This window comes from Faecalibacillus intestinalis (assembly GCF_015097455.1).
In the GTDB taxonomy this organism is placed as follows: Bacteria; Bacillota_I; Bacilli_A; order Erysipelotrichales; family Coprobacillaceae; genus Faecalibacillus; species Faecalibacillus intestinalis.
This window is the reverse complement of the sequence record NZ_AP024085.1, coordinates 173,015-634,387: the sequence shown is the minus strand read 5'-3', so window position 1 is coordinate 634,387 and position 461,373 is coordinate 173,015. Positions and strand designations below refer to the sequence as shown.

At 30.8% G+C, this 461,373-nt stretch carries 445 protein-coding genes, 27 tRNA genes, 15 rRNA genes, 1 other RNA gene, 5 pseudogenes, 2 riboswitches and 4 other annotated features (2 of these 499 only partly in view); of the genes and pseudogenes, 81 read left to right on the top strand and 412 right to left on the bottom strand.

Features of this window, described 5'->3' with window-relative positions; genetic code table 11:
• Both tig and Fi14EGH31_RS03360 read right to left on the bottom strand, forming a co-directional pair.
• A protein-coding gene (gene tig, locus Fi14EGH31_RS03365) for a trigger factor (protein ID WP_117481651.1) crosses the window boundary here: on the bottom strand, positions 1-302 show its beginning. It extends 649 nt beyond the left edge of the window; only the first 302 of its 951 coding nucleotides appear in the window; the start codon lies at positions 300-302; its stop codon lies beyond the left edge, outside the window.
• Between the two features lie 59 nt (positions 303-361).
• On the bottom strand, positions 362-1,366 hold the full coding sequence (locus tag Fi14EGH31_RS03360) for a nucleoid-associated protein (protein ID WP_032091742.1): 1,005 nt from the start codon (positions 1,364-1,366) through the stop codon (positions 362-364).
• Positions 1,367-1,431: 65 nt separating this feature from the next.
• On the opposite strand from Fi14EGH31_RS03360, the gene Fi14EGH31_RS03355 reads away from it, so the two are divergent.
• The 3 genes and pseudogenes from Fi14EGH31_RS03355 to tagD all read left to right on the top strand — a co-directional run bounded on the left by Fi14EGH31_RS03355 (position 1,432) and on the right by tagD (position 3,619).
• Positions 1,432-2,154, top strand: coding sequence for a YaaA family protein (locus Fi14EGH31_RS03355; RefSeq protein WP_022001343.1), 723 nt, complete (start codon positions 1,432-1,434; stop codon positions 2,152-2,154).
• Positions 2,155-2,167: 13 nt separating this feature from the next.
• Positions 2,168-3,139: pseudogene (locus tag Fi14EGH31_RS15220) on the top strand (NAD(P)H-dependent glycerol-3-phosphate dehydrogenase); the annotation flags it as partial.
• 75 nt (positions 3,140-3,214) lie between these two features.
• Positions 3,215-3,619, top strand: coding sequence for a glycerol-3-phosphate cytidylyltransferase (gene tagD / locus Fi14EGH31_RS15215; RefSeq protein ID WP_032091818.1), 405 nt, complete (start codon positions 3,215-3,217; stop codon positions 3,617-3,619).
• 53 nt (positions 3,620-3,672) lie between these two features.
• Here the strand turns inward: tagD and hisC are convergent, their stop codons facing one another.
• The 10 genes from hisC to nagB all read right to left on the bottom strand — a co-directional run bounded on the left by hisC (position 3,673) and on the right by nagB (position 11,580).
• Positions 3,673-4,740, bottom strand: a complete 1,068-nt coding sequence (gene hisC, locus Fi14EGH31_RS03345) for a histidinol-phosphate transaminase (RefSeq protein WP_022001341.1) — start codon at positions 4,738-4,740, stop codon at positions 3,673-3,675.
• A 2-nt stretch (positions 4,741-4,742) separates the two neighbouring features.
• Positions 4,743-5,522 (bottom strand): HAD-IIB family hydrolase, encoded by a 780-nt coding sequence (locus tag Fi14EGH31_RS03340; RefSeq protein WP_117575189.1) that lies wholly within the window; start codon positions 5,520-5,522, stop codon positions 4,743-4,745.
• A 9-nt stretch (positions 5,523-5,531) separates the two neighbouring features.
• Positions 5,532-6,491 carry a 6-phosphofructokinase gene (gene pfkA / locus Fi14EGH31_RS03335; RefSeq protein ID WP_022001339.1) on the bottom strand — a complete coding sequence of 320 codons (960 nt, stop codon included), beginning with the start codon at positions 6,489-6,491 and terminating at the stop codon, positions 5,532-5,534.
• 77 nt (positions 6,492-6,568) lie between these two features.
• On the bottom strand, positions 6,569-7,399 hold the full coding sequence (locus tag Fi14EGH31_RS03330; protein WP_022001338.1) for a zinc ribbon domain-containing protein: 831 nt from the start codon (positions 7,397-7,399) through the stop codon (positions 6,569-6,571).
• A gap of 19 nt (positions 7,400-7,418) precedes the next feature.
• Positions 7,419-7,922: a thioredoxin domain-containing protein gene (locus tag Fi14EGH31_RS03325; protein ID WP_022001337.1), complete on the bottom strand. Its 504-nt coding sequence runs from the start codon at positions 7,920-7,922 to the stop codon at positions 7,419-7,421.
• A 14-nt stretch (positions 7,923-7,936) separates the two neighbouring features.
• Positions 7,937-9,457, bottom strand: a complete 1,521-nt coding sequence (gene gpmI / locus Fi14EGH31_RS03320; protein ID WP_022001336.1) for a 2,3-bisphosphoglycerate-independent phosphoglycerate mutase — start codon at positions 9,455-9,457, stop codon at positions 7,937-7,939.
• Positions 9,458-9,550: 93 nt separating this feature from the next.
• Positions 9,551-9,739 carry a hypothetical protein gene (locus tag Fi14EGH31_RS03315; protein ID WP_022001335.1) on the bottom strand — a complete coding sequence of 63 codons (189 nt, stop codon included), beginning with the start codon at positions 9,737-9,739 and terminating at the stop codon, positions 9,551-9,553.
• Positions 9,740-9,795: 56 nt separating this feature from the next.
• Positions 9,796-10,185, bottom strand: coding sequence for a hypothetical protein (locus Fi14EGH31_RS03310; protein ID WP_117347391.1), 390 nt, complete (start codon positions 10,183-10,185; stop codon positions 9,796-9,798).
• Positions 10,178-10,747, bottom strand: a complete 570-nt coding sequence (locus Fi14EGH31_RS03305) for a CDP-alcohol phosphatidyltransferase family protein (protein WP_117481662.1) — start codon at positions 10,745-10,747, stop codon at positions 10,178-10,180. Before Fi14EGH31_RS03305 ends, Fi14EGH31_RS03310 begins: the two co-directional genes overlap by 8 nt.
• A gap of 95 nt (positions 10,748-10,842) precedes the next feature.
• Positions 10,843-11,580, bottom strand: coding sequence for a glucosamine-6-phosphate deaminase (gene nagB, locus Fi14EGH31_RS03300; protein ID WP_118722056.1), 738 nt, complete (start codon positions 11,578-11,580; stop codon positions 10,843-10,845).
• Between the two features lie 159 nt (positions 11,581-11,739).
• Here nagB and ptsP point away from each other — a divergent pair, with 159 nt between their 5' ends.
• The gene (gene ptsP, locus Fi14EGH31_RS03295) at positions 11,740-13,449 is read left to right on the top strand and encodes a phosphoenolpyruvate--protein phosphotransferase (protein ID WP_022001333.1); all 1,710 of its coding nucleotides are present in this window, start codon (positions 11,740-11,742) and stop codon (positions 13,447-13,449) included.
• A gap of 765 nt (positions 13,450-14,214) precedes the next feature.
• On the opposite strand, the gene rrf (Fi14EGH31_RS03290) is transcribed toward ptsP, so the two are convergent.
• From rrf (Fi14EGH31_RS03290) to dtd, 4 genes are all read right to left on the bottom strand, one after another.
• Positions 14,215-14,322 (bottom strand): 5S ribosomal RNA (gene rrf / locus Fi14EGH31_RS03290).
• A 74-nt stretch (positions 14,323-14,396) separates the two neighbouring features.
• Positions 14,397-17,299: ribosomal RNA gene (locus Fi14EGH31_RS03285) — 23S ribosomal RNA — on the bottom strand.
• A gap of 215 nt (positions 17,300-17,514) precedes the next feature.
• Positions 17,515-19,039, bottom strand: a 16S ribosomal RNA gene (locus tag Fi14EGH31_RS03280).
• The 16S, 23S and 5S rRNA genes sit together here, the layout of an rRNA operon.
• 297 nt (positions 19,040-19,336) lie before the next feature.
• On the bottom strand, positions 19,337-19,786 hold the full coding sequence (gene dtd / locus Fi14EGH31_RS03275) for a D-aminoacyl-tRNA deacylase (protein ID WP_107030560.1): 450 nt from the start codon (positions 19,784-19,786) through the stop codon (positions 19,337-19,339).
• Between the two features lie 78 nt (positions 19,787-19,864).
• Between dtd and Fi14EGH31_RS03270 the strand changes: the two genes are divergently transcribed.
• The gene (locus Fi14EGH31_RS03270) at positions 19,865-21,133 is read left to right on the top strand and encodes a replication-associated recombination protein A (RefSeq protein ID WP_022000701.1); all 1,269 of its coding nucleotides are present in this window, start codon (positions 19,865-19,867) and stop codon (positions 21,131-21,133) included.
• Here the strand turns inward: Fi14EGH31_RS03270 and miaA are convergent.
• From miaA to fucO, 17 genes are all read right to left on the bottom strand, one after another.
• On the bottom strand, positions 21,130-22,053 hold the full coding sequence (gene miaA / locus Fi14EGH31_RS03265; protein ID WP_022000702.1) for a tRNA (adenosine(37)-N6)-dimethylallyltransferase MiaA: 924 nt from the start codon (positions 22,051-22,053) through the stop codon (positions 21,130-21,132). The genes Fi14EGH31_RS03270 and miaA overlap by 4 nt on opposite strands.
• Positions 22,053-23,858, bottom strand: a complete 1,806-nt coding sequence (mutL, locus tag Fi14EGH31_RS03260) for a DNA mismatch repair endonuclease MutL (protein ID WP_118348030.1) — start codon at positions 23,856-23,858, stop codon at positions 22,053-22,055. The genes miaA and mutL overlap by 1 nt, the downstream gene beginning before the upstream one ends.
• Before the next feature lie 9 nt (positions 23,859-23,867).
• On the bottom strand, positions 23,868-26,375 hold the full coding sequence (gene mutS, locus Fi14EGH31_RS03255) for a DNA mismatch repair protein MutS (protein WP_200765131.1): 2,508 nt from the start codon (positions 26,373-26,375) through the stop codon (positions 23,868-23,870).
• Positions 26,376-26,429: 54 nt separating this feature from the next.
• A complete protein-coding gene (cotE, locus tag Fi14EGH31_RS03250; RefSeq protein ID WP_022000705.1) occupies positions 26,430-26,909 on the bottom strand; it encodes an outer spore coat protein CotE in 480 nt (159 codons plus the stop codon).
• Between the two features lie 56 nt (positions 26,910-26,965).
• Positions 26,966-28,468, bottom strand: coding sequence for an IMP dehydrogenase (locus tag Fi14EGH31_RS03245; protein WP_022000706.1), 1,503 nt, complete (start codon positions 28,466-28,468; stop codon positions 26,966-26,968).
• Positions 28,469-28,558: 90 nt separating this feature from the next.
• The gene (locus Fi14EGH31_RS03240; RefSeq protein WP_117814145.1) at positions 28,559-28,894 is read right to left on the bottom strand and encodes a YlbF family regulator; all 336 of its coding nucleotides are present in this window, start codon (positions 28,892-28,894) and stop codon (positions 28,559-28,561) included.
• Positions 28,878-30,320 (bottom strand): tRNA (N6-isopentenyl adenosine(37)-C2)-methylthiotransferase MiaB, encoded by a 1,443-nt coding sequence (miaB, locus tag Fi14EGH31_RS03235; protein WP_117788834.1) that lies wholly within the window; start codon positions 30,318-30,320, stop codon positions 28,878-28,880. Before miaB ends, Fi14EGH31_RS03240 begins: the two co-directional genes overlap by 17 nt.
• A gap of 90 nt (positions 30,321-30,410) precedes the next feature.
• A complete protein-coding gene (locus Fi14EGH31_RS03230; protein WP_022000709.1) occupies positions 30,411-30,656 on the bottom strand; it encodes a hypothetical protein in 246 nt (81 codons plus the stop codon).
• A gap of 73 nt (positions 30,657-30,729) precedes the next feature.
• Positions 30,730-30,990 carry a stage V sporulation protein S gene (locus tag Fi14EGH31_RS03225; RefSeq protein ID WP_022000710.1) on the bottom strand — a complete coding sequence of 87 codons (261 nt, stop codon included), beginning with the start codon at positions 30,988-30,990 and terminating at the stop codon, positions 30,730-30,732.
• Between the two features lie 59 nt (positions 30,991-31,049).
• Positions 31,050-31,835 carry a TIGR00282 family metallophosphoesterase gene (locus tag Fi14EGH31_RS03220; protein ID WP_200765130.1) on the bottom strand — a complete coding sequence of 262 codons (786 nt, stop codon included), beginning with the start codon at positions 31,833-31,835 and terminating at the stop codon, positions 31,050-31,052.
• Between the two features lie 64 nt (positions 31,836-31,899).
• The gene (gene rny, locus Fi14EGH31_RS03215) at positions 31,900-33,456 is read right to left on the bottom strand and encodes a ribonuclease Y (protein WP_022000712.1); all 1,557 of its coding nucleotides are present in this window, start codon (positions 33,454-33,456) and stop codon (positions 31,900-31,902) included.
• Positions 33,457-33,642: 186 nt separating this feature from the next.
• Entirely contained in the window at positions 33,643-34,674 is a 1,032-nt protein-coding gene (gene recA / locus Fi14EGH31_RS03210; RefSeq protein ID WP_022000713.1) for a recombinase RecA, read from the bottom strand.
• Positions 34,675-34,722: 48 nt separating this feature from the next.
• Positions 34,723-35,181: a CinA family protein gene (locus tag Fi14EGH31_RS03205; RefSeq protein WP_107030553.1), complete on the bottom strand. Its 459-nt coding sequence runs from the start codon at positions 35,179-35,181 to the stop codon at positions 34,723-34,725.
• Positions 35,181-35,774, bottom strand: coding sequence for a CDP-diacylglycerol--glycerol-3-phosphate 3-phosphatidyltransferase (gene pgsA / locus Fi14EGH31_RS03200; protein WP_022000715.1), 594 nt, complete (start codon positions 35,772-35,774; stop codon positions 35,181-35,183). Before pgsA ends, Fi14EGH31_RS03205 begins: the two co-directional genes overlap by 1 nt.
• Positions 35,774-36,760, bottom strand: a complete 987-nt coding sequence (locus Fi14EGH31_RS03195; RefSeq protein ID WP_022000716.1) for a helix-turn-helix domain-containing protein — start codon at positions 36,758-36,760, stop codon at positions 35,774-35,776. The genes pgsA and Fi14EGH31_RS03195 overlap by 1 nt, the downstream gene beginning before the upstream one ends.
• A 159-nt stretch (positions 36,761-36,919) precedes the next feature.
• Positions 36,920-38,275, bottom strand: a complete 1,356-nt coding sequence (locus Fi14EGH31_RS03190; protein ID WP_107030550.1) for a sodium-dependent transporter — start codon at positions 38,273-38,275, stop codon at positions 36,920-36,922.
• A 142-nt stretch (positions 38,276-38,417) separates the two neighbouring features.
• Positions 38,418-39,563 carry a lactaldehyde reductase gene (gene fucO, locus Fi14EGH31_RS03185; protein ID WP_022000718.1) on the bottom strand — a complete coding sequence of 382 codons (1,146 nt, stop codon included), beginning with the start codon at positions 39,561-39,563 and terminating at the stop codon, positions 38,418-38,420.
• Between the two features lie 161 nt (positions 39,564-39,724).
• Between fucO and Fi14EGH31_RS03180 the strand changes: the two genes are divergently transcribed.
• The gene (locus Fi14EGH31_RS03180; RefSeq protein WP_158560099.1) at positions 39,725-41,266 is read left to right on the top strand and encodes a ribonuclease H1 domain-containing protein; all 1,542 of its coding nucleotides are present in this window, start codon (positions 39,725-39,727) and stop codon (positions 41,264-41,266) included.
• Positions 41,267-41,314: 48 nt separating this feature from the next.
• Here Fi14EGH31_RS03180 and Fi14EGH31_RS03175 read toward each other — a convergent pair whose 3' ends face one another.
• From Fi14EGH31_RS03175 to Fi14EGH31_RS03100, 17 genes are all read right to left on the bottom strand, one after another.
• Positions 41,315-42,232, bottom strand: coding sequence for an Rpn family recombination-promoting nuclease/putative transposase (locus Fi14EGH31_RS03175; protein WP_200765129.1), 918 nt, complete (start codon positions 42,230-42,232; stop codon positions 41,315-41,317).
• A 206-nt stretch (positions 42,233-42,438) separates the two neighbouring features.
• Positions 42,439-43,845 (bottom strand): FAD-dependent oxidoreductase, encoded by a 1,407-nt coding sequence (locus tag Fi14EGH31_RS03170; RefSeq protein ID WP_267905653.1) that lies wholly within the window; start codon positions 43,843-43,845, stop codon positions 42,439-42,441.
• Between the two features lie 231 nt (positions 43,846-44,076).
• Positions 44,077-46,059 (bottom strand): RNA-directed DNA polymerase, encoded by a 1,983-nt coding sequence (locus Fi14EGH31_RS03165; protein ID WP_117788850.1) that lies wholly within the window; start codon positions 46,057-46,059, stop codon positions 44,077-44,079.
• 126 nt (positions 46,060-46,185) lie between these two features.
• On the bottom strand, positions 46,186-48,015 hold the full coding sequence (locus tag Fi14EGH31_RS03160) for an RNA-dependent RNA polymerase family protein (protein WP_117814154.1): 1,830 nt from the start codon (positions 48,013-48,015) through the stop codon (positions 46,186-46,188).
• 261 nt (positions 48,016-48,276) lie between these two features.
• Positions 48,277-50,778: a Spaf_1101 family AAA-like ATPase gene (locus Fi14EGH31_RS15210; protein WP_117814156.1), complete on the bottom strand. Its 2,502-nt coding sequence runs from the start codon at positions 50,776-50,778 to the stop codon at positions 48,277-48,279.
• Entirely contained in the window at positions 50,778-52,439 is a 1,662-nt protein-coding gene (locus Fi14EGH31_RS03150; protein ID WP_117788846.1) for a hypothetical protein, read from the bottom strand. The genes Fi14EGH31_RS15210 and Fi14EGH31_RS03150 overlap by 1 nt, the downstream gene beginning before the upstream one ends.
• A 422-nt stretch (positions 52,440-52,861) precedes the next feature.
• Positions 52,862-53,029 (bottom strand): hypothetical protein, encoded by a 168-nt coding sequence (locus Fi14EGH31_RS03145; protein WP_158560107.1) that lies wholly within the window; start codon positions 53,027-53,029, stop codon positions 52,862-52,864.
• A gap of 155 nt (positions 53,030-53,184) precedes the next feature.
• The gene (locus Fi14EGH31_RS03140; RefSeq protein ID WP_117788845.1) at positions 53,185-53,736 is read right to left on the bottom strand and encodes a VanZ family protein; all 552 of its coding nucleotides are present in this window, start codon (positions 53,734-53,736) and stop codon (positions 53,185-53,187) included.
• A 165-nt stretch (positions 53,737-53,901) separates the two neighbouring features.
• Positions 53,902-54,450, bottom strand: coding sequence for a VanZ family protein (locus Fi14EGH31_RS03135; protein ID WP_200765128.1), 549 nt, complete (start codon positions 54,448-54,450; stop codon positions 53,902-53,904).
• Between the two features lie 20 nt (positions 54,451-54,470).
• Complete coding sequence (gene galU / locus Fi14EGH31_RS03130; RefSeq protein WP_118744005.1) at positions 54,471-55,355, bottom strand: UTP--glucose-1-phosphate uridylyltransferase GalU; 885 nt, start codon at positions 55,353-55,355, stop codon at positions 54,471-54,473.
• Between the two features lie 302 nt (positions 55,356-55,657).
• Positions 55,658-56,497 (bottom strand): ATP-binding protein, encoded by an 840-nt coding sequence (locus tag Fi14EGH31_RS03125; protein WP_233544784.1) that lies wholly within the window; start codon positions 56,495-56,497, stop codon positions 55,658-55,660.
• Between the two features lie 124 nt (positions 56,498-56,621).
• Positions 56,622-56,849 (bottom strand): AAA family ATPase, encoded by a 228-nt coding sequence (locus tag Fi14EGH31_RS15205; RefSeq protein WP_233544782.1) that lies wholly within the window; start codon positions 56,847-56,849, stop codon positions 56,622-56,624.
• A gap of 113 nt (positions 56,850-56,962) precedes the next feature.
• Positions 56,963-58,942, bottom strand: a complete 1,980-nt coding sequence (gene bilR, locus Fi14EGH31_RS03120; protein ID WP_200765127.1) for a bilirubin reductase, long form — start codon at positions 58,940-58,942, stop codon at positions 56,963-56,965.
• A gap of 4 nt (positions 58,943-58,946) precedes the next feature.
• Positions 58,947-60,857, bottom strand: a complete 1,911-nt coding sequence (locus tag Fi14EGH31_RS03115) for an oxidoreductase (protein WP_118347810.1) — start codon at positions 60,855-60,857, stop codon at positions 58,947-58,949.
• A gap of 138 nt (positions 60,858-60,995) precedes the next feature.
• Positions 60,996-61,949, bottom strand: a complete 954-nt coding sequence (locus Fi14EGH31_RS03110) for a hypothetical protein (protein ID WP_118347812.1) — start codon at positions 61,947-61,949, stop codon at positions 60,996-60,998.
• Between the two features lie 100 nt (positions 61,950-62,049).
• Positions 62,050-63,096, bottom strand: a complete 1,047-nt coding sequence (locus Fi14EGH31_RS03105) for a helix-turn-helix transcriptional regulator (protein ID WP_032089537.1) — start codon at positions 63,094-63,096, stop codon at positions 62,050-62,052.
• 45 nt (positions 63,097-63,141) lie between these two features.
• Positions 63,142-64,245 (bottom strand): sensor domain-containing diguanylate cyclase, encoded by a 1,104-nt coding sequence (locus Fi14EGH31_RS03100; RefSeq protein WP_158569615.1) that lies wholly within the window; start codon positions 64,243-64,245, stop codon positions 63,142-63,144.
• 483 nt (positions 64,246-64,728) lie between these two features.
• Here Fi14EGH31_RS03100 and Fi14EGH31_RS03095 point away from each other — a divergent pair, with 483 nt between their 5' ends.
• From Fi14EGH31_RS03095 to Fi14EGH31_RS03080, 4 genes are all read left to right on the top strand, one after another.
• Positions 64,729-65,298 (top strand): transposase zinc-binding domain-containing protein, encoded by a 570-nt coding sequence (locus Fi14EGH31_RS03095; RefSeq protein ID WP_158569616.1) that lies wholly within the window; start codon positions 64,729-64,731, stop codon positions 65,296-65,298.
• Positions 65,295-65,384 carry a transposase gene (locus Fi14EGH31_RS15665; protein ID WP_158569617.1) on the top strand — a complete coding sequence of 30 codons (90 nt, stop codon included), beginning with the start codon at positions 65,295-65,297 and terminating at the stop codon, positions 65,382-65,384. Before Fi14EGH31_RS03095 ends, Fi14EGH31_RS15665 begins: the two co-directional genes overlap by 4 nt.
• 44 nt (positions 65,385-65,428) lie before the next feature.
• On the top strand, positions 65,429-65,728 hold the full coding sequence (locus tag Fi14EGH31_RS03085) for a transposase (protein WP_107030427.1): 300 nt from the start codon (positions 65,429-65,431) through the stop codon (positions 65,726-65,728).
• A 226-nt stretch (positions 65,729-65,954) separates the two neighbouring features.
• A complete protein-coding gene (locus Fi14EGH31_RS03080; protein WP_117482179.1) occupies positions 65,955-66,158 on the top strand; it encodes a hypothetical protein in 204 nt (67 codons plus the stop codon).
• Positions 66,159-66,310: 152 nt separating this feature from the next.
• On the opposite strand, the gene Fi14EGH31_RS03075 is transcribed toward Fi14EGH31_RS03080, so the two are convergent.
• From Fi14EGH31_RS03075 to Fi14EGH31_RS03035, 9 genes are all read right to left on the bottom strand, one after another.
• A tRNA-Asp gene (locus Fi14EGH31_RS03075) sits at positions 66,311-66,387 on the bottom strand.
• Positions 66,388-66,402: 15 nt separating this feature from the next.
• Positions 66,403-66,478 (bottom strand) — tRNA-Phe (locus Fi14EGH31_RS03070).
• A 6-nt stretch (positions 66,479-66,484) separates the two neighbouring features.
• Positions 66,485-66,561, bottom strand: a tRNA-Asp gene (locus Fi14EGH31_RS03065).
• Between the two features lie 12 nt (positions 66,562-66,573).
• Positions 66,574-66,666, bottom strand: a tRNA-Ser gene (locus Fi14EGH31_RS03060).
• A gap of 13 nt (positions 66,667-66,679) precedes the next feature.
• Positions 66,680-66,755 (bottom strand) — tRNA-Ala (locus Fi14EGH31_RS03055).
• 12 nt (positions 66,756-66,767) lie between these two features.
• Positions 66,768-66,844 (bottom strand) — tRNA-Pro (locus Fi14EGH31_RS03050).
• A gap of 7 nt (positions 66,845-66,851) precedes the next feature.
• Positions 66,852-66,928 (bottom strand) — tRNA-Arg (locus Fi14EGH31_RS03045).
• A gap of 11 nt (positions 66,929-66,939) precedes the next feature.
• Positions 66,940-67,014 (bottom strand) — tRNA-Cys (locus Fi14EGH31_RS03040).
• 104 nt (positions 67,015-67,118) lie between these two features.
• Entirely contained in the window at positions 67,119-67,829 is a 711-nt protein-coding gene (locus Fi14EGH31_RS03035; RefSeq protein ID WP_200765126.1) for a gamma-glutamyl-gamma-aminobutyrate hydrolase family protein, read from the bottom strand.
• A gap of 81 nt (positions 67,830-67,910) precedes the next feature.
• Here Fi14EGH31_RS03035 and Fi14EGH31_RS03030 point away from each other — a divergent pair, with 81 nt between their 5' ends.
• The gene (locus tag Fi14EGH31_RS03030; protein WP_022001056.1) at positions 67,911-68,219 is read left to right on the top strand and encodes a hypothetical protein; all 309 of its coding nucleotides are present in this window, start codon (positions 67,911-67,913) and stop codon (positions 68,217-68,219) included.
• Positions 68,220-68,237: 18 nt separating this feature from the next.
• Here Fi14EGH31_RS03030 and Fi14EGH31_RS03025 read toward each other — a convergent pair whose 3' ends face one another.
• The 3 genes from Fi14EGH31_RS03025 to Fi14EGH31_RS03015 all read right to left on the bottom strand — a co-directional run bounded on the left by Fi14EGH31_RS03025 (position 68,238) and on the right by Fi14EGH31_RS03015 (position 74,018).
• On the bottom strand, positions 68,238-70,634 hold the full coding sequence (locus tag Fi14EGH31_RS03025; RefSeq protein ID WP_117575512.1) for a glycogen/starch/alpha-glucan phosphorylase: 2,397 nt from the start codon (positions 70,632-70,634) through the stop codon (positions 68,238-68,240).
• Between the two features lie 152 nt (positions 70,635-70,786).
• The gene (gene glgB, locus Fi14EGH31_RS03020; RefSeq protein ID WP_200765125.1) at positions 70,787-72,724 is read right to left on the bottom strand and encodes a 1,4-alpha-glucan branching protein GlgB; all 1,938 of its coding nucleotides are present in this window, start codon (positions 72,722-72,724) and stop codon (positions 70,787-70,789) included.
• A gap of 127 nt (positions 72,725-72,851) precedes the next feature.
• Positions 72,852-74,018, bottom strand: coding sequence for a PucR family transcriptional regulator (locus tag Fi14EGH31_RS03015; RefSeq protein WP_107030432.1), 1,167 nt, complete (start codon positions 74,016-74,018; stop codon positions 72,852-72,854).
• Positions 74,019-74,501: 483 nt separating this feature from the next.
• Between Fi14EGH31_RS03015 and pckA the strand changes: the two genes are divergently transcribed.
• The gene (gene pckA / locus Fi14EGH31_RS03010; RefSeq protein WP_107030433.1) at positions 74,502-76,079 is read left to right on the top strand and encodes a phosphoenolpyruvate carboxykinase (ATP); all 1,578 of its coding nucleotides are present in this window, start codon (positions 74,502-74,504) and stop codon (positions 76,077-76,079) included.
• Between the two features lie 36 nt (positions 76,080-76,115).
• On the opposite strand, the gene Fi14EGH31_RS03005 is transcribed toward pckA, so the two are convergent.
• The 3 genes from Fi14EGH31_RS03005 to Fi14EGH31_RS02995 form a co-directional block, all read right to left on the bottom strand.
• Positions 76,116-76,832 carry a hypothetical protein gene (locus Fi14EGH31_RS03005; protein ID WP_107030434.1) on the bottom strand — a complete coding sequence of 239 codons (717 nt, stop codon included), beginning with the start codon at positions 76,830-76,832 and terminating at the stop codon, positions 76,116-76,118.
• A complete protein-coding gene (locus Fi14EGH31_RS03000) occupies positions 76,833-77,048 on the bottom strand; it encodes a hypothetical protein (protein WP_107030435.1) in 216 nt (71 codons plus the stop codon).
• Between the two features lie 77 nt (positions 77,049-77,125).
• Entirely contained in the window at positions 77,126-77,980 is an 855-nt protein-coding gene (locus Fi14EGH31_RS02995; RefSeq protein ID WP_117575505.1) for a response regulator, read from the bottom strand.
• Positions 77,981-78,069: 89 nt separating this feature from the next.
• Here Fi14EGH31_RS02995 and ftsW point away from each other — a divergent pair, with 89 nt between their 5' ends.
• The 4 genes from ftsW (at position 78,070) to Fi14EGH31_RS02975 (ending at position 83,091) form a co-directional block, all read left to right on the top strand.
• Positions 78,070-79,143, top strand: coding sequence for a putative lipid II flippase FtsW (gene ftsW, locus Fi14EGH31_RS02990; RefSeq protein ID WP_022001680.1), 1,074 nt, complete (start codon positions 78,070-78,072; stop codon positions 79,141-79,143).
• Between the two features lie 34 nt (positions 79,144-79,177).
• Positions 79,178-80,308 carry an alanyl-tRNA editing protein gene (locus tag Fi14EGH31_RS02985; RefSeq protein ID WP_117788877.1) on the top strand — a complete coding sequence of 377 codons (1,131 nt, stop codon included), beginning with the start codon at positions 79,178-79,180 and terminating at the stop codon, positions 80,306-80,308.
• A gap of 85 nt (positions 80,309-80,393) precedes the next feature.
• Positions 80,394-82,445, top strand: a complete 2,052-nt coding sequence (locus tag Fi14EGH31_RS02980; RefSeq protein WP_200765124.1) for an elongation factor G — start codon at positions 80,394-80,396, stop codon at positions 82,443-82,445.
• 121 nt (positions 82,446-82,566) lie between these two features.
• The gene (locus tag Fi14EGH31_RS02975) at positions 82,567-83,091 is read left to right on the top strand and encodes a hypothetical protein (RefSeq protein ID WP_200765123.1); all 525 of its coding nucleotides are present in this window, start codon (positions 82,567-82,569) and stop codon (positions 83,089-83,091) included.
• A gap of 25 nt (positions 83,092-83,116) precedes the next feature.
• Here Fi14EGH31_RS02975 and murD read toward each other — a convergent pair whose 3' ends face one another.
• On the bottom strand, positions 83,117-84,460 hold the full coding sequence (gene murD / locus Fi14EGH31_RS02970; RefSeq protein ID WP_200765122.1) for a UDP-N-acetylmuramoyl-L-alanine--D-glutamate ligase: 1,344 nt from the start codon (positions 84,458-84,460) through the stop codon (positions 83,117-83,119).
• Between the two features lies 1 nt (position 84,461).
• Positions 84,462-85,439 (bottom strand): phospho-N-acetylmuramoyl-pentapeptide-transferase, encoded by a 978-nt coding sequence (gene mraY, locus Fi14EGH31_RS02965; protein ID WP_032089521.1) that lies wholly within the window; start codon positions 85,437-85,439, stop codon positions 84,462-84,464.
• A 186-nt stretch (positions 85,440-85,625) separates the two neighbouring features.
• Between mraY and Fi14EGH31_RS02955 the strand changes: the two are divergent.
• Positions 85,626-86,933 (top strand): annotated as a pseudogene (locus tag Fi14EGH31_RS02955) (uracil-xanthine permease family protein).
• 23 nt (positions 86,934-86,956) lie between these two features.
• Here Fi14EGH31_RS02955 and Fi14EGH31_RS02950 read toward each other — a convergent pair.
• Genes Fi14EGH31_RS02950 through Fi14EGH31_RS02930 form a run of 5 tightly spaced genes read right to left on the bottom strand, consistent with a single transcriptional unit; the run spans position 86,957 to position 90,871 of the window.
• Positions 86,957-87,232 (bottom strand): HPr family phosphocarrier protein, encoded by a 276-nt coding sequence (locus tag Fi14EGH31_RS02950; RefSeq protein ID WP_022001414.1) that lies wholly within the window; start codon positions 87,230-87,232, stop codon positions 86,957-86,959.
• Positions 87,233-87,285: 53 nt separating this feature from the next.
• Positions 87,286-87,807, bottom strand: coding sequence for a tRNA (mnm(5)s(2)U34)-methyltransferase (locus Fi14EGH31_RS02945; RefSeq protein ID WP_022001415.1), 522 nt, complete (start codon positions 87,805-87,807; stop codon positions 87,286-87,288).
• Positions 87,808-87,819: 12 nt separating this feature from the next.
• Entirely contained in the window at positions 87,820-88,638 is an 819-nt protein-coding gene (locus Fi14EGH31_RS02940; protein WP_022001416.1) for an RluA family pseudouridine synthase, read from the bottom strand.
• Positions 88,639-88,676: 38 nt separating this feature from the next.
• Entirely contained in the window at positions 88,677-90,614 is a 1,938-nt protein-coding gene (locus tag Fi14EGH31_RS02935) for a P-type ATPase (RefSeq protein WP_022001417.1), read from the bottom strand.
• 59 nt (positions 90,615-90,673) lie between these two features.
• Complete coding sequence (locus Fi14EGH31_RS02930; RefSeq protein ID WP_022001418.1) at positions 90,674-90,871, bottom strand: hypothetical protein; 198 nt, start codon at positions 90,869-90,871, stop codon at positions 90,674-90,676.
• A gap of 414 nt (positions 90,872-91,285) precedes the next feature.
• On the opposite strand from Fi14EGH31_RS02930, the gene Fi14EGH31_RS02925 reads away from it, so the two are divergent.
• Positions 91,286-92,965: an IS1634 family transposase gene (locus tag Fi14EGH31_RS02925; RefSeq protein WP_200765120.1), complete on the top strand. Its 1,680-nt coding sequence runs from the start codon at positions 91,286-91,288 to the stop codon at positions 92,963-92,965.
• Positions 92,966-93,316: 351 nt separating this feature from the next.
• On the opposite strand, the pseudogene tnpA (Fi14EGH31_RS02920) reads toward Fi14EGH31_RS02925, so the two are convergent.
• Positions 93,317-93,775: pseudogene (gene tnpA, locus Fi14EGH31_RS02920) on the bottom strand (IS200/IS605 family transposase).
• 156 nt (positions 93,776-93,931) lie between these two features.
• Positions 93,932-95,518, bottom strand: coding sequence for a peptide chain release factor 3 (locus Fi14EGH31_RS02915; RefSeq protein WP_200765119.1), 1,587 nt, complete (start codon positions 95,516-95,518; stop codon positions 93,932-93,934).
• A gap of 230 nt (positions 95,519-95,748) precedes the next feature.
• Between Fi14EGH31_RS02915 and tnpA (Fi14EGH31_RS02910) the strand changes: the two genes are divergently transcribed.
• The 3 genes from tnpA (Fi14EGH31_RS02910) to Fi14EGH31_RS02900 are packed head-to-tail and all read left to right on the top strand — an operon-like array spanning position 95,749 to position 97,169.
• Complete coding sequence (gene tnpA, locus Fi14EGH31_RS02910; RefSeq protein ID WP_118748905.1) at positions 95,749-96,147, top strand: IS200/IS605 family transposase; 399 nt, start codon at positions 95,749-95,751, stop codon at positions 96,145-96,147.
• 9 nt (positions 96,148-96,156) lie between these two features.
• Complete coding sequence (locus tag Fi14EGH31_RS02905) at positions 96,157-96,300, top strand: hypothetical protein (RefSeq protein WP_200765118.1); 144 nt, start codon at positions 96,157-96,159, stop codon at positions 96,298-96,300.
• Positions 96,276-97,169, top strand: a complete 894-nt coding sequence (locus Fi14EGH31_RS02900; RefSeq protein ID WP_318030070.1) for an RNA-guided endonuclease InsQ/TnpB family protein — start codon at positions 96,276-96,278, stop codon at positions 97,167-97,169. The genes Fi14EGH31_RS02905 and Fi14EGH31_RS02900 overlap by 25 nt, the downstream gene beginning before the upstream one ends.
• Before the next feature lie 197 nt (positions 97,170-97,366).
• On the opposite strand, the gene Fi14EGH31_RS02895 is transcribed toward Fi14EGH31_RS02900, so the two are convergent.
• From Fi14EGH31_RS02895 to Fi14EGH31_RS02885, 3 genes are read right to left on the bottom strand one after another with little or no spacing between them, the layout of a single operon-like run.
• The gene (locus tag Fi14EGH31_RS02895) at positions 97,367-98,602 is read right to left on the bottom strand and encodes an aminopeptidase (RefSeq protein ID WP_022000669.1); all 1,236 of its coding nucleotides are present in this window, start codon (positions 98,600-98,602) and stop codon (positions 97,367-97,369) included.
• Positions 98,599-100,617: a tetratricopeptide repeat protein gene (locus Fi14EGH31_RS02890; protein WP_118347995.1), complete on the bottom strand. Its 2,019-nt coding sequence runs from the start codon at positions 100,615-100,617 to the stop codon at positions 98,599-98,601. The genes Fi14EGH31_RS02895 and Fi14EGH31_RS02890 overlap by 4 nt, the downstream gene beginning before the upstream one ends.
• Positions 100,604-100,951 (bottom strand): hypothetical protein, encoded by a 348-nt coding sequence (locus tag Fi14EGH31_RS02885; protein ID WP_022000671.1) that lies wholly within the window; start codon positions 100,949-100,951, stop codon positions 100,604-100,606. Before Fi14EGH31_RS02885 ends, Fi14EGH31_RS02890 begins: the two co-directional genes overlap by 14 nt.
• A 76-nt stretch (positions 100,952-101,027) precedes the next feature.
• Here Fi14EGH31_RS02885 and Fi14EGH31_RS02880 point away from each other — a divergent pair, with 76 nt between their 5' ends.
• Complete coding sequence (locus Fi14EGH31_RS02880; RefSeq protein WP_107030460.1) at positions 101,028-102,221, top strand: FtsW/RodA/SpoVE family cell cycle protein; 1,194 nt, start codon at positions 101,028-101,030, stop codon at positions 102,219-102,221.
• A gap of 512 nt (positions 102,222-102,733) precedes the next feature.
• The gene (locus Fi14EGH31_RS02875; RefSeq protein ID WP_117347462.1) at positions 102,734-102,943 is read left to right on the top strand and encodes a hypothetical protein; all 210 of its coding nucleotides are present in this window, start codon (positions 102,734-102,736) and stop codon (positions 102,941-102,943) included.
• A gap of 163 nt (positions 102,944-103,106) precedes the next feature.
• Here Fi14EGH31_RS02875 and Fi14EGH31_RS02870 read toward each other — a convergent pair whose 3' ends face one another.
• Positions 103,107-103,916: an RluA family pseudouridine synthase gene (locus Fi14EGH31_RS02870; RefSeq protein WP_200765116.1), complete on the bottom strand. Its 810-nt coding sequence runs from the start codon at positions 103,914-103,916 to the stop codon at positions 103,107-103,109.
• The gene (locus Fi14EGH31_RS02865; RefSeq protein ID WP_200765115.1) at positions 103,913-104,692 is read right to left on the bottom strand and encodes an NAD kinase; all 780 of its coding nucleotides are present in this window, start codon (positions 104,690-104,692) and stop codon (positions 103,913-103,915) included. The genes Fi14EGH31_RS02870 and Fi14EGH31_RS02865 overlap by 4 nt, the downstream gene beginning before the upstream one ends.
• A 63-nt stretch (positions 104,693-104,755) precedes the next feature.
• Here Fi14EGH31_RS02865 and Fi14EGH31_RS02860 point away from each other — a divergent pair, with 63 nt between their 5' ends.
• Positions 104,756-105,325, top strand: a complete 570-nt coding sequence (locus Fi14EGH31_RS02860; protein WP_200765114.1) for a CYTH domain-containing protein — start codon at positions 104,756-104,758, stop codon at positions 105,323-105,325.
• An 18-nt stretch (positions 105,326-105,343) separates the two neighbouring features.
• Here Fi14EGH31_RS02860 and Fi14EGH31_RS02855 read toward each other — a convergent pair whose 3' ends face one another.
• From Fi14EGH31_RS02855 to spx, 3 genes are read right to left on the bottom strand one after another with little or no spacing between them, the layout of a single operon-like run.
• A complete protein-coding gene (locus tag Fi14EGH31_RS02855) occupies positions 105,344-106,993 on the bottom strand; it encodes a GGDEF and EAL domain-containing protein (protein WP_200765113.1) in 1,650 nt (549 codons plus the stop codon).
• Between the two features lie 20 nt (positions 106,994-107,013).
• Positions 107,014-107,844: a hypothetical protein gene (locus Fi14EGH31_RS02850; RefSeq protein WP_117480806.1), complete on the bottom strand. Its 831-nt coding sequence runs from the start codon at positions 107,842-107,844 to the stop codon at positions 107,014-107,016.
• A 24-nt stretch (positions 107,845-107,868) separates the two neighbouring features.
• Positions 107,869-108,336, bottom strand: a complete 468-nt coding sequence (gene spx, locus Fi14EGH31_RS02845) for a transcriptional regulator Spx (RefSeq protein WP_022001087.1) — start codon at positions 108,334-108,336, stop codon at positions 107,869-107,871.
• A 98-nt stretch (positions 108,337-108,434) separates the two neighbouring features.
• Positions 108,435-108,635, top strand: a binding site (T-box leader).
• A gap of 33 nt (positions 108,636-108,668) precedes the next feature.
• On the opposite strand from spx, the gene trpS reads away from it, so the two are divergent.
• Positions 108,669-109,664, top strand: a complete 996-nt coding sequence (trpS, locus tag Fi14EGH31_RS02840; protein WP_117480807.1) for a tryptophan--tRNA ligase — start codon at positions 108,669-108,671, stop codon at positions 109,662-109,664.
• Between the two features lie 7 nt (positions 109,665-109,671).
• Here the strand turns inward: trpS and Fi14EGH31_RS02835 are convergent, their stop codons facing one another.
• The gene (locus tag Fi14EGH31_RS02835) at positions 109,672-110,256 is read right to left on the bottom strand and encodes a hypothetical protein (protein ID WP_032089489.1); all 585 of its coding nucleotides are present in this window, start codon (positions 110,254-110,256) and stop codon (positions 109,672-109,674) included.
• Positions 110,257-110,357: 101 nt separating this feature from the next.
• Between Fi14EGH31_RS02835 and Fi14EGH31_RS02830 the strand changes: the two genes are divergently transcribed.
• The gene (locus Fi14EGH31_RS02830; RefSeq protein ID WP_107030467.1) at positions 110,358-111,200 is read left to right on the top strand and encodes an undecaprenyl-diphosphate phosphatase; all 843 of its coding nucleotides are present in this window, start codon (positions 110,358-110,360) and stop codon (positions 111,198-111,200) included.
• Between the two features lie 41 nt (positions 111,201-111,241).
• Here Fi14EGH31_RS02830 and Fi14EGH31_RS02825 read toward each other — a convergent pair whose 3' ends face one another.
• Entirely contained in the window at positions 111,242-111,616 is a 375-nt protein-coding gene (locus Fi14EGH31_RS02825) for a RidA family protein (protein WP_022000733.1), read from the bottom strand.
• Positions 111,617-111,724: 108 nt separating this feature from the next.
• On the opposite strand from Fi14EGH31_RS02825, the gene Fi14EGH31_RS02820 reads away from it, so the two are divergent.
• Positions 111,725-112,981 carry a patatin-like phospholipase family protein gene (locus Fi14EGH31_RS02820; protein ID WP_022000734.1) on the top strand — a complete coding sequence of 419 codons (1,257 nt, stop codon included), beginning with the start codon at positions 111,725-111,727 and terminating at the stop codon, positions 112,979-112,981.
• A gap of 60 nt (positions 112,982-113,041) precedes the next feature.
• Positions 113,042-113,827 (top strand): polysaccharide deacetylase family protein, encoded by a 786-nt coding sequence (locus Fi14EGH31_RS02815; protein ID WP_022000735.1) that lies wholly within the window; start codon positions 113,042-113,044, stop codon positions 113,825-113,827.
• Positions 113,828-113,858: 31 nt separating this feature from the next.
• Here the strand turns inward: Fi14EGH31_RS02815 and Fi14EGH31_RS02810 are convergent, their stop codons facing one another.
• From Fi14EGH31_RS02810 to Fi14EGH31_RS02760, 12 genes are all read right to left on the bottom strand, one after another.
• Complete coding sequence (locus Fi14EGH31_RS02810; protein WP_117865121.1) at positions 113,859-114,758, bottom strand: Rpn family recombination-promoting nuclease/putative transposase; 900 nt, start codon at positions 114,756-114,758, stop codon at positions 113,859-113,861.
• Between the two features lie 250 nt (positions 114,759-115,008).
• Positions 115,009-116,169: a phosphoglycerate dehydrogenase gene (locus Fi14EGH31_RS02805; protein ID WP_022000940.1), complete on the bottom strand. Its 1,161-nt coding sequence runs from the start codon at positions 116,167-116,169 to the stop codon at positions 115,009-115,011.
• A 10-nt stretch (positions 116,170-116,179) separates the two neighbouring features.
• Positions 116,180-117,265 carry a 3-phosphoserine/phosphohydroxythreonine transaminase gene (gene serC / locus Fi14EGH31_RS02800; RefSeq protein ID WP_107030472.1) on the bottom strand — a complete coding sequence of 362 codons (1,086 nt, stop codon included), beginning with the start codon at positions 117,263-117,265 and terminating at the stop codon, positions 116,180-116,182.
• Between the two features lie 137 nt (positions 117,266-117,402).
• On the bottom strand, positions 117,403-118,179 hold the full coding sequence (locus tag Fi14EGH31_RS02795) for a hypothetical protein (protein ID WP_118748902.1): 777 nt from the start codon (positions 118,177-118,179) through the stop codon (positions 117,403-117,405).
• A gap of 53 nt (positions 118,180-118,232) precedes the next feature.
• Entirely contained in the window at positions 118,233-118,772 is a 540-nt protein-coding gene (locus tag Fi14EGH31_RS02790; protein ID WP_032089481.1) for a DNA-3-methyladenine glycosylase I, read from the bottom strand.
• Positions 118,765-119,523: a ChbG/HpnK family deacetylase gene (locus Fi14EGH31_RS02785; protein ID WP_200765112.1), complete on the bottom strand. Its 759-nt coding sequence runs from the start codon at positions 119,521-119,523 to the stop codon at positions 118,765-118,767. Before Fi14EGH31_RS02785 ends, Fi14EGH31_RS02790 begins: the two co-directional genes overlap by 8 nt.
• Positions 119,501-120,265: an SseB family protein gene (locus Fi14EGH31_RS02780; RefSeq protein WP_117347474.1), complete on the bottom strand. Its 765-nt coding sequence runs from the start codon at positions 120,263-120,265 to the stop codon at positions 119,501-119,503. The genes Fi14EGH31_RS02785 and Fi14EGH31_RS02780 overlap by 23 nt, the downstream gene beginning before the upstream one ends.
• Before the next feature lie 42 nt (positions 120,266-120,307).
• Positions 120,308-121,324 (bottom strand): A/G-specific adenine glycosylase, encoded by a 1,017-nt coding sequence (gene mutY / locus Fi14EGH31_RS02775; protein ID WP_022000946.1) that lies wholly within the window; start codon positions 121,322-121,324, stop codon positions 120,308-120,310.
• A gap of 162 nt (positions 121,325-121,486) precedes the next feature.
• Positions 121,487-121,720 carry a hypothetical protein gene (locus Fi14EGH31_RS02770; RefSeq protein ID WP_117783067.1) on the bottom strand — a complete coding sequence of 78 codons (234 nt, stop codon included), beginning with the start codon at positions 121,718-121,720 and terminating at the stop codon, positions 121,487-121,489.
• Positions 121,721-122,350, bottom strand: coding sequence for a hypothetical protein (locus tag Fi14EGH31_RS02765; protein ID WP_195933323.1), 630 nt, complete (start codon positions 122,348-122,350; stop codon positions 121,721-121,723).
• Positions 122,351-122,624: 274 nt separating this feature from the next.
• Complete coding sequence (locus Fi14EGH31_RS15515; protein ID WP_230312815.1) at positions 122,625-123,122, bottom strand: polysaccharide biosynthesis protein; 498 nt, start codon at positions 123,120-123,122, stop codon at positions 122,625-122,627.
• Complete coding sequence (locus tag Fi14EGH31_RS02760; protein WP_233544756.1) at positions 123,052-124,221, bottom strand: polysaccharide biosynthesis protein; 1,170 nt, start codon at positions 124,219-124,221, stop codon at positions 123,052-123,054. The genes Fi14EGH31_RS15515 and Fi14EGH31_RS02760 overlap by 71 nt, the downstream gene beginning before the upstream one ends.
• Positions 124,222-124,765: 544 nt before the next feature.
• Here Fi14EGH31_RS02760 and Fi14EGH31_RS02755 point away from each other — a divergent pair.
• Positions 124,766-125,452, top strand: a complete 687-nt coding sequence (locus Fi14EGH31_RS02755) for a tyrosine-protein phosphatase (RefSeq protein WP_200765111.1) — start codon at positions 124,766-124,768, stop codon at positions 125,450-125,452.
• A 232-nt stretch (positions 125,453-125,684) separates the two neighbouring features.
• On the opposite strand, the gene Fi14EGH31_RS02750 is transcribed toward Fi14EGH31_RS02755, so the two are convergent.
• The 4 genes from Fi14EGH31_RS02750 to gltB form a co-directional block, all read right to left on the bottom strand.
• Positions 125,685-129,794, bottom strand: a complete 4,110-nt coding sequence (locus Fi14EGH31_RS02750) for a family 16 glycosylhydrolase (protein ID WP_200765110.1) — start codon at positions 129,792-129,794, stop codon at positions 125,685-125,687.
• A 231-nt stretch (positions 129,795-130,025) separates the two neighbouring features.
• The gene (locus tag Fi14EGH31_RS02745) at positions 130,026-131,459 is read right to left on the bottom strand and encodes a 6-phospho-beta-glucosidase (RefSeq protein WP_118347820.1); all 1,434 of its coding nucleotides are present in this window, start codon (positions 131,457-131,459) and stop codon (positions 130,026-130,028) included.
• A gap of 216 nt (positions 131,460-131,675) precedes the next feature.
• A complete protein-coding gene (locus tag Fi14EGH31_RS02740) occupies positions 131,676-133,148 on the bottom strand; it encodes a glutamate synthase subunit beta (protein ID WP_195933320.1) in 1,473 nt (490 codons plus the stop codon).
• A 3-nt stretch (positions 133,149-133,151) separates the two neighbouring features.
• Entirely contained in the window at positions 133,152-137,657 is a 4,506-nt protein-coding gene (gltB, locus tag Fi14EGH31_RS02735) for a glutamate synthase large subunit (protein WP_200765109.1), read from the bottom strand.
• A gap of 270 nt (positions 137,658-137,927) precedes the next feature.
• On the opposite strand from gltB, the gene Fi14EGH31_RS02730 reads away from it, so the two are divergent.
• Positions 137,928-138,500 carry a PduL/EutD family phosphate acyltransferase gene (locus Fi14EGH31_RS02730; protein WP_022001384.1) on the top strand — a complete coding sequence of 191 codons (573 nt, stop codon included), beginning with the start codon at positions 137,928-137,930 and terminating at the stop codon, positions 138,498-138,500.
• Positions 138,501-138,601: 101 nt separating this feature from the next.
• On the top strand, positions 138,602-139,237 hold the full coding sequence (locus Fi14EGH31_RS02725; RefSeq protein WP_118631876.1) for a DUF4230 domain-containing protein: 636 nt from the start codon (positions 138,602-138,604) through the stop codon (positions 139,235-139,237).
• 22 nt (positions 139,238-139,259) lie between these two features.
• On the opposite strand, the gene Fi14EGH31_RS02720 is transcribed toward Fi14EGH31_RS02725, so the two are convergent.
• From Fi14EGH31_RS02720 to Fi14EGH31_RS02445, 56 genes are all read right to left on the bottom strand, one after another.
• Complete coding sequence (locus tag Fi14EGH31_RS02720; RefSeq protein ID WP_022001382.1) at positions 139,260-139,535, bottom strand: HU family DNA-binding protein; 276 nt, start codon at positions 139,533-139,535, stop codon at positions 139,260-139,262.
• Positions 139,536-139,630: 95 nt separating this feature from the next.
• A complete protein-coding gene (locus Fi14EGH31_RS02715; RefSeq protein WP_200765108.1) occupies positions 139,631-140,641 on the bottom strand; it encodes a threonine aldolase family protein in 1,011 nt (336 codons plus the stop codon).
• Positions 140,642-140,676: 35 nt separating this feature from the next.
• The gene (locus Fi14EGH31_RS02710; protein WP_117347483.1) at positions 140,677-142,125 is read right to left on the bottom strand and encodes a glycoside hydrolase family 1 protein; all 1,449 of its coding nucleotides are present in this window, start codon (positions 142,123-142,125) and stop codon (positions 140,677-140,679) included.
• An 11-nt stretch (positions 142,126-142,136) separates the two neighbouring features.
• A complete protein-coding gene (locus tag Fi14EGH31_RS02705; protein WP_117480822.1) occupies positions 142,137-143,042 on the bottom strand; it encodes an alpha/beta hydrolase in 906 nt (301 codons plus the stop codon).
• Positions 143,029-144,237 carry a hypothetical protein gene (locus Fi14EGH31_RS02700; RefSeq protein WP_022001378.1) on the bottom strand — a complete coding sequence of 403 codons (1,209 nt, stop codon included), beginning with the start codon at positions 144,235-144,237 and terminating at the stop codon, positions 143,029-143,031. The genes Fi14EGH31_RS02705 and Fi14EGH31_RS02700 overlap by 14 nt, the downstream gene beginning before the upstream one ends.
• A gap of 166 nt (positions 144,238-144,403) precedes the next feature.
• Positions 144,404-145,138, bottom strand: a complete 735-nt coding sequence (truA, locus tag Fi14EGH31_RS02695) for a tRNA pseudouridine(38-40) synthase TruA (protein WP_022001377.1) — start codon at positions 145,136-145,138, stop codon at positions 144,404-144,406.
• The gene (locus Fi14EGH31_RS02690; RefSeq protein WP_022001376.1) at positions 145,138-145,935 is read right to left on the bottom strand and encodes an energy-coupling factor transporter transmembrane component T family protein; all 798 of its coding nucleotides are present in this window, start codon (positions 145,933-145,935) and stop codon (positions 145,138-145,140) included. Before Fi14EGH31_RS02690 ends, truA begins: the two co-directional genes overlap by 1 nt.
• Positions 145,928-146,779: an energy-coupling factor transporter ATPase gene (locus Fi14EGH31_RS02685; RefSeq protein WP_022001375.1), complete on the bottom strand. Its 852-nt coding sequence runs from the start codon at positions 146,777-146,779 to the stop codon at positions 145,928-145,930. Before Fi14EGH31_RS02685 ends, Fi14EGH31_RS02690 begins: the two co-directional genes overlap by 8 nt.
• The gene (locus tag Fi14EGH31_RS02680; RefSeq protein ID WP_022001374.1) at positions 146,755-147,585 is read right to left on the bottom strand and encodes an energy-coupling factor transporter ATPase; all 831 of its coding nucleotides are present in this window, start codon (positions 147,583-147,585) and stop codon (positions 146,755-146,757) included. The genes Fi14EGH31_RS02685 and Fi14EGH31_RS02680 overlap by 25 nt, the downstream gene beginning before the upstream one ends.
• 93 nt (positions 147,586-147,678) lie before the next feature.
• On the bottom strand, positions 147,679-148,044 hold the full coding sequence (gene rplQ, locus Fi14EGH31_RS02675; RefSeq protein WP_022001373.1) for a 50S ribosomal protein L17: 366 nt from the start codon (positions 148,042-148,044) through the stop codon (positions 147,679-147,681).
• A gap of 31 nt (positions 148,045-148,075) precedes the next feature.
• Positions 148,076-149,020, bottom strand: coding sequence for a DNA-directed RNA polymerase subunit alpha (locus Fi14EGH31_RS02670; protein ID WP_022001372.1), 945 nt, complete (start codon positions 149,018-149,020; stop codon positions 148,076-148,078).
• Positions 149,021-149,071: 51 nt separating this feature from the next.
• The gene (gene rpsK / locus Fi14EGH31_RS02665; protein ID WP_022001371.1) at positions 149,072-149,464 is read right to left on the bottom strand and encodes a 30S ribosomal protein S11; all 393 of its coding nucleotides are present in this window, start codon (positions 149,462-149,464) and stop codon (positions 149,072-149,074) included.
• Between the two features lie 17 nt (positions 149,465-149,481).
• Positions 149,482-149,847, bottom strand: coding sequence for a 30S ribosomal protein S13 (rpsM, locus tag Fi14EGH31_RS02660; protein WP_022001370.1), 366 nt, complete (start codon positions 149,845-149,847; stop codon positions 149,482-149,484).
• 18 nt (positions 149,848-149,865) lie between these two features.
• On the bottom strand, positions 149,866-149,979 hold the full coding sequence (rpmJ, locus tag Fi14EGH31_RS02655) for a 50S ribosomal protein L36 (RefSeq protein ID WP_022001369.1): 114 nt from the start codon (positions 149,977-149,979) through the stop codon (positions 149,866-149,868).
• Positions 149,980-150,006: 27 nt separating this feature from the next.
• Positions 150,007-150,228, bottom strand: a complete 222-nt coding sequence (gene infA / locus Fi14EGH31_RS02650; protein WP_022001368.1) for a translation initiation factor IF-1 — start codon at positions 150,226-150,228, stop codon at positions 150,007-150,009.
• Between the two features lie 19 nt (positions 150,229-150,247).
• Positions 150,248-150,994 (bottom strand): type I methionyl aminopeptidase, encoded by a 747-nt coding sequence (map, locus tag Fi14EGH31_RS02645; protein WP_107030635.1) that lies wholly within the window; start codon positions 150,992-150,994, stop codon positions 150,248-150,250.
• A gap of 126 nt (positions 150,995-151,120) precedes the next feature.
• Positions 151,121-152,413 carry a preprotein translocase subunit SecY gene (gene secY, locus Fi14EGH31_RS02640; RefSeq protein WP_200765107.1) on the bottom strand — a complete coding sequence of 431 codons (1,293 nt, stop codon included), beginning with the start codon at positions 152,411-152,413 and terminating at the stop codon, positions 151,121-151,123.
• 1 nt (position 152,414) lies between these two features.
• The gene (rplO, locus tag Fi14EGH31_RS02635; RefSeq protein WP_022001365.1) at positions 152,415-152,855 is read right to left on the bottom strand and encodes a 50S ribosomal protein L15; all 441 of its coding nucleotides are present in this window, start codon (positions 152,853-152,855) and stop codon (positions 152,415-152,417) included.
• 14 nt (positions 152,856-152,869) lie between these two features.
• Complete coding sequence (gene rpmD / locus Fi14EGH31_RS02630) at positions 152,870-153,049, bottom strand: 50S ribosomal protein L30 (RefSeq protein ID WP_022001364.1); 180 nt, start codon at positions 153,047-153,049, stop codon at positions 152,870-152,872.
• Positions 153,050-153,061: 12 nt separating this feature from the next.
• Entirely contained in the window at positions 153,062-153,622 is a 561-nt protein-coding gene (gene rpsE, locus Fi14EGH31_RS02625; RefSeq protein ID WP_022001363.1) for a 30S ribosomal protein S5, read from the bottom strand.
• 12 nt (positions 153,623-153,634) lie between these two features.
• Positions 153,635-153,991 carry a 50S ribosomal protein L18 gene (gene rplR / locus Fi14EGH31_RS02620; protein ID WP_022001362.1) on the bottom strand — a complete coding sequence of 119 codons (357 nt, stop codon included), beginning with the start codon at positions 153,989-153,991 and terminating at the stop codon, positions 153,635-153,637.
• A gap of 27 nt (positions 153,992-154,018) precedes the next feature.
• Positions 154,019-154,564: a 50S ribosomal protein L6 gene (gene rplF / locus Fi14EGH31_RS02615; RefSeq protein ID WP_022001361.1), complete on the bottom strand. Its 546-nt coding sequence runs from the start codon at positions 154,562-154,564 to the stop codon at positions 154,019-154,021.
• A gap of 28 nt (positions 154,565-154,592) precedes the next feature.
• Positions 154,593-154,988 (bottom strand): 30S ribosomal protein S8, encoded by a 396-nt coding sequence (rpsH, locus tag Fi14EGH31_RS02610; RefSeq protein ID WP_022001360.1) that lies wholly within the window; start codon positions 154,986-154,988, stop codon positions 154,593-154,595.
• Between the two features lie 36 nt (positions 154,989-155,024).
• Complete coding sequence (locus tag Fi14EGH31_RS02605) at positions 155,025-155,210, bottom strand: type Z 30S ribosomal protein S14 (protein ID WP_003536834.1); 186 nt, start codon at positions 155,208-155,210, stop codon at positions 155,025-155,027.
• A 14-nt stretch (positions 155,211-155,224) separates the two neighbouring features.
• Positions 155,225-155,764: a 50S ribosomal protein L5 gene (gene rplE / locus Fi14EGH31_RS02600; RefSeq protein WP_022001359.1), complete on the bottom strand. Its 540-nt coding sequence runs from the start codon at positions 155,762-155,764 to the stop codon at positions 155,225-155,227.
• A gap of 17 nt (positions 155,765-155,781) precedes the next feature.
• Positions 155,782-156,120: a 50S ribosomal protein L24 gene (gene rplX / locus Fi14EGH31_RS02595; protein ID WP_032089445.1), complete on the bottom strand. Its 339-nt coding sequence runs from the start codon at positions 156,118-156,120 to the stop codon at positions 155,782-155,784.
• A 13-nt stretch (positions 156,121-156,133) separates the two neighbouring features.
• Positions 156,134-156,502, bottom strand: a complete 369-nt coding sequence (rplN, locus tag Fi14EGH31_RS02590; RefSeq protein WP_022001357.1) for a 50S ribosomal protein L14 — start codon at positions 156,500-156,502, stop codon at positions 156,134-156,136.
• A 25-nt stretch (positions 156,503-156,527) separates the two neighbouring features.
• A complete protein-coding gene (gene rpsQ / locus Fi14EGH31_RS02585) occupies positions 156,528-156,788 on the bottom strand; it encodes a 30S ribosomal protein S17 (protein ID WP_022001356.1) in 261 nt (86 codons plus the stop codon).
• A 12-nt stretch (positions 156,789-156,800) separates the two neighbouring features.
• Complete coding sequence (gene rpmC, locus Fi14EGH31_RS02580) at positions 156,801-156,995, bottom strand: 50S ribosomal protein L29 (RefSeq protein WP_022001355.1); 195 nt, start codon at positions 156,993-156,995, stop codon at positions 156,801-156,803.
• A gap of 2 nt (positions 156,996-156,997) precedes the next feature.
• Positions 156,998-157,408, bottom strand: coding sequence for a 50S ribosomal protein L16 (gene rplP, locus Fi14EGH31_RS02575; protein WP_022001354.1), 411 nt, complete (start codon positions 157,406-157,408; stop codon positions 156,998-157,000).
• A gap of 2 nt (positions 157,409-157,410) precedes the next feature.
• Complete coding sequence (gene rpsC / locus Fi14EGH31_RS02570) at positions 157,411-158,064, bottom strand: 30S ribosomal protein S3 (RefSeq protein WP_022001353.1); 654 nt, start codon at positions 158,062-158,064, stop codon at positions 157,411-157,413.
• Positions 158,065-158,075: 11 nt separating this feature from the next.
• The gene (gene rplV, locus Fi14EGH31_RS02565) at positions 158,076-158,408 is read right to left on the bottom strand and encodes a 50S ribosomal protein L22 (RefSeq protein WP_022001352.1); all 333 of its coding nucleotides are present in this window, start codon (positions 158,406-158,408) and stop codon (positions 158,076-158,078) included.
• Between the two features lie 15 nt (positions 158,409-158,423).
• Complete coding sequence (gene rpsS / locus Fi14EGH31_RS02560) at positions 158,424-158,702, bottom strand: 30S ribosomal protein S19 (protein WP_022001351.1); 279 nt, start codon at positions 158,700-158,702, stop codon at positions 158,424-158,426.
• 17 nt (positions 158,703-158,719) lie between these two features.
• Positions 158,720-159,553, bottom strand: a complete 834-nt coding sequence (rplB, locus tag Fi14EGH31_RS02555) for a 50S ribosomal protein L2 (RefSeq protein ID WP_022001350.1) — start codon at positions 159,551-159,553, stop codon at positions 158,720-158,722.
• Positions 159,554-159,609: 56 nt separating this feature from the next.
• The gene (gene rplW / locus Fi14EGH31_RS02550; RefSeq protein ID WP_022001349.1) at positions 159,610-159,900 is read right to left on the bottom strand and encodes a 50S ribosomal protein L23; all 291 of its coding nucleotides are present in this window, start codon (positions 159,898-159,900) and stop codon (positions 159,610-159,612) included.
• On the bottom strand, positions 159,900-160,523 hold the full coding sequence (gene rplD / locus Fi14EGH31_RS02545; protein WP_022001348.1) for a 50S ribosomal protein L4: 624 nt from the start codon (positions 160,521-160,523) through the stop codon (positions 159,900-159,902). Before rplD ends, rplW begins: the two co-directional genes overlap by 1 nt.
• Before the next feature lie 22 nt (positions 160,524-160,545).
• The gene (rplC, locus tag Fi14EGH31_RS02540; RefSeq protein WP_022001347.1) at positions 160,546-161,268 is read right to left on the bottom strand and encodes a 50S ribosomal protein L3; all 723 of its coding nucleotides are present in this window, start codon (positions 161,266-161,268) and stop codon (positions 160,546-160,548) included.
• Positions 161,269-161,289: 21 nt separating this feature from the next.
• Complete coding sequence (rpsJ, locus tag Fi14EGH31_RS02535) at positions 161,290-161,598, bottom strand: 30S ribosomal protein S10 (protein ID WP_022001346.1); 309 nt, start codon at positions 161,596-161,598, stop codon at positions 161,290-161,292.
• Positions 161,599-162,071: 473 nt separating this feature from the next.
• Positions 162,072-162,179, bottom strand: a 5S ribosomal RNA gene (rrf, locus tag Fi14EGH31_RS02530).
• 74 nt (positions 162,180-162,253) lie between these two features.
• Positions 162,254-165,156 (bottom strand): 23S ribosomal RNA (locus Fi14EGH31_RS02525).
• 215 nt (positions 165,157-165,371) lie between these two features.
• A 16S ribosomal RNA gene (locus tag Fi14EGH31_RS02520) occupies positions 165,372-166,896 on the bottom strand.
• A 296-nt stretch (positions 166,897-167,192) separates the two neighbouring features.
• Positions 167,193-167,306, bottom strand: coding sequence for a D-aminoacyl-tRNA deacylase (locus tag Fi14EGH31_RS15510; protein WP_267905641.1), 114 nt, complete (start codon positions 167,304-167,306; stop codon positions 167,193-167,195).
• Between the two features lie 43 nt (positions 167,307-167,349).
• Positions 167,350-167,658 carry a PTS lactose/cellobiose transporter subunit IIA gene (locus Fi14EGH31_RS02510; protein WP_022002421.1) on the bottom strand — a complete coding sequence of 103 codons (309 nt, stop codon included), beginning with the start codon at positions 167,656-167,658 and terminating at the stop codon, positions 167,350-167,352.
• Between the two features lie 203 nt (positions 167,659-167,861).
• Positions 167,862-169,046: an elongation factor Tu gene (tuf, locus tag Fi14EGH31_RS02505; RefSeq protein ID WP_022002420.1), complete on the bottom strand. Its 1,185-nt coding sequence runs from the start codon at positions 169,044-169,046 to the stop codon at positions 167,862-167,864.
• A gap of 93 nt (positions 169,047-169,139) precedes the next feature.
• Positions 169,140-171,215, bottom strand: a complete 2,076-nt coding sequence (fusA, locus tag Fi14EGH31_RS02500) for an elongation factor G (RefSeq protein WP_200765106.1) — start codon at positions 171,213-171,215, stop codon at positions 169,140-169,142.
• A 33-nt stretch (positions 171,216-171,248) separates the two neighbouring features.
• Positions 171,249-171,719: a 30S ribosomal protein S7 gene (gene rpsG / locus Fi14EGH31_RS02495; protein ID WP_022002418.1), complete on the bottom strand. Its 471-nt coding sequence runs from the start codon at positions 171,717-171,719 to the stop codon at positions 171,249-171,251.
• Positions 171,720-171,744: 25 nt separating this feature from the next.
• Positions 171,745-172,158: a 30S ribosomal protein S12 gene (gene rpsL / locus Fi14EGH31_RS02490; protein WP_022002417.1), complete on the bottom strand. Its 414-nt coding sequence runs from the start codon at positions 172,156-172,158 to the stop codon at positions 171,745-171,747.
• 160 nt (positions 172,159-172,318) lie between these two features.
• Positions 172,319-175,978: a DNA-directed RNA polymerase subunit beta' gene (gene rpoC, locus Fi14EGH31_RS02485; protein WP_022002416.1), complete on the bottom strand. Its 3,660-nt coding sequence runs from the start codon at positions 175,976-175,978 to the stop codon at positions 172,319-172,321.
• Between the two features lie 14 nt (positions 175,979-175,992).
• Positions 175,993-179,598 carry a DNA-directed RNA polymerase subunit beta gene (gene rpoB, locus Fi14EGH31_RS02480; RefSeq protein WP_117793020.1) on the bottom strand — a complete coding sequence of 1,202 codons (3,606 nt, stop codon included), beginning with the start codon at positions 179,596-179,598 and terminating at the stop codon, positions 175,993-175,995.
• Positions 179,599-179,747: 149 nt separating this feature from the next.
• Complete coding sequence (locus tag Fi14EGH31_RS02475; protein ID WP_330062727.1) at positions 179,748-180,371, bottom strand: class I SAM-dependent methyltransferase; 624 nt, start codon at positions 180,369-180,371, stop codon at positions 179,748-179,750.
• A gap of 72 nt (positions 180,372-180,443) precedes the next feature.
• Positions 180,444-180,815, bottom strand: a complete 372-nt coding sequence (rplL, locus tag Fi14EGH31_RS02470) for a 50S ribosomal protein L7/L12 (RefSeq protein WP_022002413.1) — start codon at positions 180,813-180,815, stop codon at positions 180,444-180,446.
• Between the two features lie 29 nt (positions 180,816-180,844).
• Complete coding sequence (rplJ, locus tag Fi14EGH31_RS02465) at positions 180,845-181,399, bottom strand: 50S ribosomal protein L10 (RefSeq protein WP_022002412.1); 555 nt, start codon at positions 181,397-181,399, stop codon at positions 180,845-180,847.
• A 40-nt stretch (positions 181,400-181,439) separates the two neighbouring features.
• Positions 181,440-181,557 (bottom strand) — a sequence feature (ribosomal protein L10 leader region).
• A 9-nt stretch (positions 181,558-181,566) separates the two neighbouring features.
• Complete coding sequence (rplA, locus tag Fi14EGH31_RS02460; RefSeq protein WP_022002411.1) at positions 181,567-182,253, bottom strand: 50S ribosomal protein L1; 687 nt, start codon at positions 182,251-182,253, stop codon at positions 181,567-181,569.
• A 48-nt stretch (positions 182,254-182,301) separates the two neighbouring features.
• Positions 182,302-182,724: a 50S ribosomal protein L11 gene (rplK, locus tag Fi14EGH31_RS02455; protein WP_022002410.1), complete on the bottom strand. Its 423-nt coding sequence runs from the start codon at positions 182,722-182,724 to the stop codon at positions 182,302-182,304.
• A gap of 216 nt (positions 182,725-182,940) precedes the next feature.
• Positions 182,941-183,684, bottom strand: coding sequence for a triose-phosphate isomerase (gene tpiA / locus Fi14EGH31_RS02450; protein ID WP_022002409.1), 744 nt, complete (start codon positions 183,682-183,684; stop codon positions 182,941-182,943).
• A 20-nt stretch (positions 183,685-183,704) separates the two neighbouring features.
• The gene (locus tag Fi14EGH31_RS02445; RefSeq protein ID WP_022002408.1) at positions 183,705-184,889 is read right to left on the bottom strand and encodes a phosphoglycerate kinase; all 1,185 of its coding nucleotides are present in this window, start codon (positions 184,887-184,889) and stop codon (positions 183,705-183,707) included.
• An 84-nt stretch (positions 184,890-184,973) separates the two neighbouring features.
• Here Fi14EGH31_RS02445 and Fi14EGH31_RS02440 point away from each other — a divergent pair, with 84 nt between their 5' ends.
• Entirely contained in the window at positions 184,974-185,273 is a 300-nt protein-coding gene (locus tag Fi14EGH31_RS02440) for a rhodanese-like domain-containing protein (RefSeq protein ID WP_022002407.1), read from the top strand.
• Positions 185,274-185,296: 23 nt separating this feature from the next.
• Here Fi14EGH31_RS02440 and Fi14EGH31_RS02435 read toward each other — a convergent pair whose 3' ends face one another.
• The 40 genes from Fi14EGH31_RS02435 to Fi14EGH31_RS02240 form a co-directional block, all read right to left on the bottom strand.
• The gene (locus Fi14EGH31_RS02435; protein WP_117347492.1) at positions 185,297-186,154 is read right to left on the bottom strand and encodes a YitT family protein; all 858 of its coding nucleotides are present in this window, start codon (positions 186,152-186,154) and stop codon (positions 185,297-185,299) included.
• A gap of 122 nt (positions 186,155-186,276) precedes the next feature.
• A complete protein-coding gene (locus tag Fi14EGH31_RS02430; RefSeq protein ID WP_200765105.1) occupies positions 186,277-187,371 on the bottom strand; it encodes a MerR family transcriptional regulator in 1,095 nt (364 codons plus the stop codon).
• 21 nt (positions 187,372-187,392) lie between these two features.
• Complete coding sequence (locus Fi14EGH31_RS02425) at positions 187,393-188,442, bottom strand: MerR family transcriptional regulator (protein WP_200765104.1); 1,050 nt, start codon at positions 188,440-188,442, stop codon at positions 187,393-187,395.
• Between the two features lie 18 nt (positions 188,443-188,460).
• Positions 188,461-189,381, bottom strand: coding sequence for a TraB/GumN family protein (locus Fi14EGH31_RS02420; protein ID WP_200765103.1), 921 nt, complete (start codon positions 189,379-189,381; stop codon positions 188,461-188,463).
• 102 nt (positions 189,382-189,483) lie between these two features.
• Positions 189,484-191,163: a biosynthetic-type acetolactate synthase large subunit gene (gene ilvB, locus Fi14EGH31_RS02415; RefSeq protein WP_200765102.1), complete on the bottom strand. Its 1,680-nt coding sequence runs from the start codon at positions 191,161-191,163 to the stop codon at positions 189,484-189,486.
• A 16-nt stretch (positions 191,164-191,179) separates the two neighbouring features.
• Entirely contained in the window at positions 191,180-192,859 is a 1,680-nt protein-coding gene (gene ilvD, locus Fi14EGH31_RS02410) for a dihydroxy-acid dehydratase (RefSeq protein WP_118473887.1), read from the bottom strand.
• A 12-nt stretch (positions 192,860-192,871) separates the two neighbouring features.
• Positions 192,872-193,954 (bottom strand): 3-isopropylmalate dehydrogenase, encoded by a 1,083-nt coding sequence (leuB, locus tag Fi14EGH31_RS02405; RefSeq protein ID WP_118749085.1) that lies wholly within the window; start codon positions 193,952-193,954, stop codon positions 192,872-192,874.
• Positions 193,955-193,964: 10 nt separating this feature from the next.
• The gene (gene leuD / locus Fi14EGH31_RS02400) at positions 193,965-194,441 is read right to left on the bottom strand and encodes a 3-isopropylmalate dehydratase small subunit (RefSeq protein WP_107030302.1); all 477 of its coding nucleotides are present in this window, start codon (positions 194,439-194,441) and stop codon (positions 193,965-193,967) included.
• The gene (gene leuC / locus Fi14EGH31_RS02395; protein WP_118632845.1) at positions 194,441-195,715 is read right to left on the bottom strand and encodes a 3-isopropylmalate dehydratase large subunit; all 1,275 of its coding nucleotides are present in this window, start codon (positions 195,713-195,715) and stop codon (positions 194,441-194,443) included. Before leuC ends, leuD begins: the two co-directional genes overlap by 1 nt.
• An 88-nt stretch (positions 195,716-195,803) precedes the next feature.
• A complete protein-coding gene (gene ilvC, locus Fi14EGH31_RS02390) occupies positions 195,804-196,820 on the bottom strand; it encodes a ketol-acid reductoisomerase (protein ID WP_117872372.1) in 1,017 nt (338 codons plus the stop codon).
• Positions 196,821-196,834: 14 nt separating this feature from the next.
• Positions 196,835-197,323, bottom strand: coding sequence for an acetolactate synthase small subunit (ilvN, locus tag Fi14EGH31_RS02385; RefSeq protein WP_048925154.1), 489 nt, complete (start codon positions 197,321-197,323; stop codon positions 196,835-196,837).
• Between the two features lie 13 nt (positions 197,324-197,336).
• On the bottom strand, positions 197,337-199,013 hold the full coding sequence (leuA, locus tag Fi14EGH31_RS02380; RefSeq protein ID WP_117852043.1) for a 2-isopropylmalate synthase: 1,677 nt from the start codon (positions 199,011-199,013) through the stop codon (positions 197,337-197,339).
• A gap of 60 nt (positions 199,014-199,073) precedes the next feature.
• Positions 199,074-199,324 (bottom strand) — a binding site (T-box leader).
• Positions 199,325-199,425: 101 nt separating this feature from the next.
• The gene (locus Fi14EGH31_RS02375; protein ID WP_118749086.1) at positions 199,426-200,466 is read right to left on the bottom strand and encodes a D-alanine--D-alanine ligase family protein; all 1,041 of its coding nucleotides are present in this window, start codon (positions 200,464-200,466) and stop codon (positions 199,426-199,428) included.
• 10 nt (positions 200,467-200,476) lie between these two features.
• The gene (locus Fi14EGH31_RS02370; RefSeq protein ID WP_117481795.1) at positions 200,477-201,103 is read right to left on the bottom strand and encodes a lysozyme family protein; all 627 of its coding nucleotides are present in this window, start codon (positions 201,101-201,103) and stop codon (positions 200,477-200,479) included.
• A gap of 3 nt (positions 201,104-201,106) precedes the next feature.
• A complete protein-coding gene (locus tag Fi14EGH31_RS02365) occupies positions 201,107-202,438 on the bottom strand; it encodes a UDP-N-acetylmuramoyl-tripeptide--D-alanyl-D-alanine ligase (RefSeq protein WP_200765101.1) in 1,332 nt (443 codons plus the stop codon).
• A 9-nt stretch (positions 202,439-202,447) separates the two neighbouring features.
• On the bottom strand, positions 202,448-203,641 hold the full coding sequence (locus Fi14EGH31_RS02360) for a DUF5050 domain-containing protein (protein ID WP_117872393.1): 1,194 nt from the start codon (positions 203,639-203,641) through the stop codon (positions 202,448-202,450).
• 62 nt (positions 203,642-203,703) lie between these two features.
• Positions 203,704-205,056 (bottom strand): zinc ribbon domain-containing protein, encoded by a 1,353-nt coding sequence (locus Fi14EGH31_RS02355; RefSeq protein WP_118470648.1) that lies wholly within the window; start codon positions 205,054-205,056, stop codon positions 203,704-203,706.
• 50 nt (positions 205,057-205,106) lie between these two features.
• A complete protein-coding gene (locus Fi14EGH31_RS02350) occupies positions 205,107-205,742 on the bottom strand; it encodes a methionine ABC transporter permease (protein WP_117793031.1) in 636 nt (211 codons plus the stop codon).
• The gene (locus Fi14EGH31_RS02345; protein ID WP_022001625.1) at positions 205,739-206,707 is read right to left on the bottom strand and encodes a methionine ABC transporter ATP-binding protein; all 969 of its coding nucleotides are present in this window, start codon (positions 206,705-206,707) and stop codon (positions 205,739-205,741) included. Before Fi14EGH31_RS02345 ends, Fi14EGH31_RS02350 begins: the two co-directional genes overlap by 4 nt.
• A gap of 13 nt (positions 206,708-206,720) precedes the next feature.
• Positions 206,721-207,203, bottom strand: coding sequence for a peptide-methionine (S)-S-oxide reductase MsrA (gene msrA, locus Fi14EGH31_RS02340; protein ID WP_200765100.1), 483 nt, complete (start codon positions 207,201-207,203; stop codon positions 206,721-206,723).
• An 11-nt stretch (positions 207,204-207,214) separates the two neighbouring features.
• Positions 207,215-208,036, bottom strand: a complete 822-nt coding sequence (locus tag Fi14EGH31_RS02335) for a MetQ/NlpA family ABC transporter substrate-binding protein (RefSeq protein WP_117827050.1) — start codon at positions 208,034-208,036, stop codon at positions 207,215-207,217.
• Between the two features lie 58 nt (positions 208,037-208,094).
• Positions 208,095-208,332, bottom strand: a binding site (T-box leader).
• Between the two features lie 49 nt (positions 208,333-208,381).
• Positions 208,382-208,666 (bottom strand): hypothetical protein, encoded by a 285-nt coding sequence (locus Fi14EGH31_RS02330; RefSeq protein WP_022001628.1) that lies wholly within the window; start codon positions 208,664-208,666, stop codon positions 208,382-208,384.
• 10 nt (positions 208,667-208,676) lie between these two features.
• Positions 208,677-208,895, bottom strand: coding sequence for a helix-turn-helix domain-containing protein (locus Fi14EGH31_RS02325; RefSeq protein WP_022001629.1), 219 nt, complete (start codon positions 208,893-208,895; stop codon positions 208,677-208,679).
• On the bottom strand, positions 208,888-209,838 hold the full coding sequence (whiA, locus tag Fi14EGH31_RS02320; RefSeq protein WP_022001630.1) for a DNA-binding protein WhiA: 951 nt from the start codon (positions 209,836-209,838) through the stop codon (positions 208,888-208,890). Before whiA ends, Fi14EGH31_RS02325 begins: the two co-directional genes overlap by 8 nt.
• A complete protein-coding gene (gene rapZ / locus Fi14EGH31_RS02315) occupies positions 209,838-210,686 on the bottom strand; it encodes an RNase adapter RapZ (RefSeq protein ID WP_107030312.1) in 849 nt (282 codons plus the stop codon). Before rapZ ends, whiA begins: the two co-directional genes overlap by 1 nt.
• An 80-nt stretch (positions 210,687-210,766) precedes the next feature.
• Entirely contained in the window at positions 210,767-211,669 is a 903-nt protein-coding gene (gene trxB, locus Fi14EGH31_RS02310; RefSeq protein ID WP_022001432.1) for a thioredoxin-disulfide reductase, read from the bottom strand.
• Positions 211,663-212,310 (bottom strand): pyrophosphatase PpaX, encoded by a 648-nt coding sequence (gene ppaX, locus Fi14EGH31_RS02305; protein ID WP_117481801.1) that lies wholly within the window; start codon positions 212,308-212,310, stop codon positions 211,663-211,665. Before ppaX ends, trxB begins: the two co-directional genes overlap by 7 nt.
• Before the next feature lie 60 nt (positions 212,311-212,370).
• Positions 212,371-213,174: a prolipoprotein diacylglyceryl transferase gene (gene lgt / locus Fi14EGH31_RS02300; protein WP_200765099.1), complete on the bottom strand. Its 804-nt coding sequence runs from the start codon at positions 213,172-213,174 to the stop codon at positions 212,371-212,373.
• Positions 213,171-214,112: an HPr(Ser) kinase/phosphatase gene (hprK, locus tag Fi14EGH31_RS02295; RefSeq protein WP_200765098.1), complete on the bottom strand. Its 942-nt coding sequence runs from the start codon at positions 214,110-214,112 to the stop codon at positions 213,171-213,173. The genes lgt and hprK overlap by 4 nt, the downstream gene beginning before the upstream one ends.
• An 11-nt stretch (positions 214,113-214,123) precedes the next feature.
• Entirely contained in the window at positions 214,124-216,943 is a 2,820-nt protein-coding gene (gene uvrA, locus Fi14EGH31_RS02290) for an excinuclease ABC subunit UvrA (RefSeq protein ID WP_200765097.1), read from the bottom strand.
• Positions 216,933-218,291 (bottom strand): CCA tRNA nucleotidyltransferase, encoded by a 1,359-nt coding sequence (locus tag Fi14EGH31_RS02285; protein WP_227352239.1) that lies wholly within the window; start codon positions 218,289-218,291, stop codon positions 216,933-216,935. Before Fi14EGH31_RS02285 ends, uvrA begins: the two co-directional genes overlap by 11 nt.
• Complete coding sequence (gene uvrB / locus Fi14EGH31_RS02280; protein WP_107030316.1) at positions 218,281-220,254, bottom strand: excinuclease ABC subunit UvrB; 1,974 nt, start codon at positions 220,252-220,254, stop codon at positions 218,281-218,283. Before uvrB ends, Fi14EGH31_RS02285 begins: the two co-directional genes overlap by 11 nt.
• A 12-nt stretch (positions 220,255-220,266) precedes the next feature.
• A complete protein-coding gene (locus Fi14EGH31_RS02275) occupies positions 220,267-221,712 on the bottom strand; it encodes a S41 family peptidase (RefSeq protein WP_107030317.1) in 1,446 nt (481 codons plus the stop codon).
• A gap of 133 nt (positions 221,713-221,845) precedes the next feature.
• A complete protein-coding gene (locus tag Fi14EGH31_RS02270; protein ID WP_200765096.1) occupies positions 221,846-222,418 on the bottom strand; it encodes a hypothetical protein in 573 nt (190 codons plus the stop codon).
• Between the two features lie 47 nt (positions 222,419-222,465).
• Positions 222,466-223,395, bottom strand: coding sequence for an AEC family transporter (locus Fi14EGH31_RS02265; RefSeq protein WP_022001441.1), 930 nt, complete (start codon positions 223,393-223,395; stop codon positions 222,466-222,468).
• A 114-nt stretch (positions 223,396-223,509) separates the two neighbouring features.
• Positions 223,510-223,617 (bottom strand): 5S ribosomal RNA (rrf, locus tag Fi14EGH31_RS02260).
• Positions 223,618-223,691: 74 nt separating this feature from the next.
• Positions 223,692-226,594: ribosomal RNA gene (locus Fi14EGH31_RS02255) — 23S ribosomal RNA — on the bottom strand.
• Positions 226,595-226,809: 215 nt separating this feature from the next.
• Positions 226,810-228,334 (bottom strand): 16S ribosomal RNA (locus Fi14EGH31_RS02250).
• 379 nt (positions 228,335-228,713) lie between these two features.
• Complete coding sequence (locus Fi14EGH31_RS02245; RefSeq protein ID WP_118473984.1) at positions 228,714-229,058, bottom strand: putative quinol monooxygenase; 345 nt, start codon at positions 229,056-229,058, stop codon at positions 228,714-228,716.
• Entirely contained in the window at positions 229,045-229,320 is a 276-nt protein-coding gene (locus Fi14EGH31_RS02240) for a hypothetical protein (RefSeq protein WP_118473983.1), read from the bottom strand. The genes Fi14EGH31_RS02245 and Fi14EGH31_RS02240 overlap by 14 nt, the downstream gene beginning before the upstream one ends.
• Before the next feature lie 84 nt (positions 229,321-229,404).
• Here Fi14EGH31_RS02240 and Fi14EGH31_RS02235 point away from each other — a divergent pair, with 84 nt between their 5' ends.
• A complete protein-coding gene (locus tag Fi14EGH31_RS02235; protein ID WP_117482159.1) occupies positions 229,405-230,745 on the top strand; it encodes an MATE family efflux transporter in 1,341 nt (446 codons plus the stop codon).
• Positions 230,746-230,811: 66 nt separating this feature from the next.
• On the opposite strand, the gene Fi14EGH31_RS02230 is transcribed toward Fi14EGH31_RS02235, so the two are convergent.
• Positions 230,812-231,027 (bottom strand): hypothetical protein, encoded by a 216-nt coding sequence (locus tag Fi14EGH31_RS02230; protein WP_022000935.1) that lies wholly within the window; start codon positions 231,025-231,027, stop codon positions 230,812-230,814.
• A 54-nt stretch (positions 231,028-231,081) separates the two neighbouring features.
• Here Fi14EGH31_RS02230 and Fi14EGH31_RS02225 point away from each other — a divergent pair, with 54 nt between their 5' ends.
• Positions 231,082-231,540 carry a LysR family transcriptional regulator substrate-binding protein gene (locus tag Fi14EGH31_RS02225; protein WP_118473982.1) on the top strand — a complete coding sequence of 153 codons (459 nt, stop codon included), beginning with the start codon at positions 231,082-231,084 and terminating at the stop codon, positions 231,538-231,540.
• Positions 231,541-231,610: 70 nt separating this feature from the next.
• Here the strand turns inward: Fi14EGH31_RS02225 and Fi14EGH31_RS02220 are convergent, their stop codons facing one another.
• The 11 genes from Fi14EGH31_RS02220 to Fi14EGH31_RS02170 all read right to left on the bottom strand — a co-directional run bounded on the left by Fi14EGH31_RS02220 (position 231,611) and on the right by Fi14EGH31_RS02170 (position 238,660).
• Positions 231,611-231,853, bottom strand: a complete 243-nt coding sequence (locus tag Fi14EGH31_RS02220) for a DUF454 family protein (protein WP_022001388.1) — start codon at positions 231,851-231,853, stop codon at positions 231,611-231,613.
• A gap of 94 nt (positions 231,854-231,947) precedes the next feature.
• Positions 231,948-232,577, bottom strand: coding sequence for an HAD family hydrolase (locus Fi14EGH31_RS02215; protein ID WP_022001389.1), 630 nt, complete (start codon positions 232,575-232,577; stop codon positions 231,948-231,950).
• Positions 232,564-233,547 carry an ROK family protein gene (locus Fi14EGH31_RS02210; RefSeq protein WP_117832945.1) on the bottom strand — a complete coding sequence of 328 codons (984 nt, stop codon included), beginning with the start codon at positions 233,545-233,547 and terminating at the stop codon, positions 232,564-232,566. Before Fi14EGH31_RS02210 ends, Fi14EGH31_RS02215 begins: the two co-directional genes overlap by 14 nt.
• A 58-nt stretch (positions 233,548-233,605) precedes the next feature.
• Positions 233,606-234,136: a methylated-DNA--[protein]-cysteine S-methyltransferase gene (locus Fi14EGH31_RS02205; RefSeq protein ID WP_022001391.1), complete on the bottom strand. Its 531-nt coding sequence runs from the start codon at positions 234,134-234,136 to the stop codon at positions 233,606-233,608.
• Positions 234,137-234,344: 208 nt separating this feature from the next.
• A complete protein-coding gene (locus Fi14EGH31_RS02200; RefSeq protein ID WP_200765095.1) occupies positions 234,345-235,427 on the bottom strand; it encodes an RNA-guided endonuclease InsQ/TnpB family protein in 1,083 nt (360 codons plus the stop codon).
• A 9-nt stretch (positions 235,428-235,436) separates the two neighbouring features.
• Positions 235,437-235,829 (bottom strand): IS200/IS605 family transposase, encoded by a 393-nt coding sequence (gene tnpA / locus Fi14EGH31_RS02195; RefSeq protein ID WP_022000947.1) that lies wholly within the window; start codon positions 235,827-235,829, stop codon positions 235,437-235,439.
• A gap of 331 nt (positions 235,830-236,160) precedes the next feature.
• Positions 236,161-236,700 (bottom strand): rubrerythrin, encoded by a 540-nt coding sequence (gene rbr / locus Fi14EGH31_RS02190; RefSeq protein ID WP_022000948.1) that lies wholly within the window; start codon positions 236,698-236,700, stop codon positions 236,161-236,163.
• A gap of 234 nt (positions 236,701-236,934) precedes the next feature.
• Positions 236,935-237,678 (bottom strand): MerR family transcriptional regulator, encoded by a 744-nt coding sequence (locus Fi14EGH31_RS02185; RefSeq protein WP_118306681.1) that lies wholly within the window; start codon positions 237,676-237,678, stop codon positions 236,935-236,937.
• 35 nt (positions 237,679-237,713) lie between these two features.
• Complete coding sequence (locus Fi14EGH31_RS02180; protein WP_199596408.1) at positions 237,714-238,208, bottom strand: hypothetical protein; 495 nt, start codon at positions 238,206-238,208, stop codon at positions 237,714-237,716.
• 53 nt (positions 238,209-238,261) lie between these two features.
• Entirely contained in the window at positions 238,262-238,480 is a 219-nt protein-coding gene (locus Fi14EGH31_RS02175) for a hypothetical protein (RefSeq protein WP_117826424.1), read from the bottom strand.
• A 27-nt stretch (positions 238,481-238,507) separates the two neighbouring features.
• Positions 238,508-238,660, bottom strand: a complete 153-nt coding sequence (locus Fi14EGH31_RS02170) for a hypothetical protein (protein ID WP_022000952.1) — start codon at positions 238,658-238,660, stop codon at positions 238,508-238,510.
• Positions 238,661-238,861: 201 nt separating this feature from the next.
• On the opposite strand from Fi14EGH31_RS02170, the gene Fi14EGH31_RS02165 reads away from it, so the two are divergent.
• From Fi14EGH31_RS02165 to Fi14EGH31_RS02155, 3 genes are read left to right on the top strand one after another with little or no spacing between them, the layout of a single operon-like run.
• Positions 238,862-239,155, top strand: a complete 294-nt coding sequence (locus Fi14EGH31_RS02165; RefSeq protein ID WP_107030699.1) for a hypothetical protein — start codon at positions 238,862-238,864, stop codon at positions 239,153-239,155.
• 32 nt (positions 239,156-239,187) lie between these two features.
• A complete protein-coding gene (locus tag Fi14EGH31_RS02160; protein ID WP_200765094.1) occupies positions 239,188-239,382 on the top strand; it encodes a hypothetical protein in 195 nt (64 codons plus the stop codon).
• 58 nt (positions 239,383-239,440) lie between these two features.
• Complete coding sequence (locus Fi14EGH31_RS02155; protein ID WP_200765093.1) at positions 239,441-239,938, top strand: hypothetical protein; 498 nt, start codon at positions 239,441-239,443, stop codon at positions 239,936-239,938.
• A gap of 302 nt (positions 239,939-240,240) precedes the next feature.
• Here the strand turns inward: Fi14EGH31_RS02155 and Fi14EGH31_RS02150 are convergent, their stop codons facing one another.
• From Fi14EGH31_RS02150 to Fi14EGH31_RS02120, 7 genes are all read right to left on the bottom strand, one after another.
• Entirely contained in the window at positions 240,241-242,406 is a 2,166-nt protein-coding gene (locus tag Fi14EGH31_RS02150) for a family 78 glycoside hydrolase catalytic domain (protein WP_267905652.1), read from the bottom strand.
• Between the two features lie 25 nt (positions 242,407-242,431).
• A complete protein-coding gene (locus Fi14EGH31_RS02145) occupies positions 242,432-242,791 on the bottom strand; it encodes a glycoside hydrolase family 78 protein (protein WP_022000956.1) in 360 nt (119 codons plus the stop codon).
• Positions 242,792-242,846: 55 nt separating this feature from the next.
• A complete protein-coding gene (locus Fi14EGH31_RS02140; RefSeq protein ID WP_233550235.1) occupies positions 242,847-244,133 on the bottom strand; it encodes an apiosidase-like domain-containing protein in 1,287 nt (428 codons plus the stop codon).
• A gap of 121 nt (positions 244,134-244,254) precedes the next feature.
• The gene (gene pgmB, locus Fi14EGH31_RS02135; protein ID WP_022000958.1) at positions 244,255-244,899 is read right to left on the bottom strand and encodes a beta-phosphoglucomutase; all 645 of its coding nucleotides are present in this window, start codon (positions 244,897-244,899) and stop codon (positions 244,255-244,257) included.
• Positions 244,896-246,584 carry a glycoside hydrolase family 3 protein gene (locus Fi14EGH31_RS02130; protein ID WP_022000959.1) on the bottom strand — a complete coding sequence of 563 codons (1,689 nt, stop codon included), beginning with the start codon at positions 246,582-246,584 and terminating at the stop codon, positions 244,896-244,898. Before Fi14EGH31_RS02130 ends, pgmB begins: the two co-directional genes overlap by 4 nt.
• Positions 246,581-247,987 (bottom strand): 6-phospho-beta-glucosidase, encoded by a 1,407-nt coding sequence (locus Fi14EGH31_RS02125; RefSeq protein WP_022000960.1) that lies wholly within the window; start codon positions 247,985-247,987, stop codon positions 246,581-246,583. Before Fi14EGH31_RS02125 ends, Fi14EGH31_RS02130 begins: the two co-directional genes overlap by 4 nt.
• The gene (locus Fi14EGH31_RS02120) at positions 247,980-249,245 is read right to left on the bottom strand and encodes a PTS sugar transporter subunit IIC (RefSeq protein ID WP_200765091.1); all 1,266 of its coding nucleotides are present in this window, start codon (positions 249,243-249,245) and stop codon (positions 247,980-247,982) included. Before Fi14EGH31_RS02120 ends, Fi14EGH31_RS02125 begins: the two co-directional genes overlap by 8 nt.
• Before the next feature lie 153 nt (positions 249,246-249,398).
• On the opposite strand from Fi14EGH31_RS02120, the gene Fi14EGH31_RS02115 reads away from it, so the two are divergent.
• Complete coding sequence (locus Fi14EGH31_RS02115) at positions 249,399-250,484, top strand: AraC family transcriptional regulator (RefSeq protein WP_022000962.1); 1,086 nt, start codon at positions 249,399-249,401, stop codon at positions 250,482-250,484.
• A 412-nt stretch (positions 250,485-250,896) separates the two neighbouring features.
• Positions 250,897-252,162 carry a helix-turn-helix domain-containing protein gene (locus Fi14EGH31_RS02110; protein WP_200765090.1) on the top strand — a complete coding sequence of 422 codons (1,266 nt, stop codon included), beginning with the start codon at positions 250,897-250,899 and terminating at the stop codon, positions 252,160-252,162.
• 321 nt (positions 252,163-252,483) lie between these two features.
• Here Fi14EGH31_RS02110 and tnpA (Fi14EGH31_RS02105) read toward each other — a convergent pair whose 3' ends face one another.
• From tnpA (Fi14EGH31_RS02105) to Fi14EGH31_RS02020, 18 genes are all read right to left on the bottom strand, one after another.
• Positions 252,484-252,984, bottom strand: a complete 501-nt coding sequence (gene tnpA / locus Fi14EGH31_RS02105) for an IS200/IS605 family transposase (protein WP_200765089.1) — start codon at positions 252,982-252,984, stop codon at positions 252,484-252,486.
• 216 nt (positions 252,985-253,200) lie between these two features.
• Positions 253,201-255,246, bottom strand: a complete 2,046-nt coding sequence (locus tag Fi14EGH31_RS02100) for an oxidoreductase (RefSeq protein WP_200765088.1) — start codon at positions 255,244-255,246, stop codon at positions 253,201-253,203.
• A 138-nt stretch (positions 255,247-255,384) separates the two neighbouring features.
• On the bottom strand, positions 255,385-255,948 hold the full coding sequence (locus Fi14EGH31_RS02095; RefSeq protein ID WP_158546564.1) for a TetR/AcrR family transcriptional regulator: 564 nt from the start codon (positions 255,946-255,948) through the stop codon (positions 255,385-255,387).
• A 61-nt stretch (positions 255,949-256,009) separates the two neighbouring features.
• Positions 256,010-256,600 carry a hypothetical protein gene (locus Fi14EGH31_RS02090; RefSeq protein ID WP_107029942.1) on the bottom strand — a complete coding sequence of 197 codons (591 nt, stop codon included), beginning with the start codon at positions 256,598-256,600 and terminating at the stop codon, positions 256,010-256,012.
• Between the two features lie 104 nt (positions 256,601-256,704).
• Positions 256,705-259,110 (bottom strand): glycoside hydrolase family 3 N-terminal domain-containing protein, encoded by a 2,406-nt coding sequence (locus Fi14EGH31_RS02085; protein ID WP_200765087.1) that lies wholly within the window; start codon positions 259,108-259,110, stop codon positions 256,705-256,707.
• A 166-nt stretch (positions 259,111-259,276) separates the two neighbouring features.
• Entirely contained in the window at positions 259,277-260,740 is a 1,464-nt protein-coding gene (locus Fi14EGH31_RS02080; protein ID WP_022000969.1) for a glycoside hydrolase family 1 protein, read from the bottom strand.
• A 34-nt stretch (positions 260,741-260,774) separates the two neighbouring features.
• Positions 260,775-261,653, bottom strand: a complete 879-nt coding sequence (locus Fi14EGH31_RS02075) for an N-acetylglucosamine kinase (RefSeq protein ID WP_117482064.1) — start codon at positions 261,651-261,653, stop codon at positions 260,775-260,777.
• A gap of 12 nt (positions 261,654-261,665) precedes the next feature.
• The gene (locus tag Fi14EGH31_RS02070; RefSeq protein ID WP_022000971.1) at positions 261,666-263,018 is read right to left on the bottom strand and encodes a PTS sugar transporter subunit IIC; all 1,353 of its coding nucleotides are present in this window, start codon (positions 263,016-263,018) and stop codon (positions 261,666-261,668) included.
• Between the two features lie 11 nt (positions 263,019-263,029).
• Positions 263,030-263,362, bottom strand: a complete 333-nt coding sequence (locus Fi14EGH31_RS02065) for a hypothetical protein (protein ID WP_022000972.1) — start codon at positions 263,360-263,362, stop codon at positions 263,030-263,032.
• A 12-nt stretch (positions 263,363-263,374) separates the two neighbouring features.
• Positions 263,375-264,274 (bottom strand): N-acetylmuramic acid 6-phosphate etherase, encoded by a 900-nt coding sequence (gene murQ / locus Fi14EGH31_RS02060; protein ID WP_106988931.1) that lies wholly within the window; start codon positions 264,272-264,274, stop codon positions 263,375-263,377.
• A gap of 114 nt (positions 264,275-264,388) precedes the next feature.
• Positions 264,389-265,234: a MurR/RpiR family transcriptional regulator gene (locus Fi14EGH31_RS02055; RefSeq protein ID WP_117851745.1), complete on the bottom strand. Its 846-nt coding sequence runs from the start codon at positions 265,232-265,234 to the stop codon at positions 264,389-264,391.
• 198 nt (positions 265,235-265,432) lie between these two features.
• Complete coding sequence (locus Fi14EGH31_RS02050; protein ID WP_147358356.1) at positions 265,433-266,152, bottom strand: MerR family transcriptional regulator; 720 nt, start codon at positions 266,150-266,152, stop codon at positions 265,433-265,435.
• Positions 266,153-266,279: 127 nt separating this feature from the next.
• A complete protein-coding gene (locus Fi14EGH31_RS02045) occupies positions 266,280-266,939 on the bottom strand; it encodes a LytR/AlgR family response regulator transcription factor (RefSeq protein ID WP_022000976.1) in 660 nt (219 codons plus the stop codon).
• Between the two features lie 19 nt (positions 266,940-266,958).
• Positions 266,959-268,128 carry a hypothetical protein gene (locus Fi14EGH31_RS02040; RefSeq protein ID WP_118632853.1) on the bottom strand — a complete coding sequence of 390 codons (1,170 nt, stop codon included), beginning with the start codon at positions 268,126-268,128 and terminating at the stop codon, positions 266,959-266,961.
• 133 nt (positions 268,129-268,261) lie between these two features.
• Positions 268,262-268,441, bottom strand: a complete 180-nt coding sequence (locus tag Fi14EGH31_RS02035; protein WP_139938666.1) for a hypothetical protein — start codon at positions 268,439-268,441, stop codon at positions 268,262-268,264.
• A 19-nt stretch (positions 268,442-268,460) separates the two neighbouring features.
• Entirely contained in the window at positions 268,461-268,895 is a 435-nt protein-coding gene (locus Fi14EGH31_RS02030) for a hypothetical protein (RefSeq protein WP_118473952.1), read from the bottom strand.
• Between the two features lie 27 nt (positions 268,896-268,922).
• Positions 268,923-269,276, bottom strand: a complete 354-nt coding sequence (locus Fi14EGH31_RS02025) for a hypothetical protein (protein WP_118473953.1) — start codon at positions 269,274-269,276, stop codon at positions 268,923-268,925.
• Between the two features lie 177 nt (positions 269,277-269,453).
• A complete protein-coding gene (locus Fi14EGH31_RS02020; protein WP_157044589.1) occupies positions 269,454-269,603 on the bottom strand; it encodes a hypothetical protein in 150 nt (49 codons plus the stop codon).
• Positions 269,604-269,943: 340 nt separating this feature from the next.
• On the opposite strand from Fi14EGH31_RS02020, the gene Fi14EGH31_RS02015 reads away from it, so the two are divergent.
• From Fi14EGH31_RS02015 to Fi14EGH31_RS02005, 3 genes are read left to right on the top strand one after another with little or no spacing between them, the layout of a single operon-like run.
• A complete protein-coding gene (locus Fi14EGH31_RS02015; protein ID WP_200765086.1) occupies positions 269,944-270,096 on the top strand; it encodes a hypothetical protein in 153 nt (50 codons plus the stop codon).
• A 16-nt stretch (positions 270,097-270,112) separates the two neighbouring features.
• Positions 270,113-270,649, top strand: coding sequence for a LytR/AlgR family response regulator transcription factor (locus Fi14EGH31_RS02010; protein WP_200765085.1), 537 nt, complete (start codon positions 270,113-270,115; stop codon positions 270,647-270,649).
• Complete coding sequence (locus tag Fi14EGH31_RS02005) at positions 270,646-271,875, top strand: hypothetical protein (protein ID WP_118473954.1); 1,230 nt, start codon at positions 270,646-270,648, stop codon at positions 271,873-271,875. The genes Fi14EGH31_RS02010 and Fi14EGH31_RS02005 overlap by 4 nt, the downstream gene beginning before the upstream one ends.
• Before the next feature lie 123 nt (positions 271,876-271,998).
• Here the strand turns inward: Fi14EGH31_RS02005 and Fi14EGH31_RS02000 are convergent, their stop codons facing one another.
• The 40 genes and pseudogenes from Fi14EGH31_RS02000 to Fi14EGH31_RS01805 form a co-directional block, all read right to left on the bottom strand.
• Entirely contained in the window at positions 271,999-272,655 is a 657-nt protein-coding gene (locus Fi14EGH31_RS02000; protein ID WP_200765084.1) for a hypothetical protein, read from the bottom strand.
• On the bottom strand, positions 272,648-273,301 hold the full coding sequence (locus Fi14EGH31_RS01995) for an ABC transporter ATP-binding protein (RefSeq protein WP_118473955.1): 654 nt from the start codon (positions 273,299-273,301) through the stop codon (positions 272,648-272,650). Before Fi14EGH31_RS01995 ends, Fi14EGH31_RS02000 begins: the two co-directional genes overlap by 8 nt.
• The gene (locus Fi14EGH31_RS01990; RefSeq protein WP_147342063.1) at positions 273,285-273,944 is read right to left on the bottom strand and encodes a hypothetical protein; all 660 of its coding nucleotides are present in this window, start codon (positions 273,942-273,944) and stop codon (positions 273,285-273,287) included. Before Fi14EGH31_RS01990 ends, Fi14EGH31_RS01995 begins: the two co-directional genes overlap by 17 nt.
• A complete protein-coding gene (locus Fi14EGH31_RS01985; protein WP_118347925.1) occupies positions 273,937-274,620 on the bottom strand; it encodes a hypothetical protein in 684 nt (227 codons plus the stop codon). The genes Fi14EGH31_RS01990 and Fi14EGH31_RS01985 overlap by 8 nt, the downstream gene beginning before the upstream one ends.
• Positions 274,617-275,414: a hypothetical protein gene (locus tag Fi14EGH31_RS01980; protein ID WP_118473956.1), complete on the bottom strand. Its 798-nt coding sequence runs from the start codon at positions 275,412-275,414 to the stop codon at positions 274,617-274,619. Before Fi14EGH31_RS01980 ends, Fi14EGH31_RS01985 begins: the two co-directional genes overlap by 4 nt.
• 724 nt (positions 275,415-276,138) lie before the next feature.
• Positions 276,139-276,420 (bottom strand): helix-turn-helix domain-containing protein, encoded by a 282-nt coding sequence (locus Fi14EGH31_RS01975; RefSeq protein ID WP_234697820.1) that lies wholly within the window; start codon positions 276,418-276,420, stop codon positions 276,139-276,141.
• Positions 276,404-276,874 (bottom strand): annotated as a pseudogene (locus Fi14EGH31_RS01970) (TraM recognition domain-containing protein); the annotation flags it as partial. The gene Fi14EGH31_RS01975 and the pseudogene Fi14EGH31_RS01970, both read right to left, overlap by 17 nt.
• A gap of 32 nt (positions 276,875-276,906) precedes the next feature.
• Positions 276,907-277,200, bottom strand: coding sequence for a hypothetical protein (locus Fi14EGH31_RS01965; RefSeq protein ID WP_200765083.1), 294 nt, complete (start codon positions 277,198-277,200; stop codon positions 276,907-276,909).
• A 60-nt stretch (positions 277,201-277,260) separates the two neighbouring features.
• Positions 277,261-277,659 (bottom strand): ribbon-helix-helix domain-containing protein, encoded by a 399-nt coding sequence (locus tag Fi14EGH31_RS01960; protein ID WP_234697818.1) that lies wholly within the window; start codon positions 277,657-277,659, stop codon positions 277,261-277,263.
• A gap of 998 nt (positions 277,660-278,657) precedes the next feature.
• Positions 278,658-278,888 carry a hypothetical protein gene (locus tag Fi14EGH31_RS01955; protein ID WP_117576125.1) on the bottom strand — a complete coding sequence of 77 codons (231 nt, stop codon included), beginning with the start codon at positions 278,886-278,888 and terminating at the stop codon, positions 278,658-278,660.
• A gap of 2 nt (positions 278,889-278,890) precedes the next feature.
• The gene (locus Fi14EGH31_RS01950) at positions 278,891-279,499 is read right to left on the bottom strand and encodes a DUF3846 domain-containing protein (RefSeq protein WP_117844942.1); all 609 of its coding nucleotides are present in this window, start codon (positions 279,497-279,499) and stop codon (positions 278,891-278,893) included.
• A gap of 13 nt (positions 279,500-279,512) precedes the next feature.
• Complete coding sequence (locus Fi14EGH31_RS01945; protein ID WP_200765082.1) at positions 279,513-279,920, bottom strand: hypothetical protein; 408 nt, start codon at positions 279,918-279,920, stop codon at positions 279,513-279,515.
• A 2-nt stretch (positions 279,921-279,922) separates the two neighbouring features.
• Positions 279,923-280,996, bottom strand: a complete 1,074-nt coding sequence (locus tag Fi14EGH31_RS01940; RefSeq protein WP_107029972.1) for a C40 family peptidase — start codon at positions 280,994-280,996, stop codon at positions 279,923-279,925.
• Positions 280,996-281,487, bottom strand: a complete 492-nt coding sequence (locus Fi14EGH31_RS01935; protein ID WP_022001026.1) for a gamma-glutamylcyclotransferase family protein — start codon at positions 281,485-281,487, stop codon at positions 280,996-280,998. Before Fi14EGH31_RS01935 ends, Fi14EGH31_RS01940 begins: the two co-directional genes overlap by 1 nt.
• Positions 281,488-281,504: 17 nt before the next feature.
• Entirely contained in the window at positions 281,505-282,494 is a 990-nt protein-coding gene (locus Fi14EGH31_RS01930; protein ID WP_117792509.1) for an amidoligase family protein, read from the bottom strand.
• A 14-nt stretch (positions 282,495-282,508) separates the two neighbouring features.
• Positions 282,509-284,356 (bottom strand): VirB4 family type IV secretion system protein, encoded by a 1,848-nt coding sequence (locus Fi14EGH31_RS01925; protein ID WP_234697817.1) that lies wholly within the window; start codon positions 284,354-284,356, stop codon positions 282,509-282,511.
• Positions 284,346-284,969, bottom strand: coding sequence for a hypothetical protein (locus Fi14EGH31_RS01920; protein WP_117815923.1), 624 nt, complete (start codon positions 284,967-284,969; stop codon positions 284,346-284,348). Before Fi14EGH31_RS01920 ends, Fi14EGH31_RS01925 begins: the two co-directional genes overlap by 11 nt.
• Positions 284,969-285,283, bottom strand: a complete 315-nt coding sequence (locus Fi14EGH31_RS01915) for a hypothetical protein (protein WP_022001030.1) — start codon at positions 285,281-285,283, stop codon at positions 284,969-284,971. The genes Fi14EGH31_RS01920 and Fi14EGH31_RS01915 overlap by 1 nt, the downstream gene beginning before the upstream one ends.
• Position 285,284: 1 nt before the next feature.
• Positions 285,285-285,677, bottom strand: a complete 393-nt coding sequence (locus Fi14EGH31_RS01910; protein WP_022001031.1) for a hypothetical protein — start codon at positions 285,675-285,677, stop codon at positions 285,285-285,287.
• A gap of 55 nt (positions 285,678-285,732) precedes the next feature.
• A complete protein-coding gene (locus Fi14EGH31_RS01905) occupies positions 285,733-286,584 on the bottom strand; it encodes a conjugal transfer protein TrbL family protein (protein ID WP_032089681.1) in 852 nt (283 codons plus the stop codon).
• Positions 286,585-286,595: 11 nt separating this feature from the next.
• Complete coding sequence (locus Fi14EGH31_RS01900; RefSeq protein WP_022001033.1) at positions 286,596-286,940, bottom strand: DUF3852 domain-containing protein; 345 nt, start codon at positions 286,938-286,940, stop codon at positions 286,596-286,598.
• 14 nt (positions 286,941-286,954) lie between these two features.
• Positions 286,955-287,362: a hypothetical protein gene (locus tag Fi14EGH31_RS01895; RefSeq protein ID WP_022001034.1), complete on the bottom strand. Its 408-nt coding sequence runs from the start codon at positions 287,360-287,362 to the stop codon at positions 286,955-286,957.
• Positions 287,352-288,290, bottom strand: coding sequence for a DNA adenine methylase (locus tag Fi14EGH31_RS01890; protein ID WP_199664676.1), 939 nt, complete (start codon positions 288,288-288,290; stop codon positions 287,352-287,354). The genes Fi14EGH31_RS01895 and Fi14EGH31_RS01890 overlap by 11 nt, the downstream gene beginning before the upstream one ends.
• A gap of 65 nt (positions 288,291-288,355) precedes the next feature.
• Positions 288,356-288,613, bottom strand: a complete 258-nt coding sequence (locus tag Fi14EGH31_RS01885; protein WP_117576118.1) for a hypothetical protein — start codon at positions 288,611-288,613, stop codon at positions 288,356-288,358.
• On the bottom strand, positions 288,594-289,529 hold the full coding sequence (locus Fi14EGH31_RS01880) for a hypothetical protein (RefSeq protein WP_200765080.1): 936 nt from the start codon (positions 289,527-289,529) through the stop codon (positions 288,594-288,596). Before Fi14EGH31_RS01880 ends, Fi14EGH31_RS01885 begins: the two co-directional genes overlap by 20 nt.
• A 243-nt stretch (positions 289,530-289,772) precedes the next feature.
• Entirely contained in the window at positions 289,773-290,429 is a 657-nt protein-coding gene (locus Fi14EGH31_RS01875) for a LytR/AlgR family response regulator transcription factor (RefSeq protein ID WP_158562998.1), read from the bottom strand.
• 49 nt (positions 290,430-290,478) lie between these two features.
• Complete coding sequence (locus tag Fi14EGH31_RS01870) at positions 290,479-291,183, bottom strand: hypothetical protein (RefSeq protein WP_117792499.1); 705 nt, start codon at positions 291,181-291,183, stop codon at positions 290,479-290,481.
• Positions 291,184-291,341: 158 nt separating this feature from the next.
• A complete protein-coding gene (locus tag Fi14EGH31_RS01865; protein WP_234697816.1) occupies positions 291,342-294,971 on the bottom strand; it encodes a SpaA isopeptide-forming pilin-related protein in 3,630 nt (1,209 codons plus the stop codon).
• A gap of 327 nt (positions 294,972-295,298) precedes the next feature.
• Complete coding sequence (locus Fi14EGH31_RS01860) at positions 295,299-295,961, bottom strand: hypothetical protein (RefSeq protein WP_200765079.1); 663 nt, start codon at positions 295,959-295,961, stop codon at positions 295,299-295,301.
• Between the two features lie 239 nt (positions 295,962-296,200).
• Positions 296,201-297,115, bottom strand: coding sequence for a sensor histidine kinase (locus Fi14EGH31_RS01855; protein ID WP_117576097.1), 915 nt, complete (start codon positions 297,113-297,115; stop codon positions 296,201-296,203).
• The gene (locus Fi14EGH31_RS01850; protein WP_200765078.1) at positions 297,109-297,792 is read right to left on the bottom strand and encodes a response regulator transcription factor; all 684 of its coding nucleotides are present in this window, start codon (positions 297,790-297,792) and stop codon (positions 297,109-297,111) included. The genes Fi14EGH31_RS01855 and Fi14EGH31_RS01850 overlap by 7 nt, the downstream gene beginning before the upstream one ends.
• Positions 297,793-298,068: 276 nt before the next feature.
• Positions 298,069-298,239, bottom strand: a complete 171-nt coding sequence (locus Fi14EGH31_RS01845) for a hypothetical protein (protein ID WP_200765077.1) — start codon at positions 298,237-298,239, stop codon at positions 298,069-298,071.
• A gap of 71 nt (positions 298,240-298,310) precedes the next feature.
• A complete protein-coding gene (locus tag Fi14EGH31_RS01840; protein WP_117482007.1) occupies positions 298,311-299,087 on the bottom strand; it encodes an ABC transporter permease in 777 nt (258 codons plus the stop codon).
• Entirely contained in the window at positions 299,080-299,997 is a 918-nt protein-coding gene (locus Fi14EGH31_RS01835) for an ABC transporter ATP-binding protein (protein WP_117482005.1), read from the bottom strand. Before Fi14EGH31_RS01835 ends, Fi14EGH31_RS01840 begins: the two co-directional genes overlap by 8 nt.
• 168 nt (positions 299,998-300,165) lie before the next feature.
• Positions 300,166-300,315 (bottom strand): hypothetical protein, encoded by a 150-nt coding sequence (locus Fi14EGH31_RS01830; RefSeq protein WP_200765076.1) that lies wholly within the window; start codon positions 300,313-300,315, stop codon positions 300,166-300,168.
• Between the two features lie 195 nt (positions 300,316-300,510).
• Positions 300,511-300,860: a transfer-messenger RNA gene (ssrA, locus tag Fi14EGH31_RS01825) on the bottom strand.
• A 3-nt stretch (positions 300,861-300,863) separates the two neighbouring features.
• Positions 300,864-301,310 carry an SsrA-binding protein SmpB gene (gene smpB, locus Fi14EGH31_RS01820; protein WP_022001039.1) on the bottom strand — a complete coding sequence of 149 codons (447 nt, stop codon included), beginning with the start codon at positions 301,308-301,310 and terminating at the stop codon, positions 300,864-300,866.
• A 17-nt stretch (positions 301,311-301,327) separates the two neighbouring features.
• Entirely contained in the window at positions 301,328-303,508 is a 2,181-nt protein-coding gene (gene rnr / locus Fi14EGH31_RS01815; RefSeq protein WP_118347965.1) for a ribonuclease R, read from the bottom strand.
• 46 nt (positions 303,509-303,554) lie between these two features.
• Positions 303,555-303,785 carry a preprotein translocase subunit SecG gene (secG, locus tag Fi14EGH31_RS01810; RefSeq protein WP_022001041.1) on the bottom strand — a complete coding sequence of 77 codons (231 nt, stop codon included), beginning with the start codon at positions 303,783-303,785 and terminating at the stop codon, positions 303,555-303,557.
• Positions 303,786-303,873: 88 nt separating this feature from the next.
• Positions 303,874-305,553 carry an MraY family glycosyltransferase gene (locus tag Fi14EGH31_RS01805; RefSeq protein WP_022001042.1) on the bottom strand — a complete coding sequence of 560 codons (1,680 nt, stop codon included), beginning with the start codon at positions 305,551-305,553 and terminating at the stop codon, positions 303,874-303,876.
• A 124-nt stretch (positions 305,554-305,677) separates the two neighbouring features.
• Between Fi14EGH31_RS01805 and Fi14EGH31_RS01800 the strand changes: the two genes are divergently transcribed.
• Positions 305,678-306,826, top strand: coding sequence for a DUF871 domain-containing protein (locus Fi14EGH31_RS01800; RefSeq protein ID WP_022001043.1), 1,149 nt, complete (start codon positions 305,678-305,680; stop codon positions 306,824-306,826).
• Between the two features lie 30 nt (positions 306,827-306,856).
• Here Fi14EGH31_RS01800 and Fi14EGH31_RS01795 read toward each other — a convergent pair whose 3' ends face one another.
• The 5 genes from Fi14EGH31_RS01795 to Fi14EGH31_RS01775 form a co-directional block, all read right to left on the bottom strand.
• The gene (locus tag Fi14EGH31_RS01795) at positions 306,857-307,630 is read right to left on the bottom strand and encodes an HAD family hydrolase (RefSeq protein ID WP_117481999.1); all 774 of its coding nucleotides are present in this window, start codon (positions 307,628-307,630) and stop codon (positions 306,857-306,859) included.
• Between the two features lie 86 nt (positions 307,631-307,716).
• Positions 307,717-308,706: a rod shape-determining protein gene (gene mreB / locus Fi14EGH31_RS01790; protein ID WP_022001045.1), complete on the bottom strand. Its 990-nt coding sequence runs from the start codon at positions 308,704-308,706 to the stop codon at positions 307,717-307,719.
• Positions 308,707-308,811: 105 nt separating this feature from the next.
• Positions 308,812-309,441: a M23 family metallopeptidase gene (locus Fi14EGH31_RS01785; RefSeq protein ID WP_117833013.1), complete on the bottom strand. Its 630-nt coding sequence runs from the start codon at positions 309,439-309,441 to the stop codon at positions 308,812-308,814.
• A gap of 33 nt (positions 309,442-309,474) precedes the next feature.
• Positions 309,475-310,371, bottom strand: coding sequence for a stage II sporulation protein D (gene spoIID / locus Fi14EGH31_RS01780; protein WP_117481997.1), 897 nt, complete (start codon positions 310,369-310,371; stop codon positions 309,475-309,477).
• 23 nt (positions 310,372-310,394) lie between these two features.
• A complete protein-coding gene (locus Fi14EGH31_RS01775) occupies positions 310,395-310,595 on the bottom strand; it encodes a DUF1146 domain-containing protein (RefSeq protein ID WP_022001048.1) in 201 nt (66 codons plus the stop codon).
• A gap of 54 nt (positions 310,596-310,649) precedes the next feature.
• On the opposite strand from Fi14EGH31_RS01775, the gene Fi14EGH31_RS01770 reads away from it, so the two are divergent.
• A complete protein-coding gene (locus Fi14EGH31_RS01770; protein WP_022001049.1) occupies positions 310,650-311,078 on the top strand; it encodes a hypothetical protein in 429 nt (142 codons plus the stop codon).
• 13 nt (positions 311,079-311,091) lie between these two features.
• On the opposite strand, the gene Fi14EGH31_RS01765 is transcribed toward Fi14EGH31_RS01770, so the two are convergent.
• From Fi14EGH31_RS01765 to Fi14EGH31_RS01720, 10 genes are all read right to left on the bottom strand, one after another.
• A tRNA-Glu gene (locus Fi14EGH31_RS01765) sits at positions 311,092-311,167 on the bottom strand.
• Between the two features lie 3 nt (positions 311,168-311,170).
• Positions 311,171-311,246: transfer RNA gene (locus Fi14EGH31_RS01760), tRNA-Asn, on the bottom strand.
• Between the two features lie 13 nt (positions 311,247-311,259).
• Positions 311,260-311,333 (bottom strand) — tRNA-Gly (locus Fi14EGH31_RS01755).
• Positions 311,334-311,401: 68 nt separating this feature from the next.
• Positions 311,402-311,475 (bottom strand) — tRNA-Gly (locus Fi14EGH31_RS01750).
• 6 nt (positions 311,476-311,481) lie between these two features.
• Positions 311,482-311,570 (bottom strand) — tRNA-Leu (locus Fi14EGH31_RS01745).
• Between the two features lie 13 nt (positions 311,571-311,583).
• Positions 311,584-311,659, bottom strand: a tRNA-Lys gene (locus Fi14EGH31_RS01740).
• Between the two features lie 8 nt (positions 311,660-311,667).
• Positions 311,668-311,743: transfer RNA gene (locus Fi14EGH31_RS01735), tRNA-Gln, on the bottom strand.
• Between the two features lie 13 nt (positions 311,744-311,756).
• Positions 311,757-311,840, bottom strand: a tRNA-Tyr gene (locus Fi14EGH31_RS01730).
• Between the two features lie 4 nt (positions 311,841-311,844).
• Positions 311,845-311,920 (bottom strand) — tRNA-Thr (locus Fi14EGH31_RS01725).
• A 30-nt stretch (positions 311,921-311,950) separates the two neighbouring features.
• Positions 311,951-312,026, bottom strand: a tRNA-Val gene (locus Fi14EGH31_RS01720).
• Positions 312,027-312,235: 209 nt separating this feature from the next.
• Between Fi14EGH31_RS01720 and galE the strand changes: the two genes are divergently transcribed.
• Together galE and Fi14EGH31_RS01710 are read left to right on the top strand one after the other, a co-directional pair.
• On the top strand, positions 312,236-313,237 hold the full coding sequence (galE, locus tag Fi14EGH31_RS01715) for a UDP-glucose 4-epimerase GalE (RefSeq protein WP_117813623.1): 1,002 nt from the start codon (positions 312,236-312,238) through the stop codon (positions 313,235-313,237).
• Between the two features lie 75 nt (positions 313,238-313,312).
• Positions 313,313-313,732: a hypothetical protein gene (locus Fi14EGH31_RS01710; protein WP_022002278.1), complete on the top strand. Its 420-nt coding sequence runs from the start codon at positions 313,313-313,315 to the stop codon at positions 313,730-313,732.
• A 28-nt stretch (positions 313,733-313,760) separates the two neighbouring features.
• Here Fi14EGH31_RS01710 and alr read toward each other — a convergent pair whose 3' ends face one another.
• A complete protein-coding gene (gene alr / locus Fi14EGH31_RS01705) occupies positions 313,761-314,861 on the bottom strand; it encodes an alanine racemase (protein ID WP_022002279.1) in 1,101 nt (366 codons plus the stop codon).
• A gap of 60 nt (positions 314,862-314,921) precedes the next feature.
• A complete protein-coding gene (locus Fi14EGH31_RS01700) occupies positions 314,922-315,902 on the bottom strand; it encodes a LolA family protein (RefSeq protein WP_022002280.1) in 981 nt (326 codons plus the stop codon).
• A 94-nt stretch (positions 315,903-315,996) separates the two neighbouring features.
• Here Fi14EGH31_RS01700 and Fi14EGH31_RS01695 point away from each other — a divergent pair, with 94 nt between their 5' ends.
• A complete protein-coding gene (locus tag Fi14EGH31_RS01695) occupies positions 315,997-316,200 on the top strand; it encodes a DUF378 domain-containing protein (RefSeq protein WP_022002281.1) in 204 nt (67 codons plus the stop codon).
• A 5-nt stretch (positions 316,201-316,205) separates the two neighbouring features.
• Here the strand turns inward: Fi14EGH31_RS01695 and Fi14EGH31_RS01690 are convergent, their stop codons facing one another.
• The 3 genes from Fi14EGH31_RS01690 to Fi14EGH31_RS01680 all read right to left on the bottom strand — a co-directional run bounded on the left by Fi14EGH31_RS01690 (position 316,206) and on the right by Fi14EGH31_RS01680 (position 318,054).
• The gene (locus tag Fi14EGH31_RS01690; protein WP_107030504.1) at positions 316,206-316,826 is read right to left on the bottom strand and encodes an HAD family hydrolase; all 621 of its coding nucleotides are present in this window, start codon (positions 316,824-316,826) and stop codon (positions 316,206-316,208) included.
• Positions 316,827-317,525: a purine-nucleoside phosphorylase gene (deoD, locus tag Fi14EGH31_RS01685; protein WP_022002283.1), complete on the bottom strand. Its 699-nt coding sequence runs from the start codon at positions 317,523-317,525 to the stop codon at positions 316,827-316,829. It abuts the gene before it with no gap.
• Between the two features lie 64 nt (positions 317,526-317,589).
• Positions 317,590-318,054 (bottom strand): hypothetical protein, encoded by a 465-nt coding sequence (locus Fi14EGH31_RS01680; protein ID WP_118473459.1) that lies wholly within the window; start codon positions 318,052-318,054, stop codon positions 317,590-317,592.
• A gap of 164 nt (positions 318,055-318,218) precedes the next feature.
• On the opposite strand from Fi14EGH31_RS01680, the gene Fi14EGH31_RS01675 reads away from it, so the two are divergent.
• The 4 genes from Fi14EGH31_RS01675 to asnB all read left to right on the top strand — a co-directional run bounded on the left by Fi14EGH31_RS01675 (position 318,219) and on the right by asnB (position 321,837).
• A complete protein-coding gene (locus Fi14EGH31_RS01675; protein ID WP_022002286.1) occupies positions 318,219-318,584 on the top strand; it encodes a hypothetical protein in 366 nt (121 codons plus the stop codon).
• Between the two features lie 14 nt (positions 318,585-318,598).
• Positions 318,599-319,027: an NfeD family protein gene (locus Fi14EGH31_RS01670; RefSeq protein WP_022002287.1), complete on the top strand. Its 429-nt coding sequence runs from the start codon at positions 318,599-318,601 to the stop codon at positions 319,025-319,027.
• 12 nt (positions 319,028-319,039) lie between these two features.
• A complete protein-coding gene (locus Fi14EGH31_RS01665; protein ID WP_022002288.1) occupies positions 319,040-319,951 on the top strand; it encodes an SPFH domain-containing protein in 912 nt (303 codons plus the stop codon).
• A 68-nt stretch (positions 319,952-320,019) separates the two neighbouring features.
• Positions 320,020-321,837, top strand: a complete 1,818-nt coding sequence (gene asnB / locus Fi14EGH31_RS01660) for an asparagine synthase (glutamine-hydrolyzing) (protein WP_022002289.1) — start codon at positions 320,020-320,022, stop codon at positions 321,835-321,837.
• On the opposite strand, the gene Fi14EGH31_RS01655 is transcribed toward asnB, so the two are convergent.
• The 12 genes from Fi14EGH31_RS01655 to Fi14EGH31_RS01600 form a co-directional block, all read right to left on the bottom strand.
• The gene (locus Fi14EGH31_RS01655; protein ID WP_032089659.1) at positions 321,834-322,208 is read right to left on the bottom strand and encodes a hypothetical protein; all 375 of its coding nucleotides are present in this window, start codon (positions 322,206-322,208) and stop codon (positions 321,834-321,836) included. The genes asnB and Fi14EGH31_RS01655 overlap by 4 nt on opposite strands.
• Before the next feature lie 40 nt (positions 322,209-322,248).
• Positions 322,249-323,016: a type I 3-dehydroquinate dehydratase gene (gene aroD / locus Fi14EGH31_RS01650; protein ID WP_022002291.1), complete on the bottom strand. Its 768-nt coding sequence runs from the start codon at positions 323,014-323,016 to the stop codon at positions 322,249-322,251.
• Between the two features lie 103 nt (positions 323,017-323,119).
• Positions 323,120-323,728: a V-type ATP synthase subunit D gene (locus tag Fi14EGH31_RS01645; protein ID WP_022002292.1), complete on the bottom strand. Its 609-nt coding sequence runs from the start codon at positions 323,726-323,728 to the stop codon at positions 323,120-323,122.
• 2 nt (positions 323,729-323,730) lie between these two features.
• Positions 323,731-325,173 (bottom strand): V-type ATP synthase subunit B, encoded by a 1,443-nt coding sequence (locus Fi14EGH31_RS01640; protein WP_107030497.1) that lies wholly within the window; start codon positions 325,171-325,173, stop codon positions 323,731-323,733.
• 12 nt (positions 325,174-325,185) lie between these two features.
• A complete protein-coding gene (locus Fi14EGH31_RS01635; protein ID WP_022002294.1) occupies positions 325,186-326,937 on the bottom strand; it encodes a V-type ATP synthase subunit A in 1,752 nt (583 codons plus the stop codon).
• 11 nt (positions 326,938-326,948) lie between these two features.
• Positions 326,949-327,545 carry a V-type ATP synthase subunit E gene (locus Fi14EGH31_RS01630; protein WP_022002295.1) on the bottom strand — a complete coding sequence of 199 codons (597 nt, stop codon included), beginning with the start codon at positions 327,543-327,545 and terminating at the stop codon, positions 326,949-326,951.
• An 11-nt stretch (positions 327,546-327,556) separates the two neighbouring features.
• Entirely contained in the window at positions 327,557-327,865 is a 309-nt protein-coding gene (locus Fi14EGH31_RS01625; protein WP_022002296.1) for a V-type ATP synthase subunit F, read from the bottom strand.
• Between the two features lie 18 nt (positions 327,866-327,883).
• Positions 327,884-328,318, bottom strand: a complete 435-nt coding sequence (locus tag Fi14EGH31_RS01620) for an ATP synthase subunit C (protein WP_022002297.1) — start codon at positions 328,316-328,318, stop codon at positions 327,884-327,886.
• A gap of 20 nt (positions 328,319-328,338) precedes the next feature.
• Positions 328,339-330,246 carry a V-type ATP synthase subunit I gene (locus tag Fi14EGH31_RS01615; protein ID WP_200765075.1) on the bottom strand — a complete coding sequence of 636 codons (1,908 nt, stop codon included), beginning with the start codon at positions 330,244-330,246 and terminating at the stop codon, positions 328,339-328,341.
• Positions 330,237-331,601 carry a V-type ATP synthase subunit I domain-containing protein gene (locus Fi14EGH31_RS01610; protein ID WP_200765074.1) on the bottom strand — a complete coding sequence of 455 codons (1,365 nt, stop codon included), beginning with the start codon at positions 331,599-331,601 and terminating at the stop codon, positions 330,237-330,239. Before Fi14EGH31_RS01610 ends, Fi14EGH31_RS01615 begins: the two co-directional genes overlap by 10 nt.
• Positions 331,602-331,612: 11 nt before the next feature.
• On the bottom strand, positions 331,613-332,644 hold the full coding sequence (locus Fi14EGH31_RS01605; RefSeq protein WP_022002300.1) for a V0D/AC39 family V-type ATPase subunit: 1,032 nt from the start codon (positions 332,642-332,644) through the stop codon (positions 331,613-331,615).
• An 11-nt stretch (positions 332,645-332,655) separates the two neighbouring features.
• Positions 332,656-332,964, bottom strand: coding sequence for a hypothetical protein (locus tag Fi14EGH31_RS01600; protein ID WP_117480780.1), 309 nt, complete (start codon positions 332,962-332,964; stop codon positions 332,656-332,658).
• A 419-nt stretch (positions 332,965-333,383) separates the two neighbouring features.
• Here Fi14EGH31_RS01600 and Fi14EGH31_RS01595 point away from each other — a divergent pair, with 419 nt between their 5' ends.
• Both Fi14EGH31_RS01595 and Fi14EGH31_RS01590 read left to right on the top strand, forming a co-directional pair.
• Positions 333,384-335,126 carry a M24B family metallopeptidase gene (locus Fi14EGH31_RS01595; protein WP_200765073.1) on the top strand — a complete coding sequence of 581 codons (1,743 nt, stop codon included), beginning with the start codon at positions 333,384-333,386 and terminating at the stop codon, positions 335,124-335,126.
• Between the two features lie 126 nt (positions 335,127-335,252).
• A complete protein-coding gene (locus Fi14EGH31_RS01590; RefSeq protein ID WP_200765072.1) occupies positions 335,253-336,356 on the top strand; it encodes a 5-methyltetrahydropteroyltriglutamate--homocysteine S-methyltransferase in 1,104 nt (367 codons plus the stop codon).
• Between the two features lie 28 nt (positions 336,357-336,384).
• Here the strand turns inward: Fi14EGH31_RS01590 and Fi14EGH31_RS01585 are convergent, their stop codons facing one another.
• Genes Fi14EGH31_RS01585 through Fi14EGH31_RS01560 form a run of 6 tightly spaced genes read right to left on the bottom strand, consistent with a single transcriptional unit; the run spans position 336,385 to position 342,150 of the window.
• Positions 336,385-336,903 carry an ATP cone domain-containing protein gene (locus Fi14EGH31_RS01585; protein WP_022002304.1) on the bottom strand — a complete coding sequence of 173 codons (519 nt, stop codon included), beginning with the start codon at positions 336,901-336,903 and terminating at the stop codon, positions 336,385-336,387.
• A gap of 50 nt (positions 336,904-336,953) precedes the next feature.
• Positions 336,954-338,576: a B12-binding domain-containing radical SAM protein gene (locus Fi14EGH31_RS01580; RefSeq protein WP_200765071.1), complete on the bottom strand. Its 1,623-nt coding sequence runs from the start codon at positions 338,574-338,576 to the stop codon at positions 336,954-336,956.
• 39 nt (positions 338,577-338,615) lie between these two features.
• On the bottom strand, positions 338,616-339,872 hold the full coding sequence (locus Fi14EGH31_RS01575; protein WP_117480776.1) for a M15 family metallopeptidase: 1,257 nt from the start codon (positions 339,870-339,872) through the stop codon (positions 338,616-338,618).
• Between the two features lie 50 nt (positions 339,873-339,922).
• The gene (locus Fi14EGH31_RS01570) at positions 339,923-340,480 is read right to left on the bottom strand and encodes a Fe-S-containing hydro-lyase (RefSeq protein WP_022002307.1); all 558 of its coding nucleotides are present in this window, start codon (positions 340,478-340,480) and stop codon (positions 339,923-339,925) included.
• Complete coding sequence (locus Fi14EGH31_RS01565) at positions 340,477-341,322, bottom strand: fumarate hydratase (RefSeq protein ID WP_117828747.1); 846 nt, start codon at positions 341,320-341,322, stop codon at positions 340,477-340,479. Before Fi14EGH31_RS01565 ends, Fi14EGH31_RS01570 begins: the two co-directional genes overlap by 4 nt.
• Before the next feature lie 9 nt (positions 341,323-341,331).
• The gene (locus tag Fi14EGH31_RS01560; protein ID WP_022002308.1) at positions 341,332-342,150 is read right to left on the bottom strand and encodes a MurR/RpiR family transcriptional regulator; all 819 of its coding nucleotides are present in this window, start codon (positions 342,148-342,150) and stop codon (positions 341,332-341,334) included.
• A gap of 275 nt (positions 342,151-342,425) precedes the next feature.
• On the opposite strand from Fi14EGH31_RS01560, the gene mscL reads away from it, so the two are divergent.
• Complete coding sequence (gene mscL, locus Fi14EGH31_RS01555; protein ID WP_117788649.1) at positions 342,426-342,869, top strand: large conductance mechanosensitive channel protein MscL; 444 nt, start codon at positions 342,426-342,428, stop codon at positions 342,867-342,869.
• A gap of 127 nt (positions 342,870-342,996) precedes the next feature.
• Here mscL and rpiB read toward each other — a convergent pair whose 3' ends face one another.
• From rpiB to Fi14EGH31_RS01495, 12 genes are all read right to left on the bottom strand, one after another.
• On the bottom strand, positions 342,997-343,452 hold the full coding sequence (rpiB, locus tag Fi14EGH31_RS01550) for a ribose 5-phosphate isomerase B (RefSeq protein WP_117574385.1): 456 nt from the start codon (positions 343,450-343,452) through the stop codon (positions 342,997-342,999).
• Between the two features lie 2 nt (positions 343,453-343,454).
• The gene (locus tag Fi14EGH31_RS01545) at positions 343,455-344,108 is read right to left on the bottom strand and encodes a ribulose-phosphate 3-epimerase (RefSeq protein WP_200765070.1); all 654 of its coding nucleotides are present in this window, start codon (positions 344,106-344,108) and stop codon (positions 343,455-343,457) included.
• Positions 344,109-344,118: 10 nt separating this feature from the next.
• Complete coding sequence (locus Fi14EGH31_RS01540) at positions 344,119-344,604, bottom strand: PTS sugar transporter subunit IIA (protein ID WP_117788647.1); 486 nt, start codon at positions 344,602-344,604, stop codon at positions 344,119-344,121.
• Positions 344,605-344,666: 62 nt separating this feature from the next.
• Positions 344,667-345,407 carry a DeoR/GlpR family DNA-binding transcription regulator gene (locus tag Fi14EGH31_RS01535; protein ID WP_022002313.1) on the bottom strand — a complete coding sequence of 247 codons (741 nt, stop codon included), beginning with the start codon at positions 345,405-345,407 and terminating at the stop codon, positions 344,667-344,669.
• Positions 345,408-345,471: 64 nt separating this feature from the next.
• Entirely contained in the window at positions 345,472-346,836 is a 1,365-nt protein-coding gene (locus Fi14EGH31_RS01530; protein ID WP_200765069.1) for a PTS transporter subunit EIIC, read from the bottom strand.
• On the bottom strand, positions 346,826-347,773 hold the full coding sequence (locus Fi14EGH31_RS01525; protein ID WP_022002315.1) for a sugar phosphate isomerase/epimerase family protein: 948 nt from the start codon (positions 347,771-347,773) through the stop codon (positions 346,826-346,828). The genes Fi14EGH31_RS01530 and Fi14EGH31_RS01525 overlap by 11 nt, the downstream gene beginning before the upstream one ends.
• A 536-nt stretch (positions 347,774-348,309) precedes the next feature.
• Positions 348,310-348,393 (bottom strand) — tRNA-Leu (locus Fi14EGH31_RS01520).
• A gap of 7 nt (positions 348,394-348,400) precedes the next feature.
• Positions 348,401-348,476, bottom strand: a tRNA-Lys gene (locus tag Fi14EGH31_RS01515).
• 6 nt (positions 348,477-348,482) lie between these two features.
• Positions 348,483-348,558, bottom strand: a tRNA-Thr gene (locus Fi14EGH31_RS01510).
• Between the two features lie 11 nt (positions 348,559-348,569).
• Positions 348,570-348,645: transfer RNA gene (locus Fi14EGH31_RS01505), tRNA-Val, on the bottom strand.
• Positions 348,646-348,650: 5 nt separating this feature from the next.
• Positions 348,651-348,726: transfer RNA gene (locus Fi14EGH31_RS01500), tRNA-Glu, on the bottom strand.
• 3 nt (positions 348,727-348,729) lie between these two features.
• A tRNA-Asn gene (locus Fi14EGH31_RS01495) sits at positions 348,730-348,805 on the bottom strand.
• A gap of 176 nt (positions 348,806-348,981) precedes the next feature.
• On the opposite strand from Fi14EGH31_RS01495, the gene Fi14EGH31_RS01490 reads away from it, so the two are divergent.
• The 4 genes from Fi14EGH31_RS01490 to Fi14EGH31_RS01475 all read left to right on the top strand — a co-directional run bounded on the left by Fi14EGH31_RS01490 (position 348,982) and on the right by Fi14EGH31_RS01475 (position 354,372).
• Positions 348,982-349,236: a hypothetical protein gene (locus Fi14EGH31_RS01490; RefSeq protein WP_022001050.1), complete on the top strand. Its 255-nt coding sequence runs from the start codon at positions 348,982-348,984 to the stop codon at positions 349,234-349,236.
• Positions 349,237-349,247: 11 nt separating this feature from the next.
• Positions 349,248-350,102: a DegV family protein gene (locus tag Fi14EGH31_RS01485; RefSeq protein WP_200765068.1), complete on the top strand. Its 855-nt coding sequence runs from the start codon at positions 349,248-349,250 to the stop codon at positions 350,100-350,102.
• Positions 350,103-350,115: 13 nt separating this feature from the next.
• Positions 350,116-351,102, top strand: a complete 987-nt coding sequence (locus tag Fi14EGH31_RS01480) for a dipeptidase (RefSeq protein WP_107030508.1) — start codon at positions 350,116-350,118, stop codon at positions 351,100-351,102.
• 102 nt (positions 351,103-351,204) lie between these two features.
• Positions 351,205-354,372 (top strand): DEAD/DEAH box helicase, encoded by a 3,168-nt coding sequence (locus tag Fi14EGH31_RS01475; protein ID WP_200765067.1) that lies wholly within the window; start codon positions 351,205-351,207, stop codon positions 354,370-354,372.
• Between the two features lie 12 nt (positions 354,373-354,384).
• On the opposite strand, the gene Fi14EGH31_RS01470 is transcribed toward Fi14EGH31_RS01475, so the two are convergent.
• The 7 genes from Fi14EGH31_RS01470 to Fi14EGH31_RS01440 form a co-directional block, all read right to left on the bottom strand.
• The gene (locus Fi14EGH31_RS01470; protein ID WP_117574723.1) at positions 354,385-355,389 is read right to left on the bottom strand and encodes a PTS transporter subunit IIC; all 1,005 of its coding nucleotides are present in this window, start codon (positions 355,387-355,389) and stop codon (positions 354,385-354,387) included.
• An 80-nt stretch (positions 355,390-355,469) separates the two neighbouring features.
• Positions 355,470-355,545, bottom strand: a tRNA-Ala gene (locus Fi14EGH31_RS01465).
• Positions 355,546-355,585: 40 nt separating this feature from the next.
• Positions 355,586-355,662: transfer RNA gene (locus Fi14EGH31_RS01460), tRNA-Ile, on the bottom strand.
• Positions 355,663-355,687: 25 nt separating this feature from the next.
• A tRNA-Ile gene (locus tag Fi14EGH31_RS01455) sits at positions 355,688-355,764 on the bottom strand.
• A gap of 116 nt (positions 355,765-355,880) precedes the next feature.
• Positions 355,881-356,570, bottom strand: coding sequence for an N-acetylmuramoyl-L-alanine amidase family protein (locus Fi14EGH31_RS01450; RefSeq protein WP_107030484.1), 690 nt, complete (start codon positions 356,568-356,570; stop codon positions 355,881-355,883).
• A gap of 55 nt (positions 356,571-356,625) precedes the next feature.
• The gene (locus Fi14EGH31_RS01445; protein ID WP_200765066.1) at positions 356,626-357,339 is read right to left on the bottom strand and encodes a LytR/AlgR family response regulator transcription factor; all 714 of its coding nucleotides are present in this window, start codon (positions 357,337-357,339) and stop codon (positions 356,626-356,628) included.
• Positions 357,340-357,483: 144 nt separating this feature from the next.
• The gene (locus Fi14EGH31_RS01440) at positions 357,484-358,035 is read right to left on the bottom strand and encodes an NUDIX hydrolase (protein ID WP_022000874.1); all 552 of its coding nucleotides are present in this window, start codon (positions 358,033-358,035) and stop codon (positions 357,484-357,486) included.
• A gap of 88 nt (positions 358,036-358,123) precedes the next feature.
• Here Fi14EGH31_RS01440 and map (Fi14EGH31_RS01435) point away from each other — a divergent pair, with 88 nt between their 5' ends.
• Positions 358,124-358,981, top strand: a complete 858-nt coding sequence (gene map / locus Fi14EGH31_RS01435; RefSeq protein WP_022000875.1) for a type I methionyl aminopeptidase — start codon at positions 358,124-358,126, stop codon at positions 358,979-358,981.
• Positions 358,982-359,006: 25 nt separating this feature from the next.
• Here the strand turns inward: map (Fi14EGH31_RS01435) and Fi14EGH31_RS01430 are convergent, their stop codons facing one another.
• The 3 genes from Fi14EGH31_RS01430 to Fi14EGH31_RS01420 all read right to left on the bottom strand — a co-directional run bounded on the left by Fi14EGH31_RS01430 (position 359,007) and on the right by Fi14EGH31_RS01420 (position 362,552).
• On the bottom strand, positions 359,007-359,348 hold the full coding sequence (locus tag Fi14EGH31_RS01430) for a hypothetical protein (protein WP_200765065.1): 342 nt from the start codon (positions 359,346-359,348) through the stop codon (positions 359,007-359,009).
• 100 nt (positions 359,349-359,448) lie between these two features.
• Positions 359,449-360,129, bottom strand: a complete 681-nt coding sequence (locus tag Fi14EGH31_RS01425) for a fructose-6-phosphate aldolase (protein ID WP_117346301.1) — start codon at positions 360,127-360,129, stop codon at positions 359,449-359,451.
• 11 nt (positions 360,130-360,140) lie between these two features.
• Positions 360,141-362,552: a glycyl radical protein gene (locus Fi14EGH31_RS01420; RefSeq protein ID WP_200765064.1), complete on the bottom strand. Its 2,412-nt coding sequence runs from the start codon at positions 362,550-362,552 to the stop codon at positions 360,141-360,143.
• Between the two features lie 163 nt (positions 362,553-362,715).
• On the opposite strand from Fi14EGH31_RS01420, the gene Fi14EGH31_RS01415 reads away from it, so the two are divergent.
• Entirely contained in the window at positions 362,716-363,612 is an 897-nt protein-coding gene (locus Fi14EGH31_RS01415; RefSeq protein ID WP_118473466.1) for a glycyl-radical enzyme activating protein, read from the top strand.
• Positions 363,613-363,627: 15 nt separating this feature from the next.
• Here Fi14EGH31_RS01415 and Fi14EGH31_RS01410 read toward each other — a convergent pair whose 3' ends face one another.
• From Fi14EGH31_RS01410 to Fi14EGH31_RS01380, 7 genes are all read right to left on the bottom strand, one after another.
• On the bottom strand, positions 363,628-363,771 hold the full coding sequence (locus Fi14EGH31_RS01410; RefSeq protein WP_155522455.1) for a hypothetical protein: 144 nt from the start codon (positions 363,769-363,771) through the stop codon (positions 363,628-363,630).
• Positions 363,772-363,847: 76 nt separating this feature from the next.
• Entirely contained in the window at positions 363,848-364,510 is a 663-nt protein-coding gene (locus Fi14EGH31_RS01405; RefSeq protein ID WP_118473467.1) for a DUF5680 domain-containing protein, read from the bottom strand.
• Between the two features lie 98 nt (positions 364,511-364,608).
• Complete coding sequence (locus tag Fi14EGH31_RS01400) at positions 364,609-365,355, bottom strand: DeoR/GlpR family DNA-binding transcription regulator (protein ID WP_117574713.1); 747 nt, start codon at positions 365,353-365,355, stop codon at positions 364,609-364,611.
• Positions 365,356-365,432: 77 nt separating this feature from the next.
• Complete coding sequence (rpoE, locus tag Fi14EGH31_RS01395; protein WP_107030207.1) at positions 365,433-365,765, bottom strand: DNA-directed RNA polymerase subunit delta; 333 nt, start codon at positions 365,763-365,765, stop codon at positions 365,433-365,435.
• 12 nt (positions 365,766-365,777) lie between these two features.
• Entirely contained in the window at positions 365,778-367,439 is a 1,662-nt protein-coding gene (gene argS, locus Fi14EGH31_RS01390) for an arginine--tRNA ligase (RefSeq protein WP_117347581.1), read from the bottom strand.
• A 75-nt stretch (positions 367,440-367,514) separates the two neighbouring features.
• Positions 367,515-369,023 (bottom strand): cardiolipin synthase, encoded by a 1,509-nt coding sequence (gene cls, locus Fi14EGH31_RS01385; protein WP_118305987.1) that lies wholly within the window; start codon positions 369,021-369,023, stop codon positions 367,515-367,517.
• Positions 369,010-369,408, bottom strand: coding sequence for a DUF1934 domain-containing protein (locus Fi14EGH31_RS01380; protein ID WP_118632608.1), 399 nt, complete (start codon positions 369,406-369,408; stop codon positions 369,010-369,012). The genes cls and Fi14EGH31_RS01380 overlap by 14 nt, the downstream gene beginning before the upstream one ends.
• 54 nt (positions 369,409-369,462) lie before the next feature.
• Here Fi14EGH31_RS01380 and Fi14EGH31_RS01375 point away from each other — a divergent pair, with 54 nt between their 5' ends.
• The gene (locus tag Fi14EGH31_RS01375) at positions 369,463-371,337 is read left to right on the top strand and encodes a transglycosylase domain-containing protein (protein WP_200765063.1); all 1,875 of its coding nucleotides are present in this window, start codon (positions 369,463-369,465) and stop codon (positions 371,335-371,337) included.
• Positions 371,338-371,378: 41 nt separating this feature from the next.
• Positions 371,379-371,810, top strand: coding sequence for a DUF4240 domain-containing protein (locus Fi14EGH31_RS01370; RefSeq protein WP_158546565.1), 432 nt, complete (start codon positions 371,379-371,381; stop codon positions 371,808-371,810).
• A gap of 204 nt (positions 371,811-372,014) precedes the next feature.
• Here Fi14EGH31_RS01370 and Fi14EGH31_RS01365 read toward each other — a convergent pair whose 3' ends face one another.
• The 5 genes from Fi14EGH31_RS01365 to Fi14EGH31_RS01345 all read right to left on the bottom strand — a co-directional run bounded on the left by Fi14EGH31_RS01365 (position 372,015) and on the right by Fi14EGH31_RS01345 (position 375,361).
• Complete coding sequence (locus Fi14EGH31_RS01365; RefSeq protein ID WP_117574710.1) at positions 372,015-372,368, bottom strand: heavy-metal-associated domain-containing protein; 354 nt, start codon at positions 372,366-372,368, stop codon at positions 372,015-372,017.
• A 118-nt stretch (positions 372,369-372,486) separates the two neighbouring features.
• Positions 372,487-372,675: a FeoB-associated Cys-rich membrane protein gene (locus tag Fi14EGH31_RS01360; RefSeq protein WP_022002705.1), complete on the bottom strand. Its 189-nt coding sequence runs from the start codon at positions 372,673-372,675 to the stop codon at positions 372,487-372,489.
• A 49-nt stretch (positions 372,676-372,724) separates the two neighbouring features.
• The gene (gene feoB, locus Fi14EGH31_RS01355) at positions 372,725-374,899 is read right to left on the bottom strand and encodes a ferrous iron transport protein B (protein ID WP_200765062.1); all 2,175 of its coding nucleotides are present in this window, start codon (positions 374,897-374,899) and stop codon (positions 372,725-372,727) included.
• A gap of 17 nt (positions 374,900-374,916) precedes the next feature.
• Complete coding sequence (locus Fi14EGH31_RS01350) at positions 374,917-375,135, bottom strand: FeoA family protein (protein ID WP_117850859.1); 219 nt, start codon at positions 375,133-375,135, stop codon at positions 374,917-374,919.
• A 16-nt stretch (positions 375,136-375,151) separates the two neighbouring features.
• Complete coding sequence (locus Fi14EGH31_RS01345) at positions 375,152-375,361, bottom strand: FeoA family protein (RefSeq protein ID WP_117850857.1); 210 nt, start codon at positions 375,359-375,361, stop codon at positions 375,152-375,154.
• Positions 375,362-375,586: 225 nt separating this feature from the next.
• Between Fi14EGH31_RS01345 and Fi14EGH31_RS01340 the strand changes: the two genes are divergently transcribed.
• From Fi14EGH31_RS01340 to Fi14EGH31_RS01330, 3 genes are all read left to right on the top strand, one after another.
• Positions 375,587-375,949: a metal-dependent transcriptional regulator gene (locus Fi14EGH31_RS01340; RefSeq protein ID WP_107030199.1), complete on the top strand. Its 363-nt coding sequence runs from the start codon at positions 375,587-375,589 to the stop codon at positions 375,947-375,949.
• A gap of 387 nt (positions 375,950-376,336) precedes the next feature.
• Positions 376,337-377,302 (top strand): hypothetical protein, encoded by a 966-nt coding sequence (locus Fi14EGH31_RS01335; RefSeq protein ID WP_200765061.1) that lies wholly within the window; start codon positions 376,337-376,339, stop codon positions 377,300-377,302.
• 2 nt (positions 377,303-377,304) lie between these two features.
• Positions 377,305-377,982: a PspA/IM30 family protein gene (locus Fi14EGH31_RS01330; protein WP_200765060.1), complete on the top strand. Its 678-nt coding sequence runs from the start codon at positions 377,305-377,307 to the stop codon at positions 377,980-377,982.
• Positions 377,983-378,100: 118 nt separating this feature from the next.
• On the opposite strand, the gene rpe is transcribed toward Fi14EGH31_RS01330, so the two are convergent.
• From rpe to Fi14EGH31_RS01290, 8 genes are read right to left on the bottom strand one after another with little or no spacing between them, the layout of a single operon-like run.
• Positions 378,101-378,751 carry a ribulose-phosphate 3-epimerase gene (rpe, locus tag Fi14EGH31_RS01325; protein WP_117347589.1) on the bottom strand — a complete coding sequence of 217 codons (651 nt, stop codon included), beginning with the start codon at positions 378,749-378,751 and terminating at the stop codon, positions 378,101-378,103.
• A 32-nt stretch (positions 378,752-378,783) separates the two neighbouring features.
• Positions 378,784-380,157, bottom strand: coding sequence for a BglG family transcription antiterminator (locus Fi14EGH31_RS01320; RefSeq protein ID WP_200765059.1), 1,374 nt, complete (start codon positions 380,155-380,157; stop codon positions 378,784-378,786).
• 1 nt (position 380,158) lies between these two features.
• A complete protein-coding gene (locus Fi14EGH31_RS01315) occupies positions 380,159-380,716 on the bottom strand; it encodes an HTH domain-containing protein (protein WP_200765058.1) in 558 nt (185 codons plus the stop codon).
• Positions 380,717-380,760: 44 nt separating this feature from the next.
• Positions 380,761-381,360, bottom strand: a complete 600-nt coding sequence (locus tag Fi14EGH31_RS01310; RefSeq protein ID WP_117347591.1) for a KpsF/GutQ family sugar-phosphate isomerase — start codon at positions 381,358-381,360, stop codon at positions 380,761-380,763.
• A gap of 3 nt (positions 381,361-381,363) precedes the next feature.
• Positions 381,364-381,876 (bottom strand): YjbQ family protein, encoded by a 513-nt coding sequence (locus tag Fi14EGH31_RS01305; protein ID WP_117347592.1) that lies wholly within the window; start codon positions 381,874-381,876, stop codon positions 381,364-381,366.
• A complete protein-coding gene (locus Fi14EGH31_RS01300; RefSeq protein ID WP_200765057.1) occupies positions 381,873-382,163 on the bottom strand; it encodes a PTS sugar transporter subunit IIB in 291 nt (96 codons plus the stop codon). Before Fi14EGH31_RS01300 ends, Fi14EGH31_RS01305 begins: the two co-directional genes overlap by 4 nt.
• A 26-nt stretch (positions 382,164-382,189) precedes the next feature.
• Positions 382,190-383,518: a PTS galactitol transporter subunit IIC gene (locus tag Fi14EGH31_RS01295; RefSeq protein ID WP_117347594.1), complete on the bottom strand. Its 1,329-nt coding sequence runs from the start codon at positions 383,516-383,518 to the stop codon at positions 382,190-382,192.
• Between the two features lie 16 nt (positions 383,519-383,534).
• Positions 383,535-383,990: a PTS sugar transporter subunit IIA gene (locus Fi14EGH31_RS01290; RefSeq protein ID WP_200765056.1), complete on the bottom strand. Its 456-nt coding sequence runs from the start codon at positions 383,988-383,990 to the stop codon at positions 383,535-383,537.
• Between the two features lie 260 nt (positions 383,991-384,250).
• Between Fi14EGH31_RS01290 and Fi14EGH31_RS01285 the strand changes: the two genes are divergently transcribed.
• From Fi14EGH31_RS01285 to Fi14EGH31_RS01275, 3 genes are all read left to right on the top strand, one after another.
• Positions 384,251-385,018: a histidinol-phosphatase gene (locus Fi14EGH31_RS01285; protein WP_200765055.1), complete on the top strand. Its 768-nt coding sequence runs from the start codon at positions 384,251-384,253 to the stop codon at positions 385,016-385,018.
• Between the two features lie 131 nt (positions 385,019-385,149).
• Positions 385,150-385,578, top strand: a complete 429-nt coding sequence (locus Fi14EGH31_RS01280; RefSeq protein WP_200765054.1) for an HTH domain-containing protein — start codon at positions 385,150-385,152, stop codon at positions 385,576-385,578.
• Positions 385,530-386,627, top strand: a complete 1,098-nt coding sequence (locus Fi14EGH31_RS01275; protein ID WP_200765359.1) for an IS3 family transposase — start codon at positions 385,530-385,532, stop codon at positions 386,625-386,627. The genes Fi14EGH31_RS01280 and Fi14EGH31_RS01275 overlap by 49 nt, the downstream gene beginning before the upstream one ends.
• Here Fi14EGH31_RS01275 and Fi14EGH31_RS01270 read toward each other — a convergent pair.
• From Fi14EGH31_RS01270 to Fi14EGH31_RS01200, 15 genes are all read right to left on the bottom strand, one after another.
• The gene (locus tag Fi14EGH31_RS01270; protein WP_022002109.1) at positions 386,574-386,960 is read right to left on the bottom strand and encodes a hypothetical protein; all 387 of its coding nucleotides are present in this window, start codon (positions 386,958-386,960) and stop codon (positions 386,574-386,576) included. The genes Fi14EGH31_RS01275 and Fi14EGH31_RS01270 overlap by 54 nt on opposite strands.
• 327 nt (positions 386,961-387,287) lie before the next feature.
• A complete protein-coding gene (locus Fi14EGH31_RS01265) occupies positions 387,288-388,016 on the bottom strand; it encodes a class I SAM-dependent methyltransferase (protein WP_022262569.1) in 729 nt (242 codons plus the stop codon).
• A gap of 223 nt (positions 388,017-388,239) precedes the next feature.
• Positions 388,240-388,737 carry a pyridoxamine 5'-phosphate oxidase family protein gene (locus Fi14EGH31_RS01260; RefSeq protein WP_200765053.1) on the bottom strand — a complete coding sequence of 166 codons (498 nt, stop codon included), beginning with the start codon at positions 388,735-388,737 and terminating at the stop codon, positions 388,240-388,242.
• Between the two features lie 8 nt (positions 388,738-388,745).
• The gene (locus tag Fi14EGH31_RS01255) at positions 388,746-390,311 is read right to left on the bottom strand and encodes a ClC family H(+)/Cl(-) exchange transporter (protein ID WP_200765052.1); all 1,566 of its coding nucleotides are present in this window, start codon (positions 390,309-390,311) and stop codon (positions 388,746-388,748) included.
• 61 nt (positions 390,312-390,372) lie between these two features.
• On the bottom strand, positions 390,373-391,056 hold the full coding sequence (locus Fi14EGH31_RS01250; protein WP_107030194.1) for a GntR family transcriptional regulator: 684 nt from the start codon (positions 391,054-391,056) through the stop codon (positions 390,373-390,375).
• A gap of 1 nt (position 391,057) precedes the next feature.
• Positions 391,058-392,050 carry an isocitrate/isopropylmalate dehydrogenase family protein gene (locus Fi14EGH31_RS01245; protein WP_107030193.1) on the bottom strand — a complete coding sequence of 331 codons (993 nt, stop codon included), beginning with the start codon at positions 392,048-392,050 and terminating at the stop codon, positions 391,058-391,060.
• Positions 392,050-393,969, bottom strand: coding sequence for an aconitate hydratase (locus Fi14EGH31_RS01240; protein WP_117574703.1), 1,920 nt, complete (start codon positions 393,967-393,969; stop codon positions 392,050-392,052). Before Fi14EGH31_RS01240 ends, Fi14EGH31_RS01245 begins: the two co-directional genes overlap by 1 nt.
• 167 nt (positions 393,970-394,136) lie before the next feature.
• Positions 394,137-395,177: a M42 family metallopeptidase gene (locus tag Fi14EGH31_RS01235; RefSeq protein ID WP_200765051.1), complete on the bottom strand. Its 1,041-nt coding sequence runs from the start codon at positions 395,175-395,177 to the stop codon at positions 394,137-394,139.
• A gap of 15 nt (positions 395,178-395,192) precedes the next feature.
• On the bottom strand, positions 395,193-396,179 hold the full coding sequence (locus tag Fi14EGH31_RS01230; RefSeq protein ID WP_107030190.1) for an ABC transporter ATP-binding protein: 987 nt from the start codon (positions 396,177-396,179) through the stop codon (positions 395,193-395,195).
• Positions 396,169-397,182 carry an ABC transporter ATP-binding protein gene (locus Fi14EGH31_RS01225; protein WP_022001688.1) on the bottom strand — a complete coding sequence of 338 codons (1,014 nt, stop codon included), beginning with the start codon at positions 397,180-397,182 and terminating at the stop codon, positions 396,169-396,171. The genes Fi14EGH31_RS01230 and Fi14EGH31_RS01225 overlap by 11 nt, the downstream gene beginning before the upstream one ends.
• A gap of 14 nt (positions 397,183-397,196) precedes the next feature.
• Positions 397,197-398,066, bottom strand: coding sequence for an ABC transporter permease (locus tag Fi14EGH31_RS01220; RefSeq protein WP_022001689.1), 870 nt, complete (start codon positions 398,064-398,066; stop codon positions 397,197-397,199).
• A gap of 1 nt (position 398,067) precedes the next feature.
• Positions 398,068-399,000 carry an ABC transporter permease gene (locus Fi14EGH31_RS01215; protein WP_234697815.1) on the bottom strand — a complete coding sequence of 311 codons (933 nt, stop codon included), beginning with the start codon at positions 398,998-399,000 and terminating at the stop codon, positions 398,068-398,070.
• Between the two features lie 84 nt (positions 399,001-399,084).
• Entirely contained in the window at positions 399,085-400,680 is a 1,596-nt protein-coding gene (locus tag Fi14EGH31_RS01210) for an ABC transporter substrate-binding protein (protein ID WP_200765049.1), read from the bottom strand.
• 223 nt (positions 400,681-400,903) lie between these two features.
• Entirely contained in the window at positions 400,904-401,665 is a 762-nt protein-coding gene (locus Fi14EGH31_RS01205) for an SDR family NAD(P)-dependent oxidoreductase (protein ID WP_107030188.1), read from the bottom strand.
• Between the two features lie 12 nt (positions 401,666-401,677).
• On the bottom strand, positions 401,678-403,594 hold the full coding sequence (locus tag Fi14EGH31_RS01200; RefSeq protein WP_117788541.1) for an NAD(P)/FAD-dependent oxidoreductase: 1,917 nt from the start codon (positions 403,592-403,594) through the stop codon (positions 401,678-401,680).
• Between the two features lie 156 nt (positions 403,595-403,750).
• Between Fi14EGH31_RS01200 and Fi14EGH31_RS01195 the strand changes: the two genes are divergently transcribed.
• The 3 genes from Fi14EGH31_RS01195 (at position 403,751) to Fi14EGH31_RS01185 (ending at position 407,734) form a co-directional block, all read left to right on the top strand.
• Positions 403,751-404,338 carry a TetR/AcrR family transcriptional regulator gene (locus Fi14EGH31_RS01195; RefSeq protein WP_227352046.1) on the top strand — a complete coding sequence of 196 codons (588 nt, stop codon included), beginning with the start codon at positions 403,751-403,753 and terminating at the stop codon, positions 404,336-404,338.
• 40 nt (positions 404,339-404,378) lie between these two features.
• On the top strand, positions 404,379-406,229 hold the full coding sequence (gene abc-f / locus Fi14EGH31_RS01190) for a ribosomal protection-like ABC-F family protein (RefSeq protein WP_117347604.1): 1,851 nt from the start codon (positions 404,379-404,381) through the stop codon (positions 406,227-406,229).
• 86 nt (positions 406,230-406,315) lie between these two features.
• Positions 406,316-407,734, top strand: coding sequence for a glycoside hydrolase family 1 protein (locus Fi14EGH31_RS01185; protein WP_117783018.1), 1,419 nt, complete (start codon positions 406,316-406,318; stop codon positions 407,732-407,734).
• A gap of 108 nt (positions 407,735-407,842) precedes the next feature.
• On the opposite strand, the gene Fi14EGH31_RS01180 is transcribed toward Fi14EGH31_RS01185, so the two are convergent.
• From Fi14EGH31_RS01180 to Fi14EGH31_RS01170, 3 genes are read right to left on the bottom strand one after another with little or no spacing between them, the layout of a single operon-like run.
• Positions 407,843-409,276 carry a prolyl oligopeptidase family serine peptidase gene (locus tag Fi14EGH31_RS01180; protein ID WP_200765048.1) on the bottom strand — a complete coding sequence of 478 codons (1,434 nt, stop codon included), beginning with the start codon at positions 409,274-409,276 and terminating at the stop codon, positions 407,843-407,845.
• 54 nt (positions 409,277-409,330) lie between these two features.
• Entirely contained in the window at positions 409,331-410,167 is an 837-nt protein-coding gene (locus Fi14EGH31_RS01175; protein ID WP_118748928.1) for an AraC family transcriptional regulator, read from the bottom strand.
• Between the two features lie 42 nt (positions 410,168-410,209).
• The gene (locus tag Fi14EGH31_RS01170) at positions 410,210-410,827 is read right to left on the bottom strand and encodes a YczE/YyaS/YitT family protein (RefSeq protein ID WP_107030181.1); all 618 of its coding nucleotides are present in this window, start codon (positions 410,825-410,827) and stop codon (positions 410,210-410,212) included.
• Between the two features lie 97 nt (positions 410,828-410,924).
• On the opposite strand from Fi14EGH31_RS01170, the gene Fi14EGH31_RS01165 reads away from it, so the two are divergent.
• On the top strand, positions 410,925-411,698 hold the full coding sequence (locus Fi14EGH31_RS01165) for a LysR family transcriptional regulator (protein ID WP_200765047.1): 774 nt from the start codon (positions 410,925-410,927) through the stop codon (positions 411,696-411,698).
• Positions 411,699-411,706: 8 nt separating this feature from the next.
• Here Fi14EGH31_RS01165 and Fi14EGH31_RS01160 read toward each other — a convergent pair whose 3' ends face one another.
• Positions 411,707-413,071: an alanine/glycine:cation symporter family protein gene (locus tag Fi14EGH31_RS01160; protein ID WP_200765046.1), complete on the bottom strand. Its 1,365-nt coding sequence runs from the start codon at positions 413,069-413,071 to the stop codon at positions 411,707-411,709.
• A 49-nt stretch (positions 413,072-413,120) separates the two neighbouring features.
• Positions 413,121-413,207: riboswitch (glycine riboswitch) on the bottom strand.
• Positions 413,208-413,282, bottom strand: a riboswitch (glycine riboswitch).
• Positions 413,283-413,362: 80 nt separating this feature from the next.
• Between Fi14EGH31_RS01160 and Fi14EGH31_RS01155 the strand changes: the two genes are divergently transcribed.
• Positions 413,363-413,782 (top strand): VanZ family protein, encoded by a 420-nt coding sequence (locus Fi14EGH31_RS01155; RefSeq protein ID WP_117481281.1) that lies wholly within the window; start codon positions 413,363-413,365, stop codon positions 413,780-413,782.
• Positions 413,783-413,792: 10 nt separating this feature from the next.
• On the opposite strand, the gene Fi14EGH31_RS01150 is transcribed toward Fi14EGH31_RS01155, so the two are convergent.
• The 3 genes and pseudogenes from Fi14EGH31_RS01150 to Fi14EGH31_RS15505 form a co-directional block, all read right to left on the bottom strand.
• Positions 413,793-414,749 (bottom strand): 3-hydroxyacyl-CoA dehydrogenase family protein, encoded by a 957-nt coding sequence (locus Fi14EGH31_RS01150; protein ID WP_200765045.1) that lies wholly within the window; start codon positions 414,747-414,749, stop codon positions 413,793-413,795.
• A 60-nt stretch (positions 414,750-414,809) separates the two neighbouring features.
• Positions 414,810-415,445, bottom strand: coding sequence for a LysR family transcriptional regulator substrate-binding protein (locus Fi14EGH31_RS01145; protein WP_267905651.1), 636 nt, complete (start codon positions 415,443-415,445; stop codon positions 414,810-414,812).
• A 45-nt stretch (positions 415,446-415,490) separates the two neighbouring features.
• Positions 415,491-415,580 (bottom strand): annotated as a pseudogene (locus Fi14EGH31_RS15505) (LysR family transcriptional regulator); the annotation flags it as partial.
• Positions 415,581-415,759: 179 nt separating this feature from the next.
• On the opposite strand from Fi14EGH31_RS15505, the gene Fi14EGH31_RS01140 reads away from it, so the two are divergent.
• A complete protein-coding gene (locus Fi14EGH31_RS01140; protein ID WP_117481277.1) occupies positions 415,760-416,470 on the top strand; it encodes a sulfite exporter TauE/SafE family protein in 711 nt (236 codons plus the stop codon).
• A 35-nt stretch (positions 416,471-416,505) separates the two neighbouring features.
• Here Fi14EGH31_RS01140 and Fi14EGH31_RS01135 read toward each other — a convergent pair whose 3' ends face one another.
• From Fi14EGH31_RS01135 to thiD, 12 genes are all read right to left on the bottom strand, one after another.
• Entirely contained in the window at positions 416,506-418,584 is a 2,079-nt protein-coding gene (locus Fi14EGH31_RS01135; RefSeq protein WP_200765044.1) for a glutamine synthetase III family protein, read from the bottom strand.
• A gap of 145 nt (positions 418,585-418,729) precedes the next feature.
• Positions 418,730-419,266: a hypothetical protein gene (locus tag Fi14EGH31_RS01130; protein ID WP_022002568.1), complete on the bottom strand. Its 537-nt coding sequence runs from the start codon at positions 419,264-419,266 to the stop codon at positions 418,730-418,732.
• A gap of 148 nt (positions 419,267-419,414) precedes the next feature.
• Positions 419,415-420,719: a PTS sugar transporter subunit IIC gene (locus tag Fi14EGH31_RS01125; RefSeq protein WP_117839110.1), complete on the bottom strand. Its 1,305-nt coding sequence runs from the start codon at positions 420,717-420,719 to the stop codon at positions 419,415-419,417.
• A 239-nt stretch (positions 420,720-420,958) separates the two neighbouring features.
• Positions 420,959-421,672: a GntR family transcriptional regulator gene (locus Fi14EGH31_RS01120; protein ID WP_032089599.1), complete on the bottom strand. Its 714-nt coding sequence runs from the start codon at positions 421,670-421,672 to the stop codon at positions 420,959-420,961.
• A gap of 100 nt (positions 421,673-421,772) precedes the next feature.
• Positions 421,773-422,021, bottom strand: coding sequence for a family 4 glycosyl hydrolase (locus tag Fi14EGH31_RS01115; RefSeq protein ID WP_234697814.1), 249 nt, complete (start codon positions 422,019-422,021; stop codon positions 421,773-421,775).
• The gene (locus Fi14EGH31_RS01110) at positions 422,005-422,178 is read right to left on the bottom strand and encodes a hypothetical protein (RefSeq protein ID WP_200765043.1); all 174 of its coding nucleotides are present in this window, start codon (positions 422,176-422,178) and stop codon (positions 422,005-422,007) included. The genes Fi14EGH31_RS01115 and Fi14EGH31_RS01110 overlap by 17 nt, the downstream gene beginning before the upstream one ends.
• A 581-nt stretch (positions 422,179-422,759) precedes the next feature.
• Positions 422,760-423,302, bottom strand: coding sequence for a phosphodiesterase (gene yfcE / locus Fi14EGH31_RS01105; RefSeq protein ID WP_107030173.1), 543 nt, complete (start codon positions 423,300-423,302; stop codon positions 422,760-422,762).
• A 4-nt stretch (positions 423,303-423,306) separates the two neighbouring features.
• Complete coding sequence (locus tag Fi14EGH31_RS01100) at positions 423,307-423,789, bottom strand: peptidylprolyl isomerase (protein WP_022001696.1); 483 nt, start codon at positions 423,787-423,789, stop codon at positions 423,307-423,309.
• Between the two features lie 3 nt (positions 423,790-423,792).
• Complete coding sequence (locus Fi14EGH31_RS01095; RefSeq protein ID WP_107030171.1) at positions 423,793-424,089, bottom strand: hypothetical protein; 297 nt, start codon at positions 424,087-424,089, stop codon at positions 423,793-423,795.
• Positions 424,090-424,345: 256 nt separating this feature from the next.
• Positions 424,346-424,651 (bottom strand): GNAT family N-acetyltransferase, encoded by a 306-nt coding sequence (locus Fi14EGH31_RS01090; RefSeq protein ID WP_230308072.1) that lies wholly within the window; start codon positions 424,649-424,651, stop codon positions 424,346-424,348.
• A 262-nt stretch (positions 424,652-424,913) separates the two neighbouring features.
• Positions 424,914-426,068 (bottom strand): NAD(P)-dependent malic enzyme, encoded by a 1,155-nt coding sequence (locus Fi14EGH31_RS01085; protein ID WP_022001420.1) that lies wholly within the window; start codon positions 426,066-426,068, stop codon positions 424,914-424,916.
• 44 nt (positions 426,069-426,112) lie between these two features.
• Positions 426,113-427,546, bottom strand: a complete 1,434-nt coding sequence (gene thiD / locus Fi14EGH31_RS15775) for a bifunctional hydroxymethylpyrimidine kinase/phosphomethylpyrimidine kinase (protein WP_200765042.1) — start codon at positions 427,544-427,546, stop codon at positions 426,113-426,115.
• A gap of 249 nt (positions 427,547-427,795) precedes the next feature.
• On the opposite strand from thiD, the gene Fi14EGH31_RS01075 reads away from it, so the two are divergent.
• Positions 427,796-428,083 (top strand): hypothetical protein, encoded by a 288-nt coding sequence (locus Fi14EGH31_RS01075; RefSeq protein WP_022001422.1) that lies wholly within the window; start codon positions 427,796-427,798, stop codon positions 428,081-428,083.
• 55 nt (positions 428,084-428,138) lie between these two features.
• Here Fi14EGH31_RS01075 and Fi14EGH31_RS01070 read toward each other — a convergent pair whose 3' ends face one another.
• From Fi14EGH31_RS01070 to Fi14EGH31_RS01050, 5 genes are all read right to left on the bottom strand, one after another.
• Positions 428,139-428,546, bottom strand: a complete 408-nt coding sequence (locus tag Fi14EGH31_RS01070; RefSeq protein ID WP_200765041.1) for a hypothetical protein — start codon at positions 428,544-428,546, stop codon at positions 428,139-428,141.
• A gap of 142 nt (positions 428,547-428,688) precedes the next feature.
• On the bottom strand, positions 428,689-428,949 hold the full coding sequence (locus Fi14EGH31_RS01065; RefSeq protein WP_118473946.1) for a DUF3592 domain-containing protein: 261 nt from the start codon (positions 428,947-428,949) through the stop codon (positions 428,689-428,691).
• 43 nt (positions 428,950-428,992) lie between these two features.
• Positions 428,993-429,592 (bottom strand): 4Fe-4S binding protein, encoded by a 600-nt coding sequence (locus Fi14EGH31_RS01060; protein ID WP_195946856.1) that lies wholly within the window; start codon positions 429,590-429,592, stop codon positions 428,993-428,995.
• Between the two features lie 130 nt (positions 429,593-429,722).
• Complete coding sequence (locus Fi14EGH31_RS01055) at positions 429,723-431,456, bottom strand: ABC transporter ATP-binding protein (RefSeq protein WP_147580872.1); 1,734 nt, start codon at positions 431,454-431,456, stop codon at positions 429,723-429,725.
• Positions 431,449-433,167, bottom strand: a complete 1,719-nt coding sequence (locus Fi14EGH31_RS01050; protein ID WP_117788552.1) for an ABC transporter ATP-binding protein — start codon at positions 433,165-433,167, stop codon at positions 431,449-431,451. Before Fi14EGH31_RS01050 ends, Fi14EGH31_RS01055 begins: the two co-directional genes overlap by 8 nt.
• 100 nt (positions 433,168-433,267) lie before the next feature.
• On the opposite strand from Fi14EGH31_RS01050, the gene Fi14EGH31_RS01045 reads away from it, so the two are divergent.
• Positions 433,268-434,113: a LysR family transcriptional regulator gene (locus Fi14EGH31_RS01045; RefSeq protein WP_107030164.1), complete on the top strand. Its 846-nt coding sequence runs from the start codon at positions 433,268-433,270 to the stop codon at positions 434,111-434,113.
• An 89-nt stretch (positions 434,114-434,202) separates the two neighbouring features.
• On the opposite strand, the gene ilvC (Fi14EGH31_RS01040) is transcribed toward Fi14EGH31_RS01045, so the two are convergent.
• Together ilvC (Fi14EGH31_RS01040) and Fi14EGH31_RS01035 are read right to left on the bottom strand one after the other, a co-directional pair.
• Positions 434,203-435,219 (bottom strand): ketol-acid reductoisomerase, encoded by a 1,017-nt coding sequence (ilvC, locus tag Fi14EGH31_RS01040; RefSeq protein WP_107030163.1) that lies wholly within the window; start codon positions 435,217-435,219, stop codon positions 434,203-434,205.
• 123 nt (positions 435,220-435,342) lie between these two features.
• Entirely contained in the window at positions 435,343-436,026 is a 684-nt protein-coding gene (locus tag Fi14EGH31_RS01035; protein ID WP_022002565.1) for a FadR/GntR family transcriptional regulator, read from the bottom strand.
• 121 nt (positions 436,027-436,147) lie between these two features.
• On the opposite strand from Fi14EGH31_RS01035, the gene Fi14EGH31_RS01030 reads away from it, so the two are divergent.
• Positions 436,148-436,945, top strand: coding sequence for a DUF11 domain-containing protein (locus Fi14EGH31_RS01030; RefSeq protein ID WP_200765040.1), 798 nt, complete (start codon positions 436,148-436,150; stop codon positions 436,943-436,945).
• A gap of 22 nt (positions 436,946-436,967) precedes the next feature.
• Here Fi14EGH31_RS01030 and Fi14EGH31_RS01025 read toward each other — a convergent pair whose 3' ends face one another.
• The 3 genes from Fi14EGH31_RS01025 to Fi14EGH31_RS01015 are packed head-to-tail and all read right to left on the bottom strand — an operon-like array spanning position 436,968 to position 438,776.
• The gene (locus Fi14EGH31_RS01025; RefSeq protein WP_200765039.1) at positions 436,968-437,270 is read right to left on the bottom strand and encodes a hypothetical protein; all 303 of its coding nucleotides are present in this window, start codon (positions 437,268-437,270) and stop codon (positions 436,968-436,970) included.
• Complete coding sequence (locus tag Fi14EGH31_RS01020; protein WP_158561474.1) at positions 437,270-437,434, bottom strand: hypothetical protein; 165 nt, start codon at positions 437,432-437,434, stop codon at positions 437,270-437,272. The genes Fi14EGH31_RS01025 and Fi14EGH31_RS01020 overlap by 1 nt, the downstream gene beginning before the upstream one ends.
• Before the next feature lies 1 nt (position 437,435).
• Complete coding sequence (locus Fi14EGH31_RS01015) at positions 437,436-438,776, bottom strand: MATE family efflux transporter (protein ID WP_117788898.1); 1,341 nt, start codon at positions 438,774-438,776, stop codon at positions 437,436-437,438.
• Positions 438,777-438,889: 113 nt separating this feature from the next.
• Between Fi14EGH31_RS01015 and Fi14EGH31_RS01010 the strand changes: the two genes are divergently transcribed.
• Positions 438,890-439,705 (top strand): Mrp/NBP35 family ATP-binding protein, encoded by an 816-nt coding sequence (locus tag Fi14EGH31_RS01010; protein WP_022002560.1) that lies wholly within the window; start codon positions 438,890-438,892, stop codon positions 439,703-439,705.
• A 20-nt stretch (positions 439,706-439,725) separates the two neighbouring features.
• On the opposite strand, the gene Fi14EGH31_RS01005 is transcribed toward Fi14EGH31_RS01010, so the two are convergent.
• The 15 genes from Fi14EGH31_RS01005 to Fi14EGH31_RS00935 all read right to left on the bottom strand — a co-directional run bounded on the left by Fi14EGH31_RS01005 (position 439,726) and on the right by Fi14EGH31_RS00935 (position 459,773).
• On the bottom strand, positions 439,726-440,067 hold the full coding sequence (locus tag Fi14EGH31_RS01005; RefSeq protein WP_022002559.1) for a hypothetical protein: 342 nt from the start codon (positions 440,065-440,067) through the stop codon (positions 439,726-439,728).
• Positions 440,068-440,130: 63 nt separating this feature from the next.
• The gene (locus Fi14EGH31_RS01000) at positions 440,131-440,601 is read right to left on the bottom strand and encodes a hypothetical protein (RefSeq protein ID WP_117788899.1); all 471 of its coding nucleotides are present in this window, start codon (positions 440,599-440,601) and stop codon (positions 440,131-440,133) included.
• 11 nt (positions 440,602-440,612) lie between these two features.
• Entirely contained in the window at positions 440,613-441,341 is a 729-nt protein-coding gene (locus tag Fi14EGH31_RS00995) for a YdcF family protein (RefSeq protein WP_117788900.1), read from the bottom strand.
• Positions 441,342-441,392: 51 nt separating this feature from the next.
• Positions 441,393-442,322, bottom strand: a complete 930-nt coding sequence (locus Fi14EGH31_RS00990) for a GTP-binding protein (protein ID WP_117576134.1) — start codon at positions 442,320-442,322, stop codon at positions 441,393-441,395.
• A gap of 61 nt (positions 442,323-442,383) precedes the next feature.
• Positions 442,384-445,590 carry an ABC transporter ATP-binding protein/permease gene (locus Fi14EGH31_RS00985; RefSeq protein WP_200765038.1) on the bottom strand — a complete coding sequence of 1,069 codons (3,207 nt, stop codon included), beginning with the start codon at positions 445,588-445,590 and terminating at the stop codon, positions 442,384-442,386.
• 84 nt (positions 445,591-445,674) lie between these two features.
• A 5S ribosomal RNA gene (rrf, locus tag Fi14EGH31_RS00980) occupies positions 445,675-445,782 on the bottom strand.
• A 74-nt stretch (positions 445,783-445,856) separates the two neighbouring features.
• Positions 445,857-448,759: ribosomal RNA gene (locus tag Fi14EGH31_RS00975) — 23S ribosomal RNA — on the bottom strand.
• A 215-nt stretch (positions 448,760-448,974) separates the two neighbouring features.
• Positions 448,975-450,499, bottom strand: a 16S ribosomal RNA gene (locus Fi14EGH31_RS00970).
• 421 nt (positions 450,500-450,920) lie between these two features.
• Positions 450,921-451,028, bottom strand: a 5S ribosomal RNA gene (gene rrf, locus Fi14EGH31_RS00965).
• A 74-nt stretch (positions 451,029-451,102) separates the two neighbouring features.
• A 23S ribosomal RNA gene (locus Fi14EGH31_RS00960) occupies positions 451,103-454,005 on the bottom strand.
• A gap of 215 nt (positions 454,006-454,220) precedes the next feature.
• A 16S ribosomal RNA gene (locus tag Fi14EGH31_RS00955) occupies positions 454,221-455,745 on the bottom strand.
• Between the two features lie 233 nt (positions 455,746-455,978).
• Positions 455,979-457,484, bottom strand: coding sequence for an LCP family protein (locus tag Fi14EGH31_RS00950; protein ID WP_117576138.1), 1,506 nt, complete (start codon positions 457,482-457,484; stop codon positions 455,979-455,981).
• A 53-nt stretch (positions 457,485-457,537) separates the two neighbouring features.
• Entirely contained in the window at positions 457,538-458,761 is a 1,224-nt protein-coding gene (locus tag Fi14EGH31_RS00945) for a hypothetical protein (protein WP_117576137.1), read from the bottom strand.
• Positions 458,758-459,438, bottom strand: a complete 681-nt coding sequence (locus Fi14EGH31_RS00940) for a LytR/AlgR family response regulator transcription factor (protein WP_032089395.1) — start codon at positions 459,436-459,438, stop codon at positions 458,758-458,760. Before Fi14EGH31_RS00940 ends, Fi14EGH31_RS00945 begins: the two co-directional genes overlap by 4 nt.
• Positions 459,438-459,773: a helix-turn-helix domain-containing protein gene (locus tag Fi14EGH31_RS00935; RefSeq protein WP_022001313.1), complete on the bottom strand. Its 336-nt coding sequence runs from the start codon at positions 459,771-459,773 to the stop codon at positions 459,438-459,440. Before Fi14EGH31_RS00935 ends, Fi14EGH31_RS00940 begins: the two co-directional genes overlap by 1 nt.
• Positions 459,774-459,968: 195 nt before the next feature.
• On the opposite strand from Fi14EGH31_RS00935, the gene Fi14EGH31_RS00930 reads away from it, so the two are divergent.
• The 3 genes in view from Fi14EGH31_RS00930 to Fi14EGH31_RS00920 are tightly spaced (at most 50 nt apart) and all read left to right on the top strand, a layout consistent with a single transcriptional unit that may run on beyond the window.
• Positions 459,969-460,481 carry an accessory gene regulator B family protein gene (locus Fi14EGH31_RS00930; RefSeq protein ID WP_107030694.1) on the top strand — a complete coding sequence of 171 codons (513 nt, stop codon included), beginning with the start codon at positions 459,969-459,971 and terminating at the stop codon, positions 460,479-460,481.
• Positions 460,474-460,587, top strand: a complete 114-nt coding sequence (locus Fi14EGH31_RS00925) for a cyclic lactone autoinducer peptide (RefSeq protein ID WP_081918857.1) — start codon at positions 460,474-460,476, stop codon at positions 460,585-460,587. The genes Fi14EGH31_RS00930 and Fi14EGH31_RS00925 overlap by 8 nt, the downstream gene beginning before the upstream one ends.
• Positions 460,588-460,637: 50 nt before the next feature.
• Positions 460,638-461,373, top strand: the 5' portion of a protein-coding gene (locus Fi14EGH31_RS00920) for a MerR family transcriptional regulator (protein WP_117347631.1). The gene runs 428 nt beyond the window's last position; 736 of the gene's 1,164 nt are visible here — the first part of the coding sequence; it begins with the start codon at positions 460,638-460,640; the stop codon falls past the right edge of the window.

Here is a 461,373-nt window from a genome sequence, read left to right as displayed (position 1 = left end):
GTTTCATTAACTTTCATACCAATCATTTGTTCTTCAAACCCTGGAATAAATGATCCTGAACCAATTTCTAAATCATAATCATTTCCTGTTCCACCTTCAAAAGCAACATCATCTTTTAAACCAACAAAATCGATTGTAGCGATATCACCGTTTTCAACAGTATCTCCATCTTTTTCTTCTGTTTGACTTGATTGAGCTAAAATCATTTGAATTTGTTGTTCAACTTCTTCATTAGATACAGGTACTTTTTCTACTTTAAATTCAATTCCTTTATAGTTACCTAATTTAATTACTTTACTCATTTATCTATTTCCTTTCATTATATGCCTGTTTATTCTATCATAAAGAAAACTTCTTGTCTTTATTTAATCTTAATATCCTTAATATTATTTAAAGTAATTGTTGAATATCCTGACATATCTGTTTCGGTTGTAATATTTTCATGATTTAAATAATCTTCAACATTTAATTCAATAATACGATCATCATCTAAAACCAATTTACATCTTGACATACGATCTAATGAAAGTGGGACATTAACAATTTCATCATCTTCTTCAATTCCTAGATCTCTCATAATCGTTTCAACTTCTTCTTGTGCGTTATAATCATCACCCATGACCTTCTTCGCAATTTCCATTGGTTTTAATGGTAAATGTTCCATTACTAAATCAATCATTTCTTTTTTGACCATAGCTGTTGGATCACCTTCAAAAACGTTATATTCACTATCAACCTTTTTAACAACTTTATTGACAATACTCATTTTTTGTTTATCTGTTAATTTAGGTTCACCTTTAATATATTGTTCATTAAGATAATAGCCTGGTTTTCCATCTATTTGAAATCTTTTTTCAATTAAAGAAACTGTGTTTTTATCAACATTGATAATAATCGCTTCTTCAACAGCTGAAGTTTTAGGTGGAAGACTTTGTCTATTAACAAATTTAATAAATCTTTTACCATCTACTTCTTCCACAATAGAAATAGGGGTCACTTTATAATTTAACTTCATGATGAGAATCATCTTTTCTCCATCTACTTTACATTCAACAAACATTAAATTACTATTAGGCATTTCTTCTACATATTTGCTGACAGCAAATAGATCTTGAGCAATCTTTTTAGATTCAGCAATAAATTGTTCATCATCAATGATCATATTTCTAGCTGCTTGTAATAAATGATGTTCACTTCCTACAACGAGTTCTTTAATGGTTGTATTCGTTAAACATTTTTCTATTTTTTTATCATAATATTCAGTTGTTCCTTCTATTAAATCAATAAATTGATCAGAATAAATAATTTGACTATGTTCCATATCGAGCATATGAATTAATATCTTATCTATAATTGTTGTATTCATCTTTATCACCGAATGTAGTATATCATAATTTTTTATTTTAATATATAATGGATGTGGTGAAGTCTATGAAAATTATAATTGCTGATGCAAAAAGTTTAAAAGAAAAGCATTTTCCTATTGAAAAACAAACACCATTGTTTTTTAATAAAGCAGAATCTTTAAGAAAACAATTAAAAGAATTAGATATTAATCAAATTCATGATTTGATGAAGATTTCTTTTAAACAATCTTCATTAATTTATGATTATTTTCATAATGAGGAAACTTTTGCAGCCATAAATTTATTTAATGGCGTTGTTTTTAAACAGCTTGATTTAAAGAATTATCAAAAAGAAGAATGGGATTATTTAGATAAGCATTTACTAATTAATTCTCCACTTTATGGAATTTTACGTTATAATGATGCTGTAAATTATCATCGTTTAGAAATGAAACATAAATTAAATGAAATAAATTTATATCAATATTGGTATAAAGAACTAAATGATTATTTAAAAAATGAAGATGTTATTCTTTCTTTAAGTACGAAAGAATATGAAAAAATGTTTGATCTTCCAATCATTCAACTTGATTTTGTGATAAGAAATGGGCATACTTTTAAACGAAATGCCGTGTATTTAAAAAAAGCAAGAGGAATGATGCTCAATTATTTGATTGAACATCATATTGAAGATATTGAACAAATAAAAGAAATTGTAATCGATGATTATCATTTTAGTGAAAATGATTCAAATGATGATCATTGGGTTTTTATAAAAGATGAAAAAATGAAATACATCAAAAAATAGGAGGTTATTTATCATGTATAAAGTTGGTGTTTTAGGAGCAGGTACATGGGGTATGGCTGTCGCAAGAGTATTATGCAATCGTCATCATTCAGTGATGGTTTGGTCGGCTTTACCTCAAGAAATTGAATATATTCAAAAAAACAGAACACATCCAAAATTACCTGAATTAGAAATTCCTGATGATATGGAATTTACAACAGATATTAAAGAAGTATGTAATAGTGAATATCTCGTAGTTGCTGTTCCTTCCATTTTTATGAGAAGTACAATGGAAACAGCTAAAGATTATATTAAAGATCAAATCTTAATCGATCTTGCTAAAGGGGTTGAAAAAGATAGTCTTTATATAATGTCTGAAATTATTCGAGATGTTTTAGGAAATCAAGCAAAAATCGTAGCTCTATCAGGTCCAACCCATGCTGAAGAAGTTGTAAGAGATATGCCTTCAACCATTGTTTCAGCTTGTGATGATTTAGAAGTTGCTGAAAAAGTACAAAATCTTTTCCAAGATACATGCATGCGTGTTTATACAAACATTGATGTCCGCGGGGTTGAATTATGTGGTGCTTTAAAAAACATCATTGCTTTAGCAGCTGGTATTTCCCATGGGTTAAATTATGGTGATAACACTCGTGCTGCCCTTATTACGCGTGGTCTTTCTGAAATGACACGTTTAGGAACAACAATGGGATGCCTTGAACAAACATTCCATGGTCTTGCTGGAATTGGTGATTTGATTGTCACAGCAACAAGCGTGCATAGTCGTAACTTTAAATGTGGAACATTAATTGGACAAGGTTACAATGTTGATGATGCTACAAAAGAAGTTGGTATGGTCGTTGAAGGTTTAAACGCTTTACCTGCTGCAATGCAACTTGCTAAAAGATATGATGTAGAAATGCCAATTACTGCCATGGTCGATGCTATTGTTAAAGGTAAAGTTAGTCCAAATGAAGCAGTCAAGGCATTAATGAATCGTGATCGAAAAACAGAGCTAACAAAGTCTGTTGCAGATATTAATTTTGAAAATAGTATTATTAAAAGTAAAAGAGGGTTAGGTATGAAAAGAGTTATTACTTATGGTACATTTGATTTATTACATTACGGACATATTAATTTATTAAAACGTGCGAAAGCTTTAGGTGATTATTTAATTGTTGCTGTTTCAACTGATGAATTTACACGTTTGAAAAAAGATAAAAAATGTTATTTCTCTTATGAACAAAGAAAAGGTCTACTAGAATCTGTACGTTTTGTAGATTTAGTTATTCCTGAAGAAAATTGGGATCAAAAAATCAAAGATATTAAAGAATATCATATTGATACTTTTGTTATTGGAGATGATTGGAAAGGTAAATTTGATTATCTAAAAGATGAGGGTGTAGAAGTTATTTATTTACCAAGAACTCCTGAAATTTCTACAACTCAAATTAAAGAAGATTTACATCATACAGAAGAAAAATAAAGGCTATAGCAATCGCTATAGCTTCTTTTTTATAAAGGATTGTTATGAAAAAATCATAACAATTCTTTTTGATTTAAATAGTTTTCTAAAAATTCAAAGAATCTTTCCATTTGTTGATCAGTTCCAATCGTAACTCTTAAATACTGATCAATCAATGGTTTATTCCAATGACGCACAATAATGCCTTCTTTTCTAAGCGCTAAAAATAATTCTTCCCCATCAATCTTTGGATGTTTTACAAATACAAAGTTAGCATAACTATCTGGAACCACAAATCCTAATTCTTTTAGTTTCGTTTTTGTATATTCTCTTGTTTGAATTACTTTTTGACATTTTTCTTTCATATCTTGACTATTTAAAACAGAAACAAGTCCAATTTGTTGAGTTATATAATCAATAGGATACGAGTTAAAAGAATTCTTTACATCATATAGATGAGAAATAGCTTCTTTATTTCCTAAAGCTACTCCTAATCTAGCTCCAGCAAAAGATCTTGATTTAGAAAACGTTTGAATAACCACTAAATTTTCATATTGATGAATAAGTGGGACACATGATTGTCCTCCAAAATCAATATAAGCTTCATCAACAACAACAATACTGTCTGGATTACTTTTTAAAACTTCTTCTATAAAATCTAAAGAAACAAGTAATCCTGTTGGTGCATTAGGATTAGGAAAAATAATTCCTGAATTTGGTTGTTTAAAATCTTCAACATACATTTTAAAATCTTGATCCAAAATAATTTCTTTATAATTCATTTGGTAAAGATCACAATAAACTGGATAAAATGAATAAGAAATATTTGGAAATAATACTGGATCACTTCCATTAAAAAATGTTAAAAATGTAAGTGCTAAAACTTCATCTGAACCATTTCCTAAAAAAACTTGTTCATCTTTTAAACCATGATACTTAGCTAAAGCATGTCTTAATTCTTCTCCATCACTATTTGGATAAAGTTTTAATTTTTCAATATCAATTTCTTTTAAAATATCTTTTATTTGTTTACATGGACCATATGGATTTTCATTCGTATTTAATTTAATCATATTGTTGATTTTTGGTTGTTCACCTGCTACATATGGTTCTACTTGTCTTAATTTATCTTGCCAACTCATTGTTATTCCCCCTCTAACATATCGTTGATGACTTCATAAACATAATCAACTTGTTTTTCTGTCTTTTCTTTTATTTGTTTTTCTACACGATTAAAAGTATAAGCATGATCAGCTTTTTCAAACATATCTAAATCATTATAAGAATCTCCTATACAATAAGAAATCACTTCTTGATTTAATAATGAACAAAGCTTTTTAAGTCCACTTCCTTTAGTACAATCTACTGTAATATCTAAATAAACAACATTGAGTGTTGCATGAATACCTACATATTTTTGGTGGATTTGTTTTTGAATTTCAAGTATTTCATCTAATTTTTCTTGTGGATGAAAAGCACATACAATATCAATATCATCTTGAGTATGATCTAATATTTCTAAAAAATCACCTGCTATTTCTTGATAACCATTTTCTGTTAAAATACATGTTTTTTGATTTATATATCCATATGTTTGTTGACCATCAAAAAATGTATAATTTAGATAAGGATATTTTTGATAACTTTCTTTAAGTATTTCTTTAGCAATTTCATTTTTTATTTGTTTTCGATAAAGAACTTGATCATTTTGATCAACAATCATTGCTCCATTATTTAAAACAAGATAATCATATTCAAAATGTGGTGTGACAAGTTTTGTTTCTTGAATATTTCTTCCTGTACAAAATGAAAAATAATGACCTTGTGTTCTTAATTTTTTTACAGCTTCTTGATCTTTATAAGTAATGGGTAAATTGTCATTAGCAATTGTTCCATCAATATCACTAAATAATATTTTTTTCATATCTTCTCCTTAAGCTAAGTCTAAAAATAATTGATATAAACGATCATGATTTTCATTTTTTTCAATTAAAGCTTCTTCAATATTTTTAGATATAATTTGATTATCTTTCATACAGATACATAAACCACTTTTTCTTTTTTCTAATAAACAAATGGCTTCTTCTGCCATTTTAGATGCTAAAATACGATCTTCAGGAACAGGTGATCCACCTCTTTGAATATGTCCCAAAACAATTGATCTTCCTGAATATCCAGTTTCTTCGCTAATACGATTAGCTAGTTTTTCAACATCTAATATTTTTTCACTTACAATAAGTATCGCATGTTTTTTATGATACTCTTCTTCACAAATTTTAAGTTCTTCAATAATTTTATTTTCATCATACTCTGTTTTATCTGTAATAACAATTTCACTACCACATGCAATTGCAGAATATATAGCAAGATTATCTGCATGATTTCCCATAACTTCAACAACAAAACAACGATGATGTGAACTAGACGTATCTCTTAATTTATTAACAGCATCGATAATGTTATAAAGTGCTGTATGAAAACCTATTGTTTCATCTGTTCCATTAATATCATTATCAATTGTTCCAGGAATAGCAATACAATCAATTCCTTTTTGACTAAGTGCTAAAGCTCCTTTATAACTTCCATCTCCCCCAATAACAACAAGCCCATCTATCCCTCTTTGTTTAAGCTGATGAATTGCTTGTTCTTGAACTTTATCTTCCTTAAATGAAGGTAATCTTGAAGATTCTAAAATAGTTCCCCCTTTAGATAATATTTCAGAAACATCACTATACCCTAATTTTTTGATATTCCCTGCTACTAATCCTTTATATCCTTCATAAACACCATAAACCTCAAAACCTCTTTTTATTCCTACACGAACAATAGCACGAATAGCCCCATTCATTCCTGGTGCATCTCCTCCTGAGGTTAAAACTGCAATTTTTCTCATCGATTCACCTACTTTTTCCCTATAATTATCCCTATTATACTTGTTTTACATAAAAAGAAAAAGCCAATTTCTTGGCTTTATATAAATTTTTCTAAATTTAAATTTGAATCATAAGAAAATTTTAAACGATATGTATCTTTATAATTAAATATTCTTATTGAAGATTGATCGTTTCCTTTTGATTGTGTCATTCCTTTTCCATAATGAGAAAGTGTTTCTTTTGTAATTTCAGCTTCATTATTTTTTAAATCATTTAATGTTTTTTGAATTAATTCTTGATTATCTTTTTCATTAAATAGTGTAATGATTTGATTTATTTTTGTAACTTGTTGATTTAATTGTTGATAGCCATCATCTAATTGTTGAATATCATTTAAATGATATTCAAACTGTAATTGGCTTTCTTTTGATAAATCATAATCATAAGAAATACTCATTGTATTTTGTTTATCTAAAGAAATATCATATTGAACAGATACATAAAGATTATTATTATTTGTTATTTGAAACAAATATTCTGAATCCATATTTTTTGTTCCAACTATTTTTTCTAAAGACGATTCCATGTTATTAATCTTATTGACATATTTTTTACTATTTTTAACATTTTTTGAAAATTCTTTTAAGGAATCATATTGATATACAACTGTTTCTTGATTTGATTTTGTATATGTTTTTAATGTTGCTGTTTGATTGATTCCACTATCAGATAATGTATTAAATGCAAAGAAATAAGAAATTCCCATAGGTAAGAAAACAAATGCAATAATCAAAATTGGATAAATGAATGCGTATTTTCTTTTAGGGGTACGTTTCATTGGTTGATAGCCAGATTGAGGTGTTCCACAATAAGGACATACTTTTGCATTACTTGGTATATTTTTATGGCATTTTGGACATTTTTTCATATTTTATCAATCCTTTCTTTTAATCTTGGTATATTTGGTCTAGCCAAGATGAAAGTTTATCAATATAATCCTGTTTCTTTTCTTTTTGTTTTTTGCTTGGTAATGAATAATAATCTTCATCTAAAAAAGTATATTGATCTACAAATTTCCCATTGATCACTAATTTTAAAGTAGGTGTCCATGAAAAATCAAGTTTTTTTCTCATTTGGTTATATCGAGATTTTTCTTTTTTTGTTGCTTCTTGACTATTCGCTTGATCTCGATATTCTTTAATATTGAAATAATAAAGATAAACTCCTTTATTTTTCTTTAAATATTTTTTTAAATAAGGTTCAAATTCTTGACAATCTTTACAATCAGGTCTTCCAATATATAAAACAAAATCTTCTTTTTGATTTATTTTCTTTAAAACATCATCATAATTGGTTTCTATGATTTGATCTTTTGATAAATCTTTCTGTATAGTATGAGTGGATGTAGTATGACTACACCCACTTAATATACCTATTAAAAATGAAATCAATATGAACTTATTGATTATTTTAATAAAGATTCTCCATCCATTTCTTCAGGAATTGGTAAACCTAATAATTGTAACATTGTTGGAGCTAAATCTCCTAATTTTCCGCCTTCTTTTAATCCTACATGAGAATTAGTAACAATTAAAGGTACAACATTTGTTGTATGTGCAGTAAATGGATTTCCATCTGCATCTAATTCTTCTTCAGCGTTACCATGATCAGCAGTAATTAACATAGTTCCACCTAATTCAAGAACTTTTTCATAGACTTCACCGATACAATCATCAACAACACTAACAGCTTTGATTGCTGCAGGAATAACACCAGTATGTCCTACCATGTCACAATTTGCAAAGTTAACAATGACAACATCATGAATATCTTTATCTAATTCAGCAATTAATTTATCTTTTACTTCATAAGCTGACATTTCAGGTTGTAAATCATAAGTAGCAACTTTTGGTGAATTAACTAATACACGAGTAGCTCCTTCGATTTCTTTATCTACCCCACCATCAAAGAAGAAAGTTACGTGAGCATATTTTTCAGTTTCAGCAATACGTAATTGTTTTAAACCTTGAGCTGATAAGTAATCACCTAATGTATTTGTAAGTTTAGGTGAAACGAATGCGATTTCTCCATTAACGCTGTCAGCATATTTCATCATACATACGAATTCTAAATCTTTAACTTGTTTTTCAGGTACATATCCTTCATAGAATGTAGGATTTGTGATTACTGTAGCTAATTGGATTGCTCTATCTGGTCTGAAGTTAGCGAAGATTACTGAATCTCCATCATCAATTGTTCCTTCAACGTTTTTGTTGTAACCAGGGATAACGAATTCATCTAAAACATCTTTAGCATAAGAATCTTTTACATATTGAACTGGACATTCAAAAGATTCACCTTCTTGACATACGATTGCATCGTAAGCTAATTTAACACGATCAAATCTTTTATCTCTGTCCATTGCATAGTATCTACCAGAAATTGATGCAATTTGTCCAACACCGATTTCTTCAATTTTTTCTTGTAATTCTTTTACGAAATCAACACCACTATCAGGAGCAACATCTCTTCCGTCTAAGAAAGCATGTACATATACTTTATCTAAACCTTGTTGTTTAGCTAATTCTAATAAACCAAAGATATGTTCATTTGATGAGTGAACACCACCATTTGATAATAATCCCCAAATATGTAATTTAGAACCATTATCTTTAGCATGTTGAATTGCTTTTAAGAATTTTTCATTTTCAAAGAAAGTTTTTTCATTTAAAGCTTTATTAATTAAAGTTAATGATTGATAAACAGTTCTTCCTGCTCCAATATTTAAATGCCCAACTTCACTATTTCCCATTTGTCCATCAGGTAAACCAACTGGCATACCACTAGCTGAAATAGTTGTGTTTGGATACATAGCCATTAAATCATCTAAGTTAGGTGTATTAGCAAGTCTTACAGCATTACCATTAATGCTTTCAGAAATACCATAACCATCCATAATACATAATACGATAGGTCTTTTTTTCATTTTTTTGTTTCCTCCATTAATACGTTATACATATTATCATTTTTGTTATCGTGTTTCAATTCATTTAGCTATATAAAATCAGTATTTTTTATTTCATTTCTTTTTAGTTTTTTGTGGTGTAGCAAGCAATGAAACACCGCAAAAAGTAATGAATAAAGGCCAGTATTCTTGAATATAATAAACAATAATTGAAACAATACCTTTGAATTCATTTGTTCGATCTAACGTTAAGATGATTCCCAAAACAATCAAAACAATACCACAATTTTTTTTAATATTCATTTTATTCACCTAGTTTTATTTTATCTTGGATAAAATAAAAAAGATGTCCAAAAAAATCATACGATTTCTTTAAATATCTTTTTTGCATAATCTAGTAATTGAATGATATTGACTTCTTCTTGTCCTTTTTGTGAATATACATAAACTTTATAATCTTCAAAAAAGTCAAATCTATTTGAATGAATAATACTATTAATATCTTTTCTTCTTTCTTGATTTAAAGTAATAAATTGATTTTCACACATTTTTCTTAGAATAATACACAAAGAAGCAAGTGATAATTCTAATTGACACTTTGTTTTTAAAAGATCCCTTTCAATTATATAATTAGCTATCTCTTGATTATTTTTTAATCTATTTAATTGATTTAAAATCATTTCTACTTTAACAACCTCTATATTTAATTGTTCTAAATAACAGCTTAACTTTATTTGCCTTTTATTCATTCTTAAGCTCCTTATAAATTGATAACAGTTGTTTAGCATATAAAACAAGTGATAATAACATCAACACAATACAAACAAAAATTGAAATAGTTGCAAAAATAGAATTTGGAATATGTATTCCAATTAATACGATTGCGACAACATCAAAGATAGCAGTAGAAATTTTCCCCCACCATGAGGCTCCTTGGACCTTTGCTCCTTTTTCATATAAATAAAGTCCCCCTAAAGCCAGCATTCCATCTTTTAAAACAATGATAAGAAGTAATAACCACATCCATGAATACGTATAAACTAAAACAAACGCAACCGTAAATTGTGTCAATTTATCAGCAATTGGATCTATAACTTTCCCAAAATCAGTAATCATCTGGTAATGTCTTGCAATGTAACCATCTAAAAAATCAGATAGACCTGAAATAATTAAAATAGTAGCACATATATAATAATCTTCTTTATTTCCAGCTAAAAAATAGCGATGTAAAAAAATAGGAATAAGTATTATTCTTAAATAGCATAAACAATTAGGTATATTAAATAATTCTTTAAGTCTTATTTTTTTCATAATTTTCACCTTCTGTATTAGTAATATAATCTTACAGTTTAATGATAAAAATTTCAACCTAAACAAAAAAAAGGGAGATTTCTCCCTCATGAATTTTAATATTCTTTTTCTAATAAAGCTGCAGCTGCTTTATCAATAATTACAGTTACATCTTTATGATTTTGTAATACACTAGCTGGTAATTCTGGAGTTACAGGTCCTTCAATCATTCCTTTAACAGCATCTTCTTTATTTTTACCACAAGCAATTAAAACAACACTTTTAGCATCCATAATATTTTGAATTCCCATAGAGATTGCTTGTTTTGGAACAGCATCTTCATCTCCATTAAAGAATAATCTTGCATTGTCTTTAATAGTACTTTCTTTTAAATCAACATAATGTGTTTTTGAATTAAAATCAGTTCCTGGCTCATTGAATCCAATATGTCCATTTGAACCAATTCCTAATAATTGAATATCAATTGGATTTTCAGCTAACATTTTATTATATTTATCACAGTTTTCTTGAATATTTCCTTGTCCACATGGAACATGAACATTTTCATCTTTAATATCAATTCCATTGAATAAGTTTTTATACATAAAATAATGATAACTTTGTGGATGACTTGCATCTAATCCAAAATATTCATCTAAGTTGTATGATTTAACATCTTTATATGATGTATGATTTTTTTCATGATCTTCTCTTAATAATTCATACATTCTAACAGGTGTAGATCCTGTAGCTAATCCTAAAATACTATTTGGTTTTTCCTTTACTTGATTAATAAAAATTTTTGCTGCTTCTTGGCTTGCTTCTTCATAATTTTCAACAATAATAACTTTCATTGCAAACTCCTCCTCGACAACATCTTATCATGTCTAGACAAACAATTCAATAAATACTTATCTTTTTTCTTAAAAAGTCCTTTCGTACAATGAAAATATCTTTATTTTTCAATAAAAATAGGTTAGAATTGGAATGTAAATATGGAGGTGTTTAATACTATGATTAAAGGTATTGGGGCTTCTAGTGGTATTGCAATTGCTAAAGCGTACAAACTAGTTATGCCTGATTTAACTGTAACACAAAACACTGTAGAAGATGTTGCAGCTGAAATCAAAAAATTTGAAGATTGTATGGCTGAAACAGCTAAACAATTAGAAGCAATTAAAGAAGCTGCTTCTAAAAACTTATCAGCTGAAGAAGCTGCTGTATTTGATGCTCATGCATTAGTACTTCAAGATCCTGAATTAAAAACACAAGTTTTAGACAAAATCAATAATGAAAAATTATGCGCTGAAGCTGCATTAGATGCAGTTGCAAATAGTTTCATTGCAATGTTTGAAATGATGGATGATGATTATTTTAGAGAAAGAGCTGCTGATATTAAAGACGTTTCTCGTCGTTTATTAGCTAACTTACTTGGTAAACCATTACCAAACCCTGCTTTAATTGATGAAGAAGTTGTTATTATCGCTGATGATTTAACTCCTTCTGATACAGCACAATTAAATAAAAACTTAGTTAGAGGATTTGCTACTAATATTGGTGGTAGAACTTCTCACTCAGCTATCATGGCTCGTTCTTTAGAAATTCCTGCAGTTGTTGCTTGTAAAACAATTACAGAAGAAGTTAAAGATGGAGATTTAATTGTTCTTGATGGTATTGAAGGAACAGTTATGATCAATCCTGATGAAGCAACTGTTAAAGAATATGAAACTAAACGTGCTGAATTCATCGCATATAAAGAAGAATTAAAGAAATTAGTTAATGAAAAAACAATTACTACTGATGGACATCAAGTTGAATTAGTTGCTAACATTGGTTCAGCAAAAGATTTAGCAGGTGTTAAAGAAAATGGTGGTGAAGGTGTTGGATTATTCAGAACTGAATTCTTATATATGGAATCTGCTGAATTACCAACTGAAGAACAACAATTTGAAGTTTATAAAGAAGTATTAGAAGGTATGGAAGGTAAACCTGTTGTTGTTAGAACATTAGATATCGGTGGAGATAAAGAAATCGAAGCTATCGATTTACCAAAAGAAATGAATCCATTCTTAGGTGTTCGTGCAATCCGTTTATGTTTCCAAAGAGAAGATATCTTTAGAACTCAATTAAGAGCATTACTTAGAGCATCAGTTTATGGTGATTTAAGAATCATGTTCCCTATGATTGCTACTTTACAAGAATTCCGTAAAGCTAAAGGAATCTTAATGGAAGAAAAAGAAAAATTAGTTGCTGAAGGTGTTAAAGTAAGTGATACATTACAAGTTGGTATCATGATTGAAATTCCTGCAGCTGCTGTATTAGCTCATAAATTTGCTAAAGAAGTTGATTTCTTCTCAGTAGGAACAAATGACTTAGTACAATATACATTTGCAGCAGACAGAATGTCTTCTGGTGTAAGTTATTTATATCAACCATTCAACCCATCAATCTTAAACTTATTAAAACATGTTATCGATTCAGCACATGCTGAAGGTAAATGGGCTGGTATGTGTGGAGAAATGGCTGGTGAAGCTATTGCAGCTCCATTATTACTTGGTTTAGGATTAGATGAATTCTCTATGTCAGCTACTTCAATCTTAGCTCAAAGAAAATTAATTAAGAGCGTATCAAAAGCTGATATGGAAGCTTTAGTAGAAAAAGCATTAGATTGTGCTACTTCTGAAGAAGTTGTTGAATTAGTTAAATCTACAGTAAAAATGTAATAATAGGCTTTATGAAATAACATGATATTTTTAAAACGAAGCTAATTAGATAACATGAGGTTTTTTCTATGGAGGAGACCTCATGTTTTTATATGCTCTATTATTGGTGTCTTGCTATAGTCCAGATATTTTTTACTAATTTGATTTTAACATTGCTAACACAATAAACGGTAAACCTACTCAAAAATTAGTGTATTAAAAGAATAGCTAACAACTAATGATAATATTCTTTAATTAAAATTCGAATAAGCAAGAAATTGATTTAAAAATACATTTAATAAGCTTAAGAGTAGAAAAATAACTATGACAAGATAAATAAGGAAAAAATTTAATGAAAAGAGAGAAATTAAAAATAACTATATCTAATTCTTTAATATCACATAACTTATAAATTGTAAACAGCTAATCCATTAGCGTTAGTTATTATTACGAAAAAGAGCAAACCTCATATAACATAAAATGTCTGCTTTTATTTTAATTATTAAAACCACAAGATTTTGAAAAGTAGTTTCAAATATCATGACATAAAATAAAACCTAATAATAAAGGCCTCGAAAAGAGGTCTTTTTTTTACTAATTTCCAATAATAATTCATACAAAAAGTCAAGATATTCAAATAATTTCAGCAAATTTATAAACATCAAATAATAGCAACTTAAAACTATCTCTATTTTATATTATGCAATAACACATATCAGAAAAAAAAGCCATACCACAAGGGTATGACCTGTCAATGATCATGTAAAAACATAAAAAAAAAGAAGGAACTGGCAACGAGCTATTTTCGCACAATGTACTATCTTCGCCGCGATGATGCTTAACTTCTGTGTTCGGAATGGGTACAGGTGTGTCCATCATGCTATCATTACCAGATTCTTCTTTTCAAGTGTCTTCAGGACACTCAAAACCAGACAGTAGTTTTTCTTCTTTCAAGCTCGCTTGCCTTTTCGGTCAAGCCCTCGACCTATTAGTATCAGTCCGCTTAACATGTCACCATGCTTACACTCCTGACCTATCTACCTTATCGTCTTTAAGGGGTCTTACTTGCTTGCGCAATGGGAAATCTCATCTTGAAGTGGGTTTCACACTTAGATGCCTTCAGCGTTTATCCCTTCCGCATTTAGCTACCCAGCTATGCCACTGGCGTGACAACTGGTCCACCATTGATGCGTCCATCCCGGTCCTCTCGTACTGAGGACAGCTCTTCTCAAATTTCCTGCGCCCACGACAGATAGGGACCGAACTGTCTCACGACGTTCTGAACCCAGCTCGCGTACCGCTTTAATGGGCGAACAGCCCAACCCTTGGAACCGACTTCAGCTCCAGGATGCGATGAGCCGACATCGAGGTGCCAAACCTCCCCGTCGATGTGAACTCTTGGGGGAGATCAGCCTGTTATCCCCAGGGTAGCTTTTATCCGTTGAGCGACGGCCTTTCCATTCAGCACCGCCGGATCACTAAGCCCGACTTTCGTCCCTGCTCGACTTGTGGGTCTCGCAGTCAAACACCCTTTTGCCTTTGCACTCTGCGCTTGGTTTCCATCCAAGCTGAGGGTATCTTTGGGCGCCTCCGTTACTCTTTGGGAGGCGACCGCCCCAGTCAAACTGCCCGACTGACACTGTCCCGTCAACGGCTCTACGTCGTCCGGTTAGAAATCCAATACAACAGGGGTAGTATCCCAACAGCGGCTCCTTGAATACTGGCGTATCCATCTCTTTGCCTCCTACCTATCCTGTACATGCTGCATCAAATCCCAATATCAACCTGCAGTGAAGCTCCATGGGGTCTTTCCGTCTAGTCGCGGGTAACCTGCATCTTCACAGGTACTAAGACTTCACCGAGTCTACAGCTGAGACAGCGCCCAAATCGTTACGCCTTTCGTGCGGGTCAGAACTTACCTGACAAGGAATTTCGCTACCTTAGGACCGTTATAGTTACGGCCGCCGTTTACTGGGGCTTCAGTTCAGGGCTTCACTTGCGTTAACCCCTCCCCTTAACCTTCCAGCACCGGGCAGGCGTCACCCCCTATACTTCGCCTTGCGGCTTAGCAGAGAGCTGTGTTTTTGGTAAACAGTCGCTTGGGCCGTTTCACTGCGGCTCATATCTCTATGAGCACTCCTTCTCCCTAAGTTACGGAGTCATTTTGCAGAGTTCCTTAGCTATAGTTCTCTCGCTCACCTTAGGATTCTCTCCTCACCCATGTGTGTCCATTTTCGGTACGGGCCATATATACTTAACGTTAGAAACTTTTCTTGGAAGTTCCTCCACTGCCTTCCGTACTCGCCGTAGCTTTCCGTACGCTTCACGCCTTCTCGTTTCGGATGGTGGATTTGCCTGCCATCCCGATATCTCGCTTGCACCAGCTCTTCCAGCCGCTGGCTGCAGCTTCCTCTCTCCGTCATTCCTTCACATATATACGGGTACAGGAATCTCTACCTGTTGTCCATCGACTACGCCTTTCGGCCTCGCCTTAGGTCCCGACTTACCCAGAGCGGACGAACCTTCCTCTGGAAACCTTGGGTTTTCGGTGCGTGGGATTCTCACCCACGTTCCGCTACTCACACCGGCATTCTCTCTTCCATGATCTCCACACGTCCTTTCGGTCGTACTTCTCCGTTCATGGAACGCTCCCCTACCATCCCTTGGGATCCATAGCTTCGGTAGTATGCTTAGCCCCGGTAAATTATCGGCGCAGAGTCATTCGACTAGTGAGCTGTTACGCACTCTTTAAAGGATGGCTGCTTCTGAGCCAACCTCCTAGTTGTCTGTACATCTCCACATCCTTTTCCACTTAGCATACATTTTGGGACCTTAGCTGATGGTCTGGGCTGTTTCCCTCTTGACAACGGACCTTATCACCCGCTGTCTGACTGCCGAGCATGTTGGCGTGACATTCGCAGTTTGATTATGCTCAGTACCCCGAGATGGGGCCATCACATATTCAGTGCTCTACCTTCACGCAACTCTTCTCTCGACGCTAGCCCTAAAGCTATTTCGGGGAGAACCAGCTATCTCCGGGTTCGATTGGAATTTCACCCCTAGCCACAACTCATCCGCCAACGTTTCAACGGGGGTCGGTTCGGTCCTCCATCGGGTTTTACCCCAACTTCAACCTGGTCATGGCTAGATCACCCGGTTTCGGGTCTACTGCATGCAACTCGCGCCCTCTTAAGACTCGCTTTCGCTTCGGCTCCGCATATCCTGCTTAACCTCGCTCCATACAGTAACTCGCCGGTTCATTCTACAAAAGGCACGCCATCACCCTTTAACGGGCTCTGACTTCTTGTAGGCATATGGTTTCAGGTTCTCTTTCACTCCCCTCCCGGGGTTCTTTTCACCTTTCCCTCACGGTACTGGTTCACTATCGGTCACTCTCTCGTATTTAGCCTTGCCGGATGGTCCCGGCTGATTCAGACAGGATTTCTCGTGTCCCGCCCTACTCAGGTGTCATCTCTCTCCAGTCTCTCATTTCGAGTACGGGGCTCTCACCCTCTCTCGCTCACCTTCCCATGTGATTCCTCTATGATCCTCTGTTTGATTTATCGATGATCCTACTACCCCGATCCTCAGATCGGTTTGGGCTCTTTCCCTTTCGCTCGCCGCTACTCAGAAAATCATTCTTATTTTCTCTTCCTGCAGGTACTTAGATGTTTCAGTTCCCTGCGTCTCGCCTCATCATGTCTATGTATTCGACATGTGATACACGGATATGACTCCGTGTGGGTTCCCCCATTCGGATATCGACGGCTCTTCACGTGCTTACCGCTCACCGTCGCATTTCGCTGTTTGCTGCGTCCTTCTTCGCCGGAGTGTGCCTAGGCATTCCCCATACGCCCTTTCTTGCTTTACCTTCTAGGTTTGCTTGCTTGAACTTTTTTTCGTTTACACTTGCTGTAAAATCTTAGTTACTTTCGACTTTTCGTACTAGACCTTATTTTTTCTTTAATGTCTAATCTCTTCTTTATCGTTTTCGCAATTTTTTTTACTACTATCCAGTTTTCAATGTCCTCTTGAATGTCATGGACATTCAAAACCAAACAAGAAAGCACAACTTTCTCTCCCTAGAAAGGAGGTGATCCATCCCCACGTTCCCGTAGGGATACCTTGTTACGACTTCACCCCAATCATCAGTCCCACCTTAGACAGCTCCTTCCTTGCGGTTAGGCCACCGGCTTCGGGTGTTACCGACTCTCATGGTGTGACGGGCGGTGTGTACAAGGCCCGAGAACGTATTCACCGCGACATGCTGATTCGCGATTACTAGCGATTCCATCTTCGTGCAGTCGAGTTGCAGACTGCAGTCCGAACTGAGAACAGTTTTATGGGTTTCGCTCCACCTCGCGGCTTCGCTTCCCTCTGCTCTGTCCATTGTAGCACGTGTGTAGCCCAGGTCATAAGGGGCATGATGATTTGACGTCATCCCCGCCTTCCTCCGGCTTGTCACCGGCAGTCTCGCCAGAGTCCCCAACTTAATGCTGGCAACTGGCAACAGGGGTTGCGCTCGTTGCGGGACTTAACCCAACATCTCACGACACGAGCTGACGACAACCATGCACCACCTGTCTTCTCTATAGCTATCTCTCCATCTCTGGAGCCTTTAGATCGATGTCAAGACCTGGTAAGGTTCTTCGCGTTGCTTCGAATTAAACCACATGCTCCACCGCTTGTGCGGGCCCCCGTCAATTCCTTTGAGTTTCATTCTTGCGAACGTACTACTCAGGCGGAGTACTTATTGCGTTAACTGCAGCACTGAGATTTGACTCCCAACACTTAGTACTCATCGTTTACGGCGTGGACTACTAGGGTATCTAATCCTATTTGCTCCCCACGCTTTCGGGACTGAGCGTCAGTTATGCGCCAGATCGTCGCCTTCGCCACTGGTGTTCCTCCATATATCTACGCATTTCACCGCTACACATGGAATTCCACGATCCTCTCACACACTCTAGCTCTACGGTTTCCATGGCTTACCGAAGTTAAGCTTCGATCTTTCACCACAGACCCTTAGTGCCGCCTGCTCCCTCTTTACGCCCAATAATTCCGGATAACGCTCGCCACCTACGTATTACCGCGGCTGCTGGCACGTAGTTAGCCGTGGCTTTCTTATAGAGTACCGTCACTTGGATATCATTCCCTATATCCACCGTTCTTCCTCTATGACAGAAGTTTACATAACGAATTACTTCTTCCTTCACGCGGCGTTGCTCGGTCAGGGTTTCCCCCATTGCCGAAAATTCCCTACTGCTGCCTCCCGTAGGAGTCTGGGCCGTGTCTCAGTCCCAGTGTGGCCGGTCACCCTCTCAGGTCGGCTACGCATCGTCGCCTTGGTAGGCCGTTACCCTACCAACCAGCTAATGCGCCATAAGTCCATCATCTACCAGTCCCGTAGCACTTTTCATATAGAGTTCATGCGATCTCTACACCTATGCGGTCTTAGCTGACGTTTCCATCAGTTATCCCCCTGTAGATGCCAGGTTACTTATGTATTACTCACCCGTTCGCCACTCTTCACCGAAGTGAAGCGTTCGACTTGCATGTATTAGGCACGCCGCCAGCGTTCATCCTGAGCCAGGATCAAACTCTCCATTGTCTTATTCCTTTCAGACAATCTCTTAGTCTGTTTAGCTCTTTTTTATTTCTTTAACTTAATTGACGTTGTGTTTTATTCTTTCCTGTTCAGTTTTCAATGTCCTCTCACTTGACTCTCTCGTCGAGTGCCCATTTATATTACCATCCCCTCTCCCTTTTGTAAAGCTTTTTTTCTGTATTTTTTTATCTTTTTCTCTCTTTCCCTCTTTTTCTGCCTTTATATCAACGTTTTTTTATCTGTATTTTTTTGTCATGATTAAAAGAAACGATCTTTACAGAACGTTTCTTTGCCTTATGACTATATGATTTCTTTACTGTCCAGGATGATCGTTGTTGGTCCATCATTGATCAGAGAGACTTTCATCATCGCTCCAAAGATTCCTGTTTCTGTATGGACCCCTGCATTTTCTAATGCTTTATTAAAATATTCATATAATGGTTTTGATATTTCTGGTTTAGCAGCATCTAAAAAACTAGGTCTCCTTCCTTTTTTACAATTTGCATATAAAGTAAATTGTGAAATAGAAAGAATTTCTCCTTTGATATCCATCAATGATAAATTCAATTTTTCATTTTCATCTTCAAAAATTCTTAAATTGATAAGCTTATTAATCATCTTATCAACAATTTCTTCATTATCATCATTCGTAATACCTACTAATACCATAAATCCTTGTTTGATTTGTCCATTTATTTCTCCTTCAATTTCCACACTTGCTTCACTTACTCTTTGTACAACTAATCTCATATTCATTTCTACCTTTCTTTTTATAAAAGTGTTATAATCATTATAATTCATTTTGTATTAAGGAGGAAGATTTTTTTTATGAGTGGAACTTTAGCTTATAATATGAGACCTCAATCTCTTTTAGATATATTAGGACAAAAACATATTATTGGTGAAAATGGTTTATTTACTAAATTTGTAGAAAAGAATCATCCAATGTCTGTTATTTTATATGGCCCACCAGGTTGTGGTAAAACAACTCTTGCAATGGCTTTGGCTCATGATTTAAATATGCCTTGTCGTACTTTTAATGCATCTACAGGAAATAAAAAAGAAATGGATTTGATTATTGAAGAAGCTAAATTATCTAATGGTCTTTTTGTCATTATCGATGAAATTCATCGTATGAATAAAATGAAACAAGATAATTTACTTCCTTATGTAGAAAGTGGTCTATTGATTATTGTTGGATGTACAACAGCTAATCCTTATCATTCTATCAATCCTGCCATTCGTTCAAGATGTCAAATCATTGAAGTTAAGCCTTTAACTCAAGAAGATATTATTCAAGGTTTACATCACGCTTTAGATAGCGAAAAAGGCTATCACCATCAATATCAATGTGATGAAGAAGTCTTGCAACATATTGCTCGTCTTTCATCAGGAGATATTCGTTTTGCATATAATTGTTTAGAAGTATGTACAATTATTTCTCATGATAATCATATTACTATTGAAGATGCTAAAAATGCTTTAACACAAGCTAATGGTCAATTTGATAAAGATGAAGATCAATATTATGATACTTTAAGTGGTTTACAAAAATCTATTCGTGGAAGTGATCCTAATGGAGCTATGTATTATTTTGCAAAGTTGATAGAATATAATGATATTGAATCATTAGAAAGACGTGTCCTTGTTTGTGCATATGAAGATGTTGGACTTGCTAATCCAAATGCTTGTATGCGTACTGTTGCTGCTTTTCATGCTGCCAGAACAGTAGGATTTCCTGAGGCAAGAATTCCTATTGCAAGTGCTATTATTGATTTATGTCTTTCACCTAAATCTAAATCATCAGAAGCAGCTATTGATGCTGCCTTAGCTTCTTTAAGACAACAATCTTTGCCTGCACCTGAATATTTAAGATTAACACCTGTTGGTCTAGAAGAGGATGAAAAATATAATTATGACCGTCCTGAGTTATGGGAATATATTCAATATTTACCTGATCAAATCGCAAATAATCAATTCTATGTACCTTGGATGACAAGTCAATATGAAAAAGCATTAGCTGAAAATTATCGACGTATTTTAAAACATGGGCGTACAAGTAATATTAAAAAATTAAATCATACAAAAAAATCCTAAACTTTTAGGATTTTTTCTATATCATCTGTTACTTGTTCAATGGTTTGTTCAAAGTTTTCTAAATTCACATCATACCAATGAACATCAAATTGGTTTTTAAACCAAGTATACTGTCTTTTAGCGTATTGTCTTGAATGTTTTTTTATTAGCTCTAAAACATCATTTAAATCAATTTGATGATCATAATAATCAAACCATTCTTTATAACCAATCGCTTTCATACTTTGATGATTTCTTGTAAGTCCTTGACTATAAAGACGCTCCATTTCTTCTTTTAAACCATTTTCCATCATCACATCAACACGTTTGTTAATTCTTTCATATAAAACATCTCTAGGAAGCGTTAATCCCACAAAATAAGCATCATATAAACAAATATGCTCTTGTTCTTCTAACATTTCACTTTTCCTCTTACCTGTTGTTTCATAAATTTCAATAGCTCTTAAAACACGTCGACGATTATTAAAATGTAATGTTTTTGCACTTTCTTCATCGATTGATTTTAAATGATCATGTAATTGTTCATTTGTATAATCTTTATATTTTTCATTTATTGCATGATGATCATTTTCCATTTCATCAAATTGATAATCATATAAAGCTGCTTTTATATACAATCCCGTACCACCAACAATTATTGGAACATGTCCTCTTTGGGTAATTTCTGTTATCTTTTTTCTTACTGTTTGTTGAAAATCATGAACACTATATGTTTCATCAGAATTTAAAATGTCTACACAATGATGAATAATACCTTCTTTTTCTTCTTCTGTGACTTTAGCAGTTCCTATATCCATCTGTTTATAAATTTGCATAGAATCTCCACTAATAACTTCTCCATTGAACTTTTTAGCAAGAGCTACTCCCATTTTTGTTTTACCAACACTTGTTGGTCCAATTACAACAATTACTTTTTCCATTATACGACCCTCTTAAATAATTTTTCTAATTCATATGCTGAATAATGAATAATCGTTGGTCTTCCATGTGGACAAACATAAGGATTATCACAACGCATTAAATTATCAACAATTGTTTGCATTGACTCAATTGATAGATGACTATTTCCTTTTAAAGATGCTTTGCAACTTAATGTTGCTATAGCATGTTCTTGTAAAGAAAGTAAATCAATTTTATTATCTTTTAATATCTGTTGAATCATATCTTCAATAAATAAATGTTCATTAATTTGATTCATCCACATTGGCAGTTGTTTAATAATAAAACCATTACCAAAAGGCTCTAAATCAATGCCAACTTCTTTTAATAAATCTTTTCTTTCTTCAATCATCATACATTCACTTAAAGGATATTCAACTGTAATAGGTATTAATAAATCTCTCATTGTCATATCTGGATGACTATATTTTTCTAGAAAATATTCATAATTGATTCTTTCTTGTGCAGCATGTTGATCTATCAAATACATTCCACTATCATCTTCACCTACAATATAAGTTCCATGAATTTGTGCTTTTACAAATATTTTCTTTTTCATTTCTTTTAAAGACACTTCAACTTTTTCGAGTTGGATAGGTTCTTCAAAAAGCTTTTCTACAGGTTCTGTTATATATTCATTTTTTTCTTCATGAACAAATAGTGGTTGTTTTTTTTCTTGAATAAATGAAGCTTGCGGTTTTTCTTGAACTTTTGTAGGAATTTCTTGTCTAAAATCAATATCTAGATCCATTTGATCTAGTTGTGGCTTAAAGACTGGTCTTTCTTCTTTGACTTGGTAAGTTAAATTAACATTTTCCAAAGTTTTAGATACCGCATCAAAAATCAATTGTTTTAATTCGTATTCTTTAGAAAACTTAACTTCTAACTTGCTTGGATGAACATTGACATCCACTAAATAAGGATCAATTTCAATATTGATGACTGCAATAGGATAACGATTATCTGCTAAATATTTACGATATGCTTGATTAATAGCATCGATTGCTACTTGATTTTTAACAATACGATGATTGACCATCGTAACAATATGATTCTTACTTGCCCTATTTACTTCAATTTTGCCAATAAAACCTTCTATTTGAAATTCATCATTTCCAGCTTTTAAATTCAACATATTTTTAACCACAGATAACCCATAAATCTGATGAATAACTTCTAATAAATTTCCATTTCCATTTGTTTTATAAGTCGTCTTATCATTATGTATTAAAGTAAAAGCAATATCTGGATGAGATAAAGAAAGTCTTTCTACATAATTTTGTATATGTGCAAATTCAGCATTGACAGATTTTATATATTTTAATCTTGCTGGTACATTTTGAAAAAGCTTTGAAACAGAAATATTTGTTCCTCTATTAAGATCACTTTGTTTTTGTTCAATAAATTTACCAAATTCATAAATTACTGTTGATCCTTGATTTCCATCACTGGTTTTTAAAACAAAATGAGAAATAGAAGCAATGGAAGGAATAGCTTCGCCTCTAAAGCCTAATGTTTGAATACAAAATAAATCTTGATCATTATAGATTTTACTTGTTGCATGTCTTGAAAAACAAAGACGTGCATCTTCTTTATCCATTCCTGATCCATCATCAATAATTTGAATTAAATTCATTCCTCCTTCTTCTATAATAATATCTATTTTAGAAGAAGAGGCATCAATACTATTTTCAACTAATTCTTTGACAACATTTGCCGGTCTTTCAATGACTTCACCAGCTGCTATTTTATTTGCTAAAATATCATCAAGTTGTTTTATTTTCATAGGCCACCTCTACTTTACTAATTTCTTTAATTCGATTAAAGTTGACAAAGCATCTAATGGTGATAAAGCCATTGGATCAATTGTCTTTAAATATTTTTCAACTTCACTTTCTTTTTCAATAACTTGAACTTGTTTTTCTTCAATTAAACGATCTTCTACGTTATTCTCTTCAAGTGTTTCTAATACTAAATTAGCACGATTGATTACTTCATCTGGTAATTTAGCAAGTTTAGCCACATTGACCCCATAAGATTTATTAGAACGTCCTTTTTTAATTAAATATTCAAATACTAAATGATCATTATCTACTCTAGCACTGGCATGAACATTTTGAATTCCAAGACCTTTATCTTCTAAAAATGTAAGTTCATGGTAGTGGGTTGAAAATAATGTCATACAATGAATTTCACTGGCAATATATTCAATCATTGCCTGGGCAATAGCCATTCCATCAAAAGTTGCTGTTCCTCGACCAATTTCATCAAATAAAATCAATGATTTTTCACTAGCAAAACGTAAAGCATTATTCGCTTCTAACATTTCTACCATGAAAGTTGATTGACCACTAATTAAATCATCACTTGCTCCAATACGCGTAAAGATTTGATCAAAAATCGTTAAATTAGCATATTTAGCAGGAACAAATGAACCAATTTGTGCCATAATAACAATTAAAGCTACTTGTCTCATATAAGTCGATTTACCACCCATATTTGGCCCTGTAATTAAGACAACTGGTGAATTTTCATCAATTGAAACATCGTTAGGTACATATTTACCATGCCCCATGACTTTTTCAATGACACCATGTCTGCCTTCTTTAATATCCATGATTTTTTGATCATTAAAGACAGGTCTTACATAACTATTTTCACTTGCTAACATTGCAAGAGATTGATAAACATCTACACGCGCGATAATTTTCGAAACATCTTGAATCAAATGGACTTCTTTTTTGATTTCATTTCTAACTTGAGTAAATAAAACATATTCTAATTTTTGAATTTTATCTTGTGCTGATAAAATCTTACTTTCCATATCTTTTAATTCAGGTGTAATAAATCTTTCTGCATTCGATAAACTTTGTTTTCTTGTATATTCGAATTCATCTTTAACAAGATCTAAACTTCCTTTTGTAACTTCAATATAATAACCAAAGACACGATTATACCCAACTTTTAAGTTTTTAATACCTGTTTTTTCTCTTTCTTTTTGTTCAAAATCAACTAACCATTGTTTTCCATGATCTCTTAAATAACGTAATTCATCTAATTCTTCATTAAAATGATCTTTGATAATATTTCCTTCTTTAATCGTAAGAGGAGGATTATCAATAATAGCATCATCAATGAGTTTTGTAATATGTGATAGATCAATGATTTGATTGGCTAATTGATCTGTTAAAGGCTCATTGAATGAATAAAGTTGTTGTTTTAATTCTGGTAAGACTTTTAAAGAAGAAGAAATCCATTTTAAATCTCTTGCATTAATGTTTCCAAAAGCAATACGACTTGATAGTCTTTCTAAGTCATAGATTTCTTTTAATATTTCTTTAATACTTTCTCTTTGAATAAATTGTTGAGTAAAGATTTCAACAATATCTAATCTTTTTTCAATGGCTTCTTTTTTTAAAAGTGGTCGATCAATATAATTTTTTAAAAGTCTTGCTCCCATTGCTGATTTTGTCATATCTAATAGCCAAAATAAGGAACCATATTTTTCATGATCTTTAGAATTTTCAGTTAATTCTAATGATTTTTTAGTATAAAGATCCATTGTCATAAAATCTTGATTATTGATTTCTTCAATCATTTGAAGATGTTCTAAGTCTCTTTTTTGTGTTTCAATTAAATAATTTAATAATAAAGTAGATACTTTGATTTCTTTTAAATCTTTTATATTATGAAAAATATCTCGATATTTTTCATTAAATGTTTCATTATCATAATGAGATACCATAATTGAATCATTAAAGTTATATGTACAATCACTTTTAACAACAATTTCTTTAACTTCCATCGAAGCTAATTGATTATTTAAAAGATGATCCTTTTTATCAATATTGACGACTTGAAATTCACCTGTTGTAATATCACAAAAAGCAAGCGTATAAACAAAATCAAAAATCATCATACATGCGATATAATTATTTTTATTCTTTGTCATCGATTCATCAAAAATAGTACCTGGTGTGACAATTTGAACAACACCACGTTCAACAATACCTTTTTTTCCAGGATCTGTTAATTGTTCAACAATCGCGACTTTATGTCCATTATCTACTAATTTTTGAATATATCCACTCGCACTATGAAAAGGAACCCCACACATTGGAACTCTTTCTTTAGCGCCGGCATTTTTCCCTGTTAAAGCAAGTTCTAGTTCTTTAGAGACAATCATCGCATCATCAAAGAACATTTCATAGAAATCCCCTAATCTAAACATCACAATAGCATCTTTATTTTGTTCCTTGATACCTAAATATTGCATCATCATTGGACTGTATTTTTGTTTCATTTTTACACCTCATTCTAATTCGTTGATTATTATAACATAGAAAGAAACATCTTTCTATGTTATGAAATCGGGATTAATTTTCATTTCAAGTTCTTCATCATTTGTTTTACTTTCTACAAGAATTGTTGTATCACCAATGATTTTTAAAGACATTTGTTTTTCTATTTCGATGTGCATTGTTTTATTTTCTAAGGTTGCATGGATACATCGAGGTAAGTATTGACTTTCAACAATGATTTGATCATTTTGACTGAGTTGATGATCTTTCATATTTAAATCAATAGCATCTTGGTAATGCACTTGTTGTTTTAATAAATAACTTTCATTTAAATGACTATACCAAATATGCAAATCAAAACTTCCTTCTATAAATGGTTGATGCTCCCTAATGATTCCTTGATATTGATGATTACAAATCCAACATCCTAGTATTTTATCAATCTCATTAACAACATAATCATATTTAGAAATCGTTTTTTTCGTTCCTTTTGATAAAGTTGCCTTGGTCATGATTTCATACACTTTACCAGCCATTTTGTCACCCCATATAACAATATGTCTAAAAATAAAAAAAAGACTTCAACGAAGTCTTATTTTTGTTCTTTAGAGTCTTTTAACACAACATCATGTGCGCCACCTTCAACAATTGAAGTAGCTGATACTAAAGTAATTTTAGCTTTTTGTTGTAATTCAGGAATTGTTAAAGCACCACAGTTACACATTGTATGTTTAATTTTTGATAATGATAAACCAACGTTATCTTTTAAACTTCCAGCATATGGTACATAAGAATCTACACCTTCTTCAAAAGAAAGTTTAGCATCTCCCCCCATATCATAACGTTGCCAGTTACGAGCACGAGCAGAACCTTCTCCCCAATATTCTTTCATATATTGTCCATTAATTTGAACTTTATTTGTAGGAGATTCATCAAATCTTGAGAAATATCTACCTAGCATAATAAAATCAGAACCCATCGCTAAGGCTAATGTCATATGATAATCATGAACGATACCACCATCTGAACAAATTGGTACATAAATTCCTGTTTCTTTAAAGTATTCATCTCTTGCTTTAGCTACTTCGATTGTTGCTGTAGCTTGTCCACGACCAATACCTTTTTGTTCACGAGTGATACAAATTGATCCTCCACCGATACCAATTTTAACGAAATCAGCACCACATTCAGCTAAGAATCTAAATCCTTCTGCATCAACAACGTTACCGGCACCTACTTTAACAGTATCACCATAATTTTCTCTAATCCAATCGATTGTTAATTTTTGCCATTCTGAGAATCCTTCAGATGAATCGATACATAAAACATCAGCACCAGCTTCTACTAATGCAGGAACACGTGTAGCATAGTCACGTGTGTTGATTCCAGCACCAACAATGTAACGTTTATTTTCATCTAATAATTCATTTGGATTATTTTTTCTATTTTCATAGTCTTTTCTAAATACGAAATAATGTAATCTTTGTTCAGCATCTACTACAGGTAATGCATTTAATTTGTTATCCCAAATCATATCATTACATTCTTTAAGAGATGTTCCTAAATCTGCACAAATTAATTTATCATATGGTGTCATAAAAGTTTCAACTTTTGTATCCATTGATAAACGAGAAATACGATAATCTCTTCCAGTAACAACTCCTAATAATTTACCGTTAGCAGTTCCATCCGCTGTAACTGCCATTGTTGAATGTCCAGTTTTTTCTTTTAAATCTAAAACATCTTTTAAAGTTGATTCAGGTGATAAGTTTGAATCACTTGGAACGAATCCAGCTTTATAATTTTTAACACGTCTTACCATAGCTGCTTGGCTTTCGATTGATTGAGATCCATAAATAAATGAAACTCCACCTTCTTTAGCTAAGGCAATTGCCATATTATCATCAGATACAGCTTGCATAATTGCTGAAACTAATGGAACATTTAGTGATAATGCAGGTTCTTCACCTTTTTTAAATTTAACTAATGGTGTTTTTAAACTTACGTTTTCAGCACGACACTCAGCTGATGAGTATCCTGGAACTAATAAATATTCATTAAAAGTACGCGATGGTTCTTCAAAGTAAAATGCCATTTTTTTATCTCCTTATTCTTTCTATATTTTTGAAAAATTATAATCCCCAAATTTAAATAAGTCAATAATAAAAAGAAAAAGTAGGTTTCCCTACTTTAAAGCATTATTCATTTGTTGATTGATTGTTTGTAAAATTTCATTCACTTCATTTTGTAAATATAAATAATTAACAACTACTGGATGATTTTCATAATATGCTTTTTTTTCTTGATATTCTTGAATTGTTTTTGTAACTCGATCATCCTGTTTTGCTTTTTGATTGACAATCTTTTTTTGTAATACTTTTAATTCTTTTTCTAATTGTTTAAGTTTTTCATCATTTAAAACAAGTTTTTCATACTTTTGATATTCTTGAACAACTTCTAAAGCTAAAATTTCTTGATTTAATTTTCTAGCAAGCTCTTCAATTCTAGTCAACTTGTTCACCTTTTAAAGCCCAAGTTTTTACTTCTGTGACTTTTACAGGCACAATTTTACCAATATCTTCTTTACGCCCTTTGAAGTTGATCAATTTTTGATGTGCCGTATATCCTGTCATCATTGTTTCATCACGTTTAGATGGACCATCTACTAAAACATCCACAACTTGATTTAAGAAACGTTGATTTTGTTTTAAAGCTTTTTCTTTAACAACTTCATTTAATCTTTCTAAACGGTCTTGTTTTTGTTCAAATGGCACATTGTCTTGCATTTTAGCAGCAGGTGTTCCTTCACGAGGAGAATAGATAAATGTATAGGCTAAATCGTATTCACATTCTTCATATAAAGAAAGTGTATCTTGGAATTGTTCTTCTGTTTCATTTGGGAAACCAACAATAATATCTGTTGTAATTGAACAATCTGGCATCACTTCTTTAATCATGCGGAAAAGTTCTAAATATTGTTCTCTTGTATATCTTCTACCCATTAATTTCAAGATTTCTGTATTTCCTGATTGTACTGGTAAATGGATATAAGGCATGATGTTATCATATTGATTAATGATTTCAATCATTTCTCTAGAGAAGTCCCATGGATGACTTGTTGTAAAACGAATACGTGCAATTCCCGTTTTAGCAACTTCCTCTAAAAGAGTCGCAAAATCATAGTCTTCTTCTAAATCTTTTCCATAACTATTGACATTTTGTCCAAGTAAAGTGATTTCTTGATACCCATCTGCTTTTAATCCTTTAACTTCTTCAATAATATCATTCATTAAACGAGAACGTTCTTTTCCTCTTGTATAAGGAACAATACAATACGTACAGAATTTATTACATCCATACATAATATTGACCCATGCTTTATGACCATTAGCACGTGTAACAGGCGTATTTTCAATAACATCCCCTTCTTTAGACCATACTTCTACAACCATTTCCTTACTAAACATTGCTTCTTTTAATAAAGTTGGTAAACGATGAATATTATGTGTTCCAAAGATTAAATCTATATGTGGGTGTTTTTCTAATATTCTTTTAATAACAACTTCTTCTTGCGCCATACAACCGCATAAACCAAAAATAAGATTTGGGTTTTTCTTCTTTAAGTTTTTAACATAACCTACTTTCCCAAATACTTTTTCTTCTGCATTTTCTCTAATAGCACAAGTATTTAATAAAATGACATCTGCTTCTTCGATTTCTTTAGCAGCTGTATATCCCATCATTTCAAAAATACCTGCTAATGTTTCACCATCACGTTCATTCGCTTGACAACCATAAGTATGAATATAATAAGTTTTTCCTTTACCTACACTTACCATATCACTAGGTATTTCAAAAGCATCTTTTAAATGATCAACTTGTTTTCTACTTCTTTTTTGAGCCTCTTTTAAATTTGGCCCTTTAAAATATTCACTATAATCTTTCATTTTTTCACCACATTTCTTTCCTATTATATACATAAAGTTATCTTTTGGCTAGAAAAAAATAAGGACTTATCAGTCCTTATCATTTTTATCTTATCCAAAGAATCCGTCTGGTTGAATTGAGAAGTATAATACTTTACCTTCTGGAGTTCCTTTAAATACTCCTTTACAATGACCTGCAGCTTCTTCTGGTGATAATTCAGTTTCACATTCAAATTCAGCTTTGATTCCTACTTTTTTAACATATTTACATGATACTTTATCATCTGAATATCCATCAAAGAAATCAATAATTTTTTGAACTTGTCCTGTTTGCATTAATAATTTACATTTTGCCATTTTAAAAAACCTCCATTTACATGTCAGTATTATACAATGAATTTTTAAAAAAAGAAACCCTTTTCACTAAAAATTAACGTAATTCTATTACAAGTCTTAAGGCAGTAATCCTTTTATCATCGACCATTAAATCATGAAAAGAAGGAATACAGATAAGCTCTTTACCTGTCGGTATAATATATCCTCTAGCAATAGCAATGGATTTAATTGCTTGATTAAGTGCTGCTGCACCAATTGTTTGAATCATAAGTTTATCTTGTTCCCTCATTAATGATGCTATTGCTCCTGCAACGTGATTAGGAACAGATGTTGAAGATACTTTAATTATTTCCATATTTTTGCCTCCTAATTCACTATATGAATTATCATTAAAAAAATAACAAAAAAAGCATCCTAAGATGCTCGATATGGATGATCATCATTGATTAAAACTCTTTCAATAGAGATAGGTTGGTGTTTGTCATTAAATTCAATAACAACTCCAGCAAACTGTCCTGAATTTTCAGAAATTAAAAACTTTGAACTTAGACCTCTCATACGTGTAATGACACTATCTAAATCACATCCTAAAGAACTTAAATAAGGACCCGTCATTCCTGCATCAGAAATAAATGCTACTTTTTTATCAATAATTCTTTCGTCTGCTGTTTGTACATGTGTATGTGTTCCTAAGACCGCTTGTACTTTATCTTTACAATAATAAGCTAAACCTATTTTTTCACTGGTTGCTTCTGCATGAATATCAATGATATGAATATCTTGTTCAAGGTTTAGATAATCCTCAATATGATCAAAAGGATTCGAATAACGGTTATCCATAAAGACACATCCAAGTGCATTGGTTACTCTTATTTTTGTACCTTTAACATTAAATACTCTTGTATGGACTCCTGGTAAAATACTTGGTTGATTGAAAGGAACAACAAGGCGATCAGCTTCATCAATAAAATCAAGAAGTTCTTTTTTATCAAAAGTATGATTCCCCATTGTCATACAATCAACACCTTCAAAAGTAAAGAAATCATAATGTTTTCTATTTAATCCTTTACCATGTGTCGCATTTTCAACATTTGCGATTACAAAATCAATTTGATAATCTTTTCGAATACGATATAGATAATCTTCTATCATTTGTCGTCCTACATTTCCAACGATATCTCCTATAAATAAAACTTTCATTTTCTTTCCTCATTTCGTAAAGATATTTTAACATATATAAAAAAAAAGGGAATTGATTTCCCTTTTATTTTGCAATTTCACTCGCACGAATTTCTCTTATAACAGTAACTTTAATATGTCCTGGATAAGTTAATTCTTCTTCAATCTTTGTCTTAATATCACGTGCAATCTTATGACTTGCTAGATCATCCACTTTATCAGGTTTTACAACGATACGAATTTCACGTCCTGCTTGAATTGCATAGACACGATCGACACCATCAAAGCTTTTAGCCATTTCTTCAAGTTTTTCAAGTCTTTGAATATAATTTTCAATTGTTTCACTTCGACTTCCTGGTCTAGCAGCTGATAATGTATCAGCAGCAGCTACTAAAATAGAAATAACACTTGTTGCTGGTACATCCCCATGATGTGAAGCAATTGCATTAATAACAGTTGAATGTTCTCCATGTTTTTTCGCGAATTTTGCACCTAATTCAACATGGCTTCCTTCCATTTCATGATCCATTGCTTTACCAATATCATGTAATAGACCTGCACGTTTAGCTAATTGTTGATTTAATCCTAATTCAGCAGCCATAATTCCTGCTAAATGTGCAACTTCTAATGAATGTTGAAGCGCATTTTGACCATAGCTTGTACGATATTTTAATTTACCAATTTGTTTAACAATTTCTTTATCAATACGAGAAATACCTAATTCAAAAATTGCATTTTCTCCAGTTTTACGAATAACTTCATCTAATTCTTTTCTTGTTTTATCAACAACTTCTTCGATTCTTCCTGGTTGAATACGTCCATCTCTAATTAAAGTTTCTAACGATAAACGAGCAACTTCTCTTCTTACTGGATCAAAGCAAGAAATCGTAATTGCTTCAGGTGTATCATCAATAATTAAATCTGCACCTGTTGCTTGTTCGATTGCTTTAATATTACGACCTTCACGTCCAATAATACGCCCTTTCATTTCTTCACTTGGAAGATCAACAACAGTTACTGTTCTTTCAGTAACTTCCTCTTGAGCATATCGATTAATTGCATTGGCAATAATGTCTCTAGACATATCAGCAGCTTTGCTTTTAGCTTCTTCTTCTTGTTCCTTTATGTAAGCAGACATTTCTAATGAAATTTGTTGTTCAACTTGTTTGAACAATTCTTCCTTAGCTTCTCTTGCTGACATAGCGGCAACTTTTTCTAATTCAACAACTTTAGAATCAATTTTATCTTTTAATTCAGCCTCTAATTTATCTATTCCAGCTTCTTTAATATCTAATTGTTTAATTCTTTGTTCAAGAACGTCTTCTTTACCTTGAACAGCAATATCTCTTCGTTCAATACCTTTTTCACGTTCTGAAAGATTATTTTCAAGTTCAGTAATTTCTTGTTTTTGTTCTTTAATTTCTTTTTCTGCTTCTAATTTTAATTCATAAGCTTGAGTTTTAGCATCTAAAATAGCTTCTTTAACTAGATTATCAGCTTTACTCGTTGCATCATCAATAATCTTTTGAGCACTTACATTAGCTTTTGAAATATTTAGTTTTGCATATACAAAATAAATAAGAACCCCAACAGCGACAGCTAGAACATAGGATAAAATAGTGGCAATATTTAAACCTGGCATATTCCACCCTCCATTTTCTCTATGCACATTTTTTATGATTGATTATTCAATCATTCACCGGTTGTTTCGGTTATAATAATTAATATTTACATAGTCTTTACTATGTTTATTAAACGTGTTTTGCGCACAAGTATATTATATGTCAAATTGCTTATTTTGACAATAACAAGTTAAAAAGAGGAATTTTTACAATTCCTCTTCTTCTACAGGCATTAATGAAGCTTTAATTGCTTCCGTAATTTCATTCATTATATCAGGATGTTCAACAAGATATCGTTTTGCATTTTCGCGTCCTTGTCCAATCTTTTCACCCTTATAAGCATACCAAGCACCGGATTTATCAACAATATCTTTATCAACTGCTAAATCCAAGACTTCACCATCTCTTGAAATACCTTTACCATAAATAATATCAACTTGTGTTGATTTAAATGGTGGTGCCACTTTATTTTTAACAACTTTGATATTGACTTTATTCCCAACAATTTCCGTACCATTTTTAATTGCTTCACTTCTTCTGATTTCTACTCGCACAGAAGAATAGAATTTTAAAGCTCTTCCTCCAGTAGTCGTTTCTGGATTTCCAAACATAACTCCAATTTTTTCACGTAATTGGTTAATGAAAATAATTGTACAATCTGTTTTATTCATAACCCCTGAAAGTTTACGTAAAGCTTTAGACATCAATCTTGCTTGTAATCCCATTTGTTGATCAGCCATTTCGCCATCTAATTCCACTTGAGGAACAAGTGCAGCAACAGAGTCAACAACTACTAAGTCAATAGCTCCAGAACGTACGAGTGTTTCAGCAATTTCTAAACCTTGTTCACCACTATCTGGTTGCGAAAGAATCAATTCATCAATATTAACTCCTAGATTTTTAGCATAAACAGGATCAATGGCATGTTCGGCATCAATAAATGCAGCTGTACCACCTTGTTTTTGTACTTCAGCAATTGCATGCAATGTAAGCGTTGTTTTACCACTTGATTCTGGACCATAAATTTCAATAATTCTTCCTTTAGGATAACCACCTATTCCTAAAGCCATGTCAAGTGTTAAAGAACCTGTTGGAATAACAGCCACATCAACAGCTGCACGATCTCCAAGCTTCATAACAGAACCTTTTCCAAATTGCTTTTCAATTTGTTTGATTGCATCATTCAATGCTTGTGCTTTTTTAGCATCTTTTGTTTCTACTTCTTTTTTTCCAGCCATAAATAATACCTCCTATTCCTATATATGCTTTATTTTTCATTTTTTCTTTTATTTTTTTAAAATTTTTTCAATTATTTTCTTTTGAGCAAAATCTATTGCCTTTAAAGCAATCTCTTTTCGACTACCTTCTAAATTCAATTTATAAACAACAACATCTTCATAAGCAATACCAATATAGACTTCTCCTACTGGTTTTCCTTCCATTGCATCCGGTCCAGCATTTCCTGTAAAAGAAATACATAGATCAACATCTAAAATACTTTTACCATTAACACACATTAAAGTAGCAATTTCTTTAGAAACAACACCGTACTTTTCAATCAATGGATGTTCAATTCCTAAAAGCCTTTCTTTCGTTTCACTTTGATAAGTGACTAAAGAACCCTTATAAACCTTAGAAATGCCAGGAATATTTCCTAGCATTGTCGCAAAATTTCCTACTGTAAAACTTTCTACAGTTCCAATAGAAATATTATTTTTTATTAATAATTCAGCAAGTTCATTCATTACATTGACTCCGTTAACATATCTTTACTATCCATAAAATAATCAATACCACTTACTATTGAAATCACGCAAGCAATCCATACACTTATTTGACCAATTGGTAAATGAATGATTGAAAAAGGAAAATCATTTAATAATAAGAATATCACACTGATCATTTGTGTCACAGTTTTTAATTTTCCTAAATATTTTGCTGCAATAACAACTTGTTTATTGGCAGCCACCAAACGAATGGCATCTACGATCGTATCCCTAGAAATCATAATAATAGGAATAATGATAGAAATTGTCCCATCACTTGCTAGTAGAAGAAAAATCGTATTAATTAATAGTTTATCTGCAATCGGATCAGCAAATTTACCAAAAGTCGTAATTAATTTAGATTTTCTTGCAATTTGTCCATCAAAATAATCAGTTAACGAAGCAACTGCAAAAATAATAAAGATAACAATATTAACAAGTGAAATATCAGCATTCAAAATATGATACATAGGTACATTGATTCCAAACGTTGCATAAGGAAACATATAAATAAGAATAAGAATTGGAACAAGGATTATTCTTGTAATCGTTAATTTATTAGGTAAATTCATTATTTAACCATCGTTAATTTAAATGTTTTAATTGTGTTATTATGATCACTTTCCTCTAGTGGGAGTTTTTGATCATTAATATAATAACGATGTCCTATGTTCCAACTATATGAAAATTCCAAATATTGGAAATCATTTACATTAAATTCTAACTCAACGCTTTCACATGCAGAATCATCTTTTAAAGCATCAGACATTGAAGGAGCAAGACTACCGCTATAAACTCCTCGTTTAAATGTATCTGTTTGATAACTGTTTGGATCTCCATTGACATGTAAATCAACTCTTGTCGCAAAAGTAAAATCTACTTTTAATTTAAAAGTTTCTTGATCATATCCATCAGGTAATTTAAAACTATAATCACCATCTGCATTTTTAGTAAAAGTTATTTCAGTAGATGTTTGTTCATCTTTTTTTGTTGTATCAGATTTTGTTGTTTTCTTTTTATCTGTTTCTGTTGTTTTCTTCTTTAAAGTTTCACTTGTTTCTGTTTTAGATGTATTACTATTTTTAAATGATGAATCATTTGATTTCGTAAAGACAAATGAATATCCAAGTACAATAATAATAGCAATGACAATAATAATGACAATTGCATATTTAATATATCTTAAGATATAGTGATCTTCATAAACTCCCTTTCTTGTCGGTTGTTTTTTAGTTGGTTGAATATTTTTTACTTTATCTACAAAAGTAACAGATCCTATATCTTCTTTTTTATTTTCTAAATCTTTTAAATCAGCCTTTTTAATTTCTCTCGTAATTGCATAATAATCATCAGCAATCGTCTCATCTATTTCTAAGTATCTTGCTATTTTTTTAAGATACATTTTTACATATAGCTCGTCTCCAACAAATCGTTCAAAAGCACCGTCTTCTATATCTTTAATGATATTAACAGATAACAATGTTGCTTCTGCGACTTCCTCTATTGTAACGCCTTTGGCAATGCGGGCTGCTTTTATCTTTTCACTTATTTTGTCCATAAAGACATCCTCCTTTACACTTAGGCATAATTAAACAAATAAATTATAGCACAAATGTTTTATTTGACAAATACAAAAGCTCATTTTATTTCTAATATATTATATACATAAAAAATGTCTTTTTTATGTCCAAAAAGAAAAAAGCTTAAAAAAGCTTTTTTATAACGTAATAATTCCAAATGTTGATAAAATATAACTTAATAAAATAATTAATAATGTTGGAATACAAATATATTTCATCACAATATTATAGACTTTTTCTCTTTTAAAAGCAGATGATATTTTAATTTCATTTGAAATTGTTTTTAATTTTGTTACAAAAATAATTAATAAAACTGTACATAACGCTGAAATTGGCATCATACATGAATTTGTGACAAAATCAAAGAAATCTAATAAAGTCATTCCTAATGGTTGAATCCATCCTAAAACACCATAGCCAAGTGAAATAGGAATTCCTAAAGCTAACATTTCAATAATCATTGCTAAAGCTGCTTTTTTTCTAGAAATATGGAATTGTTCCATCAATGTTGCACAAGAACATTCCATTAAAGAAATAGCTGAAGTTAAAGCAGCAAATAAGACAAGTAAAAAGAATACCCCACCTATAAATCCACCTAATTTTAATGAATTAAAAACTTTAGGCATTGTAATAAACATTAAAGACGCTCCAGCATTTAAACTATCTTTTCCTGAAAATGCAAAGACTGCAGGAATAATCATTAACCCCGCTAAAAAAGCAATTAAAGTGTCCATAATTTCTACTTGAGAAATTGCTTTTTCCATATCAACATCTTTTTTCATATAAGAACCATATGTAAATAAAATACCCATTCCAATTGATAAAGAATAAAACATTTGTCCCATTGCTGAAATAACTGTCATAATACTAAACCTTGAAAAATCAGGAATAATATAATACTTCAAACCTTCAATTGCTCCTGGTGTCATTAAACCATAGATTGAAATAAAAATAGCTATTACTACTAAAATAGGCATTAAAATCTTACTTACCTTTTCTATTCCTTTTTCTACCCCTTTAATAACCACAATAAAAGTTAATACTGCAAAAACAACTAACCAAAAAGCTGGACTAATTGGATTAGCAATAAAATTTGAAAAATAGGTATCTTGTGTCAAGATTTGACTTGATCCTCTTAAATATTCAAATAAGTATTTACATACCCAACCACCAACAACACAGTAATAAGGAATTATCAACATTGGAATAATTGAATTCAACCAACCACCAATCTTTAATTTTTTTGCTCCTAAGATTTTATATGCTTTGATTGGATTGTTTCCGGTCTTTCTTCCTAATGCTGTTTCACTTACAAGTAAAGCAAAACCAACTGTAAACGCTAAAATAATGTAAGTAAATAAAAAAGTACCTCCACCATATTTAGCCGCAAGATATGGAAAACGCCAAATGTTTCCTAATCCAACAGCTGAGCCAGCAGCCGCCATAACATATCCTAAACGGCCTGAAAAACTTGATTTTTTATTTGTTTCCATCGAATTTCCCCTTTTTAACATATAAAAAAATTATATTGAAACCGCATAAAAAGTCAACTTTATTGTGAAATTAATAACAAAATTCTCTTTTTTTTTACATTTTAAAACAAAAAAACAGCCCTCATTGAGGACTGTCTTATTATTATAATAAAGATTTATATAATTCTTTGATTTCTTCTACACTTGTATCTCTTGGGTTACCTGGACAGCAAGCATCAGCTAAAGCAGATTCACTTAAGAATTGTAAATCTTCTTCTTTAACGATTTCTTTTAAGTCAGCTGGAATACCAACATCTTTAGATAATTGTTTAACTGCATCTACAGCTGCTTTACGATATTCTTCTTGAGACATACCAGTAGTATCTACACCCATTGCTTCTGCAATGTCTTTATATTTTTCACCAGTATATGGTGCATTATATTCCATAACTGTTGGTAAGATGATAGCATTAGCAACACCATGAGGTGTATCATATAAAGCTCCAAGTGGATGAGCCATTGAGTGAACTAATCCTAAACCTACGTTAGAGAATCCCATACCTGCAACATATTGACCTAAAGCCATACCTTCTCTACCTTCAGGAGTATTTTCTACTGCACCTCTTAATGATTTAGAAATAATTTCAATAGCTTTGATATGGAACATATCTGACATTTCCCAAGCACCTTTAGTAATATAACCTTCGATAGCATGAGTTAAGGCATCCATGCCTGTAGCAGCAGTTAATCCTTTTGGCATTGATGACATCATATCTGGGTCAACGAAAGCTACAACTGGAATATCATGTACATCTACACATACCATTTTACGATCTTTTTCAACATCTGTGATTACATAGTTGATTGTTACTTCAGCAGCAGTACCAGCTGTTGTAGGAACTGCAAAGATTGGTGTACAAGGATTTTTAGTTGGTGCAACACCTTCTAAGCTTCTTACATCAGCAAATTCAGGGTTTTTATCAATAATACCTACTGCTTTTGCTGTATCCATTGATGAACCACCACCAATAGCAATCATATAATCTGCTCCAGCATCATGTAATGCTTTAACACCTTGTTGAACATTTTCAATTGTTGGATTCGGTTTGATATTAGAATATAGTTCATAAGCTAATCCTGCTTTATCTAATAAATCAGTAACTTTTGCTGTTACTCCAAATTTTACTAAGTCTGGATCTGAACATACTAAAGCTTTTTTGAATCCTCTTGCTTTTGCTTCTTCAGGAATTGATTCAATTGCTCCTTTTCCATGATAACTTGTTTCATTTAATACAAATCTGTTTGCCATAATTAAATCTCCTCTTTTCTAACTACACATATTTTAGTATCATGTGAAAATAAAAACAAGTTACACATAAGGCTATGTGTAACATTTCACAAGTTTTATATCATTTTTATTCCATTACAAAAAGCTATAAATATGTCATAATAGAAACAAGGAGTGATATCATGAAATATTATGCTGTAAAAAAAGGAAGACATCCTGGTATTTATAATACTTGGGAAGAATGTCAAAATGAAGTAAATCAGTTTAAAAATGCGCAATTTAAAAGTTTTACTTCTAAAGAAGAAGCTTGGAACTATTTAAATGAAAATACTCAAAAAACAGATAAACCATCACTTAGTAAAGATCAATATAATGCCTATAACCAATTAATATCAGGTAAAAATATCTTTTTAACCGGTGATGCAGGAACAGGTAAATCATTTGTTTTAAAATTATTTATCAGTGAAATGGAAAAACAAAATAAAAAAGTAATTGTCTGTGCTCCTACAGGTATTGCTGCTATTAATATCCAAGGTGTAACTATTCATAGATGTTTTCAAGTATCCCCTGAGCCACAAGTTATTAAACATATCCAAAAAGTACCTCAAGTTGTACAAGAAAGCGATATTATCATTATAGATGAAATCAGTATGTGTCGTGTTGATCTTTTTGATTTTGTTGTAAGAACAATTACTAAGGCAGAAGAAAAATCTTTATCTCGTAAACAAATAGTTGTCGTTGGTGATTTCTTTCAACTTCCTCCAGTTACTACTGATAATGATCGTGAAGTTTTAGAAAAAATATATGAACATTATCATAAAGGCTACGCTTTTGAATCTACAAATTGGAAAGATTTAGATTTTCAAACAGTTGAATTAAAAGAAGTTATTAGACAAAAGGATCCTGAATTTGTTCATGAACTTAATAAAGCAAGAATAGGTGACTATTCTTGTGTAAGTTATTTTAATACTCATAGTCAAAAAGAACTTTTTGAAAATGGAATTATTTTAACTGCTACTAATAAAAAAGCAGAACAAATCAATCAAGATAAACTCTCTAAGTTACCCAATAAAGCTAAAGTCTATCATTCTAGAATAGTAGGAGATGTTAAAAATTCTGATAAACCTACTTTAGATGAACTTCATCTAAAAATAGGAGCTAGAGTAATGGTACTAATTAATGATACTGAACAAGATTTATATCAAAATGGTTCATTTGGAAAAGTATATAAATTAGAAGATGATTGTGTAACAGTTATGCTTGATACAAATAAAACATTAGTTACTTTTGGATATCATGAATGGGCTATAGAAAATTATGTTTTGTCTAAAAAGAAAGATGGAGATATTGAAGATCATCAACTATCTAAAGAAAAAGTAGGTGCTTTTTATCAAATACCTTTAAAGCTTGCTTATGCTATTACAATGCATAAAAGTCAAGGACAAACTTATGATCAAGTCAATTTAATCCCCTATTCATTTGATAACGGTCAACTATACGTAGCTTTAAGTCGTGTTAAATCTATTGAAGGTCTTTGTTTAATTAATCAATTAAGACAAGAGAATTTAATTTGTAGTCAAGAAGTCAAAGATTTTTATCATATTGGTTCATCTAAAAACAAAGATAATCTTATTTATGAACTCGGTAAAAAAGTACTAGAAACTTATCCAAAAGAAATTCAAGATTTAATAGATGAAATACATAAAATAGATAGAAAAGGATAAACATCGTATTTAAGATATGTTTATCCTTTTCATATAATAAGTTATTATTCAGTTAATTAACTTTAAAACATCTTCTTCATTATTAACATTAAAAATATGACGTGTTAATACATTAAGTTTTTCAATTGATGTATTTGAAAGTTGTTTTTCTAAATTACTTGAAAGACTTCCTAATTTTACTTTAAGTAATTCATTTAACATATTTTGTTTTTCTTTCAACTCTCCTCGCGCTTCTCCTTCTTTTCTAAATCCTTCTGCCATTCTTTCCATTCCTTCACACATATCCATCTCATCTCCTTCTACAATATCTTTAATCATATCCAAACTTCCTGTAATTATCGCTGCATAAATCAGATTATTGGTATTCATCTTTCTTTTTTGATGTAATTTTATATAGTCTCCCTTATACATTGCTTGAATGGCTTCTATAAAATAGCGTGTTTGTTCATCTTTGATCTTACTTGTATCCATTTCTTTAACATCTACTAAGATGATTTTCCAATCATTAAAGTGTTTCTTTAATTCTTCGGGTATTTCAAAATAATCACTGAGTTTTACTGGTACATTCCATTTCTTTGGTCCTGTATAAAAGGCAACCATGATTTGTGGTACTAATCTTTTATACTCTTTATTTTCTAACTGTTTTAAATATTCCAACATTTCATAGATGGCACATCTAACCACCATTGCTTGATCAACACTACTTTGATGTTCTACTCCTAGTATACAGTAGATTCCATTAATATCACTTTTAACAACAATATCTCTTCTTCTTTTTTTATCCTCTATTCTTTTTGAATCATTGATAATAAAAGCTGTATCATTTTCATAACGCACAAGATTCTCAGGATGAATGAGTTGTTCTCCTTCAAATACAACTGCATTAATAAAAGATGCAAAACTGACATCATTACTTAAGAATGTCCGACATGCACTATCAGAGGTTACCTTATTGATGGGTATCATACACATTACCTACTTTCTATTGAGTTGAAGTAACGTCATCTAGATTTATTACAAGTAGATTATAACATGTATGTACTTAATATTTGTCTCAAGTTTGTCTCACAAATGTCTCATTTCTTATACTTATTTTATCTTTCTCTTTTTCTTCTTTCAATGGACATTTAGTCCAAAAAAATATGAGGTTCATTTGAACCTCATAGGAAATATTATAATCCGTTAATTACACGATATGCTTCTGCTGTTGCATCTAATATTCTTCTAGGAGAAGCAGCATCTCCTACAACTTTTACATCATATTTTTTAGATAATTCTTCTGCAAGTTCATTTCTTGATTTATATCCAGCAGCAATAACAACATAATCACATGGAACAGTTGTATTTGATAAAACAACTTCGTGATTTTTAATTTCTTTTACTGTTTCACTTGTTTTTACATCTACTTGATACTCAGCAAGTTTTGCAAACATATGTCCAATAAATGTAGCTCCAATACCATCAGCAATATTATCTTTCATTTCTACTAATGTAACATGAGCTCCCTGATTTCCTAAATACTTACAAGTTTCAGTTCCTACTAAGCCGCCACCAATAACGACAACATTTCCTTTTAATTCTTTTTGATTTTCTAGTACATCTTCTGCTTGTAAAACAAATTCTTGTTCAATTCCTTGAATTGGTGGAATAATTTGTGTAGAACCAGTTGCTAGAATAATTGTATCAGCAGCAAATTCATCATCAGCTTTTACTTCTTTATTGATAACTTCAATATTATATTTTTTCATTTGAGATACTAAATAACGATCGAACATCATAAATGTATCTTTTTCAGGTGGTGTAGATAGTGCTTTAAATTTTCCACCTAATTCACCTTTTTCATAAACAGTAACTTTCATACCTCTTTGAGCAGCTGTAATTGCTGCTTCCATTCCGGCAGGACCAGCACCAATAATTACTACTTTTTTATCAGATTTTCCTTTTAACTTACAAGTTAACTCTTCACCAGCTACAGGATTGACCATACAATGTGCAGGCATTCCTCCAAGTACACGATCAATACATCCTTGGTTACATGCAATACAATAACGAATATTATCATAATCATGTGCTTTAATTTTATCTATTAATAATGAATCAGCAATTAAACCTCTACCAATAGCAACAATATCTGCTTCATCATTTTCAACAACATTTTCAATTAAATGTGCATCATTTAATCTTACTGCAACAATAACAGGAATATCAATTTCTGCTTTTAATTCTTTAGCAAAAGGTATAATAAATCCTTGAGGAATAAACATTGGTTGAATTGCATATTCAACAGCATCATAGCATCCTGCTGATAAAGAAATAGAAGCTACACCCATTTCTTTAGCTATATGACAAACTGTTTTTACCTCTTCAAATTTCATTCCATCGTCTACATATTCATCAACACTTACACGAATTTGTACAGGCACTTCTCCATTAACTTCATCAATAACAGTTTTTAAAACATCCATTGGATATTTGATTCTATTTTCAAAACTTCCACCATATTCATCTGTTCGATGATTTGTATGAGTTGACATAAATGAATGTAATAAATATCCATGAGCAAAATGTACTTCTACAATATCACACTATTTATTTGGTACTATAAGAAACAATAAGAAGCAGATAAAAATACATTCTTACTAATAGTCAGGATTTTAGATGGTCAAGCACATCGGCAGGATTAATAAGCTTAAGCATAGTGATTGCTCAAGAGTATTGAAATTGATAATCATGATAAATTGGAATATAACCTCTTATAAAAAGTACATCCGCATTATAATCATGCTTGTATTCTGCTAAAAAATATATTATTAATAATCAAATATGTCAAATGTTTCATTTTCTTGTTTGTTATTAAAAATTGTTCTATTGAATGTTTTAAATTTTATATTTTTGAAAAACATCTTTTTATCCAATTCCCAATTTATAAATTTTTCACCATTATATTCTAGAAAAAATTTACATATTTCTAATTTTGATTGTTCAGATTGCTTATTAGATAAAATTGTACTCATGTATTTTACAATAAAATCTTCCATATTTTTATTAATACCTTGTGATAAATATTTACATTTATAGAAAATAAAAATCCACCAAATATCTTTATTTAAAAAAATATTTTTCCCCTGTGAATCTAGGTCATCACTATCAACTATATTATAAAATATATTTAATTTACTTTGAATTAAATCCTCTATTTCCTGTTTTAAACCTAATTTTTCTTTACAAATAAAATGATCATATAAAAACAAAATTGCATAGTATAGCGGATTCATTTCTTTTCGTATTTCATATAAAATGTATTCTTCTGATTTTGAACCTATATCTATATCGTACATTATTAATAATAAAATCAAGTTTGAAACATCTGCTAAATTTGAATTTTGTATAATAAAACTATATCTTTTCATTATTTTATAAAGGACACTTTTATTTTTTGAAAATCCTATTTCATCTTCAATAATATATATAATGCTAATAAGTTTATCAGTATTGCGGTATGTAGGAGCAAATGAATAAAAATAAAATAAGAGATCATATAAATAATAAACTGCATTTTCAAAAGCCAAATTAAAAATAGTTTTCTTTGATTCATTTGAAATACATCCAAAAAACTTTCTATATATAAACGAAAAACAATACGATACTATTTTAACATTCATTTTCTCATCAGAAACTATTACAGTTTGAAACATATCTTTTAATTTCGATACTGATCTTTGAGGAAGTAATCTTTGTTCTCTCAATAAATATGTATTTTCATCACTATAAGGATAAAATATAGATTTCTCTAATTCATTTAAAAATAAATTGATTTCATTTATCCACTCAGACCATATATGTGGTAATTTTCCTTTTTCTTCTTTTTCATAGTTCAGCCTAAGTTTAAAGCGATTTGAAGATTTCGCTATTTCATTAATTATTTTATCCACGTTTTCTTCCTTTTTTACAAAAACAAAAAAATCATCAACGTATCTTTTTATTTCGTAATCTAAACCATTTTGAAGTCCCTGACAATTCAAACTATACATTATATTTCTATCAACAGATTGAAATATTATTTCAGATAGAAATCTTGAAAATTCAGGGCCAACAACAATTCCATTAGTAATTGACATATTCATATTTTGTAATAATTTATCAGTTGCACTCAGAAAATGTCCCTCATCTAACCTTTTTGCTTCCTGTACATTACTAGCAATAATCCAATTAAAAGTATGTGTATAAATACTATCAAAGCATTTGCTGTAATCTAATTTTGCGAAAAATTTATATTTTCTATTTAAATCATGCCACTCGTCTGATTTATAAAAATGATCTAATTGTTGATATGGAAATCTATCATAATAGTTTCCAGCCGACTCGTTTTGTAAAATTGCTTGGTCTGCATATTCAATAATATTATTATTCACTCTTTTAAATAATAAATTATCTCTTTTTCGGTGAGTTCTTATTGAAAAACTATCTTTTTTAAAAAAATTAAGAATTATTTTTTCATATCGCTCTAAATATAAATACACTTCCATCATTGAAAGTGGGTTAATGAACGAAATTTCTCTATATTCATTATTATCCTTTAATACAAAAATTTTCAAAGGTGCCGCATGCCAACTTGAATCGAATTTTTTTTCATCTTCATTTTTATCTCTAGATATTCTTTTCATAACTTTATTTGTTACAAGATAATTATAAAAATTTTTTAAAGTATATATTTGAGGTACTTCATTAGGTTGTAAATCAGTCAAAATTATATCTAATTGATTCCTCTTATCGTGTTTTTTGTTTTTATTCATATACACTCCTCCTCTTTTATGATAATATTTTATTGAAGAAACTACATATACGTATAAATCTTCACACACATTATCGGTGAGTGAGTCACTGTTCCATACTCTAAGCCAAACAAATTCCAGAATTCATTATTCTGGAATTTTTAATAAATAATTATAATATGTGACACACTCTCTATAAGTTTTGTTATGTACTTTAAATGTATTGTCAATCTTTCTTATTTTCTTACAAAGATATTCTACGCTCCAACCTATGTTAGGGTGAAAAACAATCGATTTATTATTTTTAAATACTGCCATAATACAATAACTTGGTTTACTCTTTTGGCTATTATAAAAATATAATTTATTCTTTAATGGATGATTTTTTATAATTTTCATCACATTTTCATATGGCTGTCTTGTTAAAAAGTATTTTGTTTTTTCCTCAAGATCGCCATAATTTTTTTTCTTAATTTCATGACTTAACAGATTATAATTTGCAGTAATCCCTGCTACATCCCATTTAGCTATTTTATTATTCGATGCAAACACATTATAATAAACCCTTCTAGATATAAAAAATAATATTCTCTGTCTAAATAATTCAACATCTCCGTTATTTAAATATTCTAAAGTAATTTTATCGATTTCTTTTCCATATTTTTCTAATTTTTCTTCAGCAATTCCAAACTTGTACTTTTTATCACTAAATTTAAATAAATATCCAAGATAAGTAAATTTTTTTAAATTATCATGCATATATTTTGTATAATATTTTTCCTTTTCTTCATTTAACTTTACTCTATTTCCAAACATTTCTTTTGCAATTTCAATTATTCTTTCTCTTATCATTTCCTGTTCAACATCTTTATTAAAAATTAATAATCCATCATCCACATATCGTGCATAAAAAATAAGGCCATCTGAACTAAAAGTATATTTTATTTTCCTATCAAAATATTTTCCAGCTATTTCAACAAACACATTAGATAATGCTAATCCTTGATAACAATATTGATTTTCATCAATATATCTTTCTAACAAATCTTTTATGTACTTTTCAAAAAAAACATCTTTAATATGATTGTTCCATATTATTTTGGCATCAATTGTTTCAAAAAAACTTTTAAAGTCAAATTTATATACTGTATAATTTGTTAAACGCTCTATTTCTTTTATTAAACTAAACAATTCTGGCATAATTTCTGATCTATTAGGATATTTTACATTAAAAATTAAATCTAATTTTTTCTTCAAAAATTTAATAATAATATACTCCTCTGTTTCTTTGTCAACTGTATATATTTTTCTTATTTTATCATCCTTCTTTATCTTTCTATGCTTTATAATTGGATTACCAAAATTAAAATTACTAGCCTTCTTCATCTTATAATATAATTTATTTTCATTATCTAATTTATATTGAAAATAATTGATTTCACTTGGCTCTATAGCAGTTAAATACAATACTTTTAAAAGTTCTGTTAGTTGCCTATCAGAATCATAATATCCCCAATTTGCAATATATTGCCTATCACAATATGAATCATTGATAATATTTAAATATTCACAATTACTTTTTGCACTTTCAATTACTTTATTTATATAGTAATTTGTAATAGATGGATTATCATTTTTTATTTGTGTCTTCATATTTTGTACCGCACAACTATTATCATTATATATTTCATAGCAAAATAGATACATACTTGCAAAATAACTTCCCACCTCATCATCATATAAAGTTAAAATATGTCTTCTTAAATTTTGTATAAAATTTTCTTCATTTTTATTTTTTATATTTTCATATATTTTACTTAATTCACAATCATCATATGTTGTCTTTGCTCTTGTTGATAACTTATTAATATTCCATTTTTTTCTTTCTAATTCTTTATACAATTCTGATAAAACCATTCCTTTGACTTCTAAATTTAAACTCATCTTTCTTCCGTGAACATTCCTTTTTAATCTCACACAAATACCACCTTCATAATTATTACATTTAAAAAAAACAGATAATACATACTATCTATTTTGTTATTTTCTCTCTCGAACAGTCTTTTATAATGCATAAGCAGTAATTATAAGTATTATTCATGAAAATCAAACAACCCTGCAAACTTGTTGAGAGCCATAATAGTTGGACTGCAAAAGATAGAACAAAATTGTAACTTAATCCTTATCTTTTTTATCACGATTTTATATTACATTTTTATCTCACATCATTATTCTAATTTATAATACATTTTTGTATATTTTAATCTTATGATTAAATGAATCTGTTCCACCTTCCATATAATTAATTATATTTTTTTTAATTTTTTTTGTGCCTGGATAGCCCTCATCTTTTATCCATCCATGATTTCCATTAGACTCCATTACACATACAAATTCAGACATAGTATTTGTAACTAATGCTGCATTATGAGTAGCAATTATTATTTGTCTTTTAGATTTTGTGTCTCTTATTTGTTTTACAAGATTCTTATAAATATATTGATTATCTAAATTATCCTCGGGTTGATCAATAATTAATGGTGTATAATCATTTGAATAATCACTATATCCAAGAATAAAATCTAACATTGCAACAACTTTTTGTCCAAGACTTAAATCTTTTACATCTCTATAATTTTCATTTGATATTTTTGAACCATTTTTTGAATCTATATTAAATTCCAAAGTGAATTCTTCATTATTTTTAAGAAAATTTATCAAATAATTTTTTATTAATTCCAAGTTTATATTTTCAAACATTTTATATATTTTATTTAAAATATCTTTTTCCCCCATAAAATCTATATTCTTTTTGTCTAAATCTTTTGAGAATTTTGAATCTTTTGCATAATTTATTAATGAATATTTAGTTGTATCAAGATTCCTTTTATATAAAAATTGTAACAAATTATTTAATCCTTCTTGATCATATACTCTTAATAAGTATTCACAAAGTTCTTCATTGGAAATTCTATAATTAAAAAATGACTTATTTCTATTATTGTTTCCAAATAACCACTTATACAAATTTGGTTCTTCATAATAATCAGTTAATTTATGTATAATTCTTAATAATCCCTTTTGATGTTCATTAAAAGGATTAATTTCATTATTAATTTTCTCTTGTCTTTTTATTCTATATGTTTCAATTATTTTTGTTATATTCTCTAAATCACTATACTTTACTTTTTTTATCATATTTGAGTATGTTCTTATTGATTTATTATTAAACATTGTTGAAAATATAAAATCATTTATTTTTTTATCACTTGCTGTATTCACTAAATCATTTACAGAATAAGTTATATTAAACATTTCATTTAGTAATTTACTCTTATTCTTACATTTATTTAAAACTGGAACAGTTGTATTAGTCACTTCATAGATTTCTAAATTATTAATAAAAGCAAATGTTTTTATTGATTCATCATATTTATATTTATATCTATATTTATTTTCTATATTTTTTCCAAAATATTGATATATATGTTTATCTTTTTCTTTATATGGCATATTCATTGCCAATACATATTCTTTTCCTTCTAAATAATATAAAATAAACACCGCCCCGTGATTACAAATAAATTCCAGTTTTCTTTCATTATCACATCGTTGTCGAAAAACATATTCAATAAGTTGTAATACTGTTGACTTTCCTGTACCTCTTCCTCCAATAAGACAATTTAATGATGGAGAAAATTTCATAATAAACTCATCATTATTTCCTGTTAAATATGGCAAATTACTATCTGCTATATTTTTAATATATATTCCTTCTATATATTTTGTGTGTTGTATTGCTTCCTCATGAAAAAAAACCGAAACATCATAATCAACCATTGCTTCTCTAAATAAATCTAGACCTAACTTTTCACCATTAAGCCACATATATTTTGAATCCAAATCTTCTATACAATGTGAATCATTATCAAGAATAATATATGCTTTATCTTTATATGATCTATCTTTTACTCTAAAGCTTGTGCCATCTTTATGTTCTTCTTTTGAAACACCTATGTAATTTAAATAACCAGAATTATATAATTGTTTCCTATATCCACTAGCCATATGTGTATCTTTAAATAAATCTGCTGTATTTGCATGAGCTATGTAAGCAAATTCATTGAAATCTTTATTAAATTTCTTTAATACACTCAGACTTGTTTTATATGTCCCATCTTTTTCACTTAATATAATCTCATTTAAATAATTTTGAATATTGCTTATTTTATTTTTATTAAATATTCCAACAACATGTAGTTTATCTGCACATGAAATTTCAATTCCATAAATAACATGTGGATATATTTTGGAAGTATTATAATTTGATTTATAAATATCAATTGCTACTTCTAATTTTTCACATCCAACAATAGTATTGTGATCAGTAACAACGACTAGCTCAACACCATTATTTATTATTTTTGCAGCCATAATTATAAATGATATTAATTCTTTTTCATTTATGAAAATTTCTTTATATTTTTTAAATATTTTTCGAAAATCCAACATTGACATTGTTATATTCTTATCATCAATTATTTTTATTAATATTTCTTTTAACTTATCTACTGAACATTTTTTATAATCTTTATCCTCCCAATTTTTTAAAAGTCTATAATCATATGAGGAAGGAGTATGAACATGAATCAATGTCTTTCTTAAATATCCATAGCAATCTTTTTTTTTCTTTATTTTTTTATAAGCCTCATATTCTAGCACCACTTTTCTATCTGACATTACATTACATCACCTTTCATCATAAAATACTTTTCTAATTCTAATAATGATTCTAGTACATATTTTCTTGCTTCACATGCCTTTGAATAAGGTATATATCCTGTATGTGCTCCAGGAATTCTATATTTATTTAAGATATTATTATTAATGATTTCTTCTATTTTTCCACTACCTAATGCTTCTTTGCCTTCATCGCTTAATAATTTTTCTGTTTTATCTTTTAATTCATTTCCAAAGGAATTGCTACTTTTAACTTTAACTATACTATTTAATAAAGTTCGAACACTTCCCAGTTGTATAGATTTTTGTCCTTGTTTTATTTTTTCTATATTTCTATAATGTCCTTTCCAAGTTTTTGAAAATTTTGTAGTATCTAAATTATTAAAATAATCATCATCAATTGATTTAACTAACGGATTAATCAATTTTTCATTTAATTCAATTTCAATAACTCTAAAAAATTGCAATGCAAGCGCACTATAATCATTATTCTTTGCTAATATTCCTTTCGTTTGAGCATAAGAAATTTCAGCATTATCCAAAGCCATTTTTGCTCTATATGACAAATGTCTTGTTAATCTTATATCAGTAGATACTTTTTCTAAGTCATATTTATAGTCATTATTCCAAATTTCCTCTATTCTATCTTTCAAACCATATTGATCATAGTTTGATGCAATTATTTCCGAATAAACATAACCGACATAAATAATTGCAGTTTGATTTTTTTCTAAATATTTATCTTTTATTATATCAAAATAATGATTAATAATTTGAGAAATTGCTCGAGGTTCAATTTGTAGAAAAGCTTCTAAAATATTACAAATACAATCAAATTTATCAATTTTTATATGTAAATTTGGACTATTTAATTGGAATATTAAATTTAAAATTTGAGTAATATATTTTCCTGAATAAAATTTTTCTAATTTATTGGGCCATATTTCTTCATAAAACACAAAATAATTGTATGATTTTATTTTTGAATTTAATAAAATACCACCTATGTTTCTTGAAAATGAAAGTATGTGAGTCCATTTATCATATTCTATAATAAAATGTTTAATGTTATTATCAATTTTAAAATTTTTAAATTGTGTACTAGATTGTTTACAATAGTGAACACACTGATTTATACATTCGCCAGCTGCTATAATTGCATTTGAAAAAATATGACATATTTCATAAAAGAATTGATATTGTTGATTGAAATCTTCTTTTTTTATCACTATAGCCGTACCCAATTGTGATATCTCTTCTTTATTATTTTCAAAATAATCTATTTTCATATGTTGTAGACAATTAATTTTAAAATATAATTCCTGCATACCAGAAATTTTATTTCTAAGTCGTTTAATAGTATAGTCTAATTCTAAGTATTTCCCTAACAATACGTAATTATCTATTAATAAATTTTGGCAAAATGAATCTTTTTTTGAATACTTATTACTTTTTTTTAAACAATCTATTGATTCATCATAGTCACCTTTAACATAAAAAGCAATACCCTTTAAATAATAAATATCTGAATATCCTAAATCCTCTAAAATACCTATTTTTTTTATACATTCATCATAGTTTGAATTTTGAAATGATTCATTAAATTCACCCAAAACTTTTTTTATTTTATTTTCATTTATTTTCTTCTTAATAAAATTCATCTGTTACTCCTTTGATTATTATTTTAAATAATTACCATTATACGGTTTACTCATCATTTCAGATACCATTTTAAGTACTTCATTTCGATTAATATCAACATTTCTCTCGATATTTGTCAAATAAACATCTATATTATTTCCAGTTATTTTTTTAGCCCGCTTGCTTAATCCCATCATGCAATAAATATTTCTTCATTAGAACAATCATAAATATCTTCTTCATTTTTTTCATTGTATTGCATATCAAAAGCTTTTAAAAATTTTGAAAATGACGTATTTCCTAAAAAGGTATTTACCTTGTGAAATATATATATAAAGATAATATTTTTTTTACTTTATCTCTACGTGCAACCTTTCTTTAAACATTTTCTCAATCCCATTAAAAAAAATCATACAATAAATCAATTCAATCAGCTTTCTTCTTATTTTACAATTATATCCCTTTTAATACCGATTGATTTCATTAACTGCATTGGTATTGTTGAATAGCCCTTTTTTTCATCGATAGCATTTTTAAAGAAGTTTTTATCCGATTCAAATATAATATGTATTTTTCCATCGTCCGTACTAAGTATTCTTTCTTCTTTCAAAGTATTTTTTCCCCCCTTTTCTACGTTTTTTGCTATCGCTTACATTTGCAGATAAAATAAAAGATAACACATATTATTATACAACTTGTGTTATCTATTTACTGTTTTCGTTCACGAACGGCTACTTTTCGTACGTGAACGACATATATTTACTTTTATTTACAACTTTTTCTTAATATTCCATTGCTTATCAATATACCTATTAAAAAACCTAAACTATTATGAATAATATCATCAAATTCAAATAAACCTCTACATAAAACTAATTGCAATAACTCAATAGAAAAAGAAATACAACAACCTATTAATAATCCTATTTTCCAATCTATCTTTTTACCATATGCTAATGGTAAAAAGATACCAATTGGTAAAAGCATTACAATATTTAATATATTTTCTAATAACAAATCATATCTAGAAGCAGTTCCTAATCTCCCTATAGGATGAATAATCTCTTTCCAAGACCAAAATACTTCCAATTGATATTTTCTAGTACTTGGTAATCTAGAAAATACTGTTGATCCATAAACATGTAAAAGATAAATAATAAACAAGATACTAAAACACATTTGTGTTTTAGTTATCTTATTCTTTTTATAATATCTTTCTAATATGATAAAACTGATAATCATTACAATAATTACAGTTATTAATTCTATTTTACTCCATTTAGGATAATGAGAAATAATGGTTTGAAATATATCCAATGTTTTAACTACTAATATACTGTATATTTATACAACATACTTTTTCCTTTCTACCAGCCTTGGTTGTTCGTCATTATTTGTATCTTATTATTGTACAAGATACAAATAATGTAAACATAAAATTTAGATCAAATAGCAAAAAAGCAGCCTCTAAATTTAAGGCTACTAGCTTATTTTATTCATTAATAATACTTTGTTAATAATCACTATTCCTATTAAAAAACCCAAACTATTATGAATAATATCATCAACATCAAACATTCCTCTACATAAAACCAATTGCATCAATTCAATAGAAAAAGAAATACAAAAACCTATCAATAAACCTACCTTCCAATCTATCTTTTTACCATATACTAATGGTAAAAAGATACCTAAAGGTAAAAGCATAATAACATTTAATATATTCTCCAAGAACAATTCATATTTTGGATATGTAGTATTCATTGAATTTAATATTTCTTTCCATGACCAAAATACTTCTAACTTACATATTCTTTTACTTGGTAATCTAGAAAAAACAGTAGATCCATAAACATGCAATAAATAGATAATAAATAAAACACAAAAAAACATTTGTATTTTATTTATTTTATCTTTTTTATAAAATCTTTCTAAAATAATAAAGCTTATAATCATTACTATAACTACAGCAATTAATTCTATTTTACTCCAATGAAGATAATGAGAAATAACAGTTTGATATATATCCAATTTAAATTACCTTCCTATCACTACTTATTATTGACAATATCTTGAATATGTTTACTTACTTGATCATGTAAATCTTCTCTATCTAAGGCAAAATCTATTGTTGCTTTGATAAATCCAAATTTATCCCCTACATCATATCTCTTTCCTTTAAAATCATACGCATACACTGCTTGTCTATCTAACAATCTTTTAATGGCATCTGTTAATTGGATTTCTCCTCCTGCTCCTTTTCCTTGTGTTTCTAACAATTCAAAGATTTCAGGTGTCAATACATATCTTCCTAAGACTGCTAGTTGACTTGGTGCTTTCTCTACTACTGGTTTTTCTACCATATCTGTTAATTTTACCAGTCTTCCCTTTGCTGGATGTGATTTTGATGGTTCTACGATTCCATATTTGCTGACATCTTTTTTATCGACTGTTTGTACTCCAATTACTGATGCTGATGTCTTTTCATATTGTTCTATGAGTTGTTTTAAAGCTGGTTTCCCTTCTTTATTGTCAACCATATCATCTCCTAGTAGTACTGCAAATGGTTCATCTCCTATAAAAGATTTAGCACAAAGTACTGCATGTCCTAATCCTTTTGGTTCCTTTTGTCTGATATAGTAGATATTGGCCATATCTGCTATATCTTGAATCATTTTTACTTGTTCTAGTTTTCCTGATTCTTTTAATCTTTCTTCTAGTTCATAGTTTTTATCAAAATGATTTTCCATTGCATGTTTATTACTGTTTGTAATAATCAGGATTTCTTCTATTCCACTGTCTACTGCTTCTTGAATGATATATTGGATTATTGGAATATCTACGATTGGCAACATTTCTTTAGCGATTGCTTTTGTTGCTGGTAGGAATCTTGTTCCTAATCCTGCTGCTGGTATAATTGCTTTTCTTACTTTCATAACTTCCTCCTCAATATAATAATCAACAGTTATAAATTATTATTTTTTATTTTTTTGACATAAAAAAATAAAATAATGTCGTTGAGTAAAAAATACTGCTGGTTAGTAATGATATAAATAAAAAGTTTTGTTTTTTTACTTATTATCGAATATCGATAATAAGTAAATAAGCTAATTGTATGATGCAGAAAAAAGACAAAATAAATATGTTGGAAAACTTACATACTTATTTTGTCTTTTTCATATTTTGAAGTACTTAAAAATTATAAGTCACTATTTTATAGTTCTAAAATTAAATATTTTTAATCAGTTAAACCTAATAACCAGTCTCTTGCATTAATACGTCTAATACCATCATATTGAATTTTTGAATCTTCATCCATTGTTAAAATAACTTTAGGATAATGATCACGAATAGCTTGGAGTGGTCTTAATTCTCTTTGAAGTGTTTTTTCATCTCTTACAATAAGAGCTACCTGATAATAAATTGTACCTTTATGACTTTGTGCAACAAAATTAACTTCATAATTATCAATTTTACCAACATATACATCATATCCTCTTCTCAATAATTCTAAATACACAACATTTTCTAAAATATGTCCTATATCCATCATTTTAGAGCCCAATAACATATATCTCATCCCAATATCCACAATATAATATTTTTCTAGTGATTTTAAATACTCTTTTCCTTTAATATTATATTTTTTAGCTGGATATATAATATAACTTTCACTGAAAGCCTCTAAATACTTTTCTACGGTCCTTGAATTTATTTTTCTTCCCAATGATGTCATTGTATCTGAAATTTTTTTAGATGATAAAGGATTGCCTATATTATCAAATACAAATTTTAAAATGCTCTTTAACATCATTGTATCTGTTATATTTTTTCTATGGACAATGTCTTTTACAACAATTGTATTATAAATACCTTCAAGATAATCACGTATTTCATCAAGTTGATTCTTTAACTGAAGAGCATATGGAAATGAACTATTTTGTAAATACTCTGTATATTTTATTCCTCTATCATTCATATTTCCTGTACTTTCCATATATTCTTTAAAAGATAACGGCAACATTTCTATTTGAATATATCTTCCTGAAATCATTGTCGCTATTTCACTTGTTAACATATAAGCACATAAATATCTACATTATCTTTAATATAAAGACTATCTAATACTTTTGGAAATTAATCTACATTTTGAATTTCGTCCAAAAAGATATACGTCATTTTATTTAGTATAAGTTTTTCTTTTAAATAATTATATAATTTTTATAATTTGTTAATTCTTCATAATCAAAATCTTCAAAGTTAATAGTTACAATTTGACTTTCTTTAACTCCGTTATTTTTTAAATAATCTTGATACATTTTTAAAAGTACTGATTTTCCACATCGTCTTACCCCTGTTACAATTTTAATCAATTGTTTATCTTTCCATGTTATTAACTTGTTTAGATACTCTTTTCTTTCGATAATCATAAATGCATCATCTCTTTATCACATTGTAATACAATAAATATTTAAAATTAAAAAGTTTTTGTACTGTGATACAAAAACTTTCAAAAATATACATTCTATTACATTATTATCTATTAACCTATTTCATTAGCAGCATGATAAGCTGTTCTAATAGCACTTGCTATATCAGCAGTTCTTTCACCAGAACAATCTCCTACACAAACATGAGGAATTGTAATAGATGAATCATCAAAGATATTTTTCTTTGATCCTAAAGCATTAATAATTGTATCTGCTTTGATTTGATCATTTGCTGTATAGACAATATTGTTTTCAATATGATCTACTTTTGTATTTACTAATTGCTTAACATTATGATCTGCAAAGTCTTTCATCATTAATGGTAAAACAGTTGTAGATTCACCAGCAGCAATTTTATCCATCATTTCTACAATTGTCACTTGATGACCTTTATTTGCTAGATATTCAGCAGTTTCAGCACCTACTAAACCTCCACCAATAACCACACAATCACCAGTAACTTCTTGTCCGTTTAAAACATCCCAGCTAGAAACAATATTGCTGTTATCATGAGGAATTGGCATTTCCATATTATGTGCCCCTACAGCAATAATAGCATAATCATAACTATTGATATCTTTCGCTTCTTCATTTAAATGAATATCAACATTTAATGTAGGTAACACTTTTTGATAATATTCAACACTTCTTAAGATTTCATTTTTTCTTGGTGGAACAGAGGCAATGTTGATTTGTCCTCCTAAATAATCAGCTTTTTCAAATAAAGTCACTGTATGTCCTTTAACTGCAGCAACTCTTGCTGCTTCTAAACCAGCAATACCTCCACCAATAACAACTACTTTTTGAGGATTATTTGTTGGTTTAATTGAAACAGTAGCTTCATTTCCATTTTCAGCATTTAAAACACATGAAATGTATTGTCTATTTTGAATTGCATCAACGCATCCTTTATTACAGTTTAAACATTCTCTAATGCATTCTCCTTTTTTCACTTTTAAAGCAATATCAGGATCAGTTAATAAAGAACGTCCATAACCAATCATATCAGCGTCTCCATCATTTAAGATTTTTTCACCAGCTTCTACACTTACCACTCTACCTACTGTTGCTACTGGAATAGAAACAACTTCTTTAACTTTTCTAGCAACTGGTAATGTCCAATTATATGGCACATCTCCCATTGGTGGAATCGTATCTCCCATATTTCCTGTATGGTTGGCTTGAGCTACTTGAATCATGTCAACGCCTGCTTCTTCTAGTTTTTTCGCAAAAGCAATTCCTTCAGCTTCTTTTAAACCACCTTTACCTCTTAAACTTCCATCTTTATTTAAAGTAATAATTGGAAGTTTATATTCAATTGTTAAATCAGGTGCTGCTTCTTTAATTGCTTTAACAACTTCTAAAGCATAACGAATTCTATTTTCAAAAGAACCACCATATACATCACTTCGATGATTTAATACTTCGGAACATAAAGAACCTAACAAACGATCGCCATGAACTTCAATCGCATCAATACCAGCAAGCATTGCTTTATGCGCACAACTCGCAATACTTTCTTTAATTTGATTTAATTGTTCAACTGTTGCTTCATTTACAAAATGTTGCATATCATGATGTAATTTAGCATACGCATCTTTTGTAAGCTTTTGTGCTAATTCTGTTTGTTTTAAAGCTTCTTTTTCATTTCCTTCTGCCTTTGCTTGAGCTGCCTTTTGACGTGCTATTCCTGCTTCCATAATCATTTTACCAACACCAGGAACATCATATTCAGGATGGAAAAGTTGTAAAGCTACTTTACAATCATATTGATGTAATGTATCAGCTAATTTTTTAAAGGCAGGTATTTGTTCATCACTATAAAGTTTAGGTGTAGGTGATGCTGTACGCACTGGTGCAACATCTCCAATAACAACATAAGAAACTCCACCTTTCGCTAATCTTTCATAAAAACTTAAACTTTTTTGACCAATAGATCCATCTCTTTCTTCATACCCTGTTGTAAGAGGTGGAAACATAATTCTGTTTTTTAATGTCATTTTCCCTACTTGGATTGGTTCTAATAGTTTCATATTATTATATCTCCTTTGTTATTTGATATGCATTTGTAATAGCATCTTTTAATGTTCCAATTTTTTGACAATCACCAATTAAATGAGCATTTTCAATTGGTGAAGAAATTGGATTATAACCTACTGCAAATACTAAAGTATCCACATCATCTAATACATATTCTTGATGATTCTTTTCATATTTAATAGTATTTTCATCAACATATGTAATCTTAGAATTTAATTCAATCTTCACACCTTTTTCCATCATACGTCTTGTAAGCAATGATTTAGTAGCTCCTGATTCCCCTGTCATTAATCCATTCGTCATTTCAATTAAAGTAATATCTCTATTTGTAGGGAATAAATCATTAATCAATGGTGCTAAATAATCTGCTGTTTCACAACCAACAGAACCACCACCAATAATTACGATCTTTCTACCTGGAAATTTTTTACCAGATAAAATATCATCAGCCGTCATTGTTTGTTTAAAGACTTTATAAGGTTCGATTTCTTTAGGTGTTGCTCCTACTGTTGTAATAATTTCATAATCTTTAAATTCATTTTCAATCATTTCTTTAGTCACTGTTGTATTTAAACGAACATCAACACCTGTTAATTGGCTCTTCATATATTTAACTACTTTAGTAATTTCTTGTTTACCAATAGGCACACAAGCAATATTTAATTGACCACCTAAACGATCACTTTGTTCACATAAAACAACTTCATGTCCACGTTTTTTTGCGACATAAGCAGCTTCCATTCCTGCTGGTCCACCACCAACAACAAGTACTTTTTTCTTAACAGGAGCTTCATCAATTTCTTCTTTTTCAACAGCTGGATTGACTGTACAACTAATTGGTTTACCAAACATAATTCCTGTTAAACATCTTCCACAACCAATACATGGTCTAATTTCATCTATTTTTCCTGCTTTTGCTTTGTTCGCAAATTCACTATCACATAAATTAGGACGACCAATCATACACGCATCACAAACACCATTAGCGATTAACTCATCTGCTACCCAAGGTTCGTTGATACGCGAAACTGTTGCCACTGGAATAGATACATGTTTTTTAATTTCTTCACTTGCATGTTTATGTGGTGCCGGAGCTGTTCCACTTGCTGGCATTGAACTTCCTTTTTTAATGGTATTTCCTCCAGAAACATGAATAAAGTCAACGGTTGCTTTTTCTAATTGTTTAGAGACATAGATCATATCATTAAGTGTTAAACCACCATCACTGTATTCATCTCCTGAAATACGCACATCAATGATAAAATCTCTACCACATTGTTTTCTTACTTCTTCAATAACTTCTAAAGTTAAACGTAATCTTCCATGAATATCTCCACCATATTCATCTGTTCTTTTATTATATAAAGGCGTTAAAAATCCTCCTAATAAACCATGTGCATGGGCTGCTTGGATTTCAACTCCATCTCCCCCTGCTTTTTTAAAACGTAAAGCAGCTTCACCAAATTGTTTAACAATCACTTTTAATTCTTCTTTTGTTACTTCTCGAGGGGCACTTTTAGCATAATATGGTCCTACATTTGAAGGAGCAATCAATTGTGGTGTCCCAGGAATTGGAAAAGCCATATAAGCTGGATGAAAGAGTTGTGATAAGATTTTAGTATCATATTGATGTACTGCATCTACAAGTTTTTTCCATCCAGGAATATAAGAATCATCATAGATTGACATATCTCCTGGTAAATATGTATATGTAGGTTCTACAGTTGTAACTTCAGTTACAATAAGTCCTACTCCACCTTTTGCTCTAGCTGCATAGTGCTTTACTAACGCATCTGTTACATAACCTTTATCTGCAAGATTAGTTGATAAAGGTGGCATAAAAATACGATTTTTTACTGTTATATTTCCTATTTTAATAGGTGTAAATAAATGTTCATAAGTATTCATAATAAGTCTCCTTTTTCCTCATGTTTATTTTATCACAAGCATTTCCCAAAAACGTTATCATTTCTAGCTATTTACATCTATTTTTTGTCATCAAAAATAAAAGCAAGGACAAAATATCGTCCTTGCCAGCAAATACCATTAAGCTTCAAAATATTTTTTTATTTCTAAAACTTCATCTTCAGAAACTTTTAACAATTCAACTGCTTTTGAAAACGAAATACTTAAGCTATTCATCAAATTTGTTATTAATTCAATATTTTTCTTTCTTCTTTCCAATTTTTGTCCTTGTTCAAGCCCCATAGAATGTCCTTTTTCTATATTTTCTCTGGCTATCATTTCTCCTAAATTACACATCTTTTTAACCTCCTTCTCTATTTCTTCAAATCCATATTCTTTCATAACTTCTTTCTTTATCAAAAGATCATATGTATTATTTAAAAAGATGACTAACGGTGTCTTGATCCAATCACTATCTTCATACTTATCTTTGATATCATGATCTTTATTTAAGTATATCATAATCTGTTCGCTTTTATCATAACTTTCTAACCTTTCAATAGTACTTCCACTGATATTTTCTAATTTAGAGTTTATACAATTGACATGACCATCTCGCTTTTTAGTAGCTTGTGGAAGTATCCATATGACATAGGTCTTTTTCATTCCATCATAGTTTCTATAATCATATTCCTTTCCATTTTGACTGGTAATCATTCTTGAAAGATAATCATTTCCTCTTGTTAGCAGGGCATATCCGGGATTCTCTACATTTTGTATCTCTACATCTAGATAAATTCTTTTCATTGTTCCATCAGCTTGTGGCAGATTGATACAGCAGAAATAATCAAATTCCACTCTTCCATGATGAGCAATATCGATGACATTATTTAGCTGTTGGAAATAAGAATTTCCTTCCCGATCCTTCTTTTCTTTAATAAGTTCAATGATTTCTTCTAAAGATACATCCTTAGCTTCTTTAATAAATCCTTTAATGATTCTTCCTAAGATTTCAGGATGTCCTAATATTCTTTTACAGAGTTTATCAATCATAATAATATGATCATTTGATGTGATTTCTAGTACTTTGTCCATATAATTTTTCCTCCTATTATTATATAGACAATTTTTGGATGTTTTTCTTTTTATTTTTTTAAAAAAGTAAAAAAATAACAATAAATAATTGTTTTTATTGTTATTTCTTTGGTTTAATAGTTAAAATGTTATTTTCTTGTAATAAAGAGAGTTGATCTATATTTTTAAATAAATATATGCTTTGTTGATTTTCTTTATCTATATCAAGATATTCATCTTGATATAGATGATGATCATTTATTAAATGTTGAATCAAGGCAATTTGTTTTTGATCCAAATGCATTCTTTGTTCTTTATTTTCCTTATTATATTTCAAGTTTTTTTGAAATTGTTTACGATAAACACTTGGTGTAATCCCATATAAATCTTTAAATGCTTGACTATAAGCCTTTGCAGACATTCCACAAGAAAATGCAATCTCATCAATTGAATCCTTTCCTGCTAACAGTTTTTCTAATGAATGTCGTATTCTTACCATTGATAAATATTTTACAAAACTAACACCTGTATATTTTTTAAATAAACGTGAAGCATAGGAGATACTAAAAGAAAGATTTTGAGCAACATCTTCTAAATGAATATCTTCTTGGTAATGTTGATCAATGAATAAAATAGCTTTCATATAATTTTCATGATTTTTAGAAGAAAGTGGTAAATTTTCTAAAGAGAATTCTTGATTCTGACTAATCATGTAAATTAATTTTGATATTACTAAATTTAATAAATAGATGTTATCTTTGTTTTCAATAAAATGTAAAAGTAAGATGCCTAATTGTTGTTTTATTTGAAATAATAGAGATTTATTTTGATTTTCTCTACAAATAAGAGATTGAAAACTATGATCTATATCTCCTACCATATAATGAGGTAAATAAGAAAAATCAATATGTAATGTTAAAATAATACTTTCTTTTTCATTCATCTTTAACATATGAATATCATTAGGAGCAATAATAGCTAATTCATGTTCATAAATAACAGTCGACATTTTTTCTGTAATAACTTCATAACTTCCTTTTAAAACATAAGAAATTTCTAAAGAAGATTGTCTTGAAAAAACTTGTCGATCAAATTGATTAATACTTAGACTTAATGGATATTCAAATTTTTGACCAGAAAAGTCATAATAATAATTCATATTTTGCATAGTCTCATCTCTTTTCATTAACATTATTATATCATAAAAAAATGGTTAGCTTTCAATACCAACCATTTCATTTTCATAAAAATTTGCTTTATTTTCATACATTTTAGTATCTGCTTCTTTGATGAGTTCATCAACATCGTTTATATTATAGCACCAAGAAACACCTACAGAACACGAAATACCATTTTGTTCTAAATACTTCTTTGATTGTTCAACTTGCTTTATAAAACTAGCTTCTTTAACATCTACTGAAAGAACAACAAATTCATCCCCACCAAAACGATAAGCTTTTCTAGGAAAACACTCATTAATCAAATAAGCAGTTTTCTTTAAAACGGCATCACCTTCTAAATGTCCTTGTAAGTCATTGATCTTTTTTAATCCATTTAAATCAAAATAAGCAATACCAATATCCTTATTTTGACTTTCTTTAATCTTATCAATTCGTTCTATCAAAGCATTACGATTAAAAATATGCGTCATTGAATCTAAATAACTCATTGTTTTTAATTTTTGTTCCTGTTGTTTTCTATTCATACTCTCAGAAACAAAGAAAACAACCGAAGATAATAAGCTACTATTATCACATCTTCTTCGTAGATTATCAACACCCAAAAATCCAGTAATAATTTCATTTTCTATCAAAGGCGCTGCAATAAGACTCGTTATATTTTGTAATTTTAAAAGACGATAGGTTTCAGAATTTTTATCAACCTCATCTTCTAAACTTTTTAAATAAAATGTTCCATCAACCTTAAAACGATCTAACCAATATTGAATAGTTTCTAAAGAAACATTTTGCAAATTATTTATTTCCGGAGTTGCCCCTTCTTCTGTATACTCAAAAAGATTAGATGTCGTATTTTGTTCATAGTCTATTTGAAAAATATAGGCACGATCACCTTGAAAAAACTCAGTAATAAGACATAACAAATCATTAATAGCATCATCGATTTCACTATGATAAGTTAAAGCGTGAATACATCTATTTAATGTCGTTGCTGCAAGTAAAGATTCTTTTAATTCTATTTGACTTTTTTCATACTTTTTTGACATTCGATAATAAACAATTGCAAAAATCATCACAAGTAATAAAACAAGCATAAAAATAACAAGTAATGGATACCTTTTTATTGCTTCAACTACCATACTAGCACCCCCTTTCATTAAAAATTTTATTTTAGATTATTATATTCACATGTCAATTAAAAAAATGTCGGTTTTAGACTAAATAATTTTATAGGTTTTCCTACATTTTTATTTTATTCTTTACAGCAACCATCAATATTTATTACAAATATAAGTGTCTGCTGCAAATACATTAGCAGGCACTTGTGTAAAGATTATCATAACGTAAGTATACTTGCCATTATTTTACTTATCCTTACATTCATTTTTTCTTTTTTTGCTCTGGTATTTAAAATAGATTATAGTAAATAATTCCATGTACATCTTTATTTTACTATTTATGGCACCTTATTTTTAAATTAGGTGTGAAATGTCGTTTTTGAGGTGTGAAATGCAAAAAATAAATATCATATTTTTATGATAAAAAAGGGATAAATTTTGTCCACATGGTAATAATCTTTGAAGATTATTACCTTTTTCTTTAAAATGTTAGTTGGTGATTTTATGATTGATGATACTAACTATGCTGACTGCCTTGCTTTATACAATTTTAGTCATGTCGATAAGATCAAAGGCAAGGAATCTTTTTCCTATATCTTTAATGACAATATCAACTATATCCGTTCTCTTTATAATAGAGGTAAGATCAGAAATGTTACCTATGATACCATCCAGAAAACTATTCTTTATGGTTCTATCTATCTTGGCTATGATCTTTTTGTCTGCCCTCATTGCGGCAACGAATCTATCGTTCCTCACAAATGTCACTCCAAGCTCTGTACTTCTTGTGGCTCTAAAGAGGCTAAATTGCGTGCTGTCCATATTTTCTCTATCGCTCTCGATGCCAAGCACCGTCATATTGTCTTTACCATTCCAAAACATCTAAGAAGTTATTTTATTAAAGACAGATCCCTTTTGAATCTTCTTTTTATTGGTGCCAGAAACACCCTTGCCTGTGTTTTTAATGATGCAAAGTACAGAAAAATCAAAAAGAAAAAGCTCTTTATTAAAAAAGCAAATTCCCCTACTCTTATAAAAATAACAGAAACAAAATCGTTTTCGGTTCTGTTTTGACTTTACATACTTTTGGCAGAGATTTGAAATGGAATCCCCATATCCACTGCCTTGTTTGTGAAGAAGCTTTTGATACAAAAAAATAAAATGAAGAACTTTTATTTCCTGTGAAAAACTCAGAAAGACTTGAATGTATCAAATCCTTGATCTTCTCTCAAAACAAGAACTTGAGAGTTTCAATTATCTCAAACAACGTTTCTATAAAGAACTTGTAAACGGCTTTTATGTCTACGCCAAAAAGAAAGAAAAAGACAATGATGACAATAACGTTGATGATTGCGTCAACTACATTACCAGATACACTTCTAGACCTCCCATGGCTGAAAACTGCATCAAATATGAAGATGACAAAAAGATGATCAGATGGTGGTACAACCGTCATGAGGGTGAAAAATATATCGAAGTATATGAAAGTGTTGAAAACTTTTAAATGGTCAGATACTATGGCTTCTATTCAAACAGGAATAAAAAGTATATGAACTTTATGGTATAAAAAAGAAAAGACGTATCAAAAATTTGAAAGAAAGAAAAAAAATTTAAAAAACAAACTTGACCATCTAAAATACCGCACACATGTGATAGAATCATTTCAAAAAAATACTCTTTTATGTTCATGTGGCAATCTTATGAAATGTGAATATACATAGGTACCCCTAATGACAGACTCTACAGTGAAAAATGCATCAATGATTGCAGAAGATACACTTATCAAAATGAAACATACTGCTTGTGGCCATATTGCCAATGTTCCTAACTGGATCGTTGGTGAATTGGCAAAAGAAGACAGAATGTCCAGTAAACATGATGAAGTTGAAATAGAATGTCCTGTATGCAATGATCCTAGGAGAAGAATCAAATAACCACTGTATGATTGCAGGATAAAAAAATTTATACCAGATCACACAAATATGTCATGGTATTTTAGTATGAATTTTTATATGCTATTTCCCACGCATTCAAATTCTTAATAAACAAAAAAAGAGTCATGAATGACTCTCTTAATTACAATTACTGGCGGTCTGGACGGGACTCGAACCCGCGACCTCCGCCGTGACAGGGCGGCATTCTAACCAGCTGAACTACCAGACCAGTAATCTATTTAAATGGTGGTTCCGGGCGGAATCGAACCACCGACACGAGGATTTTCAGTCCTCTGCTCTACCGACTGAGCTACGGAACCATTAATTGGCGGTCTGGACGGGACTCGAACCCGCGACCTCCGCCGTGACAGGGCGGCATTCTAACCAACTGAACTACCAGACCAAAAAATAAAAATGGCGGAGATTGAGGGATTCGAACCCCCGCAGGACGTTAATCCTCTGCTGGTTTTCAAGACCAGTCCCTTCAGCCAGACTTGGGTAAATCTCCGTAATAAATAAATTGGTGGAGCCAAGCGGGATCGAACCGCTGACCCCCTGCGTGCAAGGCAGGTGCTCTCCCAGCTGAGCTATGGCCCCAATTTTTATAAATGGTCGGGAAGACAGGATTTGAACCTGCGACCCCCTGGTCCCAAACCAGGTGCACTACCAAGCTGTGCTACTTCCCGAAAAAAATGGCGCGCTAGGCAGGAATCGAACCCACAACCTCTTGATCCGTAGTCAAGCACTCTATCCAGTTGAGCTACTAGCGCATTTTCACAAATGGAGGTTCCTACCGGACTCGAACCGATGATGACAGAGTTGCAGTCTGTTGCCTTACCAACTTGGCCAAGGAACCATCCCTTGCTTTTTATTAACTTAAAGCTTGTTCATTATACTAATATATCAGCATAAAGTCAATACACATTTACTGTTTTTATAGCTTTTTATAATTTTTTATAATTATTTTTTGCAATTATCCACAAAATCTTTAAATAGTTTTAAATGATCATCACTTTTTTTATAAATCATTTCTGAATGCCATTGATATCCTATCACATACTTTTTATCTGGTAGATAAACAGCTTCTACTAATCCATCATCAGAATAAGCCATTGGCTTTAATGCTGGAGCAAGTTGACAAATAGCTTGATGATGACAACTATTCACCATTAAAGTTTCTTGATTTAAGATGTCTTTTAAAGGTGTATTTTCAACAATTTTTACTTGGTGACTTGGATGATCATAAGGAGCAGGTTGTCGATGAATACATGTAGGATGAAATTGTTGATCTAAATCTTGATAGAGTGTTCCACCTAAACATGCATTTAATAACTGAATACCTCTACATATTCCTAAAACAGGCTTATCGGCCTCTAAAACATATTTTAATAGCTTTGGTTCCATTTCATCTCTTTTTTGATTTAATTTTCCGCAATATTCTGCTTTTGCTTGATGATAAAGTTCAGGATTTAAATCATCCCCTCCCGCAAAAATAAATCCATCAAAATAATGAGCCGTTTTTTTTAAAGAAACATCATCATTAACTAAAGAAAGCATAACAGGAATACCACCTGCTTCAATAACCCCATCCATATACCCTGGATGCATCCATAAACTATCTCTTTCTTGATCATATAAAGGAACAATCGCAATTACTGGTTTATTCATCATAAGTACCTCTTTTTCATCGTTTTTTAGCATTATAACACAACTTATTATTTTATGCTATAATAAAAAACGAGGTGAAAAAAAATGATTGATCAAGAACAAGCTGCTAGAACATTGATCAATTTGATTGATGTTGTTCATCAAGAAAATTGGGTCTTATTAAATAAGGAAGATATGGCAAGTAAAACCGAAGAGTATTACATCAACTTCTTTAAAGAACATCATTTAGAAGAAGCAATCGATGAAATTAAAGCTGTGACAGAAAAAAACAAATCTTTTTTTCAAAGATTTGTTAATCATGAAGAAGTTGACGCTAAAGAAATGCGTGATTTTATGGAACCTTATCGTTTTATCAAAAGTAAATATATATTAAAGAAAAGCTCAAAGTCCTAAGACCTTGAGCTTTTATAATTAAAATTTACATTTTTCTAAATGCCAAATATCTTCTACATATTGTTCAATTGTACGATCAGATGAGAAGAATCCACTCTTAGCAATATTTACTAAGCAAATTCTAGCCCATTTAGCACGATCTTGATATAATTCTACAACATGTCTTTGTGCATTAGCATATGATTCGAAATCAGCTAATAAGAAGTATTCATCATTTTTATTCATTAATTCATCATGAATAATTTTAAATTCTTCTGGATTACTTGAGAAAGTACCATTAGTTAATGAATCGATAGCACGACGGATTTTTAAATCATTATTATAATAATCCCATGCACGATATTGATTATTCGCTTTTAAATTCTTCACTTCTTCATCTTTTAAACCAAAGATTTCACAATTATCTAATCCTACTAATTCAGAAATTTCTACGTTAGCTCCATCTAAAGTACCTATAGTAATAGCTCCATTCATCATGAATTTCATATTACCAGTACCACTTGCTTCTTTACCAGCTGTAGAGATTTGTTCTGAAACATCAGCTGCAGGCATGATTTTTTCTGCTAAAGTAACTCCATAGTTTTCTAAGAAAACAACTTTTAAGTATTTATTTGTTTCAGGATCATTATTAACTACATCTCCAACTGCATTAATTAATTTAATAACTTTTTTAGCGAAGTAATAAGCACTTGCTGCTTTTGCTCCAAAGATGAAAGTATGTGGATAAATACGGAAATCGGGATTAGATTTCATTTCTTGATATAAATAAATAACATGTAAAATATTTAATAATTGTCTTTTATATGCATGTAATCTCTTAACTTGAACATCAAAAATACTATCAACATCTACTTCAATACCATTATGTTTTTTAATATAATCAGCTAAGATTTGTTTTCTTTCTTTTTTAACTGCTAAGAAACGATTTTGTAAAATTGGATCATCAACATGTTCCATTAAGTTTTCTAATTGAGCTGGTTTTTTGATCCATCCTTTACCAATTGTTTCATTAATTAATTCACTTAATTGTGGATTACAATAAGCTAACCAACGACGATGAGTAACCCCATTTGTTTTATTATTAAATTTATTTGGATAAAGTACATTGAAATCATGTAATTCTCTTTCTTTTAAGATATCTGTATGAAGTCTTGCTACTCCATTGACACTAAAGCTTCCAGCAATTGCAAGTCTTGCCATATAAACAGTACCATCTCTTAAAATCATTGTACGATCAACTAAATTTTGATCATGATTACTTACTTCTTTAGCAAAACCTACAAAACGACGATGAATTTCTTCAATGATTTGATATACACGTGGTAATAATGTTTGCATTGTACTAATTGGCCAAGTTTCTAAAGCTTCAGCTAAGATCGTATGGTTTGTATAAGCAAATGTTTGTGTACAAATATCCCAGGCATCTTGCCATTCATAACCATGATCATCAATTAATAAACGCATGAATTCAGGAATACATAATACTGGATGTGTATCATTTAATTGAATAACATGTTTTTCATGGAAATTATCTAATGATGGATAATTTCTTAAGTGTGCTTTGATGATTGCTTGGATACCTGCAGAACAGAAGAAATATTCTTGTTTTAAACGTAACATTTTTCCTGCTGGTGTAGAATCATCTGGATATAAGTTTTGACAGATACTTCTTACATCTTCGATATATCTTTGGAAATCATGATTACTTGGGAAATCTTCACTTGGTTCAGCTGACCATAAACGCAAAGTATTTGTATTTACTGTATCATTTCCAATGACTGGTACGTCATAAGGGACTGCGTAAATTGTTTCAGCATCTACATGTTTCCATTTACCTTCATTTTCATCCCAAATTACTTTACCGAAGAATTTGACCGGAACTCTATGTTTAGGTTTACGTACTTCCCACATAAATCCTGTTTTCATCCATTGATCAGGTAATTCTACTTGATAACCATTTTCAATTTTTTGTTTAAATAAACCATATTCATAACGAATTGTATTTCCATGTCCTGGATAATCTAATGAAGCAAGTGAATCCATAAAGCATGCAGCTAAACGTCCAAGTCCCCCATTACCTAAACCAGCATCACTTTCTAATTCTTCTAAATCATGAATGTTGATTCCATAATCTTCTAAACCTTCTTTAGCGATTTCATAGATTCCTAGATTCATCATATTATTAACTAATAATCTTCCCATTAAAAATTCCATTGAGAAATAATGCATTTGTTTTTGTTCATTATTTTGAACAACAGCTTTACTTGCTGCCCAGTTAACTGATGCATAATCTCTAACCATTGTTTCAAGAACCATGAATTTTTCAGTAATATGGGCTTCTTCTACAGTACGCCCATAAGACTCAATAATTCTTCTTGAAAATTCAAATTTAAATTCTTCTTTGTTTTTAAACATTTTCCCGTCTCCTCAATATTACTCTTACGTGACCATCATACTTTATTTTTAGTAGATTGTCACTCATAAAAATATTTTTACATTGATAAAATCTTACTTTTTCCAAATAAAATAGAGTATCTAAACTACGGATGCTCTATTTTATGAACAACTTATTTTGTTTTCTTAATTACTCTTTTTGTTTTCTTTGTTGTTTTCTTTGTTGTTCCTTTTTTAGGTTTCACTTCAAAGATACATGCACTAAATGGTGCTAATTTTACTTCAATATAATGATCTTTATTTAACAATTTTGTTTTTTCATTTGGTTTTGTTTTCTTAGAGCGAATTGCTCTTGGATTAACGATATTCTTTCCAGAATATACAGCTTGATCTGTATTTAAAATTTCTTTATAACTTCCTTCAATATTAACTGGTACTTTGTATTTTTCATGCGTATTACCAACAAAATTCATCACTGCGATAATCGCATTTCCTGCTTTATCTTTTCTTTCAATTGCGAAAACACATTGATCATGATCATCAACAACAAGCCATTCAAAGCCTTTTAAATCATAATCCATTTCATATAAAGCTGGATATTTCAAATAAATTTCATTGAGTTTTTGAGCGAAATGATGGAATGCATCATGATCAGGATATTTTAAAATATCCCATCCTAAAGATTTAGATTCATCCCATTCTTTATATTCAGCAAGTTCATTTCCCATAAAGTTCAATTTCTTACCAGGATGTAACATCATATAAACATACAATGCTTTTACTTGTGCCAATTTATCTCCATGTAATCCCCACATTTTATTAATAATCGTCGCTTTACCATGAACAACTTCATCATGCGAAAACTCAAGTAAGAATCTTTCAGAATAGAAATAAGCCATTGAAAAAGTAATAAAGCGACTATCATATTGACGATAAACAGGATCTTCTTGGAAGTATTTCAATGTATCATTCATCCAACCTAAATCCCATTTATAATCAAATCCTAAACCATGTTCACCCACTGGTTTAGTAACACCTGGATAATCTGTTGAATCTTCTGCAATCATCATCACAGTTGGATGATACCCAGACATATGTCCATTTAAACGTTTCATCCATTCCATAGCACCAATATTTTCACCTAAGTTTTTATTACCTTCATAATAAATAAGATTACTTACAGCATCAAATCTAAAACCATCAATATGATAATATGTTGCAAAGAATTCTACAGAAGATAATAAGAAACTTCTTACTTCATTTTTACCTAAATCAAAATAAACACTATCCCATGGACTATAACGACGATTATAATCATTATAATCATAAACAAATCCACCATCATACATATGTAATCCATGTGAATCTTTAACGAAATGTGCTGGCACAAAGTCCATAATAACACCAATGCCTTCTTGGTGGCAGGCATCAATAAATTTCATTAATTGTTTAGGTTGACCATATCTCGATGTTGCACTATAAAAACCAGTTGCTTGATATCCCCAAGAACCATCAAATGGGAATTCAGTAAGTGGCATAACTTCTAAATGTGTATAGCCCATCTTTTTTACATAGGGAATAATTTCATCTATTAATTCTTCATAAGAATAATATTCACCATCGTCCCCTTCACCTTCACTTTCTCGCTTCATTTTCCATGAACCAAGAGAAGCTTCATATATATTAAGTGGGCAATCATAATTTTTAGTTCTATTTTTTATCCATTTGCTATCATGCCAACGATAACCTTCCATGTTATAAACTTTTGAAGCAGTTCCTGGTCTTAACTCACTAAAATAAGCATATGGATCTGCTTTATCAATAATATCTCCTTGAGGAGTTTCAAATCTAAACTTGTACATGTCAAATTCTTTGACACCTTCAACAAATATTGTATAAATACCACCATTATTATATCTTTCCATATAACAAGGTGTTTCACCCCATTGGTTAAATTCTCCTACAACTTGTGCACTTCTAGCATTCGGCGCATATGTTGTAAAACGTACACCTTTTTTACCCTCATGAGTTTCAAAATGTGCACCAAATATTTTATAAGCTTGTAAACAATTTCCATCATGGAAAGTGTGAATTAAAAAATTATCAAACATATATTTATCTCCCCTTTATGTCATTTATTATAACATATAAATGACCAACATTCACTAAAAAGTTAGCGCTTTCATTTTTATTTGCTAAACTTTTTATCAAATAAAAAAAGAAGCTAACAGCTTTCCGCTATTTCTTCTTTTTTTCTACAATTTCTTTAATATAAAAAGCTAACATATACGGCATTTTTTCTTCAAATGAATCCAATTGACATTCTGTCAGTTCTTTTATCTTATTAAGTCGATAATTGATAGTATTACGATGCATATATAAGCTTTCAGCCATAGCTTTTTGATTACTATCGAATTTTAAATATTGATAAAGAGTCTCTTCTAATTGAGTATTATGCTTTTGATCATAATCTATCAAAACACCTAACATACTACGATACATTTGTCTTAAAATACCTTGATCTTCAATAATAAACAATAATTGATAAACACCCATATCATCAAAATAAATTTGTGGATAATTAAATTGTTTAGCCATCTTACAAGCTGCAATAGCCCTTTTATAACTTAAAATCATATTTCTAAAATCCACCATCTTTGAGCCAATTCCTAAATGTAATGTATAATGCAAACGTTTTTTAGCTCTTTTATACATTTCATTAATAACTTCTACAAGAGCACTATCTTCTAAGTTATTAAAAATCATAATATAATAACCATCAAACCAGAAAAAACTATAATTTCCTTCAACTTTTTCAAAACATAATTCTAGCTGAAACTTAATACTTCTTCTTTCCATCATGCCTAATTCTTCATCGGTTTCTACAGAAATAGCCATTACTTGAAAATCATTTTCCACATCAAAATCACCTGCTAATTTATTTCTAGACTCTTCAATAATTGCTGGATTAATCAGTGTGTCCATAACAGTTTGATTAATATACTTATCATCTCTTTCTGCACGTAAACAATGATATGAAAAATCTTTGATCATATCAGCAATATGCACTTCCCAAGGAACCACTAACAAAGGAAAACTTAATTCATTACAATAATCAATAATTTCTTGATCGATATCAAAAATATATTTTCCCGTATTGATAACAAGTCCCACACTATGATATTTAACAAGTTGTTCAATGAATTCTTTTAATTTCTTTTGGCTTTGAAATCCTAGACCTGTTGTTACAACTAGTTCTTTACCCCAAAGTTGTTGTAAAATCGTTTTATCTTCGACCATTTGTACCCAGGTCATGGCATTAGAACATCCATCCTCACCTGCAAGTAATGTCATTTTATAATTCTTTTTAAATTCTCTTAAAGCATCATCTATTGTAAATCCCATATCATCACCACCATCTATTTTACACTATTTGTGCACATTGCACAAATACTTACAATCCTTTTTAGGATATTTGTCTCTACTCAATTCGTCATATTTCGCTATAATAAATGTGTAATAAAAAATGAAATGTAAATTAAAGAGATATCCCATAATATTTATATCTCTCATATATTTTACGATTTTCAGTAATAGTTTCCCAATATATTAATTTTTTATTACTCGATTCCCTATATATAAATAAAGAAGATCATTCCCCTAAATGATCTTTTTTATTTGTTTATGATTATTATCCTAAAAATACATTAGTTATGTTTCTAATGTGTTTTTTTATTAAAAAATACTCTAAAAGCCTTATAAACTGTACATTTTCAACAAACTCATTTTGACATTAGCGTCATTTATTAAAAAAAGTAAGCGCTTTCTATGGATTTTATAACATTTTTTTTGTATCATTATATGTAGGGAATCCAAAGGAGGTATATTATGGATACATTGAATATCGAAAAATATGGTTTTAATCATACAGGAAACATTTTTAGAAACAATCCGCCTGGTGCGCTTGTAGAAAAAGCTTTACTTCATAAAGAAGGAAGACTTTCACGTGCTGGTGCTTTATGTATAGAAACTGGAGAAAGAACTGGTCGTTCTCCAGATGATAAATATATTGTTGATACACCTGCTGTTCATGATTTAATTGCTTGGGGAAATGTTAATCGTCCTGTTTCAGCAGAAGTTTTTGACCAAGTTTATGATCAAATGATTCAATATTTAAATGATAAAGATTTATATATTTTTGATGGCTTTGCAGGAGCTAATCGTAAATATCAATATGGTTTTAGAGTTATCAATGAAAAAGCAAGTCAAAATTTATTTATTAGAAACTTACTTATTCGACCTAAAAAGGAACAATTAAAAGATTTTAAAGAAGACTTTTTGATTTTAGTTGCTCCTGGATGTAAAGTAGATTATAAAAAATTAGGATTAAATAGTGAAGCCGCTATTATGATCAATTTTGAAAAACAAATTATTTTAATTGCGGGCACAGGGTATTCTGGAGAAATCAAAAAATCTGTCTTCTGTGTTATGAACTATTTACTTCCACAAAAGAAGATTTTTACAATGCATTGTTCTGCCAATATGGGAATCGACGGTGATACAGCTTTATTCTTTGGATTATCAGGAACTGGAAAAACAACACTTTCAGCCGATCCAAACAGACGATTAATTGGTGATGATGAACATGGTTGGTCTAGAAATACAATCTTCAACTTTGAAGGTGGATGCTACGCTAAATGTATCAACCTTTCAAAAGAACATGAACCTGAAATTTGGAATGCCATCCGTTTTGGTGCTGTAACAGAAAATGTTAAATTATTTGAAGATACACGTATTATTAATTTTGATGATGGTTCTATCACAGAAAATACACGTGTTGGTTATCCAATTGATTATATTCCAAATACTGTTTCATCAGGAGTTGGACCTATTCCACGTACTATTTTCTTTTTAGCAGCAGATGCTTTTGGAGTTTTACCACCTATTTCTAAACTTGACCGTAACGCTGCTATCTATCACTTTGTTTCAGGTTATACAAGCAAACTTGCTGGAACTGAAAATGGTGTTACTGAACCAGAAGCAACATTTTCAACATGTTTTGGAGAACCATTTTTCCCATTAGATACAGCTTTATATGCTCAACAATTTGGACGTCGTGTAGAAAAATCAGGAGCTAATGTTTTCTTGATCAACACTGGATGGACTGGTGGCTCTTATGGTAAAGGGCATCGTATTCCATTAAAATATACACGTGCAATGATCAATGCTGCTTTAAATGGTGACTTAGATTTTGTGGAATATGTCAAAGAACCATTCTTTAATCTAAAAATCCCAAGAAGTTGTCCAGGTGTTCCAGCAGAAATGTTGAACCCTAAAAATACTTGGTCAAACAAACGCGAATATGATAAAACAGCTAAAAAACTTACAAAAATGTTCCAAGAAAATTTTAAAAAATATGATTTACCTAGTACTGTTGTTAAAGCCGGACCTGGTACTCATAAATAAAAATAGCGGATATCTCATGAGATATCCGTTTTTGTATCATTTAATCATTTCTTTAATTATTTGTAAATCTTTGTTTTCTATTAATGCTTTAAAAATCTCATTATACTGTGACAATGTTAAATTTTCTAACATTAAAATATCTTCTTGAGGATATTTACTTTTAAAAAGCATCAATGTATTTTCTTTAGCTTTCAAAAGTTCTCCTTCTTTTAAGCCTTCTTCTTTCCCTTCTTGTCGTATTCTTACTTTCTCTTGATGATGTTGTATCTTGACAAGCTGTCTTTTACTCGCTGCTAATACAAGTTCTTCATCTTCATTGAACTGATCCATCTTTTCTTTCATCATGATAACCACCTCACTGTTTAATGCCATTATATCATCTGTTATCCCATGATATAAAGTATAAATAGCTAATTCTATCTTGCTTAGATTCTTAAGCCCTTTTTCTCTTACAACAGCATCAATAAATGGAAGATAGACATTATGATGGGTAAGCAGATTATACTTTCTGACATGGTTTAGTTGATTACGTGGCATGTAGGTATCGATCAAGAGAAGATTGTCTCTGTCAATATCATTGACAAAGAGAATGGTATAGACTTCATGGACATTTTCACTGTATAAGAGATCTCCTCGATTGACTTGATGATCTATCATTCTTGCTCCATAGATTTGAAAACGATAATGAACTTCTTTAGTAAGTGCACTGTTTTGCATTTCAATGTCGATTAATTTTCCTTCATCAGTTTTCACTCAGACATCTAAAACCATATCTTTATCACTTAGATGTTCAGGATTGACTTCACTATTTAAGACAAAAAGTTCCTGACATTTAATACCAGTGATTCCTTCAATAATGACTTTAAGTAAATAATAACAGCGAGAATCATTGAGATCACTCAACATAAATTTAAAGACAAGATCATTTTTAAAATCGGTAATTCTTTTAGATTTGATTTTTGTTTCCATAGTTTCTCCCTTCATTATTTATATAGACAACAAAAATCATTTTTTCTTTTAAAAAATAAAAAAACGAAATAATTTTCTTATTTCGTTAACATCTTTTTAGCTGCTTGATACATTTTTTCATAATTTACAGTTTCACAAGTTCTACAATATCCTATTTGTAAATCCATATTTTCAGAAATATCAGATAATTTCTTTTGTGAAAACATTCTTAGAAGTTCTTCTTTTCTTACATAAGCAAGTTCCTTAGACATCATATGATTAACAAAACATACAAATTCATCTTGATCAACACGCCCTAATATATCTATATTTTTAAAATTCATCGAAATGAAATCACTCATTTCTTTTACTAATTCATCTCCTCGATGACTTCCTTCTTGTTTGTACACTTCTTCTAAACCATTTAGCTTAAATACAAACAAAATTTTTTGGCCTGTTTTATTTTCATCTAATTTTTCATCAATAAGCCATTTAGCAGTATCAAATTTATATATCTTTGTTAAATCATCAATTTGTTGATTATTCATTAAAGATTCTCGTAATTTCTTTAATTCTTTCAATCTTAAATAATTACTTGCTGCATTTTTTACTCTTTGTAAAACTACTTCTTCATAAATAGGCTTTTGAATACAATCATAGATACCATAATCAAAAGCTTGTATTAAATCTTTAGGATTATCACTTGCTGTTAAAGCAACAATAGGAACTTGTGACAATCTTTTATTCTTTTTTATTTGTCTAATCAAATCCATTGTCCCTGGCATAATTAAATCAATTAACATAACATCAAATTGATAATCTTCATCTTCAATTATTTTTTTAGCGTCAGCTATATTTTTTGATAATGTGATTTGAAAGTCATTTTCTAATAATTTTTGTAATAAAATCATATAAATCGTAGCATCTTCTACTAAGAATAATTTCATAAACATCACATTCCTCTCGCCTTTATTATATATCAAAAATATACTTTTTATAAAATAATTTTAATTAGTTCACATATAATAAAACGGTGGTAACTATGAAAAAAAGAAAAATACTTCTTATTGTATTTATTATTCTATCTATTGGTTTATTAATGGTCTATAGTTCTTCACATATTTGGGCGCAATATAAAGAAAATGACAGCTTCTATTATTTTAAAAGACAAGCTATTTTTGTAATAGTCGGTCTTCTTTTACTTTTTTTCTTTTCTAAAATAGATTATCACCTCTATCAAAAACATAGTCTTAAAATTATTATTCTTGCTACAATTCTTTTAGTTCTAGTACTCATTCCTGGAGTAGGTATTGTCAGAGGTGGTTCAAGAAGTTGGTTTAATTTAGGACTTTTTGCCTTACAGCCTTCTGAAATCTATAAAATAGCGCTTATTATTTATGTCAGTGACTATATCAGCCATCATTATCACCAAATGAAAAAACTACGTTATTGTTTAAAACCACTTATTGTTATGGGAATCGGCTTTTTTCTTATTATGTTACAACCCGATTTTGGAAGTGGCTTTGTCATGTGTTGCAGTATTCTTTTAATGATTATTATTACCCCTTTCCCGTTTCGATATATTGTTTTTTTAGGACTATCTGGAATTTTAATGATTATTTTAATGATTATTTCTGCCCCTTATCGAATGAAAAGAATTTTTGCTTTTTTAGATCCTTTTCAAGATCCATTAGGATCAGGATTTCAAATGATTCAATCACTCTATGCTATTGGTCCTGGAGGAATTTTAGGAAGTGGTTTTGATCAAAGCATTCAAAAACATTTTTATTTACCAGAACCACAAACAGACTTTATTTTTGCTATTTATTTAGAAGAATTTGGTTTTATAGGAGGGATTTTATTAATTCTTTTATATGCTTACTTATTTATTACTTGTTTCAATTATGCAAAAAAAGTAGACGATCTCTTTGGAAGTTTTTTAATGATCGGTATGACTTCCATGATTGGAATACAAACTATCATTAACTTAGGGGTCGTTGTTGGATTATTTCCTGTTACAGGTGTAACTTTACCTTTAATGTCTTATGGAGGGACTTCTTTACTTGTTACTTTGATTGAAATCGGTATTATGTATAATATTATCAAATCTATTTAAATATGGTATGATTTGAAAGAATGGATGTGATAATATGACAATTAAACTTTATGACAAAGATGCTTATCAGACAATTTTTGAAGCTCAAGTCATAACATGTACAAAAAGAGAAAATGATTATGATATTGTATTAGACCAAACTTTATTTTTTCCTGAAGAAGGTGGTCAAACTTGTGATCATGGTACTTTAAATGATGTTGAAGTCATTGATGTACAAATCATCAATCAAGAAATTCATCATTATACCAACGCTCCTCTTTCAGGAAGTGTTAAAGGAAAGATTGATTTCAATTATCGTTATAATAATATGCAAAATCATAGTGGTGAACATGTTTTATCAGGACTTGTAAAAAGTATGTTTGGTTTTGATAATAGTGGTTTTCATTTAAGTGACCATGAAATTACAACGGATTATAATGGCTTTTTAAATGAACAACAGTTACAGATATTAGAAGCTAAGGCCAATGAAGTGATTTTAAATAACAAAGTCATTCATTGTTTCTATCCAGAGGATGCTGATCTTTATGATTATCGAAGCAAAAAAGAAATCAATGAAGCAATTCGTTTGGTAGAAATCGAAGGTGTAGATTGTTGCGCTTGTTGTGCCCCTCATGTACGTTCAACAAGTGAAATTGGCATGATTAAAATATTAAAAGCTATGAAACATAAAAATGGAATTCGTCTCTATTTTGTATGTGGCCATCGTGCTTTTGTAGATTATCAAGCTAAGCACATACAAGCAATAAATATTTCTCAAAAGCTTTCATTACCACCTGATGACCTTGTAAAAGGTATTGATCAACTTTTAAACGAAAACAATCAATTAAAACAAGAACTTTCAAACTTAAAAAAACAAATAATTGATCAACAAGTACAATCATTGCCTCAGCAAGATCATTATTTAATTTTTACTAATGATCTAGATCGTTCTTTACAACAATATTATTTAAATCAATTATTTCCATTGTGTTCTAATTATGTAGCTATTTTTGTAGGAAAAGATGATAATTATCGTTTTATGATTGCAAGTAACAATGACTCTAGAGAGCTTTTAAATAAGTTAAAAGGTCACTTTGAAATCAAAGGCGGCGGTAAAGCAAATATGGTTCAAGGACAAATCAAAGGAAATCAAAAAACAATACAAGATATTTTAGAGAATAACTAAGGTTATTCTTTTTTGTTGTAACCGCTTTCTTATATAAAGAAATCATTGTATAATATAAATAGTTATATAAGAAAGGGGAATGTCTATGAATTTATATCACTCAAATAATATTGGAAATGTAGCTGTTTTAGGACATCTTGGTTCAGGAAAAACAAGCATTATTGAAGCCATGACAAAACGTGCAGGAATTTCTCAACAAATAGGAACTATTAGTCAAGGAACAACTATTTCTGACTATGACGTTGAAGAAATTAAACGTCAATCTTCAATTAATTTATCACTTATTCCCTTAGAATGGGATCATTGTAAAATTAATTTATTAGATACTCCTGGTAATTTTGATTATGTAGGAGAAGTAGAAGCTGCTTTACACGTTGCAGAATCAGCTGTCATTGTTGTTCCTTCTTATAAGGATATCAGTATTGGTACAAAGCAAGCCATGTTTAGAGCAAAAGATAAAGCTAAAATTATTTATATTAATGGCTTAGATAATCCAGATGCCAATTATAAAGAAAAATTAAATCAATTAAAAAAAGCCTATGGTAAAGGAATTGCACCAATTCAAGTTCCTATCATGGATCATGATAAAATGATAGGTTATATTAACGTAGCTAAAATGGAAGGTCGTATTTTTAAAGGAGAACATACAGAACCTTTCCCTATTCCTGAAGATATGATGGATGAAGTTATGCCTATCAAAGAAATGATTGATGAAGCTGTCGCTAATACAAATGATGATTTATTAGAAAAATTTCTAAATGAAGAACCTTTTACTAAAGAAGAAATTTCTTGGGCTTTACGTCAAGGAGTTATGAATCAAACATTGATTCCTGTTTTATGTGGAACAAGTAATATTGGTATTCAAATTTTATTAAATTCAATGGTTGCTTTCTTCCCTGCTGCAGGTGATACATGTAATTCTATCATTGTAGAAAATATTGATACACATGAAGAAGATATCATCGGTTTTAACGAAAGTCTACCACCTTCTTTATTCATTTTTAAAACAATTGTTGATCCTTTTGTAGGAAGAGAATCACTTTTTAAAGTTTGTACAGGTCATATTCAAACAGGAATGTCTTTATTAAATGTTAATAAAAATGAAGTTGAAAAAGTGAATAAACTTTACATAAAAAGAGGAAAAGAACTTATTGAAGTTGATGAATTATGTGCTGGTGATATTGGATGTATGACAAAGCTTTCTCATTCTTCAACAAATGATACTTTATGTACATTAGATTATCGTATGAAATACCAATCTATTCATTTTTCTAAACCATATTATGGTAAAGCTATTCAACCTATTGGTAAAGCAAATGAAGAAAAGATTGCTAGTGGTATTACAAGATTATTAGAAGAAGACCAAACTCTAAAATTTGAAAATAATCATGAAACAAAACAACAATGTATTTATGGTATTGGAGATATTCATTTAGAAAGTGTTGTTGCTAAATTAAAATCTAAATTTAAAATTGATGTTAAATTAAGTGATATGAAAGTTTCTTATCGTGAAACAATTCGTAAAAGTTATACTCAACGTACAAAGTTTAAAAAACAATCAGGTGGTCATGGTCAATATGGTGAAGTAGAAATTCTTTTTGAACCAACAAAAGATTATAGTCAATCTTATATATTTAAAGAAAAAGTATTTGGTGGGGCTGTCCCAAAAGCTTATTTCCCTGCTGTTGAAAAAGGATTGATTGAAAGTGTTAAAGAAGGAGTTATTGGTCATTATCCTGTTTTAGGTATACAAGCTACTTTATTAGATGGTTCTTATCATAGTGTAGATTCAAGTGAACAAGCTTTTAAAACAGCAACTATGATGTGTTTTAAAGAAGCGATGAAACATCTTGATCCATGTTTATTAGAACCTTATGTCATTTTAAATATTTATATTGATGAAGAATATTTAGGTGATTTGATGTCACATGTTAATAAAAAACGTGGTAAAGTCCTTGAAACTGATAGTTTAGACGATGGTTTAATCAAACTTGTTTGTCGTATTCCTCAAGTAGAAATATTAGAATTTGCGATTGATTTACGTTCTATTACTCAAGGTCAAGGGTTATATGATTATCATTTTGATGGTTATGAAATTGTTAATGATGATTTAGTAGAAAGATTATTGAAAAAATAAAACTTGATAAAGGTATTTAAGAAGTCCTGAGGGACTTCTTTTTTTGGACTATTTGTCCATTGAAAGGAGAAAAATAGAAAGATAAAATAATAAAAAAGAAGTCTATCCAGTAGGAAGTTTTGTGTTCTATACGGGAGATGAAGAATGGAACTTGCCAGAAACATTGAAAAGTATACCATCAGAGATGGAACCTTATATCAATGATTGGAGACTATCTGTTATCGACCTTAAAACAATGGATGCAAGAAAGCTTATGAATCGAAGATTAAGAGATGTCGTAGAAATTAATCAAAGTATGTTTGCAGGAAGTTATGAAGGATTAAGAGAAAATCGTAAAATTGAAACAGAAAGCTTCATGATGGCGGCAACATTTACACGTACAAATATTAGAAGAGAAGATTTACCAGAAGGAGATGAAATCAATATGTGTAAGGCAATGGATCAATTATTTCAAAGATTTGAAAATCAAGGAATTGAAAAAGGAAAACTCAATACTTTAAAAGAACTGCTTAAAGTGAAATTAGGAACTTTATCAAGTCCTTTAGAAAAACAACTCACAAATACATCGCTAGAAAAATTAAATGTTCTTACATTAAATATCTTTAACATCAATAGTGAAGAAGATGTTTTAAAAATTATTCATTAAAAAAGAGAGTATGCTTTGTACTCTCTTATTTTTCATTTACATATTGTTTGAAAATTCTTCCTCTTTCTTCATAACCCTTGAATTCATCAAATGAACTTGTTGATGGAGAAAGTAAGATGATATCTCCTGGTTCACTTATTTCAAATGCTTTATTAACAGCATCTTTTAAAGTTTTTTCATAATAAGCATCTTGATGATGCATATCTTCTTTAAAACGTTTACCTGCTACTCCAAAAGTCACGAGCTTTTTAATACATGAATTATAAGTAGACATTTCTTGTAAGTCTAATCCTTTATCAAAACCACCCATTAATAGAATAACTGGTTGTTTAAAAGCTTTTAAAGCAATAATACTTGCATCTGTATTTGTTGCTTTAGAATCATTATAAACTCTAACACCATTATATTCTCTAACGAATTCAATACGATGTTCAACCCCTTTAAAATGACTCACAACATCTTTAATCACTCGAGGACTTACTCCAGCAACTAAACAAATAGTAGTCGCAATCATAATATTTTGGACATTATGATCTCCTACAATCTTAATATCCTTTAAATCAATAATATGTTCCCCTCTAAAATAAATCGCTTGATCAATAATGCTACAATCAGCTGATTTATTTAAAGATTGTGTTAAAACACAACAATAAACATGATATCTTTGTAAATATTCTTGTAAAGTTTCATCATCAATATTATTAACAAAAACTTCATCATCACTTTCACAATTTTCATAAATACGCATCTTAGAAGCATAATATTCATCTAATGAAGCCATATAATCTAAATGATCTGGTGTTAAATTAATAACAGTTGAAATTTCTGGTCTAAATTTATCAATATCTAGTAATTGGAAATTAGACATTTCAATAACAATATAATGATTTTCTTCTTCTAATAAATTATTTTCTAAAACAACATCACATAAAGGTTTACCAATATTACCCGCAATATGAACATGTTCATATTGTGCTTTTAATATTTCATAAATCAAAGTAACAGTTGTTGTTTTACCATTTGTACCTGTAACAGCAATATAATGTTGTTTCTTAGCTACTTGATATGCTAACTCAATTTCTGTATAAACAGGAATACCTCTTTCTTTTAATCTTAAAATAAAAGGTTTATGATAATTAATTCCTGGATTTTTAACAACAAAATCAAAGTCTCTTTCAAAAAGCTCATCAGGATGTCCCCCTGCTACAATTTCAATTCCTGCATCTAAATATGCTTGATATCCTTCAATCTTTTCTAATTCTTTTCCTTCATTGATTGTAATTGTTGCATTTAACTTTTGTAATAACTTAACTGCTGCCTTACCACTTCTAGCAAGACCAATCACTAAAACCTTTTTCCCTGTTAACATTTTACATAACTCCTATCACAATAGCGATAATACCACAAATAAATCCAATAAACCAAAATGAAATCGTTACTTGTTGTTCAGACCAACCTAACATTTCAAAATGATGATGAATTGGTGCCATTTTAAAGACACGTTTTCCTCTTGTTTTAAAAGAAACAACTTGAATAATTACTGATAAAGTTTCCATTAAGAAGACACCACCAACAACAATTAACAATAATTCTTGTTTTGTTAGGATTGCTAAAATAGCTAAAAATCCACCAAGTCCAAGAGAACCTACATCTCCCATAAAAATACGTGCAGGATGATAGTTAAAATACATAAATCCAAGTAATGCTCCAACCATTGCTGTAGCATAACTTGCAATCGTATAATCTTTAATCATAATAGCATAGATGATAAATGGTGCAATTGCAACCATTGAAAGACCTGTCGCAAGACCATCCAAACCATCAGATAAATTAACACCATTACTTTCACCGGTAAACATAATAAATACTAAAACAGCATAGAACCAACCAAAATCAATATTTACTTTCACAATTGGAATAGTCACTTCTGTTGTAAAACCAGGTACAAAATTTTCTAGATACAAATAACATCCTACTGCCAAAATAGCTTGCATCAAGAATTTTTGCCATGCTTTCAATCCTTCATTTTGATGTTTTAAAATAATTAAAGCATCATCAATAAATCCAATTAAACTATAACCTACTAAAACAATTGTAATTAAAATCAAATTAGGATTTGTTATATTTTTATAATTTACAACAAACGCTGCAATCACTGCCGCTAAAACAAAAACAACACCACCCATTGTAGGTGTTCCACCTTTTTTCTTATGTGATTCTAATCCCTCTTCTCTTTCTACTTGTCCAAATTTCATTTTATGTAGAAATGGGATGACTTTAGGCATTGCAAGTAAAACTAATAGAAGTCCAATACCAAATGCCAACATTAACTTTATAAAGTTTTCCATAAACTTCATTCCCCTTCACTCTTTATTTCTTTTACACTATACCACACTTTTTTATCTCCTTCAAATTTCTAAAAAAAACGTTCTCTTTTTTTGAAAATTATCGTTTTTCTTATAAAAACACGTTAGAATTCACTTATTTTTATTTTTATTAATAAGGGGAAAATTATAAGAGAAAACAACACAAGTATGGAAAATCTTTACAAATTAGATGGTAAAGTTCCAATTTTAAAAGCAATTCTTTTTGGATTGAAGCATATCTTAGCAATGTTTGTTGCTAACCTTTCACCAATTACTTTAATTGGTCTTGCATCTAGTTTAAAACAAACAGAAATTGCATTTTTATTACAAAATGCAATGTTTATTGCAGGAATTGTAACTTTAATTCAATTATATCCTATTTGGAAAATCGGTCCACGTTTACCTATTGTTATGAGTGTCAGCTTTAATTTTGTAGCTATCTTAACCTATGTAGGTGCTACTTATGGTTATGCAAGTGCCATGGGTGCAGTTTTAATAGGTGGGCTAATTGAAGGGTGTTTAGGACTACTTGCACGTTATTGAAAAAAAATTATTACACCAATCGTTGCTGCATCTGTTATTACATCCATTGATTTTTCACTTTTTTCTGTTGGAACACGTTCTTTTGGTGGAGGTTACAGTGAAAGTTTTGGCTCTGCTAAAAATTTACTTTTAGGGATTATCACTTTAGCAGCTTGTTTATTATTTAATATTTTTGCAAAATCATATAGCCAACAATTATCTGTTTTATTTTGTTTAATTGTTGGCAATATTCTTGCTATTTTTATGGGAAAAGTAGATTTATCTGTTATTTTTAATGGTGGATTGATTGCTTTATCTCATCTACTTCCTTTTAAAATGAAGTTTGATCTTGGCGCGATTATCGCTGTCGTCGTTATTTTCTTAGTTTCAGCTACTGAAACGATTGGTGATACCTCAGCCCTTGTAAACTCAGGATTAAATCGTGAAGTTACAGAAGAAGAAATTTCTGATTCTTTAGCTTGTGATGGGTTTTGTAGTTCTATTTCATCATTATTTGGTTGTCCACCGATTACTTCTTTTAGTCAAAATGTTAGTTTAATCAATATAACAAAAGTCGTCAATCGTTTTACGATTGCTACAGGAGCTATTTGTATGATCTTAGTTGGTTTACTTCCACCTATTGGTAATTTCTTTTCATCATTGCCTGAATCTGTTTTAGGTGGTGGTACAATTATGATGTTTGGTACTATTCTTACAAGTGGAATTGAAATGATTGCTAAAGCTGGATTTAATCAAAGAAATGTAACAATTGTTGCTTTATCATTAGCTGTTGGAATTGGATTTACTTCAGGAACAGAAGCTGATATTTGGCATATTTTTCCACAAATCATTCAAGATGTTTTTGCTGGAAATTGCGTTGCTGTTGTTTTTGTTGTTTCAATTATTCTAAGTCTTGTTTTACCTAAAGATAAGGATATTAAAAAGATAAAATAAAAATACGCTTTTGCGTATTTTTATTATTGAATCGTTCCAATTTCAAGTGATTTGATTTTTTCAACAATCATATCCATTGCTGTACCTTCATCTTCACCTTCTACAACAATTTCAATTTTTGCCTTATGAGGAATTCCAAGAGACAAAACACCCATTAAAGACTTCATATTTACTGATTTTTCATTATAATTGAGCGTCACATGACTTTTATAAAGTTTGACCGCATCCACTAATTCAGTAGCTGGAGAAGCATAAAGACCTACAGGATTTGTAATTTCAATATTCACTTTTTTTGCCATAATAATCTCCCCTTTTCTATATATTTATTATAGCACGTTTTTACTGATTTGATTTACCTTTTTTCAATAATAACAACATATGGCGAATTGTTTTTATTCATCATCTCAAACTTTGCTACATTATATAGTTTATGATCTAAAGAACGAAAATATGCATCCAAATTTGTACTTTCTTTCCCTTGATCATGTCCAATATAAACAACCACATGCAAACATCCACCTTTGACTAAATGTTCCAAAGCTTTTTCTATTGTTTTTAAGGTTGTTTCATACTGTGTTACACATTCATGATTGCCACCTGGTAAATAACCTAGATTAAAAATTCCAACCTCAAAATCTTGAACATCTTCATCAAAGTATTCATGACTTTTTAAAAATAAAGTAATATTCTTTTTTCTCTTTACTAATTCTTTTGTATTATTTAACGCTAATGATTGAATATCATAACTATAAACATGATGACAATAATCACTTAAAAACAGTGTATCATGGCCATTTCCCATCGTAAAATCAATCCCGTTTTGATATTTATGTTTTTTTATCCTTTGATGTACAAACTCAATCATAGATTCCATTTTCTTCACCTCTTATTTTTTACCATAAAATTCTTTTGGACAATCCACCTTAAATTCATATTTCTTTTTAGTAACAGGATGAATAAAACCAAATGCATGAGCATGTAACCCAAGCCTTCTCAGTGGATTCGTTGTTGCTCCATATTTCTTATCGCCAACAATTGGATGATGAATATTTGATAATTGAACTCTGATTTGATTTTTTCTACCTGTATCTAATTGTATTTCTAAAAGGGTTTGGTTTTTTATTTCTTTAATAGCTTTATAATGCGTAATCGCAAGTTTCCCTTTTTCTTTACTTGTAACATAAACTTGTTGACTTCTACTTTCTGCCAAATAGTTTTTTAATGTTCCATTTTTTAAGCCTTTACCTTCTACTAAAGCCATATAGCCTCTTAAATAAACAATTTTATTCCAATCTTTTTGTAATAAATCTCTTATTTTTTCATTTTTACAAAACATTAAAACACCAGATGTTTCTCGATCTAAACGATGAACAATAAATACTTTTTGTTTTCTGTCTTGTTTTTTTAAATATTCACTTACATAATGATAAGCTGTTTTTTCTTTTTCTTTACCATCTGACATGCTTAATAAACCAGAAGGTTTATTGATTACAACAAATTCTTGATCTTCATATAAAATCTCTAATGAAGATGTATTTTCTTTTTTGATTTCTACTTGGTCATTTTCATGTAATAAATAATCAAACTGACTAATTTGTTGGTTATTTACATAAACTTGTTTATATTTTAATAAGTTTTTAGCATTTTTGCGATTATAAGATAATAACAGATAATCCATTAATAACATTTCTTTTTTTACTTTCATTTTTTTCTCCTAAAAAAATGCAAAGAAATCTTTGCATTTTACATTCTTACAATATTTTGTGAATTCAATAAAACAAGTATTGATTCTAAAATATAAATTAAACAAGCTACCCACCAAGAAATAAATGAAATAACTGCTAATAATACAACAAGCAAGCTAATCACAATCCCAATAAAAGTATTTCCAATATTAATACTCTTTTGTTTTCTAGCTATTTTTAATAAATCAATAATTGTATCAAAATTAGAATCCGTCAACATAATATCACTATTACGTTGTACTTTTTCATTATGCACACCACCACGAGAAATGGCAACAGAAGCCTTTTGAAGTAAAGCAATATCTTTATCACAATCTCCAATATAAGCAACAGGTCCAGCAACAAGTGTTTTATCCATAACTTTTAATTTTTGTTCAACACTATAATTGTTATAAATTGTATATTCATCATTTTCTAAATCAACCGGTCCGTCATTAAAAATAATCAATGATTTATGTAATCCTTTGATTTTTTCAAAAAGATCCATTTCTTCTTCTGTTGTTTCAATACCATCAAAACGATCATAGATAATTGTTGTACATGTATTTAAATCATCCAACCCGCTATTTTCTTTAATCGCAATTTTTTTAGAGAATGCTTTAGCTATTCCCGCAAGTAAAGTAAAGGATGCTCCTTGAACATAGGCAAAACTTCCAGAAACAGTCAACATAATAATTCCTAAATACATATATTTTAAATTATCTGTTAAATTTATTAATGGTAAAACAACACAGCATACTAAACCAACAATAATTAAAGCTTTAGAATAAACATCAGAAACTTTAAAAATAATTTTTTCTGTATGTGATGAAGACATTGGTGCATTCATCGCAATATCTAAAACTTTAGACATTGCTGAATCTTCATATAAAGCTGTTGTTTTTACATGTAAATATCCTTCTGTAACAACAGTTCCACTATAAACTTCATTTCCAATTTTAGATTTAATACATACATCACTACCATCAATGGCATAAACATCCAATTTAGCATTTCCCTTAATAATTTTACCACCTAAAGGAATGGTTTCACCCTCATTGATAACGATAACATCTCCAATATCAAAGTTACCTAAAGGAATCATTTCTTCTTTTCCTTTACGTAACCTTCTTCCTAAGTTTTGATGCGCTACTAAATCATCGATCTTTTCCATAGACCATTGTGTTACTTGCATAATCAATTGTTTACCAGCTTGATACATGATAGAAACAACCAACGCTTCAATAAATGCTCCATAGATCCATCCCATAAAACAAGCTAATAAAAAGATATTATTTTCTGATAAATAATTTTTTAACTGTAAATCTCTTTTAGCTTCAACAAGTACTTTTTCATTACAAATAAGTAAAGCTATCATCCATCCTACATAAGTTAAAAATGAAGTATCTCCAAAAGTAACCAATCCAAGTGCAATACCTACACATAATAAAGCAATTCTTGCATACTTTTGTACATATTTTTCATTAAATAAATCTTGTGATTTAAAGGGCTTTTTCCATTGTTCTACTTGTATTTCAGGATTAACATTTTCAACAATACGTGAAATACGAGGTAATGCTTTTGCTGAAGTTGTTAATGTTAAAAGTTTGTTTTGAAAATCTAATTGAACATTTTCATAAACACTATATTTAGAAAGAATGTTTTGTATTTCGTGTGCATCTTTTTCACTTTCCAAATTCGTAAACATGAAGATTTTTTCTACTTTTGCTTGATTAGAAACATACTCTCTTTTCTTTCGATTGACCATTTCTTGAAGTACATAATCCATCTTTGATTCATCTAAATAGTTTTGTATATTATCTGGTCGTGCACAATTAAACGAAATAGAATCCTTATTTATTTTAATATGTGACACTTCTTGCATACTATTTAACTTTAAAGATAAAGCATTAATATCATCATTACTTACATGATCAATATAATATACACGTTCCATATTCTTTACTCCTTTTTATGCAACTTATTTTATCATACTTCTTATAAAATTCAAAATTCCTACTTTCCTTCATTCGTCTTTTTATGTTTGATAATCAAAAAATTTTGATGGAATTCTTTTTCTGTACAAGATAAAGTGAACTCATCACCATATACTTTATAATAAAGTTGTTCATTTATTTCTCCTTTAATAACACAATCATAGATTGCTCCTTTTTCAAATAAAGTATTTTCTTCTTTTCCAATAATGATGTTCATTGACTTTATACATCTACATAAACATCTTTTCCCTGAATTTGCGATGATAATCACCTCATTTCTTTATTATTGTACATCAGCTTTCTATTTATGACAAACTTCCTTTGAATATGATATAATAAATGATGAATAAGCAAAGGGGGCATTTTATGAAAATAAAAAAATTTTTTATTTTTTTATTTCTACAATTACATGTCTTTTTTTGTATTACCGGCTGTTCAAACAATGATTCAAAAAAGGAATCAAAAAAAACCGTCTTTAGAAGTTATCACTATATTTTTTAGAACTACATTTAAACCATTTCTTTCAATATGCGATTTTATCGGCTTTTTTTATACTTTTAATTTTTTTATATTATTTTTTATGTTATAATTTATATAGTGATAGTAGTGATATATTATTGGAGGTGTTTCTATGGCTTTTTTCCTTAAAAAATCTACTCTTAAAGGTCGTACCTATCTTTCCATCGTTGAAAGTTATTACTCCCCTCAAAAGCATGGTGGTGCTCATCGCACCTATAAATCACTTGCTTCTGTTGAAACTTGGAAAGCCAAAGGTATTGATGATCCTATTGCCTATTTTCAAAAAGAAGTGGATGAACTCAACAAAAATAATAAAAACAAGAATTCTCTTAAGATTTCCGATCATTTTCCTGAACTCTATCTTGGATATTTTCCATTCATATCCATGATGAATAAAATGGATATCAAAAAGTATGTCGACTATTTCAATCTGCATAATTCTTTTGAGTTTGACCTTTACGAACTTCTTTCATCTCTTATCTATGCTCGTCTTGTTAATCCATGCAGTAAGCATAGAACTTTTCATGAGGTCCTTCCTCAACTAAGAGACGGCGTTCACTTTTCTTATGATCAGCTTCTTGATGGTCTTGAATTCATCGGCAATGACTACGGCAAGTTTATCGAAATCTTTAATGAACAGACAAAGAAATTCTATGATATCAATACTTCCAAGACCTACTTTGACTGCAGTAATTTTTATTTTGAAATAGACAGAGAAGATGACTTTAGAAGAAAAGGTCCTTCTAAAGAAAACAGAAAAGATCCCATTGTCGGCTTAGGACTGCTTCTTGATGCTAATCAAATTCCTATTGGCATGGAACTATTTCCTGGCAACGAAAGCGAAAAGCCCATACTGAGAAATGTCATCAAAAAACTGAAAGATAAAAATCAAATCACAGGGAAAACCATCCATGTTGCAGATAAAGGATTGAACTGTGCACAGAATATCGCCTTTTCCAAAGAAAACGGAGATGGCTATCTCTTCTCAAAATCAGTAAAATCCTTACCTGAAAAAGAAAAGACATGGGTACTGTTGGATAATGATGATTGGAAGGATGTAAGAAGCAGAGATGGCACACTGTTATACAGATATAAATCATGTGTCGAAAAATTTCCATACACTTTTGAAATAGATGGTAAAAAGAAAACCCTCTGCTTTACAGAAAAAAGACTTGTTACCTATAATCCAAAACTGGCCTCAAAGAAAAAATATGAAATAGTCAAACAGATTGAAAAAGCAAGAAACCTCTGTTACAGTCAGGCAAAACGATCAGAATATGGAGATTTAGGAAAGTATGTCGATTTCATTGATGAAGACGGAGAGAAAGCCAAGGCCTCAATAAACGAATCAATGATTGAAAAAGAGCTAAAGTTTGCAGGATACAATATGCTTGTTACTTCAGAAAAGGATATGGATGATATTGATATCTATAATACATATCACAATCTATGGAGGATAGAAGAATCCTTCAGAATAATGAAGTCTGATTTAGATGCACGCCCTGTATTTCTTCAAAAAGAAAACAGCATAAAGGGACACTTCCTGATCTGTTATCTTGCCGTACTGTTAGAAAGAATATTCCAGTTTAAGATATTGGATAATCAATACAGCACACATCAAATTATGAAATTCATTAGAAGCTTTAAGGTGGTCAAAGGTGAAAGTAAATATATCAATGTAACGGCATCAAGTGACTTTATAAAAGAATTTGAAAAGATTACAAATCTTCCACTTACAAATTACTATTTGACAGAGCGGCAAATTAGACAGATATTCAATTATAAGATTTAAACGAAAAAGCAATAAAGATTCTATCTTGAATTCCTACTGCTTTTTTACTATCACTATATTTTAATGCTAGATACCAAAGTCAAATCAATATCCAATACCAGAAAATAAAAGGATATCAAGATACAAGAAAGAACATTATGAATCACATAAAAATATTCCTACCAGTCAATTGGTAGGAATGGGGTTTGTCAATAATGCATACATAATTTTAATTATTTTACCTGTCTACTTGACAGGGGCGGTTCAAAACGGCGTGGTTTTCACTGCGGCTATAAGCCTTTGTTACTTGCTCGCGTCTAAAGGCGCTGCTTTCACTTCGTTCAAGCTATCGCTTTTGACTCTCGCTTTCCCTCAAAGGGAATTTTTATTTTGCTTTTTCCTGCGGCTTCTATTTTCTTCTCGAATTCCTTTTTCTTCAAACGGATTCTTATATTCTTTCACACTTAATTTATCCATTGCAATATCATGTTGCTCTTGTTCTCTTATATATTTTGCGACCGTTTAATCATTTAATCCTACTGTACTCACATAATACCCTTCTACCCAAAAATGTCTATTTCCATACTTATATTTCAAATTTGCATGTCTATCAAAAATCATCAATGCTGATTTTCCCTTCAAGTATCCCATGAATGATGACACACTTAACTTTGGTGGTATCATTACTAACATATGTACATGGTCACTCATCAAATGCCCTTCTATTATTTCTACTCCCTTATATCGACAGAGTGTTCTCAATATTTCTCCTATATCTTTCCTTAGTTGATTATATATCACTTTTCGTCTATACTTCGGTGTGAAGACGATGTGCTAAAGAATTTGCCTTTTTAGCCATTATTTCTTATTGCACCACCCTCATAGCAAGTGGTTTTCTATTTTGCACATTTCATGTGCTCAACTGACTGAAGTCATCAATTCTCTTTTCATTCGAATTGTATAAAAAAAGAACTAAAAGTTCTACTTTTAGTTCTTAGAAAATTCCAATAATTCTAAATCTTTATTTTTATCTTGAGCCCATCTTACGCCCCAATCATTAGTGAACAATAATAATGGTTGCCCTTTTAAATCTTGAACTTTTCTTGTATCAGATGAAAGATTTAATGATTTTAAATCAGTTCCTTCTTTGACCCATCTTATATATTGATAAGGTAGAGGAGATTTATGAATTTCTACATTGTATTCATTCTTTAAACGATGTTCTAAAACTTCAAATTGTAAAACACCAACAACTCCTACAATAATTTCTTCCATACCGCCACCTAATTCAGTAAAGATTTGGATTGCTCCTTCTTTTGCAATTTGTTCAACACCTTTAACAAATTGTTTTCTTTTCATCGTGTCTTTATTACGAATCATTGCAAAATGCTCTGGTGCAAATGTTGGAATTCCTTCAAAAGCAAAATGCTTTTTACCTGTTGTAATAGTATCTCCAATAGAGAAAATACCTGGATCAAAAACACCAATGACATCTCCTGCATAAGCTTCATTTACTTCACTACGTTCATCTGCCATTAATTGTTTTGACTGATTTAATTTGATTTTTTTCTTACCTTGATAATGATAAACTTCCATCCCTTTTTCAAATTTACCAGAACAAATTCTAAAGAATGCCATTCTATCACGATGTCTAGCATTCATGTTCGCTTGAATTTTGAAAACAAAAGCTGAGAAATTTTCTTGATAAGGATCAATCACTTCACCATCTGCCATTCTAGGAGTTGGTGGGGTTGTCATATTTAAGAAATGTTTTAAAAATGGTTCAATCCCAAAGTTAGTAAGAGCCGATCCAAAACATACAGGTGATAACTTACCAGCACGTACAGCTTCTAAACTAAATTCATTTCCTGCCATATCTAATAATTCAATATCTTCTTGTAATTTATCATAAAGTTCATCTTCCACATACTCTTTTAATTTTGGATCATCCGCTTTTAAAATTTCTGTTTCAACTTCTTTTTTTCCACCATCTACAGGAATAAAACGAATGACTTCTTGATCATTTCTTTCATAAACCCCTGCAAAACGTTTTCCAGAACCAATTGGCCAGTTAACAGGACAAGTTTCAATTCCTAATTCTTGTTCAATTTCTTCCATTAATTCATAAGGATCTCTTGCTTCTCTATCCATCTTATTAATAAAAGTGAAAATTGGAATATGTCTCATTGTACATACTTTAAATAACTTACGTGTTTGATCTTCGACCCCTTTACTCGCATCAATGACCATGACTGCACAATCTGCTGCCATTAAAGTACGATATGTATCTTCTGAGAAGTCTTGATGCCCTGGAGTATCAAGAATATTAATACAATATCCTTGGTAATTAAATTGTAATACTGAAGAGGTAACTGAAATCCCTCTTTGTTTTTCAATTTCCATCCAGTCACTTGTCGCATGCTTACTATTTTTCTTTCCTTTAACAGTTCCTGCTTGTTGGATAGCTCCTCCATAGAGTAAGAACTTTTCTGTTAAAGTGGTTTTACCAGCATCCGGATGGGAAATAATCGCAAATGTTCTTCTTTTTTCTATTTGTTGTCTTAAATCTTCCATTGCATCCTCCCATAATCTATATTTATTTTTTAATCTTTTATTTCAACAGTACAATTATTACCACAAAATGAACAGAATTACTACTATTATTTAATAAAAAAGAAAGCTCACTCACCTCTTTTACCAAATGTTGCCGTAAATCTCCCAGCTTTAGCTGTGGAGATATAAGGCAACTTTTTTTAAGATTTTATTGATAAATCATATCGTCAGATAGCTTTTGGTAGTATAATATACCCATAAAATACAAATCGAATAATAATGTGACCTATTCCTGCAAATATCATGTTGTATTCTGTCCAAAATATCGACGCCCCGTTCTTGTAGATGGTGTGGATGATTGCTTAAAGGAGTTGATTAAAGAAAGCTGTGATCAATTGAATGTCGAAATCATTGAAATGGAAATCATGCCAGATCATGTACATTTGCTTATGGAAGTAGATCCACAATATGGAATTCACAAAGCAGTTAAAAGAATCAAGGGTTACTCTTCCAGAGTGTTGAGACAGGAATTTCCTTGGTTGAAATCAAGGATCCCAACGCTATGGACTAATAGCTATTTTGTATCTACAGTAGGTGGTGCACCACTTTCTGTAATTAAGCAGTATATTGAAGATCAAAAAAACGTTTAGGTGATATCTATGCAATTAACAGAAACAGTCAAGCTTTATCCAAATAAATATCAGACAGAATTGATCAAGGCAACGATGACAGAGTATATTTCTACAGTCAATCATCTTGTTTTTGATGCAATCAATGTATTCGAGATGCTAAGTCCATCATAAGAAAATATAATAAGGCTTTAAGAAATTCAAATACTAAAGTAAAACTTCCTGTTTTGAAAAAAATGTGTTGTTATATCAACAATCAAAATTTTAGAATCAGTGATGACAGTATAAGCTTTCCAGTAATGATCAATGGAAAGTCAAAACGTATATCAGTCAAGACAAAAATATCCAAAAGACAGAAATCAATTTTTTCATCCAGTAAATTAGGAACGATGCGTATTGTTGTAAAAGGGCATGATCTCGTAGCACAAATCGTCTATGATGCCAAAGAAGATGCTGCTTCTTCAAATGACAATGTCATGGGTGTTGATCTTGGAATCAAATGTCCTGCGGTAAGTTACTGTCCAGATGGAAGTATCAAGTTTTATGGAAATGGGAGAAAAAACAAATATATAAGAAGACACTACAATAATCTTAGAAAAAGATTTCAAAAAGCTAAGAAGCCAAAAGCAGTTGTTAAGATCAACAACAAAGAACAACGTATCATGAAAGATATAGATCATAAGCTAAGTCGTGAAATCGTAAATACAGCAAAAGCACATGATGTCTCAGTAATCAAGTTAGAGCGACTACAAAACATCCGCTCTACGACAAGAACAAGTCGAAAAAACAATCATAACCTGCATACATGGTCGTTCTATAGACTAGCTACATTTATAGAATACAAAGCAAAACTGGCAGGCATAGAAGTTGAGTATGTAGATCCAGCGTATACAAGTCAAATTTGTCCGATATGTGGAAGAATCCAACATGCAAAAGACAGGAATTATATATGCAGATGTGGATATCATACACACAGGGATCTGCTAGGAGCTATAAATATATGCAACTCAACTGAGTATATTGGTAACAGATATACTGCCTAGAGAACTATAGGTTCTGCTCTAGGAAGGGTAATGGCATACCCCTAACTTGCACTGCGACCTATCAGAAATGAACTGGTCAGCCAACAATGTTGGCAGGTAGCAAGAATCCCCTGTCTTTAGACATGGGGAGTGTCAAATAATATATAATAGAAATCTTTTTTACTAATTAAAAAGTGGGGAGCAATCCCCACAGATCATTAAAATACAAAATTTCCATTTTCAAAGATTTTTACATGACTGCCATCTTCTAAAATACCATCAATCATTAAATCTTCTGTTCCCATCATAAAATCAACATGAACTAAAGAATCATTGACCCCTTTTTCAAACAATTCTTTTTTATCCATATCAATCCCACCTTTAATACATTCAGAAAATCCAATACCTAAAGCCATATGACATGAAGCATTTTCATCATATAAAGTATTATAAAATAATGTTTTTAATTCATTAATTGGTGAATGATAAGGAATTAAAGCAACTTCACCTAAATGTTTACTTCCTTCATCACTATCAATAATTCCTTTTAAAACCTCATATCCTTCTTTAGCTCCAAAATCAATCACTTGACCATCTTTAAAACGTAAATAAAATTCATCAACAATATTTCCACCATAACTTAAAGGTAAAGAACTAAAAACAATTCCTTCTACATCATCCTTATTAGGTGATGTAAAGATTTCTTCTGTTGGTATATTAGGAAAATTGTAAACACCATTTTTTAAATAACTTCCCCCACCAGCAAATAAATAATCATCATTCAAACCAATTGTAATTTCAGTCCCTTTACTATTTTTATAATAAAGTTTCTTTAAATTTAGACCATTTAAATAATTAACACGTTTTTCAAAAGAACGACGATGTTGATTCCATAATTCGACAGGATCATGTTCATCATCAATCTTAGCTGCTTTAAAAATAGCATTCCATAAACTATCTAACGCTTCTTGATTTGACATATCAGGATAAACTTTATTCGCCCATTTTTGCGTAGCTCCACCTACGATACACCAAGCATTTGTCATATTATCGGATAAATCAAAATATGTCTTACATGCCTTTTTAACTGCTCTTTGCCAATTAGAAATCTTTTTAGGTTCAATACCTGCAAGCATTTCAGGATCTTCATCATCAACATAAAGAAAACAAGCATTCATTAACGCATAATCATTTCTAAAAGATGAAAACCAAGTAGGTACGTGATTAAAATCTTCTACTTCCATATTTTCATATTTCATACGTGTGACTTCTTCATCACTATAATGAACAACAACTTCTTTAGCACCTACAAGATAAGCTTGTTTAGTAACCTCTCTTACAAGTTGATAACTTTCAATAGATGCACTAATGACAACGGTTTGTTTTTCTTGAACATTCAAACCTGATTGAACAATTAATCTTGCATATTTTTCTAATTTTGTTTCAAAACTCATTTTTCCACCTCTAATTTATCTAATTCCTTTTGCGCTTCAAGATATCCTTCTTGAAGTGCTAATTGATAATATTCTTTAGCTTTTTCTAAATCTTTAGAAATACCATCACCATAATGATACATATAACCTAGCATAAAGCTTGCTTTTGAATAATGATAATGACTAGCTTGTTGATAATATTGCATTGCTTTATGCTTATCTTCTTTTTGTCCTATCCCATAAAAGAACCATCTACCTAAATGATAAAAACCTTCTCTATTTTGTTTTTGACAAGCTAATAAATAATATTCATAAGCCATCTGATAATCTTTTTCTACATAAATTCCATTTTCTAAATAATAAGCATATTTTACAAGTGCTGGTGAATAACCTTTTTTTGCACTTCTTAAAAGATAATCAAGCATTTCCTCTTTACTGACTTCTATTCCTTGTTCACCATAAAGTGCTAATTGATACAAAGACTGTTCCTCATCTTCTTTTAAAATTGCTAATTTAAAATGTTGAATTGCTTGTTGATCATCGTGTTTTTCTTTAAAATACTGTCCTATTAAATAAGCTGCAACAGGATACTGATCTTCTATTTTAATTAAGCCAGCAATTCCTTTTTCCTTATCCTGTAAAACACCCTTTCCTTCTAAATAACAAACACCTAAATAATAAAACGCTTCTCTTTCTCCAAGATTGGCTGCTTTTTGATAAGCTTCAAAAGACTTCTTTTCATCTTTAACAGTTCCAATTCCTTGACCATAGTAATAAGCCACAGCCAACGTTGATTGTCCATCTCCTTGATGACTCGCTTTTAAATACCAATAAAAACTATTTTTTTCACTTTCTGGATATTCACTATGCATTTCATAAAAATACCCTAAACAAAATTGCGCATTCATATAGCCCATATTCGCTGCTTTTAAATAATATTCTAAAGCTTTTTGACTATCTTTTTCTATCCCTCTACCAAATTCATAACAGGTTGCCATCGCTGTGATTGCTACTTCTAAACCATCTTTTGCTGCTTCTTGATACCAATGAAAAGCTTTTGGATAATTTTCATTGCAACCGTAACCCAAATCATAAAAACGTCCTAATTTATATTTAGCAAGACTATTCCCTTCATAAGCAGCTTTTTCATAATAATGTAAAGCTCTTTGATAATCCTGTCTTGTTCCTTGACCATATTCATAACATTCACCTAGAGCACAAATCGCATCATTATGTCCTAAGGCTGCTGCTTCTTCATAACGTAAAAAAGCTTCCTCTAGATCCTGAATTACACCATACCCATTTTGTAAAAAATAAGCCGTTGAAAATAAAGATCTTGGAAATCCTTCATCGACTCCTAAAGAATAAAGTTCAAAAGCTTTTTCATAATCTTGGTCAACATCTATCCCATATTCATAAAAATAAGCAAGATTACAAGAAGCAACAACATTTCCTAAATCACTTGCTAGACGATAATATGTCATGGCCATTTGATTACTTTGTTTGACCCCTTGTCCTTTTTCATACATATAACCTAACACACATAAACAATCAGAATCTTCACATTCTTCTCCTAAATAGAAACATTCTAATGCTTGATCATATTTTTTTTGGTCATAATAATATAATCCTACTTGATAATATTGATCAGGTGTTAATTCTTCTAAATCTAATTCATCATAATGATGATTATAAGTAAGTGCACATAAATCAATTCCTATCACTTGATGTTCTTCATTTTCTATCAAATATTGTTCAAATTCATGATAATCTTCATAAGTTTCCATCATCATTTGAATGGAATCTACTTGTTGTTGCAATTCATCAATACTTGCATGATGTGAATATATAGAAATTAATTTAATATAGGCAACTGATTGTTGATAATCATCTTTTTTTACACGAATCAATGTTTCTAATTCATAATCATTTAGAATTTCATCAATATAATAATGATGAAAAAAAGGTTCATATAAGTGAATTCTTTCTTTCATACCTTCACCCCCAATACAACTTGGAACGTTATTTCTTTTCATTTACTATTCTGCTGATTTCATCAGAGAACTTTCCTAAAATAACAGTAACTTTGCCTGTAGCTTGAATAACACCACTTGCACCTAATTCTTTTAAAACATTTACTTTTACTAAATCATCATTTTCTACAAAGAAACGTACTTTACTTCCTTGACTTTGGCTCTCTTTAATATTATCAATACCCCCTAAAGCATGGATTAAAGCTTCTAAATCAATAGGAATATCTTTTAAAGTAACTTCTTTAGGTTTTTTATTTTTTAATACCTTTGCAAAAATAAACCATACTCCAACAATTACAATAATTGCAATTAAAACATAAATAAAATAATCTGACATATCTATTTCCTTTCTTAATAAACATTTTCTTTTATGATATATTTATAGTATACTATAAATCACTAGGGGTGACAAAATGAAAAAATATTTAGATTCTACAATTTGTTGGCCACTTGCCATCATTTTATTTATTCTATGTCTTATTAGTTGTTATACAATTAAATGTGCAGCTGGTTATATTACTTATCCCAATCCTACAGGCTATTGGAGTAAACAACTCCTTTATTATATGATTGGTGTCGGTTTGATTTTTTTAATCAATCGTTTTGGAAATGATCGAATTTATTCGGGAATGTGGATTTTTTATGGAATCTTGATTGTCTTTTTAGTCGGTCTTGTTATTCAAAGATTTGCTATTTATAAATTAGGAATGCATATCATTCCCTTTGCAAAAGATCTAAATGGTGCCACATCATGGTATAACTTTCCAGGATTTTCATTCCAACCTTCTGAATTTATGAAAGTTGTAATGATTATATGTATGTCTAAAACTGTTTCTTTACATAATGAAAAATATTTAATTCATACATTTGATACCGATTTACAGTTAATTGGTCGTGTAGCAGCTATTTCTCTACCACCAATGATTCTAACTTATTTACAAAATGATGCTGGTGTTACTTTGATTATGGCTTTTTCAGTGGTTGTTATTTTATTTGCATCAGGAATTAATAAGAAATGGTATATTGTAGGATTTGCTTGTTTAGCAGTTGTTCTTGTGATTTTTACTTACTTATTTATTTATCGTCAAGATATATTTTCTTCAATTATCACAGGACATAAACTTGATCGTTTTTATGGCTGGGTCGATCCTGAAGGAACTTATCAAAATCAAGGATACCAACTTTATAATGCGATGATGGCTTATGGAACAGCTGGGCTTTTTGGTCATGGATTTGACACAGTGATTATTTCTTTACAAGAAGCTCATACGGACTTCATCTTTTCTGTTATTACTTTAGGCTTTGGATTCGTGGGAGCCATCATTACGCTCATTGCTATACTCGCGTTAGATGTTTGTATTTTGTATGTTGGTTTAAAAGCAACGCATCAAAGTGATAAATATTTTATTGCTGGTATTTTTGGATGTATGATTTTCCAACAATTTTGGAACATCGCTATGATTTTAGGAATACTCCCTATCACTGGTATCACATTACCGTTTCTTTCATATGGTGGGTCTTCACTTTTATCTTACATGATTGCAATTGGAATGTGTTTTGATATCCATCGCCAAACAAGTATCGCTAAATATAATCAAATAGATTAAAGCTGTAACACAAAGTACAGCTTTTTTTGTGCAAGTATGTTAATTATTTTAAAATAAATCGAATTGTATTAAGAAACGGAGATTAGTATGACAAAAAAAAGAGATGGATCTTCATCAACAAAATCGTTTTTCAATTAAAATCAATAAAATACTTCAAGATAAAAAAGATAACCAACAATTTTTAAAATTAATTGCCCCTAAATATATGGGCGTTTATGTCGTTGACTTAAAAAAGATATCTTCCGTGATATTATAGGTCCTTCCTATTTTTTAAAACTTGGAAAAGAACAACATAATTGTTTTTCTGTAACAATGAAACTTTATAATAATCTATATATTAGCGAAAACAATCAACAAAATGTTGCTCAATTTATTAATTACAACACTATTATCGAAAAACTTTCTAAAGATAAAAACATTGAACAAAAATACAGAAAAAAGATGGCACACTCGTTAAAATATCTAGTGAACCCTACTCATAAGATCCTAAAGATAAAGATCTTACTATTTGGATGTTTACCAATGAAAATAGTGCAGATGCTGTCTATGGTTCATTAGATGAAGCTAGATGGTCTATGGAATGTGATGAAAATGGAAATGTCCTTTCTATTTGGTGGAATGAAGGAACTTGTCATTTAATGGGCTATGACTACGATAAAGAACACTTTCAAACATTACCTCCATTTACCCATCTTCACGATAAGATTCAACAATTGCGATAAAAGAGGTATTTGGACGACCTCTATTATTTTTTACAACTTTTACAAACATAACATCACCATCCTATACTACACAAAAAGAAATATTAGATACTATTATAAAAAAAGGATAAAAATAAAAAGACATGAACCTAAGATTATATCTTAAGTTCATGCCATTTGGAGATTAACTCTCCTTTTTATAATGTATTTTCTGATGGGTAAAAGGATGAATAAAACTAATTTCAACACTATCCAAATAAAATAAGTAATCTTCATTTGACCCATAAAGAAGATCTCCCACTAAAGGGTGACCAATAGAAGCCATATGTACTCTAATTTGATGGGTTCTTCCCGTTACTAATTTGCATTCTACAAGTGTTTGATTATTTTTATGCATTAAAGATTTATAATACGTCTTAGCATACTTACCATGATCATCAACAATTCTTTTAATAGAATCATTACTTTTTAAAATAGGTCGATCAATAACGCCTTCCCCTTCTAAAATTCCTTCAACTAAACAATGATAAACACGTTCTACTTGTTTAATATCTTTAGAAAGCAATGCATGAGCTTGTGATGTTTTAGCAACCAACATATATCCTGATGTTTCTTTATCTAAACGATTTACTAAATGAATTGTACTTTTTAAACCAATTTGTTGATAGTAATACATTAATGCATGACATAAAGTATGGCTTTGATATCTTTTAGTAGGAATACAAGGCATTTGGCTTTCTTTATCAATGATTATATAATAGTCATCTTCATAAATGATTTTTAAAGGAATATTTTCTGGTTGAATATTTGAGTTTTCTATTGGAAAAATAATTTCTAAACAGTCTCCTTTTTGAAGTAAACATCTTACTGTTTGACTTTTTCCATTGACTAAGAAATCACCTTCCCTTTTAATCCTTTTAATCATTGCTTGACTAATTGGTAATTCTTTCAAATAATCTCTTAATAAAATCGTTTGTTCAATTTGATAACTCATGAATTAATAAATGCCCTTCTAACTCTTTTAATAAAAGACATTTCTTTATATTCAATAAAACGAACATACTTACGCCCAATCGTAATCTCAATACTTTCAACATCCTCTAATTCTAAATGAATATGATCGATTCCAATCAAAGAATGGTTAAAATGATTTCCAACTAATTTGATCGTTTGACTTTCATCTAAAATCAAACTTGAACCTAAAGAACGATATGCATTATGATGAATTCCTGCAACTTCTGTAAGTTGCATCAAAGGAATACCTGGATAAATGATAGAACCACCTAAAGATTTATTATAAGCAGTCGATCCAGAAGGAGTTGAAACACATAAACCATTCCCTCTAAAAACTTCTAATAAAACATTACCAATATACACATGAATAACCTGTGCTTGTAACCCTTGATCTAATCTTAATTCATTTAAAGCATAATATGTTTGAAAAGAGTCTTTTTTATTAATTTTAATTTCTAACATATATCTTTTCATCGTCTTAAATTGTCTAGAAGTCACATCTTTTATAAATTGATCCACTTCATCAATTTGGTAATCTGTATAAAATCCTAAAGTTCCTGTATGTATACCTACAAAACAACAACCAACATTTAAATATTGATGTACAGCTTCTAAAATAGTTCCATCTCCTCCAATTGAAATAACAAGATCTGGATTTTTTTCATCATAAATAAAAAAGTTTTGTAAACTTTCTTTAATTTTCAAAGCTGTTTTTTTAGAAAGATCATCATTTCTAACCATTAATGCATATTTCATCTTTCTTCCCTCCGTATAGATGTATTATAATATATCTAGAGCATTTAAGCAAAGAGGTATCATATGGAACATCTAGAAATTGAATTTAAAATGTTATTAAAAGAAAATATATTTAAAAAAATATTATCTGATTATAAAAATCAAATCAAAGACAGTTATCAACAAACCAATTATTATCTTTTTCATCCTCTATTGGAAAAGAAAAAATACTCACTCAGAATTAGAAAAAAAAAAGGTCATTACGAACTCACATTGAAAAGACCTTCAACTATTGGTCTGAATGAATTAAATATAGATATTAATAAAGAAATTAAAGATGCTATTTTTAATCATCAACATATCAATAATGAAATCTTTGATATTTTAGAAAAAGAAAATATTTATATCAAAGATTTAACATGTGGATATTATTTAAAAACAACACGTCATGATATTATTTTACCCGATGGTGTTTTATCCTTAGATGAAAATGAATATAACCATCATCATGATTATGAAATAGAATTTGAAGTGGAAGATTATGATCAAGGACTTCAAACATTCAAAAAAATCATTCAACCTTATCATTTAGAATATAAACAAAACTGTTTAAGTAAAATCAAACGAATGTTAGAAACATTAAAAAACGAATAAGTCACATACTTATTCGTTTTATATTTCATAGCTTTCCATAAACACACTTAAAGAAACCGGCCTACCATAATAGAATCCTTGAATATAATCTGGCTTTAATAACATAATACGTTCAAGTTCTTCCTTTTCTTCTATTCCTTCAATACAAATCTTAACACCTACGCTATGAGCCATATCCACCATATGTTTTAGCAACATATTTTCATACTCATTTGAAAGTGCATTTTTCATCAATGTTCGATCTATTTTTATATAATCTGGTTTTAAATTATAAAGATAGTGGAAATTAGAATATCCTGTTCCAAAATCATCTAAAGCAAGTAAGATATTTTCTTTCTTTAAACCATTACAAAAATCAATAAAGTTTTTATTAGATTCAATAAAACCACTTTCTGTAAGTTCTATAACCAATTGATTATTTTCTATTTTATAATTTTTTATAATATTTAAAATATCATTTAATGCTGGTGTTTTTAACACTTGAACATAAGACATATTAATTTGTACTTTAATATTTGAAAACATACTTACAGCTTTTAATGCTTGATCTAAAACCCATCTACCTACAGGAATAATCAAATCACTTTCCTCTAATAATGGAATAAATTCTAGTGGTGAAATTTTACCAAATTCATCACATTCAAATCTAAGCAATGCTTCCATACTATGAATCTTTTCTGTTTTCATATCAATAATCGGCTGAAAATAAACTTCAAATCCTTTAAATTGTTGGTTAACTGCTTTATGTAATTCTTTTGTTAATTTATTTTTTCTTAAAAACTCTTGATAAGCTTCCTGCTTAAAAATCGTATATGTATTTTTTCCATTTATTTTCGATTGATTTAAAGCAAATTCTGTCCATTGCATAATAGAATTATAACTTTTATTAGGATAATCATGAAAATCTAGAATACCTGCAGAAATCGTTAAATAAATATCATAATTAATAGATTCTACATAACGTGTAATACTTCTACGTATTGCTTTATAAAGAGCTCTTGCATCTTCTTTACTGCCAACAACATCCATCACAATAAACTCATCAGCGACAATCCTATAAAGTTGTTGATTTTTAGTTAATAACTTTTTAATACAATTTCCAACTTGTTTTAAAGCAACATCTCCATATTTTACACCGAAATTTTCATTAATATTTTTAAAATCATCAATATCAATTCTTAAAATAAAACCTTGAGTAATATCTTCATGAATTGGATAAATCAAATTCTTAAAACTCATTTCACCTAACAAACCACTATCATTATCCGCAACTTGTCTTTTTCCAATTTCATTAATACATCCAATAATAAACTTAACATCCCCATTTTCATCTTTAATTGACTTACTACGGCAATTAATCCAAATAGGTGTACCGTCTTTTCCAATCCAACGATATTGTAAATTATGAAAACTCTTTTTACCTGAAACCATTTTATTCATATCAGATAATAACATTTCTAAATCATCTTTATATACAAATTTTTTATGTGCTGGTAAAGAATCACTAAACTCATAGCTTGGTATATTAAATCTTTTTGTTGCATGTGGGGAAATAAAATAATTATCTCGATCAATATCCATCACAAATAAATAATCATCAATACATTGATCTAAAATAAGTATAATTTCTTTATACGTCTTTATAGCCTTTGCATCTAATCTATCCATAAATACCCCTTCTTTTTATACTAGTAATAATAATGATAACGATTTTTCTTTTTTAAAAAAGCATTTACAATTAATAAAATAATACCAACAAAGAAATAACTTGCTCCACAAATATACATATATCTAATAGATGTTAATTGAATGGTCATTGTAGAAGAAGCCATTGCTGTTAATCCTAAAATTATCGCAAAAGAAATCAAGAATGTCATAATTCCACAAACCATATAACTTACTGATAAACATTTTGTAATCAATCTATCTTGATATGAAATAAAAATAAGATAGGCTGTAGAAATAACTAATAAAATAGCACTCACAATAATATGTGTAGAATTTTTAAAGCTATATACTTTCTTTACGATCTTATATGTTTCTCCAGATTGTTCCATCGTATTTTCTACTCGACTTAATACTTTATCTTGTAAACCTTGTAAATCCATTTGATTGATAGCTTGATCATAAAGTGTTGTAAACGTTTCTTCATTTATTGAAGGATTCAAAATAGAATATACCTCATCTTTTTTATCTTCTAAAACTTGCTTTAATAAAGTTTCATCTAGAGTAGATGATTGATTATTTAAAACAGTATCAATATATTCATTAACAAGTTCTTGCGTTTTTTCATCTTGTTGTAAAGAAGAAACAAGTGCTTGACTTTGGCTTTCATCCATATTCATCATACTTAAAACATTTTGACAAGTATCTTCTAAAGCATTTGTTACAGCCGTTGATTTAACAACTGTTGGTACCATATCATTAATAATCAAATGATTCATAAATAATGAAATTGCTAGATAAAAACATGAACAAATTAAAATAAGTGTCATTATAACTTTTAATATTTTTTTCATATTGTCTCCTAAAAAAGAATCAATCTAATGGCTTGATTCCTTTTCTCTATCCCTTTCATATTCTTTTTTAAAATTCAAACAATCTTTATTGCTGAATTGTGGACAACGATCCATATCATGACATTCAGCTAACTTTCTAAGTTCTTTAGGAATAAAGACTCTTATTTCTTCAGCATTGTAACCAACTTGAAATCTTCTTTCATCAATCATAATTGGTCTTTTTAAAACTGATGGATTTTCCTGTATAAACTTAATTAAATCATTGATTTTCATTGAATCAATGTCAATATCATTTTCTTTAATAATTTTGCTTCTTTTGGAAATAATATCATCCGTACCATTTTCACTACGTTCTAATAATTCTCGAAGTTCTGATTCTTTTAATAAAGTAGAAAAAATATTCTTTTCTACATAAGGTATTTGATTTTCATTTAACCAAGATTTTACTTTTCTACAAGAAGCACAACTTGGGGCGGTATATATACGTATCATACAATCACTCCTTTGTAAATAATTATACAACAATTTTAAACTTTGTATATCTTTTTTTAAATATCTTGATTTTTATAGATGAGCTCATTATAATGTTTTTAAAGACTTTGAAGGAACATAAGTAAATTATATTAAATGTTATAGAAAGCTTATGGTTGATGGAAATAAGCCATTGATATAATAGAAATTGGGGTTCTGGAGTTACAAAAGGCACAAGTCTTTTGTCGCTAATCGCGTTAAAATCAAGAGCGTATATTTTATACGAATTAAGGTGGTACCGCGTTTATAACGTCCTTTTTTAAGGACGTTTTTTATTTTAAGGAGGAAAATTTATGAAAAGAATGTTGAGTGGCATCAAGCCAACAGGAAGAGTAACTTTAGGAAATTATATAGGAGCTATCAAACCTTTTGTTTCTTATCAAGATGAATATGAAATGATTGTTTTTGTTGCTAACTTACACAGTATGACAATTTATCAAGAACCAAAGGATTTAAGAAAAAATACAAAAGATTTGATTTCTTTATATTTAGCAGCTGGATTAGATCCTAAAAAAGTCACATTATTTTTACAATCTGATGTTTTAGAACATGCTCAACTTGGTTGGTATTTAGGATGTATGGTGTCAATGGGTGAATTATCACGTATGACTCAATATAAAGATAAAGCAAGCAAACTTAAAAAAGATGAATCTATTGGAGCTGGTATTTTTAATTATCCGTCATTAATGAATGCTGATATTTTAATTTATGATCCAGATTATGTACCAGTTGGTGAAGATCAAAAACAACATTGTGAACTTGCTAGAGATATTGCTGAAAGATTTAATAATCGTTATAGTGAAACTTTCAAATTACCTGAACCACTTGTTCCAAAAGTAGGTGGACGTATTATGGACTTACAAAATCCTACAAAGAAAATGTCTAAATCTGATGAAACAGGTAAAGGATGTATTTATATTTTAGATGATATTAATGTTTCTAAAAAGAAAATCATGTCTGCTATCACTGATAGTGATAACGCTATTTACTATGATGTTAAAAATAAACCTGGTATTTCAAACTTACTTACTATTTATTCTATTTTAAGTGGTGAATCTATTGATGCACTTGTAGAACGTTATCAAGGTGTTGGTTATGGTCAATTTAAAAAAGATCTAGCTGAAGTTGTAGGTAATGAATTACAAAAAATCCATGATAAATATAATGAAATCAATCAAGGTAACTATATCGATACAATTTTAAATGAAGGTGCTGATAAAGCACGTTATATGGCAAGAAAAAAACTTGCGAAAGTTGAAAGAAAAATAGGAATTACAATTAAGAAATAAGTATTGCTTATTTCTTTTTGTATTCCTTTTTAGTAAATTCATAGAATAGGATTTCATGTATAAATGTATAGCCCTTAGCTATTTTATTTTTTAAATGATTATATTTTTGGATACTTTGTGCATCTTCGATATTTAACTGTCTACATAACATCAAAAAATCATCATAATTTTCCATATAAAGTTCATCAATTCTTTGTTCAATAAATTGCTTTTTTAACCTTTCCTCTCTCGTTAGACCATATTCTTTCATTTCTCCTTCATCATACATTTGATAATGAATATTAGACAGTTCTAAAGCAGCAATCTTTTTATTCATTTTATCACGATCACAAAAATCAAAAACACTTCGATAGCAAAGCTTTCCTTGATCATCTGTTTCAATCGCTAAAGCATAATGACCATCTCCTATTGCAAATACTTTTTGACACAACTTTTGATCAAAAATGTGTAAACATCCATAAATAAAATCATGGAGTGTTTTTTGATCTACTTTAAAACATGAAAGTGTTGAAATGATTTCGATATCATCACCATTTGACCATTCATATGGCTCTAATAGTTCTTCATCTTCTTTAACCCAATTAACAATCATTTTCTTCCTCCTTTTTCTTTATTATATGTCATCTCCATTAAAAAAATGTTTTTGTATATTTTTATAATATTTTCATATATAATGGGTGACGAGGTGAAATTATGAGTTTAATTAAAGATATTATTGTCTATGCAATCTTAGGTGCTATTCAAGGTTTTAGTGAACCTATTCCTATCTCAAGTAGTGGACATTTAGTTTTATTCCAAAGTATTTTTGAAAAACTTGGTTTAATGGTTCCACAAATGAATGATGTTACTTTTGAAGTTATTGTTAATACTGGTTCGCTCATTGCTATCATGTTTTATTATCGCCAAGATATTATTCGTTTAATCAAATCCTTTTTCGGGTATATTGCTAAACCTCAAGAAAGAGATGAACTATTACCTGATTTTAGATTTTGTATGTTATTAATTGTTGCTACAATTCCTGCAGCAATTGGTGGTGTTCTTTTTAATGATTATATTGAACATGCTTTCTCTAATCCTAAATTAGTAGGTTGTTGTTTACTTTTAACTTCTTGTTTTTTAATGCTTATTCACAAATTTGGATATAAAGGAAAAAGAACAACAAAAAACATGAATTTATGGGATGCATTAAGAATGGGATTTTTCCAATTACTTGCTTTACTTCCTGGGGTTTCTCGTAGTGGATCAACACTTACTGGTGGAATGCTTGGTGGTCTTGATCAAAAAGCAGCAAGAGATTTCTCTTTCTTTATGTTTATGCCGGTAAGCTTTGGCGCAATTATTTTAAAACTTAAACATTTTTTAACAAGTTCAACTGTCGCTGCATTATGGCTTCCATATTTAATCAGCTTTATTGTCAGTGGAATCGTTACTTATTTAGCACTTAATTTATTGTTTAGTATTTTAAATAAAAGAAAATTGAATTATTTTTCTTACTATTGTTTTATAGTAGGAATTATTGCAATTCTTTTCTTATAATATACAAAAAAGAGATTTCAAAAAAGAAATCTCTTTTTTAATTATTTTTTAGCGATAACTTCTACTTCAATTAAAGCTCCTTTAGGAAGTTTAGCAACTTCTACAGCAGATCTTGCTGGATAAGGTTCTACAAAGTATTCAGCATAAATACCATTTACTGTTGTAAAATCATCCATGTTATCTAAAAAGACAGTTGTTTTAACAACATTTGAAAATGATAATCCTTGGCTATCTAATAATCCTTTCACATTTTTTAAAGCTTGATGAGCTTGTGCTTCGATTCCTTCTGGCATTTCACCTGTACTTGGTACTAGAGGAATTTGTCCTGAGAAAAAATACATATCCCCTACTTGTATTCCTTGACTGTATGGACCAATAGCTCCTGGAGCTTGATCTGTTTTCACTACATTTTTCATTTTTTAATCCTCCTTGCCATATAATTATAACAAACTCTTCATATATTAAAATGATAAAGTTGTATTTTTTTTATGAAAAAGTATAATTATTGAAAAGGATGTGTTTTTATGAAATATGGATTAGTTTTATCAGGTGGCGGTTCTAAAGGAGCTTATGAATCAGGATGCATGAAAGCGTTACAAGAATTAGGATATCATTTTGATATTGTTACTGGTACGTCTATTGGTGCTTTAAATGGGCTACTTGTAGCTCAAGAAGATTATCAAAAGCTTTATGAATTATGGGATACTTTATCATTAGAAAAGGTTTTAAAGCATCCTATTCAATTTGATTTTTCAATTGAAAATCTAATGAACAATTCTTCTAACATAGGTCCTTTTTTAAAGTCCTATCTTGATAAAAAAGGTGCTGATATTGAACCACTTGTTCAATTAATCAAAGGTCTTTATAATGGCAAAAAAGCGAAAAGTTCACCTATCAAATATGGTTTATGCACTGTTGCTTTTCCTTCTATGAAACCATTAGAAATCACAGTAGATGATATGAGCGAAGATAACATTGTAGAATATGCTATTGCTTCAGCCTCATGTTTTCCTGCATTTCCTATTCATTATATAGATAAGCAAGGATATATTGATGGCGGATATTATGATAATTTACCTATCTCTCTTGCTTTAAAAATGGGAGCACAAAAAATTATTGCAATTGAACTCAATCAAGAAGCGACCCATCCCTATTTATTACATCGTGAAAATATCACTTTTATTAGACCGTCTAAGCATTTAGGTGGCTTTCTTGATTTTAATCGAGAGCTATTGGATCAAAGAATACGCTTAGGTTATCTTGATACTTTAAAAACATTTAAAAAATTAAAAGGGCATCGTTTTGCTTTTTATCCTGAAGAAAATATTCAAGAAATAGCTTTATCTTTTCATAATCAAATTTTAAACTATGAAAATCAATACAATCATCATTTACTTACAATTTCTGATGAAACACCTATTCTTGATTTATTAAAAGAAAATACGTATTTAGATTACTTAAAATTAGAAGATTATTTTATCTTAGGTTTAGAACTTTATATGAGTGAACATGATTACGATGATTTAAAGGTTTATCATTTTAAAGATATTATTCAAAACATCAAAAATCAAATTAAACCTGATTTAAGAGAAATAGAAAGAATTGATTTTAAAAATATCGCCCAATCTTTTAAGGATCTCACAAATCATCAAATTCTTAAAAATTACTTATCTTATTTTATAAATAAAAAAGAAGAACACTTAAATTATGAAAATCTTTTCTTAAAAGAATTTGTCCTAGCGATGTTTATTACTTGTGTCTTAAGCTATGAAGTCTCATAGCTTTTTTTGACATCAGTGCTGTTTTTCTATAAACTAGTACTGATAGAAAGTTGGAATATTATGAAAAATATATTAAAAGTCATTTTATGTGTTCTTGTTTGTTACATAGCAATCGGACTTGGCTGGATGACAAAAGACATCATTATTCATGAAAACGGTAAAGATGGAATTGCTATCTTAGGATACCATGGTGTCGTAAGTGAACAAGAAAAAAAAGAAAACTATGCATCAAATCCTTATTTTATGTCTATAAGTGAATTTGAAAAACAAATGAAATATTTAGCGGATAATAATTATCAATGCCTATCCATGGAAGATGTTGAAGCCTATTATCATGGAAAAAAAGAAGTATCTAAAAAAGCTGTATGTTTAACTTTTGATGATGGATATAAAAACTTTAACACTATTGTTAAACCTATTATAAAAAAATATAATTTGCAAGCTACAAACTTTGTCATTGGTTATAAAACAAAAACCAATAACCTACTTTACTTACAAACAAATGATTTGAAAAATGATCAATATGTTGAATACTACAGTCATTCTTATGATATGCACCATATTGGCCATTTACCCTATAAAAAGAAAATAGAAACCATGACAACAAATGAAATAAAAAGAGACTTTGAAAAAAACAAAGGCCTTGTTTCAACAGATTACTTTGCCTTTCCATATGGTGTCAGTTGTCAAAATGCGCAAGATTATCTCAAATCAAGTTCTGTTAAACTAGCCTTTAGTTACAATCAAAATAGACATATGACACGCAATGATAAACAATATTTGCTTCCACGTTATCTTATGTTTTCTAATATGCCCTTCCCCCTATTTAAATGGTGGATAGAATAAAAGAACTATACGAATAAATCGTATAGCTCTTTTAATTGATAATTTTTAAAACATCTTCTTCACTATTGATGTTAAAGATATTTAATATAAGAACATTTAATTTTTCTAGCGATGTATTTGTGAGTTGTTTTTCTAAAGGACTTGATAAAGTTCCTAATTTCACTTTAAGCAGTTCTTTTAAAGTATTGAGTTTTCCTTTTTCAATTCCTTGATTTTCAAATCTTTGAAATAATTGATCCATTGCCTTACACATATTGATTTCATCTCCTTCTGGTAAATCTTCTCTTCTAATATTTGTACGTGTAAATGTTGCCGCCATCATGAAGCTTTCTGTTTCAATTTTACGATTTTCTCTTAATCCTTCATAACTTCCTGCAAACATACTTTGACTGATTTCTACGACATCTCTTAATCTTCGATTCGTAAGCTTTCTTGCATCCATTGTTTTAAGGTCGATAACAGGTAGTCTCCAATCATTGATATAAGGTTCCATCTCTGATGGTATACTTTTCAATGTTTCTTTTAATGTTTCTGGCAACTTCCATTCTTCATCTCCCGTATAGAACACAAAGCTTCCTACTGGATAGACTTCTTTTTTACTTTCAACTTGATTGATATAAGTCGTTGCATCATAGTTGAGTATGCGAAAAATCATATTTTTATCAAAAGTACTTTGATGTTCAACTCCGATAATCACATAATCTCCATGAATACTTGCTTTTCTTACCACATCTCGATATCTTTTGATCTCTGTTGGATCATCTACATTTCCTATCAAGGTCGACAGATCATTTTCTCTAGAAACAAGTTCTTCTGGTTTAATGACCTGTCTTCCTTGAAAAAAAGCATAATTACAGAGATCGGCAAAACATTCCTCGTCTCTTAATAACTGTTTACAGGTTGTATCACTTGCATTTCTTATTTGCCTCATTTTTTTACCTCCTTACATGAGTGTTTTATAGTTAGCCATCATCGCTTTTTATCTCTTTTTTAATATTGATGTAAGGAGCTTTCTTAATTTAATTGTGTTTAAAGATAATTCGTCTCAAATTTGTCTCTTATTTGTTTCACATTTGTCTCATTTCTATTATCATTTTATCTTTCTATTTTCCTCCTTTCAATGGACAAATAGTCCAAAAAAAGAAGTCCCTTAGGACTTCTTGAAATACCTTTATCAAGTTTTATTTAATCACTCTTACATTAATAATTCCTTTAGCTGCTTCGATACGTTCAATAATATCTTGACGTACATCATCATTTGTATCAATTAATGTATAAGCATAATCCCCACGAGAACGGTTCACCATATTTTCTATATTTAAGTTGTGATCAGCAAATAATTTAGAAATACGTGCCAAAATATTTGGCATATTTTTATTGGTAATACATAGTCTTACTTTTGATTCTCTTGGTTGATTAACAGCTGGGAAATTCACAGAATTTTTAATATTTCCATTTTCTAAGAAATCTTTTAATTCTTGAACCGCCATTTTCGCACAGTTATCTTCACTTTCAGGAGTAGAAGCTCCTAAGTGAGGTAATACAATAATATTATCTTTTCCAATTAATTCTTGTGAAGCAAAATCAGTTATATATTTACTTAATTTACCTGATTCAACCGCTTCTAATAAATCCTCGTTTACAACTAAATCCCCTCTAGCAAAGTTCAATAAACGTGCTCCGTCTTTCATTAATGCAAACTTTTCTTTATTTAACATACCCTTTGTATCTTTAGTACTTGGTACATGGACAGTAATATAGTCACATGTTTTAAATATTTCATCCATATCTTTTGCTTGACGTACATGTTTTGATAAAGCCCAAGCAGAATTGACAGACATAAATGGATCATATCCATAAACTTCCATTCCTAGTTTATTAGCTGCATTTGCAACTAAAACTCCAATAGCACCTAGACCAATGACCCCTAATTTTTTACCTTCGATTTCAGGCCCTACAAAGTTTGACTTTCCTTTTTCTGCTGTCTTTCCTACATTTTCATCATCCTTTAAAGTATTGACCCATTCAATACTTTCAACGATCTTACGACTTGATAAAAATAAAGCACATAAAACAAGTTCTTTTACCGCATTCGCATTTGCCCCCGGTGTATTAAAAACAACAATTCCTTTTTCTGAACATTTTTCAACAGGAATGTTATTGACCCCCGCACCAGCTCTCGCAATCGCTTTAACATTTTTTGTAAATTCATATTCATGTAAAGATGCACTTCTAAGTAAAATAGCATCTTCATTTTCTAACGTTTCCCCATATTCATAATCTTCATTAAAATAATCCAATCCTACTGAAGATATTTTATTCATCAATTTAACCTTATACATACTTGACTCCTTATCGATTATTTTCTTCAAATTCTTTCATAAATGCGACAAGTTTTTCAACACCTTCATATGGCATTGCATTGTAAATAGAAGCACGAATTCCCCCTACAGAACGATGACCTTTTAAATTTGTCATGCCTGCTTCGATACTTTCTTTAACAAACTTCGCATCTAAATCTTTATTTGGTGTTGTAAAAGTCACATTCATAAGTGATCTATTTTCTTTATCACTATGTGCTTTATAGAAAGTCGATTGATCTAAATAGTCATAAACTAATTTAGCTTTCTTTTCATTTCTTTCTTTCATAACTTCTAATCCACCTAAAGAATCAATCCATTCAAGAACAAGTCCTAAAACATAAATTGCATAAGCTGGTGGTGTGTTATACATTGAATCATTTTTGATCATCAATTTATAATCTAATAAAACAGGTGTTGTTTGGGCAACATCTTGAAGTAAATCTTCACGAATAATTGCTACTCCTAATCCAGCAATTCCCATGTTCTTTTGAGCACCCGCATAAATCATCCCATATTTACTTACATCTACTGGTTTTGATAAAATATTAGATGACATATCCGCAATAATTGGTACGCCATTTGTTTCAGGAACATATTTCCATTCTGTTCCATAAATTGTGTTATTGGCACAGATGTGTAAGTAAGATGCATCTTTAGATAAATCTAATTCATCTTGTGTTGGAATATGTTTAAAATCATAGCTACTACCATCATAAACAATATGAATATCCCCATATTTTTTTGCTTCTGCAGCTGCTTTTTTACTAAAAGCACCTGTAATCGCATAATCAGCTTTCCCATTCTTTAAAAGATTTAAAGGAACCATTGAAAATTGTTGAGTTGCTCCCCCTTGAATAAAAACAATTTTATAATTGTCAGGAACATTCATCACTTTCTTTAATAATCCTTTCGTTTTTTCAAAGATATCTAAGTAGGAAGAGGATCTATGACTCATCTCCATTACAGACATACCACTGCCTTCATAATTCAACATTTGTTTTGCTGCTTTTTCAAGTACAGCAACAGGCAACATTGAAGGACCTGCTGAGAAATTGTAAACTCTTTTTTCGGTCATATATAAAACCTTCCTTTCTTATTTGTATTGCTAACATTATATTGTATACAATTTTGTTTGTCTAGCGAAATTGTATAAAATCATACAATTTATAATTTATTATCAAAGAGATAAAAAATTATAAACAAAAAGACAGATTACTCTGCCTTATATATATGCCAAACAAAAAGAATCATGCCAATCATTAAAGATACCATTGCCACAATCAAATAAGAATCAATACTTATAGATGAAATAGGAATATTTAACATCTTAATATAAAAAGATTTTGATATTTCAATTAATCCTATCATCATATAATCAATCAAGCCTTTTACTAAAAGAACTATTGAAAAAACCAAAGAAAAACCTGATTTATTTAAATTATATAATCTAAAAAAACATAACAATATCCACAATAAAATAATTATTCTAAAAAATATTGATTGCATAATCGAATAAATAAAAACAAAGATTTTTGAAAAATAACTTAACTTATTTTTCATACGATGAATCATTTTATTCCAAAACTGATTTTGTTTTAAAATATTCATAATTTGTTTTTCTTTAATAGATATATTCAATTCATCTTTGATCATTTTTTTACATGATGTAGAAAATTTTTGTAATTCTTTTTGATCTAATTTTATTTTATTTTTATTGGTATTTCGCATAGATTGATCAAAAGCATATCTATTTAATTGATAAAGAGCATCACTCTTTTTTATTTTATTTTGTAACTGATTTATTTGTTGAAAATTTGCATCTGTTTCTTCGTCTATAATTAAATCAATAATTTGATTGACAATAAGTGAATTAATATAATTATCACTGATTGTCTTTACACAAATTGTTTGAAATGTCATGGAAACCGTTAGTAGACACATTAAAACGACAACAACAATACAAGTTTTTAATTGTCTCTTTTTTTGCATTAAACTCACCTTATTTTTATTATACCTAATAATACAAAAAAAGAAACTGTTCTTTAAAGATGTAAAAAACAATTTCTATCATGATGATTATAAATCCCAATTGCTTCTAAATAAGAATAGATTGTAATACTTCCTACAAATGACATGCCTTTTTTCTTTAAATCCTTAGAAATTTGATCTGATAACGTACTCGTTGTTTCATTCTCTTTTTTTTCATAAATAATTTTATCATTTGTATAAGCCCATAAATATTTAGAAAAAGAACCATATTCTTTCTGTATTTCAATAAATATTTGTGCATTTTTAACTGCCGCTTTAATTTTTCTAGAATTACGAATGATTTTTGGATTATTCATTAACTCATTTATTTTGCAATCATCATACATTGCTATTTTATTAACATCAAATTGATCAAAAGCCTCTTTAAAAGCTTCTCTTTTATGTAAAATAGTGATCCAAGAAAGCCCTGCTTGAAATGTTTCTAATAAAAACATTTCATACAATTTTTGATCATCATAAACAGGTTTTCCCCATTCATGATCATGATAATCAATATAAAGAGGATCATCATTGACCCATGAACATCTATGCATTTTTAACCTTTCTAAAATCAGTTAATTCAATTTGATACTCTTTAAGCCAATCTTTTAACCATGATGAACATAGAAAATCACATTCCATTGCCCTAATAAGCGTAAAAGATGAATGTGTTAGAATATATTGATCTAAATACCCTGGATGGAAAACCATCACGGATACATCATGATTTCTAATAAATTCTAAACTGTTTTCAATATATTCTTTTGGATCATAAAGCATTTGTTCATTAAGCTTGGCCATTGCAATACCATAAATATTATTTTCTTTTTCAAACTCTTGATCAAATAAAACATTTTCATAAAAAAGACCATATTTTTTAGCCACATTTCTTAAAGCTATAAAAAAGTTTTGTGAAATAACAGCATGACATTCAAAATAATCAGGATCATTTCCAGTGATTTCTTTAAAACGTAAATATTGTGCTTCAATTTCCATCTCAGCTTCTTCAATAACTACTGTATCTTCTTTTCTACTTCTAATTTCTCTTGATGAACAAAATTCACCATTTTCTTGAACTAAAGATGGTATAAGCTTAGGATCAGTCAAGGGTCTTCCCGCACAAATATTTGTATGTTGCCCTAAAGCAATATCAAAATCTTTTACAAGTTCATACCCATGGTTTGCATGTTCCATATTTGTCATCATCCCAACACTTGTAATAACACCCTCTTTAACTGCTTTATAAATTCCTAAATTGACTGCTTCACTAAATCCTAAATCATCAGCTCTCATAATCAATTTCATACTTTTGTCTCCTTTTCCTATCTTTAAGATAACTTTTAGCTTTCGCATATGTTTTTATATTTTTTTCTTTAATTGTTCTAATATGTTGAATAACATCTTTATTTAAAACAATACTTCTTTCTTTATGATAAGGATTAATGATAATTCCATCAAGTTTATCTTGATTTAAACACATTCTAGAATAATCATCAAAACTATAAACTGAACCTTTTTTATTTTTACATTTTTGATCTTTATTCATTTCTAGTTGACTTGTATAAATTGGATAATATTTTTTATCATTTATTTGATAAATAGGAAAATCTTGATAATCAAATACAGCTAAAAAATAAGCTCTTGTCGCAAGTTGTTCAAATAAAATATCTAAATAATCATAGTGTTGACGATTAACTTGATCTAATAAAAATTGAAGATAAGGATTATAAACTTCTTCTCTTGAAGTTGCTAAATGATTATTTTTATTCGTAAAGATATACCCTTGATCTATTTCTTCTTGAAAACGTTGATCAATCAATAATGCATAATAATTTTGCTTAGAATCTACTTCTATCCATTCTTGAATCTCTACTTTTTCTTCATAACCATAAGGACCTATCAAAAATAAAGAATCTAATTTTTGTATAATTCCATCAACTATTCCTAAAACAAACAATTCACCATTTTTATGTTTATAAATTCCTTCAACACAAAAAGAAAAGTACTCCTCTTTTTCAATTTTACTTTCTTTCTTAAATAATTTCATAGCATCACACCCTTTAACTATTATATTTATTTTATTTGTATTTTACATGAACTTTAGATACGCTTTTAAAACTTTTAAATGGGCAGTTGATAAAGGTAAAGCCTCTATTTCCTCTAAAGTATACATTCCTTCTATTTCATGTTCTAAAACAAAATGATAAACATGCATAAACCATGTACGATGACTAAAAACATGTTTAATATCTTTAATATGTGCTTGAATTATTAAATCTTGATGATACTTTTCTTGAAAAGAAGAAACAAAACTATAGGGACTTTCAACATCATATTGTACAAAACCATAAAAATTTTCTAATAATCCTCCTGGTGGATTTTGAATAAGTAAATATTTATCTTGATAAGTGATGATTCCTGTAATATAACTTATCTCTTGTTTTTTTATTTTTTTTATATTAATAGGTAAAACATCCGTTTGTTTATTTTTAAAAGCTAAACATTCTTTTTGAATCGGACAACGAGAACAAAGTGGATGGACAGGTTTACAAATCGTTGCTCCTAAATCCATCATTCCTTGATTAAAAGCAGAAGCATCTTGATTTAAAATCAATTCTTGAACTATTTGATAGATTTTCTTTTGTACTTTTGTTTCTGCTATATTTTCTTTAAGCAAATAATAACGACTGATAATTCTTAAAACATTGCCATCTACAGCTGGAACTTGTTTTCCATAAGCAATTGAACTAATAGCACCGGCAGTATATTCTCCAATTCCTTTTAAAGATAAAATATCATTATATTCATAAGGAAATTTCCCTTGATATTTTTCAACAATTATTTGAGCACTTTCATGTAAATGCTTCGCACGTCGATAATATCCTAAACCTTCCCACATTTTATAGACTTCTTCTAAAGAAGCACTGGCAAGTGCTTCAATTGTAGAAAAGTTTTCTAGAAAACGCTCATAATAAGGGATAACTGTTTCTGTCGTTGTTTGTTGTAACATAATTTCACTGATCCAAATATGATATGGATCTTGGTCTTTTCTCCAAGGAAAGTCTCTTTTATTTTGTTGATACCATTGTATTAATTGTTTTTGCATTCTTTTCACCTTTATTTATTTTAAAGGATATTATTTCTTTTGAAAAGAAAAATATGGCTTTCGCCATATTTAAAGTAACATTAATAATGTTCCACCAACAAGAATCAAAAATCCAATTAATAATTTCTTATTTAATTTTAATAAAAGACCACCTTTCTCATACTAAGCAGACAAAAATTGTTTTTCATAAGCAAGTACAGAATTTGTTATTTGTTTAAAAGTAACAGGTGTTGACATACTAATATACTTTTTCACTTTATCCATAATTCTTTTACCTGAATATCGATGATTTATTCTCCATTCTTGTTCGGATAAGAATAATGGTAAATCACGTTTTTTAACTAATCTATATAAGTGATTGATATTTGATTGAATATTTCCTATAAAAGTATTCAATCACTTTAATTTATGATTTTCCTTTGTATAATCTACAACACTGTTTTCTAACTGTGCTAATTTATTTAAGCAAAAAAATGCTTTATCTCTATCACAGTTGATTACTATAGTTGGGTCAAACAAACATTTTTCTTTGAGATATTCTTCGATAGGTTCACCTTTATAGTTCGGTAAAGTATGAAGCTTAACATATTGGGGATAGTTGTTATCTTCTAAAGTAGACAATATTAAAAGCGTTGGTTGCTTATTTTCAGAGTCTTTCCCACGTTTTCCTTTATGATGTCCACCAATTTCAAGAATATCGATTTCATAAAATGAGCTTTGTAAAATCTTAGAATTATTACTTTCAGCCATCAAGATTCTACATTTTTTACTAAATTTACGTGCAGTTTTCACATTAGCATCCACGTAATTAGCCAATTGATTTCCATTAACTCCATTATTGGAATTAAAGAAAACATATAAGCCAATAAGAATTTTAAGCAAAGATAGATTAGAATCCTGAAAAATAGTATTAGCTAATAAAGAATGTTGATGTCCACATTTTTTACAAATGAGGAGATAGCCATTCTTAACATTCTTTCTTTTGACTAAGTAATAATCATGACAATCACATTTATCGCAAGACAAGCCAGTAGGCCATTTTAAATTCAAAAAGAAATTAATTTGTCGATCTTCTTGACCAAATTGATTAATAAAGTCAATTAAAGAAATTTTTTTAGGTTTTACAGTACTCTAGTTATATCCTCAACTTTCTATTTTGATTACAAATATATTGTAGAACAAAATAGTAAATGAAGCTGCTTATTTAACTCTTTTAACGCCTAAATACTGTAGTTATTAGAAAAGTGGTCTTTTATTTAATATTTTAATATACAAAAAAATCTAACATTTGATTGTTAGATTATTTGATACCGTGTGTTGTATTTTCATCATAATGATATGTATCAACCATTTGATGAACTTCTTTTCTAATATTACTATCTTCATCATAAGCCACTTGATAAAGATGATCTAATTGATCAAAGAAATCATGAGATAACTCAATAGGTTTACCAACATGAATCATCTTATTAGGTGTTGTTTGCATACCTTCTTCTTTCATCAACATTTCTTCATATAACTTTTCACCAGGTCTTAGACCGATAAATTTAATTTCAATATCTACATCTGGCTCTAATCCCGATAATTTAATTAAGTTTTTAGCCATATCTAAAATCTTAACAGGTTTTCCCATATCTAAGACAAAGATTTCCCCACCATGAGCATACGCTCCTGCTTGCAATACAAGCGAAACAGCTTCAGGAATCGTCATAAAATAACGAATAATATCAGGATGAGTAATAGTAATTGGCCCTCCGTTTTGAATTTGTTTTTTTAAATAATGGAATAACTGATCCATTAGATCCTAATACATTTCCAAAACGTACAGCTACAAATTCTGTTTTTGATTTCTTATCAAATGATTGAACAATCATTTCACATAATCTTTTTGAAGCACCCATAATATTGGTTGGGTTAACAGCTTTATCTGTTGAAATTAAAATAAACTTTTTAACTCCATATTGATCTGCAGCTTTAGCAACATTTAAAGTTCCAAAAACATTATTTTTAATTGCTTCATGTGGTGCATCTTCCATTAAAGGTACATGCTTATGAGCTGCTGCATGATAAACAATATCTGGATGGTAATAAGCAAATAAATCATTGATCTTATTTTGATCTCTAACAGAAGCAATCATTGTTTCTAAATTTAATTTAGGATATTTACGTTGTAATTCTAATTGAATATCATAAGCATTATTTTCATAAATATCTACAATAATTAATTGTTTAGGATGACTCTTAGCAATTTGTCGACATAACTCACTACCAATAGATCCTCCACCACCAGTAACCATGACAACTTTATCTTGAACATATCCCATAATTTCTTCTAAGTTTACTTTAATAGGATCTCTTCCAAGTAAATCTTGAACTTCTACATCTTTTAATTTTTCTAAAGTAATTTCATCATTTAAGAATTGATAAATACCAGGTAATTTTTTTAATTTACATTTAGTTTCTTTACAAATATTTAAAATTTCAGAAACTTCTTTATCATCAATAGAAGGTAAAGCAATATAAATTTCATCTACATGATATTTTTCAGCTTGTTGCAAGATTTCATTTTTTCCTCCAACAACAGGTACATTATGGATTCTTCTTCCTTTTTTAGATAAATCATCATCAATAAAACATACCACTTCTTTATTGATTTTTGGTGTAACTAATGTTTCTCTTAAAATCTTTTCACCAGCTGAACCAGCACCAATAATCATGACACGACTTTCTATATGTTCTCCTCTACCTAATAAATGGTGTCTAGTAGCATATAATCTTAAAAAACGATATCCAAATCTAGCTCCACCAACAAGCATAAGCAAGATAAGTAAATAAAGGAACACCGTACTAATAGGTGGTGTCACCGGACAAATCGTACATAAAATACAATAAAAAATCGTACTTAAAACTGATGCTATAATAACATTTAATAATTCATTGACAGAAGCATATCTCCATAAACTGTCATATAATCTTAATAAGACAAAAAAGATTAAGCTACTTACAATTAAACCACTTAATAAATAATAAGAATATCGTAAAAAGCTTAATTCTATATGACCATTATAAGCAATAATAGATGATAAAAAGAAAGCAATAATGACACTTAAAATATCAAAAGCAACTAAGCAAGTTTTTTCTTATTAAAATCTGACTTCTTTTTTTTGTCATAAAATTTCCTTCCTTAATTTTTGACATTTTTATTTTCGCTTTCTAAGCAGAATAATAAAACATTAACTATAGTCATTATAATGTCCAAAATAAAAATAACAATAATTATTTTGTTCTTTTTACTAAACGACATTATTTGACACTCAACGACACTATCATTCATTTTTTTGTATTCAAATACTACCATATCAATATTCTTAATACAATTCATTTCTATTGATTTTTCAAACTAATTGATAGATAATATCAATTAGTATTGGAGGAGATTTCATGTCTTTTATTGATATACATGGTCATTATGCTTGGAATATTGATGATGGTATGCCATCTTATGAAGATGCAAGAAAAGCTTTAGAGCTTGCTAGAGAAAATAGAATAAGTGCAATCGTTGCTACACCACATGTAACTCCTGGTGTTCATACTAAAGATGATATTCATGATTTTATTCAAAGAATTGATGATTTAAGAATGCTAGCAACTGAATATAATATTGATATATTAGATGGCTGTGAATTATTTCTTAATCATGATTATCAAAAAGCTCTAGATCAAAATCTTTTTATTCCTATCGAAAACACACAATATGTATTAGTAGAATTTGATGTACGAAAAGAAATAGGAAATGAACAAGAAATAGAAGAAAGATTATATGATGTACAATTTAAAGGTTATACTCCTATTATTGCTCATGTTGAAAGATATTTTAAAAATGGACTAGATATTGAAAGAGTAAATGGTTTTATTGAAAGTGGTTGTATTATTCAAGTAAATACTTCAAGCTTTTTAGGATATCATGGTAAACAAGCTAAAAAAATAGCTTTTCAACTATTAGATGAAGGCTTGATCCATGTAATTGCTACAGATACGCATCGAGCTACTGGTTCTCGAAAACCTTGTTTAAATAAAATATTTTATTTACTTGAAAAAAATATAATTATCATGCTATTCATACTTTAATGTCAGAAAATCCTTTACATATTTTAAAAAATGAATGGTTAGAACCGGTCTATGCAAGAGAATCATTTTTTAAAAAATTAGCTAAAAAACTTAAATCTAAATAATTCAAAAGGAGTCAACAAAGACTCCTTTTATTTATTCCTATAAAAACTTAAAAAGTAAGCGTCAATTTATAAGCATAGAATAAAAGAAGTTTAACAACTTTTATTGTTTAAACTTCTTTTGTAATTTATTAAAATACTTTTTTCTTTTTTAAGATAATAATTGCTAGTAATGATACCAAACATCCGATTGTAAGTAATTCAACTGGTGTTTGATCACCTGTTTTTGTACTCTTTTGAGTTGTATTTTTGACAACAGTCGTCGTAACATTATTTGTTTTATTGTTTGCATCATCTTTTTTATCAGTCGTTGGTTTTTGATTTGTATTGTCGTCTTTAGAATTATCTACTGTAAATGTTGTTTCAACATTTCCTAATGTAGAAGTAATTTTAATAGTATATTCTCCATTATCTAATGTTTTTAAATATTCTTCACTTAAAATAATGTTTACTTTGTTAGAAACATTTTCAATTGTATAGTATTTTGTATCTAATTCTTTACCATTAACAAATACTTTTAAAACATTTTCTTTAGAAACATTCATTGTAATTTTCAATGGTTTTGAATCTTTAACATCATATTTACTATTTTCACCAGCAATAATTTGTGCTCTTTCTTGAACATTAATTAAAGCTGTTCCAACTTTACCATCAATTTCTGAATATTTAACACTTACTTCTTTTGTATCTTTTGTGATTTTTTCTTTTGGATTTTCAAATACCCAACCTTCAGGTAATTTAATTGTATCTAATGTATCACCAACGAAACCATTTAATTCTAATCCAGATTTTTCTAAATCTTTTTCGAAAACTCTTTCTTCAACTGTAAGTAAAACTTCTCTTCTTGTTCTTGCCTTTGTTGTATTTCCTTTTTCATATACTGTGTAATATAAATTATATGTTCCTGGTTTTAATGATTTTAAGGCTTCTTGATCATCTTTACCTGTACATAATAGTGATACATGTGTATTTTCACCAACATTTGTGAACATTGGTTCATCATTAATAGAGTAATCAACTACAGTTCCTTCATCAACAGTAATACCTGCTAATAAATCTGGCATGTCTCCTTCTGTCATCGTAACATCTTTTTCACCACTAATTTTATAAGCATTTGCATAGAAAGTATCCGCATCTTTTTGTTGTTGTTCATTTCTAGCATAGCGAACATAATCTACTTCAAATTTTGTTCCTGCTAAGTTTTCACCTGCAGCACCAGGCCAAGCTCCACCTAAAGCCAAATTAAATTCAATATATTGCGGTCTATCGATACATTCTAAAGCTCTTTGATCATCACTATAATCAACTGTTCTTACAATTTGATCATCTACATACCATTCAATTTTTCCTTTTGACCAATTGATTCCAAAAACATGATAATCATCATTAAAGATACCACTTGGTAATGTATAACAAGTACCATGTCCAGCATACTTTCCATCATCTTCACCATTAGTACCATAATGAAGTGTTTGATAAACTTGTTTATTACCATTAACCCCACCAGCAGTTCCATTACCAATTAATTCCATGATATCTATTTCACCACTATCGGGCCATCCAATACCTTGAGCAATGTTACCATCTAAATGAAAATCAGAACCTAAGGTCCAAAACGCTGGGAATACTGCTTGTCCCTTAGGTAATTTAGCTTTCATTTCAATTCTTCCATATAAGAATTCTTGTTTACCATGAGTTCTTACACTTCCTGAATCATAGATAACTTTTCTCGTAGTATCTCCTTGTGTTACATCATATTGATCTTCTGTTTTTCTATTTGTTGCTTTAATAACTAAATTTCCATCTTCAAGATAAACATTATCTTTGCTATTTGTATAATGTTGTTGTTCTAAACCTCTTATATGACCTAATTCATAACCCCAATTCTTTTTATCTAATTCACTTTCATTAAATTCATCAGCCCATACAAGATTATAATTTTCATCTTCATTTGTCACTTCTGTTAAAGAAACATTATCAACAAATACTTTTCCTTTGTATGTAGCATCACTTGTTGATTCAGTCCATTTCATAAAACAAACTGTTAAATCAGTAGAATTTTTACCATTAAAAATACTTTCTTGGTCTCCTGTATCGATATCTAATTCAATATCTTGATATTGTCCTTTATTTTCTTCTGTACATTTTACTGTAATTTCATTGTTATTTACAAGATATTGTGCATTCTTTTTTAAGTTGACAAACATTGTTTGTCCTACTTCTGTTAATTGCACTTTTGCCTTTAGTTTATATTTTGTATTTTTCTTTAAATTAACTATTTGATAAATATTAGCATTTCCATTATTTTCTGGTAAAAAACCACACCAGCTTCCTTCATATGAACATCCTGGCCATTTTGTAAATCTTGCATTTGTGACTTGCCATGATGTACGACTATTTATTTCATAGCCAGATGAAGGATTTGTTCCATTTTCAAAAGAACCATTTTTAATAAGTTCTCGATCTAATTCAATTAAATCTTGTTTACCATTAGGTAAAACAGTAAGTATAACTGCTCTTCTTGTTGATGGTTTTGTAGAATCAGTACTACTTCTAGCTGTATAGTATAAGTTATATTTACCCGGTTTTAATTTCTTTAAACTTTGTTTATCATTTTTACCTGAACAAACTAAATCAACAGAAGTAAGTCCACCTTTTGATTTAAATGAATATTCATTATCAATTGAATAATCTAAAATACTATCCTGATCAGAAGTCACACCTTCTAATAAATTAGGTGTTTCACCTTCTGTCATTGTCACATCATGTTCACCATTGATTTTGATTGCATTTTCATAGTATTCCTTAGAATCTGCTTTTTGTTGAGCATTTTGACCATAATAAACATAATCAATTTCATATTTTTGCCCTGCAAGATTATCTCCAGCATCTCCAGCCCAGTTTCCACCAGTTGCTAGATTCATTTGAATATATTGTGGTCTGTTAAAACATCTTTTATATTCTTCATTATTGCTATAATCAATAGATCCTACAATTTTATTATCAACATAAAATTCCATTTTATTTTTAGACCAATTAAGACCAAAAATATGATAATCATCATTAAAGATGCCTTTTGGTAATGTATATGTTGAAATAGATTTTGAATGATCTACATCTGCAGCTGAACCAGCATGTAAAGTTTGATAAACTTTCTTATTGCTTTTTCCATTTAAGTCTTCATTTTCTGCACCAATCATTTCCATGATATCGATTTCACCGCAAACTGGCCACGAAGCACCTTGTTCACTGCTAATTCTACCATCTAACGTAAAATCTGAACCTAATGTCCAAAAAGCAGGGAAAGCACCTTTTCCTTTAGGAAGTTTTGCTTTCATTTCAATTCTTCCATATAAAAATTCTCTTTTCCCATGAGTTCTAATACTTCCTGAATTATAAATAACTTGTCTATTGCCTCTAGGATTTTTATATTGATCTTCTTTATCTCTATTAGTTACTTGTAAAACTAATTGTCCATCTTTTACATAAACATTTTCTGGATCATTTACATAATGTTCTTGTTCAACACCTCTTATTGAACCTAATTCATAATCCCAATTTGAAGTATCTAATTGACCTTTATTAAAATCATCAGCCCAAACCATTTCATATTGATCATCTTCTGAAGCATTGCTTACTTCTTTAACGGATACATCATCGATCCACACTTCTTCTTGAATAATATCTTGGTTACCATTTTCTTCTGTCCATTTAATAAAAGCAATAGATCCAGAAGTATTATCACCTGAATTAAAAGTATATTCTATATCTTGATATTGACCTGCTTTATCTTCTGATGAAGAAATCGTCGTTTCAATCTTTTTTCCATTATTATCTTTTAATCCTGCACTTAATTGACCATTTTTTACTGCTAAAAATACTTGACCTTTCGCATTAGAAATTTTTACTTTTCCTTTAACAACATAATCTGTATTTTTCTTAAAACTTACTACTTGATAAACTGCTGCATTATTAGAATTTGATGATAACTTTCCATAATAATTTCCATCACTTTCTCCAAATGTACCTGTTCCTGTTTTTTTCCATGAACCACCATTATTATCAAACCCACCATTTGTAATTAAATCACTTTTACGTTCTAATTCGATTAAATCATGTTCATGTGCAACACCTGTTTCTTGACTTGGTGTTTCAGCAAAGATTGTTGCTGAATACGAACTAAGCATTGACATTGATGTCAATACGGATAAAACAACTTTACTTATTTTTTTGTTTTTCATAAAATTTTCCCTTTCTCTTGTTGTTACCGCTTCCATTAGAGTATTATCGCATAATTTTAGTAAAAGTCAATCTATTATTTATTATTTATAACTATTTTTTACTAAAATAAATTCTAATGGGCTATTTTATAAAATTTTATATCAAATAAGTTCGATTGTTCTTTAATAAATACATTATATTTTTATTATCTTTTAGTAAAAAAAGAACTCCCGTTTGGAAGTTCCTCTATATTATAATTCTTCACCATTAGAAGCAATAACTTTCTTATACCAATCATAAGAATCTTTTTTGCTTCTTTCTAATGTTCCATTACCTTCATTATCTCTATCTACATAGATAAATCCGTAACGTTTTTTCATTTCACCTGTTGTAAATGAAACACAGTCAATACATCCCCAAGGAGTATATCCCATTAAATCAACACCATCTTCTTCAACAGCTTTTTTCATTTCTTCGATATGAGCTCTTAAGTAATCAATACGATATGGATCATGACAAGAACCATCTTCTTCTTTAACATCAATTGCTCCAAAACCATTTTCTACAATAAATAATGGTTTTTCATATCTTTCATAGAACATATTTAATGCATATCTTAATCCTTCTGGATCAATAGCCCATCCCCAATCTGATTCTTTAATATATGGGTTTTTAACTGAATGTTCACTTGAACCATCTGTTGATTTTGAAACATCTTTTGTGACTGTTGAATCTACAACATTTGTCATATAATAACTAAATCCAATATAATCAACAGTACCTTCAGCTAATGCTTTTTTATCTTCTTCAGTGATATCAATATTGAATCCTTTTCTTTCAAACATTTTTAAAGCATAAGCAGGATAATGTCCACGGCATTGTACATCGCAGAAAAAGAAACGATCATGCATTTGTTGTTGTGCTAATACTTGATCAGCTGGACGACAACTAAATGGATAAATTGGAACCATAGAAATCATATTTCCAATTTTGAAATCAGGATTGATTTCTTTACCAATTTTAACAGCTTTAGCTGAAGCTACTAATGTATGATGTCCACAGATATACATTGCTTCTTCTGGATTATCATAGTTTCCAAAATGAGCTCCACTGTTTGTCCAACCAAAGATATCATTTTTAAAGTTCATTTGGTTATTAATTTCATTGAAAGTCATCCAATATTTAACTTTATTTTTATATCTTTTGAAACATACTTCTGCAAATTTAACAAAGAAATCAATTGTTTTACGGTTCATAAATCCACCGTATTCTTTAGCTAAATGATAAGGCATTTCAAAATGTGATAATGTAATAACAGGTTCAATACCATATTTTAATAATTCATCAAAAACATCATCATAGAATTGTAATCCTTCTTCATTAGGTTCTTCTTCATCCCCTAATGGGAAAATTCTTGTCCATGCAATTGATGTTCTAAAACATTTAAATCCCATATCCGCAAACATAGCGATATCTTCTTTATAATGTCCATAAAAATCAATTCCTACATGATTAGGATAATATTTACCTTCTACCACACCATCAGTGATTTCTCTAGGTACTCCATGTGCTCCTGCTGTCATAACATCCGCTACAGAATATCCTTTAGAAGTATTTAATACTCCTCCTTCAAATTGGTGAGCAGCTAACGCTCCACCCCATAAAAAGTCTTTTTGTAAAGCCATATACTACCTCCGTCTTCTTTTTTATCATTATACCATAAGGTTATAAATCTATAAAATATTCTCTTATCATTTAAACTAACATTTACAAAAATCAGCTTATAAAAGTAATCATTGTAAATAATATTTACAAAAAAAGCCAGAGAATATTCTCTAACTTTTAGCCCTCGAGAATATCCCAAGGTTTTCTATCAATGATTGTGAGTATATTTTGATATCCTATAAATTAGAATACCCCATTAAATCTTCATCAACTGCACGTGCCACTTCACGTCCTTCTCTAATTGCCCAAACAACTAAAGATTGACCTCTACGCATATCACCAGCAACATACAATTGTTTTTGATTTGTTTGGTAATTTTCATCTGCCACATTTCCTCTTGGTGTAAGTTTTACATCAAAAGCTTTAGCAACATAATCTTCGCAGCCTACAAATCCTGCAGCAATTAAAACAATATCTGCATCTAATGTTTTTTCGCTTCCTTTAACAGGAACCATTTGCATGCGACCTTCTACTTGTTTTGATTCAAGTGAGACAATAACAACTTGTTTTACATTTCCTTTATCATCTTTAATAAACTCTTTAACAGTTGTTTGATAAAGACGAGGATCATGTCCAAAGACAGCAATAGATTCATTTTGTCCATAATCTGTCTTTTTCACACGTGGCCATTCAGGCCATGGATTTGAATCCAAACGTTCATGAGGTGGTTCTGGCATCATTTCTAATTGAATAACTGCTTTACATCCTAAACGAATAGCTGAACCAACACAATCATTACCAGTATCTCCACCACCAATAACAAGTACATTTTTACCTTTTGTTTCAACAAAAGTTTGATCTTCTAATTGACTATTAAGTAATGATTTAGTAATTCCAGTTAAATAATCAACAGCAAAGTAAATACCTTTAGCATCTCTCCCTGGTGCTTTAATATCTCTAGCTTTTTTACTACCACAAGCAAGAATAACACGATCAAATTCTTTATATAATTGTTGAACTTGTTTTTTATTTTCAATACCGGCATCTGTTTTAAAAACAACACCTTCTTCTTCCATTAATTCAATACGACGATCAATAATATGTTTTTCAAGTTTCATGTTAGGAATACCATACATTAATAGCCCTCCTAAACGATCTTCTCTTTCAAAGACTGTTACTTGATAACCTCTTTTATTTAATTGATCGGCTGCTGCAAGTCCTGAAGGACCTGACCCAATAATTGCTATTTTTTTATCAATACGATGTTTAGGTGGATGGGGTTGCATCCAATTGGAAGCATAAGCTGTTTCAATAATTGCATTTTCATTTTCTCTTACGGTAACGGGATTTCCATTTAATCCACAAGTACATGCTGCTTCACATAAAGCAGGACATACTCTTGATGTGAATTCTGGAAAATTATTTGTTTTTAAAAGTCTTTTTAAAGCGGCTTTATAATTTTTATGGAAAATTAAATCATTCCATTCAGGTATCAAGTTGTTTAGTGGACAACCTGATACCATTCCTTGAATCATTTTTCCATTTTGACAGAAAGGAACACCACAATCCATGCATCGTGCTCCTTGGCATGATTGTTCATCTCTAGATAATGGTTTATGAAATTCATTAAAGTTCTTAATACGTTTTAATGGTTCAACTTCTGTTGATACTTGTCTTTCTATTTCTAAAAATCCTGTTGGCTTTCCCATAATCTACATTCCTTTCTTAAAAGCATTGAATGCTTCTACTTTTGCTTGTTCATTTGTAAGTCCTTGTTGTTCAAATGAACTAATAAGTGACATCATACGTTTATAATCATGAGGAACAACTTTTTTGAAGTGTGCAACTTCATTTCCAAAGTCATCTAAAATCTTTTTCGCAACATTTGAATTTGTATATTGATAATGTTTTTGAATCATTTCTTTTAATTGATCTTCATCATAACGTGATTTCACATTTTTATATTCTACAAGTTCTTTATTGACATGTTCATAGAATGTATTATCTGGATCATAGACATAAGCAATACCTCCAGACATACCAGCAGCAAAGTTACGCCCTGTTTTTCCTAAAACAACAACCATACCACCTGTCATATATTCAAGACCATGATCTCCAATACCTTCAACAACGGCATGTGCTCCTGAGTTACGTACGGCAAATCTTTCACCAGCAACTCCATTGATATAAACTTCACCAGATGTTGCTCCATATAAAGCAACGTTACCAATGATAATATTATCTTCTGGTTTAATTGTTGAATCTTTTGGTGGTACCACAATTAATTTACCACCTGATAAGCCTTTTCCAAAGTAGTCATTACTATCTCCATAAAGATGTAATGTTAAACCTTGAGGAATGAAAGCACCAAATGATTGACCACCTGCTCCATAGCAGTTAACTTTGAAAGTATCTTCTTCTAATGATGTTCCATATTTCTTCGTAATTTCTGATCCAAAGAGTGTTCCAAATGAACGATCGATATTTGTAACATGGACATCAATTTCTTTACCTTGATGTTTATCTAAAGCTTCTTTAAATTGTTTATAAAGAACTGTTGTATCTTTGACTTCATTTAATTTGAAATCATATTCATTATTTTTTTCATGACGACTATGTTTACTAGATGTAAATGGATTATTTAAGATTTTTGATAAATCAATATTTTCAACATCATCCTTAGGTTCTAATAAATCACTACGACCAACCATTTCATCAACTGTTTTGAATCCAAGCTGAGCCATATATTCTCTTAATTCTTGAGCAATGAAACGCATAAAGTTTTCAACATATTCAGGTTTACCTTTAAAACGTTTTCTTAAAATAGGATTTTGTGTAGCAACCCCTACTGGACATGTATCTAAGTTACATACTCTCATCATAACGCAGCCCATTGTTACAAGTGGTGCTGTCGCAAAACCAAATTCTTCTGCTCCAAGTAAAGTAGCAATTGCGAGATCTCTACCTGTCATGAGTTTACCATCTGTTTCAATAACAACACGACTTCTTAAATCATTCATGATCAATGTTTGATGAGCTTCTGCTAAACCTAATTCCCATGGAAGACCTGCATTATAAACTGAGTTTTTAGGAGCAGCCCCTGTTCCTCCATCATATCCTGAAATAAGGATAACACCAGCACCTGCTTTAGCAACACCGGCAGCAACTGTTCCAACACCAGCTTCTGATACAAGTTTAACTGAAATACGTGCTTCTTTATTAGCGTTCTTTAAGTCATAAATCAATTGTGCTAGGTCTTCAATTGAATAAATATCATGATGTGGTGGTGGTGAAATTAAGCTAACCCCTGGTGTAGAGTGTCTTGTTTTGGCAACCCATGGATAAACTTTACCACCTGGTAAGTGTCCACCTTCTCCTGGTTTTGCTCCTTGTGCCATTTTAATTTGAATTTCATTGGCACTACATAAGTATTCACTTGTTACTCCAAAACGTCCTGAGGCAACTTGTTTAATAGCTGAACATTTACTATCACCATTAGGAAGTGTTTCAAATCTTTCTGGATCTTCTCCACCTTCACCACTGTTTGACTTACCATGTAATCTATTCATTGCAATCGCCATTGTTTCATGTGCTTCTTTTGAAATTGATCCATAAGACATCGCACCTGTTTTAAATCTTCTAACAATTGATTCCACAGGTTCAACTTCTTCAATTGGAATTGATTTTGTCTTTTTAAATTGCATTAAACCTCTTAAGTTTAAATGTGCTCCTTCTTCATCAATCATTTTTGAATATTCTTTAAATAATTGATAATCACCTAAACGTGTTGCTTGTTGTAATTTATGAATCGTTGCTGGATTATATAAATGTTCTTCTTTTCCTGATCTTTCTTTATGATCGCCGGCACTGTTTAATGAGATGTCTACATCTAATCCAAGTGGATCATATACTTGATCATGTCTATATTCGACATCTTTTTCAATATCTTTAATTGTTTTTCCTTCAATACGACTTACTGTTTTAGAAAAATATTTATTCACTAAATCACTTGATAAACCGATTGCTTCAAAGTTTTGTGATCCACGATAAGATTGAATTGTACTAATTCCCATTTTAGAAGCAATTTTAACAATACCATGTAAAATACCACTATTATAATCATCAACGGCTGCATAATAATCTTTATCTAATAAACCTTGATCAATTAAATCAAAGATTGTATCTTGTGCTAAATAACCATTGATAGCTGAAACACCATATCCAAGCAATGTCGCATAATGATGTACTTCTCTTGGTTCAGCTGATTCAAGAATTAAAGCTAAACTGTTACGTTTTTTAGTTCTTACTAAATAAGAGTTAACAGCTCCAACAGCTAATAACGAAGGAATTGGTAAATGGTTATCATCTACTGCCCTATCTGATAAAATAACAATATTACATCCTTCATGATAACGTTTATCTACTTCTACAAAAACACGATCAATTGCTTTTTCTAATGAAGTATTTTTAATATATGTAATATTAACTTCACCTACTTTAAAGCCTTCTTTTTTCAAGTTTTTGATTTTTAAAATATCTGTATTACTTAAAATAGGGTGATTGATTTTTAATAAATGACAGTTTTCTGGTTTATCTTCCAACATATTTCCATCTCGACCAATACAAATACTTGTTGAAGTAATGATTTCTTCACGAATAGCATCGATTGGTGGATTGGTTACTTGTGCAAACAATTGTTTAAAGTAATTAAATAATGGTGGATGTTTTGTTGATAAAGCTGCAATTGGTGTATCATTTCCCATTGCTACAATATTTTCATTACCAGTTAAAGCTAAATTTTTAATATAGTTTGTATCTTCATAACTATAGCCATGAATTTTTTGTAATTTAGTTAATTCTTCTCCTTCGTATCTTTCTACTCTAATACTAGGAATTCTCATATCTTTTAAATTAATTAAATTGCTTTCCAACCATTCTCCATAAGGTTGTTTTGTTGCATACGTTTCCTTTAAAACATCATCTTCAATAAGTTCACCTTTAACAGTATCAACTAATAACATTTTTCCAGGTCTTAGTCTTTCTTTTAAAATAATATCTTTAGCTGGAATATCTAATGATCCTACTTCTGAAGATAATACTAAATAATGATCTTTTGTAATGTAATAACGTGATGGTCTTAAACCATTTCTATCTAAGATAGCCCCCATGATGTCTCCATCACTAAATAAGATAGATGCTGGTCCATCCCAAGGTTCCATAAGTGTAGCATTATATTCATAGAAATCTTTTTTTGCTTGTGACATGCTTTTATCATTTTCATAAGGTTCTGGAATACACATCATGACAGCTCTTGGAAGTTCCATACCTGACATTACTAAAAATTCCAATGTATTATCTAACATAGCTGAATCGGAACCATTGACATCAACAACTGGATATACTTTTGAAGTATCCACAACATCTGTTTGCATGTTTTCTTCTCGACAGAGCATGTTATTCGCATTTCCTTTAATTGTATTGATTTCACCATTGTGAACAATAAATCTATTAGGATGGGCTCTTTTCCATGATGGCATTGTATTTGTTGAGAAACGTGAATGAACTAAAGCAATGGCACTTTTATAACTTTTATCTTGTAAATCTTTAAAGAATAATCGAAGTTGTTGTACTAAGAACATTCCTTTATAAACAATTGTACGACTTGAAAGTGAACATACATAAGTATCTTCAAATTGACTTTGTTCAAAAATTCTTCTCACTTGATATAATTTTCTATCAAAATCTAAACCACAATTTACGCCATGAGGTTTTTTAATAAATACTTGGACAATATATGGCATGGCATCTAATGCTTTTTTCCCTAAAACACTAGGTACAGTTGGTACAGCACGCCAACCTAAAAATTCTAATCCTTCTTTTTTAACAACTGTTTCAAACATTTTTTTGACACGTAAACGTACTTTTTCATCTTGAGGCATAAAGAACATTCCAACTCCATAATGTTCTTTTTGAGGTAATGTAAAATCTTTAATAATCTTTTGAAAATATTCATCTGGTATTTGTGTTAAGATTCCTACACCATCTCCAGTTTCCCCTGCTGCATCCTTTCCAGCACGATGTTCTAATTGTTCAACGATTTTTAAAGCATCATCTACTGTTTTATAAGTTTTTAATCCTTTGATATTAACAACGGCCCCTATTCCGCAGTTATCATGTTCAAATGACTGATCATATAAACCTACATTTTCTTTGTTCATAAAGGTTCCTCCTTTTTTTGTACAGTTAGAATAGCATATTTAGTAATATGTGTAAAGATTAGCACTTTTTTTATGATTTTCCTAAAAAATAGCTATATTGTATACATTTTTTAATGTTTTATCAATGATTTGATAATCTTTTTTTAGCAAATTAATAAATTTATTTCAAAAGTGAGAAAAATTTTTTTTATTTTTTTTTAATTTATTGGCATTAAATGATAAAAAGAGTAGAATAAATGTAGTATTAATATATGGAAAGAGGAGAAAAATATGGAAGATATGTTTATTGTCGAAACTTCTGCTAGACATATTCACTTAAGTGATAAAGATTTAGCAACTTTATTTGGTGAAGGTCATCAATTAACAAATAAAAAAGATTTATCTCAACCTGGTCAATTCGCTTGTGTTGAAAGAGTAAAAGTAATTGGACCTAAAGGAGAATTAAATATGTCTGTTTTAGGACCTACAAGAAAAGAAACTCAAGTAGAAATTTCTTTAACTGACGCTAGAAGCATTGGTGTTCAAGCATTAATTAGAGAATCAGGAGATATCGAAGGAACTGCTGGATGTAAATTAGTTGGTCCTGCAGGAGAAGTTGAAATTCCTTGTGGCGTGATTGCTGCAAAAAGACATATTCACTTAACACCTGAAGATGCTGAAAAATTTGGAGTAAAAGATAAAGAAATCGTTAAAGTTGAAATTAATACAGATGGACGTTCTTTGATCTTTGGTGATGTTGTTTGTCGTGTAAGCGCTTCATATGCAACAGCTATGCATATTGATACTGATGAAAGTAATGCAGCAGCTTGTGGTAGAGAAGTTTACGGTAAAATCGTTAAATAAGAAAAAGAATGGTTTTAGATATAATTTCTAAAATCATTCTTTTTTTATACCTATAATATCTTACTTCGACAAATTATGATATAATCTTCGTGGGTGATGACATGAAAATATTAGATACTCTTGGAAAGTCAAAAAAGGCTATTGGTGGTGTTATAGCAATTATAGTTTTAGTTATTGCAATCTTTTTTGCAGGTGTTCATTATGCAAGTGGTAGTAACAATGATAAAATTACTTCAACAACCATTAAAAATCAATTAACTGAAATTAATGAGCTTGCACTTTATTCATATGATTATAGTAAGGTAGGAAAATTTTCTAATAAATTATCTTTTAATGGTTGGAAAATTCCTTTAACACAAAAAACTTTTATTATTACATATGATGGATCTATTAAAGCAGGGATTGATTTAAAACAGGCTAAAATAAGTATCGATAATGAGCAATTAAATATTACTTTACCTGCAGCAAAAATTTTAAGTCATGAAATTGATGAAAAATCTATTGAAGTATATGATGAATCATCAAATATTTTTAATCAGATAAGTATTAACGATTACAAATCTTTTGCGACTAAAGAAAAGAAAAAAAATGAAAAAGAAGCTATTTCTAATGGTATTTTAGAAAAGTCTAAAACAAAAGCTGAACAAACCTTAACCACATATCTACAGGCTATTCCAGAAATTAAAGATCATTATAAATTAAATATTACAATTGAAAATACAAAAACCGATGAGTAACAAACTCATCGGTTTTCTATTATTATTTATTAACAGCTTTTTTTAATGCAGAACTTGCTTTAAATGCAGGTGCTTTACTTGCAGCAATTGTCATTGTTTCACCAGTTCTTGGGTTTCTACCTGTTCTTTCACTACGAGTACGAACTTCAAAATTACCAAAACCTTTTAAAGAAACTTTATCTCCTTTAGCTAAAGCATCAGTAACAACTTCAACTAAAGCAGTTACTACTTTATCTACATCAGTTTTTGTTAATTCAGTGCTTGAAGCAATAGCTTCTACTAATTCAGTTTTATTCATTTTTATTATCTCCATTTCTCGAAATTTAGGATAATAAATCCTAGTCATATTCTACTACGTTATCTATTTATTTACAATAAAATAGTATGTATCAATTATAATTCTTCTATAAATTGTTCACATATTTCTTTGGACGTTGCCCATGATGTAACTAGACGTATACATGTATGTTGGTTATCTATTTTAAACATATACGTTGTTATATAGTTTTTATTTATTTTTTCCAACGTTTGTTGATCGACGATTGGAAATATTTGATTAGAAGGACTTTCAATATACATCTTATAGCCTTTATCTTTGAATCCTTTTCTTAATATATCAGCACATTCATTTTCATGTTTTCCTATTTCTAGATATAAATCATTTTCAAATAAAGCATTAAATTGAACTCCTAATAATCTTCCTTTAGCAAGCATGGCACCTTTTTGTTTAATATGATATCTAAAATCGGTTTTTAATTCATCATTAATAATAACTAAACATTCACCAAATAAGGCTCCCATTTTTGTACCACCAATATAGAAAACATCACTATAAAGCGCCATCTCTTGTAAAGTTGGTGCATCTTTCAAGACAAGTGCACTTCCAAGTCTTGCTCCATCTATAAATAAATATAAATTATTTTTTTGACAGCATTCATAAATGGCTTTTAATTCTTCTAAAGTATAGTACGTACCATATTCTGTTGTTTGTGAAATATATACCATTTTAGGTTGCACCATATGTTCATCAGGATGTTCACGCATGATTTCATCAATCATTTCAGGAATCATCTTTCCATCTTGATGTGGCTTTGTTAAAATCTTATGCCCGGTAAATTCAACAGCTCCTGTTTCATGAACATTGATATGTCCACTATCAACAGCAATAACAGCTTGATAATCTTTTAATGCTGAAGAAATCATAATCATATTTGTCTGTGTACCACCTACTAAAAAATGAATATCTACATTTTCATTTTCTAATATTGCTTTTATTTTATCTTTAGCTTTTTGACAATATTGATCTTCCCCATATCCTACTGTTTGAATAAAATTTGTCTTATTTAAAGCTTCCATCACTTGTGGATGAGCTCCTTCTAAATAATCACTTGCAAAGTTATACATCTTAACCCCCTAAAGAAAATAGGAAACATTGTTTCCTATAATTCTTCTCCATTTGTTTCAATTACTTTTTTATACCAATAATATGAATCTTTTTTGTATCTATTTAAAGTACCTGAATTTTCATCTTCTTCACGATCAATATAAACAAAACCATAACGTTTTTGATATCCGTTTAGCCAGCTTAATAAATCAGTATAAGACCATGTACAATAAGCAAGAACACGACAACCATCATCACATGCTTTTTTAAGTTCTTCGATATGACGTTTTAAATAATCAATACGATATGGATCATGAATTTGTCCATCTTCTAATTTATCAAATGCACCTAAACCATTTTCGGAAATAACGATTGGTAAATCATAACGCGAAGTAATTTCACGACAACACATTCTAATTCCCATTGGATCAATTGTCCAATCCCAATCTGTTGTTGGTAAAAACTCATTTTGTGGTTTTTTATAAAGACCCGGTACACCTTGAACTTTAGCGGTACCTTTTTTACCAGTGTTATTCATTGTATGATCACTACCAACACCATTAATATCATTATATTCAACAACACATGTTTGATAATAGTTCACACCCATGAAATCAATAAGTGAAGCTGCTTTTTTCATTAATGCTTCATCACCTTCTTCGAAGACAGGAGCACATCCTAATGATTTTAAATATTGAATAGCAGCACGTGGATAACGTCCATAAGCATAAGCATCCATCCAATAATAATTTTGTAAATCATCATAGTCCGCTTTAGCCATTGCATTTTCAGGTTTACGATCATAAGCATAACTTGGACTATAAGCAAATGAAGCCCCTACTTTTGCTTCTGGATGAAGTTCTTTTAAAGCTATAACACTTTTAGCATGTGCAATATTGGCATGATGATTGACTTGATAGAATGTTTTCATATCATCTACTTTTCCTGGTGGATGCATTCCTTCTAACCATCCATGTCCTGTAAAGATATTTTGTTCATTCATTGTAATCCAATATTTTACACGATCTCCATATCTTTTAAATAATGTTGTGGCATAATTTACATAATCATCAACAATTTTTCTGCTTTCCCAACCATGATATTGGTCTTCTAAAGCTTGTGGCATATCCCAGTGATAAACTGTAACCATAGGTTCAATTCCATATTTTAATAATTCATTGATAAGATTATCGTAAAATTCTAAACCTTTTTCATTGACTTCACCATTTCCATTTGGATAAATACGTGTCCAAGCAATTGAAAAACGATATGTTTTCAATCCCATTTCTGCCATCAACTTGACATCTTCTTTGTAACGATGATAATGATCAACGGCCTTATCACCTGTTGTTGCTTTAAAAGTCTTTCCTGGAATTCTTACAAATTTGTCCCAGTTGGAAACACCTTTACCATCTGCATCCCAGCCACCTTCTACTTGATAAGCAGCAGATGCACTTCCCCAAAGAAAATCTTTAGGAAATCCTTTTGTTTCTTTAAAATACATTCTTTTTCTCCTTATTTCATATATTTTTTGATAAACTGACTTAATGTTTGTTTAAAGTCATCGTTTTCAACAAGTTCATATAAGTATTTTTCATCTTTTAAGACAAACAATACTTTTTCTCCTCTATTTTTATTATATAGCGGATAAACCATCTTTAATGGTACAAAATCGTCATCTTTTGCATGAAAATACAATGTAGGTATATCATTGTGTCTAACATATTTTGTTGTATTTTCTTTTAAATCAATATGCACAGCTTTTTTTATATGACGTGCAATAATTGAAATTGCTGGATATTTTGAAATCTTATAATCTGCTTCTAAACGATATCCAATAATATCATATGGTGACGTATAAGCCCCATCTGAAATAATAGCTTCAACATTTTTTAAAACATGTCTACCTGAAGCATTTAAAATTGTATTTGCTCCTTGTTCTTTACCATACATTAATATTTTATGATCTTTCCCATAAGTTTCTAATAGGTACTTATTCCAACATACTAAATCATTGACATCCTTGATTCCAAATCCTCTAATATAACCATCACTTTGTCCATGTGCACAAGCATCTATTAATAAGATTTGTGCTTCTGGCAAATGGTCTTCAAAATATGGAACATATAATTGCATATCTTTTGCCTGTAAACCAAATGGATGTGAAATTAAAACTGTCATTTGAGGGTTTTCTTTAGGAATCAAAATTCCTCTTAATTGAATATCTTGATCATTTTTTATATAAATATTTTGACTATTGAATTTTGTTTCTAAAATACTTGGTCTATCTTCTTGTTTATGATGTCTGTATAATAATTTTTTTGCATATTTTTTGGATAATGTGTAAACAGATGCTGCTGCAGTAGAAACACCTCCTAAAACTAATAATCCTTTAATTGCTGTTTTATTATTCTTTACCATTTGAATATTCCTCCTTATATTCTTCCATTAATAATCTATTAATATTAGCTACCTGTTCAAATGAAGTAAGACGATATTCATCATGATTCATCCTTGCTGCATAGAAACGAATTGCTTTTTCTAATTCCAAACGCATAATTTCTTTGTATTCTGGTGGAAATGTTGAAATTGGAAAACATACAAATAAGAATGTATTATAATCTTTTGAAAATAAATCGATAAGTAAATCATATCCTTCTATTTCTAAAATTCTATTTCCTATTTCTTTTTGTAAATCATGATTAGCAAAAGTCAACACATCATTCATTACAAAACGTAGAATATCTTCACATGCATCGATATATTGTTCATGATTATTTTGATAAAGTGATTTGAGATATGAAATAACAATATTATTTTCTAACTGATCTGGATTTAATCTTTCAAAATGATTAAATAATCTTTCAGCAACTTCTTTATTCAATAAAATAAAGCTTCCAAATTCTTTTATAATTGAAAGTGTAAATCTTGGCATTTGACATAAGCGCTCAAAGATTTCTAATAATTCATCTTTAGTTGATTTAAAAAAGCCATCTATATGATTTGTCATTTTCTTTATGGTCTCTTTAAAATATTCTAAATGAAATTGATATTCAGTATCTAAATATTTTGCATTTACTCCATCCCATTCATATTCATATAAAATTTTATCTAATAAAAGAGCTATTGAATCCATAAATTTTTTATAATTTTTATTATATAATAATCTATCTAAATATGGATTAAAAAATGTATAAAATTCATCTACAGTTTCTTGGTTTGTACCAGAATGATATTCTAAATAATCTAGAATATTTCGATAATCTAAAGGTTCTAATATTGTATCAACTGTATGTGTTTCAATAAAATGCTCAAAAACATGACAATGTAAAATTGTTTTAAATTGATTAAAATAAAGAATCTTATTTAAAGCATCTTTTATAATGTATTCTTGTTCTTGTTCATGAAGATTAACAGAAAATGTTGGTACGATCTCATCTCCAGAATAATCTATAGTAACAAATACATCGATTGCTTTAAATTGAATATCTAAAATATAATAATGAAATTTATGTTCAAATTTTTTTGTTTGTACTGCACTATGACACCTGTATCTTCCTATATATGTGCTTTTATGGGTTTCTAAATATTTTTCAATACATTTTCTTGCCATCATTTTTTCTCCTTTATATTCTTATTTTACCATTTTTGATTATTGATGAAAACAAAAAAAGGAAATCAATCAATGAGTTTCCTTTAGTTATCATCTTTATAAAAGTTTCTAATTATATCGGATTATAAGAACTATAATCTATTTCCTGGGAAATATAGCAAATATTGTTTTATTTATAAAAAACTTCATGCAAATATAGTCCTTGTGGTTTAGCTTTAAATAAACACTTTTTTTGTCCTTTACTTTCTATTAACTCTTCTAAAAATTCTTTAGTAATTCTGTGTGCCCCTACTTGAATCAAGCCACCAACTAAATGTCTTACCATATATCTTCTAAATCCATTACCTACAAGCTTAAAAGTAACAATACCTTGATTATTTTCAATTTCAATTTGATAAAGTGTTCTAATTGTATTGCCATATTGATCAACAGCACAAAAGGATGCAAAGTCGTGTTCACCAATAAAAATTTTTGCAGCATTCCTCATTGCTTCTATATCTAATTCTTTTCCATACTGATAAATATAATTTGTTTCGAATGGAGAATAATCATTCATACTTAACATATAATGATATTCTTTCTTAGTAGCAGAATAACGACTATGAAAATTTTCATCAACTAAGAAACTATCAATAATATAAATATCATTAGGTAAAAAGTGATTAATAGCCCTTTTCCATTGTTTTTCAGGCATTTCCCTTAAAGTATCAAAGTGAAAGACTTGTCTTCTACCATGAACTTTAGCGTCTGTTCGACCACTTGCATGAATAACAATATTTTCATCTTTACAAATATTTTTTATAGCTTTTTGAATTTCACCTTGAACTGTTCTAAATTGATTTTGAACTTGAAATCCGTGAAATTTACTACCATCATAACTTACAATACATTTTATTCTATTCATTACATAAAACTCATTATAATCACACCACAACATACACCTAATGTTATTAACATTGATAACGTATCTAAATGCGTCCATGTTAAAACTTTGTATTTTGTACGTGTTGCTTCTGGATTATAATTTCTACTTTCCATAGCGTTAGCAAGTTCTTCTGCCCTTTGAAAAGCAGAAATAAATAAAGGAATAATTAATGAAATAATTGATTTTATTTTTTCCATGAAAGATCCCTCATTAAAATCCGCACCTCTACTAGCCTGTGCTTTCATAATTCTTTTCGCTTCATCTAATAAATCAGGGATAAATCTTAATGCAATTGAAATCATCATAGCAAGTTCATGCACTGGAAAATGAAATCTTTTTAATGGATTTAATAAACTTTCAATAGCTAGTGTTAATTCTAAAGGCTTCGTTGTAGAAGTCATTAATGTTGTTAAAGTAATAATCAATACAAGCCTTATAAAAATATAAGCAGTTTGTAATAAAGCACCTGAGTAGATACTAATACTTCCTATTTTTATTATAACATCACCTGTTTTCATTAAAAATATATTAAAAATCATCAAAAACAACATCATAAAGACCATCGGTTTTATTGCTTTTAAAATATGAGAAAGTTTAATTTTAGAAACTAACGAACATAATAAAACATAAATTGCTAAGATACCGTATCCTATAAATCCCGCATCAAAAAAAACAGAAATTAAAAATATGAAAACAGCACATATTTTTAATCGTGGATCTAAACGATGAATTATTGAATTCCCCGGTATATATTTACCAAAAGTCATATTATCCATGAAGTTCACCACCAATCACTTCAACTAAAGCATCAATATCATTGATAGATGTATCTATATGATAGCCTTTTAGATTCAACTGAATAATAAGATTTGTGATTAAAGGTAAATCTATTCCTAAATTTAATAAATAATCACTATCTAGAAAAATATCTTTTACTTTCCCAGCTTTTTCAACTTGTCCGTCATTCATTACAACAACATTGTCGCAATATTCTAAAACATGGTTCATATCATGAGTTACTAAAACTACTGTTTTACCCATTTCATGAATTTTTTTAAATAAATCCATCATTTCTTTAATCCCTGATGGATCTAATCCAGCTGTTGGTTCATCTAAAACAAGAATATCTGGATCCATAGCAAGTATTCCAGCAATCGCTACCCTACGTTTTTGACCACCTGATAAATCAAATGGGGACTTTTCTAAATAAGTTTGATCTAAACCTACCATTTCAAGAGATTTTTTAGCTATTTCTTTAGCACGATTTTCGTCAATTCCAAAATTCATTGGACCAAACATAATATCTCTTTCGATTGTTTCTTCAAACAATTGATATTCTGGAAATTGAAAAACAAGACCTGATTTTTTTCTAAGACTTTTTAAATTTTGAGGCTTATTATTTTGTGAAATAATATAATCATCTATTTTTATTTCTCCACTTGTTGGTAATAATAAAGCATTTATATGTTGGATAAGTGTCGATTTTCCACTACCTGTTTGTCCAATGATAGCTGTAAATGAACCCTTTTCTATTTTTAAATTCACATTTTTAAGTGCATAATATTCAAAAGGCGTATTATATCCATATATATGATCTAAACTTTTGCATGTAATTGACATAGTTGTTTCTCCAATTCTTCTACATCTAATGTATCTTTAATTTGATAACCTTTTTTTTGTAATTTTCTAGCAATTTTTAATGAAAAAGGAATATCTAATTTTAATTCTTTTAATAATTTTTCATTTGTTAATATTTTTTGAGGTTTGTCGCAATCTACAATCTCTCCTTTATTTAAAAGAATAACTCGGTCAGCATTTTTTGCTTCTTCAATATCATGCGTTATTGAAATGATTGTCATATTATTTTGTTTCTTTAACTCTCTTACTAATTCATTTATTTCTTTTCTACCTCGTGGGTCCAACATACTTGTTGCTTCATCTAAAATAATGATAGATGGACTCATCGCTAAAATACCTGCAATCGCAACTCTTTGTTTTTGACCACCTGACAATTTAGTTGGTTCATGATCCAAAAAATTCTCCATTCTAACTACTTTAGAATACCTATTAATAAGTTCATCCATTTGTTCTCTTGGTACACAAATATTTTCCAGCCCAAAAGCTATATCATCTCTAACAGTAGCACCAATAAATTGATTATCTGGATTTTGAAAAATAATTCCAACTTTTTCTCTTATTTTATATAAATTTTCTAAATTTAATTGATAATCATCGATATAAATTTCACCAGATTTTTTTTCTAATAATCCTATAAGTAATTTAGCAATTGTACTTTTACCACTACCATTATGTCCTAAAATAGCTACATATTCACCTTTATGGATTTGAAAAGAAATATTGCTTATTGTTTGTAATCCAGGTTCGTATTCAAAACATAAATTTTCTACCTTAATTATTTCTTCCATTGTCTTCTCCTCATGAACGTGTTTAGTTCATTCTATAATTTATAAAGAAACAAGTCAAATAAAAAAGGACTGAATTTCTTCAGTCCAACATCATTATTTAGTTAATGATAAGATTGCCATTGGTGCATTATCACCTTTACGGTTATATGTTTTTAAGATAGTAGTATATCCACCATTAACATCTTTGAATTTAGGTGCAACGTCATCAAATAAGATTTGAACAGCTGTTTTTCCAGTTGCTTCATCAACAACTTTGTGCATATCTGCAGCAGCTTGTCTTCTTGCATGTAAGTCTCCACGTTTACCTAAAGTAATTAATTCATCAACAACACTACGAACTTCTTTAGCTCTTGTTACAGTTGTTTCAACTTTTCCGTATACAATAACTTCAGTAGCTAAACTACGTAACATAGATTTTCTAATATCTGAAGTGCGTCCTAATTTTCTATTTTTAGCCATGAGATTAACGCTCCTTTTCGAGTATTCTGAATTAATCGATAGGTTTAAATCCTAAACCTAATTCAATTAATTTTTCTTTAACTTCTTTTAATGATTTTTTACCTAAGTTTCTTACTTTAATCATGTCATCTTCTGATTTAGAAGCAAGATCTTGAACTGTTTGAATACCAGCTCTCTTTAAACAGTTATATGAACGAACAGATAAATCTAATTCTTCGATAGTCATATCTAATACTTTATTTGTAGTATCACTTTGAGTTTCAGACATAACTTCCATATTCATAGCTATATCAGTTAATTCAACAAACATATTTAAATGTTCAACTAAAATTTTTGCTGCTAATGAAATAGCTTCAAATGGTTTTAGTGAACCATTAGTTTCAACTTCTAATACTAATTGATCATACTTAGCACTTTCTCCAACACGAGTTGGTTCTACAGAGTAAGCAACTTTTTCAATTGGTGAAAAGATTGAATCTGTTGGAATAACACCAAGAGTGTTAATATTTACTTTATTTTGATCAGCAGATACATATCCACGATCTTTTTTAGCAAATAATTCCATATATAAGTGACCACCTTCTGCAACATGTGCAATTACCATGTCATTTGAAATCATTTTGACTTCAGCTGGACATTGAATATCAGCACCAGTTACAGTAGCAGGACCTTTTACATCAATAATCATTGTAGCAGTGTCTTCACTGTCTACATCAAAAACTAATTTCTTAATATTTAAAATCATTGCTGTGACATCTTCAACGACACCATCAATTGCGGAAAATTCATGGATTGCTCCTTGAACTTTGATTGCATAAACAGCAGAACCAGGTAAAGAAGAAAGTAAAACTCTTCTTAAGGCATTACCTAAAGTAATACCGAATCCTCTTTCTAATGGTTCAATGACGAACTTACCATAATTTTCAGTTTCGTCATAATGATCTATATTAAAGTTTGCTTTTTCGAATTTATGCATATGTTCCCTCCTCTATAGGAATGTTTTGTATTCTAATTTACTACAATAATACTATCCACGAGGACGTTTTGGTGGACGACAACCGTTATGTGGAATTGGTGTTACATCATTAATTGAAGTAACTTCTAATCCAGCAGCTTGTAAAGCTCTAACTGCTGCTTCACGTCCTGGTCCTGGACCTTTTACATTTACATCTACAGTTTTTACTCCATGTTCCATAGAAGCTTTAGCTGCAGCTTCTGATGCCATTTGTGCAGCAAATGGTGTTGATTTTCTTGATCCTTTGAAACCTAATGCTCCAGCACTTGACCAAGTTAATACGTTACCATGTTCATCAGTAATTGTTACAATAGTATTATTGAAAGTAGAATGAACGTGTGCAACACCTTTTGCAATATTTTTTCTTACACGTTTTTTACCACGTGTTTGTTTTACTCTAGCCATTTCCTTTCAACCTCCTATTATTTTTTCTTTCCTGCGATTGGTCTAGCTTTACCCTTACGAGTTCTAGCATTAGTTTTAGTTTTTTGACCACGAACAGGAAGTCCTTTACGGTGACGCATACCTCTGTAACTTCCGATTTCCATTAAACGTTTGATGTTTAATTGAACTTCTCTACGTAAGTCACCTTCAACTTTAATTTTTTCAACTTCTTTTCTGATTTTTGTAACTTCTTCTTCAGTTAAATCTTTAACTCTTACATCTTCACTGATACCAGTAGCTTTTAAGATTTCTTTAGCTGTAGATTTACCGATACCATATACATAAGTTAATGAGATAACAACACGTTTATCACGTGGGATATCTACACCTGCAATACGAGCCATTTTGTTTCCTCCTAAATACTAACCTTGTCTTTGTTTATGTTTTGGGTTTTCGCAAATAATCATTACGCGCCCTTTTCTTTTAATTACTCTGCATTTATCACACATTGGTTTTACAGATGGTCTTACCTTCATCCTGTCTACCTCCTTTTGGAAGATTTTTTATTTATGTCTAAATGTAATTCGCCCACGTGTTAAATCATATGGAGATATTTCAACGGTAACTCTATCCCCCGGTAAAATGCGAATGTAGTGCATACGGATTTTACCAGAAACGTGAGCAAGAATTTCCACTCCATTTTCTAAAGCTACTTTAAACATTGCATTTGGTAACGTTTCTAAAACAGTAGCTTCTACTTCAATAACGTCATCTTTTTTTGCCATCGTTCTTCAACTCCTTTTATTAAAGTTTTGTAAGAATTCTATAACCGTCATCAGTAATGACGATTGTATGTTCATAATGAGCAGCTAACGAATGATCCTTTGTAATAACAGTCCACCCATCATCAAGAGTAACTGTTTCTTTTGCTCCTAAATGTGCCATTGGTTCAATAGCCAAACACATACCCTTTTTTAATCTAGGACCTCTCCCAGGAGCTCCGTAATTAGGAACAGCGGGATCTTCGTGAACGTTTGTTCCAATCCCATGACCAGTATAATCACGAGGAGTAGTACACCCGTTTTTAGTAAGATATTCTTCAATTGCATGTGAAATATCAGAAAGTCTAACTCCTGGTTTTACTTGTTCTAATCCAGCAAATAAAGCACTTTCACAAACATTCATAAGTCTTTTTGTTTCATTGCTTACATTTCCTACTGCATAAGTCCAAGCACTGTCACCATGATATCCTTTGTAACATGCTCCAACATCAACTGAAATAATATCTCCATCTTTTAGCTTTCTATTACTAGGTATTCCATGTACTACAACTTCATTAATTGAAGTACATACACTATTTGGAAAACCATAAAGATGTAGAAAGGAAGGTGTTGCACCATGTTCCCTAATTATTTTATCACAAATTTGATCAATTTCGTTAGTAGTTATTCCCGGTACAATAACTTCTTTCAATTTTTCATGAACTAAAGCAACAATTCTACCTGCTTCAGTCATTAATTCAATTTCTCTATCATCTTTAGTAATTATCATTAATAAACCTCCAGGCTTTCATCGATATCATAAAGACGTTAAACATAACTTCTTAACTTTGATAACTGCTTCTTCAAAATTAATTTATTTCTTTAGATATTTATGAATCCATAAAAGAAATCATTATTATTTACGAATATAACCATGATATTCTTTTCTAGTAATATATGTTTTGATTTGTTTTACTGTTTCAAGTGCAACTCCTGTAACGATAATCAAACCAGTACCACCAAGTGATAGGCTTGCATTTTCAGTTTGTGTCCAAATAATTGGAGTAATAATTGGAATTGCAGCAATAATACATAAATTAAGTGAACCAGCAACAGTTACTTGATTAAGAACTCTTTTAATGTAGTTCTTAGTTTCAATACCAGTTCTTACACCAGGTATTGATCCACCATTTTTCTTCAAATCATCACTAATTTTTTCAGCATCAATTTGTAAGTTTGAATAAAAGAAAGTAAATCCTATAATCATTAAAATATATAAACAGAAACCAACAGGTTCTTGATAATTAAATATAGTATTTATCATCTTAGTTGTACTAGATGCTTTCATGAAACTTACTATTGTTCTTGGTGCTGCTAGTACTGAAGAAGCAAAGATTACTGGTAAAACACCTGAACTATTAATTTTAATAGGCATATGTGTTTGTTCCCTAGCTCTCATTGTTACACTTGTACTAGATGCATAATTGACTGGGATTTTTCTTATTGCGCCTTCAGTAAATACTACAAAGACTACAATTGAAAGATAAACCACAACAAATAATACATACCAAGCAATATCTAACCACATTCCACTATCATAAGTGACGAGGTTATTATAAGTTGTTAAGAATGCATTTGGTAAGTTTGAAACAATTCCTGTAAAGATTAGTAATGAAACACCATTACCAATTCCTTTTTGAGTAATTTGATCACCTAACCAAATAGCTAACATACTTCCAGCCATCATAATGAGCACTACATAAATATATGACCAGATTGAAGTATCAACTAATATATTATAACTTGTATCAAAGGCATAAGTTAAAACTCCACCTTGTAACGCAGCTAATAATAAAGTTAATACACGAGTAACACGGTCTTTTTTCTTCTTACCTGTGTTACCTTCTTTACGCCAGCGTGTTAACGCTGGAATAACATCCATCGATAATAATTCAATTATAATAGATGATGTAATGTATGGTGAAACACCTAAAGCGAAAAGAGAAAATCTTTCCAAGGTACCTCCACCAAGTAAATTCATGATTCCGAAAATTCCATTTGTAGCATCACTACTACTTAATGAACCTACATTAACACCTGGAATTGTAATTCCTGCACCTAAACGGTACACGAATAAAATTCCAAGTGTGAAAATGACTTTTCGACGAAGTTCACCCTTTTTGAATACATTCTTCAAAAAAGTTAACATCTTAAATCACCTCAGTTTTTCCACCTGCAGCTTCAATTGCGGCAACAGCTGATTTAGAGAATTTAGCAGCTTGAACAGTTAATTTCTTTTCAATAGCACCATTTCCTAATACTTTAACACCATCTAATTCTTTTTTGATGATTCCTGCTTCTTTTAACGCAGCAGCATTAACTGTTGCACCATCTTCAAATTTATTTAAAGTTTCAAGATTTACGATAGCATATTCTTTACGAGTATAGTTTGTAAATCCTCTTTTAGGTAAACGCATGAATAATGGAGTTTGTCCACCTTCGAATCCTGGTTTTTTACCTCCACCAGATCTAGCTCCTTGACCTTTTTGACCTCTACCTGCTGTTTTACCATTTCCTGAACTCGTACCACGTCCAACACGTTTTCTTGCTTTACGAGCACCTTCAGTATATTGTAATTCGTGAAGTTTCATTGTTACACCTCCTATTATTTTTCTTCAACTGTTACTAGGTGTCCAACTACTCTAATCATACCTTGAGTAGTAGGGTTATTTTCTAATTCAACAGTTTTATTAATTTTAGTTAAACCTAAAGCTTTAAGAGTCTTTCTTTGATTTGGTAAGCAACCAATTGGACTCTTTTTAAGTGTAATACTTACTTTTGCCATTTTGTTTGCCTCCTATCCAAAAATTTCATCAACAGTTTTTTCTCTTAATTCAGCAACTTCATTAACTGTTTTTAATGAAGCTAATCCTTGCATTGTTGCTCTTACCATGTTGATTGGTGTTCTAGAACCAATACATTTAGATAAGATATCACGGTAACCAGCTAATTCGACAACAGCACGAACTGGTCCACCAGCGATGATTCCAGTACCTTGAGATGCTGGTTTAATAAATACATTTCCTGATCCGTAAACACCGTTTACTTCATGAGGAATAGTACCATGTACAGAAGGTACTTTGATAACATTACGTTTAGCATTTTCACATGCTTTTCTGATTGCATCAGGTACTTCGTTAGCTTTACCAGTACCAAATCCAACTCTACCTTTTCTATCTCCAATAACAACTAAAGCAGCAAAACGCATTCTACGTCCACCTTTTACTACTTTTGTTACACGGTTAATAGTAACAACACGTTCTTCAAATTCTTTTTCTTCTCTTCTTGGTGCTCTTCTTTGACCATTTCTTCTTGGTTTTCTTTCACCATTGTTAGTTCTTGGTTTACGTTGTTCCATATTGACCTCCTTCTAGAATTCTAATCCAGCTTCTCTAGCAGCTTCTGCTAATGCTTTTACACGACCATGATAAATATATCCACCACGATCAAATACTACATTTTTAATTTCTTTTGCAATTGCTCTTTCTGCAATTTCTTTACCTACTGCAGTTGCAGCAGCAATGTTTCCACCGTTTTCTAATTTCATTTCAACGCTTGATGCGCTAACTAATGTAACACCATTGACATCATCAATAATTTGAGCGTGAATATGAGCATTTGAACGGAAAACATTTAAACGTGGACATTCTGGAGTTCCACTAATTTTTCTACGAACTCTAGCATGACGTTTTAAACGTACATCATTACGAGATTGTAATTTAGCCATAAAGATAGCTCCTTTCTTACTCTTAGACTACTTCTTACCAGCAGTTTTTCCTTCTTTTCTGATGATTCTTTCATCACTATATTTGATACCTTTTCCTTTATAAGGTTCAGGTTTTTTCTTAGATCTAATTAATGCAGCCATTTGACCAACACGTTCTTTATCAATTCCAGAAACTACGATAGTATTTGGATTTGGAGTTTCAACTTTAACTCCTTCTTCAGCTTCGATTTCAACTTGATGTGAGAAACCGATATTTAATACTAATGTATTTCCTTTCATTTGACCACGGTATCCAATACCAACGATTTCTAATGTTTTAGAATATCCATTATGAACACCTTCGATCATGTTAGCAAGTAAAGCTCTTGTTGTACCATGTAATTGTTTTACATGTTTTTCTTCACTACTTCTTACTACAGTAATTTCATTGCCTTCTTGTTTGAATGAAATTACTGGAGAAAATTGTTTCACTAAAGTCCCTTTTGATCCAGTAACTGTTACTGTGTTATCATCAGCGATTTCAACAGTTACTCCTTCAGGTACAGTGATAATTTTATTACCGATACGAGACATCAGTTATACCTCCTGTATAATTTTTTTATTACCAGATATATGCTAATACTTCTCCACCAACTTGTTTAGCTCTAGCTTCTTTATCAGTCATTAAACCTTGTGAAGTTGATAGAATAACAATACCTAAACCATTTAATACTCTAGGAATTTCGTTTACTTTTGCATATACACGTAACCCTGGTTTAGAAATTCTTTTTAAATCAGTGATTACTTTATCTTTTCCTCTATATTTTAAAGTGATAATAATGTTTGATTCAGCACCTTCGCCTTCAACTTTATACCCTTTAATGAACCCTTCATTTTTTAAGATTTCAGCGATTCCAACTTTTAATGTTGAAGTAGGAATACTTACTTCTTCTTTTAACGTATTATTTGCGTTACGGATTCTTGTTAACATATCTGCAATTGGATCTGTCATTACCATTTGCGTGTCCTCCTTCCAATACGGATTATTTTATCATTACCAACTTGCTTTTTTTACACCAGGAATTTCACCTTTATAAGCTAATTCGCGGAAGCAAATTCTGCAAAGTTTGAACTTTCTAATTACTGAATGTGGTCTACCACAACGTTCACAACGTGTGTATTCACGTACTTTATATTTTTGAGGACGTTGTTGTTTCACTTTCATTGATGTTTTAGCCATTTATTAAGTCCTCCTTATTTATGGAAAGGCATTCCTAATTGAGCTAATAACTCATGACCTTCTTCATCAGTTTTAGCTGTTGTTACGAATACGATATCCATTCCTCTTAATTTGTTTACTTTATCAAAATCAATTTCAGGGAAGATTAATTGTTCTTTAACACCTAAAGTATAATTTCCTCTTCCATCGAATGAGTTATTTGATACACCTCTAAAATCTCTTACACGAGGTAAAGATACATTTACTAATTTATCTAAAAATTCATACATTCTTTCACCACGTAAAGTGACTTTACAACCGATTGCTTGACCTTCTCTTAATTTGAAACCAGCAATTGATTTTTTAGCTCTAGTGACAACTGGTTTTTGACCAGTAATTAATGTTAATTCATTAACTGCATCATCTAATAATTTTGAATTAGATACTGCATCACCAACACCAATATTTAATACGATTTTTTCGATTTTTGGTGCTTGCATTTTAGAAGAATAATTGAATTTTTCCATTAACGATTTAACTACTTCGTTTTCATAACGTTCTTGTAAACGATTCATTTGCTATCTCCTTTCAATTATTTCTTTTTCTTAGAATCAACTTCTGCACCTGTTTTTTTGTTAACACGTACTTTAGTTTTCTTTCCATTTTCATCTACAGATACTTTATATCCTAATTTAACTGCAGATTTTGATTTTGAATCATAGAATGCAACATTAGAAACATGAATTGGAGCTTCTTTGTTAACGATTCCACCTTCAGGATCAGCTTGTGAAGGTTTAACATGTTTTGTTACCATGTTTACTCCTTCAACGATTACTCTTTCTTCTTTAGCAAGAACTTGTAACACTTCACCTGTCTTACCTTTATCTTTACCTGCGATAACTACAACAGTATCACCAACACGGATTTTCATGTGCCACGCCTCCTTATAATACTTCTGGAGCTAATGATACGATTTTCATGAAATCAGCATCTCTTAACTCTCTTGCAACTGGTCCAAAGATACGAGTCCCTCTTGGAGACTTGTCATCTTTGATAATAACACAAGCGTTATCATCAAATTTGATGTAAGATCCGTTTTCACGTCCTACAGCATATTTAGTTCTAACGATAACAGCTTTTACTACTTCACCTTTTTTAACAGTACCATTTGGAGCTGCTTGTTTAACTGTTGCTACAACAACATCTCCAATACTACTTGTTTTTCTATTTGACCCACCTAAGTTACGAATTACTAATACTTCTTTAGCACCAGTATTATCAGCAACTTTAAGTCTACTTTCGTTTTGAATCATTCCGGTTACCTCCTTTTAGAGTTTATTAAACTGTTTCTGCTTTTTTTACGATTTCTACTAAACGGAAACGTTTTGTAGCAGATAATGGTCTTGTTGACATGATTTTAACTGTATCTCCAACTTGAGCAGTGTTATTTTCATCATGTGCATGAAATTTTGTAGATGATTTCATACGTTTACCATATAACTTATGTTTTACATGTGTTTCAACTAGCACTGTAATAGTTTTATCCATTTTAGTAGATACAACTGTACCAGTATAAACTTTACGATTATTTCTTTCCATTTGTATCTCCTCCTATTGGTTTAATTCTCTTTCTCTAATCACTGTTTTAATACGAGCGATTGTTTTACGAACTTGTCTAATACGTGCAGTGTTTTCTAATTGTCCTGTAGCTTGTTGGAATCTTAATCCAAAAAGCTCTTTTTTGTATTCTTCAACTTTAGCTAATAAAGCTTCAGTATCTAATTCTCTAATTTCTTGCGCTGTCATAACTATTCACCCTTTCCAATGATTTTACATTTAATAGGTAATTTATGAGATGCAAGTCTTAAAGCTTCTCTTAATGTAGCTTCATCTAAACCAGCAACTTCAAATAATACTCTACCAGTTTTAACTACTGCTACCCATTCTTCTGGAGAACCTTTACCTGATCCCATACGTACTTCTAATGGTTTTTTAGTTTTAGCTAAATGAGGGAAAATTCTAATCCATACTTTACCACCACGGTTCATATAACGGTTGATGGCAATACGTGCTGCTTCAATTTGACGAGAAGTAATCCAAGCACCTTCAGTTGCTACTAAACCAAATTCACCAAATGATACTTTGTCTCCACCTTTAGTTCTACCTTCGTAGCTAACACGGTGAGGTCTTCTGTATTTTGTTCTTTTAGGCATCAACATGATTATTTATCCCCTTTCTTTTTTTCAGGAAGGATTTCTCCCTTACAAATCCAAACTTTAACTCCTAATTTACCATAAGTTGTATCTGCTTCTGCAGTCGCATAATCGATATCAGCTCTTAAAGTATGAAGAGGGACATTCCCTTCAGAGTAACCTTCAGCACGAGCCATATCAGCTCCACCTAAACGTCCTGAAACATTAGTTTTAATTCCTTTAGCTCCAGCTCTCATTGCTCTTTGAATAGCACGTTTTTGAACAGTTCTAAAAGATGCACGATTTTCTAATTGTTCTGCAATATTGTTTGCTACTAATTGAGCAACAACATCTGGATTTTTAATTTCAACAATGTTAATGAAAACTTGTTTACTACTTACTAATTTAGATACTTCTTTTCTTAAAGCATCAACTGCTTCACCATCTTTACCGATAACTACACCAGGTCTAGATGTGTGAACAAAAATTGTTACACGATTTTTTGATCTTTCGATTTCAACTTTTGCTACTGAAGCTGTTTTAAGTTTTTTAAGAATATAATCACGAACTTTAATATCTTCATGTAATAAACCAGCGAAATCTTGATCATTTGCGTACCATCTTGAATCCCAATTACGGTTAACACCAACACGTAAACCTACTGGACTTACTTTTTGACCCATTCTAGTACCTCCTATCTTTCATCAACCACACAAGTAATGTGGCATGTTCTTTTTAAAATTCTTGTTCCGCTACCTTTAGCTCTTGCAGCGAATCTTTTTAAAATTGGACCTTCATCAACGAAGATTGCTTTAACATATAATTTTTCTGCATCTGCATCATTGTTGTATACTGCATTTTGAGCTGCAGATTTAACAACTTTTGAGATTGCAGGAGAAGCAGCTTTATTAGTATATTCTAAGATACCAAGTGCTTCTTTAACTGTTTTACCTCTTACTAAATCAACTACTAATCTTGCTTTTTGAGGTGATACACGAATTGTTTTAGCTACTGCTTTTGCTTCCATGTTCTATTCTCCTCTCTATTTCTTTCCTTTTTTATCGTCAGCATCATGACCATGGAAAGTTCTAGTTGGAGCGAATTCTCCTAATTTATGACCAACCATGTCTTCAGTAACGTAAACAGGAATATGTTCTTTTCCGTTATATACTGCAAATGTATGTTCGATAAATTGAGGGAAGATTGTTGAACGTCTTGACCAAGTTTTGATAACTTCTTTTTTACCTGATTCATTTAACGCTTCTACTTTTTTCATTAAATGAGCATCAACAAATGGTCCCTTTTTTAAACTACGTGCCATTTTTTCTTTCCTCCTTATTATTTACCATTGCGACGACGTACGATTAATTTAGTCGAAGCTTTTTTGTTCTTTCTAGTTTTAACACCCATAGCTTTTTTACCCCAAGGAGTCATTGGTGCTTTACGTCCGATAGAAGTTCTACCTTCCCCACCACCATGAGGGTGATCATTAGGGTTCATTACAGAACCACGAACTGTAGGTCTAACACCTTTCCATCTCATACGTCCTGCTTTACCATAGTTTACTAAACCATGATCTTCATTTCCTACTACACCAACTGTAGCTCTACATACTGATAATAATTTTCTAACTTCACCAGATGCAAGTCTTACAGTTACATATTTTCCTTCTTTACCTAAAATTTGAGCAGACACACCAGCAGATCTTGCGATTTGTCCACCTTTTCCAGGTTGCATTTCAATATTGTGAATTACAGTACCTTCTGGCATATTCCCCATTGGTAATGCATTACCAACTTTGATATCTGCTTCTTCACCAGAAATGATTTCCATTCCTACTTCTAACCCTTTTGGAGCTAAAATATATCTTTTTTCACCATCTACATAGTTAATTAATGCGATGTTTGCTGATCTATTTGGATCATATTCAATAGTTGCAACTTTACCTGGGATATTATCTTTATTTCTTTTGAAATCGATAATACGGTATTTTTGTTTGTGTCCACCACCATGATGACGAGTTGTGATCACACCTTGGTTGTTACGTCCACCGTTTTTAGATTTTTTTGCAACTAAAGATTTTTCAGGTTTATTAGTTGTAATTTCTTCATAAGTTAATGAAGTCATATTACGACGACCGTTTGTCACTGGCTTATATGTTTTAATTGCCATCTTTAGTTTCCTCCTGTTTTTCTTATCTGGAACGAGTTATTCCAATATTTTATCAATTAATCTTCATCAAAATAATTGATTGAATTTCCTTCAGCTAATTTAACGATAGCTTTTCTTCTTTTGTTAGTTTTACCTTCATATCTACCCATTCTTTTAGCTTTAGGTTTAACATTCATGATGTTAACTTTTTCAACTTTTACATTGAATAATTTTTCAACTGCGATTTTAACTTCTGTTTTGTTAGCGTCTAAATCTACATCGAATGTATATTTATTTTCTTCAGTTTGAAGAGCTAATGACTTTTCAGTAAGTACTGGTTTTTTTAATACATCTGTCATGTGTGCCATTATGCTAATACCTCCTCAACAGCTTTAATTGCAGCTTCAGTCATAATTAACTTATCGCTGTTTAAGATATCATAAACATTAACATGTTTAGCATCTAATAACTTAACTCCTGGAATATTGCTTGCTGATTTTTCAACATTTAATGTGATTTCATCAACAACGATTAATGTTTTTACTGGAGCATTTAAGTTTTCTAATACTTTAACCATTTGTTTAGTTTTTGGAGCTTCGAATGAAATTCCATCGATTGCTGTAAATTCATTATCTTGAACTTTTGAAGATAATGCTGATTTTAAAGCTAATCTTCTAACTTTACGGTTTAATTTGAATTTATAACTTCTTGGTGTAGGACCGAAGACAACTCCTCCACCTCTCCATTGTGGAGCACGTGTTGAACCTTGTCTAGCTCTACCTGTACCTTTTTGACGCCATGGTTTTCTTCCACCACCAGCAACTTCAGTACGGTTTTTAACTTTATGTGTACCTTGTCTTAAAGATGCTCTTTGTAATAAGACCATATCAAACATAGCTTGTTTATGTGGTTCAATACCGAAAACTGCTTCATTTAATTCTAAGTCTTTAACTTCTGCACCTTCTTGGTTAAATACTTTTACGTTAAGCATTCTCATTTCCTCCTTCTTCAAATTATTCTGCAGCAGCTGCTTCTACAGCTTCTTCTACTACAGTTTCTTCAACTTCTTCTGGAGTGTAATCTACTAATTCATGTACTGGATTTACTTGACCAGCTTTTTTGATAGCAGTTTTAACAACAACTAAACCTTTTTTAGGTCCTGGTACTGAACCTTTGATTAATAATAAGTTGTTTTCTGGATCTACTGCTACAACTTCTAAGTTTTGAATTGTACGAGTTACATGTCCCATTTGTCCTGGTAATTTTTTACCTGGAGCGATTCTATTTGGAGCGATTGGTCCCATTGAACCAACAATTCTATGAGCTCCTGAACCATGTCCTTTAGGACCAATGTGTTGTCCATGTCTCTTAATAACACCTTGATAACCTTTACCTTTTGAAGTTCCTGTTACATCTACGACTTCACCAGCTACGAAGCTATCAACAGTAATTTTATCTCCAACTTCATAACTCATCATTTCGTCATAACGAAATTCTTTAATGAAGCGCTTAGGAGCTGTGTTAGCTTTGTTTGCAATTCCTTTTTCAGCTTTGTTTGCTAATTTTTCTCTTTTATCTTCGAAACCAACTTTTACAGCATCATAACCATCAGTTGCAACTGTTTTCTTTTGTAATACTACGTTTTCAGTAGCTTCAACAACAGTAACTGGGATTAAAACACCATCAGTAGTGAAGACTTGAGTCATTCCAATCTTACGACCTAAGATTCCTTTCATGAGTTACACCTTTTACCTTTCTTATAATTTAATTTCAATATCTACACCGCTAGGTAATTCTAATCTAGTTAAAACATCAACTGTTTCTGGCGTAGGATTCACAATGTCGATTAAACGTTTGTGAGTTCTGATTTCAAATTGTTCACGTGAATCTTTATATTTGTGAACAGCTCTAAGGATTGTATATACTTCCTTTTCAGTAGGTAATGGTACTGGACCAACTACTTGAGCACCTGATTTTTTTGCAGAAGAAATAATTTTTTCTGCTGACGCATCTAGAATTTTATGATCAAATGATTTTAATCTAATTCTGATTTTATTATTTGCCATGATATTCTCTCCTTTCAAATTCTTATAGGATTTGATTCACTCGTTACGAATTACCTGAAACATGCCGTTTCATGACAACGCTTTTCGGTGTTTCAGCAACCTCGCACTTCTACGTGACATCAACATGGGTATTATATGATAATTATGTCCATAATGCAATACTTTTTTTTATTTTTTTATAAAAAAATTTACAAAGAAATAATTTTGGATAAATAACCATCTTATTAATAGAATAGATACTAATTTTGAACTTTTAGCTTTGATTATTTAATAAAAATAATCATTCTTAAATGGATAGTTATTAAAGCAAGTTATCTTTAAATTAAATAATCAATAAAAAATATATCAATACTTACATTTGATCACTATAAAAAATAGAATATTTAATATCAATGATCAAATACATACTAAAAAAGCCATACCACAAGGGTATGACCTGTCAACGATCATGTAAAAACATAAAAAAAAGAAGGAACTGGCAACGAGCTATTTTCGCACAATGTACTATCTTCGCCGCGATGATGCTTAACTTCTGTGTTCGGAATGGGTACAGGTGTGTCCATCATGCTATCATTACCAGATTCTTCTTGTCAAGTGTCTTCAGGACACTCAAAACCAGACAGTAGTTTTTCTTCTTTCAAGCTCGCTTGCCTTTTCGGTCAAGCCCTCGACCTATTAGTATCAGTCCGCTTAACATGTCACCATGCTTACACTCCTGACCTATCTACCTTATCGTCTTTAAGGGGTCTTACTTGCTTGCGCAATGGGAAATCTCATCTTGAAGTGGGTTTCACACTTAGATGCCTTCAGCGTTTATCCCTTCCGCATTTAGCTACCCAGCTATGCCACTGGCGTGACAACTGGTCCACCATTGATGCGTCCATCCCGGTCCTCTCGTACTGAGGACAGCTCTTCTCAAATTTCCTGCGCCCACGACAGATAGGGACCGAACTGTCTCACGACGTTCTGAACCCAGCTCGCGTACCGCTTTAATGGGCGAACAGCCCAACCCTTGGAACCGACTTCAGCTCCAGGATGCGATGAGCCGACATCGAGGTGCCAAACCTCCCCGTCGATGTGAACTCTTGGGGGAGATCAGCCTGTTATCCCCAGGGTAGCTTTTATCCGTTGAGCGACGGCCTTTCCATTCAGCACCGCCGGATCACTAAGCCCGACTTTCGTCCCTGCTCGACTTGTGGGTCTCGCAGTCAAACACCCTTTTGCCTTTGCACTCTGCGCTTGGTTTCCATCCAAGCTGAGGGTATCTTTGGGCGCCTCCGTTACTCTTTGGGAGGCGACCGCCCCAGTCAAACTGCCCGACTGACACTGTCCCGTCAACGGCTCTACGTCGTCCGGTTAGAAATCCAATACAACAGGGGTAGTATCCCAACAGCGGCTCCTTGAATACTGGCGTATCCATCTCTTTGCCTCCTACCTATCCTGTACATGCTGCATCAAATCCCAATATCAACCTGCAGTGAAGCTCCATGGGGTCTTTCCGTCTAGTCGCGGGTAACCTGCATCTTCACAGGTACTAAGACTTCACCGAGTCTACAGCTGAGACAGCGCCCAAATCGTTACGCCTTTCGTGCGGGTCAGAACTTACCTGACAAGGAATTTCGCTACCTTAGGACCGTTATAGTTACGGCCGCCGTTTACTGGGGCTTCAGTTCAGGGCTTCACTTGCGTTAACCCCTCCCCTTAACCTTCCAGCACCGGGCAGGCGTCACCCCCTATACTTCGCCTTGCGGCTTAGCAGAGAGCTGTGTTTTTGGTAAACAGTCGCTTGGGCCGTTTCACTGCGGCTCATATCTCTATGAGCACTCCTTCTCCCTAAGTTACGGAGTCATTTTGCAGAGTTCCTTAGCTATAGTTCTCTCGCTCACCTTAGGATTCTCTCCTCACCCATGTGTGTCCATTTTCGGTACGGGCCATATATACTTAACGTTAGAAACTTTTCTTGGAAGTTCCTCCACTGCCTTCCGTACTCGCCGTAGCTTTCCGTACGCTTCACGCCTTCTCGTTTCGGATGGTGGATTTGCCTGCCATCCCGATATCTCGCTTGCACCAGCTCTTCCAGCCGCTGGCTGCAGCTTCCTCTCTCCGTCATTCCTTCACATATATACGGGTACAGGAATCTCTACCTGTTGTCCATCGACTACGCCTTTCGGCCTCGCCTTAGGTCCCGACTTACCCAGAGCGGACGAACCTTCCTCTGGAAACCTTGGGTTTTCGGTGCGTGGGATTCTCACCCACGTTCCGCTACTCACACCGGCATTCTCTCTTCCATGATCTCCACACGTCCTTTCGGTCGTACTTCTCCGTTCATGGAACGCTCCCCTACCATCCCTTGGGATCCATAGCTTCGGTAGTATGCTTAGCCCCGGTAAATTATCGGCGCAGAGTCATTCGACTAGTGAGCTGTTACGCACTCTTTAAAGGATGGCTGCTTCTGAGCCAACCTCCTAGTTGTCTGTACATCTCCACATCCTTTTCCACTTAGCATACATTTTGGGACCTTAGCTGATGGTCTGGGCTGTTTCCCTCTTGACAACGGACCTTATCACCCGCTGTCTGACTGCCGAGCATGTTGGCGTGACATTCGCAGTTTGATTATGCTCAGTACCCCGAGATGGGGCCATCACATATTCAGTGCTCTACCTTCACGCAACTCTTCTCTCGACGCTAGCCCTAAAGCTATTTCGGGGAGAACCAGCTATCTCCGGGTTCGATTGGAATTTCACCCCTAGCCACAACTCATCCGCCAACGTTTCAACGGGGGTCGGTTCGGTCCTCCATCGGGTTTTACCCCAACTTCAACCTGGTCATGGCTAGATCACCCGGTTTCGGGTCTACTGCATGCAACTCGCGCCCTCTTAAGACTCGCTTTCGCTTCGGCTCCGCATATCCTGCTTAACCTCGCTCCATACAGTAACTCGCCGGTTCATTCTACAAAAGGCACGCCATCACCCTTTAACGGGCTCTGACTTCTTGTAGGCATATGGTTTCAGGTTCTCTTTCACTCCCCTCCCGGGGTTCTTTTCACCTTTCCCTCACGGTACTGGTTCACTATCGGTCACTCTCTCGTATTTAGCCTTGCCGGATGGTCCCGGCTGATTCAGACAGGATTTCTCGTGTCCCGCCCTACTCAGGTGTCATCTCTCTCCAGTCTCTCATTTCGAGTACGGGGCTCTCACCCTCTCTCGCTCACCTTCCCATGTGATTCCTCTATGATCCTCTGTTTGATTTCTCAATGATCCTACTACCCCGATCCTCAGATCGGTTTGGGCTCTTTCCCTTTCGCTCGCCGCTACTCAGAAAATCATTCTTATTTTCTCTTCCTGCAGGTACTTAGATGTTTCAGTTCCCTGCGTCTCGCCTCATCATGTCTATGTATTCGACATGTGATACACGGATATGACTCCGTGTGGGTTCCCCCATTCGGATATCGACGGCTCTTCACGTGCTTACCGCTCACCGTCGCATTTCGCTGTTTGCTGCGTCCTTCTTCGCCGGAGTGTGCCTAGGCATTCCCCATACGCCCTTTCTTGCTTTACCTTCTAGGTTTGCTTGCTTGAACTTTTTTTCGTTTACACTTGCTGTAAAATCTTAGTTACTTTCGACTTTTCGTACTAGACCTTATTTTTTCTTTAATGTCTAATCTCTTCTTTATCGTTTTCGCAATTTTTTTTACTACTATCCAGTTTTCAATGTCCTCTTGAATGTCATGGACATTCAAAACCAAACAAGAAAGCACAACTTTCTCTCCCTAGAAAGGAGGTGATCCATCCCCACGTTCCCGTAGGGATACCTTGTTACGACTTCACCCCAATCATCAGTCCCACCTTAGACAGCTCCTTCCTTGCGGTTAGGCCACCGGCTTCGGGTGTTACCGACTCTCATGGTGTGACGGGCGGTGTGTACAAGGCCCGAGAACGTATTCACCGCGACATGCTGATTCGCGATTACTAGCGATTCCATCTTCGTGCAGTCGAGTTGCAGACTGCAGTCCGAACTGAGAACAGTTTTATGGGTTTCGCTCCACCTCGCGGCTTCGCTTCCCTCTGCTCTGTCCATTGTAGCACGTGTGTAGCCCAGGTCATAAGGGGCATGATGATTTGACGTCATCCCCGCCTTCCTCCGGCTTGTCACCGGCAGTCTCGCCAGAGTCCCCAACTTAATGCTGGCAACTGGCAACAGGGGTTGCGCTCGTTGCGGGACTTAACCCAACATCTCACGACACGAGCTGACGACAACCATGCACCACCTGTCTTCTCTATAGCTATCTCTCCATCTCTGGAGCCTTTAGATCGATGTCAAGACCTGGTAAGGTTCTTCGCGTTGCTTCGAATTAAACCACATGCTCCACCGCTTGTGCGGGCCCCCGTCAATTCCTTTGAGTTTCATTCTTGCGAACGTACTACTCAGGCGGAGTACTTATTGCGTTAACTGCAGCACTGAGATTTGACTCCCAACACTTAGTACTCATCGTTTACGGCGTGGACTACTAGGGTATCTAATCCTATTTGCTCCCCACGCTTTCGGGACTGAGCGTCAGTTATGCGCCAGATCGTCGCCTTCGCCACTGGTGTTCCTCCATATATCTACGCATTTCACCGCTACACATGGAATTCCACGATCCTCTCACACACTCTAGCTCTACGGTTTCCATGGCTTACCGAAGTTAAGCTTCGATCTTTCACCACAGACCCTTAGTGCCGCCTGCTCCCTCTTTACGCCCAATAATTCCGGATAACGCTCGCCACCTACGTATTACCGCGGCTGCTGGCACGTAGTTAGCCGTGGCTTTCTTATAGAGTACCGTCACTTGGATATCATTCCCTATATCCACCGTTCTTCCTCTATGACAGAAGTTTACATAACGAATTACTTCTTCCTTCACGCGGCGTTGCTCGGTCAGGGTTTCCCCCATTGCCGAAAATTCCCTACTGCTGCCTCCCGTAGGAGTCTGGGCCGTGTCTCAGTCCCAGTGTGGCCGGTCACCCTCTCAGGTCGGCTACGCATCGTCGCCTTGGTAGGCCGTTACCCTACCAACCAGCTAATGCGCCATAAGTCCATCATCTACCAGTCCCGTAGCACTTTTCATATAGAGTTCATGCGATCTCTACACCTATGCGGTCTTAGCTGACGTTTCCATCAGTTATCCCCCTGTAGATGCCAGGTTACTTATGTATTACTCACCCGTTCGCCACTCTTCACCGAAGTGAAGCGTTCGACTTGCATGTATTAGGCACGCCGCCAGCGTTCATCCTGAGCCAGGATCAAACTCTCCATTGTCTTATTCCTTTCAGACAATCTCTTAGTCTGTTTAGCTCTTTTTTATTTCTTAAACTTAATTGACGTTGTGTTTTATTCTTTCCTGTTCAGTTTTCAATGTCCTCTCACTTGACTCTCTCGTCGAGTGCCCATTTATATTACCATCCCCTCTCCCTTTTGTAAAGCTTTTTTTCTGTATTTTTTTATCTTTTTCTCTATTCCCCTCTTTTTCTGCCTTTATATCAACGTTTTTTATCTGTGTTTTTTTGTCATGATTAAAAGAAACGATCTTTACAGAACGTTTCTTTGCCTTATGACTATATGATTTCTTTACTGTCCAGGATGATCGTTGTTGGTCCATCATTGATCAGCGAGACTTTCATCATCGCTCCAAAGATATACTTATTTTTATAAAAAAAGAAGCCTAACATTAAGTTAGACTTTTAAATAACATATTAGAGCTTCTTTTTATAATTAACCAATTTTTTTATAAACATCAACGAATTCTTGAGCTAAGTCAATGCATAATAATGATGTCATTAAGTGGTCTTGAGCATGTACCATTAATAAGCTTAATGGTGCTTTTTCTCCTCTAATTTCAGCTTGAATCATTTCAGTTTGTGAATGATGAGCTTCATTAACTGCTTCTTTAGCGTTTCCTAAAGATTCTTCAGCTTTTTCGATATCTCCAGCTTTTGCATATTGAATTGCTTCGATAGCTGAACTACGTGCGCTACCAGCATTAACAATTAAGTTAATTACGATTTGTTCTTGTTGATCCATTTTTATTATCTCCTTCTATAAACAAATATTCAGACTACTTACATCTGCACCATTATTTTATCAAAGTCATATCTATTATTCAAGCGCTTTCGTTAGATAAAGCACTATTTTGAACAAAAAGTCATTTACTACAAATAAGAAATATTCGGTAATAAAAAAATCTTAAATATAAAAAGGTCCCGAAGGACCTTTCGTTAAAATTATTATTCAATAATTTCAGAGATGTTTCCAGAACCTACAGTTCTACCACCTTCACGAATTGAGAATTTAGTTCCTTGTTCAATTGCGATTGGGTGAATTAATTCAACTGTTAATTCTACAGTATCTCCAGGCATTACCATTTCAGTACCTTCTGGTAATTCGATTACACCAGTAATATCAGTAGTTCTGAAATAGAATTGTGGTCTATAGTTAGCGAAGAATGGTGTATGACGTCCACCTTCATCTTTACTTAATACATAAACTTGACCTTTGAATTTAGTATGTGGATGTACTGAACCAGGTTTAGCTAATACTTGTCCACGTTGGATTTGATCACGGTTGATACCACGTAATAATACACCGATGTTATCTCCAGATTCAGCATAGTCTAATAATTTTCTGAACATTTCGATACCAGTAGCAACTGTTTTTTGAGTTTCTTTGATACCAACGATTTCTAATTCGTCATTTAAGTTTAATTGTCCACGTTCTACTCTACCTGTAGCAACAGTTCCACGTCCAGTGATTGTGAAAACGTCTTCTACTGGCATTAAGAATGGTTTATCAACGTCTCTAGTTGGAGTTGGGATATAAGTATCTACAGCTTCCATTAATTCGTCGATAGCTGGAGTCCATTGAGGATCTCCTTCTAATGCTTTTAATGCTGATCCTCTGATTACTGGAGTATCATCACCTGGGAAGTCATATTCATTTAATAATTCACGAACTTCCATTTCTACTAAGTCGATTAATTCTTCGTCATCAACCATATCGCATTTATTTAAGAATACGATGATGTATGGAACACCTACTTGACGAGATAATAAGATGTGTTCTCTTGTTTGTGGCATTGGTCCATCAGTAGCAGCAACTACTAAGATAGCACCATCCATTTGTGCAGCACCAGTGATCATGTTTTTAATGTAGTCAGCATGACCTGGACAGTCAACGTGTGCATAGTGACGAGTTTCAGTTTGATATTCTACGTGTGCAGTGTTGATTGTGATACCACGTTCTTTTTCTTCTGGAGCAGCATCGATTGAAGCATAATCCATTGCAGCAGCTTGTCCTTTTTTAGCAAGACAAGTAGTGATTGCAGCTGTTAAAGTTGTTTTACCATGGTCAACGTGACCAATAGTTCCGATATTTACGTGCGCTTTAGAGCGGTCAAATTTTTCCTTAGCCATTGTTAAGGTTCCTCCTATTTTTTTAATTTTTTACAATAAACATTCTAGTTTATTTGTTCGAAAAAATCAATATTTATTTGATTTTAATGTAGATTATACATTTCCACCATTTTTCTTGATGATTTCTTCTCTAATTGATTTAGGTGCAGCTTCGTATCTATCAAATTGCATTGTATAGTTTCCACGACCTTGAGTAAATGATCTTAAATCAGTTGCGTATCCGAACATTTCTGATAATGGTACAGATGCTTGAACTGAAACAGCATTTCCTCTTTCTTCTTGTCCTTCAATCATACCACGTCTAGATGAAATATCACCCATAACGCTACCTAAATATTCAGAAGGAGCAGTTACTTCTACTGCCATAATTGGTTCTAATAATACAGGACCACATTTTTTAGCAGCATTTTTAAGTGCTAAACTTGCAGCTACTTTATATGCCATTTCTGATGAATCGACATCATGGTAAGAACCATCAAATAATGTAGCTTTTACGTCTAATACAGGGTATCCAGCAATCATACCAGTTTCAAGTGCATCTTCAAGACCTACTTTTACTGAGTTGATATATTCTCTTGGGACAGCCCCACCAACGATAGCATCAACGAATTCAAATCCTTTACCTTCATTAGGTTCAAATTTGATCCATACGTGACCGTATTGTCCACGACCACCAGATTGTTTTACATATTTACCTTCACATTCAGCTGCTTGAGTGATTGTTTCACGGTAAGCAACTTGTGGAGCACCAACGTTAGCTTCTACTTTGAATTCTCTTTTTAAACGGTCAACGATTACGTCTAAGTGTAATTCACCCATACCAGCGATAACTGTATCTCCAGTTTCAGGGTTAGTAAATGTTTTGAATGTTGGATCTTCTTCAGCTAATTTAATTAAACCATTACTTAACTTATCTTGATCTTGTTTAGTTTTTGGTTCGATAGCTAATTGGATAACTGGTTCAGGGAATTCCATTTTTTCAAGGATAACGAAATTCTTTTCGTCACAGATAGTATCCCCAGTTGTTGTGTTTTTGAAACCTACAGCTGCAGCGATATCTCCAGCGTAAACTTCATCAATTTCATTACGTTTGTTCGCATGCATTTGAAGAATACGACCTAAACGTTCTTTTTTATCTTTTGTAGAGTTTAATACATAACTTCCTGATTGACATGTACCTGAATATACACGGAAGAAAGTTAATTTTCCTACGAATGGGTCAGCCATGATTTTGAATGCTAATGCTGAGAAAGGTTCATCATCTGATGCATGTCTTTCTACTTCATTACCATCTTCATCAGTACCTTTAATTGAAGGAATGTCAGTTGGTGCAGGTAAGAAATCAATTACTGCATCTAACATTGGTTGAACACCTTTATCTTTGTAAGCTGAACCGCATAATACAGGGAATAATTCTACAGCTAATGTTCCTTTACGGATTGCTGCTTTAATTTCTTCTTCAGAAATTTCTTCACCTTCTAAAACTTTCATTAATAGATCATCATCATAAGTAGCTGCTTGATCTAACATTTTAGCACGGTATTCTTCAGCTTGAGCCATATATTCTTCAGGAATTTCTTTGTAAACTACATTTTCACCTTTAGCCCCTTCAAAATAGATAGCTTTCATTTTAATTAAGTCAATGATTCCTTCGAAAGTATCTTCAGCACCGATAGGTAATTGAATTGCAACACCTTGTACTCCTAATCTCTTTTCTAAAGATTCTAATGACATAATGAAATCTGCACCTGTTGCATCCATTTTATTAGCGAATACAATACGAGGTACACCATAAGTAGTAGCTTGACGCCAAACTGTTTCAGTTTGTGGTTCTACACCAGCTTTTGCATCTAATACAGTTACAGCACCATCTAATACACGTAAAGAACGTTCTACTTCGACCGTAAAGTCTACATGGCCCGGTGTATCGATAATATTTACACGATATCCGTTCCATTGCGCAGTTGTAGCTGCTGAAGTGATTGTGATTCCACGTTCTTGTTCTTGTTCCATCCAGTCCATTTGTGAAGCACCTTCGTGAGTTTCACCAATTTTGTGGATTTTACCAGTGTAATAAAGGACACGTTCAGTTGTTGTTGTTTTACCAGCATCAATATGAGCCATGATTCCGATATTACGAGTCTTTTCTAACGAAAATTCACGAGCCATTTGTTTTCTCCCTTCAAAATTTTAGCCGTTATATTACCAACGGAAATGAGCGAATGCTTTATTAGCTTCAGCCATTTTATGAGTATCTTCTTTCTTCTTAACAGAAGCACCTGTTCCGTTTGAAGCATCAATAATTTCGTTTGCTAAACGATCAACCATAGTTTTTTCGTTTCTTAAACGAGAATAGTTTACTAACCATCTTAAACCTAAAGTCATTCTTCTTTCTGAAGAAACTTCAACTGGTACTTGGTAGTTAGCCCCACCAATACGTCTTACTTTAAGTTCAAGAACTGGCATAATATTGTTAATTGCTTGATCAAAGACTTCCATAGCTGGGTTTCCAGTTTTTTCTTCTACTTTTTTAAACGCATCATATAAGATGTTTTGTGCAACACCTTTTTTACCATCTAACATAATGTTGTTGATAAGTTTAGAAATAGTTTTAGAGTTATACACTGGATCAGGTAGAACGTCTCTTTTAGCAACTCGTCCTTTTCTTGACATATATATTTCCTCCTATAAGTATTAATTAAGCTTTTGGTTTTTTAGCACCGTATTTAGAACGTGCTTGTTTACGATCGTTAACTCCAGCACAGTCCATTGTACCACGGATAATATGGTAACGAACCCCTGGTAAGTCTTTAACACGACCACCACGAATTAAAACAACACTATGTTCTTGTAAGTTATGTCCAATTCCTGGAATATATGCAGTTACTTCCATACCATTTGATAATCTAACACGGGCATATTTACGTAAAGCCGAGTTAGGTTTTTTAGGTGTCATAGTAGCAACACGAGTACACACACCACGCTTTTGAGGTGATTTAGTTGATGTAGCTTTTTTAGCTAATGAGTTATAACCTCTATTTAAAGCAGGTGAATTTGATTTTGTTGTTTTATCAGTACGACCTTGTCTTACTAATTGGTTAATTGTAGGCATTTCTTTCTCCTTTCTTGATAACACACAATACCGGGTGTTTCATATTTAATCAATAAATATTGCACCCAATCAGGGCACTGACAATATATTATAGTATTAAAATGATAATGTCAACAAAAAAATTAAAAAATATAAAAAAAATAGGCCTAAGCCTATTTTTTTATATTTGATCTCCAAGATTTTCATGATTATCATCTAATAAATCATATTTAGCAAGTTCAGCTGCTTTTGCTTCTTCAGCTTCTTTTGCTAATGTTTCAGGTGATTTTAAAGGACCTCTAAATCCTGTACCAGCTGGTAATAATTTACCAATTAATACATTTTCTTTTAATCCTTTTAACATATCTTTCTTACCTTTAATTGATGCATCAGTTAAGATCTTAGTAGTTTCTTGGAATGATGCTGCAGATAAGAATGAATCAGTTTCAAGAGATGCTTTAGTAATACCTAATAAGATTGGTCTACCAACAGCTGGATGTTTTCCTTCTTTTAATGCTTCTCTATTTAATTCAGTAAATTGAGTTACATTAACATGTGTTCCAGGAAGTGTTCCAGTATCTCCACCTTCAACAATTCTAATTTTCTTCAACATTTGTCTTACGATAATTTCGATATGTTTATCAGAAATTTCGATACCTTGAATACGATATACTTTTTGAACTTCTTTAATAATATAATTTTCAACAGCTTCTGTATCAGCTACATTTAGTAATTCTTTTGGATCAATAGAACCTTTAGTGATTTTATCACCAATACGTACTTCATCACCAACATTAACTCTTAATTTTGCACCATATGGAGTTAAGTAACTTCTTGTTTCTAAATCGTTAGAAACAACAACTTCCATTCTTCCTGCATTATCAATAATATTTGATACTTCACCATCAATTTCAGAAATAATTGATTTAGCTTTTGGATTACGTGCTTCAAATAATTCTTGAATACGAGGTAACCCTTGAGTGATATCGGCACCACCGGCAACCCCACCATCATGGAAAGTACGCATTGTTAACTGAGTACCTGGTTCACCGATTGACTGTGCAGCCATAACCCCAACAGCTTCACCCAATTCAACAACATTACCTGTTGCTAAGTTACGACCATAACATTTTTTACAAACTCCGCCTTTAGCAACGCAGCCAAGAACTGAACGAATTTCAACTTCTTTAATACCTGCATCACAAACAACTTTAGCGTTTTGTTCAGTAAAGATTTCACCTGCAGCAACTAATAATTCTTTAGTTTCTGGATGGTAAACATCTTTTTGTGAATAACGACCAACTAAACGGTCATATAATGGAACAATTACAGTATTGTCATCTGTATTGTATAATTCAGTAACAACGAATCCTCTATCTGTTCCACAATCTTCTTCAGAAATAATAACTTCTTGAGCAACGTCTACTAAACGTCTTGTTAAGTAACCTGAATCGGCAGTCTTTAAGGCAGTATCTGTAGAACCTTTACGGGCACCGTGTGTTGAAATAAAGAATTCTGATGCTGTTAAACCTTCACGGAAGGCGGACTTGATTGGTAACTCGATTGTTTCCCCTTTTGGATTTGACATCAATCCACGCATACCTACTAACTGAGTGAAGTTAGAAAGTGATCCACGGGCACCTGAATCAGACATGATGAAGATTGGGTTACGATCATCAGCTTCGAACTCTTGACGAACGACTTCTTGGACTTCATCTTTAACACCAGTCCATAATTTGATTACGCTTTGATATCTTTCTGCTTCAGTTAATTTACCTTTATTATAGAAAGTTTTAATTTGTTCAAGTTTTTGATCTGCTTTATCAAAGATTTCAAATTTAGCTTGTGGCACTTGGATATCATAAGCAGATACTGTAATACCAGCGATTGTTGAATATTTAAATCCTTGGTCTTTTAACTTATCAAGCATTAAACTTGTATCAGTTAATGCAGATTGTTTGAACACTTCATCAATGATGCTTCCTAATGCTTTTTTACCTAATGGTTTAACTGGTTGTTGAGCAGCAATATGTGCTTTAATATCAGTTCCCATTGGAACAAAGTATCTATCAGGTGTTCCAGATAAGTTTTCTTTACCTGGTTCATTGATAAATGGGAATTGTCCATCAAAGATATCATTAAAGAAAATTTTACCTACAGTAGTAATTAAATAACTGTTATTTTGAGCTTCTGTAAATGTTGCATTGTGTAATGCAGATGCTTTAATAGCAACTCTTGTATGAAGATTTACAGTTTTAGCAAAATATGCATGATCAACTTCATTTCTATCAGCAAAGACAGTACCTTCACCAATTGCTCCAACATCTTCTAATGTTAAGTAGTAGTTACCTAACACCATGTCTTGGGATGGAGTAACGATAGGTTTACCATCTTTAGGACCTAAGATATTTGTTGATCCTAACATTAATTGTCTTGCTTCTTGAATTGCTTCTTCACCTAATGGTACATGGACAGCCATTTGGTCCCCATCGAAATCGGCATTGAACGCTGGAGTTACTAATGGGTGAAGACGAATAGCACGCCCTTCTACTAATTTAGGTTCGAATGCTTGGATACCTAATCTATGAAGAGTTGGCGCACGGTTTAATAATACTGGATGTGCTTTGATAACTTCTTCAACGATTGGCCAAATTTTATCATCCATTTTATCAATTAATCTTTCAGCTGCTTTAATATTTGTAGCAATTTCTTGATCAACTAAACCATGGATAACAAATGGTTTAAATAAGCTTAATGCCATTTCACGTGGAATACCACATTGATACATTTTTAAGTCTGGTCCTACAGCGATAACTGAACGTCCTGAATAGTCAACACGTTTACCTAATAAGTTTTGACGGAAACGTCCTTGTTTACCTTTTAATGTATGGCTTAATGATTTTAACGCACGTCCACCAGCACCAGTAATTGGTTTAGAACGACGACCATTATCAATTAAGGCATCAACAGCTTCTTGTAACATACGTTTTTCATTTTGAACGATAATAGAAGGTGTTCCAAGTTCTAATAATTTTTTCAAACGATTATTACGAGTAATAACACGTCTATATAAATCATTTAAATCACTTGTCGCAAAACGTCCACCATCTAATTGTAACATAGGTCTTAAATCAGGTGGTATAACTGGTAATGCTTCAAGAATCATCCATTCAGGTTGATTATCAGAAGATCTAAATGCTTCAATAGCTTCTAATCTCTTCAATAATTTAGTACGTTTTTGTCCTTGAGCTTCTTTTAATTCTTTAGATACAAGTTCAAATTCTGCATCTAAATCAACTTGTTTTAATAAAGTTTGAATCGCTTCAGCCCCAATTTGAGCTTCAAATGTATGACCAAATTGTTCATAACATTTACGATAATCTCTTTCAGATAATACTTGTTTGTATTCTAAAGGTGTAGTTCCTTTATCAATAACAACATAAGAAACAAAATAAATAATTTCTTCTAGTTGTTTTGGTGACATATCTAAGATTAATCCCATTCTTGATGGAATACCTTTTAAATACCAAATATGTGCTACTGGTGTAGCTAATTCGATATGTCCCATACGTTCACGACGTACTGCAGATTTAGTAACTTCTACACCACATCGATCACATACAACACCTTTATATCTAATTTTCTTATATTTTCCACAACTACATTCCCAATCCTTAGATGGTCCAAAGATTCTTTCACAGAATAGACCATCTTTTTCAGGCTTTTGAGAACGATAGTTAATCGTTTCAGGTTTTTTTACTTCACCATAAGACCATTCACGAATTTTTTCAGGAGATGCTAATCCAATTTGGATTGATGAAAATTTATTAGTATTTGCCATTTTCTATTCCCTCCTTATAATGATTCACTTTCTTCAGTTTCAACTAATTCTTCAGATTTCATAGCATCAGTAACAACTTCTTTTTCTTCGTTTACATCTTCTTTTTCAATTGATCTTGGGAAACGTCTTTCTTCATCTTCGATATTTCTTTCATCAATTTCTTGATCATTTTCATCTAATAAACGAATATCTAATGCTAATGCTTGTAATTCTTTCTTTAATACTCTAAACGATTCAGGTAATCCTGGTTCTGGCATTGGTTGTCCTTTAACAATAGCTTCATATGTTTTAACACGTCCAACAACATCATCAGATTTAACAGTTAAGATTTCACGAAGTGTATAAGCAGCACCATAAGCTTCAAGTGCCCAAACTTCCATTTCCCCAAATCTTTGTCCACCGTTTTGAGCTTTACCTCCAAGTGGTTGTTGAGTAACTAATGAATAAGGTCCTACTGAACGTGCATGTAATTTATCATCAACCATGTGTGATAATTTAACGAAGTACATAATACCTACAGATACAGGAGAATCAAAATATTCACCCGTACGTCCAGAAATAACAGGTTGTTTTCCATCTTCATTCATTCCTGCTTCTTTCATTAATGCTTCTAAGTCTTCACGATGTAAACCATCGAAAGCAGGAGTAGCAATATATAAACCTAATTGTCTAGCTGCATAACCTAAATGTAACTCTAATACTTGTCCGATATTCATACGAGATGGAACCCCTAATGGATTTAACATGATATCTAATGGTGTACCATCTTCTAAGTGTGGCATATCTTCGATTGGTAAGATTTTTGAAATAACCCCTTTATTACCATGACGTCCAGCCATTTTATCTCCTTCAGAGATTTTACGTTTTTGAACGATATAAACTTTAACAACACGGTTAACACCTGGTTGTAATTCATCACCATTTTTACGATCAAAGATTTTAATATCATGAACGATACCAGCCCCACCATGAGGAACTCTTAATGAATTATCTTTAACTTCTCTTGACTTTTCACCAAAGATTGCAAGTAATAATTTTTCTTCTGCTGATAATTCAGCTTGACCTTTTGGAGTAACTTTACCAACTAAGATATCTCCTTCTTTAACTTCAGCACCAATCATGATGATACCATCACTATTTAAGTTTTTACGTGCTTCATCCCCAACGTTAGGGATATCTCTTGTAATTTCTTCAGGTCCTAATTTTGTATCACGACATTCAATTGAATATTCATCAATATGAATAGATGTATAAACATCTTCTTTTACTAATCTTTCAGACATAATAACGGCATCTTCGTAGTTATAACCATTCCATGTCATGAAACCAACTAACACGTTTTGACCTAATGCTAATTCACCTTGTTCCATTGCTGGACCATCAGCTAATACTTGACCAACAACAACTTTTTCACCAGCTTTAACAATTGGTTTATGGTTGATACAAGTTCCTGCATTCGAAATAGCAAATTTTGTTAAACGATATTTGTGAACAACTGCTTCATCATCCACGATTTCAATACGTTTAGCATCTACATAACTTACAGTACCGTTATGTTTACTTACTAAAGCTGCTCCAGAATCTCTTGCAGCTTGATATTCCATACCTGTTCCAACAAATGGTGTATGTGGATTTAATAAAGGTACAGCTTGACGTTGCATGTTGGCACCCATTAAAGCACGAGTTGCATCATCGTTTTCCAAGAATGGAATACATGAAGTGGCAACAGAAACAATTTGTTTTGGAGAAATATCGATAAAATCAACTTCTTCTCTTTTAGCCATAATATTTTCACCTAAATGACGGGCGATAACTTGTTCATCTAAGATTTCACCTTCATCAGATGTTTGTACATTTGCTTGTGCAATAATGTAATTTTTTTCTTCATCAGCAGTTAAATAACGTACATCGTCTTCATCGATAACACATTTATTAACTTTACGATATGGAGTTTCAATAAATCCATATTCATTGATTTTAGCATAAGATGCTAAAGTTGAAATTAACCCGATGTTTGGACCTTCAGGAGTTTCGATTGGACAAATTCTTCCATAATGGGAAGCATGTACGTCACGGACTTCATATCCTGCACGGTCTCTTGATAAACCACCTGGCCCTAATGCAGATAAACGACGTTTATTTGTTAATTCGGCTAATGGGTTAATTTGATCCATGAATTGTGATAATTGTGATGACGCAAAGAATTCTTTCATTGCGGCAGTTAATGGACGAATATTTGTTAAAGATTGTGGTGTTACTGAATCCACTTCAGATAATGACATTCTTTCTTTAACAACTCTTTCCATTCTTGATAATCCAATTCTGAATTGGTTTTGAATTAATTCACCTACAGAACGTACACGTCTATTTCCTAAATGATCGATATCATCTAATAAACCAATACGAGCCATATGAGATACTCTATCTTCAGGTGCTAAATCATAAGAATTGAAAATATCAACTAAGTTCAACATATATGAATATGCTGCAATCATGTCAGAGATTGTAACATATTTACAATTTAATGATAAATCTGTACCAATTACTTTCATAACTTTAGTACGTGATTCATCAACATAAACATGAACTACTTGTAATACACCATTACTTTCTAATCGAGGATTAGTTTTCATTTCAACAGTGTGTGCACCTGCTTCAAAAACAGGTCTTAATGTATCAATAACTTCATTTGTAATAACTGTTCCTTTTGTACAAACAACGTTACCATCAACATCTTTAACATCTTCAGCAAGAACACGTCCTGCAATACGATCTAATAAACTTAATTTTTTCTTAAATTTGAAACGACCAGCTTTAGCTAAATCATAACGTTTAGGATCAAAGAATCTAGTATATAAAAGGCTTGTAGCACCTTCTAATGTAGCAGGTTCTCCTGGTCTTAATTTATTATAAATTTCAATTAAAGCTTCTTCTGTGTTTGTTGTATTATCTTTTGCTAAAGTGTTCAAAATAAATTCATGATCACCAAAAACATTAATAATATCTTCATTACTAGAAAGTCCTAAAGCACGTAATAAAACTGTTCCTGGGATTTTTCTATTACGGTCAATACGAACATTTAAAACATCTTTTGCATCATTTTCGAACTCTAACCAAGTCCCTCTTGATGGGATAATACTACCTTCAAAGACAGTTTTACCACTTTTATCAATGGCATCAGCAAAGTATGCCCCTGGTGAACGTACTAATTGAGATACAATAACACGTTCTGCCCCATTAATAATGAAAGTTCCTGAATCAGTCATTAATGGGAAATCACCCATAAATACTTCTTGTTCTTTAATTTCACCAGTTCCTGAATTGATTAAACGTAAAGTAGCACGAATTGGTGCTGCATAGTTTGCATCACGATCTTTACTTTCGTTTACGGAATATTTTGGTTCATCAAAGGCACAATCAACAAATTCTAATGATAAAGTTTCATTAAAGTTTGTAATTGGGTAGATATCATCAAATACTTCTTTAATTCCTACTTCTTTAAACCATTTATAGGAATTTGTTTGAATTTCTACTAAATTTGGTAACTCTAAAGATCCTGAAATCCTAGAGTAATTACGACGAGTAATCTTGCTTTTTGCTGTAGTTGTATGCTTTTCCACGAATTAACTCCACCCTTCTTTATCTCTATTAAACTGTTTTTGAGCGCACAAAAACGCTTGATTTTAAATATTAATAGTCATTATTGTATTTTAGATAAAGGTTTCAAAAAAGTCAATACCTTTTTTTATAAAAAATAAAAAAAGAAATATTATCTTTTTACACTATGTAACAAGTAATATCCCTTATCTCTTTTAACAATTTCACAATTTCCAAAAACTTCTTCCATTTTCTTTTTAGCCGAAGGAGCGCCTTGTTTCTTTTGTAAAATAACCCATAAACTTCCATTCTCATTAAGATGTTCAATTGATTCTTGTAAAATTGTAGTTACAACTTCTTTGCCCGCTCTTACTGGTGGATTTGTTACGATCACATCATAACTTCCTTGAACATTTTCATAAATAAAGCTTTTATAAATATTTGCATGAATATTATTATTTTTAGCATTTAATTTGGCAAGTTCAAGTGCACGATCATTGACATCGACCATATCCACATTTAAATGTGAATAAACTTTATTAAGACATATTCCGAAAGTTCCATAACCACATCCTACATCAAGAAGTGTTTTTTCATTTGTAATTTCGATATTGTCTAATAAAACACGTGATCCATAATCTATCATGTTTTTAGAAAAAACACCATTATCACTTGTAAATAAAAGATCATATTTATGAAATCTAAAAATAAATTGTGATTGTTCACTTTTTAAATCAGTATTATCTGTAAAATAATGTTTCATTTGTATTTCCTCTATTTCCTTTTTCTTTATTATACAAATAAATAGAATGTTAACCAATAAAAAAAAGAAGAATCGTAAGATCCTTCTTTTAAATCAAAGTTATAATTATTTAACTTCTACTGTAGCTCCAGCAGCTTCTAATTTTTCTTTGATTTCTTTAGCTTCATCAGCAGATACTTTTTCTTTGATTACTGAAGGTGCTTTGTCAACTAATCCTTTAGCATCAACTAATCCTAATCCAGTGATTTCTCTTACAGCTTTGATTACAGCAACTTTAGTTCCACCAACTTCAGTTAATGTTACGTTAACTTCTGTAGGTTCAGCAGCAGCTCCAGCATCAGCAGCAGCAGCTACAGCAACTGGTGCAGCAGCAGTTACATCAAATTTTTCTTCGATTGCTTTTACTAAATCATTTAATTCTAAAATAGTAGCTTCTTCTAAGTAAGCTAAGATATCTTCATGTGTTAATTTTGCCATGTTTATATTCTCCTTTTCATTAATTCTGCTTATTCAGCAGCTTCTTCTACTTTTTCTTCAGCAGGTGCTTCAACTGGTGCTTCTCCACCGTTTTCTTCTCTTGCATCTGCTACAGCTTTTACAACTCTAGCGAATTTGCTAACTGGTGCTTGTAACATACCAAGTAACATTGAGTACATTCCTTCACGTCCAGGTAATTTAGCAATTTCATTAATTTCTTCTACTTCTAATACTTTTCCTTCAACAATTCCAGCTTTGATTACTAAAGCTTCATGATCTTTAGCAAAGTTAGCTAAAATTCTTGCAGGTGCAACGGCATCACTATGACCGAATGCAATAGCGTTTGGACCTACTAATTTATCATTGATTTCAGCATATCCAGCGCTTTCAGTAGCTCTTTGAACTAATTTGTTTTTGTAAACTTTGAATTCAACATCTTCTTCACGTAATGATTTACGTAATTCAGTGACTTCTGCTACTGATAATCCACGATATTCTACTACTACAGCAGATTGTGAATCATTAAATTTACCAGCGATTTCTTCAACAACGACTTTTTTCGCATTGATTGCTTCTACTGACATTGCTACACCTCCTATAAATTTTTATATATGCAACAATATACGCGCTATATTTAAAACTCCCATACGTAGATAGGAGTTCAAGTTCTTCATAAACTCAACACCTCGGTAACAAATTAAGGTTTCCCAGTTACTGTCTACGGTATATTGATTGCGACTTTTTTTACAAACTATTTAGTAGTTTGAACTTTGATTGCAGGTCCCATAGTTGATGAAACTGCAATGTTTTTAATATAAGTACCTTTAGCTGATGTTGGTTTTAATCTTACGATTAAATCATAAATTGTGTTGAAGTTTTCAACTAATTTAGCATCATCAAATGATACTCTACCGATTGGTAAATGAACATTACCTTCTTTATCAGTACGGTAAGTTACTTTACCAGCTTTTGTTTCTTGAACTGCTTTAGCAACATCCATAGTTACTGTTCCAGTTTTTGGGTTAGGCATTAAACCTTTAGGTCCTAAGATACGTCCTAATTTACCTAATTCAGCCATCATGTTAGGAGTAGCGATCATAACTTCGAAATCTAACCATCCTTTTTTGATGTCTTCTAAAATTTCTTTACCAGCAACGATATCTGCACCAGCATCTTTAGCTTCTTGAGCTTTTTCTCCTTCAGCTACAACTAAAACTTTTTTAGTTTTACCAGTTCCGTGTGGTAATACAACAGCTCCACGTAATTGTTGATCTGCTTGTCTAACATCTAATCCTAAATTGAAAGCAACATCGACACTTGCATCGAATTTTACATTACTTGTTTTTTTAACTAATTCAATAGCTTCTTCAGCTGAATAAAGTTTTCCATTTTCAATTAATGCAGCTGCTTCTGTATATCTTTTACTTTTCTTTGCCATTTAATTTCCTCCTTAGTGGTTATAACGGATTATCCTTCCACGTGATGCTTACGCATCGATTCCTTCAACTTTTACACCCATGTTTTTAGCTGTACCAGCAACGATTTTCATTGCAGCATCTAAATCATAAGCATTTAAGTCAGGCATTTTGTATTCAGCGATTTCTTTTAATTTATCAGCTGATAATGTTCCTACAGTAGTTGTTCCTGCATTACTAGAACCTTTTTGTACTCCTAAAGCTTTTTTAATCATTTCTGAAGCTGGAGCAGTTTTTAATACAAAGCTGAAATCTTTGTCTTCATATACTGTTAAGACAACTGGTACTGTTTCTCCCATACGATCTTTAGTTTGATCATTGAAAGCAGTACAGAATTTAGGCATTTGGATACCTGCACCTGCTAATGCTGGACCAGGTTTAGCTTGCCCTGCTTTGAATTGAATTTTCATAACTCTAACAACTTTCTTACTCACGCGACATTTCCTCCTTGTAAAAATTTGTCCGTGTTGTGGTCAAATGGGTGTTACCCTTCCACACAACAATGAATGCGCAATTAACCTATTGCGTCGACAACTAATTTACCATTATCTCTTGATAAATGCAATACTTTTTTATATTTTTTTGCATTTTATCAAATAAATTTAAAAAAAAGAAAAACTCTAGGAATTTTCCTAGAGTTTAAACAACAATTAGTCTAAAGCAGCGATCATTGCTTTGTATGAATCTTCAACTAATGAAGCTCCACCAACTAAAGCACCATCAATATCAGGTTGTTCTAATAATGCTTTTAAACCTTCAGGTTTAACAGATCCACCATATTGAATTCTTACTTGATCAGCAACTTCTTGTCCATATAATTCAGCAACTACTGAACGGATATATCCACAAACATCTTGAGCAATTTCGTTTGTAGCAGTTTTTCCAGTTCCGATAGCCCATACTGGTTCATAAGCGATAACGCTTCTTGAAGCACATTTAGGACATACATCTTTATAAGCAGCAACTACTTGAGTTTTAACAACATCTTTAGTAGTTCCAGCTTCATATTGTTCTAATGTTTCACCAACACATACGATTGGAGTCATATCATTTTTAAGAACTTGTAACATTTTAGCGTTAACTGTTTCATCAGTTTCCCCAAAATATTGTCTTCTTTCAGAGTGACCTAAGATAACCCATTCAACTCCGATTTCTTTTAACATTTCAACAGATACTTCACCAGTATAAGCTCCGCTATCTTTGAAGTGTACGTTTTCAGCAGCTACGATTAAGTTTTTAGCTCCTGCTTTTGCAGTTTGTAAAGCTAAGTATGGAGTAGCAATTCCCCAGTCAGCTTTATCAGTTACTTCTGGATCAACAGCTTCTACGAATGCTTTTGTAGCAGCGATTGTTTTATTCATTTTCCAGTTTCCTACGATAATTGGTTTTCTCATGATTACAAATACCTTCCTTATTATTTATCATCAATTGCAGCGATACCTGGAAGAACTTTACCTTCCATGTATTCTAATGAAGCTCCACCACCAGTTGAGATGTGAGAAACTTTATCAGCATATCCAAGTTGCATTACTGCAGCAGCGCTATCTCCACCACCAATGATAGTGTTAGCACCTTCTAAACCAGCTAAAGCTTCACATACAGCGATTGTTCCTTTAGCAAATGGTTCCATTTCGAATACACCCATAGGTCCATTCCATACAACTGTTTTAGCACCAGCTAAAGCAGCTTTGATGTTTTCTACAGATTTAGGTCCGATGTCTAATCCCATGTATCCATCAGGTACATCTTCACCACAAACTTTAATATCACCTTCTGCAGCAAATGCAGTGTTGATTACAGAGTCAACAGGTAAAATTAATTTATCTCCAGCTTTAGCTAAGATATCTTTAGCTACATCAATTCTATCATCTTCAACTAAAGAGTTACCAATTGAATGACCTTGAGCTTTAGCGAAAGTATAGCACATACCTCCACCAACGATAACTTTATCAGCGATTTTTAATAAGTTTTCGATAACTAAGATTTTATCAGAAACTTTAGCTCCACCTAAGATAGCAACCATTGGTCTTTCTGGATTACTTACAGCTTTTCCAATGTAGTTGATTTCTTTTTCTACTAAGAAACCAGCAGCTGATGGTAAATGAGCAGGGATTCCAGCTGTAGAAGCATGAGCTCTATGAACTGAACCGAATGCATCTTCAACAAATACATCACCTAATGAAGCCCAGTATTTTCCTAATTCAGGATCATTTTTACTTTCTCCAGCTTCATAACGAGTATTTTGAACTAAGATAACTTGTCCATTTTCAGCATTTTTAACAGCTTCTTCTAATTCAGCACCACGAGTGCAATCTACGAATTTTACATCTCTACCTAATAATTCAGCTAATCTAGGAGCAACAACAGCTAAGTTATTTTTAGCTTTGTCTTCTTCAGTTTTAACTTTACCTAAGTGTGAGAATAAAACGATAGCTTTTGGAGATTGTTCTAATAAATATTTGATTGTTGGTAATGCAGCAACAATACGATTATCATTAGTAATTTCTCCTGTTTCTTTACTTCTTGGTACGTTGAAGTCAACACGAACTAAAACAGTTTTTCCAGCGACTTCAATATCTCTAATTGTTTTCTTATCCATTTTTATAATTCCTCCATGGCTGAATTATATCATCTATAATCATTGTTTTCAATTAATTTCATATTATATTATGAGGTGAAAAATATGAAAAATACGAATGTAATCCCTATCCAAAAAATCCCATCTATGTTAGAGAATGATTATCAATTTGTCGATTTAAGAGATCCCTATGAGTATAAGAAAGTTCATCTGACAAAATTCACAAATATTCCCTATGAAAAGTTCAATCTCAATCAATATTATTTTTCTAAAAAAGAACCACTTATTCTTATTTGTTATAGCGGAGCTAAATCAAAAAAACTCGCTGATGATCTATGTCAACAAGGCTATGATGCTTACAGTATTGAAGGTGGATTCTATTCTATTTTGCATCAAAAGACATAAAAAAATTAACGGGTGTATACTCGTTAATCCAATGGTTTATTATAAAAACGTCCAATAAAGTTTTCAACTTTAGTTACAGAAACAATAATTTTAGGATCTGTTTCTTTTAAAGCTTCTAAAACATCTCCAACTTCATAACTTGATACAACTGCTGTTAAATAGCTTACAGGATGATGTGAATATCCTCCATAACCATCTAAAGCAGTAATCCCATGATGAAACTTTTCTAAATATGTATTCACCACTTCATCTTTTTTAGATGTATAAATATGTAACATAACACGTTTATATCGTGTATGGAATGTAGAAATTGTTTTTGTTGAGATAAATTGGAATAAGATAGAATACCCTGCTTTATCAAAACCAAAAATACACCCAAAGATACATAAAATCATAGCATTAAATACAAATACTTGCATCCAGATTTCTCGCCCATTTTTATTAGCAAAATATAAAGCAATAAAATCTGTACCACCTGAAGAAGCACCTGCTTTTAAAGCAAGTACAATACTCATTCCCCAAATATATCCACCAAATACAACATTTAAAACTTGTTCATCAAATAATGGATAATTTGGAATGATTTGTAATAAAAATGATGTTAAAAAGACTTGTAATAATGAAAAGAATACAAATCGTTTTGATATTTTCTTGGCACAAATAAGCGCAACAGGTACATTTAAAGCAACTAAAGTGAATGCTGTTGGAATTGATTTTCCAAATAAATCAGCAATCATATCTACAAGTAAGGCAATACCCATAAACCCACCTGACAATAAGTGTGCTGGTCTAACAAATGTTTTAGTTGTAGCAGCCATAATCAGCGAAGAACAAAAGACACACCCAAAACTAATTAAATCTCTTTTTTTTATCTTTTTCATAATCTTTCTCCCTAAATCCCACTACATTGTACTCTTTTAGAAACAATTTACAACAGGCAATTATAAAAAAATAAAGTTAATTTATTAACAAAGAAAAAGGATTAAACTTACATCTAATCCTCTTATCTATTCTTTCCATTTTTATGATAAATATTTTCAAAAAAATCGTACAATTTTAATTCATCTTGTTCAAAGAAATCAATCACTTCATCACTTGCTTGGATATCAATATTCTTATTTCTTAATATTTGATAAACCATGTTAGGATTTTCCTCAACTGATTTTCCCATATCAATGACAAATTCAAATCCATCTTGAAAAATAAAACTAAATTGTATTACATAAAATGTATATAATCCCTGATGTCCTCCACCACCTTTTGTAAAATAAAGTTCTATTTTTACTCTTCTTAAATCCTGCCAACTATATTCCTTATTTTCATTATTTTCTTTTTTAGTTATCAAACTTTTTAAAATAGATTTTCTACTTTGATAGCGATAACTACAAATTGAAATCTTATTATCTGTTAATTCAACATATTCTAATTTAGTTTCACAAATAATAAATATAATCAAAAGAATAATAAATGAAATACACATAGAAAGAATGATGAGTCTCCCTGATGCTTCATAAAAAGATATTTGAAAATGTTGTACTGAATTTTGTGTTTGTTCGTTAACATAAGAAATCATATTAGGAAATGCTAAACCAATTAAAATTCCAAAAATTCCAGATATAAATAAAGATAAAACACTAATGCCTAACAGACTCCTTGGTATCGACTTATAACCAATAACTACTGTTTGATCTTTCTTAAAATAATCAAATACTTTCTTTAAATCTCTTTTCTTGATTTTTTTATCTCCTATTTGATTATCTTCAATTACTTGATCTAATAGAGGTATATTTTTTTCTTTTAAATCTTCACACATGTTTTTAATATACTGTAATGATTCTATTTCGGTATTTACTTTTTCAATATGATTTTCTAAGACATCTTGAAATGTGACTTTATTATTTAAAATATCTTTAATATCTTCTATTGGTACATTGATATCTCTTAAAAACATGATTCTTTCTATTTTATGAATATCTTCTTCATTATAATTTCGATAACCATTTTCATCACGATAAGGTTGAATCAATCCCATCTTTTCATAATATCTTAGTGTATAAGAACTGATTTTTAGTTTTTCTTGAACTTCTTTTATTTGCATAATTTTCACCTACTTTTTTAACTATCTGTTTTTACCATTTTTATGATAGATATTTTCAAAGAAATCATAAACACTTAATTCATTTTGTTCAAAACAATCTAATATTTCATCACTAGTCACAATTTCTATATTTTTATTTCTTAATATTTGATAAGCAGCTTTAGGATTATTCCATTCTAAAAAACTTTTGCTTGAAGAATTTTCAAAATGAAATATATATTTTGGTAAATAATAATACATCGTCTTACTTGTTCCAATTCCTATTCCACCGTACTTAATTACTAATTTAATTTCTACATATTTTAAATCCTCCCAACTATAATTCTCCATAATAGTTGTTAAATCTTTCTTTAAAATTAGATAACTTAATTTTATATGTGATACTTTTTTTGCATCTAAAATAGAAATCTTATTATCTGTAAGTTCTATATACTTTTGTCGTGAGCACATATAAGAAATACTCACAATTGAAAGTAACATAACTAAAATCATTAATATCAAATAAATAGAAATATGGTTTATTGTTCCCTTTTTCAAAATATTAAATCTTTGTAAATAATTAATAGCAGCAAATGTTAGAACTGGAGCAGTAATCAATGCATAAATAAATGTTCTAAAATACATATTCAAATCAAATCTCGTTCCAATAACCACCGTTTGATCTTTCTTAAAATAATCAAATACTTTCTTTAAATCTCTTTTCTTAACTTTTTTATCTCCTATTTGATTATCTTCTATTACTTGATCTAATAAAGGAATATTCTTTTCTTTTAAATCTTCACACATGTTTTTTATATATTGTAATGATTCTATTTCGGTATTTACCTTTTGAATATGACTTTCTAAGACATCTTGAAATGTAACTTTATTATTTAAGATATCTTTAATATCTTCTATTGGTACGTTGATATCTCTTAAAAACATGATTCTTTCTATTTTATGAATATCTTCTTCACTATAATTTCGATAACCATTTTCATCACGATAAGGTTGAATGAGTCCCATCTTTTCATAATATCTTAGTGTATAAGAACTGATTTTTAGTTTTTCTTGAACTTCTTTTATTTGCATAATTTTCACCTACCTTCATTATTTCATACATTCAACTAAATAGCCATCATCCTTTAATAATTGGATAATTCCTTTTTCACCATAGAGATGTTTACATCCTACACCTATAAAATCATGTTTATTATTATGAATACTATCGGCTAAAGTATCTTTCATATGAATGTTTCTATTATATGCAAGTATATTCCAATACTTTTCAAACTTTTCTTGATCACTATCATTTAATTGTTCCAACTGATTTAACAATAACTTTTGTTCATTTTCATAATATTGTGTATTACCACTATAATAAGCATCTAAATCTTCTTTAGCACTTTTTATTACCATTTCTTTATTTGCTAAACTGTCTAATATCGTCTCTGAGTAATCCCCTGATAATTCAGTTAATAGCTTCATTTGAAATTCAATGCCTTCAACTTCTTTAAAATTCTTTTTCTTTTGTGCATATTCATAAATATAATTATCAATTGCACTAAATTTACTTATATTTGCCTTATTCAATACTTCAGGATCACTATTTATAAGTGAGTTTATTACAAATACATTATAGAGTGCATAACCAGGTTTTCCTTTCAAACTTTTGTATTGTTTCATAAGATTTTCATATTTATCTTCTAGACCTAAATCACGAATTGAATTGTACGTATTGTATTTAGTGATTTCTTCTGTTTTTTGTGGTGATGGATTCATATCACATTCTAAATAAATCGAATCACTTTCATCTAATGCCTTTTCTGTTACCTTATCCAAACTTTTAATAGGATATCTGCCTGGATGACAAGTTCCAAATAAATATGAATATTCTCCTTTTTGATTAGATACTTTGTAAAGAAATATACTTGTATCTATTACTCTTGCATTTTCTTCTTTCTTTTGTGTTGTACATCCACTCACCATCACTAAAACAAGAACCATGATTAATTTCACTAACTTTTTCATCTTATTTCCCTTCTTTCTACTTGAAACATACACTTTAGAGTAGCTAGAAGGTCAAGTATTTCATAAAAAAAGACCAAATATTTCTATTTGATCTTTCATAAATTATTTATTTTTTAAATCTGTTTCATCAAATGCTTTAGAAATAGCACCACCTGGAGCAACCATTGGGAAAACTTTATCATCTTTACCAATCATTACTTCAATTAAAACAGGTCCATTTGTATCTAAAGCTTCTTTAATAGCTGGAGCAACTTCTTCTTTAGTAGAAACACGAATTGCTTTACATCCTAATCCTTCAGCAACTTTACAGAAATCAACTTTATCATCTAAAATTGTATTACTATAACGTTTACCATAGAATAATGTTTGCCATTGTCTTACCATTCCTAATACCTTATTGTTGATAACCACTTGAATAATAGGCACATTGTAACGACTTGCTGTCGCAAGTTCATTCATATTCATTCTGAAACATCCATCACCAGCAATATTAAATACTGGGAAATCAGGATTTCCATACTTAGCACCAATAGCGGCACCTAAACCAAATCCCATTGTTCCAGCTCCACCTGAAGTAATTAATTGACGTGGACGTCGATAATGATAATATTGAGCAGCCCACATTTGATGTTGCCCAACATCTGTACAAATAATCGCATTACTATCTGTTAAATAATCAATTTGTTCAAGGACATAAGGTCCTGTAAGAGTAGAATCATCATAGTTAAGTGGATAACGATCTTTTAAATCACGAATTTGTTTTAACCATTGTGGATGATTTTGTCTTTCTAACTTATTATTTAATTCATTTAAAATACATTTAGCATCACCAATAATACCTAAATCAACTTGAATATTTTTATTGATTTCAGCGGCATCTACATCAATGTGAATAATTTTAGCATTTGAAGCAAATGTTTTTGTATTACCAGTTACACGATCAGAGAAACGTGCCCCAATTGTAATTAATAAATCACATTGACTCACCCCAAAGTTACTTGCTTTTGTTCCATGCATTCCAAGCATTCCTGTATAACGAGGTCTTGTATTATCAAAAGCCCCTTTACCCATTAATGTTTCACAAACAGGTGCATCAATTTTTTCAGCGAATTCTTTTAATTCTTGACTTGCACCAGATGAAATAACACCACCACCAGCAAAGATAAATGGTTTTTCACTTTCTTTAATCATTTCAATTGCTTGATCTAAATCTTCAACTGTATATGTTTCTGTTTTAGGTTCAATAGCTTTTGGTTGAAGTGGTTCAAATTCCATCTTTTCTGCAGTAACATTTTTAGTAACGTCTACTAAGACAGGTCCTGGTCTACCTTCTTTTGCAATATAGAATGCTTTACGAATTGTAGGCACTAAATCTTTAATATCTTTAACGATAAAATTATGTTTTGTAATTGGCATTGTCACACCAGTAATATCAATTTCTTGGAAACTGTCACGCCCTAAGATTTCAACACCAACATTTGCAGTAATAGCAACAAGTGGTGTTGAATCCATATAAGCCGTCGCAATTCCAGTAACAAGGTTTGTTGCCCCTGGTCCTGAAGTAGCCATACAAACACCAACTTTTCCTGTTGCTCTTGCATAACCATCAGCGGCATGAGAAGCACCTTGTTCATGAGAGGTCAAAACATGATTGATTTTATCTTGATAACGATAAAGTGCATCATAGACGTTAAGAATAGTTCCTCCCGGATAACCAAACACTGTATCGACACCTTGTTCAATTAAACATTCACATATAATTTCTGAACCAGTTAACATCATTTTGTTTTTCCTCCTTTTATTTTTTTTCTTCTGGTGCTTGTAATACCGCACCTTTATCTGCAGATGTTACTAAAGAAGCATATCTTACTAAGTAACCTTTTTTAATACGAGGTTCTCTTGGTTGCCATTTAGCTTTTCTTGCAGACATTTCTTCATCACTAACACGTACATTCATTGAATGATTTGTAATATCAATATCAATAATATCTCCTTCTTCAATGAAAGCAATTGGTCCACCTAAAGCAGCTTCAGGTGCTACGTGTCCAATTGAAGCTCCACGAGTAGCTCCAGAGAAACGACCATCTGTAATTAAAGCAACATCTTTATCTAAGCCCATACCAGCGATTTCTGAAGTTGGTGATAACATTTCACGCATTCCAGGTCCACCTTTAGGTCCTTCATAACGAATAACAACAACATCACCTTTAACAATTTTTCCTTCACGGATAGCAACAATGGCATCATCTTCACAATCAAAGACACGAGCTGGTCCTGTATGAACCATCATTTCTTTAGCAACTGCTGATTGTTTTACAACGGCACCATTTGGACAAATATTTCCTTTTAATACTGCAATACCACCATAAGGTGAATATGGATTTTCAACTGGACGAATAATTTCAGGATCTAAGTTAACACATCCTTCAATATTTTCAGCAACAGTTTTTCCAGTAACAGTTAATAGATCAGTTGATAATAAACCTAATTTATTAATTTCATTCATAACTGCATAAATACCACCAGCTTCATTTAAATCTTCCATAAATGTATCACCAGCAGGAGCTAAGTGACATAAGTTAGGTGTTTTCTTAGAAATTTCATTCGCAATTTCAAGATTTAATTCAACTCCTGCTTCATGAGCAATAGCTGGTAAATGAAGCATTGAGTTAGTAGAACATCCAAGTGCCATATCCATTGTTAAAGCATTGGTAAAAGCTTTTTCAGTCATAATATCACGAGGACGAATATCTTTTTTAATTAATTCAACAATTTGCATACCGGCATGTTTTGCAAGTCTAATTCTTTCTGAATAAACTGCTGGAATTGTTCCGTTTCCACGAAGAGCCATTCCTAAAACTTCAGTTAAACAGTTCATTGAGTTTGCTGTATACATACCTGAACATGAACCACAAGTTGGACATGCTTTTTGTTCAAATTCATGAAGTTTATCTTCTGTCATATTCCCTGCATTGAATTGTCCTACAGCTTCAAATAATGAAGATAAACATGTTCTTTTACCATCCATTTTACGACCAGCTAACATTGGTCCACCAGAAACAAAGATTGTTGGAACATTGACTCTGGCAGCAGCCATTAATAATCCTGGCACGTTTTTATCACAGTTAGGAATCATAACTAAACCATCAAATTGATGTGCTTCAGCCATTGCTTCTGTACTATCAGCAATTAATTCACGTGTAACAAGTGAATATTTCATTCCTGTATGGTTCATGGCAATACCATCACAAACAGCGATTGCTGGAATTTCTACGGGTACTCCACCAGCAAGATAGATTCCTTTTTTTACAGCTTCACAAATTTTATCTAAGTTCATATGTCCTGGAACGATTTCATTGAAAGAATTGACAACACCAATTAATGGTCTTTCTAATTCTTCATCTGTATATCCAGCGGCATTGAATAATGAACGATGAGGCGCTCTTTCCGTTCCTTTTTTTACAAAATCACTTTTCATCCCTATATCCTCCTATAAATGACTTACAATAAGGTCTCCCATTTCACGAGTCCCTACTAATGTTTTACCTTCAGACATGATATCTGTTGTACGATATCCTTCTTTTAATACCTTTTCAATTGCTTCTTCTACTGCTTTAGCTTCTTCATCTAAATCAAAAGAATAACGAAGCATCATTGCTGCTGATAAAATAGTTGCAATTGGATTAGCAATATTTTGTCCAGCAATATCTGGTGCACTACCATGACTTGGTTCATACATACCAAAACTATCTTCTCTTAAAGAAGCACTTGATAACATTCCAATAGAACCAGTAACCATACTTGCTTCATCTGATAAAATATCACCAAACATATTTTCAGTTAAAATAACATCAAATTGTTTTGGATCTCTTACAAGTTGCATTGCACAGTTATCTACTAACATATGTTCTAAAGTAACTTCAGGATATTCTTTAGCAACTTCTTCAACAACTTTACGCCATAAACGAGAAGTATCTAAAACATTTGCTTTATCCACGCTTGTTACTTTTTTATTTCTTTTCATTGCAATATCAAATCCACGTTTAGCAATACGACGAATTTCAACTTCACTATAACTCATTGAATCATGAGCAACCATTTGATCTCCTTCTTTTTCAGTAGAACGTTCACCGAAATAAAGACCACCTGTAAGTTCACGCATGATCATCATATCAAATCCACCTTCAGTTAATTCTTCTTTAAGTGGACAAGCCCCTTTTAATTCATCATATAAATAAGCAGGACGTAAATTTGCGAATAATCCTAATTCTTTTCTAATTTTTAATAAACCTGCTTCTGGTCTTAATGATGGTTCTAATTTATACCATGGCGAAGTTGTCGTATTTCCACCAATAGCCCCTAATAAAACACTATCACTTTTTTTAGCAATTTTTAAAGCTTCATCCCTTAATGGTACACCATAAGCATCAATTGAACAACCACCCATTAAGATTTCTGTATAATTAAATTTATGATTGTATTTTTTTGCAACAGCATCTAAAACTTTCATCGCTTCTGTTACGATTTCAGGTCCGATTCCATCACCTTTAATAACCGCAATATTCTTTTCCATTTCTAATCCCCTATTTTTTAGAATTTACGTAATTTACTAAACCATCAGCATCAATCATCTTTTGTAAGAATTCTGGGAATGGTTGACTTTGATAAGTTTCATTTTTTGTTTTATTAGTGATAACACCTGTAGAAAAATCAACTTCTACTTCATCACCAACTTCAATTTTATCAGCTGCTTCCTCGCATTCCATAATTGGGAATCCAATATTAATTGAATTACGATAGAAAATACGTGCAAAGCTTTTAGCGATAACACATTTAACACCTGCAGTTTTTAAACAAAGAGGTGCATGTTCTCTCGAAGAACCACAACCAAAGTTTTGACCTGCAACAATAATATCTCCTTTTTCTACAGTTGTAGCAAAAGTAGGATCAATATCTGCCATTGCATGACTTGCAAGTTCTTTAGCATCAAATGAATTTAAATAACGTGCAGGAATAATTACATCAGTATCTACATTATCTTTATATTTATAAATTTTCATTATTCTTTACCTACCTTTTCAGGATTTGCGATATATCCAGCAATCGCACTCGCTGCAGCAACTTGTGGAGAAGCTAAATAAATAAGTGCTTCTGTATCTCCCATACGTCCTACGAAGTTACGGTTTGTTGTAGAAACACATTTTTCACCTTTAGCCATAACACCCATATGACCACCCATACATGGTCCACAACTTGGTGTATTAAAAGCACATCCAGCTTCTACAAAGATTTCAGCTAAGCCTTTTTGGATACATTGTAAGAAGATTTTTTGTGTTGCTGGTACAACCATTACACGTACATTATTTGCTACTTTTTTACCTTTTAAGATAGCAGCTGCCTTTTCTAAATCAGATAAACGTCCATTTGTACATGATCCAATAACAACTTGATCAATATAGATTTTATCCATTTCTTCAATTTCATCAATTGTATGACCATTTCCTGGTAAATGAGGAAATGCTACTGTTGGTCTGACTTCACTTAAGTTAATATCAATCACTTGTTCATATTCAGCATCTTCATCTGCTTCGAAGACTTCATAAGGCTTTTTAGAATGTTTTTCAATATAAGCAATTGTTTGATCATCAACAGGGAAAATACCATTTTTAGCTCCTGCTTCAATGGCCATATTACAAATTGTAAAACGATCATCCATTGTTAAATATTGAATACCGTCTCCCACAAATTCCATTGATTTATATAAAGCCCCATCAACACCAATTTTATCAATAATATGTAAAATAACATCTTTCCCACTAACATATTCACTTGGTTTACCAGTAATCACAAATTTAATAGCACTTGGTACTTTAAACCATAATTCACCAGTTGCCATTCCAGTGGCGATATCTGTTGTTCCTACACCTGTAGAAAAAGCTCCTAATGCCCCATAAGTACATGTATGACTGTCTGCCCCAATAATACATTCACCAGCCACAACGATTCCTTTTTCTGGTAAGATAGCATGTTCTACGCCACATTTACCTTGTTCCATACGATGTGTTAAACATTGTTTGTTTGTAAAATCCAAAATTGCTTTTGAGTTTTCTGCAGATTTAATATCTTTATTTGGTGTAAAGTGATCTGGCACTAAAACCACTTTATCTTTATCAAAGACTTTATCTGCCATTTTATCAAAAATTGGTAATGCCATTGGCCCTGTAATATCATTTGCCATTACAACATCCAATTTTGCTTCAATTAATTGTCCCGCTTCAACATGATCTAATCCCGCATGTTTTGCTAAGATCTTTTGTGTCATTGTCATTGCCATTTTTTAAATTCCCCCTTCATTTTTAACCTTAGTAGGTTGTCATTAGAAAGTCACGACTTTCCAATGACAACACACTAAAGTGTGTTGATTAGTTATTAATTAATTTATCTTCATCAGACCAAGAATAAAGTTTTCTAATTTCTTTTCCGACTTTTTCTGATTCATGTTCTGCAGCTAATTTTCTCATTGCTTTGAAATGTGCTTGTCCTCCAGCTGCTGACATGTCTAATAAGAAGTCTTTTGCGAATGTTCCATCTTGGATATCTTTTAAGATTTGTTTCATTGCTTTCTTTGTATCTTCTGTGATGATCTTTGGTCCTGTAATATAATCTCCATATTCTGCTGTATTTGAAATTGAATATCTCATTCCTTCAAATCCTGATTGATAGATTAAGTCTACGATCAATTTCATTTCATGGATACATTCAAAGTATGCGTTTCTTGGATCATATCCTGCTTCTACTAATGTTTCAAATCCTGCTTGCATTAAAGCACATACTCCACCACATAAGACTGCTTGTTCTCCAAATAAGTCTGTTTCAGTTTCTGTTCTGAATGTTGTTTCTAGTACACCTGCTCTTGCTCCACCGATTGCTAATGAGTATGCTAATGCGATATCTTGTGCTTTTCCTGTGTAGTCTTGTTCTACGGCTACTAGACATGGTGTTCCTTTTCCTGCTTGATATTCACTTCTTACTGTATGTCCTGGTGCTTTTGGTGCAATCATTGTTACATCAACATTTTTTGGTGGTACGATTTGGTTGAAATGAATATTGAATCCATGAGCAAACATGAGCATGTTTCCTTCTTCTAAGTTTGGTTCAATTGATTCTTTGTATAATTTTGCTTGTAATTCATCGTTGATTAAGATCATGATAATATCTGCTTTTTTAGCAGCTTCTGCTGAAGTATAAACTTCAAATCCTTGTTCTTCAGCTCTTTTCCATGATTTTGATCCTTCGTATAATCCTACGATGACTTTTACTCCTGATTCTTTTAAGTTTAATGCATGTGCATGTCCTTGTGAACCATATCCGATGATGGCTACTGTTTTCCCATCTAATAATGATAAGTCACAATCTGATTCATAAAAAATTTTTGCCATTTTTAATATCCCCCTTAATCTTCTTGGCTTCCTCTATGCATTCCAACGAGTCCTGTACGGGCAATTTCTGTCACGTTGAATCCGTTAAGCATCGTTAATAACTGATTGACTTTTCTTGTATTCCCAGTAACTTCTATAATTAATGAAGTTGGTGAAACGTCGATAATATGTGCTCTAAAGATATCAACAATTGAGTTGATATTTGTTCTTTGATCAGCATTTGCATCTACTTTAATTAAGACAAGTTCTCGATAAACTGAATCATCTGGTTCAAGTTTTTCAATTTCAACGACTTCTACAAGTTTCCCTAATTGTTTTTCAATTTGCGTTAAAATTTGTTCATCACCAGTAGAAACGACTGTCATACGTGACATTCCTTTAATATTTGTTTGTCCTACTGAAATACTTTCAATGTTATATCCTCGTCTACTAAATAAACCAGCAACACGGTTTAATACCCCTGGATTATTTTCAACAAGTAATGACAAAACAAGTCTATCCATGTTTTAATCCTCCCTATTTTTTCAATTGTTTATGAATTCTATTCATAGCTGAAATGATTGCTTTAATTGTTGCTGTTGTAATATTTGGATGTACCCCTACTCCATATTCTTGAACAGCACTTCCTTTAACTCTTAAATAAACATAAGCAGCTGCTTTTGAGCTAGATCCTGATGATAATGAATGTTCACTATAATCTAAGAAATGTGTATAAACAAAGCCATTTTCATTAAATGCATCTTTAACAGCATCAATTGGTCCATTACCATAACCAACAATTGTTCTTACTTCACCATGATCTTTTAATGTAATTTCTGCTTTTCTTTCAAATTCAGAATCATCTTCAGAAATATCAATTAATTTTTGTTTAATAAATTCATATGGTTCTTTAATATCTACATATTGTTCAATAAATGTATCATAAACTCTTTCTGGTGAAACTTCTCCTTCTTCTTCAGAAATATCTTGAATCACTTTTGCAAAGTCTACTTGTAATCCTTTTGGTAAATGATAACCATACATGCTTTCCATAACATAAGCAACGCCACCTTTACCAGATTGTGAATTAATACGAACAATTGGTTCATATTGTCTACCTAAATCACTTGGATCAATTGGTAAATAAGGGACTTCCCACATCTTTGAATTTCTTTCTCTTAAAGCATGCATTCCTTTATTGATTGCATCTTGGTGACTTCCAGAGAATGCTGTAAAGACTAATTGTCCAACATATGGATGTCTTGGTGGAATATCCATTTTTGTACATTTTTCATAAACATGTTTAATATCATTAATACTTCCTAATTCTAATTGTGGATCAACTCCATGAGTGAACATATTTAAAGCAACAGTCACAACATCAACATTTCCTGTTCTTTCACCATTACCAAATAACGTTCCTTCAACACGATCAGCACCTGCTAATAAAGCAAGTTCAGTTGAAGCAATTCCACAACCTCTATCATTATGAGGATGAACAGAAACAATGACTCTTTCACGATCTTTGAAGTTACGACACATCCATTCGATTTGATCAGCATAAACATTTGGTGTATCCATTTCTACAGTTGAAGGTAAGTTGATAATCACTTTATTATCTTTACTTGCTCCCCATGTATCCATAACGGCTTCACATACTTCCATTGCATAATCAACTTCAGTTCCTGTAAAACTTTCTGGTGAATATTCAAGAATCACTTTTCCTTCAAATTCTTTTGATAAATCTTTTACTAATTGAACACCATCAATTGCAATTTGTTTAATTTCATCTTTATCTTTGTTAAAGACAACGTCTCTTTGTAAAATAGAAGTTGAATTGTAAACATGGACGATGGCTTTATCTAATCCTTTTAAAGCTTCAAATGTTTTTCTAATTAAATGTTCTCTTGCTTGAGTTAATACTTGAACCGTCACATCATCAGGAATTAAATTTTCTTCAATTAATAATCTTAAGAAATCATATTCAATTTGACTTGAAGAAGGAAAACCTACTTCAATTTCTTTAAATCCTAAGTCTACTAAAAGTTGGAACATTTCCACTTTTTCTTCTATTTTCATTGGTGTAATTAATGCTTGATTTCCATCTCTTAAATCAACCGAACACCAAATTGGTGCTTTTTCAATTGTTTTATCAGGCCAAGTACGGTCTTTTAATTTAATTGTTTCAAATCTCTTGTACTTTTCGTAATTCATTTCCATTTCCTCCTTAATACTATAAAAAAACTCCCGTCTCAAAATAGCCAATCCGGCCATTTTGAGGACGAGAGTTATATTACTTCGTGGTTCCACCTCAATTTGTGAATAAATCACTTTATCCACCTCGCTAAGTACGCTACATAATAGTTCATACTCTTACAAAATAACGGTTGCATACCGTAGCCACCTACTTAAGTTCAGCGCTCCACTCAAGGATGAGTTCAGTATTACTCAAACAATTCTTTCCACCAACCAGAATCTCTCTACGCCTTGAAATAGTACTTACTAGTTCCTATCGAAGTATTTATTTTATGGTTACTTGTAATGTTAGACTTTTTTTTTTACAAAGTCAATGTCTTTAAGATAATTTCAATAATTTAAAATATATTATTAAATTAATATTTTTTTATTATTTATCAAAAGCTAATTGAATAACACGATCTAATAATTCACTATAAGAAATACCAAAATCATTCATTAATTGTGGATACATTGAAATCTTTGTAAATCCAGGTAATGTATTAATTTCATTTAAATAGATTTGATTTGATTTCTTATCTAAGAAGAAATCAACTCTTGATAGACCATGTCCATCAACTGCTTTAAATACTCTTAAAGCATATTCACGAATCTTATCTTGAATTTCTTGATCAACTAAAGCAGGAATACATGTTTTACTTTCTTCATCTTCATATTTAGATTCAAAAGTATAGAATTCACCATGAGGCATGATTTGTCCAACACGTGAAACGATTGGATCATCATTTCCCAAAACAGCCGTTTCAAGCTCGATACAATCAACACATTCTTCAACGACAATATGACGATCATATTTTGAAGCTTCAATAAGTTTAGTCATTAAATCTTCTTTATGATCACAACGATAACATCCTACACTTGATCCAGAACGACTTGCTTTAATAAAACATGGAAATCCTAATTCTTCTTCCACTGTTTTTTCAATATCTTCAATTTCATCAAATTGTTTATTGACAACAACAAGTTTTCCATCATATCTTTTTTTAACATATAAGGATTTTACTTGAGGAATCCCTGCTGTTTCTAAAATCTTCTTTGTATAGATTTTATCCATAGATACTGCTGAAGCTAAAACACGACATCCCACATAAGGAACTCCAGCAAGTTCAAATAAACCTTGGATTGTTCCATCTTCACCAAAAGCTCCATGTAAAATTGGTAAAACAACATCTTGTTGTTTTAATAAACCAAAAACATCTTGAAGAGCTTTTGCATTGTCTAGCCATGTATCTTTAGCAAGATCTTCTTGATTTTGATCTAAAATATACCAAGAACCATTTTGATCAATTCCTACTAAAGTCACATCATAATTTTCTTTATTTAAATTATTCATTACTGAAGTACAAGACATACGAGAAACAATATGTTCACTCGATTGTCCGCCACAAACAACCATTAATTTTTGTTTCATAATAATCTCCTTATCGATATAATTCTAACCAATCATCAACAAGAGAAGTATCTGTATAATAACGTAAAACATGATATACATACTTACTATCTCCATAGACGGATACATTATATTCTTTTTTACATTTTTGCGAAAACGCTATAGCATTTTGATAAGTGTATTGCTTGTCAGTTTGTTCAACATATTTAATATATCCAATACCATAATTATAAGATTGTAAGGCTAAAAAGATGCCTTTTTCATCTTTTATTGAAGTCACATTTGCTTGTTTTAAACACTTTGCAAAGTATTGAATACCTACTTGAATGGAATATTCAGGATTATTGATGGCATTGGGCTTCTTTTCAAACTGTGTATTAAATTCACATTCTGAAGATTGCATAGGATCATTTCCCTGCCCCCCTGATTCTTGCATCATCATCGCTTGTAATAATTCTATATATTCTTCTATATCATTTTCTCTAGCATATTTTAGCATTAAATCTTCATAATTCAATACCTGAGTTGAAACCAATGGATTCTCTTGTTTAAATTGATTTTTTATAAGTTGAAAGAATGAAAAAGCCAATAAAAACAATAATGCTGCAAGAATTAACTGAAAGGGTCTTTTTAATCTTAACTTTTTCTTTTTTTTCATAACTTATATCTTTTCTACAATTTCTTTTAAATTCATAGAGTGACTTCCTTTAACTAAAACCACATCATCATTCTTTAAAAATTGATCTAATTGTTCAATAACTTCTTGATTAGAAGTAAAATAATAAACATTCTTCATTTTTTCTTTTGCTTTTTGATACATATACTTTGCTTCTTTCCCAATACAAATCAAAACATCTATTTCTTTAGTAGCAACATAGTTTCCCACTTCTTCATGAAGTTGTTGACTATAACTTCCGAGTTCTAACATATCCGCTAAAATAGCAACTTTACGTTTTTTATAATTTGCTAGAACATCTATACTTGATTTCATTGAATCTACACTTGCATTATATGTTCCATCAATAATTGTTTTATGATTTTTTTCAAGAATATCCATACGATTCTTCGTTAATTTAAATTCTTGAATTCCTTTTTTAATATCTTCTAAAGAAATATTTAATTCAATACCTACCGCTATCGCAATTAGTGCATTAAAAACATTATGCTCTCCTTGAACAGGAACCCAAATTTTTTCACTTTGATCATGATAATGAACAATAAATGTACTGTGATCTTCAAATAATTCAATATCACTTGCTTGAATAGAAGCCCCTTCATTTTTTCCAACTCTTACAACATTTAAACGAGGTAAATCAACAGTCTGTAACATATCATTATCATTATTAATAATTAAAGTGGATTGATCTTTCATACCATCAGTAATTTCTAACTTTGCTTTTAAAATATTTTCACGACTTCCTAGTTCACCAATATGTGCTGTTCCAACATTGGTAATACATGAGACATCAGGATGAGCAATCATAGATAATCTTGACATTTCATTTAAATGATTCATCCCCATTTCTAAGACCATGACTTCTTCATCTTGATATCTTAAAATTGTTAATGGTAGACCTATTTCATTATTATAATTACCTTCTGTTTTTAAAGTTTTATATTTTTGTTTAACAACACTATAGACCATATCACGTGTACTTGTTTTTCCAACACTTCCTGTAACTCCCACAACCTTTACAGGGCGATGACTTCTTAAATAAATGGCCATATCTTTTAAAGCTTGATAAGTATCTTCTACTTTAATCACAATTTTATCTGGATAACTTACATCTTTAGCGGTAATAATTGCTGTTGCTCCTGTTTGAAAAGCACTTTCAATAAAATCATGTCCATCAAATCTTTCACCTTTTAAAGGAATATACATTCCTCCATGTTTCATTTGTCTACTATCTTGACTAAAGAAACAAATCTCATCTTCTTTATTTCCAGAAACTAAAATACCTTTTGTTGCCTCTAATATTTCATATACTTTCATATTATTCTCCTATGCATCTTGTAAATTTTCAAATTCTTGTGCTGTATTTTCATTTAAAGCTTTATATTGCCCTTTAATATTGAAAACAATATATTTGACTCCACTTTCTTGAACATATCCTTTGGTAAATAAATCAGATCCTAAAACTTGTAAATCTGATACAACGATATTCTTAAATAAAATCTGATCATCTTTCCCATTTAAACTCATCATTTTAAGTTGGGTTCCTGTCGCATAGACAATTTTATTATTGACTAAAGCAATGGCTCTATTTTCTACTTTTTTGATTGTTTCTTGTTTTAATGTTTCTTTATTGATTTTTATAATTTGTGAATTATCAGTAAGATATAAATCTTTGTTATCAAGAGCGAATGTACATTGTTTTTCATAGAGTGTTTCTATATTTTCACCTGTAATTGTCATTCTTTTTAAAGCATATTGTTCATCATTTTTAGCTAAATAATAAATATATTTTCCATCTATTGTAATATCATAAGATGTTTCATCATTTAATTTTTGATTTGTTTGATCATCCAATGAATAACGATATAAACTTTCATGATCTTGATCTAATTGATAATAAATAACATGATTTTTTATAATTGGATAATACACATTTTCTAATATTTGGGTCGTTGTTTTTGTCTTTAAATCATAAGCTTGATAATTATATTGAGAATCACAATAATAAAGAACATGATTTTCAATACTTAAATAGCCCACACAATCCTCTATCAATACTTCACTTGTTTCTAATTCATCTAAATCACTTACTAAAAGTTGATTATTGATAACATAATAAAGATGTTGATTATCTTTTAGATATTGTCCACCTGCTTGATTATTAGCAGAAACATTATACGTACTCACTTTGCCTTTTAAGACATAATTTTTTTCTTGACTTGACGTTGATTGTAAAGGATGACTTGTCATATAACTTCCTAGAAAAACAGCTGATAAACATAAAACAGCTGAAAGTATCCAAAGAATTGGCTTTTTCCAATATCCTTTATAAGGATCCTCTTCTTCAACAACTTCCTCTTGTGTTTGTCTTGTTCCACAGGCAGGACAAATTTCTTCATCTTCGCTTAAAGGGAGATGACAACGAATACATACTTTTTTTATTGGTTGAAGCTGTTTTCCACATTGAGGACAAAACAGCATATCATCTTCGACATATGTTCCACATTGACTACAATACATTCTTATCACTCCTAGTGACCTTATTCTACCACAGTCATAAAATAAAAAGAATGACTAAATTGTCATTCTCCAATTGATGTATACATTCCTTCACTATTTCCAATAAAATAATGTTGACTATAATCATCATCATAGGCATAAAAAACAACATATTGACCAGCAACAAAATAATCTCTTGCATCATCGTAAATAGCATATTGCTCATCTCCTACATATGCATCCAATTGATCATCAAAGCTTTCTACATAAGCAATATCTTGTTGATTTGCTTCATCTCTTGCGAGTGCAAAACGATAAATATTATCAACTTCTTTAAGTCCTTTTTCCTCTTGTGTATCTAAATCAACATAATAGATTCCTTGATAAGTACGATAATATAATAAACCATTAGAAAAATAACAATCATCATAACTATCAACATCTTTTTTCAAAACATTTCCATTAAAATCAATTAATTGATTTTTATAATTTAAATTTTCATATAAAATACGTTGGCTTTGATCATCAATACTAAAATGATTTACATTCTCTTTGATCTTTTTATTATCTACTTTATTCATTTGATCATCTATCGTTAAACAATATAAATTATCATTTTGAATATAGAAAATAGATTGATCAAGAACATAACAATCATAAGCATCATTTAATAAAGTCTTTTTATTATTTTGATGATCTGCAAAAATCAAATCTCCATATTGTAAATAGAAATAACCTCGATCATCTACATAAAGATGATCACAACTTCCTTCTTCTAAAACTTCTTTATTTTCAAGTGTTGAATCATATTTAAGAAGTTGATCTCCTGTTGCTAGATATAGATGATTTTGATAAATATAAACTCCACCACTATTTTTTTGGAAATTATAATTATAATCACTGCGTGATGTATCTTGTTGAATGTTAAAGTCTGTTAATGAACTATTTCCACTATCATCAAAAGATGTCGTCTCACTTGTTTCTAAACTATCTCCTATAATTCCAATAATTGCTCCTGCAATCGGAATAATTAAATTAAAGGCAACAATAATTCCTATAATTATTTTAACAATTCGTTTATTTTTTCTTACATTTGGATGATTAAACGTTTTTTTATTTTTTTGAATGGGTACATACTTATTCAAATCTTTAAAAGGCTTTTTATAATCATAGGCATTCTTTTTATAATCATAACTTTCAGAAACTGTATGATAATTATGACTTGCTTCACTATGTACACTTGTATCAGGGGTTACTTTTTTTATTGGCTCAGACTTACGATAAATTGTAGGACTTCCACAATTAGAACAATATTCTTGATAAGGATAAATAAGTTTTGAACATACTGGACACGTTGTTTTCCCAATTTGTTTATGCCCACATAAATGACATTCTAAACTATTACCAATTTCTACCCCACAATATTTACACTTCATACTCCCCCTCCTTTTTTCAATCATAACATAAAAAAGACCGCTTGGGTCTTTTAAGATAATTTTTTATATAAATGATTGCCAATTGTTTGAATAATTTGTACAAAGATAATAAGAATGATACTTGTAACAACAAGATAAGGAATCTTGTAGGCTTGATATCCATAACGAATAGCAATATCTCCAAGTCCTCCTGCCCCTAAGGCACCACCCATTGCACTATAGCCAATAATACTAATCATAGTAAGTGTTATTCCTGATAAAATAGCAGGAATTGCTTCTTTTAAATAAATACGATAAATGATTTGAAAATCACTGGCTCCAAATGATTTAGCTGCTTCAATTAACCCAACATCAACACTTCTTAATGCACTTTCGATAACTCTGGCTACAAAAGGAATTGCGGAAATAGTAAGAGGAACAAGGGCTGCGGTTGTTCCAATGGCTTTACCGGCAATAAGTCGTGTAAGAGGTATTACGATGACCATTAAAATTACAAATGGAAAACTTCTAAAAATATTAACAAGAATATCTAAAATTGTATAAATAACTTTATTAGGTTTTAATCCATCCGGTGCTGTGAGTGTTAAAATAATAGCAGGAATAAAACCTAAGACGACCGCAAAGAAAGTTGATCCAATGACCATATATAACGTTTCATACGTTGCTTTTAAAATAACATCACTCATACAATTTCCTCCCATGTAATTTTTTCTTGATCTAAATAATTTTCTACGGCTTGTAGATCTTTTTCATCAATATTGATAATAAGGCTTCCCATCATGGAACCTCTAAAGTTTTCAAGTTTTCCTTGGCAAATATCAAAGTTGATATCAAGTGTTCTAGCAAGTTGTGTAATCGTATGTGATTTGGAATTATTATTTGTAAAGAATAATTTAATATTTTTACCAGTTTGTGGCAGAATTTCAATATCATCGCCCACAAATTTTTGAATTTCTTGATTTGGTGCCACAAAAAGTTCTTCCGGTTTACCCACTGATAAAACACGTCCATCTTTAAGAAAAGCGACTTTATTACAGATTTGTTTAATAACTTCCATTTGATGTGTGACAACTACAATCGTAATATTCATCTCTTTGTTGATTTTTAATAATAGATTTAAGATATCTCTTGTAATTTGTGGATCTAATGCTGATGTAGCTTCATCACATAAAAGAATTTTGGGATTTAAAACAAGTGCTCGAGCAATCGCTACTCTTTGTTTTTGTCCTCCACTTAATTGACGAGGATAAGCTTGACTTTTTTCTTCTAATCCCACCAATTTCAAAAGTTTTTCAATTCTCTGTTTATTTTCTAAACTATGAGGATCTTGTTTCCAAAACTTTAATGGTAAAGCAATATTATCATAAACATTTAATCTATTTAAAAGATTAAAGTTTTGAAAGATCATACCCATTTCTTTTTGAATATCACTCATTTGTTTTTTATTTAAAGATGAAATTGCTTGTCCATCAACAATCACTTCTCCTTTTTGAAAATTCTCTAGACCATTGAAACAACGTAGCAATGTTGACTTACCTGCTCCACTTTGTCCAATGATTCCAAAAATATCTCCTTTTTCTATCTTAAAAGAAATATCTTTGAGCACTTCTAAAGAACCATAACTTTTATACAAATTTTGAATTTCAATCATAAACCTCTTCCTCTCAACCAAAGAAACATTTTCCTATATGGCAATATCCTTGGGAATTCTTTTCTAAATATTTTTGATGATACTCCTCTGCTTCATAGAAATTATCGAGTGGTTGTATCTCAACAACCACTTTTTCTTGATAATTTTTTTGAATTTCATTTGTTTTATTTTGAATAATTTCTAAGTCACTTTCATTTGTATAATAAATACCTGTACGATAAGAAATTCCTTCATCTTCTCCTTGTTTATTTAAAGAAGTAGGATCAATTATTTTATAATAATCATCCAATATTTGATTTAAACTTCGAAGACTTTCATCATATTCAATTTTTACCGTTTCAACATGTCCTGTTTTCCCCGCTTTAACATCTTCATATTTTGGATTTTCTGTACGTCCATTGGCATAACCTACTGTTGTTTTAATAATTCCTTCAAATTGGTCAAAATACTTTTGAACGCCCCAGAAGCATCCTCCCGCTAAATAAATAACACTCATTTTAAATCTCCTTATTTTGTTGGATCTGTAAAGACATCTTTCACTGATCCTTTATATTTTTTAATATAGTTTTTCACTTTTTTAGATTGTAATGCTTTCTTTAAAGCTTTTGTTTTAGCAGTGTTTTCATTTCCTTCTTTAACTACTAAGTAATTGATATAAGGTTGTGCTTCTTCATCTGTAAAACTTTCTGTTAATAAAACGTTTGCGCTATCTCCTAAATTATGTTCTAATGCATAGTTTCCATTGATAACAGCAACATCTACATCTGGTAAGTTGTTTGATAAGTTGGCTGCTTCTAATTCTTCGATTTTATAATTATGTGGATTTGATGTAATACTTGATGTTGTATAAAGTGTATCATCGTTTAATTCAATTAAGTTCTTTTTAGCAAGTAAAGCAAGTGCTCTTGATTCATTTGAACCATCATTTGGTACAGCAATTGTAGCTCCATCTTTTAAATCATCTAATGATTTTAAGTTTTCTGAATAGAGAGCCATTGCTTCATAATGAATACCGGCCACGGCTTTTAAATGTAATTTTCTTTCTTTATTTTGTTCTTTTAAATACGCTAATGTTTGGAAATAGTTAGCATCTAAATCTCCATCTTCTAATGAAGTATTAGGTGTTACATAATCTGTAAATTCAGTCACTTCTAATGTATAACCTTCTTTTTCTAACTCATCTTTAACGACATCATTTAAGATCTCTGCATGCGGTATAGCTGTTGCTCCTATTTTAATTGTTTTATCATCGTTTGATGATCCATTAGCACATCCTGCAATTGATAATGCAAATGCTGCTGATAATAATAATTTTAATCCCTTTTTCATTTTTCTTTTCCCCTTTTTCTTTTATTACAATACAACAAACAAAAAACTCGTCCTTTATACAAAGGACGAGTTACCTCGCGTTACCACCTTAATTTAAAATAACCTCACAATTATTTCCTCATCGAGTACCATCATACTCTATCACTTTAACGGGTGAATCCGTCATAGCCTAACCAAGATCTTGGGTCGGTATGCAACTCCAAGGCCATTTTCGTTTATCTTCCATGTTTCTTTTTCACCAACCAAGAACTCTCTAGGCATTTTCGATAAATTACTTTCCTTTTCAATGTCTTTTTGTATTGTTGGTACCATAGTATACCTCTATGAATTAGATGTCAATAGTTTTTATTCATTTTCATCTTTTTCTACATAATTTACATCAATAACATCGTCACTCCCATTACGGTAAGCTTGACCTGATTGATAAGCCGCTTTTTTCTCTGCGATTTCTTTTTCAATTCTTTCATTATATTCTTTCAATTGTTTTTCATATAAGTATCTTCTAATAAAAGAATAAATCACAAGAATAGCAATAATGATCCATGTAATAGGACTGAATAATAAATTTAATAATAAACTTAAAACTAAAATAACAACTGCAATAACTAAAATAATTTGATAAATTGGCATTTTTTTACTCCTATTTAGAAAAATTAAATAATTCCTTCACTTCTACTTTCAAACCATCTGCTAATTTTGAAATAGCTTTTAAGGAAATATTTCTTGTCCCTCTTTCAACATCAGAAATATAATTCTTAGATAATCCTGAACGAAATGAAAGTTCTTCTTGAGAGATATGTGCTCTCACTCTTAATTCTTTAATTCGTAAACCAAATAAAATGTGAATATCTTTATTCATTTTGCATTTGCATTAATTGTGCTGCTTGTTCACTTAATTTTTTAAAACGATGATGCAATCCCGATTTACTAATCGTCAGACCTGTTTCATCTTGATAAGCATTACACAATTCATTTAATGTATAATCTGGATATTTTTTACGAATCAAAGCAACAGTTCTTGTTTTTTCATCAAGCATATCAAGTCCCATAAACATCTCAATAATACTGATATCTTCTAATTGTTTATTAGAAGAAGCCATTGATTTGACCTCATTAGCAATATCACAGTTATTCCATCTATTTACAGTATTTGACATACTACGATCAATACGAGTACTTTCAAAATTCATCACCGATTGGCTCGCACCAATGGCTCTTAAAAAGTCTCCTATCTTCTCTGCTGATTTTAAATATATAACATATTTGTTTCTTCTTTTTGTCATTTTGGCATTTAAATGAAAATAATTCATTAATTCTTGAATAAATAAAGCATATTCTTCTTCATCAACAGATAACTCTAAATGATAATTAGAGGTTTCTGGGTTATTCACAGATCCTCCAGATAAAAAGATACCCGCTAAAAATGCTCTTTTACAACATTCTTTTTGAATTATTTTTTTATCAGGAAGTGTATGGAAACCTAATCCATTCATTAAACCTAAATCATCTAAGATTTCTCTTGCTTTTGAGACTTTAAGAATATAGACATTATTTTTTTGTAATTTCATTTTTCTAGAAACAAGAAACTCTATATGAGGATGATACACTTCTTTTAACATTTTATGAACTTTAGATGCTATTTTTGCATTTTCTGTTCTTATTGTAAGTAATAAACCTTGATTTGATAAAGAAAGTGTTCCATTGACTTTAATAATTGCTGATAAAATAGCTTTTTGACAACAAATATCAAAATCATTAAAAACAACTTCCTCTTTAACTTGTCTAGCAAATGATACTTTCATTAATGAACAGCATCCCTATGTAGACGATGAACATGATACTTTTGACTATAGTGATCTGCAAAATAATTTGTTAAGCTCACTGAACGATGTTGTCCACCAGTACATCCAATACCAATAACAACATGTGTCTTTCCTTCTTTATCATATTCTTCTAATAAATAATCTAGTAAGTTTGTCATTTTTTGAATAAAGACTTGTGTTTCAGGTTTATCTATTACATAATCATAAACTTCTTTATCGTTTCCTGTAAGATTTCTAAGTTCCTCTATATAGAAAGGATTTGGTAAAAAACGCACATCAAAAAGTAAATCTGCATCTTTAGGAATTCCATGTTTATATCCAAAGGATACAAAACTTATTCTAAATGGATCTATAGATTGATGATTAAATTGATTTTCTAATAGTTGTTGGAATTTATTTCCTTTTAAATGAGTTGTATCAATAACCATATTTGCTTCTTTAGAAATAGGTCTTGCTAATTTTCTTTCATATTCAATAGCTTCAACTAATGTAGAAGCTTTATTAGAAATCAAGATAGGATGTGTTCTTCTTGTTTCTTTATATCTTTTTAAAATAATATTATCATCACAATCTAAGAAAACAACTGATACATTTAACCAATCTACATTGTTTAAAAAACGAATAGCTTTTGGTGCATCAGCTAAACTTACTGCCATGGCTATTCTTTGATAATTCGTATTATCTTTTAAAAATTCTGAAAAAGCACCTAACAAGGCAATAGGATAATTATCAATACAACAATAAGCCATATTTTCAAAAGCAGCCATTGCAGTTGTTTTTCCAGCACCTGACATACCTGTAACAATGACAATCTCAATTTTATCCATAATACCTCCCCTTTCTATTTTCGTATCTATTCTATCAAAATTCATCTCTAAATAAAAGCCAGATGTGACCATCTGAGCTTTTATTTTAATGAAGCAATGTATTGTCCAGCAATAGCACCATCATTTGTAGCCGTAACAACTTGTCTTAATTGCTTACTTCTTACATCTCCTGCAACAAAAACTCCTTTAACTGCTGTTTCCATATTTTCATTAGCGTCAATATACCCCTCTGCATTAACAATTCCTAATGACTTTGCACATTGTGTCATAGGATCCAAACCAATAAATGGGAAAATACCATTGATCATTAATTCTTCTTTTTCACCTGTCTCACTATTTTCTAAAACAAGACCTTTTACTTTGTTATCTTCTTCTAAAATCTCAGCTGGTTTCCTTTTAAAATGAACTTCAATATTTTCACTTTTTAATAAACGGTCTTGAATAATTTTATCAGCTCTAAAAACATCTCGTCTTACAATTAAATGTACTTTTTTACATAATGTTGCAAGATACATTGCTTCTTCAAGCGCTGAATTTCCACCACCGATGACAGCAACTTCTTGATTTTTAAAGAAAGGGCCATCACAGACAGCACAATAAGAAATTCCACGTCCAACAAGTTCATTTTCTTTTTCAAGATTCATTTGTCTTTCTTTTGTACCTGTCGCAATTAAAACATATTTTGTTTGATATGTTTGTTTAGCAGTGATAACTTCTTTGTAATCTCCGTAATCTTTAATATCTAAAACTTCACCATATTCCATTTTTGCTCCAAAACTCAAGGCACTTTCATACATTGTAAAAGCAATTTCTGGGCCTGGTGTTGGTTTAAGTCCAGGATAGTTTTCAATTTGGGCAGTAACATTTAATTTACCACCTGGAGCTGCACTATCAAATATTAAAACATCTAATCCCGCACGACTCGCATATAAACAAGCACTTAACCCCGCAGGTCCAGCACCAATAATTATTAAATCTAACATTTTTCTTTCTCCTTTATATAATTTATAAATTCTTGATAATCATTAATTAACAAATCTGGATGTTCTTTTTCTATAAGAGCATATCCTTTAGGTGACCATTTCACTCCTACTGTTTTAATTCCCGCATTTTTACCCGCTTGAATATCAGTTACATTATCACCTACGTAATAACCTTCTTGACAATTTAATTTTTTTAATGCACATAATATTCCTTCAGGATCAGGTTTTGAATGTTTCACATCATTTTCTCCAATGATGACATCAAAATATGGTGTTATATTAAATAAATCCAATCCTAATATAGCTGCTTCTTTATATTTTGTTGTAACTACAGCTAGAGGAAAATCTTGTGCTTTTAAATATTTTAACATTTCTTCAACATATGGATAAATTGTGACATAATCTTCATGATGTGCATGATTATATTCTCGATAATATTGAATTAATTCATCCACTTGATCTTCTTCTACATATCGACTAAAGGTATTTTTTAAAGAAGGCCCTAAAAATGAAAGCAGTTCTTCTTCACTTAAAGTATAACCTGGTTTATATTTTTTAAATGTGTGTATAAATGATTTTTTTATTAATAAATCTGTATTTAAGAGTGTTCCATCTAAATCAAAAATAATTGCTTTTTTCATACTTTTCTCCTTAATGTAAATTATTATATCTATTTTACAAAAAAAAGATAGTCTTATGCACTATCTTTCCTCCAATACATCTTGTCCTTTAAAATGACAATAAATAAATCCTATTAAACCAACAATAACAAATACAATAGAAACAAGTTGTGCTGTTTTTAATCCAAAAACATATAAACTATCTGTTCTAAATGCTTCTATGAAAAAACGAATAACTCCATACCAAATAAAATAAGTAAAAAACTGAATTCCTTGTTTTTGTTGGTACTTTCTAATAATAAAGAAAATAATTAAAAAACCAATCACACATCCTAAGGATTCATATAAAAATGTAGGTTGATAATATTGACCATGAATATACATTTTATCAATGATAAACTGTGGTAAATGAAGTGCTTTTAAGAAACTTAAATCAACTGCACTTCCATAAGCTTCTTGATTAAAGAAATTTCCCCATCTCCCACATGCCTGGGCAATAAGGACACCTGGCATGATGGCATCCCCCGCAACAAGAAATGAAATATTTCTTTTTTTAAAGAAGAAATAACTATAAATAAGTCCTGTGATAACTCCTCCTTGAATAGCAAGTCCTCCATGATTGATCATAATGATTTCCATCGGATTATTGGCATACAATTCATTCCACATAAAAATCACATACCAAATTCTAGCACCAATGATTCCTACAAATAATAAACCAAAAACATAATCAGAAAGTATTTCTTTTGAATAATCTAATTTTTTAAAATGATATTGCCCTAAAAAATAAGCAATTGCTGCACCTGTCAATATACAAACTGCATACCATTGTATAGAAAGTGGTCCAATTTCTATAAAGGTATTAAAACTTGGGAAAAATCTCATTGTTCTTGTTTATTACGATCAATATTTTTAAGAATACGTTCAACAAATTCTTTACTTGAATCAATACCTACGTCACGTAAACGCATATTCATAACTGCCGCTTCAATAATAACCGACATACTACGACCACTTGATACAGGAACAACTATTTTAGGAATTTTAATTCCTAAAACATCTTCTGAAATATCATTTTCTTCAACCCCTACACGTGTATATTCACGTGATGGTACCCAACGTTCTAGCTGAATCACCAAATCAACATCATTTCTATCTAAAATAGCAGAAATACCAAACATCTTAGAAACATCAATAACTCCAATTCCTCTAATTTCTAATAAATTAGCAAGAACAGCAGGTGCTTTACCAACGATTTTTTGTCCTATACGATAAAGTTCTACAGCATCATCAGCAACTAATAAATGGCCTCTTTTAACAAGTTCTAAAGCAATTTCTGATTTACCGATTCCACTATCCCCTTTAATAATGACACCTTTACCATGAATATTTAGAAAAACACCATGCATTAATGTTTCTCTTGCAAGTTTTTCTTCTAAGGTATTCATAAGTTCACTTGATACAACACCTGTAATCATTTCTGTTTGAAAAATTGGAAAGTTTCTTTCATCAGCAATATTTTTTAATACTTCAGGACAAGCATGTCCTTTACAAATTACAATACAAGGTACTTCTTCATTAATTAAACACGGAAAGATTTCTTTTTGTCTTTCTTCTGTCATCTCAGCAATAAAAGCCATTTCTTTATCACCAAAGACAATAATTCTTCTAAAGTCACTATGTTTAAAGAATCCTGCTAATTCAAAACCTGGTCGATTGATTTCACCAGTTAAAATAACTCTTTTTAAAGATTCTTCATTTCCTGTAACTTGTTGATAATTTTTATTATTCCCTAATAATTTTTCTACTGTAATTGATTTCATCTTTTTTCTCCTTAAAGCATTGATTTCAAGAACTGACCTGTATAACTTTTTTCACACTTTGCTACTTTTTCTGGAGTACCTGTAACAACAATTGTTCCTCCTCCAGCTCCACCTTCAGGTCCTAAATCAATGATATGATCTGCTACTTTAATAACATCTAAATTATGTTCAATAACAATAATTGTATCTCCTTGATCAACAATACGTTGTAAAACATCGATAAGTCTTGCAACATCATAACTGTGTAATCCAGTTGTTGGTTCATCAAGAATATAAACAGTTTTCCCTGTTGACTTCTTTTGTAATTCACTTGCAAGTTTAACTCTTTGAGCTTCTCCACCAGAAAGAGTTGTTGCACTTTGACCAAGTTTAATATAACCAAGACCAACATCATAAAGTGTTTGGATCTTATTTCTAATTTTTGGTAAATTATCAAAGAAATCTAACGCTTCTTCTACTGTCATTTCTAAAACATCATAAATATTTTTATCTTTATAAGTCACTTGTAAAGTTTCTTCATTATATCGTTTACCTTCACATTGTTCGCAAGGAACGTAGACATCTGGTAAAAAGTGCATTGAAATTTTCTTTAGTCCATCACCTTGACACGCTTCACAACGACCACCTTTAACGTTAAATGAGAATCTTCCTTTATCATAACCTCTCATTTTCGCTTCATTTGTTTGTGCAAATAAATCACGAATATCATCGAAGACACCTGTATAAGTTACTGGATTTGAACGTGGTGTTCTTCCAATTGGATCTTGTGAAACTTCAATGACTTTATCAATATTTTCAATTCCCAAGATTTCTTTATGTAAACCTGGTCTCTCTTTTGATTGATAAACATATCTCATTAATGATTTTCCTAAAATATCATTCACTAATGTTGATTTACCACTTCCTGATACTCCTGTAACGACATTGAATTTACCAAGAGGAAATTTAACATTAATATTCTTTAAATTGTGTTCCTTAGCCCCTTTGACTTCAATAAATAAGCCATTCCCTTTTCGTCGTTTTTGAGGAACTTCAATCTTTCTATTTCCAGATAAATATTGTCCTGTAATAGAATCTTTACAATTCATAACTTCTTCGGGTGTTCCTGCACAAATGACTTGTCCACCATGAACACCAGCTCCTGGACCAATATCAACAATAAAATCTGAAGCTCTCATTGTATCTTCATCATGTTCAACAACGAGAACGCTATTTCCTAAATCTCTAATATCTTGTAAAGATTTAATAAGCTTTTCATTATCTCTTTGATGTAAACCAATAGATGGTTCATCTAAAACATATAACACTCCCGTAAGACGTGTTCCAATTTGAGTTGCTAGACGGATACGTTGAGCTTCTCCACCAGATAATCCTCCTGCACGTCTAGCAAGTGTTAAGTAACCAAGACCAACATTATTTAAGAATGTAAGACGATCATTGATTTCTTTAACAACTAATCGAGCAATATTCATTTCATAGTCTGTTAATTTTATATTTTGAATAAAATGTAAAGCATCCCCAATCGATTGTTCTGTAAATTCAGCAATATTTAAACCACCGACTCTTACAGAAAGAACTTGATCATTAAGTCTTCTTCCCTTACATGTAGGACAAGTATGTTCTGACATAAAGGATGCATACCATTCTTTTGACCATTTTGAAGTTGTTTCTTCATATCTTCTTGCAATTAATGTTCTCACACCTTCAATAAATTTTGTTGTACGTGAGACATTTCCACTATCTGATACGATTTCATAACTAATAGGTTCTCTCGAACCATCAAGAATATAACTTAATTCTTGTTTTGTAAAATCTTTTAATGGTTTATCTAAATCTATTTTATATTTCTTACAAAGAACTAAAAATCTTTGCCATTCAATACGATTTGTTCCTACTGCTGTTTTAAAATAACGAAGTCCACCTTCATTAATTGATTTACTCCAATCTGGAATCAATAAATCATCATCCACTTCATTTTTAATCCCTAATCCACGACAATCCGGACAAGCTCCTAATGGATTGTTAAATGAAAATAAACGTGGTTCTAATTTAGGAACAGAAAAACCACAAATTGGACAAGCAAGATGTTCACTAAAAAGTTCTTCTGTTTTTGTTGTTAAGTTTTGAACAATGACTTCTCCACCCGTTAGTTTCAAACCGACTTCTAAAGAATCTACTAAACGACTACGATAACCTTCTTTTTTGATAATACGATCAATAACGACATCAATATCATGTTTTTTATTTTTATCAAGTTCAATTTCTTCATCCAACATGTAATTTTGTCCATCAACAACCACACGTAAATAACCATCTTTTAATAAGTCCGCAAAATAATCTTTAAAAGTTCCTTTCTTTCTTTTAACAACTCTTGCGACAACCATTAAACGATCGCCATCAGCGTATTGGTCAATCGTATCTGCCATTTGTTTAATTGTTTGACTTTCAATAACAACATCATGTTTAGGACAATAAGCTTTTCCTACACGTGCATATAACAATCTTAAATAATCATAGATTTCTGTAACTGTTCCTACAGTTGAACGTGGATTGTTAGAAGTTGTTTTTTGATCAATTGCAATAGCAGGTGATAAACCTTCAATCGCATCAACATCTGGTTTTTCCATATTGCCTAAAAACTGTCTTGCATAAGCACTTAGTGATTCTACATATCTTCTTTGTCCTTCAGCATAAATTGTATCAAAAGCTAAAGATGTTTTCCCTGAACCAGAAAGACCTGTCATAATAACAAGTTTATTTTTAGGAATATCGATATTAATGTTTTTTAAATTATTTTCTCTTGCTCCTCGAATAATTAATTTATCTTCCATCTTTTCTTCCTTTCAATAATTGGATAACACTTTCTTTGTCATGCCCTCTCATTTGTAAATCATAGGCCCAATCAAGTAATTCTTTGAAATCTTGATTAGGTTTAAATCCTAATTCTATTAAGAGTTTACCATCCACAAAAGGTTTTAATGCATGATTTCCACATCTTGAAACCTTTTCTTCAACATAAGTATCTAATGTTGAAATTGTTTCTGGACGATTTGCAAGTCGTCCTAACTTATCACATTTCGACATACATACTAAATCGTTTAAAGGAAAAATTCCTTCTATTCCTTTTAATAATTTATAGTAACTATAATCTTTACTTTGATTTCTTACCATATTCATCAAATGCATATGATAATAGATCATTGTACGAATATATTTTTTCATTTTTTTATTTGTAAAAAAATGACTAAAATATTGATTAAAAACTTTTACACCACTTTCATTATGCCCTGGTGCTTTTCCTTCAGGAGTTGTTACTAATGGTTTTCCTATATCATGAAGTAAAGCACTCCACATGAAAGCAAGTGGCCAACTTGTTTTATCTTTACATAAAGCAGCTAAGTCAACAACTAATAAAGTATGATTCATCACATTTCCTTCAGGATGAAAATCTAATCTTTGAGGACACGTTACTAATGTTTCTAAAGGACGAATAAGAGCATTGAGTTCTAATAAGAATTTTAAACCCGTTGATGGATGTGAAGACATCAATAACTTATTATATTCTTGTTGAATTCGTTCTAAAGATAAATATTGTAAAACTCCTTCATTGACCATTTTTTGACAAATCTCTTTTGTTTTTAAATCCACTTGAAATTCAAAACGAGACATAAATTGAGCTAATCTTAATACTCTTAAAGGATCTTCATAAAATGTTTTTTCATCAACCATTTTTAAACATTTATTTTTAATATCTTCTCGTCCTTGATAATAATCTATCAGCTTTCCATTTTGATAATCATACATCATTGCATTGATTGTAAAATCTCTTCTACAACATGCTGTTTTCATATCTAAATCTTTATGAACTTCTACCTCAAATTCTCGATGTGTTTGTCCTTTCTTTCTTTCAATACGAGGTAAAGCAAAATCAAAATTTGGTAAACAATCCAATTTTAAAATACCAAAACTTTTACCTACCTCGTTTACTTTTCCATATTGAGATAAAATATCAATAATCTCATCTATTTCTAGATCATAGATTTCTACATCTACATCATGGTAATCCACCTTTTGATACATCACCATATCTCTAACAATACCACCTACAAGATAAACTCGACCCTTTTTAGATAAAGAATCTAAAACACTTTTTTCTAAATGATTAAACTCAAACTTCACCTTGCAACTCCAACATCATATCTCTAAGTTCCATTGCTCTTTCAAAATCAAGTGCTTTAGCTGCTTCTTTCATTTGTTTTTCAAGTTCTTTAATAAGTGTTTCTTTATCTTTCTTCTTCGCTTTCTTACCCTTTTTAACAAGAGAAATGGCTTCATCCACATTTTCTTGTCCATGGATAGCTTCTCTAATTTCCTTTTTGATTGTTTGAGGAATAATACCATGTTCCTTATTATATTTTTCTTGTATTTCACGACGTCTTGCTGTTTCATCAATGGCCTTTTGCATAGAATCAGTAATTTTATCACCATACATAATAACTTTACCATGACTATTTCTAGCAGCACGTCCAATAGTTTGAATCAATGATCTTTCCGATCTTAAAAAACCTTCCTTATCAGCATCTAAAATACAAACAAGAGAAACTTCTGGTAAGTCTAACCCTTCTCTTAACAAGTTGATACCCACTAAAACATCATATTTTCCAAGACGTAGATCTCTTAAAATTTCTGTTCTTTCTAATGTTTTAGTATCACTATGCAAATAAGCAACTTTTAACCCAAGTTCTACAAGATAAGCACTGAGATCTTCTGCCATTCTTTTAGTAAGTGTGGTAATCAATACACGTTCATTTTTTTCAATACGTTGATGAATTTCATCAATAATATCATCTACTTGACCATCAATAGGTCTTACTTCTATGATTGGATCTAATAGCCCTGTTGGTCTAATAATTTGTTCAACAACTTGATGATGAACCTTATCTAGTTCATAATCACCTGGCGTTGCAGAAACAAAGATAGCTTGATGAATCAAATCTTCAAACTCTTCAAAAACAAGTGGTCTATTATCCAAAGCACTTGGAAGTCTAAAACCATATTCTACTAATGTTTCTTTACGAGAACGATCCCCATTATACATTCCTCTAATTTGTGGAAGCATAACATGACTTTCATCTACGACAAGTAAAAAATCTTTAGGAAAATAATCAATCAATGTATAAGGTCTTTGACCTGCTTTTCGTCCATCGATATGTCGTGAATAATTTTCAATTCCTGGACACATTCCCACTTCTCTTAACATTTCCACGTCATGTCTCGTTCTTTGATCAAGACGTTCATACTCTAATAGCTTTGTTTCATCTTTAAAATACTGTAATCGTTCTTCTAATTCCTTAGAAATCGTATCACAAGCTTTTAACATTTGTTCCTTTTTCGTAACATATCCATAAGCAGGATAAATAGTATACGTATTATAAGAGCCTAAAATATGTCCTGTAAGGGGATCTACTTCACAAATACGTTCTACTGTATCTCCAAATAATTCAATACGAATCAAATAACTTTCACTATGTCCTGGAACAATTTCAATAACATCACCACGAACCCTAAAAGTTCCTTTAGTTTGTTCAATATCATTTCTTTGATATTGACGATCGACTAAAAATGTCAATAATTCTCTACGATCAATATCTTGATCAACACGTAATGAGAAAATCATTTCTTTATACTGTTCAGGATTTCCAAGTCCATAAATAGAAGCAACAGAAGCAACAACAATGACATCTTCTCTTTCAATAAGTGAATTCATTGCTGCTGAACGCAACATTTCAATTTCATAATTTGTTTTTGCATTTTTATCAATATAGAGATCTCTACCTGGAATATAAGCTTCTGGTTGATAAAAATCGAAGTTTGAAATAAAGTACTCTACTCTATTTTCAGGAAAAAATTCTTTTAACTCTGAATATAATTGTCCTGCTAATGTTTTATTATGTGCTAAAACCAACGCTGGTTTATTATATTCTTTGATAACATTAGCAACAGTAAATGTTTTTCCTGTTCCAGTTCCCCCAAGTAAGACTTGTTCCTTTTTACCTGCTTTTAAACCATCTACAAGTTCTTGAATAGCTTGAACTTGATCTCCCATTGGTTGAAAAGGAGAAACGAGTTTAAACTGAGACATAGTTTCACCACCTTATTTTATGATTTTCATTAACTGATCATACTGTTTATCATTTTCATGATTATTGATATAAATCATCATTCTTGCAACCAGCATTTGTTTATCACTTTGACTATACTCTCCATCTACATTTAAATGATTATCTGTTTCAAATTGTTGTAATGCTGCTTGTGTATTAACTGAAAAATAACCATCTTCTCGATCAACAGAATATCCTAAAATATTGAGCATCTTTTGCATAGATTTAATACGTGTATTTACACAATCAACTTTTAAGGTTTCTTTTACATCTTTTGTTGTAATTCCTGATAATGAAACATTATCAACTTCTTCATCAGGTGTTAGACCCTTTCCATTAATACATGTTCCATTAGGAATCATCCATTTAGCATACGTATACTTTAAAACTGATCCATCAGAAAGCGTTTTTTGAGTTTGTGCACTTCCTTTTCCATAAGTTGTTTTACCAATAAGTTGATATCCTTTTTCACTTTGTAAAGCTCCTGCTGTTAATTCAGAAGCACTTGCTGTATTTTCATTTACAAGAATATAACCATTTTCAAATTCATATTTTTTATCTGATTCTGCATAATATTTTTTTGCTGCACTATTTTTTTCTTTCATTTGATAAATTACTTCATCTGAAGTAAAGAATAAATCTAAAATATCTGTAGCAGCTGTTAAATAGCCTCCACCATTATCTCTTAAATCAATAACTAATGTTTGAATATTTTTCTTTTTAAACATTTCTAAGGCTATTTCTACTTGCTTAGCGGTATCTGTTCCAAAAGTTGATAATTCAATATATCCAAAAGATACATTTCCTTGTTTTCTTATTTCATAAAAAGCAGAAGTATCTAATGCGCCTCTTGTAACTGTCACATCACTTGTTTTTTGATTATTTAAAATCGTTAATGTAACTTCTGTTCCATCTTCACCTCGCACATAGTCTCTTACTTGATCAGTACTTGCTTGTGCTAATTCATTTCCATCTGCTTTCGTGATAATATCGCCAACTTTTAAGCCTGCTTTACTTGCTGGTGAATCACTATATACTTTAGTAATCATGGCCCCTTGTTCTACCATAGAAAAACCTACACCAATGCCTTGATAATTTCCAGCAACTGTTTGATTAAATTCAACAGCTTCTTTGCTTGTTAGATAACTTGAATGAGGATCATTTAATCCTGCAACCATTCCTTCAATAGCAGAGGTATTTAAATTTACATCCTGATCATTCGTATTTACCCAATACTTATCTAAAGTATCATAAACTTCATTAATAATACTGCTATCATTTGTATTTTTAACAATAACATTCTTTTTTGAAACATAGCCTGCAAAATACCCAATTGCAAGACAAACAATAATCAAAATAACAATTAAAACTTCTTTGATTGGTCTTTGTTTTGTTTCTTGTTTTACTTCTTTTTTTGGCGGTCTAATAAAATCATCCATCATTTTCACCTCACCATAACATATTATCATATTTTAAAAAGCATTTATATCATTAATCAAAACCTATTTATTAGTTTCTTTTTTAGACACATTATATCGTTTTTTTACCCATAAGTCACGCTTTTTGCATGAGTCATTTATTATTTTGTCGTATTTTTTTAGTAATTGTTTCCATATAAGCTTGAAAAGGTTTTACCTTTTCTTGATGATTTCCAACATATTCTTTAAAACATTCTGCAAAATATTCTTTTTTTGTCTTTTGTTTGAATAATGTTTTATTTTCTTTATAAAGTTTTATAAATTGTTTAGAAGAACTAAAATGATACTTTTCATCAAAATAATGTCCTAATTCATGAATAATTACTCCTTCACTTGTGACATTCTCAAGATGCGGATGAACTAAACGAATAGTTGCAGGAGGAATCATTTCGCCTGAAATGATCAAATTATCTTTTTTTATACTATAATTATAAAGCTCAATTTTACCACCTGAATTAAAAAAGATTTCTAAATATTGATCATCATATGAATAACCATATCCTCCTTGTAGTTCTTCCTTAATATAGCTATCTCCAAATTCATTCATTTCTAACCAACTGTCTTTAAATTCTTTTTCTACATAGACATGTTTTTGAATTTCAATCATTGTTGTTTTAGGTGTACAACCTATTACAAATAATAACAAAACACATAATATTTTTTTCATTTGAACTCCTTTTATTAATATATAAATAAAAAGGTATTTCTACCTTTTTATAATAATTGGTAAATCATAATCATGAGTGGCATTGTAATAATACTAAATATAACTCCCATCACATTCATAATACTTGCATATCCTGGATGTTTATTATAAAGCTGTGCAAATTGTGTAATCGTTGCAGCCGGTGGTGCAGATGCAGCTAAAATTGTAATCAACAAAATTTTGTCAGCATCAACTGTTAAACGAGACATACCTGTAAATTTAAAAATAAGAATCATAATTAATGGAAAGACAACTAATCTAAATAAAGAAATTAAATATGTTCTCTTTTCTACAAAAATACTCCTTAAATCCATTTCTCCAATAAGCATTCCAATAACAATCATTGCTAATGGTCCCATCATACTTCCTACTTTAGAAAAAGTATCAACAAGTAAAGATGGTAATTGTAATTGAAACATAAAAAGACAAATTCCAATAATGATAGCAATAATATTAATATTTAATAGAATCTTTTTTACGTCAAATGATGGTTCATTACAAACTAGACTTTTAGCATGTGTCCATAATAAAATAGTTTGTATAACCATATAACCGCTTGAATAAATGACCCATTCATTCCCTAAGATGGCTCCTACTAAAGGAATAATTAAATTACCAGAATTTGAATAAATAAGTGTTGCTTTTTCAATAGGTGTAAAACCAAAAATTTTTCCTAATAAATTAGCAAGTGGAATAAAAATGATATGTACTAAAATAGCCCCTAAAAAAGATATTCCTAAACCAATCAACTTATCTGATGTAAAATCAATCATAAAAGAATTGATAATGGCACAAGGGCATGCAACATATAAAAGTAAAATAGATAATACTTTACTATTTTCCGCTGTTAAAACTCGACCTCTTACAAGCAAAAAGCCAAAAAAGATCATAATAAATAATTGACATATTTGTTGAATTAACAAAATGCTTAATTCCATTATATTCACCTCAAGGGATAGTTTAGACTAATTATTTTAAATATGTAAAAGCTTTCATTATATGAAAATAAAAAACCACTTAAGGGAAAATTCTTAAAACATAAAAAAAGAAGGAACTGGCAACGAGCTATTTTCGCACAATGTACTATCTTCGCCGCGATGATGCTTAACTTCTGTGTTCGGAATGGGTACAGGTGTGTCCATCATGCTATCATTACCAGATTCTTCTTGTCAAGTGTCTTCAGGACACTCAAAACCAGACAGTAGTTTTTCTTCTTTCAAGCTCGCTTGCCTTTTCGGTCAAGCCCTCGACCTATTAGTATCAGTCCGCTTAACATGTCACCATGCTTACACTCCTGACCTATCTACCTTATCGTCTTTAAGGGGTCTTACTTGCTTGCGCAATGGGAAATCTCATCTTGAAGTGGGTTTCACACTTAGATGCCTTCAGCGTTTATCCCTTCCGCATTTAGCTACCCAGCTATGCCACTGGCGTGACAACTGGTCTACCATTGATGCGTCCATCCCGGTCCTCTCGTACTGAGGACAGCTCTTCTCAAATTTCCTGCGCCCACGACAGATAGGGACCGAACTGTCTCACGACGTTCTGAACCCAGCTCGCGTACCGCTTTAATGGGCGAACAGCCCAACCCTTGGAACCGACTTCAGCTCCAGGATGCGATGAGCCGACATCGAGGTGCCAAACCTCCCCGTCGATGTGAACTCTTGGGGGAGATCAGCCTGTTATCCCCAGGGTAGCTTTTATCCGTTGAGCGACGGCCTTTCCATTCAGCACCGCCGGATCACTAAGCCCGACTTTCGTCCCTGCTCGACTTGTGGGTCTCGCAGTCAAACACCCTTTTGCCTTTGCACTCTGCGCTTGGTTTCCATCCAAGCTGAGGGTATCTTTGGGCGCCTCCGTTACTCTTTGGGAGGCGACCGCCCCAGTCAAACTGCCCGACTGACACTGTCCCGTCAACGGCTCTACGTCGTCCGGTTAGAAATCCAATACAACAGGGGTAGTATCCCAACAGCGGCTCCTTGAATACTGGCGTATCCATCTCTTTGCCTCCTACCTATCCTGTACATGCTGCATCAAATCCCAATATCAACCTGCAGTGAAGCTCCATGGGGTCTTTCCGTCTAGTCGCGGGTAACCTGCATCTTCACAGGTACTAAGACTTCACCGAGTCTACAGCTGAGACAGCGCCCAAATCGTTACGCCTTTCGTGCGGGTCAGAACTTACCTGACAAGGAATTTCGCTACCTTAGGACCGTTATAGTTACGGCCGCCGTTTACTGGGGCTTCAGTTCAGGGCTTCACTTGCGTTAACCCCTCCCCTTAACCTTCCAGCACCGGGCAGGCGTCACCCCCTATACTTCGCCTTGCGGCTTAGCAGAGAGCTGTGTTTTTGGTAAACAGTCGCTTGGGCCGTTTCACTGCGGCTCATATCTCTATGAGCACTCCTTCTCCCTAAGTTACGGAGTCATTTTGCAGAGTTCCTTAGCTATAGTTCTCTCGCTCACCTTAGGATTCTCTCCTCACCCATGTGTGTCCATTTTCGGTACGGGCCATATATACTTAACGTTAGAAACTTTTCTTGGAAGTTCCTCCACTGCCTTCCGTACTCGCCGTAGCTTTCCGTACGCTTCACGCCTTCTCGTTTCGGATGGTGGATTTGCCTGCCATCCCGATATCTCGCTTGCACCAGCTCTTCCAGCCGCTGGCTGCAGCTTCCTCTCTCCGTCATTCCTTCACATATATACGGGTACAGGAATCTCTACCTGTTGTCCATCGACTACGCCTTTCGGCCTCGCCTTAGGTCCCGACTTACCCAGAGCGGACGAACCTTCCTCTGGAAACCTTGGGTTTTCGGTGCGTGGGATTCTCACCCACGTTCCGCTACTCACACCGGCATTCTCTCTTCCATGATCTCCACACGTCCTTTCGGTCGTACTTCTCCGTTCATGGAACGCTCCCCTACCATCCCTTGGGATCCATAGCTTCGGTAGTATGCTTAGCCCCGGTAAATTATCGGCGCAGAGTCATTCGACTAGTGAGCTGTTACGCACTCTTTAAAGGATGGCTGCTTCTGAGCCAACCTCCTAGTTGTCTGTACATCTCCACATCCTTTTCCACTTAGCATACATTTTGGGACCTTAGCTGATGGTCTGGGCTGTTTCCCTCTTGACAACGGACCTTATCACCCGCTGTCTGACTGCCGAGCATGTTGGCGTGACATTCGCAGTTTGATTATGCTCAGTACCCCGAGATGGGGCCATCACATATTCAGTGCTCTACCTTCACGCAACTCTTCTCTCGACGCTAGCCCTAAAGCTATTTCGGGGAGAACCAGCTATCTCCGGGTTCGATTGGAATTTCACCCCTAGCCACAACTCATCCGCCAACGTTTCAACGGGGGTCGGTTCGGTCCTCCATCGGGTTTTACCCCAACTTCAACCTGGTCATGGCTAGATCACCCGGTTTCGGGTCTACTGCATGCAACTCGCGCCCTCTTAAGACTCGCTTTCGCTTCGGCTCCGCATATCCTGCTTAACCTCGCTCCATACAGTAACTCGCCGGTTCATTCTACAAAAGGCACGCCATCACCCTTTAACGGGCTCTGACTTCTTGTAGGCATATGGTTTCAGGTTCTCTTTCACTCCCCTCCCGGGGTTCTTTTCACCTTTCCCTCACGGTACTGGTTCACTATCGGTCACTCTCTCGTATTTAGCCTTGCCGGATGGTCCCGGCTGATTCAGACAGGATTTCTCGTGTCCCGCCCTACTCAGGTGTCATCTCTCTCCAGTCTCTCATTTCGAGTACGGGGCTCTCACCCTCTCTCGCTCACCTTCCCATGTGATTCCTCTATGATCCTCTGTTTGATTTATCGATGATCCTACTACCCCGATCCTCAGATCGGTTTGGGCTCTTTCCCTTTCGCTCGCCGCTACTCAGAAAATCATTCTTATTTTCTCTTCCTGCAGGTACTTAGATGTTTCAGTTCCCTGCGTCTCGCCTCATCATGTCTATGTATTCGACATGTGATACACGGATATGACTCCGTGTGGGTTCCCCCATTCGGATATCGACGGCTCTTCACGTGCTTACCGCTCACCGTCGCATTTCGCTGTTTGCTGCGTCCTTCTTCGCCGGAGTGTGCCTAGGCATTCCCCATACGCCCTTTCTTGCTTTACCTTCTAGGTTTGCTTGCTTGAACTTTTTTTCGTTTACACTTGCTGTAAAATCTTAGTTACTTTCGACTTTTCGTACTAGACCTTATTTTTTCTTTAATGTCTAATCTCTTCTTTATCGTTTTCGCAATTTTTTTTACTACTATCCAGTTTTCAATGTCCTCTTGAATGTCATGGACATTCAAAACCAAACAAGAAAGCACAACTTTCTCTCCCTAGAAAGGAGGTGATCCATCCCCACGTTCCCGTAGGGATACCTTGTTACGACTTCACCCCAATCATCAGTCCCACCTTAGACAGCTCCTTCCTTGCGGTTAGGCCACCGGCTTCGGGTGTTACCGACTCTCATGGTGTGACGGGCGGTGTGTACAAGGCCCGAGAACGTATTCACCGCGACATGCTGATTCGCGATTACTAGCGATTCCATCTTCGTGCAGTCGAGTTGCAGACTGCAGTCCGAACTGAGAACAGTTTTATGGGTTTCGCTCCACCTCGCGGCTTCGCTTCCCTCTGCTCTGTCCATTGTAGCACGTGTGTAGCCCAGGTCATAAGGGGCATGATGATTTGACGTCATCCCCGCCTTCCTCCGGCTTGTCACCGGCAGTCTCGCCAGAGTCCCCAACTTAATGCTGGCAACTGGCAACAGGGGTTGCGCTCGTTGCGGGACTTAACCCAACATCTCACGACACGAGCTGACGACAACCATGCACCACCTGTCTTCTCTATAGCTATCTCTCCATCTCTGGAGCCTTTAGATCGATGTCAAGACCTGGTAAGGTTCTTCGCGTTGCTTCGAATTAAACCACATGCTCCACCGCTTGTGCGGGCCCCCGTCAATTCCTTTGAGTTTCATTCTTGCGAACGTACTACTCAGGCGGAGTACTTATTGCGTTAACTGCAGCACTGAGATTTGACTCCCAACACTTAGTACTCATCGTTTACGGCGTGGACTACTAGGGTATCTAATCCTATTTGCTCCCCACGCTTTCGGGACTGAGCGTCAGTTATGCGCCAGATCGTCGCCTTCGCCACTGGTGTTCCTCCATATATCTACGCATTTCACCGCTACACATGGAATTCCACGATCCTCTCACACACTCTAGCTCTACGGTTTCCATGGCTTACCGAAGTTAAGCTTCGATCTTTCACCACAGACCCTTAGTGCCGCCTGCTCCCTCTTTACGCCCAATAATTCCGGATAACGCTCGCCACCTACGTATTACCGCGGCTGCTGGCACGTAGTTAGCCGTGGCTTTCTTATAGAGTACCGTCACTTGGATATCATTCCCTATATCCACCGTTCTTCCTCTATGACAGAAGTTTACATAACGAATTACTTCTTCCTTCACGCGGCGTTGCTCGGTCAGGGTTTCCCCCATTGCCGAAAATTCCCTACTGCTGCCTCCCGTAGGAGTCTGGGCCGTGTCTCAGTCCCAGTGTGGCCGGTCACCCTCTCAGGTCGGCTACGCATCGTCGCCTTGGTAGGCCGTTACCCTACCAACCAGCTAATGCGCCATAAGTCCATCATCTACCAGTCCCGTAGCACTTTTCATATAGAGTTCATGCGATCTCTACACCTATGCGGTCTTAGCTGACGTTTCCATCAGTTATCCCCCTGTAGATGCCAGGTTACTTATGTATTACTCACCCGTTCGCCACTCTTCACCGAAGTGAAGCGTTCGACTTGCATGTATTAGGCACGCCGCCAGCGTTCATCCTGAGCCAGGATCAAACTCTCCATTGTCTTATTCCTTTCAGACAATCTCTTAGTCTGTTTAGCTCTTTTTTATTTCTTTAACTTAATTGACGTTGTGTTTTATTCTTTCCTGTTCAGTTTTCAATGTCCTCTCACTTGACTCTCTCGTCGAGTGCCCATTTATATTACCATCCCCTCTCCCTTTTGTAAAGCTTTTTTTCTGTGTTTTTTTATCTTTTTCTCTATTTCCCTTTCTTTTTTCCCTCTGTATCGATGTTTTTTATCATACTCTTTTTTTGCCTTTTTCCCTTTTTTGAATAATATACTGTGTTTTTACAGCAAAAGAAGACCTTTTTAGTAGCCTTCTTTCAAACTGTTAACAAATAAAATGTTAATAGTCTGAAGGACCTATTTCCTCAACAGGCCCTTATTTTTGAATAAACTTTTGATCTTCTTTTGGTATTCCTGTTTCATCTAAAAAACAACGTTCAACTTTCATATGTAGATGATATTTGATTCTTAGTTCCGTTATTTGATCCATGATACTAGAAGCATGATGTAAATCAATTGCTGCTTGATTATCCCAACTATCCACTAATAAAACCGTTTCTTCATCTTCTACTGAAAAGAAATATTCATAGCTTCTATTTCCTTTTTCTTTTCTAATTTCATCAACAAGACCACTTGTTAACATCTCTTTGACAAAAGCTTTCGCACTTCCATTTTCTCCAGTATAGTAAATATGAACAGTAATTGCGTTATCCTTTTTCAAGGCTTAATTTCAAACTTTCAATACGTTGATTGATTTCATCAATCTTTTGAACAACTGGAGCAGCTTTTTCATCAAAGACATTGTCCTTGTTTAAAACTTCATAATACAACTTTCCTAATTCAATGAATTGATCATCCAAATCAGCTTCTGCACTTTTAATACTTACTTTCGTTTTTGCAGTATCTGCAAGTTCAGAAGATTTTTCAATTGTTTTTTCCGTAAACTTTACCGCTTTTTTTGTTAAGTCATCAAATAATGCCATACTTTTCCCTTCTTTCTTTCCATAATTTTATCATATTGACCTTTATAATTAAACATTTATAATTAAGACTGTTTGGAGGTATTTATGAATCATCGATTAGAAAACGAAAAAGTGTCATCACTTTTATTCTCGCTCGCTTTACCATCCATTTTGGCACAGCTTGCAACACTTATTTATAATATGGTTGATCGTATTTATATTGGTAGACTTCCCGATGGTGGTTTATCCATTGCAGGAATTGGTTTATGTACATCAATTATTACAATCATTACTGCTTTTAGTAATCTTTTTGGTCGAGGTGGTGCTCCACTTGCCTCTATTAAATTAGGAGAAAAGAACCCCAAAGAAGCTGAAAGAATTTTAGGAAATGCGTTTAGTAGTTTAATTTTGACCTCTCTTATAATTATGTTTTGTCTTTTGGTTTGGGGTGATAAAATTCTTATTCTTTTTGGAGCAAGTCAAAAAACACTTCCTTATGCTTTATCTTATTTAAGAATTTATGCAGTTGGAACTGTGTTTATCCAATTAACAGTCGGTCTTAATTATTTTATCAACACTCAAGGTTATGCGAAGTTTGGCATGATGACTTTACTTATTGGTGGTATTTTAAATATTATTTTAGATCCTATCTTTATCTATGTTTTACATATGAATGTTGCTGGCGCTGCCCTTGCAACCATTATTTCACAATTCGTCTCATGTATTTGGGTGTTATCTTTTTTATTTGGTAAAAAGACAATTATAAAAATAAGAAAAGAATATCTTTTATTTGATAAAAATATTATGAAAAAGATATTAGGTTTAGGTTTTACTCCTTTCTTTATGTCATCAACAGAAGGAATTTTACAAGTCGCCTTTAATAGACAGCTTCTTCTTTATGGTGGAGATTTATCGGTAAGTGCTATGACAATACTTCTTTCAATGTCACAAATCCTATCTCTTCCTATGGAAGGAATTGCCCAAGGAGCACAACCTATTATTAGTTACAATTTTGGCGCAAAAAAATATAATCGTGTAAAAGAGACTATTAAAATTACGATCAAAGTAGCTTTAACCTATTCAATTATTGGTGTTTTACTAATGGAAGCCTTCCCTCAAGTATTTGTTTCCTTATTTGCTAATAATACTCAGTTAATTCAACTTTCTTATCAATTATTAAGAATCTATATCTTTGGCTTTATTATCATGGGTGCTTTCTCTACTTTTCAACAAACCTATAATGCATTAGGTTGTGGAAAAAATGCATTTTTCTTTGCATTCTTTAGAAAAATCATTTTATTAATACCTTTGATTTATCTGTTACCATTTATTTTACCAAGTTATGGAGTTTATGCTGTTGTTCTAGCAGAACCGATTTCGGATTTAATGACAACAATTCTTAATGGTATTTATTTCAAGCATTTTGTGAAAAAAACACTTGCTTAAAAAGAGGCTACAAAAGCCTCTTTTACTCTAATTAAAAATATCTTTTTTTACCTTTAAGCTCATTATTTATGATTGAAAGTATTTTTCTATTTCTTTAATTTCTTTTTCTGGTATTTCTAATAAACTAACCGCTTCTTTAAATGACATTTGTAATCTTTCCATTAGTTTTCTTACATACTCTATATTCTTTTCTTTACGTTCTATTTTTTTGCCTTGGTTGATTCTTTGACTAATTCCTTCATTTCTTGCTTTTCTTTCAAGATAGTTTGCATAATCACACATTTCTTTGACCTCCCTTTCTGTTTCCTTAAATCCATATCCTTTAATAATAGAAAAATGAAAAGCGATCCTTTAACAGGACCTCTCTATATTGGAACAGGGCAAACAGATAATTTAAGTGAAATTGTGAAAATGATGAAACTCTTTCAAGAGCGTTATCCTCATGTACAATTTCATTTATTAAGTGATGATAAAGAAAAATTATTAAAACAATTAGAAAGAAATCTTCTTGATTTTGGTCTTTTTATTCATGATTACGATAGAAATCTTTATGAAGGAATTCCTTTAAAGAGTACAAATTCTTTAGATATTCTTGCTTTTAAAGTACATCCCTTCGCTTCTAAAAAAATCATTGCAGAAAAAGATCTTAAAGATGAAAAAATAATGGTCGCTAGACAAGCCATGCAAAATCAAGAAATACCTGATTTTATTGATAACAAACAAATTGTCGCTATTTTTGATTTACCAGAAAACGTAAAAATAATGGTTAAAGAAAACATGCCTTTATATCATTGACATCTTATTAAAAAAAGAAACCTACTTCTTTATTACAAAAAAATTTTATAGAAATACTAAAAAGCGAGTACTAACCAAGTATTCGCTTTAATAATTTCGATTTTTCTATAAATTTTTGACAATGCTTTTTATAAAGGGCATGTTGTTTTACACAATCTCTAATACGATTTGATGATTTCATTAAACAAATCGCTCCAATAATAAAGAATGGAACTTGAGGAGCAATTGGAAGCAATAAACCAACGAATCCTAATAAAATAAAGAATAGTCCAATAATAAATAAAACACTTTGGTAGATGTAACGTAACTTCATAGATGCCTCCTTTTGTTAAAAAAAGCATAAAAAAGTTATATGAACAAGCCGTGAACTATTTCTAAAGAAAAACTAAATAATTCTAAAAGAAAAATTATTTTTTTAATAATCGCAATAAGTCCTTTGGTTGTTTGAAAACCAAAGTGGCTGGTATTTCTTGCGTAGCAACACTACCCCATTTTGCAAGACCAAAATCAATGTGTGCGTTTTTAGATGCTTCATAATCCGATTGTGCATCTCCAATATAAATAACTTCTTCAGGTTTTAAATTTAATTTTTCAATACATTTTAATAGTGGTTCCGGATGAGGTTTATGAAAAGTAGTATCATCTTGTAAAATAACAGCTTCCATGTATTGATCAATTCCTTTAGAAACAATATCAATTTCATATTGTTCTCTAAGTTTAGAAGAGACAATTGCTTGTTTGATTTTTTTGTTTTTAAATGTTTCCAAAACTTCTTCAAATCCTTCAAATAAAGTAGCACCATCTTCATAGTCATTTACATATTGCACCCATCTAGCATAGGTTTTTTCTTGATCTTTAACACCTAATTCTTCCATGACCTTCATACCTGGATAGGCTGCAAATTTTAAAACCTGTTCAAAAGTCCAATCTTCTCCTGTTTCTTCTTTAATAATTTTCATAAGGGGGTACATATTCATTTTTAAAGTATCTAAAAGTGTACCATCAATATCATAAATAATCGCTTTATATTTTTTCATCTCTTTCAATCCTTTCTTTCAATAAATAAACAATACCTCGATAAGCCAATCCCTCAAATAACATCGAAGAAATATCTTTATGAAAATAAAGATTTTTAAAACAATTTTTATCTATTTTATTTAATATATTTTTAATGATCTTTTCTTCATAATTCCATTTTAAATCTAATGACAGTTCTAAACGCGTTGGATCAAGCATTGTAAAAATCATACTTACCAATAACCCCAGAAGTTCATTAAATTCATCTTGACTTTGACATTCACGAATGCGTTGATTAATCGTTTTTCCTTTAAAAGATATCAAGCCTATTTCACCCATGATTCCAGTATTTCCATATAGCGGTTCATCTTTATAAAAATAAGAGCTTCCTATTCCCACTTCATTTATATATAGATAATAAGTAGTGTCTTGTTGATACGTAAAATAACATCCTTGATGAATCATCTTGACATCATTTTGGAGTTGAATTGGCAGATCTATTTCTTTTTTGATATCTTTCACCCAATGATGTTTTTTTAGAATATTTTGATGATCAGTAACGTATTCATCTTCATAGACAATTCCTTCAACCGCTATTTGACAACAATGAACTTCATTTTTATCTACTAATTGTCTTATTATTTTTTTTAATTCTTCTTCCCCTTGATAAAATAATATATCTTCTTTTTTTATTTCACTAAAACTTCTTACTTGATAAATGATTTTATCCACTTGAATATAAAGACATAGAATTAAATAATTCTTTTCATTTAAGGCAAAACGTGTTGGACATCTTCCACCACTTGATAAGTCATTTCCTACTTCTTGAATCAATTGTTTTTCTTGAAGTATTCTTACCATATTACGAATACTTGGTTGTGATAATTGAAGATTTCCTACTAATTCGTTCATTGTTGAACTATTATGAAGATAGAGATATTTTAAAATAGCTAATAAATGTTTTTTCTTCGTTTCTTTTAATGCATTCATTATCCTCACCCTACTTTTATTATACTATAATAAAAGTAAAATAAAAGAAAAACCAGAATCATCTGGCTTTAGGTTTAAAATAACGTGTCATATCCACACCTTCATGTTTTAATAAAGCAATTTTTTTATCAATACCACCTGCATATCCCGTTAAACTGCCACTTGTACCAACGACACGATGACACGGAATGATAATTGAAATAGGATTATGACCTACCGCATTCCCTACGGCTTGTCCTGACATTTTTTCTTTATGAAGTTTTTGAGCTACAACTTTAGCAATCTTTCCATAAGTTGTGACTTCACCATAAGGTATTTCACAAAGAAGTTTCCACACTTCTTGTCTAAAAAGACTTCCTTGTGGTTTTAAAGAAAGCTCTTTAATATCTGGTTTTTCTCCTTTAAAATAACGCTCTAACCAACTTTTGGTTTCTTGGAGTATTTTTATTTGATCGTTAATGATGGGCTCTTCTTTTAATGTTGCTTGAAAATATTTTTGTCCTTCAAGCCACAATCCTATTAAATTTTCTTCATCACTTACTAAATATAAAATTCCTAAGGGTGATTTATATGTTGTTTTATAATACATAATCTTTTCTCCTAAATGTCTTTTAAATTATTTTGACGATGATTAAAAAGTTATTTTTGATAGTGTTTTGGTTTGACACTCCCCATGTCTAAAGACAGGAGATTCTTGCTACCTGCCAACATTGTTGGCTGACCAGTTCATTTCTGATAGGTCGCAGTGCAAGTTAGGGGTATGCCATTACCCTTCCTAGAGCAGAACCTATAGTTCTCTAGGCAGTATATCTGTTACCAATATACTCAGTTGAGTTGCATATATTTATGGCTCCTAGCAGATCCCTGTGTGTTTGATATCCACATCTGCATATATAATTCCTGTCTTTTGCATGTTGGATTCTTCCACATATCGGACAGATCTGACTTGTATATGCTGGATCTACATACTCAACTTTTATGCCTGCCAGTTTTGCTTTGTATTCTATAAATGTAGCTAGTCTATAGAACGACCATGTATGCAGGCTATGATTGTTTTTTCGACTTGTTCTTGTCGTAGAGCATATGTTTTGAAGTCGCTCTAATTTGATTACTGATACGTCATGAGTTTTTGCTATATTTACGATTTCACGACTTAGCTTATGATCTATATCTTTCATGATACGTTGTTCTTTGTTGTTGGTTTTGACAACCGCCTTTGGCTTCTTTGCTTTTTGAAATCTTTTTCTAAGATTATTGTAGTGTCTTCTTATATATTTGTTTTTTCTCCCATTTCCATAAAACTTGATACTTCCATCTGGACAGTAACTTACCGCAGGACATTTGATTCCAAGATCAACACCCATGACATTGTCATTTGAAGAAGCAGCATCTTCTTTGGCATCATAGACGATTTGTGCTACGAGATCATGCCCTTTTACAACAATACGCATCGTTCCTAATTTACTGGATGAAAAAATTGATTTCTGTCTTTCTGACATTTTTGTCTTGACTGATATACGTTTTGACTTTCCATTGATGATTACTGGAAAGCCAATACAGTCATCATTGATTCTAAAATTTTGATTGTTGATATAACAACACATTTTTTTCAAAACAGGAAGTTTTACTTGAGTATCTGAATTTCTTAAAGCCTTATTATATTTTCTTATGATGGACTTGGCATCTCGAATACATTGATTGCATAAGGCACTTGGAAGAGCAGCATTTACATCTGCTGTTGTTATTTTTGTAATAGCTCTTCCATTAGCAGCATCAAAAACAAGATGATTGACTGTAGAAATATACTCTGTCATCGTTGCCTTGATTAATTCTGTCTGATATTTATTTGGATAAAGCTTGACTGTTTCTGTTAATTGCATAGATATCACCTAAACGTTTTTTTGATCTTCAATATATTGCTTGATTACAGAAAGTGGTGCACCACCTACTGTAGATACAAAATAGCTATTGGTCCATAGCGTTGGGATCCTTGATTTCAACCAAGGAAATTCCTGTCTCAACACTCTAGAAGAATAGCCCTTGATTCTTTTAACTGCTTTGTGAATTCCATATTGTGGGTCTACTTCCATAAGCAAATGTACATGATCGGGCATGATTTCCATTTCAATGATTTCGACATTCAATTGATCACAGGTTTCTTTAATCAACTCCTTTAAGCGATCATCAACACCATCTACAAGAACGGGACGTCGATATTTTGGACAGAATACAACATGATATTTACAGGAATAGATCACATTATTATTTGATTTGTATTTCATGAGTATATTATACTACTAAAAGATATCTAATTATATATGTTATTGATAAAAGCTTAAAAAAGTTGCCTTATATCTCCACAGCTAAAGCTGGGAGATTTACGGCAACATTTGGTAATGCTCATTCTTTTATGGTAATACAGCAAATTAAATGCTTTCTAACATAAATAACCTAAAGATAAAACATATTTATAACATTTATTCACTTTCATCTGCCTTTCTTTGACAGCTATTATTATACGAATAAATATTTTTATTTATGAAAAGAGAACAAAAAACTTAAAAAATATTCTTATATAAAAATAATAAAAAAGATGCCAAAGCACCTTTCTTATTAATAATTTTCTGCATGAACTTCAAAGTACGCTTGTGGATGATCACATACTGGACAAACATCAGGTGCTTTTTCCCCAACAACGATATGTCCACAGTTACGACATTCCCAAACCTTTACTTCACTTTTAGCGAAAACTTCTTGCATTTCTACATTATGCAATAATGCTCTATAACGTTCTTCATGATGTTTTTCGATTTCTCCAACCATACGGAATTTAGCTGCAAGTTCTGGAAAACCTTCTTCTTCTGCAGTTTTTGCAAAGCCTTCATACATATCTGTCCATTCGTAGTTTTCACCTTCAGCTGCTGCTACTAGGTTTTCAGCTGTATTTCCAATACCATTTAATTCTTTAAACCACATTTTAGCATGTTCTTTTTCATTATCTGCTGTTTTTAAGAATAAAGATGAAATTTGTTCAAAACCTTCTTTTTTTGCTTTTGAAGCGAAGTAAGTATATTTATTTCTTGCTTGTGATTCTCCTGAAAAAGCTTCCATTAAGTTCTTTTCTGTTTGTGTTCCTGCATATTTATTAGCCATGTTTATTTCCTCCTTTTATTCCTTACTAGGAATAATTCCTATTTATATTTTAATCTTTGTTCTTTCTTTTGTCAACTAAAAAAGGAGAAAGAGAATTTCTCCTCCTATCACTAACATGATTGCAATAGAAAATGAACTCATATATGGAGAGGGATTAGTGATAGACACATTTCTATGTGCATTTTAATCATACTCTCTTTTAGAATCAGCTTTTTATTTTGGAACAAATTGGTCTTATTTGTATCTTCTTATTATACTATCTCTTGGATTATCTAAATGATATTCTTTAGCCCACTTTCTAAAATGTCGATTAATATATTGATTAAGTTGAACCATATCTCGTTTATTAAGATAGATGTTAACCAATCCAAGAGGATCTTCTAATGGATAAGCTTTAATTCTTTCCATCATTTGATAAACAACTTCATTGTTCATAATTTGAAAAGAATAAGTATCATGTTGTGTAACAACATCTAAATCCACATAATAATTCATATGTACTTCCATGAATTTCATATATCCAATTGAACTGGACATTGATAGTTTAAAGCATTTGACATCACTGTATTTTATTTCTGTCTGAAAATATTGAAGAAAATCTTTATAAAAATATAAACGATCATAAATCGTTCCATAATCTAAAACATTATCTACTGCTATTTTAACTTTTTTTCTTTTAATATAATTATTAATTTTTTCATCTATATGATCTAAATCAAGTTGTCGTTGTTTTATCAAATCTTTTTTATTTTCCAAAACATCTCTAATTGATTTCTTTTTATTAATAATCTGTTTGATTTCTTCTATAGTGACGTCCATCTCTCTTAATAGGAGAATAAACTTAATTTTTGAAACATCATCTTGATTATAACATCGATAATTATTATCTCTTAATGGTTTCACTAAACCTTCATTTTCATAATAAATCAACATTTTCTTTGTAATATCTAACATTTCTTCTACTTCATGTGTTGTCATAACTATCACCTCTACTTATATTAAACAGTATGACCTTAGGATATAGTCAAGTAATTTATTAATTTAAAATGAAAATAGTAGATATGCTCTACTATTCTAATAATTCTAAAACTCTTTTTTGAATAATTTCTTCCAACTGGAATATAAGATATGTTTTCATTTGTGAAAAGTAAACATGTTGAACAAAGCTTTCCTTTCCATTTAGAAAGCCCATAATCCACATAATGTAAATCCATTGTTTTAGCAATCTGTGAAGCATAATATTCACTATAAGGTTCTAAGCCACTATTCGCAAATCCTTCTGTTCCCGATTTATAAAGAAAAATATTATTTTTTATTCTTCTCCATGATTTTGCAAGCATCCCATTTGTTGTAAATTCAGGTGATGATTTAAATAAAGTTCTTGTATAACTTCCATATCCTGTAAAAGCAATAGAAGCAATGTTGGTATTAAAAGAATTATGATAAAGATTTTTATCTTTAAATAAGTCTTTACAATTTTCTTGTACAACCCAATAACTATCATTCAATGATAAGCCTTGACATATATCAATAATACCTTTTGTATCTTTCTCATTTAATCCTAATCGTGATAAAAAATTAGAAGCATAGGCTCTATTTCTAGGAATTGTCCTTTTTTGAAGCCATTTTTTAATCCTTCATTACTTAATTCTAAATCTAATGGTAAAAGATCGTGTAAATTTTGATTAACAGCATCAATAAAAATTTCTAATCCATTATTTGTATTTTTCATAGAAAAATACAATAAATCATTATCATACTGTTTTAAAATATAATTCATGAAAAACACATCCTTTCAAAAAAATAGTTATTTAATAATTTCCATCCAACATAAATAATCTGCAATCTTTACCTTCATTCCTTCTAAAATATAAACTCTTTGAAGTGGTGTTACTAAAGATTCTAATGTTCGCCAAAATACTTTTTCACTTAATTCTTTATTATTTATATAGAATTTCATTTTGTTTACCAACCTTTTTCTTTTTCTCAACATTTAATAGTATATCATTCCCTTAAATCTCAAACAAGGTGACTTAAATCGCTCTTTTTAAGAAAAATGTTGCTAATTGAATAAACACCAATATATTGAAGGCTAATCAGATGCTCAAAAAGAATATATTTCAGATAATGATTAAAATATCAATAAAGGTTGGTGTTTATAATGATTACTGAAAAACAAGTTGTTCAATATTTGAAAAATAAAGATCAAGACTATATTGATAATCTTCTGGAACGTATTAAAAATTCTTGTTCAATCAATGTTAAATCTGAGTCTAAAATAATTTGTCCTATATGTGGTTCGTCTTCTGTCAAGAAAAATGGCAAAGATTCCTATGAAAACAACGTTATTTTTGTAATGACTGACACAGATCTTTTAGTGAAAACACTAAAACATTATTTTTTTGTTCTCATTTTACAAAAGATCAATGGCTCAAATTTATTGATTACGAAATAAGTGGTTTAACACTAAAAGATGAAGCTTATTTTATGAATACATCGATAACAACATGTTTTTATATGAGACATAAACTTTATAAAACAGCATCACAAATCATTCAAGAACAAAAATTAAGTAATGAAATAGAAATCGATTCTCAATATTTAAGTATCAATCTTAAAGGAACCAAACCAGAAAATATGCCTAGATATTCAAAAAAAAAGAGGAAAACAATCAGCATATAGAGGAATATCACATCATAAGGTATGTGTTACATGTGCAATAGATAGTCAAGATAACATAATGATGAATATTGTTGGTTTGGGATCAGAGTCATTTGAAAAATACATGTCTGTAATCAATAGACTAGATAATGTAAAGAAATTAATCAGTGATACAAAGTCATGCTTTAAACAATTTTCAAATGAATTGAAAGCAGAAAATAGTTATATTAAAACTTCACCAACACAAAAGCATTATTTAACAGAAGATGGAAATAGTCTAGCGTCTGTTAATAAATTAATGGGTGAAATAGAAAATATTATTCAAAGGACACATGGTTTTTCAACAAGATATGCACAAGAATATTTAGATTTTAATATTTTAAGAAAACAAATAAAATATAAGTATAAAAGAGATGAACAAGCAAAGAAGCTATTCGAAGAAGTGAAAGATAGTGAATTTATTAAAAATGCATTGGTGTTAAACACACCAATGCCAATATCATTAAAAGAAGCCTACTATGAGTATCACTATGGAATATTTTCAGATGCTTATCTTAAAAAACAACAAAATTCTTAAAAAGAGCGAAATAATTAAAAAAAAGTGAATGAAATGACATCTATATGTCATCTCATCCACTCTAAACACAAAAAAATTATTCATATACTCACACATTTGTAACATTTCAAATATATGAAATACTTGTACGATTTAAGTTTATAACTATTCAAACTATAATATTTAAGAAAATACTTTTTAACAACATAATTTAGAACAATATTACAAACTACGTATTAAATAAGTAGTAATTCATTTGTAGTACTAACATTTATTATTAGATAATATTTTATGAATGCTAAATTTTAATTAAATATAGTACATTATTTCAATTTAATATCAAACTTATACGTTCCTGATTTGCAATCAATTACTTTTTTTGGAAGTATAACCTTTGCTTGACATAGAAAAGGTATTTTAACAGTTATATTAACCCTATTATCATTGACATATTTCCAATATATTTGATACTCACCCATTGCTGAGTTATATCTTAATTTAGAATACTTGATTCTTTCATCAAAAATTGGTCTAATTATAACCTTTTTAAAACCTGGTTCTACAGCTTTTATACCACCAATATATCGATACATCCAACCTAAAATTGATCCATATGAATAATGGTTTAAACTATTCATACCATCAGAATTCATTTTACCTCCTGGCAATACTGAATTCCATCTTTCCCAAATAGTAGTTGCTCCTAAATTTATTTCGTTTATCCACCCTGGATAACTTTCATTTAATAAAACGTCATATGCTAATTTTTCTCTATCATTATCTGCCAATACATCATTAATATATACTGTTCCAACAAATCCTGTATCAATATGTCCTTTATCAACTATCATTTTTTCAAGAATATTAATATTTTTTTCAACTTCATTTTCATTTAATATTTTAAAATATATCGCTAAAACCAATGCAGTTTGTGTCGTAATATTTACGTGACCATTTTTAATATATTTTTGCCTTATTGCTGTCCTAATTTGTTCTGCTTTACGATAATAATATATATATTCATCCTTTTTTAATAACTTCGCCGCCTTAGAAACTAACAAAACAGAATAATAATAATAAACACTAGAAACATAATACATGTCAGTCTTTCCAAACGGACCACCATTAGGGTTATCTAATGACAACCAATCAGCAAAATGAAATCCAAAGTCAAGTAAATGATGTAAACCATTCTTATTATCTAATTCTATAATATGATCAACCCATGCTTTCATGTTTTTATAGTTAATGCTTAAATGGTACATATCTCCATCATGCATAAATACATTCCAAGGTATAATTGTAGCCGCATCTGCCCAAGGGGATGAATCTTGTGACATCAACATTTCTTTTAGTTTTTCTGCTTTTTTATAGATGTTTTCTTCCAATACATTACCTGCATAATTTTCTATTCTAGGATTTAAAGTTGGAATAATATTAGGAACACTACCATTTCTTTTATTTTGTTCATTGTACATATCAAATAAATACTTGTTGTAAAAAGCTGATACATCACTATTATAGCAAGCTGTATCACTAAATACTTGAGCATCCCCTGTCCAACCTAACCTTTCATCTCTTTGAGGACAATCTGTCGGAATATCTAAAAAATTATCTACCTGAGAATAATATACATTAGATATTAATTGATTAACTTTATTATTACCAGTTTCAATAAAACCAATTCTATCTATCTGCGATGTAAGAAGACACGCTTGAAATGAATCTAAATTCACTTCTCCATCATAAATAATTTTTACATAACGAAAACCATAAAATGTGAAATGTGGTCGAACATTTCGCATTACACCATCTGATTTGTAATAATATCCAAACGTTGCAGTGCGATAATTTTCATTATAAAAACATCCATCTTGCAATATTTCACCAAAATACATATGAATATCTCTATCCACATTTGCTTCTACCCATCCAGTAATATTCTGACCAAAATCTAAAATTTTTTCATTATTTGATGAATATATAATTTTAAGTGGTTTTCTTTTTTCTACTATATTTATAGGAAGGGATAATCTGGGAAAAAGTTTTCTTTTATCAATTTCAATAATATTCAATGGTAATTTCATAGAACTATTTTCTTTATTAGCATCATAATATTCTCCATCATAAATTCCTGATTGTATGATTGGCGAGGATCTTACTTCACAACTTTCATCAGAAAAAAAGACTATTTCTGAACCATCGACATATTCAATATACATTTCAAATATAAGTGCTAAATCATCCCCAAATATTTTTTCAAATCCCCCTTCATATCCTAAACGTCCTCTATACCATCCGTTACCTAAATAAACTGACAATAGATTATCACCACGTTTTAAATATGAAGTCACATCATAAGTCTGATATTGTAAATAATCATTATAACAATGAAAACCAGGCATAAGATATTCATTATTAACAAACTGTTTATTCAAATATGCTTCATATACGCCTAACCCACAAATATATAATCTAGCATTTTTAATATTTTTCGTGACACGAATGCTTTTATTAATTATGACAGAATCTTGTCAGACTACCAATAAAATTTGCTTTCCATTGATTATTTTTGGCAGTTTCAAAATAATATATATCACTTACTGCTTGATCTTTATTACCTTTAACGGTTATCTGAAAATAATAGCGTGTTCGAGTATTTAATTTTAAATCAAGAACTGTACCACATTGATCTAGATTTCCATGAATTCTATAAATTATCTCTTTCATATTATACGTTAAACTTATATTTATAGACACATCTTCTTGTATCTCACTTATTGTATCTTCTATTTTCCAACTTATACAAGGTTTATCAATATAATAACCAATTGGATTATTAAAATGATTTACTTTTACATCAACAATTCTCATACCAAAATTCACCGTTTCTTTAAAATATACTTTGCTTAAAAAATCTACTTTTCGCTTAAATGTTTTTTAATTCAACAATATATAATACATCATGGCCAAATGTATGCATTTCTAAACAACAAATTCCATCTTTTTTATATTTATTCCCTATTTCCTTACGTCTTGTTTCAAGGTCTAATATGATTATAGACTCAATATCATTGGTGTCTATTTTTAGTTTAATAGTTGTATTTTCTGGTACATATATAAAATATCTATTTTGATATTCAGCAATTCTGATTTCTTTTGTTTCATTTAACAAAATATCTTGTCTTGGGTTTAGATCTGTAATTTTATATTCACAAAAGATGTGCTTGATATCACTATAATCCCATGCCCCTGGATAATGCAAAGCTATTTGCCATGGATGAGGCATATCAAACCCTTCGCCTATGCAGGGCGAAAAATGTTTACCATACTCATGCCAACTATATACTCCACCTGCTCCATATGTTATTCCCGCACTAGCCCCAGCTAAAAGACTTTGCCAAGCTGCTCTACGAATATCAAATTGATGAAATCTTCCATACATATTTCCAGCATATCCTATTGATTCATAACATGGTTCTGAATTTATTAATGGTTTTACAGGATAGTTTGTTAAAAAGTATTCTGGCATCTGATAACACATTTCTTTATCAGATTCTTTAGCACTGTGACCTGTTTGATACATATAAAAATCTATTTCATCGATGATTTCTTCTGGTAGTTCAACCATACGACCTCTAATATGATATGATTGTAAACAATCTGGTGCAAGATGTCTTAAAAGATGACTTGCCTTTCTATAATGATTAATTGAACTTTGGTTTTCCAAATCAGTATCACCACTTATAATGTAAAATGGATTAAAAGTCGAAAATGTCTCATGAACCTTTTTAATATAGTTTTCAATGGCATCGAAAGGCATTGTTTTAGATTTCATAAGTTTGTTTGCCCATGTATCCGGCACATAATTACACCATAAAACAACTAAAGCCAATTCAAATCCAAATTCTTTTGCTCTCTCACACATTTTTCTTGCATGTTGAAAATATTCTTGTTTAATATGAAAGTAATCATAAAAACCATCATTGTCCTTTTCGAATGGTTGATAATTGAAATGCGTTTCACTTGCGTCCCACTGAGGAAGAATATTAATCTGTAAAACATTAAAACCTTGTCTCCTACGGTATTGCAAATAGTATTCCCATGAATCTAAATCAATATTTGTAAAAGCACTCCAACAAGTGTCTGCAAAATAAAAAAAATTTTTATTATTTTTTTTAAAATATCGCTTATTTTCTGAAATTGTTATATTCATATTTATTCTCCTTTTATAAGTAAAAATACTTCTCTATAATATTTTTACATCTTATAGGATGTTGGGAGGCAGAAAAATAGGTTAATATTCTAGAGAAGTATATATTATGATGACTTGATTGCTATTTAATTGTATTTAGAATGATTAGTAAATCTTTAAAACAATTCAAATGAAAATCAGCAACATTATTTCCATAAGCACTAGCAATTGCTGCCACTTTCATAGAAGCACTTTTTGCTGCAATGCATCCAGCTACTGCATCTTCAACAACTAAACAATGTTTATAGTTAACATTCAATAAATCTGCTGCTTTCATAAAGACTTCTGGATGTGGTTTTGAATATGTGATCATTGTTCCATCACTTATGGCATCAAAAAAGTTTTCTAATCCTATTTGTTTTAGAATAAGCAATGTGTTTTTGCTAGAAGATCCAATGGCAAGTTTTAAGCCATTATTTCTGAGTTTCTGTAAAGTATCCATGACTTCTTTTGGGAGGTCTTCAACAGTCATCTGATTAAGATATTGTTGATATATAATATTTTTCTTTTCTGCAAATGCTTGTTTTTCGTCATTTAAATACTTCTTTGAACTTTTTTCTAAAATAATATCTAAACTTTCCATTCTCGATACTCCTCTAAGTTTCTCATTATCTTTTTCATCAAAAGGAATATCTAATTCATCCGCCAATTCTTTCCAAGCCTTATAATGATATTGATCAGTTGAACAAATGACTCCGTCTAGATCAAATATTATTGCTTCTATCATCTTCTTGTATCCCACTTTCCACAGAATGCATCTACTGGACTCACTCCGGAAAATTCTTCCTTTCCAATTAATTTATTGACTAATGCTACTAAACATGCATCATTATTGCTATAACAATTAATATACGTTTTAATCATTGGTACATCTATCAAATGATACGGATTAGCCATTGAAATAAAAATTGTTGGTACTTCTTGCACAAACCATGGAGCATCAGCTGCCATTAGTTTGATCCATTCAATTCTTCGAACTGTATAATTGCTTGCAGTATCGAAATTTGCTACATAAATAATCAAATCATATTTTTCTTTAATGTATGATGTACCAGCTTCAAAAATTTCATAAAAATTTAGATTTTCATAATCATAAACATCTATATCAAATCCTAATTTTTCTAGATAATCTTCTAGTCTTCTTTGACTTCCTTCTTCTTTAAAACCACCAGATGTCTTATCAGTCAAATTGTAAATTCTAACTTTTTTATACTTTTGAGGGCTAATAGGCAAAACATCTTGACGATTTTTTACAAGTGTTATTGCTTCACTTGCACATTGATAAGCAAGTTCTTGATGTTCTTTACATCCAATAATTGACAAATCATGGAATTCATTAAGTTTTTCAAACAATCCATTTGCCATCTTTGTAGCAAGTATTCTTAAAACTGCTTCATTAAGCCTTTCTATAGATAATAATCCTGATTCTATGCCGTCTTTCATAGCTTGATAATCTTCATCAATATTTTTGTTAAATAAAATCATATCACAGCCATTTTCAATCGTTAAAGGTATTACCTTATTTCTTGGCATAGAAACATTATATCCTACCATTGCAGTAGCATCAGTGACAATCATACCATTAAACCCTAATTTTCCCCTTAAAAGACCAGATAAAATTTCTTTAGACATACTTGCAGGGAGGATATCTTCATCATTTATCTCTGGATTAATATATTTGGTATAATATGGTAATAAAATATGTCCAACCATGATAGTTTCAACACCATCATCAATTAATGTCTGATAAATTTTTCCATATGAATTATCCCATTGATCGACCGTCAAATCATTAACACTGCTAACTAAATGTTGATCTCTCATATCAACACCATCTCCTGGAAAATGTTTAATACAAGGGATAACACAATTTTCTCTTAGTGCCTTCATTTGATATTGAGCACATTGAATAACTAGATCCTTGTCACTTCCGAATGTTCTGATGTTTGTTATTGGATTAAGAAAATTTTTATCGATGTCAACAATCGGAGCAAAAGACCAATTACATTTCACTGCATTTGCTTCTTTTCCAGCTATCATTCCTAAATTATATGCTTGATCAATATTATTTGTAGCTGCAACACCCATCTGTCTTGAAAAATATGTTCCATCCAAACAAATACCATTACCACCACTTTCTAAATTTGCAGCCAACATAAGTGGAATTTTTGAATATTTTTGTAAATTTTCATGAATATTTTTTATTTTATGAGATTCCATAGGCCTATACATCATAGCACCTGGTTTATATTTTTCTATAAATTCTTTAATTTGTTCTTCATCAAATGATGATCCAATAGGACAAAAAAGTTGTCCTATTTTTTCATCTAAAGACATAACAGAAAATATCTCATGAAGATTGTTTATTTGTTTTTCTGTCAAACAAAATGGTTTTTTAGATAATTCGATCATAAAATTTCACCATTACTTTCAATTACTTTTTTATACCAATAGAATGAATCTTTTCTAAATCTTTTATATGTCCCATTTCCATAATCATCTTTATCTACATATACAAAGCCATATCGTTTTTTCATCTCACCACTACCTGCACTTACTAAATCTATACATCCCCACATTGTATAACCTAAAAGAGGTACACCATCTTCATCTACTGCTTTAATCATTTCTTGAATATGTTTTCTTAAATAATCAATACGATAATCATCATGGACTGTTCCATCAGACGTAAGAATATCTTCAGATCCTAATCCATTTTCAACAATAAATAGTGGTTTACGATATTTTTGATATAAATAGTTCAAAGTAATTCTCAAACCAACAGGATCAATTTGCCATCCCCATTCATTCGATTCTAAATATGGATTTTCTAGTCCAGCAACCATATTTCCTTGTGCAAAATTTTCACCTTCTCTTTTTTCACCTTGAACCATAGACATATAATATGAAAAAGAAACAAAATCTACTGTGCCATTTTTCAAAATTTCTAAATCCTCATCAGTGATATCTAAATGCACATTCTTATTTTGATATTGTTTTAATTGATAATCAGAATAATAACCAAAAACTTGTACATCCGGGATACCGAGAAAATCTTGATTTGCCATTTCTGCTTTTAATACATCGTTTGGATGACAAGTACGCGGATAATTTACTCCAAATAATGTCATACATCCCACTTTATTTTTCGGATTAATATCATGAGCTAATTTCACAACTTTGGCACTTGCAACAAGCATATGATGTGCAGCTTGATAAATAACTTGATGACGATTCTCATCTTCTTCAATAAGAAGTCCAGCCGGAAAATATGGCATAAATTCAATTGCATTTATTTCATTAAATGTAATCCAATATCTTACATAATTTTTATATCTAGTTAAAACTGTTTTACTGAAATTATAAAAGAAATCAATAAGTTTTCTACTACGCCAAGATCCATATTTTTTCACTAGATTGAGAGGCATTTCATAATGTGATAATGTAACTATTGGTTCAATGTTATATTTTTTTAACTCTTGAAAAACTTTATCATAAAACTTTAAGCCATCCTCATTTGGTTGTTCATCATCTCCGTTTGGATATATTCTAGTCCAAGCAATGGACATTCTATAACATTTAAATCCCATCTCAGCCATTAATGCAATATCTTCTTTATAATGATAATAGAAATGATTTCCATCATGATTTGGGTAGTAATATTCTTTTTGAATGCTATCAGTAATTAATCTTTTATGATTTTTTGATCCATTAGTCATAACATCCATAATACTTAAGCCTTTGTTTCCGTCTAAATAAGCTCCTTCACATTGATTGGCAGCTGTAGCACCGCCCCATAAAAAATTTTTATTCATGTGACTTTAATTCTCCTATTTTTTCTTCTTCAAGTGCTTTTTTATCGGCAAATTTTATAAAAGGCATCCACATAATAACTGAAAGAATTAATAAAAGTATTTGTAAAATAGCTATAGTCCATGAACCATTTAATATACCATTAATAGCCAAAGGAATATTAAATACTTGTACGCCAATTGGTGTAGCAACCAAACCTAACGAAGTAATTAAATAAGCAATTCCCATAACAATACTTGGTATAAAAATAAATGGAATAGCTAATATTGGATTAAAAACAATTGGCAATCCAAAAACAAGCGGTTCACTAATTCCAAAAAAACTTGCTGGTAAAGCCATTTTTCCAACCATTTTCATACGTTTACTTTTTGCAAAGCAACAAACTGCAATAGCAACTGCAGGATACATTATAGCCGTATAATACATATAGGAAAATGCCATTCCCATAATATTTGGCAATGGAAGATTAGCTGCATATGCAGCTTGTTGTGCACCATCTAATCCAAACATAATTGGACCTCTTAATGTATCAATAATTGAAGAACCGTGAATACCAAATACCCACAAATATTGAGCAACAACATTTAATACTAATTGACTAAATATATTTTCACCTACAATTGCATTTAAGGGAATTTGTAATAATGCATAAAAAGATTCAAAAATAGTATTATATGGTGTATAAATAAATACCATTCGAATAATTAATGCAATAATTGCTAAAATAATAAATGGTATAATTGCACCAAATGAATTAGAAACGTATTCTGGAGTTCCTTCTGGCAACTTAATTTTTACATTCTTTGACAAAATATATTGATATATTCTTACAACTACAATTGCTAGGATAATTCCCATAATAACACCTTTTGATCCCAAATAATCAAAAGATAATAAAGATCCTGTTTCAGTCATAACAGATGGGCATAAAATCAAATATATTGCAATACTAATTATACCAATATTTTTTTCTTCTAAGTTTAAAATTTCTGCATATGATTTAGCAATAAAATATACAAATAAAATTCCCATAATATTTGTTGTACAATTTGTTACCCATTGCAATGCAGTACCTAAACCAGTACTTGTTAAAAATGATTGATAAGATTCAAATTGCAATCCAGCAAATAATGATGCAAATGAACCAACCATAATAAATGGCATGACTTGCATACCGCCACGACTTATTCCTTGAATCCACTTTAACTGCGTTAACTTTGCAGTAAAATTACTAATCTTATTTAAAAGTGTGTCTTTCATTTTATCTCTCCTCTATTAAATACTTTGTATAAACTAGTTTACACTAATAATCTATCTTTTTTTTAAAACAAAAACCATGTAATCATTTTATTAAAAATCGACTTTTTTTTAGATTGATTTTTAGTTATAATTCTTTTAGAAGGAGGAAATATTATGGAAAAAAAATTATATATTAATACTGTACAAAAATGTTGTAATTATCTTTTTGCTAAAACACAAGAACCTGTAAAATATGAAAAACTTATTACATATTTAGAAAATAATTATGAAGCTATTATTCTTAACCAAAAAAAAGAATTTAATTCAAATAAATTTGTTCAAAGTATAAATAACACTCTTATTTCATTAAATGATTTAACTGCACCAATTATGCGCATAAATGTTGAGGATAGTAGTCTTATACCATTGTCAAAAGATATCTATGCTTTTAAACATCTCAATCATTTAAAAAGTACAATACATGAACATGATTGTATTGAGATTGATTTTGTTATCGAAGGTAAAGCGCAATTATTTTTTGAAAAAAAACAAATACAATTATTACCTGGACATGTCTGTATTATTTCCCCATTAGCAAGACATAACATCAAAGTTGAAAAAGATACTTTTATTATTAATATTTTTATAAGAAACAAAATATTAAAAAATGTACTCGACATAAGTAGTGAGGAATTTGATATTATTTCCCAATTCATTTACAGAATAATGCTTAATAAAGAATCCAATCCAAATTATTTGTTATGTGAAACCAAAAACAATCAAACAATGCAAGAAGCATTAAAACAGATTATTTTAGAAAGTCATGTTCATCAAGACAAATATTCATCAAAAATAGCTATGTCCTGGCTTAAGATTTTTATATATAATATTTTACGTAACTTCAATTCATCATCATTGTATTTTCCAATTGAAAATACATATAAAACTTTATATACCATACTAAACTACATAGAAAATAATTACTCACATGTTACATTGTCTGATTTAGCAAAAAAATTCCATTATAATGAAGCATATCTTAGTTCATTAATCAAAAAAACATTCAATATATCATTTTCAACTATACTTAAAAATATTAAAATGATACATGCTAAAGCATTTTTAATAAATACAGACATGAACTTAGATGAAATTTCAATAGCAATTGGTTACAATAGTGTTGATCATTTTATACGTACTTTTACGCGACTAAATGGTATTACACCTGGTAAGTATAGAAAACATTATTCAAAGATATAAAGATTTTCAATATATACTAATTATTTATAAAAACAAGTAAATATATTTATTACTTCTAATAAGTAAAAAATATTTAACATTTATTCTATTGGCTATCAATTTATTATATTTCATAAATAGGTATCTTACATTAAGAGTAATTCTTTATTAAGAGATATTGCAATAATACGCTAGATCATTAATCAATAATTCTTATGATAAAAAATACTAACGACAAAGATTATCTGCATTAAATGACAAACAAAAATTTTAGAATATTATTTCAAATAAAACAATTGATTATCATTTTTATTTATCGATTTCTAAAGTGAAAAGTTAAATTCCACTTTAGATATAACAAAGTGGATTTTAGTCTTTCACCTGTATAATTTACCTGATATCTGTTTTCCATTTTCATGAAAGGTAGATTATCATGTCTTCTAACAATAAAAATTTACATCTTACTGTTCAAGAAAGAATCATCATTGAAAAAGGTATCGAAAACGGCTCTACTAAAGCTGCTATCGCTCTTACCATCAGCAAGGACAAGTCTACTGTTGGTAAAGAAATCAAAAAACATAGAGAACTTGTTCACAAATCTTCTTATAAAATTAATTGTGCTAATATGAAAAACTGTTCTCACAATCATGTCTGTGTCAATTGTGCTGATTTTAAACCTTTCACCTGCAATCGTCGTGATCGTTCTCCTGGTGCATGTAGCGACTGTTCTAAATATACACATTGTCGCTATGATAAGTATAGATACAAGGCTGATTTTTCTCATAAAAAATATAGGGAAGACCTTGTTGATTCTAGAACTGGTATCAATATGTCATATGAAGAATGCAAAGCTATGGCTGATATTATCGTTCCGCTTATTAAAGCCGGGCATTCTCCCTATCATATCGTTACCAATCATCCTGAATTGAATATTTCTGAAAAAACGCTCTACAACTATATTGAAAATGGTATCTTTAGAGAATTTGGACTTCTCGATATCGATCTTAGAATCAAAACAAAAAGAAAAATAGCGAAAAAGGCTTCTAATAAATATAAAAAAAGAGAAGATAAAAAGTATTTGAATGGTCGTACATACGATGACTTTATTAATTATACAGCAGAAAATAAAAATCTAAGCGTTGTTGAAATGGATACGGTCTACAATAATGGTTCTACAGGTCCTTTCATGCAAACATTTAAATTTTTAGACTATTCCTTCATGTTTATCGTCTATCAAGAAGAAAAAACAGCGAAATCAATGGTCGAAGGAGTCGACCTTTTAGAAAAGATCTTAGGGAAAGACCTTTTCAGTGAAGAAGTTGCCATTATAAAGACTGATAGAGGAAGTGAATTTTGTGATGCTGAAGGGTTTGAAAAAGAAGAAAATGAATCAAGACGTACACGAATCTTCTATTGTGATCCAATGGCTTCTGGTCAAAAAGGAAGTTTAGAAAACAATCATAAAGAAATCCGCTATATTTGTCCAAAAGAAAATGATTTAGGACTTAACAGTCAGGAAAAAGCAAATCTAATAGTCTCACATATCAATTCTCAATCAAAAGAACATTTAAAAGGTAAATCACCATTAGAAGTAATGGAATTTATGAATCCTGCACTTTATCAAAAATTCAAAGATTTTGGAATTGAAAGAATCAATAAAGACAATATTGTTTTAAAACCTTACTTATTAAAAGATTAAAATCATTCAGAGAATGTATGAAAATGGGTATACAGATTGACAGTTCAATACTTTATTCAAGTGGATTTTAGTCTTACACTCAAAAAAATTGACAAAAATGCACAGCTTTAATGCGCCCAAAAATAGTACTCTTTCATAACAAAATTTGGTTTTCAATCACATGAAAGACTAAATTCAACCATCAAAATAAAAACCACGTCTAAACGGCGTGGTTTTCACTGCGGCTGTAAGCCTATGTTACTTGCTCGGGTCTAAAAGGCGCTGCTTTCACTTCGTTCAAGCTATTGCTTTTGACTCTCGCTTTCCCTCAAAGGGAATTCTTTATTTTGCTTTCTTTCCTCGTTTTTTATTTTCTTCTCGGATTCCTTTTTTTTCGAATGGATCCTTATACTCTTTCACACTTAATTTATCCATCACGATATCATGTTGTTCTTGTTCTCTTATATATTTTGCGACCGTTTGATCATTTAATCCTACTGTACTCACATAATATCCTTCTGCCCAAAAATGTCTATTTCCATATTTATATTTTAAATTGGCATGTCTATCAAAAATCATTAATGCTGATTTCCCTTTTAAATATCCCATAAATGATGAAACACTTAATTTTGGCGGTATCATTACCAACATATGTACATGATCACTCATTAGATGTCCTTCAATTATTTCTACTCCCTTGTATCTGCACAATGTTCTTAATATTTCTCCTATGTCTTCTCTTAGTTGATTATAAATCACTTTTCGTCTATACTTTGGAGTGAAGACGATGTGATATTTGCACATCCACTTCGTATGTGCTAAAGAATTCGCTTTTTTAGCCATTATTTAATCACCTTTCCTTTTTATTAATATAGCTTGAACAACTTTATTATATAGGAAAGGTGATATTTTTGTATAACATCTTTACCACACCACCCGCATAGCAGGTGGTTTTCCATTTCGCACATTTCATGTGCTCAACTGACTAAAGTCATCAATTCTCTTTCCCTTCGAATTGTTAAATAAAAAAATACGAGACAAAAATTGTCTCGTGTTATCTTAAATTTTTAAAGCTGTTGTATATGCACCCCAAATAGCAGCCATTAAGTTACCTGGTTGAATAGCATCTCCTAATAAATAGATATTTTCTCCTTTAATTGAATCATATAATGTTTGATTAGATTTATAACCAACAGATACAACAACTGTATCAGCTTCAATTGCTTTTGGTGTATGATGTACCCCAAATAATGACATCATACGTGCTCTATTATTAATATTTGGTTCGTTTGTTGTTATCACATCAATCATCAATTTACCATCTTTATATTCTTTTACTGTTGCATTTTTATAAAGATCAACATGGTAATATTCCATTAATTCAACAAGCATATTATAGTTTGGAGCTGCAAGACCTTCTACATTCATAATGGTAGGTAAAGCTTCAACAACTGAAACTTTTTTATTCTTTCTAGCAAGGTCATAAGCTAATTCACAACCTGTAAGACCTCCACCTATGATGACAACATTTTGATCTTTAATATCTTGTTTATCTAAAACATCAACTGCATATCTTACATTTGGTTGATCAAATCCAGGAATATTATCTAAACGTTTTTCACTTGCTCCAGTAGCAACAAAAACAACATCATAATTTGCTTTATCTTCTACTTTAAATTCAGTATTAAATTTAACATTAACTCCTGCATCTTTGATTTGTTTTTTATACCAAGCTAATAAACGACGATCATCATCTTTAAAATCAAAAGCACTTGCTTCATTAAAGACACCACCTAAACGATCAGTTTTTTCATACAAGTCAACACTATGTCCTCGAAGAGCAGCCACGCGTGCAGCTTCCATACCAGCGATACCACCACCGACAACAGCGACTTTCTTTATTACATCTGCTTTAGTAATATTATAATGATTTTCCATTCCACAACGTGGATTTAAAGCACATGAAATATCTTTAGAAGACATTGTTTTCATATCAACTTGGAAAATACGTGCTAAACATCCAAAGTGACAAGAAATACATGGTCTAATATCATCTTCTCTTCCTTCTTTAAACTTATTAGCTAAATCAGGATCTGCAAGTAACGGACGACCCATACCCATCATATCAATCTTACCAGCCGCAATTTCTTTTTCAGCAAGTTCAGGATTATCAAAACGACCACCACAAATAACAGGAATATTAACCCATTGTTTTACCTTTTCAACATCTTCCAAGTTACATGCTTTTGGCATATATACTGGTGGATGTGGCCAATACCAAGCATCATAAGAACCATTATCACAATCAAGCATATCATAACCTGCTTCTTCTAACATCTTAGCTACTTTTTCACTTTCTTCATAATCTCTACCAAATTCTTGATATTCTTCACCTGGTAAAGCACCTCTGTTAAAATCTTTTGTTTTACTTACAACAGAATATCTTACAGAAACTGGGAAATCTTCCCCACAAGCTTTTTTAATAGCTTTTACAATTTCACATGGGAATCTTAAACGATTTTCTAAACTTCCACCATATTCATCATTACGTTTATTCCATGCTGCAATTGTAAATTGATCTAATAAATAACCTTCATGTACAGCATGAATTTCAACTCCATCAATTCCTGCATCTTTAGCAGCTTTTGCTCCTTGAGCAAACCATTCAATATATTGATGAATATCTTCAATACTCATTTCAGGATTATTTTTAGATGGATCCCATACATTAGGCATTGAACTAGGTGCTGGATCTGTAGGATGAATAGAAGCTCTACCAGACATAGCAGTTAACATGACAAATACTTTTGAACCGTATTTATGCACACCATCTGCTAAATATTTCATATTTTCAGTGTAGCTTTTAACATCATTAACAATACTAGGAAGTCCTGCTCCTTTTGGCACAGGAACTAAACCAGTAATAATTAAACCAGTTCCTCCTTTTGCTCTTTCAATATAATAATCTGCCCCATCTTTTGTATAACTTCCATCATTATTCATCATACGTGATGAAAAGACACCCATTGGAAGTAATGCAATACGATTAGGTACTTCTACTGTACCGATTTTAATCGGTGAAAATAAATGTTGATATTTATTCATACCAAATCCCTCCTTGAATTAGTTCACTGAACTCATTCAGTTAACTTATATATACATCGTAAGCCTTTACAATTCAATTGTCAATAACTTAATATTTTTTTCACATAGAAATAAAAAAATAGAAAGACTTTCGTCTTTCTACAAACCAATATAATCTAATACAATAGATATTTCTTCATGCACTGCTTCTATTAAATCATAACTTCCATTATGACAACACCAATCATAAATACTTCCTCGACTAATTCTTAACATCATTTTAGCAGCATGTTCTTTATTCATGTGTTGTATATTATTTAAGTTTTCTAAAAGTTTTTGATAAAGATATCTTTCATCACTATGAAGATATGTATTTTCAGCATTTATTTGATTTTTAAAACAAATAGTTGTCATCTTTAAACCAATATCTAAAAAAACATCTTTAATTTGAAAATCTATTAAAAATAAAATAGCCTCTCTTTCACTATTAAAAGTTTGCTTTTCGTAAGCTTCTTTTAACATCTGATCAAATTCATAATAGCCATAATCAATAATTGCTTCTTTATTCTTATAATGATAATATACAGATCCTACAGAAACATTTGCTGCCTTAGCAATATCACTTACTTTTACCTTATCATATCCAAATTCATCAAATAACTTAAAAGCAACATCATATATTCTCTTTTTCGTTTCTTCTCTTTGTATATCTCTAGTAGTCATCCTATTCCTCATTTCTAAACAGAATAGATTTTATCAAAAGTTATAGAAAATTACAAATAAGTTACATATTTCCAGATTCTAATGCTTTAAAAAAATCATGTGCTTCATCATGGATATTTACTTTCTTTGTTGCCTCAAGAACATACCACGTAAATTCTAAATCTTGAATAATAATAGGAATTCTCTTACCACATCTTTGTAGAAAATAATCTTCTTCAATTAATCTTCTAGCAACATCACTAATCACTTCTAATAATTCATAATACCCTACTGGACCTTTTCCTATATATCTACAATTTTCATCATAACAATCAGGATCTTCATAACCAATATTCTCTATACCTTCTTGTTTATACCACGCAAATAAAGTTTCCATTCCTTTTTCATCAAGCATATCTTTATCATCTTGCTCTAAATATGCATAATTCCATCTTTCTTCACTATAAAGGCCTTCATCATCTCCAGAATATTCACTTTTAAAGAAAGTTTCATTATTTAAAGAAATACTAAATTCACAAACATTAGAATATTCTTTATATGTATATGCTTCATTACTATATAGAAAAAAGGTAATAGAATAAGCATCTGACATATCCCAATGATCCATTTCATTTTTTATCTTATTATAAAAATATTCTCTTAAATCAATCATCACTCTAATCCTTTCTTTGTTTATTTATTTAATTATACTTGGTAATCAAAGTGATTAAAATAAAAAAATCCTCCTCGTTGATTTCAACGAAGAGGACATTTTAATTAATCATTTCTTTTTCTTCTTGCTAATACAAATACACATCCTGAAATAAACATCATTACTGCAAATGCTGTAATTGCTGTATTATCTCCTGTTTTTACTTTTGATTTTTGTGTATTTTTCTTTGTTTCTGTTTTAACTGTTTCGTCTTTTTTATTTGTTGATTCATCTTTTTTATCAGATGGATTTGTTGGTTCTTCTTTTTTGTTTTCTGTTAATGCTTCATATGCTTTATTTAATGTTGCTAATGCTTCATCAATATCTTCTTGTGAACTTACTTTACCTAATACTTCTTTAGCATTATTTAATGCAATTTCAAATACTGACCATGATGCATCTGTATAGTTTCCTTTTTCAAGTTTTTCTAACTCTGCTACTTTATTTTCTAATTCATCTCTATTAATTGTTTTAGCATCGTATGTTATTCCATAACCATTAGCATATAATACTTCATCAGAGAATGAACCAGTTTCTGTTCCATCATTATTTGTAGTTAAAACATATTTTGGAATACTTACTGGTAATTTTCCTGATGCTCCAAAGACACCGAATGCAACTTCAACACCAGCTGTAATATTTGGTCCTGAAGCAGATGTTGAACCTGTTGCTCCACCAATTAATTGTTCTGTTGGATCTCCTTTTGATCCATAAACAGCCATAATTGCATCAGCATTTGGATACATTTGTACATCATATGGTTTATTAGCAGAAATAACTACTGTTGTTTTATTAGAATCTGATTTTTCAACGTAATCTACTAAGTTATAAGGTGTTCCAGTATAATTATTTTCATAATGCGCTTTTTTCACATTTAATCCACTATTATCTGAAACAACAACAAGTGTATCACACCAATCTAGTAAATCTGTCATTGCTGATGTATATGTTGAACCATCAGCATTAATAACTGTTGCATCTGAAGCAAGTGTACGGTCCATATATCTTGTAACTTTTACTTCAGCTCCATCTGGAATTAATCCAGCTTTTTTAGCACGTTCTACACCATATTTCATTAATGATCTTTGGTTATTTTCAGCTGCTACTAATAATACTTTACTTTTTTTAGTAACATTTAATGGTAATGTATTATTTTCATTTTTAACAACTGTTACTGCTTTAGCAGCGATTTCTCTTTCTTTAGCTCTGTTTTCATCACAACCTACTGTTGCTAATGCTTTTTCTAATGAATAGTTAGATTCTTTCCAATCTAAAATTCCTTTATTTTCTTTTAATGTTAAAACTCTTGTTACTGCATCATCTAATCTAGATTCTTGAATTTCACCATCATTTACTGCTTTTTCTACACCATCAATAATGGCATCTAATTTAGACATATCTTCTAAACAAGTAATATTTGTTGGCATACAAATTAAATCTACCCCTGCATTAATAGCAAGTTTAACAGCTTGTACTTCATCATAAGTTGCTGCAATACCTGCCATGTTCATTGCATCAGTAACTACAACACCATTAAATCCCATTTCTCCTTTTAATAAATCAGTTAAGATTTTATGAGATAATGTTGAAGGTAATTTTTCTTCTTTACCAGTTTTATCTGAATGAACTGTTGTATCATCTAATTGTGGGTAAAGAATATGAGCTGACATGATCATTTCAATACCTTGATCAATTGCTACTTGATATGGTTTTAATTCATTATTCAATAATTCTTCTTTTGATTTATTAACCATTGGTAATCCATAATGTGAGTCTGTTGCAGTATCTCCATGACCAGGGAAATGTTTTGCACATCCAATAACATTATATTCAGCTAATCCTTCAATTTCAGCTGATGCCATTTTTCCAACCATTTCAGCATCTTCACCATAAGAGCGTAATCCAATAACCGGATTATTAGCATTATTATTTACATCAACAACTGGTGCTAACGTTGTATTAATACCTAAAGAACTTAATTCACTACCAATAATTTCTCCAGCGATTTTAGCATTATTGACATCACCTGTTGCACCTAATGCCATATTTCCTGGTAAAGCAGTTCCTGATCCTAAACGATAAACAATTCCACCTTCTTGATCAGTTGTAATCAATAATGGAATACCATTATCTTTTGTCGCTGCTTTTTGTAAATCCATTGTTAAATTGAAGCTTTGTTTAGTTTCTTTAATATTATTAGCAAAGAAAATAACTGATCCAAAATCATAATCTTCTACAATTTTTTGTACTTCTGAATTCATTTTAGTAAAATCAGATTTTGCTTCTTCATCTGCTGTTTTCCATTGTCTAAAATCAACCATCATCATTTGTGTTATCTTTTGTCTTAATGACATATTGGATAACAAACTATCAACTCTTGAAGTTGTAGCACTTACCCCTGACATGGCCATTGATGCAACCATTGATAGGGACATAGCAGATGCTAGAACTTTCTTCATTCTTTTTCCCATATTTTTATATTTCCTTCCTCAATTTTGCACTTAATATTGTCTAGACATGTTGTACAATATGTATTGTAACAAAAACAAAATCATTTTGAAAGCCTTTTCATACATAAAATTTCATTTTTTTATTAAAAAATTTAAAATATTGTTTCGAAAAAAGAAATGAAATTAATCATTTCTTAAATTGTTGATGTTGAGCTTGAATATAATTATGATACCACTTAAAACTATCCTTCTTATAACGTTTATATGTACCATTTCCTAAATTATCACCATCTACATAAATAACTCCATATCTTTTTGCCATTTCACAGCTTCCAGCTGAAACAATATCAATAACACCCCACATAATATAACCAATAACATCAACACCATCATCAATGGCTTCTTCTATTTGTTTAAAATGTTGTTTTAAATAATCTATTCTATAAGGATCATGAATTGAAAAATCACTATTTAATTGATCTCTTGCTCCTAAGCCGTTTTCTGAAATAAAAATTGGTTTTTGAGTACGATCATACATTTTATTGAGCATAATTCTAAGACCAATTGGGTCAATTTGCCATCCCCATTCACTTGCTTTTAAATAAGGATTTTTAGTTGAAACTACTAAATTACCTGCTGTTTGTTGTCCATCTTCTTGAACAGTAGCAATTGAACTTGAATAGTAAGAAAAGCTAACAAAATCACAAGCATATTCTTTTAACAATGCTTCATCGCCCTCTTCCATTTTTAAATGAATATCATTTTCTCTAAAAAAGCGATCCATATAACTTGGATAATGACCATTAGCTAAAATATCAACTGCAAACCATTGATGTATTTCTTCATCTCTAACGGCTTTTAAATTATCTTCTGGTGAAGATGTTAAAGGATAATAACAAAAACATGCGACCATACATCCTGATTGACTTTTAGGAGATAATTCTCTTGCTATTTTAATTGTTTGTGCACTTGCAATAAATTGATGATGAAGTGATTGAAAAACAAGACTTTGATTATAGGATTTGTCTTTTTCTTTAACTAAACCTACGCCATTATAAGGACTAAAATAACCTGCATTTATTTCATTAAATGGTAAGAAATAATCAATATATTGTCCCCAATGTTCAAAAACAGTTCTCGCAAATCTTTCATAAAAAGTAACTAATTTTCTATTTGTCCAACCACCATAATTTTCTACTAAATATAGTGGTACAGCATAATGATTCATTGTTAAAAATATTTTCATACCCGCCTTATGAACTTCTTTAAAAATATGATCATAAAACGCGATTCCTTTTTTATTTGGTTCTAACTCATCACCTTGAGGATATAATCTTGCCCAACTTATTGAAAATCTATAAATATCAATCCCCAATTCTTTTAATAAAGCAATATCTTCATCTATATGATGATATCCATCACTGCCTTTTCTAAAAGGATAATTTCCAATACCCTGACATTTTTTTGCTTCATCTATAACATCTCGTGTGAGTAAGCGTGTTGCTGTTGTAGCATCAGAAGTTCTCTTTAAATAAGGTCTACAATCTTGTGTATCTAAACCTTTTCCATCTAAATCATAACCTCCTTCATATTGACTACTAGCAGTTGCTCCACCCCAAAGAATATCTTTTTTCTTTTGTATATATACCATTTTATGTCCTCCTTTTAAAAACTAAGGTGATTTCTCACCTTAGTTTCTTTGCAAGTATATAGGCACCATATTCTGGTGTATGAATAGGTGGAATAAGATTAAAACGATTTCCTAATTGATCTTGAAGATGAGGAATAATAAAGGAACCTGCATGTTGAAATACACCGCCTATATAAGAGACGTTAATGGGAGATTTAAAATTTTTAGATAACAAGTTAATAAGTTTATATATTTCTTCTGCAGCTTGTTTATATATTTTTAAAGCATTAGGATCTTTTTCTTTTGCTGCTAAGCCATTGATATAAGCTAAAGCAGCTATTTTTGTACGATCATGATTTAAATTATTCATAAAAGTAATAATGTCATAATCATTTACTAAATGACATTCTCTTTTAATTAAATCATATAAAATCGTCTTTTCTAAACGACCATCAACTTCTTGACAAAAAACATTCAACATCTTTTTAGCAATCCAATAAGCACTTCCTTCATCACCTAATTGATAGCCCCAACCACCACAACGTTGTAACATACCTTCCTTTAAAGAAAGCGCAATACTACCCGTTCCAGCAATCACAACAATACCATCTTGACCATCAAGAGCACCTTCTATTGCTATTTGTACATCACTTTTTAAAACAAATGGTCTATTTTTAAATGCTTTTAAACAAATATCCTCTATTTCTTTTCTTATTTTTTTATCTTGTCCATATCCTGCTAAACCAATACCAATTTTTGAAACACTTTGTGGATCTAATTGTTCAACTCCAGCTTTTAATATTTCAATACATTTTTTTGGTGTTTGACTTAGAATATGAACAGTTGGTAAAACTATTTCTTGACCTATATTTCCATCATCATCATAAGAAACCATTTTTGTCTTTGTTCCACCACCATCAATACCTATATACATAAATTTCACCTTTTATCCTTCAATAGCTTCTTTAGCTTTTTCTTCTTCTAATAATTCCTTATCATACATTTTAAAGAATGGATAATATAACACAACAGAGATTACAATTAAAATAATATTCAAAACTGCTGCTCTCCAATCTCCTCCACATGCAAGATAAGCACCAATTGGTCCAGGTAATGTCCATGGAGCAATTGTAACAGCACAATTAACTAAATGCATTGCTGTAGCAACCCAAGCAATTGTTGCTAGAACTAAAGGAATAACAATAAAAGGAATTAATAACATCGGATTTAAAACAATTGGTGCCCCAAAAATCATTGGTTCATTAATGTTAAAAATAGATGGTAAGATTGTTGTTCTTCCTAAAGTTTTTCCATATTTAGATTTTGCTTTAAAACAGAATAAGATAGCTAATCCAAGTGTTGCTCCTGATCCACCAATATGCACAAACCATTGTAAAAATGGTTCAACACCAATATGTGTTGCTACTTTTCCAGCAGCTACCGCAGCTGTATTTTGGTCTAATAAAATTAACCAAATTGGTCTTGCAAGAGAACTAACAATAGAATCTCCATGAATACCGAATGACCAGAAAAACATAATTAAGAAAATAATAATTAATGTTGATGGTAAAGTATCTGTTGCATTTACTAATGGTTTAATAAGTGTTCCGACAATACTATGAACATCAATACCTAACCACATTGTAATGGTAGACATTCCTAAAATAATAATAATTGTTGGTGTTAAAGATTCAAAAGATCTTGCTACTGCTGGTGGAACAGCAGCAGGCATCGTAATTTTTATACCTTTTACTTGTGTAAATCTATAAATTTCAACTCCAATAAATGCAGATAAAATTCCAATAAACATACCTGCTGATCCTAAGTTTTCTGCAGGAATAACATATCCTGAAGGAAGTTGTTGTAAAAATGCATTTAATTCTGCATTTTTACTTGCTAATGCAGTAATTGAATCAGTCACATCTGGAATAGAGACAGGAACAATCGTTAATAAGAATGTTAACTCTGCCATAATTGCTCCACTTAATCCATCTAAATCATAAGATTTTGCAAGTGAATAACCAATTCCAAAAACTGCATATAATGTCATAATATACATTGACATTCTATATGGTAATAAAATAGCTACTGCATTAGCTTTGATAAACTTCGCCAAAGCCCATGATTCAGGCATTTGATTATATGAAAATGCAACAACCATTAATAATGAACTTACAATAATAATTGGTAAAGTAGCAATGATCCCATCACGAATAGCACGTAAATGTCTTTGATTGGAAAGTTTTTCCAAAGGACCAGCAAATTTACCTTCAATAATGTTCGAGAACTTTTCAAACATATTTTCTCCTCCTATCTAATCATTAATATCATCACAAAAGCCATGATTGTAAATATACCTGTAACAATCCAAAAGCTTTTACACATTCCTTTTTTTCTTTCAATATAAAATTGTGAATAAGCAACAGATAAACCGCATACAATTGAACTAATAATTGCATTAGGAAGGCGAAAATCAATATGTAAATAATGAAAACCATTTACACAAACAATTAAAGATAACATTGTAGCACCTAAAATCAACAATGCACTTTTAAATCCAAACATTGGAATATCATAGTCTGTTACCCCAAACATATTTTTATATGTTTTATTTTTTTCATTTTTTACAACATATCTTTTCATTGCTTATTCCTCCTATAAAAAACTTCTAACTGTTAGGCTAATATTACCTTTATTCTTTTCAAGAGCTTCTTGACATTCTATTTCATCTTTACCCGTAAGACCCATTAAAATAGCAATCTTAACATTAAACTTGCTTTTATTTAATAGTCTTGTTGCTTCTGCTTCATCACAATCAACAGATTGGCAAACAATAGAAACAGCTCTCATTTTTAATTTTTCATTTGTTGGTTGAACATCAACCATTAAGTTTCCAAATACTTTTCCTCTTTTAATCATCACTGAAGTTGAAATCATATTTAAAACCATCTTTTGTGCTGTCCCAGCTTTCATTCTTGTTGAGCCAGTGACAACTTCTGGTCCTACAACAACTTCAATAGGATAATTAGCGTACTTTGAAATCTCTCCATTTTGAACACAACACAATGAAATTGTAGAACAGCCAATTTTGCGCGCATATTGCAATCCTGCAATTACATAAGGTGTTCTTCCTGAAGCAGCAATTCCACAAACAACATCTTTGTCATTTAAATTTATTTTTTCTAAATCAATTTGTGCTAATTGCTTCGAATCCTCTGCACCTTCAACTGCTTGAGTAACAGCTTTAATCCCTCCAGCAATAATTCCTTGGATAAGAGTAGGTTCAACTCCATAAGTTGGTGGACATTCAGAGGCATCTAGTATTCCTAGCCTTCCAGAAGTTCCAGCACCTACATAAATTAATCTTCCACCTAAACACATTTTTTCATAGATACAATCAACCGCTTGAGCGATTTGTAATATGACGTCTTGTACTGCAAATGCTACTTTTTGATCTTCATTATTAATTGTTTTTAAAATATCAATAGTTGACATTTCATCAATATGTAATGAATTTTGGTTTACTTTTTCTGTATCTAACTGATTTAATTTCATTAATATGGCCCCTCCTTCCAATATCATTATATTATTATTGAAATATTATTTCAATAATAATTGATATATTTTAAAATATTATTTCTAAAATAAAAGATTCATTTTGAAATGAATCTACTTTTTAAGAATTGAAACATTATTTCTTGAATCAATCAAATTATCTTTATTTTTATCAAAGTTCTTTTTAAACACACCATAATACAATAAATCAGTAATTACAAAAGAAGAAATTCTTGATGAAACTGCTCCTATACGTAACTCCTTTTCCTCGCTTGGTACTCTAAGTGCAACCGTACTATTTTTTGATATAAGATTTTGATTAATTTGTGTAATTGAAATATACGGAATATTTTTTTCAACTAAGATTTTAGAAATATCTACCAATCCTGCCGTTGTTCCTGAATAACTGATGATCAATGCCGTATCATCCTTTGTCATACTTTGCGTAAATGTCATTTGAATATGTAAATCATTATTATAAATAACCTTTTTCCCAATTCTGATTAATTTTTGTTCAATATCATTAGCAATAACTGAAGAACCACCTACTCCAAACAGATAAATAGTTGATGCATTGCACAAAAGATTTATAGCATTTTCTAAATCACTAACATTAATCAATTGATATGTTTTCAATACCGTATTCATATTTAAACGACATCCTTTATCTACTAAAGATGTCATATCATCATTTTCATTAAAAATAATATCTACATCTAAATCATGTTGCTCATTTGAATGAGATTGTGCTAAATTCATTTTTAAATCACTAAAACCTTTAAAACCTATTTTTTTAGAAAACCTAATAATAGCTGCGGCAGAAGTATTTGTCTTCTCTCCCAATGTTTGTGCAGAATAATTTAAAATCTCATTACCATGTTCAAGAATATATTTCGCTATTAATTTTTCTGTCGATGTATAACTTTCTTCAAATTCTCTAATTCTTACAAAACCATTCACACTATCATCTCCTTATTTTCATTATATCAATCACCATCAATAAATTCTATCCTAAAAAGAAGCTAGTTTCCTAGCTTCACAAACTATCACGAAAGGTAAACATATGGACAATCATCACCAGTGATAGTACACATTTTATATGCATAATTATTCTATCATTTATAATTAAATAATTTTTATTTAAGAACATTTTGGTCTTTATTCTTTTTTTAGAATACTCTCTCTTGGATTATCTAAATGATATTCTTTTGCCCATTTTCTAAAATGTCTATTAATATATTGATTAAGTTGTACCATGTCTCGTTTATTAAGATAAATGTCAATTAATCCAAGAGGATCTTCTATTGAATAATCTTTAATTCTTTCCATCATTTGATAAACAACTTCATTATTCATAATTTGAAAAGAATATGTATCATGTTGTGTAACAACATCTAAATCTACATAATAATTCATATGAGCAACTAACACTCTCATTAGACCTATTGAACTAGACATAGATAATTTAAAATATTTTACATCACTATAGTTTATTTTTGTTTGTCCATATTGAAGATAATCTTTATAAAAATATAAGCGATCATAAATCGTTCCATAATCTAAAACGTGATCAACTGCTATTTTAACTTTTCTTCTTTTAATATAATTATTAATTCTTTCATCTATATTTTCTAAATCAAGATGTTGTTTTTTTATCATCTCTTTTTTATTTTCTAAAACATCTCTAATCGACTTCTTATCATTTATAATTTGTTTGATTTCTTCAATCGTGACATCCATTTCTCTTAATAATAAAATAAATTTAATTCTTGAAACATCCTCTTGATTATAATTTCGATAATTATTGCTATCTCTTGCTGGTTTTACCAAACCTTCATTTTCATAATAAATCAATGTTTTCTTTGTTACATTTAACATTTCAGACAAGTTTATCCTTACCTAAAAAATATAATAAAACCTCGTAATATAATATTTTCTCTTATTTATATATTCTCATATTTCAAGATTTTATATAAATTTAGAAAATAAAATTTAAATATTATCCTTATGTAATATATTTTAAATAATTATCTAAAAATCTTTTTCTTCTACCTCTACTATAATACGACACATATCCATTCTTCATTAATACATACTGACTATTCTCACTTTCAATATATTGATAATTCGCTAAAAAGCCTTGAGATACATAACCAAACATTTTTAATGATAATCTTTTTTCATAATACTTCATAGAATGTTTTACAATATAAGTATTTTTTTCTGTAACTATATGTGTATATTGCCCGTTTTTTTCAATATATAATATTTTAGAAGCATCTAGAGAAATCTCTTTACCCTTATAATAAATATCAATTTGATTATTTACTAACATTTTCTTTATTTTATTTATAACTATTGGTAACTCTTCTTTAAGATACTTTTTTCTTAAAAAGTAATATGGAAAAGTTTGTAGTGCCTCAAATATAAGATCCTCTCTAAATGATACAAAAATAACTATAATATCATCATTGAATTGTTTGATTTTTCTTGCTATCTCTAGTCCATTATTAGGCATATCTATATCTAAAAAATAAATATCATAATCATATTCATCATCAAAACTTGTGCTACCATTTATTAAGACATGATCAAATTCACCTGTTAAGTTATTTTTTAAACTGTCTATAAATTGAATATCATCATCTATTATTTTAATTTTCATATATATCACCCAAACTTCTTTATAATTTTAAAACATATTTTATAGATTCATAATCCGCTATTTTTTCTTTTAATATATATCTGTTATCTGCTCCATACGCCATTTCCTTTTTTGGTTTAAAAATAAATTCTATAATCATAAATCCATTTTTTACATTCACATTAATATCAATTTTCTTTGTTTCATTATTTTGACAAATTTCTTGAAACAATGTTAATACGCTTTGATAATCTTGTAAAGAAAACTCAATTAATCCAACATTAAGATTATACAAAACCTGCTGATTATATTTATTTGCTGTATCTTTTATTTCTTCTAATAAACCATTGAATATTTTATTTTTTGAATAAACCTTTATATGATTTTGATCTATTTTATTAATTGTATTTTTCAATGTTTTTGTAAGTTCATCACAGTCACTTTTTTTGTTAACAAGACTCATAAAATATTCCAAGTCATGTTTTATTTCTTCATTTCTTTTATTTTGACTTTGAACAGCAATATATTTTTCTTCTATTGATTTAAGTTGAATAAGTTCTATTTCTTGCTTTTTTATTCTCATATTATCTTTATTAATACTTAAAATGATAATGAAAACACTGATTATTGTTACCATAAAAATAATTGCCAATAAATAAACATAACCATAGGAAATACTATTCATATAAATACCATTTGCAATGAAGCTTGTTATTAAGCAGTTTACCAATGATATTGAAGTCAATAGGGTCAAATACTTGTTACTAATAATTAATTGTTTAAAAATTTGTTTTTTATCTAATAAGTAAAGTGTAATAAATATCATTAATCTTGTTACAACTAAAATAATATAATAAACAATATCTTGTGAATACCATACTCCCTCACTTCCTGTTTTTAATACAAAAATTATTTTTAGTATAGACATACTATCAAACATGCAAATAACTATTCCTATAAATGTTGAAATAAACAGATTCATTGTTTTACTAATTTTATTATCTAATCCATTCATTAAATAAAGAATTGTAATCGTAATAACAACACTTAAATAATCATAAACGAGATACTGTTCAGCAATAACATGACTTAAAGTAAAAATAATTGAAAAAAAGGAAATCAAATAATAATTAAAATCTTTCTTAATAAACTTAAAATCAAAATAGCCTATAATAAATCCTTCTATCAAATAAAGAAATATTTTTAACATATTCCTTGTTCCTCCAATCCTTCTAAAGAATAATTATACCAACCTTATCAATTATAACAACTGCTATAATTGTTCAAATGTCAATAAAGATAGAACAAAAGTTCTGCCTCTAAATTTAGCTCTCTTTAAAATACTAGTTTTTTCTTTTCAAATAATACATAATTGCATCAACAACAAATGTTGAACAAAACAATATTTCAGATTCATTTGAAGCACCCTTTTGAATTACAAACATATATAATGAATAAATACATATGAGCGCATTCAAACAATAAAAACCAAATTTAAATGTTTTTTCTTCTGAAAATCTCATAGTGTATTCCTCCTCTTATTTATGATGGTCTTGTATTACTGAATTTGATAGTTCTACTTTTTGCTAAATTTTTGTGATTACTATCGTAATACCAATATTGTGTTTCTCTTACATTGCTAGGTTTTGCAGTATCATAAGCTTGATAGAATTTTATATACATTGTTTTTACTAATTGGTCTCCAACTTTTGATGCAGTTTTACAAACAAAAGAAATTGTTCCTAAAGCAGGATGTGCCCATTTAAATAATTTAGTCGTCTTACTAATTACCATTAAAACAGTACATAATGATTTATTTGTTTTATAAAATGGGCCATAGTTTTTTCCATATCCATATGTGCTAATTTGTGATTCAATATCATCTAATTTTGCTACATTATCATACTGCTTATTGGCCGAATCATCTTCATAAATCATTTCACTTATCAACTGTTCTGTCCCATCCTCTGACAACATATAAACATTTTCTCCTTTAGAAATGACTTAATATTTTTCATCATCTACAATCATTAAAAGTGAATTAGAATCATCTTGTGATTCTGTATAAATATATTGTCCTGTATTATCATTATAAGAAATTTGCGCATCGTTATTTCCTTTTGAGCTAAAATACTTAATAGAATTAATATCCTCATTATTTACTAATTGATCCAACTTACTTTGACCTTCTTCTGTTGCATTCATAGTTCTTACCTGTGAAGAACTCGAGTTTAAAAATTCATTATATGCCACTGTATTTTTTGCAGTAAAATTATCATTATGAGCCGAAACAATTCCCGCATTACTTATCATAATTCCTAATGCTAAAATTGTAGCAGCGATACTCTTATGTTTCATGTTTTTCTCCTCCTATAAATCCTCTGGCTTTCGGTAATTTAAATTTACATTATTTATATCAAAAAATAAACAAGGTGTATTAATTCTGTTAGTTTTGTATTGATTCTGCATATAAATAAAGAAAAATAGTAAATCACTTGATTTACTATCTCAACGTTCTATTCACTTTTAAAAGCATTACACTATTTCAATCCAACATAAATAATCGGCAATCTTCACTTTCATCCCATCCAAGATATGTACTCTTTGCATTGGACTTACTAATGATTCTAGTGTTCTCCAAAATACTTTTTCACTTAATTCATTGTTGTTAATATAAAATTTCATTTGGTTTCCTGCTTTCTTTTAATGACATCCATTTTACCTCATCTCTGAAGTAAAAAATAGCGATTTTTAGGTAGTGACACCCTTTTATATGGGTGACATCCACGTAAATCGCTATTTTTTGATTCTTTAAAATGTCTTAAAAAAAATTGATTTCATCGGCGTTTTTTCGACGACATCCATTTTAACTCTTAATTTTATAGATATTCAACATATACATTAATTAATATTATTTTTTCAGTTATTATTATTTCGTTGATAAGTTTGTCTGCCTCCTATATTAAAAGAATATTTTCATAACATTTATAATTTGATAAAATAATTTTAAGAGGTGATGATGTTAATGATAAATATTTTAATTTATGATGATAATCAAAAAGATATAGGTCAACTTTTACAATGCATAGAAAAATTTTTTATTGAGGTAAATTTGCAATATCAAGTTCATATTTGCAAAAATAAGCCTGATTTATTACAAAATATAAAAAAAATCTGATTTACTTTTTTTAGATATGGAAATCAATGAAGAAAATGGTATTGACATAGGATTGGAACTTCAAGAAATCAAACATGATTGTAGAATCATAATAACAACAAGTTATTCAAAATATGCAATTGATGGTTATAAAATACATGCAGATAGATATTTTATAAAGCCTATAAATCAATTGGAATTTAATTTAGAAATGGAAGCAGTAATAAAAAAATATATAAAAAAAACTATCGGCTTCTATGATTCGAAAATAAGCAACCATAAAATTTTTATTAAAGACATACTTTATATAGAATTTGTTGATAGAAAATCAACAATACACAAATTGGATGGTAACACAATTATTACAAATTGTAGTTTAAAATACTGGTATGATAAACTTAATGAATTTGGTTTTGCATACCCATATAAAGCGTTTTTAGTAAATTTTGAGTATATTAGTGCATTTAAAAAAAATGAAATTATTTTAATTAATAACGAGAGTATTCCGCTTTCTAGACACTATAAAAAAGAATTTGATCAAAAATACAATGATTTTCTACACGAAATGCTATGATTATTGTTTCTAATATAGTCTCTTTTTTATTACTAACTTATATTGCAAATTCTTTTTTAATTAAAAAATATTCAAAAGAGAAATCATTTATATATTTTTTTCTCGCTATAATTACTATTAGTGTTTTTAATTATAATGGTGGATCACCTATTAAAGCCATATTTGTATTAGTTATTTATTTTTTATATATAGTTCTTTTATTTAAGGGAGATATTATAAAAAAATTACTTGTAATTATCCCTTTTTTCTTAATACAAATAATTACAGAATTATTAGTAGGTTTTATTTTAGGACATATTCCCATTATAGAATTAACAAGAAATGTACTTTCGTTTGGATATATATTTGGAATTGCTATTTCAATTATAATATCTATTTTATTTACTTTTGTTTATGTTTATATATTAAACAATATTAAATTTCATTATTTTCCAAAATACGCTTGGCTCATTTTTATATTACCAATTATTACAATTGTTTTACTAATTGATGTAGATGATTATTTTAAGCTTTTTAATAGCCATATTAATATTTTTGTTAATATAATAGGTCTTGCTCTTTCAAATTTAATTTTATTTATTATATTTTTATTAGTAATCAACTCTTCAAATATAAAACTCGAATTAAAAATAGAGAAACAAAAAAAGGAATTCGTCAAATCGAAGGCAAAACTGCTTTCTCAACATTATGATTATAATTTTCAATTTTTACATGACTTACTACATACTTGTAATGAACTAGATATGCTTCTAAATAATTCAAAAACGAAGGAAGCAATGAATTTATTAAACCAATTAACTGAGACAACGTATAAAGAATTTAATGCAATTTATAGTAATTCTTTTATTCTCAACTATGTTATTAATAACAACCTAAATCAAATTATAGAAAATAAAATCGATATTAAGACTGTAATAGAGTATAATCTATTTGATATTTTCGATTTTGATACACAATTAAGCTTATTTGAATACCTTATTAATCTATCTATTACTTCTTGTATACAAGTTACTAATTCTGATAGAATCATAATAATAAAATCAGTAAAAACAGCAAATAAAATTATTTTAAAAATATTGTATTCTTGTTTGTCAATCAATGAATCCAATATTAAAAAAAATATTAACGAAATTTTGCTAAATAAATATAGCTCTTTAAGTATTAAAGAGCTTAATAACTCATATGCAAGCATTCTGATATCTTTTGATATTTCTGGTTCATTTTAGAATCAACAAAAACAGTAAAGAAACAAATAATCTTATTAAAATCAAACTCTAAAGTTAGGATCTTCAAAATACTTAAATATTCCAAAACAAAAGGATTCATGGGCCAAATCCCTATAAATCCTTTTATTTATCTATATTATCAAGCTGCTTTTTTAAAAATTGATATTTCTCTACAAATTGGTCATCACATCCAATATAATCATAAGAATATGTTTGTTTTAAAGTCAATGAATTATTATCATAATTATTTATACTTTCATTTCTATCATCTACATCAAATGCACCAAAATGAACACTTGAAAACATATAAGTATTTTTTACATTTACTTTTTTTGATTTTTTTAAAAATACGATATATTCTCTTAAAGGAATCAGTGGTTTCGAGCCCTCAATGTACCCAACAGATGTTTGGTCAATTACATATGTCATATCATAAATATTTATTTTTTGTTTAACTTTTCCCTTGTATGTTCTTAAAACCTCGCATTCATTAATTATTCCATTACCTGCTATACTCTTTTTTGAAGTATTTTTTACTTTTAAAATATAATCTGATTGATCAACAAGTTGCGCCATGGATGTTACTTCTTGATCATTAATCATTTTTTTCGCTGTATCAGGATATAGTTTTAAAAAATCTTGATTGCTCATCGTTGTATACTTAAAATTATTTTTAATATCTAAATATTCTATTCCGTGAAATTTATTCTTCCCATAAAAACCTAATCCAGCAAATAACACTAAACAACAAAGACAAAATATTCTCAAATATTTAATCATTGCTTATCTCCGTTAAAAAATCTTTAACTCTTCCATTTTCTATAAAATAAATTTTATCACATAATAATTTCAAATCATCTAAATCATGACTTGCTAATAATATAATTTTGTCTTTGTTCTTTTCTTCTTTTATAATTTCATGAACATCCTTTAACCCGCTTCTATCTATTCCATTAGTTGGTTCATCAAGTATAATTATTTTTTGATTTTCCATAATTGCTTGAGCAATCCTAAGTCGTTGCTTCATTCCCAAAGAATATTCTTTATACTTTTTATCACCAGCATAATCCAATCCTACACTTTTTAAAATATCGTAAATATGTTGATCATTCTTTTCATTATTTAATCTATATAACATTTCTAAATTTTCAAAACCCGTCAAATGTGGATAAAATCCTGGATTCTCAATTAGTATACCAATTTGGCTCAAATCAAATTCTTCTTTAAGAATTGATTTTCCATCAACTTTTACATCTCCTTTTGTAGGATAAATAAGCGTTGTCAATGCACGAAATAGCATTGTTTTCCCTGAACCGTTTCTTCCATAGAATCCATAAACATTACCACTTCTAAATGTAAGATTAATATTATCCAATATTATTCTTTTATTAATCGTTTTTGAATAATTTTCAATCTCTAATATCATATTTTATTCCTCCTAACAGATCCCTAGAAATATAAATTTTTTTTATAAAATGTAATACAAAGCATATACAAGGAAGTGTTAAAAAATTAAAAGAGTAATTATAGTATAAAGAAATAATAGGAAATAAACTACTTTTTAATATATTTAGCAAAACCAATAATAAAGTTAACTCTATAAGAAATGATATAGTATATTTTTGAATAACAAGTGAAACAAGAATAAGTAACCAAATATAAAACATAATTTCAATATAATATTTGCAAAACAATTCTAATATACCCACATCAAATTTAAACGGTATTCCTGTTAATATCATCAATCCAATTATTTGTACTACTATAAAAGACGTTGTGTAAATTGCATGCTCTTTAATAAAACACAAAAATATATTTTTTAAAAAATTATTCCTGTTTTTATATCTCAAATCAAAATAATTTAGTTCTACATATATTTTTTTTGATATAAAAAATACCTGAATCAAAATTGGAATAAGCCATAGTATATTTACAAATTGGTCACTACCAAAAAAGATAAGCGCTTGATACCACCAATTATCTATATATACTTCGGAAAGATATATACTTTTTAAATAAGTTACGGCTAGTAAAATTAATAGATATATCAAAAAATCTTTTTTATTCACAAATTTCATTTTGTTTTATTATATAATCCCTTTCCTTCATTTTTTTTGATGTTACAAAAAGTAAAACAATATCCAATGTACACATAAATGAAAAAATAAATGGATAAAAGTGATAAACATATGGTAGAACAAGAATTGCATCAAAATCAAAAATATAATGTTCCATATAAAAATAGCTAAAGTGTCCTAATAAAACATCCAAACAAGCAAATACTAATAAAAAAATACTAGTAGAAGTAATTCTGTTATTAATCCATACATTAAGTAATCTAATAATAGCCAGCATAACTGAAAAAATTAAAGTTATATTCAAAATTACTAGCATAATCAAAACAATATTGTTAATAAATTCCTTTGTATTTAATATGAATATGGGCAGATGAAAAATTAATAGTAAAATTACTGACATAATTACTTCTTGTTTCATACTTTTTATTATAAAATTTGACACCGATTTATATCTAAATATAAAAGTGTAATGATTTATTTCTTCAAATAAAAGATAATCTATAAAAAGAATAATAATAAAAATGCAGTATCTTATAGGAACTTGTCCCATTTTTGCAGTATATAACTTTAAAAAATTATGATCTATATTATATCCAACAGCTATACCCAAAAGAATCATAATAACTATCCCAATATAGAACAATGAATTACAAAAAAATCTTTTCATAATATATCACCTTTCTTTGTAATTAACAAAACTGGTGTAATAGCTATTAAAGAAAGTACAATATATAAAATAATACTTTGATAAACCGAGAACGATGAATTTGGCTGTAACTGCTTTATGATTGAAAACTGGCTGATACCAATAAAAGAAAAAACAACCTCGAGTATAATCATAATAAGAGTAACTTGAAAATAAATAATTAATTTTTGCCTTGTAAAAAATGAAAAAGAATAAGAAATTGTTGCAAGTAATCCTATAATTACTGACTCATGCAAACTAATTAAAATAATAAATAGTATAGGATTATAATATCTGATAGAATCTAGAAAAAACTCAGATGCTATTACTTGATCATATGGTAATTCTTGAAAATTTGTTATAAGATTTCCACTACCAAAAATGAAACGTAGTGTTAAATAATTTAATATGAAACCTACAAAACAAATTATAAAAGTTGTAATAAAAGATAGAAATAATCTAGAAAAAATATTTTTTTTAATATTCAAACGTGTATATAAATAATTATTGTACCCTAAATGTTTATCATTCCAACTCGTATCTGATAAAACAAGAGAAGTTAGAATCGGTAACGCTATTATTACCAATGACATTATAGTTACCTCATTATTATATAAAATAAACTGATATTCACCTGTTTTCAAAATCATATTTGGTGAATAGTGATTAATTACCAAAATTACATGAATCGCATTGATTAACAAAACACCAATAATACAATAATATAGCTCTTTCTTTCTTAATAGAATTTTAATATTATATTTAAACTCTTTCATAGCTTCTCTACTTTTTAATAATTAGTTTTTAAAATAATCATCGAAAATTCAATATTATGTTTTCTATTAAAAAAATATACTATTTAAATTATTATATTTTGTACTATACTTTGCATTTATTATTTTTTTGTCATAGAAATTAATCAATTTTACTTGTTTCCTGTATTGTATTATTTTTTTATTCATAATATCTACCTTCTTTCGTATTAAATTATAAAGTCTAGACTTCTTACAAGTCCATTATATGAAAGCGCTATATAGAATGTAAATACATTTTGTTTAAGATGCTCAATTTATGATTAACAGGTAATTTTTTCCACTTTCATGCTCAAAATAATCTTTTTTTCCTTACAATTATGTATGTCATTCGTATAACCTACTTCTTAACTATCCTATCTATAAAATTACTCATTTTTAAGTATAATAATTTTATAGATATCTATATAAAAAAAGAAATGAGGTATAAATATGAAAAATATTATTAATTGTTTTCTTAAAGATGATAAATAAAATGATATTCTTTCCTAGATAGCATTAATATTTATCATCTTTTAATCTATAATTTCTTAATTAAACTCATATTTATTTTGCTTTACAAATTATGATAAACATTTTCAATAAATATTTTTATTTTATGAAAAATCCTTAGAAAACAAATTACAGGGATGTCTTAACTGCACCACCCTTATGCACTTATATAATTACAATTATTCCAAGATAAAGATCAATTAAAAAAATACATGTTAGATGTATTTCCATGGTTTTCTCTTTTTCTTGGAATTTTTATTATGAGTTCTTCTTCTACAAGTATCTTTATTTGTTTTCTTACTGTTCTTTCTGAAAGTCCTGTATCATTGACAATTGTTTTAACTGATGGAAAACAAGACCATGTTTTCCTGTTTGCGTATCGTAGTAATGCTCTATATACCATTCTTCCTGACGGTGTTACATTTGCACTTGATACTTTTGTATAAAAATACATATAATCCTTATTCAACTTTAACACCTGCCTCATTTATTATTTTTTTAAGATCAAATTTTATATTGTCATCTTTTTTAAATTTATATTTTAAAATTGATGTGATCTTATTTATATCTGCATATTTAACTTCTCTCTGTACTCTTTGATTGACTTGATATTCCTTGTCCAACTTTATCTTCCACTTAATGAATAATCTTAATACTGTTTTCATTGGATGCATTCCTGTCTTCATCAAAATAAAATGGCCTTTGGGCATGCTCTTTAATTCATCTGTTGTCATAAGAGGTCTTTCTATCATTTGTAAAGACTGTGATGGATCATTTTTCCCTTTACTGACCGATCCACTCATAACAGTCTTTGACCCGAGATTTTCACTCATTACTTTCGCTGTTTCTGAATTAGGTGCAAAACCGCCAAATAGTGTATCCTGACAGTTATCCACAATAATACTTGCTCCTTCTTTTCCATAATTCTTTTCTAACCTTTTTAAAGTTTCCTAACATATACTTCCTATCTTCTATTAAAAAATACATCTGCAAGATCATACCCTAAATACAATGCCTCTTTAAAAATAACTATTTCATTTTCAATTTCTATTTCTGATGAACATCCTATCCATTCCTCATTTATTTTGTTTGCTTCTTCCTCACCATATACTTGTATTAATGCCTTCATAATTTTTTTATGAATTTCATCTCTGGTTTTATTTAACTCACATTTTTTTGAAGAATCCTTTCTAGTATTTTCATAGAATAAGTCATCTCCATAATAAAGTTGTTTTATAAATTCATCCTGTTTTGACATGTAGATCATTCCTTTCTAGACGACATACTATCACAACTGTTTTTATATAGCTATTATGAATCAGGAACCTTTTTGATATTTATTTATTTCTTCAAAACTTATCTTGCCATTGGTTGCTTTAACTTCGTTCATACATTTCACTCTTAATTTTTTAAGAGTGTCATTATCAACATCAGCTATTGCTGAAAGAACATTCATGACCATTGAAAGCTCTACTGTATTTTTATAAAGCAATTTTGAAATACGATCTTCACTTGATTTAACAGTTCCTTGAACTGCACTTGAAATAGCAACAGGCAAATACTGATTTTCCAACGTTGAGCGATTGTAACCATCATAAAATTTAATTGCTCTTTCAATAAACTCACTTCGACTTTTGCTGTCATCTGTTTTTGTCATTTCATCCAGTCTATCCATCACATCTTGATTTAACCAGATCGTTGTTCTTTTCTTATTCACATTTTATTTTCCTCCAACAAAAAAAGGATACATCTGCATCCGTTTTTCTCTATTATATATAATTTAAAATTTATCAATTTCATTATTCTAATCACAATTTTACATTCATTTTTTCATCAAATATTCTTGAATTTACAAGCAATAATAAATGACCCCATTTGTGTCGTAGGTAGTGCATAGGTACTGTATAGGTACCAATTCTCAATATCTGGTATATTGACTTTCAGTTTTGTATAAACTATAATGTAGTTGAAAAAAGGAACTGCCAGTAAGCGGCTATCCTTGGATTTTGTATTTTTGTTAAAATAACTAACTCATACTTTTCCAGAGGGTGAGGTAGTTATTTTTTTGCACTTTTATCAATTATGATAAGAAGTAATTTAATAACAAGCATCATTAAAGACACGACAAGTGTTAAACAAGTTAACACTACCATGACTGTTTCATATGTTGTCATTCGCATCACCTCCGTTTTTCAGATTTTCCCAAAACTTCTAGGAATGTGAATTTCGAAGGATTGCGTACCTTCGTCATGACGACCAAGGATAACCACCTACCGTATACGGCTGTTCCATTTATGATTATAACATATCACATATTTTCAAACTACATTTTTCGTCAAAATTCTGCTTACGCTGTTTTTGACGACCTGTTATCTCCTGTTGTTTATAGGAGAACATTTAATATGCAACGCCACTATTGACGCACTGTCTTCAATAATGACGTTGTTTTTCTTTTGTGAACTTCTTTGAAACAACGGGCATTGCCCGTTGTTGTAAGGTGAAGCGACGTCGCTTCTTTAACCTGCACACGCCACATCTTTTAAAAGTTACCCTTATTTTTCAATTCAAATTGGACATTCTATCCATCTATTTTTTAAAACCTTTAAAATAAGGGCACACGTTTTTAAACAAATAAAATTGGCATACTTATTCCATATTTCTATAAAAAGCGCACACGATCAAAATTTACCGCCAAACACTCCTTGATACATTGATTTACGGATGTTCCTCAATGATCGTTCTAGGTTTTTTACTAACGACAGGTTCATCTCCTTCTAATTCTTCAATGAATTCTCTAACCTCTGGTTTGACGTGCTTTTTATAGATTTGATTCAAGCTTTCCATAATTTCTACTTCAAGTGTTGTATTTTTCTTTGCAAGGTTTGAGTTGATTGCTCGAACTCTTGCTTCAGGATATTTTATTTTTATCTCTTTTTGTTTAGCCATTTTTAAAACCCCCTTATCGTTATTTCAATTTTTTCAAACACTTCTTGCTGCTCGATTTCTTCTAATTCATGAAATCTTTCTTTATATTCATTGACCTGTTCATCGGTTAAAGAAACTAGATCTTCTGATCCATCATCTCCTGCAATAAAAAAAGTGCCAGCAATAACATCTCTGCCAACACGTCTGTTTGCCTGTAAATTCATGAGTTTTCCTTCCTCGTTACAGACAAGAACAGTATTATTATCCAAGTCGATTTCTTCAATCAGACCACCAACAACTTTTTGCATATCATCCAATGTATTTTCTATATATTCAACCTTTGGTTCTTTCATCGGCTCAACAACGAGTACACGTATTTTTTCATCGGCTTCTCGTATTTTCTCTTGATTTTGAACACTTTCAATAACATAGAAGCTATCTTCACCTACAATAAGACCTAAACTTTGTCCATTATCCCACTTCATATGGATTGTTCCAATATCATCAACTGTTTCTACAGTTCCCAATGTTCCAGAAGGAACAGGATGATGAGGATCGTCCATAGAATTGAGCATGATCCTTGTTCCCTTTGGATATTTCTGTTTGATTTCCTTAATTTTATCTTGATTCACTTTCCTCACCTCCTTACATTTGCAAACTAAAATTTATTTTATTTTCCTGTTCGGTATTCAACAGATCAACTTGAAAATTTTCTTTAATAAACTCATTGACTTTGCCTGTTGGATGTCCTATATCTCCATCATCGAAATCACTTTGAAGTTGCATCGCAACAGAATTGATAAGTTCCATAAGATAATCTCTGGAATATTCTGTATTAGGAAACACCTTGTTGATATAAATGCCATTTGTATCAAACAGTACCAAGCCATTGTGCTTTATAGAGATTTCAAGATTACCAAACATCCCTGCATTCTGTACAAAGTTTCCAATTTCTTCATACTGAAGATCTATACATTTTTCATGATCTGTTTTTAAACAGCCAACATATTCTGTATGCAAGTAGTTCTTTATAAATTCATTTTGTTCATTCATCGCTATCTTCCTTCCATCATATTCAGTCTGTAATAACCACTCCAGTAAGACACAGTATTCATAGCAACATTACTGTCGTTACTGTTTTCATGTATCCACACAGCTTCACCTTTTGCATTCTTTCCTGCATAGATTCCCACATGAGTTGTCTTTCCTGATTTGTTAATTAAAAAGGCAAGATCCCCCGCTTTGAGATCTTGCTTTGCTATTTTCTTGCACATTTTTATCTGTCCTGATGTATTTGTATTGCCAAGATTATTGTTCATAACAGTCCAATAGACCCAGTCTACAAAATGTGAACAATCCAGTCCTTTTTTATTTCTTCCTTTGCTGTCTGGGGCAACAGTTACTCCAAAATCATTACCATCATATCCTGCACACTTGGCAGAACCACCCCAGTAATAAGGTATCTTTCCAACAGCATCCGCAGCCTGCATCACTATTTTCTTTCTGATTTCACTTGTATCTTCAGGCATATTTTTAATCAGTTCATCCATCTGCTCTTTGGAAAGTGTTGTGACTGTTTTTCCGTCATTTCCAATCAATGCACCATAACAGGTTTCCATTGACTTTTTTGTATCTTTCAGCAGTTTTTCATTCAGGTTCTTTTCTAGACTGGCATAGATGACGGCGTTTACAGAAGTAGGGACTTTGACTTCTTCACCCTCTGTAAAACTGTTGACCCATGCCTCTGCCATTTCATCTGAAAATACTTTATGCTGTGAAGAAACCATATAACCAATAAAATACCCTTTGACCTGATAAATATTAAGCGATGATCCATTTGTAAAAGTCTGATTAATTTTGTCAATATGACTGTCAATCAACACAAGTCCATCCTGTATTTCCTGAACATATTGCTTCATTTCACCTGTAAGTTCACTAATTGGATTGCCTTCAAACAGATCCGTTACAAGATTGTGATTGAATGAAATACCATCTGAAAAAATAGCACCAATTAAAACAGTAATAGCAACAAAAGGTGAAATAATAACAACAGCTACATTTCTAACAAACTTCCTGCCATCATCACTGCTAAAAAAAGACAGAGCTAACTTTATAAGTTTTGTTTTCATTACTGTCTGACATCTCTATAACCATAAGGATACATTGCTGCTTCTGTTTGATTTAAAACAGTTTCTTTCATTTTTTCAACAGCCTCATCTAAATACTTTTCATCAAGGGAACAGTCCTTATATCCTTGCTTGATTATTTCATAGTATTCCTTACCTGGTACTCCATATTCATAACCATCATTCATCACATAAACCATCGCCTCAGTTGTAATTGTTCCATTAGAAATTCTCAAATTTTTCTTTTCGTAGAGGTGTGGATAACCTTCATAGCGATCAAGGAAATGCTCATCGTTTTCTGAAATTTCCCAAATACCTACAGGTACTTCCATTCCCTTTTTTGGTTCTACAGTCGCAACTGCATTACTTTTATTTCCTCTAAACACCATTTCATAATTTGACAACATACCTGTTCCAACCAGTTTAGCCTCTGGACATCTGTGTGCCATCTGCTCCCTGTTTAAATTACTGCCATAAGCCACATAATATTTCATTCTTTTCTGTTCCTCCTTTACATCTGTTGCATGTGCATTCCAAGTTCTTCTTGAACATCTTCCAATGATTCATTATTTGTTTCCTGTGCACTTTGCAATCTTTCTCTTTGCATAACTGCCTGTTGTGGATCTTTCCATGCAATACATCCATCTAGATTTTTTAAAAGATGATGTCGTGCTGTTTTAAATTCATCGCCAATAAGTCCAAGTCGTAAAAGCCAAGTCCTGAACGTATATTTCTCATTAGACGAATGTGTCTTAACTCTGCTTGCCTTATTTTGAACCAATGCCTGATGAGATATTGCCAAACAAAACTGGATATAGGTCTTGATTTCACCTGCATGAAGTGTTCCATTAAACATCCGAAATTCTATTGTTCCCTTTGAAAAAACACTATGAAAATTTAAGGCATGATACCTCGAATCATCATAGTGTTCGTATTTTCTGCTGGTATTTCCGTCATACCAGAGATTTTCAACTTCCTCAATATCCTTTGGCTTTTTTCGATTGAGCATTTCTAAAAAATCATCATCTATTTTCTTACAGAATCGTACTTCTCTTTGCGGTCTTACCTTTAAAGCTTTAAAGATAAGATCCTCTTTTGAATACATAATATTTGCAATATTTCTTAATGATCTGGCAGTGTGTTTTGAAGCATCCACATGAATGTGAATTCCACAGCTTTCATTGACTTTAGCATGACCATTTCTTCTTAATTCACGAACAATGCTCTGTATCGTTTCTATATCATCATAATGACATATAGGAGAAACGACCTCTACTTTATAATCAGGATCATAGTTAAATCGATTTCCACATTGCGGTGTAATACTTGCATCTCGTACAATTTTCCATTTTCTTCCGTCCTGATCACAGACAGAATAGGTATCATATATACCACGTTCATGCCTAAAACCTGTATCAAAATGTTTAGCAATAATCAAAGCAGCGCTTCTTCTTGTTAAACCTGTCATTTCTATTTCTATTCCAAAACGCTGGCTTTTCATGGATATTCATCATCCTATCTTCCGCCTTTATCACCAAACAGTTTTGATTTATAATCTGGTGCATGAACAATAAGGTTGTATCTTTCACTTCCACATTTATAAAGACAGGCACCTCTTTGCGGATATTTAATAAGTTCATATTCACTTTCTTCAAGCTGTAACGTATCAATATAAAATCTTGCATCCGTATTTCCTGCATTGAACAGGAACGTATGTGTTGGTATTGAAAACAATGGTTTTGTTAGTTCTCTGATTCCTTCAATATTGAAATCTTCCAGATTTTGAGAAGCTAAAATAACAGAACTTTCCTTTTTTCGAACACGCTTCATAAAATTTCTAATGTATTCTACTGCTGTTGTATTTGTTAAAAAAAGATAAAGTTCATCGATTGAAGCTACTGTATACCCTCTTTTCAACAGCTCATTGGACATATAGGAAAGGATATTAAAAAGCATCGCATCTTTTAAAGACTTATTTGCCTGTAAAAGATCCTTAACACCAAAAGTCACAACCTTTTGTGAATGAATATTGGTATGCCCATTAAAGAAACGACTGTCACTTCCCACACATATTGAATTTAATAAAAGCAATATTTCACGCAGTGATTCTCTTGTATAAATGTTATTTCTGTTTGTGTTGTAATGTTTGTATTCTTCATCAATGTAATCATAGAGATCACTCAATATAGGGTAGTCGTCATGTTCTAGAACACTAAGATCCGTCTTTTCATTAATGTTGAATCTTTGATAGACCTTTACCAACATAATTTCTAACGTATCGATTTGCTCTTCTGTAAACGCCTTATATGTCTTGAAAAAATCCTTTAAAAAGGAAATATGCTGTGCAAGAACCGTTGATTGTTTAAATGCAACAGGAACATCATCTTCGCCTGAATCTTCTATATCTTCTGACCATTGTTTTGGTTCAAGAACATTAATGATATATCGTCCTGCCATCATATCAATAAAAATACCGCCAAGATTATAGGTTACTTCTTCATATTCATGTTCAGGATCTAGCGTTATTAAAGACATTCCCTGTTCTCTTAAATTCAACAGTAAAAGTTTTAAAAGATATGATTTTCCCTGTCCTGAATTTCCAAGAATAAGAGCATTGGCATTTGTTCTGTCATCACTTCTTTCATTGAAATCAACAATAATATTGCTTCCGAATTTATCGTGACCTATATAAATTCCATGCGGATCTGTCTTACCTGAATAGTTAAATGGGAAAAGATTTGCAACACTTGATGCTGGAAGAACACGTTCAAACTGCTCCTTGAATCCATCATATCCCGATGGAGTAACCGCTAGAAATCCTTCTTTCTGTCTTAAAAGAAGACGATCAACATTCAACTTGCTTCGCACAAGTTCTGTCATCATTTCAGTCTGAATAAGTTTAAGTTCATCATAGCTGTCAGCAATCAACTCAAAATAAACAGCACAGTGAACAAGTGGTTCTCTGTTTCGATGCATATTGGCAATCAGTTCAATAACATCATTAAGATTGCTTTGAGCAGTTACTGTTTCTTTTAGATCTTGCGTATTGCTTTGTCTGAGCCTGTTTTTATTAGCTGCATTCCCAATGATCTTCTTTTCTTCTGCAGAAGTGACCTGTCTGGCATAAATATGCAAGGTGACTCCGTCTTTTTCACCCATATAACGTAAAAGTGCCTGTTCATCTGTAGAGGTTGGATACTCTCGTAATGCCCAGACACTTCTGTAGCTGTTGCCACAAATAAAATATTCTGTATAGAAACGTATTGTTGAAGGTGCAATCATATCAAGATAATCCTGTACTTTGATTTCTTCTTCATCTTCAACCTCAGCCTTTTTGAATTTACCAAATAATTTATTGAACACCATCATACCACCTCTTTCCATCATAATCTTCAAACTGACTTGTCGTAACATTCTGTTCAAAATAGACAGCCAACATTCTTTTAATCATTTCCTTATCTGCTCGTGTTACAGAGATATTTTGCATACGAATGAGTTTTTCAATACGATGGATCAAAGAATGTACTTCTAACTGATCATCAGGTTTTATACGAACAGCGATCAGGAAAAGTCGTGCTGTTGCTGTCTGTGTTTGAATCTTATCCAAATGATACAGATCTTCATTAAGAAGCTTGATAACAACTTCTTCTGTTTCTTCCTGAATTCTTTTTTTCAGAAAATATTTGTTTTCTTCAAAATTATCTCGACTGTTCAGACAGATAATTTCAATATCATTTAGTCCTTTTACAACATTTGTAAGTGCAAATATTTTTGCACCTATGTTTTCTTTTGACATAACAGAAAGATTTTGTGGCTGAACAACAAAAAAGACGACTTCCTCTCCATTAAACAGTTTTAAACTGTAATCGGTAATCGTCTTAGTATTGATTAGCATCCTTGTACTGGATACTTTTTTATTTTTCTTTGTTTTCTTTTTCACGGTATCTTTCTTCTCTGTTTTCTTCTTTCTTTTCATCATAGCCTCCATTTCTTTTTCCTGTTTTCTGTATTCAAGGGTGTTTTTATTTCACCTGTAAAATGCCATTTATATAGCTGTTGTGAAAATATAAAGAAGGCAAAGGCATATGATAAAAAATCAAAGATACTGGTATCAGCCATACGGATAGTTAAAAAAGCATAGCACCCTACTAATGCCATTGGCATATAAAAATTGGCATGAGAAATGGCAATCACTCCAATGATTGCCCCCACACCTACGATTCCAATATCTCTTAAATACCATAGCCATAATGTTGCCTTCCCTTTTAAATTATCGGGATACATATACATTTTAGCTCAACCTCATTTCATCATTCATTTTTCTATCGACCTGTATATAGGTCATCCATTTCTTTTCATAATAATGCTGTTCAAGATAGCGATACAATAACAGATTCACCCACTCATCATATTCTGGAACTTCTTCATAAAGAATGATTGGCTTTGAACATTGCTGTACGATTTGAACTTTTTCATCACAAATCGCATCAAAAACACAGTCCTGCCAGACACCCTTTTCTTCTGTTTCTTTTACAAGTTCATCATCAACTAAAATCATTCCACTTAGCAAATTTGTATTTAAATTATCAACATCATATGTAAAACAATGCTTTTTCCCAACGATACCTTCATACTTGCATGTTGCAACAAACCATTTATATTTTTTCAGTTCTTCGATAGTCATGCTGTACCTCCTACAACAGAAATACCAAATAAGCATGAAAAATGCAAGATGATTATTAGCTTCTGTTCATAATTGTTTTTGTAATATTCATAGCTGACTGAGCCGCATAAACAGTAGACATGATATTTGCTTTCATGCTTGTATCAAGCCCAAACTGTCCTGCAATTCGTGGAATTTCACTTGCTGCCAGTATCAATCCTATTCCTAAAAGACAGTTTTCTTTCATAACACCCAGACCTGCAATTAAAATAACTGCCTGTAAAAATGCGGTAAGACATATACCGATGATCTGCTTGCACCATTGAATAAAGCCATCTGTATAGCCACGCACAATTGAAAACATATAAAGCGATCCTACTGCAATCATTACTAAAAGGATACCTCCTCTTTTTAGATTTGCGAAGAACACTTTGATAATGGAATAGCCCATCATAATCAGCAAAAAGATAAGCAATACCGTTCCAAGCGACAGCTTTTGCATATACGACAGTGACTTAATTGCTGAATCACCTACGGACTGACTTCCTACAAGTTTAGCAAGTCCATTGGACATGGTTACCTGCAAAGAAATACAGAACTTATATAATTCTACAGGCAATACAGTAAACAAAGACACAGCCATAAACCCTTTCATAGCATTAAGACAGGCATCTTTGATACTGCCACGACCACTTTGATATTCAACGGCAATTTCAAATACTGTAACGACCATTCCTGAAACAAACAGCGCCCATCCAAAAAGTCTAAACAGTTCAATAATGGCTCTTACAAAGTCATAGTCAAACAGATCTGCTCCCATTGATCCCATCATGCCAAAGAATTCACCTAAAAATTCAAGTAGCTTACTGTAGATCCAGTCAACGATCTGACCCATGACCTTATCTGCGACAAAATCCCATAAAAACATAATCTATTCCTCTATAGGACTTTCCAGATATAGTTTGGTGCAATCAAGGAAAATGTTAAACACGCAAACAGTATTGCTGGTGTTGTCCAATCAAACTGTCCTTGTTTTCTGTAATCAAAATATGCCATTGCAAGTTTAGCAAAGAAAAAGACAGCAAGTATGATATCAATAACAGGAAACACAACATTGTTGACAATATTTTTAATCTGCGACTCCATTTGTTTCCAAGCCTGTTGGATAACACTTGAAACATCTCCTGCCGCATAAGACTGTTTCATTGTTAATACAAGCATTATTAAGATGATCATCAAACAGATAATGACCTTTACTTTTTTATTCTTTAAAATTTGTACCATTGTTTCCTCCTTTTCTAAACAGCTTCTTCGATTGTCTGTTCATTTAATAAATCTACAAGATCCTTTGCAAATAATCCTAAATCCACATTTTGCTTTAAAAGACAGGTAATCATATCTTTTCCTAAATAGCTCAACACATACTGTGGATTGGTAATGACCATTTGTCCCTGTTCAACGATGATTTGAATACTTTCATAATCCAAATGACACATATCAAATACCCTTTTGGGAATGCAGTAAAAATCTTCATCGAACAGTTCTTTTTCATTTTCTGCAGTTACTTTAAAGCACTTGTCCTTGATACCATCTTCCTGAATCAAACAGACTGTTTCACCTTTTCTTAACAGCAACTTGTTAACTAAACTTTCAGGAAGGGTCACTTTATTCCCTTCCTCAAGTTTCATCTGATACTCATTCATCATTTTCATCACCTCCATCCTGCTCAAATAAATCAAGCTGTTTCTGTATTCCTGAATTCTTCATAGGATTGTAATTGGAAATCAACACTTCTGGAAACTGTGAACTCTTATCATAACGAAGAGCCATATTGTTGATTCTTGAAAATCCTTCAATATAAAAATCTTTGTACAGATCTCGTATAAATTCACAGTCATTGTAAGATAGCAGGAACTTTCCCTGTAATTTCTTTAAGGTATCCCTTAAACGAATGTGATCTTCCTTTGTGAATACGACAGAATAATGTCCTTCCGTTTCATAGTAGGGAGGATCCAAATAAAAAAAGGCATCTGATCGATCATATTGAATAATCAGTGCCTCAAAATCCTTGTTTTCTATAACTGTATTTGCCAATCTGTCGCTGATTTGCCAGACTGTATTAAATGCTTTACGTACATCGTAAGGTCGACATCCAAAAGTTTTACACCCTGAACCATAGGAATATCTGACAAGCTTAAAAAATGCAACAGCAAGTTTTACATCCTGTTTTTCAATTCGTTCTTGATTCATGATTTCCATGATTTCTTCTTGCTGAAGCTCGGTAAAATAAACCTTTACCTTTTCCATTTCTTCCTGTAAAAATTTATCTTCCACTCTTTGCTTGGTTATAATTTCTTTATAAAGATTAAAGATATTTCTTCCGTTTTCAGGAAGATAACCAAGTTCCTGAATAAAAGCCAATGGCTGATCTCTTACAACCGCAAACATATTTGAAAGGTTGTTGTTGAAGTCATTATAGACCTCAAACTTATCTGGCTTTTTTCCAAACAGTACCCACCCTCCTCCACCAAACACTTCAATATATCTTCCATAGCTTTGTGGAAATCTTGCATAGATTAGATCTCTAATAGACTTTTTTCCACCTACCCATGAAATCAAACTGTTCATTTTCATCTTATAGTCATCACCTCCTTCAAAATCAAAAAGAACTATCTATAGCGATAGTTCAATATTGTTTCTTATAAGAAATAAAGACACCCTGCTGTAACAACAACAGAGAAAAGAATATCAAATAATATTTTTCTTTTATCCTCTCTATCATAGAATATTGCTTTTATAACAAACCATGTATCCGTTATTACTATTGGAAATACAGTAGAAAATTCTAAGCCAAAATAATATTCACAAATAGGCATTGCAATAAGGCAAACCAAAAATACTATTATTAAAAATCCTTTTTTTGAATACAATAAATTTTTATTTGCTATTTCCTTCATACGATTTTTCTCCTTCCAAAATCAAAGAACATACCATGTATTGATGAGACGCTTGATTAAAAACAATGTTTTCATTGTTTTTTATATCTTTAGATTTTATTACGTCTTTATTTTTTGGAATATACGTAAATTCAAAAATGGACATATTTTCTAAAGATTGTATGCGAAACTGGATAGATCTTTCCAAACTATTTTGGGTTACAAATTCCATAATAGAAATGAGCTGGTTATATATTGTTAAATCAATCGATATATTTGTATTTGTAATAATTAATTTTAAATCTTTATTATTTTCTTTCATTTCTGCTTTCATTCTAGAAATAAAATTATTTAATAAATAATCTTCAAAAATAAAATTACTATTATATTCATCAATTTTCTTGATTGTTCCATTTAAATGATCTTTAGCACCATCATTTACTATTTCTTTAAAATAATTAAGATCATGTTTTATGTTTTCAATCATTTTATTTTGTACAGAAATAATATCTTTCTCTTGTTTTAAAATTCTAGCCTGTTCTAAAACAACCTTATTTTCTATTTCTTGCTGTGTTTGTTGATTATGATAAATATAAATGATTATATTAACTACAACAATATACATAAAAGAAAGTAAGAGAAAATATAATTGACTTTCTTTTATTTGATTTTCTAATGTTGGAATAACTTCTAAACCATATAAAGAAATTACTGAACAAGTAGACAATAAGGCATAAGTTATTCTATTACATCTTACATTTAAGAAATATGATGAACGATAATACATTACCAATAATACAAATATAATAGATAAACTTAAAATTTTAAGTTCATAATTACTATATAAAAGAATATTTGATATATTTGTTCGAATAATCAATGGAACAAACAAAATAAATAAATAATAACTGCATTTTGAAATTGTTTCTAATATCAAAATTATAGACACTATTTCTAGATCCCTATCTTTTGAAATATATTTTCTAATGATCAGATATATTAAGATATCTCTTATTGCTAAGTGTAGCATATCAGGTAATTTAATAAAATTAATTATACAGCAACATAGAGAAATGATCATCATCAATAGGAGATTTCTCTTGCTGACTGTTACATCAAAATACTTCAAACAGCATATAGACACAAATAACGTTAAAAATACAATATATAGATATTTCAACTATATCTCCTCCTTGTATTTAAGATAAGATAACATAAATTCACTACGCCTACCACGACTCATATAGAGTACTGTTCCGTCTTTTAAAATAATATTTTCTTTTTGGTACTCATTAACATATTTCATATTCACAATTGTACCTTTATTAATATAAACAAAATGGCTATTCATAAAATCAAATATATTACCTAAAGATTTCCTTAACTTATACACGTTACTTTCTGTATAAATATGTGCATAGGAACCTCTTTTCTCTATATAGCATATGTTATCTACCGGTAATGAAAACTGTTCATTTATCTTTAACATCTTTTTTTTATCTTTTTCTAGTTCACAAATTTCTTCTAAAACCATCGGAAGTTCTTCATTCATTTTTTCCTTTCTTACAAAAGAAAATGGGAATACCTGAATTGCATCAAATACTAAATCACTTCTATAAGAAACAAATATAATTCGTGAAAGAGGATACTTCTTTTTTATACTTCTAGCATAAGATATGCCATCCATATCTGGCATATCTATGTCTAAAAAGTATAATTCGAATTCCTTATCATAATTGTTGACCTCTATATCAAAAGAAATAGTGTTAAATTTTATAAGATAATTCTTTAATTTATTTGCAAAATTGATATCATCGTCAATTATTACAACCTTCATAACATCACCCATATTCAATTTTACTATGGATTATAAAATATTCCAATCTTTAATATGGATTGCTTGATGACCACCAACTTCCACAAACTGTAGTAGTTTTTGAAAAAGTTTTCCCTTTATATGTTGCATTCATTGCATAATTTTGATATCTATAACCAGTTGTTTTTACTGATGCATTTGATGTAACATATACAGGATTTTTTGTTCTGTATAAATCATATTTAAAAGTAACATTGACTTTACTTACGGCATCTCCTGCAGCTGCTCCTAAAACATTACCTACTACTTCTCCTACTTTTGCATTACCCAATCTTGCACCAACAGTTTTCCCTGCTGCAGTAATAATTGCTGTTGTAACATACCCTAATGATTTAAAAATTGGTGAACAGCTTACTTTAATACCTTTTGTAACTAGCACTGGTGTCCAATCAGAACTAGCATATGTTGATATAGAGAGAGAATCTGCTAAAACAGGCGTTCCTGAAGTAACTGAATATTCTATAACATCTCCGTCAACCGTTAATTCTTTAGTATCTTTATTTAAAATCCCAATATGTTTTTCTCCTGTTGAATCTTGATAATTAACTTTATATAAATCATCACTATCATAAGTAGTAACATCACATTCTACTCCATTGATTACTTCTTGATATGTTTGAACTGTAACATCATTTGATACAGTTTGTGCATTAACAGAAGTTATCCCACTTAATAACATACTTGCCGAAAAAAGGCTAATTAATAATTTTCTCATTTTATTGTTCCTCCATTTTTTTATTCAAGAGCTCTTTGTTACTTATATTTTATGATATCTTCTGCTACATTCAATAACCTGCACGCAAACTGTATTTATTGCACTCATATTGTTAAAAATATTTTAAATTAATTGAATTTGAAATTATCTAATCCTTTTTATTCATCTTTACCTCTTTTGATTTTACAGATTACTGCTGCAATTAATAATCCACTGGCAATTAGTAACGCACTTAACGATTTATAGTCTGTATCATCACCTGTTTTTACAACAACAGGTTTTGCTTCATCTTTCATAACCACTTTTTGAACTTCTCCTGTATCAGAGATTGTAAATTCAATATCACTTGCAACATTGTAACCTGCAGGTGCTAAATCTTCATGAAGCACATAAGTTTTTGAAACAGTTAATCCTTCGATTCGATGTGGTTCTTTTCCAGAAGTCCATGATTCAACTGCTTCTCCTGTTTCCTTGTCTTTTAATGTAAGTTTAGCCCCTTCGATTTCTTTTCCAGTTGTTGCATCTACTTTTGAAATATCTACCTTTGTGATTTCATCTTTCATTTTAACTTTGGTCACACTTCCATCTTCATTTACTGTAAATGTTACATCACTTGCTGTTGTATATCCTAATGGTGCAAGATCTTCATGCAAGATATATTTTTTACCTGATACAAGACCTCTGATAATGTGAACATCTTTTGTCGATGTCCATTCTTCTACAAGATTTCCATCTTCATCTCTTAATGAAAGTTTTGCACCTTCAAGTTCCTTTTCATTAGTTGCATCTACTTTTGAAATTTCAGTTGCTGTCTTTTTATTAAGAACGTCAAGTTCTTTTGAATAGATGATCTTATCTGTGTGATCATAGCTTAAGTCAATGTCATAGACCTTATTGTTTTTAACATATCCTTCTAATTCTTGTACTTCTTTCAATTCATATTTTCCAAGTGGTAGTCCTGAAATATGAATTTCACCTAATTCATTAGTCACATAATATCCGTTTTCTGAAATATCCATTGAAACAGCTTCACCTTTTTTATAAAGAAGTGTATTTCTTCCATCTAGTGAATAGATGTCTTCTTTTGCTGTTAATTGGAAAGTAACACTTGAAAGATCTTCTAATGTATCTCTGTCTCTTTTTTGTACATGGATTTCACCATGAGGTGCAATGTTCGTTACATTTTTTGTAATGACATATTCTTTAGTTGTTAGATCTTTTTGTTCAAGATTGATTTGATGTACTTTTTCTGAAAGCACATATCCTTCATTTGTTAAAATTTCCTTTAATTCATATTTGCCCATGAATAACGAATCAATGACAAGTTTTCCATTGGCATCTGTTTTTCCTTTGGCAACAGTAGCTCCTTTTGCATAGCGTAAACTACCATCTACTGCACTGTAGATATTTTCTTTGGCAGTTAATTCATATTCAGCATCAGCTAGTGCTTCATTTGTAGCCTTGTCTGTCTTTGTTATAATGATTTTTCCTTTTGGCTGTGCATTTTTAACTTTGACAGTTAGAATTGGATCTTCATCCTCATCCTTGTCATAATCTCTTGTATTTGTAATTGTGAATTTCACAGGTTGTTCTAGTTGCAAGAAGCCTTTAGGTGTTTCTACTTCTTCTATAGAGTAATCTCCTGCATCTAACTGTAAAGGAAGTGTTACTGTTCCTTCTTCGCTGTCTTTTACTGTAACAACGTTTTTAGAATTAGTTGTAAATGTGTCATATTTTTTACCGCCAACTTTTTGTACAACATAGTTCCCTTTTGAATCTTTGATTTTAAATGATGCACCATTTAATGTGACTTTCTTTCCTGATTCAGCATCTAATTTAATAATTTTAAGTTGTGATGAAAATGGTCGGTTATTCACATTGACACGTTTTACCTGTTCAACATCTTTATATTCACTGTAATCATCTGTTACTGAAATTGTGAAATCTGGTACTGTAATATAATCTTTAGGTGTCTTTGTTTCTTTGACGATATATTTCCCGTAAGGAAGATATGGTGTATTTGCTTTACCATTTGAATCAGTTGTAATAACTGCATAAGTTGTAGCGTTGTCCCATCCGACATGGTTAACTTCACTGTACAATTTGAACGTGAACTCTGCTCCTTGTAATCCTTTTACAAGACCTGAAATACTGTCCTTTTCTCCTGATTTGAAAACTTGGATCTTTTGCATATTCACTCTGTTAGTACCTTTTGCACTTCTTGATACTTTTGAAACTGTTTGTCCTTCATAATCAATTGATACACTGATCTTTGCATTATTGAAGATCAATGAATCATTTGTCTTTGATTCTTGAATGTAATATTTTCCTAATGGCAATTCACTCCAAGCAATTTTTCCATTGGCATCTGTTTTCTTGCTTGATACCAGTGCACCTTTTTCATAGTAAGTTTTTGTTCCAGCTTGATTTGTAATCTTTTCACTTGCATGTAATTCAAAAGTTACACCTTCAGTAGTAGCATCACCTTTTAGACCATTTGTTTTAGAAGTATCGATTTCTTTTTGAAAATCAATATTTCCTTTAGGTTCATCATCTGTAACACTCAATACTGTTGTCTTATCTTTTTCTACTTTGACTGTAAAAGTATCTGTATTTAAAAGATATCCATGAGGTGCTTCTGTTTCCTTGACTTCATAAGTTCCAACCAATAGATCATTCACTTTGATTTTTCCATTTTTTACAACAGTATTTTCGTTATAACCGTCATATGAAACAGATTTGATATTGAATTTTGCACCATCAATGAGATCTTGATTTGTATTCTTTTTAGTCAATTCCAAAGAACCAAAATCAAGCCATTCAATATTTAAATAAAGACGCGCATCATCAGGATCCATATTCCAAGTTCCTTGTGCTTGAGTTCCTGCACCTCCATCATGAATAGCTAATGCTGTGAATCGTTCACATCCATTTCCACATACATTGTCACTCACAAAGTTTGATGGTGAATTTTGACATGGCGCTGTGAAATAGAAGCTTTGTCCACCATAGACTTTTGCAGTACCACCTGTTTGTGTTGCAGAAGTTCCAGCAATGTGAATTGTCACATTTGAAGCCAATGGGATATTCACTTCAGCTGATGAAGCACCATTTAACTTCACAGTATTTGTGACTTGTTGATTGCTTGTTTTATCATAGCTTGCTTTAAACAATGCTCTGTTTCCTGACTTGTTGCCTTCCCAAGAAACACCATTACCTGGATCTGGCAATGAAATGATTCGACGATAGATGTTCATGATATTTGTACCATAATTGCTTCCGAATGTTTGGTTGAACAAGTTTTCATCAAATCCTTTCCATTGTCCTGAATAAGCTCCACTTAAAAAGATATGTGTCAAAAGATATTTGATATCATCATTTGTAAGAGGGTCATCTGGACAGATAGCTGTCTTTAGATCAGCATCCGCCGCAAATTCACCATAGGCTGCAGGACCTCCAAAGCCATAGTAAAGTAGCTTTCTTACGTTTTCATTATTTTCAATGACCTGTGCAGGATATTTACCACTTGCAGGTGTTTTCTTTTCTGCTTCTAAACAGAAAGCCCATTTACCATCATATTTACATGAATATGTTGACCATGAAGCAATGGATGGAATCTTTCTGCCCCACCATTCTGGATACTTGATATTTTTCACTCTTGTAAATTCTTTAGGAACGGATGGATCATAAGCATTTACGACACTCATTCCAAGCGTATTGAAACACATTGAAAATACCATTCCTACTGCTAAAAAAATCTTATATAGTTTAGAAAGTTTATTTTTCATTGTACTTTTTCTCCTGTTATTTATTGTTTGCAATGCAAGTTTTAAACATTGCCCTACTTCTTTTGTTTATTAAATGCAAAAAGGACAATCTTTCGATTGTCCTATGGCTTGAATACCCATTTGTTTAAATACATATATTCCTCCAACAAAAAAAGACAGATCATATCGACCTGCCTGCTTATAATATCAAATGGATAAAGAATGAGAGATTTTTATAAAAATTGTTGGTAATATTTTGAATTTTTCAGTAATTATCTATGATAAACTATTTACTTATTCTTTATCCGCATTTAATTCTATCATGTTTCTACATAGTTTGATAATGATTTACTTATAAATCCAATTTTCATTTGTGCCATATCGATAATGAGAAGCACCACATACTTCTTCATTTCCTGCACAATGTCCTTCATCTAATAATTGTTTGATTAAAATCTTTACTGAGTAATCGTTGCTATTATAGTAAGACTCATAATCTTTATAATCTATTGAATGTGTCAGTTCTTTTCCACAATCACATTTAACCCAATATGTCACTCTTAAAATCTTTGTTTGTTCTTCCTTTTGAGGTTGTTGTGCATTAGTAGTATTTCCACTTGATGCTGGCTGACTTGGTGTTACAGAAGAAGGCTGATTACTTTCAACAGGCTGTATTGGTGTTTGTTTTGTTTCAACTTTCTTTTGTGTTTTATTTTCATTAGTTTTTTGATTACTCGTTTTCTCTTGAGTTTGCACATCACTTTTTACAGATTCTTGATCTTCCTGAATCGTATTTTCTTCTGCTGTTTGTTTGGATGTATCATTTACAGTTTTATCACTTTCATTGTTTTCATATTTGGATACATCTTTTTTCTTTGATTTCTTTTTTGATGCCTCTTTTTGTGAAATAACTGCTTCTTTTTTGTTTTCTACATGGTTGTTCATTGGTAGTGCATTACAAACAACCAACAGTGTAGATAACGCTAAAACTATAATATTGCTTTTTTTCATATATTCTCATCTCCTCTACTCATTATCATCATTAAATTTGTACAAAGTCTATACTTGTATTTATTGCTTATCAGAGCTACCATTACCTTTATTGATTTGGAAAAAGCACATTGTAGCAATTCCTATAAATGCACCAATTTGCATTGAAACAATAGATATGATTATTTCTTTCATTGTACCACCTTCTTTCGTAAAAAAAAGATAGTAAATCTTCTGATCTACTATCTTTTCTTAAACTATTAATGTTCCATATACTGCTTTAATTTTAAAATAAATGTTATTTCCTCATTTTTATAATCAATTGATATTTGTCCATTTATTTTATATACAAGTTCTTTAGTTATTGCTAAACCTAACCCTGAACTTTTCTCTGTTCTACTATTCGATACCGTATAGAATTTATCAAATAACTTATTAACGTTTTCATCATTAATATCATTTGTATCATTTTTAAATGTAAATATAATATAATTATCCTTGCTATAACTCTTTATTTGTGCTTTTGATTTTCCATATTTTACTATATTTGATACTAAATTGTTAAATATTCTTTTTAATGCACTCTCATCTGCAATAACAATCATATGATTCATTAATTTTAAGTCCAAAAATATCTTCTTTTCTTGAAATAAATCATAATACATCCCTATTATTTCTACAAATATCTCATGCGCATTAAGAATTTTTAAATTTATAGGAAATGAATTTGATTCAACTTTTGCAAGTTCAAAAAAATTTTCCATCATGCTTTTCAATGAATCTAATCTTGATTCCATAATTTCTATGTATTCTTTTCTTTTTAAAGCATCAATCTCATCCATTTTAATAAGTTGCAAATAACCTTGTATAGATGTTAAAGGTGTTCTAATATCATGAGACATATTAAGAATTGTTGATTTTAATACATCATTAGATTCCTTGCTTTTTCGAGCCAATCTATTTGTTTGATCAATACATTGATTCAAAGTTTTAATTAGTGCCTCTGCATCATGATTTACATATCCCTTATTTATTCTTGCATTTGTTGATTCATTCATTATTTTTACAAATTGTCTATCAATATTTTTTATCTCTTTTTTTAATAAAATTAAGTGCATACTAGTCAAAAGTAAAAGAATCACCAAAATAATAATTACAATATATAAAATCAACATATTTTAAATCCTATACCCCATACAGTTTCTATAATTGTTGCAGTAGGATTAATTTCTTTAATTTTTTTTCTAATATTTTTAATATGAACTGTTACAGTTTGTGTATCCATGCAAAACTCCTCATGCCAAACTTCTTTAAATATTTTATCCTTACTTACAACTTTATTTGCATTGTTAATCAATAATAATAATATATCAAATTCTTTTGATGTAAAATAAACATTTTTTCCATCTACAAACACCTCTCGTGTTTCAATGTTTAACAATAAATTATTAAATTTAATTTGTGTTTCCTGTTTTTTGTTATTTACTTTTTTATATTTTTTTATATTTCTATCAACTTTTAACAGCAGTTCTTCTAAATTGAACGGTTTTAATAAAAAATCGTCCGCTCCAAGTTTTAAAACTTCAATCTTTGTATCATCTCCACTTTTAGCTGAAACTGCAATTATTGGAACATCACTTACATCTCTTACATTTTTTATAATTTCCTCACCTGATATACCAGGTAACATTAAATCTAAAATAATACAACATATTTCCTTATCTGTATTCAACCTTAGCAATCCTTCTGTTCCAGAAAATGATTGAACAGTTGAATACCCTTTTATAATAAAATAATCATTTATAAAATTATTTATATCTGTATCATCCTCAACAATTAAAACACGATCCATGAATAGCACCTTCTTTTCTTTTAATTCATTATTACTTTATCATATAAAATTAATTATTAACATTTATAAAGTGTTAATTTATCATTCACAAAAATTTTCACTTAAAAAATTATCATTTATATGATCTATAACAATTACAATATGCTTTTTAGAAAGTTGTAATATTACATTTTTTATATTTTGAACACTTTCTTTGTCTAATGATGCATAGATTTCATCACATAAATATACATCCGCATTCTTTAAAAGTACTCTTGCAATTCCAATTTTTTGTATTTATCCACCTGATAATGAAATTCCTTCCGCACCATAAAAAGTGTTATATCCCATTTCTAAATTCATAATATCATCGTGTATTCCTACCGTTTTGCATACTTTAATTACTCTTTCTTTAGTAATATCGTAATTAAAAAGAGTAATATTATCTAAAATCGTACCTGAAAACATTTCAGTTCTTTGAGAAATATAACCTATTTTCTCTCTATATTATAAATTGATAATTTCATTTATATTCTCTCCTACCTCACATCATTTTTACAAAAAATATAATTTCCAAAAAACACAGAACAAATAACTAGCACAATTCCAACACATAGTATTTCTAATATGTTCGTAGTACTTAATGTATTAAGATAAGCTAGCCTATCCAAACATGTTATTGGATCAACTGCTGATATATCAATATTACTTGCAATAGAAGAAATAAATAATATAACAAATTGATACAAAATCGAAAAAACTGTTGTTGCCGTATTACTTTTAAAAACTACTCCAACTAAAACCATCAATCCTACAAAACCAATATATATTGGTAACTGAGCGCATACAATTTTGATTGTTATTAACACATCAGCTAATTTAATATTGTTAAATCCATTAAATGCCAAATTAACTATTAATCCTAAAATCACATATAAGAAGGGAATAATTATCGCAAACAAAGAACAAACAAGCATTTTTGAAATATAAATCATTGTTCTAGGATATTGAAAAGAAACTGTATTTTTTATAGTTTCATATTTATAATCAGAAATAAATACATTTATCACAATTGGTATTAAAAAGAATATAAGAATATTAGATCCTTTTAATAGTTCTGGCATAATTTCAGTTCCATTTTTTTTGAAATGAATTGTATTATAATTCATAGTATCTGACATCAAAGTCATTATCCCATCTCCACTTTGTGCTAAAATATTTCCTAACAAAACAATTCCTAACAACCCCAATATTATCCATAATAATACTTTGCTTTTTTTTAGTTTATATAAATCAGCACTAATAATATTAAACATTATTTTCAACTCCTTTTATTAATGAAAAATAATAATTTTCTAAACTCATATTTGAAACATTCATCTTTTCAATCATAACACCTTCCTTAATCAAAGTAGATGCCACTTTTGCTCCATCATTTACATAATCATATAAATAAATAGTATGGTCATTTACAACTTTATAATTTACTGTATTTAGTTTTTGTTCAATTGTAATTGTTGCAAGTGAAATATTTTCAACATCCAAAGAAATATATTTTTTTAATTTTTCATGTAATTCATCTACTGTTATTTCTTCAATCATATGCCCTTTATGAATAAAACCATATCTTGTTGCAATCATCTCTAATTCATCTAGAATATGACTTGATATAACCATCGTTATTCCATATTTTTTATTAAGGTGTCTTAACGTTTCCCTCAATTCTGCTATCCCTTGTGGATCTAAACCATTTAATGGTTCATCTAGAATTAATAAATCTGGATTATTAATCAATGCAAGTGCTAGCCCTAGTCTTTGTTTCATTCCCAAAGAATAATTTTTATATTTTTTAGTAGCAGCATTTTCTAACCCAACCATTTTCAATACATTTTCAATGCTATTTGCTTCAACTATTCCTTTAAATTTAATGTAGTATTGCAAATTTTCATAAGCCGTCATATAAGGATAGAATGCTGGTTGTTCAATAATAGCACCAATTCTTCCTCTGTTTACCTGATTATCTGTTGATTCAAACAATTCTAATTGACCCTGTGTTTCTTTTACTAATGACATAATAATTTTCATAGTTGTAGATTTTCCAGCACCATTTTGTCCAATAAATCCATAAATATCATTTTCATAAACTGTCATATTTAAATCATTAAGAATAACTGTATTTCTTATTTTTTTAGAAATACTATTCATTTTTATTACTGTGTCACTCATTGTTTTTACCTCTCGTCTTTCTGGATAAAAGTATAGTTCAAATGTTCTCTTATTTTAATAAAAAAATCGGGAAAAAAGTATAAAGAAAGTATAAAGAATAATATATAATAAAAAAATAGTAGATCCTCTAATCTACTATCTCATTATTCATATTCACTTTTAAAAGCATTACACTATTTCTATCCAACATAAATAATCGGCAATCTTCACTTTCATCCCATCCAAGATATGTACTCTTTGTATTGGACTTACTAATGATTCTAGTGTTCTCCAAAATACTTTTTCACTTAATTCATTGTTGTTAATATAAAATTTCATTTGGTTCCCTGCTTTCTTTTAATGACACCCATTTTGCCTCATCTTTGAAGTAAAAAATAGCGATTTTTAGGTAGTGACACCCTTTTATATGGGTGACATCCACGTAAATCGCTATTTTTTGATTTTTTAAAATATCTTAAAAAACGTTGATTTCATCGGTATTTTTTCGATGACATCCATTTTAACTCTTAATTTTGGTGGAGATGAGGGGAATCGAACCCCTGTCCAAAAGCAATTCCTCCAAAGCGTCTACAGTTTAGTCCATTGAATCATTTAACTTGGCTACAATCAATGAACAATTTTACACCAAGCGATTCTTTAAATTTTCGTGGTTAAAGTCAAGACTCCTTCAACCCTTATCCTAAAAGTTATAATACTAACAAAAAGCTATAGGCTCACTCAATGTTAGCAGCTTTCATGTCTATGTCGACTAAGCGAAAGCGTAATTAGTTTGTCTGTTTCCAGTTATTTTTTGTTTGAGTTTAACGTACTCCAACGACTGCAGCTAAGGTCAAACATACCCCTGTCGAATCCAAGACATCCCCAGATTAGTAGTAATTTTTAAGAGACTTTTCGATATCTCTTTTTGCCGCTTTTTCTTTTAAATCATTACGCTTATCATAAAGTTTCTTTCCTTTAGCAAGCGCAATTTCTAATTTAGCTTTAGAACCACTAAAATACATTTTAGTAGGTACAACGGTTAAGCCACCTTCTTTTAACTTATTAGTTATTTTAAGGATTTCTTTTTTATGAAGCAAGAGTTTTCTTGTTCTTCTTGCTTCATGATTAAAGATGTTTCCATGATCGTAAGGAGCGATATGCATGTTTTCTACATAAACCTCATCATTTTTAATTCTGACAAAAGAATCTTTTAAATTCACATTTCCTAAACGCACAGATTTAATTTCAGTTCCTTTTAATTCAATACCTGCTTCATAAGTATCTAACAAGAAATAATCATGATGTGCTTTTTTATTTTGAGAAATGATCTTCATACATATCACCACCTTTTCTATCTTCTTTTTCTTTTAAACTTTTGTTTTGGCTTTCTATCTCGTCGCTTATTTATTATAACAGTTTTTTTCTTCTTTTTGTTAGATTTCATACCAACAATTTGAAAATCTATCGTTTTTTCTCTTTTTGAAGCAGCTGAAACCTTAATTTTGACTTTATCAGACATCTTAAATCGTCTTCCAGTTCTTTTTCCAATTAATTGTAGATTTATGTCATCAAAATAATAGAAATCATCTACAAGATCTTCCATACGAATTAATCCTTCAATCGTATTTGGAAGTTCAACAAACATACCAAAGTTTGTAATTGAAGAAACAATTCCTTCAAAAGTTTCACCAATATGGTCTTCCATATATTCAGCCATTTTCATATCATCAACTTCACGTTCAATATCAATTGCTTTTCTTTCAAGTGAAGAAGCTTGATCAGCAACATTTTGCATAATAGAAGCAAAATGGAAAAGAGTTTCTTGATCTAATTTCTTTTTAAATAAATACGTACGAATTAAACGATGAACCATTAAATCAGGATAACGTCTAATTGGTGATGTAAAATGTGTATAATATTCATCTGCTAAACCAAAATGTCCTAAACATTGTTCATCATATCTTGCCTTTGCCATGCAACGAAGAAGTAATGTAGAAATAATGACATGTTCATCTGTTCCTTTACTTGCTTCAACGATCTTACTTAATTCTTTTGAATGAATATCTTCTAATGAACCTTTTATTGTATAACCTAGAGTTCTAGAAATTGTAGAGAATTTTCTTAATTTATCTACCTTAGGATTTTCATGAACACGATAGATAAATGGTAAATCAAGCCATTTAAAATGTTTTGCAACTGTTTCATTGGCAACTAACATAAATGATTCAATGATACGGTCACTTTCTCCACGTTGTCTTAAAACAACATCTATTGGTTTACCTTTTTCATCAACTAATACTTTAGCTTCATTTGTATCAAAATCGATTGCTCCACGATCTTCTCTTGTTTTTTGTAAAATTTCAGCAAGTTCTTTCATTAAGAAAAATAAATCACATACATGGCTATACTCTTCTTGTAGTTTTTTATCCCCTGCAAGTATTTTATTAACATTATTATAAGTCATTCTTTCAGTTGAATTAATAACTGATTCAACGATATCATGATCAATGACTTCCCCTTGAGGGGTAATTTCCATAAAACATGAAATTGCAAAACGATCCACATGAGGATTGAGTGAACAAATTCCATTAGATAATTTATGAGGAAGCATTGGAATAACACGATCCACTAAATAAATAGAAGTTCCTCTTGCAAGTGCTTCTTTATCTAATTCAGATCCTTCTTCTACATAATAAGAAACATCAGCAATATGTACCCCTAAATAATAATTTCCATTCTTTAATCTTCTTAAAGAAATTGCATCATCTAAGTCCTTGGCATCATCACCGTCAATCGTAACAATCGTTTCATTTCTTAAATCAGTTCTTGTTTTAGCTTCTTCTTGATCAATTTCATTTTCAATTGATTCGATTTGTTCATAAACTTCTTTAGGAAATTCAACATGTGCTTCATGTTGAGAAACAACAGATAAAATATCAACCCCTGGATCTCCTACATGTCCTAAAATTTCTACGACATTTCCTTTTAAATAAGGTTTATACGTTTTAATTTCGACAACAACCTTATGTCCAGCTACTGCACCATGACTATGTGCATGATCTATATAAATAGGTTGTGTAAACTTTTGATCATCCGCATCAAAGACAAGTTCTCTTTTAGCGTTTTTCAACAGCCCAACAAGTCTTGTTTGTCCTCTTTCAATAACTTTAACAATTCTACCTTCTTGACGCGATCCTGTTTGATGCTTTTTAAGTTCAACCATGACTGTATCCATATTAAAAGCATCTTTTAAATCTCTTGAAGAAATAAAAATATCATCACTTTCTTCATCAATAATGACAAAACCAAAACCTCTTTTATTAATATGTAAAACACCTACAATATAATTAGAGTTTTCTATTAATAAATATTCATTTTTATCATTTCTTACAATTTTACCCTCATCTTCTAATTGATTTAAAGCTTTAAGCAAAACTGTAAAACCTTCACTATTATTTAGATCTAATACATGTTGTAATTCATGAATTGATCTTTCTTTATCTTTTAATATATCCAAAATTCTTTCTTTCATCTTCTCACCTCCAAAAAAAATAGGACGCCTTGCGTCCTATTATTCATTAATTCATACGTAGTAGAATTGCGATCACGAAGAAGGCAATACTCAAAATCATCGTCATTCTAGACATTACTAAATCAACACCACGTTCTTTTTGTTCAGCAAAAAGATTTGAACTTTGACCAGTTAATGCATTAACAATATCATCTGATTTTCCACTTTGTAATAAACATAATATAATAAGAGCAACGGAAATAATAACCATAGCAACCTTTAAAATTGTTTCAAACATATTTTTAACCTCCTTCGATTAATTTAATACATTGCATAGCAAATATTATCATAAAAAGCTCATAAACACAACATAATTTTAAAATAACTTATGCATTATCTAACCCACAAACATAGTAACGATCTTCTACCCTTACAACCGTTACATTAACTGTCGAATTTAAGCCTTCAATTTCTTCATTAAACGTTAATGAAATCAAAATATTATAATAATCATTATCCTCTAATCCAGCAATTGTTACCTTTGAAGGTGAATAAGATATAATATTATATTTTAAAACCTCTAATTCTGGATATTGATTTTTATAACTATAAAATGATGTTTGTGCATATTGACTAAAGTTTTCCACCATTTCAGAATACATATAATCAACACCACCTATTTCATTTTTTTTCTTATCTACAAAAGTATAATAATCACACACAAAATAAGCAGCCACTAATTGACATTCATCTTCTTCATCTTTATTTTTATAACTTGTATCTAGTCTTGCATAAATATTATTTAATAGTTCGCTATCTCCAGATTTAGTGTATGGAGATTGTACTGTTTCAGTTTTTATTGGTAAAGGCGTATCTTTAGATGTCATAAAATAACCAACACCTACAATCACAAGTAAAAAACATAGCGCAATAATTAAATGATCTCTCATGGCTTTTTGAGGAGATCTTCTTTTACGATAACGATCTAAAAATTTAATTTTTGGTAATTTATCAGAATCAATAAAAATATTTACAATTGTTAAAATTGGTTTATATTTTCTAGAAATCATATCTGTTACTTCTACAAATATTTCAAACATAATCATTAAAGCAATAAATAAAATTGTTCCTGCAGTTGGATTATAATAATATAAATAAGATGAAAGCGAAAATAAGAAAGTGACTAAATAAAGCACTAAAACACTTTTTCTTTGTCCTAATTTTAATTTAAACATCAAATTATGATGTAAATGTCCTCGATCCGCTTCACTAAATTTTTTATGATGTATTTTTCTTCTTAAAATTGCTATTAAAGTATCCATGATTGGAACCATTAAAACAATAATTGGTGCTCCTAAAGTAAAAAAAGTAGAAGCATTGTATCCAAATCCTAATAATGAAATAACTGAAATCATGAAACCTATATATAAAGCTCCACAATCCCCCATAAAAATTTTTGCTGGATGAAAATTAAAAAACAAAAAGCCCATAATACTTCCAGCAAGAATGAGTGATAAAGAAGCAATGTCACTTCTTCCAGATAATAAAGAAGTCATTGAGATAGTAACAAGGACAATAATTGAAATACCTGCAGATAACCCATCTAACCCATCAATTAAATTAATCGCATTAGTAATTCCTACAATCCAAAATAAAGTAACAACCCCTGAAAGAAATGTCATCGCATCACTTGGGAAATATCCAAATCCTTTTATATAGATTTCTCCATAAACAATGACAGTCAACGCCGCAATCACTTCAAAAATTAATTTTACTTTAGGGGATAAATCATGACTATCATCATAAAGCCCTACCATAAAAATTATAAACCCTGCAACCATAATAGCATTTATTTGATGATCTGCTTTCAAAAATAAGGCTGATCCTATAAGTGAACTTAAATAAATGGCATAGCCACCAATACGTGCTATTTCATGTTTATGAACTGTTCTTTTATTCATATGTGCAACAATTCCTAATTGATTTCCAGCCTTAATTACAAGTGGAATCATTAAAGCTGAAATGATTGTTGTTACAACAAATGAAAGAATGACCGTCAGTGACATTTTGTCACCTCCTTTATGCCTATATTATTCATTATTTTTTAGTAAATTTCAACTTTTAAATAGCTCTATGACTTGTATTCTGACAAAAACTTGTCTATACTAGTATATAAGGAGGAATATGTTTATGCATAGTTTAGGAATCTCTGTTTATCCAGATAAAAGTGATATTAAAGAAGTCTATGATTATATGGAAACTGCTGCTAAATTAGGTTTTACTAGAATCTTTACTTGTTTTTTATCTATTCCAGATGATAAAAGAGAAAGTTATTTAAAAGAATTTAAAGGATTCATGGATAAAGCTCATGAATTAGGATTTGTTGTTGCTGCTGATACAAATCCAGAAGTATTTAAATTAATTGGAGCTACTCCAAATAATTTAAAACCATTTGCAGATTTAGGATTAGATATTATTCGTTTGGATGGTAACTTTGGTACTCAAGGAGATATCGCTGTTACTAGAAATCCTTATGGTATTAAAATCGAATTCAATGCTAGTATGGATGCTGGTGTTGATTTATTAATTAAAAACGGTGGAAATAAAGATCAAATTATTATGTGTCATAACTTTTTCCCAGAAAGATATACAGGATTAGATTTTGATTTATTCCAACAATTTAATAAACAATGGAAAGCATTAAATCTTCATACAGCTGCCTTTGTTTCAAGTCACAATGATCCAACAATTGGTCCTTGGGAAGTTTTCTGTGGTTTACCTACAGTTGAAATTATGAGACCACTACCTATTGAAGTACAAGCAAGATATTTATTAGCCACTGGTGATGTTGATGATATTATCGTTGGTAACTATCCAGCAAGTACAAAAGAATTAGAAGCATTATCAAAAATCAACTTCCAAGCTTTAGAATTACGTGTTGATGAAGTAACAGAAATTACTGATAATGAAAAATACATCATGTATGAATTTGCTCCACACTGGGATCGATACGATCATTCATCATTTATGTTAAGATCAAGTTTCCCAAGACTTCAATTCAAAAACCAAGCAACTGTTCAAGATTCAGGATTTGGTGATAAAAAAGAAGCTAAAGAAGACAAATCTATTCCACATCATGACTGTGGTAAAAAAGTATTTACGCGTGGTGATATCTTAGTGGTTAACGATAACTTAGCTCATTATCGTGGTGAATTAGAAGTTGTTTTAACTGAAATCCCAAATGATGGTGAAAGAAACTTAATTGGTAAAGTAAAAGATGAAGATTTAGGTTTATTAGATTTCATTAAACCAGGTCAACATTTCAAATTTATTAAATAATTTAAATGAGGTTCAAAACGAACCTCATTTTTAATCTATTGTTTTTAAATATTCTTCTAAACCATTTTCATCTACATGACCAATCACTTCATCAGCCACATCTTTTAACTCTTTAACAGCATTTTTCATAGCAATCCCATGACCTGCATATTTAATCATTTCTAAGTCATTCAATCCATCTCCAAAAGCATAACTATGCTCTTTATCAATATTTAAATGTTCTAATACCTTTTGTACACCTGTAGCCTTTGATGTATCTAATGCACATATTTCAAATGAATTAGCTGTTCCATGATGATCAAAATAAAATTTATCAGCAATATATTCTATAATTTTATCATGATCTTTTTTAGCACTAATTTCTATTTTTAAAGTACGATGCATTACTTCTTCTTTATCAAAAGAAGTGATTAACTTTTCATGACGAATATCACATACTTTAAAAAATTCTATAAAATCTTTATAAGAAGGATCAATATAACAATCTGTTACTGTTTCAAAATCATATTCACAATCTACACTTTCAAGCATTTTCATTAAATCATTTACTTTTTCATAAGGAATTCTATTTTCATAGATGATTTCATGATTAAGCTCTACATGTGCCCCATTACATAATACAAAACCATTAAACCCAGCATCAATGATTTGATTTGAAATAAAAGCTAAAGGTCTACCTGAGGCAACAAATAAATAATGTCCAGCCTCTTTCAATCTTTTAAGTTCTCTTTTTACTCCTTCAGGTATTTTTAATTCACTATTTAATAATGTCCCGTCTATATCAAAAAATAATACTTTCTTCATACTTTCACCTCAATGAAATTGTATCATGATTCTATTATAATATTATTTAATTTCTAGATAAGAAAAAAACTGTCAATCAGACAGTTTTATTTCATATAATGTAAGTTTTCTAACATAACTCCACATCCATTAGCAACACAATTTAATGCATCATCTGCTACGAATACAGGAACATTTAATTCAGATTCTAATAATCTATCTAAGCCAGTTAATAAAGCTCCTCCACCTGTTAAGAAAATACCACGTGATACGATATCAGCAGCTAATTCTGGTGGTGTTTGTTCAAGAACATGTTTAGTTTCTTTAACAATTGTTGCACAAGTTTCTCTAAGTGCTAATTCAGTTTCGTTTGATGTAATAGTAATTGTATGTGGTAATCCAGTTACTAAGTCTCTACCACGTACTTCAAATGTTTTATCAGATGATCCTTTTACAGCAGAACCAATTTCTAATTTAATTTGTTCAGCAGTACGATCTCCAATTAATAATTTATATTTATCTTTAACAAATTTAATAATGTCCGCATCCATGACGTCACCAGCAATTTTTAAAGATGAACTTGTTACAATATCACCTAAAGATAATACAGCAATATCAGTAGTTCCTCCACCGATATCAATAACCATATTACCTGTTGGTTTATTAATTTCAAGACCAGCTCCAATTGCTGCTACTTTTGGTTCTTCTTCGATAAATACCTTTTTAGCTCCACATCTTTCAGCAACATCTCTAATTGCTGATTTTTCAATTGAAGTGATGTTAGATGGACAACAAATCAAGATTGTTGGTCTAGCAAAAATTCCTTTTAAATTTAATTTATTAATAAAATGAGTTAATAAGATTTCAGTAATTCTAAAATCTGCAATAACTCCATCTTTTAATGGTCTAATTGCTTGAACCCTACCAGGAGTTTTACCTAACATATCTTTTGCCTCTTGTCCTACAGCTAATGGCTTTTTAGTTTCTTCATCTATTGACACTACTGAAGGCTCATTGACTACAATACCTTCACCTTTGACATAAATTAATATATTTGCAGTACCTAAATCGATACCAATTTCTTTTGATAATGCCATTATTTCTCCTCCTTGTATGTTTTTTCCTCAATATTGTATCACGATTTTATTGAATTACAAGGCAAAAAAACAAAAGACACTAATTTTTTTATAAATATAAATTTATCATGATGTTGTCTTAATTTTTTCAATTTTTTGATTAAAATATTTATCAGGATTTACAGTTTTATCATCAATTGAAACAATAAAATGTAAATGTTTTTTTAATGTTGATTGATAAACATTATTTCCTGCTTTTCCAATAACATCTCCTTGTTTCACTTGATTTCCTTTTTCAACTTTAATATCATCTAAAGATTGATAAATGGTTTGAATACCTTTTTGATGTTCAATCGTAACAATCCACCCTAATAAAGAATCATTTTCTTTTCTAATAACAGTCCCACTTGCACTCGCATAAACATCAAAGCTTTCATTATCCTTTGTATAATCAATCCCATCATTAGGACGATAGACTCCTTCAAAATAAACAAGTGCTTCTTCTAATTTTTTATCATCTAAAGACGTATCATAAAAACCCTTACTTACTTTAACATCATCATTGACTGGTTTTTTTAAGACTTCACTTTCTTGATTTTTATTTTCATCTTTTGTTTCTACCGAAACTACTGGTACATCTTCGAATGGTTTTAAATTCTTAACAATTTCCTGAATAACACCGACACCTATTAAAAATAATAAAAGTGAAGTCATAAAAATAAATGTTTTTTTATTCCTCTTCAATAATCCTTTCATGCTTTTCACCTCTTAAGAAGTGTAACCATAAAATCATTCTTTATTCTTTGAAATCTCTACTCCTTGATAATAGTGTTTTAAAATAGCTTGATAATTATATCCTTCCTTTGCCATTCCTTGTGCACCGTATTGAGACAACCCAACTCCATGTCCACATCCTTTAGTCACAAAAATATAAGAATTTCCTTCTTTAACTATTTCAAAATCACTTGAAGACAATTGTAGTTTTTCCCTTACTTCCCTACCACTATATTGTTTTTGATTAATAAGAATAGATTTAACTCTCCCACTAGGATAGCGTTCTAAAAAACGATATTGAAACGAACCTCCAAAAAATGAATTAAGCTGTGCTTTAGTATATTTTACTTTTTTTATAAACTGAGGATCATATTCTTGATCCCAATGTGAATCTACAGAAACCAAATACGGTTGACTTGAACCTTTAAAATAGTTTTCTACATTTTCGCTTTTTCCATTACTACTTGAATAAAAAAGAGCTGAAATACACTTTCCTTGGTAAGTTAAGATTTCCCCCTTAGTTTCTACAATAGCTTTTTGAACTTTCTCTTTATATTCTTCATAATGATCACTCCATGAAACCTTCATCTTTTCATCATCTAGATAAACTTGTGTATTGGTTGTATTATCTACACTTAATAAACGTGAATAAACAAAAGTTCGACTTGCGACAACTTGTGCTTTAATTGCTTCAAGTTCAAAACTTGCCGGCATTTCTCCAGCAACGACCCCTAATAAATAGTCATCTAAAAGAATTTTTTGTGTATTATCTCCAACTTTTACACTTACATAAACATCTTCATTTTCTTTTCCTTTATATAAAGAATCTTTCTCTTTGGTTGGTTGATACAACAAAATAATTGCTAATAAAATAAATAGAATAAGTAATAATTTAAAAAAAATAGTTTTCATATTTTAATATATGAAAACTTAAATTAAAAATGTATTGTTACAAAATCTAAAATAAATGAAGCAAGTAAATATCCTAAAGATAAGGAAACAATAATATATAAACAATAAAACTGTTTTAACTTTCCTTTTAATATATACTTTTCATAATGAAAACAACTTAAACCATACATTGCAGATAAAACAGAAAAAACATAAACAATTAATTTCAATACTTGATATGACATATTATTCTCCTCATATAAAACCTTGATCTACATATAATAAAAAGGGTGATCCTTTTGACAAATAAAACTTTACAATATCTTATCTATAATCAACTCTATTCAGCAAGTATGTATGAACTTCTTGCTTTACAAGCACCAACTAAAATACTAGAAAATCAAATGAAACTCTTTCAAGAAGAAACACTTAATAATGCATCTTATTTAGATCGTTATTATCAAGAACTTAATACTTCTAGTTACCATCCAATTATTCAAGAGCCTGTAAATCATGGAAGTTTTAAAAAAAATGTTTATTGGATGTTAGAATACGAAAGTTCAAGTACTAAACTATTTTGCAATGAAAGCTATAATGCAAATAATGATGAAAAAATAAAAACACTCACATCTTATATTTCTTCTTCTATAGTTCAAAGAAATACAAAACTTACAAATATCTATATAAACATACTTGATGAAGAAATAAAAAAAACACCACCGAAGTGATGTAATTGACAAATGGTGACTCGTACGGGATTCGAACCCGTGAATGCATGCGTGAAAGGCATGTGAGTTAACCGTTTCTCCAACGAGCCACATGGCGCTTGAAGTAGGACTCGAACCTACGACCGATCGGTTAACAGCCGATTGCTCTACCAACTGAGCTATTCAAGCCTATTCAATTAAATGGAGCGGGTGATGGGAATCGAACCCACGTAGTCAGCTTGGAAGGCTGAAGTTCTACCATTGAACTACACCCGCATTACTTAATGCTTATTAATGATAACACATCAATTAAGTAATTGCAAGAACTTTTTTTATTTTTTTAATGGAGCGGGTGATGGGAATCGAACCCACGTAGTCAGCTTGGAAGGCTGAAGTTCTACCATTGAACTACACCCGCATTGAATGGTGCCCAGGGCCGGAGTCGAACCGGCACGGATTTTAAGGTCCGCAGGATTTTAAGTCCTGTGCGTCTACCAATTTCGCCACCTGGGCTTATTCAGTTAAATGGTGACCCGCAGGCGACTCGAACGCCTGACCCTCTGATTAAAAGTCAGATGCTCTACCAACTGAGCTAGCGGGTCATACCTTATGGCTGGGGTAGCTGGATTCGAACCAGCGCAATGACAGAGTCAAAGTCTGTTGCCTTACCGCTTGGCTATACCCCATTCATTAGATAGATGGTGGAGAGGAGTGGATTCGAACCACCGAACCAAAAGGAACTGAGTTACAGTCAGCCGCGTTTAGCCACTTCGCTACCTCTCCATCATGGTGCCGGCTAAAGGACTTGAACCCTCAACCTACTGATTACAAGTCAGTTGCTCTACCAATTGAGCTAAGCCGGCATTTTATTTATTTTAAACACTATTTTTTAATGGTGGAGGCTAACGGGCTCGAACCGCTGACCCTCTGCTTGTAAGGCAGATGCTCTCCCAACTGAGCTAAGCCTCCTCGACTAGTGCCCACTTATAATAACATCCTTATCCCTTTACGTCAACTCTTTTTTACACTTTTTTTGTGTTTTTTTATACCATTTTTGTTTTATGTTGATTTTATCAATGTTTTTTATTTCTATTTTTTTATACTTTTTTTATTATTATTGATTGCCTTTTATTATTTGGTATAATGAATACGTAAAAAGTATATATGGAGGTAATAAAATGAAAGTACTTGTTGCCGGAGGTGCTGGCTATATTGGTAGTCACATCTGTGTTGAGTTATTACAAGCTAATCATGAAGTAATCGTAATTGATGACTTTTCTAACTCTAAACCAGAAGTTTTAGGATATATTAAGGATATAACTGGAAAAGACGTTAAATTTTATGAATTTAATATTTTAGATGAAAAGAAAACAGAAGAAGTTTTTAAAGAAAATGAAATTGATGCTGTTATTCACTGTGCTGCTTTTAAAGCTGTTGGTGAATCTGTAGAAAAACCTATTGAATATTATACAAACAATTTAACAACAACTTTAATTGTTGCTAAAATGATGAAAAAATATCATGTCAACAATATTGTTTTTTCATCAAGTGCTACAGTTTATGGAGATCCTGAAGTGGTTCCTCTTACTGAAGATTGTAAATTAGGTGAAACAACAAATCCATATGGAGCAAGTAAAGCCATGATGGAAAGAATTTTAACAGATGTACAACATGCTTGTCCTGAAATGTCAGTTACTTTATTACGCTACTTCAATCCAATTGGTGCCCATGAATCTGGATTACTTGGAGAAGATCCAAAAGGTATTCCAAATAACTTAATGCCTTATATTATGAAAGTAGCTGCTGGAGAACTTCCTTGTTTAGGTGTCTTTGGTGATGATTATGATACACCTGATGGTACAGGTGTACGTGATTATATCCATGTTGTTGACCTTGCTAAAGGACATGTTCTAGCAATTGAAAAATACAACAAACCTGGATTACATGTTTGTAACTTAGGAACTGGTCAAGGATATAGTGTTTTAGAACTTGTTCATGCTTTTGAAAGAGTTAATGGTGTAAAAGTAAAATACGAAATCAAACCTCGTCGTGCCGGAGACATTGCTACATGTTATGCAGATCCTACAAGAGCTAAAGAAGAGCTTGGTTGGGTTGCTACTAGAGGAATTGATGAAATGTGTAGAGATACATGGAACTTTGCTAAAACAAGAATGAAATAGCCTCTGGCTATTTTTTTTTATTGTTTATACAGGTGAAATTTGGTATTATAGAAAAGTATAAAAGGAGGAACTTCTATGGATTTTTTTAAAAAAATCGGGAAAGAAGTGAGCGTCTTTGGGCTTGTATTTGTAGTTTTTATTGCATTATTTGCTTATAGACAAGTTACACATGTTGAACTTTCAACAATTTCCCAAGATAAATTAGAAGAAAAAATCAAAGATAAAGATAGTTTTGTCGTTGTTGTAGGTAGTGATAAGGATAATACGACATTAAACTACAAAAATGTTTGCTTAAAATATTTAGAAAAAAATCATAGTGATAAAATTTATTATGTAAATTTAGCTAAAGAAAATAATGCAACAACATACATTCAAAAAACTTTTAAAACAGATGACGGAACAATTCCTTCAACATTCGTTATGAAAAACGGAAAAGTAAAAGTTCAAAAATCTGGTTCTTTATCATATTATAGAATTGCTGAATTATTTAAATAAAAAGCGAACTCATATTTGAGTTCGTTTTTTATAACAATTCTTTTACTTGTCCATCTTGAACATAGACCCTTGGTACACGTTTAGAAATCAAACATAAAACTTCATAAGAAATCGTATCTAGATCTTTCGCCATACTTTCAAGAGAAATATGTTCACCAAAAATTTCCACTTGATCTCCTATTTTTACATTTTCATCTACTCTAACCATCATTTGATCCATACATACACGTCCTACAATTTCATAATACTTACCATTGATATATACTTTACGCCCTTGATTTTTTCTAATAAAACCATCTGCATAACCAATTGGTAATGTTGCAATATATTCATCTTCTTTAGCCGTATATGTTAAACCATACCCTACTCGATCTCCTGCAGGAATTTTTTTAATCATTGCTACTTTTGTATAAAGTGACATTACTTGTTTGAATTTTGTTTCTTCTTCACCATTTGGTGAACATCCATACATGGTAATTCCTAATCTTCCCATATTTGATTTTTCATCATGATGATAAGTCATCGCTGCTGAATTACAACAATGGATATATTTGAATTTACAATTACCTATCATTTCATAAAATAAACTTCTTTGTTTTTCGTAGGCTTCATCATCTCCATCAGCTGTCGCAAAGTGTGTAAAGATTCCTTCTACATTAAATTTATCAGGATCAACTAGTTTTAATAAAGTTGATAATTCTTCTTTAGACATTAAACCAATACGATGCATTCCTGTATCTAACTTAATATGCACTTTTAATGTTTGCCCTTTATCAATTAAATGATCCAATAATTTTAAATAAGCAACTGAAACCATTGTTAAAGAAATATCATATTTAATAGCTAAATCAATATCTTCTTTACTTGTTGGAATAGCTCCTAAAATCAATATTCCTTTATTAATTCCTAATTCTCTTAACTCAATTGCTTCTTGAAGTGTTGCAACAGCAAACATTTCAATATAATCAATATCCTTTAAAAAACTAGCAACTTCTTTATACCCATGACCATAAGCATCCGCTTTAATCACAGCCATCAACGGTCTTTTAAATTCACTATGTGCTAATTCAACATTATATTTTAAATGGTCTAAATCTACAATTGCATACGTGTCACGTTTTAAATTCATAAAGACACCTCCAAACAATAGTATAATCCAACCCATTTCATAATTCAATTTGAAATCTCTTTATTTTGTCGATGAAGTTTGCATACTTGTCATGACTGAAAGCATTTCTTCTTTCGTTAAATCTTGTGAATATAAAGAACACATCATTCCATGATACATCATCGATAATTTTCCAGGTTGATAATATGCAAACCCATCTATTAAATCGATCACTTCATCATTAGAAAACTGCATTACTTGTTGAGCATTTACTTGTGTTTCTACCATTGTAAAGCTTTTATCACCACTAAATTTTAAAATATGATTTTTATCCCCTTCTATTGAAGACACTGTTTCGCTTTCTAATTTAGCTCCTAATAGAGAAACTGGATATAAAACATCATTATTTGCGGATGTTTTGACATCCTTTTTTGATTCTTTCAATGCTTGATTTTGATTAAAATGTTTCTCTATAAAATTTTTATTTTTATGAAATTCATTTACTTTACAAGTAACAATTTCTGCCTCATCTTGATCTAGACATAAAACAATCAATGGTTTTAATTTTTTATCAAAAATAACTTCTTGTTTAACAATTCTTGTATCATTAGGATATTTCACCTTTGCTTCTACTTGATATCCTTTTTCAATCTTTTTAACTTTATTATTTTCTAATAATTGGATTAAATAATGATAAATATATGGTTTAGGACTATTTTCAGGCCAATCACTTTGAAATTTAAACATTTGATTAAGTGTTGGTGTTAAAACATAGACTCCTTTTTTATTTTTTATAATGATTTGTGATTGATTTAAACTTTTATCATAAAGTTCTACTCGATAATATTTTTGTTTATCTTTTTTTAAATAATCTACTTTTACTTCATAACTTTTAAGTTCATCATTTTGTGTCATTTCCATATCACATACAAGTTGATAAGAACTCATACTTTTAGCTTCTTTTAACGTTTCATCCAATGAATTATTTTTAAATTTAAAAAAAACAACAATACCTATTGCACAAATGACTAAACCTATAATGACAATATATAATTTTTTCAAATCTATCCCTCCATTATAAAAATATTCTTTATTTATTTTTATATGTATAAAATACAAATTTATAGGATAGACTCTATTTAAGGAGGTTAAGAAAATGAATGCATTACAAAAAACAGCACTTATTTTTACTGTGATTGGTGCTATTAATTGGGGTCTTATTGGTTTATTTAATTTTAATTTGGTAGATAGTTTATTTGGTCAAAATAGTTTTTTATCAATGCTCATTTATATTGTTGTAGGAATAGCTGGACTCATTAATATTATGCTTTTCTTTACGGACTTAAATATAAAAGAGTAGCTAAGCTACTCTATTTCAAATGTGGACATATGTCCATCTTTAGTATCAATTTTAATACGATTTTTTACCATTTTTAACATTGGAATATCATGTAAAGAATCCGAATAGGCATAAGATAAGTCATAATCTATTTCTAGATTATGATTTTTTATCACTTCTTGGATTCTTTTTACCTTTTCTTCATTTTTACAATTTTTTCCAATCATTTGACTTGTATATTTACCATCTTTAATGACTGTTTTTGTTCCTAAAATTTCATCTACTGGTAACTTACAAAAACGAAGATAAGCTTCTACAGAGGCACTACATATATAAATCGTATACCCTTCTGCCTTTTTCTTTTTTAATTCTTCAATGACATTTAAATAATAACAAGGTTCTAATACTTCTTGATAAAACTTTTCAATCTCTTGATCAGACATCTTATCTAATGGATATAACCATGCTGATTTTGCTTTATTAAGTGGTTCTATCTTTAATAGATATAAAGCATAATGATAAACCACTTTAAATAATTTAAAAACAGATAGTGGATGTTTTTTTAAATAATACTTTAAAAGTTTTCCACCAGAATCTCCATGAATCAAAGTATCATCAAAATCAAAAAATGCAAATTTAGTTAACACCTATGCAATCTCCAAAGCAACTTCCATCATTGCTGTGAAAGTTTTTTCTCTTTCTTCTGCAGTTGTTTCTTCATTTGAAACTAATGAATCTGAAACAGTTAATAAAGTTAATGCTTTTTTACCAGCATAAGCTGCATTTGCAAATAATGCATAAGATTCCATTTCTGTAGCAAGGCATCCCATTTTAATCCATTTATCTGCTTTATTGTCTGCATGATAGAACAAATCAGAAGATAGGACATTTCCTACATGATAAGTTAAATTCTTTTCTTTTGCTTTTTCTACAGCTTTTTCTAATAAACTATAATCCGAAATAGCTGAATATGTTCCTGGTAATTCATATTGATGTGCATAATTTGAATCTGTACAAGCACCTTGTACAATAATAATATCTCTTAAACGAACATCTTCTTTAAATGATCCACAAGATCCAATACGAATAATATTTTCTACATCATAAAAATGAAATAATTCATAACTATAAATCCCAATACTAGGCATTCCCATACCCGAACCCATAATAGAAACTTCTTTTCCTTTATACGTTCCTGTATAGCCAAACATGCTTCTTGTCGCATTAAATTGTTTAACATTTTCTAAATATGTTTCTGCTAAATATTTTGCACGTAAAGGATCTCCTGGCATTAAGACAGTTTTTGCGATATCTCCTTTATTTGCTTGATTATGTGGTGTTGACATAAACACTTCCTCCTTTATTTTCTCCTTAAAGTTTAACATATTCTTTTTCAATTGATAATAACTTTTAAGATTTTTGTACCTTACCATCTTTTAAATAATAATAAGTTTCTATTTCAGCAGCTTCATTAAGCTTTTCACCCTTAATAGCATTTACTAAATGTTCAACATACTCATCTGCATTACCTGCACCTAAAATAGCCATATACCCTTCTAAAAAGACCATTGGTCCATAACCGTAATCATCTTCATCAAAATCAATGATTTGGTCAATATGATTTTGATAACTTTCTTTCATTTCATCAAACGTTTGTCCATCATCCATATCATAGGATTTGATTTTCATATGTTTACCAAATTCTTTTTTAATTGCTGGTAGAACATTCTTTTTAAAATGTTGACAATTGGAACAATCTTTTAAATAAAAGTACGTTAAATGATATGTCCCCTTCCATTCATTTTTTTGATTTTGACAACCAACTAATGGTACTAATAATAAAATAATTAATAGAATCTTTTTTAATTTTTTCATTGTTTCACCTTTTCTATTTATAATGTTTTCTTTTTATTTTTCAATTATACATCAATTATTTTTGAATAGAAAGTGATGTGATGAGAGATAAATAATATTAATAATAATATATATTGAATAAAAATAATATATATAATATAATACAAGTAGAAAGGATGATAGCTATGGCATTTGTATGGTCAACAAATGAAATTTCAAAGAAAACAGTTACTATTTATAGTACAAATCTCACTTTAAACACAGCTGCTTGTAAACATTTTGAAAATGTTCAATATGTATTATTAGGAGTTGATAAAGAGAACAATTTATTAGGAATCAAGCCAGTTGATAAAACAGCAATAGATGAAGGAATTTATCCAAGTGATCAATTGCATCGTATTTCAATTGGTAAAAGTTATGGACGTGTTTCTAATAAAAATTTTATTGAAAACCTTGCTAGAGAATATCATTTAGATTTAAGTGATAAACAAGGTCTAAAGTATCCTGCAAATTTTGATGTTGTTCACCAAATATTAACAGTTAATCTATAAGGGAGGGATAGAGCATGATGTTATGGATATGGCTAGGCGTTATCATTGTAACTGCTATTATTGAATTAGTTACAATCGATTTAGTAAGCATCTGGTTTACACTTGGTGGAATCGGTGCCTTGATTGCCTATGCTTTAGGTTTAAATCAAACCATTCAAATTATTATCTTTATCATTTTAAGTGTTATTTGTATTGGAATCAGCAGACCTCTTGCTAAGAAATACTTAAGAACACAAACAGTCAGTACAAACTATGATCGTGTTATTGGTCAACATGGACTTGTTTTAAAAAGAATTGATGCTGATACAAGAGGAGAAGTTAAGGTGCTTTCTATGGAATGGTCCGCTTCTAGTGTAGATAATTCTACTTTAGAAGAAGGAGATTATTGTGAAATTCTTGCTGTAGAAGGTGCTCATCTTGTGGTTAAAAAAATTAATAAATAAAGGAGAAAGAAAATGAGTATTATTGGTTTAATTTTAATTATCATTGTTTTAATTATTATTGTCAGTGTTATTGCATTTGCAATTCGTATTGTTCCTCAATCAAAAGCTTATGTTGTAGAAAGAATCGGAGCATATAACCGTACATGTGGTGTTGGTCTTCATATTCTCGTTCCATTTTTAGATCGTGTTGCCAACAAAGTTTCTTTAAAAGAACAAGTTGTAGACTTTGCGCCTCAACCTGTTATTACTAAAGATAATGTTACAATGCAAATTGATACAGTTGTTTATTATCAAATTACAGATCCTCGTTTATTCACATATGGTGTCGATCGTCCTATTAATGCCATTGAAAACTTAACAGCAACAACTCTTCGTAATATTATTGGGGATTTGGAATTAGATGAAACTTTAACATCTCGTGATATTATTAACTCACGTATGAGAAGTATCCTTGATGAAGCAACTGATCCTTGGGGAATTAAAGTTCACCGTGTTGAAGTTAAAAATATCATTCCACCTCGTGATATTCAAGAAGCTATGGAAAAACAAATGCGTGCTGAACGTGAAAGACGTGAAGCTATTTTACAAGCTGAAGGTAAGAAAACAGCTGCTATCTTAAATGCTGAAGGAGATAAACAATCAACGATCTTAAGAGCTGAAGCTGAAAAAGAAGCAGCCATCGCTAAAGCTGAAGGTCAAGCTGAAGCTTTACGTTTAGTTTATGAAGCACAAGCAAAAGGTATTACTTATATCAATGATGCACATCCTGATCAAGCTTATGTCACTTTACAAGGTTTTAAAGCCTTAGAAAACTTATCTAAAGGTGATGCTACTAAGATTATTATTCCAAGTGAATTACAAGGAATTGCAGGATTAGCAACTACTTTAAAAGAAGTTGTAAGTGAAAAGAAAGATAAGGAATAGTTAAAAACAGTCTTCGGACTGTTTTTTCATATTCTTTTTTTTATGTCATATAGTGTATAGGGTGAATAATGATGTGTGGAATTTTATGTTTATATAATCAACAAAGAAATGTCTTAGATGATTGTGGAAAATTTAATAAAATGCTCCATTTATTAGACCATCGTGGTCCTGATGATATGCGAACTTATTTTGATCAACATGTTTTATTAGGTCATTGCCGTCTTTCAATTATTGATTTAAAAGGAGGTATGCAACCTTTAGAATATACTTATCAAGATATTACTTATCGCATTATTTTTAATGGTGAAATTTATAATATGAATGAATTAAAGAAACATCTTATTGATTTAGGTTTCCATTTTTATAGTCAAAGTGATAGTGAGGTTTTACTTGTCAGTTTTATTGCTTATAAAGAAAAATGTTTAAATATGTTAGATGGTATCTTTTCATTTGTTATATCTTATGAAAATAAAATCTTTGCTTGTCGTGATCATTTAGGTGTAAAGCCTCTCTTTTATTATTTAAAAGATGATGATTTAATCATTTCAAGTGAAATTAAAGCTATTTTAATGTACATTGGAAAATGTGTTGTTGATAAAACAGGAATTAAAGAATTACTAGGTTTAGGTCCTAGTTTATCACCAGGAAGTACACTTTATAAAGATATTTATAGTTTAAGACCTGCTCATTATTTATGGTTTGACGGTGAGCATTTAATGATTGAAAGATATTGGTCTTTACAAAAAAAAACACATCTAAAAAGTTATGAAGAAACTGTTCAAGATGTACGCTTCCTTGTAAATAAAAGTATTCAAAGACAATTATTAAGTGATGTACCTATTTCTTGTATGTTATCTGGTGGTTTAGATTCGAGTATTATTACAGCTATAAGCAGTCAATACGTCAATCATATTTCAACCTATAGTATTGATTACTTAGACCAAGATAAATATTTTCAACCCTATGATTATCAACTTACAAAAGATAGTGATTATATTGATTTAATGGTCAATCGTTATCATAGTCACCACAATAATGTCGTTTTATCACAAAAGAATTTAATTATCTTTTTAAAACAAAGTCTAATGGCTAGAGACGCTCCAGGAATGGCTGATATTGATTCTAGTTTTCTATTATTTTGTAAAGAAATTAAAAGAAATCATAAAGTCGTTTTATCTGGTGAGTGTGCAGATGAAATTTTTGGAGGGTACCCTTGGTTTTATAAAAAAGAACTTTATAGTCTAGATTCATTTCCATGGATTAGAGATGTTGATCAAAGATTAGAACTTCTTAATGAAAATATAAAAAAATTGAACATTAAAGAATATGTTCAAAGTAAATATTATCAGTCACTTAATGAAATAGACTACCTCGATCAAAGCTTTTATGATACCAATAAAAGAAAGATGATTTATTTAAACATTGAATGGTTTATGCAAACACTCTTAACACGGAGTGATAGCCAATCTATGTATAACGCTGTAGAGCTTCGTGTACCCTTCGCTTCAAAAGAAATCGTTGAATATATGTACAATGTCCCTTGGACCTATATGTTTAAAGATCAACAAGAAAAAGCTGTTTTACGTGATGCTTTCAAAGACTTCCTTCCTCAAGAAATCTATAATCGTAAGAAAAATCCTTACCCTAAAACTCATTCTCCATTTTTCCTTACTTACATTAAAAACCTTCTCTTAGAAACACTTAACGATAAAAATAACATTCTTTATCAACTTTTTGATATTAAAAAACTTAAACACTTTATTGAAAACAGCGAAAGTATTGAAGTTCCTTGGTTTGGTCAACTCATGATGGGACCACAACTCCTTGCCTATTTTTATCAAATCTATATGTGGGGTAAAATATATCATGTAGAATTAGAGCTTTAATAAAGCTCTAATTCTATTTCTTGACTATTTAAACGAATGTCTTGTAGATATTCGTTTTTTACTCTTATTTGTGTATTATTCACAGATACTTGAGGAATGTCTTTAACCCATTCTTGTAACATTTTAGCATAGTTAAGCTTTAAAAAACCATAACGTATGCTTCCTTGACTATCAATAATAATATCTTCATTAACATAAGGTCTTGCATCTATGTGTATTTTAGTTTCAATTCCTTTATAGACTAAAACCATTCTTATTTGAATATACTGATCTATTTTTATTTGGATATCTTTTAGCTTTCCTTTTTCTATAAAGAATCGTTTATAAATGATCCAAACAAGTTTTTCTAAAGTTTTTACATCAATTTTCATAATCTCACCACTTTATTATATGTATAAAAAATCAAGAAGCTTAGGCTTCTTGAATATTTTTATGAATAATATCTAACATTTGATTCAATTCTTGATAATCAATTTGTCCTGGAGCACTTGCTTTTCCTACAGTAGCAAAAGTAATTGCACTACCGAATTGTTCCCCTACTAAACGTGAAGTAAGTCCAATAGATGACATTGACATTGTCACAATTGGTTTTTGAGCATATTCATGTTTAGCTTGAACTGTGAATGAAAGTAGATTTAATAAATCTTGATAATCTTCTGGCATAACTGCTACCTTCATAATATCTGCTTCTAAAGAATCCATTGATCTAAATTTTTGCATCAATGAATCAACTTCTGGTGTTCTATCAAAGTTATGACTTGACATCAACATATATTTACCAGCATCATGAATAAGTGTTCTTAATTCAATTGCCATATTTGTTCCTAACGCTAATTCAACATCGTAAATATCAAATGCATTTGCTTCAACTGCTAATTTATAAACATTGAAATAATCTTTTGGATCAATTTCAACTTCTCCACCTTCTGCAGCTGTACGAATTGTTAGAATAACTGGTTTTTGTATTTGTAAGGCAGCAATATTTAAAAATAAATTTCTTAATGCATCTTCTTGATGAATATTTTCATAAAAATCTATTCTTAATTCGATCATATCCACTTCTAATTCATTAAATTCTTTTAATTTATTTAGAATCGCTTCATCATGGCTTTCTACGATAGGAACACATACTTTAGGTTTTCCCTCTCCAATGATGACTCCTTTAATTTCAATACTCATATTTACACCTTCTTTGATTATTTAATAATTCAACAGCATAATAATATCATATTTTTTTATCAGAGTGTTAATTTTTTTATAATTTGCAAAAAAAGCATTAAAATTAATGCTTTTGATTTTTTATAACTTTTTGTCTTGAAAATTCTTCACGTTCTTTTTCTTCAAGAGATTCACTAATAAATTTAATTGTTTCTTCAAAACGTGGAATTGAAATATTTTTTAAGGCATTCGCACGTTTTTGTGTTTTTCTAATGGTATTTGCTAGACGATAAACTGAGTTTTCAACTTCTGCTAAAACAACAGTCAATTCTTTAACACGATAGAAACATTCATAAGCATAGTCTACTTTTGAATTAGAACGATCCATGTTATAACTACATACCATTGGTTGTTTATGATAAGTAATTTTAGGAATTTCTACACCCATAACACTTCGATAAGCAATACTGATTCCATAATCAATAGGTGTTGCTGTAACTAAGTCACTAATCAACCCTAAAGAAATATTTGCTTCTTGTAAAGCATCGTAAGCATTTTGATAAGCTTCCGTAATTTCATCTCTGACCATTTTAACATCATCTAATAATGACATCATTTCTTTAATAAGAACGTTTCTTTTCTTATCTAATAGATCATATCCAAGAACAGCTAATTGTAATTGTTTCTTTGTAGAAATTAAATTTCCTTTTGTTGGAACAACTTTTAAAGCCATAATTAATCACCTGCTTCTTGTAATTCTTTGATGATTGATTTTTCTTTAATATGGAAACGTTTTACAGCACGATCGTGATCATAATGTTCATCTAATAATTTGTTATCTAGACGATCAAGTGCTTCTCTAGGTAAAACTGAAACTAAATCCCATCCTAAATCTAATGTTTCTTCAATTGATCTATTGACATCGAAACCTTGATTTAAGAAATGTTGTTCAAATAGTTTACCAAATGATAAATATTGTTTATCTAATGGAGATAATTCATCTTCACCAATTACTGATGTTAATGATTTAACATCTTGTACGTGGGCATAACATGCAAATAATTGGTTGGCGATGTCTTGATGATCGCCACGTGTATACCCTTCACCGATACCATCTTTCATTAAACGTGAAAGTGATGGTAAAACATCAACTGGTGGATAAATACCGGCTGAGTTTAATTCAGGTGATAGAGTAATTTGTCCTTCTGTGATATATCCAGTTAAGTCAGGAACTGGATGAGTAATATCATTGTTAGGCATTGTTAAAATAGGGATTTGTGTTACAGAACCTTCTGCCCCTTTAATAATACCAGCTCTTTCATATAAAGAAGCTAAGTCAGAATATAAGTAACCTGGATAACCTTTACGTCCAGGAATTTCTCCTTTACTTGAAGAGAATTCACGTAACGCTTCACAATAGGAAGTAATATCTGTATAGATAACTAATACGTGCATATTTTGTTTATAAGCTAAATATTCAGCAGCAGTTAAAGCACAACGTGGAGTTAATGTACGTTCAATGATTGGATCATTTGATAAGTTTAAGAACATAACAACTCTTTCCATAACTCCTGCTTCTTTAAAGCTACGTTTAAAGTAGTTTGCAACGTCATTTGTAACACCCATTGCCGCAAAGACAATGGCGAAACCTTTTCCTGATTCGTCAGCAACTTTTGCTTGTTTAACGATTTGTACAGCTAAACGGTCATGTGGTAAACCTGAACCAGAGAAGATTGGTAATTTTTGTCCACGAATTAATGTAGCAAGACAGTCAATTGATGAAATACCTGTATTGATGTAGTTACGTGGATAAACACGGCTTACTGGATTTAATGGTAAACCATTGATATCCATCATTTCTTCTGCATAAATTTCACCTAAACCATCGATTGGTCTACCAGCACCATTGAAGACACGTCCTAAAATTTCTTTAGAAACAGGTAATTCCATTGGTCTACCTAATAATTTAGTCTTTGTATTTTCTAGTGATAAATCATTTGTTCCTTCAAATACTTGGACAACGATTTTTTCACCTTCAATTTGGACAACACGTCCAGAACGTGTTGTCCCATTTTTTAATTGAATTTCAACCATTTCGTCGTAAGAGGCACCTTTTACGTGATCTAAAACGACTAATGATCCATTGATTTCATTTAATCCTACATATTGTAGTGCCATTTTTATTTCCTCCTACGCTACAGATTTTAATGCATTATCAATATCTTGATAATAAGTATCTAATTTTTCAATATGATCATTTGGAATATCATATTTCATTTTAATTAATTGTTCAAAAATACCAGTTTCACTAATTGCTCGAACAACTTTACCTTGAGCAACAGCTTCTTGACATTTTTTATTTAAATATAAGATAACATCCATCATCTTTAATTGTTTAGCAAGTGGTACGTATGTATCATCCTTATGGAAGGCATTTTGTTGTAAATAACCAACACGAACCACTTTTGCGATTTCCATCACTAATTTTTGATCTTCTGGTAATACATCAGGTCCCATTAAGTTAACAATTTCATTTAATCTTGATTCTTCAGCAAGAATGAATGAAAGTTGTTGACGATCACTGACGAAATCAGAACCAACATTTTGGTCATACCATTTTTCAAGATCATAAACATAATCACTATAAGATTGTGTCCAGTTAATTGCGAAATAGTGACGAGCATAAGCCAAGGCTTTATCTAAGGCCCAGAAACATCTTACGAAACGTTTTGTATTTTGTGTAACTGGTTCTGAGAAGTCTGCCCCTTGTGGTGATACGGCACCGATGATTGAAACAGAACCTTCTTGTCCATTTAAAGTTTTCATGTATCCAGCACGTTCATAGAATTGTGATAAACGTGATGGTAAGTAAGCTGGGAATCCTTCTTCAGCTGGCATTTCTTCTAGACGACCAGAGATTTCACGTAACGCTTCAGCCCAACGTGAAGTAGAATCGGCCATGATTGCACAGTGATATCCCATATCACGATAATATTCAGCTAAAGTAATTCCTGTATAAATACTTGCTTCACGTGCGGCAACTGGCATGTTTGAAGTATTCGCAATTAAGACAGTTCTATCAGTTAATGGTTTACCACTCTTAGGGTCAATCAACTCACTAAATTCTTCAAGAACTTGAGTCATTTCGTTTCCACGTTCTCCACAACCAACATAAATGATAATATCGGCATCACACCATTTAGCAATTTGGTGTTGTGTCATTGTTTTACCAGTACCGAAACCACCTGGAATAGCAGCAGTTCCACCTTTAGCGATTGGGAATAATGTATCGATAACACGTTGTCCTGTTACTAAAGGAATAGAAATTGGTAAACGTTCTAGAGTTGGACGTGCTTGTTTAATTGGCCATTTTTGACATAATGTACATTCATGAATTTGACCATGTTCATCTTCAATTTTCATTACGACATCATTGATTTTATATTGACCATTTTCTTTTACTTCAACAACTTTACCACTTAAAAGTGGTGAAAGCATACATCTGTGTTCAATTAAATCTGTTTCAGGACATGTTGCATAGATGTCTCCACCTTTTAAAACATCTCCTACTTTTACTTTCATTGTAACGTCCCATAATTTTTCAACATCAAGTGAATCAACATCGCTTCCGGCTTCAATAAAAGCACCTGATTGTTCAGCAATGGCTTGCAAAGGACGTTCAATCCCATCAAAGATATTTCTTAAAATACCAGGACCTAATGTAACACAAATTGGTGATCCTGTAGAAATAACAGGTTCTCCTGGTTTTAAACCAGTTGTTGTTTCATATACTTGGATAGTTGTTAAATCTTTAGAAATTGAGATAACTTCACCCATTAATTTAGCATGACCAACATAAACCATTTCTAACATTGAAAAGTCTTTGGCATTTTTTACTTTAACAACGGGACCATTAATAGAATAAATTACATTTTCACTCATCTTTAATCCCCCTATTTAATCATCAATCCAGAAGTCTTATAGAACCAATCTTTTTGAGCTTCTAAATTTGAGTCTAATGATTCATCTACGACAACATTTGTTGTTTTATTTTCAATAATGAATCCACCTAATTGAATTTGTTGACCTTCTTCAACTTCAATTGGTAAAGCATATGCTTTCTTTAAATCATCAGCATATTTTAAATCTTCTTTTCTTACACATAAAACACAATCAGTCATTTGATATTCATCACTTACTGCTTTTACATGACTTGTAAGATATTCAAGATAATTAGAACTATTTACAAATTCAACAAGTTTATTTTTTACTTCTGTAAAAATTGTATTAACATATTCTTCTCTTTTTTCAACTAATTTTTTTAATCTTTCTTCTAATTGAGCTGAAGCTTCAATACTTGCTTTAGAAGAAATTTCTGCTAATTCTTTATCTAATTGATGCTTAGCATCAATTTCAGCTTCACCTCTTAATTGGTTATAAGCTTCTTGTTCAATTGCTTTTGCTTCATCTAAAATTTCTTTTTCTTCAGCTGATGAAATTTTTTCAATTTCATCTTTGATATAAAGAAAGACTTGATCTTTTTTTTGCATAGCACTTTCTCCTATAACTTAACTCCAATTGCTTCTGAAACATATCTATCAATCGTTTCACCAATTTTAGAATTTCCATGTCTATCAGGAATTTCTACAAGCAATGGTTTTTGTTGTTTTAATTTTATTTCAGAAATAACATCAGGAGCTAATTCAATTAATTTCGTTGTAATTAAAATCACACCTATGGATCTATCTTTCATTTTTGTTTCCAAAACTTCAAGAAAATCACGTCTTTTATGAACAACTTCTCCTTCAATACCAACCAGTCTTAAACCCATTTCAGTATCGACATTGTCACTTATTAAATAAAATTTCATAAAAAATCACTCTCTAAATTAGATTTTGTTGATAATTAAGATAGAGATTAATAAACCATAGATTGCAACCCCTTCACCTAAGGCAACGAAGATTAATGATTTACCAAAGTTCTTTTCATTTTCAGAGAAAGCTCCAATAGCTGCTGGAGCTGCTGCTGCAACGGCAATACCTGCACCTAAAGCAGAGAAACCAGTTGATAAAGATGCTGCTAAGAATCCTAAACCTTGAGCAATTGTACCAGTGATTGTAGCAACTTCACCTGCTGCAAATACACTTGAATTTGACATAGCAACTAATAAACATAAAACGACTGCACCAGCGAAACCACTGATATGAACACCTAATCTTCTTTTAGCACTTTGAGCTGATACTTTTCCTGTAAATACTTTAATTAATGGTAATGTTAATAAAACTACTGCAACTAATGGTAATAAAATTTCTAATACTGTCATAATAAATTTCCTCCTTGAATTTAATCTTCCTTAATAGTTTTAAATGGAATTCCATTTCCTTCATAATAACGTGAAAACATTTCATAGAATTCAAGACGTAATACTTGAATACCAACAATCAATCCTTCAAGACACATTACGAAAACGTTTCCTAAAATCAAGACGATGATTTCACCAAATCCTCCTACCATTTCAGCAAGAGTATAAACAACAAGCATCATACCAGCATGTGATAAAACGAATCCCCCGACACGCAAGAATGACATTGTGTTTGTAATAAATGATAAGACTACTTCAAATAATTCGAAGAATCCTTCAACAAAGAATGCTCCAAAACCATTTGGGAACATTTCACCATGTTCTTCTAATTTTCTAATTAACGGTTCTTTTAAGAACATTAAGATAAGTGGTAAAACAATTAAAATTAAAATATAGAAAATATTTACAAAATGTATTCCTGTAAGCATTCCAAGTGCTGCACTAATAACAGCTACATAGAATGTAACACCACATAAACCATTTTGGCTTAAAATCGCTTCACCCATATTTTTCTTTTTAAAGTTCAAAATAATATTGAATGTCATTGAAACAAGAATTAAGACAATACCAAGCCCAATGGCAGCCATTAATAATGTCATTGTATTTTCTGGTGACATTGCATTAAAGAATGAGAAACCTTTGAAATATTCAGATAAGATTTCTTCATTTCCAAAGAATGAACCAAAGAATACACCGAAGATTGCACTGGAAATACCTAAACGAACTCCCACGCCACCTAATTTTAAATTAAATTTCTTTTCAGCAACAAGGCCTACTAAAGAAAGAATAATACCTTGTCCTAAGTCACCAAACATAATACCAAATAATAAAGTATATGAAATAGCAACTAATAATGTTGGATCTACATCATTGTAACGAGGTACACCATACATTTCGACGAACATTCTAAATGGTCTTGCAAACCATGAATTTTTAAGTCTTGTTGGTGGATCTAAACGTACATCTGATGTAGCAGGTAAAACTTCAATTTTAACTCCATCGATAATTTCAAAAGTGTTTTTGAAATTATCTAAATCATTCTTAGGGACAAATCCATGAACATTTAATTTATCACCTAATTTAACAATATATTTTTGCATTGCATAAACTGAATTTAATTTTTTAGCAACACTATAAATACGTGTTAATTCTTCCATATTTTCTGAAATTGTTTTATCAATTCTATTTTGTAAATCTTGGCTATATTGTTTAGCTGAATCAGATTCATTTTGAATTTCTTTTTCAGCTAATTCACATGAACCATGAACGAATTCAGGAATATGGATTTTTTCAAAATAAAGTGATGTAAAAACATTATCCACTTCAGGAGCATCTGTAGGTGTCGTCATATACATACACCATACATATTTATCATCTCTTTGAAATGCTTTATAAACAAATGGTAATGTTTCATAATACTCTAACTTTCCTTCATTATTGAGAGGAAGTTTACCGAATCTTATTTTTAAATATTGTGTTCCAAATAATTGATCAAAGTCAATATTAGAACCTTCAACATGATTCAAAGTAATGATGGCTTCATCATTTTCTTCAATCATCTTTGTCAATTCTTTTTTAACAGCATCAATACGGTCAATATCTAAAAATAAATCATCTAAAAATTCTTTAGCTCTAAATACATTAAGTTGCGAATCTGTTTCAACTTCAGGAACTTCAAAATGATATTTTGTTTTCATTTCTTCAATTCTTGATAACAATTCTTCGTAAAGATTGTCATTGTTGTAAGCTGAAAGACCAGCAACACTATCCGTAAACTTGCTTGCTAGCTCGGGATGAAAATCATCTCTTTGATAAAGCTCAAGTAACACATCATTACAATTGTCTTTATCAAAATCAAGGCTAACCAAGTTTAATTTCGCTATTGCCATGACAGTCCCCCTTTACTCTTTATTGATCTTTTTGTCACTTTTTTCACTAAGCTACAAACTAATAATACCGCAATGTTTATAACAAAGAATAGTCCAATTTTCATTGCATAATTTGTACCTACAACAAAGATTGAATCATAAAGTGACATACTATAGAAGACTGTTCCACTTAATAGTCCTCCTATTGTAACAGCAACTCCTACACGTTGTAGTAACTTACCGATGTTACCCCTAGCAACAAGTGATAATAGGATACATAAAATACCAACACCTAAATCACCAAGTAAAACAAATGCTGAAATCATCGTCACAACACCAGCTAAAATAGTTGGATCAAATTTTTCTCCTGGTTTAAATGTAAATAAACATTCAAACGGTTGGAAAAATGCATTGTTTTCAACATAAACAGGACCTTCAACTCCTTGATCTTGATAAGTATCAATAGGAAGTTCATGAATTGTAAGTCCAGGAATATTCACAATTCCTTCTATTTCATCTTTACTCAATGAACTGAAAGCATAAATTGCTGCTTTAGTTTTTAAATCAACAACGTATTTTCCTTTTTTATATAATTCTTTTAAACGATAAGCTTTCCAAAAATCACCTAATAGTTGTTCTTCATTATCTTCTTTTACTTTTTCAATACGTTGATCAAGTTCTTGAAGATAAGCTTCCATTGTTTTATTTTCAGCTTTTAATTCAGCTACAGCTTCTTCCATTTTACCATGAGCAAATTGTGGAAGTTTTACTTCTTCAAAATTCATAGAGGAGAAAATATTATCAATTTCACCGATACTATGTTCAACGCCACCATAAACAACCCAAGCAAATTGATCACTATGTGATAATTCTTGATAAACAAATGGATAACTATCAAAATATTTAATCTTTTCTATTTGTGATAAAGGTAATTTACCAAATCTTAAAGCTACATATTTTAATTCATGAATATCATCAATAGAAATACGATCTCTATGCAAACATGAAATTAATTCAATCGCTTCTTGATTTTCATAATAATCTTTTTTAATTCCTCTTTTTATTTCATTAATATCATCTAATTTTTGATGAATTTCTGAAATATAATCTAAAATTTCACGAACATTTAAAAATGCACTTTGAACAGGTCGATCTACTCTTTCAATATGTAAGACATCCATCACATTATAAAGTTCGTCTAATACTTCGTTATATGGATTTCTATCTTCCATAGAAGTCGCATGATCTAAATTAGAAATCACTTTCTTCGCTTTAACTGGATAAATAGAATCTTGATGATTTTCAAGTTTCATCAAAACTTCCATATAATCATCTCTAGAGAAAACAATGTTATATAAATGTGTATTTTTAATCATTTTTCCCCCTCCTATGCATAGATTAATGTATTTTCAATTTTTGAAACAGGTTGATTGTAACGAATACCTTCAATAATATGTTTCAAATTGTCTATTTCTATTCTTTGTAAAATACAATAAGTCATATAAACAAGTGGTGCACTATTTGAAAAACGCATGTATCTTTTTGCGATATTATATTGAATACTATCTGCATAATATTCGATATAGGCAAATTCTTTATCATCCATATAGAAGTTATATTTAGAAGTTGATAATAAAGATAATACTTCTTTAGGACCGCTTGCACTAATTAAACGATTCATCATATCTTTTGGCAATCTTGAATATTGTAAAAAGAGTGAACTTCTGATTGAATCTTCTGATTCATGGAAATATTGTTTATAACGATAGATTTTTGAAATATTCTTTAATTCAATAGAAGTATAGAAAATATTTAATAAATCTTTTTGAACACTTCCTTTGAAGTGTTTTTTAATTGTTTCAACAATGTTTTCATAATAAAGTGATTGTAAGCACATATGAACTTCTTTAACATCAAATGGGACAGAGAAATCAATTTCTTTAAGAACTTTATAATATCTTGTTTTTGAAAGATATTGTAAAAGATCTTTGAATGATTCAATGTTTACTAATCCATCAATATTAAAACTTGTCTTTTTCGCTAAATAAGTAGGAATTGATAAATTAAAGCTATATTGTTCCTTTGCTTGTAAAGAAACAAGTTTATCCATAATTAAATTAATTTCTACTCCAATAATTTCAAATAGATAAAAATCTTCATCAGACTTAGGTGAATATTTCATCAACTTCGCACAACGATGATAATATTCTTGATTTAAACAATCTTCTATTTGACCACGATGAACATGTCTAATATTAATATCTTTTAAAGCATCTGCATAACTTGTTTGAGATTTTAAATAAGAAACAACTTCTCCAATTGTTTGTTTTCTTGTTAAATCAAGATAAACATTCTTATTTAAACGCCCACCATACATTGCTTTAGCTTTTGCACATAAGGCATTTGAAGATAAAGACATCTTTACACCTTCTATTTAGTACATCTTGTAAAGATTTCATCTACCCATTTATCTTTATTTCGAGTAAATAAATCTTCCATATTTTTCATTGATTTATGAAATTCATTTTCTTGTAATTGTGCTTCTTCTTTATTCTTATTCAATAGATCTTGTTTATGCTTTTCAACTTGATCTTGTTGACTATCAATATACTCACTATAAATTGTAGACTTTTGCGACATCATACTTGATTGAGCTTCCGCTTTTTTCTTTTTCGCAAGTTCTACTTTTTCTACGCATTGGCGATCGAATTCTATTAACTTTTGAATAATATCATCCATCTTATTTTCCCCCTTCTTCTTGTCGAGGATAATTGTACTCTCATTCTTTTAAAATTCAACAGATATAGCTTTCAAAAGCACTCTTTATGATAAATTTATGACGAATTTATAAGAATTTATCAAAAATCCTCTTTAAAGAATGTATGTAAAAATAAAAGCACCTCCCCTATTTTTGTGTTGTTCATGTCACTTCCTAGAGATGTGGCGCTTGCAATACATACCTTATTCTTTATTTCGCACGTTATTCTACTCCCACTTTTCAATATTTGTCAATAGACAAATTTTAACATTTGCATAAATCCGCCAAAACCTTAGCGTCATGCCACTTTTAGCAAGATTCATTCCTAATTTTTTATTCATCTCTAAGCCTTTTCATTCTTGAATGTAAATGTTAAAATGAAAGAACTTAGGAGGTCATTATGATAAATCAAAGAATTACAAAATTAAGACAACTTATGAAAGAAAGAGGAATCGATCTTTATATCATTCCAACCAGTGATTTTCATCAAAGTGAATATGTAGGAAGTTACTTTGAAGCTCGTCATTATATGTCTGGATTTAGCGGTTCTGCTGGAACTCTTATCGTAAGACAAGAGGAAGCTTATTTATGGACAGACGGTCGTTATTTTATTCAAGCAGAAAAAGAACTTGCCGGTAGTTGTATTCAATTAATGAAAATGCGTACACCGGGTGTTCCTACTATTAAAGAATATGTTGAAAAATATCCAGAAGCAACCATTGGTTTTGATGGGCGCGTAATGCCCTATAATCAATGTCTTTTCACAAATACCATTCAAGCCAATGAAGATCTTGTAGATCTTATTTGGCAAGAGCGTCCTGAACTTTCCCATGAAGAAGTTTATTTATATGATACAAAATATTGTGGTGCTTCTAGAAAAGAAAAATTAGAAATCATTAGAGAAGAAATGAAAGATGCGAAATATCATTTAGTGACAACTTTAGATGATATTGCTTGGATCTTTAATATTCGCGGTAATGATGTTTTATGCAACCCTGTTGCTTTAGCGTATGCTTTAATTGAAAAAGAAAAAGCATACCTTTATTTAAGAAAAGAAGCTGTAAGTCAAGAAGTCATTGATGAATTATTAAAAGATCAAATTAAAGTTAAAGATTATTTTGATATTTATGAAGATGTTAAAAATATCAATGGTAAAGTTCTTTTAGATACAAAATCAGTAAACTATACATTAGTTAATTCTATTAATATAGATAATGTCATCGATCAAACAAATCCAAGTCAATTACTTAAATCAATTAAAAACGATACAGAAATCAAAGCGACAAAAGATGCTCATTTACATGATGGTATTGCTGTTACTAAATTTATGTATTGGTTAAAAACAAATATTGGAAAAATAGAAATGGATGAACTTTCTATCTCTAATAAACTTTTAGAATTTAGAAAACAACAACCAAATTTCAAAGATATTTCCTTTACAACCATTTGTGCATATCGTGAAAATGCAGCTTTAATGCATTATCATCCAACAGAAAAACAATATTCTAAAGTAGAAGCTTCACATCTATTATTAATTGATAGTGGTGGACAATACTTAACAGGAACAACAGATATCACTAGAACATTCGTTTTAGGTGAAATGACGCAAGCAGAAAGAAAAGATTTCACAATTGCTTTAAAAGCCATGTTTAGATTACAAAATGCGCATTTTATTGAAGGTGTAACAACTGGTGCCAACTTAGATATTTTAGCTCGTGGTGTTATCTATGATTATGATTTAGATTATCGTTGTGGAACAGGGCATGGTGTTGGTCATTTCTTAAATGTTCATGAAGGACCTAATGGACTTCGTCCAAAAAGCTTATATGGTCATGAAGCATGTATCGTTCCAGGCATGATTACAACAGATGAACCAGGTGTTTATGTAGAAGGTAGTCATGGTATTAGACATGAAAACGAACTCTTATGTGTAAAACATACTGAAAATGAATATGGTACTTTCTTAAAATTTGAACCGATCACTTATGTTCCATTTGATATTGCTGGTCTAGATTTAGATTATTTATCAAATCATGAAATTGCTTCTATTAATGAATATCAACAATATGCCTTCGATCATATTAAAGATGCCTTAACTCAAGAAGAAAAAGATTGGTACTTAAATAACTTATTTATTAAATAACAAGAGAAATCTTGTTATTTTTTAAAGTTGATATAGTTTTAAACTATATCAAATAGTGAAAAATATGTATTTTACAATATCACTTATGTTTTTTATACTTTTAGTAACAACAAGGAGGAAGTAAAAATGAACGCACCTTATAAATATGATATTGTTGGAAGTTTTTTAAGAGATAAAGAAATTAAACAAGCAAGAGAAGAATTTTCTTTAGGTAAAATAACACTTCAACAATTAGAAGAAGTTGAAAATAAATCTATCGAAAATCTTGTTAATGAAGAAAAAGCTGTTGGTTTAAAAGCTGTCACTGATGGTGAATTTCGAAGAGCCTTTTGGCATTTAGATTTTCTATGGGATTTAAAAGGCGTAGAAAAAGTAGCCGTCGAACATTTTTCAATTGCCTTTAAAGGACATCAACCAAAAAGTCAAACTTTAGAAATTGTGGATAAAATCGATTTTCCCGAAGATCATCCATTTTTAAAACATTTTAAATTCATGCAAAGAGTATCTGGAGAAACAGAAGTTAAACAATGTATCCCTTCTCCTTCAATGCTTCATTTAATTTGTTGTATTAGAGAAGAAAACTATCAACCTATTGAAAGATATCAAGATAACGATGTTTTATTAAAAGATATCGCCTATGCTTATCAAAAAGCAATCAAAGCTTTTTATAATGCTGGATGCCGTTATCTTCAATTAGATGATACTTCATGGGGAGAATTTTGTTCAAAAGAAAAAAGAGAAGCTTACAAAGCAAGAGGAATTGATGTAGATGAACTTGCTAAAAAATATGTTGATATGATCAATCTCGCATTAGAAGCTAAACCTGATGATATGGTTATTACAATGCATATTTGTAGAGGCAACTTTAGATCAACATGGTTTACTTCAGGCGGATATGAACCAGTTGCTAAAACATTATTTGGGAATTGTCATGTTGATGGTTTCTTCTTAGAATATGATAGTGAACGTGCTGGTGGATTTGAACCTCTTCGCTATATTCAAAATCAAAAAGTTGTCTTAGGTCTTGTGACTTCTAAAGATGCTAAACTTGAAAACAAAGATGAAATTATTAAACGTATTCATGAAGCAGAAAAATATGTTCCATTAAATCAATTAGCACTGTCTCCACAATGTGGTTTTGCTTCAACAGAAGAAGGAAACTTACTTACTAAAGAAGAACAATGGAATAAAGTCAAACTTGTTAAAGAAATCGCTGAAGAAGTTTGGTAATAATAAAAGGAACTTTTCGTTCCTTTTATTATTTTATAACTGATTTTAATGTTTCATCTGTCATTGCAAAAGTTTCTGATACTTTTTGATAGATGATTTCTTCATCAATGTTCAATTCTTTTAAAAGTTTAAAAACCTTTTTTAAATCCTCTTTTCTTGTTTTATCCATTGCATCATTCATTAAGTTTTCAAAAACATCAAACAAATTAATATCATCACTGGATTCATTTTCAATACTTTCTAACAAAATCGATTTCATATCACGAGAACGACTTCTTTTATCACGATATAAAATATAAGCCTTTGCTACTCTTACATAGCCTTCTTCAATTAAAATTTCTTCAACTGTATCTTGAACAAGTTCTACTGTTGGTAAAGTACTTTCTTTTTCTTCTAATCTTTTTTCTACATCATGAGCAATAGCATATACTTTCTTTAATTCTACTTTATCAAAACATGCACTAAAGGCTTTATAAAGCGCTCCAGCAATCTTGTCTACTTCAAAGTCAACTAAACGCCCATCTCTTTTTCTAATACTTTTAATCATACAAAGTCTCCTATCTATATATAGTATAATGAAATTTTTATTTAATTTCATTAGATATGATATTTTTCTACATGGACTTGATAATTTTTATAAATTACTAAAATATAATCTTCTTTTAATTTTTCAACAATCCCATATCTAAAGACATCTTCTTGATTTAATTGATGCTTTTCTATTAATCGATGTTTGATTTCTTTTTCGTTATCAATTCTTGTCTTCCACCATTTTTTAGGTTTGACTTTAGATAATCTTAAATAGTCTTCTATTAATTCATCTTCATATTGTTCTTTTAAATAAAGATTGATATATTGGAATAATTCATCTAATTGAAAACCAAAGAATTTAAACTGTTGAGCTTGGTAAAATTCACCCAAATCTAAAAAGAAATAAAATGGTGACTTACATTGCCTTAAGACTTTATTCATTGTTATTGGCATTCTTCCTGAATTCCAATATTTTTGTAACATATCTTCAGCTAAATGTATTTTTTCAATATCTTCTTTAGATAAATCATGACTCTCTATTAATTCATAAGGCGCATGTTTTTCATAAATATAACCATATTTATTAGCTTCTTTTCTTAAACTTGTTCCTCTTAAAAGTTTTAAGAACCCTAATTGTAATTCCTTAGGATATAATCTAAAAACATCATCAAATGATTTTGAGAATCTTTGTAAGTTCTCTAGTGGCAATCCTGCAATTAAATCTAAATGAAAATCTATTTTATGATTTTGTTGGAGTTGTCGAATAACATCACATAGACGTTCAAAGTTTTGATATCTTTGAACAACTTTATTTGTTGGTTCATAAGTTGATTGAATACCGATTTCAAATCTAAGTAAACCATCAGGTGCTTCTTCATTAATAAAATCAATAATTCTTTGATCTAAAACATCCCCATTGATTTCAAATTGTAATTGTACTCCTGGATGACAGTTTTTAAAAACAAAGTCTAATATTTCTAAAGCATGTTCTGTTTTAGCGTTAAACGAGCGATCTAAAAGCTTAATTACTTTGACATCTGTATTTAAGATTGCTTTTAATTGTTGTTTTAAATAATCCATTGAAAAGAATCTTAATCCTTTTTCTAATGAAGATAAACAATATTGACATTGATAAGGACATCCTCTACTTGTTTCAAAATATAAGATCCTATTTTTCATATCTTTCATGTCTCTTTTTAATAAATAAGGAGACTCTAACGTTTCTAAATAACTTAAATCAACTGGTGGAATCAAGCGTGGATCTCGATGTTTTTTCGTACTAATACCTTGAAGCTTGACTTCTTCATTATTTTCCAAAGCTGTCAATAATTGATTTAAAGCAACTTCACCTTCACCAGCCATAATATAATCAATTTCAAACTCATCTAAAAAATGATCTATTTCATAAGTAACCTCTGGTCCACCAACAATAATCTTTAATTCTGGTTTTCTTTCCTTTAATAAATGACATAATTTTTGAATATGATCCACATTCCAAATATAGACACTTAAACAAAGAATATCTAAATCCATTGATAAAAGATCATCTACGATATGATTTAAATCATCTTTAATGGTATATTCTTTAAAATCAATATCATGATCATCTTTACAAGCTACATAAAGAAGTCTTAACGCTAATGATTTATGGATAAATTTTGAATTTAATGTTGTGATTAATGTTTTCATAATTACTCTATATAAAAATCTAGAGAAAACTCTAGATTTTTAATCTTTCTTAAATTTTGGAATAACGTTTTTATATAAACAATACTCTTCTAACGTCCAGTTTTGATCTTTAATTTCCTTAGCCACTTTTTTACCTACATAACGTAAATGCCATGGTTCATGAGAAATTCCTGTAATACCATCCGTTCCTTCTGTAAAACGAACAATAAATCCATATTTTGCACAGTTTTCAACAACCCATTTATATTCTGTTGTATCTCCAAAGACAAGTCTTTGTTTATCAACGACACTTTGAGAAGTCATATCAATACCAAGTCCTGTTTGATGTTCACTTGCTCCTGGAGTAGCTACATATTCAGCAGCATAAGCACCACCATATTTTTGTTCAGTTTCTTGATAGATTTTTTCTTGTTCTTCATATGAACGATAACCACTATTTAATAATAAATACATACCTTCTTTTTTAGCATCTTTGATCATTTTAACTAAAGCTTCGGCTGCAACTTTTCTAAGTTGTGGATGATCACATGTTGGCGCTACATATTCACTATCTAATTCTACTAAATCTTTTGGTTCATAATCATTTAAATAGAATCCTTTTTTTACAAGAGTTAAATAATCATCTGGATTGGCAATATTATATTTAGCATTTGTTTGACCATTACTTGAAACAATAAATGGATAATTAACAATATTAACAGCATAATTATAATCTTTAACAGTATTATATTGTGCTATATAATCATTGATTTTCTTTAAATCATATCCTTTTACTTTTCTAAAAGGAGCTGTTTGACTATTTGTAAGTTTATTGTCTATTAAAAATTGAAGATCACTTTTACCAGCACCATCTTTTAACATTGACCAAATTGTTTTTTCACTATAACCCATTGATTTTAATGAAGGCGCTTGATTTTCAAAAATATAATTAACAACATCAACGATATCTTCATAATTCATATCTTTATGTAAAGAATAGAATTGTTCATATTCATCATAAAGAGCTACTTTATTTGAATTATCGATCCATTTTAAAATATGTTTCATCTCATCATGTGATAACAATTCTTTTTCTTCATCATTATCAAATGATTTTACTAATTCACTAGTTGTTGACCAAGAGTAACCTTTCATCAAAAATTGAATTCTATTAAAATTAAAATAAATAATAATTCCTAAAATAACAACCACTGCTGCAATTACAGCAATCACAGTACGTCCTACTTTTAAACGTCTTCTTGAACTACTATAAGAACTGTAATAACTATAATCTGTTTTTTTCTTAAATAATCCCATTTCTTTTTTTCACCTCTATTAATGTATCGCTATTATAGAAAATATAGATACTACTTACAATCCTTTTTTAAATAGTTTTTTCTACCAATTTCATATAAATCATTTCCTAAATGATCAATCACTACAACTAATGGCATATTTTTAACTTTTAACTTACGAATTGCTTCCGGTCCTAAATCATCAAAAGCAATCACTTCACATTCTTCTATACATGAAGACATCATCGCTCCAGCACCACCAATAGCACCAAAATAAACGCCATGATAGTCAACAATGGCTTTTTTAACTGCATCACTTCGATACCCTTTACCAATCATCGCATGTAAGCCAAGTTTAATAAGTCTAGGTGAATAAGCATCCATTCTTCCTGAAGTAGTTGGTCCACCACTGCCAAATACTTGACCTGGTTTTGAAGGTGTTGGGCCAACATAAAAAATCGTTTGATCTTGGATATTGAAAGGAAGTTCTTTTCCTTCATCCAATAATTGAATCAATCTTTTATGAGCAGCATCTCTTCCTGTATAAATCGTTCCACTTAAAAAAACTTCATCTCCAGCTTTTAGCTGTTTAATTTTATCAACTGTTAATGGTGTTTCTAAATAAATCATAACGAAACCTCCTTATGACGTGAGACATGACAACAAATACTAACAGCGACTGGCATTCCTGCAATATGTGTAGGGAAAGTTTCAATATTTAAAGAAAGAGCTGTTGTCTTTCCTCCATAACCAGCAGGGCCAATTCCTGTTTCATTGATCATTTGTAATAATTCATCTTCTAAAGAAGCATATCTTTGATCTGAATGATGACTTCCAATTTCACGAATCATGGCCTTTTTAGCAAGCATTGTCACTTTATCAAAAGAACCTCCAATACCTACACCAATAACCATTGGTGGGCAGGCATTTGGTCCTGCATCATTGACCACTTTCATCACAAAATCCTTAATTCCTTGAAGTCCATCACTTGGTTTTAACATCTTAATTTGGCTCATATTTTCTGAACCAAATCCTTTAGGCGCTAAAGTAATATGAAAAGTATCCCCCTCAACAATATCATAATAAATAATTGCTGGAGTATTATCTTTTGTATTAGTACGTTCAAACAAAGGATCTTTAACAACTGATTTTCTTAAATACCCCTCTGTATATCCTTGTCTTACTCCTTCTTGAATTGCTTCATTTAAACTGCCACCTGTAATATGTACTTCTTGTCCCATTGTCACATAAACAAAAGCCATTCCTGTATCTTGACAAATAGGCATTTGTTTTTCTTGTGCCAACTTTGCATTATCCATTAATACTTGTAATGTTTTTTGGGCAAGTGCACTATCTTCTTCATCATGTTTTTGTGATAATGCTTTTTCAACATCTTGAGGTAAAATAGTTGCTGCTTCTATACACATTTTTTTAATTGCATCTGTAATTGTTGAACATGTTATTTCTCTCATATGTATCTCCTATTCAATAATATTATCTTTTACATCAGGATAATAAATAGAATAATATCTAAGTGACATTAATTCCATTGTTGTAAGTAAATTATGTTTACCTGTTTTTTTATATTTTGAATCACCTATTTCAATAATATAATTTGGTTCAAAACCAAAATCAAAGCTCTTATCATTGGTAATCACAACAACTTTCGCATTTGATTTTTTAATATATGAAATCATCTTTTGACTCCCATTAAAAATATGACCACTTACTGTTAAGATAATAGCTACACTATTTTCATCTAACTCCTTAGCACATTGAAGCTGACTTGTTTGTTCCATATAAGCCATTGTGAACTTCTCTAACATCAATAAATCAGTTTGAAAATGTAAAGCAACAGAATGTGAAAACTGTGTTCCAAAAAAAGCTACGTTATCACTATCATGAATCAGTTTTAAAACCTCATCGATTACATTCCAATCTAAATAAGAAGAAAGTTGATTTAAAGATGTACAAATTTGTTGGCTATAATAAGCTGTACTTTCTTCTGGATGATCTTTCATCATATCTAAAGGAACATTAATTAAATTATTAAACTTTCTTGATGTTGAACTAAACCACGCACACTCTTGTTTTAAATGAGCATAATTTTCATAACCAAGTGTTCTACAAAAACGAGAAATGGTTGCTGGAGACACAAAACATTCGCTCGCAAGTTTAGAAATTCCCATATGAGCTACTTCTGAAATATGATGTGCCATATACCAGGCAATGTTATAATTTGTATCTGTTTCATTGGCGCTATCTAAATATATTAATAATCTATAAAATAAATTTTTCATGTCATCCTCCCCTATTCTACAATATTATACACTAAATTCATCTTTATGCTTATATAAATTTGTGATAACAAATCACATATTTTTTTACATTTGTAACTTTTTTTAACTATTTTTTATTTATATATTAAATCTGTAGAAAGAAAATAGATTTTACTATTCATATTCCCTCTATTATCTTTCTATATTATTCTTATCCTCCCAAATAAGAATAACATAAAAGGCATCTTGATGTCTTTTTTCTTTTTCTTATAATAAAGAAAAAGGAGATCAATATAATGTTAAAAGAATTCAAAGAATTTGCCTTAAAAGGCAACATGATTGATTTAGCTGTTGGGGTTATTATCGGTGGTGCTTTTAATTCATTAGTCACTTCTCTTGTAGAAAACATCATTATGCCTATTTTAAGTTTAGTTACAGGTAAGATCGATTTTTCTAATCTATTTATTGCTTTAGATGGAAATACATACAAAACATTAGCTGCTGCTCAAGCAGCAGGGGCATCTACTGTCAATTATGGTTTATTTATTACTGGTTTACTTAACTTCATTATTATGGCTTTTGTCATCTTTATGATTGTTAAAGCAATGAACAAGTTAAGATCTAAAACTGAAAAACCAGTAGAAGAAAAACCGACAAAGAAGATTTGTCCTTATTGTCAAAGTGAAATTTCTATTAAAGCATCTCGTTGCCCACACTGTACAAGTCAATTAGAAAAGTAAAAAAACTCTCTGTAATGTACTCATTACAAAGAGTTTTTTAATAAATTTTATATTGCATTATTTATGTGATATTTAAGAGAGGAAAAATATCGGTGCATGTTATAAATAATGCTATTGATTCAATTAATTATTTATTTTTTTGTTTTTCTTCAATTTCTTTTAACATATCAATACGTACTTGGTGTCTTCCACCTTCGTATTCACCTGATAGCCATGCATCTACGATCATTTTTGCAAGTTCAATTCCTACAACTCTTGCCCCAAAGGCTAACATGTTTGTATTGTTATGTTGTCGTGATAAAAGTGCACTATAGGGTTCACTACATGTTACACATCTAATTCCATTGACTTTATTAGCCGCTAATGAGATCCCTACTCCTGTTCCACAAATAACGATTCCTTTATCTACTTCTCCATTTACCACTGCATTTGCTACTGCTTCTCCTGATACAGGATAGTTGAATCTTTCTGTACTATCTGTTCCATAGTTGACTACTTCATATCCATATTTTTCTTCTATATATTTTTTGATTTCTTTTTTGTATTCTACTGCTACATGATCATTTCCAATTCCTATTTTCATTTTTATAATCCTCTTAATTCTTTGATAGTTTCTTGATAACTTCTTCCTTTTCCAAATAAAGCACTTGTTCCTAAAATAAATCCCTTAACTCCTATTTTAGACAACATTTCTATTTTCTCTGGCGAACATGCTCCATCGATCATGACATCATATCCTCCATAGTTCTTTGCTTCTTCTACAAACTTTTTAAATTTTGGTGTTACAAAATCTAAATATTTTTGTCCTGCAAATCCTGGATTCACACTCATCAACATTACATAGTCACATAAATAAAGTAAATCCTTTACTGTTTCAAAGGTTGTCCCTGGATTCACTGCAATCCCTGCTTTGGCTCCTGCACCCTTGATCATTTGTAATGTTCTACAGGCATGTGGATCTGTTTCTGGATGAATATAGATGATTTTCGCTCCTAGTTTAGCAAACTTTTCTACATATTTTGCTGGTTCTTCAATCATTAGATGAACATCACATGGTTTTGTGGCTGTCTTGCAGATATATTCAATATCTTGTAGTCCCATTCCAAAGTTTGGTACATAACTTCCATCCATGACATCTAAATGAAAGATATCTATTCCACCCTTTTCTAGATTTTCAATTTCCGTTTTTAATGATGCAAAATCTGCACACATCATACTTGGACATAATAACTTTTCCATATAAATGCTCCTATTTATGAATTTCAATAATAGTATCAGTTATCGTTTTATTCCCTTCGCATGATTTTACAGAAGAATATTCTTGAGAATTAGTAACGACAAATAAAACTGTAGCATCATATCCACTTTCTTTGACACCATCAAAGTCAACTTCCAAAAGTTTATCTCCTTGTTTTACTTTGTCTCCTTGCTCTTTTAAAGCATTAAAATACTTTCCATTTAATTCAACTGTATCAATTCCTACATGAATAAGAATGTCTACACCATCATCTGTAGTAATACCAATAGCATGTTTAGTAGGAAAAAAAGTTTTTATTACTCCATTTACAGGAGATACTAAAGTATTTTCTTCAGCAATAATTCCTACTCCTTTTCCTAATGCTTCTTCTTTAAATAACGGATCATTTGTTTTAGTTATATCAATAACACTCCCCTTAATTGGGGAACAAATATTATAATTTTCTACTTTTTTTGCTTTAAATTTACCAAATATCATCTTTCTTCTCCTTATTTTAAAAACGAGTACACTGTTAGTGACTCGCTTTTTGTAATTTCTATCTATAATTCAGTAATTATTGAAACTTTTTCATTTAATTTTGTATCATTTTTATCCGAAATTACAATTACATCATCTAAATCAAATGCTTTTACATTTGATAACTTATGAAACTTAGAACTGTCACATACAAGATAAATTTGATCTGAATGTCTTTTTACCATTCTCTTTTTTGTTGCTTCTTCTATAGTAGGTGTTGTAACACCTAATGTTTCATCTATTCCATTAGCTCCTAAGAACGATTTATTAAAATATAGGTTTTTTAATAAATCTTCTGTAAATGGGCCAGTTAATGAAGAAGTGATGGGATTATATCTACCTCCAAGCACAAATATATCAGCTATTACATTTTCATTTATAGAAAAAACATCTGTATTCGTAGTATAAATCGTAATTTTTTTTCCGATAATATATTTTAAAATCATTGTACATGTTGACCCTGAATCAAGATATATTGTATCTCCATCTACAATTAATTCAGATGCCATTCTAGCAATTTTTTCCTTTTTTTCACTTTCTAATGTATTTTTCGTTGAAATCGGTATTTCTCCAATTGTAGATATTTTTTTAAAAGCTCCACCAGAGAAAGATTCTATTTTTCTATTTTTTTCAAGTTCCTTTAAATCTCTTCTCAAAGTTGAAACGGATACACCGTCAAATATTTTTTGTAATTCGTCTATTTTTACAAGTTCATTTTCTTCAATAATACTTAAAATTTTCTTTTGTCTTTCATATGGAATCATATTTTAAATACACCTGCTTCCTGTTTATAAGGATAACATATTTTCCATAATTTATAAAACAATACTATGCGAGTTTGTCTTCTTTGTTTGTAAACACATATCCTAATACTGCACCAACAATAGTAGCAATTAATAAACCAATTGCACCATGAATAACATTTGCGTTATTTACGATGAATGCCGGGAAAGTTGTAACACTACCAAAAACAAATGCATTTGTAACAACTTTCATCAATCCTAAATAAGCGCCACCTACAGCACTACCAATAATTTGTGCTAAGAATAATTTCTTATTTTTTACTAACATACCAAATAAAGTTGGTTCAATAATTGCAGATAATGCAATTGTGATAATACCAGTTAATGAAAATCCTTTTAATTGAGGATCTTTAGCTTTTAAATAAACACCTAAAGCTGTACCAATTACTGCAAAGTTACATGCAAATGTTAAAGGACAAATATAATCATAACCAAATTGAGAAATATTATTAATCATGATTGGATTGACTGCCCAATGTACACCAAAACTTACAAGGACACTCCATCCACCACCAATTAAGACACCAGTTAAAATACCACTACGTTCAATTAGCCAGTTAACAACATTTGCAATACCTTCTCCTACATAAACCCCAATTGGACCAATAACAATTAATGTTAATGGAACCATTACTACTAAAGATACAAGTGGAACGATAACTAATTTCAATGTTTCTGGAACTTTTCTATCTAAAAATTTATATAAGAAAGAATATGCCCAAATTGTAATAATGATAGGTAAAACTGTAGAGTTATAATTCATTAAAACTGTTGGAATGCCAAAGAATGAAGTTGTTGCTCCATTTCCAATATCACCCATTAATCCAATTAAATCTGGATGAAGTAAAGCAGCCCCAATAAGTGCTGAAATATAAGGACTTGCACCAAATCTTTTACCAGATGTAAATGCTAGTAGAACAGGCAAGAAATAAAACACTGCCATAGATGTTGAATATAAAATAGTATAAGTTCCACTACCTTCTTTAATCATTCCTAATTGTACTGCTAAAATCAATAAACCTCTTAAAATACCTGATCCAGCTAAAGCAGGTAATAATGGTGCGAAAATTGCAGAGATCGCTGAGAAAACTTTACTTATAATCCCTTCATCTTCATTACTTTCTGCCATTTCAACATTTCCGTTACCTTTTACTAATTTTTCAAATTCTTCAAAAACATGAGGAACTTCAATTCCAATAAGCACTTGATATTGTCCTGCTTTATTGATGACATTAACAACACCATCAACCGCCTTAACATCTTCATCATTTGCTAATGTTTCATCTTTTAAATTTAATCTTAAACGTGTTGCACAATGTGACATATTTGATATATTTTCAACACCACCAACATGCTCAAGAATACCTTTTGCAGTTTCTTTATAATTCATTTTTTTCTCCTCCTTTAAAGAATCCAAGCATTAACTTACTAGCTGCAATAGCATCATTTCTATCTATAATAGATTGAATATAGTCTAATCCAACTTTATCTATTAAGTTATTCATATAATTAATCATTTCAATATTTCTTTCACATTCTGCTGCAGCTTCTTCAATAACAGGGAATGTATCAAAATAAATTGCATTTTTATAACCATGTTTTTTAAAATAATATAGCATTTCTAATGTCTTAAATGGAGTTGATGTTCCAATCATTAAACCATCATCATGTACACCGTAACCATCATTTAAATGAATACCATATAATTTATTTCGACTTCCAAAAATATCTGCAGCAAATGCAGGATTTTCATGTTTCATTAACATATGACAATAATCTAATGTCACTCCAATATTATCTCTATTAATATCATTTAACATCATACCTGTAACACCCATTGAATCAATAAATGCATATGATCTTTCTTCATATGGTTTATATTCAATGCTTATTTGTAAATCAGGTGCATAATCACAAACTTCTTGGAATGCATGAACTAATTGATCCCAAACTCTTTTATAGTTGATTTGAAAGCTATAATCAAAACCATCAAAACCTAGCCATATTGTAACAACTTTTCCCCCTACAGCTCTACAATAATCTGCAGCATCTTTACATAATTGAAGTGCATCTTTTGCAAGCTCGGGATCAGAATTTCCTAATTCACCATTAATAAATTTATTTCTAAATCTAAGTGCAACACCATTTAATTTTAAATCATATTTATTTAATAATGATTTCATGGTATTTGCATCATAACCTTTAACATGTTCCGGATAATTTAAATCAACATATCCTAATCCAACTTTTTTAAAATCTGAAAATGATTTTTCTAAATCATATCCTTCAATTCTTAAATAAGAATTAATTCTTGTTGCTAATTTCATTTTTTTCATTACCTCCCTTTGACAGTTTCAATATTAGCACATCAAGATAGCGTTTTCAATCATTTTATTTCAATTTTTTTCATATTTTTTCATTATTTTTCTTAAGTTTATGAAAATTAATGATTTTAGCCATGTGTTTAATAGATATATTTGATTATTTTTGAAATATTTTGATTTTATTTTCATATTTTTTCATAAGTAACTATTCATCCCATAAAAAAATACAAAAGAACTTTTTTATAAAAGGATCTTTTGTATTTTTTACTTTAATAATATTTTCACAAGACAATTTAATGATTGATTATGATTATATTTTTTTAATACCAAACGTCTTTACTTTTTCTAACTTTTAAACAAAAACAAACGATTTCATATAATACGTAATTTAGCTTACTCAAATACTTATATTCAATAATTAACACATTAACTATAAAAAATTAACGTAATTATTAATAGTGCAACAAAAAAGTAAATCATTATAATTTATTTATCTATAAAACACAAAAAAACATCGATTACTCGATGTCTCTTACATTTGGTGCGGGCGACAGGAATCGAACCTGCACGCCGAAGGCGCTAGATCCTAAGTCTAGTGCGTCTGCCAGTTCCGCCACGCCCGCATTGAAATGGTGACCCGCAGGCGACTCGAACGCCTGACCCTCTGATTAAAAGTCAGATGCTCTACCAACTGAGCTAGCGGGTCAAAATATGGTGCCGGCTAAAGGACTTGAACCCTCAACCTACTGATTACAAGTCAGTTGCTCTACCAATTGAGCTAAGCCGGCATTTAAAAAAATGGTGGAGGTTAACGGACTCGAACCGCTGACCCTCTGCTTGTAAGGCAGATGCTCTCCCAACTGAGCTAAACCTCCAAAAATGGTGACTCGTACGGGATTCGAACCCGTGAATGCATGCGTGAAAGGCATGTGAGTTAACCGTTTCTCCAACGAGCCACATGGCGCTTGAAGTAGGACTCGAACCTACGACCGATCGGTTAACAGCCGATTGCTCTACCAACTGAGCTATTCAAGCAACTTAACAGTGCTCATTTATATTAGCATCCTTTTTCTAATAAATCAACCCTTTTTTAAATTTTTTTAAAAAAATTTAATTTTATGTCAAAAACCGTTTCTTCTTGTAATATTATATACCATTCTATATTTGATTAATGGTATAATTATATAAACATATAATATAAGGAGGATCCTATGGACCAACAAAGAGAACAGGCAAGTCAAATCGCACATGAATTTATTGTTTATCAAGAAAGTGAACAAGCAGATATTGATGCAAAAGATCATCAATTCGATGCTTTATGGCAAAGTATATATGATGTATGTAAACTTATTAAATTTGGAATAATAGAAGATATTACTGAAGAAGAATTTGAGGAAGCCTACGCTTGGTTAAAAACCACTCAATCTCTTACAGAAGATTATCAAGAATTAGAATTAGAATTTTAAGGAGATCAAAAATGGAAAAATATTTAATTGTGACAGACACAACAAGTGCAATGGATCAAGAAATTGCACAAAAAAACGGAATCGAACTTATTTCATTAAGTGTCATCGTTGATGGTCATGAATATAAAGATCAAATCGATATTTCAACCAAACAACTTTATGACTATTTAAGAGATGGTAAAATTCCTTCAACAAGTCAGCCAAATACAGGTTATCTTGTTGAACAAATGGAAAAATGGCAAGAAGAAGATTATGAAGCAATCATTATTATTACTTGCTCTGCAGATTTATCAGGAACAAACAACGGTTTCCATCTTGCTAAAGATACCGTTGGTTTAGATAATGTTTATATTTATGATAGTCGCCAATTAGGTGCTCCTGTTATGGATATGGCTATTTGTGCAAAACAACTTGCAGATGAAGGAAAAACTGTTGATGAAATTTTTGCTGCTTTAGAAGAAAAAACAAATCATTCTTTTTCGTTCCTTTATCCAGATAACTTTAAACAACTTTCACGTAGTGGAAGATTATCACCAATGGCAGCCAGAATGGCATCGATGTTAAAAATCAAAGCTTTGCTTTGTTTAGATGAACAAGGTAAAGCAGTTGATAAATATACAATGGCTAGAACTGAAGTAAAAATCTTAAAATCGATTGTTGATAAATTCCATGAATTAGGTGTTAACGCTAAACAACACAAGATTTATATTTCACACGCTGATAATGAAATTTTTGCTAAAAAAGCAAAATTATTATTTCAAACAACCTTCCATGGTATTGATGTAGAAATCAATTATTTGCCTGCTGTTTTAACATGCCATGGTGGTCTTGCCTGTTGTGCAATTCATACTACATATAAAATTTAAGGAGTGATTAATGATGAAAGTTGTTGATATGCATTGTGACACTATTTTAAAACTTTATGATGATTTACATCATGGTAAAGAAGGTTCTTTATTAGAAAATGACGGTCATATTGATTTAAAGAAAATGCAAAAAGGAAATTATTTACTTCAAAACTTTGCGATGTTTGTCGATTTAAGTGAAAATCCTCAACCTTTTTTAAAAGCAAATCAACTCATTAACCATTATTATCATGAAATAGAAAAATATCCTGAACTCATTAAACCTGTCTTTTGTTATCAAGATATTATCGACCATCAACAAGCAGGTATCATGTCTTCTCTTCTAACATTAGAAGAAGGTGCTGTTGTAGAAAATGATTTATCACTACTTGAACATTATTATAGATTAGGCGTTAGAATGATTACTTTGACATGGAATCATGTAAATGGCATTGGACACCCTAACCTTTCTAATATTTCTTGTTATGAAGATATGTTTAAAATCAATGATCACGATGGTTTAACACCTTTTGGTTTACAATATATTAAAGAAATGGAACGTTTAGGAATCATTATTGACGTTTCTCATTTAAGTGATGCTGGATTTTATGATGTTTATCATCATACAACAAAACCTTTCGTTGCCTCTCATAGTAACGCTCGTCAAGTATGTGGTGTCGCTAGAAATATGTCAGATGACATGATTTTAAAACTTGCTAGTCGTGGAGGCGTTATGGGAATCAACTTCTGTAGTGATTTTTTAACTACCGAAGGTACTCATCAAACAAGTTATATTAAGGATATGGTTCAACATATTTTATATATCAAAAATCTTGCAGGTATTGATTGTATTGGTTTAGGAAGTGACTTTGATGGTATTGGATCCAAGCTTGAAATGAAGGATGCAAGTGGTTATCAAATGTTATATGGTGCTTTAATTGAAGCTGGATTATCTATTGAAGAAATTGAAAAGATTTTTTATAAAAATGTCTTACGTGTTTATAAAGCAGTTTTGAAATAGGATTGGAAACAATCCTATTTTTAAAAAAACAAAAAAATGCGTATCTCTATCTCATCATTTTAGAAAAATAATGTTATAATAGCTAAATGGGAGGGACTACTTATGTATATTAAAGATGATGAAATTAATAAGTATTTTAATGAGCCCAATTGGAAAGTAGCTCATAACTTATTTCAACATAATACAATATCTAACATGTCTGTTATTAAAGATGGTCAAATTTACCAAATCGTAGGAAGTACTAATGTTAATGGTAAAATTGATACCGCTACAATTCAAGTTGATACAGGAGGACATATCCTCGAATTTAACTGTGATTGTAATCACTGTAAGCCTAATGAACTGGCATGTGGACATATAGGTGCTATTTTATTAAAATTTTACGGTCTTGAAGCAAGTGATTTACCTTATTCTTTCAATCAAAAAGGAAATTACGCTGATCAATTACAAGCACTTCAAGCAAAAAAAGAAGCCGCACATTTAAAAGAACAAGCTAATTTAACTTTTTCATTAATTGAACAATATAAAAATCAACATCGTTTACATCAATTACAACTTAATCAACACATTCATTTAATACCACAAGTAAAAAGTACATTTAATCGATTAAGTTTATCTTATAAGATTGCTAGCGATAGAAGTTATACAATTAAAAACTTAAATACTTTTATTCAAAATGTAAAAGCAAACGAAATTGTTGAATATGGAAATGCTTTAGTTACCGATCATAACTCTAAAGCCTTTGATAGTTCTTCATTAAAACAAATTCGTTTTATTAAAGAATATTTTCATTTAAAAGATGATGATCGTAGTATTAGAATCACATCAGATAATATTGATGATTTTTTTCTAACACATTATGATAATTTAGATATCAACATTAACTTTACAACAATCGATTTACAAAACTTCATTTTAGAAATCCAAAAAGATGAAGATTATACAACCATCAAATACAAAGAACCTGATGGTATTACTATCATCGGTCATCAATATATCTATTATTTCGATCACTATACCCTTAATAGATATTCAAAAGAATGTAGCAATGCGCTAAGGCCTTTACTTACACATTTAGAAAATAATTCACTTACAATTCCAAATAACGAATTACCACATTTTTCTAAATATATCATTGATTCTGTTGTTCCTTATGTCGAATTTACAGGAGATGATATCGATGAATATCTACCTATGGATATTTCTTTATTAATTTATGTCGATTTAAATAACAACAACGAATTATCTGTTACATTAGATTATCGAGATGATCAAGGAAATACAATCTTAGAAAACCCTAAAGATCTAGTACTTCCATTAAAATTAGATGGTGTTATTCAAACACTACAAAAATACCTAGAATATGATGAAATCACACAAATGTATTATCTTTATAATGAAGAAGATATTTATGATTTCATTACTCGTGTTTTACCTTCACTTAATAATGATTGTGAAATTTATATTAGTGAAGAAATCAAACAAATGAATAAACCTAAAAATATGAAATTAAATATCGGTGTTCGTTTACAAAATGATTTATTAAAAATCGATATTAATAGTATCAACGTTGATAAAGAAGAAATTAAAGATATTTTATATGCTTTTCAACACAAAAAGAATTATCATCGTTTAAAAAATGGGGAATTTATTAATTTAGATGATGATAGTATCAAAGATTTAGATTTATTATTTAATGATTTAAATATTGAATATAACGATTTAAAAGATGGTGAAGTTGAAGTTGATAAATATCATTCACTTTATTTAGAAAACTTTATGAACAGTTCATCATTACATTTCAACAGAGATCAACATTTCCAAGACTTGATTTCTCATATTGAAGAAAAAGATCCTGAAGATATTCAAGTTCCACAAAATTATTCTAAGATTTTAAGAGACTATCAAGTTCAAGGATTTAAATGGTTAAAAACAATGTCAGAATATGGCTTCGGTGGTATCTTAGCTGATGATATGGGGCTTGGTAAAACATTACAAGTCATGACATTGATTGAAGATGGTATCGGTGAAAATCATGTCAGTCTCGTTGTTGCTCCTGCAACCTTGATTTATAACTGGCAAGATGAAATCAAAAAATTCTCAAAGAAATTAAAAACAGTTTGTATTACTGGAAATATTGCTCAAAGAAAGAAATTAATTGAAAGCATTCCAGAATATGATATTGTTATTACTTCATATGATTATATTCGTAGAGATTATGAATTATATAAAGATTATCAATTCTATTATTTTATTTTAGATGAAGCTCAATATATCAAAAATCAAAGTACAAAGAATGCTCAAACTGTTAAATTAATTAATGGTAAATATCGTTTTGCTTTAACAGGTACTCCAATTGAAAATAGTTTAGCAGAATTATGGTCAATCTTTGATTTCTTGATGCCTCAATATTTATATAATTATCATCATTTCAAAGAAACTTACGAAATACCAATCATAAAAAATGAAGACCAACAAAAACAAGCAAAACTTAAGCAATTAGTTGAACCATTTATTTTAAGGAGAACAAAGAAAGAGGTTTTAACAGAATTACCAGACAAGATTGAAAACAATGTCATTATTCCTTTTACACCAGAGGAAGAAAAAGTATATCTTGCTAACTTATCAACAATTAATAGTGAATTACAAAGTGCTATTCAGGTAAATCATATCGATAAGATCCAAATTCTTGCAATGATGACAAGGCTTCGTCAATTATGTTGTGATCAACGTATTTTATATAAAGATATCATTGAGCCAAGTTCTAAACTTAAAGCTTGTATGGATATTATTGAAACAGCAAAAGAAAATAATCAAAAAGTCTTACTATTCTCTTCTTTTACTAAATCATTAGATTTAATCGAAGCTGAATTACGTAAAAAAGATATTTCTTATTATGTTTTAACTGGTTCAACAACAAAAATCAAAAGGCATCAACTTGTTAATGCCTTCCAAAACGATCAAACAACTGTCTTTTTAATCAGTTTAAAAGCAGGTGGTACTGGTCTTAACTTAACAAGTGCTTCTACCGTTATTCACTATGATCCATGGTGGAATATGTCTGCACAAAATCAAGCAACAGATAGAGCTTATCGTATTGGACAAACAAATAATGTTCAAGTTTATAAATTGATTATGAAAAATTCAATTGAAGAAAAGATTCAAAAACTTCAAGAACAAAAACAAGATTTATCGAATATGTTTATTGAAAACAATAATGGTTCTATTACCCAAATGTCTACTGCAGATATTATTGATTTATTTAAATAAAGAAAAAGGAGATCAAAGACGTTCAATCTTTAAATCTCCTTTTCTTATGTAATTCAATTTTCTAAAAGCTTTGTAAAAACTAAATGTTAAAATTGCTGGAGCAATCACATCTATCAAAATAAGTGGTATCCAATACTGATTTCCCATTACTTGAATCGCATCCAATAAGCCTACAAGTCCTGCTGTTCCCATTCCTGAGCCAATTGCACTGCAACGAATATGAAGTAAGACCGTTGAAATAGGTGCTGTAATAATCGTTGTTAAAATTGTAGGTAACCAAATAACCGGTCTTCTAATAATATTTTTAAACTGTAACATACTTGTTCCAATTCCAATAGCAATAACATCACCAATATCATTGTCTTCAATAGACATCATCGCAAAACCAATCATTTGTGCGCAACACCCTGCAAGTGCTGCCCCTGCCGCTAAACCATCAAGTCCTAACATAATACCAATAGCAGCTGAAGAAATCGGTGCCGTTAATGCCATTCCCATTAACACCCCTACAACAATTGACATAAATAAAGGTTGTAAAGAAACCCCATCATTAATAACACTTCCAATCCAAGTAATCATTTGTGTAAGATAAGGTCCTACAAATTGTGTTACCAAACCTGCTATACAGATAGAAACAAAAGGAACAAGTAAAATATCAATCGGTGTTTTCCCTTGAATAAGTCTTGTTACCTCAATAGCCGCTAAAACTGCTACATAAGCTGAAATTGGATTACCCGCTTGAACACCATTATTAAACGTTCCAGCTCCTATTGCTCCTGCAATAACCGCAGAAATCAAATTAAGTCCTTTTGCATCAATTGCATAGCCCATACCAACTCCAATGGCCGGTCCCATTAAATAACCTGCTACTGTCCCCCAGGTTACAAGTTGTTCAACATGAACTAATGTTCCTAATTGTTTTAATATTGTTCCAATAATCAAACTTGCAAAAAAGCCATAAGCCATTCCATTAAAAGTATTGATTACATAATTTCCTTTTCCTCTACTTTGTGCCATATTTTACCCCCTCAATTGGATTATAGAGTATATTTATTTTTTTACAATAAAAAAACTGCCGAAGCAGTTAGTTTATTTATTGGTGGAGCCAAGCGGGATCGAACCGCTGACCCCCTGCGTGCAAGGCAGGTGCTCTCCCAGCTGAGCTATGGCCCCAATTTAATATTTATTTTTTCCACCATTTCATTTGTTAAAATGGTGGGCCTGAATGGATTTGAACCATCGACCTCACCCTTATCAGGGGTGCGCTCTAACCAACTGAGCTACAGGCCCACATCTATATAAAACAATTAATTAATGGTGGGCCTGAATGGATTTGAACCATCGACCTCACCCTTATCAGGGGTGCGCTCTAACCAACTGAGCTACAGGCCCATCAATCAACTGCCCATATAATATACCATGCATATAAGAATACGTCAACAGTTTTTCGTGTATTTTTTTACATTTTTTTAAAAAAATAAAAATACATTGATAAAATCAACGCTTTTTTATTGTAAAATTTTTGCTGTTTTTTTCTTTTTTTGAGTCATTATTCTTAAATGATATTTAATGAGTCCTTCTTTCACCTTTTGACATAGTTTTTTTTGATAATTTTTGCTTCTTAGTTGCCCACATTCATTATAATTTGATAAAAAACCACACTCAATTAGAACTCCTAATGTCTTAGTAGCTCTTAAAACTCTAAAACCACATCCACTAATTGGTTTTCTGCTATTTGTTAACTGTTTTAAACTTTGATCAATATCAAAAGCTAATGCTTTTCCTTGTTTGCTTCTATAATAATAAAAAACTTGTGAACCCCATGCACTTCTATTACCAGAAGCATTTTGGTGAATACTTAATAAATAATCACATTTATAGCTATCTATCTTCTTGACTCTTAAATACATATCATCTTGTTTAGAATAATGATGATTTCTTTTCGTCATATCATAATCACCATCTCTTGTTAAATAGACTTTAGCTCCACTTTTTTCTAATTCATCTTTCATTTTCAAAGCAATTTCTAAATTAATATTATCTTCATAATAACCATATTCAATAGCTCCATTATCAAAACCACCATGTCCTGCATCAATCACCACTTTTACATTTTTTAAAGATTTTTCATAAGCATCTACAGGAATCTCAAAGAAACATACACCAAAAGCAATCATTATAAGAAAAATTCTTTTCATAACATCACCGTTGTATTATATGTCAAAAAAAAGATATCATGATTTTTCATGATATCTAAAATTTATCCATCAAGTAGTTTCTAAAGGCCTCATTAACTTCTTTTTTATATTTTCTACCAATTTCTAATTCATTCTTACTTTCTTCATCAACCATATTAATATGATTTTTATCTATACGATAAATATATTTCATATTAATTGCATAACTTCTATGTATTTGAATAAAACAATGTGCTTGTTTTACTTGTTCCATAAATTTCTTCAAAGTCATTTTAACAGCATATTCATGTTCATATGTATGGATAATCAATTCATGAGCATAACATTCTGCATAGATAATATCATCACTCATTAATGTTATATATGCCATTTGATTTTTATTCATTCCCTTATTCAGTTCAAAAATCAATTTCATTTCATTTTTACATTCTTCATCGTAAAGTTGTTTAAAGACTTTAAAGTCATTATCAAGATGACTCTTTATAATAAAGCATAACGCCTTTAATCCTTGGGTTTTAAAAATCAAACTACTTTTACTTGAAACAAAAACAATTTGTGAATCAAACTTTTCTTTGTACTTTTTCGCATAATCCACACCTGTCCCATTTTCAAATATCACATCTAAAAATAAAATATCGGGTACATGTTTTATCTGATCTAGATCAATCATTCCATGATAAACATCTACAACAGCATGGTATTCACTTTCTAATTTATTTTTTAAAGTTTCGCCAAACGCTCGATCATCATCCATAATCGTAAAATACATATTCACACACCCTTACTACACATATTTTATTCACTATAAATTATAGCATATTTTACCCCCCCGCATCTTTTTTTATTTTTATATTCTTTATGTTTTTTCCAAAAAACGCCTTAGAAGGAATTTATATAGACTTAAAAAGGATCATTATTGAACACGAAGATATTTTTTTACTATGTCTAGTTCTTCAATATAAATACAATGATTTATTTTATTTTCTTTAACATCTTGATAACATTTTTCAAAATCCAACCATTTAACTTCACTTACTTCATGATCAACAAAAACAAAATCTTTTTCTTCTAAATCTTTCCATAAAACAAATATTTTACTTACTTGATTATCTTTAAATAAACGACCATGAAAAATTTCTTCAAAATGAAATCTACGATTTCCACAATCAATCAATTCACTTTCCCTTACAACAATTCCTAATTCCTCTTTCAACTCTCTTACCGCCGATTGGCCATAGTTATCCCCTGCAGGAATATGTCCTGCACTTGAAATATCATAACAGCCAGGAAACGAATCTTTTTGTTCACTTCTTTTTTGTAATAATATTTGTATTTTATTTTCTTTTTTTCTTAAGATCCAAACATGAGCTGTACGATGTAAGATTCCTTGTTGATGTGCAATTTTTCTTTCTACTGTCTTTCCTGTTGGATTTCCTAATTCATCGCATATATCTAAAATTTCCATTTTATCATCTCCATTAAAATCATATTATCATCTTTCTTTACATTATAAAACGAGATGTTTAAAATAGATACGAAAAGAGGTAGAACAAATGAATAAATGTTGGTGCGGAAGTGGCTTGGACTATGAAGTTTGTCACCGCGAATTTGACAAAAAAATTAATTATTACAAAAAAAGAGGAGTGATGACACCTCCAAAATCAATGATTAAAAATCAACAACAAATTGAAGGAATCAAAAAAGCAGCTGTTGTAAATAATGGGTTATTAGATCATATCGAAAAGAATATAAAAATTGGTATGTCGACTGAAGATATCGATGTACTTACAAGAGAATATTTAAAGGAACACAATGCACATTCTGCTGATTTAAATTATGAAGGCTATCCTAAAAGTATTTGTACATCTATTAATGATGTCGTTTGTCATGGAATTCCTTCTTCTGATGTTATTTTAAAAGATGGGGATATTATTAACGTTGACGCTACAAGTGAATTAAATGGTTACTATGCTGATGCTTCACGTATGTTCATGATGGGAAACGTTTCAGATGAAGCTAAAAAACTTGTTAAAATCACAAAAGAAGCGATGTATGAAGGGATGAAAGCTATCAAGCCATGGAAAAGTCATATTGGAGATATCGGTAAAGCAATTCAAAGATATGCACATATTAATGGCTATAGCGTCGTTGAAGAATTCTGTGGTCATGGTATTGGAATGACCATGCATGAAGATCCTTATGTTTTCCATTTTAAAACAAAAGAAGATACTGTTTTGATTGTTCCAGGAATGGTTTTTACAATTGAACCAATGCTTAATCAAGGAACAAGACATGTTCACTTAAATTATAATGATGATTGGACAGTTTATACAGATGATGGAAAACTTTCTGCTCAATGGGAACATACTTTCCTTGTTACAGAAGATGGTGTGGAAATTATTTCAAAATAAAAAGTCAGAAAATCTGACTTTTTTATTATGCCGTTTTTTCAACATATACGTGCTTTTTTAATATACTTTCTTCATAAACAAGATGTTGATAACAATCCTCACATAAATAATGAGTCACAACATCATACCGATTTCTATCAACACGAATCCGATGCTCTTGATGAATCTTTCTTAAACAATTGCCACAATAACAATCAATAATACAGGCAATAGCTTCATCTTCATTCCCATCACACCAATAAACACCATTTCTACAGGCAACAATAATTTTCTTACAAGCATTTAAGCTTATTTCTTCATTTTCAAACATTTCAATTGATTTTTCAACAACTGAATTCATTCCTAGACCAATACGATGACAACTCACTTTAACAACCCCTTTCCAGGGTTATTTTAACATCTCATTTTTGTTATTTCATTAGACAGATAGTCCAAAAACTGTAGTCCTCACGAACTACAGTTTTCTCTTATAAATCACAAATTCCTTTACCTTCTCCATAAACATCATACCAATCACTATTGAAATCATTCACTGCTTTTTCAATACTTGGATTCGCAAAGATTTGTTTTAAGACTTCTACTGGCGCTGTGATTGCTTGACTTCCATAATTGAAGGCATCTCTTACTTGTTGTACCCCTTTAAAGCTTGCTGCTAATATCTTACAATCATAACCATCTTGTACGATTCTATTAGATAATTCATTGATCAGTTCCATTGGATCATTTCCTAGGTTCCCTATTCTATTGACATAAGGTGCAATATAGTCTGCTCCTGCTGCCAAGGCCATATAGGCTTGCATCAAATCATAGACAGCTGTCGCTGTTACATTTATTCCTTCTGCCTTTAATTGTTTAATAGCTTTGACTCCTTCATAAGAAACAGGCACTTTGATATAAACTTGATCATCAATTTCTTCAATAATACGATGGGCTTCTTTAACGATTTCATCACATTCCTTAGAAATCACTTGAATATGAAGACTTCTTTCTTTTCCAATGATTTTTCTTACTTCTTTCATATGTTGAAAGAAGTCTTTTGGACTTGTTTTCTTTACGATTGAAGGATTACTTGTTACTCCTACAATTGGCATATATTCTACTGCTTCTTTTATATCTTCTAAGTTTACTGTATCAATTATAAATTCCATTTTCTTTTCTCCTATAATGTTTGTTCAGTTCTTCCAATAATATCATCTTGTGTTGCTTTTGATAACACATTAAAGAATGCGGAATAGCCAGCAACACGAACAATTAAATCTTTATGCTTTTCAGGATGTGCTTGGGCATCTAATAATGTTTCTTTAGAAACAACATTGTATTGAACATGATAACCTTTTAATCGATTGAAGAAGGTTTTAATCAACATTTCAATCTTTTCTTTATTTTCTTCTTTCGATAATAACTGAGGTGTTACCTTTTGATTTAATAAAACACCACCCGTAATTTCATGTGTTGGTAATTTAGAAACAGATTTAAACACAGCAGTTGGTCCTTTTTTATCCATCGCATGAGCTGGTGAACATCCCTCAGCAAGAGGTGTATGTGCTTTTCTTCCATCTGGAGTAGCCATTGTGCCATAACCTTGTCCAACGTTGGCAGAAATACTTGAAGTACCAGCATAACGAATCCCACCGATTGGACCTCTTCCATAACGAGTATTTGGATATTTTTTCATTTCATCAATATAAATATTATAAACATCAACTACTAATTGATCGACTTCATCAATATCATTACCATACTTAGGTGCATCATTAATCAACATTTCTTGAATTCTTTGACTTTCTTTGCTTGTATAATCATCTAAAATCGCATTCCATAATTCTTCAGGTGTGATTTTTCTTTCTTCAAAGACAAGTTTTTTAATAGCTGCAAGACTATCTGCCATATTCGCAATTCCTACTTGTAACCCTGAAATAAAATCATAAACAGCGCCACCTTCTTTGATTGTTTTTCCACGACCAATACAATCTTCTGTCAAGGCTGAGCATAAAACATCAGGAACATCTCTTTCAAGTGCTAAATCAATCGCATTTTCAACAATCACTGACATACGTGTCAAATGACGCATTCCTTTTTCAATCGCTTTAAAGAGTTCATCATAAGATGTCATATCTTTAAAGTAACCACTACCTTCAAAGAATCGTTTTCCAGAAGTCATATCTACCCCATCATTCATTGCCATTAATAAAATACGTGGGAAGTTCATATAAGACATCCCTGTACAACGATAACCCCATTTACCAGGAACTGCTGTTTCAACACAACCAATCGCTGAATAGTTATATGCATCTTCTTCTTTGACACCCTTTTCAATAAATGATGGAATAATGATTTCGTCATTATTGAATGCAGGCATTCCTGTACCAAGTTTCATAACTTCAATAGCTTCATCCAAAAAAGCTTTTGGCATATTTTTATGATATCGCACTGTTAAGTTTGGTTGTGGTAAACGTGTTTGGGCAACTGATTTTAATACTAAATATGAAAGTTCATTCGTTGCATCTTTTTTATCAGGTGTTTGTCCACCGATGGTTACATTTTGATACATTGGGCTTCCGGCACTTGAAAAAGTATGGGCTTGTGAACGCACCTTATTGATTGTTAGAGTTTTGATCCATAAGTTATCTAATAATTCAATAGCTTGTTCTTCTGTTATATTATGAAGATCTTTATCATGTTTATAGTAAGGATAAATGTATTGATCAAAACGTCCATAAGATAAAGAATGCCCATTCGATTCAATTTGTAGAATTAATTGAATAAACCATGTTGATTGAATCGCTTCATAGAAAGTTTCTGCTTTTTCATAAGGAACTTTCTTACAAATACGTGCAATTTCTTCTAATTCTTCTCTTCGTTTTCCATCAGCACTTCTAGCAAGTTCTAAAGCAAGATCACTGTAACGTCTTGCAAATGTTTTAACTGCATCAATGACAATTAAAACAGCTTTATAAAATTGATATTTATCAATATTTTCAGGCATACATAAATCAAGTTTTTCTTTTAAATCTTTAACTCTTTCTTCATATCCTTTTAAACCTTTTTGTAAAACTTGTTGATAATCTACCGCTAGATGCGCATCTCCAGAATTAAGTTTCCCTTCCATTCCAAAGAAACCTGTTTCCATATAAACACTCACTTCATCTGGAAGCAAAGCGCCTCCTTTACTTCTTAAATTATTATTTTCCCAAAATGGTGCAATTGATCTTAATTCTTCTTTTGTTTCTTCTGTAATATAGAAAACATCCCCATCTCTTTTTTCAAATAAATCAAGTTCATTCATCACAAATTCCATTGTATACTCTGGAAAGATGGGTGCATCTCTATTTGATGAAGCTTGATTTCCTACAATCAAAGTATCTTCTTCAATATAAATAGGCATCTTTTCTAAGATGTTTTTTAACATATACGCTCTTTTCATAATTGGCGGTTCATTTAAATGTTCTTTATATGCCTCTGTCGCAAGGAGTGCTCTTTTTGCACAAATATATGGTTTTTTATCTAAGACTTCTTCTCTAAAATGATTCATTCTTGATGTAAGTTCACCAAAGTGTTCACTATTCTTCATTTTTCTTTCCTCAACTTTCATTCGTAAGTTTTTATTCTTTCTTTTGCAATTAAATTATATAATAAGCAAAAAATAAGTCAATATTATTTTCATAAATAAACAATTTTAGTTTCATTTGAAACTTATAAAAAGATATGTTAGGATATTAGCGAGGAGAAAAACTATGGAAAAAGGATTAATATTTAATATACAAAAATTTAGTATTCATGATGGTCCAGGTATTCGTACGACTGTTTTCTTTAAAGGCTGTCCTTTAAAATGTAAATGGTGTTCAAATCCTGAATCCCAATTACATAAACTACAAATACTTTACGATTTTGAAAAATGTGCTCATTGTAAAAAATGTTTACTTAACTGCCCAAAACAAGCAATTACCGAAAAAGAAAACCATATGATCTTTAATCATGATAAATGTATTGGCTGTCTACAATGTGTCAATCATTGTCCAACTAAAGCATTAAGTCATGAAGGAGACTTTAAAGAAATTCAAGAAATTGTGGATGTCTGCATGCAAGATATTGATTTTTATGAAGAATCTAATGGTGGTGTAACTATCTCTGGGGGTGAAGGTATGGCACAACCTGAATTTCTAGAAAAGCTTGTTTTATCTCTTAAAGAAAAAAATCTCCATGTCGCCATTGAAACAACGGGATATATTCAACAAGAAACATTTCAAAAACTAGCCCCTTTATTTGATCTTTTACTCTTTGATGTAAAACATTATGATCGACTTCAACATTTTGAAGGAACAGGTGTTTATAATGATTTAATTGTTGAAAATCTTCAATGGGCTATTCAACATCAACTTAATGTTTTACCACGCATTCCTGTTATTCCTGATTTTAATAATTCTTTAGAAGACGCTCAAGGAATAAGTGAATTATTAAAAGTATCAAACATTCAAAAAGTACAACTTCTTCCTTTTCATCAATTTGGTGAAAAGAAATATGACTTATTAAATAAAGAATATACTTTAAAAACTTATCAAGCATATCATGAAGAAGACTTGAAAGATTACCAACAAATCTTTTTAGATAAAGGTATTGATTGTTTCTTTTAAGTATTTAAAAAGCTATCAACGAGGATAGCTTTTATTATTTTTATACTTAATACTTGTATCATATAAAATATTTAATACAAGCTGTGAATTATTAAAAACACTTTTATTTTTAGTATGCTTTTTCACATTTAAAATATCTTTTCTTTCTAAATTTTTCATATACTCTCTCCTGTTTTAGAAATAATCATTCTTCATTAAGAGTATATTAAAATTTATTTAAAATATTTGTCATTATTTATTTCACAATTCCGCCTTGTATAAATCCTTCATAAACTTTATATGTTTGATAATATATTTCTTCAACACCCTGAAAAAAATCAATTTTTCCTTGAATACGCAACAAGTAAAGATACTCCCCTTTTTGATAAAATAAAGGACCTCTAAAAGGCAATTCTTCATCAACTTGTAATAAAGCTTCTTTTAAAAAATCACCATTAAAGTTTTCCTCTATAACCCTTCCATAGTAATTCATAGACCAACATGGTTTTTCATCTTTATAAACAATTTCTTGTCCACTAAAATTTTCCGCACCAAAGAAAGAATCTAAATAAGTATAATTATTCTCTTGATATGAATAATCATGAGACTCTTTTCTTGAAGAATTGACTTTATTTGTTTTATTTGCATACGTTGCCTTTTTGGCTTTTACAAGAAAGCATGCAAGTTCACTTATTTCAATTTTATGAGTTTCTAATGTTAAACAATCATCTTCTTTAACTAAATAATCTATTGAAACACCAAAAAGATTTGAAAGTTTTGTTAAATACTCAATATTAGGATAAATAGTTCCCGTTTCCCATTTTGTAACTGTTTGTCTTGAAACATTTAATTGATATGCTAGTTCTTCTTGCGTAAGCATGTTTTTCTTTCTATAATACACTATCTTTTCATTAAGCATTATTGTCACCTCCTAGAAAAATTATAACATTCTTACTTCTTATCACCAGCAACCTTCCTTTACATTTTTGCTACAAAAATCCTAAGGAAACCTTAGGATCAAACTTTTTCAACTTGTATATGTTTTTCTTTAAAATATTCTTCAACTTCTTGAGGAATTCCTTGATCCGTATAAATACATGATACTTGATGTAAATCAATTAAATTAGAAACTCCTTTTTGATGAAACTTATTTGATTCAGTAACAATAATAACATGACTTGCTTGTCTTGCCATATCTTTAACAGCTTCACAACGCATATAATCATTTCCTGTAAATCCTGTATCAATACTAAAACCATCTGTTCCAATAAAGAGTTTATCCACAAAAAATGCTTCTGCACATTTTCTCATCATTGGTCCTACCATCACTTGAGATTCATGTTGATATTCTCCACCTAATAAAATAATTTTAATAGATGTATGTTTACGAATATAATCTGCAATAAATGCAGAATTGGTAATCAGTGTGACATCTTTTTTTGTCTTTGCAATTTCTAAAGCTACTAGAGCACAACATGAACCTGATTCAATCATAATTGTTTCACCATGTTGAATCGATTCTACTGCTTTTTTAGCTACTTGTTGTTTTTGTTCATAATGATAAGCAAGACGAATATTCATATCATCACTTTTATTAAGAGTAGCATATCCATGTTCTCTAATTAACATACCACTTTCTGAAAGAGCATCTAAATCTTTACGAATTGTAACTTGTGAAACTCCTAGTAATTCAGAAAGTTTTGTAACTTCTATTTTTTTATTTTGTGTGAGTAATTCTAAAATCTTTGTTTGTCGTTTATTCATAAAATAATCCTTTCATTAATAAGAACATCTACTTTTATTTGAAAGCAAGGATTTTATTAAAAAAGAGGCCTTGCCTCTTAGTTATTATAATCATCTTCGATTGTACTATCTACATCGTCTTCTACTTCTTCAGATTCTTCATCTTCATCAGTATAGATGTCATTCATATCGATGTGTACTTCATCAAATTTATGACGAGAACGTAAATCCCAGTTGTTTTCACCAATTGTAATGAAACGTCCATCTAAAGTAATGTTTGTATAGAATAAAGATTCTTTTTCATCTTTTTCTTCTTCATCAAAACCTTTTACTTCACTTACTTCTTGCCATAATTTATAGAAATTAACTGCTTTTTTCTTTTTAGACATTAATTCATAAGCGACATCAACCATTGATCTATTTTTATCCATCTTTATCTCTCCTTACATTTTTTCAGGTGCTTCAACACCAATTAAGTTTAATGCATTTTTTAATGTAATACGTGTTGCTTCTACTAAAGCTAAACGTTGCATTGATAATTCAATATTTTCTTTATCTATTACATAACAATCATTATAGAAACTATGGAATAATTGTGCAAGTCTTTGAATATAATTTGCGATTTTATGTGGACTTCTTGATTTTGCACTATCCGCAATTTCATTTCTAAATTCATTAATATGTTTTAATAAAGCCATTTCTTTATCATTTACAAGTAATTCAAAATGATCTGCAATTGTAATATCATTTTCTTTAGCTTGTCTTAAAATCGAACACATTCTTGCATGAGCATATTGTGCATAATAAACAGGATTGTCATTTGATTTAGATTTAGCTAATGTTAAATCAAAATCATAAGGTGTATTGGCTGCTTTAGCGGCAAAGAAATAACGAGTTGCATCAACACCAATATCATCAATTAAATCTTTAATAGTGATTGCATTTCCTGTACGTTTAGACATTTTAACAACTTCACCATTTTCCATCATTCTTACCATTTGTAGAATATCAATATTTAATTGATCACTATTATAACCTAAAGCTTGAATTGCAGCTTTCATACGATTGATATAACCATGATGATCTGCTCCTAATAAATCTACTAAATATTCATAACCTCTATCTAATTTATTTAAATGATAAGCAATATCAGGAGTTAAATAAGTATAACTTCCATCAGATTTAATTAAGACACGGTCTTTATCATCTCCAAATTCAGTTGATTTAAACCATAAAGCCCCATCTTGTTCATAAGTAAATCCTTTTTCTTTCAATTTTTCAATTGTAGGAACTACTTTATTTTCTTCATATAAAGAAGTTTCAGAGAACCAAACATCATGATGAACTCTAAATTCCGCTAAAATATCTTTAATTTTTTGTAATTCAAATTTAGTTCCTTCCTTTCTAAAGAAAGCAATCATTTCATCATGATCTGCATTTAAATATTTATCGCCAACTTCTTCTTTGATTTTAACAGCGATATCTTTAATATCTTGACCATGATATCCATCTTCAGGTAATTCAAAATCTAAACCAAAAGCTTCTCTATATCTTGCATATAAAGATAAAGCTAAATTATAAATTTGATTTCCTGCATCATTAATATAATATTCTCTTGTAACATCATATCCTGCAGCTGACATAATACGACAAATACTATCTCCTACTGCTGCCCCTTTAGCATGTCCTAAATGTAAATCTCCTGTTGGATTGGCAGAAACGAATTCAACATTATATTTAATTCCTTTTCCTGCATCACTTTTTCCATAATCATCTTTTTCTGCTAATACTTCTTTAATAATAGAAGTTAAAGCATCTTTTTTCATAAACATATTGATGAATCCTGGACCAGCAATTTCAATAGAATCAATATTTGCTTCCTCTTTATCAATTGCTTCGATTAATTGTTCTGCAATCATTCTTGGATTCTTTCTAAGTAATCTTGTAAGTTGCATAGCGATATTTGTTGAATAATCACCATGACTTTTTTCTTTTGGTATTTCTATTGTGATTTGATTTATTTCATAATCTTCTACAAAATTGCATTTAACCATTGCTTTTTTTAGTGCTTCTTTCAACGCAATTTCAATTTTATTTACAGCCATTTTTTACCTCCTTAAAAAAGATATTTAATCGTTTATACGTTACCATTAAGAGTGCATAAAGTCAATGTTTTTTACCTAAAGTAATGGAGCAATTACACGTAAAATTGCTTCAAACCAACCCATAAATTTACCAGTTACAACTTCATCCAAGGTAATTTCATGAGACTTTTCTACTGTCGCTAAAAAATCTTTCTTAATATCTTTTAATATTTTATTGTTATATAAATAAATCCCATTTTCAAAATGAAGATATAAACTACGATAATCTAAATTGATTGTCCCTACTGTTGCACATTTATCATCCACTAAAAAGTTTTTAGCGTGAATAAATCCAGGAGTATATTCATAAATACGAATACCATGTTTGATCAATGTTTGATAATATGAACGTGTAACTCTAAAAACAATTTTTTTATCTGGTATTCCTGGTGTAATGATGCGTACGTCGACTCCTCTTTTAGCAGCATTGATCAATGCTGTTTGTAAGTTATCATCTAAGATCAAATAGGGTGTTGTAATATATAAATAATCATACGCTTGATTGATCATGTTTAAATAAACATTTTCACCTACATTTTCATCATCTAAAGGAGAATCTCCATAAGGAGTTACATAGCCATCTACCTCAAATTTTTGATGAGAGCGCACATAATACTTTTCATAATCTTCTTCTGTATTTCTTGCTACATTCCATGATTCTAAAAACATCTTCGTAAGCGAATTAACAGCAGGACCATGAATCATTAACCCAGAATCCTTCCAATGCCCATATTTAACTCTTTGATTAATATATTCATCTGCTAAATTAAATCCACCACTAAAGCCTATTTCACCATCAATCACCACGATCTTTTTATGATCACGGTTATTCATCGCTAAAGATAAAATAGGTATAAAAGGATTAAATGCCACACTCTTAATGCCCATTTTTTCAAGTTGACGATCATAATGACGAGGCAACATCGTAAGTGATCCTACATCATCATACATAAATCTCACTTCTACACCTTCTTTAACTTTCTCTTTAAGAATATCTAAAACACTTTTCAACATTTTTCCTTCATCAACAATAAAAAATTGCATAAAAATGAATTTTTTCGCATTTCTTAAGGATTCCAATAAAGGTTCAAAAGCATCATCACCTAATGAAAAATATTTAAGATCTTGTCCATAATAAGTAGGATATCTTTGTTGATTTAAATAATTCATTTGTCCTTTAATATAAGGATCAGCTACTTCTTCTATAATATCATTTTCAATAATACGTTGATTCTTTATTTGTTTTAAAAAAGCAAGTTGTAACCTTTGACTTGGTTTTTTATCTCCTAAAAATACATAAAGAACACCACCTACAAAAGGTACAGCAGCTATTAAAACAAGCCAGGTAATCTTATAAGCACTTGCATCATCCTTATTTATAATATATAAAGCAGCAAGAACACTAATAAGCTTGAACAAATAGACAAAAAATCTAGATGATCTGTGAATTGTCAAAAAAGCTACAAAAACAATAATTAATTGAATTAAAATCAATAAACCTGAAAATAATATTTTATTCGTTAATAACTTCTTAGATTGCTTCATTTTCTTCTCCATAAAAATCATATTTCATCATTACGTAAACTTCACTTAATTGTTGATACCCATCACTTAAAATATACTTCACTTTTAAATAACGATCATGTTCCATTGTAATAAGTTCTGTAAAGAGTTCTATCATCCCATAATCTGTATGATAATGATTTCCTATCTTTCTATGATAAGAAAGATTTAATAAAGAAGGTCCATTAGCTAATGTCATTTCTTTACCTTTTAAAATAATTTCTATCTTTTGATCATTGTTATAGAAAGTAAATTTCTCTTTATCAAATCCTTTTTCATAGATTCCATCACTTTTAAATTGAACTGTTTCATGATGATCATCATATTTAAATATACTCTTATAATTTACTTTAATATTCTTTTTCATTCTATCACCGTGCATATTATAACATAAAATGGCAAGAATAAAATCGGTGATAAAATGAGACAGTTTATAAAAAGAATTCTTTATTGTTTTATATTTTTCTTCACATTTCTTTTATTGATGTATATTATTGCCTTTTGTGTAGGAAAACCTGAACTTAATAAAGATCGTTACATAAAGCTTTATGATGATCAAAATAAGATTTTTTATCAAAGTGTCAATAATTATAGTGGGCAATATGTTTCAATTGATGATGTTAGTCCTTATTTTTTAAAAGCAATTGTTGCTATTGAAGATAAACGTTTTTATAATCATCATGGGTTTGATTATGTCGGAATTTCCCGGGCAATAAAAACAAATGTCCTAAAAAGGAAAACTTCTCAGGGTGCTAGCACAATAACCCAACAATACGCTCGTCTTCTTTATTTAACAAATGAAAAGACTTGGTCTCGTAAAGTAAAAGAAGCTTTTTTTACTTTACAATTAGAAACACATTTATCAAAAAAGGAAATTTTAGAAGGTTATATCAATAATGTCTATTTTGGACATGGAATTTATGGCATTGAAAATGCTTCCCAGTATTTCTATGGTAAAAAAGCAAAAGAATTGACTTTAAATGAAGCAAGCATGTTAGCAGGGGTTGTCAATGGTCCCCAATATTATTCACCAATTTTAAACAAAGAAAGAGCTAAACAAAGACAAAATCTTGTTTTAAAAGCTATGTATGATAATCAAATGATTACTCAAAGTATTTTAGAGGCCACTCAAAAACAAACTCTTAATTTAGCAAGTGAACATTCACTTAATGAAAATATGTCTACTTATTATTATAAGGATACTGTTTTAGAAGAATTAGAGGAATTAGGTTTTTATAATAATCAATATTTAAATAAAGGATTAAATATTTATACTTCTTTTAACAGTGAATATCAAAATACTTTAAATGATCTTATTAAAGAAAAGAAAATACAAGGTGATCTACAATGCGCTTTTACGGTCGCAAATCCTAAAACCAATCAATTACAAGCCTTGATTGGTGGTAAAGATTACGCTAATTCTCAATATAATCGTGCAATACATGCTTCTAGACAAATAGGAAGTACAATGAAACCTTTTCTCTATTATTTAGCCTTAGAAAACGGATTTAATCCCTCTACACGTTTTCTATGCGAACCAACGACCTTTAAATTAAGTAACAATACAACTTACTCTCCTGCTAATTTTCATCAAAAATATGCTTATCAAGAAATCACACTTGCTCAAGCTATTGCTGTCAGCGATAATATTTTTGCTGTAAAAACACATTTATTTTTAGGCACAGAAAATCTTAGAGATTTTCTCAAATCCTATGGAATCAACGCTAAAAACAACGCCTCTTTAGCACTTGGAACAGTTAATACAAACATTTATAATCTTTCAAATATCTACTGTAATATTGCTTCTGGTGGTAAATATCAACATCTTTATACCATTGAAAAAATCGTTGATCATCAAGGAAAAACTATTTATCAACATAAAAATCAAAGAATTCAAAATTTGAACAAAGAAAGCTGTTTAATCCTCAATCAATTATTAACAGGAACCTTTAATAAACAATTTTCAACTTATTTAAATGCAACAATGGAAAATTATCAAACCAAATATAAAGTTGCCTGTAAAACAGGAAGTACAGATTATGATAATTTGATTGTTGCTTATAATCCTAATATCCTCATTAATGGTTGGGTAGGCTATGATGATAATCGAAAAATAGAAAACAGTCAGGAAAAAGTGCTTGCTAAAGAATTAGCAATTGATTTTTTAAATAAAGAAATCAAAAAAGAAAGTTGGTATAAATTAACATCTAAATTAAATGCTATCGCTATTAATCCTATCTCTGGAAATATTGATGAAACAGGGATTGTTTATTGGTTTAGAAAAGGGACTCCTTGATATCTTGTTCATTATCCTATAGAATGGATATGGTGATGAAAATGTTTAAAAATTCTTTTTGGGGAATATTAAAAAAAGGAGATTGGAATAACGAAAATACAGATGAAGTTTTTGAACCAATTATTAATTTTTTAGTAAATCATAAAGATCAATATATTTTTGATTTTCATGATTTAATGTCTGAATTTCTATATGAATTAGATCGTAAAGAAATCTATGAACATAGTATCAATCAAGAACAATTTAATGAGGAAGATTTCTTAAATCAAAGAGCTTATGTTCTTACAAATGGTAATAAATATTATCATGATATCATTTCCCTCATTAAACCACTAGATGGTGAATTAAAATGTCCACAGCTTTTAACGCTTCCAGCAAAAGCTTGGTCTATCAAAAACAACAAATCTATTGAAAAATATCCACATACACCTAAATATAATATTCAAACAAAAAGCAATACCAAATATTGGTAAAAAAAGAGGATTTTTGAAATCCTCTTTTTAGATACTTCATTATATATAGACATTATTAAAGAATTTGGAGTGCTTGGTGTATGAGATGTGTATTTCTTTAACTTTTAATCGCAACAATTATATCTTGTCTATACATGTTAAATGTACCATGTATAGACATGAATATCAATCATTTTATAAAAAAAGAGAAGAATTTCTTCTTCCCTAAATAACATCATATCCTGCTTGTTTGACAGCAGCTATAATAACTTGATCATCAACATCTCGATCATAAACAACATGTGCTTCTTCTTTTTTTAAGTTCACTTGTGAACTTACGCCTTCAATAGCATTAATTGCACGTGTTACATTAGCGACACAATGTTGACAAGTCATACCTTTAATTTTAAATACTTTTTCTTTAATAATTGGATTGTCTAATTTTTTATCTTCTAAAGCTTGATAGATTTCTCCACCACCGCCACAACAAGAACTTTCACCTTTCATATGCTTTCTTGTTGATTTTAAAGCAATACCAACAACCACAACTAATATAAGAACGATAATAACATTAGCCATAATTACCTCCTGTTATTTTCTTTTCTTCTTAATTTTTTGAACAAGTGTGTAAATAGAAACACCTATTAAATAAATAACAAGTACTCCTAAAAACATATAGAAAGTCGAACCACTTACATTACCCATGATTATGTCTCTCTTTCATTTTCTTTTGATCTCTATAATAATCATCTAAAGGAGATGAACATTGACTACACCCTGCACAAATACCACTACACTTATGTCCATCTTTCTTTCTAAAGAAATGTGTATAGATGACCCATGCACAATAGGCAACAATTAATAAAACAATAATCACATTAGCCATAATAATACCTCCTTTAATTTATAAAAATCCGGAATAATTCCGGATTTTATTATGCTTCAACTGATCTTGTAGAATAAACTTTTTGATCTTTATATGGATCAGGTCTAAACAACATGAATAACATGAAGGCTAGAACGATGAACGCAACAACTGTCCAGAATCCAAATGTTCCATATAATACTAATGAACCAATTTGATAAACCATTAATGAGATACAATAAGCATATACGTTTTGGAATACAATTGCAAACCAGAACCATTTTCTATCATTTAATTCACTTGCCATAGTTGAAATAGCAGCTAAACATGGTGAATCTAATAAGTTAAAGATTAAGAATGATAAAGCAGCCATTCCTGTTGGGAACCATTTAGCTACACCAGCAGCAACGTTTACAGCATCTTCAGGATCTCCAGCAACATTAGCTAATACACCCATTGTTGAAACGATTGCTTCTTTAGCTGAGAATCCAGTTAATGAAGAAGCAACAGATTGCCAGTTACCAAATCCAAGAGGTGCAAAGATTGGAGCGATGAAATCACCAATAGCAGCAATTAAACTGTTAGCAGTATCTTCAACCATACCGAATGATCCACCTTCAAATCCAAATGTAGATAAGAACCAAATAACGATACAAGCAACAACTAAAATAGTACCAGCTTTAATTAAGAATCCTTTTAATCTTTCCCATACATGTAATAATACAGTTTTTGCACTAGGAATATGATATTCAGGTAATTCCATAACGAATGGTGCAGGTTTACCTGAGAAAGGTTTTGTTTTCTTTAACATAATCGCAGCAACTAATACTGCAACAATTCCCACAAAGTACATTGCAGGAGCAATAAATCCAGCAGCTTGCCAACCAGCAACTTTACCAGCCATAACACCACCTAATAAAGCAATAACAGGTAACTTAGCTCCACAAGGAATAAATGTCGCAGTCATAATAGTTAAACGACGATCATTATCTTGTTCGATTGTTTTCGATGCCATAATAGCAGGAATACCACAACCAGAACCAATTAATAATGGAATAAAGCTTTTTCCTGATAAACCGAAATATCTAAATACTCTATCCATAACGAAAGCAATACGTACCATGTATCCACAATCTTCTAAGATTGATAAGAATAAGAATAGAATTGCCATTTGAGGAGCAAATCCAATAACAGCTCCAACACCACCAATAATACCATCAACGATAACCGCAGTTAATAAACTACTTGCGCCAACTGAACCTAAGAATCCAGATACAGCATCTTGAATTGCAACAACGAAGACATCATTTGTCCAATCAGTAACAAATGTACCGATAGTTGTTACTGAAATATAGTAAACAACAAACATAACAGCTAAGAAAATTGGAATTCCTAAGAATCTGTTAGTAACAATTTTATCAATTTTATCTGACATTGTTAATTTTTCTTTTGGTTTTTCAACAGTTGTTGAAATTAATTTTTGAATATAAGTATAACGTCCATCAGTAATAATACTTTCCATATCATCATCTAATTCAGTTTCTAATTCTTTTCTTAAAGAATCAATTGTTGTTTTATTTTGACTACTTAATACAATATGATTCATTACTTTTTCATCATTTTCTAAAACTTTAACAGCATACCATCTTTTCTTATTAGCTGTAATTGTTTCAGATAATGCTGGAACAACAGTATCAATTGCTTTTTCAATCTTTTCACTAAAGATAGATTGAGGTAATTGATGTTCAGATTTTTTAGCAACTTTAACAGCTTCAGCAATTAACTCTTTTAAACCTGTTCCTTTTAAAGCAGAAGTTTCAATAATAGGACAACCTAAGACCATTGATAAACGTTTAGTATCAATTTTTAAACCTCTTTTTTCAATTAAATCTGCCATATTTAAAGCAATAACTACTGGAACCCCAGTTTCAATCAATTGAGTTGTTAAATATAAGTTTCTTTCAATATTTGTAGCATCCACTAAGTCAATAATAACATCTGGATCTTCATTTAAAAGAAAATCACGGCTGACAACTTCTTCTAATGTATAAGGAGATAAAGAATAAATACCTGGTAAGTCAACAACCGTAATATTATCTTCTTTATTACCTTTAATTTTTCCTTCTTTCTTTTCTACAGTAACACCTGGCCAGTTACCAACATATTGATTAGCGCCTGTTAATGCGTTAAACATTGTTGTTTTACCACAGTTAGGGTTACCTGCAAGTGCAAATTTAATATTCATTTTTAACTTTCCCCTCCCTATTCAACTTCAACACATTGCGCATCATTTTTTCTTACTGTTAATTCATAACCTCTTACAGTAATTTCAACAGGATCTCCAAGTGGAGCAACTTTTCTAATATACAATTCTACCCCTTTAGTGATACCCATATCCATAATACGTCTTTTATAAGCACCATCACCAAAGATCTTTTTAACAGTAACAGTACTTCCGACTTCTACTTCATTAAGTTTCACAACACTTCCCCCTTTTCTATACCATGATACGTTTAGCCATATCCTTGTTTATAGCAACGCGAGAATCCTTGATATTAACAATCACATTTCCCCCAATTGCCGAAACAACAGAAACTTCAGCTCCAACAACAAAACCAAGATTATTTAAAAATCTTCTTGTTTCTTCGTTACCACCAATTCTTTTGATTTCACCGGTTTCACCTATATTTAACATTGTTAACGGCATCCTACTTACCTCCTCAAGAATTTGTCCTCGCTAACCATATTAGGTTATGCTAATTTGATTAGTATTTGCTAACTATAAGACGTAAAATATAGTTAGACTTCTCTAACTTCAAATAGAATATACTGCATTTCGTTATCAATGTCAACCCTCTTTCTTGATTTAGCAAAGTGATTTCATTGCTTATCTTGTTAAAAATATGGTATAATATGCAAAGAGGTGATGCACATGAACTTACAAGAATCAGGAGAAATGTATTTAGAAACAATTCTTGTTTTATCTAAAAGAAATAAGGATGTTCGTTCCATAGATATTGCTCATGAGCTTAATTATTCTAAACCGAGTGTCTCTCGTGCTATTGGTTTATTAAAGAAAGATGAATATATTATTGTTGATAGTAAAGGATATATTGAATTAACTGATAAAGGTTTAAAAGTTGCTACAACAATTTATGATCGTCATGATACACTTTCTTCATTTTTTGAAAGTATCGGTGTATCTCATGACACTGCTGTTAATGATGCATGTCGTATCGAACATGTTATTTCTGATGAAACAATGAATAAAATTAAAGAACATATGAAAAAATAGCTCAGCGAGCTATTTTTTTATTATATAAACAAAAAAAGGTAAGTAATCTTACCAAACTTTTGCTTCACTTAATAATCTTATGATAGGAAAAAGGAATTTGGCTAATTTAAGTTAAATAAATCATAAGACAATTAAACGAATAATATTGCAGCAACGATGACACTCATTTGTAAAGCCAGAGCAATCAAGCTGCGTTTGAATTTATTTTTCATAGCTCTTTACTCCTTCTGTAAGTTATCCTTCGCTAACCACAACTATATGTTAGCATAGACTAACTATACTGTCAATCTCTTTTATTCATTTTTTTATTTTTATCTTATCTCTATTTTTTCATAGAAAATTAAGGTATAATTATTATAATAAAATATTAAGAAAAGAGGTGAAAATATGCCAAGACCTGGAACTAGCGGTGGTGGACATCGTTCTTCTGGCGGGCATTCAAGTAGTCGTGTTGGAGGCGGACACCATGTTGGCAGATCAAGTCGTCCTACAGGAAGCTCATCTTTTAACAGCGGTCCCTCTATGCATCATTATCATCATACTCCACCACCTCCTCGAAGAGGCTATTATGGATATAGAAGAAATGTTTATACTAGTTCTTCAAGTGGTTTAGGAACTTTGATCACTTGTTTAATTGTTTTCGCAGTTGTTATTTTTAGCTTTTTTATGATTGCTAGTGATGATAGTGACGTTACATCAACAATCAATCGTGAAAAGATAGAAAATCCTATTTCTTACGATAATAACTGCATTAAAGATGAACTAGGTTATGTAGAAAACACATCAAAACTTTCTAAAAATCTTAAGAATTTCTATAACAAAACAGGAATTCAACCTTATATTTATTTAAAGAGCTATGATGAAACACTTACAAGTGATAGTCAAAAAGATAATTACGCACAAAACTGGTATGAACAAAACATTGATAACGAAGATACTTTCTTATTTGTTTACTATGAAGATCAAGATCCTAATGAAATAGGTTATATGGCTTATGTTAACGGGAAACAGGTAACTTCGGTAATGGACAGTGAAGCTGTTAATATTTTTTGGAACTACATAGATCGTTATTGGACAGATAATTCACTTTCTACAGTAGAGGTATTTACAAAGACCTTTAATTCAACAGCAAATACGATTATGGAAAAATCAACAACTTCTAATGATATTATTAAAATCATTTGTATTATTGTTGGAATTGTCATTGTAATTGGTGGAATTATTTATATCTTGCGTATGAAATTTAAACGAGATAAAGAAAAAGCTAAAGAAACAGTTGAAATATTAAAAACACCTCTTGATAAATCAGATGAATTAAGAGACAAATACTTAAATGAAGAAGGGAAAGAATAACTATGGGAATTTTAACAAGATTTACAGACATTATGAAAAGTAATATTAATGCTTTATTAGACAAATGCGAAGATCCAGCAAAAATGATTGATCAAACATTAAGAGATTTAAGAGAAGATCTTGCTGAAGTCAAAAAAGAAACAGCAAACATTATTGCTGATGCAAAAAGTGCAGATCGTCAAGTTCAAGAATGTGAAGATGAAATTGTTAAATATACAACAGCTGCTCAAAATGCTTTAAAAGCGGGTAATGAAGATGATGCTAGAACATTGATTGCTAAAAAACAACAATATGAAAGCAATCTTGTTTCATACAAAAAAACACAAGAACTTACTCATGCCAATGCTGATAAAATGCGTCAAATGCATGATAAATTAGTAAACGATATCGAAACATTAGAAGCTAGAAGAGATGCTATTAAAGCAACAGTTGCTTCTGCTAAAACTCAAGAACATATTAATAAAATTGTTTCTGGTGGAGATAAAGCAAAATCTTCTATGGAATCATTTGAACGCTATGAAAAGAAAGCTGAAAAAATGTTAGATGCTGCAACTGCTGAAGCAGAATTAAACACTCATACAAGTGCTGCTTCTACTCTTGCTGATAAGTATACATCAAACGGTAGTGACGCTTCTGTTGAAGATGAATTAGCTGCTATGAAAGCAAAACTTGGATTATAATATAAAAACTGTAAAGATACTCATATTTTATTTATGAGTATTCTTTACAGTTTTTTATTTATATAAGATTCTTTATAAAATAATATACATGTATTATTTTTTCTTGCTAATTCTGCTTTCATTTTAAAGAAGCAATCCTTTGTGCATAATCATCACTATTAAATATATAACTTCCAGCAACTAATACATCAACACCTGCATCTTTACATTTTTTTCCTGTTGTTTCGTTGATTCCACCATCTACTTCAATTAAGTAGCGATCATTATTTTCTTTTCTTCTAGTATCTAAATCTTTAATTTTGGCTAAAGCAATTTCTTTAAAGGATTGCCCACCAAATCCAGGTTCAACAGACATGACTAAAACGACATCTAATAAAGATAAATAATCTTGGATTGTATCAACTGGTGTATTTGGTTTAATACTTATTCCTACTCGGACACCATTTTCTTTAATATGATGAATAAGTACTAAAGTGTCTTCTTTATTGTCCATTGCTTCAATGTGGAAAACAATAAGGTTTGCTCCACTTTTAATAAATTCATTGACATACTTTTGAGGTTCACTGATCATTAAATGAACATCTAAAAATAAATTTGTCACTTTAGAAACATCTTCTAAAATACTATATCCAAAAGAAATATTCGGAACAAAATGTCCGTCCATAACATCATAATGAAGCCAATCAGCTTTTCCATTTTCAATTTTTTCTATATCATCTTTCAAGCATGTAAAATTTGCTGAAAGAAGAGAAGGTGCAACTTTAACCATATTATTTCTCCTTTTTCTCAATCTCTACATCGTTACTCTTTTAATGAATTTATAAAATCAGCTCTATTCGCTATTTTTTTAATTTCATTTATAATATTCTTATTCGATACAAGATCATATATTTCCAAAACAATTTGATTAAATTCAGACTCCATATTATTAGGAACAGCTAACATCACTATCATATCAACATAATTATTTCCCCATTTAATAGGATTTGTTAGGGTCATTATAATAATACTTGTATTAATAACAGTTGCCGGGTCCCCATGCGGTAATGCAACACTATTTTCTAAAACTGTATCACCTAGTTCTTCTCTTTTATATACAGATTCTCTAAATCCACTTTTAACTGCTTTATTTTGTTGTAATATATCAATCATAAAATCCATACATTCTTTTTTTGAATTTAATGCAGATTTAAAAAATAGATATTTTGGTTTAATATATTTTTTCAAAGTAGATAGTTTTATTTTATTACTTTTTATTGTTTCATTAAGCCTTGGAGTTTTAATAAAAACATTTTTTGCATATACATCAAAAATATTTGCATAATCTATATTATCTAAAAATGGACTTACTTTTACAACTGGTATTTGTGAATTAAAATATTCACTAGTTGTACTAATTATAAGATCTACATTATTCATATTAATCTGTTTCAAATTACTTAAACTGCAGGATTGAATATCATCATATTTAGGAAGGACAGATCGTAATCTATTAACGATATATTTTGATGATGCTATTCCATATGGACAAATAACTAGAATTTTATGAGATACTGCAGATTTATTAATAGCAATTTGAAAATATATAGTAATAAAAGAAACTTCATCATCTGTTAAAATACAGTCAAATGTACTTTCAATAATTGATAAAACATACCATGAAACTGTAAATAAAGGTAGATATCTTGTTTTTATCTCACATAAAATAGGATTAACAATATTAACACCATTTTTTAATCTCATAATCATTGCAGGAATATGTTGATATAATTGTTTTTCTAATTCATCTCTATTAGATATTACTATATTTTCTGTTTTTTCTAATCGATTAATTATTTCATTTATAAGCAGATGATATTTGCTTTTATCAACATCTATCTTTGTCATTCTATACGATGCTAAATACTTAGTAAGAATTATTTTATCTTCACCTGTTAAATGAATATCCACCTTTTCTTCTAAGTATTCAATAATTCTTTGTACAAATGGATAATCTGAAATAAACAACATTCCGTCTGTATTAATATATTCTTCGTCACCTATATGATAACCATGTTTATTTCTATAGATAAATACAAGTAAAGTAACATTGAAAGCATTTTTATAATAATCAGTTATTTGAATATTATTAAATGAAATTATATCATTAAACACCTCTAAGATTAAATCATACAAATCATTTCCAAAAAAAATCTACAAATGGAACTTTATGGAACGTAATTGTATTTAATAAATAATCTATTGCTGCAGATTGAATATTAAATTCTGAACCTACAGCAATAATTTTTTTATCTGTTGTTTTAAATGAAACATGAAATTGTTTTAAATAACTTTTTGTAAGATAATCTAAATCATTTAAAATAGCCGTTTTACTAACATAGTATTCTTCAGCAATATTTTGAAGTGAAACACCTTTTCCTTTTACAATAATATTAATAAATAGATTTCTTCTACGAACATCTATGTCAAATTTATTGTCTGTTTCAATTTCTTTTAAAGTATTAGCTTTTTCTAATGCTTTATTGATATCTTGTTTTTTACCAATAACTTTTATTCCACGATAAGGCCTTTTATCTATTTCTAAATTATAGGATTTCAACTCATCTCGTAATACATTAATATCAATATAAATTGTTTTAGGAGTAACATCAAACTTATCTGCCAATATTTGAGCAGGAACATAATCATCCTGTACTAACAAATAATTTAATATTTCTAGTTGTCTCGTTTTCATATTTGCCTCCTCTATGTTAATATAATTAATATTTTACTTTCTAACTATTTACCAACATTTTTATTCAATCGATCACCAACTTCTCCACTAGGATGATTGACTAAAAATACCTCTTGTGAAAATGAAGTGTTTTTTTCAAGATAAATAGCAATAGCATCAAACAACGAAATAACCGCTAATGTACTCGCTGTTGCTAACATATTATAAGCATCTGGTTCTTTTTCAATTTTAACCTTTAAAAATAAATCTGCAACTTTACAAATACTTGAACTTTCATTTTCCCCAACATAAACCAAATAAGCACCTTTACTTTTAATATTTCCTACAAAAGACACAAGCTCATTCGTATTACCACCTTTTGAAATAACAATGAAAATATCATTTTTATCTACAACACCTAATCCTCCATGTACTGCATCCGAAGGATTCACATAAAATGCTTTTTGATTTATCACTTGAAATGTATGTACAATTTTTTTTGCAGCCATTGCTGATGTACCACAACCAGAAACAAATATATTTCCTTCATTATCCTTTATTTTTTCAATTAATGTTTCAACACTTCTATAATCTAAATAATGAGAAAGTTTTTTTAATTCTTCACTTTCAGCATCAATAACAAACTGAATATCTTTTTCTAACATTGTTTATTCCCCCATTACCATAATATTGCACATTCTATTTCTTTCTCTTGTCTGATCAAAATCCACAAAATAAATTGAACCTACTTCACCAATTAAAAGTTTACCATCTCTAACAATAAAACTTTCACTTGCTCCTAGCAAATCAGAGCGCAAATGACCATCTGTATTCAACATTGTCCACTCTAAAGCGGGATAATTAGGATCTGTTTTTGCCATTCCATATTTAATATGTTCTGGTCCAGGGCTATGATATTGTCCTTCAGTTGTTTGTGTCGGTATAATCTTTTCTAATACTTCATTTAAATCTACTTGTAATAAATCATCCCCATAGTAATTTACATCATGCATATATTCATCAAAATATACTGAACAAGTTGTATGAGGTGAAGAAACAATAACAACACCGTTATTTATTTGACTTTTTTCAAATATTTTTTTAACATCACTTGTTATATTATGATATGACGGTCTATTTGAAACTGTTTTTAATTTAAGTTGTTCATGCAAAAATTTCATTTTAAAATTTTCTCCTTTAAAGATACATACACCGCTTCAGCACCAAATCCAGTTAATAATTGTACACCCATAATTACTTTATCCTTAATATCATCTGGAACTTGTGTTGTTGATAGTACAATATCATATTCTCCATTTTTTATAGATTCTAATTCTTGTCCAACAGCTGATTGTTTAATTTCCACTTTATTTTCTAATCCTTCTTCTTTTAACCATCTGTTAACTTTTGTTCTTACAACTGTTGAAGTAGCATGACCCGCTCCACACATAATAAGTAATTTTTTCATAATATTTATCCTCTCACGCAATTATTTTATGCATTAAATTTTTTTATCTTATTTACATAGAATAATAATCCTAAAATAACAACTGTAATAATTAAAATTCCTGGAAGTGAAAATACTTGTCCAATAAATACCATTAATGCATTTGGCCATAATCCTGCTGAAACATAAGATACCAGTCCACTTGATCCAACACTATATTGTGCTAATTGATAAGCTTTAGTTAATGCAGGAGCTAACCATGTTGCTAAATAAAGCATTGATGCAGAATAAATTCCACATCCAATAACTGATCTTAAAATATTTCCTTTAAATGCTGCTACCATACAAGATAATGCAAATACTAATGTTGGTAAATCGCCAAAAGGTAAGATTTTATTTCCTGGTAATACCACTGAAATAAAGAGTGTTACTGGAATTAATAATAGTGCTGTTGCCATAACTGCTGAGTTTCCAACTGTTAATGCTGCATCCATTCCAATATTAACAACTTTACCATGTAAATATTTTTTACAAAATTCTTGAGTCCCTTCAGCAATTGGAGTTAAACCTTCCATAAACATTCCAACCATTTTTGGAAGAATTTTTAATACCGCTGCCATTTGAACCCCTAATGTCATGAATCCACCAAAATCATAACCAGCTAATAAACCAATTACTACACCAATTACAAACCCAATAATAATAGGATCACCAATTAATCCAAATTTTTCTTGAATTGTTTCTGGATCAACATCTAAATCTTTTAATCCAGGAATTCTATCAAAAAGCCAATTTAGAGGTACTGCTAAAACCATACCAGACAATGCCATTAAATGCGTAATCGCAATTCCTGGGAAATTAAAGAATTTACTTAATAACGGTTGTGATAAATCCGCAAGTAGCAACTGTAATAAAAACCCTGGAATCATTGCAATTGCACCATATACATAATTACCTGTAATGCCCCAAACCATAACACCAATTAATGCTGGTTGCCATAAATTCCAAACATCTACATTTAATGTTTTTGTAATTCCTGTCCAAACTAAAATTAAATTTAAAATAAATGCTACAGGAATAATCAATACTCCTAATGTTGTAGAAAAGCTTAATGGTCCTGCTGTTCCACTACCCAAATCCATAATACTTAATGTCAAACCATAATTTTTTACCATAAGTTTAATTGCAGGTCCTAATACCTCTTGTAAAAAACCTGTAACCATATTTAAACCTATAAAACCAATTCCTACTGTAATACCTGCTATAATAGCTTTTGAAGGTTTAACTCTTACGATTAATCCTAAAATGATAATAATAATAGGAATAAACACAACTGAGCCTAAACCAATAAACCAAGTTACTGCATCCGCAATCATATTTATTTCTCCTTAACTATTTAATATTTTTTCTTTGTAATATATTTTTAAATGTTTCAATATTATCACATTCATCTAATTCTTTCATAAGCACTTGATCACTAAACATTTCCATTAATTTAGTCAATGTTTCTGCTTGTTCATGAGGGGTAGACATAGCAATCATAAACACCAATGTGACTGGAATTTTCTCATCATTATTTGCCATATTTTTAAAATACACCGGCTCTTTTAATGAGACAAATTCTATTTGTGATCTATTTACATAATCTGAATCTGTATGAGGGATAGCTACACAATATTTTCCCGTATTCAATCCTGTAGGAAATTCATTTTCTCTTTTTAATACATTTTCTAGAAAATTCTTTTTCACTACTCCTCTTTGATATAACTCATTTGCAGCTATTTCAATCACTTCTTCAGCCGAACTAGCTAAAATGTGAAATTGTGCAATCTTTTCATTAAAAAACATGTATACTCCTCTCTTTTTATCTGCTAAACTGCGTCCAGTTTAAGTCTCCCGTCAAAATCTATGTACATTATTTTTTTGACACTTAAATCTTATCATCACTTTAAATTGTAAGCAATTACACACTAGGTTCATAATATTCTACACATTAAGAAAATTTCCATATTAAATGTTAACCTTTTTTTATTTTTATTTAAGATTAAGTACAAAAATAAATTTTATTACATCATAATTTTGTATTATAATATTTTCGAGGTGAAACCATGAATAAAAATAATTATCATACCCATACCACGAGATGCTATCACGCTAGTGGAAAAGATGAAGAATATGTAAAAGCAGCTATTAAAGCTGGCATCAAAGAATTAGGATTTTCTGATCATACACCTTGGCATTATGATTCTTCTTTTAAAGCAACAATGCGTATGCCTGAAAGTCAATTAGATGATTATATTGAAAGCATTCGTTATCTTAAAGAAAAATATAAAGATCAAATTTCTATTTTAATTGGATTAGAATGTGAATATTTTGAAAGGTATATGCCTTGGCTTGAAAAGATGTTAAAAGATAAACAAATTGATTACATTATTTTAGGAAATCATTACTATGAAACAGATGAACTTCATCAATACTTTGGAAGTCCTGTCAATGAATACTATTTAAAAGCTTATGTAGATTATTGTATTAAAGCAATCGATACAGGTCTTTATAGTTATATAGCTCATCCTGATCTTGTTTACTATGATAAAGATTCAAAACTTTATCAAGAAGAAATGTCACGTTTATGTGCTTATGCTAAAGAAAAAGATATGCCTCTAGAATTTAATCTTTTAGGTTTTATGTCTGGTAGACATTATCCAAATGAATCTTTTTGGAAAATTGCTAGTAAGTATCAAAATAAAGCCATCATTGGTTTTGATGCCCATAGCCCCGATGCCCTTTTAAAAGACGATATCTATCAACAAGCCTTCAATTATCTTTCTTCTTTAGATGTTGAACTAATTGATACTATTAAGACATTAAAAAAATAAGGACAATGTCCTTACAAATAAAATGAACCCTGTAAAACGGACACAAGAAAAAAAGTACTTTGGTGCTTAGTCCTGTTTTACAGGGATTTTATTTTGTGTATTATGATAATTGAAGGAATAGTGGTGTGTTTATGGGGGTTAATTATTTTACAGAAGAACAGGTCAAAGAGCTTGAAAAGAATCCATATGTAAAGAAAGTTTCTAATAAAAGCATAACTTATGCAGAAGAATTCAAAGAACTATATTGGATTGATTATCAAAATGGAATACAACCCATTGAAATATTTAAAAAATATGGATTTGATCCAAATGTATTAGGAGCTAAACGAAGAAATACTTTTACTGAGCGTTTAAAAAAACAAACTCAACGAGTAGAAGGATTTAAAGATACAAGAAAAGATAATTCAGGTAGACCATCTACCAAAGAGCTATCTTTAGAAGAACAGATCGAAAGATTGAAACATAAGAACAAAGTTCTCCAACAGGAGAATGATTTTTTAAAAAGAGTGAGATTTATCAACAGAAAGCAAATTTCAAAACAATCGAAGAACAAACAGTAAGAGAAAAATATGAACTTATCGATAGAACTTTAAACCCAAAAAATAATGTATTAACAGTTTCGTATCTTTGTGAAAATGCCGGAGTATCAAGAAGTGGATTCTATTCATGGAAAAAAAGAAAAAACGATTTATCATCAACATATAACAAGAAAGAAGAACAGGATCTTAAAGACTTCGAATTGATTTTAGAGGACTACAATTTTAAAGGTTATGATAAAGGCAGACGTGGTATTCATATGCGTCTTCTTCATATGGGAGTCTTGATGAATCATAAGAAAATAACAAGATTGATGAAAAAATTTAATTTATTTTGTCCTATAAGGAAAGCAAATCCTGCAAGAAGAATGGCTAAAGCATTGAAGACATCAAATTATGCGGATAATATTTTAAAAAGGCATTTTGATGAATATGGACCTGGATATGTGTTAGAAACAGATATTACCTATCTATTTTATGGTCAAAAACGTTCAAAAGCTTATCTTTCTGTGGTAAAAGATGGTTTTACAAAACAAATTCTTTCATATGTATTGTCATCTTCATTGGAAGAGGATTTTGTATTAGAAACAATAAATCAGCTATTTGAAAATCATAAACGTAACATTCATACTGATGCATTGATTCATAGTGATCAGGGTGCTCATTATACAAGCGTTATGTTTATTGATCTTCTAAAAGATTTAGAAATAAGACAATCAATGTCAAGAAGAGGAAACTGTTGGGACAACGCTCCCCAAGAGTCATTCTTTGGACATATGAAAGATGAGGTTGACAAATATATAAATGCAGCATCAACGTATGATGAATTAAAAGAAGTGATTGATAGCTACATTGATTATTACAATAATGAACGTTATCAATACAAACTGGCTAAACTGTCACCAAATGAATATTTTGAGTATTACAAGACAGGAAACTATCCATTGAATCATATAACAAAAGAACCTGCTGAATATAAAGCAAAATTCAAACAGGTCAGACAAAATCTAAATAAGGACTTAACAATCAAAAGATTGATAAGTGTTATCAATAGAATATCTCATTTCAAATAACCCATTAGGTAGCTTGCATAAATGTTTAAGGATTAAATCAACATCATTATTTGAAAGAGATACATAACCAAGTTCATCCATCTTAGTAAAGATTACAGTTCCATTAAATACACCATCACAATCATTCAAATACCCTCTATATATAATAGTTGTATCATCATCATAAATGCTTAAATCCTTTACAAGAAGATAGATTGAAAGATCTTCTTCAAACAGATAATCACGATAATCAAAGACACCCAATTCTCTTTTAACTAGATCTGTCATTCTTTTAGTTTTTAAAATTTTTAATTCATTATCTTTTATAATTATATATTTACAATATTTAGACATAAAAATATATCCTCCTGGTTTTTTATACCTTGAGAATATATTCATTTTTATTCAAATTTAAGTACTTTTTTATTTATTGTCCTTGACATGGGGTCCACATTAAAAAACTACTCCCTTTTTACAAAAGTGTGTCTGATGCAGACTAACTCATAATTATACGAAACACCACTCTTTTATTCATTTTCTATTCATTTCTGGCTAATGGGTATTCATTTTTACTCTAAGTTGTCGTGCAATTTATTAGAATAGAATTTTTGAAAGAGCCAGCACCTTGAATGGGTTGACTCTTTCAATGTCACCTGTAATTGGCAAACTGGAAGTTGTTTATTAAACCTTTTTAACCTTAACCAACAACATCATAGGTCTACGCATTTCATTACACATTCCCGGCATACCCATCATATCTGCCGGAGGCATTGCTTCCTCAATAGCCTCAATTTGAAAACCACATTTTATAAGTGGATTCAATATCTGCGTTAATGTGTGGTGCTGTTTAATTACTCGTTGACCAAGAAAATTGGTTTCTCTTTCGCCTGTGTAATAGTAATTGTCGATTGGCCAATATTTAGGTTTCCCATTTTCATCATAAATCCAATCCTCATTAACACCTGCGGTGAAAGTCGGATGTTCAATATTGAATAGGAAATACCCACCTACTTTTAATGTGCAATACACCTTTTGATAAACATTAGCTAAATTTTCGATATAGTGCAGTACCAGGTTAGAAACAACTAGGTCATAAGTATTTTCAGGATAAATGTATTCTTCAACACCGCAAACTTTATACTTGATTTTGTCATCAGAGTTATCAGCTACTGCTTTTGCAATCATTTTTTGACTACTATCAATACCAAGAATTTCAGTAGCTCCCATTTGTGCGGCATATTTGCAATGCCAACCGTAACCACATCCTAAATCCAAAACTTTTTTTCCCTGTAATTTAGGGAATAACGGTTGCAACTGATGCCACTCTCCAGCAGCTTTCAGACCATCTTTGCTTCTTCCCATTTCCGCATATGCGGCAAAAAATTCACTATTATCGTAAATATTTCTCATTGATAATTACCTCCACAACTTCCGATTTGTATAACAGTAGTCTAACACACGTTGTTTAAAAATACTACAGCCAAACCAATGTCTGTAATTTGCCCTAAAATTTCATTTTATGGAATTTGGACTACTTGATTTTCTAATTGCATACGCAATTCGTGAAATGTATCATTATACTGTTGATACATCAGACACACAAATGTAAATAGGGACAAAAACTATCAAGAATCTAAAACAGATCTTGATAGTTTTTATTTACAAGTTCAATCGCTTGTTTACCTGTTAAATGTTCAATTGTAATTTCTACACAACAAAAATTTTTCCATTCTCTTTGAATTTCTTTTTCAACCGCAACTTCATCATTACAATATTTTAATCCTAAAGCATTTACCGCTTGATAGATTTCATCATCATCTTGTAAGATTTTTGCTTTTCCAAAAAGAATAATACTTCTAAAATAAGTTGTTAATTCTTCTTCAATAACATCTTCTTGATCAATAATACTTATTGATACTTTAGAATTATTTTTAATAGCGTCTATTTTATGTCCTGATTTTGCTCCATGAAAATAAATCTTTCCATCTAAGTAAACATAATTAACAGGAATTGAATATGGATACCCATCATCACCATGTAAAGCAAGTGTTGCTGTTTTTGCTCTTTTTAAAATATCAATACATTGCTTTTCAGTTAATTTTTGTTTTTTTCTTCTCATTTCTCTAAACATATTATTACCTATATTTCCAATGTAAAAAATTTATGTAAGATATCTTTTGTCACTTCTCTATTTTCTTTATTCACTAAGATTGTTAAATGATCACCTAAATGTAGAATTGTATCTCCTCGTGGTACAATTTCTTCAATTCCTCGATTAATAGAAATAATAATACATTCTTTAGGTAATCCTAATTCTTTGATTGGTAAATCTAAACAACATGAACCAAGTTCTACAGAATAATGGAGAATTTCTTTTTCTTCTAAGGAAATTTCATGATTGCCATTTTTAATCATTCGATTAAGTAAACTATGATAAATAGGTTCACATTTCATCATATTAGCTACAACATAACCAACAAAACTACATACAGCAATTGGTAAAAACTGTGATAAACTTCCACACATTTCTGCAATTAAAACAATGCCTGTAATAGGAGCACGAACAATACTCGCAAATAATCCCGACATTGCTACAACTATAAAGTTATTAAAATACATTTGTGGAACGCCACAATAAGTTGTCACAATTAAAGCATACGCACAACCTATTAAGCTTCCTAAAACAAGCAAAGGAAAGAAGATACCTCCTGGTGTGCCTGAGCCAAAGGAAATAAGTGAAAAGATAAATTTCATTAATAAAAGTAATAAAATGGTACTTAAGACAAAGTTTCCTTCATGAAGAATATCTATAATATGATGTCCACCACATAAAACATCTGGATAAAAGATCATAAAAACAACAGAAATCAATAAAGGAATATAGATTTTTTGATTGTTTTTCAAGAATGTAATTTTATCATAGAGTTTTAAAGTAAACATAGTTGTTTTATTATAAATAACACCTAATACACCAACAATAATCCCTAAAATAATAAGAAAACCATATTGTCCTAAAGGCAAAGTATCTGCAAGTGGAAAATAAAGTGAAGGGGTCATCCCAAAAATATTTTTACTTATAAAATCACCTGTTAAAGATGCTACCATAACAGTAACAAGTGCCAGTGGTGAAAAGTTTTTATGGATTTCTTCCAAAGCAAATAACACCCCAGCAAGTGGTGCATTAAAAGCTGCTGAAAGTCCTGCTGCTGCCCCACATGTTAAAAGATATTTTTCCTCAAGTTTCATTCTTTTAAATACAGAAGCTAGTCCTTTACCAACCATCGCTCCAAGTTGAATACTTGGTCCTTCTCTACCTAATGATAAACCGCCTACAATAGAAAGTGTCCCTGCCATCATTTTAGCAAGAATAACTTTATACCATTTTTCATCAATTTGATCAATCATTTCTGCTTCTACTTGTGGAATTCCACTTCCTGAAATATAAGATTCATATTTTAAAAGCTTAGAAATAATAAAACCAATAATTAAAACACATACAATCCAAATACATAAATGAAGTGTGTTATTTTTGATATAATCCACTACAAAATAAGCCATCTTTTCTCCATAAGAAAGCAACAATCTATAAACAACACCCACAATACCCGCTAAAATACCAACAATAAATCCTTCTAATAAAACAATATTATCAAAACGACTTTTAGAGCTTAAAAAACGAGCAATTGAAAACTCTTTTCTTTCCATAATTCTCCCCCAATTCGTTTTTTATTATAGCACTTTATTAAAAAGAAAAACACAAGAATCATTACTCTTGCGTTTCATCTTTTTCATCATAATAATTTCTTACTAATGATTGTGTTTTTCTAATATGTTTTTCTACATTTGCTTTTGCAAGTGCTTTATCTTTCTTTACAATCGCTTCATAAATTTCTTTATGTTCTTGTGCTGCTTCAATTAAACGATTTGGTTGTTTAATTGAATGTCTGGAAGTAACATGAATATAATAGTTAATATCTGACAATAATTGTTCAAAATATTGTGAATGAGTTGCTCTATAAATAGCTTCATGGAAATCAATGTTTACTTCTGTAAATCTTTCTTGATCATTTTTTTCAGCATAGAATTCTAATAAATCATAGATTTCTTTAATTCTGTCTAATTCTTCTTGAGTAATACGATCAATAGCAAGTTGTACAGATAAACTTTCTAAAACAACACGAATTTCTAACATATCATCAATATCTCTTGATGAAAAACCTAATACATAAACTCCTTTATTAGGAATACTTTTAACTAATCCTTCTAATTCTAATTGTTTTAAAGCTTCTCTAATGGGTGTTCTAGAAATATTTAGTTCTTTAGAAAGAACAACTTCATTTAATTTTTGTCCTTTTTCATATTCTTCATTTAAAATCTTATCTCTTAAAATACAAAAGATGCGATGTCCTAAGGAACCATGTCCTGCATTTTCTAAAATATTTTTTTTCATACTATAACCTATCTATAATTGCTTGCGTGAATTCCTTTGTAGAAGCATGTCCACCAATATCACGCGTTACAATTTTTCCCTCTTCTACGACTTTTGAAAGTGCATCACGTAGCCTATTTGCTTGATCATTTTGTCCTAAGGCTTCTAACATTAAAGCAAAGGCTAAAAGCAATGCACTTGGGTTAGCAATTCCTTTTCCGGCAATATCAGGAGCACTACCATGAACAGCTTCATAAATACGGTATTCATCTCCAATATTACCACTAGGAGCAAATCCTAATCCACCTACTAAACCTGCACATAAATCAGAAACAATATCTCCATATAAATTAGGAGCAACCAATACATCAAATGTTTCTGGTCTTAAAACAAGCTGCATACACATATTATCAATGATTACTTCTTGTTTTTCGATTTCTGGATAATCTTTACCTACATTTCTAAAACATTCTAAGAATAATCCATCTGTAAATTTCATAATATTCGCTTTATGAATGGCCGTGACTTTTTTTCTACCATTTGCTTTTGCATATTCAAAAGCATAACGACAAATCTTTTCACTGGCTTCTCTAGTAATTAATTTAATACCATGCGCAACATCATCACCCACCATATATTCAATTCCTTTATAAAGATCTTCCGTATTTTCACGAATCATGACTAAATCAATATTTTCATATTTAGAATCAATTCCTTTAAAAGAACGAATTGGTCTTACATTGGCATAAGTTGCAAATTTTTGTCTTAAAGCAACATTGACACTTCTAAATCCTGTACCAATAGGTGTTGCTGTTGGACCTTTTAATGCCCATTTATATTCTTTAATAGCATCTACAAGTCCTGGTTCAAAGACTTCTTTTGTTTTAGCAGCATATTCTGCACCAGCTTGATATTCTACCCATTCAATATCTAAATTCATCGCTTTTGTAATGTCAACAACACTTTGTGAAATTTCTTTTCCGATTCCATCACCTGGAATTAATACTGCTTTCATTAAAAGTCACCTCCTAATTCTTTAATTGCATTTAATAGACCACCATATTGAATCATTGTTTTTTCTCTTGGTGATAATTTTAATTTTGCGGTAATTGTTTGATTATTTGTTTTATTGATAACAGTAATATCTTTATTGTTTTCAACACTATCTAATAAATTAATTAATTCATATTCATCTTGATCATTAAAGAAATCGTAATCTTTTTGATTAATAACAAGTGGTAAAATACCATTATTAATTAAGTTCGAACGATGAATTCTTGCAAATGAAATAGCAAAAATTGCTTTGATCTTTAAATAATTAGGAACAAGGGCTGCATGTTCACGTGAAGAACCTTGACCGTAGTTATCTCCACCAACAATAAATCCTCCGCCATTTTCAATGCATCTATTATAGAATTGATCATCTACTTTACAGAAAGAGAATTTAGCAAGATGTGGCACATTACTTCTATATGGGAGTAATTTAGAATCAGATGGCACAATGTGGTCTGTAGAAATATTATCTCCTACTTTTAAACATACTTTACCTTTAAATGTATCTGGTAATTTATCTCCTCGAGGAACTGGTTTAATATTTGGTCCCATATAAACTTCATTTTGAGGATCATATTCATCAATAAAGAAATTCTTATTCTTCACAAATGGTGTATTTTCAATATCGTCTAAATACATATCATCTTCAAATTCATCTGTTAAATATCCTTTGATTGCACTTAAAGCAGCAACTTCAGGTGATACTAAATAAACACTAGCATCATTTGTTCCTGAACGTCCTTTAAAGTTACGGTTGATAGTTCTTAAAGAAACACCTTTAGAAAGTGGTGCTTGCCCCATACCGATGCATGGTCCACAACCACATTCAAGAATTCTTGCCCCAGAGGCAATCATATCCGCTAAAGCTCCACATTTAGAAAGCATTGCTAGAATACTAGAAGAACCTGGAGCAATAACAAGTGATACATGAGTTGCTACTCTTCTTCCTTTTAAGATTTTTGCAGCTTTTAACATATCAGGAAGTGATGAGTTTGTACAAGAACCAATCACTACTTGATTAATTTTCATTCCTTTTAATTCACTTACTGGTACAACAGCATCTGGACTATGTGGTTTAGCAGTTAATGGTACTAATTTTGATAAATCAACGGTGATTTCTTCATCATATGTAGCATCTTCATCCGCTTTTAATTCAACATAATCTTCTTCTCTTCCTTGTTGAATTAAGTATTCTTTAGTAATTTCATCTGTTGGAAAGACGGAAGTCGTTGCCCCTAATTCAGCCCCCATATTACAAATAGTTGCACGATCTGTTAATGATAATTCTTTTAAACCTTCTCCAGTGTACTCAATAATCTTATTAACTCCACCTTTGACAGATAATTGTTGTAAAATATATAAAATAACATCTTTAGCCGAAGCCCATTTTGCTTTTTTACCTACTAAATTCACTCTAACAACACTTGGACATTGTAAATAATATGTACCTGTTGCCATTGCTACAGCGACATCTAATCCTCCTGCCCCAATAGCAATCATTCCCATCGCACCACATGTTGGTGTATGTGAATCTGATCCTACTAATGTTTTACCAGGTTTTGCAAAGTTTTCTAATTGCAATTGATGGCAAACACCATTTCCTGGTTTAGAAAAAGTAATTCCATGTTTCTTTGCAACACTACGGATAAATTCATGATCATCCATATTTTCAAAACCTGTTTGTAACATATTATGATCAATATATGCAACTGCCTTTTCAACCGCTACATGTTCAATTCCCATTGCCTCTAATTGTAAATAAGCCATTGTCCCTGTTGAATCTTGAGTTAATGTTTGATCAATTTGAATCCCTATTTGTTGACCAGCGACTAACTCACCACTTTTAAGTTTAGTACTTAAGATTTTATACGCTAAATTCATTATTCTACGTCCCCCTTATTACGATTGTATACAATTATACATTCCATGTGTATTATTGTAAATACATTCTAAGTAAATAAAGGGATTTTTTTACGTATATTCCATTAAAATTGTATATTGTATACAGTTATCAATCATTTAAAAAGGGAGCAAAAGCTCCGCTTTTTTTATAAATCTAAGGCATATGCAATCGCAAGTTTTGTTGTATCTACGATTGAATCAATATGACAACGTTCTTTACCATGTGAATTGATCACAGCCATACCAAATGCTGCAGCATAAACATTATTACCTGCACGAATTGCAGCATTAGCGTCTGTTCCATAATGGAAGAAAACATCAACACAATAATATAAGTTTGTTTTTTTAGCTTGGTTGATAATTCTTGTAGTAAGTTCTCTGTCATATGGAGAATAGTTATCTTTAGCACAGATACTTACTGTTTTTTCATCAGCATGATAATCAGGCCCAATTAATCCAATATCTAAAGCAACATATTCTTCTACTTCTTCTGGTACATAAGCTCCACCGTGTCCGATTTCTTCATAAATTGGGAAAGCTAATAATGTACGATATTTTGGTTTTAAGTTATTTCTTTTGAAGTAAGCCATCATTTCGATTAATGCAGCAACTGCAGCTTTATCATCAATATAACGTGAAACAACATATCCTGATGGTGTATATTCGAAATGAGGATCTACAGAGATCACATCACCATGATCAATACCTAAAGCCATAACTTCTTCTTTAGAATGAACATCTTCATGTAAGATAACTTCCATATGATCTTCATCTCTTGGCATTGTTCTAGCATCTTCAAATACATGAACTGAGTGAGCTTTACAAATAACCATACCTCTATATTTGCGTCCATCTCTTGTAATAAGAGTAACACCTTCACCTTCCATACTATGGTAGTTAACACCACCTAATTGTCTTACAATTAAATGACCGTTATCATCAATATGACGAACAACTAAACCAATTGTATCTAAGTGAGCACCCAAACATACTGTTTTAGAATTATCTTCTCCTTCTAAAGTAATGTAAGCTGTTCTTTTACGATCATAAGTTACTTCTAATCCAAATTCAGCAGCTTTTTTTTCTAATAAAGGGAAAACTTCTTCATAATAACTAACTGGACTTGGTACATCAATAAATTCTTTACATAATTCAACTAATTCATTTTTGTTAATATTCATTTCCATTTTATAATACCCCTTTTACTTTTTATCATATAAATGACATGCGCAGAAATGACCTGGTTCTACTTCTTTAAAATCGGGTCTCTCTGTTTTACAAATATCCATTACTTTCGGACATCTTGTACAGAAACGACATCCTTTTGGTGGGTTGGCTGGACTTGGCACATCGCCACCTAATATTTGTTTATCTTCGATTCTTTCTTTTCCAATTCTTGGAATTGCTGAAAATAATGCTTGAGTATAAGGATGTAATGGTTTGGCATAAAGTGATTCTGTATCAGCCATTTCCATCATATTACCTAAATACATAACCCCTACTCTATCAGCAATATGTTTTACAACACTTAAGTCATGGGAAATGAAGATATAAGCAATACCCATTTTTTCTTGTAATTCATTTAATAAGTTAATGATTTTTGCTTGAATTGAAACATCTAATGCTGAAACAGGTTCATCACAAATAATCAATTTTGGTTGTAAAGCAATTGCACGGGCAATACCAATACGTTGTCTTTGTCCTCCTGAGAATTCATGAGGATAACGATACATGTAGTCTAAATTTAAACCAACTTGTTTCATAACTTCCACAACACGTGCATCACGTTCTTCTTTTGTTTTATAACATTTAGCGATATCAATTGGTTCAGCAATAATATCTTTAACTGTCATACGTGGATTTAAAGAAGCATAAGGATCTTGGAAAATCAATTTGATTTTATCACGTGCTTCTTGTAATTCTTTACCTTTTAAGCTTGTAAAATCTTGACCATCTAAGATCACTTTTCCTTCAGTTGGTTCAATTAAACGGATTACACTTTTACCCATTGTTGATTTACCACATCCTGATTCACCAACAATCCCAAAAGTTTCTCCTATTTTAACATCAAAGCTAATATCATCTACCGCTTTAACAACGCTTTTTTTACCTCTTAAAGAAGATGATTTAATAGAATAATATTTCTTTAAATGTTCTACTTTTAATAAAACGTCTTGATTATTTTCCATTTTCTACATCCTCCTTATTCCATCTTTCATGATATTTCCAACAACGAACTAAATGGTTTTCACCATGTTCCATCATTGCTGGACATTCTTGATGACAGATTTCTTTGGCATGTTTACAACGTGGTGCGAAGAAACATCCTTTTGGAAGTTCATAAAGCATTGGTACAGAACCAGGAATAACTTCCAATTCTTCTTGATCATCGCTATCGATATCAGGGATTGATCTTCTTAGACCAATAGTATAAGGATGTAAAGGATTTTTAAATAAATCTTCTACATTTGTATATTCTACGATCTTACCTGCATACATAACGATTACGTTATCTGCCATTTCTGAAATAACACCCATATCATGTGTAATTAATAATACGGCTGTATTTAATTCTTTTTTCATTTTATTAATTAATTTTAAGATTTGTGCTTGAATTGTAACGTCTAATGCTGTTGTAGGTTCATCACAAATCAATAATGATGGATTACATGAAAGTGCCATAGCAATCATGATTCTTTGTCTCATCCCACCAGACAATTGATGGGGACAAGAAGCAAATACTTTTTCAGGCATTGGAATACCTACAAGTTTAATCATTTCTAAAGCACGTTCTTTAGCTTCTTGTTTACTCATTTTTTCATGAGTTAAAACAGCTTCCATAATTTGTTTTCCAACAGTAATAACTGGATTTAAAGATGTCATTGGCTCTTGGAAAATCATTGAGATTTCTTTACCACGAATATCTCTCATTTCTTTAGGAGATTTCTTTAATAAATCTTCTCCTTTATACATAATTTCACCAGCAGTAATTTTACCTGGAGGAGATGGTATTAATTGCATTAATGATAAAGCTGTCATACTTTTACCACAACCAGATTCTCCAACAACTCCTAAAGTTTCTCCTGGTTTGATATTAAAACTTACTTCTTGTACAGCAGGAAGCGCTCCACGATCTGTAAAGAAGGTAATACCAAGATCTTTGACTTCTAATAATTCTTTATTTTCACTCATATCTTTTCCCCTTTTTACGATCTTAATTTTGGATCAAGCGCATCTCTTAATCCATCACCTAACATATTGAACGCTAATACTGTAATAATAATAGCTAACCCTGGAATTACTGAATAGTATGTTGCACTACGAATATATGGCTGTGAAAAACTAATCATTGAACCCCAGCTTGCCATTGGTGCTTTAACACCTAAACCTAAAAAGCTTAATGATGCTTCTGACATAATTGCATTTGGAATACCTAATGTTACAGTAACGATTAATGTTGATAAACAGTTAGGTAATAAATGCTTCATAATAATTCTAAAACTATTTCCACCGCTGACTTTACATGCATCGATGTATTCCATCTTTTTAAGACGCATAACATCCCCACGGATAAGTCTGGCTGTTGAAGCCCAACCTAAAAGGCCAAGCGCTAAGTAAAGGTTAATTAAACCTGGTCCTAAAACGAACATGATGGCCATCGCAAATAATAAGAATGGAAAAGATGAAAATACTTGAATTAAAAATGAAATAACAGAATCTACTTTTCCACCAAAATATCCGGCACAAACACCCATCGTATACCCAATAACTGTCGCAATAATTTGTGAAATGATACCAACACTTAAAGAAACACGGCATCCATAAATAATTCTTGAAAAAATATCTCTTCCTAAATCATCTGTACCAAACCAATGTTGTCCGCAAGGTTTCATTAAACGATCTGTAAGAACCTGTTTGTTTGGATCATAAGGAGCAATCAATGGTGCAAATAAAGCAATTAAGCATAAAAGAATAACGATGAACAAACATACCATTGCTACTTTATTTTTCTTGAAAATGTTCCAACTGATTGACCAATAACTTTGATATGTTTGATCTTTTTTCTTTTTAAACATTTTATGATGACTCCTTTCCTAAACGAATTCTTGGGTCGACTACTGTATAAAGTAAATCAACTACTAAATACATAATGACACAAATAACCGCAATATACATCACGCCACCTTGGACGATTGGTAAATCACGTGTATTAATACTATCTACTAACATTTTTCCAATTCCCGGAATTGAAAATACAGATTCTACTAAGACAGATCCTGTTAAGATGTTTCCTAAATCAGATCCTGCAATTGTAATAATTGGAATTAACGCATTACGTAAAGCATGTTTAATTGTAACAACCCAACCTTTTAAGCCTTTAGCTTCAGCTGTACGAATGTAATCTTGTGATAAAACATCTAACATACTTGTTCTTGTAATACGAGCAATACTTGCTGCATATCTTGTACCTAAGGCAATACCTGGTAAGATAAATGATTTAAAACTATCAATACCTGATAAAGGTAATAAATTAAATTTCAAACAGATAACAATTTGTAAAATGATAGCAATCCAGAATGCGGGAGCTGAAATACCAAATACAGAAATTGTCATTAAAGCTGAATCAACCCACTTACCATGATTAACGGCAGCCACAACACCTACTACTATTCCTAAAACAACAGCTAATATATAAGCAATACCAGCAAGCTTAGCCGTTACTAAAAATGAACTTGTTAAAATATCAATTACTGGTTTATTTTGGAAATATGATGTTCCAAAGTTTCCTTGAAGCATATTTCCTAACCAGCTGAAATATTGAATATAAATTGGTTGGTCTAATCCCATTTCATGTGTAACACGTGCAATCGTTGTTTGATCAGCGAACTCACCTAACATGATTTCAACTGGATTACCAGGCACAATGTTTAACACAAAGAATGTGATTAACGAAATACAAAAAACGACACCAATAGCTTGTAATACACGTTTTAGTAAATACTTCGTCATATTTTTCCTCCTTTTTCCTACAATAAATATATGGAATGCATTGCTGCATTCCATATATGATTAACACTTATTTAATTTCATTTACTATTTTTTAGATAAATCAATATCAATGTTATATAAATGATAAATTAAGTTTCCTAATTTAGCATTTTTTACATATGGTTTAGCAACAAATTGTAACTTACCATAATATAATGGAATTGTTCCATAATCTTCACGAGATAAGATATAATCTGCTTTTTTGTATAATTCAACACGTTTATCAGAATCATTTGATTCTCGAGCTTCTTTCATTAATGAATCGAATTCAGGATTATTGTAGAATACACCTTTTCCTACAGCGTTTTCTGAATAGTAATAAGTATACATTTGGTTATCAGCATCTGCATATAATGGGAACCAACCAAGAACTGTAGCTTGTAATTCACCAGCAGCTCTAGCTGAAGACCAAATACCTGCATCAATTGTTTCTACATTCATAGTAATTCCAGCTTCTTTTAAGTAAGCTTGTAATGCAGTAGCGATTTTTTCTTCTTTTTGTCTAACTTTGCAAGTAAATGTAGGGTTTGAAATACCTGCATCAGCTAAAACTTGTTTAGCTTTTTTAACGTTATGTTCATAAGTTTTTAATTTGTCATCATGACCTGGAACACTTGGATTTAAGAATGATGAAGCTGGTTCAGCAGCACCATTTAATACAGTACTACATAATTCTTTACGGTTAATAGCTAATGAGATTGCTTCTCTAACTGCTTTATTACTTAATACTGGATCATTATCTTTAATTGATAAGAAATATGTACCTAATGGAGTTACTTGAGTAATTTCATCTTTTAAATCACTATCTTTATATTGATCTAATAATGAAGTATCTAAGTCACACATATCAATGTTACCTTGTTCATATTCCATCATTTTTGTACTTGCATCATCAATATAAACAATTTCTAAACGATCTAAGTTAGCTTTTTTACCATGATATTTTTTATTTGGTACCATTACAACTTTAGTTTGTTCATCATTTTCTTTAATTACATAAGGACCAGTACCAATTAAGTTAGTTCCTTTACCCCAGTTTTCACCAGCAGCAGCACATGCATCTGAAGGATAAATTGAAGCATAGTCCATACCTAAGTTAGCAACAAATGGCGCAAATTTGTAATCAATATGTAATTTAAAAGTGTAATCATCAACTGTTTCAAAACCACTTAATTCAGTAGCTTTACCATCTAACATATCTTGAGCACCAGTAATCATGTTGTACATATATGTATTTGTACATCCTGTTGCTGGTGTAAACATTCTTTCGAATGTATATTTAACATCTTCAGTAGTTAAATCAGAACCATCTGAGAATTTAACACCTTTTTTAAGTGTAATTGTATAAGTTAATCCATCATCAGATACCTCTGGCATATCTTTAGCAAGAACACATTCTTCTTTATTATCATCATTCCAACGATATAATCCCTCTAATACGTTGTCAGCAACAGAAGAAGCCCCTGAAGTAGTGTTAGTTTGCATATCTAAACCAACTTTTGGATTAGATTGACCAAAGCGAAATACTTTTTCGCCACTTTCTGTACTTTTGCTTGAGCTACTTGAACCACCACATCCAGCTAAGGATACAGCCATTGCAGCAACAGCAAGAACAGATAAAGATTTCTTTAATAAGTTCATTTCCCTTTCCTCCTAGTTTTAACAATTCCCTACTTAAACTTTCTTAAAGTACCTTTGTATTATATCAAAGGGGTTTCTTGATTTCAACAGCATATTGCATTTTTGTATACAATTGAAAACAATTATCTAATTTCATACCTTATTATTTTATGTTTTTTTGCAAAAAATGTTCTTGTTTATGCAAAAAAACAATATCCAATCCACATGGATATTGTTTTTCATTTTAAAGCATACTTGTCATTCCACCATCAATAACAAGTAATTGTCCTGTTGTATAAGTACAAGCGTCACTTGCAAAATAGATAAGTGCTCCGTTCATTTCACCTTCACGACCAAATCTCTTAAGAGCTACTCTGTTTTTTAAAACAAGAGAACCTGGTGCATCTAAAGCATCATGTGTCATTTCTGTATCATAGACACCTGGTGCAATCGCATTAACAAGAATACCATAAGGTGCTAGATCTCCTGCCATGGCTTTTGTAAGGTTAACAACCCCACCTTTAGCCGCAAAATAACTTACTTGAGCAGGTCCAGCTTGAATACCACCAACCGATGAAATATTAATAATTCTTCCATATTTTTGTTTCATCATAATAGTTGAAACTTCTCTTGCCATGAGGAAAACACCTTTTAAATCTGTATCTAAAACTTTATCCCATTGGGCTGTTGTATGATCATGAAGACCACTTGAGTATTCAACAACACCAGCATTATTTACAAGAATATCAATTTTTCCAAAATGATCGACGACAGCTTTAACCGCATTTTTAATACTTTCTTCATCTGTAACATCACATGAAACAGGTAAACAATCATGTCCATTTTGTTTTAATTCTTTAGAAAATTCTTCTAATCTTTCTTTTCTACGTGCAAGGATAGCGACATCGCATCCTTGTTCACTTAATGCTCTTGCAAATTGTTGTCCAAGCCCACTTGAAGCTCCTGTAACAACCGCTACTTTCCCTGTTAAATCAAAACTAATCATCTTTAATATCTCCTATTCCATCACACGGATTGCATGATATCCCTCATGAATTGCAGTTAAAATTTTTCTTGGTGCAACAGCATCTCCAATAACAGCAACTTCATCATATTTTTCATCTAATAAATCTTCTAATTGATTATTAGGTCTAAATCCAACAGCATTTAAAACAGTATCACATTCAAGCGTCATTGTTTTTCCATCTCTTTCAAATGTAACACTTGTTGGTGTAATATTTGTTACTTTAGCGTTTGCTTCTACTTTAACACCACGATCTTTAACCATTTTTCTTAAGTGTTGATCATTATTTAAGCAGTGATTAGCTGTAAATAAGATATCTGGACACATTTCAACTAATGTGACATCTCCATCTTTTCCTGCAATATCACAAGCTGCTTCCGTACCAGCAAGTCCAGCACCGATAACAACGACTTTTTTACCAACTGTTGCTTGATGTGTTAAATAATCACTCGCAAGAACTGTGGTATCAATACCTGGAATTGGTGGCATAGCAGGAGTTGAACCAGCAGCTAAAATAACTTTGTCATAATCTCCTTCAAGATTGTCTTTAGTAATAGGTGAATTTAAATGAATATTCACATCTAGTTTTTTACATTGTGTTTCTAAGTATTTAATTAATTTTAAAACATCCGCTTTAAAATCAGGACCACCTGCAGGCCATAAAGTTCCACCTAATTTATCTTCTTTTTCATATAAATCAACATCAAAACCACGGCGTTTTGCAGTAATGGCAGCCATCATGCCAGCTGGACCTCCACCAATAACTAATACATTACGTTTTTGACCATTTGGAAGTGGTAAAGCATAAGCTTTTTCTGCATAACATAATGGGTTTACCGCACAATAGTAGTGTTTTCCACTAAATCCAGCAAGTAAACATTCATTACATCCAACACATGGAGCGATATCTTCTTCATGATGTGCTTTAACTTTTTTAGGCCAATATGGATCAGCTAACATTTGATGAGCAAGTCCTACATAATCTAAAATACCATCTTCAACAGCTTTTTTAGCTACTTCAGGATCTTTTAAATTACCATCACCTAATACTGGAACACTTACAATATCTTTAATTGCTTTTTGTACATCAAGTTTATATCCTTCTTTACTATAAACAGTTGTAATCGCTTGGAACCATTCTTCATAACATCCGGTATCAACATGTAAAGCATCAACACCTGCTTTTTCTAAGATTTTAGCCATTTCAATACCTTCATCAATGGTTCTAAAGCCTTCTACTCTTTGATGTGGTGTAAATTTAACAAGTACTGGCATTGTATCTGGAACATTCTTTTTAATTGCTTCAATACATTCCAATGTAAAACGCATACGATTTTCAAGTGTTCCACCATATTCATCTGTTCTATTATTCCATTGAACAGAATGGAATTGATCTAATAAATATCCTCCATACGCATGTAATTCAACGCAGTCTGCACCAGCATTTACAGCAAGTGAAGCACTGTACCCTACTTTTTCTACTAAATAATGAATATCTTCTTTTGAAAAAGGTTTACAAATTAAATCTGGGAACCAGAATGCACCTACACTACCCGCACTATAAGGTGGTGTAAAAGGATCAGTAAATTGTTGACGTCCTAAACCTGGTGATAATTGTACACAGACTTTTGCACCATAAGCATGACATCTTTCAATTAACATATTTAATCTTTCTACATGATGGAAATCAGAAAGTTCTGTACATGGTCTTGGTTCATATTTTGTTGAAACAACGTTAGCACCTGTAATAATTAAACCAGCGCCACCTTTTGCTCTTTCTTCAAAATAATCAATACCTTCATTACAGTAAGCTCCATCAGCTTCTCCTGTCGTTCCCATAGGTGACATGAAAATTCTGTTTTTTAATTTCATTTTTCCTATGTATGTCTTATCAAATAAACTCTTAGCCATTTCTTTTCCCTCCTCATACCATAGTAAATGTTTATTTAACTTAAGTAAATTATAAAACTCTAAAATTAAATGTCAACGCTTTCAATGAATAAAAGTGAATTTTTTAACAAACTCTTTACATGAAATATATGTTATATTATTTTTAAGGAGAATTTTATGAAAATTACGAGAGAAGAAATATCAGATACTGCAGTTAAGCTTTTTTTAGATAAAGGATATAATAATGTAACCATCCAAGATATCTGTAATGAATTAAATATTACTAAACCTACTTTATATAAATATATAAGTAATAAAGAAGATCTTATTTTAGATCTTTATGATTCAACGATTGATCATCTTGTTAAAGATACTTATAAACTTGTTGATAGTGATAGTCACTATCAACAATTACTGATTGTATTTTCAACTTTAATTAAAGATACAAAGAAATATGGTTACGATTTATTTAGTCAAATGTTTATCGCTAATTTAAAAGAAAATAGAAATAGCTTTGCGATGAGAGAAAATCTTACAAAACTATGTATCATCATCATAAAAAAAGCTCAAAAAAATAAAGAAATTCACAATCTTTCCAATCCTGAATTTCTTTACCAAGCTTTAGCTCATACTTTTACAGGTCATGAAGCTTTATGGTGTATTAAAAAAGAAGAAAAATGTTTTGATGAATCTTTTTATTTAAGTATGAATGCTTTATTAGAAGTTGATCCTGCTTATCAAGATTTATATAAAGAGTATTTGTAAACCTTTTATTTTATTGATAGAATAGTCGAGGTGATAAAAAATGTTGATAGAATGTTCAAATATAAAGAAATCATTTCAAGGAATTGATTTGTTGAAAGATATAAGTTTTAAAGTAGATGATCATGATAAGATTGCGATTATTGGTGTCAATGGTGCTGGTAAAACAACGATTTTAAATATCTTAATTGGTGAAGAAAGTTATGATAGTGGTGATTTATTTAAAAGTCGTGATTTAAATGTAGGTTATTTAAAACAACATCATGATTTAGATATGAATAAAACCATCTATGAATGTGCTTTAGAAGTCTTTGAACCTTTGATTAAAATAGAAAATCGTATGCGTGAATTAGAAGGCATCATGGCTTATGATCATAGTGATCAAGTCATGAATGAATATGATTCACTTACAAATAGATTTAATGAAAAAGATGGTTTCAGTTATCCTAGTCGTATTGTTGGTGTTTTAAAAGGAATGGGCTTTGTTGAAGAAGATTTTCAAAAATATGTTTATGAACTATCTGGTGGTCAAAAAACCAGACTTTGTCTTGCCAAGCTTTTATTAGAAGAGCCTAAACTTTTGGTTTTAGATGAACCAACCAACCATTTAGATAGTCAAGCTATTTCCTTTTTAGAAAACTATTTAAAGGGTTATAAAAATGCTTTGATTGTGGTCAGCCATGACCGTTATTTTATTGATGTTGTTTCTAATAAGATTATTGAAATAGAAAATGGAAAAAGTCACAGTTATAATTGTCGCTATGAAGAATATTCTATTCAAAAAAGAACACAACGTGCTATTGATTTAAAACACTATATCAATCAACAAAAAGAAATAAAAAAAATACAAGAAAGTATTGATACATTAAAATCATTCAATCGTGAAAAAAGTATTAAACGTGCAGAATCCAAAGAAAAACAACTTGCAAAGATTGAACGTATTGATCGACCAGAAAATTTACCAAGTGCCATCACTGTTCAATTTACACCAGCTATTGAATCAGGTTATGATGTTTTAAAAGTCACTGATTTATCAATGCGTTATGATCAAATGGTTTTTGAACACTGTAATCTTGATATTAAAAAAGGAGAACGTGTGGCTATTGTAGGGGAAAATGGGGTTGGTAAAACAACTTTATTTAAAGCCCTTGTAGGTCAACTTCCTATTGATCATGGAAAAATACGTTTTGGTAGTCATGTAGAAATGGCTTACTATGATCAAGAACATGAATCTTTAAACTATAACAAAACAATTTTTGATGAAATTAGTGATTGTTATCCACGTATGACTAATCAAGAAATTAGAAGTACCCTTGCTATGTTTAACTTTAGAGGCGATGATGTCTTTAAAGATATTGCCATGCTTTCTGGTGGAGAAAGAGGACGTGTTGTTTTAACAGAAGTTTTATTAAAACAAGCCAACTTCTTAATTCTTGATGAACCTACTAACCACTTAGATATTTCATCTAAAGAAGTTTTAGAAGAGGCTTTAAAGAGTTTTGAAGGTACAATTTTATTTATTAGTCATGATCGTTATTTTATAAACAAAATTGCAACGCGTGTGATTGAAGTACAAAAAGATCAATGTCTTTCTTATAATGGTAATTATGATGATTATTTAGCTCAAAAGACACCTGTTGTAGAGACAACACAAAAAGTGGTTACCGAAGCAAGACAAAGACAGATCATTGATAAAAAAACAAAGAATGAAATTAAAAAGCTTGAAAGAACGATTGATTCTTTAGAAAAAGAAATTAATTCTTTAAAAGAGGAACTAACAAGTGAAGAAGTCATGAATAATTATAAAAAATATAATGAAATTACTGATTCTATTGATGAAAAAGAAATGGAATTAATGGAAATCATGGAAAAATGGGAACAGCTACAATCGTAACTGTTCTATTTTTTCATATTTTAAAAAAAATAAATATATTTTTATAAATTATGTATAATACCATTGAATTTAAGGAGGATATATAAATGTTACACAAAACTTTAAAACCATTTCCTAAAGATTTCCTTTGGGGAGCAAGTACAAGTGCTTATCAAGTAGAAGGTGCTAGTTTAGAAGATGGAAAAGGTCCATCATGTCAAGACGTAAAAGTCGTACCAGAAGGAACTTCTGATTTAAAAGTCTGTGCTGATCAATATCATAGATATAAAGAAGATATCGCTTTAATGGCAGAAATGGGATTCAAAACTTACCGTTTCTCAATTTCTTGGTCAAGAATTATTCCTGAAGGAACAGGGGCTATCAACCCTAAAGGGATTGAATACTACAACAATGTCATCAATGAATGTTTAAAATATGGAATTGAACCATTAGTAACTATGTTCCATTTCGATATGCCTGCAGCATTAGATGAACGTGGATCATGGGGAAACAGAGACTCAATCGATTGGTTCTTAAACTTCGCAAAAGTTATGTTTGAAAACTTTGGTGATAGAGTTAAATATTGGTTAACAATCAATGAACAAAATATGTTAACTTTAGTTGGTCCTGTTATTGGAACATTAATGATTCCTGAAGGATGTACAAATGTTTTAAAAGAAACTTACCAACAAAACCACCATATGTTAGTAGCACAAGCAAAAGCGATGGCTTTATGTCATGAAATGTTACCAGGTGCTAAAATTGGACCAGCTCCAAATATTTCATTAGTTTACCCAGCAAGCTGTAAACCAGAAGATGTTTTAGCTGCACAAAACTACAACGCTATTAGAAACTGGTTATACTTAGATATGGCTGTTTATGGTGTTTATAACAACTTAGTGTGGGCTTATTTAGAAGAAAATGATGCATGTCCTGAATTTGGTGAAGGTGACGAGGAAGCATTAAAGAGTGGTCATCCTGATTTCATCGGTTTCAACTATTATAATACTGCTACTGTAGAAGCAAGTGATGGAACTGAAAAATTAGATCCAGGTGCAGATCAACAAACTGCTCGTGGTGAAAAAGGTGTTTATAGAGGATATAAAAACCCTAACTTACCAACTACTGAATTCGGTTGGGAAATCGATCCTATGGGATTCAGAGCAACAATTCGTGAAATGTATTCAAGATATCGCTTACCAATGATCGTTACTGAAAATGGTTTAGGAGCTTATGATACTTTAACTGAAGATGGTAAAGTTCATGATCAATACAGAATTGAATATCTAAGAAAACACATCGAACAAATTCATTTAGCTATTTCTGATGGAGCAGAAATGATGGGATATTGTCCATGGTCAGCAATTGACTTAATTTCTACTCATGAAGGTATGGTTAAACGTTATGGATTTATTTATGTAGATCGTGATGAATTTGATTTAAAAACATTAGATCGTTATAAAAAAGATTCATTCTATTGGTATAAAAAAGTGATTGCTTCTAACGGAGAAGATTTAACTGACTAATAATTAAGTATTTTAAAAAGAAGTTTAACTTTGTTAAGCTTCTTTTTCTACTATTATAAAGCAAAAAATTACGAATTATTGCTTCGTAATTTTTTAGTAATATTTTAATTATTTTGTTATAGATTTTTTATTTTTATTGTGAATATACTCAGCCATTACAGCCATACTAATACTTCCTGTTACAACATATAAATAAACATGGTTTGTATCGCCTGTTTTAACTGCACTTGTTTTTTTAACAGGTTCATTTTTTATCGTATTTTCTACAGGTGTTTTTATTTCATCATTTAAAGATTGTTTAGCTGTCCATTGCCATAAATGTTCTCCATTATTTGCTGGCTCATTTTTAGCTGTATGAATCCAAGAACTATGTCCACCTGTTTCATATGTAGTTAATATAGCACCTTTATCTTTTAATAAAGTATAAACTCTTAATGCACTTTCTTCGTATTTAACTGTTGTATCATCTTTAGCTTGAATAACCCATGTTGGTATATTAATTGATTTTATCTCTTCATCTGTAATTATTCTACCTTCACCATATGTCTTTATGTTTTGTTGATCAATAGCTGGACATGTTGATACTACTGCAGCAAATAAATTTGGATTATGTACAACCATATCTAATGCCATATATCCTCCTGCTGAACATCCATAAGAATATATTCTATTTGAATCAATATTATTATTTTTTATAATATTATTAATCAATTTTGTTGAATCATCAATATTTTCTGACCATTCATGTGGAGTTTGAGGTGCCAATACATATGCTCCATTAAAAATATTTTGTGCTTCATCGCTTGCTAAAGCAACAGCTCCTCTATTTGCTTTTAATTGAGAAAGATTATTATAGTGCAATCCTCTAAATCCAGATTCTCCACCTCCATGAAACCATACTATAAGTGGGTGTTTATTCCCATCATTTGCATTATTAGGTGTATAAAATTGATATTTTAACCCATTTGATTCACCTGCGCTAAATTTATCAATTTCTTCATTTATGATTTTTTCATTTTGTAAAAATTGAATATTACTTAATTCACTTCCATCTTTTAATGGTAATCCCTTATTCAAAGTAATTTCATACTTTATATTCAATAAAGAATTACATCCTTTTAACGTTGTAAAATTTGCTGTAAAATCTAATGTGTTTTTCCCTTTTGTTTCTTTATTGGTCACTAAGTGTAAAATAATATTTCCATTTTTTTCTTCTACACTTTCAACTTCTCTTTCTTCATCATATAATCCACAATGTTGTAAACCAGATTGAGAATTAGGACCAAAAAATTCATTTTCAAGTTGACTAGAATATACTGTTGTTCCTGTTGCATGAACTTTAAACATATCTTTTGTTATCTTACTATGATCAATTTCTAGATTAGATGTTTTCAAAACAACAGAATCTATAGCTTCTCCATCATCATAAACTATAGAATGTAAATCAAAATTAACGTTTTGTCCATCTAATGCATAAACTGGAATAACTGCAAAAGAGAACAACAACATCATACTAAATAAATAAGTTGTAATTTTTTTCATGATACCCTTCCTTTCTATATTTAAAATATATAGAAAATAATAGATAAATTATATTTATTTAGTGACTTTATCGTCATTAATATGTGACTTTCTATATTGTCCTGGTGTCAATTTAAATATTTTTTTAAAAGAATTAATGTATTGTGTTTCGTTAGAAAATCCTGTATTAAACGCAATATCAGTAATTGTTTTGTTATTCAATTCTAACTCAATTAGCGATTTATTTAATCTATATTGAGTTAAATAATCTTTAAATGAAATACCTATTTCTTTTTTAAAAAATCTTGAAAAATACTCTCTAGAATATCCAAAACGTTTTGCTACCTCATATACAAGCAATTCTTCATTATAGTGGTTATTAACATATTCTAATATATCTCTTGTCTTTTCTGTTTTAATCATTTTACGTTCATTTTTACAATTTTCGTATAAAAAAATTAACATTTCCAGTGTCACCATTAATATGTTCATATATTTGGTAGATTGATTACTTATATAAAAGCTATAAATATCCATCATATATTTTGTTATTTTCTTATTTAAAAACGGCTCGTCAATATTGAAATATATATTCTTAATATCAGGTATCATTTTCTTTAAAAATCCGTAATTTATATGCATTGTATATCCTACAATTTTTTCATCAAATTCTTTATATTGAGGTATAGAATAATGAATTTCTTCACAATTTGATATATTCACTTCATTTTTATAACGAATCCTTTTCACCCCATCATTAAAAAAAATAACTTTTCCTTCAAACACTATTGATAATTCTAAAGACCTATGCCAATGTGCTGTACAAATTTTACATGGGCTTTTTTTATGAGGACAAATACTTATAGGTAAATTATTCATTGTTTTTGTTATTTCATAATATATTTTTTGCATTTTCCCTCCGACTTAAAATTCAATCAATTGAGTTATTATTTTTTAATAGCATTTTTTATATGTCTTAAATTTAAAATTTTCTAAAACGCTTATTACACGCCCTATGTAGAAAGCTGAAAATACAGTTCCTATACCAACACCATAAATAGAACTATGACAAATAAGACAAATAATGATTGTTGCTAGAATCATACTAATATCAAAGATGTTCTTACATAAAGAATAAGGTCTATGGAAAACTTCTGAAATACTTAATACCAAACCATCAACAGGTGTCATAATTAAATTTCCTTTAATCATAAAATACACACCTATTGCACAACACGTATTCCCTATTAATAACACAAGGATTTGTGTATAAAAATTCAAATTTATTGTAGGTATTATGTATTGATATAAATCTACCAAAAAACCAAAAATAAAAGAAAACGGAATTTCTAAAATAAACTTCATACTGATTTTTCTTTCAAGAATCATTTGAATACAAACGAAGATTAAATAAAAAACAATATTTGCTTGTCCAAATGTTAGAAAAGTTAAAAAACTTACCGCATAAGGAAGTGTACTAAAGGCCCCTACTCCTAAATCAGATAATGTATTACATGTAATCCCTAAAACTAATATATTCATTCCTAATAAATAATATAAATATCTTTTCATATCATCCCTCTTTTCATTCTTATTTTATAAACCTCTTTAATAACTTTCCAATATTATTATTTCATATTATAATAACTATAAGTTATGAGGTGATTTTATGAATATTAGACAACTTCAATATTTTGTTGATTTAAGTGAAACACTTAATTTTACAAAAACAGCTCAAAATTTTTATATTAGTCAAACAGCTATTACTAAACAAATTCAGTGTTTAGAAGGTGATTTAGATATTCCTTTATTTCATCGGTCAAAGAAATCTGTTTCTCTTACAAGTGAAGGACAAGCATACTTGCCATATGCCAAGAAAATATTAGAGGATATTGATTTAAGTTATAAAGTCATAGAAGAATATCGAAGGGGAAAGCGTTGTACTTTTTCTATTGGTTTTATTAAATCATTAGATGATGAATTACTTTTAAACTTATTACAAAAAATAAAAGAAAATTACCCTTTGATTCATCTACAATATCAAGCTTATTCACGTTTAGAACTATTACATTTATTTAAAGAAAGAAAACTAGATTCGATTATTACTTTTGAATATCCTGAAATAAAAGATGAAAATCATCTTTTATTAAAAAAAGGTCATTTAAGAAAATATTACCATCAAGATTGTTCTCTAAATAATTTAAAACTTATCTATGATGTAAGACAAGAATCGCTAGAAAACTATGAAATCGAACAAACACTTTTAAAAGTATGTTTAAAAGAAGGATATGCTATTTTACATGATTTTATCGAATCAAATCAGTATTCTAAATATCTTCAATATCAAGATTTAGATATTTCCTCTCCCATTTCCTTCTACTACCATTTAAATTCTACGAATAAAATCTTACAAAACATTATTCAGCTAATAGAAAAAGGATAGCCTCGCTATCATTCTATATTTGTTATAAATTCTATTTCTTGATCACATTCAAAATATTGTTCAGTTTCTTCAACAATTTCTTTTCTTAAACCAATTAAACCAATTAAGTTTGGAATTGCCATACAACCATTAACAATATCCGCTAAAACAAAGATAAATTCCAAAGACATAAATGGTCCAATTGTAATAAATATAATAAAAACAATTTTATAAATCTTTACTGCTTTTAATCCTTTAAGATAATACATACATCTTTCACCATAATAATTCCATCCAATAATTGTTGTAAAGGCAAAGAATACAAGACCAATATTGACAATATATTTACCAATTAATGGAATAAATAGTCCCACTGAAAATGCATGTGTTGTCATAGCTGCACCATCTAATCCTGTTGTATAAGATTGTGTCAACACGATAGCAAGACCTGTCATTGTACAAATAACAATCGTATCAATAAATGTCCCTGTCATTGAAACTAGTCCTTGTTCTACACAAGAATCTGTCTTTGCTGCAGCTGCCGCAATTGGAGCACTTCCAAGTCCACTTTCATTCGAGAAAATACCTCGACTAATTCCCTTTTGCATCGCAATAACCATAGTAATTCCAGTTCCTCCACCAAAAACTGCTTGAGGTCTAAAAGCTGATTTAATAATTAAAGCAATAGTACTTGGTAATACTGTAATATGTGACACAAGTATTAAAACAACCCCTCCAATGTATAAAACGCACATAAATGGAATAACTTTTTCTGCCACCGAAGCAATTCTTTTGATTCCTCCAATGGTAATAAAAGCAACTGCAATTGTTAGAAGAATTGCTGTTATGTAACGTGGAATGCTAAATGACATAGTAAGAGCATCAGAAATTGATTTTACTTGCGTAAATGTTCCAATTCCAAGTAACGCCACACTGACTCCAAAGAAAGCAAAAATTTTTGCAAGCAAAGGACTATGTAGACCTTTTTCTAAATAATACATTGGTCCTCCTGCAATCTCACCATTTTCATCTTTTTGACGATAACGAATTGCAAGTAACCCTTCGGAATATTTAGTAGCCATCCCAAAAAAGGCTGAAATCCACATCCAAAATAAAGCACCTGGACCACCTGCTGCAATTGCTGTAGCAACTCCGACAATGTTTCCTGTCCCTATCGTTGAAGAAAGTGCAGTACATAAAGCTTGAAAGCTACTGACATCTCCATCTCCTTCTTGTTTTTTAAAGATGCATTTAAAAGCTAATTTTAATTTTGTAAGTTGGATCAATCTTAATTTGAAGGTAAAGTAAATACCTGTCCCTAATAACAGACAAATAAGTGGTAATCCCCATACATAATCATTAATTTGTTTTAATATTTGTGTTAGTAATTGCATAAAAAAACTCCTCCTAATAAATTAGTCGGAATTAATAATGAAAAAATACTATTTAGCCACTGTCCTTTTACCTGAGAGTTTCACCCTAACGGGCTTGCTCCTTCGGTGTTCAATTGAATGAATCTCTCCAATGGTTCGTCCAATAGCGATCCTTTTACCTGAAATCTTTAATTCTTCGGTGTTCTTATAGAATCTCTTTCGCCATTATCATCCGATATACGTTCTCATTATATCAAATTGTATACAATTGTAAACATTTATTTTATAATTATTATTTGTTATAATGCACGTATGAAAAAAAATAAATATTTAATACTTACGATACTTTGGATGATTTTTATCTTTGTGATGTCACAAACTCCAGGAAATGATTCTTCTAAACAAAGTAATTTTATTGTGGATATCATTATTCACATACTTCCAATTACAAGAGATACCCTTTCCTTCATTGTAAGAAAATGTGCACATATGACAGAATATGCCATTCTTGCATTCTTACTTTATAAAACTTTTATACATAAACAAAATCCATTGATAAAATCATTCATTTTTACATTTTTATATGCCTGTAGTGATGAGTTTCACCAACTATTTATAGCTGGAAGAGCTGGTCAATTTAAAGATGTATGTATTGACTCTACTGGAGCATTGATTATGCTTTTAATAATTTATTTTATAAATAAAAGAAAGGACAAGAAGAGATTGAGATAACCTCAATCTCTTATAATTTATGATGTAATTTTAAAAATTCTATCAACATATGATCTCGATATTGTTTTAAAGATTCTTCATTATTTCCAATTTCTTCACTACGATTTTTCATTGCTTCTTCAACACCACTTCTTGCTCTTTGTGGCCAATCTTCTGGCAATTCTTTAAAATCAGCCATATCATCTAGCCAAAGATTAATAGAATCATGAAGATGATTCATTAAACCATCCACACCTGCAGCTCCTCCACCTAAATGGAAAATTAACGAAGGACCCATAATACCCCAACGAATACCTGGTCCAAAAGTAACAGCTTTATCTGCATCTTCAACACTACAAACACCACTTTCTACTAAATGACAAACTTCTCTATATAAAGCCATTTGTAGTCTATTACAAATAAATCCAAGAGCTTCTTTTTGAAGAACAACAGGTTCTTTATTGACAAATGTATAAAAGTCTTTAGCTTGTTGAACATATTTTTCTTCTGTTTTTTCACCTTTTGTAATTTCTACTAAAGGAATAAGATGAGGTGGATTATAAGGATGTCCGCCTACAAATCTTTCTGGATGTTTTGCATTTTTAGCAATTTCACTAATTAATAATCCAGATGTTGAACTCGCAATAATTGCATCATCCAAACAATATTTTTCAATTTCTTTTACAACTTGATGTTTTACATCATAGTGTTCTGGGGCAGATTCTTGTATAAAACAAGCCCCCCTTACTGCTTCTTCCATTGATGTAGTCAATTTAATATGATTTTCTACCTCTTGTAATCTTGTTTCATCAAGTACATTATTTTCTTTTAAAATATTTAAATTATCATGGATAATTGTTTTTGCTTTTGATAGAACTTCATCATTGATATCATAAACGACAACATCCAAATCTTTTAAAGCAAAACAAATTGCCCAACTTGCACCAATCACCCCACTTCCAACACATGCTACTTTTTTATTATTCATTTCTTGTCATCTCCTATAATTCTATTATACGCTTTATAGAACAATCTGGTAAGCAATATGTTACTCATAATATTGTTTGAGATAATCTATAAATTTTTCTTGGATTTTTGTTTTACTTTCTTTTTTCCAAATCATATACCAATGATATTGTGGCATATTTTTTATATGAATAAATTTTAAATCAGGATCATAATCTTCTTTATTAATAACAAGGGCACTTGCTAGATTATGTTTCACTATTACTCTCGCGTTTTCTATCAAATCATAGGTTCCAATAATTTGATCATCTGATATAAAAGACGGCACTTCTCCATCATTGATTGCTTGATGGGCGACCACAAGAGAAATATCTTTAAGATTGGTTGCTTCTATAACATTTTTATCAGCTAAAAAATGATCTTTTGAAACCCATAACCCCAGTTCATTTTGTAAATTGAGTCTAATTCCTTCATAATATTTTTTATCGTATTCTCTAATAAAAACACCAAAATCTAATAAACCATTTTCAATATCATTTAATAAACTATATTTATCCCCACTATGAATATGGAATTTTACAAAAGGATAATGATTTCTAAATTGTTTAATAATTTCCATGATTTCATCTAAATTATCAGTTTGTCCAGTTCCAATATAAATATTCCCAACTAATAATTCATCATTATTCAATTCATCTACTGTCTTATCAACTAACATTAAAATACTTTCAGCTCTTTTCTTCAAAAGCATTCCCTTTTCTGTTAAAACCATTCTTTGTTTATTTCTAACAAATAATAAATGACCTATTTCATTTTCCAATTCTTTCATTTGTTTTGATAATGCAGGTTGTGATACATGTAATTTTTATGCAGCTTTTGTCATATTTTCTTCTTCTGCTATTTTAATAAAATACTTTAAGACTCTTAATTCCATGCTTACCTCCATAACTATTAGTTATATTATACCATAAAATATATGTATTTGTAATTGACATTGTTTTTATTATCATTATAAATGAAAGGAGAACATTTATGGAAATATTATTCATATCAACAATTGCTGGTTTATTACAAGGTCTTACAGGCTTTGGTGCAGGAATTATACTTATGTTATATCTACCCTATCTTTATCCAGTGATTCAATGTTCAGGAATCATTGGGATCATTTGTTTGTTTTTATCTTTGATAATGGCTTTACAGTATAGAAAGTTTATTGAACTTAAGAAAGTATTAATCCCTTTGAGCATATATATTTTAATATCTACAATCACAATAGTGATAGGACCCTCTTTAAACTCTAGTTATTTAAAAAAAGGATTATCTCTCTTTTTTATTTTATTAAGTTTCTATTTTCTTTTTATAAAAAAGAAAAATACTCAAATAAAAATGAGTATATTTATTTCGCTATTTTGTATTTTAATTTCTAGTATATGTGACGGTTTATTTGGTATTGGTGGGCCCTTAATGGTTATTTATTTTAAAAATAAAACAGATAATCAAAATGAATATCTTGGATGTATTCAATTATTTTTCCTAGTTAACTGTATTTATAATACGATTTTAAGAATAATCAACGATATTCTTTTACCTCAACACCTATCCATAATTTTGATATCAATACCTGCTATTTGTTTAGGTTTACTTATAGCTAAAAAGATTTCTTATCAATTAAATATTAATTTCATTAATAAAATAACTTATCTTATTATCGGTTTAAGTGGTCTTTTCAATTTAATAGCATAGAAAAAATCGGTTCAATGAACCGATTTTTATATATACTAAATACCAAATAATAAGTCTACATAAGTTGGAATTGGCCAATAAGAATCGTCAACTAATTCTTCAATTGTATCCACTGTTTCTCTTAATGATTGCATAATACCGAAGACATCATCTCTCCACATAGTAGCTACTTCGAAGATTTCTTCTTCGCTTGCTTGTGCTTTTGCGATATTATTTTCTAATGTTGTTAATTTATCTTTAGCGTCTTGTAGTAATCCAGCTAGTTTAGTTGCATCATCAGTTAAGAATGCTGCTGGAATACCTGCTTCTTTTGCAGCAACAACTTCTGACGACACTTTAGCTAAATAATCACAAGCTGCTGGATAAATTTGTGTTTTAACCATTTTAACTGCAGTTAAAGCTTCAACTTGAATTGTTTTAATATAGTTATCTAATAAGATTTCATAACGTGAAGCGATTTCTACTTTTGTATAAACACCTTGACGATCTAACATATCAATATATTTTGGATCTTTTAAGCATTTCAAAGCATCAACAGTGTTTTTGTGGTTAGGAAGTCCACGTCTTTTTGCTTCTTCTTCCCATTCAGCTGAATATCCATCACCATTGAAGATAATACGTTTATGTTTAGAAATGAATTCTTTCACAACTTCTTCAAATGATTTTCCACCTTCAATAGCATCAGCCATTTGTGTCATTTCTTCAGCTAACATAGAATTTAAAATTGTGTTAGGCCCAGCTACAGATTGTGCAGAACCAACAGCACGGAATTCAAATTTATTACCTGTAAAGGCAAATGGTGAAGTTCTGTTACGATCTGTATTATCTTTAGAGAAAGTTGGTACTACAGAAACACCTGTATCAAAACGTCCAATTTCTTCATGATCAGATTTTTTACCAGTACAAATATCTTCTACTACTTTATCTAATTCTTCACCTAAGAACATAGAAATGATTGCTGGTGGTGCTTCGTTAGCTCCTAAACGATGATCGTTTCCAGCAGAAGCAATTGACATACGTAAGATTTCAGCATATTCATCAACAGCTTTGATTGTACAAGCTAATGCAGCTAAGAATGGTTTATTTTCTTCAGGATTTTTTCCTGGATTAAATAAGTTGATTCCTGTATTAGTAATTACTGACCAGTTATCATGTTTACCAGAACCATTTACTCCAGCAAATGGTTTTTCATGTAATAAACAACGTAAACCATGTTTTTTAGCGATATCTTGAGCAATTTGCATTAATAAATGGTTGTTATCTGTCGTAATATTTACTTTTGCATAAACACAAGCAACTTCATGTTGTGCAGGTGCAACTTCGTTATGTTTTGTTTTAGATGGAATCCCGTATTTCCATAATTCAGCATCTAAATCTTTCATGAAAGCCGCAACTTTACGTTTTAAAGAACCGAAGTAATGATCTTCTAATTCTTGTCCTTTTGGTGCCATAGCTCCAAATAAAGTTCTACCAGTTAATTTTAAATCCATACGTTCTTGATAATATTTATCATCAACTAAGAAATATTCTTGTTCAGCCCCTACTGAAGCAGAAACTTTAGTTACCCCTTCAACCCCAATTAAAGGTAACAAACGACAAGCTGCTTTACTTAATGCATCACATGATCTAAGTAAAGGTGTTTTCTTATCTAATGCTTCCCCAGTATATGAACAGAATAACGTTGGAATATATAATGTTCCATCTTTAACGAATGCAGGTGATGTACAATCCCATGCTGTATATCCTCTTGCTTCGAAAGTAGCTCTTAAACCACCTGATGGAAATGAAGAAGCATCAGGTTCTCCTTTTCTTAATGTTTTCCCACTAAATTCTAAAACAGCTTTTGACCCATCTGGTTCTAAAAAAGCATCATGCTTTTCTGCAGTTAATCCTGTCATTGGAGTAAACCAGTGAGTAAAATGTGTAGCTCCATGTTCAACTGCCCAAATTTTCATTGCATTCGCAATAACAGTTGCACATTCTTTTGATAATTCTTCGCCTTTATCAAGCGATTCATGGAATGCTTTATATGTTGATTTAGGAATTCTTTCCTTCATAACATCATCAGTAAAAGCTAGGCATCCATAATCTTCAACTAACTTGTTAAATTCCATCTTTGTATCCCCCTTATTTAGTATATAAATTATTATTTATATGATGTCATTATACAAACGAAAATATAGGTTGTCAACAACTATTACAAAGTTTTTATCATTTTGATAATTTTTTATTTATTTTATACAAAAAAAGAACTGCATACTATTGAGCAGCAGTTCTTTTAGCTTTCTTTTCTTCTTTTCTTCTTTTCTTTTCCCATTTACGATGAGTTTGGTTATATTCTTCAACTTGACAGTGAATTCTCTTATTTGAATGAACAACAGCATCCACAAATCCCATTTGATCTTTTGGAGCAACTGTTTGACGAGTTCCATCATCCATATAGATTTCATATGAATGTGCATTTGTAATGATTTTTGTCATTTTAGCGATTGGATCTGTAATTGTTTCACAGTTCATTAAGTTAATTTCTTTTGTTTTTCCAATTCTTCTATGAATTTCTAAAGTTCTTCTTTTTACAACATATTTATAAGGTCTATATCCAAATAAATACCCAATAGCAATGACACCTAATACAACAACCGCAGGTAAATCACTAAAATTACCCGAAACAATCATATACACCACATAGATTGCATAAAATACACTAAAGTATGCAGCAGGTAAATTTAATTGAACTTTAAATTCTTTTTCAAATGGTGTTAATTCCGCATTTGATTCGACTTTTTTTGATTCCATAAAAACCCCTCTTTAATTCTATACTTTCAATATTTAATAAATATCAATTTTCTTTAATAAAGTCAACTCATATTCATTAAATATTTTTTTAAAAAATAAGGGACGGGGAATCCCGCCCTTATTCATTATCTTATTTAATTTATCAATATTAAGCTTCTGCAGCTTGTTTGTTTTGATATTTTTCGTAAGAGATTAAGAATGGTACATAGATAACTGTTGAAACAACAATTAAGATTGCTTGAGTTACTGCACCCATTACGCTAGCACCACATGCTAAGAAACCAAATACGATTGGTGGAGTTGTCCAAGGTACTGTTAAACATGCAACTGGACAGAATCCGATAACTGTTAATACATAACCAATAATGATTGTGATTAATGGAGCAACTACGAATGGAATACCTAAGATTGGGTTTAATACCATTGGAATACCAAATGTAACTGTTTCATTGATGTTGAATAATCCTGGAACTAATGATAATGTAGCGATTGCTTTGTTATCTTCACGTTTACCAAAGATCATGATTGCGATTACTAAACCGATAGTAACACCTGAACCACCGAATTCACCCCACATTTGTAATGCATACATGTTGATGATGTTTGTTGGTTTTTCACCTTTGTTGAATTTTTCAACGTTTTCAAGTGCTAATGGTGTAAATAATGCTTCTTTTACTGCAGATAACATGTTGTTACCATGAATACCTACTAACCAGAATAACATGATTACTAAATAGATAATCATAACACCTGGGATTGTAGCACCTACAGCCCCTAAAGGACCTTGGATACCATTTTTGATAACGTCATTTAAGTATAAACCAGTTAAGTTATAACATGCTGATCCAATACAAGCTGTGATGATTAAAGTGATAGTAGCTGGTACTAAAACTTCGAATGCACGAGCAACTCCTGGTGGAACTTGTTCTGGCATTTTAATTTTTAATGCATCTTGTTTTTCAAAGAAGCAGAATAATTCAACAGATAACACACCGATGATCATACCAGTGAATAAACCAGTAGCTCCTAATTCGTTACCAGCAACACCAGTGAAAGCTTCTTTAGCTCCTTTTACCATGTGTGAAGTGTTTGTAACTGATAACCATGCAGCTAAACCTACTAAACCTGGAATGTAACCAGCTCTTTCAGCTCCCATGTTCCAAACACCGATTTCTTGGGCGATACCAAGAGTGATACCAACTGTGATACAGCTGATAGTACAGAAGTTAACTGCTTGGAATGCTGGGTTTAAGAAATCTAAAGCCATGATTGGTTTGAAGAACATACCTAACCCAGTAGTTTCGTTAACTAATACGTTACACCATAAAACCCCAATTGCCCCAGCGATTGTTAAAGGCATGAAGTTTTGGAACGCATTTTTAATTGCAGATAAATATTTGTTTTGACCGCACCATGCACCAGCGCGACCTAAGACATCCGCCATTTTGTCCATAAATTTTTCCTCCCTTAAATATTTTTTTGACACTAATAGTATAATCTATTATGCAAATAAAAGTCAATGGTTTTTTAAATTAAAAGTACCATACTTTTAATTTTAAAAAACATATTTTTTAAAAAAAACCGCATAAAATAAGGGTTTTTCAACGTTTTTGAAAGCGGTTATTTTTTTGAATTTTTTTTGTTAAAAAAAGAAAACGCTATCATTTAGACAGCGTTTTTTATGTTTTTTGGCTATTGAACCGTCACTGTTTGAAGTTCAAAATTGTTGTAATGATATCTCGTAAATGAATATTCAAAGATAATCCCACTACTTAAATATGCCGTTTGTTCAACTTCAATATATGGTTCATATTCCTTCAATCCCAAATTTTCTTGTTCTAACGGACTCGATAGATGAGCACGTATAGTTTTATGCGTACTTTGTATCTTTAATTTTAATTCTTTTTCAATATACTGGTATATCGAGCCTTTCAAATGCTCTAATTTTAAATTTGGAATAATAGAAATAGGCATGTATGTGATTTCTAAACAATACGGTTTATCATCAAATACTCTTTTTCTAATAATATGATAGACAAAGGATCCCTCTTCTATTTGTAATTTTTTAGATATATGCTCATCACTCGGTATAACCGAAAATTCAATAATTTCACTTTTTAATTCACCTTTGCCTTTTAATTTTCGTGTTAAACCCAATCCTGATTGTTTAAGTTGAGTTGCATCTTCTGAAGAAGCATCATAATCCTTTACAAAAGTTCCTGCCCCTCTTCTTCTTACAATCAATCCTTCTTTTACTAATATATCCAAGGCTTTTTTCATTGTTTCTTTATTACAATGATAAGCAACACATAATACATATTCATAAGGGAGTTTTTGTCCATATGTATATTTTTTATCAAAAATCTTACTTCTAATATCATCTGCGATATCAATATATTTGACCATAGACTATCCCTCCTACCATAACTAAAAATACCATACTTTTAATAAATTTGCACGGACTTTTTAACAAGAAGATTATTTTTGTGTAAAAGAAAAAACAATCCTAAGATTGTTTAAACTGTGGTAAATAGTCTTTATGCGCTTCAATAAGTTCATCAATAACAATATTAGCATCATGATCAATTTGACATAACAGATCCATATTTAAAGCTGTTACAGCTAAATCTCTATTTCCAGTAACCGCTGCTTCACAAACCATTCTTTCAAAAGCTTTCATCATATGCACATAACCACTAATTGGTAATTTTAATTCACCTGTTGCAATTGGTTGAGGTCTATATTTCTTTTCCAATATTTCCTTTTTTGATTCTTTCTTTATTGTTTTGAAAATACGTATCAATTTCATAAACGATCATTTTATCAACTCCCGCTACACCCTTATTACTCTTGACCCTCTTGACTGCTTCATTTAGATTTTTATCATCTAATATCACTTCAATTAATCTCATGTTGTTTCTTCCTTCACTCGTAAATATATTTGAAATCATTCCCTCTACCTTCATCTCCATGGAATTGCGATTTCCAATTATGAGACCATTCTCGATTTCGAACTGTTCAAACATTGCTTATGATGAGTAAACATCATATAAACATTAGGTCCTTTAGTATTGTGTGTCCTACCTACTACGACCTCAGCTGACTTTTTGTGACAAGCCTTTCTCGACCAACGGTACCATCACTGCTTTTAAAGTTTACTGGATTTCGTTGTCCACAAAACCTCTCGGGGTAATTCACTAATCCTCTAACTTTTACAACGTCTTGATTTACTGTCTTGGTTTTACGTTTACCTTTTGGACTTCGATTTGTGATGCAATCTCATCCACCATTTAGCCTTATATCAAGTTTCTGTTCGTACGCTCAAAAGAATCACTACACCACTTCCTCCATCCTTGCCATCACTGACAACGACTTGTGGTTCATTACACTTGGCGGTAAATACCTGTGGTTGGTTTATCTCCAACTGAATTAGTGCCATGCCCGGCACACATTAAAAAAATCGCTTGATATTATCTATCAAACGATTCTTTCATTAATCTAATTGTATTTGTTTTACAATTTCATTATCAAATGTTTTAATTGTAAAACAGTCATTTTCATAAATACCATAACTATTCGTACCTTCTTTAGGTAAAGAAATCGAAGACGGATTTAAAATATAAATACCGTTTTCTTTTTTAGCAAGTGGTTTATGAAAATGTCCATAAATCAAAATATCATTTTCATTTAATAAAGGAAGTTGATCTTCATTAAATAAATGTCCATGTGTCATAAAGAAATGATGTTGATCAACATCCATCAAAGCATAGTCACTACGCATAGGGAAATCTAAAACCATTTGATCAACTTCACTATCACAATTTCCTCTAACTGCAATAATATCCTTCTTTAAAGGATTTAATAAAGCAATAACCTTCTTACAATTATAATCCTTAGGTAAATCATTACGTGGTCCATGATATAAAATATCCCCTAAAATAATAAGTTTATCCGCTTTTTCTTCATGATATTTTTCAATGGCCCTATTTGCCCAATAATAAGAACCATGAATATCTGATATAAACATTACTTTCATACAATTACGCTCTTCTAATTGTTTTGATCACAACTGGTGTTGTTGGACAATCTTGGAAGTTTGTAGGGACATTGGCAATTTGATCTACAATATCTAAACCTTCAGTAATTTTACCAAATGCAGCATATTCACCATCTAAATGTGGTGCTGGTTTATGCATAATAAAGAATTGTGAAGATGCTGAATCTTTGATCATTGTTCTAGCCATAGATAAAACACCTTCTGTATGTTTTAATTCATTGTTAACACCATTGCTTTTAAATTCACCTTTAATAGAATCACAATGTTTTTCTTTAAAATCTTTTGTATATCCCCCACCTTGAATCATAAATCCTGGGATAACTCTATGGAAAATCAATCCTGCAAAAAAATCTTCATCAATTAATTTTAAAAAGTTTTCTACTGTAATTGGTGCAACTTCAGGATAAAGTTCTCCTTTCATCACATCTCCATTTTCCATTTCAATTTCAATTAATACTTTTTCCATTCTCTAATTCTCCTTATCTACAACGTCTACATCAACAACCTTATTTTCAATAGATTGTTGTTTTTCTTTTTTCTTCTTCTTTAAAAGAAATCTTACTACAAAATAAACAAGTACAACTCCTGTCGCAATTCCAAATAACCAAACAATATTCTTTACTTGATCAAATTGATAAGCTGTCGCTACCACTAAACATAAGTTAATAATATTCATTGATCCTGCTAATTTATATTTTTGATTAACAATAAAATTTAAGGAAAGCGCAGATGAAGCAAATAACCCAACAATAAGCATAACTTCCATACTATGTACCTCCTTGTATCATTCTATCATAATAGAATCATTTTTGTTATATATTATTTAGTATGGACACTTGCATTAAGCATGTCAGTAATAGATATCATTGTAAAATTACTTCTATATATAACAAAAATAACTACCTCCTGTTTCTAGAAAAATGTGTGATAGTTATTTCATACTATTAAAATCCAAGGTGAACCGTTTGTTGTTCTTTTTTCATATTCATTATAATTAATTTTTTAAACAATTCTATAAAATCTTATCTATCTAATTTCATATATAACAGCGGATAAGGGTTTCCTGCTTCATCTAATTCTGTTTTCTTGTATGTTTTAAATCCCATTACTTCATAAAAACCAATAGCCTGTGGATTTTGCTCATTTACCGTTAATTCACAAACATCATAATTCTTCATACCATATTGTAGTAAAGCTTTACCTAGCCCTTTTCCTCTTTGGTTAGAAGCTATAAACAACATCTCTAATTTATGATTTTCAATTTCCATAAATCCCACAGCTTCATCATTATCTACAACCATCAAATGTTCAACATTCTTTGATGTCATTGGACCATATTCTTTAATATGTTCAATTTCTTGTTCATTTAAAAATGTATGTGTGGCTTTTACAGAATCTTCCCAAACATTTACAGTGTATTTAATAATTCATCATTTCTATCTTTTATCTCAATTATTTTCACTGATTATTTTCACCCTATTCTCTCTACCCATATTTATCATCGATTTCTTTCACTTTAACTATGATAATATAATTATATGAAATAGCCCTACCAAATAGGTAGGGTCATTTATTTTGTTAATATCTTTTTTATTTAGCAAATTGTTTAATTGCATCAGCAACAGCTGCTGTCACATCTTTATTGAAGATTTTTGGCATGATATTTTCTTCATTTAAATCTTCATCACTGATTGTATCTGCAATAGCTTTAGCCACAGCTACTTTCATTTCTGGTGTAATTGAAGGAACTCTTGCTTCTAATGCTCCTTTAAAAATACCAGGGAAAGCTAAAACATTATTAATTTGATTTGGATAATCAGAACGACCTGTTCCAACAACTCTTGCTCCTGCTGCTTTGGCTTTTTGATAAGTAATTTCTGGTTCAGGATTTGCCATTGCAAAAATAATTGGATCATTGTTCATTGAATGAACCATTTCATCAGTTACTAGATTTGGTTTAGAAACACCTACAAAAACATCTGCACCTTTTAATGCATCAGCTAATGTACCTTGCATATTATCAGGATTAGTAATATCACATAAAGCACGCTTATGAGGAATAAGTCCTTCTTGTCTATCTTTATATAAAATCCCAAATTCATCCACTGCAATAATTTTACCAACACCGGCTGTATGCATCATTTTAATAATAGCTGTTCCTGCAGCTCCTGGTCCATTTAAAACAACTGTAATATCTTTGATATCTTTTTTAGTTACTCTTAAAGCATTATATAATGCAGCAAGTACTACAACAGCTGTTCCATGTTGATCATCATGGAATACAGGAATATCTAACATTTGATCTAATCTTTCTTCGATTTCAAAGCAATCTGGAGAAGCAATATCTTCTAAGTTGATTCCACCAAAACATGGTGCAATATTTTTAACTGTTTGAATCAATTCTTCTTTATCTTGTGTATCTAAACAAATAGGTACCGCATTGACATCTCCGAATTTTTTAAATAGAGCAGCTTTTCCTTCCATGACTGGAATCGAAGCTTTGGCTCCAATATTTCCAAGTCCTAAAACAGCTGTTCCATTTGAGACAACAGCAATTGTATTTGATTTTGTTGTATAACGATAAACATCTTCTTCATTTTCAGCAATCTTACGACAAGGTTCAGCAACCCCTGGCGTATAAACAACAGACATATCATCCATTGTATTAATTTCACAATTTAATTCCGTATGTATTTTCCCTTGATGTTTTTCATGTAATTTCAAGGCTTCTTCATAATAATTCATTTTCATCACCCACCACTATTATACCTATAAAATAAACAATTCGTCTAATCTTTTTTATCTAAAACATAACCATGATCCATTGGTCCTTGTCCTTGTCCTAAATCAAGCATTGCTGCAAGTGCTCCAGAAATATAATCTTTAGCTTTTTTAACAGCATTTTCCAAATTTTCACCTCGTGCTAAATAAGAAGCAATCGCACTTGATAAAGTACATCCCGTACCATGAGTATTATTGTTATTAATACGTTTTCCTTTAAACCATTGATAATTACCTTCTTTATAAAGTAAATCATTGGCATCATTGATTTGATGTCCGCCTTTAAGTAATACTGCACAATGATAATGATCTCCAATATATTTAGCTGCTGTTAACATTTCTTCTTCATTATTGATTTTTAATCCTGATAAAACTTCGGCTTCAGGAATATTTGGTGTTAAAACCGTTGCGAGTGGGAAGAGATTTTCTTTTAATGTATCAATAGCTTCATCACTAATAAGTTTTGCCCCACTTGTAGCCACCATCACAGGATCAACAACGATATTACGTGCATGATATTGTTTTAACTTTCCACTAATAGATAAAATGACTTCTTTTTGAGAAACCATTCCAATTTTAACAGCCATTGGATAAATATCTGTAAACACACTATCCATTTGACTAGCCACAAAAGAAGCATCGACATCATAGATAGCATCGACTCCTGTAGTATTTTGAGCTGTTAGTGCTGCAATAACCGACATGGCATAAACACGATTAGCAAGCATTGTTTTTAAATCTGCTTGAATTCCTGCACCTCCACTACTATCACTACCTGCAATTGTAAGGCAAGTTGGCATTTTGTTAGGGATAACTCTTTGAATTTTATCTTTTAATAGGCTACTTGCTTTTTGGATATCATCACTTCCAAAGATACTTGAAACGATAGCAACACCATCAATAGCAGCACCCATAAATTCTAAGATATTCACTTGATTAATACCACCAATGGCAACCACAGGAATATCAACTTTTTGACAAATTTCATTTAATGTATCCATTGAAATATTTTGTGCATCATCTTTTGTTTGAGTTGCAAAAATAGCTCCGACACCTAAATAATCAGCCCCATTTTCTAAAGCTATTTTTGCTTCTTCATAATTATGTGCAGATACACCAATAATTTTATCTTCACCTAATATTTTTCTTGCTTCTTTTAAATTTAAATCATCTTGCCCAATATGGACCCCATCTGCATCAATTTCTTTACACAATTCAACATCATCATTAATAATCAAAGGAACATGATGTTTTTGACACACACTTTGAACATCCAATGCTTCTTGTTTAAATGCTTCATGTGTCATTTCTTTTTCTCTTAGTTGAATCATTGTTACACCACCAAGAATGGCTTCTTCAACTAATTCCGACATTTTTCTTCCTTTTAAATATTTTGAATCTGTTACTCCATACAATAATAAATCTTCTTTATTTAATTTCATCAAATTTCCTTCTTTCTTTACAATATTCTTTTTTTATTTCCCTGGAAATAAAAAGAGAGCCCTGTTGAACTCTGTTAACGTTTATATCTCCTACGTTGGCATTATCCAAATCAGGTTATGGGTCTAAGTCAATACTTACTCTCAGCAAAAAGCTCCCCGTTTCCTTTATTATAATTTTTTTAATAAAAATTGTCTATTTTTAATCATATTATTTATGCTTTTGTTCAAACTATAAAAGGAGGTGCTTTCATGAAATTATGTATTACAGCAGGTAACTATCACATTTTTAAATTAATGATTAAAAATCATAAAGATTCTCGCATTCAATTAAAAAACATTCATCCTTTAGATTTTGACCTTGTTTTTGATGTTTATACATCTTTAGATCAAAAAACAGTTATTTCTATACTTAGCCATGAATTACGTTATTCCCCTTTTATGTATCTATGCCCTGGTTTTAAAGTCATTCCTTTAAAAAAACGTCTTCCTCATGGTACAAAAGAATCAACTACTCCTTTAAATCTTTCTTTTAATTGAATAATTTATATTAAAAAACAGTTTGAGATAGCATTTATTTCAAACTGTTTATTTTTTAATTAATAATTTTTAAAACCTCTTCTTCACTATTGATGTTAAAGATATTTAATGTAAGTTCATTCAATTTTTCTAGCAATGTATTTGTGAGTTGTTTTTCTAAAGGACTTGATAAAGTTCCTAATTTCACTTTAAGCAATTCTTTTAAAGTATTGAGTTTTCTTTCATCTCTCGTTCTTTGAAATAATTGATCCATTGCCTTACACATATTGATTTCATCTTCTTCTGGTAAGTCTTCTCTTCTAATATTTGTACACGTAAATGTTGCCGCCATCATGAAGCTTTCTGTTTCGATTTTACGATTGTTTCTTAAGTCATCATAATTTCCTGCAAACATACTTTGACTGATTTCTACGACATCTCGATATCTTTTGATTTCTGTTGGATCATCTACATTTTCTATCATTGTATCATATGTTTAAAGATAATTCGTCTCACATTTGTCTCATTTCTATTATTATTTTAGCAATCTCTCCTACCTTCTTCAATGGGCGGATAGTCCAAAAAAGTTTCTAATAAAAAAACCTACGAAATCATCTCGTAAGTCTTTAAAGAATACGTATTATTAAACCTGCTATTAACGAAGAAATACCCACAATTATAAAAATGATATATAGCTTTTTTTGTGGATTATTTTCTAAAATCAATATACGTTTAGGATGATTTTCCTCATACATAATTTCTAAGGAACTCCCTATAGGAAGTTCTTTGCCATAACCAATAGAGAGTTTTTGTTTAATTTCATTTCCATAATCATAAAATTGAATTACCGGAAAATAGGAATAAGAAAAACTATCATCACTTTGCATTCTTTCTCTTATATTATCAATCACTTTAGCTAATGTATGAATATTACAATACTTTATTTTCTATTGCTTGTACAGGACATTTTTCATAACATAATCCACAATATAAACAACGTTCTTGTTGAATTTGATAATTTGAAATACATTGTTGTGGACAATTCTTTTGACATAAGCCACATTGAATACATTGATTACTAATGATAAATCCCTTAGGTTTTATCTCTTTATTCACTGAAAAACTTTCTCTATAAATAGGTTCTTTGCCTAAATCAAAGAATTCTAGTTCACCTTCTTCAAGACAAAAGGCTTCTAAAATATAACGACTCTCATTTGGATAAACATAATTCATTAATGAATTATTTTTAAAAATACGATCTATCCAATATTTTTGATTTTCTAATCGTTTAACAAGTCCATTTAAACGAACCATTTGATACTCTTTATTCATTCCTATAATTGCAACGTATGGATGATTTTTTAATTGTTTATAAAAATCTTTTCCTCTTGCTGTACAAAAATATAATTTATTATCTTCAACCAACATCACATCTATAATTCTTACTTGTGGTTGATTATTTTCATCAACGGTTGCAAAAGCAACATCTTTGATTTCTCTTAAAATATTTAAACAAGTTGAAACATTCATTGTTGTGCCTCCTTTTTCGTTTTTCATTATAATTTTATTTCTAATAAAAAAAAGCACGCACAATATTGTGGTATAGTTACTTCAAAGTAACTAATAAAAAAGTTACGACTTAAAATCGTAACTTTCTTGATTATTCAGTTTCGAATTGACTGTAATAAAGTTGATGATAATAACCTTGTTTTTGAAGCAATTCTTCATGATTACCAATTTCTACAATATGTCCTTGATCCATAACGATGATTTGATCGGCATTTTTAATCGTTGATAAACGGTGAGCAACAATAAAGGTTGTTCTTCCTTTCATCATTTCATCAAAAGCTTTTTGAATTTGTAATTCTGTACGCGTATCGATTGAACTTGTTGCTTCATCTAAAATCAACATTGGTGGATGTGTTAACATAATACGTGCAATACACACAAGTTGCATTTGTCCTTGAGACATATTTCCACCATCTTCTTCGACCATTGTATCGTATCCTTGAGGAAGAGACATAATATATTTATGCACACGTGCTTTTTTAGCCGCTTCAATGATTTCTTCATCACTAGCTTTTGTTTTTCCATAAGCAATATTTTCTTTAATAGTCCCTTTAAATAACCAACTATCTTGTAAAACCATACCGTACATTTTTCTTAAATCATCACGGTTCATATCTTCAATATTAACACCATCAATTGTAATTTTTCCACCTTGAGGATCATAGAAACGCATTAATAAGTTAATTAATGTTGTTTTTCCACAACCTGTTTTACCTACAATAGCTGTCATTGTTCCTGGTTTAGCTTCATAGTTAAAATCTTGAATTAATGGTTTACTTGGATCATAACTGAAATTTAAATGATCAATGATAATATGTCCTTGTTTATTTTCAATGATTTTAGATGTTGTTAATTCTTGGATTGTTTCTTCATCTAATAATGCAAAGACTCTTTGACTGGCAGCAATGGCTGTTTGCATTTCTGACATAACGGATGATATTTCGTTAAATGGTTTTGTATATTGGTTAGCATATGTTAAAAAGCTTGAAAGAATACCTACTGTAAATGAACCATTTAATACTTGAAATGCTCCAAAAATACCAACAGCAGCATAAACAATACTATTAACTAAACGTGTTGTAGGATTAATTAAAGCTCCATAGAATTGTGAAATAACCCCACTTTTATGCATACGTTCATTGATTTCATTAAACTTTTCTTCGTTTTGTTCTTGATAATCAAAAATATTAACAATTTTTTGATTGCCTATCATTTCTTCACAATAACCATTCATTTCCCCTCTTAAAGCAAGTTGTTCTTGGAAATAAGAATGTGTTCTTTTAACAATCAAAGAAGCGACAAGTAAAGAAAGTGGTGTTAAAACAACCACAATTACAGCTACCGAAAAATGAATATAAGCCATAATCAAAATCGTTCCTACAATTGTTGCAATTCCTGTAAGCAAGGATGTAAAACTTTGTAATAAACCTTGTCCAATTAAATCAATATCATTGATCAATCTTCCTAAAATATCTCCATGACTTGTAGCATCAATATATTTTAAAGGAAGAACTTGAATTTGATCAAATACTCTATTTCTTAAATCATTCGTAATATTATAAGTAATTGTATTTGTAATTTGTCCCATGATCCATTGAATCAAAGAAATAATTAAAATAACAATTCCAATAAAAATAAGTTTGTTCAATAACGCTTGAAAATGAACTTGATTCTTTCCAACCAATAAATCTATTGCTTGACCTATTAAAACAGGTGTAAGTAAAGTAAAGACAACAGAGACAATTGATAAAAGTGTTAATAACATAATTAAAAAACGATAAGGTTTACAATATGTAAGCAATCTTTTAATTGTTTTTTTATCCATTGAGATCACCATCCTTACTATTTTGAGATTCATAAATTTCTTTATAAACCGTACAATTTTTTAATAATTCTTCATGACAATCAAAACCAACAAGTTCACCATGATATAAAACCATAATACGATCACATCTTTTTAAAGACGCTGTTCTTTGAGAAATAACAATTTTTGTCATTTCTTTTAATTCTTGTAATTGTTTTTGTAAAGCAGCATCTGTTGCATAGTCTAACGCACTTGAACAATCATCTAAAACTAAAATATCCGCTTGTTTATAAAGTGCTCTAGCTATTGTTAAACGTTGTCTTTGTCCACCTGAGAAGTTTTTCCCACCTTGAACAACAGCACTTTCTATTCCTTGAGGAAGACGACTTACAAATTCTTTAGCTTGTGAAACTTCTAAAGCTTTATTCATTGTTTCTTCTTGGTAAGGTTTTGACATACAAATATTTTCTTTAATTGTTCCTGAAATCAATGATGTATTTTGTAAAACATAACTGATATGTTGTCTTAATGTTTCTAGTTTATAATCTTGAATATTTTTACCAGCTATTTTAATTTGTCCACTTCTAACATCATAATTTCTTCCAATAAGGGATACTAGTGTTGATTTACCAGCACCCGTTCCTCCAATAATTCCTACTGTTTCACCTTTATTGATCGTAAATGATAAGTTGTGTAACACATCTTTTTGAAGATATCCAAAGTTGACATCTTTAAATTCAATCATTTTTCCATTAGGAATAAGGGTTGAATAACTTCCTTGATCTTCTACTTGCGGTGTTGTTTCAAGTACTTCAAAAACTCTTTGATAACTTGCTGTAGCTTTATTGTAGATTGATAAAACATTCGCAAAGACAATGAGTGCTTGTAAAATACTATTCATATAGTTAATTAAGGCAATAACTTCCCCTTGAGAAAGACTTCCTACATTGACTTGGAAACCACTAGCATAAATAATAATAATGATTGCAAAGTTTACAATTAAATAAGTAAAGGGATTTAATAAAGCTTGTATTTTACCTACTTTTACTTGTTCATCTTTTTGATTTTTTGTTTCTAAATTAAATCTTTTTACTTCATGATTTTGATTTGAAAAAGCACGAATAACACGTACACCTTTTAAGTTTTCTCTTGCTATTAAAGCAATCTTATCTAATAACTTTTGAATACGAGAGAAATAAGGCATCGAAATAATTGTAATTGATAACATCGATACCGCTAAAATAACAGCTCCCACAACAAAGATCATTGATAAAGAACCACTGATCATAAAAGCCATAAATAATGAACCAATCATTAAAAAAGGAGCTCTTGATGTAAGACGAATCGTCATCGCTACAGCTAATTGAATTTGTACTACATCATTAATAAGTCTTGTAACTAATGATGGTGCTGTAAGGGTATCTAAATTGGCATCATCATATTGATTGATTTGATGATACATGTCTTTTCTAAGTTGTGTCCCCACACTTTGTGATGTAAGGGAAGCATACCATTGACAAACAAGTGCAAATAAATAACCAAAAACAGCTAAACCAATAAGGACGAGCCCACATTTTAAAATATAATTGGTATCTTTATAAGCAATTCCTTTATCAATGACAGAGGCCATAACAACGGGAACACATAATTCTAAAGCAGCTTCAAAGATTTTAAATAAAAAACCTAAAGTTGCTGAAAACTTAAACTCTTTTACATATTTTAATAGTTTCACATTCTTCACCTCTGCGTTATTATATGATAAGATTTATCTATATGTAAAATATATATATTATATAATAATTATATTATTAACATATAAAGGAGGATTTATAATGGATATTCGACAAATGAAGTATTTTAAAACAATTGTAGAAGAAGGAACTATTTCTAAAGCTGCACAGGTTTTACATATGGCACAGCCCCCTTTATCTATTCAACTTAAACAATTAGAAGAAGAACTTGGTATTACTTTGTTAAAAAGAGGAAATAAACAAATTGAATTAACAGATGCAGGAATGCGTTTTTATAAAAGATGTCTTCAAATATTAGATTTAACTGAAATTACTAAAAATGAATTAAAAGAATCTTTTCAAGATGTATTAAGAATTGGAATTACTTCTTCTAATGGTGGTTTAATTCAACAAGATAATATTAAGCATTTTATTGAACACTATGATCATGTTCAATATCGTATTTATGAAGGTTCTACTTATGAAATACTTGATTTATTATTGTCTCATAATATTGATTTAGGGATTGTTAGAACTCCTTTTGATACTTCTAAAGTTAATACGTTTTATTTAGAAAAAGAACCTATGATTGTTATAGGTAAAAAAGAATATTTTAAAAGACCTATTTCTAAAATGAAAGACTTAAAAAAGATACCTTTGATTATCCATCAAAGATATCTTCCTTTAATCAATGATTATAGCCTAAATAAACACATTCAAATTCAAATAAAAGTGACTTGTGACGATAGCCGAACTTCTCTTATTTGGGCAAACAGTGGTATTGGTGTTGCTATCGTTCCTTTAAGTAGCTTATCTTTAAATTATGATTCTTCTTTAGAATATGCTTATTTAGAAGATAAAGATTTATATACAGGTATTGCTTTTATTACGAGAAAGAATGAAGAAACACCTATTCTTATAAATCAATTTATTGAATGTTTTAAATAAGTAGAGATTAATTTAATCTTTACTTATTTATTTTATATTCAATAGCTTTTTTGTATAAAAAAAGAGGATATTTCTATCCTCATAATTGATTAGTTATTGATTAATTTATCTTCATCAGACCAAGAATATAATTTTCTGATTTCTTTTCCGACTTTTTCTGATTCATGTTCTGCAGCTAATTTTCTCATTGCTTTGAAATGTGCTTGTCCTCCAGCTGCTGACATGTCTAATAAGAAGTCTTTTGCGAATGTTCCATCTTGGATATCTTTTAAGATTTGTTTCATTGCTTTCTTTGTATCTTCTGTAATGATCTTTGGTCCTGTAATATAATCTCCATATTCTGCTGTATTTGAAATTGAATATCTCATTCCTTCAAATCCTGATTGATAGATTAAGTCTACAATTAATTTCATTTCATGGATACATTCAAAGTATGCATTTCTTGGATCATATCCTGCTTCTACTAATGTTTCAAATCCTGCTTGCATTAAAGCACATACTCCACCACATAAGACTGCTTGTTCTCCAAATAAGTCTGTTTCTGTTTCTGTTCTGAATGTTGTTTCTAGTACACCTGCTCTTGCTCCTCCAATTGCTAGTGAGTATGCTAAGGCGATGTCTTGTGCTTTTCCTGTGTAGTCTTGTTCTACGGCTACTAGACATGGTGTTCCTTTTCCTGCTTGATATTCACTTCTTACTGTATGTCCTGGTGCTTTTGGTGCAATCATTGTTACATCAACATTTTTTGGTGGTACGATTTGGTTGAAATGAATATTGAATCCATGAGCAAACATGAGCATGTTTCCTTCTTCTAAGTTTGGTTCAATTGATTCTTTGTATAATTTTGCTTGTAATTCATCGTTGATTAAGATCATGATAATATCTGCTTTTTTAGCAGCTTCTGCTGAAGTATAAACTTCTAATCCTTGTTCTTCAGCTCTTTTCCATGATTTTGATCCTTCATATAATCCTACGATAACTTTTACTCCTGATTCTTTTAAGTTTAATGCATGTGCATGTCCTTGTGAACCATATCCGATGATGGCTACTGTTTTCCCATCTAATAATGATAAGTCACAATCTGATTCATAAAAAATTTTTGCCATTTTTAATATCCCCCTTAATTTTTATTACTCGATTTCCTTTTTCGTTACCCATTATACGTCTAACGTTGTCTTATGTCAATAGCGTTGTCTGCTCTCTTTAAATATTTTTTTAACAATCATCAATTATTTCTTTTCTAACTTTAATTGATTGATTGCCCTCAAGATGTGAATACGCATAGCACTTTTAGCTCCTTCAGCGTTTCTTGCATTCATAAACTCCATAATCGTTTTATTATCTGAAATAATATTTTGATTAGAAACATGTTCATATTCATAAAGAAATACCCCTTTTTGAATAGATTCTTGAAGTACTGGTTCTAACCTAGACATAAATTCGTTATGCGTTGCTTGAGCAATAGAACAGTGAAATAACATTTCTTGTTTTGCATAACTTTTTTTATTTGTAATACAGTCTTCAATTTCATTTTTGATTGCATTGATTCTTTCCAATTCTTTATCCGTTGCTCTAAGTGTTGCATAATAAGCAATTTCTGGTTCAAAAATCAAACGGATTTCGTAGAGATCATCTGCTCCCATTTTAACTTCTGGAGGTATATTGAACTTTTCATAACTTTGAACATCATAATCTTCTCTAACAAAAGTTCCTTTCCCTCTTTTAATTTCTAAAACATGTCGTGTTACTAAAATACGTATCGCTTCTCTTAATGTAATACGACTAACTCCTAATTCTTTAGATAATTCAATCTCATTAGGAAGTTTATCTCCTGGTAAATATTTCTTTTCAACGACGATCATCGAAAGGAGCATCTCAGCAATATCATCCGATAACCTTTTTTTCTTATCCATAGTTTCCCTCGATTCCTTAAATTACTTGAAATTCTATCACAAAAATAATAATTATTCTATGCCCTTTTGTCCATACATCCTTTTTTAATTCCTCATATAGTACAATGAAAGGAGGTTATTTATGGACAATATAGCCAATCAAGCCACTTTGCTTTACAACAATATGACAACTAATTCAAATACAGTAACAACTCAAATATTAAGTCTCTATGACTTAACTGCTACTAAAGAAGCACTTCTTGATACTTATACCCCTAATCAAACAATCACTTATGTAACAAGAGTAGAAAATACAGGAAGTGCTTCACTTTATAATTTAACAGTTGTCGATGATTTAGCTAAAGGACTCACTCAATATGTTGATAATAGTGTAGAAGGTTATTTAAATGGTACACCGATTGAAGTAAACGTACAAATAACAAATAATACAGTTATTTTTACCATTGATAATGTAATAAATCCTAATGATAATGTGCTTATTATTTTTGAAACAACGACACCTACAACAAGACCAGATGTGCTTACAAATACACAAACAATTACAGCCAATGGTGGATCAACCACTGGTCCTATCGTTGCTGTCACACCAAATCCTAGTGCAACTGTCACACTAGCAAATTATGTATCATTAGATATTACCAAATCAGCAAATAAAGCTAGTATTTATAGTGGAGACACACTTGTTTATACTTTCCAAATTATCAATAATGGTAATGAAACTGCAACAAATGTTTCATTTAGTGATGTTTTCCCAACAGGATATACAATTAATAGTATTTCTCTAACAACACCTGATTCACCTACACCTATTATCTATGATCCAACAACTTATGTTACTGGAACAACACTTACAATTCCTAATTTAGCTATTCCTGTAGGTACTAGTACGCTTTCTGTTTCAGGAATTTATACAAATTAAAATGGATGCCATGGCATCCATTTTAATCGTATAATTGAAAATTTAAATGATAGACAAGAGAATCAAACATTTTTGTATTAAATCCATAAGCAATACAATCATCTACTTCTCCATCCCAATCATTATTTAACTGATCTAAAATTTCTTGAGCTTTTTCTTTATCAATTTGACATGTTGCAAAGAATTCTACTGCATCTTTTTCCATTTGTGATTCTTTGTAAGGAGATACTGAAAAATCAGGATAGATTTCTAATAATTCCTCTTTTACTTTTTGATAATCTTCTTCTTTTGAACTTGATATAACAACATATAATGTTCCTAACATTATTTCATCATCCTTTCTTTAAACTTTGATATATTTTCAAAATCATCATTTTGTCTTTTTTCTATATCATGATATAACTTACTTACCTTAAATGCAATCATGATAAAATAAAGAATAAGCATTACAATTAAAATGACAAACCACATAAAAATAAACCAACCCATATTACATAACTCCTTTATCTAATTGATGTAAATCTATATGATAAAAAATATAAAGCATGATTGCAGCAGCAATCCAAGCAAGAACCTCTGCTAAATATATTCCATAAACACCCATATAATGCGGTAAAATAAGTGCTGCTGATACTCTCATAATTAACTCAACAATTCCTGATACCATTGGAATAATCGTATTTTCCATCCCTTGAAGAGCACTTCTATAAGAATATAACATATATAAAACTGGTAAACAAACAGCCATTGTAAATAAATAATCATAAGCATATTTTAAAACAATTTGTGTTTGTTTTGGTGTCGTAGATATAAAAAGTAATAATATTTTTTTACCAAAGAATAGAATAACGATCATAATAACAATGGAAATAAAAACAGATAAAATATTTGCTTGAAAAACACCGGATTTCATTCTTTGATATTTTTTAGCTCCATAGTTTTGTGAAACAAAGGTTGTAATTGCATAACCAAAGGATATAGCAACAACTTCTAATATTCCATAGAGTTTATTTGTTGCTGTATAACCAGCAATAAATAAGAAACCAAAGTCATTAACTACAGATTGTAAAACAATTCCACCAAAAGCAATAATCAAGTTTTGAAAAGCTAATGGTAAACCTAATTTAATGAGTTGATAAATAAGTTTTTGATCTATTTGAAAAGTTTCTTTTTTAATTTTAAAGGGTAATTCTTTTCTTAATTTAAAATAACAAAAAGTAGCTGCAAATAATTGTGAAATCAATGTTGCTATTGCTGCACCAGCAATTCCTTGATGAAAGATACAAACAAATAATAAATCGAGTATAACGTTTAAACAAGCAGCAATGACCATTGCAATAAGCGGTGTACGACTATCTCCTATAGCTCTTAAAATACTTGAAAAACAATTATAAAAGATTACAATTAAAGCTCCACCAGACATGATTCTTAAATAGGTAATAGATCCTTGAATTGTATGACTTGGTGTATTTAATAGTTTTAATAAAGGTTCGATAATTATTTGTGAAAAAATGATAACTAAAATTGCTATTACAAAACATGAAAGATAGGACATCGCAATTGATTTTTCCATTCCTTTTTCATCATTAGCCCCTAAACAATTAGATACACGAATTGAAAATCCTTGTGTAAAGCCCATTAAAAGTCCTAAAATAGCCCAGTTGATCCAATCTGCCCCACCAATAGAAGCTAATGCATCAACACCTACAAAACGCCCTACAATCATGGTATCTACCATGATATAAAGTTGTTGTAAAAGATTACCGAACATTAAAGGTAAAGCAAAGAAAAAGATAAGTTTTAAAGAATGACCTGTAGTTAAATTTTTCATAAATTTCCTCCATAGATTTAATTATTAAGAGTTTTTAATATAAAGTCAATCATATTATTTTTTTATTTTTTGATTTTAGGTTATAATGTATAGAGGTTAAAGGAGAGAGTAGTATGGCTAATTGTAATCATGATTGTAATTCATGTAAAAGTACATGTTCAAAAAAAGATTTTTTAGCACCAATGAATGCACATTCTCATGTAAAAAAAGTGATTGGTGTTGTAAGTGGTAAAGGAGGCGTTGGAAAGTCTTCAGTAACTTCATTATTGGCGCTTGCTAAACAAAGAGAAGGATATAAAGTAGCTATTCTAGATGGTGATATTACAGGACCTTCTATAGGGCGTATTTTTGGCGTAGAAAACAAACAAGTTTTATCTAATGGTAAAGAATTCACACCTGTTGAAAGTAGTCAAGGAATTAAAATTATGTCTACGAATTTATTATTAGAATCAAATGATACACCAGTTATTTGGCGTGGTCCCGTACTTGCAGGAATGATCAAACAATTCTGGTCTGATGTAATGTGGGGAGATGTTGATTATATGTTTGTTGATATGCCTCCAGGAACAGGAGATGTTCCACTTACAGTTTTTCAATCACTTCCATTAGATGGTATAATCATTGTGACAAGTCCTCAAGAACTTGTAGGGATGATTGTAAGTAAAGCTGTTAATATGGCTAAAAAAATGGATGTCGATATTATTGGTATCGTTGAAAATATGTCTTATGTTAAATGTCCTGATTGTGATAAGAAAATTTATATGTTTGGTAAGAGTCATAGTCAAGAAGTGGCTGATCGTTATCAACTTCCATTACTTGGTCAATTACCTATTGATAGTGAATTGACTCAATTATCTGATCAAGGTTATGTTGAAAATTATCATTCTGATTGGTTTGATGAGTTTTCTCAAAAAGTAAAAGATATTTAAAAAAGCACTCACGTGCTTTTTTAATTTAGTGGCTCATTATTACGATTCATGAAGTCTTTTACGGCATCATTTAAAACATCATTTAAATATCTACTAAATTCATCTTTATCTTCTACATTAGATAATTGAATAGGCATGTTTACAACACCAACATGAACATTTTCATCAGCCATAAGTTTTTCAATATCACCTGATTGTCCAAACATTTTTGATGCTGCTTGCATTGTTTTACAATGTGACATTGTCGCATAATATATATAATCTTCAATTGTTTCCATTCCAGCAACATCTTGAATTTGTTTAAATTGTTCTTCTAATAATTCCATTTCTTCATCATCAAATTCTAAAACAACTTGTTTCATCTCAATCACCTCATATTTCGTGTAATATATTATCACAAACTTTAAAAAAAGATAGTCTTTTTATTATTTATTTCTAACAAGGAATAAACTTATAGATCTAAAAAATCCCAATGTTAAAACATTGAAAACAGTGATCCAATCTCCATATTTAGGATAAACCTTTTTTATAATTTGATGTAAAATATAAATATTCATAATAAAAGAAAGTAAAACACATCCTAAAAATAATAAAAAGATAATTGTATCTAATGAACCTAATTGAACATTTAAAGAGAGATAAAAAAGAATTGTTCCCATAATTTCAATCATCATTAAAAATAATCCTTCCTTTTCCAATGCTACTTCTTTTCCTAGAAGATATTTACTGTAATAAGGAATCCATGATTTCTTTGAATGTGTTTTATTATAAAGAAAAAGACTTTCAAAAATATAATTTTCAACAAGATAAAAGATGCTGATAAAGATCAAAAAAAGATATACCGCATAAAAAGACATAAATAAACCTAAAACTACTAACACACTTATTCCTCCCATAATCTTACCTCCTAAAAAATAAATTCATAAACAATGCCAAAGATTTCTCTTACAAAATATGTAGGAAATAACCACCAAGCAGTATGAGCACTTATAGCATAACTTTTGATATTTAATCGACGAGCTATTGTTTGTGCACGATATTCATGAAATTCATTTGTAATAATCGTGATTGCTTTAGGTAAATTTTCTTTTTTAATTAATTGATAAGAAAACAATATATTTTCTCTTGTAGAAGTAGACTTATCTTCTTGATATAAGCGATGAGGATCAATTCCTTTATTTACAAGATATTGATACATACATTTAGCTTCTGATATTTCTTCATTAGCACCTTGTCCACCTGATAGAATACATTGTAATTTAGGATTTTCATTTAAATATTGATATGTTTTATCAAGTCTTTCTTTTAATGCAAGACTTGGTTTTTTATTTTTAACACGACATCCTAAAACAACAACTGTTGTTTCTTCTTGAGGTAATATATTCATATTTGTAAGTATTTTATAAGAACACGTAGAAATAATTGCTAAAAGGATGATTATGAAAGATAATATTATTTTAGAAAAAATCAAATGATGTAATGGCTTATTAAAAAAGATAATAAGGAAACAACCTAAAGAAACTATCATTCCTGCTATATTTCCAATATTTAAGATTCCTTTTAATAAAAAAGGAAGTAAAAAAATAATAAAACTTATGATAAAAAATATCAGTAATAAATATTTTATAATTTTCATTGTTTCACCTACTTGGATTCATTCTAACAAAAAATAGAGATTTTGACATCTCTATTTAAAATATTGATCTATTTTATTTTTATTTAGTTCTTCACCGATAACAATTATGACATCTTGCCCTTGATTGATTTCTTGTATAGAGGTATCTTCTTGAGTCATATTGATTTCATACCAGTGTTTTTCTTTTTGATAAAAACCTTTAACTCTCATGACATGACCACAATCTTGATCTTTAAATATATGATTTATTTTTTGAATAAATTCATCTTGATTGAATCTATTATTCATATAATAAAGAGATTGAAAAGCATCATTTTGGTTAAACCATAATTTTTCAATATAATCATTTGTATATTGACTATTTAATAATTCTTGATAATCTTCTTGGGTCATTTCATCCCATTTTTTAATTTTTAATCTTTCTTGTGAAAGAGGTTTTCCATGAAATAAAGCAAGTGCATCATTCATTTGTTGAATTGTTTCTACAATTCTTCCTTTACTTGTAGTATCTACTTTACTTAAAATAATTTTTCCTGCACTTACAATTTGGCTTGCAAGTAAATAAGAGGCTTCTTTAGATAAATTCTTTTCTAATGAGGCATCTACAATTGCAAATACATTTCCTATTTCATACCAATTTGTAAGAGGTTCTTCATGTAAAACATCAAAAAATTCTTCTACATCAAAAATACCTGACGGTTCTACTAAAACACGATCAAACCCTCTCATTCCCATAGATATCAATTTTGTCTTAAAACGTCTTTGATGACAATCCTTATCACAAGCTCCTGCTACCATTTCTAATTCACAGTTTTCTGATTCTAAATCTTGTAATAACATCATATCAACATTAACTGCACCAAAATCGTTTTCAATAATTCCAATTCTATATCCTTGATCAATTAAATATTGAGCATATTTTTTTATGAAAGTTGTTTTACCAGATCCTAAAAAACCTGTTATTAAATCTACTTTTACCATAATCTTCACTCCTTGATTTTATTATATATCTAAAGAAAAAAAAGTCTAATAGAAAGACTCTTTAATCTGTTCTTAACGCTGTTACAGGATCTTCTTTCGCTGCTTTTTTAGAAGGAACAATTCCTCCAAGTAGAGTTAAAATCACGCTTAAAATAATTAAAACAATTCCTGCAACTGGTGGTAAAGAAGCATTAACAGCTGTTGTATCTGCAATATTGTGAATAACAATATTAGCTGGGATAAGAGCGATTAATGTAATAATAATTCCAATAAGACCTGCAAACAAGCCAATAATAAATGTTTCAGCATTGAATACTTGCGAAATATTACGTTTAGAAGCACCTATGGCTCTTAATATACCAATTTCTTTTTTACGTTCTAAAACACTAATATACGTAATAACACCTATCATAATTGAAGAAACAACCAATGAAATACCTACAAAGGCTACAAGGACATAACTAATGACATTAACAATATCAGTTACCGAAGACATTAATGTTCCCACAAAATCTGTATACGTAATGACTTTTTCTTCTTGATTTGTTTTTTCCATTTTATGATTGTACGTATCTAAAAAGTGAATCACTTTTTCTTTGCTTTCAAAGTTTTTAGGATAAATACTAATACTTGCTGGTTTTTTAAAATCAGCATATCCTAATTTCTTTATATTATTATCATATGAATCTTGTTCACTTGTCATCATTGATGAAATAATACTCATAAAATCATTTTCATCACCACTAAAGCTCATTGCTTCTGCAAAAGCATGACTATCAAATTGAAAAGCATTTGCCATTGAAGAACTCATAGATATCATACTTTTTTGAATACCTCTTTGTAGAGAGGATGATAAATTTTGCATAGATGATTGCATATATTGAGACATAATTTGAGAAATTTGTGTTTCTATGTTTGTTGATTGTATAATAGATGTCATTTCTTGAGTTAAAATATTCTTTGCTTCTTGAGAATTTAAATAGCTCATTAAATACTCATTTATTTTTGTAATATCTAAATCATTTGCGCTTAATTGTTTTTTATAATCGTCTAAGACAGCATTGATAATTTGTTGCATTTCATTTTGATCAATACCATCTTCAATATATTTCTTTACTTGTTCTTCTATAACTTGACGTGCATGATCTGTTTGCAAGTAATTTATAAATTCTTGTGTAGCTTGATTAATATTTACTTCTGGATGATTTTTTTCATATTCTAAATAACCATTTAATAAAGAATTAGCTAAATGATCAAGTTGATCACTTGAAACATTAAATTGAATTTGATTAATTATTTGATTCATGTCTAATGTTGGAAGTGATAGATTTGTCAGTTCTTGATTTAAATTCGTAAAATCTAATTGTAAAGCTTGTGTATTGAACTTAAATGCTGATTGCATTTTGTTTTGATCAATTGTAAATAATGAACTTAAATCAAATTGTGAATTTTTTTCTTCAAAAGCATTTCCTGTAAAAATATTCACATTTTTATTTTTTATTTGATCTTGAACAATTTGAGTTGTAGATGACTTTTCTATAATATGTTGTACAAGCGATGATGGATAATAAATTCCTGTTGATAACATGGTCGCTGTTTGGTCATCTTTAGGTTGGACAATGCCTACAATTTTTAAATCTTCACCATTTTGAACAAGTTGATTCATATATGTTTGATCATTAGATTTATCTTTATATACATGATATTGTTCATCATATTCATAATAATCCGCCGATTTAACAAGTTTGAATGTTTTATTTAAAATATCTTGATAACTATAATCATCCTCTTTTAATGTCACATCTACATCTTCTTCATTAGCAAACTGTTGTACCATTTGATCTAATTCTGATGAATCTCTTAAACCAAGTGTATAAGCCATCATATCACTTATCTTTCCAGAGGAAGTAAGAACAACAACACATTCATTATATTTTTTTGGCCAATGACCTGCTTTCATATCATATTGTCCACTAAATAAGTTGGTATTTTTAGGCATGGATTTAAAGACATCTGTAGACATCATGGAAGACATCATATTATTTGAACTTGTAGATGATCCCATTCCTAGTGAACTAAATGTTTTATCAGGATTAACTTGTCTATAAGTATTATCTTGATAGCGATATATTTGTGGTGTCACACTATAAGTATATTCGATTGCATTGGAATAATTTTTTAATTGTTTTTGATTACTTTGAATATAACTCCTTAATGATTCTAAATCATTTGATCCAATTTTAGAAAACATTGTAGTCATCATATTAGCTACTTGAATATCATTTTTAGAAGATTGTTTTTTATCTCGACTATCATCTACTAACATTGATGACATATCTATACCAGTACTTGTAATTTGTAAAGGATATTCTGACAACGTATCTTCTTCAATTGTTTGAATATACGTATTAACACCATTTGATAAAGATAATATAAGAGCTATTCCTATAATCCCTATAGAACCTGCAAAAGATGTTAAAAAAGTTCTTCCTTTTTTTGTTTTCAAATTATTAAAACTAAGGGATAGTGATGTAAGTAAAGACATAGATGTTTTCCCCATATTACAATGTTGTGGGACAAAACTTTTAACATGATATGGGTTTGTATCATCTAAAATAACTCCATCTTTTAATGTAACAATACGTGTTGCATATTCTTTGGCAAGTTCTGGATTATGAGTAACCATAACAACAAGTCTGTCCTTAGCAACTTCTTTTAATAAATCCATAACCTGTATACTCGTTTCACTATCTAAGGCTCCTGTTGGTTCATCAGCCAATAAAATATTAGGATCATTAACCAATGCTCTTGCAATAGCAACACGTTGCATTTGTCCTCCTGATAACTGATTAGGCTTTTTATGAATTTGTTGTCCTAATCCTACCTTGGTAAGAGCATCAATTGCTTTTTCTCTTCTTTGTCCTTTAGAAACACCAGAAATAGTAAGCGCAAGTTCAACATTGGATAAAATTGTCTGATGTGGAATTAAGTTGTAACTTTGGAAAACAAAACCGATTGTGTGATTACGATAAGAATCCCAATCTCGGTCTTTATATTTTTTTGTAGAGATACCATTGATAATTAAGTCTCCACTGTCATATCTATCTAATCCACCAATAATATTTAAAAGTGTGGTTTTACCAGAGCCACTTGGACCAAGTATCGCCACAAATTCATTATCTCTTAAATTAAGGCTGACATGATCTAAAGCTTTTTGAATAAAATTTCCCGTTTTATACTGTTTACAGATATCTGTTATTTGTAACATCTTTTCCCCTCCATATAGAATAAAATTATCATTTCAATTTGAACTTATGATTAATAGTATGTAAAAACACAAAAAAAAAGAAGGAACTGGCAACGAGCTATTTTCGCACAATGTACTATCTTCGCCGCGATGATGCTTAACTTCTGTGTTCGGAATGGGTACAGGTGTGTCCATCATGCTATCATTACCAGATTCTTCTTGTCAAGTGTCTTCAGGACACTCAAAACCAGACAGTAGTTTTTCTTCTTTCAAGCTCGCTTGCCTTTTCGGTCAAGCCCTCGACCTATTAGTATCAGTCCGCTTAACATGTCACCATGCTTACACTCCTGACCTATCTACCTTATCGTCTTTAAGGGGTCTTACTTGCTTGCGCAATGGGAAATCTCATCTTGAAGTGGGTTTCACACTTAGATGCCTTCAGCGTTTATCCCTTCCGCATTTAGCTACCCAGCTATGCCACTGGCGTGACAACTGGTCCACCATTGATGCGTCCATCCCGGTCCTCTCGTACTGAGGACAGCTCTTCTCAAATTTCCTGCGCCCACGACAGATAGGGACCGAACTGTCTCACGACGTTCTGAACCCAGCTCGCGTACCGCTTTAATGGGCGAACAGCCCAACCCTTGGAACCGACTTCAGCTCCAGGATGCGATGAGCCGACATCGAGGTGCCAAACCTCCCCGTCGATGTGAACTCTTGGGGGAGATCAGCCTGTTATCCCCAGGGTAGCTTTTATCCGTTGAGCGACGGCCTTTCCATTCAGCACCGCCGGATCACTAAGCCCGACTTTCGTCCCTGCTCGACTTGTGGGTCTCGCAGTCAAACACCCTTTTGCCTTTGCACTCTGCGCTTGGTTTCCATCCAAGCTGAGGGTATCTTTGGGCGCCTCCGTTACTCTTTGGGAGGCGACCGCCCCAGTCAAACTGCCCGACTGACACTGTCCCGTCAACGGCTCTACGTCGTCCGGTTAGAAATCCAATACAACAGGGGTAGTATCCCAACAGCGGCTCCTTGAATACTGGCGTATCCATCTCTTTGCCTCCTACCTATCCTGTACATGCTGCATCAAATCCCAATATCAACCTGCAGTGAAGCTCCATGGGGTCTTTCCGTCTAGTCGCGGGTAACCTGCATCTTCACAGGTACTAAGACTTCACCGAGTCTACAGCTGAGACAGCGCCCAAATCGTTACGCCTTTCGTGCGGGTCAGAACTTACCTGACAAGGAATTTCGCTACCTTAGGACCGTTATAGTTACGGCCGCCGTTTACTGGGGCTTCAGTTCAGGGCTTCACTTGCGTTAACCCCTCCCCTTAACCTTCCAGCACCGGGCAGGCGTCACCCCCTATACTTCGCCTTGCGGCTTAGCAGAGAGCTGTGTTTTTGGTAAACAGTCGCTTGGGCCGTTTCACTGCGGCTCATATCTCTATGAGCACTCCTTCTCCCTAAGTTACGGAGTCATTTTGCAGAGTTCCTTAGCTATAGTTCTCTCGCTCACCTTAGGATTCTCTCCTCACCCATGTGTGTCCATTTTCGGTACGGGCCATATATACTTAACGTTAGAAACTTTTCTTGGAAGTTCCTCCACTGCCTTCCGTACTCGCCGTAGCTTTCCGTACGCTTCACGCCTTCTCGTTTCGGATGGTGGATTTGCCTGCCATCCCGATATCTCGCTTGCACCAGCTCTTCCAGCCGCTGGCTGCAGCTTCCTCTCTCCGTCATTCCTTCACATATATACGGGTACAGGAATCTCTACCTGTTGTCCATCGACTACGCCTTTCGGCCTCGCCTTAGGTCCCGACTTACCCAGAGCGGACGAACCTTCCTCTGGAAACCTTGGGTTTTCGGTGCGTGGGATTCTCACCCACGTTCCGCTACTCACACCGGCATTCTCTCTTCCATGATCTCCACACGTCCTTTCGGTCGTACTTCTCCGTTCATGGAACGCTCCCCTACCATCCCTTGGGATCCATAGCTTCGGTAGTATGCTTAGCCCCGGTAAATTATCGGCGCAGAGTCATTCGACTAGTGAGCTGTTACGCACTCTTTAAAGGATGGCTGCTTCTGAGCCAACCTCCTAGTTGTCTGTACATCTCCACATCCTTTTCCACTTAGCATACATTTTGGGACCTTAGCTGATGGTCTGGGCTGTTTCCCTCTTGACAACGGACCTTATCACCCGCTGTCTGACTGCCGAGCATGTTGGCGTGACATTCGCAGTTTGATTATGCTCAGTACCCCGAGATGGGGCCATCACATATTCAGTGCTCTACCTTCACGCAACTCTTCTCTCGACGCTAGCCCTAAAGCTATTTCGGGGAGAACCAGCTATCTCCGGGTTCGATTGGAATTTCACCCCTAGCCACAACTCATCCGCCAACGTTTCAACGGGGGTCGGTTCGGTCCTCCATCGGGTTTTACCCCAACTTCAACCTGGTCATGGCTAGATCACCCGGTTTCGGGTCTACTGCATGCAACTCGCGCCCTCTTAAGACTCGCTTTCGCTTCGGCTCCGCATATCCTGCTTAACCTCGCTCCATACAGTAACTCGCCGGTTCATTCTACAAAAGGCACGCCATCACCCTTTAACGGGCTCTGACTTCTTGTAGGCATATGGTTTCAGGTTCTCTTTCACTCCCCTCCCGGGGTTCTTTTCACCTTTCCCTCACGGTACTGGTTCACTATCGGTCACTCTCTCGTATTTAGCCTTGCCGGATGGTCCCGGCTGATTCAGACAGGATTTCTCGTGTCCCGCCCTACTCAGGTGTCATCTCTCTCCAGTCTCTCATTTCGAGTACGGGGCTCTCACCCTCTCTCGCTCACCTTCCCATGTGATTCCTCTATGATCCTCTGTTTGATTTATCGATGATCCTACTACCCCGATCCTCAGATCGGTTTGGGCTCTTTCCCTTTCGCTCGCCGCTACTCAGAAAATCATTCTTATTTTCTCTTCCTGCAGGTACTTAGATGTTTCAGTTCCCTGCGTCTCGCCTCATCATGTCTATGTATTCGACATGTGATACACGGATATGACTCCGTGTGGGTTCCCCCATTCGGATATCGACGGCTCTTCACGTGCTTACCGCTCACCGTCGCATTTCGCTGTTTGCTGCGTCCTTCTTCGCCGGAGTGTGCCTAGGCATTCCCCATACGCCCTTTCTTGCTTTACCTTCTAGGTTTGCTTGCTTGAACTTTTTTTCGTTTACACTTGCTGTAAAATCTTAGTTACTTTCGACTTTTCGTACTAGACCTTATTTTTTCTTTAATGTCTAATCTCTTCTTTATCGTTTTCGCAATTTTTTTTACTACTATCCAGTTTTCAATGTCCTCTTGAATGTCATGGACATTCAAAACCAAACAAGAAAGCACAACTTTCTCTCCCTAGAAAGGAGGTGATCCATCCCCACGTTCCCGTAGGGATACCTTGTTACGACTTCACCCCAATCATCAGTCCCACCTTAGACAGCTCCTTCCTTGCGGTTAGGCCACCGGCTTCGGGTGTTACCGACTCTCATGGTGTGACGGGCGGTGTGTACAAGGCCCGAGAACGTATTCACCGCGACATGCTGATTCGCGATTACTAGCGATTCCATCTTCGTGCAGTCGAGTTGCAGACTGCAGTCCGAACTGAGAACAGTTTTATGGGTTTCGCTCCACCTCGCGGCTTCGCTTCCCTCTGCTCTGTCCATTGTAGCACGTGTGTAGCCCAGGTCATAAGGGGCATGATGATTTGACGTCATCCCCGCCTTCCTCCGGCTTGTCACCGGCAGTCTCGCCAGAGTCCCCAACTTAATGCTGGCAACTGGCAACAGGGGTTGCGCTCGTTGCGGGACTTAACCCAACATCTCACGACACGAGCTGACGACAACCATGCACCACCTGTCTTCTCTATAGCTATCTCTCCATCTCTGGAGCCTTTAGATCGATGTCAAGACCTGGTAAGGTTCTTCGCGTTGCTTCGAATTAAACCACATGCTCCACCGCTTGTGCGGGCCCCCGTCAATTCCTTTGAGTTTCATTCTTGCGAACGTACTACTCAGGCGGAGTACTTATTGCGTTAACTGCAGCACTGAGATTTGACTCCCAACACTTAGTACTCATCGTTTACGGCGTGGACTACTAGGGTATCTAATCCTATTTGCTCCCCACGCTTTCGGGACTGAGCGTCAGTTATGCGCCAGATCGTCGCCTTCGCCACTGGTGTTCCTCCATATATCTACGCATTTCACCGCTACACATGGAATTCCACGATCCTCTCACACACTCTAGCTCTACGGTTTCCATGGCTTACCGAAGTTAAGCTTCGATCTTTCACCACAGACCCTTAGTGCCGCCTGCTCCCTCTTTACGCCCAATAATTCCGGATAACGCTCGCCACCTACGTATTACCGCGGCTGCTGGCACGTAGTTAGCCGTGGCTTTCTTATAGAGTACCGTCACTTGGATATCATTCCCTATATCCACCGTTCTTCCTCTATGACAGAAGTTTACATAACGAATTACTTCTTCCTTCACGCGGCGTTGCTCGGTCAGGGTTTCCCCCATTGCCGAAAATTCCCTACTGCTGCCTCCCGTAGGAGTCTGGGCCGTGTCTCAGTCCCAGTGTGGCCGGTCACCCTCTCAGGTCGGCTACGCATCGTCGCCTTGGTAGGCCGTTACCCTACCAACCAGCTAATGCGCCATAAGTCCATCATCTACCAGTCCCGTAGCACTTTTCATATAGAGTTCATGCGATCTCTACACCTATGCGGTCTTAGCTGACGTTTCCATCAGTTATCCCCCTGTAGATGCCAGGTTACTTATGTATTACTCACCCGTTCGCCACTCTTCACCGAAGTGAAGCGTTCGACTTGCATGTATTAGGCACGCCGCCAGCGTTCATCCTGAGCCAGGATCAAACTCTCCATTGTCTTATTTCTTTCAGACAACTTTGGTCTGTTTAGCTCTTTTTTATTTCTTTAACTTAATTGACGTTGTGTTTTATTCTTTCCTGTTCAGTTTTCAATGTCCTCTCACTTGACTCTCTCGTCGAGTGCCCATTTATATTACCATCTCCTCTCCCTTTTGTAAAGCTTTTTTTCTGTATTTTTTTATTTTTTCTCTATTTCCCTCTTTTTCTGCTTTTATATCAACGTTTTTTCTATTGATCATTTTTGATTACTTTTTCTTATTCCTTGTTTATATACTTCATTTCATATCTAAAAAGAGAATTTTTTATATCTTCAAACATAATTTATATACAAAATAATACGTATTTTATCCATTTCTATAATATCTGATAAATTATTCCCGTATCTAAAGGATCATGTAAAAACATAAAAAAAAAGAAGGAACTGGCAACGAGCTATTTTCGCACAATGTACTATCTTCGCCGCGATGATGCTTAACTTCTGTGTTCGGAATGGGTACAGGTGTGTCCATCATGCTATCATTACCAGATTCTTCTTGTCAAGTGTCTTCAGGACACTCAAAACCAGACAGTAGTTTTTCTTCTTTCAAGCTCGCTTGCCTTTTCGGTCAAGCCCTCGACCTATTAGTATCAGTCCGCTTAACATGTCACCATGCTTACACTCCTGACCTATCTACCTTATCGTCTTTAAGGGGTCTTACTTGCTTGCGCAATGGGAAATCTCATCTTGAAGTGGGTTTCACACTTAGATGCCTTCAGCGTTTATCCCTTCCGCATTTAGCTACCCAGCTATGCCACTGGCGTGACAACTGGTCCACCATTGATGCGTCCATCCCGGTCCTCTCGTACTGAGGACAGCTCTTCTCAAATTTCCTGCGCCCACGACAGATAGGGACCGAACTGTCTCACGACGTTCTGAACCCAGCTCGCGTACCGCTTTAATGGGCGAACAGCCCAACCCTTGGAACCGACTTCAGCTCCAGGATGCGATGAGCCGACATCGAGGTGCCAAACCTCCCCGTCGATGTGAACTCTTGGGGGAGATCAGCCTGTTATCCCCAGGGTAGCTTTTATCCGTTGAGCGACGGCCTTTCCATTCAGCACCGCCGGATCACTAAGCCCGACTTTCGTCCCTGCTCGACTTGTGGGTCTCGCAGTCAAACACCCTTTTGCCTTTGCACTCTGCGCTTGGTTTCCATCCAAGCTGAGGGTATCTTTGGGCGCCTCCGTTACTCTTTGGGAGGCGACCGCCCCAGTCAAACTGCCCGACTGACACTGTCCCGTCAACGGCTCTACGTCGTCCGGTTAGAAATCCAATACAACAGGGGTAGTATCCCAACAGCGGCTCCTTGAATACTGGCGTATCCATCTCTTTGCCTCCTACCTATCCTGTACATGCTGCATCAAATCCCAATATCAACCTGCAGTGAAGCTCCATGGGGTCTTTCCGTCTAGTCGCGGGTAACCTGCATCTTCACAGGTACTAAGACTTCACCGAGTCTACAGCTGAGACAGCGCCCAAATCGTTACGCCTTTCGTGCGGGTCAGAACTTACCTGACAAGGAATTTCGCTACCTTAGGACCGTTATAGTTACGGCCGCCGTTTACTGGGGCTTCAGTTCAGGGCTTCACTTGCGTTAACCCCTCCCCTTAACCTTCCAGCACCGGGCAGGCGTCACCCCCTATACTTCGCCTTGCGGCTTAGCAGAGAGCTGTGTTTTTGGTAAACAGTCGCTTGGGCCGTTTCACTGCGGCTCATATCTCTATGAGCACTCCTTCTCCCTAAGTTACGGAGTCATTTTGCAGAGTTCCTTAGCTATAGTTCTCTCGCTCACCTTAGGATTCTCTCCTCACCCATGTGTGTCCATTTTCGGTACGGGCCATATATACTTAACGTTAGAAACTTTTCTTGGAAGTTCCTCCACTGCCTTCCGTACTCGCCGTAGCTTTCCGTACGCTTCACGCCTTCTCGTTTCGGATGGTGGATTTGCCTGCCATCCCGATATCTCGCTTGCACCAGCTCTTCCAGCCGCTGGCTGCAGCTTCCTCTCTCCGTCATTCCTTCACATATATACGGGTACAGGAATCTCTACCTGTTGTCCATCGACTACGCCTTTCGGCCTCGCCTTAGGTCCCGACTTACCCAGAGCGGACGAACCTTCCTCTGGAAACCTTGGGTTTTCGGTGCGTGGGATTCTCACCCACGTTCCGCTACTCACACCGGCATTCTCTCTTCCATGATCTCCACACGTCCTTTCGGTCGTACTTCTCCGTTCATGGAACGCTCCCCTACCATCCCTTGGGATCCATAGCTTCGGTAGTATGCTTAGCCCCGGTAAATTATCGGCGCAGAGTCATTCGACTAGTGAGCTGTTACGCACTCTTTAAAGGATGGCTGCTTCTGAGCCAACCTCCTAGTTGTCTGTACATCTCCACATCCTTTTCCACTTAGCATACATTTTGGGACCTTAGCTGATGGTCTGGGCTGTTTCCCTCTTGACAACGGACCTTATCACCCGCTGTCTGACTGCCGAGCATGTTGGCGTGACATTCGCAGTTTGATTATGCTCAGTACCCCGAGATGGGGCCATCACATATTCAGTGCTCTACCTTCACGCAACTCTTCTCTCGACGCTAGCCCTAAAGCTATTTCGGGGAGAACCAGCTATCTCCGGGTTCGATTGGAATTTCACCCCTAGCCACAACTCATCCGCCAACGTTTCAACGGGGGTCGGTTCGGTCCTCCATCGGGTTTTACCCCAACTTCAACCTGGTCATGGCTAGATCACCCGGTTTCGGGTCTACTGCATGCAACTCGCGCCCTCTTAAGACTCGCTTTCGCTTCGGCTCCGCATATCCTGCTTAACCTCGCTCCATACAGTAACTCGCCGGTTCATTCTACAAAAGGCACGCCATCACCCTTTAACGGGCTCTGACTTCTTGTAGGCATATGGTTTCAGGTTCTCTTTCACTCCCCTCCCGGGGTTCTTTTCACCTTTCCCTCACGGTACTGGTTCACTATCGGTCACTCTCTCGTATTTAGCCTTGCCGGATGGTCCCGGCTGATTCAGACAGGATTTCTCGTGTCCCGCCCTACTCAGGTGTCATCTCTCTCCAGTCTCTCATTTCGAGTACGGGGCTCTCACCCTCTCTCGCTCACCTTCCCATGTGATTCCTCTATGATCCTCTGTTTGATTTATCGATGATCCTACTACCCCGATCCTCAGATCGGTTTGGGCTCTTTCCCTTTCGCTCGCCGCTACTCAGAAAATCATTCTTATTTTCTCTTCCTGCAGGTACTTAGATGTTTCAGTTCCCTGCGTCTCGCCTCATCATGTCTATGTATTCGACATGTGATACACGGATATGACTCCGTGTGGGTTCCCCCATTCGGATATCGACGGCTCTTCACGTGCTTACCGCTCACCGTCGCATTTCGCTGTTTGCTGCGTCCTTCTTCGCCGGAGTGTGCCTAGGCATTCCCCATACGCCCTTTCTTGCTTTACCTTCTAGGTTTGCTTGCTTGAACTTTTTTTCGTTTACACTTGCTGTAAAATCTTAGTTACTTTCGACTTTTCGTACTAGACCTTATTTTTTCTTTAATGTCTAATCTCTTCTTTATCGTTTTCGCAATTTTTTTTACTACTATCCAGTTTTCAATGTCCTCTTGAATGTCATGGACATTCAAAACCAAACAAGAAAGCACAACTTTCTCTCCCTAGAAAGGAGGTGATCCATCCCCACGTTCCCGTAGGGATACCTTGTTACGACTTCACCCCAATCATCAGTCCCACCTTAGACAGCTCCTTCCTTGCGGTTAGGCCACCGGCTTCGGGTGTTACCGACTCTCATGGTGTGACGGGCGGTGTGTACAAGGCCCGAGAACGTATTCACCGCGACATGCTGATTCGCGATTACTAGCGATTCCATCTTCGTGCAGTCGAGTTGCAGACTGCAGTCCGAACTGAGAACAGTTTTATGGGTTTCGCTCCACCTCGCGGCTTCGCTTCCCTCTGCTCTGTCCATTGTAGCACGTGTGTAGCCCAGGTCATAAGGGGCATGATGATTTGACGTCATCCCCGCCTTCCTCCGGCTTGTCACCGGCAGTCTCGCCAGAGTCCCCAACTTAATGCTGGCAACTGGCAACAGGGGTTGCGCTCGTTGCGGGACTTAACCCAACATCTCACGACACGAGCTGACGACAACCATGCACCACCTGTCTTCTCTATAGCTATCTCTCCATCTCTGGAGCCTTTAGATCGATGTCAAGACCTGGTAAGGTTCTTCGCGTTGCTTCGAATTAAACCACATGCTCCACCGCTTGTGCGGGCCCCCGTCAATTCCTTTGAGTTTCATTCTTGCGAACGTACTACTCAGGCGGAGTACTTATTGCGTTAACTGCAGCACTGAGATTTGACTCCCAACACTTAGTACTCATCGTTTACGGCGTGGACTACTAGGGTATCTAATCCTATTTGCTCCCCACGCTTTCGGGACTGAGCGTCAGTTATGCGCCAGATCGTCGCCTTCGCCACTGGTGTTCCTCCATATATCTACGCATTTCACCGCTACACATGGAATTCCACGATCCTCTCACACACTCTAGCTCTACGGTTTCCATGGCTTACCGAAGTTAAGCTTCGATCTTTCACCACAGACCCTTAGTGCCGCCTGCTCCCTCTTTACGCCCAATAATTCCGGATAACGCTCGCCACCTACGTATTACCGCGGCTGCTGGCACGTAGTTAGCCGTGGCTTTCTTATAGAGTACCGTCACTTGGATATCATTCCCTATATCCACCGTTCTTCCTCTATGACAGAAGTTTACATAACGAATTACTTCTTCCTTCACGCGGCGTTGCTCGGTCAGGGTTTCCCCCATTGCCGAAAATTCCCTACTGCTGCCTCCCGTAGGAGTCTGGGCCGTGTCTCAGTCCCAGTGTGGCCGGTCACCCTCTCAGGTCGGCTACGCATCGTCGCCTTGGTAGGCCGTTACCCTACCAACCAGCTAATGCGCCATAAGTCCATCATCTACCAGTCCCGTAGCACTTTTCATATAGAGTTCATGCGATCTCTACACCTATGCGGTCTTAGCTGACGTTTCCATCAGTTATCCCCCTGTAGATGCCAGGTTACTTATGTATTACTCACCCGTTCGCCACTCTTCACCGAAGTGAAGCGTTCGACTTGCATGTATTAGGCACGCCGCCAGCGTTCATCCTGAGCCAGGATCAAACTCTCCATTGTCTTATTTCTTTCAGACAACTTTGGTCTGTTTAGCTCTTTTTTATTTCTTTAACTTAATTGACGTTGTGTTTTATTCTTTCCTGTTCAGTTTTCAATGTCCTCATCAGCAAGTTTGTTTCCTGCCGACTTGTACATAATACAATTAATTTTTAATAAAGTCAATAACTATTTATAATTTTTTTAATTTTTTTCAAAAAAAGAATGGATCTTATGGATCCATTCTAAATTTTCTACTATTCTCCACCTAAACCTTTTACATCATTTTCAGTTATCTTATCACCGTCTTCAACACGATCAATAAGTTTAGTAATCTTTTTAACATATGATGCGTAAGGTTTCATAACATAGATTGATGTACCATGCATTGAATAAGTTTGATCTGTCATATACCCTTTTCCATCAAGTTGTACATTGAAAACATCCCATTCAGCATTATCATCTAGTTGCATATTAATTAATGATTTAATTTCGTCAGAAGACATGTTTGTTTCAAAGCATCCTTCGATTGCTGTTAAGATTCTTTGGAAATTAGTAATAATCTTTGGTGACATTGCCTTATTCAACATTGCTTTTAATAATTTTTGTTGGTTACGTCCTCGATCATAATCTCCACTTGGTAAATTATATCTTTCTCTTACAAAACATAGCCCTTTATCACCATCTAATTCATTTTCACCTTTTACAATATGATAGTTACCATGTCTTGTTGTAAATTCATAATCAGAATCAACAGTTACTCCGCCTAATGCGTCAATAATATTTGTAATACCACTAAAGTTTGTTCTTGCATAATAGTTAACATCTAAATCTAAAAAGTCTTCAATCGTAGAAATAGTCTCTTCAACACCATAGATACCAGTATGTGTCAATTTATCCATTTTACCATTTTTATGAAGTTCAATTTCACAATCACGTGGAATACTTGTCATTAAGATTTGTTTAGTTTTTGGATTAACAGTAACAATTAAGTTAACATCACTTCTTGATACTGTTGATACAGAACCATATGTATCGATTCCAGTTACATATACATTAAATGGCTTTTCAGTTACATCTGTTACTGCTGTTGTTACTGATTTTGCTTTTTTATCAAATTCATATGTTTTTACAATTCTTGTTTCTTCATCAAAACCTTCATGATTTAACTCTAACATTGATTTATATTGTGTTCCAACAACAATTGCATCTACTTCTTTATTATAAAGAGCATCTGCTAATTGAGAATATGTATCATATGTCGTATACTTTTGTGTATCAATCGTTTCTTCCATTTGTGCTAAAGCTTTATTTAATGTAGCTTTTTCTTTTTCATATGATCTACCAAAATTAACACCTTTTAAACCATCAAGTGATGCTGTTCCATAATCACCATCTTTTAAAACAATGACATTGATAGCGTATTTTTGAGTTGTTGTTTGTACATTATTTAAGAAAGTATTTCCTCTTGCAGCAAAAGTACTTCCAATTACTAAAACAATTGAAACAATTAAACTCAACACTTTAGAAATAATAGTTCTTTTACTTGTTTTCCCTTCAACAATTTTTTTCTTTCCTGTTTGAATAATAATCCAAAACAATAAAACCAATACTGCCAAAACAGCAGCTAAAATAGCAAAGTATTTAACAGGTAATAATTTTGTTAAATACACAAAATATAAAAGGACACCAGATGCGACAACTTGTAATGTCAAAATAAGTGCTCTGGATGTCATAAATCGCATAAATTTGTTTTGTTTCATAATCATCCTCCATATGTTGGTTAATTCTCGTTTATCATAGCACAATCGACATTTTATAGCAAATCGCCACTATTTTCTAAATAACATCCAAACATATACTGATTATCTTCTATTTTTGACAATTTTTTCCCATTATATTTTCTACATATTTCTTCTATCAAATATTCATTCTTCTTAAAATGATGATCAACGACAATTTCATTTTCAATCAAGCATCTTATCTTAATAATTGTATAATATCTTTGACTTTCTATCGTATAATGAATTGCTTTATGTGTTGTTTTTTGACTAAGAACAATCGCGTGATCCAATAATAATTTTAAAATAGTGGCTAAGTCATAAGAAGAAACACCTTGATAAATTTGATCAGAATAAGTTCCATAAAAATCAATCTGATGTTCCTTCATGATTTCTGTATACCGATTAAAAACATAATTTAACACAATGTTGTTTGTGTGAATAACCTCTGTCGGTATTTCTAATGATATATCTTTAAGTTCAATTTCCTGATTTTCTTTTAAATCTTTAACAAGCTTTTTATAATCATGAATAATTTTGTTATATTTTTTACTTTTTTGATTAGCAATTTCCACAAGTGTTTCTTCATACTGTAATGCTTGTTCATGAATTTTTCGATTCATTAAACGTTGATAGTACTGTGTCATTTCTAAACATAATATATAAATCAATACAATCATCATTAATGAAACTACATACAAACAAATAATCGATGATAAACGCATTTGATTCATCAGATATTCATTAAAAGTATAAAGATCTAAAAAAATAATAGCTACAAGTGTTATCATAACAAAAAACCAAATATGTTTATTTAATTGAAACTCTTCTTTCAAATACTTTTTTAAATAAAAATATTCTATCACCCATATTCCCTTAGAAATAAAAGTAATCAAATATCCTAAATATCCATCATAAGTATAAACAATATAATATAGTGATTGTTGATTTAATAAAAACATACACAATCCATTAATAAGCAACATATTAACATTCACAAAAATAAGTTTAATTATCTTATTATAAATGTCACCATCATAAAAAAGATGAATATATATTAAGCTTATAATCAATAAGATAATGCCTCCATAACTTATAGCAAAATATTTATTCATCATTAAAGATAAAAAACTCATAAATACTATAAAGAATATTTTATTATGCTTTACCTCTTTTCTATTTTTAAAGAATAAATCAAGATACATCACATAAATTAAATTTTCTATCAAAACATAAATAATATCTAGAAATAATTTCATCGTATTTTATATTCCTGATAAGCTTCTTTTACAGAATTTTTATATTTATAACTTAAAGGTAATTGTATTTCATTTTCTAAAACCACCATCATTTCTTTTAGATTAATGTATTGAACATATCTCATATTTACAAGGATTCCATAAGAAATTGTAATAAAATCATTTTTCTTTATCTTCTTAATAAAATCTTTGAAAGTAGAGCGTATTTTGTACTCCTCTCTTCCATGAATTACAATATAATTTTTATCTGTATGTATATATTGTATATCATCATAATATATCGCAACAATTCGATTACCACTTTCTACAATAATTCGATCGTGATCTGATTCTAATTTTTTAAGCAATCTATTCATCTTATTGTGAATATCTTCTTTTAATTTCTTTTTTCTAATAAAATCAAAAATATCATAATCTATGCTTTTATAAACAATATGATCATATTTAGTAATGATGATTCTAATGTATTTACTCATTTGAGTTTCTTTAAAAAACTCAAATGCTGTCATATTTTCCATCTCATAGTCTATATAAACAACATCAAAATAATCAATTTCATCAATCAACAACTTTGCTTCTTGAAAATATGAAACTTCAAACATTTCATACTCTTGTAAGCAGTTATGTATTTCTTCTAAAAAGTTTTTTTCATCATCTAAAATTGCTACTTTATACATTATTTCATCTCATGAACCATTTTTACATACTCCACAATTGTTTTATATGTTCTTCTTGTTTCTTTGTTTTTCATAAACTCTTTTGGCATATAAATATGGTCTTTAGCTTCTGCTTCTCTTTCGTCTAATGGAATAGGTGTATTGACAACTCCTAAAATATAATCACATGAAACATTAAAAAATTTAGCCATTTCAGCAACTAAATATATATCTGGGATGGTTCTATTTTGTTCATAAAACTGTATTGTTTTCAATGATACCTTAAATACTTTTGATAATTCCTTTTGTGTCATTCCTTTTTCTAATCTTAAATATTGTAATCTCTCTCCTAACATTATTTTGTCCTCCATAAAAAGATTCTCGTTTGATAAATAAATAATTGCGATATTCTACTATCTCAAATAGTATTATATACTTTTTAATCAATAACATTCTAGTTAATTTTCCCACTATTTCTTTAATTTTCCCTAATAGTATCAAATTTTATTTTTTTCTATAAAATAAAATTGAAATCAAGAAAGGAAGTATATATGAACCATCTTGCTAAGTATCTAACAATGAAAATAATTCCTAGAGAATATGAAAATGATTTAGATCAAATTGAACTTGCAGTTTATGGAATGGAAGGATTGTTATGCAACCTTTCTACCCTTTTTGTAGCGATTATTTTATCATTCATTTTTCATACTACTTACGAATTCGTTTTATTTATTTTCTTTTTTATACCATTAAGGTTATCCTATAAAAGTTTTCATTGTTCATCATTTCTACAATGTCTTGTCTTTTCAAACATGATCATTCTCTTTGCCTCATATTTTATTAAATATGTTACAAATATCCCTTTTTTAAGATTGATATGTTTGAGTTTAATAGTAGCCAATTACACTTTATCTTTTGAAAAAAATAAAAGACTTCATTGCATAGAAATATTGATTTTATACTTATGCTCTTTTATTGATTCATCTTTACTTGTTATTTACTTGATTTCTTTATTTATTAACACTATTTTAATTTTATTAAAAAGAGGTGAAAATCATGTTTAAAGGATTATTTGATTTATTAGTTGGTTTTGCAGCTGTTTTAGATGTACCTCCTTCATGGTGGATCTTATATGAACCAAAGAAACCCCAAGCATTAAAAAACAAATAAAAAGATGATAAAAACTATCATCTTTTTATTTTCTATTTTATAATATTTCTATGGAAAAATATTATACAACAGGACAATTTGCGAAAATGGCAGGTGTCACATTAAGAACAATTCGATATTATGATAAAATAGGGCTTTTAAAACCATCGCATATTCTAGACAATGGATATCGTCAATATTGTAATAAAGATTTAATTACTCTTCAAAAGATTCTTGCTTTAAAAGAACTAGGATTTTCACTAGAAGAAATCTATCCTCTTATTATAGATAACGATAAAGATAGTTTTAAAGAATCTTTAAAACTACAAACTTCTTTGATTAACCAAAAAATGAATCATCTTAATAATTTAAAAGCAACCATTAAAAGCACTGAAAAAATTTTAGAACATGATCAAATTTCTTGGGAAAAGATTATTGAACTCATTAATCTCACAAATAATGATGAAAGCATTATTCAACAATATTTCAATAGTCAAAACTTATCTACACGTATTTATCTTCATGATCATTTTTCTATTAATAAGGAAAGTTGGTTTGAATGGCTCTATCATCAAATAGACTTTTCTCATGTTTATCAACTTTTAGAAATTGGTTGTGGAAATGGAAAACTATGGGAAAATAATACCTATAATCTAAGAAATAGAGAGATTTTCTTATCAGATATTAGCGAAGGAATGTTAGAAGATACCAGGAAAAAACTTGGTAATGATTATAACTATATTGTTTTAGATGCTCAAAATATTCCTTTTAAAAATCATTTCTTTGATACGGTGATTGCAAATCATG

Excerpts from the sequence above, each read along its gene's own strand:
- Fi14EGH31_RS03360 (WP_032091742.1), bottom strand. The coding sequence starts at position 1,366 with ATGAATACAACAATTATAGATAAGATATTAATTCATATGCTCGATATG.
- Fi14EGH31_RS03355 (WP_022001343.1), top strand. The coding sequence starts at position 1,432 with ATGAAAATTATAATTGCTGATGCAAAAAGTTTAAAAGAAAAGCATTTT.
- tagD (WP_032091818.1), top strand. The coding sequence starts at position 3,215 with ATGAAAAGAGTTATTACTTATGGTACATTTGATTTATTACATTACGGA.
- hisC (WP_022001341.1), bottom strand. The coding sequence starts at position 4,740 with ATGAGTTGGCAAGATAAATTAAGACAAGTAGAACCATATGTAGCAGGT.
- Fi14EGH31_RS03340 (WP_117575189.1), bottom strand. The coding sequence starts at position 5,522 with ATGAAAAAAATATTATTTAGTGATATTGATGGAACAATTGCTAATGAC.
- pfkA (WP_022001339.1), bottom strand. The coding sequence starts at position 6,491 with ATGAGAAAAATTGCAGTTTTAACCTCAGGAGGAGATGCACCAGGAATG.
- Fi14EGH31_RS03330 (WP_022001338.1), bottom strand. The coding sequence starts at position 7,399 with ATGAAAAAATGTCCAAAATGCCATAAAAATATACCAAGTAATGCAAAA.
- gpmI (WP_022001336.1), bottom strand. The coding sequence starts at position 9,457 with ATGAAAAAAAGACCTATCGTATTATGTATTATGGATGGTTATGGTATT.
- Fi14EGH31_RS03315 (WP_022001335.1), bottom strand. The coding sequence starts at position 9,739 with ATGAATATTAAAAAAAATTGTGGTATTGTTTTGATTGTTTTGGGAATC.
- Fi14EGH31_RS03310 (WP_117347391.1), bottom strand. The coding sequence starts at position 10,185 with ATGAATAAAAGGCAAATAAAGTTAAGCTGTTATTTAGAACAATTAAAT.
- Fi14EGH31_RS03305 (WP_117481662.1), bottom strand. The coding sequence starts at position 10,747 with ATGAAAAAAATAAGACTTAAAGAATTATTTAATATACCTAATTGTTTA.
- nagB (WP_118722056.1), bottom strand. The coding sequence starts at position 11,580 with ATGAAAGTTATTATTGTTGAAAATTATGAAGAAGCAAGCCAAGAAGCA.
- ptsP (WP_022001333.1), top strand. The coding sequence starts at position 11,740 with ATGATTAAAGGTATTGGGGCTTCTAGTGGTATTGCAATTGCTAAAGCG.
- dtd (WP_107030560.1), bottom strand. The coding sequence starts at position 19,786 with ATGAGATTAGTTGTACAAAGAGTAAGTGAAGCAAGTGTGGAAATTGAA.
- Fi14EGH31_RS03270 (WP_022000701.1), top strand. The coding sequence starts at position 19,865 with ATGAGTGGAACTTTAGCTTATAATATGAGACCTCAATCTCTTTTAGAT.
- miaA (WP_022000702.1), bottom strand. The coding sequence starts at position 22,053 with ATGGAAAAAGTAATTGTTGTAATTGGACCAACAAGTGTTGGTAAAACA.
- mutL (WP_118348030.1), bottom strand. The coding sequence starts at position 23,858 with ATGAAAATAAAACAACTTGATGATATTTTAGCAAATAAAATAGCAGCT.
- mutS (WP_200765131.1), bottom strand. The coding sequence starts at position 26,375 with ATGAAACAAAAATACAGTCCAATGATGATGCAATATTTAGGTATCAAG.
- cotE (WP_022000705.1), bottom strand. The coding sequence starts at position 26,909 with ATGGCTGGTAAAGTGTATGAAATCATGACCAAGGCAACTTTATCAAAA.
- Fi14EGH31_RS03245 (WP_022000706.1), bottom strand. The coding sequence starts at position 28,468 with ATGGCATTTTACTTTGAAGAACCATCGCGTACTTTTAATGAATATTTA.
- miaB (WP_117788834.1), bottom strand. The coding sequence starts at position 30,320 with ATGAAAGATTATAGTGAATATTTTAAAGGGCCAAATTTAAAAGAGGCT.
- Fi14EGH31_RS03230 (WP_022000709.1), bottom strand. The coding sequence starts at position 30,656 with ATGGCAAAATGTAAATTATTAATGCAAACAGGACAAGTTCAAAAAATT.
- Fi14EGH31_RS03225 (WP_022000710.1), bottom strand. The coding sequence starts at position 30,990 with ATGGAAATAATTAAAGTATCTTCAACATCTGTTCCTAATCACGTTGCA.
- Fi14EGH31_RS03220 (WP_200765130.1), bottom strand. The coding sequence starts at position 31,835 with ATGAAAGTTTTATTTATAGGAGATATCGTTGGAAATGTAGGACGACAA.
- rny (WP_022000712.1), bottom strand. The coding sequence starts at position 33,456 with ATGCCAGGTTTAAATATTGCCACTATTTTATCCTATGTTCTAGCTGTC.
- recA (WP_022000713.1), bottom strand. The coding sequence starts at position 34,674 with ATGGCTGGAAAAAAAGAAGTAGAAACAAAAGATGCTAAAAAAGCACAA.
- Fi14EGH31_RS03205 (WP_107030553.1), bottom strand. The coding sequence starts at position 35,181 with ATGAATGAACTTGCTGAATTATTAATAAAAAATAATATTTCTATTGGA.
- pgsA (WP_022000715.1), bottom strand. The coding sequence starts at position 35,774 with ATGAATTTACCTAATAAATTAACGATTACAAGAATAATCCTTGTTCCA.
- Fi14EGH31_RS03195 (WP_022000716.1), bottom strand. The coding sequence starts at position 36,760 with ATGGACAAAATAAGTGAAAAGATAAAAGCAGCCCGCATTGCCAAAGGC.
- Fi14EGH31_RS03190 (WP_107030550.1), bottom strand. The coding sequence starts at position 38,275 with ATGGAAACAAATAAAAAATCAAGTTTTTCAGGCCGTTTAGGATATGTT.
- fucO (WP_022000718.1), bottom strand. The coding sequence starts at position 39,563 with ATGGCAAACAGATTTGTATTAAATGAAACAAGTTATCATGGAAAAGGA.
- Fi14EGH31_RS03180 (WP_158560099.1), top strand. The coding sequence starts at position 39,725 with ATGAAATATTATGCTGTAAAAAAAGGAAGACATCCTGGTATTTATAAT.
- Fi14EGH31_RS03175 (WP_200765129.1), bottom strand. The coding sequence starts at position 42,232 with ATGATACCCATCAATAAGGTAACCTCTGATAGTGCATGTCGGACATTC.
- Fi14EGH31_RS03165 (WP_117788850.1), bottom strand. The coding sequence starts at position 46,059 with ATGAATAAAAACAAAAAACACGATAAGAGGAATCAATTAGATATAATT.
- Fi14EGH31_RS15210 (WP_117814156.1), bottom strand. The coding sequence starts at position 50,778 with ATGTCAGATAGAAAAGTGGTGCTAGAATATGAGGCTTATAAAAAAATA.
- Fi14EGH31_RS03150 (WP_117788846.1), bottom strand. The coding sequence starts at position 52,439 with ATGAATTTTATTAAGAAGAAAATAAATGAAAATAAAATAAAAAAAGTT.
- galU (WP_118744005.1), bottom strand. The coding sequence starts at position 55,355 with ATGAAAGTAAGAAAAGCAATTATACCAGCAGCAGGATTAGGAACAAGA.
- Fi14EGH31_RS03125 (WP_233544784.1), bottom strand. The coding sequence starts at position 56,497 with ATGTTAACAAGTGAAATAGCGACAATGATTTCAGGAAGATATATTCAA.
- Fi14EGH31_RS15205 (WP_233544782.1), bottom strand. The coding sequence starts at position 56,849 with ATGATTATCGAAAGAAAAGAGTATCTAAACAAGTTAATAACATGGAAA.
- bilR (WP_200765127.1), bottom strand. The coding sequence starts at position 58,942 with ATGAAACTATTAGAACCAATCCAAGTAGGGAAAATGACATTAAAAAAC.
- Fi14EGH31_RS03115 (WP_118347810.1), bottom strand. The coding sequence starts at position 60,857 with ATGAATACTTATGAACATTTATTTACACCTATTAAAATAGGAAATATA.
- Fi14EGH31_RS03110 (WP_118347812.1), bottom strand. The coding sequence starts at position 61,949 with ATGGACAAAGTACTAGAAATCACATCAAATGATCATATTATTATGATT.
- Fi14EGH31_RS03105 (WP_032089537.1), bottom strand. The coding sequence starts at position 63,096 with ATGCAAAATATGAATTATTATTATGACTTTTCTGGTCAAAAATTTGAA.
- Fi14EGH31_RS03100 (WP_158569615.1), bottom strand. The coding sequence starts at position 64,245 with ATGGTAGTTGAAGCAATAAAAAGGTATCCATTACTTGTTATTTTTATG.
- Fi14EGH31_RS03095 (WP_158569616.1), top strand. The coding sequence starts at position 64,729 with ATGATTGATGATACTAACTATGCTGACTGCCTTGCTTTATACAATTTT.
- Fi14EGH31_RS03085 (WP_107030427.1), top strand. The coding sequence starts at position 65,429 with ATGTATCAAATCCTTGATCTTCTCTCAAAACAAGAACTTGAGAGTTTC.
- Fi14EGH31_RS03080 (WP_117482179.1), top strand. The coding sequence starts at position 65,955 with ATGACAGACTCTACAGTGAAAAATGCATCAATGATTGCAGAAGATACA.
- Fi14EGH31_RS03035 (WP_200765126.1), bottom strand. The coding sequence starts at position 67,829 with ATGATGAATAAACCAGTAATTGCGATTGTTCCTTTATATGATCAAGAA.
- Fi14EGH31_RS03030 (WP_022001056.1), top strand. The coding sequence starts at position 67,911 with ATGATTGATCAAGAACAAGCTGCTAGAACATTGATCAATTTGATTGAT.
- Fi14EGH31_RS03025 (WP_117575512.1), bottom strand. The coding sequence starts at position 70,634 with ATGTTTAAAAACAAAGAAGAATTTAAATTTGAATTTTCAAGAAGAATT.
- glgB (WP_200765125.1), bottom strand. The coding sequence starts at position 72,724 with ATGTTTGATAATTTTTTAATTCACACTTTCCATGATGGAAATTGTTTA.
- Fi14EGH31_RS03015 (WP_107030432.1), bottom strand. The coding sequence starts at position 74,018 with ATGGGATTTACAATAGATGATGCTTTAAGAGAATTTAAAAAGAATTAT.
- pckA (WP_107030433.1), top strand. The coding sequence starts at position 74,502 with ATGGATACATTGAATATCGAAAAATATGGTTTTAATCATACAGGAAAC.
- Fi14EGH31_RS03000 (WP_107030435.1), bottom strand. The coding sequence starts at position 77,048 with ATGGAAACAAAAATCAAATCTAAAAGAATTACCGATTTTAAAAATGAT.
- Fi14EGH31_RS02995 (WP_117575505.1), bottom strand. The coding sequence starts at position 77,980 with ATGTTTATGAAATTATTCTTAGTAGAAGATGCTACGATTTATATGATT.
- ftsW (WP_022001680.1), top strand. The coding sequence starts at position 78,070 with ATGAAAAAAAGAAAAATACTTCTTATTGTATTTATTATTCTATCTATT.
- Fi14EGH31_RS02985 (WP_117788877.1), top strand. The coding sequence starts at position 79,178 with ATGACAATTAAACTTTATGACAAAGATGCTTATCAGACAATTTTTGAA.
- Fi14EGH31_RS02980 (WP_200765124.1), top strand. The coding sequence starts at position 80,394 with ATGAATTTATATCACTCAAATAATATTGGAAATGTAGCTGTTTTAGGA.
- murD (WP_200765122.1), bottom strand. The coding sequence starts at position 84,460 with ATGTTAACAGGGAAAAAGGTTTTAGTGATTGGTCTTGCTAGAAGTGGT.
- mraY (WP_032089521.1), bottom strand. The coding sequence starts at position 85,439 with ATGGAAAACTTTATAAAGTTAATGTTGGCATTTGGTATTGGACTTCTA.
- Fi14EGH31_RS02950 (WP_022001414.1), bottom strand. The coding sequence starts at position 87,232 with ATGGCAAAAAAAGTGAATATTGAAATTACAAATCCTGTAGGTCTTTAT.
- Fi14EGH31_RS02945 (WP_022001415.1), bottom strand. The coding sequence starts at position 87,807 with ATGGAATCTATGATTGAGTTTGTACATCAAAGGATAAAAAAACATAAA.
- Fi14EGH31_RS02940 (WP_022001416.1), bottom strand. The coding sequence starts at position 88,638 with ATGAAAGTAAAAAAAGAAATGTTATTAATGGATTATCTGTTATTATCT.
- Fi14EGH31_RS02935 (WP_022001417.1), bottom strand. The coding sequence starts at position 90,614 with ATGGAACGTGTATATTATATTGATCATGTAAGTAATGATGATATTAAT.
- Fi14EGH31_RS02930 (WP_022001418.1), bottom strand. The coding sequence starts at position 90,871 with ATGAACATCATTATTGGAAAAGAAGAAAATACTTTATTTGAAAAAGGA.
- Fi14EGH31_RS02925 (WP_200765120.1), top strand. The coding sequence starts at position 91,286 with ATGGCTTTTTTCCTTAAAAAATCTACTCTTAAAGGTCGTACCTATCTT.
- Fi14EGH31_RS02915 (WP_200765119.1), bottom strand. The coding sequence starts at position 95,518 with ATGGAAGATTTAAGACAACAAATAGAAAAAAGAAGAACATTTGCGATT.
- Fi14EGH31_RS02905 (WP_200765118.1), top strand. The coding sequence starts at position 96,157 with ATGCAATTAACAGAAACAGTCAAGCTTTATCCAAATAAATATCAGACA.
- Fi14EGH31_RS02895 (WP_022000669.1), bottom strand. The coding sequence starts at position 98,602 with ATGAGTTTTGAAACAAAATTAGAAAAATATGCAAGATTAATTGTTCAA.
- Fi14EGH31_RS02890 (WP_118347995.1), bottom strand. The coding sequence starts at position 100,617 with ATGAAAAGAAATAACGTTCCAAGTTGTATTGGGGGTGAAGGTATGAAA.
- Fi14EGH31_RS02885 (WP_022000671.1), bottom strand. The coding sequence starts at position 100,951 with ATGTCAGATTATTTTATTTATGTTTTAATTGCAATTATTGTAATTGTT.
- Fi14EGH31_RS02880 (WP_107030460.1), top strand. The coding sequence starts at position 101,028 with ATGAAAAAATATTTAGATTCTACAATTTGTTGGCCACTTGCCATCATT.
- Fi14EGH31_RS02875 (WP_117347462.1), top strand. The coding sequence starts at position 102,734 with ATGTTTACCAATGAAAATAGTGCAGATGCTGTCTATGGTTCATTAGAT.
- Fi14EGH31_RS02870 (WP_200765116.1), bottom strand. The coding sequence starts at position 103,916 with ATGAGTTATCAAATTGAACAAACGATTTTATTAAGAGATTATTTGAAA.
- Fi14EGH31_RS02865 (WP_200765115.1), bottom strand. The coding sequence starts at position 104,692 with ATGAAATATGCATTAATGGTTAGAAATGATGATCTTTCTAAAAAAACA.
- Fi14EGH31_RS02860 (WP_200765114.1), top strand. The coding sequence starts at position 104,756 with ATGGAACATCTAGAAATTGAATTTAAAATGTTATTAAAAGAAAATATA.
- Fi14EGH31_RS02855 (WP_200765113.1), bottom strand. The coding sequence starts at position 106,993 with ATGGATAGATTAGATGCAAAGGCTATAAAGACGTATAAAGAAATTATA.
- Fi14EGH31_RS02850 (WP_117480806.1), bottom strand. The coding sequence starts at position 107,844 with ATGAAAAAAATATTAAAAGTTATAATGACACTTATTTTAATTTGTTCA.
- spx (WP_022001087.1), bottom strand. The coding sequence starts at position 108,336 with ATGATACGTATATATACCGCCCCAAGTTGTGCTTCTTGTAGAAAAGTA.
- trpS (WP_117480807.1), top strand. The coding sequence starts at position 108,669 with ATGAAAAGAATGTTGAGTGGCATCAAGCCAACAGGAAGAGTAACTTTA.
- Fi14EGH31_RS02835 (WP_032089489.1), bottom strand. The coding sequence starts at position 110,256 with ATGATTGTTAATTGGGTTAAAGAAGATGAAGAACTATTAGAGCCATAT.
- Fi14EGH31_RS02830 (WP_107030467.1), top strand. The coding sequence starts at position 110,358 with ATGAGTTTAATTAAAGATATTATTGTCTATGCAATCTTAGGTGCTATT.
- Fi14EGH31_RS02825 (WP_022000733.1), bottom strand. The coding sequence starts at position 111,616 with ATGAAAAATGTAGTGAAAACAGATCAAGCTCCAGGAGCTATTGGTCCA.
- Fi14EGH31_RS02820 (WP_022000734.1), top strand. The coding sequence starts at position 111,725 with ATGAAATATGGATTAGTTTTATCAGGTGGCGGTTCTAAAGGAGCTTAT.
- Fi14EGH31_RS02815 (WP_022000735.1), top strand. The coding sequence starts at position 113,042 with ATGAAAAATATATTAAAAGTCATTTTATGTGTTCTTGTTTGTTACATA.
- Fi14EGH31_RS02810 (WP_117865121.1), bottom strand. The coding sequence starts at position 114,758 with ATGAGGCAAATAAGAAATGCAAGTGATACAACCTGTAAACAGTTATTA.
- Fi14EGH31_RS02805 (WP_022000940.1), bottom strand. The coding sequence starts at position 116,169 with ATGTATAAGGTTAAATTGATGAATAAAATATCTTCAGTAGGATTGGAT.
- serC (WP_107030472.1), bottom strand. The coding sequence starts at position 117,265 with ATGACCGAAAAAAGAGTTTACAATTTCTCAGCAGGTCCTTCAATGTTG.
- Fi14EGH31_RS02795 (WP_118748902.1), bottom strand. The coding sequence starts at position 118,179 with ATGCAAAAAAAGAGACAATTAAAAACTTGTATTGTTGTTGTCGTTTTA.
- Fi14EGH31_RS02790 (WP_032089481.1), bottom strand. The coding sequence starts at position 118,772 with ATGCATAGATGTTCATGGGTCAATGATGATCCTCTTTATATTGATTAT.
- Fi14EGH31_RS02785 (WP_200765112.1), bottom strand. The coding sequence starts at position 119,523 with ATGAAATTGATTATGAGAGCTGATGATTTAGGATTTAGTGAAGCAGTC.
- Fi14EGH31_RS02780 (WP_117347474.1), bottom strand. The coding sequence starts at position 120,265 with ATGAAATTATTTAAGAAAGAAAGTAAAATTGAAAAAGAGGAGTACTTT.
- mutY (WP_022000946.1), bottom strand. The coding sequence starts at position 121,324 with ATGCAAAAACAATTAATACAATGGTATCAACAAAATAAAAGAGACTTT.
- Fi14EGH31_RS15515 (WP_230312815.1), bottom strand. The coding sequence starts at position 123,122 with ATGGATCAGTTATTCCATTATTTAAAAAAACAAATTCAAAACGGAGGG.
- Fi14EGH31_RS02755 (WP_200765111.1), top strand. The coding sequence starts at position 124,766 with ATGTCTTTTATTGATATACATGGTCATTATGCTTGGAATATTGATGAT.
- Fi14EGH31_RS02750 (WP_200765110.1), bottom strand. The coding sequence starts at position 129,794 with ATGAAAAACAAAAAAATAAGTAAAGTTGTTTTATCCGTATTGACATCA.
- Fi14EGH31_RS02745 (WP_118347820.1), bottom strand. The coding sequence starts at position 131,459 with ATGGCTTTACAAAAAGACTTTTTATGGGGTGGAGCGTTAGCTGCTCAC.
- Fi14EGH31_RS02740 (WP_195933320.1), bottom strand. The coding sequence starts at position 133,148 with ATGGGAAAGCCAACAGGATTTTTAGAAATAGAAAGACAAGTATCAACA.
- gltB (WP_200765109.1), bottom strand. The coding sequence starts at position 137,657 with ATGAACAAAGAAAATGTAGGTTTATATGATCAGTCATTTGAACATGAT.
- Fi14EGH31_RS02730 (WP_022001384.1), top strand. The coding sequence starts at position 137,928 with ATGGAAGATATGTTTATTGTCGAAACTTCTGCTAGACATATTCACTTA.
- Fi14EGH31_RS02725 (WP_118631876.1), top strand. The coding sequence starts at position 138,602 with ATGAAAATATTAGATACTCTTGGAAAGTCAAAAAAGGCTATTGGTGGT.
- Fi14EGH31_RS02720 (WP_022001382.1), bottom strand. The coding sequence starts at position 139,535 with ATGAATAAAACTGAATTAGTAGAAGCTATTGCTTCAAGCACTGAATTA.
- Fi14EGH31_RS02715 (WP_200765108.1), bottom strand. The coding sequence starts at position 140,641 with ATGTATAACTTTGCAAGTGATTATTTAGAAGGAGCTCATCCACAAGTG.
- Fi14EGH31_RS02710 (WP_117347483.1), bottom strand. The coding sequence starts at position 142,125 with ATGTATTTTAAAGAAACAAAAGGATTTCCTAAAGATTTTCTTTGGGGA.
- Fi14EGH31_RS02705 (WP_117480822.1), bottom strand. The coding sequence starts at position 143,042 with ATGGTAAAGAATAATAAAACAGCAATTAAAGGATTATTAGTTTTAGGA.
- Fi14EGH31_RS02700 (WP_022001378.1), bottom strand. The coding sequence starts at position 144,237 with ATGATGGCAAGAAAATGTATTGAAAAATATTTAGAAACCCATAAAAGC.
- truA (WP_022001377.1), bottom strand. The coding sequence starts at position 145,138 with ATGAATAGAATAAAATGTATTGTAAGTTATGATGGTAGTAAATTTCAC.
- Fi14EGH31_RS02690 (WP_022001376.1), bottom strand. The coding sequence starts at position 145,935 with ATGGATAATATGACTTTTGGTAAATATATACCGGGGAATTCAATAATT.
- Fi14EGH31_RS02685 (WP_022001375.1), bottom strand. The coding sequence starts at position 146,779 with ATGTCAATTACATGCAAAAGTTTAGATCATATATATGGATATAATACG.
- Fi14EGH31_RS02680 (WP_022001374.1), bottom strand. The coding sequence starts at position 147,585 with ATGGAAGAAATAATTAAGGTAGAAAATTTATGTTTTGAATACGAACCT.
- rplQ (WP_022001373.1), bottom strand. The coding sequence starts at position 148,044 with ATGGCTAAAAATAGAAAATTAGGACGCACTTCAGATATTAGAAAATCT.
- Fi14EGH31_RS02670 (WP_022001372.1), bottom strand. The coding sequence starts at position 149,020 with ATGCATAAATTCGAAAAAGCAAACTTTAATATAGATCATTATGACGAA.
- rpsK (WP_022001371.1), bottom strand. The coding sequence starts at position 149,464 with ATGGCTAGAGTAAAACAAACACGTGGTAAAAAACGTGTAAGAAAAAAT.
- rpsM (WP_022001370.1), bottom strand. The coding sequence starts at position 149,847 with ATGGCTCGTATTGCAGGTGTAGATATCCCACGTGATAAACGTGTTGTT.
- rpmJ (WP_022001369.1), bottom strand. The coding sequence starts at position 149,979 with ATGAAGGTAAGACCATCTGTAAAACCAATGTGTGATAAATGCAGAGTA.
- infA (WP_022001368.1), bottom strand. The coding sequence starts at position 150,228 with ATGGCAAAAAAAGATGACGTTATTGAAGTAGAAGCTACTGTTTTAGAA.
- map (WP_107030635.1), bottom strand. The coding sequence starts at position 150,994 with ATGATAATTACTAAAGATGATAGAGAAATTGAATTAATGACTGAAGCA.
- secY (WP_200765107.1), bottom strand. The coding sequence starts at position 152,413 with ATGTTAACTTTTTTGAAGAATGTATTCAAAAAGGGTGAACTTCGTCGA.
- rplO (WP_022001365.1), bottom strand. The coding sequence starts at position 152,855 with ATGAAACTTCACGAATTACAATATACTGAAGGTGCTCGTAAAGCAAGA.
- rpmD (WP_022001364.1), bottom strand. The coding sequence starts at position 153,049 with ATGGCAAAAGTAAGTATTACACTTAAAAAGAGTCCAATTGGTTGCTTA.
- rpsE (WP_022001363.1), bottom strand. The coding sequence starts at position 153,622 with ATGGAACAACGTAAACCAAGAACTAACAATGGTGAAAGAAAACCAAGA.
- rplR (WP_022001362.1), bottom strand. The coding sequence starts at position 153,991 with ATGGCTAAATTACAATCTCGTAATGATGTACGTTTAAAACGTCATGCT.
- rplF (WP_022001361.1), bottom strand. The coding sequence starts at position 154,564 with ATGTCTCGTATCGGTAATAAAATTATCACTGTACCTGAAGGAGTAACT.
- rpsH (WP_022001360.1), bottom strand. The coding sequence starts at position 154,988 with ATGGTAATGACAGATCCAATTGCAGATATGTTAACAAGAATCCGTAAC.
- Fi14EGH31_RS02605 (WP_003536834.1), bottom strand. The coding sequence starts at position 155,210 with ATGGCTAAAACATCAATGAAAGTGAAACAACAACGTCCTCAAAAATAT.
- rplE (WP_022001359.1), bottom strand. The coding sequence starts at position 155,764 with ATGAATCGTTTACAAGAACGTTATGAAAACGAAGTAGTTAAATCGTTA.
- rplX (WP_032089445.1), bottom strand. The coding sequence starts at position 156,120 with ATGAAAATCCGTGTTGGTGATACTGTTGTAGTTATCGCAGGTAAAGAT.
- rplN (WP_022001357.1), bottom strand. The coding sequence starts at position 156,502 with ATGATTCAAAACGAAAGTAGACTTAAAGTTGCTGATAATACTGGTGCT.
- rpsQ (WP_022001356.1), bottom strand. The coding sequence starts at position 156,788 with ATGGAAAGAAATAATCGTAAAGTTTATACTGGTACAGTTGTATCTACT.
- rpmC (WP_022001355.1), bottom strand. The coding sequence starts at position 156,995 with ATGACAGCGCAAGAAATTAGAGAATTAGATACTGAAGCTTTATTAGCT.
- rplP (WP_022001354.1), bottom strand. The coding sequence starts at position 157,408 with ATGTTGATGCCTAAAAGAACAAAATACAGAAGACCTCACCGTGTTAGC.
- rpsC (WP_022001353.1), bottom strand. The coding sequence starts at position 158,064 with ATGGGTCAAAAAGTAAGTCCAGTAGGTTTACGTGTTGGTGTTAACCGT.
- rplV (WP_022001352.1), bottom strand. The coding sequence starts at position 158,408 with ATGGAAGCAAAAGCAGTAGCTAAAACAATTCGTGTATCACCTCAAAAA.
- rpsS (WP_022001351.1), bottom strand. The coding sequence starts at position 158,702 with ATGGCACGTAGTTTAAAAAAGGGACCATTTGTTGATGCTCATTTAATG.
- rplB (WP_022001350.1), bottom strand. The coding sequence starts at position 159,553 with ATGGCAATTAAAACATATAAGCCAGTGACAAACGGTCGTCGTAATATG.
- rplW (WP_022001349.1), bottom strand. The coding sequence starts at position 159,900 with ATGGCACACATGACAGATGTATTAAAAAAACCAGTACTTACTGAAAAG.
- rplD (WP_022001348.1), bottom strand. The coding sequence starts at position 160,523 with ATGCTTAACGTAAAAGTATTTAACCAAGAAGGTGCAGAAGTTAAAGAC.
- rplC (WP_022001347.1), bottom strand. The coding sequence starts at position 161,268 with ATGAAAGGAATCTTAGGTCGTAAGATTGGAATGACTCAAGTCTTCACT.
- rpsJ (WP_022001346.1), bottom strand. The coding sequence starts at position 161,598 with ATGGCAAATAATAAAATCAGAATTAGATTAAAATCATTTGATCATAAA.
- Fi14EGH31_RS15510 (WP_267905641.1), bottom strand. The coding sequence starts at position 167,306 with ATGTTAGGCTTCTTTTTTTATAAAAATAAGTATATCTTTGGAGCGATG.
- Fi14EGH31_RS02510 (WP_022002421.1), bottom strand. The coding sequence starts at position 167,658 with ATGGATCAACAAGAACAAATCGTAATTAACTTAATTGTTAATGCTGGT.
- tuf (WP_022002420.1), bottom strand. The coding sequence starts at position 169,046 with ATGGCTAAGGAAAAATTTGACCGCTCTAAAGCGCACGTAAATATCGGA.
- fusA (WP_200765106.1), bottom strand. The coding sequence starts at position 171,215 with ATGGCTCGTGAATTTTCGTTAGAAAAGACTCGTAATATCGGAATCATG.
- rpsG (WP_022002418.1), bottom strand. The coding sequence starts at position 171,719 with ATGTCAAGAAAAGGACGAGTTGCTAAAAGAGACGTTCTACCTGATCCA.
- rpsL (WP_022002417.1), bottom strand. The coding sequence starts at position 172,158 with ATGCCTACAATTAACCAATTAGTAAGACAAGGTCGTACTGATAAAACA.
- rpoC (WP_022002416.1), bottom strand. The coding sequence starts at position 175,978 with ATGGCAAATACTAATAAATTTTCATCAATCCAAATTGGATTAGCATCT.
- rplL (WP_022002413.1), bottom strand. The coding sequence starts at position 180,815 with ATGGCAAAATTAACACATGAAGATATCTTAGCTTACTTAGAAGAAGCT.
- rplJ (WP_022002412.1), bottom strand. The coding sequence starts at position 181,399 with ATGTCAGTAGAAGCAATCAATGCGAAAAAAGTCGTTGTTGAAGAAATC.
- rplA (WP_022002411.1), bottom strand. The coding sequence starts at position 182,253 with ATGGCAAAGAAAAGTAAAAGATATACAGAAGCAGCTGCATTAATTGAA.
- tpiA (WP_022002409.1), bottom strand. The coding sequence starts at position 183,684 with ATGAGAAAACCAATTATCGTAGGAAACTGGAAAATGAATAAAACAATC.
- Fi14EGH31_RS02445 (WP_022002408.1), bottom strand. The coding sequence starts at position 184,889 with ATGGATAAGAAAACAATTAGAGATATTGAAGTCGCTGGAAAAACTGTT.
- Fi14EGH31_RS02440 (WP_022002407.1), top strand. The coding sequence starts at position 184,974 with ATGAAAAATACGAATGTAATCCCTATCCAAAAAATCCCATCTATGTTA.
- Fi14EGH31_RS02435 (WP_117347492.1), bottom strand. The coding sequence starts at position 186,154 with ATGAAAAAGATAAAAAAAAGAGATTTAATTAGTTTTGGGTGTGTCTTT.
- Fi14EGH31_RS02430 (WP_200765105.1), bottom strand. The coding sequence starts at position 187,371 with ATGCAAATAAAAGAAGTTCAAGAAAAACTAAAAATCAGTTCTTATACA.
- Fi14EGH31_RS02425 (WP_200765104.1), bottom strand. The coding sequence starts at position 188,442 with ATGCAAATAAAAGAAGTTCAAGAAAAACTAAAAATCAGTTCTTATACA.
- Fi14EGH31_RS02420 (WP_200765103.1), bottom strand. The coding sequence starts at position 189,381 with ATGAAAAAGTTAGTGAAATTAATCATGGTTCTTGTTTTAGTGATGGTG.
- ilvB (WP_200765102.1), bottom strand. The coding sequence starts at position 191,163 with ATGATGTTAACTGGTTCAGAAATTATATGTGAATGTTTAATTGAACAA.
- ilvD (WP_118473887.1), bottom strand. The coding sequence starts at position 192,859 with ATGAAAAGTGATTTTGTAAAAAAAGGAACGGAAAGAGCGCCTCATCGT.
- leuB (WP_118749085.1), bottom strand. The coding sequence starts at position 193,954 with ATGGAAAAGAATATTGCGGTTATTAAAGGTGATGGAATCGGACCTGAA.
- leuD (WP_107030302.1), bottom strand. The coding sequence starts at position 194,441 with ATGAAAATTTATAAATATAAAGATAATGTAGATACTGATGTAATTATT.
- leuC (WP_118632845.1), bottom strand. The coding sequence starts at position 195,715 with ATGGCAATGACAATGACACAAAAGATCTTAGCAAAACATGCGGGATTA.
- ilvC (WP_117872372.1), bottom strand. The coding sequence starts at position 196,820 with ATGGCAAAAATTTTTTATGAATCAGATTGTGACTTATCATTATTAGAT.
- ilvN (WP_048925154.1), bottom strand. The coding sequence starts at position 197,323 with ATGGATAGACTTGTTTTGTCATTACTTGTTGAAAATAATCCAGGGGTA.
- leuA (WP_117852043.1), bottom strand. The coding sequence starts at position 199,013 with ATGAATTACGAAAAGTACAAGAGATTTGAAACAATTAAATTAAAAGAC.
- Fi14EGH31_RS02375 (WP_118749086.1), bottom strand. The coding sequence starts at position 200,466 with ATGAAACAAAAATTAATGGTTGTTTGTGGCGGACAATCGAGTGAACAT.
- Fi14EGH31_RS02370 (WP_117481795.1), bottom strand. The coding sequence starts at position 201,103 with ATGAAAAAAAAGAAAAAGTTAAGATTAAAAAGACCCTTTCAGTTAATT.
- Fi14EGH31_RS02365 (WP_200765101.1), bottom strand. The coding sequence starts at position 202,438 with ATGAAAGTATATGAAATATTAGAGGCAACAAAAGGTATTTTAGTTTCT.
- Fi14EGH31_RS02360 (WP_117872393.1), bottom strand. The coding sequence starts at position 203,641 with ATGTATTGTAGTCAATGTGGAACATATGTCGAAGATGATATGCTGTTT.
- Fi14EGH31_RS02355 (WP_118470648.1), bottom strand. The coding sequence starts at position 205,056 with ATGAAGTGTAAATATTGTGGGGTAGAAATTGGTAATAGTTTAGAATGT.
- Fi14EGH31_RS02350 (WP_117793031.1), bottom strand. The coding sequence starts at position 205,742 with ATGAGTGATGTTATTTTAAAAGCAACGTATGAAACGTTATATATGGTC.
- Fi14EGH31_RS02345 (WP_022001625.1), bottom strand. The coding sequence starts at position 206,707 with ATGATTGAAATTCAAAATTTGTATAAAAGTTATGGTTCTTTAGAAGTG.
- msrA (WP_200765100.1), bottom strand. The coding sequence starts at position 207,203 with ATGAGTGTTATTTATTTAGCGGGAGGATGCTTCTGGGGCGTTCAAAAG.
- Fi14EGH31_RS02335 (WP_117827050.1), bottom strand. The coding sequence starts at position 208,036 with ATGAAAAAGGGATTAAAATTATTATTATCAGCAGCATTTGCATTATCA.
- Fi14EGH31_RS02330 (WP_022001628.1), bottom strand. The coding sequence starts at position 208,666 with ATGCCAATTTATCAAATTATTTTAGTTATTGCAGTTGTTATTTTAGTT.
- Fi14EGH31_RS02325 (WP_022001629.1), bottom strand. The coding sequence starts at position 208,895 with ATGAATAAAGATATTCACATTTTATTTGGTTTACGAATTAAAGAATTA.
- whiA (WP_022001630.1), bottom strand. The coding sequence starts at position 209,838 with ATGAAAGTATCATTTGCTAGACAAGTTAAAGAGGAAGTTGTTTTTAAT.
- rapZ (WP_107030312.1), bottom strand. The coding sequence starts at position 210,686 with ATGGATAAAATTGAGATTGTCATTGTTACAGGTATGTCAGGTGCTGGA.
- trxB (WP_022001432.1), bottom strand. The coding sequence starts at position 211,669 with ATGTTAGATTTAATAATTATTGGTGCTGGACCTGCGGGGTTAAGTGCT.
- ppaX (WP_117481801.1), bottom strand. The coding sequence starts at position 212,310 with ATGAAAAAAGCAATTATTTTTGATTTAGATGGAACACTCTTAAATACA.
- lgt (WP_200765099.1), bottom strand. The coding sequence starts at position 213,174 with ATGAGATTTTTCCCAAGTTTTAATACCTTTATAGAAATTGGACCACTT.
- hprK (WP_200765098.1), bottom strand. The coding sequence starts at position 214,112 with ATGAAATCAATTACAGTAGAAAAATTATTAGGGAATAATAAAAATTAT.
- uvrA (WP_200765097.1), bottom strand. The coding sequence starts at position 216,943 with ATGGAAGATAAATTAATTATTCGAGGAGCAAGAGAAAATAATTTAAAA.
- uvrB (WP_107030316.1), bottom strand. The coding sequence starts at position 220,254 with ATGTCTCAGTTTAAACTCGTTTCTCCTTTTCAACCAATGGGAGATCAA.
- Fi14EGH31_RS02275 (WP_107030317.1), bottom strand. The coding sequence starts at position 221,712 with ATGGATGATTTTATTAGACCGCCAAAAAAAGAAGTAAAACAAGAAACA.
- Fi14EGH31_RS02270 (WP_200765096.1), bottom strand. The coding sequence starts at position 222,418 with ATGAAAAAAATATTATGTGTTTTGTTATTATTTGTAATAGGTTGTACA.
- Fi14EGH31_RS02265 (WP_022001441.1), bottom strand. The coding sequence starts at position 223,395 with ATGGAATTAAGCATTTTGTTAATTCAACAAATATGTCAATTATTTATT.
- Fi14EGH31_RS02240 (WP_118473983.1), bottom strand. The coding sequence starts at position 229,320 with ATGGCATTATTTGATGACTTAACAAAAAAAGCGGTAAAGTTTACGGAA.
- Fi14EGH31_RS02235 (WP_117482159.1), top strand. The coding sequence starts at position 229,405 with ATGAATCATCGATTAGAAAACGAAAAAGTGTCATCACTTTTATTCTCG.
- Fi14EGH31_RS02230 (WP_022000935.1), bottom strand. The coding sequence starts at position 231,027 with ATGTGTGATTATGCAAACTATCTTGAAAGAAAAGCAAGAAATGAAGGA.
- Fi14EGH31_RS02225 (WP_118473982.1), top strand. The coding sequence starts at position 231,082 with ATGAAAAGCGATCCTTTAACAGGACCTCTCTATATTGGAACAGGGCAA.
- Fi14EGH31_RS02220 (WP_022001388.1), bottom strand. The coding sequence starts at position 231,853 with ATGAAGTTACGTTACATCTACCAAAGTGTTTTATTTATTATTGGACTA.
- Fi14EGH31_RS02215 (WP_022001389.1), bottom strand. The coding sequence starts at position 232,577 with ATGAAAAAATATAAAGCGATTATTTATGATATTGATGGTACACTTTTA.
- Fi14EGH31_RS02210 (WP_117832945.1), bottom strand. The coding sequence starts at position 233,547 with ATGAATGCATTAAAAGAAACGAAGAAAAAACATTTATTAGCTATTTTA.
- Fi14EGH31_RS02205 (WP_022001391.1), bottom strand. The coding sequence starts at position 234,136 with ATGTATTATAAAACAACATATAAATCACCCTTAGGAATTTTATATTTA.
- Fi14EGH31_RS02200 (WP_200765095.1), bottom strand. The coding sequence starts at position 235,427 with ATGCAATTAACAGAAACAGTCAAGCTTTATCCAAATAAATATCAGACA.
- tnpA (WP_022000947.1), bottom strand. The coding sequence starts at position 235,829 with ATGAAATACAAATCAAATAATAATGTGATCTATTCCTGTAAATATCAT.
- rbr (WP_022000948.1), bottom strand. The coding sequence starts at position 236,700 with ATGGCTAATAAATATGCAGGAACACAAACAGAAAAGAACTTAATGGAA.
- Fi14EGH31_RS02185 (WP_118306681.1), bottom strand. The coding sequence starts at position 237,678 with ATGACAACACATGAAGTAGAAGAAATGTTAGATATTACAAAGAAAATG.
- Fi14EGH31_RS02175 (WP_117826424.1), bottom strand. The coding sequence starts at position 238,480 with ATGAATTATATTTTAAAACAGTATGATAATGATTTATTGTATTTTTCT.
- Fi14EGH31_RS02170 (WP_022000952.1), bottom strand. The coding sequence starts at position 238,660 with ATGAAATTCTATATAAATAATAAAGAATTAAGTGAAAAAGTATTTTGG.
- Fi14EGH31_RS02165 (WP_107030699.1), top strand. The coding sequence starts at position 238,862 with ATGATTACTGAAAAACAAGTTGTTCAATATTTGAAAAATAAAGATCAA.
- Fi14EGH31_RS02160 (WP_200765094.1), top strand. The coding sequence starts at position 239,188 with ATGAATACATCGATAACAACATGTTTTTATATGAGACATAAACTTTAT.
- Fi14EGH31_RS02155 (WP_200765093.1), top strand. The coding sequence starts at position 239,441 with ATGATGAATATTGTTGGTTTGGGATCAGAGTCATTTGAAAAATACATG.
- Fi14EGH31_RS02145 (WP_022000956.1), bottom strand. The coding sequence starts at position 242,791 with ATGAGAATTGTTGATGTAAAAGTAAATCATTTTAATAATCCAATTGGT.
- Fi14EGH31_RS02140 (WP_233550235.1), bottom strand. The coding sequence starts at position 244,133 with ATGAATATAACAATTTCAGAAAATAAGCGATATTTTAAAAAAAATAAT.
- pgmB (WP_022000958.1), bottom strand. The coding sequence starts at position 244,899 with ATGATAGAAGCAATAATATTTGATCTAGACGGAGTCATTTGTTCAACT.
- Fi14EGH31_RS02130 (WP_022000959.1), bottom strand. The coding sequence starts at position 246,584 with ATGATCGAATTATCTAAAAAACCATTTTGTTTGACAGAAAAACAAATA.
- Fi14EGH31_RS02125 (WP_022000960.1), bottom strand. The coding sequence starts at position 247,987 with ATGAATAAAAATTTTTTATGGGGCGGTGCTACAGCTGCCAATCAATGT.
- Fi14EGH31_RS02120 (WP_200765091.1), bottom strand. The coding sequence starts at position 249,245 with ATGAAAGACACACTTTTAAATAAGATTAGTAATTTTACTGCAAAGTTA.
- Fi14EGH31_RS02115 (WP_022000962.1), top strand. The coding sequence starts at position 249,399 with ATGGAAAAAAAATTATATATTAATACTGTACAAAAATGTTGTAATTAT.
- Fi14EGH31_RS02110 (WP_200765090.1), top strand. The coding sequence starts at position 250,897 with ATGTCTTCTAACAATAAAAATTTACATCTTACTGTTCAAGAAAGAATC.
- tnpA (WP_200765089.1), bottom strand. The coding sequence starts at position 252,984 with ATGGCTAAAAAAGCGAATTCTTTAGCACATACGAAGTGGATGTGCAAA.
- Fi14EGH31_RS02100 (WP_200765088.1), bottom strand. The coding sequence starts at position 255,246 with ATGAATAAATATCAACATTTATTTTCACCGATTAAAATCGGTACAGTA.
- Fi14EGH31_RS02095 (WP_158546564.1), bottom strand. The coding sequence starts at position 255,948 with ATGACTACTAGAGATATACAAAGAGAAGAAACGAAAAAGAGAATATAT.
- Fi14EGH31_RS02090 (WP_107029942.1), bottom strand. The coding sequence starts at position 256,600 with ATGATTGATTTAAGAGAATATTTTTATAATAAGATAAAAAATGAAATG.
- Fi14EGH31_RS02085 (WP_200765087.1), bottom strand. The coding sequence starts at position 259,110 with ATGGGAAAAAGAATGAAGAAAGTTCTAGCATCTGCTATGTCCCTATCA.
- Fi14EGH31_RS02080 (WP_022000969.1), bottom strand. The coding sequence starts at position 260,740 with ATGGTATATATACAAAAGAAAAAAGATATTCTTTGGGGTGGAGCAACT.
- Fi14EGH31_RS02075 (WP_117482064.1), bottom strand. The coding sequence starts at position 261,653 with ATGTATATAGGTATTGATGGTGGTGGAACAAAGACAAAAATGGTTTCT.
- Fi14EGH31_RS02070 (WP_022000971.1), bottom strand. The coding sequence starts at position 263,018 with ATGTTTGAAAAGTTCTCGAACATTATTGAAGGTAAATTTGCTGGTCCT.
- Fi14EGH31_RS02065 (WP_022000972.1), bottom strand. The coding sequence starts at position 263,362 with ATGAAAAGATATGTTGTAAAAAATGAAAAAAATAAAACATATAAAAAT.
- murQ (WP_106988931.1), bottom strand. The coding sequence starts at position 264,274 with ATGAAATTAAATCAGTTAGATACAGAAAAAGTAAACCAAAATTCATTA.
- Fi14EGH31_RS02050 (WP_147358356.1), bottom strand. The coding sequence starts at position 266,152 with ATGTTAAATGTAACAAAGAAAACATTGATTTATTATGAAAATGAAGGT.
- Fi14EGH31_RS02045 (WP_022000976.1), bottom strand. The coding sequence starts at position 266,939 with ATGAAAATTAAAATAATAGATGATGATATTCAATTTATAGACAGTTTA.
- Fi14EGH31_RS02040 (WP_118632853.1), bottom strand. The coding sequence starts at position 268,128 with ATGTTAAAAATATTTCTTTATTTGATAGAAGGATTTATTATAGGCTAT.
- Fi14EGH31_RS02035 (WP_139938666.1), bottom strand. The coding sequence starts at position 268,441 with ATGAGATTTTCAGAAGAAAAAACATTTAAATTTGGTTTTTATTGTTTG.
- Fi14EGH31_RS02030 (WP_118473952.1), bottom strand. The coding sequence starts at position 268,895 with ATGTTGTCAGAGGATGGGACAGAACAGTTGATAAGTGAAATGATTTAT.
- Fi14EGH31_RS02025 (WP_118473953.1), bottom strand. The coding sequence starts at position 269,276 with ATGAAACATAAGAGTATCGCTGCTACAATTTTAGCATTAGGAATTATG.
- Fi14EGH31_RS02020 (WP_157044589.1), bottom strand. The coding sequence starts at position 269,603 with ATGAAATTTTATATTAACAACAATGAATTAAGTGAAAAAGTATTTTGG.
- Fi14EGH31_RS02015 (WP_200765086.1), top strand. The coding sequence starts at position 269,944 with ATGATAAATATTTTAATTTATGATGATAATCAAAAAGATATAGGTCAA.
- Fi14EGH31_RS02010 (WP_200765085.1), top strand. The coding sequence starts at position 270,113 with ATGGAAATCAATGAAGAAAATGGTATTGACATAGGATTGGAACTTCAA.
- Fi14EGH31_RS02005 (WP_118473954.1), top strand. The coding sequence starts at position 270,646 with ATGATTATTGTTTCTAATATAGTCTCTTTTTTATTACTAACTTATATT.
- Fi14EGH31_RS02000 (WP_200765084.1), bottom strand. The coding sequence starts at position 272,655 with ATGATTAAATATTTGAGAATATTTTGTCTTTGTTGTTTAGTGTTATTT.
- Fi14EGH31_RS01995 (WP_118473955.1), bottom strand. The coding sequence starts at position 273,301 with ATGATATTAGAGATTGAAAATTATTCAAAAACGATTAATAAAAGAATA.
- Fi14EGH31_RS01985 (WP_118347925.1), bottom strand. The coding sequence starts at position 274,620 with ATGAAAAGATTTTTTTGTAATTCATTGTTCTATATTGGGATAGTTATT.
- Fi14EGH31_RS01980 (WP_118473956.1), bottom strand. The coding sequence starts at position 275,414 with ATGAAAGAGTTTAAATATAATATTAAAATTCTATTAAGAAAGAAAGAG.
- Fi14EGH31_RS01965 (WP_200765083.1), bottom strand. The coding sequence starts at position 277,200 with ATGTCAAAACAGGATGAATTTATAAAACAACTTTATTATGGAGATGAC.
- Fi14EGH31_RS01955 (WP_117576125.1), bottom strand. The coding sequence starts at position 278,888 with ATGGCTAAACAAAAAGAGATAAAAATAAAATATCCTGAAGCAAGAGTT.
- Fi14EGH31_RS01945 (WP_200765082.1), bottom strand. The coding sequence starts at position 279,920 with ATGAATGAACAAAATGAATTTATAAAGAACTACTTGCATACAGAATAT.
- Fi14EGH31_RS01940 (WP_107029972.1), bottom strand. The coding sequence starts at position 280,996 with ATGAAAACAAAACTTATAAAGTTAGCTCTGTCTTTTTTTAGCAGTGAT.
- Fi14EGH31_RS01935 (WP_022001026.1), bottom strand. The coding sequence starts at position 281,487 with ATGAAATATTATGTGGCTTATGGCAGTAATTTAAACAGGGAGCAGATG.
- Fi14EGH31_RS01930 (WP_117792509.1), bottom strand. The coding sequence starts at position 282,494 with ATGAAAAGCCAGCGTTTTGGAATAGAAATAGAAATGACAGGTTTAACA.
- Fi14EGH31_RS01920 (WP_117815923.1), bottom strand. The coding sequence starts at position 284,969 with ATGAAAAGAAAGAAGAAAACAGAGAAGAAAGATACCGTGAAAAAGAAA.
- Fi14EGH31_RS01915 (WP_022001030.1), bottom strand. The coding sequence starts at position 285,283 with ATGTATATGTATCCCGATAATTTAAAAGGGAAGGCAACATTATGGCTA.
- Fi14EGH31_RS01910 (WP_022001031.1), bottom strand. The coding sequence starts at position 285,677 with ATGACTATCGAAGAACTGAAAAAATATAAATGGTTTGTTGCAACATGC.
- Fi14EGH31_RS01905 (WP_032089681.1), bottom strand. The coding sequence starts at position 286,584 with ATGTTTTTATGGGATTTTGTCGCAGATAAGGTCATGGGTCAGATCGTT.
- Fi14EGH31_RS01900 (WP_022001033.1), bottom strand. The coding sequence starts at position 286,940 with ATGGTACAAATTTTAAAGAATAAAAAAGTAAAGGTCATTATCTGTTTG.
- Fi14EGH31_RS01895 (WP_022001034.1), bottom strand. The coding sequence starts at position 287,362 with ATGATGAATGAGTATCAGATGAAACTTGAGGAAGGGAATAAAGTGACC.
- Fi14EGH31_RS01890 (WP_199664676.1), bottom strand. The coding sequence starts at position 288,290 with ATGAAAATGAACAGTTTGATTTCATGGGTAGGTGGAAAAAAGTCTATT.
- Fi14EGH31_RS01885 (WP_117576118.1), bottom strand. The coding sequence starts at position 288,613 with ATGAAGGAAATAGCAAATAAAAATTTATTGTATTCAAAAAAAGGATTT.
- Fi14EGH31_RS01875 (WP_158562998.1), bottom strand. The coding sequence starts at position 290,429 with ATGAAGGTTGTAATAATTGACGATGATATCAATTTTGCAAATAAATTA.
- Fi14EGH31_RS01870 (WP_117792499.1), bottom strand. The coding sequence starts at position 291,183 with ATGAGAAAATTATTAATTAGCCTTTTTTCGGCAAGTATGTTATTAAGT.
- Fi14EGH31_RS01865 (WP_234697816.1), bottom strand. The coding sequence starts at position 294,971 with ATGAAAAATAAACTTTCTAAACTATATAAGATTTTTTTAGCAGTAGGA.
- Fi14EGH31_RS01860 (WP_200765079.1), bottom strand. The coding sequence starts at position 295,961 with ATGAAAAAAAGCAATATTATAGTTTTAGCGTTATCTACACTGTTGGTT.
- Fi14EGH31_RS01855 (WP_117576097.1), bottom strand. The coding sequence starts at position 297,115 with ATGTTGATTTTATATATTGTAATTATTATTTTGGTGATTCTTTTACTT.
- Fi14EGH31_RS01850 (WP_200765078.1), bottom strand. The coding sequence starts at position 297,792 with ATGGATCGTGTTTTAATTGTTGAGGATGATACAGATATAAATAATTTT.
- Fi14EGH31_RS01845 (WP_200765077.1), bottom strand. The coding sequence starts at position 298,239 with ATGTTTTCAGGTACGATTTTAGATAATATTACTCTTTTTAATTACGAT.
- Fi14EGH31_RS01840 (WP_117482007.1), bottom strand. The coding sequence starts at position 299,087 with ATGTTTAATATTATTAGTGCTGATTTATATAAACTAAAAAAAAGCAAA.
- Fi14EGH31_RS01835 (WP_117482005.1), bottom strand. The coding sequence starts at position 299,997 with ATGAGTGACACAGTAATAAAAATGAATAGTATTTCTAAAAAAATAAGA.
- Fi14EGH31_RS01830 (WP_200765076.1), bottom strand. The coding sequence starts at position 300,315 with ATGAAATTTTATATTAACAACAATGAATTAAGTGAAAAAGTATTTTGG.
- smpB (WP_022001039.1), bottom strand. The coding sequence starts at position 301,310 with ATGAAGATCATTTCTCAAAATAAAAAAGCACATCATGATTATTTCTTG.
- rnr (WP_118347965.1), bottom strand. The coding sequence starts at position 303,508 with ATGAAAGAAAGAATTTTGGATATATTAAAAGATAAAGAAAGATCAATT.
- secG (WP_022001041.1), bottom strand. The coding sequence starts at position 303,785 with ATGTTTGAAACAATTTTAAAGGTTGCTATGGTTATTATTTCCGTTGCT.
- Fi14EGH31_RS01805 (WP_022001042.1), bottom strand. The coding sequence starts at position 305,553 with ATGTCACTGACGGTCATTCTTTCATTTGTTGTAACAACAATCATTTCA.
- Fi14EGH31_RS01800 (WP_022001043.1), top strand. The coding sequence starts at position 305,678 with ATGCATAGTTTAGGAATCTCTGTTTATCCAGATAAAAGTGATATTAAA.
- Fi14EGH31_RS01795 (WP_117481999.1), bottom strand. The coding sequence starts at position 307,630 with ATGAAGAAAGTATTATTTTTTGATATAGACGGGACATTATTAAATAGT.
- mreB (WP_022001045.1), bottom strand. The coding sequence starts at position 308,706 with ATGGCATTATCAAAAGAAATTGGTATCGATTTAGGTACTGCAAATATA.
- Fi14EGH31_RS01785 (WP_117833013.1), bottom strand. The coding sequence starts at position 309,441 with ATGAAAGGATTATTGAAGAGGAATAAAAAAACATTTATTTTTATGACT.
- spoIID (WP_117481997.1), bottom strand. The coding sequence starts at position 310,371 with ATGAAAACTATTTTTTTTAAATTATTACTTATTCTATTTATTTTATTA.
- Fi14EGH31_RS01775 (WP_022001048.1), bottom strand. The coding sequence starts at position 310,595 with ATGTCATATCAAGTATTGAAATTAATTGTTTATGTTTTTTCTGTTTTA.
- galE (WP_117813623.1), top strand. The coding sequence starts at position 312,236 with ATGAAAGTACTTGTTGCCGGAGGTGCTGGCTATATTGGTAGTCACATC.
- Fi14EGH31_RS01710 (WP_022002278.1), top strand. The coding sequence starts at position 313,313 with ATGGATTTTTTTAAAAAAATCGGGAAAGAAGTGAGCGTCTTTGGGCTT.
- alr (WP_022002279.1), bottom strand. The coding sequence starts at position 314,861 with ATGAATTTAAAACGTGACACGTATGCAATTGTAGATTTAGACCATTTA.
- Fi14EGH31_RS01695 (WP_022002281.1), top strand. The coding sequence starts at position 315,997 with ATGAATGCATTACAAAAAACAGCACTTATTTTTACTGTGATTGGTGCT.
- deoD (WP_022002283.1), bottom strand. The coding sequence starts at position 317,525 with ATGTCAACACCACATAATCAAGCAAATAAAGGAGATATCGCAAAAACT.
- Fi14EGH31_RS01680 (WP_118473459.1), bottom strand. The coding sequence starts at position 318,054 with ATGAAAAAATTAAAAAAGATTCTATTAATTATTTTATTATTAGTACCA.
- Fi14EGH31_RS01675 (WP_022002286.1), top strand. The coding sequence starts at position 318,219 with ATGGCATTTGTATGGTCAACAAATGAAATTTCAAAGAAAACAGTTACT.
- Fi14EGH31_RS01670 (WP_022002287.1), top strand. The coding sequence starts at position 318,599 with ATGATGTTATGGATATGGCTAGGCGTTATCATTGTAACTGCTATTATT.
- Fi14EGH31_RS01665 (WP_022002288.1), top strand. The coding sequence starts at position 319,040 with ATGAGTATTATTGGTTTAATTTTAATTATCATTGTTTTAATTATTATT.
- asnB (WP_022002289.1), top strand. The coding sequence starts at position 320,020 with ATGATGTGTGGAATTTTATGTTTATATAATCAACAAAGAAATGTCTTA.
- Fi14EGH31_RS01655 (WP_032089659.1), bottom strand. The coding sequence starts at position 322,208 with ATGAAAATTGATGTAAAAACTTTAGAAAAACTTGTTTGGATCATTTAT.
- aroD (WP_022002291.1), bottom strand. The coding sequence starts at position 323,016 with ATGAGTATTGAAATTAAAGGAGTCATCATTGGAGAGGGAAAACCTAAA.
- Fi14EGH31_RS01645 (WP_022002292.1), bottom strand. The coding sequence starts at position 323,728 with ATGGCTTTAAAAGTTGTTCCAACAAAAGGAAATTTAATTTCTACAAAG.
- Fi14EGH31_RS01640 (WP_107030497.1), bottom strand. The coding sequence starts at position 325,173 with ATGGCACTACAATATGTAGGATTAAATGAAATCAATGGATCATTAGTC.
- Fi14EGH31_RS01635 (WP_022002294.1), bottom strand. The coding sequence starts at position 326,937 with ATGAGTGAAAATGTAATTTATTCTATTAATGGTCCCGTTGTTAAAGTA.
- Fi14EGH31_RS01630 (WP_022002295.1), bottom strand. The coding sequence starts at position 327,545 with ATGCAAAAAAAAGATCAAGTCTTTCTTTATATCAAAGATGAAATTGAA.
- Fi14EGH31_RS01625 (WP_022002296.1), bottom strand. The coding sequence starts at position 327,865 with ATGAAATTTTATTTAATAAGTGACAATGTCGATACTGAAATGGGTTTA.
- Fi14EGH31_RS01620 (WP_022002297.1), bottom strand. The coding sequence starts at position 328,318 with ATGACAGTATTAGAAATTTTATTACCATTAGTTGCAGTAGTTTTATTA.
- Fi14EGH31_RS01615 (WP_200765075.1), bottom strand. The coding sequence starts at position 330,246 with ATGGCAATAGCGAAATTAAACTTGGTTAGCCTTGATTTTGATAAAGAC.
- Fi14EGH31_RS01610 (WP_200765074.1), bottom strand. The coding sequence starts at position 331,601 with ATGATTAAAAATACACATTTATATAACATTGTTTTCTCTAGAGATGAT.
- Fi14EGH31_RS01605 (WP_022002300.1), bottom strand. The coding sequence starts at position 332,644 with ATGTCTTTATCTTCAAATGCCTTATGTGCAAAAGCTAAAGCAATGTAT.
- Fi14EGH31_RS01600 (WP_117480780.1), bottom strand. The coding sequence starts at position 332,964 with ATGGATGATATTATTCAAAAGTTAATAGAATTCGATCGCCAATGCGTA.
- Fi14EGH31_RS01595 (WP_200765073.1), top strand. The coding sequence starts at position 333,384 with ATGATAAATCAAAGAATTACAAAATTAAGACAACTTATGAAAGAAAGA.
- Fi14EGH31_RS01590 (WP_200765072.1), top strand. The coding sequence starts at position 335,253 with ATGAACGCACCTTATAAATATGATATTGTTGGAAGTTTTTTAAGAGAT.
- Fi14EGH31_RS01585 (WP_022002304.1), bottom strand. The coding sequence starts at position 336,903 with ATGATTAAAAGTATTAGAAAAAGAGATGGGCGTTTAGTTGACTTTGAA.
- Fi14EGH31_RS01580 (WP_200765071.1), bottom strand. The coding sequence starts at position 338,576 with ATGAAAACATTAATCACAACATTAAATTCAAAATTTATCCATAAATCA.
- Fi14EGH31_RS01575 (WP_117480776.1), bottom strand. The coding sequence starts at position 339,872 with ATGGGATTATTTAAGAAAAAAACAGATTATAGTTATTACAGTTCTTAT.
- Fi14EGH31_RS01570 (WP_022002307.1), bottom strand. The coding sequence starts at position 340,480 with ATGATTTATTTAGAAACACCATTAACAGTTGATAAAATTAAACAGCTA.
- Fi14EGH31_RS01565 (WP_117828747.1), bottom strand. The coding sequence starts at position 341,322 with ATGAGAGAAATAACATGTTCAACAATTACAGATGCAATTAAAAAAATG.
- Fi14EGH31_RS01560 (WP_022002308.1), bottom strand. The coding sequence starts at position 342,150 with ATGAAAAATTTATTTTATAGATTATTAATATATTTAGATAGCGCCAAT.
- mscL (WP_117788649.1), top strand. The coding sequence starts at position 342,426 with ATGTTAAAAGAATTCAAAGAATTTGCCTTAAAAGGCAACATGATTGAT.
- rpiB (WP_117574385.1), bottom strand. The coding sequence starts at position 343,452 with ATGAAAATAGGAATTGGAAATGATCATGTAGCAGTAGAATACAAAAAA.
- Fi14EGH31_RS01545 (WP_200765070.1), bottom strand. The coding sequence starts at position 344,108 with ATGGAAAAGTTATTATGTCCAAGTATGATGTGTGCAGATTTTGCATCA.
- Fi14EGH31_RS01540 (WP_117788647.1), bottom strand. The coding sequence starts at position 344,604 with ATGATATTTGGTAAATTTAAAGCAAAAAAAGTAGAAAATTATAATATT.
- Fi14EGH31_RS01535 (WP_022002313.1), bottom strand. The coding sequence starts at position 345,407 with ATGATTCCATATGAAAGACAAAAGAAAATTTTAAGTATTATTGAAGAA.
- Fi14EGH31_RS01530 (WP_200765069.1), bottom strand. The coding sequence starts at position 346,836 with ATGAATTATAAAGAAACTGCAAAAGGTATTCTTGAGCATGTTGGTGGT.
- Fi14EGH31_RS01525 (WP_022002315.1), bottom strand. The coding sequence starts at position 347,773 with ATGAAATTAGCAACAAGAATTAATTCTTATTTAAGAATTGAAGGATAT.
- Fi14EGH31_RS01490 (WP_022001050.1), top strand. The coding sequence starts at position 348,982 with ATGGACCAACAAAGAGAACAGGCAAGTCAAATCGCACATGAATTTATT.
- Fi14EGH31_RS01485 (WP_200765068.1), top strand. The coding sequence starts at position 349,248 with ATGGAAAAATATTTAATTGTGACAGACACAACAAGTGCAATGGATCAA.
- Fi14EGH31_RS01480 (WP_107030508.1), top strand. The coding sequence starts at position 350,116 with ATGAAAGTTGTTGATATGCATTGTGACACTATTTTAAAACTTTATGAT.
- Fi14EGH31_RS01475 (WP_200765067.1), top strand. The coding sequence starts at position 351,205 with ATGTATATTAAAGATGATGAAATTAATAAGTATTTTAATGAGCCCAAT.
- Fi14EGH31_RS01470 (WP_117574723.1), bottom strand. The coding sequence starts at position 355,389 with ATGGCACAAAGTAGAGGAAAAGGAAATTATGTAATCAATACTTTTAAT.
- Fi14EGH31_RS01450 (WP_107030484.1), bottom strand. The coding sequence starts at position 356,570 with ATGAAAAGAATTTTTCTTATAATGATTGCTTTTGGTGTATGTTTCTTT.
- Fi14EGH31_RS01445 (WP_200765066.1), bottom strand. The coding sequence starts at position 357,339 with ATGTATTTTACGATTATGGATGATGATCGAGCGTTTGGCGAAACTTTA.
- Fi14EGH31_RS01440 (WP_022000874.1), bottom strand. The coding sequence starts at position 358,035 with ATGGAAATTTTAGATATATGCGATGAATTAGGAAATCCAACAGGAAAG.
- map (WP_022000875.1), top strand. The coding sequence starts at position 358,124 with ATGAATAAATGTTGGTGCGGAAGTGGCTTGGACTATGAAGTTTGTCAC.
- Fi14EGH31_RS01425 (WP_117346301.1), bottom strand. The coding sequence starts at position 360,129 with ATGGAATTTATAATTGATACAGTAAACTTAGAAGATATAAAAGAAGCA.
- Fi14EGH31_RS01420 (WP_200765064.1), bottom strand. The coding sequence starts at position 362,552 with ATGAAGAATAGTGAACACTTTGGTGAACTTACATCAAGAATGAATCAT.
- Fi14EGH31_RS01415 (WP_118473466.1), top strand. The coding sequence starts at position 362,716 with ATGGAAAAAGGATTAATATTTAATATACAAAAATTTAGTATTCATGAT.
- Fi14EGH31_RS01410 (WP_155522455.1), bottom strand. The coding sequence starts at position 363,771 with ATGAAAAATTTAGAAAGAAAAGATATTTTAAATGTGAAAAAGCATACT.
- Fi14EGH31_RS01405 (WP_118473467.1), bottom strand. The coding sequence starts at position 364,510 with ATGCTTAATGAAAAGATAGTGTATTATAGAAAGAAAAACATGCTTACG.
- Fi14EGH31_RS01400 (WP_117574713.1), bottom strand. The coding sequence starts at position 365,355 with ATGAATAAACGACAAACAAAGATTTTAGAATTACTCACACAAAATAAA.
- rpoE (WP_107030207.1), bottom strand. The coding sequence starts at position 365,765 with ATGGATAAAAATAGATCAATGGTTGATGTCGCTTATGAATTAATGTCT.
- argS (WP_117347581.1), bottom strand. The coding sequence starts at position 367,439 with ATGGCTGTAAATAAAATTGAAATTGCGTTGAAAGAAGCACTAAAAAAA.
- cls (WP_118305987.1), bottom strand. The coding sequence starts at position 369,023 with ATGAAGCAATCTAAGAAGTTATTAACGAATAAAATATTATTTTCAGGT.
- Fi14EGH31_RS01380 (WP_118632608.1), bottom strand. The coding sequence starts at position 369,408 with ATGAAAAAGAATATTAAAGTAAATTATAAGAGTATATTTAAATATGAT.
- Fi14EGH31_RS01375 (WP_200765063.1), top strand. The coding sequence starts at position 369,463 with ATGAGACAGTTTATAAAAAGAATTCTTTATTGTTTTATATTTTTCTTC.
- Fi14EGH31_RS01370 (WP_158546565.1), top strand. The coding sequence starts at position 371,379 with ATGTTTAAAAATTCTTTTTGGGGAATATTAAAAAAAGGAGATTGGAAT.
- Fi14EGH31_RS01365 (WP_117574710.1), bottom strand. The coding sequence starts at position 372,368 with ATGGCTAATGTTATTATCGTTCTTATATTAGTTGTGGTTGTTGGTATT.
- Fi14EGH31_RS01360 (WP_022002705.1), bottom strand. The coding sequence starts at position 372,675 with ATGGCTAATGTGATTATTGTTTTATTAATTGTTGCCTATTGTGCATGG.
- feoB (WP_200765062.1), bottom strand. The coding sequence starts at position 374,899 with ATGAATATTAAATTTGCACTTGCAGGTAACCCTAACTGTGGTAAAACA.
- Fi14EGH31_RS01345 (WP_117850857.1), bottom strand. The coding sequence starts at position 375,361 with ATGCCGTTAACAATGTTAAATATAGGTGAAACCGGTGAAATCAAAAGA.
- Fi14EGH31_RS01340 (WP_107030199.1), top strand. The coding sequence starts at position 375,587 with ATGAACTTACAAGAATCAGGAGAAATGTATTTAGAAACAATTCTTGTT.
- Fi14EGH31_RS01335 (WP_200765061.1), top strand. The coding sequence starts at position 376,337 with ATGCCAAGACCTGGAACTAGCGGTGGTGGACATCGTTCTTCTGGCGGG.
- Fi14EGH31_RS01330 (WP_200765060.1), top strand. The coding sequence starts at position 377,305 with ATGGGAATTTTAACAAGATTTACAGACATTATGAAAAGTAATATTAAT.
- rpe (WP_117347589.1), bottom strand. The coding sequence starts at position 378,751 with ATGGTTAAAGTTGCACCTTCTCTTCTTTCAGCAAATTTTACATGCTTG.
- Fi14EGH31_RS01315 (WP_200765058.1), bottom strand. The coding sequence starts at position 380,716 with ATGAAAACGAGACAACTAGAAATATTAAATTATTTGTTAGTACAGGAT.
- Fi14EGH31_RS01310 (WP_117347591.1), bottom strand. The coding sequence starts at position 381,360 with ATGTTAGAAAAAGATATTCAGTTTGTTATTGATGCTGAAAGTGAAGAA.
- Fi14EGH31_RS01305 (WP_117347592.1), bottom strand. The coding sequence starts at position 381,876 with ATGAAATTTTTGCATGAACAACTTAAATTAAAAACAGTTTCAAATAGA.
- Fi14EGH31_RS01300 (WP_200765057.1), bottom strand. The coding sequence starts at position 382,163 with ATGAAAAAATTACTTATTATGTGTGGAGCGGGTCATGCTACTTCAACA.
- Fi14EGH31_RS01295 (WP_117347594.1), bottom strand. The coding sequence starts at position 383,518 with ATGATTGCGGATGCAGTAACTTGGTTTATTGGTTTAGGCTCAGTTGTG.
- Fi14EGH31_RS01290 (WP_200765056.1), bottom strand. The coding sequence starts at position 383,990 with ATGTTTTTTAATGAAAAGATTGCACAATTTCACATTTTAGCTAGTTCG.
- Fi14EGH31_RS01285 (WP_200765055.1), top strand. The coding sequence starts at position 384,251 with ATGAATAAAAATAATTATCATACCCATACCACGAGATGCTATCACGCT.
- Fi14EGH31_RS01280 (WP_200765054.1), top strand. The coding sequence starts at position 385,150 with ATGGGGGTTAATTATTTTACAGAAGAACAGGTCAAAGAGCTTGAAAAG.
- Fi14EGH31_RS01270 (WP_022002109.1), bottom strand. The coding sequence starts at position 386,960 with ATGTCTAAATATTGTAAATATATAATTATAAAAGATAATGAATTAAAA.
- Fi14EGH31_RS01265 (WP_022262569.1), bottom strand. The coding sequence starts at position 388,016 with ATGAGAAATATTTACGATAATAGTGAATTTTTTGCCGCATATGCGGAA.
- Fi14EGH31_RS01260 (WP_200765053.1), bottom strand. The coding sequence starts at position 388,737 with ATGTTTAGAGAAATGAGAAGAAAAAAACAAAAATTAACTGAAAAGCAA.
- Fi14EGH31_RS01255 (WP_200765052.1), bottom strand. The coding sequence starts at position 390,311 with ATGGAAAGAAAAGAGTTTTCAATTGCTCGTTTTTTAAGCTCTAAAAGT.
- Fi14EGH31_RS01250 (WP_107030194.1), bottom strand. The coding sequence starts at position 391,056 with ATGAAAAAAAATATTTTAGAAAATGCAGGACATGGTTCCTTAGGACAT.
- Fi14EGH31_RS01245 (WP_107030193.1), bottom strand. The coding sequence starts at position 392,050 with ATGAAAGCAGTATTAATTCCAGGTGATGGAATCGGAAAAGAAATTTCA.
- Fi14EGH31_RS01240 (WP_117574703.1), bottom strand. The coding sequence starts at position 393,969 with ATGAATTTAGCGTATAAAATCTTAAGTACTAAACTTAAAAGTGGTGAG.
- Fi14EGH31_RS01235 (WP_200765051.1), bottom strand. The coding sequence starts at position 395,177 with ATGGAAATGAATATTAACAAAAATGAATTAGTTGAATTATGTAAAGAA.
- Fi14EGH31_RS01230 (WP_107030190.1), bottom strand. The coding sequence starts at position 396,179 with ATGGAAAATAATCAAGACGTTTTATTAAAAGTAGAACATTTAAAGAAA.
- Fi14EGH31_RS01225 (WP_022001688.1), bottom strand. The coding sequence starts at position 397,182 with ATGAGTGAAAATAAAGAATTATTAGAAGTCAAAGATCTTGGTATTACC.
- Fi14EGH31_RS01220 (WP_022001689.1), bottom strand. The coding sequence starts at position 398,066 with ATGTTTAAAAAGAAAAAAGATCAAACATATCAAAGTTATTGGTCAATC.
- Fi14EGH31_RS01215 (WP_234697815.1), bottom strand. The coding sequence starts at position 399,000 with ATGACGAAGTATTTACTAAAACGTGTATTACAAGCTATTGGTGTCGTT.
- Fi14EGH31_RS01210 (WP_200765049.1), bottom strand. The coding sequence starts at position 400,680 with ATGAACTTATTAAAGAAATCTTTATCTGTTCTTGCTGTTGCTGCAATG.
- Fi14EGH31_RS01205 (WP_107030188.1), bottom strand. The coding sequence starts at position 401,665 with ATGATTAGTTTTGATTTAACAGGGAAAGTAGCGGTTGTTACAGGAGCT.
- Fi14EGH31_RS01200 (WP_117788541.1), bottom strand. The coding sequence starts at position 403,594 with ATGGCTAAGAGTTTATTTGATAAGACATACATAGGAAAAATGAAATTA.
- Fi14EGH31_RS01195 (WP_227352046.1), top strand. The coding sequence starts at position 403,751 with ATGAAAATTACGAGAGAAGAAATATCAGATACTGCAGTTAAGCTTTTT.
- abc-f (WP_117347604.1), top strand. The coding sequence starts at position 404,379 with ATGTTGATAGAATGTTCAAATATAAAGAAATCATTTCAAGGAATTGAT.
- Fi14EGH31_RS01185 (WP_117783018.1), top strand. The coding sequence starts at position 406,316 with ATGTTACACAAAACTTTAAAACCATTTCCTAAAGATTTCCTTTGGGGA.
- Fi14EGH31_RS01180 (WP_200765048.1), bottom strand. The coding sequence starts at position 409,276 with ATGAAAAAAATTACAACTTATTTATTTAGTATGATGTTGTTGTTCTCT.
- Fi14EGH31_RS01175 (WP_118748928.1), bottom strand. The coding sequence starts at position 410,167 with ATGCAAAAAATATATTATGAAATAACAAAAACAATGAATAATTTACCT.
- Fi14EGH31_RS01170 (WP_107030181.1), bottom strand. The coding sequence starts at position 410,827 with ATGAAAAGATATTTATATTATTTATTAGGAATGAATATATTAGTTTTA.
- Fi14EGH31_RS01165 (WP_200765047.1), top strand. The coding sequence starts at position 410,925 with ATGAATATTAGACAACTTCAATATTTTGTTGATTTAAGTGAAACACTT.
- Fi14EGH31_RS01160 (WP_200765046.1), bottom strand. The coding sequence starts at position 413,071 with ATGCAATTACTAACACAAATATTAAAACAAATTAATGATTATGTATGG.
- Fi14EGH31_RS01155 (WP_117481281.1), top strand. The coding sequence starts at position 413,363 with ATGAAAAAAAATAAATATTTAATACTTACGATACTTTGGATGATTTTT.
- Fi14EGH31_RS01150 (WP_200765045.1), bottom strand. The coding sequence starts at position 414,749 with ATGAATAATAAAAAAGTAGCATGTGTTGGAAGTGGGGTGATTGGTGCA.
- Fi14EGH31_RS01145 (WP_267905651.1), bottom strand. The coding sequence starts at position 415,445 with ATGTTAGTTGATAAGACAGTAGATGAATTGAATAATGATGAATTATTA.
- Fi14EGH31_RS01140 (WP_117481277.1), top strand. The coding sequence starts at position 415,760 with ATGGAAATATTATTCATATCAACAATTGCTGGTTTATTACAAGGTCTT.
- Fi14EGH31_RS01135 (WP_200765044.1), bottom strand. The coding sequence starts at position 418,584 with ATGGAATTTAACAAGTTAGTTGAAGATTATGGATGCCTAGCTTTTACT.
- Fi14EGH31_RS01130 (WP_022002568.1), bottom strand. The coding sequence starts at position 419,266 with ATGGAATCAAAAAAAGTCGAATCAAATGCGGAATTAACACCATTTGAA.
- Fi14EGH31_RS01125 (WP_117839110.1), bottom strand. The coding sequence starts at position 420,719 with ATGGACAAAATGGCGGATGTCTTAGGTCGCGCTGGTGCATGGTGCGGT.
- Fi14EGH31_RS01120 (WP_032089599.1), bottom strand. The coding sequence starts at position 421,672 with ATGGTCAAATATATTGATATCGCAGATGATATTAGAAGTAAGATTTTT.
- Fi14EGH31_RS01110 (WP_200765043.1), bottom strand. The coding sequence starts at position 422,178 with ATGAGATTAATTGAAGTGATATTAGATGATAAAAATCTAAATGAAGCA.
- yfcE (WP_107030173.1), bottom strand. The coding sequence starts at position 423,302 with ATGAAAGTAATGTTTATATCAGATATTCATGGTTCTTATTATTGGGCA.
- Fi14EGH31_RS01100 (WP_022001696.1), bottom strand. The coding sequence starts at position 423,789 with ATGGAAAAAGTATTAATTGAAATTGAAATGGAAAATGGAGATGTGATG.
- Fi14EGH31_RS01095 (WP_107030171.1), bottom strand. The coding sequence starts at position 424,089 with ATGGAAGTTATGCTTATTGTTGGGTTATTTGCTTCATCTGCGCTTTCC.
- Fi14EGH31_RS01090 (WP_230308072.1), bottom strand. The coding sequence starts at position 424,651 with ATGACATCAAAGAATGTTGAACATTTGATGGTTGTAGATAATGATGAA.
- Fi14EGH31_RS01085 (WP_022001420.1), bottom strand. The coding sequence starts at position 426,068 with ATGAATTATTATGAAGAAGCCTTGAAATTACATGAAAAACATCAAGGG.
- thiD (WP_200765042.1), bottom strand. The coding sequence starts at position 427,546 with ATGAAATTAAATAAAGAAGATTTATTATTGTATGGAGTAACAGATTCA.
- Fi14EGH31_RS01075 (WP_022001422.1), top strand. The coding sequence starts at position 427,796 with ATGAAATTATGTATTACAGCAGGTAACTATCACATTTTTAAATTAATG.
- Fi14EGH31_RS01070 (WP_200765041.1), bottom strand. The coding sequence starts at position 428,546 with ATGATAGAAAATGTAGATGATCCAACAGAAATCAAAAGATATCGAGAT.
- Fi14EGH31_RS01065 (WP_118473946.1), bottom strand. The coding sequence starts at position 428,949 with ATGCAAAGTGATGATAGTTTTTCTTATTCCTATTTTCCGGTAATTCAA.
- Fi14EGH31_RS01060 (WP_195946856.1), bottom strand. The coding sequence starts at position 429,592 with ATGAATGTTTCAACTTGTTTAAATATTTTAAGAGAAATCAAAGATGTT.
- Fi14EGH31_RS01055 (WP_147580872.1), bottom strand. The coding sequence starts at position 431,456 with ATGGATAAAAAAACAATTAAAAGATTGCTTACATATTGTAAACCTTAT.
- Fi14EGH31_RS01045 (WP_107030164.1), top strand. The coding sequence starts at position 433,268 with ATGGATATTCGACAAATGAAGTATTTTAAAACAATTGTAGAAGAAGGA.
- ilvC (WP_107030163.1), bottom strand. The coding sequence starts at position 435,219 with ATGGCAAAAATTTTTTATGAATCAGATTGTGACTTATCATTATTAGAT.
- Fi14EGH31_RS01035 (WP_022002565.1), bottom strand. The coding sequence starts at position 436,026 with ATGGATAAGAAAAAAAGGTTATCGGATGATATTGCTGAGATGCTCCTT.
- Fi14EGH31_RS01030 (WP_200765040.1), top strand. The coding sequence starts at position 436,148 with ATGGACAATATAGCCAATCAAGCCACTTTGCTTTACAACAATATGACA.
- Fi14EGH31_RS01025 (WP_200765039.1), bottom strand. The coding sequence starts at position 437,270 with ATGTTAGGAACATTATATGTTGTTATATCAAGTTCAAAAGAAGAAGAT.
- Fi14EGH31_RS01020 (WP_158561474.1), bottom strand. The coding sequence starts at position 437,434 with ATGGGTTGGTTTATTTTTATGTGGTTTGTCATTTTAATTGTAATGCTT.
- Fi14EGH31_RS01015 (WP_117788898.1), bottom strand. The coding sequence starts at position 438,776 with ATGAAAAATTTAACTACAGGTCATTCTTTAAAACTTATCTTTTTCTTT.
- Fi14EGH31_RS01010 (WP_022002560.1), top strand. The coding sequence starts at position 438,890 with ATGGCTAATTGTAATCATGATTGTAATTCATGTAAAAGTACATGTTCA.
- Fi14EGH31_RS01005 (WP_022002559.1), bottom strand. The coding sequence starts at position 440,067 with ATGAAACAAGTTGTTTTAGAATTTGATGATGAAGAAATGGAATTATTA.
- Fi14EGH31_RS01000 (WP_117788899.1), bottom strand. The coding sequence starts at position 440,601 with ATGGGAGGAATAAGTGTGTTAGTAGTTTTAGGTTTATTTATGTCTTTT.
- Fi14EGH31_RS00995 (WP_117788900.1), bottom strand. The coding sequence starts at position 441,341 with ATGAAAATTATAAAATATTTATTACTGATATTTTTTATCATAAGTTTT.
- Fi14EGH31_RS00990 (WP_117576134.1), bottom strand. The coding sequence starts at position 442,322 with ATGGTAAAAGTAGATTTAATAACAGGTTTTTTAGGATCTGGTAAAACA.
- Fi14EGH31_RS00985 (WP_200765038.1), bottom strand. The coding sequence starts at position 445,590 with ATGTTACAAATAACAGATATCTGTAAACAGTATAAAACGGGAAATTTT.
- Fi14EGH31_RS00950 (WP_117576138.1), bottom strand. The coding sequence starts at position 457,484 with ATGAAACAAAACAAATTTATGCGATTTATGACATCCAGAGCACTTATT.
- Fi14EGH31_RS00945 (WP_117576137.1), bottom strand. The coding sequence starts at position 458,761 with ATGAAATTATTTCTAGATATTATTTATGTTTTGATAGAAAATTTAATT.
- Fi14EGH31_RS00940 (WP_032089395.1), bottom strand. The coding sequence starts at position 459,438 with ATGTATAAAGTAGCAATTTTAGATGATGAAAAAAACTTTTTAGAAGAA.
- Fi14EGH31_RS00935 (WP_022001313.1), bottom strand. The coding sequence starts at position 459,773 with ATGTTAGGAGAGAGATTACAATATTTAAGATTAGAAAAAGGAATGACA.
- Fi14EGH31_RS00930 (WP_107030694.1), top strand. The coding sequence starts at position 459,969 with ATGAACCATCTTGCTAAGTATCTAACAATGAAAATAATTCCTAGAGAA.
- Fi14EGH31_RS00925 (WP_081918857.1), top strand. The coding sequence starts at position 460,474 with ATGTTTAAAGGATTATTTGATTTATTAGTTGGTTTTGCAGCTGTTTTA.